The organism is Microbacterium sp. P26 (assembly GCF_023712585.1).
Taxonomy (GTDB): domain Bacteria; phylum Actinomycetota; class Actinomycetes; order Actinomycetales; family Microbacteriaceae; genus Microbacterium; species Microbacterium algihabitans_A.
Map to the genome: position 1 here is coordinate 1 of NZ_JAMAXZ010000004.1, position 331,842 is coordinate 331,842.

A 331,842-nucleotide genomic window follows, 5' to 3' on the forward strand; every position below is an offset into this window, starting at 1 on the left:
CGCAATCCGAACAAACGGACCGACGAGGAATAAATTGGCATTTGACAAGTGCACGCTGTTGAGTTCTCAAGGAACGGACGCACCCACAAGAAACAGTCTTCCGACCTACCCGTGAGGCAGTTCACTAGATTGCCGTTCAGGCACGACCGACAGCACGAAAACTCCGGACGGAGTTGTTTTGCTGAGGATGTGTGCCGATTGGCAGGATCCCAACTGTAGACCAAAGAGTCGAAACTCTCAACATCTGGTGTTGGGGGTGGTTCGCTACTTGAGGGGCTGCGGGGCCTTTCGGCCGCTCCGCTCTCCCCTGTGGGGCGAACAAGTAATAATTTACGCGGGAACGGCGGACCCGTCGAATCCAGGCACCCCCCGGGCGTGTCGCGCCCCAGGGCCGCGGAAGGACGCGGGTTCTCAGGCAAAGCGGTCGGCTCCGCCCCATCCTCCGACCCACGCCTCGACGTGGGGTTCCGGTCCCACCGCGTGCACACCGTCGACGGTCACGGTGAGCGAGTGGTGTCCGTCGCCCATGTCCCATCGCCGCCGACGGCGGAGGGCGCGTCGACTGACCGCGTGGCCCAGCGTCGTCCCATCGGGCGAGACCAGTTCGACGGTGCCGACCGACGCGCCACTCAACACGGCGATCGCGCGAACCAGAGGCTCGGGGTCGAGCACCACCACCGGTACACGCAGCTCAAGCACGACGCGGACGTCGTCCCCCGCCTCGGCGGACACACGAGGGTCCTGGCCCAGCACTTCCGCCTCGCGCGCGGCATCCGTCACCACTCGTGCACGGGGGAAGGCGACGAGCAGGGAATCGACGCAGACGAACGCCGCGGCGGTCCCCACCCCCGCGGGCAGGCGCACCTCGAGGTCGGGCGCCGTCGGCAGCAGCCCTCTCGCGGACGACCCGTCCACAGGAATCAGCGACGCGAGACGCAGGGTCTGCTCGTTGCCCGCGCGACGGCGGTCGCCCGATTCCCGGCCGGCCCAATCCGGGCCGTCGTGCCAGGCGACGGCATCCGGGACGTGTGCGAACACCGCTCCGGCCTGCCACGCGCGATGCGCCCACTCCCAGTCTTCGCCGCCGTACGAAGAGAACGATTCGTCGAAGCCCCCGGACTCGGCGAAGAAGCGCCGCGAACAGGCGAGCACCGCGCTGATGACGTAGCGATAAGAGCGGTCGTCGGCGTCGAGCAGGTTTCCGCTACGCGCATAGGCGTCGCGCAACCACGCGGGCTCGTCGAGCTCTCGCGCGGGAGCCGACTCCGCGATCGGAGCGTCGAGCGGGACCTCTGAGAGGTCGGCGTGGCGGCGGCGTCCGACCGTCACCGCTTCGGGGAGCAGCGTCGGCAGGCGCACCATCTTGCGCACGTAGTCGGGCTCGGGTGTCGTGTCGGCGTCGAGGAAGCACAGCACCTCGCCCGTAGCGGCCTCGACCCCGAGGTTGCGGGCGGCCGCGGCGCGGAACCCGCGGTCGTCCTGCCGGACGAGACGGACACCCGCGGGGACGACGGGCTCGTCGGGGGATCCGTCATCGGCGACGATCACCTCAAGCAGACCGGCCGGATAGTCCTGCAACGCGAGGGCGAAGAGGGTGCGGGCGAGCTCGACGGGCTGGTCGTAGTGGGTGACGATGACGCTCACCCGGACCGGCTCGGGCTCGCGGTGGGCGAGCAGATCCCACCGGTTGCCCGGCACCCACGGCATCCGGTCGTTCCATACGCCGGTCGGCGACTCGCTCACGCGCGCGTCTCCGTCCACCAGTCGAGGTAGGCGCGCGCGGCATCGGCGCGACCGAAGGGCACCCGGTCCAGGCCGTGCCAGGTGGACCCGGGATCGGCGCGCGCGGCCGAAACGGCGGCCGCGAGGGCGTCGGGCTCGACGGGAGACAGGGTTCCGGGCCGCAGGGCGGCCATCTCGTCGACGTAGCGGTTGCGTACGGCGAGGGGGCGACGCCCCCATCCGATCCACGACGCGAGGGATCCGGACGCCGAGACGTGGCGATGCGCGATGACCGGCACCGCGACCCGGCTCACGCGCGCGGCCATGTCGACGTCGTCGAGCCACCCCGTGACCTCCACCCGGACTCCGCGATCCGCGGCGCGCCGCTCGAAGGCGGCGAGGTCGTCGGCGTGTCCGTCGGAGGCACGACCGAGCACGGTGAGGCGCGTCATGCCGGCCTCGACCGCCGCGTCCAGCGCCTCGTCGTGCCCCTTGCCGGGGTAGAAATAGCCCAGGACACCGAGCGAATCGTCGAGGGGCCCGGCCGAGGCGTCGGAGGTGCATTCGACGGGAAGCGGCACGACCGCGACGGGGCCGTTCCACACCCCCTCCTCGCGCAGCAGCTCGCGCTCGTGGGCGCTGTTGACGACGACGCCGCGCGCGGCCTCGACCACCGCGCGGTAGAACGCCCGGCGCCGCGGGCGGTTCCGCTCCCCATCGGACTCCTGCGGCACATCGTGCAGGGTGACGGTGAGCGGGTGGCGGGAGGCGAGGGCCTCGACGGCGCGCGCGGCGTCCTCGGGCGAGGCGCCCCAGAGGCGATCGGTCACGTGCGCGTGCACGGGCGTCCCACTCGGCAGCCCGGCCAGGGCGTCGGGCGTCACGGTCCGCGTCGCCGGCTCCAGCCGCACGACCTCCACCGCAATCTGACGGGCGTAGACGGCGACGCCGTGCGGCCCCGAGGGCGCGAGGAGCACGGGCGGGGCGGCATCCGGAATCGAAGACGTCGCGGTCACGCCGCAGCCGCCCAGGTGCGCAGGAGCGGGGTCATGCGCTCGACGACGGCCGCGAGCAGGGCGGGATGCGCGGCGTAGTACTCCGATTGCGCGTCGCGCACGGCCTCTGCGGGCACGCGCTCCCCCGCGACGATCCAGTCGGGCTCGGGAGCGTCGTCGAGCTCCCACGCATCGACGACCCACGACTCGAGGGGCGCGCGCACCGACGCGAGGATCGGGCGACCGGGGTCGACGACCTGGCCGGGGCGGCCGAGCGCGGCCACGATGCGTGCGCCCAGGGGCAGGAACAGCGCGTTGCCGGGGTGGTTCACCGTGCGGGCGAGGTCGGAGACGACGGGCGAGAAGAGGTCGGATGCCGACACGTCGAGCCCCATCGCCTCGCGGCGGCGCAGTTCGGCGATCGAGGCGGCGGCGATCTCGCGGACGGTGGTCGCCGGAAGTCGCGGCGGCACGGCGATGCCCGCCGCCGCAGCGACCGTGCGCACGTCGTGATACGCCACGATCGGCGGATCTTCGGGGAAATCGGGGAGGCGGAGCACCGCCTGGAAGGGATGCAGGCCCGCGAAGCGGACGGCCGGGACCGTGACGGTGCGGGCCGTAGACGGCAGGGCCGCGCGCAGCTGAGCGGTGCCGAGCGGGAGGCCGCGGTAGTCGTCGCGGATCGGCTGGACGACCAGGAACGCCGCCTCCTCCAACAATGCGTGCAGGCGTTCCGCGTCGGCCGCGTCGAGTTCGTGCACCGCGGGCACGCGGATCGCGGGCAGCGCGTCGGAGGAGATGACAAGGCGCAGCGACTCTGCCTGGCAGTTGCCCACGACGATCCCGAAGCCCGTCGGAGGAGCCACGTCGCCGAAGAAGGCGGCGTAGTGCGCCCGGCGCGCTATCACCGCGTCGCCGTGATCCGCAAGGCTGTGCAGCCCCGGCCTCTCGCCACCCATGATGAGGAACGTATCCGTCGGTGCCATCGTCGTCACAACCGCCCCGTTGCATTGCGATGTGCCTGGTGATGCGGTACGCGCATCCCTACGCACGCAACGCCACGAGGAGGAGAAGATCGTCACCACCACCGTCCCCCCGGTTCGAGTCGCCGCCGTTCCCTCGGCCCACCCCTACGTCACCGCCGTCGCCGACCCCGCGCACGTGCACCTGCTGGCGGATCCGCCGCCGCCCGGTGCTCCGGCCGGTCAGTGGTGGCCGCCCCAGGTGCTGCTGCCGACGTGGCTCGAGCAGCACGCCGCGGAGTTCGACCTCGTGCACGTGCACTTCGGCATCGAGTCGTACCGCCCCGACGAGCTCGCCGACACCGTCGCGACCCTGCGCCGCCTCGGAAAGCCTCTGGTCTACACGGTGCACGACCTCGAGAACCCGCAGTTGAGCACCCAGGAGGAGCATGGTGCCTCCGTCGCCGTGCTCGCGGAAGCCGCCGACGAGCTCATCACCCTGACCGACACCGCCGCGGAGGAGGTCCGGGCGATCGTGCACCGCTCCCCCACGGTCATCGCGCACCCCACGCTGCTGGGCGAGGCCGAGCGGCCGATGGGCACCGCACACGATCTGACGCGGGTGGGCGTGCATCTGCGCGACCTGCGTCCGAACATCGACGGCGTCGGCACCGTCGCCACCCTCGTCCGCGCGATCGCGGACCTCCGCGCCCAAGGTGCGCGCGTCGAGGGCGTCGTGCGGATGAACGAACGCGTTCGCGACGACGAGGCCGCGGCATCCATCGCCCTGCTCGCCGAGAAGTGCGGCGGCGTGCGGGTGGAACGGGGTCCGCGTCAGGACGACGACGAGCTCTCGACGTGGCTCGCCGACCTCGACGCGTGCCTGCTGCCCTACCGCCACGGCACCCAGTCGGGCTGGGCGGAACTCTGCTATGACCTCGCCGTTCCCGTGATCGGTACGCGCGTCGGCCACATCGCGGCACAGCACCCGGGCGACTTCCACACCTTCGGCGTCGGGGATCCGCTCTCGCTCGCCCGCGCGATCGTCGACGCGACCGATCCCGCCTGGTCGACCCCGGGTTCGCGGCGTCGCGCCGCCGAAGTCGAACGACGCCGTGGCGAACGCCTCACGGAGTGGGAGGCGGTGCGCGCGGCGCACCGCGAGGTCTACCGACGGGCTCTCTCTGCGGAGGTGGCCGCGTGATCCGCGGGCAGCGACCGCTGCGCGTGCTCGTGGTCGCGCCCTCGCGCTACGCGCTGCGTCAGCCGCACGCCGGCGGACTCGAAGCGGCCGTGTGGGATCGCGTGCGTTGGCTGCGCTCGCGTGGGCACGACGTGACCCTGTGCGCCGCCGACGGCTCGGACTTCCTGGGCGAGACCGCGGAGTTCCGCCTGCCGACTCCCGAGTGGACACGGCCCGAAGACGCCTCCGACACCGACTACCCCAGCGGCTACGCCGACGCGGTGGACGCCGCCTTCGACGCCGCGCGGGACCGCCTCATCGCCGACCGCCACCTCTACGACGTCGTCGACAATCACAGCCTGCACCCGGCGCCGATCCGCTGGAGCCGCGAGGCCGACATCCCGGTCGTCACGACGCTGCACACCCCTCCGCTCGAGCCGCTACTCGAAGCCGCCCAAGACGTGCGCGACAGCTCGCACCGATTCGTCGCGGTGAGCCAGGCGACAGCACGGGCGTGGTCGGTCGAGGGGGTCGACGCGTTCGTGTTCCCCAACGGCGTCGACACCGACCAGTGGACCCGTGGCGCGGGCGGGACCTCATGGGTCTGGACGGGGCGGGTCGTGCCCGAGAAGGCCCCGCACCTCGCCATCGAGGCCGCCCGCGAAGCCGGAGCGCACATCGTGCTCGCCGGCCGCATCGGCGACGTGGACTACTTCGAGCAGGAGATCGTGCCGCGACTCGGAGTGCACGCGCGGTACGTGGGACCGCTGCGGCAACCGGATCTCTGCCGCCTCGTCGGCTCGTCGGCCGTCGCCCTGGTCACCCCGATGTGGGAGGAGCCGTTCGGTCTGGTGATCGTCGAGGCCCTCGCGACGGGGACCCCCGTCGCCGCGTTCGACATCGGCGGGGTGTCGGAGGTGCTCGCGGGCATCCCCGGGGCCGTCACCGTCACCGCCGGTGACGTCGTGGCGCTCGCTCAGGCCGCCGCCCGCCTCGCGGAGACCGGCGCGCGCGAACCGCTCACCCGCGTGTGGACGCGGCGCGCCACGGTCCGTCAGCATTCGATCGCACAGCGCCACGGCGAGGTCGAACGCGTGCTCGCCCACGTCGCGCAGCCGGTGTCCGCGCGCCGTGTCCCGGCGGTGTCGTGGTGATCGGCTGGTACGTCCACCACCACGGGTTCGGGCACGTCGCCCGCTTCCTCGCCGTCTCGCCGCACCTGCGCGAACCCGTCGTGGCGTTCTCGTCGATGCCGCGCCCGGCGGGCCTGCCCTCTGAGATCGACTGGATCGAGCTGCCCCCGGACGCCGATGCGTTCGAGGACACCGACGGCACGATCATCGACCCGCGTCAGGCCGAGCCGACCGCCCGCGGACACCTGCACTGGGCCCCGCACGGGCACCCCGGGCATCGCGCGCGGCTGGCGGCCATCGCGGCCACCGCCGTCGACCGCGACCTGCGCGTGCTCGTCGTCGACGTGAGCGCCGAGGTCGTGGCCTTCGGACGCCTGCTCGGTCTGCACACCGTCGCGGTGACGCAGCCCGGCGAACGCACGGACCTTCCGCACGCTCTCGCCTACGCCCTGGCCGACCGCATCGTCGCGCCCTGGGCGCACGGCGCCGTCTCGACCACGGGACTCGCCGAGCACGCCGACCGCGTGATGTGGACCGGTGGGATCTCTCGCTACGACGGCCGGCCCGACGACGGCGCCCGCGACGCGCGGTCGGTGCTGCTGCTGGGCCGGGTACTCGACGACGATGTCCGCGAAGAGGCGACGGCCCGCCTGCGGGCCCGCGGGTGGGAGGTCACCGCGATCGGCCACGACGAGGAGTCCCGCGTCGACGACCCCTGGCCCCTGCTGACCCGCAGCACCGTCGTGGTCAGCGCCGCCGGGCAGAACAGCGTCGCCGACCTCGCGGCATCCGGATCTCGAGCCGTCGTCATCTCGCAGGACCGGCCGTTCGACGAGCAGCACCACACCGCCGACGCCCTCGGCCGGTGGGGACTCGCGCGTCGCGCCGATCAGACCGTCTCGGCCAACGACCTCGTGACCCTCGTCGAGAGCGCCGCCGGCGACGACCCCGACTGGGCGCTCTGGCAGGTCGCGGGCGCGGCCCGGCGCATGGCCTCGGCGATCGAGGCGGTGCTGCCGTGAAGACGGCCGTCATCACCGTCGCCTCGGCGGCGCGGCAGGAACACCTCGAACGACAGCGACGCGTGCTGGTGGAGGTGGCGGACGACATCGTGCGGGTGGAGGCGTGGCTCGACGAGACGCCCCCGACGCAGGCTCCGGATGCCGACACCCTCACGCTGCACGTGCCGCCGGGGCCGCACGGGATGCGCGTGGGCGAAGGGCGCAACCGCGCCGCCGCACGGGCTCTGGAAGCGGGCGCGGAACTGCTCGTCTTCCTCGACGTGGACTGCCTGCCGGGTGCCGACCTCCTGCCCGCGTACCGCGCCGCCGCGGCCGCGCACCCCGACGCGATCCTGGCCGGAGCTGTGACCTACCTGGCGAGCGTCCAGCGTCCCGAATCGGCATCCGACCTGCCCTTCCTGGTGCGCCCCCATCGCGCGAGGCCGGCGCTTCCCCCGCGAGAGACGCGCGCCGCCACCGCCGCGGAATACGACCTGTTCTGGTCGCTGTCGTTCGCAGTGACGCCCGCGACCTGGGCCCGGATCGGCGGCTTCCACGCCGGCTACGAGGGGTATGGCGCCGAAGACACCGACCTCGCCTGGACGGCTCGCGACGCCGACGTCGAGATGCGCTGGGTGGGCGGGGCCGATGCGTTCCACCAGTGGCATCCGGTGTCGTCTCCCCCGTGGCAGCATCTCGAAGACATCCTGCGCAACGGTGCGACGTTCCACCGCCGCTGGGGGTCGTGGCCGATGGGCGGGTGGCTCGACGCCTTCGCCGCGGCCGGGGCGATCGAGCGCCGCGGCGACGTGTGGGTGCGCACGGCCTGACGGCTGTCGAGTGTCCACGACACCCGGAGTGCCGGGAGACCCGGTCCGGGTGTCGTGGACAGTCAGCGATGGTTCGGGGCGCCCGCCGCCCCACGCCCCACGCTGGTCGCGGGGGCGCGGGGCGGGAGCGGGGCGCGACGAGCGGGTCGGGGCGTCAGGCGCGACGCAGCCAGACCGTCGTCTCACCCGGCAGCGTGTCACCGTCGAGCGCGCGGCTCGACACCAGCACCTCGCCGGCGGGCAGGGGCGCCGGCTGGTCGCCGAAGTTGGTCACCACGGTCCAGCCGTTCGGGCGCTCGAACGCCACGACCTCGTCGCCGGCCGCGTCGACCCACGTGAGCTGCTCGTCGGTCTGCAGTTCGTGCCGCAGACCGAGGGCGCGGCGGTAGAGCGTGAGGGTGGACGCGGGGTCGCCGTCCTGCAGATCGACGGCGTAGGTGGCGAACCAGTCCGGTTGCGGCAGGTGCGCCCCGCCCTCTCCGAACCCGAAAGCGGTTCCCGACTCCGACCAGGGCAACGGCACGCGGCATCCGTCGCGTCCCTGATCGATTCCGCGGCTGCGGAAGAACGTCGGGTCCTGGCGCTGGTCGTCGGGGATCTCGGCCACCTCGTGCAGGCCGAGCTCCTCGCCCTGGTACAGGTACGCGGAGCCGGGCAGGCCCAGCACGAACAGTGCGGCCGCGCGCGCACGGCGCTCGCCTCGCTCGGCGTCGAGGGTCGGCGACTGCCCACCCGAGAGCAGCCACTCGTTGCCGTGCTTGAGCGTCGGGCGCCCGTCGTCGCCGCGCTCGGCGTCGGGAAGGCCGTACCGCGTGGCGTGACGGACGACGTCGTGGTTCGACAGCACCCACGTGGTCGACGAGCCCGAGGTCGCGGCGAGGGCGAGGTTGTCGGCCACGATCGTGCGGAACTGGCGCGCATCGAAGTCGGCCTCGAGCAGGTCGAAGTTGAAGGACTGGCCGAGGCTCTCGGCGCTCGCGTACAGCGGCACGCGCGAGGGGTGCACCCACGCCTCGGCCACGGCGGTGCGCGGCGGGTCGTACGAGTTGAACACCGCGCGCCATTCGGCGTAGACCTCGTGCACGTCGTCGCGGTCGAGCAGCGGGTGGTTCCCATCGATCGGCATCGCGTCGAGCTCGGCCTGCGAGGGCAGGGGCTCGCTGAGGTCTTTGGTGAGCATGTGCGCCACGTCGATGCGGAACCCGTCGACGCCGCGGTCGCTCCAGAACCGCAGGGTCTTCACGAAGTCGGCGCGCACCTCGGGGTTCGACCAGTTCAGATCGGGCTGCGAGACGTCGAAGTTGTGGAAGTACCACTGGCCGTCGGCGACGCGCTCCCACCCGGATCCGCCGAAGACCGACACCCAGTCGGTGGGCGGCTCGGCCCCGTCGGGTCCGGTGCCCTCGCGGAAGATGTAGCGCTCGCGGGCGGCCGACCCGCGGCCGGCGGCCAGGGCCTCCTGGAACCAGGCGTGGTCGTTCGAGGTGTGGTTCGGCACGATGTCGACGACGACGCGGATGCCGTGGGCGTGCAGCTGCGCGATGAGCTCGTCCATGTCGGCCAGGGTCCCCAGCCGCGGGTCGACGTCGCGGTAGTCGGCGACGTCGTAGCCGCCGTCGGCGAGGGCCGAGGGGTAGAAGGGGCTGAGCCAGATGGCATCCACCCCCAGCTCGGCCAGGTACGGAACGCGCGAGGTGATGCCGGGGATGTCGCCCAGGCCGTCGCCGTTCGTGTCGGCGAAGCTGCGGGGATAGACCTGGTACACGACGGCCTGGCGCCACCAGTCGGGGGCGTCGGAGAGTTCGCGAGCGTGTGCGGACGGTGCTGCGGTGGTCACGGTTGTCCTTTCGAGGGGATGGTCGGTCAGCCCTTGACGGCGCCCTGCGTGACGCCCGCCATCACCCATCGCTGGGTGAAGAGATAGGCGACGATCGCGGGGGCCATGGCCATGAGGTACGAGGCGAAGGCGACGTTGTAGTTGTTGGAGAACTGCGTCTGGAACAGGTTCTGACGCACCGGCAGGGTCTGCAAGGCCGGGTCGCTGATGATGAGCGAGGGCATCATGAAGTCGTTCCACGCGTAGAGGAAGGCGAAGATGCCGACCGTCGCGCTCATCGGCGCCAGCAGCGGGAAGATCAGCTGCCAGAACGTCTGCCACGTGGTCGCGCCGTCGATGCGCGCGCTCTCTTCGAGTTCGAGGGGGATCGAGCGCAGGAACGCGGTGAACAGCAGCACGCTGAAGCTGAGCTGGAACATCGTGGCGAGGATGATCACGCCCAGCGGGTTGTCGAGCCCGACCCGGCCCGTCAGCTGGATCTGCGGCAGCGCGACGACGGGGAACGGGATGAACATGGCCGCGAGCAGGTAGAAGAACGAGTAGCGGAAGAGCTTGCGATCCCAGTTGCGGGCGATCGCGTAGGAGGCGAAGGCCGCGAGGATGATCGTGGCGACGACGGTGCCGGCGGTGACCAGCAGCGAGATCGCCAGGCCCACCGGGAACTTCGTCAGCGTCCATGCCTGGACGAACCCGTCGAAGCTGATCGGCGAGGGGAACGAGAACGCGTTGCCGTCGACGACCTGGGTGCCGCTCTTCAACGCCATCGAGACGGTGACGTACAGCGGCAGCAGTACGGTGAGGGCGCACAGCACGAGGATGGTCGTCGTGGGCCAGTTGACGCGCTCCATGCCGACGCGACGCGAGCGGCGGCGCGAGGGCTCGAAGCCAGCAGGCCCCTGACGCTCGGGGAGGGTGAGCTCCGCCTGCTCGACGGCGAGGGCGGGCTGGTTGAGGGCGGTCATGACAGGGTGTTCCTTCCCCGGGTCAGCGAGAGCTGCAGGAGTGAGATGACGACGGCGACCACGAAGAAGAGCGCGGCGTTGGCCATCTGGTAGGCGTAGTCGCCTCCGTTGAATCCCAAGATGATCGACATCGCGACGCTGCGGGTCGCGGTGCCGGGGCCACCGCCGGTGAGACCGACGATGATGTCGTACGCGTTCAAGAAGCCCTTGAAGCCGAGGATGACGTTGATCACGACGTACCCGGCCACCAGCGGCAGCGTGATGCGCAGCAGCTGCTGGGTCTTGCTCGCCCCGTCGAGGCCGGCGGCCTCGTACACGTCGCCGGGCACCGCCAGCAGACCCGCGATGTAGATCAGGAGCGTGCCGGGGATGGCCTGCCACGCGGTGACGATCACGATCGCTACCCATGCGAGGTCGGGGTTGGCGAGCAGGCTCGTCTCGAGCCACGGGATGCCGAGGGCCGCCCCCGCCTCGGGCACCGAGTTGCTGAAGAGGAAGTTGAAGACGTAGGCGATGATGATGCCGGAGATCACCATCGGGATGACGAAGACCGTGCGCAGCGCCTTCTTGAAGCGGATCTGCGCGGTCAGCCCGACGGCGAGCAGGAACGCCGCCACGTTGACGACGATCACGGTCGCGACCGAGAAGCCGAACGTGAACAGATACGCCTGCAGGATGGCCGGGTCGCTGAAGATCGCGATGTAGTTGGTGAGCCCGGTGAAGTTCCACTCCCCCAGGCCGATCGAGTCGGTGAAGCTGAGGAAAATGCCGATGAGACCCGGAACCGTGATCGCGAGCGTGAACAGCACGAGCGTCGGCAGCAGGAACAGGTAGTAGATCGGCTCGACCCGACGGGAGCTGCGACGCGCTGTCGCCTTGCCTCCCGTGACGATCGTGGTGGTGGTGGTCATCGCGCGGCCTCCTCGCCAGCGGCATCGTTCGTCGAGGCCGGGGGCTGGCGGAACGCCAGGCGCGACCAGTCCTCGTCCATCGTGCGCAGGGTGGCCTCGGGCGAGGCGCCGAAGATCATCGCCTGGGCGTAGTTGAAGGTCGGGATCGTCTTGGGCACCAGGACGGAGGCGCCCTGGTAGATGCGCCCCTCGTCGTAGTACGGGATCATCCCGGCCACGCGCGGGTCGCTCGGTGAGGGGGCGTCCGTGGTGGGGGCGAACCCGAGCTGCGACTCGTTGTACGCCTCGATGATCTCGGGCTGGTAGAGGTACTCGAGGAAGTCACGGGCGGCGTCCTGATGGCGGGAGGCCTCGGGGATGATCGCGGCGAGGTCCATGTTGACGCGCACCTTGAGGTCGGCCGGGTCGTCGGTCATGGGCAGCGGGAACGTGCCGACGGGCAGGTCGGGCGCGGTCTTGGCGATCTCGCCGAGCGCCCACGGTCCCTGCAGGTACATGCCCGCCTCGCCCTGGGCGAAGGCGAGGTTGCCGTCGCCGTAGGCCCGGCTCTCGGCATCCGGATTCGTGTAGTTCTGCGCCAGCTCGAGCATGCGGTTCATGGGCTCGGTGAAGTCCTTCGCGAACGACACCGGCGAGTCAGGCCCGACCTGCGCGCCCTCGCCGGCGAGGCCGTCGAAGAAGTCGATGACGTCGAGCGAGCCGCCCACGGAGTAGTCGTACCAGCCCTGCGCGACGGTCCAGTCGTCTTTGAAGGTGCCGTAGAACGGGGTCACGCCGTTCTGCGTCAGGGTCTCGGCGACCTGGATGAGCTCGTCGTAGGTGGTGGGCACCTGGAGCCCGAGCTGGTCGAAGATCTGCGTGTTGTAGATGACGGATGCCGCCATCACCGAGTACGACAGGGCGCTGGTGCGACCCGCGCACGAGCCGTACTGGTCCATGAGCGGCTGGAGGTCTTCGCGGACGCTCGCGGCGGCCGCGGTGCCGCTGAGATCGCTGAGCGCGCAGCGCTGGACGAAGCGGGCGACCTCGTAGTTGTAGTTGGCGAGCATGATGTCGGGCGGGTTGCCGCGGACGAAGCTCGCCGACACGACGTCGACACCCGAGCTGTCCATCTCGACGCGCACCTCGTCTTGAGAGGCGTTGTACTGCGCGACGACGTCGTTCATGAACGACAGCGCCTCGCGCTTGCTGAAGGTGAAGCGGATGGTCTCGCGCCCGTCGGCCGAGCATCCCGCGAGCAGACTCGCCCCGAGCACCCCCACCGCGGTCGCCGCGAGCCATCGTCGCCCGGCTCTGGTCTTCGTCGACACCTGGTTTCCTCCTCCGCCGCACTGCGAATATGTTGTATCAGCGACTAAATCTAGTCGCCAAATCAATGTCGTGGAGGCAGTATTGCATCGGGACGCAGGCCGGTCAAGAGCACCGGGCGCGACGCGACAGAGGGGCGAATGCCGATGGACGCCGTGACCGCCACGCCCTCGCTGCGTCGGCACAGCCTCGACGCCGTGCTGCGCCACGCGTGGGATGTCGACGCCTTCACCGCGAGCGATGTGATCGCGACCGTCGGGGTGACCCGGTCGACGGCGATCGACGTGCTCGACGAGCTGACGGCCCGACGACTGCTGGCCGAGATGCCGAACGCCCGCGCCGTCGGGGAGTACTCCAAGGGCCGGCCCGCGCGACGCTTCGCCTTCCAGCCCGGCTCCGGCGTTATCGTCGGCGTCGACGCCGGTCGCGGGCACGTGACCGCCACCGTGGCCGACCTGCGCGGCGCGACGCTCGCGACCTCCCGCCTGGCCGTCGACCCCGAACGCGACTCCCCCGAGCGACGCCGACGCGCTGCCGAGACGATCGTCGACGCGACCCTCACGCGCGCGCGACGCGAAAGGAGCGACATCGTCGCGATGTGCGTCGGGGTGCCCGCCCCCGTCGACCGTCACGGACGCTCGCCCGTGCACCACGACCGGTTCTGGGAGCGCATGAACCCCGGCTTCGTCGACACGTTCCAGGCCTGGTCGCCGGTCGTCCACGTGGAGAACGACGCCTCTCTCGCCGCCGTGGCCGAGCGCGCACGGGGAGCCGCCGTCGGCTGCGACGACTTCGTCGCCCTGCTCGCCGGGGAGCGCTTCGGCGCCGGCGTCCACCTCGACGGCCGCCTTCTGCGCGGAAAACACGGCGGCGCCGGTGAGACCGTCGCCTTCGACCGTGTCGAGGGCGTGGGCAGCGCCGAGGGGCTCGCGCCCCGCTGCGTCGACGCGGCGCGGGCGGCGCTCGCCGACGGCAGCCTTCCGGCCGACAGCGCGCTGCGCGGGATCGACCCCGAGTCCCTCGACGCCAAGACCGTGCTCGACCTCGCCGCTGCGGGGGACGCCGGGGCGCTCGCCATCGCCCGTCGGGTGGGCGGGGCGCTGGCCGGCGTGGTCGGCATCTTCGGCAGCCTCTTCGACGTCGACCGCGTGATCGTCTCGGGAGCGATCGCCGCGGGCGCGGGTCCCATCATCGACGCCGCGATCGCCGCCCTTCCGCGAGCTCTCGACCTGCCCGCCCCCGAGATCGTCGCCTCGGCCCTCGGCGCCGACATCGTCTCGATCGGCGCCGTCGCTGCCGCCGTCGAGGCGGCGCGCGAGAACGCCCTCGATCTGCCCGTCTTCGCGCTGCCCGAGGATCGCGTGCGGGCCTGAGTCACGGCATCCGGAACGACAGGACAACCCCCGCGGCGCGGATCGCGCGGACGGATAGCGTCGAGGGGTCCGGTCCGATCCCCGGGCAGGTGGAGACCTCATGCCTTCGTGGCCCGAACACGTCATGTGGTGGCACGTCTACCCGCTCGGCTTCGTCGGCGCACCGATCCGCGACGGCGAGGGGCCGGATGCCGAGATCGTGCACCGTCTGGGCCTGCTCGACCCCTGGCTGGACCACGTCATCGAGCTCGGCCTGAACGGGCTCCTGCTCGGCCCGGTGTTCGCGTCGGAGACCCACGGCTACGACACTGTCGACCACCTGCGCATCGACCCGCGACTCGGCGACGACGGCGATCTCGACCGGTTGCTCGCGGGGGCTCGGGAGCGCGGCATCCGCGTGTTGTTCGACGGGGTTTTCAACCACGTCGGGCGCGCGCACCCCGCGTTCCGGACCGCGACCGAGGACGGTCCGCAGCTGTTCCGCGGGCGGTGGGTCGACGGACGGTTCGAGGCCGAGGTGTTCGAGGGGCACGGCGCGCTCGTCGCCCTCGACCACTCGTCGCCGGCGGTCGCCGACCTCGTGGTCGACGTGATGTGCCACTGGCTCGAGCGCGGGATCGACGGGTGGAGACTGGATGCCGCGTACGCGGTGCCGCCGGAGTTCTGGGCCGCGGTGCTTCCGCGGGTGCGCGAGAGGTTCCCCGAGGCGTGGTTCGTCGGCGAGGTCATCCACGGGGACGGCCCCGCGATCGTGCGCGCCTCGACGATGGACTCGCTGACGCAGTACGAGCTGTGGCAGGGCATCTGGCACGGCATCGCCGACGGAAACCTCTTCGAATTGAGTCACGCGATCGAGCGGCACGACGAACTGCTCGCCACCTTCGCGCCGCAGACGTTCGTCGGCAACCACGACGTCACCCGCATCGCCTCGGCCATCGGATCCGATCTCGTGCCGCACGCCCTCGCCGTGCTCTTCACTGTCGCGGGGACCCCGTCGGTCTACGCCGGCGACGAGTTCGGGTGGACCGGCGTGAAGGAGGAGCGCGAGGGCGGCGACGACGCGGTGCGGCCGGAGTTTCCGGCATCGGCCGCGGAGGTCGGCGAGGTGGACGAGCGGATCCTCGAGACGCACCGCGCGCTCATCGCGCTGCGCCGCCGCAAGCCGTGGCTCTGGCGCGCGCACACCGACGTGGTGGAGGTCGCCAACGCCGCGATCGTGCTGCGCACCGCGGTCGGCGACGACGCGGTCGTGGTGGCGCTGAACATCGGCGACGAGGCGGTGTCGGTGCCCGCCGCCGACGCGCGCACGGTCGTCACCGGCGACGGGAGCCTCGCCGACGGGCGGGTCGAGCTCGGCCCGCGCGGGTGGGCGGTGCTGGAGGGCTGAGTCCCTGCGCTGACAGCAAGGCCCCTGAGTCGACAGCGAGGTCCCTGAGCCGACAGCGAGGCCCCTGAGCCGACAGCGAGGTCCCTGAGCCTGTCGAAGGGACCGGGACCCGCAGACGACCGCGGACGCTTCGACAGGCTCAGCGACCGCGCTTCGACAGGCTCAGCGACCGCGTCAGGCGCCGGCGCGGAAGCGGTGCTCGGGGCGACCGGTGCTGCCGTACCGCAGGCTCACCTGCACGAGCCCGCGTTCGGCGAGCGCCGTGAGGTGGCGCTGCGCCGTCGCACGCGAGACCCCGATGCGCTCGGCCACCTCGGTCGCCGACGCCTCGTCGGCGCCGAGCGCGGCGAGCACGGTCTGCTCGGTCGCCGACCGCGCGAGCGAGGGTCCGTCGCGCTCGCCCCGCATCGCGGCGGCTGCCCGATCGATGTCATCCTGCGAGAGCGGGCGCGGGCTCGACAGCAGATTGCGGTAGCGCGCGAAGCGGTCGAGGCGCTCGGCGAGCACGCGCGTGTCGAACGGCTTGACGAGATAAGCCAGCGCACCGGCCGAGAACGCGCGGCGCACGGTCGCGGCATCCGTCGCCGCCGACAGCACGAACGCGTCGACGTCGAGCGAGCGCACGAGTTCGATGCCGTCGCCGTCGGGCAGGTACACGTCGGCCAGCACGAGGTCGGGCGCGTGCGCGGCCACCGCGGCGCGAGCCTCGCCGACCGTGCGCGCCGGTTCGAGCGCGACGAAGCCCGGCCGCGCCGCCACCGCATCGCGGTGGAGCCCCGCCACGCGGAAGTCGTCGTCGACGACCAGAACCCGGATGCCGTTCACTCGCTGGTTCCCTCTCGCTCGCTCGTCCCGCCCCGCACGCCCGGCAGTCTTGCCGCAACCACCGCGCCGTGATCACCGCACCCGGCGTCGACCACCCACACCTCGCCGCCCCGGCGTCGGGCGAACTCGCGCGAGAGCGGGAGTCCGATACCCAGTCCGTGCACGGCATCGGGATCGTCTCCGCGCTCGCGCGGCGCGAAGATCGCCTCGACGTCGGCGATGCCCGGTCCCGTGTCGGCCACCGTCAGCACGACCGCGTCGGCGTCGTCGAGCACGCTCACCTCGACCCCGCGGGGTTCGGGAGCGAATGCCGCCGCCGTGACGGCATTGTCGATGAGGTTGCCGAGCACGGCGACCACGTCTTCGACGTCGTCGATGGGCGCGCTCGAGAACGTGTCGTCAGCCACGCGCAGGGCGACCCCGCGTTCGCGCGCCGACAGCGCCTTGGCACCGAGGAACGACTGCAGCATGGGGTCGCCGACGAGCTCGATGCCGGGCACGGCCCAGTCCACCGATCCGCGGTCGACGAGATCGGCGAGGAACGCGCGTGCTTCGTCGATGCGTCCGGCGTCGAGAAGGCCCACCGCGGCGTGCAGGCGGTTGGCGTTCTCGTGGCGCTGCACGCGCAGGGCATCGCCCATGGCGCGCACGCTGTCGAGACGGCCGGACAGGGCGATGACGTCGGTGCGGTCGCGCAGCGTCGCCACCCGGCCGAGGGTGCGCGTTCCGCGGCGCACCGGACGCACGTCGAGGAAGACCACGCGATCTCCCAGCGGGAGCCCGCTCGACGCACCCGGTGCCGACAGGGCGGCGACGACGGCGGGCGGGAGCCCGAGCTCGTCGAGGCGGTGGCCGACGGCATCCGTGATCCCGAGAAGCCGCTCGGCGGAGGGCGTGCACACCCGCACGACACCGGCGTCGTCGAGGGCGAGCACTCCCTCGTCGGCGCTCTCGAGCACGGCGGTCTGCGTCTGCACGAGCGAGACGAGTTCTTCGGGCTGGACGCCCAGGGTCAGTCGCTCGAGCCGTCGGCGCATGAGCAGGGCGACCACCGCCCCGATCGCCACGGCGAGCGCCACGGCCACCGCGATCCCGCCGATGAGGGCAGGGAGGTCGTCGAACACGCTCGCGCGCTCGAAGCCGACGCTCACCTCGCCCACGGGCGCTCCCCCGCCGGGCGGATAGACCGGCACCTTGGCGCGGGCCGATTCGCCCAGCGTCCCCGTCTCCCACGTCACGACCTCGCGCCCGGCGAGAGCGTCGGCGAAGCTCGTGCTGACCACCTCGCCCAAGCGATTCGGATCGGGATGGGCGAGGCGGATGCCGTGGTCGTCGGTGATCACGACGAACAGGCCCTGCGTGCGGGCGGTCACATCGGCCGCGTACTGCTGCAGCGCGCCGCCGCGGAGGTCCGCGGCATCCGGAGTCCCGGGATCGGCCGAGTACTGCGCCACGCGCTCGCGCACCTCGGGCGCCTCGGCCACGGAGCGGGCGATGTTGAGGGCGGAGGAATCGGCCTCGGCCTTGAGCTGCTGCACGCCGAGCCAGGCGAAGACGGCGGTGCAGACGACAACGACCACGAGCTGGGTGGCGATCTGCACGAGCAGCATCCGCGTGGCGAACCGCATGCGCACCTCCTCGCTCGTCGTCTTCGGCGCACGGGGCGGCGCGCACGGCTCTGTGCGCGAAATGCGCAGAACACACGGTACGCGCATAACGCCCCGCAATGCGAGCAAGCGCGCGGCCGAGCACCCCGCGTCCGTAGTGTCACCGAATCGACGGCGCGCCCCGTGCCGGCATCCACGACGAAGGAGTCGCGATGACCCCCCTGATCCTTGCGGCCGAAGCCGAAGAGTACGCGGTGGCCTACACGCCCGCCGACGGAGTGCTCGTCGCCCTCGGCTTCCTCATGGTCCTGTCGTTCATGGCGCTGATCATGACGCGGCGCATGACCCCGATGGTCGCCCTGATCATCGTCCCCACCGTGTTCGGCCTCATCGCGGGCGCCGGCTTCGGCCTGGGCGACATGGTGATCGACGCGATCGGCAAGATGGCCCCCACGGCGGCCCTGCTGCTGTTCGCCATCATGTACTTCGGCATCATGATCGACGTCGGACTGTTCGACCCGCTCATTCGCGTCATCACGCGCTTCTTGGGCGACGACCCGGCCAAGATCGTGCTCGGCACGGCGATCCTCGCCGGCGCGGTCTCGCTCGACGGCGACGGCTCGACCACCTTCATCATCACCACCTCGGCGATGCTCCCGCTCTACCTGCGCCTGGGCATGAGCCCCGTCGTGCTCACCTGCGTCGCGGGCCTCATGAACGGCACGCTGAACATCGTGCCGTGGGGTGGCCCGACCGTTCGCGCCGCCACCGCCCTCGGCCTGCAGCCCACCGACGTCTTCGTGCCGATGATCCCCTCGCTGCTCGCGGGCCTGGTCGTCTCTCTCGCCTTCGCCTGGTTCCTCGGCCTGTCGGAGCGCAAGCGCCTCGCTGGCTCGATCGACACCGCCAAGATCGACGGCCCGGGAGGCTTCGGTCGCCTCGGCGCCCCGAAGATCTTCCGCGGAGCCGAGCACAAGCCCGGCGCCCTCGCGTCGCTGCGCACCGGCAACATCGTCACCGTCCGCGGTGGCGGGGCCGCCGTCGCCGCCCCGCAGCTCGTCGAGGCCGCCGACACGGCGATGGCCGACACGATGCTCGACCCCAACCGCGCGACCCTGCGACCCAAGCTCATCTGGTTCAACCTCGCGTTGACCATCGCGGTCATGGTGCTGCTGGTGCTCGACCTGTTCCCCCTGGCCTTCGTGTTCATGGTCGGCGCCGCGATCGCGCTCGTGATCAACTTCCCGAAGCTGCGCTCGCAGGCCGACGAGATCGTCGCCCACGCACCCAGCATCGTCGGGGTCGTGTCGATGGTGCTCGCGGCCGGCGTGCTGGTCGGCGTGCTCAACGGCACGGGCATGGTCACCGCCATGGCCGACTGGATCACCCAGGTCATCCCCGCGTCGATGGGGCCGTTCCTCGCCGTCATCACGGGTGTGCTGTCGATCCCGTTCACGTTCTTCATGTCGAATGACGCGTTCTACTTCGGCATCCTCCCGGTGCTGGCCGAGAGCGCGGCGAACTACGGCATCGCCCCGGTCGAGATGGCCCGCGCCTCGATCACCGGTCAGCCGGTGCACCTGCAGAGCCCGCTGGTCCCCGCGATCCTGCTGCTCGTCTCGCTCGCCGGGGTCAACCTCGGCGACCACCACAAGAAGGTGCTGTGGCGCGCGACCGTGGTCTCGCTGGTGATGCTCGCGGTCGGCGTGCTCGTCGGCGCGGTGCCTCTGCTGGGCTGAGGCCCGAATGCGACGAGACCCCGGATGCCATGGCATCCGGGGTCTTCTCGTGGGAACGACTCAGCGCGCGGGCGGGGCCGAGGCGCGCACGATCAGGCGCGTCGGCAGGGGCGTGCTCTCGGTGACGGTGTCGGGCTCTTCGACGAGCAGCAGCACCTTCTGCATGAGGATCTCGCCCAGAGCGGCGAAGTCCTGCCGCACCGTGGTCAGCGAGGGGTGGACGAACGCGGCCTCGGGCACGTCGTCGAAGCCGACGACGCCGATGTCTTCGGGCACCCGCAGGCCCCGCTCGCGCAGGGCCGACAACACGCCGATCGCCATGTGGTCGTTGGCGACGAAGATCCCCTCGCCGGGGGTGAGGTCGGCCTCCGACGCGATGCGGTAGCCGCTCGCCGCCGACCAGTCGCCGTGCACGGCCGGGGTCGACTGCGCGCGCGCCGCCGCGACCTCGTCGCTCCATCCGCGCAGACGCTCGACGGCATCGGGGTTGCGGGCCGGGCCGGCGATGTGGCGCACCGTGTCGTAGCCCGCCTCGAGCAGGTGGCGCACCGCTCCCCGAGCCCCGCGGTACTGGTCGATCGCGACGAGGCGCGGGTGCGGCCGGGCGCTGCTGGCCGAGGCGACGACGGGGATGTCGATGTCGAGGGCCTGCACCGCCGCGAGCACCTCGGTGTCGACCACGACGAGCACGATGGCATCCACTCGCTGCTTCAACAACCCGTCGATGGCGGTGCGCACCGCGGCCACGTCGTTCTGCGGCGAGCTGATGGCGTCGACGTTGTAGCGCGCCGCGCGGGCGGCGAAGTTGAAGTTCGTCGCGATCGACGACGGGCCGTAGTCGACCGTGCCGGGGGTGACGAGGCCGATCGTGCGCGTGCGCCGCGTGACCAGCGCGCGTGCGGCCGGCGACGGGCTGTACCGCAGCTGCGCGATCGCCTGCTCGACGCGCGCGCGGGTGGCGGGGCGCACGTTGGGCATGTTGTTGAGCACGCGCGACACCGTCTGGTGCGACACCCCCGCCAGGCGTGCGACGTCGAAGATGTTGGCGGTGCGGGAGGTCTTGTCGTCAGCCACCGTCACCCGCTTCCGGGGTGGTGTGACCGGCGACGAGTGCGAGCAGCGCGTCGGAGGTGAGATCGGCGGCCGGCACGATCTGGGCGAGCTCGCCGTCGCGCATCACGGCCACCAGATGGGCCACGCGCAGCACCTCGTCGAGCTCGGCGGAGATGTAGACGATCGACAGTCCGTTGTCGCTGAGTTCACCGACGAGGCGTTGGATCTCGGCCTTGGCGCCGACGTCGATGCCGCGGGTCGGTTCGTCGAGCACGATGAGGCGCGGCGACAGCGCGAGGAGGCGCGCGAGGAGCACCTTCTGCTGGTTGCCGCCCGACAGCGTCGAGACGGGACGATCGATGTCGGCGGGGCGGATGTGCAGCGCCTCGACCCAGCTCATCGCGAGCTCGCGCCGCCGCGCCGTGCTCAGTCGGTGGAACACGCCCCGCTGGGCCTGCAGCGCCAGGGTGATGTTGTCGAGCACGCTGAGGTCGCCGATGACCCCCTCGGTGCGCCGGTTCTCAGACGAGTACGCGACGCGACGCCGGATCGCCTCTCGCGGAGTCGACAGGCGCACCGGGTCGCCGTCGATGCGCAGCTCGCCGGAGTCGGGGTGGTCGACGCCGGTGAGCGCCCGCGCGAGCTCGCTGCGGCCGGAGCCCAGCAGGCCCGCCACCCCGATCACCTCTCCCTCGGCGATGTCGAGGTCGGCGCCGCGCAGGCGGGGTCCGGATGCCATGCCCCGGGCGCTCAGCACGGTGGGGCCCTCGGCCGGGTCGGTGGAGCGCTGCCCGAGCGGGGCGAGCGCCTCGGCGGTGGCGCCGAGCATCTTCTCGACGAGATCGATGCGCAGGAGTTCGCGCGTGCCGTACTCGCCGACCAGGCGTCCTCCGCGCAGCACCGTCACGCGATCGCAGATCTCGTAGACCTGGTCGAGGAAGTGCGAGACGAACACGATCGCGATCCCCTGCGCCTTGAGGTCGCGAATGACGCGGAACAGTTCGGCGACCTCGTCGGCATCGAGGCTGGAGGTCGGTTCGTCGAGCACGAGCACGCGGACGTCGGTCGAGACGGCGCGGGCGATCGCGACGAGCTGCTGCACCGCGAGCGGGTGCGACGACAGCACCGAGGCCGCGTCGATGTCGACGCCGAGCGCCGCGAGCGCCTCGTCGGCCCGCTGCCGCATGGCCCGGTGATCGATGACGCCGAAGCGGCGGGGTTCGCGGCCGAGCGAGATGTTCTCGGCGACGGTCAGGTTGGGCAGCAGGTCGATCTCTTGGTAGACGGTGGAGATGCCACGGGCCTGCGCGTCGGCCGGCGACGACAGCCGCACGACGCGGCCGTCGAGCGCGATCTCGCCGGCGTCGAGGCGCAACGCCCCGGTGATCGCCTTGATGAGGGTCGACTTGCCGGCGCCGTTCTCGCCCATGAGCGAGTGCACCTCGCCGGGCAGCAACCGGAAGTCGACGTCGGCGAGGGCCGATTCGACCCCGAAACGCACCGTCGCTCCGCGCACCTCGAGGAGGGGCGGAGCGACGGCGGACATGGGGTCAATCATGCCCGCGCCGCACCTGCTGCGCCGACACGACCCGGAAGAATCACCGACTCAGCGCCGAGCGCGACACGATGACCCGTTGCACGACGACGAACAGCAGCAGCAGGGCACCCACCGTGATGCGCGTCCACGACTGCTCGGCACCCGAGAACGAGATGATCGTGCGGATCAGGCCGTAGACGAAGACGCCGATCATGGAGCCCACCACGAAGCCGCTGCCGCCGGTGAGCAGCGTGCCGCCGATGACGACCGCCGCGATCGTGTCGAGCTCGGTGCCCACACCGTTCAGCGGATATCCCGCACCGGAGTAGGCCGTGAGCACGATGCCCGCCAGCCCCGCGCACACCCCGCTGATGACGTAGACCGACAGCTTGGCGCGGACGACGGGCAGACCCATCAGGCGTGCCGACTGCTCGTTGCCGCCCACCGCGTACACGGTGCGGCCGAAGCGCGTGTACCGCAGCACGAAGGCGGCGAGCGCGACGACCAGCAGCGCGATGATGCCGGTGGGGGTGATGTACCACCCGGCGAACGAGAAGCGCGTCGACTGCAGCCACAGCAGACCCTCGTTGTCGACCTTGATGGACTCCAGGCTCACCACGAACGCGAGACCTCGCGCGAGGAACATGCCGATGAGCGACGCGATGAACGGCTGCACGTCGAAGAACTGCACGAGCACGCCGATCAGCAGGCCGATCGCCGCACCGATGAGCACCATGGCGGGGAGGGCGACGGCGACGGGAACGCCGTCGGAGAGCATCTTCGCGCAAAGGATGCCGGTGAAGGCCATCACCGCTCCGACCGACAGGTCGATGCCCCCGGTGAGGATCACGAAGGTCATGCCGACGGCCAGCACGAGCAGGTACGCGTTGTCGAGCAGGATCGACGACATGATGCGCGGGAGCTGGAAGTTGGGGAACCAGTACATGGCCCCCGCGATCATCACGACCAGGATGATCACCGCGGCGAACACCGGCACCCACGAGATGTGGCGGCTGAGGAAGCGACGGTAGGTCGAGGTGGGCGACGACGACGCCGTGCGCCGTTCTTCGGTGAGAGTGGCCATCAGGACAGCACCTTTGCGTCAGGACGTCGGGTGAGCGGGCGCGCCGCGGAGCGGCCCGCCGTGTGGAAGTACGCGCGGAACCGACGCGACTGCAGCAGCACCACGATGAGCACGGCCACGGCCATGAACACGGGGCTGACCGCGGGCGGCACACCGAGGAAGGTGATCGTGCTCTTGAGCGTCTGGATGGTGAAGACGCCCACGACGGTGCCCGCGAGGCTGAACTTGCCGCCCGCGAGCGAGGTGCCGCCCAGGACGACGGCGAGGATCGCGTCGAGCTCGATGTAGAGCCCTGCCGCATTGGCATCCGCCGCCATGATGTTCGAGCTGTAGAGGATTCCCGCCATGCCTGCCAAGGCACCGCTGGCGATGTAGGCGCCCCAGATGATGCCGCGCGAGCGGACGCCCGCCAGACGGCTCGCCTCGGGGTTGATGCCGACCGCCTCGGTCAGCATGCCCAGGGCCGTTCGCCGCTCGAGCACGCCGATGACGAGCACCGCGACGATCGAGACGTAGAACGCGAACGGCAGTCCCAGGACGTACCCGCCCGCGATGAACTTGTACGGATCGCTGTTGATGGTCGTGATGAAGCCGCCCGTGATCAGCAGGGCGACACCGCGACCGGCGAGCATGAGCACGAGCGTGGCGATGATGGGTTGGATGCCGAGGACCGAGACGAGGAACCCGTTCCAGACCCCGAGCAGAAGGGCGACGCCCACGGCCGCGGCGATCGCGGTGAAGACGACGCCGAGGTTGCCCGGGTCGGGTGAGGCCTCGATCACGGTGAGCGCGACGGCTCCCGAGACGGCCATGATCGCCCCGACCGAGAGGTCGATGCCGCGCGTGGCGATGACCAGGGTCATACCGAGCGCGACCAGCATCAACGGTGCGCTGTTCCGCAGGATGTCGATGAGCGAGCCGTAGAGCTGACCGTTCTGCACGGTGACGCTCAAGAACGAGGGGCGCGAGATCGTGTTGACGGCGATCAGCGCGAGGAGCGCGGCGATCGGCCAGACGAGGCGGTGCGCGAGGAACTTCTTCATGCGATCTTCTCCCGATCGGACGACACTGTCTCGGGTACGGTGGGCGCGGCCTGCTGCGACTGCCCCTCGGCGATGTAGGTCACCAGGGCGTCGAGATCGACGTCGCGGGTGGCCAGCTCGCCGATCTTACGACGGTCGCGCAGCACCGCCACCCGTTGGGCGATGCGCAGCACCTCCTCGAGCTCCGACGAGATGAAGACGACCGACAGGCCCTTCTCGGCGAGCTCGGCGACCTTGCGCTGGATGTCGGCCTTGGCGCCGACGTCGATGCCGCGCGTGGGCTCGTCGAGGATGAGCAGCTCGGGGGCGGTGGCCAGCCACCGGGCGAGCAGCACTTTCTGCTGGTTGCCCCCCGAGAGGTTGCGGATGAGGGCGTTCGGGTCGGCGGGCCGCACCCCGAGGGCGGTGATGTACTCGTCGACGACCGCCTGCTTCTCGGCGGCGCTGATGCGGCGCATCGCCCCGCGTCGGGCCTGGATGCCGAGCACGATGTTCTCGGCGACGGTGAGGTCGCCGACGATGCCCTCGGCACGACGGTCTTCCGACGAGAACGCGATGCCGCGGTCGAGGGCGTGACGGGGCGAGCCCGTGCGCGATGCGGTGCCGCCGACGTCGACGGATCCCTGGTCGGGACGGTCCGCACCGGCGAGCAGTCGCGCGAGCTCGGTGCGACCCGAACCCAGGAGCCCTGCGAGCCCGACGATCTCGCCCCCGAACACTTCGAGATCGACGGGCTCGAGGGCGTTCTTGCGGCCGAGGCCCGAGGCCCGCAGCACGGGCGTACCCGTGCGGTCGATGGGCCGCTCGGCACTGGCGGAGAGCGATTCCAGCTCCCCCAGCTCGCGGCCGATCATCTTGGCCACGAGTTGCTCGCGGCCGAGCTCGGTGATGGCGTACTCGCCGACGAGCGTGCCGTTGCGCAGCACCGTCAGCCGGTCGGAGATCTCGTAGATCTGGTCCAGGAAGTGCGACACGAACAGGATCGCCACCCCCCGGTCGCGCAGGTCGCGGATCACCGAGAACAACTGTTCCACCTCGCCCCGGTCGAGGCTCGAGGTCGGTTCATCGAGCACGAGCACCTTGGTGTCGACGACCATCGCGCGGCTGATGGCGACCAGCTGCTGCACCGCGATGGAGTGGCTGGCGAGGATCGAACGCGTGTCGATGTGCACGCCCAGCTCGGCGAGGTAGGTGGCGGCCGCGGCGTGCGTGGCCTTCCAATCCACCATGCCCGCTCGGCGGATCTCGGCGCCGAGCATGACGTTCTCACCGACGGTGAGGTTCTGGCAGAGGTTGACCTCTTGGTAGACGGTGGCGACGCCGGCGGCCTGTGCGTCGGCGGTGGTGCGGAAGTGCCGCTCCTCACCGGCGACGCGGATGCTGCCCGCGTCGATGCCGTAGACCCCGGTCAGCGCCTTGATGAGAGTGGACTTGCCGGCTCCGTTCTCGCCCATCAGCGAGTGCACCTCGCCGGCGCGGAGGGTGAAGTCCACGTCGTCGAGCGCCTTCACCCCGGGGAACTGGATCGTGATGCCGCTCATCTCGACCACGGCGGATCGTTCGGGTGTCATGTCGATCGCTTTCTCTGATCGGTGGCGTGCGGGACCGGGGAGGGCCCGGCCCCGCACGCCGGGGAGGATGTTCCGTCGATGCCGTGGCGATCGGACGGGTGCCGCCGTGGGAACGACGGCCGATCCCTGCGGATCAGTAGGGGCGGCTGTCGAGGACCTTGGCGGCCTGCTCCTGGTCGAAGGCCTGGTCTTCGACGATGTAGCTCTTGTCGACGGACTCGCCCGCGACGACCTTCTTCACGATCTCGGCAGCCTTCTCACCCAGCAGCGGGTTGCACTCGACGATGTAGTTGAACTCGCCCTTGGACAGCGCGGTCATGCCGTCTTTGACAGCGTCGATCGTGACGATCTTGATGTCGGTGCCGGGCGTGAGACCCGCCGCCTTGATCGCCTCGAGCGCGCCGAGACCCATGTCGTCGTTGTGCGCGAAGAGCAGGTTGATCTGCGAGCCGTACTTCTGCAGGAAGCCCTCCATCACCGTCTTGCCCTCGGCGCGGGTGAAGTTGCCGGTCTGCGAGTCGAGCACCTTGATGTCGGTGCCCGAGATCGCGGAGTTGAAGCCCTCGGCCCGGTCGGTCGCCGCCGACGATCCGGTGGTGCCCTCGAGCACGACCATGTTGGTGGGCGTCGAGCCGAAGTTGTCGGCCACCCACTTGCCGGCCGTCTCGCCCTCCTTCTTGAAGTCGAGTCCGACCCAGCTGGCGTAGAGGTCTTCGGATGCCGAGACCGTGCGGTCTTCGAGGATCACCGGGATGTTGGCGTCCTTGGCCTCTTTGAGCACGTCGTCCCAGCCGTCGGTGACGATGGGAGCGAGCACGATCGCGTCGACGCCCTGGTTGATGAAGCTGCGGACCGCGGCGATCTGCGCCTCGGGCTTGTTGTCGGCCGCGTTGAAGATGAGGTTGAAGCCGTTGGCCTCGCTGAACGCCTCCTTCATCGACTCGGTGTTCGCGCTGCGCCAGCCGCTCTCGGAGCCGGTCTGCGCGAAGCCGACCGTGATGACGTCGCTGCCGCCTCCGCCGCCGCCCGCCGCTGCTCCCCCGCCGCCTGCGCAGCCGGTCGCGGTGAGTGCGATCGCTCCGACGAGCGCTGCGCCCGCGATGATCTTGTTCGCCTTCATGATGAAACCTCCTCGTTTCGCCGGCGCCTGTGCCGGTGTCATGTGTGCAGCACCTCGGGTGCGCCGTGTTGGAATGTTAGCGCTCACACAACGCGTGCTGTCAAGCAATCTCGCTCCCGCAAGTGTCACGGATTGATAAATGTGAAGCTTCACACTGGGCGCATGGCGGGGCGACGGGGGCCTTCGCCGCCGGGGCGCGACGGCGCGAGTGCGGCCGCCGGCCCGCCGGGGATCCGCGCACGAACGGTCGATGACGGGCACGGGAGCGTTTCGTCGTGTTGCGCCCAGCGATGCCCCGCGCCCGGTGAGCGCCTACCGTGGATGTATGACTTCCCTTCCGCATGCAGCCCCCGAGAGCACTCCCGCCATCGGCACCTCGGTCTCGGCGGACGACTTCAAGCGCGCGTTCCGCGGGCACCCGGGCGGGATCGCGGTCATCACCGCGTACGGAGAGAACGGCCCCGTCGCCTTGACCGCCTCGTCGGTGTCGTCGGTCAGCGCCGATCCGCCGCTGCTGATCTTCTCGGTGTCGGCGCTGTCGTCGGCGACGCCCACGATCATCGCGGCCGACACGATCGTGGTGCACCTGCTCGACGCCGAAGACATCTCGCTCGCCCGCGCGGGCGCGACCAGCGGCCTCGACCGCTTCGCCGACACGTCGACCTGGTCGCGCCTGGCCACCGGCGAGCCCGTCTACCACGGCGTGCGGGCGTGGCTGCGGTGCAAGATCGTCAGCCGAATGGATGCCGGCGGCTCCACGGTCATCGCCGCCCAAGCCCTGCAGGTCGACGTCGAGCGCGACCTCGAGCCCGGTGAGCCCGGCGCCGCGCTGGTCTACCACAACCGCACCTGGCACCGCCTCGGCGAGCACTCGCGCCTCGACTGAGCCACGTCGGCCGGCGTCGGCCCGCCCCTTCTCCGTCGTCGAGACTGCACCTCGCTGACAAGTCCGCGTCAGGCTGCAGCGGACCCGTCAGCGAGATGCAGTCTCAGCGTGAAGGGCCCCGCGGGTTCGCGTCAGAGGCCGCAGGACGCCGCGTAGAAGTCGTACATCTTGCGGCGCAGGTCGTCGGACGCCGTCAGCCGCACGGTCCCCGTCTGACCGTCGGCCGTGGTGACGGCGAACGGGATGAGCGTGCCGACCTTGTCTTCGGCGAGCGCGTGCGCATCGCAGCGATTGGGGACGAAGGGCACGCGCAGCTCGCTCGCAGCGTCGGTCCCCCGCACGACGCGCGAGATCGTCACCGTCGGAGCCCCGCCCGCGCCGTCCCACGGCGCCAACAACGTCGTCCCCTCGACGGAGTCGATCGTGAACGATCCGTCGCCGCGGCCCGCGCTGATCGCCACGACCAGGTCGGCGGGGGACCCCGGCCCGCCGCCCTCGAAGTCGGCCGCCTCGAGAGTCGCCACGCTGTCGACCGCGGCGGTGAAGCACGCTGTCGCGTGAGCCGCCGGGAGGAACGAGAACCGGTCGCCGGGCGTAATGGTCTCCGTGCTCGACGACGCGGCATCCCGCCAATCCACCTCGATGGTGGCGGATGCCGATTGCTCGCCGCACACGGCATCCGGAAGCGCGATGCGCAGGTCGGGCGACCCCTTGCCCGGCTTGAGGTCGACGGGGCGACCGTCCCACGCCGGATCGCCGGGGTAGTCCGCCGAGACGAGCCGCACGCCCGTGATCGTGACGGTGCGGTCACTACCGTTGGTGACGCTGACCGCGATGCGTCCCTTGGCGATGTCGGAGCGGGGTTGGTACAGATCGGCGGTCAGCGCGGGGGCGGGCTCGGCCGGGGCCGTCGAACAGCCGGTGATGCACGCTGCGAGCGCGAGGATCACCGCGAGTCTCCACCGCATCCGCTCTCCTTCAGCCGTGGCAGGAATCTACCGCGCGTGATCGTGTGACGAGCGCGCCTCGGCGCGGCAGTAGGTTATCTCCGCGGTCGCCAGCACCTCATCGCCCGGACCGATCGCCCGGACCCGGGTCGAGCCCGCGTCGCCGCACAGGCGGATGTCGGTGTCGACGAACGCGGGGGCCGTCATCCGCACACGCAGCGCCGCCATCACCCGACCCCGGGCATGCCGACGGGCCGCGTCCGCCATCAGAATGCGCAGGAGGGGGCCGTGCACCAGGAGGTCGGCGAGACCCTCGACATTCCGCGCCCACTCCCTGTCGTAGTGCACGAGGTGGGTGTTGCAGGTGAGGGCGGAGAATCGGAACAGGTGCCGGGCGTCCAGTCGAAGCGTCTCGACCCACTCGGCGGTCGCCGCCGCCGTCGGGTCGGTCCGCGGCGGTCGAGGGGGACCGGCGACGTCTCCGAGGAAGACGTCGTGCCACGTCGTGCGGGCGGCGACGCGGCCTCCGACGCGGAAGACGCGTTCGATGTCGGCGAAGACGAGCCGGCCACTCGCACCGGTCTTCTCGGCGATCGATCCCGCGGCCGCCTCCTGCGTCACCTCGTCGCCGAGGCGCAGTGGCACCTCGAACACCGTGTCCTCTCCGGCGTACATGCGTCGAGGAAGATCGATCTCGGGCAAGATGCCGTCGCGCCCGGGCGTCCCGTCGGGGCGCAGGTCGGCGACGGGCACAGCGAAGGGGAAGAGGATCCCCTCCCACCCGGCGGGAAGGGGATCCTCTGCGGCGAGGACCGGCTCGGTCGCGGCGAAGGTGCCCCGGTACGCATCGACCTGGATCGCGTCGATGACCTGCGTGCGCGTCGTGCTCACGACAGGGCGCCGTCCTTGCGCAGCCGTGCGATCTGCTCGGCGTCGTACCCGGCGAGGCCGGTCAGCACGACATCGGAGTGCTCGGCGAAGCGGTTGGCGCGGCGGCCAGGCGTCGCGGGAGTGGCACTGAGCTTGATGGGCTGCCCGAACATGCGCAGGACGCCGAGCGGACCGTAGTCGGCCTCGACGATCATGTCGCGCTCGGCCGTTCCCGGGTCGTCGACGACCTCGCCGATCGTCTTGATCGCCGTGAGCGGGATGACGTCGCCCGCCATGTCCTCGAGCTCCGCCTTGGTTCGTCCGACGAGCCACCCGGCCACCAGCGGCTTGACCCGGCGCGCGTAGACCTCGGGATCGAAACGCTTGCGCATCGTGTCGATCTCGGGATCGTCGGCGACGTCGGCGTCACCGAACAGCTCGCAGCTCGCCCGCCAGAGCTTGTCGGTGTAGGCGCCGAAGAACACCTGCCCGTCGGCGCAGTCGAACAGCTCGTAGGGTCGCACCCAGGCATGCTCGTTGCCGGCAGGAACGGCCTCGATGCCACGCACCGTGTAGTCGACGACGGCGGTCTCGGTGAGTGCGAGCACACTGTCGACCTGCGCGACGTCGACCATCTGTCCCCTGCCCGTGCGCTCCGCATGACGAAGCGCCGCCAGCGTACCGACGACGGCGAACAGGGTGGCGGACAGATCACCGATGGTCACCCCGACGCGCACGGGCGGCTGGTCGGGATACCCGTTCATCGACCACAGCCCTCCCGCGGCCTGGGCGGTGTTGTCGAAGGCCGGGCGCCGGCTGCGCGACCCCGTCTGCCCGTAGCCGGACACCGCGACGTAGACGAGGCGCGGGTTCACCTCGCGCAGCACGTCGTAGCCCACGCCGAGCTTCGCCATGGTGCCGGGGCGGAAGTTCTCGACGAGGATGTCGGCGCGGCGGACCAGATCGAGCAGCGTCTGCGGGCCACCGGGGGCGGCGAGGTCGAGGCCGATGCCGAGTTTGCCGCGGTTGTACTGCGCGTAGTACCCGCTGAACTCCTCGTCGCCGTCGGTCAGGTACGGCGGGAAGCCGCGGGATACGTCCGGGTCGCGCGGATTCTCGATCTTGATGACCGTGGCGCCCAGGTCTGCCAGCATCTGCGCGGCGTACGGGCCGGCGAGCACCCGCGAGAGGTCGAGGACGACGACTCCGCCGAGGGAACCTGCGCCGGGGTCGAGGGGGGTGGTCATGCGGGGGTCTCCTCCCGGTCGGGGTGTGCGGAGGCGATGAGGGCGGCGGCCACTCGAGAGGCGTGCGGCCGTCCGCGCGCAGCGGCCAGCCAGGCGCTGGTGCGCGCCAGGGCAGCGAGGTCGATTCCGGTGCGGATGCCGAGACCCTCGAGCATCCAGACGAGGTCCTCGGTCGCGAGGTTGCCGGTCGCACCGGGGGCGAAGGGGCACCGCCCGAGGCCGCCGACCGACGAGTCGAACTCGGTCACCCCGTTGCGCAGACCGGCGTAGACGTTGGCGAGGGCCTGACCGTAGGTGTCGTGTAGATGAAGGGCCACCTCGTCGCGGGGGATGCCGGCATCCGCCACCGCGCCGATCACCCGCTCGATGTGACCGGCGGTCGCGACGCCGATCGTGTCGCCCAGCGCGAGCGTGCGGCATCCGGCACCGCGCAGCGCGAGGGCCGCGTCGATGACGGCACCGACGTCGACCGCTCCTTCCCACGGGTCGCCGAACGCCATCGACACATATCCCCGGACGGGAAGACCGGCCGCGCGAGCGGCTCCGGCGACCTCGATCGCGCGGGCGACGGCACCGGCGCGATCGGTGTTCAGGTTTGCGCGGGCGAACGCCTCGGTGGCGCTCACCACGACGGCCACCTCGCGCACCCCGGCGGCGAGGGCGTCGACGAGTCCCCGGCCATTGGGGACGAGTGCCACACGCCGCGCACCCGCGGGTGGCGAGACGGATGCCACCACCTCGCGCGCGTCGGCGAGCTGAGGGATCCACGACGGGGGCACGAAGCTCGTCACCTCGAGAGCCCGCACGCCCGCGGCGTACAACCGTGCGCACAGCTCGATCTTGACGTCGGTCGGGATCACGTCGGTCTCGGCCTGCAACCCGTCGCGGGGTCCGACCTCGTACACGGTCACGTCGCCCGGCAGGCCGGAGACGGGCACCGGCAGCGGGCCCCGGAACGGGATCGCCGCGCTCACGACGAGATCCTCCGCAACTCGGCCAGTACCTCTGCCGCGTGCTCGACCCGGATGCGGCCGTCGGCGACGATGCGCGCGGCGACGCCGGCGATCTCGTCCACTGTGGCGCCCGCGCTGGCGGCGATCGTCCGCGCGTGCAGAGTCATGTGCCCGCGCTGGATGCCCTCCGCAGCGAGCGCGCGGCAGGCGGCGAGGTTCTGCGCCAGCCCCACGGCCGCGATGGTCGCCGCGAGCTCGCGCGCCGACGCGAGACCGAGCAGGTCGACCGCCGCCCGGGCCGTCGGGTGCGCCCGCGTCGCGCCGCCGACGAGTCCGACGGCGAGAGGCACCTCGAGGGTTCCGACCAGGTCTCCGGCCGCGTTGCGCTCGAAGCGCGACAGCGCCCGGTACGACCCCTCGCGAGCGGCGTGGGAGTGGCATCCGGCCTCGACGGCCCGGGTGTCGTTGCCGGTGGCGAGGACGACGGCCGTGATGCCGTTCATGATGCCCTTGTTGTGGGTCGCCGCCCGGTAGGGATCGACCTCGGCGAACGCGCTGGCCGCTTCGATGTCGGCCACGACCTGGGCGCCGCCCAACAGGTCCGCCGGGAAGACGGCACGGGCACGGGTGAGACGACGGTCCGCCTTGTTGGTGAGGATGCGCAGAAGGGTGCGCGACCCGGCGATCTCGGCGACACGCGGGGCGAGAGCTTCGGCCATGGTGTTCACGGCGTTCGCCCCCATCGCGTCGCGCACGTCGACGTGCAGATGCAGGATCACCTGCACGCCGGTGCGCGTGACCAGGGTGCGCACCGTGATGTCGGTCGCACCGCCCCCGAGTGAGACGAGCATCGGGTCCTGCGCGTTGGCGAGGGCGAGGAGTTCCTCTCGGACCTCGAGCAAACGCATCCTCGCCCCCTCGGGGTCGATGACGTCGAGCACCTGGACCTGGGCCATCATCACGTCGCCGGTCGATGAGGTGGAGAAACCGCCCGTCGCGCGCGCGATGCGCGCCGCGTTGGACGCGGCGGCCACGACCGAAGGCTCCTCCGTCGCCATCGGTACGAGGCGGTCGACACCGTCGACGCGGAAGTTCGTCGCGACACCGACGGGGATGCCGATGAGTCCCACGACGTTCTCGACCATGTGGTCGGCTTGCGAAAGAGTGAGTCCCTGCGCCGGATCGAGGGCGGAGAGGCTCTCCGCGTCGAGGCCGGCCGCTTCGGCCACCAGCTTGCGACGCTCGAGGGGTTCGTGGTCGCGCAGACCGGACAGGCGGCTGGTGGTGGTCACGCGGGCTCCTTCGCGGGCGATGAGACACCGCAGCGACCACGGCGTCCCTTCGACGCTAGGTCGGCGACGAGCAGCTCGGTACGGATCGATCGCACAGCGCTCCCCTGCGGGAGTGGGCGGTTCATCCACCGTCACCGCGCTCGAGTCGTTCGCGCAGCTCGTCCAGTCGCACGGCGACCGACAGGCGGAAGAATCGCTCGTCGCCGCGCCACCCCTCCCCGAGGAGGGTGTCGAGCTTCTCGAGCCGCTGCAGGATCGTGTTCGTGTGAAAGGTCAGTGCGCGGGCCGTTCGGGTGGGGCTCGCGCCGTGACGGACGAAGGCGCGCAGCGTCGCGAGCAGGTCGCTCCCGCGGGTGGCGTCGTGTCGACGCACCGCCCCGAGGGCTCCGTCGAGGAACCCACGCACGGCGCGGCTGTCGGCACCGATCGCGGCGGCGTAGGGCAGCAGGGCATCCGCCTCGACCCGGACGTCGCGCAGACCGAGCGCGCGCGACAGAGCGACGGCGGAGCGCACCTCGCCCGCGGTACGCGCGATCTCGCCGTCGGGGGCGACACCGGTCACCGCCAGCACCCCGGCGCCGAGGTCGTCTTGTATCGCCGCGAACTCCGCCGCGTCGAGCGCGGTTTCGTGTGCCGCCATCACGAGGCCGTCCAGCTCGCCCACCAGCGCCGACGAGCCGAATCGACGGGCGATCGCCCGGGTAGCCGCAGCGCGCCGATCCCCCGCCACGGCGAAGGCGGTCACCGCGCCGAGGGCGCGATCGTCGATCCCCACCCGCCGCAGGGCCGCCGTCACATCGGCCCGTCGGTGGGCAGACGCCGTGACGAGGTCGATCAGCAGATCGGATCGCCGGCGGTGGTCGGCCTCCGCCACCGCCTCGTCGGACAGCGCGAGCAGAGCGGCGACCTGCCCCGCGCGTTCGATGGTGCGGTGGTCGACCTCGTCGAGTCCGCGCGTCGACCGTCCCACCACGACGGCGCCCAGGACACGACCGCCGGCCACCAGTCGATTGACGATGCGGTCGGGTTCCTCCCCGGCGGTCGGGGCGAGCACGCCCACGATCAGTTCCGGACGGACGTCGCCCTCGCGGGCCACGATGCTCCCCGCGGCCCCGACGATCGCGACCGGCGCCTGCAGGGCGTTCGCGAGGGCACCGGCGACCGGGTCGAGCCCGCCCCCGGCCAGAACGGCGTCGACGAGCTCTCGGTGCACGCGGTTCGCGCGGTCACGGGCCGCCACGTGCGCGGTGAGTTCTGCGGCGACCTCCCTCGCAACGGCGGCCTGCTGGCGGGCGTCGGCGAGCGCCGCGGCGGTCTGCATGACCACCGAGGCATGGTCGGCGAGCGCGGCCAGCAGGGCGATGTCGTCGGGGGTGAAATGACGCTCGCGTCGCTCGGCGACGAACAGCACCCCCAACACGCGCGCATCCGAGAGCAGCGGGACCCCGAGCAGGGAGACGATCCCCTCGCCGGCGACGGCCGCATCGAGTCCCGAGGTGTGCCGCTCCGGCGCGACGAGGTCGTACCGTCGCACGGCCCGAGGCATGCGCGTCTCGACGATCGCGCTGACCAGCCCCCGCCCGGGCGGGACGATCAGCTCACGCAGCGCGCTGGTCACCGCTCCGCGCGAGGCCCGCACCCGAAGAGTCGCATCGCCGTCGTCGAACGCGGACAGATAGGCCACGTCGGCGACGAGCAGCTCCTGTGCGCGTTCGACGAGACGCGAGAGCACGGCATCCGGATCCCGGACCGCCGTGAGTTCACGCGCGCTCGCGATGAGCGCGGTCAGCTCTCCCGTGCGACGACGCAGGGCTGCGACGTCGGCCGTCGTATCGACGGGCGCGGCGGAGCCGGTGGTCGGAGCACGCACGGCGACCTCACGCGTCCGCGTCGTGCAATCGACTCCAGGCCAGATCGGCGAGGGTCGCCGACTGCAAGCCCAGCTGCGCGTCGTCGAAGATCGCGCGATCGGCGTGCAACGGGGTGCGTTCGCCCACCGGTGCGACGCCGAGGAACACAAGGACGCCGGGCACGCGCTCCAACACGTAGGCGAAGTCTTCGGATGCCGGCGAAGGAGCCGACAGCACCGACACCCTCTCGTCGCCGTGGGCGGCGCGCAACAGGGCGAGAGCGCGCGCGGTCTCCGCCGGGTCGTTCACCGTGACCGGATAGGAGTCGACCCAATCCACGTCGAGAGAGCACCCGTGCGCTGCGGCGATGCCGCGGAGCAGTCCGGGCAGCTCGTCGCGGACGCGGCCTCGGGTCGTCGCAGAGAACGTGCGAACGTTGAGCACGAGCTCGACCGTCTCGCTCAGCACGTTGCCGGCGGCGGAGTCGCTGCGCAGACCCGTGACCGAGATGACGGCCGGATCGGTCGCCGGAAGACGTCGCGCTGCGAAGGTCTGCACCGCGAGGACGAGCTCCGCCGCGGTCGGGACAGGATCCACACCCTGATGCGGCATCGCCGCGTGTCCTCCCGTTCCGCGCACGGTCACCGTCGCCGCGCTCACGCTCGCCATCATCGGACCGGGCCGCGTGACGAACGTCCCCGCATCGGTCATGGTGTCCACATGGAGGGCGAACGCGGCGACGGGCGCCGCCCCCGCGGCATCCATCACCCCCTCTTCGAGCATGAGGCGCGCGCCGGCGAAGCCCTCCTCGCCCGGTTGGAACATGAAGATCACCGAGCCGGGGAGCTCGTCACGACGAGCGGTCAGCAGGCGCGCGGCTCCCAGGAGCCCCGCCATGTGCAGATCGTGTCCGCACGCGTGCATCGTGCCGCGAGTAGAGGCGAAAGGCAGCCCGGTCGCCTCGATGAGGGGGAGGGCGTCCATATCGGCGCGCAGCAGGACGGTCGGTCCGGGTCGACCCCCGTGCAGCACCGCGACGACCGAGGACAGGGCCGTGCCGACCGTGACCTCGAGCCCCAGGCCCTCGAGCTCGCGCAGGAGCACCGCCTGGGTGTCGGGCAGATGCAGTCCGACCTCGGCGATGCCGTGGAGTTCTCGGCGCACCGCGACGAGGGCGGGCAGCATGAGCGCAGCGGCGTCGGCGAAGGCGATCATTCCGTCGACATCCGCACTCCCAGCACCGGCACCGCGTCGAGCAGATCGAGGGTGTACGCCTCGGAGGGGGCGGCGAGCAGCTGCTCGGTCGGGCCCGACTCGACGATGCGACCCTGGCGCATGACCGCGATCTCGTCGCTGATGTAGCGGACGACCGCGAGATTGTGCGAGATGAACAGCATCGACAGCCCGAAGCGCTCCTGCAGTTCACGCAGCAGGTTGAGGATCGCCCCCTGCACCGATACGTCGAGGGCGCTCGTCACCTCGTCGGCAATCAGCACGCTCGGCTCCCCCGCGAGCGCGCGGGCGATGGTGACGCGCTGACGCTGACCGCCCGAGAACGCCGCGGGAAGATCGTCCGCACGATCGGGGTCGAGGTGGACGAGGCCCAACAGCTCGCGCACCCGGGCGACGCGCGCGTCGCGCGAGAACGTCTTGCCGCTGGATCGCAACGCCTCGGCGATCGAGTCTCCGATGCTCATGCGCGGATCGAGCGCCGAGAACGGATCCTGGAAGACCAGCTGCAGGCGCCGTCGGGCCGCGCGCGCGGCGGCTCCGCGGCCGGATGCCACGACCCCGCCGACCCGCACCTCACCCGAGGCCGGGGCGACCAGCCCCACTGCCGCCGCGGCGATCGTGCTCTTGCCCGATCCCGACTCCCCGACGAGCCCGAGCGTGCGCCCGGCGGGAACCACGAGCGAGACGTCGTCGACGACGGTCGCGCGCGCGTAACGGACGGAGAGACGGTCGATCTCGAGGGCGTTCACACCCCCACCTCCTCGGCGAGCGCGGATGCCGCGACCTCGGGTGGGATCACCGGCAGAGGACGAGTGCGGTCGGACGTCATGTCGGGCAGGCACGCGATCAGGGCCCGCGAGTACGGGTGGGTCGCGTCCTCGCGGATGCGCTCGGCGTCGAGTTCTTCCACGACGAGTCCGTCCTTCATCACGAGGACCCGGTCGCAGAACGCCGACACGAGGGCGATGTCGTGCGAGATGAACACGATGGCCGCGCCGGTGTCGCGTTGCGCGCGCCGCAGCACACCCATGACCTGCCGCTGCACGGTCACGTCGAGGGCTGTCGTGGGCTCGTCGGCGATGATGAGCTTGGGGCGGCCGGTGAGGGCCTGACCGATCATCGCGCGCTGGCGCATGCCGCCACTGAACTGGTGGGGATACTGTCCGAGCCGCCGCGCTGCATCGGCGATGCCAACGGCCTCCAGAGCCGCCGCCGCGTGCGCTCGGGCCTCGCCGCGGGACATCTTCAGGTGCACCTCGGGCACCTCGGTGAGCTGCCGCCCGATCGTCAGGGCGGGGTTGAGCGAGGTGAGCGGGTCTTGGAAGACCATGCCGAGCTCCACACCCAGGGTCGACCGGTCCGCCGCGGTGAGCGGACGGGTCATGTCGATGCCGTCGAAACGGTGCCCGCTCGTCTCGATCCGTGCGTCGGGGCCGAGGAGGCCGGCGAGGGCCATGGCGGTGAGCGACTTTCCGGAGCCCGATTCGCCGACGATGCCGACGACCTCTCCGGGCTTGATCCGCACGCTCACTCCGCGCACGCGCTCGACCTCGCCACCGTCGGCCGTGGCGAACGCCACACGCAGGTCGGCGATCTCGGCGATCGGCTCGCCCGGCGCGGCGGCGCGCGACGCGGAGCCCGCGCCCTGGCGTCGGGTCGGCGAGACCGCACCCAGCACACGGCGCGCGACGGCGGACCGACCGCCGCCGCGGGAGCCGGCGAGAGCCTCGCTGACGAGAGTGAAGACGAGTCCCGCGAGCACGACGGCGATACCGGGGCCGATCGCGGCGAGCGGATTGACGTAGATGCGGGTGATGCCGTCCTGCAGCAGGCGGCCCCAGTCGTACTCCGGCGCTTGCACGCCCAGTCCGAGGAACGACAGCCCCGCGAATGACAGCAGGGTGACGCTCGCCGTCGCTGCGGCGTTGACGAAGAGGGGATTGGCGATGTTGGGCAGGATGTGCCGCACCAGGATGCCGATGGGCCCCACGCCCACGACGCGCGCAGCCCGCACGTAGTCTCGGCCCGACACCGAGGACGCGAGGTTGTAGACCAATCGCGCCATGAAGGGGATGCCCGAGATGCCGATCGCGAACATCGCGCTCATCGCGCTCGCACCCCAGATGACGGTGAAGAACAGCACCATGAGCAACCAGGGGAACGCCAGCAGGATGTCGAGCAGCCCCGTCGCGAGCCGCCGGACGTGCCGCGGCAGGACCACCGCGATGAGTCCGTAGGCGATGCCGCCGACCGTCGAGACGACGGTCGCGCCGAGGGTCAGAAGCAGCGAAACGCGGGCAGCCACGAGCACCCGGGCGAAGATGTCGCGACCGAGGTCATCGGTGCCGAACGGGTGCTCGAGGCTCGGCGGGAGAAGTCGCGCGGGGACGTTCGAGGTCTCCGCGGCGGCGAGAAAGATCGTCGGGCCCGCGATGGCCAGGAAGAGGAATAGCACGACGCCGATGGCTGCGGCGATGCCGGACGGAGAGAGCAGACGGGAGCGCCAGGTCACGGGTCAGCCCTCCGTGATCGAGGACCGCGGGTCGACGGTCACGAGGATGAGATCGACGACGAGATTCACGCCGAGGATGATGAGCGCGTAGACGATGACCAGGCCCTGGACGATGGGATAGTCTTTCGCGCTGACGGCCGGGACCATCACACCGCCCATCCCGGGGATGGCGAAGATCGTCTCGATGAGGACGGTGCCCGCGATCATGCCGCTCAGCAGCAGTCCGCTGACGGTGAGGGATGCGGTGATGATGTTCGGCAGCGCGTGTCGCATGTACAGCAGGCGTCCGGGGAGGCGCTTGGCGCGGGCCGTCGTCATGTACGTGGCCCCGAGCACTCCCGACATCTCCACCTGCACGATGCGGGCGAGATACGCGAGCGGGCCGAGGGCCAGGGCGAGGACGGGGAGAACGGCGTCTTGGGGACTGCCCCACCCCGCCGCCGGCAGCCAGCGCAGCTGCACCGCGAACAGCGCGATGAGCCCGACGGCGAGAAGGAAGCCCGGGACGGCGATGAGCATGCCGAGGACGCCCGAGATCAGCGCGTCGGCGACCTTGCGTCCGGGCCGCTGGAGGGCGACGGCCGCGCCGATGCCGATCGGCACCGCGGCGAAGACGGCGACGAGGAAGCTCACCACACCCAGCGTCACGGTGGCGGGGAAGCGCTGGCCAATGGTCTCGGCGACCGGGCGGCCCGTGCGGATGGATTCGCCGAAGTCGCCGCGCAGGAGATTGGCGACGTAGTCGATGAACTGCACCGGGATGGGCTTGTCGAGGCCCAGTTCGGCGCGGGTGGCGGCGACCAGCTCAGGGGAGGCCTGAATGCCGAGCGCCGCTCGCACGGGGTCGCCGGGCACGAGGTGCACGAGGAAGAACGAGGCCACCACGACCACCACCAGCGAGACGAGGAGGCGGCCGAGTCGGCGCAGGAGGAAAGCGGCGCGCGGCGTCAGCTGCGGCCCAGGGGCGCGCCCCTCCGCCCGCACCGCGAGGGCGGCAGTCGGGGCGCCGGCCAGGTCGGCGACGGCGGGCGGAGGGGTCGCGGTCATGTCAGCCCTGCATCCGGATCGAGGTGGGGTTGAGGAAGTTCGGCTGCTCGAACGTCGCGCCGCTCATGTAGTTCGGCAGGATGTTGTCGATGACCGGGAAGGTGTCGAACCGCTCGATGAGCTTCTGTTCGGCCTGCTGCCACAGCCCGCAGGCCGCATCCGGCGAGGCGGTCTTCGCCTGGGTGGCCAGCTCGTTGTACTCGGGGTTGTCGACGAACATGAAATTCAGTCCACCCTGGTCGGGGGTCGCACCACCGAAGAACAGGTCGAGCACGACGGGGCTGCCCGGGGCGATCTGCACCCAGCCGGTGTCCCAGTCGAAGCTCGTGTAGAGCTGGTCCGACCAGGCGGCGGCATCGTTGGCCGAGAGCTCGGTCACCACGCCGAGCTTGTCCCACGTCTCCTTGACGAGTTCGGCGGCCGGGGCGTGCGACGCGGTCGGGGCGTCGTAGATGAATTTCACCGTCAGCGGCTGACCGTTCTTCTGGCGGATGCCGTCGGAGCCGAGGGTCCAACCGGCCTGATCGAGCAAGTCACCGGCGCGGTCGAGGTCGGTGGCCGGAAGCGACCAGCTCGGCGGGTCCTGCACGCACAGCAGGGGCGTCTTCATGACGAGACCGCTGGAGGGCAGGCCCGTCGCGCCGGCAATGACCGGTCCGACTTCGTCGCGGTTGATCGCCGTCGACAGCGCCTCGCGCACGAGGGGGTCGGAGAACGGCCGCCCGTCGCGCTCATTGAAGAGGATCTGGCCGACAGGATTGCGGACACCCGTGTATTCGATACCGGCACCCGCGAGGCGGTCCTGGTCGGGACCGGTGACCACACCGGTGTTCAACTCGCCGGACAGAAGCAGGTTGGTCACGGTGCTCTGGTCGGACACGATGCGGGCCTCGATCTTGTCGGGCAGCCCCTCGGTGTCGCCAGTGACCCCGTACGGGCCCCAGGTGTATCCGTCGCGCTTGGTGAAGACGTACGCATCTCCGGGTCGGGCCTCGCTCAGCTGGAAGAGGCCGGTGCCATCGGTGGTGTCGGACAACGATGCGATGTCCGCGAGTCCCGCATCGCAGACCATCATGATCGAACCGAGGTTGACGGAGAGGAACGGGTCGTTGACGGTGCTGGTGACCGTCACGACGTTGCCCTCGGCTGTGGCGGAAACGGCCTCGGTGATGACCGTGCCGTAGGAGAAGGTCGCGTTGGCGGGATCGGCGTTGTAATTGAGGTTGTCCGCCACGGTCTGGCCGGTGAAGGGCGAGCCGTCCGCGCAGGTGATCCCGTCCTTCAAGGTGAAGGTGGCCGACGTGCCCTCATCGGTCCAGCTGTCGGCGAGCCAGGGCTCGTACTCTCCGTCGGGAGTGACGTAGATCAGCGACTCGTAAGCGATCGTCACCACGTCGAAGGTGTCTGGCGAGACCGTCTTCATCGGGTCGAGATCGCCCGGGTCATCGCTGATCGCCTTGACGAAAGTGCCGCCAGACACGACCGAGCCCCCACCTCCGCCGTTCTCGGAGGGTGCGGCGCACGACGCCAGTGTCAGTGCGAGGAGGACGACCCCGGCGGCGGCCGGGGCGACGGTGCTGCGTTTCATTGCCTTGCTCCTTGATTCGGGTGAAGCGTCAGTGGTGCCAGACGTGGTGCTCGAGGGGTGGTGCGAGTGGGCGTGGTGCGGGCGGATCAGCGCGCAGGGATGGGCGCGGCGAGGTGACTCAAGGGACCGGCGGCTTTCACCGACACCTTGAGGGTGGGACGAGCGGTGTACGACAGCGACGTCTCGAGGACGTCGACGATCTCGACCGCGAGGGGATCAGCCCCCGCTTGGATGGCCTTCGCGATCGCAGCTTCCGAGGCGGCCGCGATCGCGGCGTCACGGTCGTCGGCGTCGGAGATCTGCTCGGCACGGCCTCCCGCGAGGGAGATGGCCGCGCCCACCGCGTTCGCGACGTCGGCCCGGTCGGGCCGTAGGACGTCGCCGGCACCCGGCAGGTCGTCGGGAACGAGCAGAGCGCCCCCGCCGACCACGACGAGCGGCAGGTCGAGGCGACCCAGCGACAGGCGCTCCACCGCCTCTTCGATGCGCTCGTGGGCGTGGGCGAGCGCGGCGGACAGCATGTCGCGTTGGGCGCTCGAGAGCGACGGGAGGGAGCGGCCCGGGATGCCATGGCCTGCAGCCGCCGCGGCGTCGGTGAGCGTCGCGGTGGATCCGCCGAAGAGCAGCCCCTCCTCGGCGATGCGGTAGCCCACGGACCGGGGACCGACCGCACCGGTACGCGGGTCGATGACGGTCCCTCCCCCGATGCCGAGGCTGAGGATGTCGGGCATGCGGAAGTTCGTGCGCACGCCGCCGATGTCGCGCGGCAGGGTGGATTCACGCGGGAAACCGTCGACCAGGACGCCCAGGTCGCTCGTCGTGCCGCCGACGTCGACCACGATCGCGTTCTGCGCGCCCGAGAGGAACGCCGCTCCGCGGATCGAGTTGGCCGGTCCCGAGCCGATGGTGAGGACGGGATAGCGCACGGCGTAGTCGAGCGACATGAGGGTGCCGTCGTTCTGCGCGAAGAAGGTCGAAACGTCCAGCCCCTCCTCGGCGACGACATCGACGAGGGCCCGCGTCACATCGCTCGCCACTCCGCGGAGGGCAGCGTTCAAGACGGTGGCGTTCTCACGCTCGAGCAAGCCGTCGGGGCCGATGTCCTGGCTGAGGAATACCGGTACTTCCTGTCCGACGTGGTCGTGCACGAGTTGTTCGACCTCGCGCTCCTGCTCGGGCGAAGAGGGGCTGAAGATGCCGCACACCGCCACGCTGTCGAACGATCCGCCGAGTCCGTCGAGGAAACGGCGGATGCCGTCACGGTCGAGCGGAGCGATGGGGGTACCGTCGACCATGTGACCTCCGCCGAGCATGGCGGCTCCGGCGAGCACCTGATCGCTGAGGTCGGCCGGCCAGCCGGTGAGCGGCGGCCATTCCGTCGCGGCCGGGGCTCCGAGGCGCACGAGGGCCACCTTGTCCAGACCCCGCCGCGCGACGATGGCGTTCGTGGCGTGGGTCGTGCCCAGCATCACGCGGGACACCCGGTCGCGGCCGTCGCCGAGCTGTGCGAGCACCGCCGAGATGCCGGCGCGGATGCCGCCGATCACGTCGGCGGTCGTGGGCTGCTTCGTCCAGGCGATGACGGACCCGGCGGCATCCACCACCACCGCATCGGTGTTCGTGCCACCGACGTCGACGCCGATGGACAGGTCGCGAACGGCGCTCATCGCGCGTCCTTCCGCTCGAAGGGGACGTAGGGCAGGTCGTAGCCGAAGGCGCGGGGTCCGGCGAGCTCGAGTCCGCGGTCGGTGCGCCACAGCGGGTCGCACGCCCAGGCCAGGACCGACACGCGCTGGCCGTAGCGCAGCATCTCGGTCGAAATGGCATGGCCGGTCTCGAGGTCGACGACGGTGATGAGGTCGGGGACGGTCGCCAGCACCTCCCCGTCTTCGAGCACCACGAGGTTCTCGTTGCGCAGTTCGACGCGCTGCAGGCGCCCGCGATCGTTTCCGATCCCGGCGATGGTGATCGAGCCGCGGACGAATCCGCCTTCGGTGCGCCGTGAGACGTCGGTGATCTTGCCGGTGATGAGAACGTCGGCATCGAGTTCGTCGGCGACGGCGCGCACGGGTTCGGGGGACTCCAGCAGCGCGTGTCCGACGCGGATCGCGGTGCTGATCGTTCCGGGGATGACGGCACCTGCGGCGGTGTCGGCGGTCAACAGGTAGTGCGCGCCGAGGCAGATGCCGCCGGCGGCGACCGTGACCGCGCGGGCGTGACGCTCGAGCCACGACAGGTCGACGGTGCGCAGCGTCACCACGTTGCCGACGACATCGCTGAGAACGGCGAAGTCGCACGGCACGCCCGCGACATTCGTCGAGATCATGGTGGCCTCCGGGAAGGCGCGGCCCATGCCGTCGGCGTCCAGCAGAGCGACGCCCAGTCGTGCCGCCCAGCCCGCGGGCGAGACGCCGTTGCTGCCACCGATCTCGGCGGGCATGATCGCGGTGATCTTCCGACCCGCCACGCGCTCGGCCTCGTGCAGCAGCGTTTCGATCTGCCGCGCGGACGAGAGCATCTCGATGCCGACGGTCGGGGCACCGATACCGCTCATCATGATGACCGCGTCGTCTGGACCGAGGTCGTCGACCGAGAGCAACCGCACCGGCCCGTGTTCGCGGATGGCCCGCTCGGTGGTCAGCTGCGAGGTGTAGACCGCTCCTCCGCCGCCGGTGCCGAAGATCGCGGCTCCCGCGGCGAGGGCGGCGATGTCATCGGCCGTGACGTGCTCGGGGGCGCGCCGCGCGGTCGGTGGGACGAGGGAGGGTGATGCCATGCATCGACCCTAGAGATCACCCCGAGGAGCGACAATGTGTCGACGCGACAGGGAATCGGCGTACATTGTGCTGGTGGCACAGCTCACCACCGCAGACCTTCTCACCCAGGCCGAACGCCTGGGGGTATCCCACATCGCCGGTCCGATCGCGGGAGCGACCATCGAGCGCGTCGATGTCGCCGCCCTCTCGGAGCTGCCGACGCTCCCCGCGGGCACGCTCGCCGTCATCGCCGGCGATGAACCACCCGCGTCGTACCTCGTCGACGTCGCCCTGCGGCAGGCGAGTGCGCGGGGTCTGGCCGGCTTGATCATGCCGGTGGGCTTCGTCCCCGCCGAGACGGCGGCGGTGCTGGCGGCGCGCGGGGGCGTGCCGGTCCTCGTCTCGCTCGCGGCGCGCGCGCCCGACCTGGCGGTGACGGTGGATCGTGTCATCAGTGGAGGCGCGGCGGAGTCCATGACCCGCGCGGCCTTCGCCGTCGAGAAGGCCACCGCCGCGGCATCCGCGGGAGAAGCCGATGCCGTCGCCGCGATCCTCGAGGCGGCCGGCACCGCGCTCGGGGTGCGCGTGAGCGTGCAGGACGACCCGGGCACGTCGTGGACCGATGCCGAAGCGGTCTTCGCCGGGGAGGTCCCCATCGGCCGACTCGTCGCCGAGACCTCGGATCCCGCGGCCACGGTCGCCCTGCCGGTCGTCGCGTCACTCGTTTCGCGGGCGATGCAGCGCGATCTGCAGGATCGCTTCGCGCCGAACCAATCACGTGCCGACCTGATCGTGGAATTGATCCTCGCCGAGGCGGGTCGTGTCGACGGCTTCGTCGCCCCCGCCGCGCGTCTGGGACTCCCTCTCCAGCTGTCGCACGCCGTCGCGTGGATGCGCCCCCAGCATCGGGTCGACCCGGGCCTGCGCGCCCCCCGTTTCGTCGAGGCCGCCCTTGAGCTGTTCACGCTGCAGCTCATCGACGAGCGCCCCGAACTCTGGCACATCGCCTTCGTGCAGGATGACGTCATCCTCGTCAGCAGCGAGGACCACGGTGCGGGCGACCACCAACGACGCCTGCGCGACGTGATCGTGCGCGTGCAGGCGCAGGCGCGCCGGCTCGCAGGCGAGGGCTGGACGTACACGGTCGGGCTCGGCACCCCGCAGACGGGCGCGACCGGACTGCGTCAATCCGCCGCCGAGGCCCGGGTGGCGGCCGACGCCGCGGTCGCGGCGGGGAGGGTGGATGCCGTCGAGCTGACCGACGTGACAGGTCTGCGGCGCCTCCTGCTCGACTTCTACGCCTCCCCCGTCAGCCGCAATCTGCTCGATGACCTGCTGCACCCTCTCGACGCGCTCGGCCCCGAGCGGTCGGCGACCGCCGTGCGCACCCTGTTGTCGTACCTCGGCAACCGCAATTCGCTCGCTCAGGCCGGCCGCGAGCTCAACCTGCACCCGAACGCGGTCGGCTACCGCCTCCGCCGCGTGCGCGATCTGCTCGACGTCGACCTCGACGACCCCGACACCCGCTTCGCGGTCGAACTCGCGTGTCGCGTGCGCCTGATCGGCTCCGCGCGCTGACCCGGTCGGCGAGGGCTGTGCCGACGGCACATATGACCCCCCTGATGCTGTGCCAGGACGACGATGAACGGCGTCGGGTCGGCGGGTAGCGTCGAGGGCATGCTCTCCACCGATTTCCGCGCGCTCGGGCTCGAGGAGATCCGCGCCGCTCTCGGCGAGCCCGAGGGCCCGTCACTGCAGAAGATCACCGACCACCTCGACGAGAACTGTCTGCGTTTCCTCGCCCACTCCCCGTTCGCGACGCTGGCGACCGCCGACCGCGAGGGACGTTGCGACAGCTCACCGCGCGGGGACTACCCCGGCTTCGTCCGGGCCATCGACGACCGCACCGTCGTCATCCCCGACCGCCTCGGCAACAAGATCGCCGACTCGATGCGCAACGTCGTCGACAACGGCCACGCCGCCCTGCTGTGCTTCGTACCCGGCATGAGCGAGACGCTCCGGATCAACGGACGCGCCATCGTCACCGACGATCCGGTGCTGCTGCGCTCGCTCGAGCAGGATCACACCGTGCCCGACCTGGCAATCGTGCTCCGCATCGAGCAGGTCTACCTGCACTGCGGGCGCGCGCTCCTGCGCGGCGGGCTCTGGGACGCCGAGATGCAGGACCTCGCCGCGCAGGTGCCCAGCTCGGGCCAGATCTGGGCGAGCACGTCGGGGTGGGATGCCACGGTGGGCGACGTGATCGACGAGGCGATGTCCGGCGCGTACCGGGCGCTGTACTGAATGCGCTCGCGAGAGGGGTTGATGCCGCTGGTCGTCCGCGAGATCACGCGCGAGACGCCCGACATCCTCAGCATCCGGATGCAGAGCGCCGACGGGGGGCCCCTTCCGGCGTGGCAGCCGGGCGCACACGTCGACCTGCAGCTCATCACGCGCCACGAGCGGCAGTACTCGCTCTGCGGTGATCCGGCCGACACGTCGTCGTACCGCATCGCCGTGCGTCGCGAGGAGCTCTCGCGGGGCGGGTCGCATTACATCCACTCGTTCCTTCGTGAGGGCGGCACCGTCTGGGTGCGGCCTCCGCGCAACCTCTTCGAGCTCGGCGAGGCTCCGGCCTACCTGTTGCTGGCCGCCGGCATCGGCGTGACGCCGATTCTCGCGATGGCCCGGCACTTGGCATCCGTCGGCGCCGACTGGCACATGATCGTCGTCGCCCGCGCGCGCGACGGGGTCGCGTTCGTCGACGAGATCAGCGCCCTCGGCGCGCGTGCGACGGTCCACATCAGCGGTGAACAGGGTCGTCTCGACCTCGCAGCCGTCGTCGGATCCCTCGCGCCTGGCACCGACGTCTACGCGTGCGGTCCCGCGGCCTTCACCGACGCGCTGCTCGCCCTCGCCCCGATGTTGCCCGAGGGATCCGGCATCCATCTGGAACGGTTCGAGCCGCGCAGGCGGGAGTTCGGCCCGAACGAGACGTTCACTGCGACCGCGGCGCGCTCCGGCGTCACCGTCGAGGTGCCGGCGACCCGGTCGCTGCTCGAATCGCTGCAGGGCGCCGGGGTTCCGGTGGACGGGTCGTGCCTGCGAGGCGTCTGCGGCTCGTGCGCAATTCCCGTCGTCGACGGCGCGGTGGAGCACCGTGACTCGCTCACGACCGATGACGAGGCGCGACTGATGTACCCGTGCGTCTCGCGAGCGCGGTCGGGTTCGCCGCTGGTGCTCGACGTCTGAGACCCGGCCCTCCTCTCACTCGCACGATCCGCGCGGTGCGGCGGCGCGGCCGGGCTGCCGCGGCTCACACGGCCCGGTATGTGAACCGCCCGCCGAGCAGCGTCGCCGCCACCGGCATCTCGCGGAGCGCGTCGCGATCGCATGAGTAGGGGTCGCGTTCGACCACGACCAGGTCGGCGGGCTGCCCCACGTCGAGACGGCTTCTGCTGCTCGCCTCCAGGGCGACGTCGAGCGGAAGACGCTGTTCCGGATGCCATGCCTCACGGTCACCGCGACTGCGCGCCGTTCCCGAGGCGATCGCGTGCCATGGGTCGAGGGGCGCGACGGGCGCGTCGGACCCGAGGCGCAAAGCGGCACCCGAGCGGTGCAGCGACCCGAAAGCGAACGCGCGCGCGGTGCGGCCCGCCCAGTGCAGGTCGGCGATGTCGCGGTCGTCCATCGCGTGCTCCGGCTGGATGCTCGCGATCAGACCGGCCCGTCGGAAGCGCGCGAAATCCTCGTCTCGCACCAGCTGCGCGTGCTCGATGATGCCCGGCATCCCGAGCTCTTGGAACACGTCGATGACCTCGGTGTTGGCGCGGTCGCCGATGGCGTGGACGGCGGGGAGGATGCCGCCGTCCTTCGCGCGCTGGAGCAGGCGCCGCAGCTCGTCGACGGGAACGCTCTGCACCCCGCAGCCGTGCTCGGCGTGGGCGTCCGCACCGGGGTAGGGGTCCCAGCACCAGGCCGTACGGGTGTTGAGCGATCCGTCGACGACGATCTTGAGTCGCCCCATGCGCACGAGCCCGTCGGGGTCGAGGCGGTCGCCGGTGCGGAGTCCGAGTGAGATGGCCTCCTCGAGACGGTCGGGCCACACCGCGGCGTCCACGCGCAACGACCGCACGCCCGCGGCGACGCGCTCCGGCCACTCGCGGTGGTTGGGGACGTTCTCGTACTCCACCACGCCGACCACACCGCGTCGCGCGGCCGCCTCAGCCACCTGTGCGTACGCCTCGGCGGGGAGGGGCGCGGATTGCTGGAACCTCTGCAGCGCGGCGATCCACTCGAACTCGGCGACGACACCGCTCGCGTCCGGCCGCAGGCCGAGGCGCTCCGCGCCGCGCGTGTTCATCCATCCGGCGTGCAGGTCGCCGCTGACGAGGACCACCGGGTCGTCGGGGAATGCCTCGTCGAGCGCGAGCAGCGAGGTGGGCGTCGACCAGAGGCCGTCGCGATAGCCGTACCCGACGAGGACACCGTGAGTGCGGGGAGCGTCGGCGGCGAGCGCCCCACGGATCACGGCGATCACGGCATCCGGGCCATTCGTGCCGCCGACGTCGACTCGCCGGCTCGAGATGACCCACTGCGTGAAGTGCACATGCGCATCCCATAGGCCCGGACCGACGAAGCGGCCGTCGAGGTCGACCACTTCGCCTGCGACCGGACCACCGGTCGGCCGGATGGCGGCGATCCTCCCGTTGTTCAGCACGACGTCGATCGGGTCGGCCCCGTCGTAGGCGCGTCCGCCGCGCAGAGTGAGGGCGTTCACAGCGCGGGCACCGGAGCGCCGACCATGCCGAACAGATCCTTCGGATCGTCGGGGGCGGCCACCAGGTCGATCTGTTGGGCGAGATCCGTGCCGGCGACGCTGTCGCGCAAGAAGCGGAGGGCCGAGAAATCCTCGATCGCGAAGCCGACCGAGTCGAACACGGTGACCTGCTCGGCCGACGTGCGCCCCGCCCGCGACCCGGCGAGGACCTGCCAGAACTCCGTCACCGGGAAGTCCGGGGCGACGCGCTGGATCTCGCCCTCGATCCGCGTCTGCGGGGTGTACTCCACGTAGACCGGTCCGCGGGACAGGATCGCGGGGTCGAGCTCGGTCTTGCCGGGGCAGTCTCCACCGATCGCGTTGATGTGCATCCCGGATGCCACGTCCTCATCGTGCAGCACGGTCGCGGACGCCTTGTCGGCGGTGCAGGTCGTGATGATGTCCGCGCCGCGTGCCGCCTCGGCCGCCGACTCGCACACCGTGATGTCGAAGCCCATCGGGATGAGGTTGCGCACCAGCTTGGCGGTAGCCGCGGGGTCGACGTCGAAGACGCGAAGCCGGTCGACCCCGAGGACTCCGCGGAAGGCCAACGCCTGGAACTCCGCCTGACTGCCGGCCCCGATCATGGCCATCGTCCGCGAATCGGGGCGCGCCAGGTGCCGGGCGACCATCGCCGAGGTGGCCGCTGTGCGAAGGGCCGTCAGCAACGTCATCTCCGACAGGAACACCGGGTAGCCGTTGTGCACGTCGGCGAGCACGCCGAACGCCGTGACCGTCTGATAGCCGCGACCCGGGTTGAAGGGGTGGCCGTTGACGTACTTGAAGGCATAGGTGTCGGGATCGCTGACCGGCATGAGCTCGATGACGCCGAACGGCGTGTGGCTGGCCATGCGCTCGACCTTGTCGAACGACGTCCAGCGACGGTAGTCGGCCTCGAGATACGAGACCATCTCGGTCATGAGCCGCTCGGCGCCGTGCGTGCGGACCCACCGCACCATGGCATCCACGCCAACGAATCCGGTCATCGTGCTTCTTCTTCCTCTCGGGTGCGGATGGCGTCCATCCGATCGGCCAGGGCCGAATTCTCGTAGGGGCCGGGGGCCCGCAGCGCCGCGATGACGCGATCGACGACCGCGTCGGGCTTGTCCTGACTGAGCTTCTGCTTCGCCTCGAACCGCGCCACGGGCAGCCGGAACCCGACCGTTCCGTGCACGATGCGCTCCGCGTACGCGGTGTTCTCGAGGCTCCGATGCATCAGGAACGGATTCGGCAACGGCGCCTCGAAGTGCGTCACGAGCCGGTCGAGCACGGCGAGGTTCTCCTCGTCGCTCAGCAGCGTCGGCGTGCCGTACAGATGCGCCACGACGAAGTTCCAGGTGGGCACGGCGGGCGAGGTGTCGTACCAGCTCGGTGAAACGTATCCGCTCGGACCGGACACGACGACCATCACCTCGTGCGCGCCGAGCTCGTGCAGTTGCTCGTCGGGGCGTCCCACGTGACTGACGAGCGCGAAACCGTCGGACTCATCGACGAGGACGGGATAGTGGGATGCCACGAGACCGCGTCCCGGAACGTGGCTGACCAGCGTCGCCCAGGGGTTCTCGCGCACCAGAGCGCGCACGGCGTCGAGGTCGTGGAGGGCGTAGTCGGGGGTGTACCTCATCAGCGCACCGCCGGCCCGAAGACGAGGACGAGCTCGGCCGGGGACGCCGAGTCGTTGCGGACGCCGTGGGTGACACCGGCGCGCGCATAGGCTGCATCTCCCGCCGTGAGGACATGGTCCACACCGTCCGCGGTGAAGACGATCTCTCCCGACGTGACGACGTAGAGCTCATCGCTACTCTCGGCCGAGCAACTGTCTTCGGCTCCAGCAAGGTGCCGATGCTCCCCCTCCGACGCCCCCGGGTCGAGCCGGTACAGCATCACCTGAGTTCCGAGGGCGGTGGCATCCGCGAAATACCATTCGATGCCCACGCGCCCCTCACCCTCGTACAGGGTCCAGTCGTGGTGAACTTCGTCACGTCGTTGGATCAGCATGTCGCTCACATCACCGGGACGACCGTCGCGTCGACCGCGAAGGCCGACACATCGTCGGTGGTCGGGCGACCGGTCGCGAGCTCGGCCAGAGCGAGCCCGAAGGCGGGGGTGAACTTGAAGGCGTGACCGGCGCCGAGGGCGACGACGATGTCGGGGTGCTCGACGAGGGGGCCGAGCACGAACCGCCGATCGGGAGTCAACGCGTACTGGCACGTCACCGTCCGCAGGGCCGGGCCGCTCCCCGGAATCACCGCCCCCAAGAACTCGGTGAGCTCGGCGAGGCGCTCGTCGGAGGGGATGAAGGTGCGCTCGGCAGGAGTCATGAGGTTCTCGGAGACGTCGCGGGCCGCCTTGACGGTCGGCTCGCCATAGGTGGGGAAGCCGTAGAAGCACTGCTCGTCTTCCCAGATCCACACCGGGAAGTGCGAAGGGTCGAACGCCCCGGACTCACCCGGCGCGAAGTACGTCACCTGCTCCTGCATCACCTCGAGCGGAATCCGGATGCCGAGCGGCTCGAGCAGCGTGTTCGTCCACGCGTCCGCGGCGAGCACGACGCGGCGCGCGCGCACCTGGCCGGCGTCGGTGGTGACGTCAACTCCCCCGCCGTCCACCGGCGTCAGCTTCTCGACGCGGGTGCGGTCGCGGAGGTCGGCGCCGAGCACCCGCGCGTGCATCTGCAGGGTCGCGACGGTGCGGGCCGCGTGAGCGATGCCCGAATCGGGCGTGAAGACGGTCGTGACACCCGCGGGGATCGCGAACTGCGGCCACCGACGCGCCACTTCGTCGGGGTCGAGGAGTTCGAAGGGGACGCCGTTCTCCGAGAGGCTCCGCGCGAAGTCGTCCGCGTCGTACGGGCCATCGTCGGGGATGAAGACGACTCCTCCGGTCACCGTCAGCAGCCGCTCTCCGGTCGCGCCCTCGAGTGCCGCCCACTCCCGGTATGCCGCCTGCGCGAACCGCACGTACTCCGCGGCGCCGTAGGAGGTCCGGACGATCCGCGAGGTGTCGTGCGAGGCTCCGCGCACGTGACCGAGCTCGTACTGCTCGAAGGCGGCGACGCGCGCGCCGAGGCGGGCCAGGTGGTACGCAGCGGCGCTGCCGAGCGCGCCGAGGCCCACGACGGCGACGTCGAACTCCTCCATGACGGGTCCCTTCCACCGGCGGGGAACGGGTGCCCCGACGGATACCGGTAATTATTCGAATCACCCGTCGCGGCGCTGTTACGGTCACCATGAGCTGCAATACTCGGCCGTCCGGATTGCAGTTATGGGAGGAGACCCGTGTGACCGCACGCGTAGAGCAAGCCGTGGCCATCCTCCGCGCCGTCGCCGGACGCACCGATCCGACCTCCCCCCTCTCCCTGGCGGCGATCTCCGCCTCCGTCGGAGTGGGACTCAGCACGGCCTCGCGGGTGTGCGCGGGACTCGTCGAGAGCGGCATGTTGGAGCGAGGCGAGGCCTACGGGACCTTCGCGACGGGGCCTCGCGCGATCGCGCTGTCCGGGAGCGCCGCCGCCGCGCTCGGGCCGACCGTTCATTTCGAGCTGCACCGGCTCGCGCAGGAGACCGCCGAAACCGTGATCCTCTCCGCCGCCGACGGCACGGGTGCACGCATCATCGCCGCGGTCGGTTCCGGGTGGACCCTGCACGTCCCCGCAGCCGTCGGCGAAGTGGTGACCGACTCCCGTCGCGCGGTGATCCGCGCTCTCGCGGGCGACGCAGAGGAGGCGGCGATGATCGAGTCGCAGGCGGGCCGTGCCGTCGAGATCGCCGTCCCCCTCGCCGCTCCCGACGGACGTCGTGTGCTCTCGTTGGCCGTCGCCCTTCCCGTCTACCGTGCCGCCCGAGCGCGTCCGCGCATCCGACGCCTCCTCGCCGACGCCCGGCGCGCCTTCGAACGGGCCCTCGCCGAAGAGCATCGAGGTTCGGTTGCCCCACGCCCGCTCGATCGCTCGACGATCACGACATCCGTCCGGACGGAGGAAGCCGCCCTGCGTCTGGTCGAGCACCTCGCTGTCGCCCCCGGCTCGGCAACGTCCGCAGCCGCGGCAGCGGGGCTGCGGCCCGACCGCGCTCGACGTCTGGTGGACGCTCTCGTGCGCTCGCGCCTGCTCGCCCGCGACGCAGAGACCGACGCGTTGCACATCGACCCGGCGATCCACGCCTGGCATCGGGCGGCATTCCTCCCCGCACTCGCTCGGAGGGGTCCCGCGCGCGCGATGGCGACGGCCGAACGCGTCGGCGCGTGCGTCTTCGTGACGACCCTCGCGGGCATGCGCAGCTTCACCGTCGTGGAGCACATCGAACCGCTGGGGGAAGGCCTGCTCATGGCCCCGTGGCTCGGCCGCCCCCACCCCCTCGTCGGTTCCGACGGCGGGCCCACCCTCGCCATGGACTTCGACGCCGCCCAGCTCGCCCACCTGTTCCCCCGGCGGCACGGAGCGTCGGAGTACGACCAATTCGTACGACGCGTCCAGCGGGTTCGCGCCGACGGCACGCTGACCATGCGCTCCGTCGACGAGTTCGGGATCACGTCGATCAGCGCCCCCGTCCGTGATGCCGCCGGGCTCGTCGCCGCAGCCGCCTGCATCGTCGGCGCGACCGAGGACGTCTCGATGCGCCTCCCCGAGCTGCAAGACGCCGCACGCACGCTCGCCGCGACGCTGTCCGCCGACCTGGGCGCGACGTACGGGGCGTCCACCGCCTCCGTCGACGCGGTGGACGGAGCATCCATACCGCCTCCCCGATGACTCGACTATCGTCGCTGCGAACGAGAGAAGGCCTCCGGATGCCGCTGACCCCCGAACCCGCGATCCACTACGTCACCGACGGCGACACGGCCCATCCGACGGTGGTGCTCATCGCCGGCGGCGGGGCGCAACTCATCGCCTGGCACGTGGATCTCGTCGCCCAGCTCGTCGACCGTGGCCTGCACGTCGTGCGGATGGACAATCGCGACGTCGGACTCTCGGCGCGTTTCGGCGGGCTCGACGACATCGACGGCGGGTACGGCCTCGAGGAGATGGGCGACGACGTCGTGCGCGTGCTCGACGATCTCGGGGTCGCCCGGGCGCATCTGGTCGGTCATTCCATGGGCGGAATGATGGCGCAGATGACCGCGCTGCGGCATCCGGATCGCGTGGCGAGCCTGGGGCTGCTGTCGACGATCCCGGGGCGCGATCCGCGCTACATCCTGCACGCCGACCCCGATCTGACGGGTGCCCCGGCGCGGTACACACGGGACGAGGTGGTGGCCGGCGCCTCCGCGTTCGCGGCCGCCACGGCCGGGCAGCGGTACCCCCTCGACGTGGCGTGGAACGCCTGGGCCGCGGGCGAAGCTTTCGATCGCGGCTATGCACCCGAGGGGTTCTCCCGGCAATGGGCGGCGCTGATGCGCGCACCCGAGAGGCTCGAATCGTTGAGAAGCGTCGACGTCCCGGCCCTGGTGTTCCACGGCCGAGACGACGACGTGCTGCACTGGAGCGCCGCGGTCGACATGGCCGAGGCCCTCATCGCCGCCGAGCTCCAGGTGCACCCCGGAATGGGGCATTACATCGTTCCGGAGCTGTGGACCGAACTCGTGGCGGGGATCACCCGGACCGTCGCCGCGGGAGAAGCGTCGCGCTGATGCAGACGGCGCGGCGCCTCGTCCGTCAGTGCCTCGCGTCGACCGCGGTGTCGCGCTTCACCACCCGCGAAATGCCGGTCACGATCCCCACGATGATCAAGCCCAGAATGAGTCCGAACACCGCCGACATGGCCGTCTCGACGATCCACTCGACGACGGGGCCCGCGGCCTCGGTCGCGTGGGTCACGACGTGGACGAGGTCGTAGGGACCCGACCAGAGGGTTTCCGACAGGTTCTGCAGCACCAGGTGCCCGCCGACCCACAGCATGGCGACCGTGCCGATGACGCTGATCACCCGGAAGACGGCGGGCATGGATGCCACGACGCGGGCCCCGAAGCGGCGGACGCCCCGCGAGTCGCTCTTCATGAAGCGCAGACCGATGTCGTCGATCTTCACCAGCAGGGCCACCGCGCCGTAGACGACGACGGTCATGGCCAGACCGATGATGAGCAGCGCCCCCAGCGTCATCCAGATGCCGAAGTCAGGGTCGAGGCTGGAGAGGGCGATGAGCATGATCTCGGTGCTGAGAATGAGGTCGGTGCGCACGGCGCCCAGCACGAGCTTCTTCTCATCGCGCGGCTCGTCAGCGTCGCCCTCGGCATGGTGCACGCCGAACCACTCGAGCACCTTCTCGGCGCCCTCGAAGCAGAGGAACCCGCCGCCGATGATGAGGAGGTAGGGAAGCACCCACGGGGCGAAGGCGGTGAGCAGCAACGCGATCGGGATGATGATCACGTACTTGTTGACGATGCTGCCCAGCGCGATCTTCCAGACCACGGGCAGCTCGCGCGCGGGCGTGAGGCCCTGCACGTACTGCGGAGTGACGGCAGCGTCGTCGATGACGACTCCGGCCGTCTTGGCACTCGCGCGCATCGCTGCGCTGAGGATGTCATCGACGACGGCGAGGAGTCCGACGGACATGCGCTTCTCCCGGGGTGCGAGGGCGCGCGAGGTGCGCACCGCAGGCACGACCCTATCGGGGTGCGGGGCCGTGGCGGACGGGGTGGCGCCGGGGTCGGCGCTCTGTCGTCGCCGCGCGGCCGTGGCTAGGGTGAAGCCACCGCCACCCGCAGAGGAGAGCCATGTCGTTCATCACACGCGGATTCTCGGGGCGACGACGCGAGCGCGACCCCCGACTCCCGCCCGGTCAGACGCTCGTCGGCGACTGGCCGGTGCTGTCGGCCGGGCCGACGCCCCGCATCGCCGACGATGGCTGGGAGTTCGCGATCGGCACCGAGAACGGCGTGCACCGCTGGAGCCGCGCCGAGCTCGAGGCCCTCGGCGTCGAGGACATCACCGTCGACATCCACTGCGTCACGCACTGGACGAAGCTCGACATGCCGTGGCGCGGGGTCTCGCTCGATCGCCTCTTCGCCGGGATCGAGACCTCGCATCGCTTCGCGATGGTGCACTCCTTCGGCGGCTATACGACGAACATCGCCCTCGACGACCTGCTCGGCGGCAAGAGCTGGATCGCCTTCGAGGCCGACGGGGCGCCGCTGACGCCCGAGCACGGCGGCCCCGCTCGCCTGCTCGTGCCGCACCTGTACTTCTGGAAGAGCGCGAAGTGGGTGCAGGGGCTCATCACGATGCCGGCCGACAAGCCCGGGTTCTGGGAGCAGAACGGCTATCACCTGCACGGCGACCCCTGGCGCGAGGAACGGTACGGGTGACCGCGCGCCCCGCCGCCTGGCACGCCGCGACCGTCGTCGCCTCGCGCCCCGAGACCGCGACGGTCCGGCGGATCGAGCTCGAGGTGCCCACGTGGCCGGGCAATGAGGCGGGTTCGCACCTCGACGTGCGCCTCACCGCCCCCGACGGCTACCAGGCGAGCCGGTCGTACTCCGTCGCGTCGGCGGGCTCGGGTACGCGCATCGTCCTCGCCGTCGACGAGGTGCCCGATGGGGAGGTCTCGCCGTTCCTCGTCCACGACCTGCGCGAAGGCGACCGGATCGAGGTGCACGGACCGCTCGGGGCGTTCTTCGTGTGGATGCCGTCCGATGACCCCGCACCGGTGCAACTGATCGCGGGCGGCTCCGGGGTCGTCCCCCTCTTCGCGATGGCCTCGGCGCACGCGGCGAGCGCCGACGCGACCCCCTTCCGGCTGCTGTACTCCGTTCGCACCCCGGACGACGTGTTCTTCGCCGACGAGCTCGCGGCGCTCGTCGACGATCGGTTCGCCCTCGATCTCGTGTACACCCGCCGGGCCCCCGCGAACGCGGAGCGTGCCCCCGCGCGATTGACCGTCGAGGGCCTGCGCGCCGCGGTCATCCCGGCCGATCAGCGGCCGCGCGTCTTCGTCTGCGGACCGACGCCGTTCGTCGAGGCCGTCTCGGGCTGGCTCATCGAGGCGGGCCACTCGGCCGCCCGCATCCGCACCGAACGCTTCGGAGGTTCCTGATGACGCTTCTCGACGGCAATGCCCTGGCCGGTCGCCTCGACGACCTGCTCGGATGGGACGCCACGGCATCCGGGGTGCGATGCACCCACTGCGGGCTCACGGGACTACTCGCGACGGCGACGGTGTACGCCTCGGCAATGGGGACGGTGGCGCGATGCCGCGGGTGCGACGCCGTGCTCCTCACCGTCGTCGACGGCCCCGACGGTCGTTCGTGGCTGGGGCTTTCGGGCGTGAGCGCGGTGGAGATGCACCGCGGCTGACCGCGCACATTGCGGTCGGGCATCACCGTCGGGATCCTCGGGGCAGACCGGTACCCGGCCATGGGGCCCGAACGAGGAACGGGGGCGAGCCATGAGCGACGCGCAGGCCCACGTCACCCGATCATGTAGACCATGCCCCGACCGTCCGCAGTCAGGGCTTCGACGAACTGCTGCGCTTTCTCGAGGTGATCAAGGACGTAGCGAAGCTCGTCATCGCGGCTCGCCCCGTGTGGGCTTTTCCACCGATCGGCCCACGCACGAACACGAAACTCATCGAAGCGAGCGAGGTCTGAGTGAATGGCCGGCATCTCCGTGGGCAGAATGGTTCGGATGAACGGGTCCCACCCGAACCCCGTCATACTGACGTTCCCCTCGAAAATCCGGTGGCATGACGCTGCGGCATCCGTCTTCGAATTGGGCAGGGTCAAGTTCTGGAGCGCGGCCCACGCCTTGTCGAGATACAGCATGTCGCGTTTGGAGGGAACCTGTTCGAAGGTCGTGAAGCTCACCGTGGCGTGCGGCTCCAAGCCCCACGCGTCGGCGAGCGGGTCGCTGGACAAGATGCTGCGGGGGTCTTCGATCGCCTGCCGGGCGTGGTCAGCGTCGAAAGCGTATGCGTAGTAGCGAATTCCCATGGCCCCAGCATTGCCACCACTCGGTCACGTCCGGCAGGCGTTTGGGCGATCGGGGGAGAACTGCGGCGAGATTGCATCTGGGGAGAAGCCTCAGTCTTGGCCTTCAGTCGACACGGCGTGCGCCCGGCGGCACCTCGCACGGCCACATCGACATCACGCGAAAAGCCCCGGCGAACCGGGGCTTTTTCGGCGGAGACGGAGGGATTTGAACCCTCGGTCCCCTTACGGGGACTCCACCTTAGCAGGGTGGTGCACTAGGCCTGACTATGCGACGTCTCCAGGTGATCGACGCCTCTCGGCGCGAGCACACCGGTCAATACTAACCGGATGCCGCCCGGCATTCGAACCATGTCCGATATGCCGGGCGGCGAGGACTCACTCGCGGACGTTGCCGTTCGAGCAGGTCGCCTGCGCGGCGGTCTGACCCGCAATGCCCTCGGGGAGCACGACGGCACTCGAGCTGGGGTCGGGCGTGGGCGTCGTGCCATCCGTGGGAGCGGGAGCCTCGGTCGCCTCGGGAGAGGCGGATGCCGTGGGAGCCGGCGCCGCGTTGGGGTCGGCCACCACTCCGTCACCGTCGCTGAGGTTGCCCGACAGCTGCAGCGGCTGGTTCGCGGCGAGCGCGGCCCAGAGCGTCTTGGCGTCGTCCTCGTTCGGCACCACGCGGTTCGGGTTGGACGGGTCGGCTCCGGTCGGGTACTGGATGAAGACGATCTCGTTGAACGGCACGTCTTTGACCGCCGAGGCGATCTGCACGAGCGTCAGCGGATTGGTCAGCGACGTCGAGGGATCGACGTTGCGCAGCGCGGTCGAGGCGAGCTTGTAAAGGGTCGCCGGGTTCGACAACACCTCCTGGCTCTTCAGCTTGTTGGCCAGTCGCGACATGTACTGCTGCTGGTTCGAGATGCGACCGAGATCGCCACCGTCGCCGACACCGTGACGCGTACGCAGGAACTGCAGGGCGTCGAAGCCCTTCACCGTGCGGATGCCGGCGGGCCAGTCGATGCCGGTGTACGGGTCTTTGATGCCGTTGGCGATGCAGACGTCGACGCCACCGATGGCATCCGTGATGTTGATGACACCTCCGAAGCTGACCTTGGCCGCGAACGGGATCTCGAGCCCGCTGAGCTCGGAGACCGTCTGCACGACGCACGACAGGCCGCCGTCGTCGAACGCGCTGTTGATCTGGGCGAAGCTTCGTGCCGAGTTCTCCTGCCCGTCGGCGTTGGTGCACGCCGGGATCGGCACCATCAGGTCACGCGGGAACGAGATGACCGTCACGCGCCGGGGCGCGTCGGAGATGTGGATGAGGAGGTTGACGTCGTTCAGACTGCCGTCGGAGTCGGGACCCGTGCAGCGATCGCCGAAGTACTGCGCGAACGCCGGCTCGCACTCGTCGGTGCCGACCAGCAGCATGTTGACGCCGCCCTGCAGCTCGCCGATGTCGGGCGGGACGGCCGGCTGATTCTTCAGCTCGACGGCGTCGGCGGTGAAGCTGCGCGTGAGGTCGACGGCGGCGTAGGCGAGCACCGTTCCACCCGATACGAGCACGACGGCAAGGACGATCGCGAGGCCGCGCAACAGCTGCGCGACGGGGCCCGGCGACGTCAGTCGCCCATGGCGCGCGACGGTCCGCTGACCGCGCGAAGGGGTGGTCTTGCTCACTCGGGTCCTTTCACGACGGATGCCGCCGGCCCGGCAGCACGTCACGCTCCGGCACGGCCGGAGGTCGCAGCAATACTAGGGACGGGCGGCTGTGAATGGCGTGAAGACCTGGCGTTTCACCGACCCTTCTCGCCCGGCTGCCAGGCGCGCCTACCCGCGCGGCGCGGAGCGTCGGGCGGCGTGGGCCCAACGACGTTCGACTCCCGCTCCGCCGGTCATAACGAAAGAACGCGGACCCCTGCGGGGCCCGCGTTCTTTCGTTGCGGAGGGTGTGGGATTCGAACCCACGGGACATTGCTGCCCACTGGTTTTCAAGACCAGGTCCATCGGCCGCTCGGACAACCCTCCCGGACCCGACGAGTCTACCGAGCCACAGCGGCCGACGCGGGCGGCGACCCCGGACGCACCGGGGCCGCCACCGCGCGGTGCTCAGCCGAGCGGGCCGTAGGCCGACGGGGTCGTGCGGGCCTGGGTCGCCTGCTCGAATCCGTACGCCAACCCGAGGAGTGGGCCCTCGCCGAAGTCGCGACCGAGGAACTCGAGGTTCACCCCTCCGGTCGCCCCTTCCTGGGCCGTGCCCTGCCCCATCGGGACCGTCACCGCCGGGAGCCCCGTGTTCGGGCTCAGACGCATGTTGGTGCCGATGGTGGAGTACGGGTTGCCGGACGGGTAGATCACGGCATCCAGACCCTGGGCGTCCATGAACGCCATCATCGTCTGCTTGCCCTTGGCCAGCTGCAGGGTGTGCGAGCCCTGCGGCCCGGCCCAGGCCTGGTAGGCGTCTTCCGTGACGGTCGCACGCTGCCCGTAGGGGCTGGTCGCGCGCCCCGGCACGATGTTCGGCGACTGCGAGATCGCCGACAGGCTGCGAGCCGACACATCGGGGTTCAGATAGGCGTCGATGTACTTCTGCAGATCGTGGTTGAACTCCGGCCCACTGCCGCTGCCCTCGCCCACGATGGCCGAGAAGCCGTCGGGTGCGGCGACCGCCACCACCGTCGCCCCCTGTGCCTCGAGGGTCGCCTTCGCCTGGGCGAAGAGCCGTGCGGTGATCGGGTTGGTCCCGAGCATCGACGCAATGTAGCCGAACTTCTTGCCCTTCAGCGAGCCGGCGTCGAGGAACGTCGTGTACGACTCCGGCACCTTGCCCGCCTGGCGCGCGGTGGCGGCGTCGTTCGGATCCTCTCCCACCACGGCGTCGAGCGCGATCGCGGCGTCTTGCACCGAACGGGCGATCGGGCCGCCCGTGTCCTGCGAGAGCGCGAGCGGAACGATGCCGGCGCGACTGGTGAGTCCGACCGTCGGCCGGACGCCGACCAACTGGTTGTACGTCGACGGGACGCGGATGGACCCGCCCGTGTCGGTTCCGAACCCGATGCCGGCGAGGTTGGCCGCGATCGCCGCCCCGGTGCCGCCGCTCGAGCCGCCCGAGGTCTTGGTGGTGTCGTACGGGCTCGACACCGTCAACGCGGTGCCCGCGGGCTGGAACGCCGACCACTGCGAGGTCAGGTTGATCGCGAACTCGTCCATGCTGGCCTTGGCGATGATCACCGCCCCGTCGGCGCGGAGCCCCGTGACCATCGTGGCGTCGCTCGAGGTCTGGTTCGCGTTCCAGCACCCGCAGCCCGCTGTGGTGGGCATGTCGGCGGTGTCGTAGTTGTCCTTGAGCGCGACCGGGATGCCGAGCAGCATGCTCGTCATCCCCTTCTCCGCACGGATCGCGTCGGCCGCTGCCGCCGCCGTCAACGCCACCTGGCTCGTCGTGATGATCGAGTTGAGCGGTCGACCGCCGTCTTGGCGCACGACCTTGTCATAGGCGGCGATGCGGTCGAGGTATTGCTGGGTGAGCGAAACCGACGTGATCACGCCGGCGTTCATTGCCGCCTGCATGGCCACGGCGTCGGCCTCCACGATCTGGAACGGCCCGTCGTCGTAGATGATGCGCTCCGACAGGTCGGCGAGGTCGGATGCCGTCACGGCGCCGTCACCGTCGAAGTCGAAGGTCGCGGCATCCGCCCAATCGGCATCGCCCTTCACCGAACCGATGTGCGGCGCGAGGGCCGAAAGGTCGGCCGTGGTCACCTGCTCATCGCCGGTGCGATCGAGTTCGGTGTAGTACGGGGCGAGGAAGGGGGCAGCGCTCGGGGCGGGTGCCGGGGCGGCCAGGGCGGCAGCGGGCGCGACGAGCCCTCCGGCGACGGCGACACCGAGGGTGGCGCACACGGCGAACGTGCGACGGGTCAGGGCGCTCATTCGCTCACCCCCTGACGACGGCGGAGCACGAAGAGCGCTCCTGCGGCGATCAGCGAAACGCCGAGGGCCCCGGAGATGAGCCATGCGGCGGTGTCGATTCCGGTGGCGGCCAGTCCGCCCGGACCGTTCGCGGCCGGGGCGGCGGAGGGGGTCGTCGACGGAGAGGCCGAGGCGGACGGGCTGGGTGAGGCCGTCGCGGTCGGCGACGGGGTCGGGGAGGGCGTCGGGGCCGCCGCGATGACGAGGGGCGCGGATGCCACCGTGACGGCGGTCGTCACGTCACCGCCCGACGAGACCAGGCGCACGGACGTCACGCCGACGGCCGTGGAACCCGCGGCGACGGCGCGGAAGGGGACGGACGCGAGCGTCACGTCGCCGGTGCTCTCGAGCCCCGGCGAGGTGCCGAGGCGCGTGTGCGACACGGTCACCGTGTCGGCGTCCGTCACCGCGGAGGTGAAGCCGCCGGAGGGGCCGGTCGGCTCGTCGCCGGTGGGGACGAAGAGAGCCGGGTCGAAGGCGATCTCGAGGTCGTAGGAATACAGGTCACTGACCCCCGATCCGGTGATCGTGGCGACGAACGTGTCGCCCGTCGTGACGTCGGCTGAACTCAGCGATAGCGCGAGGGCGGCGGTCGGCGGGGCGGCGTGAGCCGCGGGAGCGGCGGCGACGACAGGCCCCAGGAGGGCGAGTGCCGCGGTGAGCGCGACGCCGAGACGACGGGTCGCTCTCGGCGGGGATGCGGAAATGTGGGCAGACATGTGCCAGTCAGGCTCCTTCGGATCGGTCGAGCGACGATCGGGATCCGCGGGGGCCTTTCGCATCCTGTGATCGTTCGGGTGCTCCGACCCTGACACGGAGGTGTGACGGCGGCGTTGCCCGGCGTTTCGGCGACATGACGATCCAGCACTCCGGCGCGCGTGCCAGGGGAAGCCGCCGCGACATCGAGTCCAGCCCCCGGCCGCGGGCACGGCATCCGGATAGCGTCGCGTCTATGGCACCGATCGCACGCAGCCCCCTGGCCTCGTTCTTCCTCCGGCTCGGCCGGCAGGTGTGGGTGCGCGCCGCCGTGTTCACCGTCGTCGGGATCGTCGTGGTGCTGGCCGCCCGATTCGTCGGGCCCCTGCTGCCGTTCTCGTTCAGCTTCGGGCTCGCCGACGACGCTGTCGGCTCGCTGCTGCAGATCATCGCGACCGCGATGCTCACCGTCAGCACGTTCTCGGTCACCGCGATGGTCACGGCGTTCTCGTCGGCGACCACGACCGCCACCCCGCGGTCGACGCAGCTGCTCATCGCCGACCCGACCTCGCAGAACGCGGTGTCGACGTTCGTCGGGGCCTTCGCCTTCTCGCTGGTCGGCATCGTCGCCCTCGAGACCGGGTACTACCAGAGCCAGGGGCGCACGATCCTGTTCGTGGCGACGCTGGTCATCATCGTGATCGTCATCGTCACCCTGCTGCGATGGATCTCGCACCTGTCGACCTTCGGCCGGATGGCCGACGTGATCGACCGCGTCGAGAAGGCGGCGACCGCATCGCTGGAGGTCTACGCCGAGAGGCCGACGCTCGGTGCCCGCGCCGCGGTCGAGATCCCTGCCCGAGCGAGAGCCGTCCACGCCGAGGACGTCGGCTACGTCACGCACGTCGATGTGGCGGGACTCGGCCGCATCGCCGAGCGCTTCTCCGTCGACATCCACGTGCGGGCGACGCCGGGACGCATCACCGATGCCCGCGTCCCTCTCGCGAAAATCGTCGGCAGGGTCGATGACGAGGTGGTCGCGGGCATCCGGCGAGCATTCCGGATCGAGCACCACCGCACGTACGAACAGGATCCCCGCTTCGGTGTGATCGCCCTCACAGAGATCGGAAGCCGGGCACTCTCGCCGTCGACCAACGACCCGGGGACGGCGATCGAGGTGATCGCCGCGCTGCAGCGCGTGTTCGCACGCGCCCTGAGGACCCAGGCGGACGACGACGTCGCCCACGAGCGCGTCTACGTGCCCGCTCCGCGCCTGGCGGATCTCGTCGACGACGCGTTCCGCCCGCTGGCGCGCGACGGAGCGGGGTTCCTCGAGGTGCAGGTGCGCCTGCAGAAATGTCTCGCCGCGCTCGCGGCATCCGCCCCTCGGAATGCGCGCGTGTTCCGCGATGCCGCGCGCGAGGCGCTCGAGCGGAGCCGGCGCGAACTCCCCCGAGGCGACCGCCGGATGCTGGAGGGGTCGGCGCGCAACGCCTGGCGGGACGTCGCCGCGGGATCGGTCGACGACCGGCGCTCCTGACAGCACGCTATGGCCGGGCTATCGATCCCCTTCGCTGTGACCACGCGCCGTTGAGGGCGCGCTCCGCGAGGAGTAGACCGGGTCTCATCAGTCGTTCACGACCCACGGGCCGTCTGACATGAGGAGGTCACCATGATCGTACCCAGCATGTCTTCGCAGATCGTCCTGGCGGTGTTCGCGCTCGTATACGCGGCATCCGTCCTGGCCGCGGTCGTCGCCGTGCGAGACCCGCACGCGTCGGTGGGGCTCAAGGCCGCATGGGCGACCGCCCTGCTGTTGCTGCCGCCGGTGGGCCTGGTCGCGTGGGAGGCCACACGAGTGGTCGATCACCGCGCGACGAACCGCCCGCTGAGCGCGGTCGACCGCACGGCGTACCTGGCCGACCGCGCCGCGCACGTGGCAAGCGGGTCCGCGCGGGTGTGAGGCGAGGCGCGGGCCGGCGCTGGGCTGGCCCGCGCGACGTCAGAGCGCCCGCAGCACCGCCGCGACGCCGCCCTCGGTGACCGACAGGCCGACCTCGCCGGCCGCGGCGTGCACCTCGGGCGGACCCTGGTGCATCGCGATCGCCCGACCGCCGTTGCGCATCGCCCACTGCATCATCTCGATGTCGTTGCGCCCATCGCCCATCACCAGCACGTTCTCGGGGGCGATGTCGAGCCAGCCGCGGACGAGTTCGAGCGCGGTGGACTTGTCGACGCCCTGCGGGGCGATGTCGAGCCACGCCGTCCAGCCGATCGCGTACGACACCTGTGTCAGGCCGATGCGCTCGACCAGCTCGAGGAAGTCCTTGTCGGTCTGCTCCGGCGCGACCACGACCACGCGGCAGACGGGCTGACCCGAGAGCTCCGCGAAGGTCACCTTGTTGGCGCCGACGAGGTTCCAGTCGTCGAGGTAATCCGTGAACAGGCGCTTCCCGTCGGGCAGCTCCACCAGGAAGTGCGCCCCCGACAGGTGCTCGCCGAGCAGCGTCAGCACCTCGGTCGGGTCGAACGTCTCGACGTGCGCGCGCTCGTACTCCGCGGCATCCGCTTCGCCGACCCGGCGCATCACAATGGCCCCGTTCGAGCAGACGGCGTACTCGGGACGGATGCCGAGGCGCTCCATGACCCCGTGCGTGCTGTCCCAGCTGCGTCCGGTGGCGAGCATGACCTCGTGCCCCGCGTCTTGCGCGTGACGGACGGCGTCGACGACACCGGGGCTGAGGGTCTCGTCTTCGAGGAGCACGGTGCCGTCGATGTCGAGGGCGATGAGCATGCGTCCGACCGGCGCCTCGCGGGCGACGTCGACGACGAGCTCGGCCGCCTCGTCCTGCGGCGACGCGTCGATGTCTCCGGTGCGGGGAAGGGCGGCCTCGTCGCTCACGCGATGGGCTCCATGACCTCGAGCCCGCCGAGGTAAGGCCGCAAGACCTCGGGGACCGTGACCGATCCGTCGGCGCGCTGGTGCGTCTCGAGCAACGCCACGATCCACCGCGTGGTGGCGAGCGTGCCGTTGAGGGTCGCGACCGGCTGGGTCTTGCCGCCGTCGGCCGGGCGGAACCGGGTCTCGAGGCGACGGGCCTGGTAGGTCGTGCAGTTCGAGGTGCTCGTCAGCTCGCGGTAGGCGTCTTGAGTGGGCACCCAGGCCTCGATGTCGAACTTGCGCGCGGCGCTCGAGCCGAGGTCGCCGGCGGCCACGTCGATCACGCGGTAGGCGAGGCCCAGGTCTTGCAGCATGCCCTCCTGCATGGCGACGAGGCGGTCGTGCTCGGCCTCGGCGTCGGCCGGGTCGGTGTAGACGAACATCTCGAGCTTGTTGAACTGGTGCACGCGGATGATGCCGCGGGTGTCCTTACCGTACGAGCCCGCCTCGCTGCGGTAGCACGTGGACCACCCGGCGTAGCGCTTGGCGCCGCGCTCGAAGTCGAGGATCTCGTCCATGTGGTACCCGGCGAGAGGAACCTCGCTCGTGCCGACCAGGTAGAGGTCTTCCTTCGGCAGGTGGTACACCTCGTCGGCGTGCTGACCGAGGAAACCGGTGCCGCGCATGACCTCGGGACGCACCAGCGTCGGCGGGATCATCGGGGTGAAGCCCGCCTGCAGCGCGCGGTCGAGGGCCAGGGTCATCAGCGCCAGTTCGAGACGGGCGCCGATGCCGGTGAGGAAGTAGAAGCGGCTGCCCGAGACCTTCGTGCCGCGCTCCATGTCGATCGCGCCGAGCAACTCGCCGATCTCGAGGTGGTCGCGCGGGGTGAAGTCGTAGGTCGGGACCTCGCCGTGGGTGCGCAGGGTGACGAAGTTCTCTTCGCCGCCCGACGGAACGCCGTCGATGACGATGTTCTCGATCTTCGCGAGGGCGGCCTCGGCGGCGGCCTCGGCCTCGGAGGCGGCGTGCTGAGCGACCTTCACCTGCTCGCTGAGCTGCTTCGCCTCGGCCACGAGCGCGGCCTTCTCGTCTTTCGGCGCCTGCGCGACGCGCTTGCCGTGCGCGTTCTGCGCGGCGCGGAGCTCTTCGAAGGCGGCGATGGCGGCGCGGCGGTCGCGATCGGCGGCGAGGGCGTCGTCCACCGGATCCGGCGACTCCCCGCGGGCGATCTGGGAGCGCTTCACGAGCTCGGGATCTTCACGCAGCAGGGTCAGGTCGATCACGCGTCCATCCTACGGTCGGCGTCGCGTGCCGCTTCGCTCCCCCGTGCGGGAGCCCGCGCCACGACCGGGCGGGCGGCGCTCGCAGGTCGGGGTGCTCGGCATCCGCCCGTCAAGCCCACCCCACCGCGCCGTTCCGGGGCGCGGGGCGGTCCTATGGTTGACCCCATGGCCGCCCCTGACGAGCCGCGTGACGACGCGGAGTCCCCCGAGACCGTTCCTACCGACGCTCCCGACGAGGTGAAGGCGGATGCCGCCGCGGCCCAGGGCTCGGACGAGCACTTCCACGCCGCACGCCTCGGCGACGACGTCGCCGATCACCCGCGCAAGGACGTCCCCCACCCCAAGGACGCTGCGGAGCCCGACGACACGATCCACCAGCCCGAAGACGTCGACCCCGACTCGTCGGCCGAGATGCCCGGTAAGACGCAGCGTGTCGACGCCGAAGGTGAGGAGGCCCCGATCGACGCCGAGACGACTCAGAAGAAGCGGGCCGCCCTCGTCTACAACCCCGTCAAGGTCGACCCCGACACCCTGCGCGCCCGTACGGCCGAGCTGTCGGCCGAGGCCGGCTGGGCCGAACCGCTGTTCTACGAGACGACGGTCGATGACCTGGGCGACGACGCCACCCGCGCCGCCCTCGATGAGAAGGTCGACGCCGTGCTCGTGGCGGGCGGCGACGGCACCGTCCGCGCCGTCGCCGAGGCGCTGACCTCGTCGGGAGTGCCCCTGACGATCATTCCGAGCGGCACGGGCAACCTGCTCGCCCGCAACCTCAACCTGCCCCTCTCCGACAGCGACGCGATGATCCGCTCGACCTTCGAGGGCGACGTCCTGTCGATCGACACCGGGATCGCGCGCATCCGTCGCGCCGGCGGAGAGATCGAGGAGCACGGCTTCTCGGTCATGGCCGGCATCGGCCTGGACGCCGCGATGATCCAGAACACCCGCGACGACCTGAAGAAGCAGGTCGGCTGGGTCGCCTACGTCGACGGAGCGGCGCGGTCGCTCGTGTCGGCGAAGCCCTTCCGCGTCATGTACCAGCTCGACGGCCACCGCCTGCATTCGGCGAAGGTGCAGAGCGTGCTCTTCGCGAACTGCGGCGCCCTGCAGGGCGGTGTGGCGCTGATCCCCGACGCCTCCATCGCCGACGGCAGCCTCGACGTGGCCGTGCTGCAGCCGAGCGGTGTGCTCGGCTGGCTGGGCGTGTGGCGGAGCATCGTGTGGGACAACTCGGTGCTCCGGAAGTTCCGCGCCGGGCGGCGCGTGCTCGAGCGCCGCAAGGACACCTCGGTGCGCTACCTGCGGGGCACGGGCATCGAGCTGGCGACCGCTCCCGCGCAGCCGATCGAGCTCGACGGCGACGAGTTCGGCGAGGCGACGCGCGTGTACACCCGCATCGTCGCCGGCGGGCTCGTGGTCGCGCTGCCGAAGGGCCACGACACCTCCTCGCTCTGACCTTCTCGGGGCGGCGGCGGCCGCGCGCGGGTGTCAAGCCCGAAGCACCGGATGCCGCGGTGGATAGCGTCGACGCATGGCTTCACCCTCGATCGTCTGGTTCCGCGACGACCTGCGCCTGACCGACAACCCGGCGCTGCGCGCAGCCCTCGACCGCGACGAGCCGATCGTCGCCCTGTACCTGCTGGACGAGGAGTCCGAGGGCGTGCGCGAGATCGGCGGGGCGGCCCGCTGGTGGCTGCACGGGTCGTTGACCTCCCTCGGCGAGCGCATGAGCGAGCGCGGAGGGTCACTGGTGCTCCGTCGCGGCAAGGCGGCCGAGGTCGTGCCCGCGCTGGTCGAGGAGGTCGGCGCCGGGGCGGTGTTCTGGAACCGACGCTACGGCGGGGTGGAGCGCGAGATCGACGCCGGCATCAAAGAGAAGCTGCGCGACGACGGCGTGACCGTCGCCTCGTTCGCCGCCAACCTGCTCTACGAACCGTGGACGGTGCGCACCCAGTCCGACAAGCCGTACGGGGTGTACAGCCCCTTCGCGCGAGCCGTGCAGAAGCTCCCCGCCCCGCGCCCGCCGATGCCGGAGGCGCGGAAGATCCCCGGCTTCGACGGCAGGGTCGACGCCGACGACCTCGGCGCGTGGAACCTGCTGCCCACGAAGCCCGACTGGGCCGGGGGCCTGCGCGAGACGTGGGAGCCCGGAGAGCCCGCGGCGAAGGCGCGCCTGAAGGAGTTCCTCGACGACGACCTCGGCGACTACTCGAAGTACCGCGACGAGTTCGCCGGCGGCGCCACCTCGAACCTGTCACCCCGCCTGCGCTGGGGCGAACTCAGCCCCTACCAGGTGTGGCACGACACCCTCGAGCACCGTGGATCGGGCCAGCACGCGCAGAGCGCCAGCGGCTTCCTGTCAGAGGTCGTGTGGCGAGAGTTCGCCTGGCACGTGACCTATCACTCCCCCGACATCGCGACGGTGAACTGGCGTCGCAACTTCGACGCCTTCCCGTGGCCGAAGCTCGATCGGTCGCACCTCAAGACCTGGCAGCAGGGCAAGACGGGAGTGGCCGTGGTCGACGCCGGCATGCGCCAGCTCTGGCACACCGGCGTCATGCACAACCGCGTGCGCATGGTCACGGCGTCGTTCCTCATCAAGAACCTGCTCATCGACTGGCGTCACGGCGAGCAGTGGTTCTGGGACTGCCTCGTCGACGCGGATGCCGCGAGCAACCCCTTCAACTGGCAGTGGGTCGCGGGAAGCGGTGCGGATGCCGCTCCGTACTTCCGCGTGTTCAACCCCGACACGCAGCGCAAGAAGTTCGACCCGCACGACGCCTACGTCAAGGAGTGGGCCCCGGAGTACCTCGGCGAGAACCCGCCGGAGCCGATGGTGGACCTCGGCGAGACGCGTAAGCGGGCGCTCGACGCGTATTCGCACGTGCGCCACGGGGGCTGAGCCGGAACCCGCTTCGACGGATCGCGAAGCTCACGGCATCCGGGGACGCGAAAGGGGCGCCACCTCACGGTGACGCCCCTTTTCGAGACGAGTGTCAGTTGACGCGCTGCTCGGCGGCGTCGTTCTCGTCGTCGTCGTCGCCCGGGATGAAGACGTCGACCACGGTCACGTTGATCTCGGCGACCTTCATACCCACGAGCTCGGTGATGGCCTGGTGCACGGCCGCGCGGACGTCCGAGGCCACACGCTGCAGCTGCTCGGGGTAGTCGACCTGGATCGCGATGTCAGCGGCGACCTCGGTCTGGCCGACCTCGACGCTCACGCCCTGGGCGTGGTCCTTGGCGCCGACGGCCTGACGGATGTTGCCGATCACACGGGCCGCTCCGCCGCCGAGGGCGTGGACGCCGGGGACCTCGGCCGCGGCGATGCCGGCGACCTTGGCGACGACGGCGTCGACGATGACGGTCGAGCCGCCGTCCTTCGTGGCGGGGGTGGGGGTGGCGGTGGTGGTGGTGGTGTTCTCAGCCATGTTCGCTTCCTTCCGTCGTTCCGGGACCGTGTGTCCCGCGATGTCATAGGTAAGACGTACGCCGAGCACCATTCGTCACGGAATCTTCCTGAGAGGATGCTGACCGTCGGTCATCCGCCGAAGAAGTCGCCGAAGGCCTCGTCGGCATCCCCCGTGTCGCGCGGGTCGAACTCCACGGTCTCTACCGACAACGTCACACTCGTGTGCGGAGTGAACAGAACCCACATCTCACGGTTTCCGACCGCGACGAACCGCTCGAACCTCCCGCCCGCGTGCACTGCCTCTTCGATGCGTCGCTCGAGGTCGCCGAGGTCCTGCCCCTGTGCGAGGTGATAGGAGTTCTCGCCTATCGCGATCTGCGTGCGCACCATCGTCTCGGTCCCCATGCGCGGGACGGTAAGCCGCGTCATCGGCGGAGGTCACGGGGGTTGCGCTCTCGCGCCGGAGGAATACGAGAGGGCACGAACCGGTTGGATCCGAGGTGAACGACGCCATGCCTTCCCTCTCCGTTCTCGACCTCGTTCCCGTGCGCCACGGGCAGAACAGCGCGCAGGCGGTGAGCGCCGCCCTCGACCTCGTCGAGCGGGCCGACCGCCTCGGCTACCGGCGCTACTGGTTCGCCGAGCACCACAACATGCCCTCGGTGGCGTCGACCACTCCCCCCGTGCTCATCGCCGCCGCCGCGGCGCGCACCTCGCGCATCCGCGTCGGCTCGGGCGGCGTCATGCTGCCGAACCACTCCCCGCTCATCGTCGCCGAGCAGTTCGCCGCCCTCGAGGCGCTGGCCCCGGGCCGCATCGACCTCGGCATCGGCCGCGCCCCCGGCAGCGACCCGGTCATCACCCAGCTGCTGAACCGATCGGGCACCACCAGCGACGTCTCGCGCTTCCCCGACCACGTGACCGACATCATGGCGCTCACCTCGCCCGACGGCGCGACGGTGCGCTTCACCTCGGGCACCGAGTACCAGGTGAAGGCGACGCCCGCGGCATCCGGAACCCCCCAGGTGTGGCTGCTCGGCTCGAGCGATTACTCGGCGCAACTGGCGGCCAGCTTCGGTCTGCCCTACGTTTTCGCGAACCACTTCTCGGGCGAGGGGCTCACCCACGCGCTCGGCGTGTACCGCGACCAGTTCGTGCCCAACGAGTCGGGTGAAGGCCCGCGCACCTTCGTCACCGCCAACGTCGTCGCCGCGCCGACCGCCGAAGAAGCGGAAGAGCGCGCTCTGCCGCAGCTGCGCATGATGGCGCGCCTGCGCACCAACCGCCCCATGGTGCCGCTCGAGACCATCGAGCAGGCCAAGGCCGAGCCGTTCGACGCGATGGCCGAATCGATCATGGCCTCGACCCGGCAGAAGTGGTTCGTAGGCACCGGCGCCGAGGTGCAGGGCCAGCTCGCAGCCTTCGCCGCGCAGCACGGCGTCGACGAGATCATGGTCTCGCCCGTCGCCGGAGCGTACGAGGGCGAGGGGTCGGAAGGCCGCGTGCAGACCCTCGAGCTCATCGCGGCTCCCGCGACCGTCGCAGCCTGACGCGGCAGCGCCGCGCGAGGTGGCTGAGCCTGTCGAAGCCACCGGGGCACCGCGGGGCCCGGGCCCTTCGACACGCTCAGGGACCTGGGCTGCGCCGGGCCCTTCGACAAGCCCAGGGACCTCGCGACGGGTCAGGCCTCGGGCTCGCCGCTCAGCAGACCGCGCAGCCAGTCGCGCGCCTCGACGAACACGTCGTCGCTGTAACGCTGCGGGTAGCGGACGATCGCGCGGTCGGCGCGGGCGTACGAGCCCAGGAAGATGACCTTCGGGCTGAACCGACGAAGGCCCAGAAGGGCATCGGCCATGCGCTCGTCGTGCACGTGCCCGTCGGCGTCGATGACGAAGCGATAGCGACCGAGGGCGTCGCCGATGGGGCGCGAGGCCAGCAGGCTCAGGTTGATGCCGCGCGTGGCGAACTGCTCGAGCAGTTCGAGCAGGGCACCCGGGTGGTCCTCGGGCAGCTCGACGATGAGCGAGGTCTTGTCGGCACCGGTGGGCGGAGCCGGGGCGACCGTGCGGCTGACCAGCACGAATCGCGTCACCGCGTTGGGGTTGTCGCCGATGTTCTCGGCCAGCACCGAGAGGTCGTGGTGGGCGACGATGCCGGGGGCCGCCACCGCGGCATCCGCCGCACTGGTCCCGTCGAGCACGCCCAGCGCGCTCGCGACGTTGCTCTCGGCGGGCAGGTGCGCGTGCGCGGGGAGGTTCTTGCTGAGCCATCCGAGGCACTGGCCGTAGGCGACCGGGTGGGCGGCGATGAGCGAGACGTCGGCGAGGGTGGCTCCGGGGCGGCCGACGAGCACGAAGTTCACGGGCACGAGGTACTCGCCCACGATGCGCAGGCCCGGCACGGTCGCCAGGGCATCTTGCGCGGTCGAGACGCCGCCGTCGACCGAGTTCTCGATCGCGATCATCGCGGCATCCGACCGGCCCTCGACGACGTCGGCCAGCGCTTCGCCGACGTTGCGCACGGGTCGCCAGATCTGGTCGCGCGCCTCGGGCACCTGCGCCAAGGCCGCCTCGGTGAACGTGCCGGCCGGGCCCAGGTAACTGTAGGTACGGCGGGCGGGCACGGTCTCTGTGTCGGGCAGCACGGCGTCCAGCCTAGACCGGGGGGATGATCCCGGATGCCGCGGTCTCCGACCCTCGCGGACGCAGCGCAGCCACGGATTCTCTCAGAATGCGACACGGCGTATGCGCATGTCGGAGGGAGCGGGCAGACTGGGCGCATGAGCAGTCGCGCAGGGCAGCCCGCAGAGGCGTCCGATCTCATCGACATCGACGAACTGATCGCCGCGTATTACGACCGCAAGCCCGACGCCGCCGTGCCCGAGCAGCGCGTCGCCTTCGGAACGAGCGGTCACCGCGGATCGTCGCTGAGTACGAGCTTCAACGAAGACCACATCCTCGCCACGACCCAGGCGATCGTCGACTACCGCGCCGCGCAGGGGATCACCGGTCCGCTGTTCCTCGGCCGCGACACCCACGGGCTGTCGCTCCCGGCCGAACGCAGCGCCATCGAGGTGCTGGTCGCCAACGGCGTCGACGTGCGCGTCGACTCCCGCGACGCGTGGGTGCCGACCCCGGCGCTCAGCCACGCGATTCTCACCTACAACCGCGCCCTTTCGGCCGACGACCCCGGCCGAGCCGATGGCATCGTCGTCACGCCCTCGCACAACCCGCCGCGCGACGGCGGCTTCAAGTACAACCCCCCGCACGGTGGACCCGCCGACACCGACGCGACGGGCTGGATCGCCGACCGCGCGAACGAGCTCATCGCCGCCGGCCTCGACGGCGTCACGCGCACGCGTCACGCCGACATCGACCTCGACGGCCTGGGCCAGTACGACTTCCGCGATGCGTACGTGCGGGATCTGGCATCCATCATCGACGTCGACGCCATCAAGAACGCCGGCGTGCGCATCGGCGCCGACCCGCTGGGCGGCGCGTCGGTGGAGTACTGGGCGCTCATCGCCGAGGTCTACGGCCTCGACCTCACGGTCGTGAACCCCGAGGTCGACCCGACGTGGAAGTTCATGACGCTCGACTGGGACGAGAAGATCCGCATGGATCCTTCTTCGCCGTCGGCCATGGCGTCGCTCGTGGCCGCGCGCGACGAGTACGACATCCTCACCGGCAACGACGCCGACGCCGACCGCCACGGCATCGTCACCCCCGACGCGGGCCTGATGAACCCGAACCACTACCTCGCGGTCGCGATCGACTACCTGTTCTCGCACCGCCCGAACTGGCCGGCCGACGCCGCCGTGGGCAAGACGCTCGTGTCGTCGATGATCATCGACCGCGTCGCCGACGCCCTCGGCAAGACGCTGCTCGAAGTGCCCGTCGGGTTCAAGTGGTTCGTCCCCGGCCTGCTCGACGGCTCCGTCGCGTTCGGCGGCGAGGAGTCGGCGGGTGCGTCGTTCCTGCGCAAGGACGGCACCGTGTGGACCACCGACAAGGACGGCATCCTGCTGTGCCTGCTGGCCGCCGAGATCCTCGCCGTCACCGGCAAGACCCCGTCGCAGCGCTACGCCGAGCTCGAGCAACAGTTCGGCTCGTCGGCGTACCAGCGCGTCGACGCTCCGGCTTCGCCCGCACAGAAGTCGGCGCTGTCGAAGCTGTCTCCGGATGCCGTGACCGCCACCGGACTCGCCGGAGAGCCCATCACCGCGAAGCTCTCGCACGCGCCCGGCAACGGCGCCGCGATCGGCGGCCTCAAGGTGCAGACCGAGTCGGCGTGGTTCGCCGCGCGCCCCTCGGGCACCGAGGACGTCTACAAGCTGTACGCCGAGTCGCTCCGCGGCGAAGACCACCTGCGCGAGGTGCAGGAAGAGGCACGGGCGGTCGTCTCGGCCGCGCTCGGCCAGGCCTGATCCGCACGGTTCGTCAGCGGCGTCGCCCCTCGGGGCGGCGCCGCTGTCGCGTGGGGCGGGGCGGTGCGACCGCGCTGGGCGCCCGGACGCTTCGACAAACTCAGCCACCTCCGCGGCAACGCGGGACCGGGCGGGAACGCCGCGGCCCCGACGCTCCGGAGAACGTCGGGGCCGTGGCATCCGGGGCCGAAGCCCGGGCTCGGGGAGCCGGGATCAGGCGGGGGCGAAGGTCTTCGCGTCGATCACGAAGCGGTAGCGCACGTCGCTCTTGAGCACGCGCTCGTAGGCCTCGTTGATCTGGTCGGCCGAGATGAGCTCGGTCTCGGGTGCGATGCCGTTCTCGGCGCAGAAGTCGAGCATCTCCTGGGTCTCGCGGATGCCACCGATCGACGAACCCGCGAAGGAACGACGGTTGGTGAACAGCGTGAAGACCTGGATGGGCAGCGGCTCCGGCGGGGCGCCGACGTTGACCATCGTGCCGTTCAGGGCGAGCAGGCCCAGGTACTGCTTGAGGTCGAGCGGGGCGCTGACGGTGTTGATGATGAGGTCGAAGCTCTTCTTGAGCTTGTCGAAGGTCTCTTCGTCCTTCGTCGCGTAGTAGTGGTCGGCGCCCATCTTCAGGCCGTCGTCCTTCTTGCTGAGCGTCTGCGAGAGCACGGTGACCTCGGCGCCCATGGCGTGGGCGATCTTGACGGCCATGTGGCCGAGCCCGCCGAGGCCGACGACGGCGACCTTCTTGCCGGGGCCGGCGTTCCAGTGGTTCAGCGGCGAGTAGGTCGTGATGCCGGCGCACAGCAGCGGCGCGGCCTTCTCGTAGGGGATCGACTCGGGAACGCGCAGCACGAAGTGCTCGTCGACGACGATCTTCTCGCTGTAGCCGCCCTGGGTGATCGTGCCGTCGACGTCTTTCGCGCCGTACGTGCCGATGTTGCCCTTCTCGCAGTACTGCTCCTCGCCGGCGAGGCAGTTCTCGCATTCGCGGCACGAGTTGACCATGCAGCCGACGCCGACGCGGTCGCCGACCTTGTGGCTGGTGACCTCGGAACCGACCTCGGCGACCGTGCCGACGATCTCGTGGCCGACGGTCAGGGGGTAGGGCACGTCGCCCCACTCGCCGCGGATGGTGTGGATGTCGGAGTGGCAGATGCCGGCGTAGGCGATGTCGATCAGGACGTCCTTCGGGCCGACGTCGCGGCGCTCGATGGTCGTGGGCTCGAGGGGTGAGGTCGCGGACGACGCCGCGTAGGCGTTGACGTGCATGGGTCTCCTCAGTGGGGGATCGTTGCGGACGGTCAATCTTCTCCCGCCGACGCCGCCGAGGGACGGGCTTGCACGGATGTGCGCGAGGTGCGACGAATCGTCGCGATCGGCACCTCGCGCGTGGAGAGGAGCCGGCTCAGGCGGTACGCGACAGCAGCGCGGCCAGGCGCGGGAGCTGCGAGGAGTCCTCGAGGGCCGAGCCGACGGCTGCCACCCGTACCCCGGCGTCGAGGTAGTCGGCGACGTTGCCGGCGTCGAGACCGCCCGTCGCGACGAACCGCACGTCGGGGAAGGGCCCGCGGATCACCCGGAACCACGCGGGGGTCAGCCAGGTCGCGGGGAACGCCTTGAGCCAGCGCAGCCCGAGCGAGACGGCGAGCTGCACCTCGCTGGGGGTCGCGACGCCCGGGAGGATCGGGATGCCGTGCGCTCGGGCTGCCGCGACGACGGCGGGGTCGAGCCCGGGCGAGACGAGGTAGCGCGCACCGGCCGCGACGGCGACCGGCACCTGCGCGGGGTCGATGATCGTGCCGGCGCAGACGATGCGCCCGCGCTCTGCTCCCGCGGCGCACACCGCGCGCAGGGCCTCTTCGTCGGCGGGGGTCTGCAGGGGAACCTCGACGTTGTCGATGCCGAGGTCCCACGCGGTCGCAGCCAGCGCGAGGGAGCGCTCGCGGCCCATCCCCCGCAGGATCGCCATGAGCGGGGCGGATGCCAGGGTGTCGTCGAACCAGGCGGCGGTGGCGTCGGGAGGGGTCATGCGAGGGTCCTGTCGGGGTGAATGGCATCGTGCAGCGAGTCGCCGTAGGTGCGGAGGGTGAGCGCGGCGCGCTCGTGGCCGGAGCGGAGGCGATCGGATGCCGTGGCACCGGCCGCCCGCGCGGCGAGGTATCCCCCGGCGAAGGCGTCACCCGCCCCCACGGCGTCGAGAACCTCGACGGGGAGCGAGGGGACGAAGACGCGCTCCTCGCCCGCGAACACCGTCGCGCCGACGTCGCCGTCCTTGACCACCAGTTCGGCGACCTCGGGGAACAGCGCGCGCACGTCGGCGTCGGTGGGGGTGCCCCAGAGCACCTCGGCCTCGTCACGCCCGACGAACACGAGGTCGGCCCGGGCCGCGAGGGCGCGCAGCACGGGCGCGGCCTCGGCCGCCGACCACAGGGCGGCACGGTGGTTCACGTCGAAGCTGACGATGACGCCTTCGTCGCTCGCCCGGCCGATCGCGGCGTCGAGGAAGTCGCGCGCGGTGTCGGACAACGCGGCGGTGATGCCCGAGACGTGCAGCACGTCGACGTCATCGAGGGCCAGGTTCGCGGCATCCGCCCTCGAGAAGCAAGAGGCCGCGGAGCCCCGCCGGTAGTAGCTCACCCCGCGGCCCGGGTCTTTCACGTACAGCCCGGTGGGGCGCGTCGCGTCGCGCTCGACGAGCGAAACGTCGACACCGCGACCCGCGACCTGCCACAGCACGCGGTCGCCGAGCGCGTCGACGCCGAGGCGGCTCCACCAGCGAACGGTCACGCCGAGGGCCGCGGCGTGCGCGGCGACGTTCGACTCCGCTCCACCCGCGTCGACGAGGAAGCCGGTCGCCTCGACCACTCCCGCGCCGTCGGCGGGCGCGAGCATCGCCATCGTCTCGCCGACGGCGAGCAGAACGCCGCTCATCAGCGCAGGTCGGTGATGGGCGCGGCATCCATGTCGTCGAACGACTGGTTCTCGCCCGCCATCGCCCACACGAACGAATACGCCGCGGTGCCGACTCCGGAGTGCAACGACCAGCTCGGCGAGATGATCGCCTGGCGATCGCCGACGATGAGGTGTCGCGTCTCTTCGCGCTCGCCCATGAGGTGCACGACCCGCGCGTCCTCGGGCAGATCGAAGTACAGGTAGCACTCGGTGCGGCGGTCGTGGGTGTGGGCCGGCATGGTGTTCCACATCGATCCCGGGTGCAGCTGCGTCACGCCCATCACGATCTGGCAGCTCTTCACGCCGTTCTCGTGGATGTACTGGTTGAGCGTGCGGCGGTTGCTCGTGAGCTGGTCGCCCAGCTCGCGGACCGTGCCTTCGCCCGGAGAGACGAGGGCGGCGGGGTAGGCCGTGTGCGCGGGGGCCGAGAACAGGTAGAACTGCGCGCCCGCGGCATCCGCTCCATCGGCGAAGACCACATCGCGGATGCCGCGACCCAGGTACAGGCAGGCTCCGGTGACGAGCTCGTAGACCTCGCCGTCGGCGGTGACGGTGCCCGCGCCGCCCACGTTGACGATGCCGAGCTCGCGGTGCTCGAGGAAGTACTCGCTGCGGATCTCGGGGTAGCCGGTGAGCGGCAGGGGGGAGCCCGCGGGCACGGCCCCGCCGAGCACGATGCGGTCGTGGTGGGTGTACGTCAGGCGCACCTCGCCGGCGACGAAGACGTCGTCGATGAGGAAGCGCTCGCGCAGCTGCGCGGTGTTCATGCCGGGGATCTGCTCGGGGTGGGTGGCGTAGCGCTGGGGGATGGAGGCGGTCATGCGAATCTCCTGGGTCGGGGGTGGAAAGGGCGGGCGGCGGCGCGCGTCAGCGGACCAGCCACCCGCCGTCGACGGGGATCACCGCGCCGGTGACGTACGCGGCGGCGTCGGAGGCGAGGAAGACGAAGGCGCCCTGCAGATCGGCCGGGGTGCCCCAGCGGGCGGCGGGGATGCGGGCGAGGATCGACGCCTCGCGGTCGGCATCGGCGCGGATGGGTGCGGTGTTGTCGGTGGCCATGTAGCCCGGGGCGATCGCGTTGACGGTGACTCCGGATGCCGCCCACTCGTTCGCCAGCGCCTTGGTGAGTCCCGCGACCGCGTGCTTGCTCGCCGCATAGCCCGGGACGAGGATGCCACCCTGGAACGACAGCATCGAGGCGACATTCACGATGCGCCCCCAGCCCTGGTCGATCATGCGGCGCCCGGCGGCCTGCGACAGGTGGAACACCGCGTCGACGTTGACCGCCATGACCTCGTCCCAGTCGCTCGTCGCGTGCTCGGCGGCGGGGGCGCGGCGGATCGTGCCGGCGTTGTTGACGAGGATGTCGACGCGACCGAGGGCGTCGGCGGCCTCGTCGATCGCTCCGGCGAGCTCGGCGGGCGTGGCCGTGGCGAAGTCGCGCTGCACCGTGTGCACGCGCCGCCCGAGGCCGCGCGCGAGCTCGGCGGTGTGCGAGGCGTCGCCGCGGTCGATGAGCACGAGGTCGGCTCCGGCCTCGGCGAGAGCGAGGGCCGCCCCTTGGCCGAGCCCGCGGCTCGAACCGGTGATGACGGCGACGCGGCCGTCGAGTCGGAAGGTGTCGAGGATCATGCGGAGTCTCCCGGGGGTGCGACGAAGGTGGTGGTGAGCTCGCCGAGGCCCGAGATGCGCACGGTCACGGCGTCGCCGGGGGCGAGGGGCCGGTGCGCCTCCTGGGCGTCGGGGAGCTTCTGCGGCGTGCCCGTCGAGACGACGTCTCCGGGCTCGAGGGTCATGACCTGGCTCAGGTGGTGCACGACGAAGGCGACCGAGAAGATGGTCGTCGCCGTCGACTGCGAGACGGTCACGACCCCGTCGCGCACGACCTCGACGAGCAGGTTCTGCGGGTCGACCTCGTCGGCGGTCACGAGCCACGGACCGAGGGGCGCGAAGCCGTCGAAGCATTTGCCGAGCGCCCACTGGCTCTGCTTGCGCTGCCACGAGCGGTCGGACACGTCGTTGAGCACGGTGTACCCGGCGACGTACGACATCGCCTCGGCCAGGGGAACGTCGTGTGCGCGGCGCCCGATGACGACCGCGACCTCGCCCTCGTAGTCGACGTCGTCGGCGACGGCGGGGACGACGACGGGGTCGTTCGGCCCACCGAGCGTGTTCGCGGTCTTCACGAACACGTCGGGCGTGGCCGGGTCGTCGGTCGTCGGGTCGACGCCGTCGGGCACGTGGCCGCGGTAGTTGTATCCGAGGCAGGCGAGGATGCGCGGCCGCACCGGCGCGCGCAGGCTCGAGGGGTCGAGAGGCGGCAGGGTCGCGGCATCCGTCGTCTCGATCAGATCCCGGATGCCGTCGACCTCGGCGAACAGCTCGCCCAGCGGCCGGGGGCCGAGGTCGAGCACGTGATCGCCGGTCGTTCCCGCGACCACGGCGACCGACCGCTCGCCGGCGCCGCCGTCAATGCGCGCGAGCCTCACCACACGGGCCGCCAATCGGGACGCGAGGCGCGCGCGAGCGCCTCGAAGTAGAAGTAGTCGCCCCAGAGGGTCCCCTCGTCGACGCCGACGTTCTTGGGCAGGTCGTACACGCTGTGCAGCAGCACGGTGTCGGCGTCGTCGGCCCGGGCCGGGGTGTAGTGGGCGATGAGCGAGGTGAGGATGCGCTCGGCCGCCGCGCGCCAGCGGGACGCGTTCTCGGGGTCGGCCTCGGCCAGCTCGAACAGTCCGCACACCGCGATCGCGCCCGACGAGCTGTCGCGCGGGGCTTCGGCGCCGTCGTTGTACACGAGGTCCCAGAAGGGGACATCGTCGGCGGGCAGGTGCGAGAGGAAGTACTCGGCGCACGTGCGGGAGGCCTCGAGCAGCGCCTCGTCGCCGGTGGCGCGGTGGTTCAGCGCGAAGCCGTAGATGCCCCAGGCCTGTCCGCGTGCCCAGCACGAGTCGTCGAAGGCGCCCTGCTCCGTCGCTCCGCGCAGCGGCTCGCCCGTCTCGGCATCCCAATAGAAGGTGTGGAAGGTGGACCCGTCGGGGCGCAGGATGCGCGTGCGCAGCTCGGCCGTGTGCCGGGACACCACCTCGCTGAAGCGGGAGTCGCCGGTCTGCTCGGCGGCCCACGTCAGCAGCGGCATGTTCATGAGGCTGTCGATGATCGTGCGACCGCGCTGCGCGGGGTCGGCGAGGTCGCCCCAGGCCTGGATGATCCCGGCCGAGGGCAGGTACCGCGTCATGAGGTGTTCGGCCGCCGACAGGGCGCTCGCGCGGGCCTCGGCGTCGTCGACCAGGCGCGCGGGCGCCACGCATGACAGCGTGTAGAGGAAGCCGAGGTCGTGGGTGTCGAGATCGCGCTCTTCGCGGACCCGGCGACCGAAGTCGGCGGCGTGGCCGAGCGCGGCGTCGCGGAACACGTCGTCGCCGGTCAGCTCGTAGGCGATCCACTGCATGCCCGGCCAGAAGCTCGTGGTCCAGCCGCGGTTCGCCCCCTCGGCGAAACCGGGCACGGCGGGGCGGAGCGGGTAGCGGTTGTCACGGGTGGTGTCGTCGGGGTAGCGCTCGCCGAAGGCGTCGATGTTGGCCCGCACCGTGGCCAGCACCTGCGCGATCGCGCGATCGGTGTCCACGCGAGCGGTGGGGAGGGAGGTCGTCATCGGGGGAATCCTTCAGGTCAGACGGCCACGGCGGCATCGGCCGGCAGCACGGGACGGAGGCTGAAGCGGGCGTTGGCCCACACCAGGTAGAGAGCGGGGGCGGCCGTCAGGCCCAGAGCAAGCGCCGGGGAGGTGGTGAACAGCACGGCCTGCCCCGCGAGCACCAGCAGGCTGACGGCGCTGAGGTACCAGCGGCGCACGGCGAGCACCGCGGCCGTCGACAGCAGCACGCGCAGAGGAGTACCGGGCGCCTCGACCAGGGCGGTCAGCGCGACCGGCGCGACGGCCAGCGCGAGCAGCACGACGCTCAGGCACAACGGCACGACGAGCACGCCCCACGACGCCGTGGCGACGGCGCGCACGTCGATCAGCGCCAGCGTCACCACGACGGCGGCGAGCGCGCCGATCGCGAGCGACTTGCCGGCGGTCCGGCGCCAGCCGGCCCAGAAGACGCGCACGACGCGCCCCTCCCCCAGGCCGTGCGCACGGAACGCGGTGAGGGCCCCCGCGAGTGCCGGAGCGCACAGCGGCGCAGTGAGCAGCAGCAGCGGCCAGGAGGCCGCGGGGTCGGTCGTCATGGCGACGATGAGGAACGGCGCGCACGCGACGGCCAGCATCACGTTGACGATCAGCCCGAGGTAGACCGTCGCGAAGACGCTCGCGTACGTGTCGTGGGAGATGCGGCGCACGGCTCAGCCCTTCATTCCGCTGGTCGCGATGCCCTCGACGAAGTACTTCTGTCCGAAGAGGAAGACAATCGCGATCGGGACGACCGACATGGTGAGCCCGGCGAACAGCAGGGCGTAGTTGGCGTCGTACAGGGTGCTCACGAAGCTCTGGAGCCCCAGCTGGATGGTCCACAGGTCGGGGCTGCGCAGGTAGATGAGCGGCCCCAGGTAGTCGTTCCACGTGTTCACGAAGGTCAGCAGCGTGAGGCTCGCGATCGCGGGGATCGACAGGGGCAGCATGATGCGCGCCCAGATGCCGTACTCGCTCAGCCCGTCGAGCCGCGCGGCCTCGGAGAGGTCTTCGGGGATGGTGTCGTAGTACTGCTTCATCAGGAACACCCCGAAGGCGCCGAACGCCTGGATCAGGATGATCGCCCAGAGGGTGTTCGAGACCTTGGCGTTGGAGAGCAGGATGAACTGCGGAATCATGTACGACTGCCACGGCACGGCGATCGTGCCGATGTAGACGAGGAACAGCACGTCGCGGCCGGGGAAGCGCATGCGCGAGAACCCGTATGCGGCGAACGAGCCGGTCAGCACCTGCAGGAAGGTGACGACCACCGCGAGCACGAGCGTGTTGCGGATCCACGTCAGCATGCCGGACTGCGTCCAGATGTCGACGTAGTTGCTCCACACCCACGTCTCGGGGAACCACTTCACGGGGGCGCTGAAGACGTCGTTGGGCGTCTTGAGCGAGCTCATGATCATCCAGAAGAACGGCATGAGCAGCGCCACCGCCGCGAGGATCATCACGGCGTAGCCGACGACGCGGCCGATGCGGCGCGCGGGGCGCTTCGCCCCCGCGACGGGACGACGGCGCGGCGGCTTGGCCCCCGCGGTGACGAGCGTGCGGGTGGCGTCGGGAACGAGGAGGTCGGTCATCAGGCGTCCCGCTTCTTGTTGATGAAGAACTGCACGAGGGTCACCACGATGCAGAGGAGGAAGAGCACGATGGAGGCCGCCGAGGCGTACCCGAACTGGTTCTCCTGGAAACCCTTCTGGTAGATGAACTGCGACAGCACGAGGGTCGACTGGCCGGGCCCGCCCTGGGTCATCACCAGGATCAGATCGAAGATCTTGAACGAGTTGATGGTCAGCATCACGGTGACGAAGAAGGTCGTCGGGCGCAGGCACGGCAGCGTGACGTTGACGAAGCGCTGCCAGACGTTGGCTCCGTCGACGCGGGCGGCCTCGTGCAGCTCGCGCGGCACGGTCTGCAGGCCCGCGAGGAACAGGATCATGTAGTAGCCCATGTCGCGCCACGTGCTGATGATGACGACGGCGGGCATCGCCCACTCCGACGAGGTGAGCCACCCCGGCGGGTTCTGCAGGCCGAAGAACCGCAGGATCTCGTTGATGGGCCCGTACTCGGGGCTGAAGAGCAGGTTCCAGACGACCGCGATCGCGACGATCGAGGTGATGTAGGGGAAGAACGCGGCGGTGCGGAAGAAGGCGACCCCGCGCAGCTTGTTGTTCAGCAGCAGGGCGAGTCCCAGCGCGACGATCATCGTCAGCGGGATGTGCAGAGCGGCGTAGTACAGCGTGTTGAACAGCGCGATGCGGAAGCTGCCGTCGCCGAGGAGTCGCTGGAAGTTCGCGATCCCGACGAACGCGGACGACCCGAAGACGTTCCAGTTCGTCATCGACATGTAGAACAACGTCACGACGGGCACGAGCGTGAGGGCGGCGAACCCCACGAAGTTGGGGAGGATGAAGCTCCACCCGATGAGGGTGCTGCGCAGCGTCAGACGGGAGCGGCTCCGCGGCCGGTCCGGCCCGGTCTTCGGCGCCCGCTTGCGGGTGTCGGCGATGGTCGCCATGGTGTCTCCAGGTCTCGAGGGGATCTCAGGGGTGGCCGGCCCGGGAGCGGACCGGCCACCGGGGGGGGTGGCGTCAGCCGACGCCGACCTCGCTCTTCACGCGGTCCTGAGCCGTCTTGATGGCGTCGTCGATCGACGTCGACCCCGACATCACGGCGGTGTGCAGGTCGAGCAGGATGTTCTGCACGGCCGCGGTCTTGGCCGAGGTGGGGTTCTCGGGCTTGGTGTCGTGCGTCGACCAGGCGAACTTCGACAGATCGTCGCTCGGGGCGCCCTTCACGGCGAAGTACGTGTCGGCGACGGAGTCGCTCGTCAGCGCGGGAGTGATGCCCAGACCCGCGAGCACCTGGGCGCCGTCTTCACCGGCGGCGAAGGCGAGGAACTTCTTCGCGGCGGCGAGCTTGGTGGCATCCGCCGCCTTGTTCACGGCGAAGCCGGTCGGGTCGCCGAAGGTCACCGGGGTCTCAGAGGTCCCCGTCGTCGAGGAGTCGAACTGCGGGATCGGCGCGAAGCCCCACGAGAAGGCGTCGGCCTCACCCTTGGCCTGCTGGGCGATGAGGGTCGCGACGTACCAGGTGCCCATGGGCATCATCGCGGCGGACTGCTTGCCGAACTCGGCCTGGTAGGTCAGCTTGTTGGCGGTGACGGTGTTGTACTCCACCTGCGCGCCCGCCGACTGCAGGTCGAGCACGCGCTCGTAGTACGGCTTCAGGTAGTCGTACTCGCCGTCGAGGATGTTCACGTCGGGGGTCTGCGCGTTGGCGAAGCCCTGGACGGTGGACTGCCAGCTGTGCTGGTAGGTGCCGAGGGCGGCGGAGCCGGCGGCGCCGAGCTTGGTGGTGAGCTCCTTCGCGGCCTTCTCGTAGTCGTCCCACGTCCACGACCCGTCGGGTTCGGCGACGCCGGCCTGGGTGAAGAGGTCCTTGTTGTAGAAGAGCACCCACGAGTCCTGGCGGTAGGGCACCGCCCACGTCGCGCCGTCGACCTGGAACGCGCCGGCGCCGCCGATGCCGTCGGGCAGGCTCACGTCGGAGACGTCGGCGAGCTGGTTGCCGGCCTGGTAGGTGATGAACGACTTGAGGTTCTTCTGCGTGATGATGTCGGGACCGGTGCCTGCGGCGAGGTCGGCCGTCATCAGGGTGTCGTAGTTGGTCGCGTCGTATTCCTTGACCTCGACGGTGATGTCGGGGTTCTCCTCGTGGAACTTGTCGGCGAGGGCCTGGAACTCCGGCGTCGTGCTGAGGCTCCAGCCCGACATCGACAGGGTGACGGGGCCCGACTCGGCGGGCGCCTCGGACGATCCGCCGCTGCAGGCGGTCAGCGACAGGGCGGCGACGATGCCCACCCCGGTCGCGACGATGATCTTGCGCTTCATGCGTGCTGCTCCTTTGCGATTGCGTTCCGGGCGCCGCTTCGGGCCCGAGAGTGCCGGTGCGCCCTACGGGAGGCTCCGGAGTCTGTGAGGGGGGTGCGCGTGCGCAGCCCGTCGGGCCACGTCACCAGCGCGGTCCCCGTGGTCTCGTCGAGGTCGAGGCTCGCGACGGTCTCGACCGGCTCGGCGGCCAGCGAGACGAGAGCCGCGAAGGGGACGCCGATGCGCGCGTCCCACGAGAGCACCGGCACGGCCGCGACGACGCCCAGCGGGCTGGCGTCGCGGCGGACGACCACCTGCGAGGTCGCGTCGTCGACCAGGGCCCGGATGCCGGAGACCCGGCCGTCCGCCTGGGCCTGGGCGCCGCCCGTCGAGGTGGAGTGCGCGGGGTCGGCGGCCGCGATCGGCCACCCGCCCATGCGGAGGCGGAGGCCGGAGGCCTCGAGGCCATCGGCGAGCGCGTCGAGGATCGCGATGCGGATCTCCCACGGGCCGCGCACGAGGGAGTGCACGCTCATGCGGCCCGCCGAACGGATCACTCCCGCGAGCCCCGCGCCGTGGCGGTGGCCGGTGGGCGAGGGGTCGACCCAGTGCACGTCCGACGCGCTCGAGGCGATGCCCACGCCGTCGACGACGCGCGCGCCGAGGGGCTCGAGCGCGGTGCGGTGCGTGGCCCGCCCCGCGGCGTCGACCAGTACGGCGGACTGCTCGAGCGGCTCGGTCCACGCGAGGTCGTCGAGCAGGGGCGAGGTGGCCGTCGAGTAGCCGATGCGGGCGTACAGGGGCGAGTCCGCGGTGCGCGCGCCGGGGAGCGCCTTGTCGGTGCCGTGGTTGACCACGCGCACGATGCCGTCGGAGCGGGTGCCCGAGACGATCCACCCGGCCGCGTCGATCGCGCGCAAGTCGTCGCCCTCTTCGACGGGCAGCGGCTCGTCGGCGGCGTTCCAGACGGGGTGCTCGGCGGGCAGGCAGATACCGAGCAGGCCTTTGACCGCCCAGTACGGCGAGCCGGGGCCGGAGTACGACTGCGCGAGCGCACGCCACGGGCCGTGCCACCCGAGGGTGAGCACGCCCGCGGCATCCGGAGCCCCGTTCGCGGTGAAGTGGTCGATGATGCGCGCGGCGGCTCCGCGCAGACGGCCCGCGCTGGTCGAGGGAACCTCGGCCAGGACACCGACCCAGAAGGGTGCGGCGGCGGCGAAACGGTAGATGAGGCTGCGGCCCTGCAGCAGGGGGGAGCCGTCGGCGCCGACGAGGTGCAGGGCGTCGAGGAGGAAGCGGTCGAGACGCGCGACGTCTGCGGTGGTGCGGCCGGCGGCGAGCTCGGCGGCCCCGGTCATGCGCGGCCACAGCACGGGGTAGACGTGCAGCGCCCAGCCGACGTAGTGGTCGAAGGCGCGCTCTTCGCCGTCGGCGAGCCAGCCGTCGGTGCGGACGAACGAGTCGTGCCGGTCGAGGTCGGCGGCGATGTCGTCGGCCGACCAGGGGCCCCCGACCGAGCGGAGGAAGGTCTCGACGACGATGCGGAACCAGACCCAGTTGGTCTGCGGATAGGTGTCGTCGCCGACGACGGGCGCGAGATAGGCGATGACCCGGGCGCGGGTGGTCGCGTCGAGCCGGTCCCAGATCCAGGGGCGGGTGAGATCGAGCGCGAGGGCGAGCGAGGCGGCTTCGACCTTGGCCTGCGCGTGCTCGTCGATGCGCACCCAGCGGTCGGGGGCCGAGGGATCGACGCCGGAGCGCACGCCGCGTGCGAAGAAGGCGATGAGGTCGTCGACGCCCTGCCCCTCTGCACCGGCGATGCGCAGGCCCGCGAGGAGGAAGACGCGGGCGAAGCCTTCGAGGCCGTCGACGTCGCGACCGTAGCCGCCCTCGTCGCCGGGAAACTGGATGCGGCCGTGGCCGGGCGTCGCGTGCTCCTGCGCGGCGCCGAGCAGCGCGTCGGCGACGGCGAGCCAGTCGTCGCGTCGACCGCCGGCGAGGCGGGGGAGGGCGTTCATCGCCACGGGTTCTCCTTCGAAGACCGTCGTCCACCCCGAGGGTCGTGAGGTGAACGATGGCGAGCGTATCAACCAAAAAAGAACACCACAACACTTTTCTTGAATGGTACTGATCGTTTATGATCGATTTAGCGGCCCACCCCGCTGAAGGAGACCGATGTTGTTCCCGTCCCCCGCGTTCCGCGGGCCCCTCGCCGAGGCGTTCTCCGCACCCGCCGCCGCGGTGCTGCGCCATGCCGACGACGCCCTCCCCCTCCGCCCGGCGACCGACCGTGCCGCCTGGGCCCCCGGCGCCACTGTCGACGCCCGCGGCATCGATGCACTGCGCGCGACGGCGGAGGCCGAGCGCACCGCCGCGTGGCCGCAGCCGCGGGCGAGCGACGCCGCCCGGGTGCACCGCGACGGCGACCGGACCGCCTGGGAGGACGCCGCCTTCGCCCGCCAGCGCCGACTGAGCCGCGCCGCCGCGATGGCCGCCGTGACCCTCGACGAGACCTGGATCGACGAGGTCGTCGACGGGGTCGTGATGCTGTGCGAGCAGAGCTCGTGGTGCTGGCCCGCGCACGACGACACGTTCCGCGTGCACGGAGCCGTGCTCGCCACCGTCACCGACCCGTTCGTCGACCTGGGCGCGGGAGAGATCGTGGCGCAACTCGCCTGGATCGACCACCTGCTCGGCGCGGCCCTCGACGATCGCGCCCCGGGCCTGCGCGCCCGCGTGCGGCACGAGGCCCGCACGCGCATCTTCGAGCCCTTCGTGCGACGGCGCGACTGGCACTGGATCGGGCTCGACGGCGACGTGCACAACTGGAACCCGTGGATCCACGGCAATATCGTCGTCGCCGCGCTCCGCCTGCTCGACCAGCCCGACGAACGGGAGGAACGGGCGGCGATCATCGCCCTCGCCGTCGAAGGACTCGACCGCTACGTCGCCTCCCTCCCCGCCGACGGCGCGATCGACGAGGGCTACGCCTACTGGTGGAACGGCGCCTGCCGCGCCCTCGAGGTGCTCGACGTGCTCGCCCACGCCACCGACGGGGCCTGGGACGCCACCGGCATCGGGGCCCTGCGCGAGACCGTCGCCTTTCCGCACCGCAGCCATCTCGGCGGCGACTGGTACGTCAACCACGCCGACGGGCAGGCGCGCCCGCCCGCGGACCAGCCTTGGCACGCTCTGCACCGCGCGGCGCGCCGGTTCGGCGACGCGGATGCCGCCGCCCTCGCCGCCTCGCATCGTCACCCCGCCGCGCCGGCCGCGACCGAGCGGGAGGGCCTCGGACGCCTGTTGCGCGGACTGACCGACCCGGACTGGCTCGCGGCGGCTCCGACTCGGGCGCCCCTCCCCCGCGACGTGTGGCTCCCCTCGACCCAGGTCTTCCTCGCCCGCGAGAGCGCGGGAACTCCGCGCGGACTGACGCTCGTCGCCAAGGGCGGCCACAACGGCGAGCACCACAACCACAACGACGTCGGCTCGTTCGTCGTCGCGGTCGATGGCGTGCCGGTCATCGTCGACGCCGGGCGCCCCACCTACACCGCGGCCACCTTCGGTCCCGACCGCTACGACATCTGGACGATGCAGAGCGCGTGGCACAACGTGCCCGTCGTGCGCGGCACGGGTCAGCCCGCGGGGGCGGATGCCGCGGCCCGCGACGCCGCAGCCGTGATCGGCGACGGCCGGTCGGTCTTCTCGGTCGACCTGGCCGGGGCGTACCCCGGAGCCGGGCTCGCCGAATGGCGACGCCGCGCCGAGCTCGACCGCGATGCCGCACGCGTCGAAATCACCGACGACTGGCGGTTCGACGACGGCGCCTGGACCAGCGATGACACGGTGCTGCACCTCATCGTCGCCGGCGACGTCGACCTCGACGCCGGCTCAACGCTCGTCCGCCCGATCGCAGACGGCCGCCCGGTTCGCGTGCGGTGGCCCGACGGCATCGACGCGCGCGCCGAGGTGCGCGATCTCGACGACCCCCTGCTCACCGAGGTGTGGGGACCGCGACTCACGCGCCTCGCCCTGCCCCTGGCATCCCGCACCACGCTCCGGCTCACGGTAGAACTGGACACACCGACCGAGGACTCCCCATGACCGACACCACCCCGCACGCGCCCCTGGCCGCCGAGCGCCGCGCCCACATCGTGAGCGCCCTGCGCACCGAGGGAGCCGTGCGCATCTCGCAGCTGACCGAAGACCTCGGTGTGGCCACCGTGACGCTGCGGCGCGACCTCGCCCAGCTCGAGAAGGAGGGCGTGCTGCGCCGCGTGCACGGCGGCGCCGTGCCCGGCGAAACCGCGCCCGCTCGGTCAGCGCGCGACGCCGACGGCGCCGACACCGCTGTCGGCTCGATCGCCGTGCTGGTCCCCTCACTGGCCTACTACTGGCCCGGGGTGGTGCGGGGCATGGAAGATGCGGCCGGCCGACTCGGGTACAAGATGCTGCTGCGCGGCGCCTCGTACGAGCTGCAGGACGAACGCCCCGTGCTCGAGCGCCTGGTCGCCGGCGGCGACGTGCGCGGGTTGATCGTCGCGCCCAACACCGACACCGCCCACGCCCGCGACGTCATGGCCTGGCTCGCCGACTGCCCGGTGCCCAGCGTGCTGGTCGAGCGTGACGCCGTGCTCGAGCCCGGCGGGACGCCGATGGAGTCGGTCACCACCGACCACGCCCTCGGCGCCCTGCTGGCCGCGCGTCACCTCGCCACCCTCGGGCACCGCAAGGTGGGACTCATCCTGTCGCGTCACTCCCCCACCTCGCGCAAGATCGCGCGCGGCTGGCAGACGGCGTGCGAGGAGCTGGAGCTCACGCCGGCCGATCACTTCGAGCAGACCCTGCCCGACCGCACGAGCCCCGACTTCTCCGCCGTCGTCAACGCCACGCTCGACTCGGCGCTCGCCACGGGGGTGACGGCTCTGCTCGTGCACTCCGACCCCGAGGCGATGGCCTTCGTCGACCTGGCCCTGACCCGCGGCATCTCGGTGCCCGACGACCTGTCGATCATCGCGTACGACGATGAGGTGGCGCAGTTGTTCACGCCCGCTCTCACCGCCGTCAGCCCTCCGCGCGCGAGCGTCGGCGAGGCGGCGGTCGAGCTGCTGGCCCGGCGCATCGCGGAGCCCGATCGTCCCGTGCACCGCGTGCAGCTCAGCCCGCGCCTGAACATCCGCGCCTCGACGGCGGCCCCGCGATCATGACGGGCCCCGCGGCCCACGACTTCTCGCCGTGGACGTTCCCCGGCGCCGCGTCACCTGCCGAACAGCGGCGCCAGAGCGCGCACCTCGACGAGCTGCGCACCGCGCACCCGGGGTGGTCGCTGGGCGACGAGGTGTTCGTGTCGGAGCACGCCGGGGTGGATGCCGACGAGCTCACCCTCGGCGACCGCTCGTACATCGCGACGGGGGCGTACCTCACCGGGTCGGTGCGGATCGGTGCCGATTGCTCGATCAACCCGTACACGGTCGTGCGCGGCGACGTGCAGCTCGGCGACGCGGTGCGCGTGGGGGCGCACACCTCGATCATCGGGTTCAACCACTCGTTCGAGCCCGGGGTGGAGGTCTTCCGGCAACCGTTGACCTCGCGCGGCGTGCGCATCGGCTCCGACGTCTGGATCGGCTCGCACGTCGTGGTGCTCGACGGCGTCTCGGTCGGCGACCACGCGGTGCTCGCGGCGGGGGCGGTCGTGACGAAGGACGTTGCCGCGGGCGCGATCGTGGGCGGCAATCCCGCCCGGCTGCTGCGGTGGCGCGTGCAGCCGGCATCCGCTGCGCCCTCTCTGCACGACGACCTGCGCCGGTTCGCCGACACCGCGCGCGCCGACCTTCCCGCGATCCTCGCGACACGCGCCACCGACGACGGCTTCCGCGATCGCACGGGCGCCGCCTCGTCGCTGCGGGCACTGTGCGACGCGGTCGAGCTGAGCGATCTGCTGACGGCTGGGCCTCCGCCGGGCGGCTCGCGCGACGAATGGGTCGAGCGCATCGCGGGGCAGCAGCGACCGCACACGGGATTGATGACGGATGCCGCCTCACTCTGGGACGACCCCGACGCGGCCTACGGCGTGCTCAGCGCGGGGTACGCCCTCGATCTGCTGGGCGCCGGGTTCCGGCATCCGTTCCTCGACGTCGCCGACGACGCGGCCGCCGTCGTCTCGCGTCTCGACGACCTGCCGTGGACCGACGATCCCTGGCGGGCCGGCCATCACGTCGACGCGTTCGGCACCGCCCTGCGGTGGAGCCGCCGGCGCGGCGACCGGGTCGCCCCCGGCACGGCGGAGGCCCTCTTCGGGTGGCTCGCCCTGCGCGCGGATCCCGGCACCGGCATGTGGGGCTCCGCCCGGCCCGACGAGGGACTGCGGCTGCTCGTCAACGGCTTCTACCGCGCCTCGCGCGGGACCCTCGCCCAGTTCGGTGTCGCGCCCGCCCACCCCGAAGCCGTCATCGACACGGTGCTGCGCCACGCGCGCGACGACCGGTGGATGCGCCCCGACCGCCGCGACGCGTGCACGGTGCTCGACATCGCCCACCCCCTCTGGCTCACCCGGCAGACGGGCTACCGCCGCACGGAGGTGCGCGAGCTCGCGGGCGAGCTGCTGCGCCACGCGCTCACCGGCTGGTGCGACGGCGCCGGCGCGGCGTTCCGCCTCGACGCCGACGACCCGGGGCTGCAGGGCACCGAGATGTGGCTCGCCATCGTCTGGTACCTCGCCGACCTGCTCGAGGCCTCCGACGCCCTGGGCTATCGCCCGCGCGGGGTGCACCGGCCCGAGCCCGCGCCGCTCTGAGGACGCCTCGCAACGCCGGAACGCGCGTGAGGCGCCAAGATCTGTCGCCTGCGGGCACCCCGAAGCGACAATTCTTGGCGCCTCACGCGCTCGAACGTCGCGGGCCGGAGCTCGCGCGCACGACCAGCGAGGTCGGAACGAGGGTGCGGGCGTGCTCGCCGCCCGACCCCTCGATGTCGGCGATCAAGGCGCTCATGGCCTCTTCGCCCACGCGCTCGAAACGCTGCCGCACGGTGGTCAGCGGGGGCCAGAAGTTCGCGGCCTCGGGCATGTCGTCGAAACCGACCACGCTGACCTCGCCCGGCACGTTCCGGCCCGCCTCGTGCAGGGCGCGGATCACCCCGAGCGCCATCTGGTCGTTCGCGGCGAACACCGCCGTCACCTCGGGTCGCTGCGCGAGATCGGCGCCGATGCGATGGCCGGACTCCGCGGTCCAGTCGCCGATCAGCACGTCGGGCACGCGGCATCCGCGTGACTCGAGGGCGGCACGCCACGCGACGCGGCGACGCTCGGCGGCGAACGACTCGAGCGGGCCCGACACGTGCCAGACGCTCTCGTGGCCCAGGTCGAGCAGGTGCTCGGTGGCCAGTCGCGCGCCTTGCGCCTGGTCGTTGTCGACGACCGCGTAGGGATAGTCGGCGCTGGAGTCGACGACCACGACCGGCAGCCCCGAGGGGATCGACAGCTCGTTCTCGCCGAGGCGGTGCGTCTCGATGAGGATCACGATGCCGTCGACGGCGTGTTCGCGCAGGCGCAGGAACGCCCCCGACACGTCGGACTGCGACGCGGAGTGCAGCGTGATGAGGGTGATGGAGTATCCGGATGCCGCGGCCACCGACGCGAGGGCGTCGAGGGTGCGCGTGTTGCCGTAGGAGCTGAGCGAGAACATGATCACGCCGATGCTGCGGAAGCGCCCGGAGCGCAGCGCCCGCGCCGCGCTGTTGGGGCGGTAGCCGAGGGTCGCCATCGCATCGAGCACGCGCTGCCGGGTGTCGGGATCGACGTTGGTGCGACCGTTCGCCACGCGCGAGACCGTCTGGCCCGAGACGCCCGCGGCCACGGCCACATCGGCCATCGACACTTCGCGGCGGCGCCCGCGCGGCGGGATCGCGGGCGACGTCGTCGTCGTCTCGCTCATTCGGGCCCCCTCTGGGATGTTGACGTTGACACCCTAGCGTGGACCGGGTTATGTTTACGTCAACATCCGAGCCACCCCCGACCCGGATGCGCACCAATGAAGAGGCACCGGACGATGACGACCACCGCGGCACCCCCGCCCGCCCTGCGCTCCCCGAAGCGCAAGCGGCGCTCCCGTATCGACGACCGCGGCTGGCTGTTCGTGGCACCGTTCGCGCTCGTGTTCGCGCTGGTGTTCCTCGCCCCGCTCGCGTTCTCGATCTACCTGAGCCTGTTCCGCGACCAGCTGATCGGCGGCAACGCCTTCGTCGGCCTCGACAACTACGTCACCGCCCTCGGCGACGAGAAGTTCTGGGACGGCCTGGGGCGCGTCGCGATCTTCCTCGTCGTGCAGGTGCCGGTCATGCTGCTGCTCGCGCTGGCCGCGGCGCTCGCCATCGACAGCGCGCGCCTGCACGCCGCCGGCTTCTACCGCATCGTGATCTTCCTGCCCTACGCCGTGCCCGCCGTCGTCGCGGTGCTGATGTGGGGATACATCTACGGCGACCAGTTCGGCTTGACGCGCAACCTCAATGACCTCCTCGGCGGCAACGTCGTACAGCCGTTCGTGCCCGAGTGGATGCTCGTGTCGATCGGCAACATCGTCACCTGGCAGTTCGTCGGCTACAACATGCTGATCTTCTACTCGTCGCTGAAGACGATTCCGAACGAGTTGTACGAAGCGGCATCCATCGACGGCGCCGGAGCGTGGCGCACCATCTTCTCGATCAAGATCCCCGCGGTCCGTGGCGCGATCGTCATCGCCACGATCTTCTCGATCATCGGCAGCTTCCAGCTCTTCAACGAGCCGAACATCCTCAAGCCCCTGGCCCCGAACACGATCTCGACGTTCTTCACTCCGAACATGTACGCGTACAACCTCTCGTTCGCCGGCCAGCAATACAACTACGCGGCCACGATCGCCATCATCATGGGCATCATCACGGCCGTCATCGCCTACGTCGTGCAGCTGCGCGGCTCACGTCAGGAGGCGCGATGACCACCGCGACCGCACCCCGCACCGACACCGTCAGCGTGACCGCCCCCGCGGCCCGCCGCCCCCGCGGCTTCGCCCGCAGCTCCACACCGCGTAGCAAGAAGTCGGTCGTGCTGAGCATCGTGATGGGCCTGTACCTGCTGTACACGCTCGTGCCGCTGGCCTGGCTGCTCATCAACGCCACCAAGACCCAGCCCGACCTGTTCACCACGTTCGGCCTGGGCCCGGGCAACAGCTTCGCCCTGTTCGACAACATCGCCGCGACCCTCACCTACCGCGACGGCATCTTCGTGCGCTGGCTCGGCAACACGCTGCTCTACGTCGTCGTCGGGGCGGGCGGTGCGACGCTGCTGGCCACCCTCGCCGGCTACGGACTGGCGAAATACAACTTCCGCGGTCGCAAGGCGGTCTTCGCGGTCGTGCTCGGCGCGATCGCCGTGCCCGGAACCGCGCTGGCGGTGCCGACCTTCCTGCTGTTCAGCCAGCTGGGGCTCACCAACACCCCGTGGGCGATCATCATCCCCTCGCTCATCAGCCCGTTCGGTCTGTACCTCATCTGGGTCTACGCCTCGGACGCCATCCCCACCGAGCTGCTCGAGGCCGCGCGCATGGACGGCGCGGGCGAGTTCCGCACCTTCTTCACCATCTCGATCCGGCTGCTGACCCCCGGCATCGTCACGGTGCTGCTGTTCGCCGTCGTCGCGACCTGGAACAACTACTTCCTCCCGCTGATCATGCTGAGCGACCCGGCCTGGTACCCGCTGACCGTCGGCCTCAACCAGTGGAACGCCCAGGCGACCGGCGTCGGCGCCCAGCCGATCTACAACCTCGTCATCACCGGGGCCCTGCTGTCGATCATCCCGATCGTCGCCGCGTTCCTCGTGCTGCAGCGCTTCTGGCAGTCGGGCCTCAGCGCCGGCAGCGTCAAACAGTGACCCCCTGACTCCCTTCCCCGCGGCATCCGTTCCGGGTCGCCGCACCTGCACCCGCACCACATCCACAACAACGAAGTAGAGGAATCCGATGACATTCATGCGCAAGGGATCCGCCGCGCGGCGGGCCGTCTTCGCCGTCGCCGCCACCGCCCTGTCGGTGGGCGCGCTCACCGCGTGCTCGGGAGGCGGCGCCGGGGGCGGTGCCGCCGGCTCGGCCGACGACATCGAGAAGGCCCTCGAGGCCGGCGGCGAGATCACGTACTGGTCGTGGACCCCCTCGGCCGAGGCGCAGGTCAAGGCCTTCCAGGAGAAGTACCCCGAGGTCAAGGTCAACCTCGTCAACGCGGGCACCAACACCGACGAGTACACCAAGCTGCAGAACGCCATCAAGGCCGGCTCGGGCGCCCCCGACGTCGTGCAGATCGAGTACTACGCCTTCCCGCAGTTCGCCCTCTCCGACTCGCTGCTCGACCTGTCGTCGTACGGCTTCGGCGACCTCTCGGGCGACTACAGTTCGGGGCCGTGGAACTCGGTGCAGTTCGACGGCAAGATCTACGGCCTTCCGCAGGACTCGGGCCCCATGGCCCTGTTCTACAACAAGGAGGTCTTCGACCAGTTCGGCATCTCGGTGCCCACCACGTGGGACGAGTACTACGCCGCAGCGCAGAAGCTGCACGCCGCCGACCCGTCGAAGTACATCACCTCCGACACCGGCGACTCCGGCTTCGCCACGAGCATGATCTGGCAGGCCGGCGGCACCCCCTTCACAACCTCCGGCACCGACGTGACCGTCGACCTGCAGGACGAGGGGTCGAAGACCTTCGCCGACAACTGGAACCGTTTCATCGAGGGCGGTTTGCTCGCCGACACCCCCTCATGGAGCGACGAGTGGTTCAAGGGCCTCGGTGATGGCTCGATCGCCTCGCTCATCACGGGCGCCTGGATGCCCGGCTCGCTCGAGGCCTCGGTTCCCGAGGGCTCCGGCAAGTGGGCCGTCGCGCCCATCCCGACCTACGACGGCACGCCTGTCACTGCCGAGAACGGCGGCGGCGGTCAGGCCGTGGTCAAGCAGAGCAAGAACCCCGCTCTCGCGGCCGGCTTCCTGAAGTGGCTGAACAACGACGAGGAGAGCATCAAGATCTTCGCCGAGTCGGGCGGCTTCCCCTCCACCACCGCTCAGCTGAGCGACCCCGCGTTCGTCGACCAGGCCTCGGACTACTTCGGCGGCCAGAAGATCAACGAGGTGCTCACCCAGGCCTCGAGCGAGGTCCGCGAGGGCTGGAGCTACCTGCCCTTCCAGGTGTACGCGAACAGCATCTTCAGCGACACGGTCGGCCAGGCCTACGCCAACAAGAGCGACCTGAACGCGGGTCTGACGACCTGGCAGGACCAGCTCGTGCAGTACGGCAACGACCAGGGCTTCTCGGTCAACAAGTAAGCAATCCCTCGGGGCGGGTCGCAGCGATCGCCTGCGGCCCGCCCCTTCTCACGCCAGGAGAGACTCGAATGACCTCCCCCACCCGCATCTCGGTCGACCGCACGGCCCTCGGAGCCAAGGTCCCCCGCCGCCTGTTCGGCTCGTTCGTCGAGCACATGGGTCGCTGCGTGTACGACGGCATCCACTCCCCCGAGCACGCGACCGCCGACGCGAACGGCTTCCGCGCCGACGTGCTCGAACTCGTGCGCGAGCTCGGCGCCACCGTCGTGCGCTACCCCGGCGGCAACTTCGTCTCGGGCTACCGGTGGGAAGACGGCGTGGGCCCCCGTGGCCAGCGCCCCGTGCGCCTCGAGGCGGCGTGGCACAGCACCGAGACGAATCAGGTCGGTCTGCACGAGTTCGCCGAGTGGGCGGATGCCGCGGGGCTCGAGGTGATGGAGGCCGTCAACCTCGGCACGCGCGGGGTGGCCGAGGCCACCGATCTGCTCGAGTACGCCAACCACCCCTCCGGGACCGCGCTCAGCGACCGCCGCCGTGAGAACGGCCGCGAAGAGCCCTTCGGCATCCGCCTGTGGTGCCTCGGCAACGAGATGGACGGCCCGTGGCAGATCGGCCACAAGACCGCCGACGAGTACGGCCGCCTCGCCGCCGAGACCGCGCGCATGATGCGCTTCCTCGATCCCTCGATCGAGCTGGTCGCCGCGGGCAGCTCCAATCACGAGATGCCGACGTTCGGCGCGTGGGAGCGCAGTGTGCTGCGCCACACGGCGGGCCTGGTCGACCACATCTCCGTGCATGCGTACTACGAGGAAGACCCCTCCGACCCGGCGAGCTTCCTCGCCAGCGGCGCAGCCCTCGACCGTTACATCGGCGAGGTCGCCGACATCATCGACGAGGTCGGTGCGACCACCCCCAGCGGCGGCACGATCGGCATCAGCGTCGACGAGTGGAACGTGTGGAACCAGACCCGCTGGAACGAGGTCGACAAGCCGCGCGTGTTCACCGGTGACTGGCCCATCGCCCCGCGCCTCATCGAAGACGACTACACCGTCACCGACGCGGTCGTCGTCGGTTCGCTGCTCATCACGCTCATCCGCCGGTCCGACCGCGTCTCGATGGCGAACCTCGCGCAGCTGGTCAACGTCATCGCGCCGATCCGCACCGAGCCCGGTGGCGGCGCCGCCTGGCGGCAGAGCACGTTCCACCCCTTCGCCCTGACGGCCCCGGCCGCCACCGGTCGGGTCGTCCACCCCCGCGTCGAAGGAACCACGATCGACACCGCCCGCCACGGCACCGTCGACGCGGTCGACGCCGTGGCCACCGTCGACGGCGACGCCGTGTCGGTGTTCCTCGCGCACCGCGCCCTCGACGCCGCGACCCCCGTCGAGCTCGACCTCGGCGGCGTCGCCGACGTCGAGGCGGTCGTGGTCACGATCCCCGAGGGCGGCGACCGCCACACCACCAACTCCGCCGACGGCGAGCCCGTCTCACCGGCGACCCTCGCGGTCGAGACCGGCTCCGACGGCATCCTGCGCTTCACCCTCCCCGCCCTCGCCTGGGTGCGCCTGACCGCGCGCCTCATCGACTGACCCGAAAGACACCGTGACGACTTTCTCCATCGGCGAGACCGACTTCCTGCTCGACGGGAAGCCCCACCAGGTCATCTCCGGAACGCTTCACTACTTCCGCATCCACCCCGAGCACTGGGCCGACCGCATCCGCACGGCCAAGGCGATGGGGCTGAACACCATCGAGACCTACGTCGCGTGGAACGCGCACGAGCCGGTGCGCGGCGAGTGGGATGCCACCGGGTGGAACGATCTGGGCCGCTTCCTCGACCTCATCGCCGAAGAGGGCCTGCACGCGATCGTGCGCCCCGGCCCCTACATCTGCGCAGAGTGGCACAACGGCGGGCTGCCCGTGTGGCTGACCTCGACGCCGGGCATCGGCATCCGTCGCTCCGAACCCCAGTTCGTCGAAGCGGTCACGGAGTACCTCCGTCGTGTGTACGAGATCGTGGCCCCACGCCAGATCGACCGTGGCGGCAACGTCGTGCTCGTGCAGATCGAGAACGAGTACGGCGCCTACGGCTCCGACAAGGACTACCTGCGCGAGCTCGTGCGGGTGACGAAGGACGCCGGCATCACGGTGCCGCTGACCACCGTCGACCAGCCGATGCCGTGGATGCTCGAGGCCGGAAGCCTGCCCGAACTGCACCTCACCGGCTCGTTCGGCTCGCGCAGCGCGGATCGCCTCGCCACCCTCCGCGAGCACCAGAGCACCGGACCGCTGATGTGCAGCGAGTTCTGGGACGGGTGGTTCGACTGGTGGGGCAGCATCCACCACACGACCGACCCCGCGGCATCCGCCCACGACCTCGACGTGCTGCTCGCCGCCGGCGCCTCGGTGAACATCTACATGGTGCACGGCGGCACGAACTTCGGCACCACGAACGGCGCGAACGACAAGGGCCGCTACGACCCCATCGTCACCTCCTACGACTACGACGCGCCGATCGACGAGTCGGGTCACCCGACGGCGAAGTTCCACGCGTTCCGCGAGGTCATCGCCAAGTACGCGCCCGTGCCCGACCTCGTGCCCGAGCCCCGGCCCGACGCGCCCGTCTTCGAGGTCGCCCTGTCGGGCGAGGGCGAGTGGATGCCGGCATCCACCGGTCCCGTCTCGCCCGCTCCCGCGACCTTCGAGCAGCTCGCGCACCTCGGCCCCCTCGTGCGCTACGACGTCGACCTGCCCGCGTTCTCGGGCCCCGCGGCGGTGGTGTTCGACGAGGTGCGCGACCTCGCGTGGGTGCACGTCGACGGCACTCCCGTCGGTCGCCTGTCGCGCGCGCTGCACGAGCGCGCGCTGACGATCCCCGCCGGTTCGCGGTTGACGGTGCTCGTCGAGGACCAGGGCCGGGTGAACTACGCCGACCGTCTCGGCGAGGCGAAGGGACTGATCGGCGCGGTCACCCTGAACGGCGAACCGCTCACGGGCTGGACCGCGACGCCGATCGACCTCGACACCGTCGAAGGCGCCGGCACCGGCTCGATCGGCCGGGCGTTCCTGCGCGGATCGTTCGACCTCGACGCCCCCGCCGACCTGTTCCTCGACACCACGGGGTGGGGCAAGGGCTTCGCCTTCGTCAACGGCTTCTTCCTCGGCCGCTACTGGAACACCGTGCCGCAGAACACCCTCTACGTGCCCGGCCCCGCGACCCGCGCCGGGGCGAACGAGATCGTCGTGCTCGAGCTCGAGCACGCGGTCGAACCCGTCGCGCGCTTCGTCGCCGCCCCGTCGCTCGGGCAGCGCGAGGAGTAACAGGTCACGAGAACAGGCGCATGCGCCGAGAACAGGCCGGTCCCGCGCGGATCGGCCTGTTCTCGTCGCGCTTCCTGTTCTCGTCGCGCGACCCGCGCGCAGGACACCTGCGCAGGAGCAGGATGGGGGCATGACGATGGCCCCCTGGCTCCGCTCGCTCCCCTCCCTCACCGGGACTCCGCCGACCCCGGATGCCGAGCCCCTCCCCGACCAGCCGTGGGAGCTGTTCGAGCGGTGGATCCGCCAGGCCGTCGACGCCGGCGTCGCCGAGGCGCACGGTGCCACGCTCGCGACGGTCGACGCCGACGGCATCCCGGACGCCCGCACGCTGATCCTCAAAGACCTCGGACCCGACGGGTGGGCCTTCGCCGGGCCACGCGCCTCGGCGAAGGCAGCGCAGCTCGCCGCTCACCCGGCCGCGGCGCTGACCTTCTGGTGGCCGGCGGTGCTGCGCTCCGTCCGCGTGCGCGGGCGCGTGGTGGAGGCCTCGGCCGAGGAGTCGGCGGCGGATCTCGCCGCACGCTCGGCCGCCGCGCGCGACGGCATCGGCCCGGGCGACTGGGTGCTGTGGCGCCTGGTCGCCGATCGCGTCGAGTTCTGGCAGGGCGCTCCCGACCGCAAGCACCGCCGCACGATCTACCGTCGCACCGACGGCGGCTGGCAGCTGACCTCCCCCGAGAGCGAGAACCGATGAGCGACTACGAGATCACCGAGATCGGCGGGCTCGACGCCTGGCGCGACCACTTCGGCGGGTTCGCCCCCGCCCGCTCACGCGACGGGCGCCGCGTGGTCGACCACGAGCTGACGATGCAATTCATCGGCATGACCGCGAACGCCCTCGCCCCGGGCGAGGAGGCCGGGTACTGGCACACGCACTCCCGCGTCGAAGAGCTGTACGTGTTCCTCGAGGGCCGCGGCCAGATGGGCCTCGACGACGACGTGGTCGACGTCGGCCCGGGCAGTGTCGTGCGGGTCGGGCAGGATGTCTGGCGCACCTGGCGCGCGCTGCCCGAGAGCGACGGCGAACTGCGCTGGCTCTGCATCCGCGCGGGCGGCGAGGCCCTCCCCCGCATCCCCGACGACAGCACCCGCGACCCCGAGCGGCCGATGCCCTGGGGCCCTACGGCCTGAAAGATCCGGATGCCGCGGCGCACGGCATCCGGCGGGTACGAACGCTCTGCCCGGCTGGCGAGGCCGGTCACCCAGAATGTCCCCGCCGTCGCATTATGAGTAAGTCGTCTACTCATAATGAAGCATCGACCGATTATGAGTAACGAGGACGCCGCCACGGCACCGCCGCAGGTCGGCCCGTGGCCTGCGGTCGGCAGCGAGGAGCTGTCGTGGACGCCCTCTGTCCCGCCGCGCACGTCGCTCGGGCCGAGGCTCTATAGCGACGAGATCCTCGATGCCATCGATCGGTTCGTCGACCGGGCCGGACGGCGTCAGAGAGTGACATGAGATCGGCCGGATGCCGCGGCCTCGGCGCACGGCATCCGGAAGTGCCCTCTGATCGGGAGCGTCACTCCGTCACGGGCACCGGCTCCGCGGCATCCGGAGTCTTCGCCCCGAGCGAGGGGCTCGTGAAGCGCGCCCGCCCGATCACCACGGCAGCGGCGACCATGAGCGCGGCCCCGAGCACATAGGGCGCGGCGTGGGCGACGTGGGCGTAGAGCAGGCCCGCGACCAGCGGGGCGACCGTTCCGACCGCGGCGTTCAGGGATTGCGCGGCTCCGGCGATCCAGCCCTGCTCGTCGTCGCCGACGGCGTTCGAGAGCAGACCGTCCATCGTGGCCTGAGCCGCACCCTGGCCCGCCGCGAGCGTCAGAGCACCGACGACGAACAGCCACGGCTGGGCGAAGAGCGACGCGACCCCGGCGAGGGCGACGAGCCCGACCGCCTGGGTGACGATGCCGCTGACCACGACGCCCCGCTCGCCGATGCGCGGTAGCAGGAAGCCGAGCAGCACGCCCTGGATCGCGATGTCGATGATGCCGACGCACGCGGTGAGCAGGCCGATCGCGGTGGGGGTCCACGAGATGGCGTCGAGCGCGAGGACGCTGAAGTTGTTGACGAAGAACCCGAACGGCAGTCCCACGAGGATCAGGCCGATCATGATCCCGCGCAGCTCGGGCCGGCGGAAGACGCCGCGGAACACCGCGAAGGGATGCACCGCCCGCAGGTCGAGCGAGGTGATGCGTTTGTTCGGAGCGAGACTCTCGGGCAGCAGGAAGATGCTGAGGATCGCGACCGTCAGGGCGAGGCCCGCGGTGACGAAGACGGGCAGGTCGACGTCGATCGCGGCGAGGGTGCCGCCGAGGGCGGGGCCGACCATCGTGCCGATACCGGCGGTCGCGCCGAGCACGCCGAAGCGACGTGCGCGCTTGTCGGGCGGGGTGATGTCGGCGAGATAGGCGAAGAGGGCGGGAAGGTCGCCGGCGGTCACGCCCTGCACGATGCGGCCGAGCAGCAGCACCCAGAGCGCCCCGCCGATGCCGAAGAGCAGAAAGCCGAGGGCGGCGCCGAATCCGGCGACGATGATCACCGGTCGGCGACCGAAGCGGTCGGAGATGCGCCCGAGGAAGGGGGCGACGAGGAAGGCGCAGAGCGCGTTGACGGTTTCGAGGATGCCGACCCAGACGGCCAGATCGGCCGGGTTCGACACGTAGCGGAGCACGACGAAGGGCAGCACGGGCAAGACGACGGTCATCCCGGCGGTGGTCAGCGTCGTGATGACGACGAGCATGATCCAGGAGCGGCGGCCCTGCTGAGGGGAAGGAGAAGGTGAAGTCACGCCGTAACTGTACTCGTACCAGTTTCATTGTCAATACAGTTTCTGATCAATACCGGTAGACTGCCTCCATGAGCACAGACGTCGGCCGCCGAGAGCGCAAGAAGGCCGCCACCCGCAAGGCCATCTCCGATGCCGCGACGCTGCTCTTCGTCGAGCGGGGCTTCGACGAGGTCAGCATCCGCGAGGTCGCCGACGCCGCCGATGTGTCGCCGACCACCGTCTTCGCGCATTTCCCGCAGAAGGAAGCGCTCGTCTTCGACGAAGACGACGCCCAGCGCGACCTGCTCGTGGGCGCCGTGCGCGACCGCGCCCCGGGCACCTCGGTGTCGGACGCTCTCCGCGAGCTCTACCGGCGCGAACTCATCGGCTTGGCCTTCGACCCCACGGGCGAGCACCGCCGGCAGTTCATGAAGCTGATCACCGAGACGCCCGCCCTGCACGATTACGCCTCGCGCATGTGGCTCCGCCACGAAGACGCGCTCGCCCTGGCGATCGCCGAGACGACGGGGCAGAGCGCACCGGATGCCGAGACCCGGGTCTACGCACGCATGGTGCTGCAGCTGCAGATCCTCGCGTTCGAACACGACGACGCCGCGGAGACGATCGAGGCGGGCTTCCGCATCCTTGAGCGGGGATGGCGCGAGCCGCGCTGACGCCGGCCCGGAGGGCGTTTGGGGCGGATTCCGTGGTTCGGGGCGGACAATTCACGCCCCGAACTGCAGATCTCGCCCCAAGCCTGGAATCGGGGACGTGCGGCGAGAGCGTGCGCCGGCGCCGCTAGACCGAGGCGCGCCAGACGATCGGGGCGTCGAGCAGGATGCCGCCGGCATCGGCCACGCCACCCGACAGCTGCAGCAGCACGGCCTCAGCCGCGGCGGCACCCAGCCCCTCGGCGGGTTGGTCGATCGTGGTGAGTGGAGGGTCGGTGCGCACCGCCCATGCGCTGTCGTCGAAGCCGACCACTCCGACGTCGTCGGGCACGCGGCGGCCGGCGGCCCGCAGAGCCTGCACGGCGCCCGCGGCCACGGCATCCGAGGCGCCGAACACCGCGTCGATGTCGGGGGCGCGCTCGAGAAGGCGCCGCATGCCGGCCTCTCCGTCGGCGAAGGCGTAAAGCGGCACGGGCTCGACCAGTGACTCGTCGAAGTCCTCGCCGAGTGCCTCACGGAAGCCGGCGAGCCGGTCACTGCCGGAGTCGCGGTCGAGGGCGGCGGCGATCATGCCGATGCGGCGACGCCCCGACGCGCGGACGCGTTCGGTGATCGCGCGCGCGGCGCCCAGGTTGTCGATGCCGACCCAGGGGCGGCGGATGCCGGGAGGGTGGCCCACGTAAGCGACGGGGAGTCCGAGGCGCTCGACCACGTCGGTGATGGGGTCGTGGTGACGCGCGGAGACGATGACCGCGCCGTCGACGAAGCCGCCGCTGAGGTAGCGCGCGACCCGCTCGGTGTCGCGGTCGGTGTCGATCACGAGGCACACCATCTGGTAGTCGGCCTTCGACAGGGCGGTGTTGGCGCCCAGCAGGATGCCGCCGATGTTGGGGTCTTCGAGGAAGAGCGAGTGCGGCTCGTGCACGATGAAGCCGACGGCCTGCGTGCGCTGGCGCACGAGCGTGCGGGCGGCGTTGTTCGGCACGTAGCCGACTTCGCGGATGGCCGTCTGGATGGCCTCGCGAGCGTGTTCCGAGACGTAGCCGCCGTTCAGGACGCGGCTGACCGTGCCCCTCGACACCCCGGCGGCACGGGCCACGTCGTGCACGGTGCTGCGCCGGCGCCCGGGCGGAGGAGGCGTCATGTCGTCAGCCTATCGGGGCGTGCGAGTTGACGATCCACCGCGCTCCGTGTCACCATGTGCACGTTCACACATTTGCGCCCTCATCTCAGGTGCGTGCGTGTGTGCACGTTCACAGAACCACGCAAAGGAGCGCCTCCCGGATGCTTGCCGTCGACCATCTGGCCCCGTTCGATCGCGACAGCGATCGCGCGACCGACCCGACCCGCGCGAGCGACCGTCTGGCCGAGCTGACCCGCGAGGGTCTCGTCTTCGGCTGCGACTACAACCCCGAGCAGTGGGATCGCACCGTCTGGGACGACGACATGCGCCTCATGGTGGAAGCGGGCGTCGGGCTCATCGCGATCAACATCTTCGGCTGGTCATGGATCAACCCCGCGCACGGGGAGTGGGACTTCGCCGAGCTCGACGAGGTCATGGACCTCGCCCACTCCCACGGCATCCGGGTCAACCTCGGCACCGCGACCGCCTCCCCCGCCCCGTGGGTGACCACGCGGCATCCGGAGATCCTGCCCGTGACCGCCGACGGCACGCGCCGTTACCCCGGCGGACGTCAGGCCTACTGCCCCAGCTCGCCGATCTTCCGCGGATACGCCGCCGAGCTCAGCCGCCGTGTCGTCGAGCGCTACGCCGACCACCCCGCGCTCGCGATGTGGCACGTGTCGAACGAGCTCGGCTGCCACAACGCGCTCTGCTACTGCGACGCCAGCGCGGTCGCGTTCCGCGAGTGGCTCGAGGCCCGCTACGGCACGGTCGCCGCCCTCAACACCGCGTGGGGCACCTCGTTCTGGAGCCAGCGCTACAGCGCGTGGGACCAGATCCTGCCGCCGATGGCCGCGCTGTCGCTGCGCAACCCCGCGCAGCTGCTCGACTTTCAGCGCTTCTCGTCCGACCAGCAGCTCGAGCTCTACCGTGCCGAGGCGCGCGTGATCCGCGAGCGCAGCTCCGCACCGGTCACGACCAACTTCATGGTCACCGCGCACATCCGCGCCCTCGACTACTTCTCGTGGGCCGCTGAGATGGACGTCATCGCGAACGACCACTACCTCGACCGGCGCCTGCCCGACCCGCTCGCCGAGCTGTCGTTCGCGGCCGACCTCACGCGCGGCCTCGCCGACGGCGCCCCCTGGCTGCTCATGGAGACCTCCACCGGCGCGGTCAACTGGCAGCCGCACAACCTCGCCAAGGGCGAGGGCGAGCTGCTGCGCAACGTCGTCTCGCACGTCTCGCGCGGTGCCGACGGCATCTGCTTCTTCCAGTGGCGCGCCTCGGCCCAGGGCGCCGAGAAGTTCCACTCGGCCCTGCTCCCCCACGCCGGCACCGACACCGCCCAGTGGCGGAGCGTGCTCGAGGTGGGTCGCACCCTGCGCCGCCTGCAGCCGATCGCCGGGACACGGGTGGCCTCGGATGCCGCGGTGCTCTTCGACTGGGAGAGCTGGTGGTCGATCGAGAACGAGGGTCGTCCGAGCGAAGACCTCCGCTACCTCGACCAGGTGCACGCCGCGCACGCGGCCCTGGCAGCCGCCGGCATCTCGACCGACGTGGTCTCGGCCTCCGCCGACCTGTCGGCCTACCGCCTGGTCGTCGTGCCGGCGCTGCACCTCGTTCGCGACGCCGACGCCGACGCGATCGCGCGCTTCGTCGAAGACGGCGGCACCGCCGTGATCACCTTCGCGAGCGGCATCGTCGACCAGGACGACCGGGTGCGCCTCGGCGGCTACCCCGGTGCGTTCCGCGACCTGCTCGGCATCGTGTCGGAGGAGTTCTCGCCCCTCGGCCCCGGCCAGGTCGTCGCCCTCGACGACGGCACCACCGGCACGGTCTGGTCGGAGCGCCTGCGCCCCGTCGACGCCGAGGTCGATGCCCGCTTCGTCGACGGTCCCGCCGCGGGCCTGCCCGCCCGCACCCGCCGCGAGGTGGGCGCCGGGTCCGCCTGGTACCTCGCCACCCTCCCCGCCGCCGCGGCCTACCGCGACCTGCTGTCGCGGGTCGCCCAGGGCGCCGGCATCCGCACCGTCGACGCTCTCCCCGGGGTCGAGATCGTCCGCCGCGCGAGCGACGACCGCTCGTTCGTCTTCGTCATCAACCACACCACCGAGTCGGTCCAGATCGCAGCGCACGGGCGCGATGCGATGACCGACGAGGCCGTCGACGGCACCGTCGTCGTCGCCGGCGGTGCCGTCCGCATCATCGAGGAGGCCTCGTGACCACCACCGTTCCCGCCCCGACGCGCGCCGCGCGCGAGAGCGCACCGCGGCCGCGACGCCCGCGGGTGCCGTTCAAGAGCGCGATCCTCATCCTGCTCGCGCCCTTCTCGGTGCTGTTCGTGCTGTTCTACGTGCTGCCGATCATCTTCGCGATCGTCCAGTCGCTGCTCGTGGTGCGCCGCGAGGGCACCTTCGGCAAGGCCGAGCTCGTCTTCGGCGGCCTGTCGCAGTACGTCCAGGTGTTCCAGAACGAGGCGTTCTGGTCGTCGATGCTGCGCATGCTCGCCTTCGGCGTCGTGCAGGTGCCGGTCATGCTCGGTCTCGCGTTGATCTTCGCCCTGCTGCTGGACTCGCCGCTGCTCAAGGGCAAGCGCTTCTTCCGCCTGGCGTTCTTCGTGCCCTACGCCGTCCCCGGCGTCATCGCCGCGATCATGTGGGGCGCGCTGTTCTCGCCGAACCTCTCGCCCTTCACCGCGCTGACCAAGAACGTCGACTTCCTCGGCGCCGACCTCGTGCTGTGGTCCATCGCGAACGTCGTGACGTGGGTCTACGTCGGCTACAACATGCTGATCATCTACTCGTCGCTGCTGTCGATCCCCAGCGAGATCTACGAGGCCGCCCGCCTCGACGGCGCCGGGCAGTTTCGCATCGCATGGTCGATCAAGATCCCGCTGGTGCGCCCCGCGATCGTGATGACCGCGATCTTCTCGATCATCGGCACGCTGCAGCTGCTCGCCGAGCCCCAGGTGTTCCGCTCCTTCAGCTCGGCCGTCACGAGCACCTTCACCCCCAACATGACCGTCTACGCCACGGCATCCATCCCCAACGCCAATCTCGCCGCCGCGTTCTCGGTGGTGCTGGCCGTGACCACCTTCGTGCTGTCGTTCGGCTTCATGAAGTGGATGCAGAAGAAGGGCAACGCATGAGCGCCGTCACCACCCCCCGCCCCGCTCGCAGCCCCCGTTCGGGCTCCTCGCGTCCGGCCGGCATCCGCTCGGGCGCCGTGCGCGAACCCCTCGTCTCGCGCACCTCGGCGATGCTGGTCATGGCCGTGTTCACGGTCTACTTCCTGCTGCCGCTGTGGTGGCTGCTGGTGGCCTCGAGCAAGAGCACGGGCGACATCCTCACCACGAACCCGCTGTGGTTCGCCGACATGCGCCTGTTCTCGAACATCGGCGACCTGTTCGCCTACCGCGACGGCATCTTCTTGCGCTGGCTCGGCAACTCGCTGCTGTACGCCGGTCTCGGCGGTGCGGTCGCGACGCTGCTGGCCGCGATGGCGGGCTACGCCCTGGCGAAGTACCGCTTCCCGGGTCGCGAGCTGGTGTTCGACGTCGTGCTCGGCGGCGTGCTGGTGCCGGCGACCGCCCTGGCTCTGCCGTTGTTCCTCATCTTCAGCCAGGTGCAGCTGACCAACACCTTCTGGGCCGTGTTCCTGCCCTCGCTGGTCAGCCCGTTCGGGGTCTACCTCGCGCGCATCTTCGCCGCCTCGTCGGTGCCCGACGAACTGCTCGAGGCCAGCCGCCTCGACGGTGCCGGCGAGATCCGCACGTTCTTCACCGTGAGCCTGCGTCTGATGAGCCCCGCGCTGGTCACGATGTTCCTCTTCCAGTTCGTCGCGATCTGGAACAACTTCTTCCTGCCGCTGATCATGCTGCGCAGCGAAGAGCTGTTCCCCGTGGTCTTCGGCCTCTACGGCTGGAACAACCAGCTGAACCAGATCCCCGAGCTCCGCGGACTCGTGCTGATCGGCGCCCTGCTGTCGGTCATCCCCCTCATCGTCATCTTCCTGCTCCTCCAGCGCTTCTGGCGCAACGGTCTCGGGACCGGCGCCCTGAAGTAAACCCTCCGGCGGCTCCGGCCGCCCCTCATCCCGGGCGGAATGGCCCGCCCGGGCACCCAGAGAAAGGCATTCCCATGAAGCACAGAATCCTCGCCGCGACCTCGGGCGTCGCGCTGTCGGCTCTGCTCCTGGCCGGTTGCGCCGGCGGCGGAAGCGGCGACGGCGCCGCGGCCGCAGCCGACTGCGCTCCGGCCGACGGTCAGGTCACGCTCGAGTTCACCTCGTGGATCCCCGGTATCGAGAAGGTCGTCGATATGTGGAACTCGGAGAACCCCGACATCCAGGTCAAGGTGCAGACCGGCCCGAACGGCAACAGCGGCACCTACCAGAACTTCTTCAACCAGATCGCGGCCGGCAACGCCCCCGACCTCGGTCAGATCGAGTACGACGCCCTGCCGAACTTCCTCGTGCAGGACGGCGTCGAGAACATCGCCGGCTGTGCCGACGTCGTCGCCGCGAAAGACCAGTTCGTGCCGTGGGCCTGGAACCAGGTCGCGCTCGGCCAAGACGACGCCGTCTACGGCATCCCGCAGGACATCGGCCCGATGGCGCTGTTCTACCGCAAGGACCTGTTCGCGGCGAACGGCATCGCGGTCCCCACCACGTGGGACGAGTACACCGAGGCCGCGAAGAAGATCCGCGCGCTCGGCGGCTACATCACGAACTTCTCGCAGTCCGACATCAACCAGTTCGCCGGTTTCGTCTGGCAGGCCGGCGGACAGTGGTTCGGCAACGACTCCGAGGGCTGGACCGTCTCGCTGACCGACCCCGCCTCGACCAAGGTCGCCGACTACTGGCAGTCGCTGATCGACCAGGACCTCGTCTCGACCTACCCCGCGTGGACCGACGAGTGGAACAACGCCTACAACTCGAGCCAGGTCTGGACCTGGAACTCGGCCGTCTGGGGTGCCAACTCGATCTCGAGCGGCGCGCCCGACACCGCCGGTGGCTGGGCCGTCTCCGACCTGCCGCAGTGGTCAGCCGGCGACAAGGTCGCGGGCAACTGGGGCGGATCGTCGATCGCCGTGCTCAAGGGCAGCGAGCACCCCTACGAGGCGACGAAGTTCGCCCTGTGGCTGAACACCTCGAAAGAGGCTCTCACCGCGCTGAATGAAGAGGCGAACATCTATCCCGCCACCACCGAGGGCCTCAAGCTCCCCTCGCTGGCCAACGGTGTGGACTTCTACGGCGGTCAGAAGATCTACGACGTCTTCGCCAAGGCGGCGACCGAGGTGAACCCCGACTTCGTGTGGGGCCCGACCATGACCAAGACCTACGCCGACGTCTCGGACGGCTTCAAGGCGGCGGTCAGCGGCAGCGGCACCCTCGCCGACGCCCTGCAGAAGGGTCAGGACTCGACCATCAGCACGCTCGAGTCGCAGTCGATTCCCGTGAAGAAGTAACAGACTCTCCCCACGAGAGGCGCCCGCGGATGCTCCGGCATCCGCGGGCGTTCTTCGTTTCCGGATGCCGATGGGGGTGGGGGCCGGCGGCGTGCGGAACTTGCGGGGTCGGGGGCCCGGGGTTCGGGGGCCCGGGGTTCGGGGGCCCGGGGTTCGGGGGCCCGCAGGGTCGGGGGCCCGGGTTTCGGGGCGAGCGAGGCGCGACCCTCAGCCCGCGACCACCGCCGCGGCCGCGGCGCGGCGCGCGACCTCGGCCAGCGCGTGGCGCAGAGCCGCGGGTCGAGCGTCGGCGATCGGCCGGTCGAACCGCAGGCATTCCGCCGCGAGAGCACCCCACGACCACGACCCCAGCGACACGCGGGTGCGGCCGTCGTCGGTGGCGGCGAGGGTGCCGTCCACCACGTAGGGCTCGAGCTCGGTACGCGACGCGGCGACCACGACCTCGCCCCGGCACGGCCATCCTCCCGTTTCGTCGCCCCCGCGGAAACGCCCCTCGAGATAGCGCACCGGATCACCGCCGGGCAGCTCCCGCCGCGAGAAGACCCGCCCCCGGTGACTCTTCAGCGTCATCCGATCAACGCGGTAGACGCGCCAGTCCGCGCGCTCGGGGGTGAACCCGATGAGATACCACCGTCCGCCGGACCACAGCAGATGGTGCGGCTCGGTCGCACGCGCGGGCCCGTCCGAGCCGGAGTAGTCGAAGCGCACCTCTTCGCTCGCCGCGATGGCCGCCTCGATCGCCCCGAGCACGGCCGGATCGACCCCCACGGCCCCCGCCGGAGCCACCGCCTCGACGGCGAACCGCTGCGCCCGCCGTCCGAGCGCCTCCGGCAGCAGGCGCGAGAGCACGCTCAGCGCTTCGTCGGCGGCGTCGGCGAACGGACCGCCCGTCGACGCAGCGACCCGCAGTGCCACGGCGACCGTCACGGCCTGCTCCGCGTCGAAGGCCACGGGTGGCAACTTCGCCCCCGCGCGCAGACGGTACCCGCCCGCGGGTCCGCGCGTCGCGTCGATCTCGTACCCGAGCTCGCGGAGGCGGTCGACGTCCCGGCGGACCGTACGCTCGCTCACATCGAGACGCCCGGCGAGCGCGGCGGCCGACCAATCGCGACGCGACTGCAGCACGGTCAGCAGCGACAGCAGCCGACGCGACGTCGATGGGGCGGAACTTTCCGGCATGGCATCCATTCTGCGGTCTGTTGCGGACGATCCCTGACCGCAATAGGCGAGAGAGTCATGGCATCCGGAATCTCCCGGCGTCAGACAGGAACCGATATGAGCCTCACCACCACCCTCCACGTCAACTTCGACGGCCAGGCGGCCGACGCCCTCGCCTTCTACGCCGAGGTATTCGGTGGCACCGTCACCGCCGTGCCCTACGGCGACACGGCCGAGGTCCCCGAGCAGCGCGAGCAGATCGTGTGGGGCGAGATGGTCGCACCGAGCGGGGTGCACGTGATGGCGTACGACATCCAGCGCTCGCTCGCCTACGACCGCGGAACCAATCCCTTCTACCTCGCCCTGCGGGGCCACGACGCCGACGAGGTGCGCGCCGCGTGGGAGGGGTTGAGTCGGGATGCCGAGATCCTCGCGTCCTTCGGACCGTCGACCTTCTCGCCTCTGTACGGCAAGCTCGTCGACCGCTTCGGCGTGGTCTGGATCATCGACGTGATCGCCCCCTGGAACGGCTGACCGCGGCGGGAGTCGACCGGCATCTCGGGGCTCGCCGCGTGCATCGGGGCGGGCGCCGAGCGCCCCGGTGCACGGACAGCGTTCCGGACTCCTCCGAGCGCGCGCGGTGGCCGGGGACGACCGCGCGCGACGTCGCGTCGGTCAGCCGAGGGCGGGCACGGCGAGGGTAGATCCCCGCGAACGTCTCGATCACCGCATCCACCGCGCTGCGGCGGGCGAGCGTGCGCTGCGCCTGCTCATCGCGGATCGCCCGGCCGCCACTCACCACGAGATGCAGGAGCAGAGCGCTCGGAGGTTCATCGGGCCAGCGCGACCGCGCGATCTCGAGGGCGTCTTCGACGTCGCGCGTGTGCGTCACCTGCGTGCGCGGTCGGGTCGTCGGCATGCGCCGAGTGTGGCAAAAGGTGTACCACCCGAGCGCGTCAGACCGCCGTGCTGCTGGCGCGCACCACCAGCGCCGCGGGTACCGACTCGGCGATCGGCTCGCCGCCCTCGATCGCGGCGATCAGGGCGGCGACCGCGCGGCGGCCGAGGGCATCGAAGTCCTGGCGCACGGTGGTCAACGGGGGCCGGAACTCCGCGGCATCCGCGATGTCGTCGAAGCCGACCACGGCGACGTCGTCGGGCACCCGCCGGCCCTCGTCGGCGAGAGCACGCAGGGCCCCCAGCGCCATCTGGTCGTTGGCCACGAAGATCGCGGTGGCGCCGACGAGGCCGGAGACGGCCGAGTGACCGGATGCCGAGGTCCAGTCGCCCCGCACGGGCGCGGGCACCGTCGCACCGGCCTCGATCAGCGTCTCGCGCCATCCGCGCTCGCGCTCCGCCGCGGCGAACGACCCCGCGGGCCCGGCGAGATGGTGCACCGTGGAGTGGCCGAGGCTCAGCAGGTGCGCGGTCGCGGCGCGTGCTCCCCCGGCGTGATCGGTCTGCACGATCGAGAAGCGCTCGTCGGACGGAGAGTCGACGACGACGAGGTGCAGGTCGGCGGGCGGCTCGACGTCGCGCGCGAGCTCGGTCGCCTCGTTGAGCACGACCGCTCCATCGACACCCTGCGACCGCAGGCGCGCGAAGGCGTCGCGGATGCCGCGTTCACCGACCGTCACCACGGCGAGGGCGTAGTCGCGCTCCGCCGCGGCCTCGGAGATGGCCTGCAGCATGCGCGAGTTGCCGACCGACGCGAGCGTCGACACGACCAGGCCGATCGTGGAGGTCTGCCCGGTGCGCAGGGCGCGGGCGGCCCGGTGCATGCGGTAGCCGAGGTCGGCCATGGCCTTCTCGACGCGGACACGGGTGGCGGGGTCGACCCGCGGGCTGCCGTTGGCCACGCGCGACACCGTCTGCGCCGAAACCCCGGCCTTCTGGGCCACGTCGGCCATGGATACACGCATCGCACCCCCTCCATGTTGACGATATCACGCGCCAGATGTAGCGTGTTATCGTGAACACGGAGACCCCCACCGCCATCGAGCTGGGCGCCGGCGTCGTCAAACGGCCGACGCATCTCGCCGACGGTCGCGACCTGATCTACTTCGACGACCCCGACACGTCGCTCGGCGCCGAGCGCGCGGTCGACGCCCGCACCCTCGACCCGCGTCCCGCCACCGCCACCATGCGGCAGGACGTGCTGACCGGCGACTGGATCACCGTGGCATCCAATCGTCAGAACCGCGCGTTCCTCCCCCCGGCGCACCTCGACCCGCTCTCGCCGCAGACGCCGACCAACCCGTCGGAGATCCCCTCGCTCTACGACGTCGCGGTGTTCGAGAACAAGTCGCCCTCGTTCGGCCCCGCCCTCGACGCCGCGGTCGGCGACGCCCCGGAAGCCGTCGATCCCCCGCGCGGCGCAGACGACCTCGAGCACCTCGGCCTCGGCCGCACCCGCACCTCCGTCGGCCGCTGCGAGGTCGTCTGCTTCAGCCCCGAGCACGAGGGGTCGTTCGGTTCACTGTCGCGCACGCGCGCCCGCACCGTCATCGAGGCGTGGGCCGACCGCACCGCCGCGCTGTCGCAGCTCCCCGGCATCCGTCAGGTGTTCCCCTTCGAGAACCGCGGCAAGGACATCGGCGTCACCCTGCCCCACCCGCACGGGCAGATCTACGCCTACCCCTACGTCACGCCGCGCACGCAGCGCCTGCTCGACACGATCTCGCGCACCTCCGACGACCTGTTCGCGCGCATCCTCGAGTTCGAACAGGCCGGCGAGCGCGTCGTGCTGCGGGGCGAGCACTGGACGGCATTCGTGCCGTTCGCCGCCCGCTGGCCCATCGAGGTGCACGTGCTGCCGCACCGCCACGTCGCCGATCTGTCCGAGACGACCGACGCCGAGCGCGACGAGCTCGCCCCGTTCTACCTGCGACTGCTGCGCGGCATCGACGCGCTGTACGACACCCCCACGCCCTACATCGCCGCGTGGCACCAGGCTCCGGTCGACCGCGCGCGCGACGCGATCCGCCTCAATCTGCAGATCACCTCGCCGCGCCGCGCCGCGGACAAGCTGAAGTACCTCGCCGGATCCGAGTCCGCCATGGGCGCCTGGATCGGCGATGTGACCCCCGAGTCGCAGGCCGAGCGCCTGCGCGCCGCCCTCGACACCGTTCCGGAGGTGACGGCATGACCGCCGTCGACGACGCCCGCGCCCTTCTTGCCACCCTGACCGACGCCCCCGTCGCAGGAGTGTGGTCGGCCCCCGGACGCGCCAACCTCATCGGCGAGCACACCGACTACAACGAGGGCTTCGTCTTCCCCTTCGCGATCGCCCAGCGCACCGCGGCCGCCGTGGCCCTGCGCGACGACGAGGTCATCCGCGTGAGCTCGACGTTCGCCGACGCGCCCGTCGAGGTCTCGCTCACCGAGCTCGACGCCCGCATCGCCGCCGGAGGCCTCGACTGGGCCGGGTACCCGCTCGGTGTGGCGTGGGCGTTGCGTCGTGAGGTTCCGGATGCCGCGACCCGCGGCGTCGACATCGCTTTGGCCTCGGAGGTTCCGGTCGGAGCCGGCCTCTCGTCGTCGGCGGCGATCGAGGGGGCCGTGGCATCCGCCCTGAACGACGTCTGGGCGACCGGTCTCGACAAGGTCGCCCTTGCTCGCGTCGGCCGGGTCGCCGAGAACGACGCCGTGGGCGCGCCCACCGGGATCATGGACCAGATGGCCTCGATGCTCGGCGTCGCCGACGCCGCGACCTTCCTCGACTGCCGCACGCTCGACACGCGCCCGGTGCCGCTCGGCTTCGCCGACGCCGGCCTGTCGATCCTCGTCGTCGACACCCTCGTCGAGCACGCGCACTCCACCGGCGGATACCGCGAGCGTCGCGAGGCCTGCGAGCGGGGAGCGGCCGCGTTCGGCGTCGCCTCGCTGCGCGATCTCACCGTCGACGACCTGCCGCGCGCTCAGGAGATGCTCGACGACGTCACCTTCCGCCGCGTCCGTCACGTGATCACCGAGAACCAGCGCGTGCTCGACACCGTGGCCGCCCTCGACGCCGACGGTCCCTCCGCGATCGGCGACCTGCTGGTCGCCTCGCACGCCTCGATGCGCGACGACTTCGAGATCTCGGTCCCCGAGCTCGACCTCGCCGTCGAGACGACGCTCACGGCCGGCGCCCTCGGCGCACGCATGACCGGCGGCGGCTTCGGCGGAGCGGCCATCGCCCTCATGCCGGTCGGGCTCATCGCGGACGCGACCGAGGCGGTGCGCGCTGCCTTCTCGGCATCCGGATACCGCGCCCCGAACGTCTTCACCGTGACCCCGTCGGAGGGCGCCCGCCGCGACGCCTGATCGCCCCGCGGGGCTGTGCGCGTGCACAACTCCGGAGATTCGGCCGCACACCGGCCCATCCACCTGCTCCGGGCCCGGAAGAGACGCGAATCTCCGGAGTTGTGTACCGCCGGCGCCCGTATCCGCCGCCGACGCAACCTGACGGCGGCCCCCTGCGAAACCCTGACCGGCTGCGTGGTCTCTGCGTGCACAACTCCGGAGATCCGGCCGAAAACCGGCCCATCCGCCGCCCCCCGGCCCGGAACCGACGCGAATCTCCTGAGTTGTGTACCGCCTGCGGGAGCCCGGGCGTAACCTGCCCGCATGGGCGACGACGAGGTGCTGGCCTGGCTGCGCGACAGCGACCCGAGCCTGCGGTGGAAGGTCGAGCGCGACCTTCTCGATGCGCCCGAGGCGACCTGGCAGGCCACCCGCGCCCGTGTCGCTCACGAGGGCTTCGGGGCGCAGCTGCTCGCCGCGCAGGGCGAAGACGGACTCTGGGCGGGCGGCGCGCACTTCCCCGCCGGTTTTCCGGAGGACGAGCCGCAGCCCTGGACCGCGACGTCGTGGTCGCTCATGAGCCTGAGGGAATGGGGGGTGGATGCCGATGCCCTCCGCCCCGACACCGCCGGGCTCCTGAAGCGCAACGCCCGCTGGGAGTACGACGACCTCCCCTTCTGGGACGGTGAGGTCGACGCGTGCATCAACGCCTTCACCCTCGCCAGCGGAGCGTGGCTGGGCGCGGACGTCAGCGGCATCCGGGACTGGTTCGTGAGGCACCGCCTGCCGGACGGCGGCTGGAACTGCGAGTGGGTGGAGGGCTCGACGAGGTCGTCGTTCCACTCGACGCTCAACGCGGTGATCGGGATCCTCGACGACGAGTGGCGCAGCGGCGGCACCCCCGAACTGCACGGCGCCCGCAAGGCCGGCGAGGAGTACCTGCTCGAGCGTCGCCTGCTCTACCGGCTCTCCACCGGTGAGCGCCACGTGTGGGCGCACCACCTCGGCTACCCGTTCCGCCACCGGTACAGCACGCTGCGCGCCCTCGACCACTTCCGCGCCGCCGCTCTGCATGACGACGAGGCGCCGGATCCGCGGTTGTCCGAGGCCGTCGACCGCGTCCGCGCCTCTCGCGACCCCGACGGATCGTGGCACCAGGCGTACCCGATGGACGGCGCCGTGTGGTTCCCGGTCGACGTGCCCGCGGGTGAGCCTTCGCGATGGTTGACCTTCTTCGCGCTGCGCGTGCTGCGCTGGTGGGACGGCGCGCGCGCTTCGGCGTGAGGGGTCGGAAACTGTCGCTTCGGGGCGTGCGGAAGCGACGCTCTTCGACCCCTCACGCGGCAGGCGGGGCAGGATGAGGGGCATGGATGCCGCTCCGCTCGCGCACACGTCGAAGGGTGAGGTCCGGGGGTTCCGTCGGGGTGGGACGGCCGTGTTCCTCGGCATCCCGTTCGCCCAGGCCCCCGTGGGCGCACTGCGCTTCGCCGCACCCGAGCCCGTCGACGCCTGGGACGGGGTGCGCGAGGCCACGACCTACGGCGCCACGACGCAACGCGGCGACGCCGGCATCACGTTGATCCCCGAGCCGAGCGTGCCGGGCGAGGCCACGCTGAACGTCAACGTCTTCACTCCCGCCGATGCGGTTCCGGATGCCGCGCTGCCGGTGCTCGTGTGGATCCACGGCGGCGGCTTCGTGTCGGGGTCGCCGGCCAGCCGCTGGTACGACGGCGACGCGTTCGCGCGCGACGGCGTCGTGACGGTCGTGATCTCGTACCGCCTGGGCTTCGACGGGTTCGGCGCGATCGAGGGTGCCCCCGCGAACCGCGGACTGCGCGATCAGATCGCGGCGCTCGAGTGGGTGCGCGACGAGATCCGCGCGTTCGGCGGCGACCCCGCCCGGGTGACGATCGCGGGGCAGTCCGCGGGCGGCGGGTCGGTGCTCGCGCTGATGGCCAGCCCCGCGGCATCCGGACTCTTCCGCGCCGCGATGGCGATCTCGCCCGCCGTGGGCGCTGTCGCGGGATCGACCGCGCGCCGCTTCGCCGACCGCGTGGCGCGGCTGGCCGGGGTCTCGGCCGACCGCGACGGGTTCGCCGGGGTGCCCGAGCAGCGCCTTCTCGCCCTGCAGCGCGCGGCGCAGAAACCCGAGCGCGGAGCGCGCTTGTCGGGGCTCACCGCTCTGCTCGACGATGGGCTGCCCCTGGGGCCGGTCATCGACGGCGAACTGCTGCCGGTGGGCCCTCTCGACGCTCTGGCCGAAGGCGCCTCGGCTGAGATCCCGCTGGTGATCGGGTCGACGGACGACGAGTTCACCGGGCTGACCGCGAGGTTCCGGGCGGTGCTGCGCCTGGTGCCGGTGCCGTTCGCGTTGGCGGCGCTGGGGCTCGGGCGCTCGCGCCGCCGCGCCTACCTCGAGCGCACGAGACGCCGAGGCGCCGCCGCCGTGCTCGGCGGGTACGCGAGCGATCGCGTGATCCGCGCGACGGTGCTGCGTGCGGCCCGGGCCCGCGCGGGAGCCGCCACCTGGCTCTACCGGTTCGCGTGGCGGTCGCCGTCGCTCGGGATCGCCGGGCACTGCCTCGACGTGCCGTTCTGGTTCGATCACCTCGACGCCGAGGGCGTGGACCGCATCGCGGGCGAGACTCCCCCGGCCGCTCTGGCCGCCGAGATGCACGCCGCGGCAGTGGCGTTCGCGCGCGACGGCGATCCGGGGTGGCCGGGGTGGGATGCCACGACGAGGCGCGCGCGGGTGTTCGGCGCCGCGGCATCCGCCCCCGCCGTCGAGACGGACGCGTACGCCGACGTCGCACCGCTGGTCTGACCCGCGATCTCCCGCGTGAGGAGTCACTCCCTGTCGCGCAGGCGTCTGCGCGGCGACAGGAAACGACCCCTCACGCGGGAGGGGACGACGATCAGAGCTGCGGGATGACCTCGCGCTCGAACAGCGAGATGCCGGAGGTGTCGTAGGCGGCTTCGGGGAAGTAGTGGATCGCGTAGCCGAGGCCGTGGTCGGCCCGCTCGCGCAGGCGCTCGACGATCTGCTCGGGGGTGCCGAACGCGTCGGAGGAGCGGTAGTCGGCTTCGATGGCATCCGCCCGCTCGTCGCCCACGTGCGGACGCAGGCGCGCGACGACGGCGGCCAGACGATCGGAGGCCTCGGCCTCGGTCGCGGCGACGATCGTGTTGAAGTTCGTCGAGCGGGTGATCTCGGACGCGTCGCGGCCGAGGGTCTCGCAGTGCCCGCGCAGCACCTCGGACTTGTGATCGAACTCCTCGAGCGAGCCGCCGAAGTTGGTGTACGAGGCGTACTTCGCCGCGATCTTGAGCGTGACCTTCTCGCCGCCGCCGGCGATCCACAGCGGAATGCCGCCGGGCTGCAGGGGCTTCGGCTGCACGATCGCGCCGTCGACCTCGTAGTACTTCCCCGACAGGGTGGCCTCGCCCGTGGTCCAGGCCTGGTGCATGATCTCGACGCCCTCGCGGAGGCGCCCGAGGCGCTCGGCGATGGGCGGGAAGCCGTAGCCGTAGGCCTTCCACTCGTGCTCGTACCATCCGCCGCCGATGCCCATCTCGGCGCGGCCTCCCGAGATCGCGTCGACGGTGGCCGCGACCTTCGCGAGGTACGCCGGGTTGCGGTAGCCCATGCAGGTGCACATCTGGCCGAGGCGCACGCGGTCGGTCGCGGCGGCGAAGGCGGCCATGAGCGTCCACGCCTCGTGCGTGGCCTCGGTGCTCGGCACGGGGGTGGTGTGGAAGTGGTCGTAGACCCAGAGCGACGTCCAGGGGCCGTCGTCGGCGCTCTGGGCGAGGGAGTTCATCACCCGCCAGTGCTCGGCGGGGTCGATCCCCACGAGGTCGAAGCGCCAGCCCTGCGGAACGAAGATGCCGAAGTCCATGGCCTCACCCTAGGCCCGGGTACCGACATCGGGGCCGGTCACGGTCCGGGGGGGGTCGAGAGGGGCGGGTCGCGAGGGGAGGCTCCCCGTGCCAGGGCTTCGGAATCGAGGGCCCGGGGTCCCCGGTCCGAGGGTCGACACCACGAGGGCGGCGTTCCACAGGTCGGGCGAGGTGTGCCGTCCGAGCGGGTGAAGCGAGGGGCGCCCCGGCCGTCATGCCCCGCACGCGCGGACATCCTGGATGGATCATGCCGCCCTCCACGCTCACCCTCGCCCCGGTCATGCTGGCCCTCATCTGCGTCGCCGCCCCCGCGCTGGTGGCCAGCGGTGTGGCCAAGCTCATCGCCCTCGACGACGCTCCGCGCACCCTCGCGGCACTGCGCCTGCCGCAGCGTGCCGCACGAGCGAGCGTCGCCGCTGTATCGGTCGTCGAGATCGTGCTGGGCATGGTCTTGGTCGTGGGCGACGGTTTCGTGCGCGTCGTCGCGTCGAGTGCCGTGGTCGCTCTGCTTGCGCTCTTCACGGTCGTCGTCACGCGCGCCGTCGCGCGGGGGTCGGTGGAGGACTGCGGATGCTTCGGGCGGTGGAGCAGGACGCCCGTGTCGGCGGCGCTCGTGCGCCGCAACGGCGTCTTCACACTCGTCGCGCTGGTGATGGCGGGCGCGGCCTCCGCCGCCTCCGCCGGGGGCGTGCCCGCGGTGCCGACGGTGCTCGTGACGGCGCCGATCGCGAGCGCGTTGACCCTCGGCTCGAGCGCAGCGCTCGCGATCGCAGGGTTCGTGGCCGCGCGCGCCGGACGACGGGGCGGCCTTCCCGCCCCCGACATCATGAACCAGCGCCCGCCGCTGCTTCGCGAAGACGGGCTCGTGATCGACGTCGTGACCGAGGCCGTGCGCGGACGCGCGCAGCTGCTGCTGTTCACCCAGCCGCTGTGCGGCAAGTGCGAACGCGCGGCCGCCCTGCTCGATCGCGAGCACGATGCCCTGGCCGGTTTCGTGGACGCGCGCATCGTCTACGCGGTGGGCCCCGGTCTCGATTGGAACGCCCCCGCCCGCCAGGCCGACGGTCCCCGCACGGGGGCCGCACTCGACCTCGGCGGAGCGCTCGCGCAGGCGCTCGACGTCGGCTCGGAGCGCCCCGTCGCCGTGCTCATCGCGACGAGCGGGCGTCCCGTGCTGCCCTACGCCGTGGGCGAGGGAGAGATCGAGGCACTGGTCGACGCGCTGGTCGGCTCGCGCGCGTAGGCCGGCTCGCCCGCGGAGGCAGCTCGCCCGCGTGAGCGGCTCGTGAGCGGCTCGCGCGCCTCACCGGCCGCCGACGCACACGCCGGCCGTCGTCCCCAGGCTCAGTCGCCGAACGCCGCGAGACGCTTGCGCATCACGGCGACCGCGTCGGCGTTGTCGTCGATCAGCACGCTGTCGCGTCCGAGGGGCGCGGCCACCGCACCGAGCGTGCCACTGCCGGCGAACATGTCGAGCACCCTGTCACCCGGGCGCGACGAGGCCTGCACCATGCGGCGCAGCACCCCCTCGGGCTTCTGCGTCGGGTAGCCGGTCTTCTCGCGGCCCGTGGTCGGCACGATCGTGTGCCACCAGACGTCGGTGGGCATCTTGCCGCGCGCGGCCTTCTCGGCCGTCACCAGTCCCGGGGCCATGTAGGGCTCGCGGTCGACGGCGTCGGAGTCGAAGAAGTACGCCGACGGGTTCTTGACGTACACGAGGATCGTCTCGTGCTTGGTGGGCCAGCGGCGCTTGGTCTTGGCGCCGTAGTCGTAGGCCCAGATCAGCTCGTTCAAGAAGTGGTCGCGACCGAAGAGCGCATCGCACATGACCTTGGCGTAGTGCACCTCGCGGTAGTCGAGGTGCAGGTAGAGCGTGCCGTCGTCGGCGAGCAGGCGCCAGGCCTCGACGAGCCGCGGCTCGAGGAAGCCCCAGTAGTCGTCGAACCGGTCGTCGTAGGTGCGCAGGTCGCCGCGTAGGCGCGCGTACTCCCGGCCGTGGAACCCGCGCTGCACCACCGGCGGCGGGGGCGGCTCCTCTTCGGGGAAGTCGAGCATGTTGGGATCGTCGACGGATGCCGCCGTCTCGGGCGCAGCGTCGGGCTCTTCGGCATCCGGAGCCTCTTCGGCCGAGAGCTTGCGCGTCGCCGACTCGACCGCCTTCGAGCGCGTGCGGCCGGTGTTGAACGGCGGATCGAGGTACACGAGGGCGAAGCTGCCGTCGGCCAGGCCCGGGGTCACCGCGAGGTTGTCGGCGTGGTGGATCGCGACGCGGCCGGGGGCGGGCGCGTCGGGCAGGGCGTCGGCGCTCACGGGACGCGCTGCAGCCACTGCTCGGTGGAGAACTTGGAGGCGACGAGGGCCTCGGCCTCGGCGTACTCCTCGTCGGAGATGTGCCCCTCGGTCGCGCCATAGAGCGTGGTGAAGGTCTGGATGAAGCGGTCGATGACCTCGTCGCGCGGCAGACCGGTCTGGCTGCGCAGGGGGTCGACGCGCTTGGCGGCCGACACGGTGCCCTTGTCGCTGAGCTTCTCGCGGCCGATGCGCAGCACCTCGGTGAGCACCTGGCCGTCCATGTCGTAGCTCAGGGTCGCGTGGTGCAGCACTCCGCCGTTGGCGAGGCGCTTCTGCGCGGCGCCGCCGATCTTGCCGTGGGGACCCGCGATGTCGTTGAGCGGCTGGTACACCGCGTCGATGCCGAGCGAGCGCAGGGCCTGCAGCACCCAGTCGTCGAGGAAAGCGTACGAATCGGCGAACGTCATGCCCGCCACCAGCGACGCGGGGACGTACAGCGAGTACGTCACGATCGAGTTGGCGGCCATGAGCATGGCGCCCCCGCCCGAGATGCGGCGCACCACGTCGAAGCCGTGCTTCGCGGCACCCTCGGGGTCGACCTCGTTGCGCAGCGACTGGAACGAGCCGATGACGACGGCGTTCTCGTTCCACTCCCACAGGCGCAGGGTCGGCTTGCGGAGCCCCGCGCCCACGCGCGCGGTGAGCACCTCGTCGAGGGCGAGATTCATGCGGGGCGAGACGGGGCCGTCGTGCACGACCTCCCACTCGAAGTCGCCCCAGCCGGGAGCCGTGACGAGGGCGCGGCGGATCGCGGTGGCGACTGACTCAGGGGTGAATCCGAGCAGCTGCGCCCCCTCGGGCAGCGCCGCGCGGATCGCCGCGGCGAGGATGGGGACGTCGGACTCGACCGGCATGCCGTTGACGGCCGCGTCGATGTCGTCGAGGGCGTCGTCGGGCTCGAGGAAGAAGTCACCCGCCAAGTGGAAACCGTGGATGCGGCCCTCGCGCTCTTCGAGGTCGACGACGACCAGTTTTCCGCCGGGGACCTTGTACTCGCCGTGCATGCCTCCAGCCTACGACCGCACGGGCACACGACGATCGACGGCGGGCGTCGGCTCGACGGGCCCCACGATCGGGCGACGCGCGTGCGGCCACCAGTTCGCGCGACCGAGGAGCGTCATCAGCGCGGGGAGCAGGAGCCCTCGGACGACGGTGACGTCGAGGACCACCGCGATCACCATGCCCACCCCGATCTCCTTCATCGCGACCAGCTCGCCGACGGCGAAGCCGACGAAGACGACGCAGATCGCCGCCGCGGCCAGTGTCACGACGGGGCCGGTGCGGGCGATGCCGTGGCGCACGGCCTCGGCGCTGGCCGCGCGAGGGCCAGCGGAGAGATCTCGCGCGCGCCAGCCCTCGGTGATGCGCGACAACAGGAACACCTCGTAGTCCATCGTGAGCCCGAAGGCGAGGAGCCCGATCAGCAGGGGGGTGGTCACATCGAGCGTGCCGCGAGGCTCGAATCCGAGCAGAGGGGCGCCCCAGCCCCATCCGAAGACGGCGGTGAGCACGCCCAGGGTCGACGCCACCGTGAGGGCGGCGAGCAGGAGCGCCTTCAGCGGGACCACGAGCGAGCGGGTGAGCGCGAAGAGCAGGGCGAAGCTCGCCGCGGCGACGATCGCCAGGGCCCACGGCAGGCGCGCGGCCAGGTGATCGCGCGTGTCGATGAGCGAGGCGGCGGGCCCCGTGACCTCGAGGGGGACGGGCGTCGCGAGACCGCGCACCTCGGTCACGAGCCGCTGCGCCGCGTCTCCCGTGGCGCTGTCGCCGACGGGGGTGAAGGCGACCGCCGTGATCTCGGGCGGCAGCCCCTGCACCACGTCGGCGTCGGCGACGTCGGGAAGGGCCGCGATCCGGTCGAGGACGCCGGTGACGGCGTCATCCTGAATCGATCCGTCGAGCACGACCGTGACGGGCTCGATCCCGATCCCGGTGAAGCCCGTCGTCGTCGCCTCGTACGCGCGTCGTTCCTCGGCCGCCGCGGGAAGGGAGCGGATGTCGGAGTCGTCGAGCGCGAGGGATGCCACGGGAGCGGCGAGCAGCAACATCGCCGCCGCAGTGGAGACGGCGACGACCCCCGGCCGGCGCTGAGCAAGACGGGTCGACCGGGCCAGCAGCCCCTCGCGCGACGCACGGCCTCCCCACGGGCGGGCCCACGTGCGCGCTCCGGCGAACGGCAGCGCGCGATGCAGGAACGACAGCGTGGCCGGCACGAGCGTCAGGCCCGCAAGGGTGGCGACCACGACGACGACCGCTCCACCGAGCGCCATCCCCGAGAGCAGGGGGTCGCCGAGGATCAGGATGCCGAGGAGGGCCACGGTCACGGCGAGACCAGACACGAGGACGGCGCGGCCGGCACCCGCGACGGCACGGGCGACGAGCTCGTCGAGGGGCGCGGTGGGTTCGGCGGTGCGTTCCTCGCGGAGGCGCAGCACCACGAGGAGGCTGTAATCGACGGCAAGGCCCAGGCCCAGGATCGTGACGACGTTCACCGCGAACTCGTTGACGTCGACGACACGGGCGAGCAGACCCAGGATCGCGAGCGTCGGGGCGATCGCGGCGAGAGCGGCGACCACGGGGACGAGGGCGATGCGGAGCGAGCCGAGCGCGAGGGTGAGCAACACGATGAGGACGAGGATCGCGATGCCCTCGCCGACTGCCGCGTCGGTGGTCGCCCGATCGACGAAGGCCTCCTCGGCCAGGAGGGGTCCGCCGACGAGGACCTCGGGCGCGTCGATCGTGTGGAGAAGGTCGGAGACGGCGGATGCCGTGGCGACGGCCTCGTCGCCGGTGAGACCGAGCGCGAGTTCGACGACGACCAGGGACGAGCGGCCGTCGTCACCGATGGCCCCACCCGCGGTGTAGGCGTCGGTCACCTCGGCGACCCCGGGGACGGCGCGGACAGCGGCCATGACGGCGGTCGCACTGTCGCGCAGCGTCGGGGAGAAGAAGTCCTCGCCGCGGACGACGGCGGTGATGATCTCCCCCTCGGGGTCGAGGGCGTCGAGGCGCTCGGTGGCGCGTAAGGACTCGCTGTGGGCCGGGGCGTCGGCGACCGAGACGGTGCGGTCGAAGGCGTCACCGGCGAGGGCCCCGCCGACGACGACGAGCACGGACCAGGCGAGGAGGACGAGAAGGCGGTGCCGGCTCATGCGGCGGCCGAGGGAGGAGAGCATGGGGACCTCTGGGACATGAGGGAGCGCCCCCGGCGACGGACGCGAGTCCGCCGCCGGGGGCGCTGGGGGGATCAGCCGCAGCTCTTGGCTGCGTACGAGGCCGTGGCCCCGCCGGTGCGATCGTCGCCGGTCGCGGTCACCGTCGCCTCGCCCGCAGGGACGGACGCGGAGCGGGTGGTGAAGGTGTGGAACACCGTCGCCCCGGGCTGGACGGCGGGGATGACCCGCTCGCCCCACGCCGTCGTGAGCGTCACGTCGACCGGCACCGTGTCGGTGTTGGTCGCGCGGGCCGTCACCGACGCCTTCTTGGCCAGGCACTTGACCTCGGCCGAGGCGGTCACCGCGAGGGGGGCCGGCTCGTCGATGTCCTTGACGCGGACGTTGCGGTACGACACCGACTCCCCACCACCGTGGTTCTGCAGGCCGATGAAGCCCTGCGAGAGGTCGCGAGCAGGATCGGTGCTGGTGAAGTCGTTCACGAGCGTGCCGTTGAGGAAGATCTTGATGGTCTGCCCCTTCACGACGATCTCGTACGCGTTCCACTGGCCGACGGGCTTGAGCGAGGCCTGCACCGCGTCGGCATCCGCACCCTGGAAGGTGTAGATCGCGCCGGTGGTGCGATCGGCGGCGTCGGACGCATCGATCTGGATCTCGTAGCCCTGGTTGACCGCGACCCACGGGTCGTTCTTCGGGTCGGGGAACCCGACGAAGACGCCGCCGTTGTGGTCGGCGATGAGCTTCCAGTCCAGCTTGAGGCTGTACTCGTTCATCTCCTGCGCCTTGTGCCAGAGCAGGCCCATGCCGCCTTCGCCGCGGATGCTGCAGTCGTTCTGTCGACCGAAGCCACCCGGCCCGGCCATGCGCCACCCGGCGTTCAGGCTCTCGAGCGTGCCGTCGAAGAGCGGGCGGTAGCCGTCTTCGACCTGCGCCGGGGCGCAGATGTCGGCGGTGCCGATCGACAGGACGTCGACGTTGATGTTGCCCTTGTTCCCCGACTCGTACTTCAGCGCGATGGTGTTCGCCCCGGCGACCAGCGGCATGTCGCGCGTGATCGTGGCCCAGGTCTTCCAGTCACCGGTGGAGGCGAAGTCCCACTTCCCCAGGTTCTGGCCGTTGACGTAGAGGTTCACGTCCTTGGATCCGGGTGCGGGGTTCGGGCCGTTGGCGTAGCGCACCGAGACCGGAACGGTGCCCGCGGTCTCGGCGTTCACCGTGAACTCGAAGGCGGATCCCGCCTGCCACATGCCGCCGGCGAAACCGGCCCCGGAGTATCCACTGTGCTCGGTGTCGAACTTGGCGCCACCGATCAGGCGGGCCTCCTCGGCCTCGTACCAGCCCTGGTCGGCCGGCGAGACGTAGCCCGGCAGCGAGTTGAGCGTGTACCACGCCTCGGTGCTCCACAGCTTGTCGCCGCTGGCCGCGGCGAAGGGCTGCGGCGAGCGCAGGTGGACGACGCGCCCCTGCTTGAGACCGTCGAACGAGACCGTGACCGTCTTGCGATCGGCGGATGCCGTCGCGTTCGTCAGCGAGAGGATCTCCTCGTCGACCTTGGGGCCGCCGTAGGTGGAGGTCGGCAGGTAGCGCCACTGCTCGGCGCGGTACGCCGAGGCGAGGTTCGCCAGCGTCTCGTCGGACAGGGGCTGGGTGTACTCGATCTCGAATCCGCCCTCGACGACCTTCATGGACTTCATGTCAAAGGCGTCCTGGGTGGTGTTGGGAACGAGCTTCTGCAGGCCGTAGGTGAGCTTGCCCGCCTCACCCCAGTTGCCACCCTCTCCGGTGCCGCCGATGTACAGCGACTTGTCGGGGCCCTCGATGACGCGGTTGACGCCGACCTCGAAGCCCGCGGAGTGGCGGAAGACCGCGCCCTGGAACTCGCCGTCGACCTTCTCGAGGAAGGCGCGCTGCAGGCCGCCGTAGGTGACGTCGCCGAACATCATCTGCCCGGCGAAGGGACCGTCCTTCAGCATGATGGGCGTGCTCGGGGAGTTGCCGATCTCGTTCTGCGGGATCCACACGACGGGAGGGGTGACGGGGTTCTGATCGAACGGACCCGCGGGGTTCGTGTAGTGGTTGAAGAAGCGATCCTGCTTCACGTTGACGAGCTTGTTCGCCGGCAGCCAGGCACCCTGGTTGTCCATCGCGAAGAGTTCGTTCTCGGGACCGAAGGCCACACCGTTGGGGGTCCGCAGACCGCCGGCGACGTAGCTGATCGCCCCGGTGGCGCGGTCGATCTTGACCGACGTGCCGCGGTTCTTCGCCGGCTGCGGGTTGGTGGTGGCCCCGCCGTTGTCGATCGCGACCGAGAGGTTGACGTAGAAGTTCTCCTCGTCGTGGATCAGGCCGAAGGCGAACTCGTGGAAGTTGTTGCCCGAAGGGTACTCGGCGACCTTGCGCTTCGTCTCGTACGAGCCGTCGCCGTTCGTGTCGCTGAGCTCGGTGAGCTGGTAGCGCTCCGAGACGTAGATTTTGTCGTCGACGACGTCGATGCCCATCGGGTTGAGAAGACCACCGGCCGCCTCGACGACGGTGACGTCCTCGGGTCCGTCGGCTGCCTGGGCACCCTTCAGCACGAAGACCTTGCCGGGGGTCGAGGTGTCCCATCCACCGGAGTTGACCGAGCCCGTGGTCAGCACGGCGAGATCGCCGCTGCCGAGGAAGGCCAGCCCCGAGACCTTCGGCGTGAAGCCCTCGGGGCGCAGGTTCACGAGCGTGTAGTTCGGGTTCACGGCATCCAGGCGCAGACCGTCTCCCGCGGAGTCGCTGCTCCCCTCGCAGTACTTCGTGCCGGGGGCGGTGACGCGCACGACGCCCGCCTCAGTGCTGAGCACGCTGTCGGGGATGACAGTGAAGGCGGAGGAGCCGGGGACCTTCCACTCGACGGTGAGCTGCTGGCCGTTGGTGGCCTCGAACATCTCGACGAACAGGTCGTGGACTCCCACGTCGAGCGTCACCGTGCCCTCGACGGATTCCGCTCCGTGGAGACCGTCGTTGTCGATCAGCTGCGTGCCGTCCAGAGTGAGGCGCGAGCCGTCGTCACTCGTCAGGCGGAAGGCGTACTGGCCCGGCGTGCTGACAGTGAGGTTGGCCAAGGCGTGCGTGATGAAGTTGTCGCCCGCGCCGAACTGCTCGTCGGTGCGCCAGTCGATCGTCGACATGAGCTTGTCGACGTTCGGGGTCTGTCCCGACTTGAGCGTGCAGAGCTCGGTGAGGGGCGGGGTGGAGTAGGTGCGAAGCGTCACACCCGGTTCTTGCTTGGGCAGGTCCGCCGGGGTGTTGATGGCGGGGGCGACGGCGGCACCGGCGGGCAGGATCGCTCCTGTAGCCACGAGTGCTCCGCCCAGGAGACCGGCCACGAGAGTCCTCGCGACACGGGTGCTGCGCCGGCGAGGGCCGGACAAGACAGCGGGTACGGGCATCATTGCTCCTTCGGATCAGCGGCGAGGGCGGCGTCGACCGCTCGGATCGCGCAGGTCGCCCTCGACCGTGGTCACTGTAGGAGTCTTTTAACGAAACGTCCACAAAACTTGACTAATTTGCGTCACGAACTGCGTGACTCGAGGGGCTAACCCTCTCTACGCAGTCTCCTAGTGGCCCGCATTCTACGAGAATTTCCCGGTCAAAAAGCAAAATTCTGAGCGATGTGCGATATCAGTCGTCAGTCATCTTTTGCTTGACGCTCTCCCGAAGTCACACTACTGTCGCAACGAACCCGCAGAACCGACCCGTGACAGCGCCGCCACGAGGCTCCCCCGAGTCCGCCGCGCCCGCCCGAAACGACGGCATCCCTCGTTCGCCGATCGGCGCCTCGCCGGTCGTCCCGACCACCCGCCGGCGCCCGCCGACGACTCCACCGGCCCACGGTGGAAGAACGGAGCACTCATGTCCCTCACCTCCCGTCGCGGCCTGTCGGCCCGCATCGGTGTCGCCACCCTCGGGGTCGGCATCCTCGCCGCCGCGGGCGGCGGCACCGCCTTCGCCGCCGACGAGGACAGCGTCGACGTGCAGGTCGAGATCGCCCCCGCGGCGGAGCCCGGCGTGCTCGCCCTCACCGTCGCGGACGATGCGACCACGCTCACCGAAGGCGAGGCGTCGGGCACCGACCGCACCTTCGCGGGCACCCTGCCGACGGTCACCGTCACCGACACCCGTCTCGCCGAGAACGTCGACCCGGAATCGTTCTGGTACGTCATGGGAGCGATCAGCGACTTCACCGGCAGCGCCGGCCAGCCTGCGATCTCGTCGGCGGACAGCTTTGGCTGGTACCCCGACATCGTCTCGGGCAACCCCGCAGGCGGATCGCAGGTGGTCGCCCCCGGAGACGACGTCGACCCCGGAACAGGCGGCTTCGTCGACGCCGAGCTTCTCGCCAACGTCGACAGCGCCGCGGATGCCGCCGGCGGTTCGTACTCCGCCACCGCCGACCTGCTGCTGAAGACGCCGTCCACCGTGGCACCCGGTGCGTACTCGGCCACGATCACCCTGACCCTGCTCGAGGGGTGAGCGCCGAGATGAGGGTGACGCGCGCGCGGGGAGCATCAGCCGGCATGGCGGGTGTCTTCGTGGCCGCGATCGCCCTCGTGGCAGCATCGCCCGCCCTGGCCGATGACGCCACGGACTCCGCGGTCACCTGGTCGGTCACCCCGGCCTCGGCCACGGGGCCGGACGGCCGCCGCGTGATGCAGGTCGAGCTCGACCCGGGTCAACGCGTCACCGAGCACCTCGCCGTGAAGAACTACAGCGAGCGCGAGGCGACCTTCGCCTTGAGCGCCGCAGACGGCTACTACACCGAGACGGGGCGCTTCACGATGCTCCCGGCCGACCGCACCTCGACCGACGCCGGCACGTGGATCACAGTCGAACCGACGGTAACGCTCGCGCCGAACGAGACGCGGGTGGTGTCGTTCGAGATCGCCGTGCCCCAGAACGCCACCCCCGGTGATCACGCGGCCGGGGTCTCGGCATCCGTTCGATCCACCTCTACAGGAGGGGACGGAACGAGAGTGGGCGTCGACAGTCGCGTCGGCTTCCGCGTGTCGACCCGGGTGACGGGGCAGCTCGCCCCGTCGGTGGGCGTCGGCGAGGTCCGTGCCGAATACACGCCGTCGTGGAACCTGTTCGCGCCGGGGTCGATCACCTACGCCTACACAGCGGAGAACACCGGGAACACCGCCCTCGTCGTGAGCGACGCTGTGGAGGCGAGCGCGACGGAGCGCGGGGTCCTCTTGCCCGGCGAGTCCCGGGACGTTCGTTCCGCGGCACAGCCCGCGTGGCCGCTCTTCGTGTTGATGAAGGACGTGAGGGTGGATGCCGCGGTGCCCGACTCAGCGCTCACTGCGGACCCCGTGACGCGCAGCGTGACGGTATGGGCGGTTCCCTGGGTGCACCTCGCCGCCGCCGTCGGCATCGCCCTCATCGTCGCGGCCGTCGTATCCGGGCGCCGTCGCTCCCGCCGACGCGTCGACCACCTCGTCGAGCGCGCCCGCGAAGAGGGCCGGCGCGAGGCGGTGGAGGCCCCATGAGCGCCGACGACGGCGTGGGCCTCACCGTCGAGATCACTCCCCTGCCGACCGCCACCTGCGCCGTCGACTGCTCGCCGCCGTCCGGCGCCGGCCCCGGTTCCCCCGGGGGCGGGCTGCCGGTCACCGGAGGCGAGATGGCCTCCGTCCTCCTCGCCGTCACGCTGGTGGGAGCGGGACTCACGGCGACGGTGTGGGCGCGGTGGCGTCGACCGGCAGCGGACCGGAGCTGACCGCTCTCCCGTCGATACCGCCGCTCGCCTGATCGAGCGAGCGGCGGTGGCGGCGCTCGATCGCCTGACCCACGTAGGAGGCGGCGACGATCAGCGCGGCGCCGGCGAGTCCAGGAGGACCGACGGCTTCACCCCCGATCGCCACGCCCACGGCGAGGGCCCAGACCGGTTCGGTGCCCATCAGGATGCTCGCGCGGGTCGCCGAGGTGCGCCGCACCGCCCAGAGCTGGACCACGAAGGCGAACACCGAGCACAGCAGGCCGAGGAAGATCACGTCGACCCAGCCGGATGCCGAGAGCCCCGCCACGGCGGGCGGAAGATCGGGCCCGGCCATGGCCGTCGAGGCGAGAGCGCACACGACGAGCTGCACGAACACGACCGCGAGGGTGCTGTCCTCTCGCCCGCGGGTGAGGTGCCCGCTCGCGGTGACGTGCACGGCGCGGACGACCGCCGCGGCGATGACGAGCGCATCACCGGGGTTGGGGGCCCTCAGACCCCCGCCCGAGACGAGCAGGGCGACCCCGGCGACCGCAGCCACGGCCGCGACGAAGTACGAGCGCGGCAGCCACGAGCGCGACGCGAGGCTCTCCAGCACTGGGGTGAAGACGAGCGCGAGACTTATGAGGAGGCCCGCGTTGGTCGCCGAGGTCAGGTGCACGCCCGCGGTCTCGAGCCCGATCACCGCCGCCTGAGAGCAGCCGAGGAGCGCGGCGATCACGAGACCGCGGCCACGCGGCATCCGCTCCCTACGCAGGAGGCACAGGATGCCGAGGGCGCTCGCGGCGACGAGGAAGCGGAGGGCCACGCCGGAGGCGACCCCCGTCTCGGCGACCAGTTCTTTGGCGGCGAGAAAGCTCGCCCCCCACACCGCGGCGACGGTGATGAGGAGGATGTCGACGAGGAGTTCGGGAGCGCGGCGGGTCACTCCTCCACGATTATCTGCGACAACCCGGAAGAGCAAGACGACTCTTCTTCACACTGACGTAAGTTTTTACTTATGGATCCCGCTCACCTGCGCGTGCTGCGCGAGCTCCGCGATCGGGGGAGTGTGGCGGCCGTCGCGGCGGCGCAACATGTCTCGGCCTCCGCGATCTCGCAGCAGCTGGCCGCTCTGCAGGCCCACGTCCCCGTCCCCCTCACCCGTCGCCGCGGGCGGGCTCTCGCGCTCACACCGGCCGGCGAAGCTCTCGCCGCAGCGGGAACGCGGGTCGACGAGGCCCTCGTCGCCGCGCGCGAGGCCGTCGGCGCTTTCCTCGACGCGAGTGACCGACCCGTGCGCGTCTCGGCCTTCCACAGCGCCGCCCTCACGCTCTTCGGGCCCCTCCTGCGCGAACTCGACGGGTCGGTGCCCCTGCGCTTCGCCGACGCCGACGTCGCGCACCGCGACTTCCCCGGGCTGACCGCTGACCACGACCTCGTCATCGCCCACCGCCTCGCCCACGATGAGCCGTGGCCGGCGGACCGCGTGGTGACGGTGCCGCTGCTCGAAGAGCCTCTCGACATCGCCCTCCCCGCTGACCACCCGCTCGCCCGATGCGCCGAGCTGCTCGCGTCCGACCTCGTCGGCGAGAGATGGGTGTCGGTGCACGTCGGCTTCCCCCTCGCCGGGGTCCTCGATCACCTCTCGGCGCACGTCGGGCGCTCGCTAGACGTCGCCCATCGCATCAACGAGTTCTCGGTGGCGGCCGAGATCGTTCGCGCGGGCGCGGCGGTCGCCGTCATGCCCCGTACCACGACGGCCCCTCTCGCGGTCGACGGGCTCGTCCTCCGCCCCCTCGCCGATCTCGCGATGGTGCGCCACGTGGATGCACTGGCCCGCCCCGACGCCCTCGCCTACGCTGCGGTACGGCGCGTGTCGTCGGCGTTGCGGTCGGTGTCGGCTCGGGCGACCGAGGGTTCCACGGACCCCGGCTCGGTCTGACGAGCGGCGACGGGGGCGGGGGCGTCGACGTCGGCCGGAGCGGCGCGCGGCGCGACGGGCGGCTCCGGATCGGCGAGCAGCGCCTCCCTGATGATGCGGCGCGGATCGTACCGGCGCGGGTCGAGTCGCTGCCAGTCGACATCGGCCACCTCGGGGCCGAGCTCGTCGCGCACGCGCTCCTGGGCGGTCTTCGCGAGGCCGCGCGCGCGGAAGAGGGCACGCCGCAGCGATTCCGCCGCGGCGGGAAGTCGCTCCGGACCGATGATGAGCGCCGCGAGGACGCCGATGAGGATCATCTTTTCGATGGTGAGGCCGAAGAACACGGGCTCCTCCTGCGCTCAGGTGCGGCGGGGGCCGACCATCGGCCCGCGGTGGGTCAGCGGGTCGGGGGCGGGTCGGCGATGACCGCCGGGACGCGTGCATCGGGAACGGCGGGCGCTGCAGATTCGGCGAGCGGCGCCGCGTCGTCGTCCTTCATGGCCTTCAGCTCACCCTTGAACAGCCGGGCCGACTTGCCCACGCTCTGAGCCAGCGCCGGCAGCTTCGCGGCCCCGAAGAGGAGCACGACCACCGCCAGGACGATCAGCAGATGCCATCCGGTCAGTCCATGGAGCATGAGGCCTCCTCGGCCGTGTCGGCGCCTTCGCCGACGGTGGGGGATCGGCGCGGGACGCACCGTGCGGCGATGGTAGTCCGCGACGACTTGAACCCACAAGTCCCAAGTAGAGCGCACCTTTGTTGTTCGGTTATTACGCAACTTTTGATTGACCTATGGAAAAACGTCCGTCAGGATGACGACGAGCAACGTCCCCCACAATCGGACACCTCATCCCCCCGAGGCTCGCCCCATGAACCACCCCCAGAGGCGGCGATCGGCGACCCCTCCCACTCGACGAAGAGTAAGGAGCACACACGGCGCGTGGCTGACCGCCACCGCACGAAGAGCCCGGGCCGTCACGATCAGTCGTTGAGACCGACTGTGTGACGACCCGGTGAAAACAACTCGAACGCATTCACAGGAGCTGTTTCACGATGAACTCTACTTCTCGGCATCCGGTCGTCCGGTCCCGGTTGACGGCGGTCCTCGCGGCCACCGCACTGGGCCTGGGCGCCATCGCCGCCGCACCCGTCCCCGCCTTCGCGCACGAGGGGCACGACCACGGCACCACAGACCCCGGGGGCGACCACGGCGACCCCACCGACCCCGGCACCCCCGACCCCGGCGACACCGGCGAAGACGGCGGCGCCCTCGACTGGAGCAACTACGAGCGCGTGCTGCTCACCAAGGACGTAGGTGAGCCCATCGACCTCGCCGTCCTCCCCGACAAGCGCGTCCTGCACACCGCCCGCAACGGCGACGTGCGCCTGACCGATCCCGCGACCGGCGTCACGCGCGTCACCAACACCCTCGACGTCTACGCCAACTCCGAGGACGGCCTGCAGACGGTCGCCCTCGACCCGGACTTCGCCGAGAACAACTGGGTCTACCTCGTGTACTCCCCGCGCGACGCGGACGGTGACGGCGTGGCCGACACCCCGGCGGGGAACTCCCCCAACACCCTCCCCGCGGGAGCCGACGAGTCCTACTGGGACCAGTGGGTCGGCGTGAATCGCCTCGCCCGCTTCCAGTGGAACGGCGACGCCCTCGACCTCGCGAGCGAGCAGGTCGTCCTCGACGTCGAGGTCCAGCGCGGCCAGTGCTGCCACGTCGGTGCCGACATCGGCTTCGACGGCGACGGCAACCTCTACCTGAGCACGGGCGACAACACACCGGCATCCACCCCGGGAGCCAACGGCTTCGCCCCCAACAACGACGCCCCGGGCTACAACCCCGGGTTCGATTCGCGCCGCGGCGCCGGCAACACCAACGATCTGCGCGGCAAGATCCTGCGCATTCACGTCGAGGACGACGGCACGTACACGATCCCCGAGGGCAATCTCTTCGCTCCGGGGACCGCGCTCACTCGCCCCGAGATCTTCGTGATGGGCGTGCGCAACCCGTTCCGCATCGAGGTCGACATCGAGACCAACTCCCTCTCATGGGGCGATTACGGCCCCGACGCGACGAAGGCCGTCGCCGAGGCCTCGGGTCGCGGACCCATGGGACTGGTCGAGTGGAACGCCATTAGCCTCGACGAGCCCCAGAACGCCGGGTGGCCCTACGTCCACGCCGACAACCGGGCCTACAACGACTGGGACTTCGCCACGGCGACGCCGGGTGCGTTCTTCGACCCGCAGAACCTCAAGAACGAGTCGCGGTGGAACACCGGTCTCACCGACCTTCCCCCCGCGCAGCCCGCGACCCTCTGGTACGGCGACAACCCTGGTGACCAGCCGTGGGACGAGCTGGTGAACTTCGGGGCCGGCAACGGCCAGGGCCCCATGGGCGGACCCGTGTACCACTATGACGAGACCAACCCCTCGCCTACGAAGCTCCCGCAGCACTGGGACCGCAAGGCGTTCATGGGCGAGTTCTCGCAGGACTACATCGCCGCGTTCACGCTCGACTGGGACACCTTCGAGGTCAGCGCCATTGAAGACTTCCTGCCGAACGCGGCGCTCAGCACCCTGGGCCAGCCGACGCACGACAACCCCATGGACATGGAGATCGGGCCCGACGGATCGATGTACGTGCTGGACTACGGTGACGGCTTCTTCCGCGCGAACCCCGATGCCGGGCTCTACCGCATCGACTACGTCGCCGGCAACAAGTCGCCCCAGGCGCGCTTCACCGCGACGCCCACCTCGTCGTCGCAGGCTCCGCTGACCGTCGAGTTCGACGCGTCGACCTCGACGGACCCCGACGGAGACGCCCTCACCTACGAGTGGGACTTTGACGGTGACGGCACCTACGATGCGACCGGCGCGACCACGTCGTACACCTACACCGAGCTGAACAACTACAGCGCCCGTCTGCGGGTGTCCGACCCGGGCGGACGCATCGGTCTGACCTCGCGCACGATCTCGGTCGGCAACCAGGCGCCCGAGGTGACCGTGGCCTTCCCCGGCAACGGCGCGTTCTTCGACTGGGGTCAGGCGATCCCGTTCCAGGTCACGACGACGGATGCCGAGGACGGCGACGCGACGGAATGCTCGCGCGTCAGCTGGACCTACGGTCTCGGCCACGACGAGCACGCCCACCCCGAGGTCTCGGGCACGGGCTGCACGGGTGTCTTCCGCACCGACCCGAACTCCCCCGAGCACGGCCCCGGTGCCCTGCTCTACGGCGCGGTCGTGGTGACCTACACCGACGCGGGCGCCAACGGTCTGCCGGCGGCCACGGGTGAGGCGACCGTTCGCCTCAACCCCAAGCAGCAGCAGGCCGAGCACGCGATCCGTCGCGAGGGCGTCACCGCCTATGCCGACGCCGACGCCTCGGGCGGCAACGCCATCCGTGGCCTGGGATCGGGCGACTACCTCGCCTTCGACCCGGTGAACTTCGCCGGCATCGACGGGGCCGTGGTCCGCGCCAGCGGCGCGGGCGAGGTCGAGCTGCGGTGGGGAGCGGCCGACGCCGAGCCCTTCGCGACCGCCACCATCCCCGCAGGCACCGGCTGGCAGGACGTCGAGATCGCGTTCGATGCCCCCGAGGGCACCGGAGCGCTCTACGTCACCTCGGCCGACGAGCTGGCCGTCGACGCGCTGACCATGGTCGGCGACGGCGTCGGAGACGTCACGCCCCCCACCGTCGCGCACACGCTGGCCCCCGCCACCCCGACGGGCGTCGGCGGCGTGTTCAACGAGCCGGTCCGCTTCTCGGTGCAGGCCGCCGACAACGGCACGCTCGCGAGCGTCCAGTACTCGCGCGACAACGGCGCGACCTGGGTGAACCTGGCGGCGAATCAGCAGTACGGGGTGACGTTCGATCAGGACGGCGCCTACGACATCCGCTACCGCGCCACCGACACCGGTGGCAACGTGTCGGAGCTCGGTTCGGTGTCGTTCACGATCGACCTCGACGCTCCGAATGAGCCGACGGTCGACACCCGCACGCTCGTCTCGCTCGGCTCCCCGCGCGTCACCTACGGCGCCCCGGGCGACGTGACGGTGTCGGTGCGCGGAGAGGGCGGCGCCCCCACGGGCGAGGTCGTGCTCACGATCGGCGACACCGAGCTCGGTCGCGCGACCTTGGATGCCGACGGCAGCGCCGTCGTCGCCCTCCCGGCGGACCTCCCGGTCGGCACGCACACACTGCGGGCCACCTACGGAGCCGACGAGACCTTCAGGGGATCGGCCGGCATCGGTCGCCTCACGGTCTCGCAGGCGAGGTCGACGACCTCGGTCGCCGTCTCGCCGACGCCTGTCAAGCCCGCCGTGGCGGCCACCGCCACGGTCCAGGTGGCTTCGTCGACGGGCATCGTCCCGACCGGTGACGCCACGGTGACGATCCGTCGCAACAACGCGGTCGTCGCCACCGTCACCGGCACGCTCGGCGCCGACGGCACCGTCCAGGTGGCCCTGCCCAAGCTCAGCGCGGAGGGCGCCTACCAGGTGCAGGCGTCGTACACCGGTTCGACCGGGATCGCGAAGAGCAGCGGCAGCGCGAACCTGACCGTCAAGAAGTAACACCCCGGTGGGGGTCGTACCGCGGCCCCCACCACCCTCACGGTCGTCCCCGGCCCCGGGGCGGACCCACCTCGAAGGAGAGTCATGAGTCACCACCACGACCACGCGCACCCCATGGTGCCGGATCGGCCCATGAGCCGGCGCACACTGCTCAAGGCCCTGGCGGCGTCGTCCGTCGCCGTCGGCATCGGCGCCGCAGCCATGCCCGCCGCAGCCTCCGCCTCCACCGCCTTCGGCGCTCGCGCCGCAGCGGCCGCTCCCCCGGTCAGCGCCGGAAAGCGTCTCGTCCCCGTCAACCGCATCGGCATCCAGCTCTTCACCGTCCGCGACAAGGTCAGCTCGCTGGGCTTCCGCGCGGTGTTCGAGGAGCTGGCCCGCATCGGCTACTCCGAGATCGAGTTCGCGGGCTACACGCAGGGCAATGTCGGCGCCATCACGCCGCAGGAGATCCGCCAGCTGCTCGACGACAACGGCCTGCGCGCGACCGGTGCGCACGTCAACCTCACCCCGGCGAACATCGACCAGCAGCTCGAGATCGCACACGTGCTCGGCATGCCGCACCTGGGCCAGGGCGGACCCATCGCCGGAGGCTACGGCGGTCCGCTCGCCAAGGACCCGTGGATGCAGGCCATCGGCACGTGGAACCAGATGGGCGAGAAGGGTCGAGCCGCGGGCATCAAGCTCTACCTGCACAACCACGCGCAGGAGTGGGGATTCACGACCGACACCAACGAACGCGTGTACGACCTGTACTGGGAGAACCTCAACCCCGAGACGGTGTTCTTCGAGATGGACGTCTACTGGGCGCACGTCGGAAAGTTCCTCTACCCCGGGTTCGAACCGATCGACTACATCAAGCGCGACCCGCGGCGGTTCCCGATCCTCCACCTCAAGGACGGCAAGCTCAACCCGAGCAGCGCCAACGGCTACGACATCGTCGAGTTCGGCGCCGGGAACATCGACTACACGGCGTTCCTGTCGCAGCTGCGCGACCGCGGTCAGCGCTTCGGCATGTTCGAGCAGGACAACGCCTCCTCGGTGCCGGTGAACCCCGGGAACTCGCTCGCGAACGCCGACCGCAGCTACGACAACATCGCAGCCCTGCGCGGCTGAGCGACGAGGAAGAACTGATGAACAGAATCACGAAACTGACCACCGTCGGACTCCTCGTCATCGGGGGCAGCGTGGTCGCGGTCCCCGCGTACGCGGCCGACCTCACCTGCACCGACGACCTGGGCAGTCAGAGCGTCTCAGGCAACCTCATCGTCCCGGGAGGAGCGGACTGCGTCCTCGGCGGTGCGACCGTCGAGGGCGACATCGTCGTCGAGGCGGGCGGGTGGCTGGATGCCACCTCGGTCACGGTCACCGGAGACGTCGTCGCCACCGACGCGTACGGCGTATCGCTCGACGGCACGAGCGTCGCAGGTGACGTCAGCGCCTACTCGGCAGACACCACCGTGGGCTTCCTCTACGTCAACGACCTGAAGGTCGGCGGCTCGGTGGAAGCCGGCGGCATCGACGTGGAGGTCGTCGACAGTGCGATCTCGGGCTCGCTGCTGACGCAGCAGGCCACCTACGTCGACGTCGTGCGCTCGTCGGTCGGCGCCGACCTGTCGATCGACGGCTCGAACTGGGGCGTGTCGATGACCGGCGCCGTCGTCAAGGGCGACGTCACCGTGAGCGGCAGCTCGCGCGACGTGCTGATCGGCGCGACGGCCGACGGCGGCTCCGACGCGTTCGCCAACTCGATCGGCGGGGGCCTCTCGCTCACCGGGAACTCCGCGAACCTGCGTGTGGCGAACACCACCGTGTACGGCGCTCTCGCCCTCGACGGGAACACCCCGGCGGCGGCGTTCGGCGCGGGCGTGCGCGCCGGTTCGACCACCGGCGACTACACGGGTGAGGCTCCGACCACCCCTCCCGCGGGCGACCAGTCGATCGCGGTCACCGTTCCCGGTCAGGGCTCGGGCGAGCTCACCTGGTCGATCGAGGGCACCTCGCGTCTCGTCGACCTCGGAGTGGCGACCGAGAACCTCGACCACTACGCAGCGGCGGGCGAGATCGTCCCGATCCGCGTCCAGGACACCCGGGCCGGCAACCCCGGCTGGTCCCTGACCGCGCAGGTGTCGAACTTCGCCGCCGACGGCCAGGAGGTGTCGAGCACCTACCTCGGCTGGACGCCCGAGGTCCTTGAGACGCAGGGCGGCGCCGTCGCCGGGGCCCCCGTGCCCTCGGGCTTCGACAGCGGCCAGGGCCTCTCGGTCGCCCGCACCCTTGCGCAGGCGAACGACGGCCACGAGCGGGGCAGCTCGCTCGTGGGCGCCGACCTGGATCTCAAGCTCCCGCTCGAGACCCCCCGCGGCACCTACACCGCGACCGTGACGCTGACCGCCCTCAGCTGACCCCCTCCCCGTCGGGGTCGCGCCCCTCGAGAGCGCGGCCCCGACGGGATCCCTTCCACACGAAAGCCACGCCCATGTCCCAGGCGAAGACCACTTCCCGCCCGCTCCGATTGCTCGTGTCGTTCCTCACCGGCCTCGCGCTGCTGCTGGCTAGCCCGCTCGCCGCCTCCGCGGCCGCCGCCCCCGCCCCCGACACCACGGTCACGTGGAGCGTCAAACCCGCCGACACCGCGCAAGGGCGCGATCGGCCCAACTACGCCTACGACCTGATGCCCGGCGGCACGGTCGGCGACGCCCTGTACGTCGCGAACCGCAGCCCCCAGCCGATCACCCTGCGCGTGTACGCCGCCGACGGCTTCCTCACCGATGACGGAGCCCTCGACATCCTCGCCGGAGGGGCGGAATCCACCGACCTCGGCAGCTGGGTCTCGATCGCATCCCCCGAGCTCACGCTCGACAGCGGCGCGAGTGCGGAGGTCCCCTTCACCGTCACCGTGCCCGCCGACGCCGCCCCGGGCGATTACGCGGCCGGCATCGTGGCATCCATGCTCGTGACCGCCGACAACGGCACCGTCACCGAACGTCGCCTGGGCTCGCGCGTGCACCTCCGCGTACAGGGCGAGCTCGCGCCCGCCCTGGCGGTCGGCGACGTCGTCGTCGATTACCACGGCACCGCGAACCCCGCAGAGACGGGATCCGCGACCGTGGGCTACACCCTGACCAACACCGGCAACACGCGTCTCGACCCGAATGTCGAGGTCGCCCTCGGCGGGCCGTTCGGCTGGGCGCGCGTGACCGCCGCCGACGACGCCCCCGAGCTGCTGCCCGGCAGCTCGCTGGAGCGCACCGTCGAGGTCGCCGGGGTCGTCCCCCTCGTGCTGCTGTCGGCCGACGTCACCGCCACCTCGCAGGTCGTCTCGCGCACGCTGGCCGGCGCCGAGCCGTCGACCCTCGACCCCCTCGTGTCGCAGGGCGCGGCCGCCACGGCCGCCGTGCCGTGGACGGCGCTCGCGATCCTCGCCGCGATCGCCCTGCTCGTGGCCTGGCGCATCATCGCCGCCCGGCGCCGTCGAGCAGCCCACACCCGGGAGATCGCCGCCGCCGTGGCTGCCGCGCGAGCGGATGCGGACGGGACGGATGCCGAGGGGACGGATGCCGCTGTGTCCGGTGCCGCGACGGGTGCGGCCGCCGAGCGCGAGCCGGTGCGCGCCGGCGGCGTGTCCGACACCGAGGGAGCCCCCGAAGCTCCCTCCCCCGCCCCGACCCGCGTCTCGCGCCGGTCGCCCTGAGACCCGCTCGCGGCGTGGAGAGGGACACTCCGCGCCGCGAGCGATCGACGACGCCCGCCGTGCTCGTGCATGGCGGGCGTTCCTCGTGCGCTGCCCCCCTCCCCCGGCCCGGCCCGGCCCGTCCCAGTCCCGGTCTCGCCTCGTCTCGACCCAGCTCCGGCCCGGCCCGCTCCGCCTCGTCCCGGCCCGGCGAGCCCCGGCCCCGCCCGGCCACAACGCAGGAACATCGACCCGGTCGGGGCGTCTTCGTCCGGCCCGGGAGCCCGCCACCCGCAGATGTCCTGCGTCATGTCATCGGAGGGACGGGCGACGCACCGGGCACGGCCCGGGAGGGGGGACGCGCCGGGGTCCCGGCATCCGGAATCGGTGTGTCGGGGAAAGGTCCGCGGTCGTGCACGCTCGACCGGCTCAGCACCCACCCGGCAGACTGGCTACCCCGGCTCTGGCGCACAACTCCTGCACATCGCACGGCCGTGGCCTTCCAGGGGCGCAGAACCCGCCCCTCCGCAGGAGTTGTGCACGCGTCACTGCCCCGGCACGGCGTAGCGGCCCGCCCGAACCGGGAACCGGCGGAAATTCCGACCAGGGCGCACAACTCCTGCACATCGCACGGTGGACACCCCTCGGGGCCGCAGAACCCGCCGATCCGCAGGAGTTGTGCGCGCGTAGCACGCCAGCCGGCGCACGCCGTTGCGGATCAGGCGCGGAGGAACGCGGCGTTCAGCGACTCAGGGGCGAGGGCGTGCTCGACGGCGAGCATGCTCGCGCCGATCACGGCGGCCTTCTCTGCGGCGACCGACTGCACGATGGAGAGGTACTCGGTGGCCAGCGGTGTGGAGCGCGTGTAGACGACCTCGCGGACGCCGGCGATGAGATGCTCGCCCACGCGGGCCATGGACCCGCCGATCGCGATCACCGAGGGGTTCATCAGGCTCACGCACGTCGTGAGCACCTCGCCGATGTCGCGACCCGCCTGGCGCACGGCCTGGATCGCGTCGATGTTGCCGCGCTTGACGAGGTCGACCACGTCGGAGCCGGTGTGCGCATCGATTCCCTGCGCGCGCAGGGCGCGGGCGATCGCGGGACCGGACGCCAAGGCCTCGAGGCACCCGCGATTGCCGCACTGGCAGGGGATGTCCGCACCGCGTGCGACCTGCACGTGACCGATGTCGCCGGCGATGCCCTGGGCCCCGCGCTGCAGATGACCGTCGGAGATGATGCCGGTGCCGATGCCGGTGGCGACCTTCACGAACATGAAGTGGTCGACGGCCGGCCAGGCGATGCTGCGCTCGCCCAGAGCCATGATGTTGACGTCGTTGTCGACGAGCACGGGGACGGGCATGTGTTGGTAGATCCAGCCGGGGATGTCGAAGCGATCCCAGCCGGGCATGATCGGGGGGTTCACCGGCTGGCCGGTGGAGTGCTCGACGGGGCCGGGGACGCCGATGCCCATGGCTGCCACGTCTGAGGTGGAGCGGCCCGACTCGGAGAGCAGCGCCGAGGCGGTCTCGACGAGCCAGGTGAGCACGGGCTCCGGGCCCGTGGCGATGTCGATGTCGCCGGTGCGTTCGCTGAGCACCTTGCCGGTGAGGTCGGCGATCGCGACGGTCGCGTGAGAGGCGCCGAGATCGACGGCGACGACGACCTTGGCCGCGGGGTTGATCGCGAACTGCGACGGAGGCCGTCCGCCGGTGGACACGGCATCGGCGACGGGGGTGATGAGGCCCATGCGCATGAGCTCGTCGACGCGCACGGCGACCGTCGATCGGGCAAGGCCGGTCGACTTGGCCAGCTCCGCTCGCGTACGCGGTACGCCGTCTCGCAGCAGCTGGAACAACTGGCTCACGCCGTTGACCGACTGCACGGAATCTGTCGTCATCCTCTTCACGCCCTCAGTACACCATTAGTAGCAATGCATTCCATCCACATACCGACGGCGACTACGCGAATCACGCAGCCGCCGTCGGCATAAGGGGTCGTCAGCCCCGTCCAGGAGGACGGGAGAAGCGCTGCTGCAGGAGCACCGCGACCACGATGATGACACCTTTCGCCACCGCCTGGACGGAAGACGAGAGATTGTTCTGGATGAACACGTTCGACAACGTCGCGAAGATGAGGACGCCGAACACCGTGCCGGTGATCGTTCCACGCCCGCCGACGAGGAGCGTGCCGCCCACGACGACCGCGGCGATGGCGTCCAACTCGTACAGCTGACCGTGGGTCGAGGTGCCCGCCGTCGTGCGGCCGAGGATCATGACGGCGGCGATGCCGGCGCATAGACCCGTGATCGCGTACAGCCACATCGTGTGCCGACGCACGTCGATGCCCGCCAGGCGCGCGGCTTCGCGGTTGCCACCGACGGCCACGGTGCGGCGCCCGAAGGTGGTGCGGTTCAGCAGCACCCAGCCGAGGGCCGCCACGATGGCGAAGATCCAGATGAGGATGTCGACACCGAGGATGTCGGCGTTCATGAAGGTGATGAAGCCGCGGTCCTCCACCACGAGCGTTCGACGCTCGGCCAGGATCTCGGCGAGGCCGCGCGCACCCACGAGCATGGCGAGCGTTGCCATGAAGGCCACGACGTTGCCGTAGGCGATGACGATGCCGTTGATGAGACCGGCGCCCACGCCCACCGCCAGGGCGATGACGACCATGACGCTCCAGTGCAGGTTGTCGGCGAGATCCTGCACCGCGGCGAGGGTCGCGACCACGGAGGCGAGGCCCATGACCGACCCGACCGACAGGTCGATGCCGCCCGCGATGATCACGAGGGTCATGCCGATGCTGATGACGCCGATGATCGAGGCCTGGCGGAGGATGACAAGCACGTTGTCGACGCTCGTGAACGACCCGGGCGCACTGATGGCACCGACGATCACGATCACCAGCAGCGCGACGACGAGGCCGATGTTGCGACCGGCAGAGCCGGAGAGGAAGCGCCGCCAGGCGGGCGCGGGAGCCGAGGCCGCGACGACGCCGGTCTCGGTGGGGACCGTGCGTGCACGGGTCGGGGTGGTCGGCTCGCTCACGCGGCGGATCCTTTCATGACGAGGTCGAGCACACCGTGCTCGTCGATCTGGTGGGAGGGGAGGGTGCTCAGGATGCGACCGTCGGCGACGACGAGGACGACATCGGCGAGGCCGAGCACCTCTTCGATCTCGCTCGAGACGACGACGACGGCGTTGCCGGCGGCGGCGAGATCGCGGATGAGGGCGTAGATCTCGGCGCGCGCGCCGACGTCGACGCCGCGGGTGGGTTCGTCGAGCAGGAGTACCTCGGTGCCGTGCACGAGCCAGCGGGCGAGCAGGATCTTCTGCTGGTTGCCGCCGGACAAGGTGCGGGCGGGGCGATCGGGGTCGGCGGGGCGCAGTTCGAAGGCGTCGATCTGTTCGCGAGCGACCGTGCGGGCGGCGCGGTCGTCGAGGAACCCGGCCTTGGCGAAGCGCTTCATCGAGGCGAGGGCGATGTTGACGAAGATCGGCTCGTCGAGGACGAGGCCTTGGCTCTTGCGCTCCTCGGGCGACAGGCCGATACCGGCCCCGACGGCGGCACGGACGGATCCGCGTGGCAGCACCTTGTCGCGCACGCTCACGGAGCCGGTGCTGGAGCGTCGCGCTCCGTAGACCGTCTCGAGGATCTCGGATCGACCCGAGCCCACGAGTCCCGCGAGCCCCACCACCTCACCGGCGCGTACCGAGAACGACACGTCGGAGAAGACCCCGTCAAGTCCGAGGCCCCGGACGTCGAGCACCACGGGGGCATCGGACGCCACGGGGACACGCTCGGGGAAGACGTTGGCGACCTCGCGGCCGGTCATGAGCCGGATGAGTTCGGCCTTCGGGGTGTCGGCGGCCGGGAGGCCGACCGCGGTCGTGCGCCCGTCCTTGAGGACGGTGATACGGTCGCCGATCTCGCGGATCTCCTCGAGGCGGTGCGTGATGTAGACGACGGCGATGCCTGCGGCGGTGAGCTCTCGGACGACCGCGAACAGGTTCTTGACCTCCTCGGTGTCCAGCACGGCCGAGGGCTCGTCCATGATGATCAGCTTGATGTCGTGCGACAGCGCGCGTGCCATGCTGACGATCTGCTTGTTGGCGGCGCTGAGCGAGCCGACCTCGGTGTTCGGCGACAGGTTGGCGTGGCCGAGTCGGCGCAGCAGCTCTCGGGTCTGTCGAGCAGCTTCCGCGCGCTGCGTGAAGCCGCCGCGCGCGAGCTCGTGCCCGAGGAAGATGTTCTCGGCGATGGTGAGACCGTCGACGACGTCGAGCTCCTGGTACATCGTCGCGATGCCGAGTTCGATGGCCGCGTCCGGGTCGGCGATCTCGACCTTCTCGCCGAGCCACACGATCTCGCCTTCGTCGGGACGGTGCACTCCCGCGAGCGTCTTGATGAGGGTCGACTTGCCCGCGCCGTTCTGACCCAGCACGCAGTGCACCTCTCCGGCGACGATGTCGAGATCGACACCGCGCAGGGCGCGGACGCCGGCGAAGGACTTGGTCACGCCGCGGACGACGAGTAATGACGGCTGATGGTCAACTTTGATCACGCGGCGAACATAACACGCCGCCTCGCCGTCGCGCGACCCGGATTTCGCCGGACCGGGGGAACCTTCCTCCCGCACGCGCGCGAGCGCTTCCCTCGCAGAAGCACTGTGACCGACGACTTATGCAGCTGAAAAAACAAAAGATGCTCGGTTGACCGACACTTCTGCTAGCGTGAGCGACGTCAGAGTGGACCCCTCCTACCGGAATGACCCGGGGCCGCGATGACCCCAGCTGCATCACATTTCAAGGAGGAAACATGCGCTCACAGTGGAAGTCGCGTTCGCGACTCGTCCTGACCGGTATCGCCGTCATCGCCTCGGTCGGCCTTCTCGCAGGTTGCACCGGTTCGGGCGGCGACAGCCAGAACGTCGTCGATCAGGGCACCACGACCGAAGAGAACGCCGCCGCCGGCGACACCGTCACCATCGGGTTCTCCGGCCCCGCCGCCGACCACGGGTGGCTCGGTGCCATCAACTCGGGCGCGCTCGCCGCCGCCGAGAGCTTCCCCGACGTCGACCTCAAGGTCGCCGAAGGCACGAACGACGTCAACGCGCAGATCGCCGCCGTCGAAACCTTCATCAACGACGGTGTGGACGCCATCGTGCTCCTGCCGAGTGACGGCGCAGCCCTCACCGAGGTGGCGATCAAGGCGATGAACGCGGGTATCCCCGTGATCAACGTCGACCGCGAGTTCTCGAGCCCCTTCGCCGCCCGCTCGACCGTCCTGGGCGACAACTACGGCATGGGCGTCAGCGCCGGCACCTATATCTGCGATCAACTCGAGGGCAACAGCAGCGCCGTCATCGGCGAGATCGCGGGCATCGACTCCCTGCCGCTGACGCAGGACCGCTCGGCGGGCTTCGCCGACGCCCTGTCGGACTGCGGCCTCAAGGTCGGACCCCGCGTCGCCGCCGACTTCACCGTCCAGGGCGGCGAGGCCTCGACCTCGCAGCTGCTCTCGGCGAACCCGAAGATCGACGCCATCTGGAACCACGACGACGACCAGGGCATCGGCGTGCTCGCCGCCATCACGGCGGCCGGTCGCGACGAGTTCATCATGGTCGGCGGCGCAGGCAGCCGGAACGCGATGGAGTCCATCCAGGCCGACGACAGCGTCCTGAAGGCCACGGTCATCTACCCCTCGACGCAGGCAGCCGACGGCATCGCGCTGGCCCGCCTCATCGCGCAGGGCAAGACCGCGGGAGACCTCATCACGCCCAGCGTCCCCAACCGCATCGTGTTGGACGCCCCCGTGGTGACGAAGGACAACGTCGCGTCCTTCATCGACCTCTCGTTCCAGTCCTGACCCGGTCCGGGGCGTCCGCGTTCATCGCGGGCGCCCCGTCCCCCGTCCCCCCACAGAAAGACTTCATCGTGACCCAGCCCCTTCGCATCGCCATGATCGGTGCGGGATTCATGGGCGCCGCGCATTCCCAGGGATGGCGCGTCGCCCCTCGCTTCTTCGATCTCCCCCTCGCCCCCGAGATGAGCGTGCTCGTCGGGCGCGACGCGGCCCGCACGCGGGCCGCCGCAGACACCTGGGGCTGGCAGGAGAGCGCGACGGACTGGCGCGAGGTCATCCACCGCTCCGACATCGACGTCGTCGACATCGTGACCCCCGGCGACTCGCACGCCGAGATCGCGATCGCCGCCCTCTCCGCGGGCAAGCACGTGCTGTGCGAGAAGCCCCTCGCCAACACCGTCGACGAGGCCCGCCTCATGGCCGAGGCCGCCGCGTCGGCCGCCGACAGCGGCATCCGTTCGATGGTCGGCTTCACGTACCGGCGTCTGCCCGCCACGACCTTCGCCCGCGACCTCGTCGCCGCGGGTCGCCTCGGCGACATCCGCCAGGTGCGCGCCGAGTATCTTCAGGATTGGCTGAGCGACGCCGAGGCCCCGCTGACATGGCGACTGCAGAAGGACCGCGCCGGCTCCGGCGCCCTCGGCGACATCGGCGCCCACGCCGTCGACCTCACCGAGTTCATCACCGGGCAGCGCGTGAGCCGCGTCGCCGGTATCCTCGAGACGATCGTCGACGAGCGTCCCGTCCTGGCCTCCTCCTCTGGGCTCTCGGGGTCCGCGGGCATCGGACGCGGAGCCGTCACCGTCGACGACCTCGCCCTCTTCACCGGTCGCCTCGAGGGTGGCGCCCTGGCCTCGTTCGAGGCCTCGCGCTTCCGTCTCGGCCGCAAGAACGCCCTGCGGATCGAGATCGCCGGATCCCTCGGCTCGCTGTCGTTCGATCTCGAGAGCCCGAACGAGCTGCAGTTCTACGACGCCACGCTCCCCGCCGCGGAGCAGGGCTTCCGCCGGATCCTCGTCACCGAGCCCGAGCACCCCTACGTCGCCGCATGGTGGCCCACCGGTCACATGCTCGGCTACGAGCACGGCTTCTCGCACCAGGCGAAGGACTTCGTCGAGGCCGTCGCCGCCGGAGCCGCCCCGACCCCCTCGTTCGCCGACGGCCTGCACGTGCAGGAGGTGCTCGACGCCGTCGCGCGCAGCTCCGAGGCCGAGGGCGTCTGGACCGGCGTCGACGCCGACCTCGCCACCGCTTCTCCCGGGGGCCGCACGTCCGCGGCCTCCTGAATCCGATCCCGGAACCGCACCGACGAAAGGACGCCGCAATGACGCGACCGATCACCCTCTTCACCGGCCAGTGGGCCGACCTGCCCTTCGAGGAGGTGGCCCGTCTCGCCGGCGAGTGGAGCTACGACGGCCTCGAGATCGCCTGCTGGGGGGACCACCTCGACCCGTGGCGGTGGGACGACGAGGCCTACGTGCAGGGCAAGCTCAACGTGCTCGAGCGCAACGGTCTGAAGGTGTGGACCATCTCGAATCACCTCAAGGGCCAGGTCGTCTGCGACGACCCCATCGACCAACGCCACCGTGACATCGTGTCGGACCGCGTGTGGGGCGACGGCGACCCCGAGGGCGTGCGCCAGCGCGCCGCGGAAGAGCTGAAGAACACCGCGCGCCTCGCTGCGAAGCTGGGCGTGAAGACGGTCACGGGCTTCACCGGCTCGAGCATCTGGAAGTACGTCGCGATGTTCCCGCCCGCGACCGAGCAGATGGTGGATGCCGGATACCAGGACTTCGCGAACCGATGGAACCCGATCCTCGACGTGTTCGACGAGGTCGGCGTGCGTTTCGCGCACGAGGTGCACCCCTCCGAGATTGCCTACGACTACTGGACCACCGAGCGGGCTCTCGAGGCCATCGGGCACCGCGAGGCGTTCGGGTTGAACTGGGACCCCTCGCACATGGTGTGGCAGGACATCGATCCGGTCGCGTTCCTGTGGGACTTCCAGGACAAGATCTTCCACGTGCACTGCAAGGACACGAAGAAGCGTCTCGGCAATGGGCGAAACGGGCGCCTGTCGTCGCACCTGCCGTGGGCGGACCCGCGCCGCGGGTGGGACTTCATCTCGACCGGGCACGGCGATGTCCCGTGGGAGGACGCCTTCCGCATGCTCAACGCCATCGGCTACGACGGGCCGCTGTCGGTCGAGTGGGAGGACGCGGGCATGGACCGCATGGTCGGAGCGCCCGAGGCACTCGGATTCGTGCGGAAGCTGTCGTCGTACGAGCCCTCCGGGGCGGCGTTCGACGCGGCGTTCAGTCAGCGCTGATCCGGGGGGGATCGGTCGGAAGCGAAGGAAGGGCCGGATGCCGAGGCATCCGGCCCTTCTCGTGCGCCCGGCGCCATCACGAGAACAGGAGGCGTGACGGGAACAGGTCGATCCGCGCGGTTCCGGCCTGTTCTCGTGGCGTCGTCTGTTCTCGTCGCGGCGCCCCGCGCCGAGCGAGGCGACCGCGCCAGGCGAGGCGACCCGCGCCGGGCGCAGCGGCCGCGAACGACGTCGTGCCCCGCGTCAGACGTCGTGCGCCGTGTCAGACGCCGAGACCGCGCAGCACCAGGTCACGGACGCCCGCGGCGGGCAGCGACGCGGCGTCGGGCAGCAGGTCGGCGTCATTCGTGACGAGAAGGGGCCCGTCGTCTCGCGACGACGACAGTCGGCCGTGCGTCCCGCGTACCCACGAGGGGTCGAGCGGCACCGTGCTCATCGCGTAGCGCAGGCCCAGCTTCTTCTTCACGAGGTTCACGCCGGCCTTGGCCTTGGCAAGGCGGTCGGCGGGGTCGAAGAACAGCTCGGCCGGATCGTATCCGGGCTTCCGGTGGATGTCGACGCCCCGGGCGTACTCCGGGGCGAGCTCGTCGTCGAGCCAGAAGTAATAGGTGAACCACGCACCGGGCTCGGCTACCACTACCAGTTCACCGGAGCGCTCGTGGTCCAGGCCGTACCGCGCCTGCGCGTCACGGTCGAGAACCTCGTCGACACCCTCGAGTCCACGCAGCAGCGCCGTCACGCGGGGGAGGTCAGCGGCATCCGGAACGTAGACATGGGCGACCTGGTGGTCTGCGACGGCGAACGCCCTTGAGGTCCAGGGGTCGAGCTGTTCCCGACCGTCCTGCACGTACACCTCGAGCAGTCCCTCGCGGCGCAGGGCGCGGTTGACGTCGACGGGGCGCGAGGCCTGTTCGATGCCGTACTCCGACACCGCGACGATGCTGTATCCGCGGTCGAGCGCGTCGGTGAGCAGGGGCGCGATCGCATCGTCGAGCTCGCGCGCCGCGCGATCGGCCTCGGGGCCGTTCGGGCCGAACCGCTGCAGGTCGTAGTCGAGGTGCGGCAGGTACGCCATCGCCAGGTCGGGTGCCGGACCCCACCGCTCGGTGATGACGCCGCGCGTCGCTTCGGCGAGCCACGCGCTGCTCCGGATGGTCGCAGTCGGGCCCCAGTACTGGAACAGCGGGAACTCACCCAGCACCCCGACCAGTTGGTCGTGCAGCGCGGCCGGCCGGACGTACGCGTCGGGGCTCTTCCGCCCGTCGGCGTGGTAGATCGGGCGCGGGGTCACGGTGATGTCGGTCGTCGCCCCCATCGCGAACCACCAGCCGAGGTTGGCGGTGGTGAGCTCTGGGCGCGAGCGCCGCGCGGTCTCCCACACCTTCTCGCCGGCGACGAGCTTGTTGTGTTGGCGCCACAGGAGAGGGTCGCCGAGGCCGCGGAAGTGCCAGCCGTTGCCGACGATTCCGTGTTCGCGCGGCATGGTGCCGGTGAGCATGGTCGATTGCACACTGCACGTGACGGCCGGGAGGATCGTGTCGAGCCCCAGGTGCCCGCCGGCGCGGCCGAGCGCGGTGAGTCGGGGCATCGCGGCGAGTGTGCGAGGGGTGAGCCCCACGATGTCCAGCAACAGCACCTTGCTCATACCGGGCTCCCGTCGTCGATTCCGGATGCCGTGATCCCGGCCAGTGCCCGCGGCAGGTGCGCGCGCGCCCAGCGCAGCTCGGCCGCGATCCCGCTCACGAGCGTTTCGGGCTGCAGCTCTTCGGGCAGCACCGACCAGGTGTAGGTCTCGACGTCGAGGTGGGCGTCATCGCCGCCGGGGGCCTCGAGGACCGCTTCGACCGCGGCGAGCAGCACCTCGGTCGTGGCGCGGAGGGGTGCTGCGGGACGCGCGTGCAGAGGGATGTGGACGTGCACGCGCCAGGCGCGGTCGGTCGGCCAGGGCGCGGCAGCGTCGAGCACCTCGGGGAGGTCGTCGGCGGAGCGCCGACCGCCGGCCTCGCGCACCTGGTGGACGTAGCGTTCCTCGGCGAAGGACCGGAGCGCGTCCGCCGTGCGGGGGTCGGCGGGGTCGGGCACCTCGAGAGCGACCGAGGCCTGCACCTTGACGATGCGGACACCGGCGGCGGTGGCCGCGGCGACCGCTCCGGCGGGGTCGGCGAACGACACCGCGAGGTGGCAGGTGTCCACGCACAGCCCGAGACGGCCCTCGGCGATCAGGTGCGGGCGGGCGCCGAGCCAGGCCACCACGTCGCCGATGTCGCCGAGGATGCAACCGGGCTCGGGTTCGATCGCCACGCGAACGGTCCGGCTCGTCTCGCGCTCCAGCGCGGCGAGGCCCTCGACGAGTCCGGTGAGGTGCTCGTCGGCGGCGCGGTCCGCCGCGGCATCCCACCCCGCTCTCCATCCCAGCGGGAGCGTCGAGATGCTGCCCTCTGCTCCGGCGGGGAGAAGCGCCGCGAGGGCGCGCGCGCAGTCGAGCGTGTACTCCAGGCGCTCGCGCGTGGTCCAGTCGGGGCGGTACACCGCGAGCTTGACGACGTCGTCGTGGAACCCGCGGTACGGGAATGCGTTGACCGTGCGCAGCTCCAGTCCGTTGCGCGCGAGGGCATCGGCGAGGAGGCCTCGGGCCCGCGGGTCGCCGGAGAGGAGGGATGCCACGCCCACCGGCATCCACAGTCCGACGCCCAGACGGTCGAGGCCCGCCGCCCGGCGGACGGGACCGGCGTGCTCTTCGAGCTGGCGGACGATGCCGGGGAGGTCTTCGGCGGGGTGGACGTTGGTGCAGTACGACAGCTCCATCCTCACGCCCCCTGGCGCGACGCCATGCCGCGCAGCACGGAGTTGCCGGCGAACAGCTCGGGCCCCTGGCTCGCGGGAGCGAAGCCCTCGATCGGGTCGGTGTTCACACGGCCGCTCTGCGCGTAGAAGTCGCGCGGGTTGCGCCAGAGGATCCGGTCGACGTCGTCGTCGCTGAATCCCGCGTCGAGCATGGCCAACCCCGTCTTCGCCGTCTTGAGCGGATCGGAGCGACCCCAGTCGGCCGCGGAGTTCACGATGACGCGGTCGAGCCCGATGCGCTGCATGATGGCGACGACGCGCTGCTCGTCCATCTTGGTGTCGGGGTAGATCGAGAAGCCCATCCAGGCGCCGCTGTCGGCGACCGCGTCGACGCAGGTCTCGTTGAGGTGGTCGACGAGCACGCGCTGCATCGGAATTCCGGACTCGGCGACCACGTCGAGCGTGCGCTGCGTGCCCACGGTCTTGTCGCGATGCGGGGTGTGCACGAGCACGGGGAGGTCGAACTCGATGCCGAGGGCGAGGTGTTGGCGCAAGATCTCGTCTTCCTCCGGGGTCATCGAGTCGTAGCCGGTTTCGCCGACGGCGACGACCCCGTCCTTGGCGAGGTATGTCGGCAGCTCGGTCATGACCTCGCGGCAGCGCGCGTCGTTCGCCTCTTTCGGGTTGAGCGCAATGGTGCAGTGGTGCCGGATGCCGAACTGCGCCGCGCGGAACCTCTCCCACCCGATCAGCGCGTCGAAGTAGTCGAGGAACGACCCCACGCTCGTGCGCGGCTGGCCGAGCCAGAACGCCGGCTCCACCAGGACGCGCACGCCCGCGTCGTACATGGCCTCATAGTCGTCGGTGGTGCGGGCGGACATATGGATGTGGGGGTCGAAGATGCGCATGTCAGGCCCTTTCGCGAGCACGGAGGAAGGAGAGGTCGTCGGGCACGGGGCGGCCCGCGGCGCGGCGCTCGGCGGCGAAACGCTCCGCCATCGCGGCGAGTTCGTCATCGGCGCGGGCGTCGAGGGCGACGACGACGGAGAGGGGGATGCCGAGGAACACGCACTTCAGCACGCCGTGGCGCCACGCGTGGTCGTCGAGGTGATCGGCGGCGAAGCGCCCGAGGGCGGCGGCGACAAGCCGCGTGTCGTTGGCGCGGAGGGCGTCCGCGACGAGCTCCAGACCGGCTTCGCGCCAGGCCGCGGTGGGCGCGGGGATCGCGTCGAGGCCGCGCAGCACCCCGCGCCGCTCGGCGTCGTCGCCGCGACGGTACAGTGCGATCGCCACGGCGGGGTCGGCCCCGCTGTCGGCCAGGCCCGCGATGAGAGCGGCACGGGCGACGTCGTCGGCGGTCGGGGCGAACGGTGCGCGGGAGAGGGGGTCCCGCCCCACCTCGCGACCCGCCGCGGCGAACAGGCGCGCGGTGCGGGTGGCATCCATGCGCACCTGCTCGACAGCCCGGGCGGTCCAAGGATGGAGGGGCTGCGCGTCCGGGACCGACCGGGGTCCGACCGCACTCCGCGTCGGGGCGATGACCGATCGCTCCCCCGCCGCGACCAGCGCGGCCATGCTCGACGCGGCGAGCTCGGGGGCCGCGTGCGCGTGCCGCGGCAACTCCACCGCGACCACGCCGCTGTAGTCGATCTCGCGCAGTGTCGAGAGGGCGGTATCCAGGTCGAGCTCGCCCTCCCCGAACGGGAGGTGCTCGTGTGCGGTGGGGAGCATGTCGTCGGCCTGGACGTTGCGCAGCAGGGATCCCGCCGCCCGCAGAGCACCCACCACCCCGTCGGGCTCGACCACCACGCAGTGACCGAGGTCGACCGTGAGGCCGACGTTCGCGGGATGGCCGAGACGGGCGCGGAGCGCGAGGGCGTCGGCCACCGTCTCGACCAGCATCCCGGGCTCGGGCTCGAGGGCGAGGGTGACGCCCGCGTCGGCCGCGAACGCGGCGAGCTCGACGAGGCGTTCCTCGAGCAGTACGCGCGCCTGATCGGTCGAGACGTCGTCGGGCACGACTCCGCTCCACAGCGAGACGCACTCGGCGTTCAGGATCGCTGCGATCTCGACCGCCCGCCGGAGGAATGCCATGCGTGATGCGGCGTCGCGATCGACCAGGGTCGGCCGGTGCTTGCGCAGGGGGTCGAGCAGGTAGCGGGCGCCCGTCTCGACGACCACGCGCAGCCCCCGGCGGCGGAGGTCCGCGGCGAGCGCCTCGCTCCGTTCGCGCCAATCCGGGGCGAAGGGGTCGAGGTGGGGGTGACCGAGCGTGAGGGCGACCGCGCTGTACCCGTGATGCTGCAGCACGTCGAGGGCGGCGGGCAGCGGGTGATCGGTGAAACCATTGGTGCCGTAACCCCAGGTCCAGCTCATGTGATGTCTCCCGTCGAACGGCGGTGGCCGAGCATCCGGCCGAGGGTCTCGATGCCCAGCAGGGCCGCGGTCGCCAGCGGCGAGCCCGCCCGTGCAGCGAGGGCGGACTGCAGGGGGACGACGGCGCGGATGCCCGCGCGGGTGGCGTCACGTGCCTGCGCTGCCCCGGGGTGACGGGCGACCACCAGCTGACCGGGGAGCACAGCCGTGAGGTAGCGGGCTCCCCCGAGGACGGCGGCGGAGCGGTTCGACCGCCCGAGCAGAGCGGATGCCGCCACGGCGACGCTCGTGGCCACGGCGATGCGACCGGTGGTCGCCGTCGACCCGTCGACCTCGCCCCGCGAGATCGCGGTGACGGCGACCGTGTGGGCGGCGACCGCGCCCGCGGGGACGAGGGCCGAGTGCCAGCCCGGGCCGGCGGCGCCCATCATCACATCGAGCCCGCGGCAGAGGGCCATGACGACCGGACCGGCCGCCGTCGGCTTGAACGTGGCGTCGTAGGCCCACAGCGCCCCGGCGAGCGCGATCGACACCAGACCCGAGCGACGGCCGGCGGCGAACGCCGCGCCCACCCCGAGGGCGGTGAGACCGACGCCCACCGCGAGCGCGCGGTCGCGGCTGATCCGCCCCGAGGGGATGGGGCGCTCCGGGCGTTCGAGCGCATCGATGTCGGCATCCGCCCAGTCGTTCAGCGCCATCCCGGCGCTGTACAGGCAGGCCGACGCGGCCGCGAGCGCGCCGAGGCGCAGGCAACCGTCGCCGCCAGTCCCGCGCGCGCTCAGCGCCCCGACGAGGGCGTCGCCGAGGACGGTGAGCGAGGCGGGGGCGCGGACGAGGTCGAGGTGGTCCGCGACCCGGGTCACGGTGCGGCGACCCGGGCTGCCGCGACGGCGGCTGCGGTCTCGTGCACCCACGAGACGAACTGGGCGGTCTGCTCGCCGAAGCCGTGGACGTCGCTTCCCCACGGATCCTTGAAGAAGCAGCCGAGGGCGGTGACGACCCCCGCGTGGCCCGCACGGGTCGCGAGCGACAGCGCTCGGACCAGGTCGATCACCAGGGGCGCCGCGAGGGCGGAGTCATAGGCGCTCCACGTGGTCTGCAGCGTGACGCGACTGCCGAGGAAGCCGGTCGCGCTGACGTGGTCCCACGCGGTCTTGACGTCGCCGAGGTCGGGCACGTTGTCGATGTGCAGCGGGGTGACGACGTCGTCGCCGACGAGAGCGTGCAGACCGCGGTTCTTCGACACCAGCTTGGAGCGGACGGCCTCGGGGTCGGCCAGGGTCGCACCGTCGCCGCCGCCGAGGAGGTTGGTGCCGGCCCAGGACTGCACACGGAACCCGCGGGCGGTGAACATGGGCGCCAGCACCGTCCGCAGCAGCGTCTCGCCGGTCTTCCCGTCCTGACCCGCGTAGGCGATGCCCGCGCGTTCGGCGCGCTCGCGGAGGACGGGGAGGTTGAGGGATGCCGAGGGGGTGAAGGCGGCATAGGCGGCGCCGGCTGCAATCGCGGCGAGGGCAGCGCGCGAGCTGGGCGGCAGGACCCGCACGCCCGGGGTCGTGAGGGCCGTCTGCAGGAGGGCGTCGTCTTCGAATCCGGGGTGGTACGGCGGAAGGGGCTCGGTGGAGGAGACGTCGATGACGATGACCTCGCGGAGCTCGTGACGCTCGCGGAAATCGACGATGTCGGCCGCAAGGAGGTCGATCTCGTCCTGCTGGGTCGCCGTCATCGTGGGGACGGAGCGGAGGTTCTGCTCGGACTCGCGCAGGCGTTCGGCCACCGCGTCGACCAGGGCCACGGGGAACATCCCGCCGGCAGCCAGCTGTCGCGCGCGCTCCTCGAGCGGGGTCGACGAGATGTCGTGTCCGCCGACGACGATGTCGGCGATCGCGGGGAACTCGTCGACGCGCACCGCGTCGGTCTCCGTCGTAAGGCCGACGGGCGTCGCGACACCCAGGGCGAGGGCGTGGATGCCGAGGGTGGCGGTGGTCGCGAGCGAGCCGCGAGCGCCGATGAACCAGGCGCCGACGTCAGCGGCGCGGCGGGTGTCCGAAATGTTCACGCGGGGGTCCGTTCTTCGTTGAGGGACGTCGAATACCGGGTACGCACGACGGCGCGACTCCGCGTGGGGCGGAAGCCGTTCGAAAGGGGCGCTCCGAGGGGGATGGAGGGCGACCCGGGGTGGGGGTCTCGTCGTCGAGGTGTCCTGGTCTTTCCGACAGTAGTGCCGCTTTTGCGGTATGGCAACCAAAAGATGACAGCTAGATGGGCAGTATTTGCGTTTTATTCGACATCATGGCGGGGCCTGCTCAGCCGCGCACGGCGAGGGCGCGCAGCACCTCGAGCTGGTGCACCGGGCCGCCGCCCTCGTGGCCGTTGTAGGGGTAGACGCGGATGCCCTTCTCGCCGGCCCAGTGGTTGTAGGCCGCGAACACGGTGGAGGGCGGGCACACGGCATCCATCAATCCCACCGAGAACAGTGCCGGAACCCGGGCGCGCGCGGCGAAGTTCACGCCGTCGAGGTACGACAGGGTGCGGAACACCTGCTCCTCGTCGCCGCGCCGGGTCTGTAGGTAGGTGACGAGCTCGCTGTAGGGCGCGGCGTCGGTGATCGAGACGGCACGGCGGATGCCGCTGAGGAAGGGGAAGTCGATCGCGGCGAACCGCAGTCCTTCGCTCAGCGCCGCCGCGGCGAGCGCGATACCGCCGCCCTGGCTCCCACCCCAGACGCTCACGCGCGCACCGTCGATGGCCGGGTGGGCGCGTACAGCGTCGATCGCGAGCACCGCGTCGCAGAACACCCGTCGGTAGTACGCATGGGCGGGGTCGTCGATGCCGTCGGTCAGGCGCCCCGCCGTGTGGGGAGCCGACCCGACAGGATCGGGGGTGGCTCCGGGCAGCGCGCCGCTGCCCTGCCCGCGGGTGTCCATGACGAGAACGGCGAAGCCTGCCGCCGGTAGCAGCGTGTGCTGATGAGCGAGGCCGCGCCCGGAGTTGTAGCCGATGTACTGCACGACGCACGGCAGCGGCCCGTCGACCCCGCGCGGTCGGACGAGCCACGCGCGGATCGGATGCCCGCCGAAGCCGGCGAACTCCACGTCGTCGACGTCGACGCCGCTCACCCGGCTGTCGACCGGGTCGACGGGGGTGAACCGGGGCTCCCACGCCAGCCCGCGCGCTTCGGCGAGCGTGTCGGCCCAGAAGGCGTCGAAGTCGGCGGGCTCGTCCCGGTCGGGGCGGAAGGTCTCCAGCGCACTCAGCGGAAGGTCGAAGTGGGCCACGGGGTCTCCAGAGCGGTCGAGGGGTGCGCGAGCACCCGGGCGATGTGGGCGCGCGTCGCGGAGAACGCACGCTCGAGGACGAGGGGGAGCTCGGGGTACTCGCGGTGGCCGTAGGCGAGCACCTCGAGGTCGAGCGCGGCATCCGGCGCCTGATCGATCGCATTCGCGACGGCGAACTGCCCGGCGGGCGGCACGTGCCGATCGCGCAGGGCGGCTTCGACGCGCACCGGGACGCGCGCGAAGGTGGCCGCGGTCGAGGCGTCGAAGAAGCGCAGCACCTCGCGGGCGCGGGGGTGGCGGGCGACGTGGGCGCGCACGCGCTCGCCGCTGCCCTCGCACGGCATGCGCAGGCGCAGGTCGTACTGTCCGAAGCTCGGCACGACGAGGGTGGCGCCGACGATCCGGTCGTCCCACGACAGGGCGAGGGCGCCCACTCCCCCGCCGAAGCTCTCGCCGACGAGGTACAGCGGCACCTCGCCCGCGAGGGCCCGCAGCGCGGATCCGGCGTGCCACAGATCGACCGCGCATCGCCCGAGCACGTAGTCCTCGATCGAGTGGATGCCGTGCAGCACGTGCCCGTCGGCGGGAGTGGGGGCACCGAGACCCGCGTTGAGCGCGCCCTGACCCCGCGCCACCGGGAAGAACACCGCGGCATCGTCGGGCACGCGATCGAAGTCGGGCCCCTCGCGCCCGCCGTACCCATGACTGTGGACGATGCCGACCCGCGGCGCGATCCCGCCGACGGCCGTGGCGAACCAGCCGCGCACCCGCAGACCGCCCGACACCGTGTGCTCGACCAGCGCGACCTCGCGATCGTCGCGCTGCTCGGTGGAGATCACCCGGGGCTCGGGATCGACGGTCGTCGCCTCGGCGAACCACCCGGCCCACCGCTCGGCGAAGCCGGGCGGTGGCGGCACCGGCGGCACCGCGCGCAGGGCCGGAAGCTCGAAGCCGTAGTCGCCGTCGCCCGAACGGTCGGCGATGACGCCGTTCACCGCGCACCGGCCGTGGAAGACTGGAGGCCCGACCGAGAGGAACGATCGTGCTCGCCGCCGAACGCCGATCCCGCCTGCTGACCGAGGTGCGCCGGCTGGGCGCCGCCGCGGTTCCGGATCTGGCCGCGACCCTGGGCGTGAGCGAGATGACGATCCGCCGCGACCTCGACGTGCTCGCCTCCGACGGCTACGTCGACAAGGTGCGCGGGGGTGCCCGGGTGGCTCGCGCCGACAACTCGCCGCGCACCCTCGCCGCGCAGTCGCGCCGCAACGGCGACGGCAAGCGCGCGATCGCCCGCCGCGCCGCCACGCTCGTCGAGCCGGGCATGTCGGTCGGCCTCGGCGGAGGGTCGAGCACGTGGGCGCTCGCCCGCGAACTGCGCGGCGTCGACGACCTGACGATCGTGACCAACTCGCTGCCGGTCGCCGACGTCTTCGCCCGACCCGACCGCGCCGACGAGCCGTACACGCAGACGGTGGTGCTCACCGGCGGGGTGCGCACCCCCGCCGACGCCCTCGTGGGCCCGGTGGCCGTGGCGTCGCTCGAGCACCTGCACTGCGACGTCGTGTTCCTCGGCGTGCGCGGCATCGACCTGACCGCGGGGCTGACGACCTCGAACCTGCTCGAGGCCGAGACCAATCGCGCCCTCGTGGCCGCGGGTGCCCGCGCCGTCGTGCTCGCCGATCACACCAAGTGGGGGGCGGTCGGGCTCACCACGATCGTCGACCTCAACGAGGTCGACCTCGTCGTGATGGACGAGGGCCTCGATCCCGAGACCGAAGAGACCCTGCGCGCGCACGTGGCCGAGCTCTGGATCGCCGCCGGCGACGACGACGACTGAGCACCGCCCGCCCCCGTGCGGGCTGCGGGCGGTGGAGCGGACGCTCACCGCGCCGTGCTCGCGCGGGCGACGACCGCGGCGTCGACGACGATGTGCCGTATCGGCACGTCGGCGCCGGGCCGCGCCGACATCTGTCGTTCGAGCTCGGTGAAGGCCGCCTCCACGATTCCCTCGTCGTCGGGGGCGACCGACGAAAGCGCGGGTACCGAGAACCGCGCCGCGTGCACGTTGTCGATGCCGATCACCGCGACGTCGGCGGGAACGGCGAGGCCGCTCTCGTGCAGCGCGGCCAGCACGCCGAACGCGACCGAGTCGTTCGAGCAGACCACGCCGTCGAAGCGCGTCCCCGTCGCGTGCAGACGGCGCAACGCCGCCGCCCCCTCCTCGGAGGTGAAAGCGTCGACCGAGACGATGAGCCCCGGTTCGTCGGCGAGACCGAGCCGCGCGACGGCGTCGCGGTAGCCGGTGAAACGCTGGTCCGCGGCATCCGAGGGTCGCGAGAGTCGGGGGCCGAGGAACGCGACGCGGCGACACCCGGCCTCGGCGAGGTGGGTGGTGGCGAGGTCGGCGGTGCGGCGGTTGTCGATCGACACGTGCGTGAACGGACTCACCGCGATGTGCTCGCCCAGCAGCACCAGGGGCCCGGGGTCGGTGCGGCGGGTGAGGTCGCCGACCGTGAGCGAACGGGGGATGTGGATGAGGCCGTCGGTGGCCGGGAGCCCGACGCCGTTGGCGACGTCGATCTCGCGCTGATGGTCGCCTTCGGTCTGCTGGATGAGGATCGACAGCCCGCGCGCCTCGGCCCCTCGCGCCAGCAACGTCGTCAGCTCGGCGAAGTAGGGCTCTTCGAGGTTGGGCACGGCGAGCGCCACGATGCCGGTGCGCTCGCGCCGCGTGAGCGGCGACGACCGACGCGCGACGGAGGAGGTGTCGGGCATGGCGGTGCTCCTCGTCGAGGACCGGGCGGCGCGCGCCGCGAGGCGTTCTGTTCTGGGGGCTACGGTATCGCGCGCCATGTCACTCCTGAACACGGAAGGCGACGACGCGCGCCTCGGCGGCGCCGTTGGTCGCCTCCACCACGAGACGGGCGGAGCGGATGCCGCCGAGCCCGACGGGCACGGGGTGCGTGCGCCGACGACGACGGTTGTCGTCCACCTGCGCGATCACCTGCCAGTCCGCGGCATCCGCCGTCTTCACCTCGACGCGGTACGCCCGCACGAGCGAGGGCATCACCAGGTGAGGGTCGCGATGGTGGTGCAGCGTGTTGAGCTCGACGTCGGGGTCGTCGTCGAAGACCAGCACGATCTCGCGCGCGGTCACCGCCTCGGTCCAGTCGAGGCGGAGCCAGGCCGCGCCCTGCGTGAGGGGCTCGGACGCCCAGAGGTTCGGCCCGCCGAACGGCCGGTGGTACCCGCCGACGGCGCGCTCGGGGTCGAGAGCCTGCGACCGGCTCGCCGCGCGGAAGACGATCGACCGGCCGCGCAACGGTTTGGTCGGCCACTGCACGAGCAGTTCGTCGAGGCTGACCTGCACGTTCTGATCGTCGGCGTCGGAGGTGTGGACGAGGGTGAGGATGCCGGGAGGCAGCTCGTCGGTCGTGAACAGCGTCACGCCCTCCCGCGCCCGCACCACCACGACGGCGTTCGCGGGGGCGTCGGGCTCCCACTGCACCGGCACGTGCGCCCAGGAGGCGGGCCCGGCGGCGAGAGGGACCGTGACGCGCTGCTCGAGGTGCTCGGGCACGACGTTCTGCGGGAGGCCCGTCGAGAACACCTCGACCTCGAGCTCGGTGTCGGCCTCGGCTGCGACCCGGAGCTCGATGCCGTCGAGACGCGGGTGCACGGGGAGCACGATGCCCACGTCGTGCGCGAGGGGGTAGGGCTCGCCCGCACCCGCCTCACCCGGCCCGAGGTTCGCGCGCACGCCGGACGCCGAGACCGCGGCGCGCAGAGCGAGGTCGGACGGGTCGCTATTCGCGACGCCGATCAGCGGGGCGTCCTGCCGCAGCAGCAGCTGGCGGAGTTCGTCGCGATGCTGCGCGTAGAGACCGCGCGGCATGGTGCCGTGCGAGAGGGCGAGGGATGCCGCGGTGCCGGCCGCCTCGCCCATCGCCGCGCACGTGGCCATGACACGCGCGGCCCCGAACGCGATGTGCGTGGCCGAGATATCGCGCCCCGCCATCAGGAGGTTCTCGACGTCGGCCGAATACAGCGAGCGGAACGGGATCTCGAAGACGCCGTTCGAGAAGCGCTGCACGGCGCCGGCGCCGGTCGCGTACATGCCCTCCTTCGGGTGCAGGTCGATCGACCAGCCGCCGAAGGCCACGCCGTCGTCGAAGCGCGTCTGCTCGATCACGTCGCGCTGGTGCAGCGTGTAGTCGCCGACGAGGCGCCGGTACTCGCGCTTGCCGGGCACGTTGCCGATCCACTCGAGATCGAGGGTGTCGGCGTCGAACTCGCCCGAGTTCTTGATGTGGTCCCAGATGCCGAGGATCACCGAGCGGAGCTCGTCGCGGATGCGCTCGTTGTCGTGCACGATGTCGAGCTCCCCGCCCCACTCGATCCACCAGTAGTGCGCACCGCTGTCGCCGCTGCGGATGATGCGCGACGACGGGATCGGGGTCTCGAGGATCGACTTCGCCGAATCCGGGGCGACGAAACGCACCGGGTGTCCGACGTCTTTCGTGTAGAACAGCAGCGTCGAGCCGAGGAAGGTGCGCTCGGCCTCGACGGGCGCCCAGTCCTCGTCGAACTCCTCGCGCGCCTCCTTGCCGAGCCGCGCCCGCGCCCCGGCGAGGTGGCCGACGAGCCCGTCACCGGTGCAGTCGAGGAAGACCGGGGCGACGAAGGTCGTCTCGGTCTCGGCGCCCATCGTCCACCCGGTCACGCTCTCGATGCGGCGCTCCCCCTCGGGGCCGGATGCCGCGACGTCGCGCACGTCGGTGTTGAGGAACAGCGAGATGTTCGCTTCGGCACGCACGGCATCCAGCACGACGTCGTCCCAGTGGATGGGGTTGCCGTCGGGGTTGCGGTACTGGTTCTCGAGGTAGAACTCGCCGATGATGCCGTTCTCGCGGGCCCAGCGCTGGTTGCCGTGGGCCGTCGCCCCGCACACCCAGACGCGCACCTCCGACGAGGAGTTGCCGCCGAGCACCGGGCGGTTGTTGATGAGGGCGACCCGCCGATCGAGACGGGCCGCGGCGATGGCCGCGGCGACTCCGGCGAGTCCGCCGCCGACGACGACCAGGTCGTAGTCGGCCGTATGGGAACGCATGCTGCGTGTGTCCTTCCGTGGACGCGGGGGCGTCCGGCTTGCGTGCAGGGCGAGCGGGGCGGCGCCCCCAGGCGGGAGCGCCGCCGCGCGTCAGCCGACCAGCTTCTGAGCGGTCTCGCCGGCCTGCTTCATGGCGTCCTTCGGTGAGGCCGAGCCGATCAGCACGGCCTGCACGCGGTCGGCGATGGCCGACTCGATCTGCGAGTACGCGGTGAACTTCCACAGGGGGTTCGCGCTCGCGGTGGCGGTGATGCGCTCGCTGAACTGCGCGCCGAAGGTGTCGGAGGCGACCTCCGACGACGACAGCGCCTCGGTCGTCGCGGGCGGCAGACCGCGCATCGCGTAGTCGGCGAGGATCGCGTCGAGGTCGCTCGTGGCGTACTGGGCGAAGTCGCCCGCGGTTGCGGCGCCGGTGCCGTTGACCACGGCGATCGCGCCGCCCCAGACGAGAGCGCGTGGAGTGTCGCCCTTCTTCAGCACGGGACGCGACACCGGGGCGAGCTTGGCGGCGAGGTCGGCGTCCGGCGACTCCTTGGTCACCGCTCCGCGGCCCACCGGGGCGTCGTCGTACATCGCGGCGCGGCCCTGGGCGAACAGGCTGCGGGCGTCGAAGCGGTCGACGTCGGCGGCGATGAGGCCCTGGTCGTAAAGGCCCTTGTACCAGGTGACGGCCTCGACGCTGGCGTCGTCGCCGATCGTGATGGTGTCGCCGTCGACGAGCGGGCTGCCGAAGGTCTGCATCCAGATGAGGATGTCCTTCAGCTGCGCGGCCTTGGTCGAGGCCGCGTAGGGGATGAGTCCCCCGCCGAGGCCTTTGAGCGAGACGAGGGCCTTCTCGAACTCGTCGACCGTCGTCGGGAAGGCGTCGGCCGACAGGCCGGCCTTGCCGAGGGTCTCGGAGTTGGCGATGAGGCCGATCGCGCCGATGGTCCACGGCAGGGCGTACTGCACGCCGTTGAACGTCGCAGCCTCGAGGGCCGACGAGGTGTATCCCCGACCGGATGCCAACGCCGAGACGTCCTGCAGCTTGCCGGTGGCGGCGAGGCTGCCGAGCCAGGCGACGTCGACGTGCGCGGCGCCGGTGAACTGCCCGCCGGTCACCTGGAGCATGAGCTGGTTGATGTACTCGTTGTAGGGGAACGCGGTGCGCTTGACCGCCACGCCCTTGGCCTTCTCGTACGACGCCAGGGTGCCCTCGAGCGCGGGCTTGGCGGACTCCTCGGTGAGCGACCACGACGCGAATGAGAAGTCGGTCGGGTCGGCGCCGTTCAATCCGGCGGCCCCCGCGGCGGGTCCGCCGGTGGCCGTGGGGGCGCATCCGGCGAGCGCTGCGGCCGCGGCGCCGATGCCGAGGAACTGCAGCGCGCGACGGCGCGTGATGAGCGGGTTGGGAAGGGACGAAGCAGACATGGGTGTCCTCCTTGACGAGCGAGCGGTGAGAGAAAGAGCGGGGGTCAGCCTTTGACGGCACCGGCCGTCATGCCGCTGACCAGGTAGCGCTGCAGCAGCATGAACGCGACGGCCACCGGAAGCGACACCACGAGGGATGCCGCCATGAGTTCGGGCCAGGCGGTGGCCGCCTCGCCGACGTAGGTGTTGACGAGTCCGGGCGGGAGCGTCTGCTTGTCGGGGCCGGCGAGGGTCAGGGCGAAGATGAAGTCGTTCCAGCCGCGGACGAAGGCGAACAGTCCGGCGGCAACGAGCCCGGGGGCGGCCAGCGGCAGCACGATCGAGTGGATGGTGCGCAGCCGCGAGGCACCGTCGACGCGGGCGGCCTCGATGAGCTCGTCGGGGATGGTGTCGAAGAAGCCCTTCAGCATCCAGACGCACAGCGGCAGCGTGAAGGTCGTGAACGACAGCACGAGAGCGGTGTAGGTGTTGAGCAGGCCGTAGGCGCTGAACACGCTGTAGAGCGTGACCAACAGCAGTGCCTGGGGGAACATCTGCGAGGCCAGCACGAAGTACATCAGCTGTCGGCGCCCGCGGTAGCGGAACTTCGAGAACGAGTAGCCCATGTAGGCCGACACGATCACCGAGAGCAGGGCCGTGACGACCGAGACGATGACGCTGTTCTGCAGGTAGGTGAACAGCTGCGGGTTGGACGTCAGCGAGATGTAGGCGTCGAAGGTGATCTCGGTGGGGAACAGCTTCGGCGGGTACGAGAACACCTGGTCGCGAGGCGTGAGCGAGGTGGCCAGCAGCCAGTAGACCGGCAGCAGGGCGAACCCGCCGCACACGATCAGCGCGGCCCACGATGCGACGCGGACGCCGGGGCGGTCGGAGCGCAGGCCTGAGCTCGGGCGCCGGCTGCGGCGTGCGGGAACGTCGACGACGACCGGCGGGGCCTCGGGGCTGGGGGCGACGGTGGGGAGGGCGGTGCTGGTCATCGCTTCTCGCTCCTCTCGGAGAATCGGACGTAGACGACGACGAGCGCCATCAGCAGGACGAGCCACAGCAGGCCGAGCGCTCCGGCGCGGCCGAGGTCGAAGCCGTGGAAGGCGGTCTCGTACACCGAGGTGGCGAAGGTCTCGGTGGAGCCGGCGGGGCCGCCGCCGGTGAGCACGTAGATGATGTCGAAGTGCTGGAAGTTCCAGATGAACTCCAGCAGCAGAACCAGGCCGATGATCCCGCCGATCTGCGGGACGGTGATCGAGAAGAAGCGCCGGACCGTTCCCGCGCCGTCCATCTCCGCGGCCTCGTGCAGCTCGCGCGGCACGGTCTGCAGACCGGCGAGCAGCATGACCATCATCCAGGGGAAGGACTGCCAGGTCTTCGCGACGATCACCGCGAACATCGCGGTACCGGGCTGCGCGAGCCAGGCCTGGGGCGAGACGCCGAGCGGCTCGAGGATCGCGTTCATCACGCCGTAGTTGGCGTTGAAGATCCACATCCACAGGAACGACACCACGACGCCGGGCACGAGCCACGGGATGAGCATGAGGCCGCGGAACACCTTCGATCCGCGGATCTGCGTGTTCAGGGCGAGCGCGAGGGCGAAGCCGATCACGAAGGGGGCGATCGTCGTGCCCAGGGTGAAGACCAGCGTCTGTCCGAGCAGGCGGAGGAAGTCGTCCTGCAGAACGTCGGCGATGTTCTGGAAGCCGACGAACTCGCGCCCGGGCAGCACCAGGCTCTGCTGGAAGAACGCGGTGACCAGCGCCGAGACGAGGGGGTACGCGACGACGACCGCCATGAGCGCCATGCCCGGCACCACCAGCAGCACGGCGAACATCCCGTTGCCGAGGCGCTCGGGTCGGTTGGTCCGACGTGAGCTTTTGTTTGTTTGTGTGAGTTTTGGTGTGTTCAGAGTCGTCACGTCGATGTGCGCTTTCCTCGGCGATGAGGGACCATGCGGCCCGATCGAGGCGGTTTGACCCGCTTTCGGCGCATTCAGCCTCGCGGGTCAGCGCGACGAGGTCAATTCGCGACGGTAACGCTTAGATTACGACGTGTGAACTCGTGATTATTCTTGTTACTTCACATGTTCAAAACGGAGTCGCGATCAACCTGATGACTCAGACGCGCGACGGGATCCGCTCGTCGAGCCACGCCAGCAGGTCGGCGCGCACCGCGGCCTGGTCGCGCTCGGCGAAGATCTCGTGCCGCGCCCCCGGGTACACCAGGGTCGTTACATCGGTCAGGCCCGACCGCCGCCGGTACGCGTCGGCGAGGCGGTGCACACTGCGGGGGCCGCCCACCGTGTCGTCGCGCCCCACCATCAGCAGCATCGGCACGTCGCGCCCGAGGTCGCGTCGCGGACGCCCCAGCAGTTTCAGCGTCTCGAGGGGACCGAACAGGCGCGCCAAGGGCGTCGACGTCGTCAGCGGATCGGCGACGAAGTCGCGCCCCACCTGCTCGTCGCTCGAGAGCCACTGCATCCCGGAGCCGCCGAGGTGCTTCCACGGCGCGTTGAGATCGCCCGCGTTCAGCGCCCCCGGCACGCGCAGGGCCGAACCGCTCAGCACGACCGCGTCATAGGCATCCGGATGCCGATCCAGCAGCATCTGCGCGAGGAACGAGCCCCACGAGTGCCCGAGCAGCACGAGCGGCAGGTCGGGGTGCTGCTCGCGGATGCGCTGCGAGAGGGTCCACACCGCGTCGCGGGCGGCGCCGAGACCGCCGGGTCCGAGACGCCCGAGCTTGGCGCGATCGCCTCCCCACTGCCCCATCCCCGTGCGGCCGTGGCCGCGGTGGTCGTCGGCGTACACGGTGTAGCCCGCTCCGACGAGAGCCTCGATGAGGGCGGTGTAGCGGCCGGCGTGCTCGCCCACCCCGTGCAGCAGCTGCACGACCGCGCGGGGCTCGACCGCCTCGTACACGTCGTAGACGATGCGGATGCCGTAGGCGTCGTCGAACTCTGGCATGGGGGGAGTCTAGGGGCGCGCAGACGCCGGACGGAGGTCGCGGAACGCCGTCCTCTATTCCGTTAGCAAGGCTAATGAGCTAGCCTTGTCCTCACGAACATGAATGATCGCGTCGACGAATCCCCCCTTCCCGACCTGAGTCATGACTTCAGCGCCGCAGCCTCCGAGCTGCGCATGGCGACCTTCCGCCTCGCTCGACGCCTCCGGGCGCAGCGAGCGGTCGACTCCATGAGCGACGGGCAGTTCGCCGTCCTCGCCGCGCTGACCGTGCACGGCGCGCACACGCTCGGCCAGCTGGCCGAGCGCGAACGCGTCACGGCGCCGTCGATGAACCGCACGGTGTCGCTCCTCGAGGAGGCGGGATACATCTCGCGCATCCCCGACGAGGTCGATCGCCGCCGCGTGACGATCGACCTCACCGATTTCGGCCGTCGCATCGTCGACGAGACCGTCCGCCGGCGCGACGCCTTCCTCGAGGAGGCCCTCGCCGAGCTCAGCCCCGAAGAACGCGACGCGCTGGCCCGCGCCACGGTGATCATGAGGAAGGTGGCCGACAGATGAGCACGTCGATGTTCCGGTCGCTGTCGATCTTCAACTACCGCGTCTGGTTCATCGGAGCCCTCGTCTCCAACGTCGGCGCCTGGATGCAGGCCACGGCCCAGAACTGGGTCGTGCTGACCCAGCTGACGAACAACGACGCCGCCGCGATGGGCGTGACGATGGCGCTGCAGTTCGCCCCTCCCCTACTGCTGGTGAGCGTGACCGGATGGGTCGCCGACCGGTTCGACCGGCGCAAGCTCATCATGTGCACCCAGAGCGCGCTGCTGCTGCTCGCGGTGACCCTCGGCGTGCTGCTGCTGACCGGGGTGATGACCCTGCCGCTGATGTTCGGCTTCGCCCTCGCCCTCGGCGTCGTCACCGCCTTCGACAACCCCGCTCGCCAGGCCTTCGTGTCCGACCTGGTGTCGCAGGAGAACGCCTCGAACGCCGTCGCCCTCAACGCCGCCTCCTTCAACATGGCCCGCCTGATCGGCCCGGCCGTCGCGGGCGTCATGATCGTGATCGTCGGCACCGGGTGGGTGTTCCTCGTCAACGCGGTGACCTTCCTCGCCATGCTCGGCGCGTTGCTGGTCATGCGTCCGCACGAGCTCGTCGCCCGCCACCGCCGCGGCGGTCCCGCGCGCCTGGCCGACGGCTTCCGCTACGTCGCGAAGCGCCCCGACCTCGTCGTGATCTTCGTGATGGTGTTCCTGCTCGGCGCCTTCGGCATGAACTTCCCGATCTTCGCCTCGACGATGGCGCTCGAGTTCGGCCGCGGCGCCGACGGGTTCGGTCTGCTCAGCTCCTTCGTCGCGATCGGCTCGCTCGCGGGGGCGCTCCTCGCCGCGCGTCGCGAACGCGCCCGCATGCGCGTGGTGATCGTGGGCGCCGGCGGCTTCGCCGTGGCATCCGCCCTCTCGGTCTTCGCCCCCAGCTACGAGGCGTACGCCGCGACCCTGGTGCTCACCGGCTTCTGCGTCGTGACGACGTTGACCACCGCGAACGGCTACGTGCAGAGCACGACCGACCCGGTGCTGCGCGGCCGCGTGCTCGCGCTGTACATGGCGATCCTGTTGGGCGGAACGCCCGTGGGCGCCCCGATCGTGGGCGCCGTCGCAGCGCACTTCGGGCCCCGCGTCGCGATCGGTCTCGCCGCAGTGGTCGCCGTGATCGCGTGCGCGATCGGTGCCAGCTGGACGCTCGCCTCGGGACGCGTGCACCGCCACGAGACGAAGCGGTTCCTGCTCACCATCGACGAGACCCGGCCGATCCAGACGGTCGCGCCCGAGCCCGAGGACTTCAGCGACGAGATCGCCGGCACCACGCCGATCCCGCTGCCGCCCGGCGAGCGCGGTCCGCGCGCGACCCCGCGCCCGCGCCACAGCGCCTGAGGCCCCCTCGATCCGACGGATGCCGCACCCTCGGCATCCGTCTGCCAGAGGGGTCTTCCGTGGTGCGCGCTAGCCCTTCCCTCGACGCATATCGCTAGATAAGCTAGCTATATGAACGACACCATGGACCGGCGCCGCTGGGCGGGGCTCGTCTTCATCAGCATCGCCGTCTCGCTGATCATCGTGGACTCCACGATCGTCAACGTCGCCGTGCCCTCGATCGTCGAAGAGCTGAAGATCTCGTCGACCGAGGTGCAGTGGGTGCAAGAGGCCTACACCCTCGTCTTCGCCTCGTTCCTTCTCGTCTTCGGCTCGCTCGCCGACCGCTTCGGCAGACGACGGCTCATGCTGATCGGCGTCGGCATCTTCGCCGCCGCCTCGATCGCCGCGGCCCTCGCGCCGACCGGCGGGCTGCTCATCGCCTCGCGCCTCGTGCAGGGAGTGGGCGGAGCGATGATCCTGCCGACCACCCTCTCGATCATCAACGCCACCTTCCGCGGACGCGAGCGCGGCATCGCCTTCGCCGTGTGGGGATCGACCATCGGCGGCATGGCCGCGGTCGGCCCGCTGCTCGGCGGGTGGCTGACCACGGCGTTCTCGTGGCGCTGGGCCTTCGGCATCAACATCCCGCTCGGGGTGATCATCGTCATCGGCGTCGCCCTGACGGTCGCCGAATCGCGCAGCGACCGGGTGGAGGCGATCGACGGCGTCGGCGCCCTGCTGTCGGTGCTGACGATGGCCCCGCTCGTGTTCGGCCTCATCGAGGGCCGCACCTATGGATGGTGGACCGTCGACACCGCGCCCGCGATCGGCGACTGGACGTGGCCGCTCTCCCTCTCCCCCGTGCCGATCGCCTTCGCCGTGGCGCTCGTCGCGCTGATCGCCTTCATCGCGTGGGGCGTGCGGCGCCAGCGCGCGGGGCGATCGACGCTGTTGGCCTTCGGCCTGTTCCGCATCACGTCGTTCCGCAACGGCAACATCGCCGCGGCCGTCGTCTCGCTCGGCGAGTTCGGCATCATCCTCGCCCTGCCCCTGTGGCTGCAGTTCGTCGTCGGTTTCGATGCCCTGCAGACCGGACTGCTGCTGCTCTCGCTCGCGATCGGCTCGTTCGTCGCGAGCGGCATCGCGGGGGCGCTCAGCGGCAAGGTCGCCCCCGTCTGGATCGTGCGCGGCGGCCTGCTCGCCGAGATCATCGGCGTAGCCGGTGTCGCCTTCACCATCTCTCCGGATGCCACGTGGGGACCCCTCATCCCCTTCCTCTTCGTCTACGGCGTCGGCGTCGGCCTCGCCACGGCGCAGCTGACCGGCGTGGTGCTGGCCGACGTGCCCCCGGCAGCGAGCGGGCAGGCCTCGGGCACCCAGTCGACCTCGCGCCAGCTGGGCGCCGCTCTCGGGGTGGCGGTGCTGGGCACCGTGCTGTTCTCGACCACCGCGGGTGTGCTGGCCGCGCGCCTCGATGACCGCGGCGTGCCCACGGCGGAAAGCGATCAGGTCGTCTCGCAGGTGGTCGACAGCGCGGGGGCGGCGATCGCCGGCCTCGGGGCCTCGCCGCAGACGCAGGACCTCGCGATCGACGCGCGCGCCGCCTTCAGCGACGGCACGCGCGCCGCGGCCTTCACCGCGGCGGCGTTCCTCACGCTGGGCCTGGCCTCGACCCTGACGCTCGGCACGGGCGCTCGGCGGCGCGAGCCCGAGAAGGAGTCGGTCTCGTAGGGGTCCATTCGGTCGAATGAAAACCACGGCGGGTGGGGACTTGTCAAGCCTCCACCCGCTTCTCCTCCACGACGAGGGGTTTTCCTACTGTGCAGGTGACCTATCCGCTCTTGATCTCGTGGGGAGATCCATCATGCCGAAGTTCACACGCCGTTCCTCTCGCATCGCCACCGCGATCGCCCTTCCCGCGGCCGTGGTCGCGGCGGGCGTCCTCGTGTCGACGAGTTCGTACGCCGCGTTCTCCGACACCACCTCGAACGAGCAGAACAGCTGGCGCGCCGGCACCGTGCAGCTCGCCGACGACGCCGCGGGACGCACGCTCTTCACCGCGCCCGACGCCAAGCCCGGCGACGGGGGCACGACGTGCATCGCGGTCACCTCGACCGGCACCCTCGCCTCGCAGGTGCGCCTGTACGCCGACGAGGTGACCGGCACCGCCGGCCTCGCCGACCACCTCGCCCTCACCATCGAGCAGGGCACCGGCGGCGGCTACGGCACCTGCACGGGCTTCACCGCGCAGAGCACGGTGTTCGACGGCAGCCTCGCGGGCTTCACCGGAGCGCACTCCTCGTTCGCCACCGGGGCCGCGACCTGGAGCCCGACGGGAGCGGAGGCGGAGTCGCGCACCTTCCGCATCTCGTGGACGCTCGCCGACGACGCGCCGAACAGTGTCCAGGGGGGCACCGCCTCGACCGCGCTCGTCTGGGAAGCCCAGAACAGCTGAGTCGGTGCCCGCGAGTCGCGTGCTGCTCGTCGCGGCGGTGGCGGCGGCCCGAGCGGTGGTGACGCTCGCCCTGGCCCTCGGGTTCTGGGCGGCGGCGCCCGTCGCGCTCGGGTGGCTGCCCACCACCGTGATGACGGCGTCGATGTCGCCGGCGATTGAGGTGGGCGACGTCGTGGTGTCGCGCCCGATGCCGCCGGACGCCCTGCTGCCGGGCCGGGTCGTGCTCGCCGACGACCCCGACTGGCCGGATCGACTGCGCCTGCATCGCATCTCGGGCATCGACCCCGACGGAGCACTCATCACCAAGGGCGACGCCAACCCGTCAGCCGACTCGTCGCCCCTGCACCCCGACGCCGTCCGCGGCGTCGGGGTGCTGAGGGTGCCGTGGGTCGGGTTGCCCGTGGTGTGGCTGAAGACCGCCGGTGTCGTACCGCTCGGCGCCGTGGCGGTCGGATTCGCCCTGTGCGTGGTGCTCGCCCTGCGTCGCGGTGACGACGACGAACCCCGACCGCCGGTCGACCCCGATGCCTCGCACCGCAGCCTTCCGGTGACGCGTCGGAGCCTGCGTGCGCAGCGGCGGACCCCCGCCCGTGTGCGGATCGGCCGAACGCTCGGTCTCGCCTCGTCGCTCGCGGTGGCCGCGACTGTCGGGGCGACCCCCGCGTGGGCGGCGCTGGCAGACGTCACCGCAACGCCCGGGAGCATCGTCGCCGCCACCGTCTCGCCGCCCACGCGACTGGGGTGCGTCAACGACGGCGGCGCCGTCGTCACCTGGGCCTACGACGGCTGGGAGCCGCGCGGCTTCGACGTACTGGTCAACGGTCGCGTCGTCGCGTCGGGCATTCCGCCGTGGGCGCGGGCCGCCCGCGTCCCGAACGACGGCTCGTACTCGCTGTTCCGCACCGACCGGGTCACCGTACGCACGACCGCCGGGCGCGCCTGGTCGGCCGAGTCGTCGGCATCCGTCCCCGTCGGCGGGGTGTTCCTCGGCTTCGGCCGCCCCTTCTGCCGCTGACGCGCCGGGGCTCCGGCTCAGAGCGTGCGCGCGAACGGATCGAAGTCGGCCGGCAGCACGGGCACCGGAGCGCCCAGCGTGCTCTCAACGGTCACGAAGCCCGCGCCGGCGGCCGATTCCTCGGCCGACAGGAGCACGTCGAGCACGTGATGGCCGAGCTCGCCCGAGGCCACGTGCGGGCGCCCTTCGGCGATCGCCCGCACCATGTCGAGCACCCCCAGTCCGCGGCCGACCTCCGCGCCCTGCAGCGGCACCTCGAGGCGCTCCTGCTCGGGCCGGAAGTCGTCGAGGAGCACGCCGAGAGGCTCCACGCGCGAGATCTCGCCGACGAAGTGATTCGGATCGGGCAGGAACATCGACCCCTCGGTTCCGTGCACCTCGAGCACGCCGGCTCGTTCGAGCGCGGAGTCGAAGCTGAACAGGCCTTGCGCCTGCTCACCCCCCTCGAACGAGGCGATCAGCTGCACGGTGGTGGGCACCTCGACGTCGAAGACCGCGCCCGCCGCCGGCCCCGTGCGGATGCTCCGCTGCACGCGCGGCCGCGTGCCGACGGCGGCGACCCGGTCGACCGGGCCGAGGAGGCTGACCAGCGCCGAGACGTAGTACGGCCCCATGTCCAGCAGCGGACCGGCGCCCCGGGCGAAGAGGAACTGCGGTCCCGGATGCCAGAGGTCGGGCCCCTGCGTCTGGAACGACGCCTGCGCGAACAGGGGCCGGCCGATCGCGCCGTCGAGGATCGCGCGCTTGGCCGACTGGAAGCCGGGGCCCAGCAGCGTGTCGGGCGCCGAGCCGATGCGCAGGCCCGCGGCATCCGCCTGCCGAAGAAGTTCGGCGGTGCTCTCACGGTCGAGGCCGAGGGGCTTCTCGGTCCATACGTGCTTGCCGGCGGCGATCGCCTTCGACGACACCTCGACGTGCACGGCGGGGATCGTGAGGTTGACGACCACCTGCACGTCGGGGTGGGCGAGCACGTCGTCGGCCGTGCCCCACGCGGGCACGCCGTACTGCTCGGCCTGGGCCCGCGCGCGCTCGGCGATCAGGTCGCCGACGATGAGGACGTCGACGTCGGGGAACGAGGTGAGGTTCTCGAGGTAGGTGTCGCTGATGACACCCGCGCCGATGATGCCGACGCCGACGGGGGCGCTCACGCGGCGAGGCCGTTCTCGAGCAGGAAGGCGTGGCTGGCGGCGACGTCGTCGAACACGTCGCCGGGGGCGCGGTCGTACTCGATGACGGCCCAGCGCACCGATTCGGCGGCCCGCATGGCCTCGACGAGGGGCACCTGGCCGTGGCCGGGGTGACGCTGGTCGAGGGTGCGGGTGACGCCGAGGTCGGCGCCGGGGGCGAAGGGGTTCTCGGCCGGGACGATGCCGTCCTTCACGTGCACGGCGAGCAGGCGCGAGCCCAGGCGGCTCACGAGAGCGGGCACGTCCTGGCCGCCGGTGAGCGCCCAGAACAGGTCGAGCTCGATGGCGACGCGCTCGTCGGTCAGGGCGACGAAGTGCTCGAACGCGCTGCGGCCGTCGACGTCGGCGAGGAACTCCTGCGCGTGGTTGTGGTAACCGACCTGAAGCCCGTAGGTGGCGGCGAGGTCGGCTGCGGCGTTCATGCGCTCGGCGATGTCGGCCACGCCGTCGGCGGTCAGCCAGCGATCGGCGGCGACGAAGGGGTCGATCACGGTGCGGATGCCGATCTCGGCCGCGGCGTCGAAGACCGCCTCGGGGGCGGGGGTGGGGATCGACCCGTCGGGCGTCCACAGCTCGTCGGACAGCAGGGGGGCGTGGCCGGTGGGCGAGGCCAGACCGCTCGCGTCGAGCGCGGCGCGGATCTCGGCCGGGCGGCGCACGAAGTCGAACGCCTCGACGTTGCGCAGGCCGATGGCGGCGAGGCGGTCGAGCGACCCCTGCGGGTCGGCGCTGAACTGATCGGCCAGCGTGTAGAGCTGAACGGAGGGAGTGGGGAGCGACATCGGACCTTCCTTGCTCGTCGTCGAGATCGCCGCGCGAGCGGCTCGGTGGGAACGCTACCAGAAAACCGACCAGTGGATGCTTTCTCTTTCGCCCCGCGCTTAGACTGACCCGGTGACCCTCGGTGACGACTCCCCCGGCGACGACGCCCTCGACGACTCCGCCGACGACGAGCGCCTCGGCCGCTCCGGGGCGTACTCGAAGGGCGTCGCGCGCCGACAGGAGATCCTCAACCGCGCGATCGACGTCTTCGCCGAGCGCGGCGCCGACGGCGCATCGTTGCGCAGCATCGCGCGGGCGCTCGGCGTCTCGCACGCGGCGCTCCTGCACTACTTCGACTCGCGCGAGCAGTTGCTCGTGGCCGTGTACGACCACGCCAACCGGCAGCGCCCGCCCGCGCCCGATGCCACGGCGCTGTCGTCGTTGACGGATGCCGCGGAGCACAACACCTCCGTGCCGGGGCTGGTCGAGCTCTACACGACCCTCGTCGCGACGTCGTTGAAAGAAGACAGCGCCACCGCGCGCGAGTACTTCACGGCCCGCTTCGCTCGCCTGCGCGAAGACCTCGCCGCGCGTCTGCGCCAAGAGCAGGCGGACGGCCTGGTGCGCGCCGACTGCGACCCCGACCAGGTCGCAGCCCTCCTCATCGCCGCCTCCGACGGCCTGCAGGTGCAGTGGCTGCTCGACCCATCGCTGCCGCTCGCCCGATCGCTGGGTGCGCTCGGCGGGCTGCTGGCTCCGCCGCGCTGACCTGGCTCGAGGTGGCGCGCCGCGCGAACTCCGTGATTCGCGCAACCTCAGCCGCGCGCACCCGCGATCGGCTGAGGATGCGCGGATCCTTGAGGGTGCACGCCGGCCCCCGGGAGCCGCCGTCGCACGCACGCTCCGTTATTCGCGCATCCTCAGCCGCATGCACCCGCGATCGGCTGAGGATGCGCGAATCCCCGAGGATGCGCATGCGCGACGAAGCCCCGGGCGGGCGCGTGACGACGCGCACACCCGGGGCTCCCCGTACGTCAACGTGCGGGAACCGCCGCGCGCCGCGCGACCTCGGCCGCGAAGACGTCGGCGCTCGGCTTCTTCGTGCGCTCGAGAGTGTCACGGTCGACCGCGACCAGGCCGAGCTTCGGGCCGTAGCCGAAGATCCACTCGAAGTTGTCCATCAGCGTCCAATGGCAGTACCCCTGAACCGGCGTGCCGCCGGCGATCTCGGCATCCAGGGCCTCCAACGCCGCCGGGATGAACGCCTCGCGCTGCGCGTCGTCGTCGGTCTGGATGCCGTGCTCGGTCACGATCACGGGTACCCCCGACACCTCGTGGGCGTAGCGCACGGCGCCGGCGAGCGCCCCGGGGGCGATGACGGTTCCCATGCCGTTTCGGGGTCCGTCGACCTCGACCTCGCCGTCGGGACCGTGCACGATCTGCTCGTAGTTCTGCACGCCGACGAAGTCGTCGTCGCGGGCGACCCGGAGCCAGTGGTCGTAGACGGCCGCACGCTTGGCGTCGCGGTGCGCCTCGCCGCCGGGGAGGGCGATCTCGTCGCAGATCGCGATGGACACACCCGTCGGCAGGTCGGCGCGCTCGGCCTTGATCGCGGCGACGGCCGCGCGGTGCGCGCGGGTGAGCGCGGCCTGGAAGTCGTCCTGCCGGTCGGCCGGGATGACGTTCGAGGCGAAGTACTCCGGCGTGCCGGCATCGCGCGCGGCGGCCGCGAGCATCTCGCGTTTGAGCACCTCCACCTGCGGCGGAAGCTTGTGCCCCGCCTGCAACAGCTGCTCGAGGTTGGGTTCGTTGATCGTCACCGCGGTGTGGATGCGGTCGCCGAAGCGGCGCATGACCCGCGCGCACTGCTCGGCGAAGAGCCGATCGGCATCCGGAGCCAACCACGACCCGGCCGCGGCGAACCACTGCGGCGAGGCGAAGTGGGTGAAGGTCACGACCGGCGCGAGGCCGCGCGCCCAGGCACCGTCGATCACGCGCTCGTAGTGGTCGAGCGCCCCGGTGACGACCTGGCCCCGCGCGGGCTCGATGCGCGCCCACTCGACCGAGAAGCGGAAGGCGTTCATGCCCAGCGAGGCGACGAGGTCGAGGTCGTCCTCCCAGCGGGTCAGGTGGGCGTTGGCGATGCCGCTGCGCTCGCGGAAAATCGTCGGCGTCGTGTTCTCGAGCGCCCAGATGTCGCTGTGGACGTTGTCGCCCTCGTTCTGGTGACCGGCGATGGCGACACCCCAGAGGAAATCGTTCGTCATATCAGCGTGCTCCCTTGATGAAGAGGATGACCAGTCCGCCCAGGACGGCGGAGACGGCTCCGGCGATGAACAGCGCGGCGAAGTTCGGGCCGGCGGGACCCGCACCGATCGCCAGGAGCACCGGGGCGACGGCCGCGACGATCGTGACGGGGAGGTTGTCGGCGATCTTGATGATCGCGAGATCCTTGGCCGGGTTGTCGATGTCAGGCACCAGGCGGGTGGCGAGCGCGAGCTCGACGGCGAAGTAGACGCCCTGGCCGAGGGCGACGATGCCGCAGGCCACGAGGTAGAAGCCGAAGTCGGTGGCGGTGGATGCCACGACCAGGCCGATGCCGAGGATGATCGCGGCCGCGATGATGAAGGGCTTCCGGCGGTCGAGGCGGTCGCTGAGCTTGCCGATCGCGGGAGCGACCAGCAGCGAGATGCCGACGTTGACGATGACCGTGAGCAGGATCGCGCCGCCGAGGTCGGCCGGCTGCAGCTGCACGCGCTGCAGCAGGTAGATCGCCTGGTAGCCGTTGAGAGCGGCGACGCCCGAGAACACGAGCATGCGGCTGGCGAACACGGCGGCGAAGCGGGGGTGGCGCACGGGATTCACCCAGAAGACGCCGACGAGGCCCTTGAGGTCGAAGCGCTCGCGCGGCTGGTCGAACCGCGGGTCGCGCAGCACCACGAACAGCAGACCGACCGCGATGACGGCGAAGACCGTGGGCAGGCCGATGAGGGGGACGAGCTCGGCGCCGAAAGGCTGCGAGATGCCGATGCCGACGAGAGCGCCCATCGCGGTGCTCAGGCTCACGAAGGCCGAGGCGGGTCCGCGACGATCGCGCGGAAGCTGGTCGGCGATGAGCGCCGTGGTGACGACACCGGTCGTGACGAAGCCGAGCGTGATGAGCAGATGCGCGACGACGAACAGCGGCACGTTGGGGGCCGCGACCAGGAGTGCGCCTCCGGTGAGGAAGGCCGCCATCGCGAGGAGGAGGAAGGGGCGGCGGCGCCCGAAGCGTGAGCGCGAACGATCGCTGAGCGCACCGAGCACCGGGAGGGCGACGAGGGTCAGGATGCCGGCGATCGCGCTCGAGACGGAGATGATCGTCGTCGCCGCGGCGGCGTCGAGCGCGGTGGCCTTGAGCGTCAGCGTGAGCAGGGCCGCCGACATCTGCGCGGCACCCGCGCCCACGGCGGCGAGCACGAGGAAGAACACGAAACCGCGGCGCGGCGACGCTTCGCGGCGGAATGCCTCGGTGGGGGTGGGCTCGTCGCGGCGGACGGGCTCGGGGGTGCCGGTCGAGGTGGCGGGCGGTTCTGCGGAGAGGGTCATTTCGTGGCTCCTTTGCCGTGGACGGGTGTCCGGTGTCGTCATCGATCACCCGGGTGAGTCGGGATGCGAGGACGGTAACACCGAAAATATGAAGCGTGCAATATTTTCGGCGAAAACTGTTACGGTGACTCCATGTCCGGACCACGGGGCCCCTACCGCAAGAGCGCGGAACGGCAGGCGCAGATCCTCGACGCCGCCTTCCAGGTGTTCTCCCGATCCGGGTACAGCGCCAGCTCGGTGAACGAGATCGCCGCCGCCGTCGGCGTCACGCAGACGGCCGTCCTCCACCATTTCGCGGGCGGCAAGATCGCCCTGCTGCGCGCCGTCCTCGAACAGCGCGATCGCAGCGCCGAGCTCGAGCTCGAAGGCCTCGACGGCCGAGGGTTCCTCAGCGAGCTGCTCGAGATCTCCCGCCAGCAGGTGGGGCAGCGCGGCGTCGTGCAGTTGTACTCGATGCTCGCGGCCGAGGCCGTCGATCCCGCGCACCCCGCCCACGACTACTTCGCGCAGCGCTTCCTGCGGATTGCCGACGCCGTCGAGGCCGCCTTCCGCGCGGTCGGCGACGAGGGCGGTCTGCGCCCGGGCGTCGACCCCCGCCGCGCCGCGCTGTCGGCCATGGCGTCCGTCGAAGGAGCGCAGCTGCTGTGGCTCAGCGGCCTCGACATCGACTTCGTCGAAGAGAGCCGTCGCACCATCAACGGCTTCCTCGTCGATCCGATCTGACCCCCTCTCCCCCCTCTCGCGAAGGAGCGACATGAGCGTTCGCGTGCGCCCGGTGACCATCGAGCACCACCGCCTGCCCCTCGGAATCGGCGAGAGCCGCGCCCGCCTGTCGTGGGTCACCGACACCGACGAGGCGGGCTGGACCCAGCGGGCGTACGAGCTCGAGCTCGTTCTCGGCGACGATCCGGATGCCGTGTCGACGGGCCGGGTCGAGTCGATCGAGTCGGTGCTGGTCGCCTGGCCGTGGGAACCGCTCGAGAGCCGTGCGCGCGCCCGGGTGCGCGTGCGCGTGTGGGGTAGCGACGGAGACCCCTCCGACTGGAGCGAGCCGACCGCGCTGGAGACGGGCCTGCTCGATCCCGACCTCTGGGTCGCCCGCGCGGTCGCGCCGATCGTCGGCGAGCCCGGCGACGACGGCGAACCCGCTCTCCTGCTGCGGGGCGAGGTGCAGCTGGACTCCCCCGTCGTCCGGGCACGGCTGCGGGCCACGGCCCACGGCGTCATGACCCTGAGCGTCAACGGCCGACCGGTGGGTGACGACGTGCTCCACCCGGGATGGACGAGCTACCACCGCCGCCTGCGCTACCGCACCTGGGACGTCACCGACCTGCTCGCCGCCGGCGACAACGTGATCGGCGTGCACCTGGCCGACGGGTGGTGGCGCGGGTTCCTCGGCTTCGCGGGAATGCGCGACGTCTACGGCTCGCGCACCGCCGCCCTCGTGCAGCTCGAGACCGAGCACGCCGACGGGACGTTCCGCGTCATGGGCTCCGACGAGTCGTGGCGGTGGGCCGCCGGGCCGGTCACCCGAGCCGATCTGTACATGGGCGAGAGCTTCGACGCCCGTCGTGAGATCGCCGAATGGGACTCCCCCGGCCCGCGAGCCGAGGACTGGCGCCCCGTCGAGCTCGTCGACCTCGACACGCGCACGCTCGTCGCCCCGACCGGCCCGCCTGTGGTGCGCACCGACGTGATCCGGCCGGTCACGATCTCGACCACGCCGAGCGGTGCGACGATCGTCGATTTCGGCCAGAACCTCGTCGGTCGCCTGCGGGTGCGCGTGCCCGCGGCTCCCGCCGGAACGACGGTGCGCCTGCGGCACGCCGAGGTGCTCGAGGACGGCGAGCTCGGGGTGCGACCGCTGCGAAGGGCCAAGGCCACCGACGAGTTCGTCAGCGCGGGCGCGGCCCGCGAGTGGGAGCCGGCGTTCACGATCCACGGCTTCCGCTACGCCGAGGTGTCGGGCTGGCCGGGAGAGCTCACCCCCGATGACCTGGAGGCCGTCGTCATCCACACCGACCTGCGGCGGGTCGGAGAGTTCGCGGCATCCGACCCCCTCCTCGACCGCCTGCACGAGAACGTCGTGTGGGGCATGCGCGGCAACTTCGTCGACGTGCCCACCGACTGCCCGCAGCGTGATGAGCGCCTGGGCTGGACGGGCGACCTGCAGGTCTTCGCCCCCGCCGCCTCGTTCCTGTACGACACCGCCGGCATGCTCACCGGGTGGCTCACCGACCTCGCGGCCGACCAGCACGCCGACGGCAACGTTCCGGTCTACATCCCGTGGGCCGACATCGACCCGCACCTGCCCCCGCTCGGCGCCGAGGCGGGATGGGGAGACGCGGCGACGGTCGTGCCCCGGGTGCTGCACGAGCGCTACGGCGACGAGGGGATCCTCGACGCCCAGTGGACCTCGATGACCGCGTGGGTCGACGCCTTCGCCCGGCGCGCGGGCGCCGACCTCGACTTCGCGAGCGGCGGGTTCTCGTTCGGAGACTGGCTGGATGCCGCGGCCCCCGACGATGCGCCGTGGGCGGCGCGACTGCCCTGGCAGGCGGTGGCCACCGCGTACCTCGCGCGGTCCGCCCAGATCGCGCGCGATGCGGCCGGGCTGCGCGGCGACGCCGACGCCGAACTCCGCTATGGCACCCTCGCCGATCGCGCGGCCGAGCGGTACCGCACGGAGTACGTCACGCCCTCGGGCCGCGCGGCGTTCCCCTCGCAGACGGCGTACGCCCTCGGCATCCGCTTCGATCTGCTCTCGCCCGACCAGCGCGTGCACGCCGGCGAACTGCTCGCCGCGCAGGTGGCCACCGACGGGTTCCACATCGGCTCTGGCTTCCTCGGGACCCCGCTCGTGTGCGACGCCCTGGTCGACACCGCGCAGGAGGCCACCGCGTGGAAGCTGCTGCTGCAGCGGGAATGCCCGTCGTGGCTGTACGCGGTGACGATGGGGGCCACGACGATCTGGGAGCGCTGGAACTCGATGCTCCCCGACGGGTCGATCAATCCCGGCGACATGACCTCGTTCAACCACTACGCCTTCGGGGCCGTCGCCGACTTCCTGCATCGCCGCGTCGCCGGGTTGGCCCCCGCGAGCCCCGGCTATCGGCGGCTGACGGTCGCGCCGTGCCCCACCCCCGAGCTGACGTGGGTGCGCGCGCACCACGACACCCCCTACGGCCGGGCGGCGGTGTCGTGGACCCTCGACGACGGAGCGTTCGCCCTCGAGGTGACGGTCCCCGCCTCGAGCACCGCCGAGATCCGGCTCCCCGACGGGTCGGCAGCGTTCGACGTGGCCACCGGCACCCACCGCTTCTCGTGCCAGTGGACGCCGGCCGAAGCCGCTGCGACCGCCGCGTCGTTCGCGCACGATCCGGCCTGACGAGCTGGCCGGCGACGCCGCTGCGGCCGGAGCGTGCTCGGCCTTGACGTTAGGCGTTGCCACACGCACCTTCGCCAGGTCGTACTGGAGTACGGGCTTCGCGACGCGCAGAGTGGAGGGGTCCAACGCCGTACCCGGAGGTACCCCATGTCGCTCAGCGCCCTTCCCACCCAGCCCGCCCCGTACTTCCTCGGTGCGGCCGAGGGCGACAAGCTCGTCATGTTCGACCAGCTCTTCACCCTGCTGGCGACCGCGGCACAGACCGATCGCGAATTCGACTCGTTCCTCACCGAAGGGCGCCCCGGCCAGCCCGTGCCCGCGCACTTCCACGCCCTGACGCACGAGACGTTCTTCGTGCTCGAGGGTGCGATCCGGCTCTGGGTCGACGACCAGAACGGACACCGCGAGACCCGCATCCTCGAGGCCGGCGACTTCGGCTACGTGCCCAAGAACACGATCCACTCGTACCGCATCGAGCGCACCGGCAAGGTGTTCGGGGTGACCTCGGGCGGCTTCAGCGACTTCTTCCGCGCCGTCGGACGCCCCACCGACACCGCGGGCATCCCCGAGCCCGCCGAGGTCCACATCCCCGACTTCGCGGTCATGGCGGCTGAGGGGGCACGGCACGACGTCAACTTCGTCGCCGGGTACGAGCTGTTCGACTGAGCCCGTGGCATCCGGAACCCCCCGCCTCGACCGCGACCTCGTCTTTTCGACGATCCCGGGCCACCGCCCGCTGACGCTCGACCTGCACAGCCCCGCGGGGCCCGGGCCGTTCCCCGTGGTGCTGTTCGTGCACGGCGGCGGATGGATGGTCGGCAGCAGGCGCACCTTCTGCTTCTTCCCCGCCGACGAGACCTTCGGACGCCTCGTCGCCGAGGGCTGGGCCGTCGCCTCGGTCGACTACCGCCTCTCGGGCGAGGCGGTGTTCCCCGCGCCTCTCGACGACGTGCGCGCGGCGCTGCAGTGGGTGATCGCAGAGGCGTCAGCGTACGACCTCGACGCGAACGCGATCGCGGTGTGGGGAGAATCGGCCGGCGGGCAGCTCGCCGCCCTGCTCGCGCTCGACCCCGACACCGCGATCCGCGCGGCCATCGACTGGTACGGGCCGAGCGACCTCGCCGATGTGCCGCCCGCCCCGACCCCGGTCGGGCCCCCGAGTCGCGAGGCCCGCCTCCTGGGCGTCGAGCCGACGGACGATCCGGATGCCACCCGCGCGGCCTCTCCGCTGCATCGCGCGCACGCGGGGGCGCCGCCGTTCCTGCTGGCCCACGGTCTCGACGATCACGCCATTCCGCACCGGCACAGCGAGCGCTTCGCCGCCGCGCTGCGCGAGACGGGCGTCGACGTGCAGCTCCAGCTCGTGCCGGGCGCCGGACACATCTGGTCGGGGCTCGACGACAGCGCGACCGTCATGGACCCCGCCGTCGCGTTCCTGCATCGCGTCTTCGGTAGCCTGCGACGATGACCGGCGCTCCCCCGCCCAGCATCCACATCCGCGCGCTGTTGACCTGGTGCGCGATCTTCCCGCTCGTGACCCTCGGGTCGCTCGCCCTCGAGCCGTTCGCCGGGGGCTGGCATCCGGTGCTGCGCACTTTCGTGCTGACCCTCGTCGTGGTGCCGCTGGCCGTCTACGTGGTGGTCCCGCAACTGCTGCGCCTGCACGGCGCGTGGGCACGGCGGCGCGCTCGGGACGACGCGGGCTGACCGGCTTCGCGCTGCCTCCGCCGCACTCGAGCCCGGCCGCCCGCGCACACCCTCCGCGATCTGCACAACCTCAGCCGCACACGCCCCGATCGGGCTGAGGATGCGCGGATCGCTGAGGTTGCGCGAACCCCTGAGGTTGCGCGAATCCCTGAGGTTGCGCGACCGGCACCCCGGCCACACCCGCACACGCTCCGCGATCTGCACAACCTCAGCCGGACACGCCCCCACGGGGCTGAGGATGCGCGGATCACTGAGGTTGCGCGAACCCCTGAGGTTGCGCGAATTCCTGAGGTTGCACGAATCCCTGAGATTGCGCGACCGGCACCCCGGCCACACCCGCACACCCTCCGAGATCTGCACAACCTCAGCCGCACACGCCCCGATCGGGCTGAGGTTGCGCGAATCCCTGAGGATCCGCGCCCCGGCACCCCGGCCGCCCGCGCACACCCTCCGCGATCTGCACAACCTCAGCCGCACACGCCCCGACCGGGCTGAGGATGCGCGGATCACTGAGGTTGCGCGAACCCCTGAGGTTGCGCGAATCCCTGAGGTGGCGCGAATCCCTGAGATTGTGCGGATCCCTGAGGATCCGCGCCCCGGCACCCCGGCCACACCCGCGCACACCCTCCGCGATCTGCACAACCTCAGCCGGACACGCCCCCACGGGGCTGAGGATGCGCGAATCCCTGAGATTGTGCGGATCCCTGAGGATCTGCGCCCCGGCACCCCGGCCACACCCGCACACCCTCCGCGATCTGCACAACCTCAGCCGCACACGCCCCCACCGGGCTGAAGTTGCGCGAATCCCTGAGGATCCGCGCCCGGCACCCCGGCCGCACCCGCACACCCTCCGCGATCTGCACAACCTCAGCCGCACACACCCCCACCGGGCTGAGGATGCGCGAATCCCCGAGGTTGCGCGAATCCCGAAGGTTGCGCGAACCCCTGAGGTTGCGCGAATCCCGAAGGTTGTGCAGCGCGCGTCACACCCGCGCGTCCACCGCCTGGTCGGCCACGGGCACCAGTCGCGTCAGCTGCGTGACGTGGCGGGGCTCGAGCTCGTCGAGCGACGAGACGCCCAGCAGGGTCATGGTGCGCTCGATCTCGCTGCGCAGGATCGCGATCGTGCGGTCGACGCCCTGACGCCCGCCGGCCATGAGGCCGTACAGGTACGCGCGGCCGATGAGGGTGAACTTCGCGCCGAGGGCGATGGATGCCACGATGTCGGCGCCGTTCATGATGCCGGTGTCGACCATGACCGTGGCGTCTTTGCCCACCTCGCGCACGACCTTCGGCAGCAGGTGGAAGGGGATGGGCGCGCGGTCGAGCTGGCGGCCGCCGTGGTTGGACAGCACGATGCCGTCGACGCCGAGGTCGACCAGGCGCGCGGCATCCGTCACGTTCTGCACGCCCTTGACGACGATCTTGCCGGGCCACATGCCGCGGATCACGTCGAGGTCGTCGTAGCTGATCGTGGGGTCCATCGCGGCGTTCAGCAGCTCGCCGACGGTGCCGCCGGTGGTGCTGAGCGAGGCGAACTCGAGCTTGGGGGTGGTGAGGAAGTCGATCCACCACCAGGGGCGTGGGATCGCGTTGACGATCGTGCCGACCGTCAGCTGCGGCGGGATCGAGAAACCGTTGCGCTTGTCGCGCAGGCGGGCGCCGGCGATGGGAGTGTCGACGGTGAACTGCAGGGTGTCGAAGCCGGCCTTCGCCGCGCGCTCGACGAGACCGTACGAGATCGAGCGGTCTTTCATGACGTACAGCTGGAACCAGTTGCGGCCGACCGGGTTGGCCGCCTTCACGCCCTCGATCGAGGTGGTGCCCAGGGTCGAGAGCGTGAACGGGATGCCGGCGGCCGCGGCCGCGGAGGCTCCGGCCGTCTCACCCTCGGTCTGCATGAGACGCGTGAAGCCGGTGGGCGCGATGCCGAAGGGCAGGGCGGAGGGTCCGCCGAGGATCTGGCACGAGGTGTCGACGTCGGCGGCGGGGCGCAGGATGTCGGGGTGGAACTCCACGTCTTCGAAGGCGCGGCGGGCGCGGTCGAGCGACAGCTCGCCCTCGGCGGCGCCGTCGGTGTAGTCGAATGCCGCCTTGGGCGTGCGGCGCTTGGCGATCGTGCGGAGGTCCGCGATCGTGAGCGCGGCGTCGAGGCGACGCTTGCGCGCGTCGAGCTCGGGCTTCTTGAACTGCATGAGCTCGAGGAGCTCGCCGACCTTCGGCAGCTGACGCTGAACCATGGGGGATCTCTCTTTCATGTGGTCTGACCACATCGTACGCCCGCTCCGACGAGGCGGGAAGGGGTTTCAGGAACGCGGCTCGTAGCGCCGCAGAGGAAAGGCCGCGGCCACTCGCGCCCGGAGGTCGGCCAGCGAGGCGTGCGGACCGAAAGCCCCGAGCGCCCGCGCCTGCACGAGCACGTTGCCCAGCGCCGTCGCCTCGACGGGACCCGCCAGCACGGGCACCCCCGACCGGTCGGCCGTCGCCTGGCACAGCAGGGCGTTGAGCGCTCCGCCGCCGACGAGGTGCACGACGTCGAACTCGCGGTCCGCGAGGGCCGCCGCCTCACGCAGGGTCGTGGCGAACGCCTGCGCGATGCTCTCGACGATGATGCGCGCGAACATCGGGCGCTCCGAGCGACCGGGGGCGTCGCGCCCGAGCAGCGCCGCGATGCGCGTCGGCATGTCGCCGGGAGCGGCGAGCGAGGGGTCGTCGGCGTCGAACAGCCGCGCCGGCACCGAGACGGAGCCCGCCGCAGCCAGCAGCCGACCGAGGTCGACGGGGGCGCCGTCGGCCTCCGACCACGCCCGCACCGTCTCGCTCAGCAGCCACAGACCGGTCACGTTGTGGAGGAAGCGGATGCGCCCGTCGACACCGCCCTCGTTGGTGAAGTTGGCCGCGCGTGCGGCATCCGTGACGATCGGCGCCTCGAGCTCCAGGCCCACCAGACCCCACGTGCCGCACGAGATGTAGGCCGCGTTCGGCGACGACATCGGCACCGCGGCCACGGCCGAGGCGGTGTCGTGCGAGCCGACGGCGACCACCGGCAGCCCGCCGAGGTCGGAGGCCAGGCCCACGGTCTCGCCGGGGTCGACGAGCGGGGGCAGCACGGATGCCGGGATGCCCAGCATCGCGGCGAGCTCGGTGTCCCACTCCCCCGTGTGCACGTCGAGCAGGCCCGTCGTCGAGGCGTTGGTGCGCTCGGCGACGCGGCGGCCGGTCAGACGCTCGGCGACGAGGTCGGGGATCAGCAGGCTCGACTCGGCCGCGGCGAGCTGTGCCTCAGCGGCGTACTGGTACACCGTGTTGAAGGGCAGGAACTGCAGGCCGTTGCGGCGGTAGAGCTCCTCGAACGGAACGACCGCGTGCACGGCATCCACCCCGCGCGCGGTGCGCTCGTCGCGGTAGTGGAACGGCTCCGCGACGAGTTCGCCGTCGCGGAGCAGACCGTAGTCGACGGCCCACGAGTCGATGCCGACGCTCTCGATCGCGGGTTCGCGGCGCAGCGCCTCGGCCAGGCCCGCGCGCACGTGACCCCAGAGTGCCTCGATGTCCCAGTGCCAGCCGTCCTCTCGCTCGACGGGTCCGTTCGCGAAGCGCGCGACCTGCTCGAGCTCGAGCACTCCCTCGCCGACGCGGCCGATCATCACGCGACCGCTCGTGGCGCCGAGGTCGACGGCAGCGACGGCGCGGACGGGCCCGGCAGCGCCAACGCCGGCCGCGGGCGACGGCTGCGCCCGCGAGGCACCCGAGCCGGCGTCGCTCATCGCAGGAACGCCGCAGCGACACCCGAGTCGACGGGGATGTGCAGGCCCGTCGTGCGCGAGAGCTCGGGACCGGTGAGCACGTACACCGCGTCGGCGACGTTCTCGGGCACGACCTCGCGCTTGAGGATCGTGCGGTTGGCGTAGAACTGCCCGAGGTCCTTCTCATCGACGCCGTAGGTGGCGGCGCGGTTGGCGCCCCAGCCCGCGGCGAAGATGCCCGAGCCGCGCACGACGCCGTCGGGGTTGATGCCGTTCACGCGCACGCCGTGCTCGCCCAGCTCGACCGCGAGCAGGCGCACCTGGTGGGCCTGGTCGGCCTTCGTCGCCGAGTAGGCGATGTTGTTGGGCCCGGCGAACACCGAGTTCTTCGACGAGATGTAGATGACGTCGCCGCCCATCTTCTGCTCGATGAGGGCCTTCGCGGCTGCCTTCGCCACGAGGAACGAGCCCTTCGCCATGACGTCATGCTGCAGGTCCCAGTCCTTCTCGGTGGTTTCCAGCAGCGGCTTCGACAGCGAGAGCCCCGCGTTGTTGACGACGAGGTCGATGCCGCCGAACGCGAGCAGCGTCGCATCGATCGCGGCCTGCACGCCCTCGGCATCCGCGACGTTCGCGGCGACGCCGATCGCAACGTCGGTTCCGCCCAGCTCGGCCGCGGCGGCCTGCGCCTTCTCGAGGTCGAGGTCGGCGACGACGACGCACGCGCCCTCGGCGGCGAGGCGGGTCGCGATGGCCTTGCCGATTCCGGATGCCGCGCCCGTGACGAACGCGATGCGGCCCTGGTGCGTCTTGGGCTTCGGCATCCGCTGGAGCTTGGCCTCCTCCAGCGCCCAGTACTCGATGCGGAACTTCTCGGCATCCGAGATCGGAGAGTACGTCGACAGCGCCTCGGCTCCGCGCATGACGTTGATGGCGTTGACGTAGAACTCACCCGCCACGCGCGCGGTCTGCTTGTTGGCGCCGTACGAGAACATGCCCACGCCCGGCACGAGCACGATGAGCGGGTCGGCGCCGCGGATGGCGGGGCTGTCAGCGTCGGCATGCGCGTCGTAGTACGCCTGGTAGTCCTCGCGGTAGGCGACGTGCAGCTCCTGCAGGCGGGCGATCGCGTCGTCGATCGAGGCGTCGGCGGGCAGGTCGAGGATCAGCGGCTTGACCTTGGTGCGCAGGAAGTGGTCGGGGCAGCTCGTGCCGAGGGCGGCGAGGGCGGGGGCCTTCTCGGATGCCAGGAAGTCGAGCACCGCCGCGGAGTCGGTGTAGTGGCCCACCATCGGCTTGTCGCTCGAGGCGAGCCCGCGGATGGTCGGGGCCAGCGCCGCCGCCTTCGCGCGACGCTCGGTCTCGGGGAGGGCCTCGAAGCCCGCGCGCACGCCGCCGAAAGGCTCGGCCGCGCCGTGCTCGTCGATGTAGGCCTGCGCGGTGTCGATGATCCACAGGCTGTTGCGCTCGGCCTCTTCGGAGGTGTCACCCCACGCGGTGATGCCGTGACCGCCGAGGATCGTGCCGATCGCCTGCGGGTTCCGCTCCTTGATCGCGGCGATGTCGAGGCCCAGCTGGAAGCCGGGGCGGCGCCACGGCACCCACACGACCTTGTCGCCGAAGATCTCGGTCGTGAGCTTCTCGCCGTCGGCGGCGGTGGCGATCGCGATGCCGGCGTCGGGGTGCAGGTGGTCGACGTGCGCGGCATCCACCAGACCGTGCATCGCGGTGTCGATCGAGGGGGCGGCCCCGCCCTTGCCGTGCAGGCAGTAGTCGAAGGCGGCGACCATCTCGTCTTCGCGCTCGATGCCGGGATACACATCCACCAGCGCGCGCATGCGGTCGAGGCGCAGCACCGCCAGGCCCTTCTCGGTGAGGGTGCCCAGGTCGCCGCCCGAGCCCTTGACCCACAGCAGCTCGACCGGCTGCCCGGTGACGGGATCGATGTCGGTGCCCTTGGCGGAGGTGTTGCCGCCGGCGTAGTTGGTGACCTTCGGGTCGGAGCCGAGGCGGTTGCTGCGCGCGACGAGGTCGGCGGCGGTGGAGCTGGTCATGACGTTCCTCACGGGTGAGAGCGACGGGAGAGGGAACCGGGGCGACGGTGATTCAGGGTCCGCCGCCCCGGTGATCGGGTCGTCGCGCGAATGCGTGCGACGAAAGGGTGAGCGCTCAGGCGCCCCAGCCGGCTTGCGTCCCGCCGACGCGCTCGTCGGCGATGCGGGGCAGGTGTCCGGATGCCGCGAAGGCGGCCATCGGGTCGGCGGGAAGGCCGCGCGACTCGCGCCACTCGGCGAGGGCCGGTCGCACGTCGGTGTAGAAGGCGTCCATCATCACCGCGTTGGCACCGAGCACGTCGTTCGCCTGCTGCGCCGCGGTGAGGGCGTCACGGTCGAGCAGCAGGGCACGGGCGGTCATCTCCTGCACGTTCAGCACCGAGCGGATCTGGCCCGGGATCTTGTCCTCGATGTTGTGGCACTGGTCGAGCATGAACGCCACGTCGGGGTTGTTCAGGCCTCCGCCGCGCACGACCTCGACGAGGATGCGGAACAGCTGGAACGGGTCGGCCGCGCCCACGATGAGGTCGTCGTCGGCGTAGAAGCGCGAGTTGAAGTCGAACGAGCCGAGCTTTCCGAGACGCAGCAGCTGCATGACGATGAACTCGATGTTGGTGCCGGGCGCGTGGTGGCCCGTGTCGAGGCACACCATCGCCTTCTCTCCGAGCGAGGCCACCTGCGCGTACGAGGTGCCCCAGTCGGGGACATCGGTGTGATAGAACGACGGCTCGAAGAACTTGTACTCCAGCACGAGGCGCTGGTCGTCGCCGAGGCGCGCGTAGATCTGCTGCAGCGAGTCCTGCAGGCGGTCCTGGCGGCCGCGCATGTCGTTCTGGCCGGGGTAGTTGGAGCCCTCGGCGAGCCAGATCTTCAGGTCGCGCGAGCCCGTGGCATCCATCACGTCGATGCACTCGAGGTGGTGGTCGATGGCCTTGCGCCGGATGCGCTCGTCGTGGTGGGTGAGGGCGCCGAACTTGTAGTCCTCGTCCTGGAAAGTGTTCGAGTTGACGGTGCCCAGCTTCACGCCCAGGTCTTCGGCGTGCCGGCGCAGGGCCGAGTAGTCGTCGACGAGATCCCAGGGGATGTGCAGGGCGACGGTGGGGGCGAGAGCGGTGAGGCGGTTCACCTCGGCGGCATCCGCGATCTTCTCGAAGGGGTCGCGCGGGGTGCCCGCGGTGGGGAAGACGCGGAACCGGGTGCCGGAGTTGCCGAACGCCCACGAGGGCAGTTCGATGGCCTGCGCCGCGAGGGCGTCGAGGATCTGGGGGCTGAGGGTGGTCATGACAGGGTCCTTCCCGCGTCTGCGAGCTGGTCGGCGAGGTGGAAGACCTCGGTGAGCGGTGTGGCCGCCTGGTCGGGACGACCGGCGAGGCCGACGAAGTAGGGGGCCATCTCCGCCTCCCACGCGGCGGCGATGGGCGAGGCGGCGAGGTAGGCCTGGGCGGCGGCGTCGTCGTCGGTCTCGTAGTAGCCGATCAGGCGCCCCTCCTCGCCGAGGAACAGCGAGTAGTTGCGGCGGCCGGCGGCGGCGATCTCGGCGAGCATCTCGGCGCGCACCGGGGTGTGGCGGGCGACGTAGTCGTCGACGAGCTCGGGCCGCACGCGCAGCTCGAAGCAGACGCGGGTGAGGTGGGCGGTCATCTGGTGGAGCTTCTCTTCCTCGAGAATGAATCGTTTCATTGCAGCATAGAACGACTGTGCCCGCGACGCAACACCAGGTCGTACCGCGCCCCTCCTCGAAGTGCCTCCGGGCGCCTGCGATATCGTCGACCAGAACTCGCGGGAAAGGCACGGTCGTCGATGGCGGTCAAGATCAAAGACGTCGCAGCCCACGCCGGCGTCTCGGTGGGCACCGTGTCGAACGTGCTCAACGGACGCGAGACGGTCTCGCCCGCCGCGGTCGAACGGGTGCGCGCGGCGATCGACGAGCTCGGCTACGTACGCAACGACGCCGCGCGCCAACTGCGCGCCGGGCGCAGCCGCAGCATCGCCCTCATCGTTCTCGACGTCGGCAACCCCTTCTTCGCCGCCGTCGCCCGCGGCGCCGAGGCCCGCGCCGCCGAAGACGGCTACGTCGTGCTGCTCGGCTCCAGCGGAGGCGACGCCGACCACGAGCGCCTCTACCTCGACCAGTTCCGCGAGCAGCGCGTCGTGGGGGTCCTGCTCACCCCGGCCGTTCCCGAGGGCGACGTCGTGCAGCACCTCTCGAGCGCGGGCGTTCCGCTCGTGCTGGTGGACGAGCAGACCGAGTCGGATGCCGCGTGCACGGTCTCGGTCGACGACGTCGAGGGCGGCCACCTGGCCGTCGCCCACCTGCTGGCCCAGGGGCGCCGCCGCATCGCTGTGGTCGCCGGCCCCTTGACCACCCGTCAGGTGGCCGACCGCCTCGAGGGTGCGCGCCGCGCCGTCGCCGAGGTCGACGGGGCGAGCCTCGAGGTCATCGAGACCGATGCGATGACGGTGCTGGCCGGCCGCGCCGCCGGCGAGGCGCTGCGCGAGCGCGACGATCGCCCCGACGCGGTCTTCGCCGCCAACGACCTGCTCGCCGTCGGCCTGCTGCAGGCGCTGACGATGCTCGGCGGCATCCGCGTTCCCGACGACATCGCGCTCGTCGGCTACGACGACATCGACTTCGCCGCGGCCACGGTGGTGCCCCTCACCTCCATCCGCCAGCCCGCCGAAGAGCTGGGCGCCACGGCCGTCGACCTGCTGCTGCGCCAGCTCGACGGTGAGCTCGACCCGGCCGAGCGGCAGGTGCGCTTCCGCCCCGAGCTCGTGGTGCGGGCCTCGAGCGGCTGACCCATCCCAACCGTCGGGCCTGGCTCCTCCTGCGAGGGGCCGGAGGGTTTCGGGGATCCCGCGCAGTCCGCGCATCCTCCGCCGCCCGAATCGCCTCCGCTCGCGTCGCGCGCCCCCTGCGCAGGGCTCCCCCCGCGGTCCGCCCTCCTCAGGGGTGTCGGGACAGACCCTCCCTCCGCGCACGGCCGGAGCGTACCGTCGACCCCGACACGACTCCGCCGGGGCGCATGCGTTCCCGGTTTCGACAGGATGCCGCGGCGGCGGCGCGAGAGGAATGACGCGATGCACACACGGATGTTGGGACAGGGGCTCGAGGTGTCGGCGGTCGGGCTCGGCTGCATGGGGATGTCGCAGTCGTACGGCCCGAACCCGGGCGACCGCCAGGACATGATCGCCGTGCTGCGCTCGGCCCTCGATGCGGGAGTCACCTTCTTCGACACCGCGGAGGTCTACGGCCCGTACGACAACGAGGAACTGGTCGGCGAGGCGCTCGAGCCCCTCCGCGACCAGGTCGTCATCGCGACCAAGTTCGGGTGGGACATCCGTGACGGCGCGATGGCCGGACTCGACAGTCGACCCGAGCAGATCCGCCGCGTCGCCGACGCGTCGCTGAAGCGCCTGCGGACCGACGTGATCGACCTCTTCTACCAGCACCGCGTCGACCCCGACGTGCCGATCGAAGACGTGGCGGGAACCGTGGGCGAGCTCGTCGCCGCGGGCAAGGTGCGCCACTTCGGGCTCTCGGAGGCGTCGGCGGCCACCGTCCGCGCCGCCCACGCGACCTTCCCCGTGACGGCACTGCAGAGCGAGTACTCGCTGTGGACCCGCGATCCCGAGGCGGAGATCTTGCCCACCCTCGCGGAGCTCGGTATCGGGTTCGTGCCCTTCAGCCCCCTCGGCAAAGGCTTCCTCACCGGCACCGTCGACGCCTCGACCAGCTTCGGCGAGGGCGACATCCGCACGCGCGTCCCCCGCTTCGAGGCCGACAATCTCGCCGCGAACCAGGCGCTCGTCGCGCACGTGCGCGAGCTCGCCGAGCGCATGGGCTGCACACCGGGGCAGATCGCACTCGCCTGGCTGCTCGCCCAGGGTCCGCGCATCGTCCCCATCCCCGGCACCCGGCGCACGGAGCGGATCGTCGAGAACGCGGGGTCGACCGAGGTGGCCCTCTCCGCCGACGAGAAGGCCGACCTCGACGGTCTCGCCCGCCGCATCGGTGTGCACGGCGACCGCTACAACGCGCAGCACATGGGGTTCGTGAACCGCTGAGGCACACGCGCGAGGCCCCGACCGTCTCAGTGACGGTCGGGGCCTTTCTGTGGCGATCGATCAGAAGTCGAAGTCGCCGATGTTCTCCTTGGTGAAGACGAACGGGTCGCCGAGCAGCACGGTGGCGTCCGCCCCGACCTCGAAGGTGCCGAGCTTGCCGGCCTCGAACGAGTCGCCTTCCTTGCCGGTGATGGTGCCGTCGATGAGGGCCTTGGTGGCGTAGGCGCTCAGGTAGCCGAGGTCGGCCGGGTTCCACAGCGCGAACGACGTCATCGTGCCGTCCTGCACGTACTCGCGCAGCTGGTTCGGGGTGCCGAGACCGGTGAGCGCCACCTTGCCCTTGAAGCCGGAGGTCGACAGGTAACGCGCCGCCGCCGTGATACCGACCGTGGTCGGCGAGATGATGCCCTTGAGGTTCGGGTACGTCTGGAGCAGTGCCGCGGTGCGGTCGAACGACGTCTGGTCGTCGTCATCGCCGTAGACGGTGTCGACGAGCTCGATGTTCGGGTGGTTCGCGGTGAGGTCGCTCTTCATGAGCTCGATCCAGGCGTTCTGGTTGGTGGCGTTGGCCGCCGCCGAAAGGATCGCGACCTGACCGGAGTCGCCGATCTGCTCCGCGATCAGATCGACCTGCGCCTTGGCGATGCCCTCGGCGCTCGCCTGGTTGACGAAGAGGTCGCGGCACTTGGCGTCGGTGTCGGAGTCGAAGGTGACGACCTTCACCCCGGCGCTGCGCGCCTCGTCGAGCGCGTCGCAGATGGCCGACGGGTCGTTGGCCGAGATGACCAGGCCGCCCACTCCCTGCTGGGCCGCGGTCTGGATGTACTGCACCTGCGAGGTCGGGGTCGCCTCGCTCGGGCCGACCTGCTCGAAGGTGCCGCCGAACTCGGTGATGGCTTCTTCACCGCCCTTGTTCGAGGTCTCGAAGTAGGGGTTGCCCAGGTTCTTGGGCAGGAAGGTGATGGCGAGGTTGCCGCCGTCGCCGCCGCCGTCGCCGGCGTTTCCTCCGGCACTGCCGCCGGAGCAGCCGGTGGCGACGAGCGTGACCGCCAGGGCCAGGGCGGCGGCTGCGGTGCCGACGCGGGTCTTGCGTGTGAATGCGAACATCGTTGTTTCCTTTCGTTGGACAGACGGTGGGATGCAGGTCAGACGGATGCCGTCGGGGCGACGGAGCGCGCGTTCTTCCTCTTGCCTGCTGCGGCGGCGCGACGGCTCTGCAGCCAGGCGAGAAGGCTGGCGGACACCACCGAGAGCACGAGCAGCAGCCCGGTGATGACGTTGATGATGTCGCTCGTGACTCCGGCGAGACGGAGCGCGCTGCCGAGCGTGCCGATCAGTAGAACGCCCGCGATGACGCCGTGCAGGGCGCCGCGGCCACCGAAGATCGACACTCCGCCCAGCAGCACGGCGGCGATCACCTGGAGCTCCATGCCCATCGCGTTCTCACCGCGGGCGTTGCTGTAGAGCAACGTGAAGTACACGCCCGCGAAGCCCGACATCGCTCCGCTCATCACGAAGAGCACGAACTTGGTGCGGCCGACGTCGATGCCCGAGAACTGCGCCGCCTCTTTGTTCAGGCCGATCGCGTACAGCGAGCGCCCGAAGGGTGTGAGGTGCAGCAGCACCGCGAAGACGATCGCCAGCACCGCGAACGGGATCATGATAAGCGGAAGCGGGGTGCCGGGGATGTTGGCCTTCGCCAGATCCGTCCAGGTCTCGGGGAACTCGGTGACGGCCTCGGTGCCGAGCAGACCGACCGCGATGCCGCGGAAGAGCGCGAGCGTACCGATGGTGACGGCGAGCGAGGGCAGGCCGACGACGGTGATGAGGAAGCCGTTCACGGCCCCCGCGACGACGCCGACCACGATCGCCGCGAGACCGGCGAGTTCGAAGGGCCACCCCGCCTGGGTCAGCACGCCGACCGTGACACTCGAGAGGCCCACGATGCTCGCGACCGAGAGGTCGATCTCCTCGGTGATGATGATGAGCGTCATCGGCAGCGCGATCAGCAGGATCGGCGCGATGTCGCGCAGCAGGTAGGTGACCGTCAGGGGGCTGTCGAAGTTGCGGACGGTCGCCAGCGACACGACGATGACGAGCACCAGGATGCCGATGATCGCAGCCTCGCGCGTGAGCACGGCACGGCGCCAGAACGGTCTGGCGTGCGCCCGGTAGGTGCGGGCGCGTTCGTCGACGGTGGTGGAGGTCATCGACCCGTCTCCCTCTCTGCGGTGAGCTTGCGCGACTGGCGGACGGCCAGCACGCGGTCGAGCACGATGGCGCCGAGGATGAGCGCACCGACCACCGCCCGCTGCCAGAAGTCGTCGATGCCGAGGATCGGCAGGGCGCGGTTGATGGTCAGCAGCAGGTAGGCGCCGATGGCCGCGCCCCAGACCGTGCCGACGCCGCCCGAGATGGCGACGCCGCCGATGACGGCCGCACCGATCGCCTGCAGCTCCCAGCCGAAGCCGGCGTTCGAGGCGACGGTGCCGTAACGGGCGGCGTACAGCACGCCGGCCAGGCCCGCGAGGGCGCCGCTCGTGACGAAGGCGCCGATGATGCGGCGGTTGACCTTGAGGCCGTAGAGGTGGGCCGCGGCCGGGTCGGAGCCGATCGCGTAGAGCTCTCGTCCGCTGCGGAGGTTGCGCAGATACCAGGCGGCCGCGATGAGCACGACGACGGCCAGGATCGTCAGCAGCGGGATGCCGAGCACCTGGCCCGTGCCGAGGTCGCGGAAGCTGCCGGGCAGGTCGGAGGCGTTGACGCGGTTGCTGCCGGCCCACGCGACGTTGATACCGCGGTAGATGTACATGGTGCCGAGCGTGATGACGAGGGCGGGCACCTTGGCGTAGGCGACGAGGGCACCGTTGACGAAGCCGAGGATGCCGCCCACCACGATGCCGGCGATGAAGACGACGACGAGGGGAAGACCCGGCACGTCGATGAACAGGCGCCCGGTCAGATAGGCCGTCAGCCCGACGACCGAACCGACCGAGAGGTCGACGTTGCGCGTGATGATGACGATCGCCTGTCCCACGGCGACCAGCAGCAACAGCGATGGCGTGAGCAGCAGATCGCGGAAGCCGTCGGACGAGAACAGGAACGTCGGGTTGTTCAGCGTCGCGACGACGATGATCAGCACCAGGGCGAGCACGATGCCGCTCTCGCGCGCCGTGGCGACGTGCGAGACGAGCTTCGCGGCGGGGCTGGTGCCCGGGCGAACGGGGGTGGCGGTGCTCATCGGGAGCCCTCCGCTTCAGGGGTGGTCGGGGTGGACAGCGGGCGTGCGGCGATCACAACGACGCCCCCGCTTCGGCGGTCGCGGCGTACATGACGGCCTCGGGAGTGGCATCCGCTCGTGCGAACTCTCCGGTGAGCCGGCCCTCACGCATGACGAGCACGCGGTCGGCCATGCCGAGAACCTCGGGCAGCTCGCTCGAGATCATGAGGATCGCGAGACCCTGCTGGGCGAGCTCCGACAGCAGACGGTGCACCTCGGACTTCGTTCCCACGTCGATGCCTCGGGTGGGCTCATCGACGATGAGCACCTTGGGCTCGGTGGCCAGCCACTTGCCGATGACGACCTTCTGCTGGTTGCCGCCGCTGAGGGTGCCGGTCGTGGCGTCGAGCGCCGCCGTCTTGACCTCGAGGCGGCTCGCCCATTCGCGCGCGGCGCGGTTCTCGTCGGCCGAGCGCAACAGGCCCCAGCGCGAGAGCTTGGAGCGGATGGCGAGGGTGATGTTGCGCGAGACGCCCTCGTCGAGCACGAGTCCCTGCTTGCGCCGGTCTTCGGGGACGAGGGCGAGACCGCGCGCGGTCGCCCGGCGCACGTCGCCCTTCGGCAGCGCGGCCCCGTTCAGCCGAACGGTGCCCGTCTCGTAGGGGTCGACACCGAAGATCGCGCGGGCGACCTCGCTGCGTCCCGCCCCGACGAGTCCGGCCAGGCCGACGATCTCGCCCGCGCGGAGCGAGAACGACACGTCGCGGAACACGCCCTTGCGCGTGAGGCCTTCGACCTCGAGCACCACGTCTCCGGGCGTCGAGGGGAGCTTGGGGAACAGTTCGGTGACGTCGCGGCCGACCATCTGCCGCACGAGATCGTCGACGGTGGTGTCGGCCAGCGGCGTGGTGTGCACGTAGGCGCCGTCGCGCATCACGGTGACGGTGTCGCACAGGGCGAAGACTTCGTCGAAGCGGTGCGAGATGAACAGCAGCGCACGGCCCTCGTCGCGCAGGCTCCGTGCCACCGCGAACAGACGCTCCACCTCGACGCCGCTGAGCGCCGCGGTCGGCTCGTCCATGATCAGCACGCGGGCGTCGAGCGAGATGGCCTTGGCGATCTCGATGATCTGCTGGTCGGCGATCGACAGGCCCTCGGTGACCCGATCGGGGTCGAGCGCGACGCCGAGACGCTGGAAGATCTGCGTCGCCTCCTCGCGCATGGCCGCACGGTCGATGCGTCCGAGACGACCGGTGGGCTGACGCCCCATGAAGATGTTCTCGGTCACCGACAGGTCGGGGAAGAGGGTGGGCTCCTGGTAGATGACGGCGATGCCCGCGGCCTTGGACTGCGCCGTGCTGGCGAAGTCGACGCTCTCGCCGTCGAGCAGGAAGTCGCCGTCATCGCGGCGGTACAGGCCCGCGATGATCTTGACGAGCGTGGACTTTCCCGCGCCGTTCTCGCCGATCAGCGCGTGGATCGAGCCGCGGCCGAGCACGAGGCTCCCCGAACGGAGGGCGACCACCGGGCCGAACGACTTCATCACGCGCCGGAGTTCGAGGGCGTGATCGGGCGTGGCGGGTGTCGCGGCCGTCGCGTCAGCCATGCTGCCTCCTCGTTGAGGGTGGAGCCGGTTGCCCGGCGGAATCTGAATCGTTTCAGATCGGATGCCAGTCACTGTAGGGTGAGGCCGACGACGCGGTCAAGTCAGGATCGTGTCGAGACCGGATCGTGACGAGAGGAGCCACTGTGACGGTGAGCATCCGCGACGTCGCGACCCTCGCCGGAGTCTCGGTGGGCACGGTGTCGAACGTGCTGAACAGACCGGATGCCGTGTCCGCGGCATCCGTGGAGCGCGTGAACTCCGCGATCGAAACCCTCGGATACGTGCGCAACGACGCCGCCCGACAGCTTCGCGCCGGCGTCAGCACGACGGTCGGTTTCGTCGCCCTCGACGGGCGCAACCCCTTCTTCGCCGACGTCGTCGCCGGTGCCGAGAACGAGGCCACCAGCCGGGGACTCGCCCTTCTGCACGGCAACAGCGACGAGGACGCCGCGCGCGAGTCGCTGTACATCGACCTGTTCGAGCAGCAGATGGTGCGCGGTCTGCTGATCGCCCCGTTCGGCGACGTCACCGCGAGGTTGAAGCGCCTCCGCGCCCGCGGCATCCCGTCGGTGCTCATCGACAGGTTCTCGGGCGACGGGTCGGTCTCGTCGGTGTCGGTCGACAGCGTCGCCGGGGGGCGCCTCGCCGCCGAGCACCTGCTCGAGCGCGGACGTCGACGCATCGCCTTCGTCGGCGGAGGGTTCGACATCCGCCAGGTCACCGACCGCCTCGCCGGCGCGCGCAGCGCGGTCGACAACAGCGAGCACGCCGGCACGCTCGAAGTGGTCCCCACCCACGCGATGACCGTGGACGAGGGCGTGTCGGCGGGGCGCCGACTGCTCGAGCGAGAGCGTCGCGATCGCCCCGACGCGGTGTTCGCCGCGAACGACCTGCTCGCCCTCGGCCTGCTGCAGAGCCTGGTCGTCGACGGTCGCATGCTCGTGCCGCACGAGATCGCGGTCGTGGGTTTCGACGACATCTCGTTCGCCGCGGCGGCCGCCGTGCCCCTGACATCCGTCCGTCAGCCGAGCGCCCTCATCGGCGGTACTGCCATGAGGATCCTGCTCGACGAAGCCCTCGACCCCGACCGCCCGACGCGTCAGACGGTCTTCTCGCCGCAGCTCGTCGCGCGGGCGTCGACGAGCGGCTGAGCATCGACGAGAGCCCTTGTTTTGAAACGATTCAGGGTGCCGATCTGAGGGAAAGACCGGCGGGCACCGCGTGCGGCACCCACCGGTCGAACGTCAGTGGGCCGGCATCCCCTCGGCGCCGTTGACCTGCTTCGCGGTCCGCACGAACGCCGCGAGCACGATCACCGCGAGTGACAGGCACGCCGCGACGAAGAAGGCGGTGTGGATGCCGGAGGCCGTGGCATCCACCATCGACGCGCCCTCGTTCGCCACCGCTCCCGCGGCCCCGACCGTCATGAGCGTCACGAACACCGCGGTGCCGATCGCCCCCGCGAGTTGCTGGACGGTCGAGACGATCGCGGAGCCGTGCGGGTACAGCGCCGGCGGGAGGGATCCGAGGGCGGAGGTCATGAGCGGCGTGAACATGAACGCCAGGCCCAGACTCAGCACGCAGTGCACCGCGATGACGAACCCGATGGGCGTCGTCGGCGAGAGCGTGGCGAAGCCCCAGAGGGCGACGCTGGCGACGACGGCGCCCGGGAGCACCAGCGGGCGCGCCCCGAAGCGGTCGAACAGGTTGCCGACGAGGGGGGCCATGAGACCCATCAGCAGACCACCCGGCAGGAGCATGAGCCCGGTGGGGAGGGTGCCGAGTCCCAGCACGTTCTGCAGGTAGAGCGGCAGCAGGATGAGCACGCCGAACAAGGTCGTCATCGCCACGACGACGAGGATCACCGCGACGGTGAAGCTCGAGTGCCGGAACACCCCGAGGTTCAGCAGTACGCGCTCGGTCGAGCCCAGGCGCACCTGCCGCACGACGAAGGCGCCCAGGGCGACCGCGCCGACGACGAGCGGGATCCACACCGGCACGAGCGCGTGCCCGCCGGCCGCCTCGCCGATGCTCGAGAGCCCGAAGATGAGACCGCCGAAGGCGAGCGCCGACAGCACGACCGACAGGACGTCGAGGCTCACGCGACGCGTCTCGGTGAGGTTCTGCACCCAGCGGGCACCCAGGGCGATCGCGACGAGGGCGATCGGGATCATCACGATGAACATCGCCCGCCAGGGGAAGACCGACAGGATCAGGCCCGATACGGTCGGACCGACGGCGGGCGCCACCGAGATGACGATGGAGATGAGTCCCATCATGCGTCCGCGGCGGTTCGCCGGGACCACGTTCAGCACCGTGGTGAACAGCAGCGGGATCATGATCGCGGTGCCCGAGGCCTGCACGATGCGCCCGATCAGCAGCACGCCGAAGCCCGGGGCGACGGCGGCGATGAGCGTGCCGACGGTGAACAGCCCCATCGCGGCGAAGAACAGTCCGCGCAGCGGGAAGCGCTGGATCAGGAAGCCGGTGGTGGGGATGACGACGGCCATCGTCAGCAGGAACGCGGTGGTGAGCCACTGCGCGGTGGCGGCGGCGATGTCGAGCTCGCGCATGAGCTCGGGCAGGGCGACGCCCATGATCGTCTCGTTGAGGATCACGACGAAGGCGGCGACCACGAGCAGGGCGATGACCGCCCCGGGGCGCGTGGCAGGCCGTGACGACGGGGCGGCGGTGGGGACTGTTCCGGTGGAGACCATAGGACGACCAATCTGAGCAGGTGGGGCCATGTTGGCAGTCACTGCCAACTAGACATCGACTACTGTATCGGATATGACCGCCCCGGATGCACCCGTCGAGGCACTCCGCGACCGCCGACGCCGCGAGACGTCGATCGAGATCTGCGCCGCCGCCCTCGACCTCTTCGAAGCCAAGGGCGTGCACGGCACCACGGTCGACGAGATCGCCGCGCGCGCCGGGGTCTCACCCCGCACGTTCTTCCGGCTCGCGGGCACCAAGGAAGACGCGGTGTTCATCGACGACGGGCGCTTCGCCGACGCTCTGTCCGGGGTCGCCGACGTGGGCGACGACATCCGCGCACTCCTCTCAGCGCTTCGCGGGGTGTTCGCCCGCGAGTTGGAGCTTCTCGACGCCGACGCGCAGGCGCGCGAGCGCTACCTGCGGGTGCGCCGCCTCATCGCCCACGAGCCCTCGCTTCTCGGCGCCGCCGTGCGCCGCGAGGTCACCTCGGCCGACCGCTTCGTTCCCGAGCTCGCCGAGCGCATCGGCCTCGTCGATTTCGACGTCCGCACGGCGTTGGGGATCGCGGGGCTCGAGATGCGCACCACCCTCGACGAGTGGGCGCGCTTGCACGACCAGGGACAGACGCGATCGCTGGTCGACCTGCACCGCGACGTGGAGCGCAGGCTCACCCGCGCCGCCGGGGCCTGAGCTCAGGTCTCGCGCGTGATCGTGACCTTCACCTTGAGGTTGCTCTTGCCGGGGCCTGCGTACACCCCGCGCAGCGGCGGCACGTCGTTGTAGTCGCGACCGCGGCCGACGAGCACGTGGCGATCGCCGATCTCGATGTTGTTCGTCGGGTCGAAGCCCTGCCAGTCGCCCGCGAACCACTCCACCCACGCGTGCGACTCGCCGGTGACGGCTTCGCCCACCTCGGCGGAGGGCTTCGGGTGCAGATACCCCGACACGTAGCGCGCCGGGATGCCGACCTCGCGCAGCGCACCGATCGCGATGTGCGCGATGTCCTGACACACGCCCTTGCGGGCCTCCCACGCGTCGATGGCCGTGGAGGTCACGCCCGTGACGCCCTGCATGTAGTCGATCGCGTCGCCGATCGCCTCGGCGATCGCGTGGGCGGCGGGACCCGGGCGATCGTGCTGCGCCGCGATCGAACGGGCGAGCTCGGCCACCTCGGGGTGCGGCATGGTGCGTCGCGTCTGCGTCAACTGCTCGACCGTCGAGATCGACCGCCCCGCCTCGGCGGCCAGCTGCTCCCAGGTGATGTCGGCGTGCTCGATCGGTCGCGGGCGCACCTCGATGAGCGAGCGCGCCGTGATCGTCAGCGACGAGTGCGGCGACAGCACGTCGAACGCCGCAACGCGCGTGCCGAAGTAGTCGACGTACTGGTTGACCGAGGTCGAGGGCTCGATGTCGAGCGACGAGCTCAGCACGAACTGACTGTCGGTCGAGTGCGGCAGCATGCGCGCCTCGTTGTACGACGCGACGACGTCGCCCGGGTAGACGAACCCGGTCTGGTGCTCGATGCGCAGGCGTTTCATCCCCGACCCCTCGAAGTGCTCAGTGTGCCGACGGCCATGGCATCCGTCATGAGATCTCCCCGATCCACGACGGCTCGGCCTGCGTGGGGAAGAAGCGCGAACGGATCGCCTCCGACGCCTCGCGCGTGACCGTCTGCACGCGCTGCATGTGCTCGGGGAGCTCGGCGAGGATGTCGCTGATCGGGCGGTACTCCAGATCGTTGCGGATCTGCCCGAGGGCGCGCAGCACCGTGTTGGAGTGACCGACGCGGTCGGCGCGCGGGTCGATAGCGCTCATGCAGTCTTCGGCCCGCTGGATCGAGTAGATGATCGAGCGCGGGAAGAGGCGGTCGAGCAGCAGGAACTCCGCGGCGTTGCGGGCACTCGGCATGCCGCGATAGGTGCGGAGGTACGCCTCGTACGCCCCGCACGAGCGGAGGATCGTCGTCCACGACGGCCCCGACACCTCGGTCAGCGAGCGGGTCGCGAGCAGGCGCGCGGTCATGTCGGTGCGCTCGATGCTGCGACCGAGCGTGAAGAACTGCCAGGCCTCGTCGCGGTTGGTCGAGGAGTCGACGATGCCGATCGCGAGCGCCGCGCGTTCACGGGTCCACTGGAAGAACTCGTGCACCTTGTCGGTCTGCAGGCGTCGCGGCATCCGCGCGTTCGTGGTGTTGAGGATCTCCCACAGCTCCGTCGAGACGATCTCGCGCGCGCGGCGGGCGTTCTCACGCGCGGCGGTGAGCGAGTACGCGATGCTCGAGGGGTTCATGCGGTCGACGGCGAGACGGGCGAGCACGTCGTCGCGACGCACGGCCTCGAGATTCTCGGGCAGGGCCGAGCCCATCACGCTCAGCAGCGATCGACACGCGGTGTCCTCATCGATCCACGGGTCCTCCAGCAGAAGCTGCAGGTGCACGTCGAGGATGCGGGCGGTGCCGTCGCTGCGCTCGATGTAACGGCCGATCCAGAACAGGCTCTCTGCGATACGGCTCAGCATGAGCACCCCTTTCGGTCCCTGAGCCTGTCGAGGGGCCCTGAGCTTGTCGAAGGGTCGGCAATGCGGCTCAGCATCCCGGCACCTCCTCGCCCTGCTCGCGCGCCTGCTGCTGCTGTTCGGCCTGCGGACCGTGCTGCACGCCGGCATCCGCCTGCTGCTGCTGCTCCTGCTGGTCGCGGTCGGGGTGCAGATCGCGCGGTGCCGTGGCCGGCGCCGGCTGACCGTCGTAGATGATCGGGATCGCCTCGGTGACCGCGGCCTGGTCGGCGACGAGACCCGAGACGCCGTTGCCCTGGCCGTACTCGACGTGCGAGGGAGCCGAGCCGCCGACGATCCACGTGTCCTTCGAGCCGCCGCCCTGGCTGGAGTTGACCACGAGCTGGCCCTCCGGAAGAGCCACGCGGGTCAGACCCCCCGGCAGCACCCAGATGTCGTCGCCGTCGTTGACCGCGAAGGGACGCAGGTCGGCGTGACGCGGGCGCATCCCGTCTTCGACGAGCGTCGGGATGGTCGAGAGCATGACCACGGGCTGGGCGATCCAGCCGCGGGGGTCGGCCTTCAGCCGCGTGCGCAGGGCGTCGAGCTCGGCGGGAGACGCGTCGGGACCCACCACAAGCCCCTTGCCGCCCGAGCCGTCGACCGGCTTCACGACCAGCTCGGGCAGGCGGTCGAGCACCTCTTCGAGAGCGCCCGGGTCTTCGAGCCGCCAGGTGTCGACGTTCTTCAGGATCGGCTCCTCGGCGAGGTAGTACCGGATCAGATCGGGCACGTACGTGTAGAGCAGCTTGTCGTCGGCGACGCCGTTGCCCACCGCGTTGGCGATGGTGACGTTGCCCAGGCGCGCGGCGAGCATGAGGCCGGGAGCCCCGAGCATCGAGTCGGCGCGGAACTGCAGCGGGTCGAGGAAGTCGTCGTCGACGCGGCGGTAGATCACGTCGACGCGCTGCGGGCCGCGGGTGGTGCGCATGAACACCTTGCCGCCGACGCTGAGCAGGTCGCGCCCCTCGACGAGCTCGACGCCCATCAGGCGCGCGAGCAGCGTGTGCTCGAAGTAGGCGGAGTTGTAGACACCCGGCGTGAGCACGACGATGTTCGGGTCGTCGATCCCGGGCGGGGCCGAAGCGCGCAGGGCGGCGAGCAACTTGTTGGGGTAGTCGCCGACGGGGCGCACGCGCATCGAGACGAACAACTCGGGCAGCGTCTGCGCCATGACGCGGCGGTTCGAGATGACGTACGAGACGCCCGAGGGCACGCGCACGTTGTCTTCGAGCACACGCATCTCGCCGTGCTCGTCGCGGATGAGGTCGATGCCCGACACCTGGATGCGCACGCCGTTGGCGCTGCGGATGCCGGCGGCCTGACGGTAGAAGTACTGCGACGACGAGATGAGGCCCGCGGGCAGGATGCCGTCGCGCACGCAGTGCTGATTGCCGTAGGCGTCGTCGAGGAACGCCTCGAGCGCGCGCACGCGCTGCTTGACGCCGGCCTCGATGCGCGACCATTCGTCGTACGCGATGACCCGGGGCACAGCGTCGAGGGGGAACGGCCGTTCCTCCCCCGCGAAGTCGAAGGTCACGCCCTGCGCGAGGTACGAGCTCGCGAGCGATTCGGTGCGCCCGCGCAGTTCTTCCTGCGTCATCTGAGCGAGCGCTTGGTACAGCTCCCGGTACGCCTCGCGCGAGGGGGCGGCTTCTCCGGGACTCGCCGGAACGCCGAACATCTCGTCGAACGCCGGGATGCCGGATGCGGTCTTGCGCGGCGCCAGCGTGGAGCCGTAACCATCGAACAGGTCACCCATGCGTCGACCTTACCCAGCGACGTGTTGCGGACACGTTTCCCACCCGCCGCGGCGGCGCCGGGTCCGACGCGTCGCGCATGTCCGAGCCCCGCTGGGGGCCGCGAGGGTGCCGAGACTGCATCTCGCTGACAATCCGGCGTCAGCCTGCAACCACGTTGTCAGCGAGTTGCAGTCTCGGCGGCCCAGCCGCACGGCGCACGGGCCGCACGGCGCACGGGCCGCGCCGAGCGCACGGGCCGCGCGGCTCAGGTGCCGGGGCGCAGCACGACCTTGATGCAGCCGTCTTCCTTCTTCTGGAAGGTCTCGTACAGGCCGGGGGCGTCTTCGAGCGGGGCGTGGTGCGTGACCAGGTCCATGACCCCGAGCGGATCGGCGGGGTCTTCGACGAGCGGGAGCAGATCGTCGATCCAGCGCTTGACGTTGCACTGGCCCATGCGCAGGTTCAGCTGCTTGTCGAACATCGTCTTCATGGGCAGCACGTCGGCCTCACCCGCGTAGACACCGCTGAGCGAGACGGTGCCGCCGCGGCGTACGAGGTCGATCGAGGCGTAGACGGCGGCGAGACGGTCGAGTCCGGCCTTGTCCATGAGCTTCTGCGCGATCGGGTCGGGCAGCAGGCCCACGGCGCTCTGCGCCAGCTTGATCCCGCCGTTTCCGTGCGCCTCCATGCCGACGGCGTCGACCACGGCATCCGCCCCACGACCCTCCGTGAGGTCGAGGAGCTCGTCGACCACCGTGTCGGTGAGGTCGTACGTGAGCACCCCGTGCCGCTCTGCCATGGCGCGACGCTCGGCTTCGGGCTCGATCGCGAGCACGCGGTAGCCGAGGTGCACGCCGATGCGCGCCGCGAACTGCCCGACCGGGCCGAGGCCCATCACGGCGAGCGTTCCCCCCTCGGGCACGTTCGCGTACTGCACGCCCTGCCAGGCGGTGGGCACGATGTCGCTGAGGAAGAGGTAGCGGTCGTCGGGCAGGTCGTCGCCGACGCGGATGTGGTTGTAGTCGGCGAACGGCACACGCAGGTACTCGGCCTGGCCGCCCGGGACCTGGCCGTAAAGCTTGGTGTAGCCGAACAGGGCGGCGCCGCTGCCGTACTCGCGCACCTGCGTCGTCTCGCACTGCGACTGCAGGCCGCGGCGGCACATGAAGCAGTGTCCGCACGAGATGTTGAAGGGGACGACGATGCGGTCGCCGACGGCGAGGGTCGTCACGGCCGAGCCGATCTCGACGACGACGCCCATGGGCTCGTGGCCGAGCACGTCGCCCTTGTCGATGAAGGGCCCGAACAGTTCGTAGAGGTGCAGGTCGGAGCCGCAGATCGCCGTCGAGGTGATCTTCACGATCGCGTCGGTCGGTTCGAGGATCTGCGGGTCGGGGACCTCCTCGACGCTCACGTTGCGCTTGCCCTGCCAGGTCAGTGCCTTCATGGTCGTGCCTTTCGTTCCGGGGGACAGTCAGTCTGCGCTCGCGGCGCCGACGGGCGTGAGGTGGTTGACGAGCCCGGCGTGCAGCCCTAGGCACCCTCCGCGGTGAGCGGGGGCGCGTCGATCCATGCGTGCACGCGACGTAGGAACGCGGCGTATCCGGCGGGCGTGCGTCCGGTGAAGCGCCCCGAGGTCTCGACCTCGTGCTCGTCGCTCGCCCGCACCCGCGCGCCGACCGCCCGCGCGGCGTCGACGAGGGCGACGTCTTCGTGCAGGGCGAGATCGCGGATGCCGCCGACCTCGAGGTACGTGCGGGCCCGGATGCCGAGGTTCGCGCCGTGGACGTTCCCCGCCGGACGACCGCGAGGGTGGGTGGCACGCCAGTACGCCGCGTGGCGATCGCTGAGGTCGGCGAAGTCGGGACGCACGGTGCCCAGCACGACGTCGACACCGGCGTCCATGAGGTCGAGCTGGTGGGTGAGCCACTCGCGGGGCACCGTGGAGTCGGCATCCGTCATCGCGATCCACGTGCGTTCGGGATCCGCATCGAGCGCGGCGAGACCGTGAGCCACGCCGACGCGGCGAGCGGTGCCGACCACCCGCGACGAGATCTCTACCGCCTCGACCGCCCACCGGCGCACCTGCACCGCGGTGGTGTCGGTGCACGCGTCGAGCACGACGACGATTCGCGCGTCGAGATCGGGCTCGCGTTCGCGGGCATGGGCGACCGCGCGGGTGACCGTCGCGAGGCACCGCCCAATCAGCGCCTCCTCGTCGTGCGCGGGGATCGCCACCACCACGGCCCTCACGGCACGAGTCCCGCCTCGACGGCCACCGACCGGGCCCCGGAGCGTCCGTAGACCTCGAGCACGAAGTCGTCTTCCTCGTGTCGCACGAGGCGCACCAGGGTCGGCACCGCGGCGAGCGCGGCGTGCACGCTGTCGCCGGAGCGCGGGTATTCGGCGACCGGATGCCGCCAGTGGCACGCGACCAGATGACCCTGGGGCTCGAGCGCGGCCGCCGCCGCGTGGAGCCCGGCCGCGAGGTCGGCGTCGTTCCAGTAGTAGGCCACCTCCGACAGCACGACGAGGTCGAACGCCCCGTCGGGCCATTCGGCGGGGAGCGAGGCGACGCGCAGCTCGACGTTCGCCCGCCCCTCGAGTCGGCGCGCTGCCCGCTCCAGAGCTGCCGTCGACAGGTCGACGGCCAGCACCCGGTCGCCGCGGTCGGCGAGCTCCCCCGTCAGCGCGCCGGTCGAGCACCCCGCCTCGAACACCGCGCGGTACCGCCGCCGGGGCAGGGCCGCGAGCAGCACCGCCCGCTTGCGCTGCTCGTACCAGCGCGAGTCAAAGCCCCAGGGGTCGTCGTGGCGGGCGTACATGCCGTCGAAGTACTCGGGGCCGACGCTCGCGGCGGCGGGTTCCGGCGCGAAGAAGACCTCCTCGTCGCGGGTGAAGTGGACGTGCATGCGCGCGTGGATCATCGGTTCGTCACCGGGCGCGGCCGACAGGGCCGACAGCTGGCTCTCGTGCGCGCGCAGGGCGCGGGCCTTGGCCTCCCGCGCCGCGTCGTCGAGGGCGAGGCGCTCGGCCCGGGCCCAGGGCACGTCGTCGGGACTCCCCCAGTGCCACAGCCAGATCGGGAAGGCGCGCGAACGCACACCCCGCTGCGCAGAGACCTCTTCGACGACCTCGCCCACGACCCGGTGGTCTCGGTGGCCGTCTCCGCGCCAGGGCGACAGCACCAGCACGCGGTCGTCGCCGGCGCGGTCGAGCTCGTCGTGCAGGGCCGCGGCGATGCCGTCGCGGTGCGCGTCGGTGCCCCCGTCGGGCAGGCCGAGGAACCGCGGCGCGCCCGCGACCCCCACCGCCTCGACCGCCACGGCGACCTCTCGCCGGCGCAGGAGGCCGAGGGTGGCGGGGCTGTGGGTCGGCGAGTCGGGGTGCGAGCCCTCCCCGTCGGTCACGATCACGATCTCGACGCGGATGCCGCGGGCCGTCGCACTCGCGAGCAGACCGGCGGCTCCGAGGCTCTCGTCGTCGGGGTGCGCGGCCACGACGATCACCCGGTCGACGTCGAGGTCGAGAGGCGGTAGGTCGCGCGCGTCGAGCGCGGTCGCCCAGACCGACTCGTCGGTGCCCGGGTCGCGGTGATCGAAGCTCACCATGCGCCGTCTCCCGCCGCGACGTCGGCGCCGATGCGGGCGAGGTCGCGATCCGCATGATGCTGCCGCACGTACACCTGGAGGTCGGCCACGCGTCGGGCGTGCGCCTCGTCGGCGGTGAGGGGCAGCGGACCCAGGGCGTGTGCGGAGCTCGCGATCACCGTCTCGACCGCGTCGGCCACGACGGTGCGCGCGCGGGCTGCGCGCAGGCCCTGCTCCGCCGAGCCGCCCGCCGCGAGGACGCCCGCCGTCTCGACGAGGGCGGCCCGCGCCGCCCACAGCGCGACGTCGGCGCGACCGAGGTGCATCGCGGCCACCTGATCCGCCCTCTCGGACCGCGCGGCGTCGCGCAATGCCTCGCGCAGCGGAACGGCCCCGCCCCACCAGCACGCGGCGACACCGACGCCGCCGTGCGCGAAGCCGGGGCGCCGCAGGTACCACCCGGGGTCGCCGACCGGCACGGCGACGGCGCCGTCGACGTCGATCGGCGCGCTGACGACCTGCGCGAGCCCGCGGGCATGCCAGGGCCCGGGCCGCGCGGTGACCGCGGGGTCGCGCAGGTCGAGGGCGAAGAGTTGTCGGCGGTCGTCGTCGACCCAGGCCGTGACCAGCGCGTGCGAGAGGTGGGCGGCCAGCGAGCACCACGGCTTCGTGCCGTGCAGCGTCCAGGTGCCGCCGTCGTTCCGCGCCTCGAGGCGCATGCCCGCGCCTTCCGCGGCGAAGACCCCCCACGTGGCATCCAGATCCACGGCGATCTCGAGACCGGCGGATGCCGCTTCGTCGAGGATCGACAGCGCGTCGAGGTGCGGCTCGAGCACGCGGGCGGCGGCCACATCGCGCGCCGCGACCGAGGCGAGCAGCTCCCACCGGGCCGCGAGCGTCGTCGGCAGGCGGACTCCGCCCGCCCAGGCGAGCGTCGCCGCGATGTCGCGGCCGAGGGAGGGCGTGGCATCCGCCGCGCGCAGCACCCCTCGGACGCCGTCAATCGCGGCGTCGTCGAGAGAGTCGGAGGAGAAGAGCAGGGGGAACGGGAGGGGGGAACCGTCGGTCACCTCCCGAGCATCGGCGGCACCACGGCGCGTCACCTAGATGCTTGACACGCGCCGCGTTCGTCCGGTGAGTTCGCGGCTCAACCGCGGTGCCGTGACAGGCCGCGGGCGCCGAGACGGCATCTCGCTGACGAACCCGTGTCAGGCTGCAACCCACTTGTCAGCGGGATGCCGTCTCAGCGCCCCACCGCGCCGCCCGCCCCTGCCGGGCCCCTCACGCCGGTACCGACGGCCCGAGCACCGCCAACAGCCGCAGCTTCTCGGCGCTCTCGGTGCCCGGGGCCGCGGTGTAGACGAGCAGCGAGTGCGCCGTCTCGGGGTCGACGAGACTCTGGCAGTGCACCTCGATCGTGCCCACGCTCGGGTGCACGAAACGCTTGGTCTCGACGGGGCGCAGGCCCACCTCGTGCCGGTCCCACAGCTCGCGGAACTCGGCACTGCGCCCGCGCAGGTCGTCGGCGAGCTCGGCCGCGTATGAGCCCGGTCCTCGGCGCCCCACGAGCTCGCGGAGCCCCGCGGCGAACAGCCGGCTCAGAAACGCGTGGTCGCGCGGGTCGTACAGCGCACGCGAGGCCGGATCGGCGAACCACCGGTAGCCGAGGCTGCGGTGCGCACCACGGCGCAGGGAGGCGTCGCCGGTGAGCGCCACGCCCAGGCGCGACTGCCGCAGGGTCTCGCCGAGCTCGGTGATGACCTCGGCCGGGGTGTCGTCGAGGCGGTCGAGCACGCGCAGCAGCCCGGGGCTGATGTGCTCGCCCCCGGTGCCGCGATCGGCGGGCACGTGCCCCGCGAGGCGGAACAGGTGGTCGCGTTCGGCGCGCGAGAGGTGCAGACCCTGGGCGATGGAGGCGAGCATCTGCTCCGACGGCTGCGGTCCGCGCTCGCGCTCGAGCCGGGCGTAGTAGTCGACCGACATGTGGCTGAGCGCGGCCGCCTCCTCGCGGCGCAGCCCTCGGGTGCGCCGACGCGCTCCGCGCGGCAGTCCGACGTCTTCGGGTTGCAGCGCCTCGCGGCGGGTGCGCAGAAAATGCGCCAGTGCGACTCGATCGATCACGGTGTCCCCCTCGACCTCCTGTCTACCCGGCGCTCCCGTGCGGTGCCAGGACGCGCCGATCCCCCTCTGAGCGGATGCCGCGACCCGGGCAGCCTCGGATCGACAGGCCCTGTCTTTGCGGCGTCGATCGCGCGACGCTGGGGGACACACCGACCAAGGAGACCGACATGGCCCGCAGCGACATCGACATCACCCTCCCCGACCTCACCGGCCGTCGTGTCGTGCTCACCGGCGGGAGCGACGGCATGGGCGTGGTGATGGCGGAGCGCCTCGTCGCCGCCGGCGCCGAGCTCGTGCTGCCCGTACGCAACCGCGCCAAGGGCGAGGGCGTCGCCGCGCGGCTGCGCGAGAAGACCCCCTCCGCGCGGGTCGCGGTGCACGACCTCGACCTGTCATCGCTGGCATCCGTCTCCGCCTTCGGCGACGCACTGCGGGCCGAGGGCGCGCCGGTGCACGTGCTGATCAACAACGCCGGCGTGATGACCCCGCCCTCGCGCCAGGTCACGGCCGAGGGGCACGAGCTGCAGTTCGGCACGAACCACCTCGGTCACGTCGCTCTCGTCGGGCACCTCTGGCCGCTGCTGAGGGCCGGGAACGCGCGCATCGTGTCGCAGGTGAGCGTCGCGGCGCGCAGCGGTCGCCTCGCCTTCGACGACCTCGACAGCGAGCGCTCGTACGACGGCGCGCGCGCCTACGGCCGCTCGAAGATCGCGCTCGGGCTGTTCGCCCGTGCGCTCGACGAGCGGTCGAGGCGCGAGGGATGGGGCGTGCGCAGCGTGGTCTCGCACCCGGGTATCGCCCCGACCAACCTGCTCGCGGCCCGCCCCGAGCTCGGACGCGACGAAGACACCACCGGGGTGCGCGTGGTGCGCTGGCTCTCTGCGCGCGGCCTGCTGCTCGGCACGGTCGAGACCGCCGCGCTCCCCGCCCTGGCCGCGGCGACGACCGCCTCACCGCGCAGCGACGTGCTCTACGGTCCGACCGGCTTCGGTCACGTGGGCGGCGCCCCCGGCACCCATGCCCTCTACCCGCCGCTGCGCGATCTCGCCGAGGCCGATCGCGTGTGGGACGCGTCGCTCCCCCTCGCGGGGGTGGTAGATGCCTGGGCCTGACGGTTCCGGTTGGCTGTGAATCTCGCGCGCCCGGCGCCGGGGGCTCCGGCGGTCCATAGGCTCCCGGAGTGACCCCCGCATCTTCCCGCCGCCGCTATCTGCCGGCCATCGTCGCCTCGATCGCGGCCACCGTGCTCGGCGCCGGCCTCGGAGAGCTCGCCGCGGCGATCGTCGCGCCCACTGCGAGCCCGTTCGCCGTCATCGGCGGCGGCATGATCGACCTCGCCCCCGCGTGGGCGAAGAACCTGGCCATCGACCTCTTCGGCACGGGCGACAAGGCCGCCCTGCTGGTGGGCATCGCTGTGCTGCTGCTCGTCGTCGCGGGGATCGCCGGAGTCGTCGAACGACGCAAGGCACCGTGGGGACGGGTGATCCTGGTCGCCGTCGGGGTGGTCGGGGCGATCGTGTCGTTCACGCGGGCGGATGCCGGCACCCTCTCCCCCGTGCCGTCGCTGATCGCGGGGGCGGCCGCCGCTCTGGTGGCCGGGGTGCTGATCGCCCGCCTGCGTCGCGGGCGCGCGTCCGCGGCATCCGCTGACGACGACGGCGTCACCCGCCGGGGTGTTCTCGCCCTCTCGGGTGTGGCCGTGCTGGCCGGGGTGATGGCCACCGCCGGGTCGTTCGCGCTGAGCGGGGGCGCCCGGGCCGTCAGCGCGGTGCGCGCCGCGCTGCGCCTGCCCGCGCCCGCCGCCACGACGACCGTCCCTGCCGCGGCCGACCTCGGAATCGACGGGCTCTCGCCGGTCATCACGCCCTCGGCCGATTTCTACCGCATCGACACCGCCCTGATCGTGCCCCAGGTCGACCCCGCCACCTGGACCCTGCGCGTGCACGGCCTCGTCGAACAGGAGGTCGTGCTGCGGTGGGACGACCTGATCGCCCTCCCGCAGAAGGAGACCGTCGCGACTCTCGTGTGCGTCTCCAACGAGGTGGGCGGATCGCTCATCGGCACCGCGCGCTGGCTCGGCGTTCCGATCCGCGACATTCTCGCTCGAGCCAAGCCGACGGCCGAGGCCGACATGGTGCTCTCGCGATCGGTCGACGGGTTCACGGCATCCAGCCCGCTGGAGGCCCTCACCGACGACCGAGACGCGCTACTCGCGATCGGCATGAACGGCGAACCGCTGCCGATCGAGCACGGCTTCCCGGTGCGCCTGGTGGTGCCCGGTCTGTACGGCTACGTCTCGGCGACCAAATGGGTGAGCGAGCTCGAGGTCACCCGCTTCGACCGCGCCGAAGGCTACTGGACCTCGCGCGGCTGGTCGGAGCGCGGACCCGTGAAGCTGCAATCGCGCATCGACGTGCCGCGTTCGGGCGCGCAGGTCGCGGCGGGCGAGACCGTCATCGCCGGAGTCGCGTGGCAGACCCATGTCGGCGTCTCGGGCGTCGAGGTGCAGGTCGACGACGGACCGTGGCAGAAGGCGACGCTCGCGACCGCGATCTCGGCCGACACGTGGGTGCAGTGGAGCCTGCCGTGGAACGCCGCGAGCGGCTCGCACATCATCCGCTGCCGCGCGGTGTCGGCCACCGGCGAGACGCAGACCTCCGACACGGCCGCCCCCGCACCCGACGGCGCGACCGGCTGGGATCAGCGCACGGTATCGGTGGCCTGAGCCGGCCTCGCGTGAGGGGTCATCTTCGGTCGCCTGCGGCGTCCGGAGGCGACAGGAATCGACCCCTCACGCGGGGAATCGCGCTCAGCCCGCGAGCACGTGCCGGATCTGCTCGACGGCCCAGTCGAGCTCGGTCGCGCGGATCGTCAGCGGCGGGGCGATGCGGATCGTCTGACCGTGCGTGTCTTTCACGAGCACGCCGCGGGTGAGCAGCTTCTCGGCGATCTCACGGCCGGTGCCGTACGACGGGTCGATGTCGACGCCGGCCCACAGGCCCGCGATGCGCACGGCCGTGACGCCGTGACCGACGAGCGTCTGCAGAGACGCCTCGAGGTGAGCGCCCAGCGCCTTCGCGCGGGTCTGGAATTCTCCGGATGCCAGCATCTCGACGACCCGCAGACCCACGGCCGCAGCCAGCGGGTTTCCGCCGAAGGTCGAGCCGTGCTCGCCCGCGTGGATGACGCCGAGCACGTCGTCGTTCGCGACGACGGCCGACACGGGCAGGATGCCGCCGCCCAGCGCCTTGCCGAGCAGGTACACGTCGGGCACGACGCCCTCGCGGTCGCACGCGAAGGTCTCACCGACGCGGCCGAGGCCCGACTGGATCTCGTCGGCGATGAACAGCACGTTGTTCTCGGAGCAGATCGCACGCACGCGCTGCAGGAACCCCTCGGGCGGGATCACGACGCCCGCCTCGCCCTGGATGGGCTCGATCAGCACCGCGGCGGTGTTCTCGTCGATCGCCGCAGCGATGGCATCCGCGTCTCCGTACGGCACGTGCACGAAGCCCGGCGCGTACGGACCGAAGTCGTCGTGCGCGGTCGGGTCGTCGCTGAAGCCGACGATCGTGGTGGTGCGGCCGTGGAAATTGCCGTTCGCGACGATGATGGTCGCGGCATCCGGAGCGATGCCCTTGGTGCGATAGCCCCAGGCGCGCGCGACCTTGATGCCGGTCTCGACGGCCTCGGCACCCGTGTTCATCGGCAGCACGGTGTCTTTGCCGCAGAGCTGCGCGAGCGCCGTGGCGAAGGGACCGAGACGGTCGTTGTGGTACGCGCGGCTGGTGAGCGTGAGGCGTTCGAGCTGCTCGCGGGCGGCGGCCAGGATTGCCGGGTGACCGTGGCCGAAGTTCAGCGCGGAATAGGCCGAGAGCAGGTCGAGGTACCGCTTGCCCTCGACGTCGGTGACCCACACGCCCTCGGCGCGCGAGACGACGACCGGCAGCGGGTGGTAGTTGTGGGCGAGGTGCGCGCCCTCCTCGGCGATGAGACGTGCGCCGAGGTCGTCGACGGTGGTGCTCATCGCGATCCGCCCCGCAGTTCGAGCGTGCAGCACTTGATGCCGCCGCCGCCGAGCAGCAGCTCGGAGAGGTCGACCATGACGGGGGTGTAGCCGCGCTCACGCAGCTGCGCCTCGAAGCCGACGGCGCGCGGCGAGATGATGACGTTCTTGCCGTCGCTGGCCGAGTTGAGGCCGAAGACCGCGCCGTCGGCATCCGACACCCGGATGGCATCGGGGTAGCGCTCGCGCAGGATCGCCTGGCTCTTCTCGTCGAACGCGGTGGGGAGGTACGCGATGTTGGCCTTCTCCACTCCACCGGGGCCTTCGACGGGGTCGAGCACCGAGATCGCGGTGTCGAGGTGGTAGAACCGCGGGTCGGTCAGCGTCAGCGACACGACCTCGCGCGAGAACACCTCGCCGACCTCGCGGTGGCTGTCTCCGGTCGAGCGGAAGCCCGTGCCGGCGAGGATCGTGTCGCCCACGAGCAGGAAGTCGCCCTCGCCCTCGTTGACCTCGACGGGCTCGGCGACCTCAAAGCCGTTCGCCGCGAACCAGTCGATGAACGCGGGCGCCTCGGCGGCGCGCTCGCGGAAGCGGAACTTCGGGCCGTACGCGATGCCGTCGATCACGAAGCCGCCGTTGGCCGTGTAGACCATGTCGGGCAGGCCCTCGAGCGGGTCGATGAGCTCGATCTCGTGGCCGAGCGCGACGTAGGTGTCGTAGAGCGCCTGCCACTGCTTCACCGCGAGGTCGGTGTCGGTGGGCCGCGAGGGCTCCATCCACGGGTTGATGCTGTAGCTCACCGTGAAGTGCGAGGGGCGGCACATGAGGTACCGGCGGTGCTGCTGCACCCGCTCGGTCGCCGTCGCGGAGGCCACGTTCGATGTGGGCGTGGCGGTGGGGGTAGCGGACATCTCTGCTCCTCGGAGGAAAGGTGCGGCGGACGCTGTCCTGGGGCTCGGTGGCCCTTCGAACCCGGCGGCGCTCACCAGCTTCATGAGGCGCCGTGCGGGGAAAGGTCGGTCCGAGCACGCCGGTGTCATTCTCGCACGCGCGCGCGGAGGGGCGCGAGCGACGCGGCGGCTCGGCCCGGCGGCCGTCGCACGGCGTCATGCACCGCATGCGCCGCACCGCCCCGTGGGAGGATGGCGGCGATGTCTGCCACCCTCGAACATTCCGTCGTCCTCGACGAGGCCGCGGGGGTCGTCCGGATCCTCGATCGGCGCGTCTTCCCCTCCCGGCTGGAGTGGGTGGATGCCGCGACGCCCGACGAGGTCGCCGCCGCCATCCGCGACATGGTGACGCAGAGCTCGGGGCCGCTGTACGCCGCGACCGCGGGCATGGCCCTGGCCGCCCTGCAGGCGCGCGAGCTGCCGGTGGGCGAAGCGCGCACGGCCCTCGGCCGCGCCGGTCGGGCCCTCGCGACGGCGCGGCCGACGAACGCCCACCCGCGCGACGCCGTGGCCCGCATCCTCGCCGCGGGGCGCGACACCGACGACACCGCCGCCCTGGTCGCCGCCACCCTCGACACCGCGGCCGCCGTCGACCGCGACTACCGCGAGGCGAGCCTGCGCCTGGGCCGCGCGACGCTGTCGCTGCTGCCCGAGTCGCCGCGCATCCTCACCCACTGCTGGGCCGACGCCTACCTGTTCGGACTCGTCGCCGCCGCCCGCGAGGCGGGACGCGAGATCGAGTGGATCGCCACCGAGACCCGCCCGTACCTCCAGGGCGCCCGCCTGACGGCGCACTCGCTGCGCGAACTGGGCCAGAAGGTCACGCTCATCACCGACGGAATGGCCGCCGCCGCCCTCGCCTCGCCGCGGGGCGTCGGCTCGGGCCCGATCGACGCCGTCGTCACCGCCGCCGACCGCGTCGCCCTCGACGGCTCGGTGGTCAACAAGGTCGGCACCCTCGCCCACGCCGCCGCGGCGGCGGCCTTCGGCGTCCCCTACTTCGCGATGGTCGAGGCACCCGATCCCGGTGCTCCGAGCGGCGCCGACATCGTCATCGAAGACCGCGACCCGCGCGAGGTGCTCGAGGTGCTCGGGCAGCGCACGGCGAGCCCCCTCGTGACCGACGCCTGGTACCCCGCGTTCGACGTCACTCCCCCGCGTCTGGTCACCCGCATCGCCACCAGTCGCGGGACCTTCGAGCCGGCTCGCGTCGGCGAGCACTTCGAAGTCGACCCCGACGCGCCGGTTCCGCCCCCGGCCGTGGTGCGTCGCCGCGCCGTCGACGAGCCCGCGCCCTTCGCCGCGACCGCTCAGCCCGACACCATCGCCTTCCGCCCCATCCCGATCACCCCCACCGAAGAGGCCTCCGAATGACCCGCATCTCCGCCGACGTCGTCGTGCTCGACATCGAGGGCACCACCAGCGCCGCAGGGTTCATCCTCGGCGACCTCTACGACTACGCGCGCCCCCGCCTCGACGAGGTGCTGGGCCGCGACGACGACACCGTGCGCGCGGCGCGGGCCGACGCGATCGCCGAGACGGGGCTGGATGCCGACGCCACCGACGCCGAGATCGCAGAAGCGCTGCGCGGGCTCATGGCATCCGACGTCAAATCCACCCCGCTCAAGACGCTGCAGGGCATCATCTGGGCCGAGGGCTTCGCCGCGGGCGAGATCCACTCGCAGTTCTTCGACGACGTCCCCCCGCGCCTGCGCGCCTGGCACGAAGACGGCGTGCGCCTGGCCGTGTACTCGTCGGGCTCGATCGCCTCGCAGGTGCCGTGGTTCCGTCACGCACCCCAGGGCGATCTCACCGTGCTGGTCGAGGACTTCTTCGACACCGTCAGCGCCGGCCCCAAGAAGGAGGCGGCCTCGTACGAGCGGATCTCCGCTGCCCTGGGCGTCGCCCCCGAGCGCGCGCTCTTCCTCACCGACCACCCCGACGAGGTCACCGCCGCGCGCGCCGCCGGGTGGCAGGTCGTCGCCCTCGACCGCGCCGGCGAGCCGTGGGCAGGATCCGCCTTCGGCACCGAGACGGTCGCCTCGTTCGACGAGATCGAGCTCGCGCGATGACGCTCCCCGACCCCGACCGGGTGCGCGCCGCCGGAGCCGCCCTCGCGGCCGAGGCTTCGCGCTTCTCGGGCTACGGCTGGATGCGCGGCACCTCGGGCAACCTCTCGGTCGTCGTCGACCGCGACCCCCTCGTGCTCGCCGTCACCGCCTCGGGCCTCGACAAGTCGGAGCTCACCGAGCGAGACGTCGTGCTCATCGACGCGGCGGGCAAGGCGCTCGACCCGGGCGATGTCCGGCCACCGTCGGCCGAGGCGGGCCTGCACGCCCACATCGCCGCGCGCACGGGCGCGGGCGCGGTGTTCCACGTACACGCGTTCGATGCCGTGGTCGCCGGTCACCGTTGGCCCGAGGGCGTCGAGATCCACGACATGGAGATGCTCAAGGGCATCGGACACCTCGCGCACGGCCAGACCGTCACGGTTCCGGTGATCGCGAACGATCAGGACATGCGTGTCGAGGCCGCTCGCTTCGACGAGGTCTACGTACCCGCGACGACCGAGGTGCCCGAGGTGCCCGCGCTCATCGTCGCGAGCCACGGCATGTACGCCTGGGGCGTCGACGTCGCCGCGGCCCGCCGCCACCTCGAGATCGCGGAGTGGCTGCTGCGCTTCGCCGTCGCCACGCGCTGAGCGCCGGTCCGCGACCCCGCCTCAGCCCAGCAGCTCCACCGTCAGCGCGGTGAGCGTGCGCGGGTCACTGTCGTCCAACCGCGCGGTGCCGAGTCGGCGCGCGGCGAGCAGCACGAGCCGGGCGGCCTCCGCCTGCTCGGGCGCGGGCAGCGTGAGGATGTCGGCGACCTTCGAAAACCCCACGATGCGGCGCACGGCCTTCGCGGCGCCGTACACCGCGGCATCCGACCGCACCTGCGCGAGCGTGTGGTCGAGCACCTCGTCGCCGTATACGCGCGGGTCGACCCGGTCGGGCCAGCGCCGGCGGAACTCCGCCTCGAACGCGTCGACCAGCTGCACGGGCAGGCGCAGCAGGGTCTCGGCGTCGGCGGTGCGGCCGAGCACGTGGGCGCGGGCGGCGGCGATCACGAGGTTCGCCCACACGGCACCCAGGTCGAAGCCGGTCGGGCCGTAGGTGCCGAACTCGGAGTCGAACGCCCGCACCGACTCGCCCTCGGCCCGCACGAACACCGACCCGGTGTGAAGGTCGCCGTGCATGAGGCTCTGCGTGCTCTCCTGGAAGCGCTGCTTGGCCAGGCCCATCTCGCGCACGAACGCGCGATCGGCGCGCAGCTCGCGCACGTCGTCGGCGTTCGCGTCGAGCCAGCCGTTGTGCTCGTGGTCGACGTAGGGCTCGGTGAAGACGAGGTCTTCGGTGATCTCGCTGAGCTCGGGGTTGGTCGCCTCGGCGATGCGACGACGTCGCTCGGGCCCCGGCGTGCCGAAGACGCTGGTGGCGAAGCCGACGGCGCCCACGTACTCGCCGAGGTGCGCCGCGGCATAGGGGTGCAGGCGACCGGCATTGAGCTCTCCGCGCCACACGGAGTGGTCGCTGAGGTCTTCGATCGAGAGGGCGAGGTTCTCGGCGTCGAAGCCGTAGAACCCGGGCACGTGCGCGGGGTCGATGCGCTCGTGCGCGCCGAGCACGACGGCTTCGCGGGCCGCGCGCTCGCGGGTGAGCGGCCAGGTCGGGTCGACGCGCACGTGCGGTAGCGACTGCTTGACGACCACGCCGTTGCCGGCGGCATCCTTCACGATGAAGACGAGGTTCAGGTTGCCGTCGCCGACCTCGTCGACCGAGACGATGGATGCCGGATCGACCGGCCCCGCGAGGTGCGGGCGGGCGGCGAGGTAGGCGGCGACGGTGCCGCTGGTCAGCTGATCGGTGACGAGGGTCATGATGCGGTGGTGCTCCCGGCGACGATGGTGGTCTTGCGACGGCGGAACGTGAAGCTGAACAGCAGGGCGACCAGCAGCACGACTCCCTTGCCGAAGTCTTGGATGTAGTACGGCAGCCCCATCATCGAGAACCCCGTGACCATCACGGCGATCAGCACCGCGCCGAGGGCCGTGCCCCACGCGTTGGGGCGACCGATACCGAGCACCGACACCCCCACGAGCGAGACGGCCACGGCGTCGAGCAGCAGGCTGTTGCCGGCCGAGACGTCGCCCTGACCGATGCGGGCGGCCAGCACGAGACCGGCGATCGAGGCCAGGATGCCGCAGCCGATGTAGGCCGCGGCGCGATAGGCACGGACCCGGATGCCGGCGAGCCGGGCGGCCTCGGGGTTCGAGCCCACCGCGGCGAGCGCGCGGCCCCACCGCGTGCGGTCGAGCACGAACCACAGCACGATCGTGAGGCCGAGGAACAGCAGCACGGGCACCGAGACCGGGCCGATCGCGCCGCGGTCGAACCACAGGAAGTCGGGCGTGAACCTGCCCGGAGCGGTGGTGCCGTCGTCGAGGGTCATCTGCGACGAGATCGATTTGCCGTCGACGATGATGAGCTTGAGCCCCACGACGGTGAACATCGTGGCGAGGGTCGCGAGCAGGTCGGGGATGCGCGCGAACACGATCAGCGCGGCGTTGACCGCGCCGATAAGCGCTCCCGAGACGAGCACGACGCCCACGGCGATCCCGCCGACCTGACCGGCGATGACGAGGGTCCACGCGGCGATCGACACGGCGAACCCGGCGTTGGCGCCGACCGAGAGGTCGAGGCCGCCCACGGTCATCGCCAGGGTCACCCCGAGACCCGCGATGCCGATCGGGGCGATGTACTTCAGCATCCCGAACACGTTCTCGGGGGTCGCGAACGCCGGCTCGGTGAGGGCGAAGAACACGATGAGAAGCACCGTGACGGCGACGAAGCCCCACTTGGCGACGGCGTCGATCGCGCGGGAGCCGAGGCCCGCGCGCACGGGGGCGGCGGTGGACACGCTGGTCATGCGATTTCCTTCCGGTGGCCGGGGTCGTCGAGCAGGGCGGCGACGATGCGCGCGCGGTCGAGGGTTCCGGCGGGGGTGTCGAGCACGATGCGTCCCGAGACGAGCACGACGATGCGGTCGGCGACGTCGAGCACTTCATCGACGTCGCTCGAGAGCACGACGACGGCGGCGCCCTCGGCGGCCCGCGCGCGGGCGGCGTCGCCGATGCGGCGGCGCGCGCCGATGTCGACGCCGCGGAACGGCTCGTCGAGCACGGCGACCCGCGGACCGGTGCGCAACCACCGGCCGACGACGACCTTCTGCTGGTTGCCGCCCGACAGGTCGTCGACGCGCGCGTCGACCGAGGGCGCGACCACCCCGTAGGCATCGATCACCTCGTCGGCGGCGGCGTGCTCGCGGCGCGTGGCCATGACGCCCGCGCGCGACAGGGCGCGCAGCACGGGCAGGCCGACCGTGTGCGCGATCGACCAGCCGGGCTGGATGCCCTGGCGCTGCCGGTCCTCGGGCACGAGCACCACGCCGGCGGCGATCGCGGCCGCGGGCGAGGTCGGTCGGTAGGCCTCTCCGTCGAGCACGAGGCGCGCGCCGCTCGCGGGACGCACCCCCGCGATGACCTCGGCGAGTTCGGTCTTGCCCGCTCCGAGCAGGCCCAGGATGCCGGTGACCTGGCCTCCCGCGACCGAGAGGCTGAGCGGGTCGCTGCCGGGGAGCAGAGCGACTCCCTCGACCGCGAGCACCTCGCCGGTCGCGGGGAGCGGCTCGGTGATGTGCTGCTGCAGTTCGGTGGGGACGCCGAGCATGGCCTCCAGCGCCGCGTGCCAGTCGAAGGGCCGCGCGGCGTCGAGTTCGAGCCGGCCGTCGCGCAGCACCACGATGCGGTCGGCGAGACGCTCGATCTCACCGAAGCGATGACTGACGAACAGGATCGACAGGCCCTCGTCGCGCAGCGTCCGCAGCACTGCGAACAGGCGGTCGGCCTCGGCGGCGGTGAGCGCCGAGGTGGGCTCGTCGAGGATGAGCAGTCGCGGAGTCGAGCGCAGGGCGCGGGCGAGCACGAGCAGCTGGGCGTCGGAGGTGCCCAAGCGGGCGGCATCCGCCCTCAAGACCTCATCCGACCACGACAGCCCCAGGCGTTCGAGGGCCGCCCGGGCGATCCGCTCCGCCTCGGCCCGACGCACGAGACGGTGCCCGCCGGTGGCGAGGTCGGTGAGCGCGAGGTTGTCGGCGACGCTCAGTCCCGGAACGATGCCGTCGGCGATGCGCTGGTGCACCGTCTCGATGCCGGCGCGGCGAGCGCGCGCGGGAGACGAGAGCCGCAGCACCTCTCCCCCGACGGCGATGTCGCCCGTGTACCCCGCGTTCGCTCCCGAGACGGCGCCGATGAGGGTGGATTTGCCCGCCCCGTTCGTGCCGAGCAGCGCCGTGATGCTGCCGGGCTGGAGGGCGAGCGAGACGCCGCGCAGCACCTGATTGGTGCCGAAGCGCACGCCGACGCCGCTCAGGCGCACGACCGAGGTGTCGTGCGTCCGAGCGGCGTCGTGGAGGGCTTCGGTCATCCCGAGACCGCGGGCAGCCAGTCGGCCACCACGGTGTCGCCCAGCAGCAGCGACGGCTCGGCCTCGCGCAGCTGCGCGACGTTGGTGATGTCCTTCTCGAGCAGGAAGTCGCGGGTGATCGTGACGGCGGGGAACTGCACGCTCGTCTCGTCGAGCTGACCGGCGAGCTTCAGCGCGAGGGCGCGCACGACGGCCGCACCCACGGCGGAGGGGTCGGTCGCGCTCGTGGCGACCCAGGGGCTGCCGTCGGCGGTCATGACCTCGATGTCGGCGTTCGAGATGTCGATGCCGTAGACCTTCACCTTGTCCTGCAGGTTGTTCTGCTGCACCGCCTGCACGACGCCCTTGGTGATCTCGTCGTAGGGGGCGAAGATCGCCTGCACGCCGGGATTCGACTTCAGCGCCGCATCGATGAGCGGGATGTTGTCGGTCGCGGTCGACTCGGTGACCTTGCCGGTGAAGAAGAGCTGGTCGAGACCGTGCTCCGAGACGACCTCGTCCCACACCTTCTTGCGGCGCTCCAGCGGGGCGAAGCCGTCGGTGCTCGCCAGGCCCACCTTCGCGCCGTCGCCCACGTCGGCGATCATCTGGTCGAGCACGCCCTGCGCCATCGACGCGTCGGACTGCGAGGTCACGATGACGCCACCGGTGTCCTTCAGGGCGAGGTCGTAGATGATGACCGGGATGCCGGCATCCACCGCTTCGTGCACTCCCGGTTCGATCGTGTCCGTCTGACCATGGTCGACGATGATCGCGTCGGGCTTCGAGGCGATCGCCTGCTCGAGGTCGGAGGCCTGCTTGGCGTTGTCGTTGCGCGCGTCGAAGACGGTCAGGTCGATGTTGGCGGCGGTCGCCTGCGCCTTGGCGCCGGCGGTCCACGCGGTGAAGTAGTCGCCGGCGCCCGACTGCTGCACGAGCGCGACCTTCAGCGGCGCCCCGTCGAAGGGCGCGGGCAGGTCGGCGAGCTTCTGCACGGGGGCAGCGGATGCCGCCGGGGCCGAGGTGTTCTGCTGCGCGCAGCCGGTCAGGGCGAGAGCGGCGATGCCGGCGGTCGCGACGAGCGTCGCCCAGCGGTGGGATCGAATGGACACGGGGTCCCCTTCGTCGAGGGAGCGGGGGTGGGGGCGCGTCGCGGGCGGGTCCGGGCGGCCGTCGAGCAGTCAAGCAGCAGGCGCGATCGGCCGGTTAGTCGAGGTTGCACTTTGTTACACCGACGGGGCGGATCGCGCCTCGGGAGTGGGCATTCGGTGCGGATCGGCGACACAATCGAGTCATTCCGCTCATATCGCGTCGAGAGGAGGAGCCGTGACGCTCCTGACCGTCTGGAAAGAGACCGACCCGAGCACACCCGTGCTCGAGACCACCGATGAGGCCGAGATCCGCGAGGCGCTCGCCGGTCTCGGTGCGCGCTTCTCGCGCTGGGAGGTCAAAGACGTCGCCCCGGGCGCCTCGCAGGACGAGGTGCTCGCGCTGTACCAGGGCGAGATCGACGAGGTGAAGCAGCGCGAGGGCTACACCCTCGTCGACGTCGTCGCCCTCGACCCCGCGCAGGCGGACTACGACGAGGTCAAGACGCCGTTCCGCGAGAAGTTCCTGTCGGAGCACAAGCACGACGACGACGAGGACCGTTACTTCGCGAAGGGCGCGGGCGTGTTCTACCTGCACGCGAACGAAAAGGTGCACGCGGTGTACTGCGAGGCGGGCGACCTCATCTCGGTGCCGGCCAACACCACGCACTGGTTCGACATGGGCACCTCGCCCCACTACGTCAGCGTGCGCTTCTTCCACGACGACGACGGTTGGGTCGGCCACTTCACCGGCAGCCCCATCGCGGAGTCGTTCGCGAGCTTCGACCAGCTCTCCGCGCGCCGCGCGCAGCTGGTCTGACGCGAGGCCGCTCCTCGCCACGACGCCCGTCGCCCGCAGATCCCGTCGGGATGTGTGCGGGCGACGGGCGTCGCTGCGTGCGGGGCGTCAGCCGACGCGGCGCAGCGCCAATGCCGCCCACGCGATGGGCGGGAGCGTGACGTGCAGGATGCCGTCGGCGAGGCGCGTCTCGAGCGTCGACGGTCCCACCCGCTCGGGGTCGTCGAGCGTGTTGCGGGCGTAGGGGTCGTCGTCGTGCAGCACGTGGGCCTCCGTGACCTCGACCTCGCCCAGGCCGCTGACGTCGATCGCGAGCTCGACCGCGTCGCCGCGACCACGATGCACGAGGAAGATCGCGCTCGCGCCCGTCTCGGCGTCATGCGTCGCCACGGCATCCACCGCCGACACCGTGCCGTGCTTCGCCGTGTCGATCGTGGGCGCCTCGACCCGCAGACGAACCGCGTCGCCCTGCGCGAGGCGCGATGTGATCGCGAAGGGGAAGAACGTCGTCTGCCGCCACGCGGGCCCGCCCGGTTCGGTCATGATCGGCGCGATCACGTTGACCAGCTGGGCGAGAGAGGCGGATGCCACGCGGTCGGCGTGCGTGAGCAGCGAGATCAGGAGGCTGCCGAACACGACGGCGTCCACCGCCGAGTACACGTCTTCGAGCAGACGCGGGGCGACCGGCCAGTTGTCGATCCCGGAGAGCTGATCGACGTCGTGAAAACGGGTCTGGTACCAGATGTTCCACTCGTCGAACGAGATGTCGATCTTCTTGTCGCTCCCGCGAACGGCTCCGACGTGGTCGGCCGTCGCGACCACCGCCTCGATGAAGCGGTCCATGTCGACGGCCGAGGCGAGGAACGAGTCGATGTCGCCGTCGTGCTCCTGGTAGTAGGCGTGGCACGAGATCATGTCGACGTCGTCGTAGGTGTGGGTGAGCACCTCGCGCTCCCACTCGCCGAACGTGGGCATCGCGGCCCCCGACGACCCGCACACGACGAGTTCGATCGAGGGGTCCATCTGCCGCATGCCCTTGGCGGTCTGCGCCGCGAGCTTGCCGTAGTCGTCGGCGGAGCGGTGGCCGAGCTGCCACGGTCCGTCCATCTCATTGCCGAGGCACCAGACACGCACGTCGAACGGCTCGGCGCGGCCGTTGTCGATGCGCTGCTGCGACAGCGCAGTGCCGGCGGGAACGTTGCTGTACTCGAGCAGGTCGAGCGCCTCGAGAACGCCGCGGGTGCCGAGGTTGACGGCCAGCATGAGCTCGCTGCCCGCCTTGTCGAGCCAGTCGGCGAACTCGTGCAGGCCCACCTCGTTCGTCTCCGTCGAGTGCCACGCGAGGTCGAGACGGCGGGGGCGCTGCTCGCGCGGACCGACGCTGTCCTCCCAGCGGAAACCCGAGACGAAGTTGCCACCGGGGTAACGGATCATCGAGACGCCGAGCTCGCGGACGAGCTCGAGCACGTCGCGGCGGAACCCCTGCTCGTCGGCTTCGGCATGACCGGGTTCGTAGATGCCGTCGTAGACGTGGCGGCCGAGGTGCTCGACGAACCCACCGAACAAGCGGCGGCGCACGGCCCCGATCGGGAAGCGGGGGTCGACGGTGAGTCGGGCGGTGGTCATCGTGCTCCTCGGGATGCGTGTGCGGCGAATCGGTCGGCGACGGGGTTGCGGCGGCGCGCGAGCCCGTCGGGGGTCTCCACGAGGTCGTGCAGACCCATGGTGAGAAGGTGTGCGGATCGCGGCAGGTCGCTGTGCCGGTAGGTCCACTCGTACATGTCGAACAGGGGCCACCACGTGTACCCGACGACGTCGACGCCGTCGGAGCGAAGGCCCTCCACGGCCGCGACCGAGGCATCGAGCCAGTCCAGCCGCGTCTCGACGTCGTCGGTCACGCAGGTTTCGGCGAGCATCACCGGAGCCCCGTAGCGCGCGGCGTACGTGCGCAGCATCTCGGTGAGGCCGCCCACACCGTCGTCGCGCGTCGGGCGCGGATCGGCGAAGCCGCCCGAGTGGTGCACGCCGGTCTCGAACAGCTCTGTGGAGTGCCGTGGGTAGTAGTTCACCCCCATGACGTCGGGCTGCACGGCGTTCTCGGCGAACCAGGCGAGGGTCTCGTCGGCCATGCCGTTGTCGCGGAGGACGGGCAGCAGCGGGTGGTCCTGGCCGACGCGACCGGTGACCAGGTCTTCGACGAGGAAGGCCTGGTGCGCGTAGCGGTGAGCGGTGTCGCGGTGCTCGGGCGCATCGATGTCTCCCGCGTACCGCATCGATGCATCGACGTGCACGAAAGTCGCAGCCTCGCCGAGCACCCCCGCGACAGCCTTCTGAGTGAGCACGAAGCCGCGTGCGATCGCCGTCGAGACCTCGACCAGGCCCCGTGTGCCGGCGCGGTACGGCGGCCAGTAGGCGTACTCGCCGCTGAACAGGGCGTGCAGCATCGGCTCGTTGACCGGGGTGTAGTCGGTGGCGAGATCGCGGTAACGCTCAGCCGCGCGCTGGGCGTACTCGGCGACGAACCGTGGGTAGTCGGGGTGGGTGAACTCTCCCTCGACCCAGGTGGGAGTCCCGTAGTGCAGCAGGTCGACGATGGGGCGGAGTCCCCGTTCGGCGAAACCGTCGAGCACCCGATCGGTCCACGACCAGTCCCACCGGCCGGGCTCGGGAGAGACCACGTGCCAGGGGATCCCCCAGCGGAGGAACTCGGCGTCCACCGAGACCGCCAGATCGAGGTCGTCGCTCCACCGGTCGTAGTGCTCGGTGAGGGCGTACTCGTCGATCGCGCGCTCCCCGGGCCGTTCCTGCGGCACGAAGGTGTTCTCGATCCCCGCTCCGAAGTGCAGGCGTCCATCGCGGTACCAGGGCGTGCTCGGCATCCGTCGCTCTCTCATTTCAGTCCCGACGTTCCGACGCTCTCGACGAAACGCCTCTGGATCAGCAGGAACAGGATGGCCAGGGGCAGCAACGCGATGAGCGAGCCGGCCATCATGACCCCCTGGGGGATGATGCCGCCCGGGCCCGTCAGCAGTGTCAGCCCTGAGGTGACCGTCCCCATCTCGGCGTCGGTGGTGAACACCAGCGGCCAGAGCAGGTCGTTCCAGTTGTTGACGAAGGTGAAGATGCCCAGGGTCAGCAACGCGGGGACGGCGTTGGGCAACACGATGCTGCCGAAGATCCGCAGTTCGCCCGCGCCGTCGATTCGTGCGGCGTTGTCGAGATCGCGCGGCAGCGACAGGAAGAACTGACGCAGGAAGAAGATGCCGAAGGCGTCGGCTGCGCGCGGCGCGATGAGTCCCGCATAGGAGTTCACCCATCCGAGGTCGGACACGAGCTGGTAGATGGGGATGAGCGTCGCCTGGAACGGGATCATGAGGCTCGCGATGATCGCGATGAGCAGGATCTTGTTGCCGCGGAAGTCGAGCCGCGCCAGCGCATAGGCGGCGAGCGAATCGAACACCAGCGCGAAGGCGGTGACCCCGCCGGCGAAGACGAAGCTGTTCGCGATGAGCCGCGCGAACGGCAGCTCGGTGAAGATGCGCGTGAAGTTGTCGAGCGTCCAGGCGCCCGGCAGCAACGTCGGCGGGTAGGCGTTCACCTCCGCCACGGGCTTGAAGGCCGTGAACACGATGATCAGGATCGGCAGCATCAAGGCCAGCGTCGACGCGGCCACCACCACCAGCAGCAGCGCGGAGACCAGGCGGCGGCGACGTTGCTGCGGCGAGACCCGCCGGGAGGGGGCTTCGGATGCCGTGACTGCGGGCGAGGGGGCGAGGGCGGTCATGCGGCATCCTTCTCTCGACGCGAGAAGAAGAGGAACTGGGTGAGGCTCAGCACCAGAGTGGTGAGCAAGAGCACGTAGGACAGTGCGGAGGCGAAACCGAGCTCGAGCTTGCGGAAGCCCGACTGGTAGATCTCCATGACGATCGTCTGCGTGCTGCCGTAGGGGCCACCGCCGGTCATCACGTAGATCTGGTCGAAGGCTTGGAGAGCCGCGATGAGCGCGACGATGACGACGAAGCCCATCGTGTTCCCGAGCATCGGGAAGGTGATGCTGCGGAAGCGCTGCCCCGCGCTCGCTCCATCGACGCGGGCGGCCTCGTAGAGGCTCGTCGGGATGTCCTGCAGACCGGCGAGGAAGATGACCATGTAGAAGCCGAAGCTCTTCCACACCGCCACCAGCACGACGGCCGGCATGGCGAGGGTCGGGTCTTGCAGCACATTGCCGAGTTGGATGCCGAGACCTCGGAGCCAGTAGTTCAGCAGTCCGATCTGGGGGTCGAGCAGGTACGACCAGGCGAAGGCGGCCACCGCGAGAGAAACGATGAACGGGGTGAAGAGCGCGGTGCGGAAGACGCCCCGCAGCGGCAGCAGAGGGTTGTTCAGCAGAAGCGCGAAGCCCAGCGCGAGGGCGATCGCGATCGGGGTGAACAGCAGCGCGTACAGCGCGGTGTTGCCCATCGCCCGCAGGATGTCCTCGTCGGTGAACACGCGAACGTAGTTCTCGAGACCGACGAACTTCTCGCGGCCGAAGCCGCTGGCATCCGTGAACGACAGTCGCAGCGCCGAGATCATCGGCCACGCGACGAAGACCGTGAGGATGACGATCGCGGGGGTCAGGAAGGCGACGACGGTGAGACGCCGGCGGGGGCTGTGCCGGAGGGGTCCGCGACCGCCGATCGGGGCCGGCGGCCGGTAGGCCCCGCGCCGACGGGGCGGCGCGCTCGGGGCGTGAGTGGTCATGGTCGTCCTGTTCGAGAAGCGGAGGTGAGGACACGGGAGGGGCGACGCGGGCACCCCTCCCGTGCGTTGGTCACTCGATGGCCTGCTGGATCTTCGTCTGCGCCGTCGAGAGCAGCTCGTCGACGTTCCCGCCCGCGACGGCCTTCTGGGTGAGCTCGTCGATGTCGGAGATGACGTCGGTGCTGTTGACCACGCCCGGCAGCAGCGCCCGACCCGTGGGCGCGATCTCGCTGAGGGCGGCCACGACGGGGTTGGACGAGACGTCGCTGAGCGGGATGTCGGTGCGCAGCGGGGGCCACCCCGACGCCAGCGACCACTTCGTCGCCACGTCCTTCTGGAAGAAGTAGGAGAAGAACGCCTCGGCTCCCGCACGTTGGGCGTCGTCAGCCGACTCGGTGACCCCCATCGCAACACCGATCGCCGAGGCGGCCTGCTCGGCGGGACCGGCCGGGATCGCAGCGATGCCGTAGTCGATGTTGTTGTCCTTGGCGATCGAGGCCATCCAGGGGCCGCCCACGTGCATGGCGGCCTTGCCCGAGCTGAACAACTGGTCGGCGGCGATTCCGTCGAGCCCGGTGGGAGAGATCTTGTCCTTCGTGATCGCGTCCGTCCAGTACTGAATGGTCTTGGCGTTTTCGGGCGAATCGATGACCGCCTTGTCGTCGTTGACGATCTGACCCCCACCGCTGAGCAGAAGGCTCGGCCACAGGCCGTTCGCCACGGTCGCGTGGTCGGGGATCGCGACGCCGTACTGCTCGGGTGTGCCGTCGCCGTTCTCGTCGACCGTGAGCTTCTTGGCGTCGGCGACCCAGGCGTCCCACGTCGGGGGGGCCTCCGTGATCCCGGCGGCCGAGAAGAGGGCTTTGTTGTAGAACATGGCCAGCGGAACGAAACCGGTGGGAACGCCATACGGGGTCCCGCCGACCTTCACCATGTCGACCGCCTGCGGAACGAGGTCGGCAGTGTTGCTGTCGGACGAGGCGTAGAAATCGCTCAGATCGGCGAAGGCGCCGCGGTCGGCGTAGACCGGCATGCGCTCGGCGGGCATGGCGACGATCTGCGGGCCTTCTTTAGAGCTCAGCGCCGGCAACAGGGTGTCGTCGATGACCGCCCAGGTCTTGGTCTCGGTGGTGATCTTGTACTTCTGCTGCGAGGCGTTGAAGTCGGCGACGATCTGGTCGAGGACCTTGCCGTCGGCTTCGGTATAGCCGTGCCAGAACGTGATCTCGGCGGGGCCGTCGGAGGCGGGGGCGGACGAGCCTGAGCAACCTGCCAGCAGGAGTGCGACGGCCCCCGCCGTCGCAAGGGCGGGGAGTGCGCGCTTCATCATCTTCGATGCCTTTCATGTGACTGCGTCGTCGTTTCGGCTCGGGTGCCGAGGCTGGTGCGAGCTGATTTACAACGATGGAGGTAAACGTTGTAAATGGATGATCACCCGACCGTCGGGCGATGTCAAGCGCGAGTTCTCAGCGCGACGTCGATTCCCTCTCGACCAGCCGGAACTCGGTAAGGATCTCCCGCGGCGCATCACCCTCGTCGCCGACGATGCGGTCCACGAGCAGATCGACCGCGACCCGCGCGATCTCGGAACGGCCGGGGTCGATCGTCGTCAGAGCCGGCAGCGAGTACCGCGTCTCGTCCAGATCGTCGAAGCCGATCAGCGCGACGTCGTCGGGGATCGTCACTCCGCGCTCGAGCATCACGCGCATCGCCCCCAAGGCGATCGAGTCGTTGAAGGCCACGACCCCGTCGAAGGCGAGCCCGGCATCGAGCACGGCGCGCATCGCCTCGGCGCCGTCGATGCGATGCCACCGGTCCACGGGCACGACGAGCGCGGGGTCGACGGTCAACCCTGCGGCCTCGATCGCCGCCTCATACCCGCGCAGACGCAGGCCGGCCGAGCCGACGACCTCGCCCGGGTGCGAGCCCAGGGCCACGATGCGGCTCCGGCCGCCCCGCAGCAGGTGCGCGGTCGCCGCCTGCGCCGCCTCGGTGTTGCGCATCGTCACGTGGTCGTGGGCGGAGTGGAAGATGCGCTCCCCCAGCAACACCATGGGCATGCCGACCTCGTCGAGCAGCTCCGCGTCGTCTTCGCCGAGCGACAGCACCGAGTACAGCACGCCATCGAGTCCCCGACGGCGCGCGCCCCGCAGTGCGGCGAGCTCGCTCTCGCGATCGGCGTCGAATTGCTCGATGAGCACCGAAAAACCGCGCGCTCGCGCCGCCCGCATCACGTCGTCGGCCAGCTCGGCGAAGTAGGGGTTGCGCAGGTCGGGGACGATGAGCCCGATCATGTCAGCACGACCCGAGCGCAGGCTACGCGCCGCCTGATTGGGGCGATATTGCAGCTCATGGATGGCCGCTTCCACCCGCTCGCGTGTGGTCACGCGCACGTGCGGATAGTTGTTGATCACGTTCGACACCGTCTTGATCGACACACCGGCCGCGCGGGCCACGTCGTGCAGCGTCGCAGTCATGGCATCCCCCTTGTTCTGGTCGAGACTCTACAACGTTGCACAAGCGAGCCTCGACGGCGAAGCTCGCCGCCATTTACGGTCGTCCCGTCTCTACAACGTTGTAGTAGCGCGGTCGAGACTCCATCCGCACCGAGCGGGTCGCTGCGCCGACGCGGGCGCGCACCGGCAGCCGCCTCCACCCAGAGGAGCACGAAACATGCCACATCCTTCTTCCCCCGCGCGACGACGATCGCGTCCTCTCGCCGCGGTGCTGACCGCCGCGGTCCTCGCCGTCGGCGGGATCGCCGCCGCAGGCCCGGCCTCGGCGGTGACGACCGGCAACGGCTCGGTCGTTTACTCACCCCCGGCAGGTTCGTCCTTCAATCCGGAGGGCGGCACCCCCGCCGGCACGACCTACGCGAAAATCGTCGTCCTGAAGAACAACGGGGCGAACAACGGCACGCAACTCGTCACCTTCGACAAGCTCGTCCTTCAGAACGGGCGACAGGTCTATCCGATCTATCGAAGCACCGACGAAGGATCGTCGTGGACGAAGATCGCCGATGTCGACCCGATCAGCACCTTTCCCGGATACACGCGCACCGCGCAACCGTTCCTCTACGAGCTCCCCCAGGCATCCGGCCCGCTCCCCGCGGGAACGCTCCTTCTGACCGGCATGATCATGCCAGAGGACCGCTCGAGCAGCCGACTGGTCGTCTACAAGAGCGCGGATCGAGGCGTCACCTGGTCGTTCCTGAGCATGATCGACTCCGGCGGCCCCGCCGTGTACGACCCCAGCCCTTCCTCGACGACGACCACCGTTTGGGAGCCCTCCTTCGCGATCGACGGCGGCGGCGGTCTCGTCGCGTACTACTCCGACGAGCGACAGAAGGCGTCTGGTGTCCTCCAGGCTGTGTCCTATCGTCGTTCCACTGACGGCGGCCAGACGTGGGGTGCGTTGTCCAACGTGTCGGCACCGCCGAACCACAGCGACCGCCCCGGAATGATCACCGTCACCAAGCTCCCTGACGGGCGTTACCTCGCCACTTTCGAGGTCGTGAACCGCCCAAGCCAGTCGCAGAACACTGCGCCGGTCTACTTCAAGACCTCCCAAGATGGGCTCAACTGGGGCGACACGACCAGCATCGGCACGCCGATCCGGCTCGCCGACGGCCGCGGCATCGGCTCGTCGCCATATGTGAAGTGGGTGCCGGGCGGCGGCCCGAAGGGCATGGTCATCGTGGCCTCCAAGTGGTCGCTGACCTCGTCGGGCGCCATCGACGGCGGTCAGAACCTTTACGTCAATTACAACCTCGGCGCTGGAGCCTGGGAGCGCCTCCCCATGCCCGTCACGTACGACGCGAGCGACACGCAGGGGGGCAATTTCAGCGGCTTCGCCCAGGGCCTCGACGTCGGCGCCGACGGACGCACGCTCTATCAGGCGACCAACGTCGAGAACACCGCAACCGGGCTCAATGACATCCGCGTCGGATCGATCCCGGTCGATGCCCAGCAGTACGAGGCCGAGAAGGCGACGATCACGGACGCGACGATCGTGACGCACGTGCAGGCGTCGAATGGTCGCAAGGTCGGCAACATCAACAACGCGGGGAGTTCGGTGCAGTTCACCGTCCGCGTCCCCGCTGCGGGGTCGTACACGCTGAACGTCCGGTACGACAACGGCAGTGGCAGTACCTCCACCCATGGCGTCAGCGTCAACGGCGGGACCAGTTCGGCGATCTCGTACCCCGCGACCGTCGACTGGGGTCGCTACGCGTGGGCGCAGAAGACCGTGACCCTCAATGCCGGAGTCAACACCGTCCGGTTCGCCAAGGCCACGGGCTTCGCAGAGATCGACACGCTGCACGTGTGGCGCTCGAGCGCGCTCGACCCGCAGTTCCAGGTCGTGAACCGCAACAGCGGGAAGCTCCTCGAGGTCGCGTCAGCTTCCCTCGCCGACGGCGCGGCCGTGGGCCAGTGGGGTCCGACCGAGAACGCCACGCAACGATGGGCACTGCGTCCCACCGGAGTCGCCACGCAGCTCGTGAATGTGAACAGCGGCAAACTGCTCGAGATCCCGGGAGCGGCGACCGGCGACGGCGTCGACGCCGCGCAATGGGGCCCCACCGGCAACGCGACGCAGAACTGGAACGCCTCGACCAGCAACGGCTGGTGGACCTTCGCGAATGCGAACAGCGGAAAGATGCTCGAGATCGATGGCTGTTCCACGGCCGATGGCGCCATCGCCCAGCAATGGACGGCCAACGGTCTCACGTGCCAGCAGTGGCGTCTCGTGCGTGAGGGCATTCAGTAACGGCCCGGGCCCGCTCGGTCTGCGCCGTCGCGCGCCGGGCGGGCCCGAACCCGGCAGATCGAGCGCCCAGGACACCCGGGAAGACTCGCGCGAAGCCCGCGAGAACGAGCGCACCGCAGCACGACGGGATGCGGGGTGAGGATGTCGTCGCCCGCTCGAACCGTCGGGTTCAGGAGGCGCCGCCTCAGATGACCTCGGCGCTCCACGGGTCGGGGCGGCCGAAGCGGAACGCCCCGATCGAGACCGCCTGCTCGCGCAGGAAGGGCAGCAGCTCCAGGCGGCCCGCCGTGGTCACCTCGTCGGTGTACAGGGTCAATGAGACGTCGGGACCCACCGCCTCGGCGACGGCGGAGCGCACGGCCGCCATCGTCGACGCCGGGCCGACCAGCCGCACGCGCGACGGGCGCGGCGCGGCCTGGAAGCTCTCGAGGGGCTCGCCCTCCGCGGCATCCGGAACCACACCCGACAGACGTTGCAGCCACTCCTCGTCGCTCTCGACCGACACGGGCACGCCGCTGTCGCCGAGCAGGTGCCGCACCGCCGCAGGGAGCCCGACCGGGGTGCTCAGGCTGTAGGTCGAGCCCGATCGCACCGCGGCCACGAGCACGCGCAGCACGGCCTGCCACGCGGCGTCGGCCGTGGCGCGGATCGCGACGTCGGTCGGGCGGTAGCGGCGGAGGTTCCGCTCGACGCCGAGGCGCGAGACGTCGCGCACGCGTCCGTACTCGCGGTCCCAGGCGACGGCGTCGCTCAGCGCTCCGCGGCGCAGCCAGTCGAACGCCTCGTACGACAGCGAGGGCTGCGCGGCTTCGATCAGGCCCGTGATGCGGCTGTCGAGCCCGCGCAGGTGCAGGGTCGACGACGCCGCCCCACCCGACGAGGGCCGCCACGAACCGAGGGTCATGAGCCGGTTGGGCCCGCCCGACATCGCGCCACCGCCGACGGTCGACGCCCCCCAGCCGCCGATCGGCTCGCGCTGCACGACGGCACCGGTCGACGGTCGGTTCACGCGCAGCACGGCCGCCTCGACGGTGTCGAGCCACAGTTCGAGGTCGGCGGTGTCGCGGGTATGCAGTCCGGCGACGAAGCCCGAGCCGATCGCGTTCTGCAGCTCGATCGCGCGGGTGACGGTGGGCGCGTGCAGCACGCCGAGCACCGGGGCGGCCACGGCGGCGCGGGTGAGGTGCGATCCGGCGGTCACGCCCGTGCGCACGCCGGGCGACCAGAAGCGTCCGGCGGTCTCGGGGCCGAGGTCGAGTTCGCGCGGCTCGACGAGCCAGTGCTCGCCGTCGCCGAGCACCGTGAGCGCGCGGCGCACCTCGCCACTCGGCTCCTCGACGAGCGGACCGACGTCCGACAGCGGGTCGTCGGCGGGCCCCACCCGCAGCGACAGCACGGCGTCGCGCAGCTGGTCGGCGAAGCGCGTCGAGCGTGCGACGGCTCCGACGAGGATCACCAGCGAGGTCGCGGTCGCCGCCTGCCCCGCACGGGTGAAGGCGCCCGCGACGATGTCGGCGACGGCCTGGTCGATGTCGGCCGAGGGCGCGACGATCGTGGCGTTGCGGCCGGCGGTCAGCGCCTGCATCGGCAGGTCGGGCCGCCACGTCGCGAAGCGCTCGGCGGTCGTGCGGGCTCCCGCGAGCAGCACCCGGTCGATGCCCGGGTGCACGACGAGCGCCCGGCCCGAGGCGTCTTCGTTCAGGTCGACGAAGGCGAGCAGGTCGCGGGGAACCCCGGCGGCCCACAGGGCTTCGGCCACGACCGCGCCGGCGCGGCGGGCGCGGGGCGACGGCGTCAGCAGCACTCCGGAGCCTGCGACGAGGGCGGCGAGGGTCTCGGCGGCGCAGAGGCCGACCGAGGAGTTCCAGCGCGGAGCCACGACGGTGACGCGGTCGGGCACGAAGACGGCGCCGGGCACCCGGTCGAGTTCTTTCGCCGTCGCCGCGGCGTAGGCGGCGGCGTCGACCGCCTGGCTCACCTCGGCGTCGGCCTCGCCCACGAGGGCACCGCTCTCTGCGGCGAGCACCTCGATCAGTTCTGCTCGGCGCTGTGCCAGCGTGCGCGCGGCCCCGCCGATGACGACGGCGCGCTCCGCGGCGGCGAGCGCACCCCACTGTTCGGCGGCCTCGGCGACCCGGGCGATCACGGCGTCGAGTCCGGCTTCGTCGTCGATGCGGCCGGCGGCGGCGGTGGCGTCTCCGGCGGTGGAGCCGGCGACGCGATCGAGCACCGCGAGCGCCCAGTCGCGATCGGCGGCGACGCCCGGATCGGTGTCGGCGACGTTGCGGAACCCGGGGGCTCCCCCGGCGAGCTCCGCGCTCTCGCGCGCCGAGAACACCGCGGTGTCGACGAAGGCCTGCCCGCCGAAGAGCATCTGCTGCACGTCGGGGCCCAGGGCGGAGGTGTCCCCGGATGCCGCGGCCTCACGGGCGATGCCGAGCACCGCCTGCGTCAGCCCGGCCTCTTCCGCGTCGTCGGCAGCGCGTTCGCGCAGGATCGCCTGCTCCTCCGCGAGGTCGCGCTGCGGCGCTCGGGCGGGCGGGGCCGGATCGGCGGCCGCGGCGAGCGCGCGAAGGGCGCGCGCAGCGACACCCCGCGTCTCGGGCGGGTCGATCTCGTCGACGCCGTCCGCGGCGAGGGAGGCCGCGGGCACCGCCGAGGGAAGGGCGGGCGCGGCGGTGACGGCCTCGACGTGCGCGCGGGCCAGGCGAGCGGCGACGTCGTCGAGGTCGTCGGGGTGGGCCGCGGCGACGGCGACCACGTGCGGGGCGTCGGGAGCCCACGATGCCGCTGCGGGCAGTACCAGAAGGGCGTCCGCTCCGGCCTCGTCGACGAGGGCGAGCGCCAGCGCGGCGCGCTCGGGGTCGACGGTGGCGATCTCGAGCGAGAGCCCCTCGCGGCCTCGGTCGGTCAGGGCTTCCCGCAGGGCGCGCACCAGCTGGGCGTCGACGGCGTCGCGGGCGGTGACGGCCGGGGCGAGCCACCCGTGGCGGGCGGCGTCCACGGCATCCGTCGTCTCGATCACCGCGTCGCTCAGCCGCACGGTGAGCGGCGCTCCCCCGGCGCTGACGCGCACGCGCGCCCAGGCGGCGAGTTCGCCGACGGCCGCGAGGCTCTCGGGCACGGCGATCGGCAGGCGGATGCCCGCGCGCAGGCCGCTCAGGCGCGGCTCCTCGAGCACGCGGGTCAGCACGGCGACGGCGAGGTCGAGGTCGCTCCGCCCCTCGACCACGAGCGTGACGTGCGTGTCGGCGGCGGCGGCATCGAGGAACAAGGGCAGCAGCCGTTCGGCCGCGTGCTCGACGTCGGCGTCGAACGCCCACGGCGACGGGTTCGCCACGGCGTCGGCGACCGACAGCGACACCCGGCTCACGTCGTCGCGCTGCACGAGCGAACGGATGCCGTCGAGCCGGCGCCGCGCGGACTGTTCACCGAGCACGGCGGGCCCGACCAGGCGCACCTCGACCGAGGTTCCGTCGGCGGCGAGACCCGCCAGGCCGGCACCCAGACGCTCGGGGCGCGCGTCGAGGGCGAGGCCGGCGAGCAGGTCGCGCAGCGCACGGCGCGCGAGGGGAACGGCCGGGGCGGGGAGCACGGGGGCCACGGCTCCGCCGAGGTGCACGGCTCCGCGCACGAACCACGGCAGCTCGGCGGGGATGTCGGCGGCGAGCCGGTGCAGAGCGGAGGCGGCGGCCGTCGTGCTCTCGGGACGCAGCACGCCGTCGACCGCAGAGGCGACGAAACGCGCCGTCGCGGGGTCGGTGGCCCCGGCGCGGGGCACGAGGGCGGCTGCGCGTGTCGCGGCCCGCGAGGCGAGGTCGGACGAGAGCGCGGGACCGGTGGCGGGCGGGTCGACGGGGCTCATGATCGACAGCCTAAGCACGCCGCGCGCGCTGGCCCGGCGGCCCGCCGAGCGGCGGCGGAACGACCGTGCAGACGGCATCCGCGTGACGCTCCGCGACCCCGGGCCGCCCGCGATCGGCACGGCTTCGCTACTGTCGTCCCGTCCCCGCACCGACGAAGGATCCGCCATGGCTCACACCCTCACCGACATGCCCCTCGAGCTCCTGCGCGCCTACCGCCCCGAGCTCACCGCGCCCGACGACCTCGACGCGTTCTGGGACGAGACCCTCGCCGAGGCCCGCGCCGCCGCCCGACCGAGCACGCTGGTCGACGTCGACGGCCCGCTGCGCGCGCTGCGGGTGCAGGACCTGACGTTCACGGGCTATGCGGGCAACGAGATCCGCGGCTGGGTCGTGCGCCCGCACGGCGACGAGGTTCTCCCCGCGGTCGTGGAGTTCATCGGCTACGGCGGGGGCCGCGGCCTGCCCGGCGAGAAGACCGCCTGGGCCGCCGCCGGCTACGTGCACGTGATCATGGACACCCGCGGGCAGGGCTCGACGTGGAGCGTGGGCGAGACCCCCGACCCGCACGGATCGGCCGCCGCCTTCCCGGGCGTCATGACCCGCGGCATCCGCGACCCGCACGACTACTACTACCGCCGGCTATACACCGACGCGGTGCGCCTGGTCGACGAGGTGCGCACGTTCGCCGGGGTCGATCCCACGCGCATCGCCGTCACCGGCGGCAGCCAGGGCGGCGGGCTCGCGATCGCCGCCGCAGCGCTGGCCGGCGACGCGGTGGCGGCCGTCATGCCCGACGTGCCGTTCCTGTCGGACTTCCCGAGCGCCATCCAGCGCACGCCGTCGGCACCGTTCACCGAGATCACGCGCTACCTGTCCGTGCACCGCGACGCCGCGGCCGACGTGCTGCGCACGCTGTCGTACGTCGACGGCGCGATCCTCGCCCGGCGCATCACCGCGCCCGCGCTGTTCTCGGTCGCCCTCATGGACGACATCGTGCTGCCGTCGGGCGTCTTCGCGGCCTTCCACGCCCTGGCATCCGACGACGCCGCCCTCGAGGAGTACGCCTACAACGGGCACGAGGGTGGCGGCTACCGCCACTGGATGAAGCAGGTGGCCTGGCTCGACGCCCGCTTCGGGCGCTGAGCCGCGGGCTCACTCCCAGACGCTGGGCGCCGGGCGCTTCGTCGACGGCAGGGCGGAGCCCGCGGCCCAGTCGTGCACCCACGACTCGATGTCAGGAAGACCCTCGGGCCGACCCACGGCGGCGAAGAGCTCGTCGTGCGGCACGGTGCCACCGGTTCGGCGCAGGATCCGCGCCCGGATGATCGCGCGGGCGTAGATCTCGCCGCGCACGAGGGCGCGGTGCTCGAGGTACACCGCGCGGTCGTCGTGGCCGATCATGCGCGTCTCGAGGTCGAAGCGCTGACCGAGCTCGAGCGAGCGACGGAAGGTGATCGTCTCAGCGGCGACCACGGCGTACCAGCCCTGCTTCGTCATCGCCTCGACGAGTCCCGATCGCGTCAGCAGGTCCCACCGCCCGAGGTCGAACAGCGACAGGTAGCGCCCGTTGTTCATGTGGCGCAGCAGATCGATGTCGGTGGGCAGCACGCGGATGCGCATGCGCGTCACCGTGCTGGGGTCGATGGGGCCTTCGCGACGGAGGCGACGGCGAGCACGAGCGAGCACCAGCAGGGTGCGCCAGAGGACGTTCACGAGGGGCGAGCGTAGCGATCCGACCACGGATCGACGATTGCCTTGTGCTCAGTCCACAAGTGCCCGGTCCACGCCCCGTACAGATCTCTGCGGTTCCCGCGGCGGGTAGACCCAGGTCACGAGCACGACCGACACGATCATGAGCAGGAACCACGACGAGAGCTTCGATACGTCGACCGGATGCCACTCCCCGACCTGCGACGGGTACAGCCAGGCTCCGGCGTAAGTCGCGATGTTCTCGGCCAGCCAGATGAACACCGCCACCCCCGCGAAGGCCAGGAGGATCGGCATCCGGAACCGCCCGCGGAAGAAGCGGAAATGCATCATCGTGCGACCCCACAACACGACGACGGCGAGGATCAGCACCCAGCGCAGATCGACGATCCAGTGGTGGGTGAAGAAGTTGGCGTAGATCGCCACGGCGACGACCGCCGTGATCCACCTGCGCGGGTAACGCGTGAAGCGGAGGTCGAACAGGCGGTACACGCGCACCATATAGCTGCCGACCGCCGCATACATGAACCCGCTGTACAGCCGCACCCCGCCGAGGCGCAGCACGCCGTCGGCCGCGTACATCCACGACCCGACGTCGGTCTTGAAGAGTTCCATCAGCGTCCCGACGACGTGGAACGTGACGATCACGCGCAGCTCGCGCAGGGTCTCGAGACGTCCGAGCACCATGACGACCTGGATCAGGACGGCCGCGATCGTGAGGGCGTCGTTGCGCGCCAGCGGCGCGTCATCCGGGTACCAGAGCTTCGCCGCGAGCACCACGGCCAGGAACGCGGCGCCGAACACGCACGCCCACGCCTGCTTGAGCACGAAGACGGCGAACTCGACCAGACGCGCTCGGGCACCCAGGGCCGGAGCGGTCGCGAGCAGACGGTTCGCGAGGGCGTCGAGACGCGCCTCGACGGAGGTCAACCGGGGGCGTTCCGACACGGCGGTCATGCTGGCACGCACGTCTGACAAAGTGCCGCTTGTACCGCACGAGACGGGCTCCGGCGGTCGATTTCACCCTGGACGGATGCCGCGCGTAGAGTCGCGCCATGACTGCGGAAATCCGAGCCGACATCGTCGTCCGTCCGGTGCGCGACGTGGATGCCGAGGCCCTGGGCCGCGTGCACGCCACCTGCTGGCACGAGACCTACGACCACCTCATCAGCACCGCCGCCCTCGAGGCCGTGTCGCCTCGTCGCATGGCCGAGCTCTGGACCCACTGGGCCGCTCAGGGCGAGGACTACCGCATGTACGCCGCCCTCGTGAACGGCGAGATCGTCGGGTTCGTGGGCTCCGGCCCCGCGCGCGATGACGACGCCCCGCGCGAGCGCGAGCTGTACTTCATCTACCTGCTCGACGCCTACCACGGCACCGGGATCGGCCAGCGCCTGTTCGACGCCGCCGTCGAAGAGGGCGAGGGCCTGTACCTCTGGGTCGCCGACGACAACCCGCGCGCGCACCGGTTCTACCAGCGCAACGGATTCACGCTCGACGGCGCCTCGCACACCGAGCCGTTCCTCGGTGAGGAGCTCACCGAGGTGCGCTTCGTTCGCTGACGTGCTGCAGATCTGGGCCCTCGACGGCATCCCCGAGATCACCCCGGGCGATGACCTTGTCCAGGTGATCCTCGATGCCGTCGGCGACCCCCTGCGCGACGGCGACATCGTCGTGGTCACCAGCAAGGTCGTGTCGAAGGCCGAGGGGCGCATCATCCGCGCCGACGACCGGGAAGACGCCATCACGCGCGAGACCGTGCGCCTCGTGGCCTCGCGCACCTCCCCCACCGGGCACGTGACGCGCATCGTCGAGAACCCGCTCGGCATCGTGTCGGCCGCGGCCGGCGTCGATGCGAGCAACACCCCCGAGGGCACGGTGCTGCTGCTGCCGGTCGACCCCGACGCCTCGGCCCGCGCCCTCGCGACCGGACTGCGCGCGGCGACCGGGGCGCACGTGGGCGTGATCGTCACCGACACGCTCGGACGTGCGTGGCGCGAGGGCCAGACCGATCACGCGATCGGCGCCGGCGGCGTCCACGTGTTCGAAGACCTCCGCGGGACGACGGATGCCGAGGGCCGCCCCCTCGTGGTGACTTTGCCGTGCGTCGCCGACGAGATCGCCGCCGCCACCGACCTGGTCAAGGGCAAGGCCGCTCGCCGCCCCGTCGCGATCGTGCGCGGGCGCGCCGACCTCGTGGGCGACCTCGACCTGCCCGGTGCGCGCTCGATCGTGCGCGATCCGGTGCGCGACATGTTCCGCCAGGGCGCCGACGAGGCGTACGCCGAGGGATTCGCCGCCGGACGAGACGCCGCGGGCTGAGCGCGTCGGGCTGAGCGCGCCGGCTGGCCTCGCGGGCTGACCTCGCGCGTCGGGCTGACGCCGCGCGTCAGGCTGCGGGGCGCCTGGCCACCGAGGGCCGGACGGACGGGGTCATGTCCCGATATGCGCAGACCGTGTCCCAGTATCGGCTGGCTGGAACCCTTCGAGGCAGCCGAAAGTGGGACATACTCCCGTGTCGGGCCGCCTGGGCCGGGGAGCTCAGCGGATGCCACGAACGCCTCCCCACCGCGGGCCGGACGGACGGGGCCATGTCCCGATATGCGCAGACCGTGTCCCAGTATTGGCTGGCTGGAGCCCCTCGAAGCAGCCGAAGTGGGACATGCTCCCGTGTCGGGCCGCCTGGGCCGGGGAGCTCAGCGGATGCCACGAACGCCTCCCCACCGCGGGCCGAGCGGACGGGGCCATGTCCCGATATGCGCAGACCGTGTCCCAGTATTGGCTGGCTGGAACCCCTCGAAGCAGCCGAAAGTGGGACATGCTCCCGTGTCGGGCCGCCTGGGCCGGGGAGCTCAGCGGATGCCGCGAGCCGCGAGGCCCTCGCCGAGGTCATCGGCGTGACGCAGGGCCGACACCAGCAGCGGCAACGCTCCACGCCGCAGCGACGGACGCAGCCCCCGCGCCCGCTGGGCATCTCGCACCTCGGCGGCGAGCCGCGCGAGCACGGGGATCGTGGTGATCGTCAGCGTCAGCAGCAGCGCGGCGCGGCCCGGGTCGACGCCGAACCGCGCGAGAGGAGCGAGTCCCCGCTCGAGGGCGTCGAGCAGCGACGAGACCGGCATGCTCACCGGCACGAGACCCGCGATCAGCAGCGCTGCCCCGACACGACTGGTGTTCGCCACCGCGGGTTCGGGGCCGAGGAAGATCAGCTGACCGGCGGCCGTGACGACGATGACCCAACGCAGGCCCCACACCGCCTCGGCCAGGACGCGCAAGCCCCGACCGACCCCCATGCCGCTCCCGGCATACAGCACGACCGGCAGCGACAGCACCATCACCGTGACCCACGTCGACGGCAGCGCCGCCACCGCCACGGCGACCAGCGCGAGGATTGCGAGCTTCGGACCCGCCGGCATCCGGTGCAGCCACCCCGTCGCGGGGACGTACAGGCTCAGCACGCCAGCGCTCCCTCGTAGGCGTCGACGACCTCGGACGAGATTCCGGATGCCGCGACCCGACCGTCCGCGATCAGCACCGCGCTCTCGCAGCGTCGGGCCAGGGCGAGGTCGTGCGTGACGAGCACGAGCGCGTGCCCGGTGACGGCGAGCAGGTGATCGGCGACGCGGCGCGCGTTGCGCCCGTCGAGGAACGCGGTCGGCTCGTCGGCGATCACCAGCGCGGGCTCGCGCACGAAGGCGCCGCAGAGGGCGAGCATCTGCTTCTGGCACCCGACAGATCATGAGCGGGGCGGTCGCCCAGCCCGTCGAGTCCGAAGCGCGCGAGGGCCGCCTCGACGCGAGCGTCACGTTCGACCCGCGGGAGACGTGCCGCGCGCAGCGACAGCGCGACGTCTTCGGAGACGGTGGGCATCATGATCTGGGCGTCGGGGTTGCTGAGCACCAGCGCGACCTTCGAGCGGAGCGCGGCGGGATCGTGATCGGGGTCGCATCCGAGCACGCGCAGGTCTCCGCCCGTGCGCCGTACGAGCCCCGCGAGCACGCGGGCGAGCGTCGACTTGCCCGAGCCGTTGTCGCCGATCAGGGCGATCGTGCGCGCCGACAGGTCGAGCGACACCTCGCGTAGCACCTCGCGCCCGCCGAGGCGGACGCCCAGCCCCTCGCAGCGGATCGTGCTCACGCCGCGACGCCGGCCCGACCGCGATCGGGCGTCGCGACCCGCCACGTCCGGCGGAATCCGCGCGGGTAGGCGCGCACGAGGGTCGTCACGACAGCGGTCGCGACGGCGGCCTTGAGCAGATCTCCCGGCACGAAGACGAGGCTCGACAGCGCCGTCTCGCCGAGTGGCAGGCGCGTCACGAGACTCTGCACCGGGATGCCGATCGCGTAGATCACCAGCACTCCCCCGGCGATCATGGCCAGGGCGGTGCGCCAGACGACCGGGCGACGACCGCCCGCGTGCACGATGAGACCGACGACCGCGGCACCCAGGATCCACCCCAGCGCGTAGCCGGCGGTCGGCCCGACGAAGACGCCGAACCCGCCGCGGCCTCCGGCGAGCAGCGGCAGCCCCACGGCGACGAGGGCCAGCAGCACGGTCACCGACAGCGCACCGAGCCACGGCCCGAGCACGGCCCCGGTGAGCATCACGCCCAGGGTCTGCGCCGTGATCGGCACGCCGCCGAACACCGGGAAGCTGCCGGGCAGGCCCAGTACGGCGATGACAGCGGCGAAGACGGCGACGCGGGCGAGGTCGGTGGCGTCGAGGGTACGAGTCATGGGGAGCCTTCCTGAACAGTGTTCACGTGAACGGCGTTCACTATACTCACGCCATGGCTCCCCGTGGACACTCCGCCGACGACGTCGCCCTCACCGCATTGCGGATCCTCGACGAGCATGGACTCCCCGACCTCACGATGCGTCGACTCGCCGCCGCTCTCGAGGTGCAGCCGAGTGCGCTGTACTGGCACTTCCCGAACAAGCAGACGCTGCTCGCCGGTCTCTCCGATCGGATCGTCGGGCGCATGGCATCCGGACCCTCCGTCGACCTCGTGGCCGAAGCCCGCGCCCTGCGCGAGGCCCTCCTGGCCTACCGCGACGGAGCCGAAGTGGTCTCGAGCACCCTGGCGATGGGTCTCGGCTCGACGTTGGCGCACGACCGACTCGCGGCGGCCGTGTTCGCCGGCGGGTTCGACGACGAGACCGCCCGCCGCGTCGCCACCACCGTGCTGCACTACGTGCTCGGCTTCGTGTGGCACGAGCAGCAGCGCCTGCAGTACGACAGCGCAGGGGCTCGCGAGGGTGCCGCGGGCGGGCTCGCCGACGACGACTTCGCCTCGGGGCTCGAGCTCATCGCCGCGGGGTTGCGAGCGCGCGGACGCGTCTGACGCGCCTCCGCTGCGTCGGCGGGGTGCCGGCGCGGTGTCGCCCGCGCCGTGGTGGTCACGGCAAGGGCCGCGAGCGCGGCGACGAGATCACCCGCGTTCGGCGAAATGACTCGAGATGTGACGTGATCCCGCGCAACGCGGGTCATCTCGGCGGGGCCCGCCGCGCGCGCTCAACGCTGCTTGACCTCGCCGAACAACCGCGCGAGGGGCACCAGCACCGCCGGCCGCGCCGCCACCCACGCCGCGGCCATCACCACGAGCGAGGCGGCGAAGATCAGCAGACCGGTCGGGTCGCTCGTATACGCGGCGGGGTCTTCCGAGCCCCGGGCGGCGTACATGTGGTTCAGGTTTCGCAGCGCCCCGGTGGCCAGCACGAGGGCGACGTGCACGACGATGAACGCGACGAAGAAGAGCATCGTCGGGAAGTGCACCGTGCGCGCCCACTCGACCGGATACAGCCTGTTGAGCTTCTCGGCGTTCTTCGGCCACACCCCCGACAGTCGCACGCCGCTGATGATCGCGAGGGGCGCGGCGACGAACGTGATCGCGAAGTACGACAGCTGCTGCAGGCTGTTGTAGTTCACCCACCCGTTCTCGGTCGGCCAGTCGAGCGAGGCGTACTGCAGGGCGGCCGACAGCGCGTTGGGGAAGACCTCCCACGAGGTCGGCACGATCCGCATCCACTGCCCGGTGACGAACAGCAGCACGACGAAGATCACGCCGTTGGCGATCCAGAGGATGTCGAGCGCCTGATGGAACCACAGCGCCAGGCTGATGCGCCGCTTCTTGTTGTTGCGCGGCGACCAGAACGCGGCCGGGCGCTTCTCGCGGCGCACCTGCCAGCCGGTGCGGATGATCAACAGCAGGAAGAAGCTGTTGAGGAAGTGCGACCAGTTCAGCCAGGCCGGGAGCCCGACCGGCGCCGAATTCGGCAGGTGGTACTCGCCGGGGAACGCCGCGAGGAACTCGCGCCCGGGCCCGATCGCGAGCACGAAGCGCGCGACGAGCACGGCGATGCCGACGAGTGCCAGCGCGAAGACGCCGAGCACGGCGGTCGAGCCGAGCAGCTGCACGGGTGAGAAGTCGGCGAGGCGGGCACCTGCTCCCCCCCGTGTCGGGGCCGCCGTGGGGCGCTTCTGCGTGCGGGCCGGCGTCGTCGCGCGGTTCCGAGCCGCGGCCCCCGGCCAGACCGTGCGCGGGACGGTGAGCGGCGGGCGCGGGGATGGTGTCGCCGGTCGGGCATCCGCGGCCGGGGCGGGGGTCGCGGACGCCGCCGTCGCGCGAGTGTTCTCGTCGGAAGTCGCCGCGGGCACGGCGTCCACGCCCGCATCGGACCCGCCCACCGCCGCGGGTGCCGGGGTCTCGGCATCCGCACCGGAATCGGATCCGCTCACGGAGATCGGACGCGCGGGTTCGAGCTCTCCGCTCCCGCCGCGATCCTCTGCTTCTGAGGCGGTGCCGGGGCGCGGGGCAGAGGGCGGAACGACGGATGCCGGCGGCCAGGGCTCCCCGCCGGGCTCGCGCGGGAGTCCCCGACGCACGCCGGCCGCCTCCTCGCCCGCGAGGGTCGCGGCATCCGATCCGGGACCGGAAGCGCTCACCGTCGGGGCCTCGGCGCCGGATCCGCTCGCCGTCACGGGCGCCGTGTTCCCGGCATCCGCACCCGAACCGGATCCGCTCGCCGAGACCGGGCGCGCGGGCTCGGTCGATCCGACCCCGGGGAGATTCTCCGATTCTGCGTCGGCACCAGGACGTGCCGCGATGGGCGGAACGGCGGATGCCGGCGGCCACGGCTCCCCGCCGGGCTCGCGCGGCAGTCCGCGACGCACACTGCCCGCCCCGGCTGGCGCAGGGGTGGCATGCACCTCGGCCGCGGGCGAGCCGGAGGTGGGCGACGTCTCCGCCTCGGGCGAGGCAGAAGGGGCCGGCGCGGAAGCGGGTGCCACAGATCCGGATGCGTGCAACGGATGCGGATCCGCGGGCGTCTCGGATCCCGATACGTGGCGCGGGTCCGCATCCACGGCGTCCGCGCCGTCGGCGTCACCCGCGCCGGGCGCGATCGAGGCCGCGGGCGGCCAGGGCTCCCCGCCGGGGGTGCGCGGCAGCCCGCGTCGCGGGGTGCGGGGTGTGGACGCCATCTACTCTCGGGAGGACTTTTTATGCGCCTTCAGCGCGCTGAGCAGCTGCGGGACGACGGTGAACAGATCTCCGACGATACCGAAGTCGGCGATCTCGAAGATGGGGGCTTCCGGGTTCTTGTCGATCGCGACGATCGTGCGCGCGGTCTGCATGCCCGCGCGGTGCTGGATGGCCCCCGAGATGCCGAGCGCCACGTAGAGCCGCGGCGACACCGTGACGCCGGTCTGTCCGACCTGAGCGGCAGCCGGCACGTATCCGGCGTCGACCGCGGCCCGCGAGGCCCCGACGGCCGCACCGAGGGCGTCGGCGAGTTGCTCGACCAGGGCGAAGTCTTCGCGCGAGCCCACTCCGCGACCGCCGGCGACGACCGCCGCGGCCCCGCGCAGTTCGGGACGCGACGAGGCGACAGCGGTCTCGGCGAAGCCCTCGACGCGGGCGTGGGGGGTTCCGGATGCCGCGGCCTCGAGGCTCTCGACGACGAGCGGTCGCGCGTCGAGACGCTCTTCGACGGATCCGGGGCGGAGCGTCGCCGCGAGGGGCCCGAAGGTGGGTGCCCCGTCGACGGTGAAGGCTCCGCCGAAGGCCGCGTGATGGGCGACGACACCGAGCTCGTCGCGGCCCACGCCCACGACGTCGGTCGCGAGGGGCATGCGCAGGCGCGCGGCCAGGCGCGCGAGCGCGTCGCGCGACTCCACGGCATGCGAGGCGAGCACGATGTCGGGGCTCTCTTTCGCCACCGCCGCGGCGAGCGCATCGACGACCGGACCGGTCAGGGCATCGGCGTCGGTGACGGCCGTGAGCACGCGCGTGGCGCCGAGCGCGGCCGCCTCGGACGACGCCTTCTCGAGGGAGTCGGCGGTCGAGGCGACCAGAGCGACGGGATCTCCGACGGTCGCGGCGGCGGCGAGCAGGCCGGGAGCGGAGGCGGCCAGCGCCCCGCCGGGCAGCACCTCGAGCAGCACGAGAGCGGAGGACATCACGCCACCCCCTCGGCCACGAGGAAGGCCGCGAGCTTCTCGCCCGCATCGCCCTCGTCGACGATCTTCGTGCCGGACGCGCGCGGCGGCCTCTCGGCGACGGACAGCATGATGTACCGCGCGACCGCGGGATCCTCGACCTCGACGCCGAGTTCGGCGGCATCCACGGTCTCGTACGGCTTCTTCTTGGCCGCCATGATCCCCTTGAACGTCGTGAACCGCCCCTCGGGCATCGCCTCGGTGATCGACACGACGGCCGGCAGCGCCGCCGAGACCCGCATGGTGCCCGCGTCGCTGATGCGGTCGCCGGAGACGGCGTCGTCGGACACCTCGAGACTCGACAGGGCCGTGAGCTGCGGTACTGCCAGCAGCTCGGCGACCATCGCCGGCAGCACACCTCCTCCGCCGTCGGTCGACAGGTTGCCCGCGATCACCAGGTCGAACCCGGTGCGGCGGATCGCCGCGGCCAGCACCTCGGCGGTGAGCACGAGGTCGGCGCCGCGCAGGCTGTCGTCGACCACGTGCACGGCCGAGGTCGCCCCCATCGCGAGGGCCTTGCGCACGGTCGCCGTGGCCGAAGCGGGCGCCATCGTCACGACGACGACCTCGGTGCCCACGTGCGCATCGGCGTACGCGAGGGCGGCCTCGACGGCCCGCTCGCCGATCTCGTCGAGCACGGCCGCGGATCCCGCGCGGTCGGTGAGCCCGGTCTCGAGGTCGAGCCGACGCTCGCCCCAGGTGTCGGGCACTTCTTTGATCAGGACCACGATCTTCATCGACGGGGCTCCTTCGGAGAGAGGGCGGATGCCGCTGCATCGCGGCCACGTGTGGGTGCGGGGAGCGAACGCCAGGTCCCTGAGCCCGTCGAAGGGACCGGCACCACGCGCGGGGGTTCAGGGAGACCCACCCGCGCAGTCCAGGTCCTTGAGCCTGTCGAAGGGACCGGGATCAGGCGCGAGACTCCGGACAGGCCCCACCGCGAAAGCAAGGTCCCTGAGCCCGTCGAAGGGACCGGGAGCCGCGTACCCGACCCGCCCGAGCGGTACCGTGAATCGCGAGGAGGACCGATGACGCGACGACTGCCTGTCGACCCCATCGCCGAGGCGAAGCGCCAGTGGCTCGTACACGGGTGGGACGACGCCGCCGACGGCATGACCGTGGTGACCTCGGTGATCCGCGCGCACCAGCTGTTGATGGCGGCGATCGACCGCGCGCTCAAGCCCTTCGACCTGTCGTTCTCGCGCTTCGAGATGCTGCGGCTGCTCGCCTTCACTCGCGAGGGGCGGATGCCGATGGCCAGCGCCATCGCGCGCCTGCAGGTGCACCCGACGAGCGTGACCAACACGGTCGAGCGCCTCGCGCGCGACGGGTACGTGACGCGCGAGCCGCATCCGACCGACGGCCGCGCGGCGTTACTCGCACTGACCGACGCCGGCCGACGCCGAGTCGGCGAGGCCACCGACGCGCTCAACGCCGTGTTCGCCGACCTCGGCCTCGACGACGACGACGCGACGGCGCTCGTGCGGATCATCGCGCGCTTCCGCAAGGGTGCGGGCGACTTCGCCGACCCCGCCCCGGTGCCCGACCCGCTCTGAGCGCTCATCGGTGCGTGAACGACGGCGCGCGCTTCTCGCGGAACGCCGCCATCCCCTCTTTCTGGTCGGCCGTGTCGAACAGGGCCGCGAAGGCCTGTCGCTCGAAGCGCACGCCCTCGGCGAGGGTCGACTCCAGCGCGACGTCGAGAGCCGCCTTCGCCGCGTACAGCGCGGGCAGCGGCTTCTCGGCGATCGTCTGCGCGACCTTCTCGGCCTCGTCGAGCAGCTCGGCCGCCGGGACGATGCGCGAGACGAGTCCCGCGCGCTCGGCCTCGGCGGCGTCGATCATGCGGCCGGTCAACACGAGCTCGGCCGCCTTGTAGTACCCCAGCGCCCGCACGAGACGCTGCGTGCCGCCCATTCCCGGGATGACCCCCAGCTGCACCTCGGGCTGACCGAACTTCGCGCGATCCGAGGCCAGGATCACGTCGCACATGAGGGCGAGCTCGCATCCGCCGCCGAGGGCGTAGCCCGACACCGCTGCGATCACGGGGGTGCGCACGGCCGCGAACCGCGTCCACGCGCCGAAGTGGTCGGTGAGCATCATGTCGAGACCCGACTTCTGCTCCATCTCTTTGATGTCGGCGCCCGCGGCGAAGGCCTTCTCGCTGCCCGTCACCACGATCGCCCCAACGCCCTCGTCGACGTCGAAGGCTTCGGCCGCCGCGACGACATCCCGCATCGACTGCGTGTTCAGCGCGTTCAGCGCCTCGGGACGGTCGAGGAAGATCCACCCCACGCGGCCCCGCTGCTCGACGCGGATCGTCTCGTATCCGGCATCCGGTTCGGTCATGGTGACTCCCGTCGTCTCGAGTGATGGTCGCAGCGGTCTCGACCGCCCTCGAATGCTCGCACGCCCCACCGACATCGATCGAGGGTCTTGCCGCACGGCGTCGGCGGCAGCGCTTTTCGCGGCGGCGTCGGCCCGGTTCGGGGCGGGTTCCGTCGTTCGGGGCGGGGAATTCACGCCCCGCGCGACGGAATCCGCCCCGAACGAGAGAAAGGGCACCTCACGCCGCGAGGACGCTGCGGCCGACGATGAGGCGCATGATCTCGTTGGTCCCCTCGAGGATCTGGTGCACGCGCAGATCGCGGACGACTTTCTCGATGCCGTAGTCCTGCAGATAGCCGTAACCACCGTGCAGCTGCAGCGATTCGTTGGCGACGCGGAAGCCCACGTCGGTCGCGAACCTTTTCGCCATGGCGCACCGGGTCGCGGCATCCGGAGTCTTCGCGTCGAGCGCGGTCGCCGCATCGCGCACGAGCAGTCGCGCGGCTTCGAGCTCGGTCGCCATGTCGGCCACCGCGAACACGACCGACTGCTTCTCAGCGAGGGCCTCTCCGAAGGTGAAGCGCTCGTGCACGTACGAGATCGCGCGGTCGAGCGCCCAGCGCGCCCCGCCGATCGAGCACGTGGCGATGTTGAGGCGGCCGCCGTTGAGGGCGTTCATCGCGATCGAGAACCCGCGGCCCTCGCCGCCGAGCAGGTTCTCGGCGGGTACGCGCACCTCGTCGAGGATCACGGCGCGAGTGGGCTGGGCGTTCCAGCCCATCTTCTTCTCGTTCGGTCCGAACGACAGCCCCTCGGAGTCGGCGGGCACGATGAAGGCGCTGATGCCGCGCGCTCCCGGCTCCCCCGTGCGGGCCATGACGACGTAGACCGACGCCTCCCCGGCGCCCGAGATGAACTGCTTGACCCCCGTCAGCACGTAGGTGTCGCCGTGGCGGATCGCCGAGGTGGTGATCGCGGCGGCATCCGACCCCGCGCCGGGCTCGGTGAGGCAGTAGGCGCCGAGGTCTTCCATGGCCACCAGCGACGGCAACCACCGCTCGCGCTGGCCGGAGGTGCCGTAGGTGTCGATCATCCAGGCCACCATGTTGTGGATCGTGATGTAGGCCGTCACCGTGGGGTCGCCGTAGGCGAGCTCCTCGAAGATCGCCACCGCGTCGGCGCGCGACAGCCCGGCGCCGCCCACGTCGTCATTGACGTAGACGCCGCCGAGACCCAGCTCCCCCGCGCGGCGCAGCACGTCGCGGGGGAAATGCTTCTCGGCATCCCAGTCGAGGGTGTGGGGGGCGATCTCGGTCGCGGCGAAGTCGCGCACGGCGTCGAGGATGGCGTCGCGCTCGTCGGAACTCAGGGTGCCGGTCGACGGGGCGTCGAGCGCGGGAGCAGGGGTGGTGTCCATGCGGCTCTCCTTCGGAAGGCGACGGCGTCGTCGCTTCCGCCAGAATATCTGGACGTCCTACTAAATGATAGAGGTCCCGATTATGACGCGGAGACACCGAAGAGGGCGCCGACCGCGTAGGTCGCGGCGAGCGCGAGCGCCCCGCCGATCACCGTGCGCAGCACCGCACGCCCGCGCCGCGCTCCGCCGAGCACCGCCGCGACGTAGCCCGTGATCGCGAGCGCGAGGAGCACCGCCACAAAGGTGAGCGGCACGCGGATCTCGACCGGCGCGAGCAGGATCGTCGCGAGCGGCAGCAGGGCACCGATCGTGAAGGCGACCGCCGAGGCGAAGGCCGCGGACCACGGGCTCACGACGTCTTCGGCGTCGATGTTGAGCTCGACCGAGAGGTGGGCCTTGAGGGCGTCGGATGCCGTGAGCTCGTTCGCCACGCGCGTCGCGGTGTCGCGCGACAGGCCCTGGGCCTCGTACATGCCCACGAGCTCGGCGAGCTCGGCCTCGGGATCGTCGGCGAGCTCGCGTTTCTCCTTCTGGATGAGGGCGTGCTCGCTGTCGCGCTGGCTCGAGACCGAGACGTACTCGCCGAGTGCCATCGAGACGGCACCACCGACGAGGGCGGCGAGCCCCGCGATCAGCACCGGACCGGTGTCGCTCGTGGCCCCCGCGACACCGACCACGACCGCGGCCGTCGAGACGATGCCGTCGTTGGCGCCGAGTACCCCGGCGCGCAGCCAATTCAGTCTCTGAGAGAGCCCTTGGCGGTGCGGCTCGTCGGCATGAGCCCCGTTCGCTGTCGTCATGCGGTCAGGGTAGACCCGGCCCCCGACATCACGGCGCGGTTGCGAGGCCGCCGTTCGCCCCTCGTTCACCGGAGGGTCACCGAGCCCCGCGAAGATCGCCCCGTCCGCGCCTTCCGTCGCGGATCGGTGCGCTCCCGCCCCACCGCGCATCGCCTTCTCCCCGTACCCGAGGACACAGCATGCCTTCGACCTTCCTCCGCCGTGCGGTCGCGTTCAGCGCGACCACCGCGGCCGTGTGCGCACTCGCGCTATCGAGTGCCACCGCGGCATCCGCCGCCATCGTTCCCGACCCGGTGCGCAATGCTCCCGCCGACAGCGCGGTGAGCCTGCGTCCGCTCGGCAGCTACGAGACCGGAGTGTTCGACCAATCGGCCGCCGAGATCGTGCACGCCTACAAGAACCGCCTGTTCGTCGTGAACGCGCAGGCCGGCGCCGTCGACGTGCTCGACAACAGCACCCCCGCGGCCCCGACGAAGCTGTACTCGATCACCGGCACCGGCGTGGCCAACTCCCTCGCCGTGCGCGCCGACGGCCTCGGCGTCATCGCGCTCGAAGACGCCGACAAGACCGCGCCCGGTCGCCTGGTGTTCTTCGACGCGGATGCCGCGGAGCCGACGATCCTCGGAGAGGTCACCGTGGGCGCTCTGCCCGACATGGTGACGATCTCCGACGACGGCACCTACGCCGTGGTGGCGAACGAGGCTGAGCCCGCCGACGACTTCTCGGTCGACCCCGAGGGTTCGGTCGGCGTCGTCACGCTCCCCACCGCCAAGGCCGCGCCCGCCCAGAGCGCTGTGCGCACCGCCGGATTCGCCGCGTTCGAGCAGGGCGGATCGAAGACCCTCGACCCCGCCGTCCGCGTCTTCGGCCCCGATGTCGCCGCCCCCGACCAGGGCAGCACCCCGCTCGCCGAGAACCGCGTCAGCCGCAACCTCGAGCCCGAATACGTCGCCATCGCCGGCGGCACGGCCTACGTGGCGTTGCAGGAAGCCAATGCCATCGCGGTCGTCGATCTCGCGTCGGCCGAGGTCACCGGCATCCGCCCCCTGGGGTTCAAGGACTACGGCGTGCAGACGCTCGACGCGAGCGACCGCGACCCCGAGGACGCCCCCACCTACACCGAGAAGAGCTACCCCGGGCTGTTCGGCATGTACATGCCCGACGGCATCCAGGCCTACGAGGCGAACGGCGAGACCTACCTCGTCACCGCCAACGAGGGCGACGGCCGCGAGTGGGGCGACTTCACCGACACCGCTCGCGTGAAAGACCTCGGCGACGACGGCCTCGCCCCCGTCTGCGCCGACAGCCCGCTCGCGGGTTCGCTAGACGACGCCGACCTGGGCCGCCTCAACGTCGCCACCGACATGGGCCTGAACGCCGACGGCACCTGCTACTCCGAGCTGTACACGTTCGGCGGCCGCGGGTTCTCGGTGTGGACCACCGACGGCGAGCAGGTCTTCGACTCAGGCTCCGACTTCGAGCGCATCACGCACGACGCCAACCCGGAGTTCTTCAACTCGAACCACTCCGAGTCGAACCTCGAGGGCCGCAGCGACGACAAGGGCCCCGAGCCCGAGAACCTCGCCATCGGCCAGGTCGACGGACGCACCTACGCCTTCATCGGCCTCGAGCGCGTCGGCGGCGTGATGACCTACGACATCACCGATCCCTCCGACGCGACGTACGCGGGCTACGTCAACAACCGCGACTTCTCGGTGTCGGTCGAAGACCAGCTGACGGGCGACGAGACCGCCGACCGCGAGCTGCTGGCGAAAGCCGGCGACCTCGGTCCCGAGGGCGTCGAGTTCATCTCGGCCGAGAACTCCCCCACGGGCCGGCCGCTCGTGGCCGTCGGCAACGAGGTCTCGGGCACCACGACGGTCTTCTCCGTCGAGAATCCGAACGTGAAGAACATCGACATCCTCACGATCAACGACTTCCACGGCCGCCTCGAGGCGGGATCGCAGGGCGAGGCCGGCGCTGCCGTCATCGCCGGCGCCGTGAAGGCGAAGGAAGCCGCGAACCCGAACACGCTGTTCGTCTCGGCCGGCGACAACATCGGCGCGTCGACCTTCACCTCGCTCATTCAGGACGACTCCCCCACGATCGACACGCTGAAGGCCTCGGGCCTCGACGTCTCGGCCGTCGGCAACCACGAGTTCGACCGCGGCTTCGCCGACCTGACCGACCGCGTGCTCCCCGAGTACGGCGGCGGCGAGTTCGGCCTCGGCGCCAACGTCTACAAGAAGGGCACGAAGGAGCCCGTCCTCGACGAGTACGCGATCAAAGACGTCGACGGCGTGCGCGTGGCCTTCATTGGCACCGTGACCCCCGACACCGCGACCATGGTCGACCCGGCCGGCATCGCCGACCTCGAGTTCGGCGACCAGCTCGAGGCCGCGAACCGCGTGGCCGACGAGATCACGGCCGGCGACCTCGCCGACGTCATCGTGCTGCTCACCCACTCGGGCGCCGCTACCTCGAACGACTGCGCCGCCATCTCCGCCGACCAGGCCGGATTCGGCAAGCTGGCCGTGAACGCCTCGCCCGAGATCGACGCGATCGTCTCGGCGCACACGCACCAGACCTACGCCTGCGACCTGCCCGTGGCCGGCACCGACCGCACCCGCCCGGTGATCCAGGCCTCGGAGTACGGCAAGGCCATGGGCCAGCTGTCGCTGAGCTGGAACACGCGCACCGACTCCCTGGCATCCGTCTCGGGCACCACGTTCCCCCTCGCGGGCGCGTTCGCTCCGGATGCCGCGATCGAGGCCCAGGTGGCCGAGTACGTCGCACAGGCCGACGTGATCGGGGCGAAGCCGGTCGGCGAGATCAGCGGCGACATCCTGCGCGGCGGCACCCCGTCGGGCTCCGACCGCGGCGTCGAGTCGTCGATGGGCAACTGGGTCGCCGACGTCTACCTGTGGGCGACCTCGCAGAACCCCGCCTACGCCGGCACGAAGGCGCAGATCGCGCTGATGAACCCGGGCGGCCTCCGCGCCGACCTGCTGAAGGGCGATGACGGGGTGGTCACCGACAAGGAGGCCGCTCTCGTGCAGCCCTTCGCCAACACCCTGGTGACGGTGACCCTCACGGGTGAGCAGATCCGCGAGATCCTGAACGAGCAGTGGAAGGCCGAGGGCGACCGCCCGAAGCTGCACCTCGGCGTCTCGGACGGCTTCACCTACGAGTACGTGCAGGACGCCGCGAACCCGCGCGTCGGCTCGGTAGTCTCGATGGCCTACCAGGGCCAGCCGATAACCGACACCGACACGTTCACGGTCGTGACGAACTCGTTCCTCGCCAACGGCGGAGACGGCTTCCCGACCTTCGCCGCCGGCACCGACCGCACCGACACGGGTCAGATCGACCTCGACGCGACCCTGGCGTACTTCGAGGCGACCCCCGTGGTCGACCCGGCCCCGCTCGGCCGCGCGACGCTGTCGACGGGTGAGACGCCGACGCCCGGTGAGCCGGGTCAGCCCGGCGAGCAGCCCGGCGACCCCGGCATGCAGCCCGGCCAGCCCGGCCAGCCCGGTGCCCAGCCCGGTCAGCCGGCGGGCACTCCCGGCGGCGGACTCGCCACCACCGGCGTCGAGGCCCCTTGGGGCATCGCCCTCGCGGGTGGGTTCCTCGTGGTCGCGGGCGGTCTCGCCTTCGCGCTGCGCAAGCGTCGCACCGTCTGACGCCTGACAGCGGAACGGCCCTCACCCTCGCGGGGTGGGGGCCGTTCCCGTTCGCGTGAGGGGTCAGAAAGTGTCGCCTGGGAGCGCGCCAGGCGACACTTCTCGACCCCTCACGCGAGCGCCGCCCCTCAGGCGCGGAGCACCTGCACCTGCACCCCGGATGCCGCCGACTCGACGCGCCAGACCTGTCCACTGCCGCGCACGGCCGGCGCCGCCTGCGCCGAGACCACCAGGGCCGTGTTCTCATCGATCGCCACGCCGTCGGTGACGAGGCCCGCATCGACCGCGGAAACGAGACGCGAGAGGGTGCCCCACTGTGCGGCGTGCACGTCGACCGCGAAGTCGAGGAGTCCGAGGCCCGGCCGCACCGCGACCTCGCCGAGCTCTTCGCCGGCATCCTCCGACACGACCTCGACCCCGCCGACGCGGTATCCGCCGACGAGAGCCGGACCGGCGGCGATGGCCGCGCCCGCCGAGAACCCGGCGTACGGCAGGCCGCCCGCGACCCGTTCGCGGATCAGATCCCGGATGCCGCCGAACGCGTCGCAATACGCCGGAGTCAGGCCTCCGCCGACGAACACGCCGTCGGCCTCGACCGCGGCATCCGTGAAGCTCTCGCCCTCGACGATCGCGTGCACGCGGATCTCGTCGGATCCCGCGCCCGCCGCGTCGAGCACCTCGCGGAACCGGTCGACCGAGGAGTCGTCGTCGGCCTCGAGCACGAGCAGCAACGCGATCGCGGGGGCACGGCCGGCGCCGCGCTCCCGAGCCTCGCTCACGAAGGCCTGCAGCAACGACCCGCAGACGGCGACATCGCGGCCGCCGCCGAGAAGGAACACACTCATGCGCCCAGTATCCCGGGGCGGCCGCCCTTCGCGTGAGTTGCCGAATGCGGCGCCTCGCGCGTGAGGGGTCACTCTCTGTCGCCTCGAGCGCGGCCAGGCGACAGTTTGTGACCCCTCACGCGCGAGAGCGGACGGGCCGAACCCGCACCGCGCGTGAAGGGTCACTCCCTGTCGCCTGGAGCGCGGCTGGGCGACAGTTTCCGACCCTCACGCGCGAGAGCGGACGGACCGAACCCGCACCGCGCGTGAGGGGTCACTCTCTGTCGCCTCGAGCGCGGCCAGGCGACAGTTTCTGACCCCTCACGCGCGAGAGCGGACGGGCCGAACCCGCACCGCGCGTGAGGGGTCACTCTCTGTCGCCTCGAGCGCGGCCAGGCGACAGTTTGTGACCCCTCACGCGCGAACGCGCGAGCGCGCGGGCACGCGACCCGCGTCAGTACCGCCGCAACAGCGCCGCGAGGGCCTGGCCGCCGCCGATGCACATCGTCACGACCGCGTATTCGAGGTCGCGGCGCTGCAGGTCGAGGGCCGCGCGCACGGTGAGGATCGCGCCGGTCGCGCCGACGGGGTGGCCGAGGGCGATCGCGCCGCCGTAGGGATTCACCTTCTCGGGGTCGAGACCGCCGTCGCGGATCACCGCGACCGCCTGAGCAGCGAACGCCTCGTTCAGCTCGATCACGTCGACGTCGGCGGGGGTGAGCCCCGTCTGCTCCCACAGGCGCTGCAGCGCGATGACCGGGGCGTAGCCCATGATCTCGGGGTCGACACCCGCGGTGGTCACGGCCTCGAGGGTCGCAAGGCCGGTCAGCCCGCGCTCGCGCGCGTCGTCCTCACGCATCAGCACGGTCGCTGCAGCACCGTCGTTGATGCCCGAGGAGTTGCCGGCGGTGACCGACCCGTCCTTCTCGAACGCGGGCCTCAAACCAGCCAGGGCCTCCCTGGTCGTCCCCGGCCTCGGGTGCTCGTCGACCGAAACCTCGACGGGCTTCCGGCCGCCGGTGGTCACGGGCACGATCTCTTCCGCGAAGGCCGCGCGCGCGGCATCCGTCGCCGCCCGGCGCTGGCTCTCGACGGCGAAGGCGTCCTGCTCCTCGCGCGAGACGGAGTACCGGGATGCCACGACCTCGGCCGTCGTTCCCATGTGCCGGCCACTGAAGGGGTCGGTGAGGATCGCGAGCGTCCCGTCGAGCAGGGTCCGGTCGCCGAGGCGTGAGTTGCCGCGCGCGCCGTACTCGAGGAAGGGCGTGCGCGACATGCTCTCGTCGCCCCCGGCCACGGCCACGTCGATGCCGCCCCAACGCAGCTCTTGAGCCGCCGACCAGATGGCTTGCAGGCCCGAGCCGCAGAGGCGGTTCACGGTGAAGGCGGGCACGCGCGTGGGCAGTCCTGCGGCGAGCGCGACGCGGCGCGCGTTGTAGGCGTCGGGGCCGTTCTGGGCGATGCAACCCATGACGACCTCGTCGACGTCGTCTTTCGCGACTCCGGCGCGACGCAGGGCCTCCGAAACCGCGACCGCACCAAGTTCGTACGCGTCGACGCCCGACAGGGCACCGCCGAACGACCCGATGGGCGTGCGCGCTCCCGAGACGAGAACGATCTTTGGCGCCGACATCAGCCCGCGGCTTCTTCGGGGCGTTCCTGGGCCTCGAGGTCGTCGGCATCCGGAACGTAACCCTCGATGTGCCGCTCGTCGGCGCCGACGTACTCCGACAGCGGGCGGATCAGCGCGTTCGAGGCCTGCTGCTCGCGGACGTGCGCGGTCCAGCCCGTCACGCGCGCCGCGACGAAGAGCGGCGTGAAAGTCAGGGTGTCGAAGCCCATCAGGTCGTACGCGGGGCCCGAGGGGTAATCGAGGTTGGGGTAGATGCCCTTGCGCTCGACGAACTGCGACTCGAGGGCGTCGTACAGGGCGGCGACGTCGGGGCGGTCGTAGTGCGCGACCAGGGTGTCGAGGGCGGCCTTCATCGTGGGCACGCGCGAGTCGCCGCGCTTGTAGACGCGGTGGCCGAAGCCCATGATCTTGCGCTTCTCGGCGAGGGCGGTGTCGAGCCACGACCCGACGTTCTCGGCCGAGCCGATCTCGGTGAACACGTGCAGCACGGCCTCGTTCGCGCCGCCGTGCAGGGGGCCTTTGAGGGCGCCGATCGCGCCGACGACGGCGGAGTACAGGTCGCTGAGGGTCGACGCGATCACGCGCGCGGTGAAGGTCGAGGCGTTGAAGGAGTGCTCGGCGTACAGGATCATCGAGCGGTTGAACGCGTCGACGACGACCTCGTCCGGAACACCAGCGGATGCCGAGGACCCTGAGCCCACGCCCGAGGACCCCGAGCCTGTCGAAGGGTCGGGTACCGACGCGCCCCCGGTGGCTTCGACAGGCTCAGCCACCTGCGACCGTCCGCAGATCGCCTCACCGAACGTCATCCAGAGGAAGTTCGCCGCGTAGTCCAGGTCGTCGCGCGGTTCGATGAGCTCTTCACCGCGGCGGCGGCGCTGGCCGTATGCGACCACGGCGGGCAGCTGCGCCCACAGGTGGATGCTGCGCTCGAGGTTCTCTTCGGGGGTGCCCACGGCATCCATCACGTTCGAGATCCCGGCCGTCTCGCGCGCACCGATGACGCTGACGGCGGTGCGCACCTCGTCCATCGGGTGGGCGCTGATCGGCAGCAGGTCGATCGCGGCGCGGACGTCGTCGCTCAACGCCCGGTGCTCACGCTCGGTGCGGCGGAGGTCGGCGAGCTGCGCGGCATCCGGAAGCTCTCCGTTCCACAGCAGATACGCCACCGCCTCGAACGACTGCGTCGCCGCGAGCTCCTGCACGGGGTAGCCGCGGTACAGCAGGCTGTTGGTCTCGGGGTTCACCTTGCTGACGGCGGTCTCGTCGACCGTGACCCCGGCGAGGCCCTTCTTGATGTCGGTCATCGTCTCTCCCTTGAGTCGTGTGCGGTGTTCGTGTGGGGCTCTAGCGGACCATGTCCCGATTTCGGCTGTCTGAGCCCCGTCCAGACGACCACTTCTGGGACATGGTCCGCGCATTTCGGGACATGGTCACCTCGCCGGCCCGCACCGCCTCAGCGCTCGACGGTGAAGTCGAACACGTCGGCGTCGAAGCGGGTGTACCCCTCGTAGTCGATCAGGTCGTAGAGGTCGGCGCGGTGCTGCATCTGCCCGAGCTGGTCGCGAAGGTGCCCCTCGGATGCCAGGGCGTCGAGGCCCCGTCCGGCTTCGCCCATCGCGAGGCGCAGCAGCGAGACGGGCCAGATGACCAGGTTCACGCCGGCGTCGCGCAGCTGCTGCGTCGAGAACAGCTCGCTCTTACCGAACTCCGTCATGTTCGCGAGGATCGGCACCTCGAGCGCCGAGCGCATCGCCTCGAACTCGCCGAGGTCGCGCATCGCCTCGGGGAAGATCGCGTCGGCGCCGGCGTCGACCAGGGCCTTCGCGCGGTCGATCGCGGCATCGAGGCCCTCGACGGCGCGCACGTCGGTGCGGGCCATGATGAGGAAGTCGGGGTCGCGCCGGGCGTCGACGGCCGCGCGGATGCGCTTGATCGCCGTGTCGGCATCCACCACGCTCTTGCCGTCGAGATGACCGCAGCGCTTCGGGTTGACCTGGTCTTCGATGTGGGTGCCCGCAAGCCCTGCGTCTTCGAGCGTCTGGATCGTGCGTGCGACGTTCATCGGCTCGCCGAACCCGGTGTCGGCGTCGATGATCGCCGGCAGCTCCGTCATGCGCGCGATCTGCTGTCCGCGACCGGCGACCTCGGTGAGCGTCGTGAGTCCGATGTCGGGCAGGCCCAGGTCGGCCGAGATGACGGCGCCCGAGATGTAGACGCCCTCGAAGCCCTTGCGCTCGATGAGCCGAGCCGACAGCGGGTTGAAGGCTCCCGGCATCCGCACCAGTTCTCCGGATGCCAGTTTCTCGCGCAGCGCGCGACGCTTCTGCTGCGCGGTGGTCTGGGCGTAGAGCATCAGCGACCTCGCTTCATCGAGTGGATCTCGCGCACCGGCGGCTCGGGCTTCTCGGGGGCGCATCCGCCGCCGCGCATCAGAACAGCCCCTTCGGCGCGGGCGCCAGAGCCAGCACGCCGGGCTTGGCGACGATCGAGAGCTGCATGACCTCGGCCGGGGTCAGTTCGGGCAGGCGCTGCACGAGCTCGAGGAAGCGCTCGATCTCGTCGGGCTGCAGCACGGGCTCGGCGAGCAGGCGGAACTTGCGCACGTAGTCCTCACGAGCGAACGGCCGCGCGCCGAGCGGGTGAGCGTCGGCGACGGCGATCTCGTCTTCGACGGTCGAGCCGTCGGTCAGCGTGATGACGACGCGGCCGCCGAAGGCCTTCTCGTTCGGGTCTTCGGAGTGGTAGCGGCGCGTCCACTCGGCGTCTTCGGCCGTGGTGACCTTGTGCCACAGCTCGACGGTGTCGGCACGGCCCGCGCGCTCGGGGGTGTACGAGTCGACGTGGTGCCACGCGCCGTCCTGCAGGGCCACGGCGAAGATGTACGGGATCGAGTGGTCGAGCGTCTCGCGCGACGCGGTCGGGTCGTACTTCTGCGGGTCGTTCGCCCCCGAACCGATCACGTAGTGCGTGTGGTGGCTGGTGTGCAGCACGACGGATTCCACGTTGGCGGGGTCGCGCAGCTCCGGGCGCTCCGTGCCGAGGCGGCGGGCGAGATCGATCCAGGCCTGCGCCTGGTACTCGGCGGAGTGCTCCTTCGTGTACGAGTCGAGGATGCCGCGCTTGCTCTCGCCCTCGCCGGGCAGGGGCACGTCGTACGAGGCGTCGGGGCCGTCGAGCATCCAGGCGATCACGCCGTCTTCGCCTTCGTAGATCGGCGAGGGGCTCGTCTCGCCACGCATCGCCCGGTCGACGGCCTCGATCGCCATCTTCCCGGCGAAGGCGGGGGCGTGCGCCTTCCATGTCGAGATCTCGCCCTTGCGCGACTGTCGCGTGGCGGTGGTGACGTGGAGGGCCTGGCCGATGGCCTGGTAGATCGTCTCCTGGTCGAGATCGAGCAGGGTGCCGATGCCGGCCGCGGCCGCGGGACCGAGGTGGGCGACGTGGTCGATCTTGTGCTTGTGCAGCGAGATGGCGCGCACGAGGTCGATCTGGATCTCGTAGGCGGTGGCGAGCGCCCGCACGAGGGCGGCGCCGTCGCGACCGGTGTGCTGGGCGACGGCCAGCACGGGCGGGATGTTGTCGCCGGGGTGCGAGTAGTCCGCGGCGAGGAAGGTGTCGTGGTAGTCGAGCTCGCGCACGGCCACGCCGTTGGCCCAGGCCGCCCACTCGGGGCTCGAGTGCCGTTCGAGGGCGCATCCGAAGACCGTCGAGCCCGCTCCGCCGATCGACACGGCGTGGTCGAGCGCCTGCTGGCGCGCGGCGCTCACGGGCTGACGCGTGAGAGAGGCCGCGGCGACCGCGGCGTTGTCGATGAGACGGTTGACGATCATCTCGGTCACGTCGTCGTCGATGGCGACGGGGTCGACGGCGACGCGGGCTAGGGCCCAGGCGAGCTGACCCTCGCGGGCGAGGTTCTCGTCGCTGCGGTGCACGCGCACGTGGTGGGTGATCGTCATGAGTGCTCCTCCGTGAGGGCTTCGAGGATGGTCGACACGGCGTTGTGCAGGTGCACGTGCGTGGCGTGGGCGGCCAGGTCGGGCTCGCCGGCGGCGATCGCTCGCGCGATCAGTTCATGCTCGCCCGCCGAGGCGGTGAGACGTTGGGGGTTGTCGCGGGCCATGCGGCGCACGCGCACGAGGTGGGTGCGGACGCTGCGCAGCGCGCCCGAGAGGTAGGCGTTGTCGACGGCGTTGTCGATGGCCGCGTCGAAGCGCGCGATGAGGGAGTAGTACGAGTCGGCGTCGACGGTGTCGACGTCGGCGAACTCGCGCGCGAGCGCGGCGAAGACGCGACGTTCGGCGCGCGCCGCGGCCAGGCGGGCCGCCTCGGTCTCGAGGGCGCGGCGCAACTCGAAGAGCGCGCGGATGTCGTCGACGTCGATGCCGGCGACCACCGTCACGCGCGGCGAAGTCTGCACGACGAGACCGTCGGATGCCAAGCGGCGCAGGGCCTCGCGCAGCGGCGTGCGGCTGACGCCCAGGCGGGTCGCCTGCTCCACCTCGCCGAGCACCATTCCGGGGCTGAGGGTGCCCGATTGGATCTCGTCGAGGAGGGTCGCGTACGCGCGCTCGCCTGCTCTCATCGTGACCTCCGTCGTGTATACATTACGCGCCGTTCCATCGGCCCGCCACCCACAGAAGGGGTGATTGCGTATACAGAAGCACCCCTTGAAGGGGGACTTCACCCGGCGTATCGTCCGCGTCATGAGTACCGCGATCCGCACCGCGGGCCTGCGAAAGCGCTACGGCCGCACGGTGGCTCTGGACGACCTCGACCTCGAGGTCGCCTCCGGCGAGATCCACGGCTTCCTCGGCCCCAACGGGGCGGGCAAGTCGACGACGATCCGCATCCTCCTCGGCCTCTCGCGCGCCGACGACGGCACCGCCGAGGTGCTCGGGGCCGACCCCTGGCATGACGCCGCGACCCTGCACGCGCGCCTGGCCTCCGTGCCCGGCGACGTGACGCTGTGGCCGAACCTCTCGGGCGGCGAGACGATCGACCTCCTCGCACGGCTGCGGGGATTCGGCCGGTCGTCCGCCTACCGCCGCGAACGCGACCGCCTGCTGCACGCCTTCGCCCTCGACCCCCGCACGAAGGGCCGCGCCTACTCGAAGGGCAACCGCCAGAAGGTCGCGCTCGTCGCCGCCTTCGCGTGCCCGGCCGATCTGCTGCTGCTCGACGAGCCCACGAGCGGACTCGACCCGCTGATGGAGGTCGTCTTCCAGCGCGAACTCCGCCGCGTGCACGAGCACGGCACCACCGTGCTGCTGTCGAGCCACATCCTGTCCGAGGTCGAGCAGCTGTGCGATCGCGTGAGCCTCGTGCGGGCGGGGCGCGTCGCCGAGACCGGAACGCTCGACGATCTGCGCCAGCTCACCCGCACACAGGTGTCGTTCGTCGACACCGGGGCGGTCCTGCCGCCGCTGCCCGGCGCGCACGACGTCGAGCGCGCGCACGGACGCGTGCGCTTCACCGTCGACAGCGACGACGTGGCATCCGTGCTCCCCGCCCTCGGCGCTGCCCGTGTCACGGGCCTGCGGGTCGAGCCGCCGTCGCTCGAAGAGCTCTTCCTGCGCCGCTACGGCGAGCGGGTCGAGGGAGGCGAGGGCGAATGAACGGGCTCGGTCCGCTGCTGCGGGCCCGCTTTCGGCGCGATGTCGTGCAGCTGACGCTCTGGACCCTCGGCACGCTGGCTCTCGCGGCCGCCGCCGTGGCGGGGGTGCGGGGGCAGTTCCCCACGGTCGAGGATCGCCGGGGCCTGCTCGCCGCCGCGATCGCGAACCCCGTCATCCTGCTCTTCCGAGGCCTCCCCTCGGGCAGCGACGAAGCGGCGTTCGCGACCTTCCTCATCGCGCCGTTCCTCATGCTGCTGGCCGCGCTCATGAGCACGTTCCTCGCCGTCCGCCACACCCGCGGCGACGAGGAGGCGGGACGCGCCGAGCTCGTCGCGGCCACCCCGGCCGGGCGCTCCGCCGCCTTCGTCGCGACGGTGATGCACGGCATCCTGGCCGACGTCGTTCTCGGGGCGCTCGTCGCCCTCGCCTTCGTCGGCTTCGGGTACGCCGCTCTCGGCAGCATCATGCTGGGCGCCTCGGTCACCGCGACCGGCCTCGTCTTCCTCGCCGTGGCGCTGGTCGCGGCGCAGGTGGCCCGCACCTCGCGCGCCGCGAACTCGATCGGGGTGTGGGCGGTGCTGATCGGGCTGCTCGTGTGCGGTCTCGGCAACGCCCTGGGCACGCCGAGCACCGACCTGCAGCGGATGCAGAGCGCTCCGCTCGCGTGGATCTCGCCCTACGGCTGGGCCGAGAACGTGCGGGCGTTCGACGCCGACGACGCCCGGCCGCTACTGCTCTCGCTCGCACTCACGGTGGTCTGCGCTCTCGTCGCGTTCGCGCTGCACCGCTCGCGCGACCTGGGGGCTTCTCTCCTGCCCGCGCCGCGCGGCGCCGCGGCGGCGGGACGCCTTCTCTCCGGCCCCCTCGGTCTGGCGTGGCGCGAGGGCCGCGGTGCCGTCATCGGCTGGACGGTGGGCGGCCTCGTCGTCGGGCTCCTCGCCACGCGTCTGTCGTCGGTCATCGCGCAGATCGGCGACACGATCCCCTCGGTCCAGGCCGTGCTGCAGGCCCTCGCCGCGCAGGGCTCGCTCGCCCAGGGCGCGGTGGAGGTGTTCTTCACCCTCGCCGGGATCCTCGCCGCCTGTGCGGGCGTGCAGATGATCGCGCGCCTGCGTCAAGACGAGGCGGCCGGCCTCGCCGAACCCCTCCTGGCCGCCGCCGTGAGTCGCTCGCGCTGGCTCGGTGCGGGGCTCGCCCTCAGCGCCGCGGCGATCATCGGCGTGCTCGGTGCGGCCGTCCTGGGCGCGGCCGCGGGCCTGGCCACGACCGCCGGTGCCGACACCTCGCTGCTGCGCGACGCCGCCGTGAGCGCTGCCGGCCAAGCACTCGCGGCAGCGGCGATCGCCGTGATCGCGGCCCTCGCGTTCGTCTTCGTGCCGCGTCTCGCGGTGCTCATCGGGTGGGCGGTCGTCGGCATCGCCGCGATCGTCGGGCTCTTCGGCCCACTCCTCGGGTTGCCGGATGCCGTGGTGCGGGCCTCCCCCCTGGCATCCGTCCCCGTGGTCAGCGGCGACACGGTCGATCCGCGCGGCGCCGTCGCCTGGGCGCTCGTCGTGATCGTCGCGGGCGGAGCGGCGGTGCTCGGCATCCGTCGCCGCGAGGTCGTCGCCGACCGGTGACGCGCCCGACCCTGGTGCGCGTGGGCCCCGCGCTGCCACACTGTGCGCATGCTCGTCACGACAATGAACGATGTCCCCGGCCGTCAGATCGTCGAAGTCTACGGAGAGGTCACCGGCCTCACCGTTCGCGCCCGCAACATCGGCGTGCAGTTCGGCGCCGGCCTCAAGTCGATCTTCGGCGGTGAGTTGCAGGGGCTGACCCAGCAGCTGCAGGAGAGCCGCGACGAGGCCAAGCAGCGTCTCGTCGAAGCGGCTCAGGCCGTCGGCGCCGACGCGGTGATCGCCATGCGCTTCGACACGAGCGAGGTGGCGCAGAACTTCCAGGAGGTCGTCGCCTACGGGACCGCGGTCAAACTGGGCTGAGCCCCTCCCGCGGCAGCGCCGCGATCAGACGCGGCCCCACGACTCCAGGGTGGTGGGGACGGATGCCAGGGTCGCCAGGGCTCCGTCACGGTCGGCGCGGGCGAGGGTGAGGCCCGCGACGACGAGAGAGGCGCAGACCGCGGCCAGGGCGTCCACGGCATCCGGGGTCAGATCGGGGCGACGATCGGCCACGGCGGCGCGGATGGCTCCGCGCATCTCGGCCGCGTAGGACGAGATCGTGGTGCGCACCTCGGCGTCGTCGGTGGCGAGCGACGACGACCCGGCGTTCAGCAGCAGGCAGCCGAGACGGGCGCGGGGGGTGTCGTGCTCGATGCCCTCGCGCATCTCGGCGATGTACGCCTCGAGCGCGCCGGGGTCTCCCCCGCCCAGGGGGCGCAGGCGCATGCGCACGACATCGTCGAGGTAGGCCGCGAGCACCGCGTCGAAGAGTCCGCGCTTGCTGCCGAAGGCGTTGTAGATGCTCGACCGGGTGAGCCCGGTCGCCTGCTCGAGCTCCGCGATACCGGTCTCGGCGTAGCCGCGGCGCCAGAACACGTCGCGCGCGGCGTCGACGACGGCGGAGCGCTCGAAGCTCGGCATCCGTCCCATGTTCTCTCCCCCATCAAGGTGGCTGAGCCTGTCGAAGCCACCGGACCCTTCGACGGGCTCAGGGTCCTCACGGTTTCGTTCTCGCTCTTCCGGGTCTATATTAGACCAGTCGTTACAGAATAACCACAGGAGGCATTCCATGCGCGCAGTCATCCACCACGAGTTCGGCGAGCCCGCCGACGTCCTCGGCGTCGAAGAGGTCGAGACCCCGACCCCCGGCCCCGGCGAGGTGCGCCTGCGCGTGCTGCTGTCGCCCATCCACAACCACGACCTGTGGACCATCCGCGGCACCTACGGCTTCAAGCCCGAGCTGCCCGCCCGCGCCGGCACCGAAGCCGTCGGCGTCATCGAAGAGCTCGGCGAGGGCGTCGAGAACCTGGCCGTCGGCCAGCGCGTCGCCACCGGCGGCACCTTCGGCGTGTGGGCCGAGCAGGTCGTCGCGAACGCCGCGGGCCTCATCCCCGTCGCCGAGGGCCTGTCCGACGAGGTCGCGTCGCAGCTCGTCTCGATGCCCTTCAGCGCCATCAGCCTGCTGCACTCGCTCGACCTGAAGGCCGGCGACTGGATCGTGCAGAACACCGCCAACGGCGCCGTCGGCCGCATGGTCGCGCAGATCGCCACGGCGCGCGGCGTCAACGTCATCGGTCTCGTGCGCCGCGAGAGCGCTGTCGCCGAGCTCGCCGAGCAGGGCATCGACAACGTCGTGTCGACCGACGCCGACGACTGGCGCGACACGGCCCTCGCCCTCGCCGACGGTGCGCGCATCGTCGCGGGCGTCGACTCGGTCGGCGGACCCGCCGCCGGTCAGGTGCTGTCGCTCCTGAGCGAGAACGGCACGCTCGTGATCTTCGGGTCGATGGGCGCCGGCACGCTCGAGCTGGGCGCCGGCGACATCATCTTCCGCCAGGCCACCGTGAAGGGCTTCTGGGGCAGCGTCGTCAGCAAGACGATGGATGCCGAGACCCGCGGCGCCCTGTTCGGCGAGCTGTCGCGCTACCTCGCCGACGGCACGCTGACCCTGCCGGTCGCGGCGACCTTCAGCCTCGAAGACGCCCGCGAGGCCGCCCGTGCGAGCGACTCGCCCCGCGTCGGCAAGGTGCTGCTGCGCCCGTGACGTCTCGGGCTCGCGGCGCCGCCTCCTCGCGGCACCGCGGGCCGGTATCCGCTTCGCTCCGCGTGCACAATTCCTGAGATCCGCACGCGAACGGCCCCGGCGCCCCCGCCATTCCGCGGGTGGGCGCCGGGGCCGTCGACGTTTCTCCGGAGTTCTGCACGCGACCTGCCGTAGCCCCCGCCGCAGGCCCGGACCAGGGCGCGCGGGCGACTGCGCTTTACGACCCGGGCAGCTCCGCCAGCGCGGCTTCGAGCGCGTCGATCGCGGGGCGTTGACCCTTCACGAGTGCTTCGCGCGCGGCATCCGGAGCCATCCACTCGGCGCGGTCGACCTCGGGGAACGAGGCCGTGCGTCCCGACCGAGGCGGCCAGGCCATCTCGAACTCCCCGAAGGTGAAATCGTCTCCGGATGCCGTGAACCCGGCGCCGTCGCCCACGAAGACGACCACCTTCTTGCCGCTCGAGGACGCGAAGGTGCCGAGCTCGGCCCACTCGACCTCGGGCGGCTCGACGCCGAGCTCCTCGCGGAACTCGCGGCGCGCGGCATCCAGAGCCCGCTCGGATTCGGGGTCGAACTCGCCCTTCGGGATCGACCAGGCGCCGGCGTCCTTCTTGGCCCAGAACGGGCCGCCCATGTGCGCGATGAACACCTGCGGCGTCGGCGTCAGCCGATACAGCAGCAGCCCCGCGCTCCACACGACCATCAGGCGACGGTGGCCGGCACCCGGTTCGCCTCGTCGGCGATGATGTCGGCGCGCTTGCGGAACGTGCGGGCCGAGACACGGTCGAGGGCAATCTGTCCGCGCATCTTCTCGGCCTTCTCGTACAGAGAGGGTCCGCCGAATCCGGTGAGCACCTTCACGAGCACCGGTAGCAGCTCGATCATGAAGAACAGTGCGGCGATCAGGTAGTGCGCCCAGCGGAGCACCGGCTCGCGGTCCGACAGGCGCTCGAGAGCGGTGATCTGGCTCAGCAGACCGACGGCGCCGGCGTTTCCGTCGGCGATCGACGACGCGCGCTGGTTGTATGCGGCGAGCGCGGATTCGTACTGCGCGCGAGCCGCGGGCAGCTGGTCTTCGGCCTGCTGCTTGTTGGCATCGGCCGACGAAGCCGCGGCCTCGGCACCGGCGGAGTTCGCCGTGGCGAGGGTCGCCTGCGCCTGCGAGAGCTGCGTCGACAGCGCGTCGTACGCCGACTGCGCCTGCTGCAGTTGGGCCTGGGCGGCGTCGGAGCTCGCACCGTTGCCCGCGACGCCCGTGCAGCCGGGAACGGTGCCGGCGCCCTGGCCGGTCAGCTCGCACTGGTACACCGCGCGGGCCTGATCGATCACGGTCTGCTGGGCGGCGAGCTGCTGGGTGAGCTGGTCGACGCTCTGCTGCGCGGCGGCCGATTCTGCCGAGGTCGACGAGGTCCCGGTGACGATGCCGGTCGCGGCCTGGTTCTCGAGGGCCGACACCTGCGCGCTGGCGGCGTCGAGCGCCTGCTTCTCGGGGCCGCTGGTCACGGCGTCCTGGTCGCCCAGTGCCTGGGTGATGTTGGTCGCGTTGACCTCGCGCGCGATGTCGTTCTGGAACACCTGCAACACGAGCGGCTCCGCCACCACGATGCCGATGAGCGCGGCCATGATCACGCGGGGCATGGCGAGGCCCAACAGCCGGAAGATGTTCTTCGTCGAGCGCATCGTCGAGGTGAGGAAGCGGTCGAGGTTGAAGATGATGAGGCCCCAGATGAGGGCTAGGGGGATCGCGAGCAGGATGCTGACGCGCACCCCGGTCAGCAGCGCGAACATCATCGACAGGGCCGACACCAGCGCGGTTCCGGCGAGCACGAGGAACATCTGCACGAAACGCGGCACCTCTTCGGGCACCTCGTCGAGCACGTCGTTGTCGGCACCGCCGAGCACGGCCATGCGACGGATGAGCGACAGGCGCGGCCGCCGCGGGTCGTGCCGACGCAGGCGCGGCTGGCGCGGCTCGGAAGACACGGGGGCGGATGCCACGGGCTCGGGCTCGGGCTCCGGGTCGGGGATCACCGCGGTCTCGTCGTCGGCGCGGGCACGCTCGGCGCGGTCGATCACCACGGTGTCGTGGTCGTCGGCAGGGGCGACGTCGCGGGGGGTCTCGGCCGGCTCGGCGTCGCGTGCGTCGTACACGAACGGGTCGACGGGCTCGTCGTCTGCGGGCGGCGCGCCCCACGGCTCGGACGTGTGATCCTGGGCCTCGACGGGGCGGTGGGCCGCGTTCTGCGCGGCGAGGATGTCGTCGAGATACTGCTCGCGTTCCTCGTCCGTCGTGAACTCGATGCGGCCATCGGAGCCGAAGCGGCCCGGCCGGTGAGCGGAAAAGGACATTCGCACAGGGTACGACGCCCACCCTGCTCTCTCCTGAGCGCGGCCTGAGGCGCAGCCGAGCGCCCTTTTTCACCCTGCACCCCGGCGGAGCGGGGCCGCAGGCCCGCCCCACCGGTCACGCGCCGCTCAGGCCACGCGCTGCTTCGGCGACACCTCGTAGGTGTTCTCGGGGTCGGAGAACACCGCGTCGCCGAGGGCCGCGTCGATCGCGGCGAGGGTGTCGGCGTCGAGGGTCACACCCGAGGCCTTCACGGTGTCGGCGAGCTGCTCGGGCCGCGACGCCCCGACGAGGGCTGCGGCGATGTTGGGGTTCTGCAGTACCCACGCGATCGCGAGCTGCGGCATCGTGAGCCCGGCCTCGTCGGCGATCGGCTTGAGGCGCTGCACGGCCTCGAGAGTGTCATCGGCGAGGAACCGCTTGATGAACGTGGCCCCGCTCTTCTCGTCGGTCGCGCGCGAACCCTCGGGCACGGGCTGACCGGGCAGGTACTTGCCGCTCAGCACACCCTGGGCCATCGGCGACCAGACGATCTGCGAGATGCCGAGCTCTTCACTCGTGGGCACGACCTTGCCCTCGATCACGCGCCACAGCATGGAGTACTGCGGCTGGTTCGAGATGAGCTGGATGCCGAGCTGCTTCGCGAGCGCGTGTCCGTCGCGCAGCTGTTCGGCCGTCCACTCCGAGACGCCGATGTAGAGCGCCTTGCCCTGGCGCACGATGTCGGCGAACGCCTGGAACGTCTCTTCGAGCGGGGTCTCGTAGTCGAAACGGTGCGCCTGGTAGAGGTCGACGTAGTCGGTTCCGAGACGCTTGAGCGACCCGTTGATGGAGTCCATGATGTGCTTGCGGCTGAGGCCGGTGTCGTTCGGCCCCTTCGGACCGGTCGGGAAGTAGACCTTCGTGAAGATCTCGAGCGACTCGCGCCGCTGCCCCTCAAGAGCCTTGCCGAGGACGGTCTCCGCGGCCGTGTTGGCGTAGGTGTCGGCCGTGTCGAACGTCGTGATGCCCGCGTCGAGAGCGGCGTGCACCGTGGCGATCGCCGCGTCGTCACCGACCTGCGAGCCGTGGGTCACCCAGTTGCCGAGGGTGATCTCCGAGATCTTGAATCCACTGTTGCCGAGATAGCGATAAGCGACCATTCCTCCACGCTAGACCCGGCCACCGACACCGGGGCCGCGGCATCCGGATGTCAGCGTGAGGGGTCGAATGGTGTCGCCGCGAAGCGTCGGAAGCGACCGATTCCGACCTCTCACGAGGGCGACCGCAGAATGCCGAGCTCCATCGCCCGCGTGACGGCGCGCGTGCGATCCGCGACATCGAGTTTCGCGAAGGCCTTGAGCAGATGGGTCTTGACCGTCGCCTCGCCGAGGTGGAGACGAACGCCGATGTCGCGGTTGCTCAGCCCCTCCGCGACGTACGACAGCACCTCGACCTCCCGTGGTGTCAGCGTCGGCGCGTCGGGCGCCCGCCCCGCCTGCGCCACCAGAACCCGTGCGACGCTCGGCGCGAGAGCGACCTCGCCGGCGGCGACCGCGCGGATACCCGCGAGCAGCTCCGCTTCGGGAGCGGCCTTCAAGAGGTACCCGCTCGCACCGGCGGCGATCGCGCGCATGATGACGTCGTCGCTCTCGTAGGTCGTCAACACGATGACACGCGTCGCGGGCGTGCTCTCGCGCAGCATCGCGGTCGCCTCGTCGCCGTCGCGGCGCGGCATCCGCATGTCCATCAGCACCACATCGGGACGTTCCTTCTCGACGAGGGCCACGACCTCCACCCCGTCGGATGCCGCTCCGACGACGTCGATGCCGTCGGCGGCATCCAACATACCGACGAGCCCGGCGCGCACGATCGGGTGGTCGTCCGCGACGACGACGCGGATCACGAGCGCCCCGCCGTCGCCGGAATTCCGGCTCGCACTGTCGCTGCCCCGGGGGTGCCGTCGACCTCGAGCGACCCGCCGAGAGCGCCCAGGCGCGCACGCAGCCCCTCGATGCCGAAGCCGTGTCCGCGTGCGGCGGTGTCGAAACCGACGCCGTCGTCGCGCACCGTGAGCTCCACGACGCCGTGCCGCTCGGAGAGAGTGACCTCGACGCGACGGGCACCCGAGTGCCGTCTCGCGTTCGACAGGCCCTCCTGCGCACACCGGAGGAGCGCCACCTCCGCCTCACGATCGAGCGGCGGCACGGCCGAGGTCACGAGCTCGACGTCGAGACCCGTCTCGCGGACGGCCCGCGCGACCACCGTGCGCAACGCTTCGGTCAGTCCGCCGACGCCGACCGAGGCGGGTGCTCCCCCGGCGACCAGTTCCCGGGTCTCGGCGAGCGCTGCCCGGGCGGCCTCCTCGACGAGCTCGAGGGTCGACGGCGACAGAGCTCCCTCGACCAACTCGCGCCGGGCGCGCTGCGCGAGCATGACCGTCCCGGCAAGGCTCTGGGCGATCGTGTCGTGCATCTCGGCGGCCAGGCGCTCGCGCTCGGCCATCGCGCCGGCGTCGTGATGGAGAGAGGCGAGTTCGCTCTGCGCTGCCGTCAACTCGGCGACGAGAACGTCGCGTTCGGAGCCGTACCGCGAGATGCCGCTGATCCAGAGCCCCAGCACGAGGGCGGAAGCGAACGACGCGCCCTGCACGAAGGCCATGACCGCCCACGACGCTCCGCCTGTCCACGGCAGCAGCGCGGCGAAGATCGACGCGGCGGAGACGAAGGACGCCCCCACCGCGATGCGGGTCGACGCGGCCAGGGTCCACAGCAGCGGGTAGACCCAGAACTGCAGCATCGCGAGCCATGGCACGAGCAAGGTCGATAGGGCGACCGCGATCACCGTGACCACCATGGTGACCACGTCGAGCGCACCCATCGTCCCCGCCTCGCGCCGCAGCAGACGGGGCAGCACGAGCAGGATGAAACCGGTGTAGATCCCGAGCAGTATCAGCGCCGCGCCGGCCGAGGCCCACGGAAGGCCGGCGACGACCGCCGAGGTGACGGCGATACCCGCCCCCAGGATTCCCGCCGCGAGGAATGCGACGATCCACCCTCGCGTCGTGGGGAGTCCGGCATCCGACCCCTCCGAGGCGGCGATCGGGGCGACAGTGAGCTGCGACATCATGCGTCCTTTCGAATCCACCGGAACGTCAGCCGCACCAGGGCCAGACCGAGCACCAGCCACAGCCCCGTCACGAGAAGGATCAGCGGGTGGTCCCACGAGCCCGACGGCTCGCCCGCCGCGAAGCCCTCGGGCAGGAACACCGAGCGGAAGCCCTGCGCGAGCCACTTCAGCGGGAAGACGCTCGCGACGTTCTGCAGCCACTCGGGGAGGGCGGCGAAGTTGATGTAGACGCCCGAGATGAACTGCAGCAGCAGCACGATCGGAATGACGACGCCCGTGGCGCTGCGGCCGGTGCGGGGCAGCGCCGAGAGGCCGATGCCGAGGATCGCGCACGTGGTGACGCCCAGGAGGAACACCCACACGAAGGTCAGCCAGCGCTCCGGGTCGGTCGGCAGCGGCACGCCGAAGAACACCGCGGCGACCACGATCAGCAGCGCCGACTGCAGCAGGCCGGTCACCAGCACCTGCCCGAGCTTGCCGATGAAGTACGACACGGGGCTGAGCGGGGTTCCACCGAGGCGTTTGAGGGTGCCGTCGCTGCGCTCCATCGCGATGTCGATCGACATGTTCTGCAGGCCCGACAGCAGCACGCCCGCGGCGAGCATCGCGGGGAGGTAGAACTGCGCGGCATCCACCTCGTCTCCGGGCGGGCCGAAGGTCTGCGCGTCGAAGGCGACGGCGAAGATCAGCAGGATCATCACGGGGAACAGGAAGGTGAAGAACAACGAGTCGCCCTGGCGGAAGTACGAGCGCACCTCGAAGGCGATGCGCGCGGCACCCAGGCGCAGCACGCGGCTCATGCGAGGCCTCCCGCCGCGGTCGTGCGGCGCGCTTCGTCGCCGAGGAACGAGAGGTAGACGTCTTCGAGGCTCGGGCGCACGACCTCGAGCCGCTCGGGTTCGCCGAGGCGGGCGTAGAGCTGGGCGACCAGCGCCCCGGGATCCTGCGTACGCTGCTCGCGGGTCTCACCGCCCTCGCGCCACCGCACGCGGGGCACACGCGCGTCGGGTCCCCCGAGTTCGTCGATACGACCGACGGATGCCATCTGCCCGCCCACGATGATCGCTGCGCGTTCCGCGAGCTCGGCTGCCTCGTCGAGGTAGTGGGTGGTCAGCAGGATCGTGGTGCCCTCGCGCTGCAGGTCGCGGATGAGATCCCAGAACTGGCGCCTGACCTCGGGGTCGAAGCCGGTCGTGGGCTCGTCGAGGAACAGCAGCTCGGGCCGGCCGACGATGCCGAGGGCGACATCGACGCGACGCCGCTGCCCTCCCGAGAGCTTACGCACCGAGACTTTGGCCTTCTCGGTCAGCCCGACCGACGCGATGACCTCGTCGACGTCGCGCGGCCGCGGGTAGAACGAGGCGAAGTGCGCCAGCAGCTCGCGCACGTTCGCGGTAGGCGCCTCACCGGTGTTCTGCAGCACGATGCCGAGCCGCGCCTTCCAGTCGAGGCCACCGCGGTGCGGGTCGACGCCGAGCACGCGCACGTCTCCGCTCGTGCGGTCGCGGTAGCCCTCGAGGATCTCGATGACCGTGCTCTTGCCCGCGCCGTTCGGCCCGAGCAGCGCGAACGTCTCACCCCGGCGGATGTCGAACGACACCCCGCGCAGCGCTTCGAGACCGCCCTTGTAGGTCTTGCGGAGGTTCTCGACCTCGACGACGTTCTCGCTCATGCCCTTAGTCTGACGGGGCAGGACCGCCACGGGAACGACGAGCCGGTGGAGTCGGCATCCACCGATCGGTGGACGCGGGAAAGCGACTCAGCGTTGCTGCTCCCCCAGCCGCGTCAGCACCTGACGGGCGGCATCCGACATCTCCGACTCGACCCCGAGGGCGCCGAGGTACTCGACCACCGACTCCATCTCGTGCGACCGGCGGACCGCGTGCTTGCGGCTGCCGGTCTCGTACCGGTCCATCTTCGCCTCGGCGTCGCCCGACAACTGCGCTGCGATCTGCGCCCGGACCCACGGCTCGCACCCGGCGGCACGCCCGGCCTCGAGCGCCTCGATGACGACGGCGGCGAGGCTCTTCATGAGCACACTTCGCAGGAGCTTTCGCGACGTGGCGTCGCCCGCGGGTCCGTCGATGACCTCGACGTCGGCGCCGAAACGGCGGAGCACCTCGGCGACGTCTTCGCGCGCGGTGCCACTGACGATCGTTTCGGTGCCCGCGCCCTTCGTCGGCACCGGCCCGAGGATCGCGACGTCGGCGAAGCGGGCGCCCGTGCGCTCGACGAGCTCGGCGACATCGACCATCACGCCGGGCGAGGCCGTGGTGAAGTCGGCGTAGACACCGCCCGCGCGCAGGTGCTGCGCGGCGTCAGCGGCGATGCGCTCGCTGAGGGAGGCACCCGTCAGCACGATGACGAGGTCGGATGCCGCGACGAGGGCGGCCAGGGAGTCGGAGCGCTGCACGCCTTCGGGGGTGGCGGTGGGGGCTGGGTCGAAGCCGTGCACCTCGTAGCCCGCCTCGACCGCTCCGCGGGCGTAGAGCGAGCCCGCCTCGCCCAGTCCGATGATTCCGATCACGCGCATGTCGTTCCTCTCGAGAAGCGCGAGAGGATTCCCGCGCTAGCGGCCGACGGCGGCTGCCGCTCGTCGGAGTTCTGGTGCCCAGTCGGGCAGGTGGGTGGGGTCGGTCGCTTCGACCGGACCCGATGCGGAGAGCGAGGCGATGACCTCTCCGGTCGAAGAGAACACCGGCACGCTGACGGAGGCGACGGCGGTGTCGCGCTCCGCGACCGAGACATGGAATCCGTTGCGGCGGATCGCCGCCAGATCGGCGTCGAGTCCTTCCGTCGACACGGTGAGCCCACCCGCGGTCTGCGTTTCGCCGAGGGCTTCGAGGATCCGCGCGATCTCGTCGGCCGTGAGGTGCGCGAGGATCGGCTTGCCCGCACCGAGGTGGAGAGCCAGCCGTCGTCCGAGCGGGAGTTGGTACCGCAGGGGGTGCTCGCCGTCGACGCGCACGGCGAGGATGCGTTCGTCGCCGCTGCGCACGTACAGCGACGTCGTGAGACGGGTGGTGTCGGCGAGCTGCTGCAGGTGCGGCCGCGCGCGGTTGCTGAGCGGGTCGGTCGAGATGTAGCCGTGGGCCATGCCGAGCGTGGCGACACCGAGACGGTAGTCTCCGCCGACGCTGGAGACGAGATCGCGTCGCTGCAGAACCCCGAGCAGGCGGAGAACCGTGGCGGTGGACAGCCCCGTCCCGCGCCCCAGATCGACGAGCCGCAGGGGCCGGTCCGCGCGCTCGAGCAGCTCGAGCAGGTCGAGGGCGCGCTCGACGCTGCGTACCGTGGGCTGACCTGACGTGTCCTCACGAGCCGAACTCATCCACCTAGTGTGTCGGATCGGTCAGGATGCCAGGATCCGCTGCCGCATCTCGGTCTCGTCCGCGTTCTTGCGACGGGCGCGCTCGAGTACGGCCTCGGCCTGGGCGGCGGGCACCACGGCCACACCGTCGGAATCACCGACGATCACATCGCCCTCGCTCACGACGACGCCGCCGAGGGCGATCGGCGTCCCGATGCGGAAGGGGCCGTTCTTGTACGGACCCGCGGGGCTCTTGGCGCGGGCGAAGACGGGGAAGCCCATCTCCTCCAGGTCGTCGACGTCGCGCACGGCGCCGTCGACGACGAAGCCGGCGCAGCCGACCTTGCGCAGGCGCTCCGCGATGAGTTCGCCGATGAGCGCACGATCCGTGACCCCGTGGCCGTTGACCACGAGGATGGCCCCCGCGGGAACCTGGGCGATCGCCTGGTGGATGCCGGCGTTGTCGCCGCCCGCCACCTCGACGGTGAAGGCGGGACCGGCGAGGGTGGCACCCCGCCAGACGGCTTGGATGCCGGCATCCACGACGCCGAGGCGCTCCATCGAGTCGCCGATGTTGGCGACAGGGAGAGCGGCGAGGCCGTCGATGACGTCGCCGGAGACGGGGGGAATGTTCATGAGTATCCGTTCTCTCGGGGCCGACGGTCAGTCGGCGGGCTTCCAGCCGTGGACGTAGGACAGCAGCAGGGTCCAGATGCCGAGGGCGCCACCGATGCCGAACGCCCAGGGGTTGAGCGCATCGGCGACACCGACGACGAACGAGCCGTTCGCCGTGACGAGGCCGACGACCTGGAGCAGCACCAGCACGGTTCCGACCAGGAGCATGGCGGCCAGCAGCACGACGAACACGGGGATCATGAGGGCGATCGCCCTGCGGCGGACGGGGCCGTGCGGGCTTTCGGCGGGGGTCTTCTCTTCAGACATGGTCTTCTCCGTTGAGGACGCGGGCTAGAACGACACCGGCAGCCAGCCGGGTCCGATGAGGGCGGCGATCGCGAGGATCGGGAGGACGTACCAGACGATCAGCGGCACGAAGGTCTTCACCGGGTTCACCTGTGCGATGCCTGTCGCGATGTAGATGGCCGACGCACCGGGAGGGGAAGCGCCCTCGGTGGACGCTGCGACCAGCACGACGCAGGCGGCGAGGATGGGATCGACTCCCGAGACCATGAGGACGCTGAAGCCGATGCCACCGATCGTGGCGATCGTGGCGGTCGAGCTGAGCGGACCCGCCACCAGCACGACCAGCACCGCGACGATGATCGACATGACCACCGGCGACGCGTTCAAGCCGTTGAGCACCGACGAGAGCTGCTCGGCGAGACCAAGCTCGGTGAGCACCGCTCCTCCGGCGAAGGCGAAGACCAGCGTCGCCCCGATGTCGCGGTAGCGCGGCGCCGTCTTGGCGAAGAAGTCGTACCAGGCACGACCGCCGCGGGGCAGTCCCTTCCGGCCGAGGATGAGGGCGAAGATCATCAGGAGCACGGGGATCCAGACGATGACGCTCACGGCATCCGTCGTCTCTTCGCCGAGAGCCGCGGTGAGGGCGTCACCGGTGGGTCCGAGCGTGACGGCCACAGGGATCACGATGCCGAGGAAGACGAGCAGCGAGGTCCAGCCCTGTCGGAAGGAGCGACCGAAGGGGAGGATGTCGGCGGCGGCGACCCGGTCGATCTTGTGGCGGCGTACGAAGACGAAGATCACGATGAGGCGCCACAGCACGCACCATCCGGCGGCGGCGAACATCGCCAGCAGCAGCTTGTCGATGGTGACGTAGGGGGCGACCGTGGCGGTGCCGATGAGGATGAAGAACGAGGCACTGGGCGGGATGACCGTGCCGTTGCCGGCGTTTCCGGCGATGACGGTGGCCGCGACGTGCGGGGGCCAGTTCGACCGCTTCATCCACGGGATAGCGACAGAGCCCATGGTGGCCGCGTTGGCCGAGCCGGAGTGAGCGACCGAGCCGAACAGGGCCGAGCCGACCGTGGCGACGTAACCCGCGCCTCCGCGCAGGCGTCCCAGCATCGAGTTCAAGATGTCGACCTGCCGGTCGATGACGCCCGTGGAGGCCAGCAGGAAGCCGATGAAGGTGAAGGCCAGGGCCGCGAACACGATCTCCTGCGTGAAGGCCGCTTCGAAGCCCACGGCGGCGAGCCGGAGGAAGTCCGCCCCGCCGAATGCGCAGACGGTCACGAAGCCGATGACCATCGCTTCGCCGATGCCGCGTTTGACGAAGACGCTCCACACGACGATCACGCCGATGTAGGCGATCAGCGCCCAGACTGCCAAGCCCATAGTGCTCTCCATTGAGGTGTTGGGTTCATCTAGTGAACTAAACGTTCACGTGTTGAACATAACCCGCTGGCGTCTCATCCGTCAACCGCGGGGAAACGACGAACGCCCCCGGACCGCGAGGTCCAGGGGCGTTCGGGGGCGCGACTCAGCCGACCGGGGTGACCGCTGCGGCCGCCTCGTCTTCTTCGGTCGCCACGAGCTGGCCGCACGCCCCGTCGATCTCCTTGCCGCGGGTGTCGCGGAGGGTCGTCGGGATGCCGGCGTCGTTGAGCCGTCGCACGAACTCGTTCTGCACGGGCACCTCGGATGCCGTCCAGATCGAGCCCGGCGTCGGATTCAGCGGGATCGGGTTCACGTGCACCCAGCCGCGACCGCGGGCGTTGAGCTTCTCGGCGAGCAGGTCGGCACGCCAGGCGTGATCGTTCATGTCTTTGATCAGGGCGTATTCGATCGAGACACGGCGTCCGGTCTTGTCGAAGTAGGCGCGCGCGGCATCGAGGGCCTCGTCGACCTTCCAGCGGGAGTTCACCGGGATGAGCTCGTCGCGCAGGTGGTCGTCAGGGGCGTGCAGCGAGAGGGCGAAGGTGACCGGGATGTCCTCGTCGGCGAGCTTCTTGATCGCGGGGACGAGCCCGACGGTCGAGACGGTGATGCCGCGGGCGCTCATGCCGAGACCGTGCTCTTTGTCGACCATGACGCGCACGGCCTGCATCACGCGCGCGTAGTTGGCGAGCGGCTCGCCCATGCCCATGAACACGATGTTCGATACGCGGTCGAGCGAGTGGTCGGAGCTCTTCTTGCCGCCCAGGCCGCCGGCGGCGATGAGGGCGTTGGCGCGCACGATCTGCTCGATGATCTCGCCCGCCGACATGTTGCGGGTCAGGCCCGCCTGCCCGGTGGCGCAGAACGGGCAGTTCATGCCGCAGCCGGCCTGGCTCGAGACGCACAGCGTGATGCGGCCGGGATAGCGCATGAGCACCGACTCGACGAGGGCGCCGTCGTGCAGCTTCCACAGGAACTTGATCGTGTCGCCGCGGTCGGTCTCGAGCCGTCGCACCTCGGTGAGCAGAGGCGGCAGCATTCCCGCGACGAGTTCTTCGCGACCGGATGCCGGGAGGTCGGTCATGTCGGCGGCATCCGACGTGTAGTGCGTGAAGTAGTGCTTCTCGAGCTGCTTCGCGCGGAAGCCCGGGAGGCCGAGCTCTTTGAGCTTCGCGACGCGCTCTTCGTGCGTGAGGTCGGCGAGGTGCACGGGCGGCTTGCCGCGCTTGGGGCTGGCGAACTGCAGCAGCGGACGACCGGTCTCGTCTTTGGCCTGCTGCCAGCCTTCGGTCTTGGGACGCACCTGGCGGATGCCGGTGTCGGCCGGGGCACCCGCGGGGCGCACCTGCCGAGGCGTCGCGGTGCGCACGGGGGGCTGTTCGGTCATGGTTTCCAGGGTACCGGGCGCATCTGCGCCGCGGCTGGGCGCGGCGCCGGCTCGCGTGAGGGGTCGGGATCTGTCGCCTCCGGGGTGTCCCAGGCGACGGATGTCGACCCCTCACGCGACTCAGCTCGACTGGGCGCGAGCGATGTGCAGGGCGAGGTAGCCCACCTCTTCGTCGGAGATGGCCACCTCGTGCTCCTTGAGGACGAACGCGCGGATGCGTTCGGCCGTCGCGACGGCGCGCGGGTGCTTGGCCGTCATGGTCGCGAAGAGCAGGTCTTCGTCTTGCGCAGCGAGGCGGTCGCTGAACAGCCGTTCCGCGAAGAACTGCAGGTGCGTGAGGAACCGACGGGTGTGGAGGTCGTCGGCATCCAGCGCCACTCCCCCGGCGTGCGTGACGATCGTGGTGATGTCGGACACGAGCCCGACCACCCGCATCGAGTCGACGGCCGGGCGCCCCACCTCGGAGTTGACGAGGTGGAAGGCGATGTTGGCGGCCTCCTCGTCGGGGAGCGAGACCCCCGTGCGGTCGCGGAGCAGTCCGAGGGCACGAAGGCCTACCTCGTATTCGCGCGGGTAGACGGTTCGCACCTCCCACGCCAGGCGGTTGGCGACCTGCAGGCCCCGCCGCTGGCGCTCCACCGCGAAGTGCAGGTGATCGGTGAGCGTGAGGTAGATGTGCGCGTCGAGTTCGATGCCCGCCTTCTCGGCATCCATCACGATCGCCCTCGTGAGCTCGACGAAGCCGCCGGGGATCTGGGCGAGCAGCTCGACCAGGTTCCGCTGATCGGCGTCGTCGAGCGCGACGAACACCCGGTCCGTCGAACCGGGGGCGACGGTGTCGCCCGGACGCGCGGCGAAACCGATGCCCTTGCCCAACAGCACGCGCTCCACGCCGCGCTCGTCCTCGACGAGCACGACGCTGGAGTTCAGCACCTTCTTGATGATCTGCATGGGTGTCTCCGTCGACCCCGGCGGACGCGCAGCGAGTGCGGTCGTCACGCCAGATCGGCCCCGTTCGAGGCGATGACCTTCTGGTACCAGAAGAACGAGTCCTTGCGACGTCGTTCGCCGGTGCCGTTTCCGAGGTCGTCCTGGTCGACGTGGATGAAACCGTACCTCTTCGAGATCTGCGACGACGAGGCGCTGATGATGTCGATCGGCGCCCAGCTGGTGTAGCCGCGCAGCTCCACGCCCTCATCGACCGCGCGGATCATCTCCGCGAAGTGCGACCGGAAGTAGTCGATGCGGTACGGGTCGTGGATGCGGCCGTCGTCCGTGAGCTCGTCGCGCATGCCCAGACCGTTCTCGACGATGAACAGCGGCTTGCCGTACCGGTCGTAGAGGTCGATCAGAGAGATGCGCAGGCCCACCGGGTCGATCTGCCACCCCCACTCGCTCGACGGCAGGAACGGGTTCTTGACGCCCAGAACCGTGTTGCCGGGGGTCCGCTCGGCATCCGGGCGCACCGACTCGGTGAGGGTCATGTAGTACGAGAACGAGATGTAGTCGACCGGGTGCTCGCGCAGCAGGTCGACGTCGCCCTCGGCGAAGGGGATCGTGATGCCCTCGGCCTCGAGGGCCTTCAGCGCCAGACGCGGGTACGCCCCTCCGGCCTGCACGTCGGTGCACAGGTAGAGGAGGCGCTCCTTGGCCTGGGTCGCCGCGACGTCGTCCGGGTGGCAGGTGTTCGGATAGGTGGTGAGCATCGTGAGCATGCACCCCATCTCCGACTCGGGCCACATCTCGTGCAGCAGCTTCGTCACCGACGCGGATGCCACGAACTGGTGGTGCAGCGCCGTGTAGCAGGCCTGCTCCAGCGAACCCTCGACGGTCTCGTCGATGATGCCGCCCGAGGTGAACGGGTGACGGATGATGCCGTCGATCTCGTTGAACGACAGCCAGAGGTCGACGAGGTGGCCGAAGCGCTCGAAGCACGTGCGCGAGAACCGCTCGAAGAGGGCGATCGTGCTGCGGTCGACCCACGCGTTGTTCTTCAGCGCGAGCGCGAGCGGCGGGTCGTAGTGCGACAGGGTCACCAGCGGACGGATGCCGAGGCGGCGCATCTCGGTGAAGAGGTCGAGGTAGAACGCGACGCCCTCCTCGTTCGGCTCGAGTTCCTCGCCGGTCGGGTACAACCGCGACCAGGCGATCGATACCCGCAGCACGGAGAAGCCCATCTCGGCGAACAACGCCAGGTCATCGCGGTAGCGGTGGTAGAAGTCGATGCCGCGACGCTTCGGATAGAAGGCGATGTCGTCGTCGGCCATCGCGGCGGCGATGGACTCCAACGTGTGCTGGTGGTGCACCGCGTACTCACGCGGGTCGACATTCGGGCGGTACTTCGCGACGTCCGAGACCGCGGGACCGCGGCCCCCTTCGTTCCAGGCACCCTCGGCCTGGTTGGCGGCGAGCGCGCCGCCCCAGAGGAATCCGTCAGGCAGTCCCATTCGCGGTCTCCTTCGCGTCGGTCGACAGCAGAGCGGCGCCCGCGGCGACGCGTCCGGTGACGAGGGAGGCGACGTCGTACGCGTCGCCGTTGAGCACGACGACGGGCGTCGTGATGTCGAGTCCTGCGGCTTCGATGGCCGCCAGGTCGGCGGTCAGCAGGTGCTGTCCGGCTTCGACGCGGTCGCCCTGGGCGACGTGCGCCGTGAAGGGCGCGCCCTTGAGGCGGACGGTGTCGAGGCCCACGTGCACGAGCACTTCGAGTCCGTCATCACCCAGGATGCCGAGCGCATGGCGCGAGGGCAGCAGGCTCGACACGATGCCGCTGATGGGGGCGCGCACCTCGCCGTCGGTGGGGCGGATCGCGACGCCGGGCCCGAGGATGCCTCCCGAGAACACGGGGTCGTCGACCTGGTCGAGCGCGATGACCTCGCCGGTCATGGGAGAGACGATCTCCCCCTCGACGGACTCCGCAGCGGGGGCTGTCGTCCCCGCCTGCTGCTCGAGCAGGCGCACGGTGGCCGAGTCGGAGTCCTTCCAGATGACCAGCGAGACGATGAACGAGGTGACCATGGCGACGAGCGCGCCGATGACCGCGTGCAGCAGGTTCCAGGGGTTGGCCATGTCGATGAACATCGAGATGGAAGCCGCACCCGGGCTGACGAGCGCGAACGCCGAGATCGCCGCGATGCCGAGGTACGAACCACCCACGAACGCCCCGATGACGACCGAGATGACCGCGCGACGGTTCTGCAGCGTCACGCCGTACAGGGCCGGCTCGGTGATGCCGAAGAAAGCCGAGATGCCCGACGAGATCGCGGTGCCGCGGAGGGTCTTGTTCTTGGTGCGCACGGCGATCGCCAGGCTCGAGCCCGCCTCGGCGAGGTTGTGGGCGAGAGAGGCGACGAGGTAGAAGCTCTCCTTGCCCGCGGAGGCCATGGTGGCCACGGTCGGCGGGATGAACGCCTTGTGCATGCCGACCGAGACGATGAACGGAAGGGCGGCGGCCATCAGCGCCACGGCGATCCATCCGAGGGTTCCGTATAGCCACAGCATCGCGCCCGTCAGCAGGGTGCCGAGGAAGAAGCCGAGCGGGCCGAGCACGAAGATCGTGGCGGGCGCCACGACGACGAAGCAGATCAGCGGCACGAGGAACGTGCTGATCACGCTGGGGCTGATGCGGCGAGCGCCGCGTTCGACGACCGCGAGCAGCAGCACCGCGAGGATCGGGGGGAAGACCTGCGCGCTGTAGGCGATCGCGGGCACCGTCAGGCCGAACAGCGCGACGCCGCCCTCCTGGGTGAGAAGGCCGGCGAAGGTCGGGAACACCAGCAGGCCGACGATACCGAGCGCGAGCGGGATGTTCGTGTCGAGCTTCTTCGCGGCGGTGTAGGTAACCAGCAGCGGCAGGAAGAAGAAGACCGCGTCGGGGATCGCGGTGAGCACCTGATAGGTCTGATCGGTCGTCTGCAGCCACCCGAGCGCGACGGCGAGGATGAGGAACGACTTGAAGATTCCCGCACCGGCGACGGCGGGGATGATCGGGGTGAAGACGCCGACGACGAAGTCCATGAACACCGACCCGGCGCGCTTGAGCGTCAGCTTCGGCTTCGCGGCGTCGACTCGCGCTCCGGCGCGGGTGCCGCCACCGGTGCGCAGCTTCTCGATCTCGCGGAAATAGTTCGCCACTCCCGATCCGACGATCACCTGGGTCTGCGTCCCCAGCACCACGCCGATGACGCCGGGCGTGGCCTTGAGGGCGGCCTCATCGGCCTGGGTGTCGTCGGCGAGCGTGAAGCGGAGGCGGGTCGAGCAGTGGTGGAGCGAGGCCACGTTGGCCGCTCCGCCGACGTGCTCGAGGATCGCGCGGGCGCTGTCCTGAGTGGTCATCGAAGTCCTTCCTTGGATCGAAGGACACGCGTCGCGACGTCGGCTCCGAAGTCACCCGGGCAACAAAAAAGGACCCGAAGGCGGTGCTCTCGCACTGCGTTCGGATCCTGCCTGCATGACCAGTCACATGTCCGTCGGCGACTCTACACGACGATCGGCGGATGCCGAATCGCTCGACCGCCGGCGCGCGACGGGCACCAGCGACCCGGATGCCGTCCCGTCGCGACGTGAGGTCGCGTTCTAGGATTCATCCCATGCCCGGTGCCGGTGACGTCTCCCTCCCGCCCGGCGGCGTGCAGAAGCTGCTGAACAACAACGTCGTCGTGGCGATCGATGGCGACGGCCGCGAGCGCGTGCTGATGGGCCGGGGTATCGGCTTCCAGCTCAAGCACGAGGGCCGCGTCGACCCCGCGAAGGTCGAGAAGACGTTCGTCCTCGAGCAGGGCAGCGACACCGCCCACGCGCAGAAGCTCCTCACCGACGCGCCCTACGCGCTCGTCGAGGCGGTGCTCCACGCCGTCGACCAGGCCGAGCGCGACCTGGGCCGCGATCTCGGCCGACGCCTCCCGCTGGCCGTGATCGACCACATCACCTACGTGATCGAGCGCCTCGATCAGGGCATCCGCATCCCCGGCACCTCGATGCCCGAGCTGCGCATCCTGCACCCCGACGAGTCGCGCGCCGCGGAGCGCATGGCGAGCGCGATCGCAGCATCCCTCGACCGTGAGCTTCCGCCGGAAGAGGGCGTGTTCCTCACGATGCACCTGCTCAACGCGACACGCGACGAGCCCAACGGCACCGCTGCCCTGCTGTTCCGCCGTGTGCAGCACGTCGTGCGCACCGTCGAGACCGGCCTCGGCGTCGCCCTCGACACCGAGAGCCCCGATTACGCGCGGTTCATCCTGCACGTGCGCTTCCTGCTGCAGCGGCTCGTGAACCGCGCGATGCTCTCGAGCGGCGACTCGTCGTTCTTCGAGTTCGCCAAGCACCGTTACCCCCGGGCGTTCGGTATCGCCGAGGCCGTGAAGGGCTACGTCCACGCGGCCACCGGATCGACCCTGACCGACGAAGAAGTGCTCTACCTCACCGTCCACGTCGAGCGTCTGGCGACGAGCCTGGGCCGCGCCGACGACAGTGGCGGCCCCGACGCCCCGGTGCTATAGTCACCGACGCAGGGGTCACACCCTGCCGACGATTTCCGGATTGTTACCGCGCGAGCGGGCAAGACCTGAATCCACATCGCTGACGAGCGATGAACGGATTCGGGTCTTTTTTATTGCCCGAAACACCCGGCAGCGTCGCCACAGAACATCTCGAACAGGCCGCATCGATGCGGCGAAAGGCAGGCGGTTCCGATGACGGATCACGCGAAGACGGCGGCGGGTGTCCTCGCCGGTGTCGGTGGAGAGAGCAACGTCCAATCCCTCGTGCACTGCGCGACGAGGCTCCGGTTCGTGCTGAAGGACGAGGGCAAGGCGGATGCCGCGGCGATCCGCGCGACGCCCGGTGTCATCACCACGGCCCAGGCGGGCGGTCAGTACCAGGTCGTGATCGGCAACGACGTGCCCGACGTGTACGCCGCGATCCAGTCGCAGACCTCGCTCGGCGGCACCGGCTCCGAGGCCACTGAGAGCGGACCGAAGGGCAACCTCTTCAACCGCTTCATCAAGATGATCTCGGCGATCTTCACGCCCATCCTCTGGGCCCTCGCGGGCACGGGTCTGCTGAAGGCGTTCGTCGCCGCGGCCGTCACCTTCGGGTGGCTGGATGCCACGAGCACGACCTACACGATCCTCAACGCACTGTCCGATGCGCTGATCAACTTCCTGCCGCTGGCGCTGGCCATCACCGCGGCGCGCTACTTCAAGGCCTCGGAGTTCACCTCCTTCGCGATCGCCGGCGCCCTGGTCTACCCGACCATCACGGCGCTGAACGGTCAGCCCGACATCACCTTCTTCGGCATCCCGGTCACGATGGTGAGCTACGTCTCGAGCGTCATCCCGGTCATCATCATCGTGTGGCTGCAGAGCTACGCCGAGCGCTTCCTGCTCAAGGTCCTGCCCGGTGCCGTGCGCCGCTTCCTGACCCCGATGATCGTCGTGCTCATCGCCGTGCCGCTGGTGTTCCTCGCGATCGGACCGCTCTCGAGCCTGATCGGCGGCGGCCTCGCGACCGGCATCGGCTGGGTCTTCCAGACGCTCCCGTGGCTGGGCGGCGCGATCATGGGCGGTCTGTGGCAGGTCTTCGTGATCTTCGGTCTGCACTGGGGCCTCGTGCCGCTGTTCCAGCTCGAGTACCAGACCACCGGTCAGATCCTGCTCATCGGCCCGGTGTTCGCCGCGGTCCTGGCCCAGGCGGCCGCCGTGGCCGGTGTGCTCGTGCGCACCCGTAACAAGAACCTGCGCTCGCTCGCCGCCCCGGCCACGCTCTCGGGCTTCCTCGCCGGAATCACCGAGCCCGCGATCTACGGCATCAACCTCCCCCTCAAGCGTCCCTTCGCCTTCGGCATCGTCGGCGGTGCCCTCGGCGGCGCGCTCATCGCGATGGGCGGGGTCTTCTCGAAGGCGTTCGTCGTGCCCTCGGGCCTGGCTCTTCCGGCCCTGCTCGGCAACGGCAACATGGTCATGCTCGCGATCGGTCTCGGCGTCGCGATCCTGGTGCCGTTCCTGCTGGTCGTGCTGCTCGGCTTTAAGGACCCGGTCGACGCCACCGCTCCCGCGACGCCCGCCGTCGCCACCGACACCGTGGTGCGAAACCCCGTCGACGGCACCGTCGTCGCGCTCAGTGAGGTTCCGGATGCCGCCTTCGCCGACGGCTCGCTCGGCAAGGGCGTTGCGATCCGGCCGACCTCGGGCGCGGTCTACGCCCCGTTCGACGGCACCGTCGTCGCCGCCTTCCCGACCGGTCACGCGGTGGGCCTGCGCGGGATTGACGGCGTGGAGCTGCTCATCCACGTCGGCCTCGACACCGTCAAGCTCGGTGGCGCGCACTTCACGCTGAAGGTGCAGTCCGGCACCGAGGTCAAGGCGGGCGACCTGCTCGTCGAGTTCGACGGCGACGCGATCGAGAAGGCCGGCTACGACCTGATCACCCCGGTCATCGTCACGAACGGCGATCTCTACCCCGACATCGCCGACACGGCATCCGGCCCCCTCTCGCACGGCGAGGCCCTGTTCCGCGCCGTGTCGGTCGACTCCCTCACTTCCGCTCGCTGACCCCCCTGGAGGCACAGAACATGACCAACACCCCCTTCCCCGACGGGTTCCTCTGGGGCGGCGCCACCGCCGCCAACCAGATCGAGGGCGCGTACGACGCCGACGGCAAGGGTCTGTCGGTGCAGGACGTGATGCCCCGCGGCATCTCGGGCCCGCGCTCCGAGACCCCCACGCCCGACAACCTCAAGCTCGTCGGCATCGACCACTACCACCGCTACGCAGAGGACATCGCACTGTTCGCCGAGATGGGCTTCGGCGTCTACCGCTTCTCGATCGCGTGGAGCCGCATCTTCCCGAAGGGCGACGAGACCGAGCCCAACGAGGCGGGCCTGGGGTTCTACGAGCGCATCCTCGACGAGCTCGAGAAGCACGGCATCGAGCCGCTCGTGACGATCTCGCACTACGAGACGCCGCTGCACCTGGCCGAGCAGTACGGCGGCTGGACGAACCGCGAGCTCATCGGGTTCTACGAGCGGTACGCCCGCACCCTCTTCGAGCGCTTCGGCAGCCGCGTGAAGTACTGGCTGACCTTCAACGAGATCAACTCGCTCCTGCACGCCCCGTTCATGAGCGGCGGCATCCCGATCCCCGAGGGCGGCGTCCCCGAGCAGCAGCTGTACCAGGCGATGCACCACGAGCTCGTGGCATCCGCCCGCGCCACCCGCATCGCCCGCGAGGTCGCCCCCGAGGCGAAGGTCGGCTGCATGGTGCTGTCGATGCCGATCTACCCGCTGACGCCGTCGCCCGACGACGCCGTCGCGGTGATGGAGGCCGACCACGGCAACCTCGTCTACGGCGACGTGCACACGCGCGGCGCCTACCCGGGGTACTTCCTGCGGACTCTGCGCGAGAAGGGCATCGAGCTCGACATCACCGACCAGGATCGCGACGACCTGACCAACACGGTCGACTTCGTCTCGTTCAGCTACTACATGTCGATCGCCGAGACGGCCGACCCCGCGAAGAAGGTCGCGGGCGAGGGCAACATCATGGGTGGCGTCTCGAACCCGACGCTCGAGGCGAGCGAGTGGGGCTGGCAGATCGACCCCGTGGGCCTGCGCCTGGTGCTGAACCAATTCTGGGACCGCTGGCAGAAGCCCCTGTTCATCGTCGAGAACGGCCTCGGCGCGCGGGACCAGCTCGTCGAGGTCGACGGCGGGAAGACGGTCGTCGACGACTACCGCATCGCCTACCTCAACGACCACCTCGTGCAGGTGGGCGAAGCGATCGAAGACGGCGTCGAGGTGCTCGGCTACACCTCGTGGGGCTGCATCGACATCGTCAGCGCCAGCACCGCCCAGTTGAGCAAGCGATACGGTTTCATCTACGTCGACCGCAACGACGACGGAACCGGCTCGCTCGATCGCTACCGGAAGAAGTCGTTCGGCTGGTACGCCGACGTCATCCGATCCAACGGCGCGTCCCTCGCGCGCTGATCCCCCCTGACCGGATCGGCCCCGGGTCCTCGTGGCCCGGGGCCGATCCTTTTGGAGTGCACATGACCCGCATCGCCTTCCTCGACGTCGACGGCACGATCCTCGAGCACGGCTCGCTCATCGCCCCGTCGACGGTGACCGCCGTGCAGAAGGCGCGCGCCAACGGCCACCTGGTCTGGCTCTGCACCGGACGCTCCGCGGGAGACATCCACCCCGACGTGCTGGCCATCGGCTTCGACGGCGCGATCACGAACGGCGGCGCGTATGCGACGCGCGGCGAGGAGCCCGACGACGACGCGCTCATCGTGGAGCACCCGATGCCCCGGGCCGACGTCGAGGCGGTCGAGCGGTATTTCGAGGCCCACGGCATCCACTACTTCCTGCAGACGCACGGGGGCGTGTACGCGAGCGCCGGCATGGGCCCCGTGATGACCGCGTACCGCCGCGAACGTCACGCGCAGCGTGCCGCCGAGCTCGAAGCGCAGGGTCTGCCTGCCGAAGAACCGCTCTGGCGCGAACCGCGACCGGTGTCGCAGGTCGACCGCGACGCCGTCGCCAAGGCCGTGTTCGTCAGCCCCTCGATCGACACCGTGACCCACGCGGCGGAGGAACTCGGCGACGGGTTCCACGTCATCCCGGGCTCGATTCCTCTCCCCGGCGGATCGAACGGCGAGATCGGTCAGGCCGGCGTCACCAAGGGGTCCGCGATCACCGAGGTGCTCGCCCTGCTCGGCATCGATGCGGCGGATGCCATCGGCATCGGCGACAGCTGGAACGACGTCGAGATGTTCGAGGTCGTCGGCACGCCCGTCGCGATGGGCAACGCCGTGCCCGAGCTGCAGCGGCTCGCCGGCCGCGTCACCACCGCGGTGCTCGACGACGGCGTGCACAACGCCTTCGCGGAGCTCGGCCTGATCTGACGCCGCCCACCGGTCCCTGAGCCCGTCGAAGGCCCCTGAGCCTGTCGAAGGGACCGGGACCCGCGTCACGCCCCGGAGGCTTCGACGGGCTCAGCCTCCTCCGCCGGCATCCGCGCGCAGGACGCGTTCATGCGTGGGAGGACACCGCCGCCGTCCACTCCGCGAACTGCTCATCGGTGGCGAGCACGCGGTGCGTGTCCGACAGCGTGTGCTCGCCGCCCTCCGCGTAGTCGATACCCAACGCGACCGGGTCGTAGGGGGCGGATGCCGTGCGGCGGCGCATCGCGCGCGGATCCGCCGACAGCACCGCGCGCAGGAGCGACTGCGTGTAGGGGTGCACCGCCGAGCCGAAGATCTCCGCGGTGGTGCCCGTCTCGACCAGGTACCCACGGTGCATGACGCCGATGCGGTCGGAGATGTACTTCACCATCGCCAGGTCGTGCGCGATGAAGAGGTAGGCGGTGCCGAGCTCCTTCTGCAGCGCACGCATGAGGTTCACGACCTGCGCCTGGATCGACACGTCGAGCGCCGAGACGCACTCGTCGGCGATCACGAGGTCGGGCTGCATCACCAACGCGCGGGCGATGCCGATGCGCTGGCGTTGTCCGCCGGAGAACTGGTGCGGGTAGCGGTCGGCGTACTCCCGGGCGAGGCCGACCTTCTCGAGGATCGCGTAGACCTTCTCGTCGCGCTCCGCCGTGGTGGCGTAGCGGTGCTGGGTCATGAGGCCCTGCGCGACGATGTCGAAGACCTTTTTGCGCGGATTCAAGCTCGACATCGGGTTCTGGAAGATCATCTGGATGCTCGATCGCAGGTGCGAACGCGACGAGGGACTCAGCCGCCCGCTGATGCGGTCGCCCGCAAGCGTGACCTCGCCGCTCGTGGGGTCGAGCAACCGGATGATCGAGCGGCCGATGGTCGACTTGCCGCTGCCCGACTCCCCCACGAGGCCGAACGTCTCGCCGCGGTGGATGTCGAACGAGACCCCGCCGATCGCCGTGACCGAGTGATGCCGGCCGAGGCGGAAGATCTGCGTGAGTCCGCGGACGGACAGGAGGGTCTGCTCGGCGGTGGTCATCGGTTCGATCCTTCGTGCAGGGCCAGCATCGTGTCGATCTTGTGGCGAAGGGGTGCGGGCATGTCGACCGTGGGGGCGTCGGGGTGCGCGAGCCACGACGCGACCTGGTGGCCCTCGCCGACGTCGAACAGCGGCGGCTCGCGCACGAGGTCGATCTCGAGGGCGAACGGATTGCGGGGGGCGAACGGATCCCCCTCCGGCAGGTTCGCCAGACTCGCGGGGCTCCCGGGGATTGCGAACAGCTCCGAGGCGTCGGTCGCGAGGTCGGGCATCGCCGAGAGGAGTCCCCAGGTGTACGGATGCCGCGGATCGTAGAACACCTGCTCGGCGCTTCCCTGCTCGATGATGCGACCGGCGTACATGACGTTCACGTAGTCGGCGACGGTGGCCACGACGCCCAGGTCGTGCGTGATGAAGATCACCGACAGCCCGCGCTCGGCCTGCAGGCGCGTGAGCAGCTCGAGGATGCGCAGCTGGATGGTCACGTCGAGGGCGGTCGTCGGCTCGTCGCAGATGAGGATGTCGGGGTTGCACGACAGCGCGATCGCGATGTTCACGCGCTGGCACATGCCGCCCGACAGCTGGTGGGGGTACTGCTTGAACCGCCGCTCGGGCTGATCGATCCCCACTTCCGCGAGCAGCTCGATGGCCCGGGCGCGCGCCGCACGTCGATCGAGCCCGAAATGCTCCTGCATGCCCTCCATCACCTGCTTGCCGACCGTCATGGTGGGGTCGAGGCAGGTGAGGGCATCCTGGAAGACCATGGCGACGCGGCGCCCGCAGATCTCGCGGCGGATCTGCTTCTCGCTCATCTGCGCAATGTCGCGGGTGAGCGGGGTGCCGTCGTCGCCGTACCGGGTGATCTCGATGGAGCCCGCGGTGATGCGCTGGTTCGACGCCATGAGACCGAGAATGGCGCGGGCGGTCACCGACTTGCCGCTGCCGGACTCGCCGACGATGGCGACCACCTCGCCCTCGTACAGGTCGAAGCTCGCGCCGCGGATGGCTTTGATGGTGGTGTCGCCCTCGAACTCGATGGCGAGGTCGCGCACCGACAGCACGCGGCGGCGGGTACGGCCGTCTGCGGGGGTTTCGTTCGCGGTCACGGTCATCCTCTCCGGCTGATCAGACGGGGATCGGTCGCTTCTTTGAGCCCGTCGGCGACGAGCGTGAAGGCGACCATGAGCAGGCCCAGGACCACCACGGGGATGATCACGAGCGAGGGGTACGACAGGAACGACTTGTAGCCGATGCTGACGAGCGAGCCCAGCGACGCCATGGGGGCCTGCACACCCAGACCGACGAACGACAGGTACGACTCGGTGAAGATGGCCGCGGGGATCGAGAACATGCTCATCGTGACGATGGGCCCGAGGATGTTCGGCAGGATCTCGACGAACACGATGTGGCCGTTGCGCGCCCCGAGTGTGCGCGAGGCGAGCACGTATTCCTCGCCCTTCTGCCGAAGCGCCTGGGCGCGCGCCACCCGGCTCATCGCGAGCCAGTTGCTCAACAGCAGCCCGAACACGATCGCGCCGATGCCAGGGCCGACCGCGACGACGAACAGCGTGACGATCACGAGCTGCGGGATGCCGGAGAGCACCTCCACCACGCGCTGCATGCCGCCGTCGATCCGGCCGCCGAAGTAACCGGAGACGAGGCCGTAGGTCATGCCGATCACGACGTCGATCGCGAAGGCGATCACCGCGACGAGGAGAGAGACACGGGTCCCGCTCCACACGCGTTCGAAGAGGTCTCGCCCGAGATCGTCTGTGCCGAACAGGAAGGAGGTCCCCGCGGGCACGTTCGCCTTCGCGTACTGGTCGACGCCGTCGCGGGTGCCGTTCAGGATGCCGAGGGCCTCCAGGCCCGGCACCTTCGGCGGTAGGAAACGGTAGGCGACGTTGGCCGTGTCGCCCGCCGTGGGGAAGAAGGGCACCACGACGGCCAGCAGCACGATGACCGCCAGCACCGCGAGCCCCACCATCGCCGGCCAGTTGCGGCGGAACCGGCGCACGATGTCGTGCAGCCCTCCCCGGCCGCTGCGACCGGCCGCGATGACGGAGGTGGTGGGGCGGTTCGCCTCGGAGACCAGTCGCAGCCCCTCGGGGGCGATGCCCGGATCGAGGGCGGTGGTGGGCGCGACGCGGTCGGGTTGCACGTTCGGATCGGTCATCGCGTCTGTCCTGCCAATCGGATGCGGGGGTCGATGAGGCCGTAGAGCACGTCGACGGCGAGCATGACGATGATGTAGATCACGCTGTACACGAGGCTGATCGCGATGACGATGTTGTAGTCGACGTTCTGGATGGCCGTCAGCAGGAGCTGGCCGAGACCAGGGGCGCCGAAGATCTGCTCGATCACGACCGAGCCGGTGATCAGCCCGATCAGCAGCGGAGAGAGCACGGTGATGATCGACACCATCGTGTTGCGCAGGGCGTGCCGGCCGATGACCTTCGCGGGGCTCAGGCCCTTGGCCTTGGCGAGCAGGATGTAGTCACTGTCGAGGCAGTCGAGCATCTCGCTGCGCGCGTAACGTGCCGTGACGGCCATCACGTACGCGGCCAGAGAGATGGTCGGCAGGATGCTCGAGACGAACGGGTCATCCTCGGAGTAGCGGATCGGGAGCAGCTTCCACTCGAAGCCCACGAAGTACACGAGCAGCAGAGCGATGACGAACGAGGGGACGCTGAAGGCGATCACCGACACGAAGGTCGACAGGTTGTCGAACCAGCCGCGCTTCTTGATGGCCGAGACGATGCCGATGAGCAGGCCCAGCACGACGCCGAGCACGAGCGCCTGCAGACCGATGCGGATCGTGACGGGCAGCCGCGAACCGAGCATCTGCGAGACGGGGAAGTCGGGGATCAGGTTGTACGAGACCCCGAAGTCGCCGCGGACCAGATTGAGCAGGTAGGTGCCGAGACGCAGCATGACGGGCTCGTCGAGTCCGTACTTCTGCGTGAGGAGCTCTCGCTGGACCTCGTCGAGCTTCTCGTTGTTGAAGGGCGACCCGGGGAGCAGCTGCAGCAGCGCGAACATGACGATCGCGATGGCGAGGATGGTGAAGACCGACGTCAGCAGCCGGGTCAGGACGAACTTGGTCACGGCGCCCCGTCCCAGCCCGACGTCTCGCCGAGCATGCTCGCAGCGTCCGCACTTTCCGCGTCGCGGGGGATGCCCTCCCACGACCGGGCGTGGAACTGCGTCAGGCCCACACGCACGAGCGCGCGGCGGGCGAGCGAATCGATGATCTCGTCCACCGACTGCGGTCGGGTGTAGAAGGCGGGCACCGGGGGCGCGATGATCCCGCCTGCTCGGGCCACGGCATCCATCGCCGCGATGTGTCCGCGGTGCAGCGGCGACTCGCGCACCATGAGGAGAGTCGGAACGCCCTCCTTGAGGCACACGTCGGCCGCACGGGTGACGAGGTTGTCGGCGAGGCCGTAGGCGATGCCGCTGAGGGTCTTGATCGTGCACGGTGCCACGATCATCGCGGTGGCGGGGGTCGATCCCGAGGCGATCGAGGCGCCGATGTGCGAGGGGCGGTGCGCCACGTCGGCGAGAGCTTCGACCTCCTTCTGGCTGAGGCCGCACTCCTGCTGCAGCGTCATCGCGCCGGCCTTGGAGATGACGACGTCGCTGCGCAGACCCGGGTCCAGGCGGAGCAACTCGAGGATGCGAACGCCGATGCCCACGCCGGAAGCGCCGGTGATCGCCACGATCACCCGCCCGGGGGGCTCCTGTCGGGTGCGGTTCATGAGAGTCCTTCCTGATCCAGGGTGATCACCGATCGCGCCAGGGCGTGCACGCCCACGACGATGTCGTCGAGCTCGGTGAACTCTTCGGGGCAGTGGCTGCGCCCGTCGCGAGAGGGGATGAAGATCATTCCGATGGGACCGAGCTTGGCCATCTGCACGCCGTCGTGACCGGCGCCGCTGTAGAGGTGGGCGGCGGGGTGGCCGAGGGCGGAGACCGACCGCTCGATCGCCGACGAGAGGCGGGGATCGACCGCGGTGGGGCGCTCCCAGGGCAGCCAGGTCACCTCGTGGGTCAGGCCGCGCTTCTCGGCTTCCTTCGCCGCGATCTCGGCGATCTGGTCGCGGGCGAGGCTGAACCAGCCGAGGTCGGGACTGCGGAACTCCGCCGTGAGCAGGGCCGCCTCAGTCACGACGCTCGTCGCGTCGGGGGTGAAGGTGACCGATCCGACCGTGCCGACGGCCTGATCGGCACTGCCGGCGATCCGCTCCACGGCCAGCACCACGCCGGCGGCGGCGCAGCCGGCGTCGTGGCGGAGCGACATCGGCATCGTGCCGGCGTGGTCGCGCCGACCGGTGAACAGCGTGCGGAAGCGGGAGATCCCCGCGATCGAGGTGACGACGCCGAGCGGCAGACCAGCGCGTTCCAGCACGGGGCCCTGCTCGATGTGCAGCTCGAGGAAGCCGAGCACCTCGTCGTCGCCCCACCGAGTGCCGCTCAGGGGGTCGTCGTAGCCGGCCGCGGCGAGCGCGGCGCCGAGGGTGCGGCCGGTCTCATCGGTGGCGGAGAGGTGGGCGCTGGTCAGCGAGCCGGCCAGAGCGCGGCTGCCGAGGCACGACAGTTCGAAGCGGTTGGCCTCTTCGTTGTAGAAGTCGACGACGCGCAGGTCGTGGGAGAGCCGGATGCCGCTTTCCTGCAGCATCCGCGCGACCTCGATGGCACCGAGCACGCCCACGATGCCGTCGTAGCGCCCTCCGCCGTCGACGGTGTCGGTGTGACTGCCGATGACGATCGCGCGACGGTCCGAACCGGTGCCGGAGAGCGTGCCGATGACGTTGCCGATGCCGTCGATGCGGACATCGAGGCCGGCGGCGCGCATCAGCGCCGCGACATGGTGGCGGGAGTCGGTCTCGACCTCGCTCAGGGCCACTCTGCTCCACCCCGGTCGGGAGGTGTCGACGAGGCGGGAGATCTCCTCCAGGTCGGCGCTCAGGCGTGCGGCGTCGGGCAGACCGATGTCGGTCTTCATGCGCGGATCCTCTCTCCGTCGGCCACGAGCGCGCTGTGAACGACGATCGCCGGGCGCAGACGATCGGCCCACCCCTCCTCGACCAGGAGGTCGCGCATCGCGCGGACCACGTGCGCGGGCGGCACGGCCAGATCGGGGCCCACCGCGCGGTCGCCGGCGGTGACCGTGGCATCCATCCCCACCTTGGTCACCATGCCGTCGCGCTGCATCGGCACGTTGCGATCGGTGGCCACCCCGTCGACGAGCACGAGGTCACGGTCCCAGCGCATGCGACTGGTTCGCGCCCAGTGCACGTGCTCCTCGTCCCACACGTCGACGTCGGCGTCCACGACCGTCACCTGCTTGACCATGCTGACGGCCGCGAAGGCACCGAAGATGACCCGCTTCGCCCCGCCGGGACGGGCGTTCGCGATCGAGACCACGACATCGACCCGGCCTCCCCCGGAATGGGTCACCGCGACGTCGACGATGTCGCAGCCGATGTTGCGAAGGGCGTGGCGGATGCCGGCGGCGATGGGCAGAGCGGCGATGTAGCTGTGCTCCGATGACAGGCCGGGGAGGATGACGTGGACGCTGGGGTCGCTGCGGCGCGTGACGGCGGTGACCTCGAACGTGAAGCCGTCACCGTAGTCCTCGTACATGCCGTGGTACTCGTTGACGAGTCCCTCGTGCACGGGGCGGTCGGCGTGGATCAGCCCCTCGATGACGATCTCCGCCTCCGCCGGCACGAGCACCTCGCTCGTGAGAGCTCGCGACACGCGCACCGGCTCGCCCAGGAGCGCGGCGGCGTGCTCGAGTTCGTCATCGCCGAGGCCCAGATAGCAGCAGGCGGCGAGCTGGATGGCGGGGTGCGCACCCAAGACGACCGCCACGGGCAGCCCCTGTCCAGCCGTGGCGGCCGAACGCGCCATCGCCGTGAGGTGGTGGTTGGGGGCGATGCCGACGAACCCGGTGGTCTCGTCGAGCGGTTTGATGCGGGCGTAGGAGGCGTTGCGATGACCGGTGACCGGGTCGTATGCCACGATCATGCCCGCCGTGATGTACCCGCCCGAGTCCTTCTCGAAGAACGTCGGGGTCACGACCTCCGCCCAGACGGACGCCGCAGGAAGTGCGACGGCCTGCACGGGTGCGTCGGCGACGATCTCGACGGCCTGACGGTCGGCCACCGCGGCGGCGAGGCGGGGCAGGAGGTCGGACACGTCGGCGCCGATCGCGTGCGCGAGACGATCGCGCGAGTTGAGCACATTGCCCACGACCGGGTAGGGGGATCCGTCGACGGTGTTCATCCGCACGGCGGGGCCGCGGTCGAGAAGGGCGAGGACGCTCGCGAGCTCGAACCGCGCGCCCACCGTGCCGGTGACCTCGATCAGTTCGCCCGCGCGTGCGAGGTCGCCGAGGTAGGTGCGCATCGACTGGTCGGCCATCAGCGCCCCCGTCCGATGAAGACGCCGTCGCCGGGTCGGGCGATGAGGCCCGCGGCATCCGTGTAGACCTCTTCGCCCCGCACGATCGTCGCACGGATGAGGCCGGGGAAGCTCATCCCGGAGTAGGGGCTCCAGGTGGCGGTCGAGTACATCCGCATCTCGTCGATCTCGGTCGTGCCGGCCGGGTCGATGACGACGAAGTCCGCGTCGAGGCCGACAGCGATCGAGCCCTTGCGGTGGTCGATGCCGAACGCTCGTGCCGGATTGGTGGCGAGGACCGCGGCCGTGCGCAGCAGGGAGAGTCGTCCCTCGAAGTAGCCGGCGCCCACGACGATGGGAACGAGGGTCTGCACCCCGGGGGCACCGGAGGCGTTGTCGAAGATCTCGGCGAAGCCCTTCTTCGACAGGGGCCACGGCGCGTGATCGCTCGTCACCATGTCGATGCGACCGTCGGCCAGGGCCGCCCACATGTCGGCCGCGTGTTCGGCCGAGCGCAGCGGGGGGTTGATCTTGCCGAACGGTCCGAGCCGGTCCATGTCGTCCTCGGTGAGCACGAGGTAGTGGGGGCAGGTCTCGAGCGTCGCGTCGAGGCCGTGCGCGGCCTTCTCGGTGACGAGCGTGACGGTGTCGGGAAGGCTCGCGTGGAAGATGTGGAAACGCACGTCGGCCGCGGCGGCGACCTCGAGGCCGAGAGCGACCGAGGTCGTCTCCGAGACGGGCGGGCGGGTGCGGTTGTGATCGATCGGGGCCGTGCGGCCGGCCGCTTTCGCGGCGGCGACGAGCGCCGAGATGATCTCGCCGTCTTCCGCGTGCACACCCACGCGCACGCCGCGGGCGGCCATCACGGTGAAGGCCTCGAGGAGTTCGTCGGACGGGATTCGGGGGAACCGCACCGGGTCTGTCTCGAAGAGCGAAACCTTGAAGCCGCTGACGCCTTCGTCGATCATGCCTTCGATGTCGCGTACGCCGTCACGGGGTCGGACGGTGCCGTGGAGCGCGACGTCGACGCGCGCCTCGGCCTGGATGCGTTCGCGCTTGCCGGCAACCGCGGCGGCGGTGTTGATGGGGTTGCCCGCGTCGTAGGGCATGTCGATGATGGTCGTCACCCCGCCCGCCGCCGCGGCGGCGGTGGCACCGTCGAAGGTCTCGGTCGGCTCCGAGAACGCGTGCACGTGGGCGTCGACCGCCCCGGGCAGCACCAGCAGGCCGGGGCCGCCCAGCACGCGCGTCGCTCCCGCCACGGCCGCCGCAGCAGCGTCGCCCTCGAGCACAGCCGAGATGCGGCCGTCCTCGATGACGACGGCGCCGTCGTCGATCACACGATCGGGAGTGGCGATGCGGCCGCGGACGACACCCGACTCGCCGGTGCCGCGGGTCACCGAACGCCTCCGATGACCTCTTCGACGCGCTCGAGAACCGAACCGAGGACGACCATCGCCTGAGCGTTGACCATCTGCTCCGACTGGTAGATGTCCTCGCGCGTCATCGGCACGATCTCACGCACGGCGTCGTAGGCCGCCTGGCTGCCGACACCGAGACGACGACCGTCGAGGTGCGGGGCGCCGAGGTCGATGCCCTGGGTGGCGAGGATGAACTCGATGCCGAGGATGATCTGCGTGTTCTTGATGATGCTGCGCGCTTTGCGGGAGGAGAACGTGCACATCGACACGTGGTCCTCCTGGTTGGCCTTGGTCGGGATCGAGTCGACGACCGAGGGGAAGCAGAGCACCTTGTTCTCCGACGCGATGGCCGCAGCGGCGCAGTGCACGATCGAGAACCCGGTGTTCAGACCGAGCTGACCGCCCACGAGGTTCAGGGGCAGACCGTAGCTCAGGTTGGGATCGGTCAGACGGAAGGAGCGGCGCTCCGAGATCGCTCCGATCTCGGCGACGGCGATCGCGATGAGGTCGGCCGCGACGCCGATCGGCTCGCCGTGGAAGTTGCCGCCCGAGAGGACGTCGTAGCCGCCCTTGCCGTCGCTGAGCACGAGCGGGTTGTCGGTGGCCGCGTTGGCCTCGCGCACGAGAAGGGTTTCGGCGAACAGCAGCGACTCGCGTGTGGTGCCGTGCACCTGCGGGGCGCAGCGCAGCGAGTAGGCGTCCTGGACACGGCGCTTGTAGCCGCCGGGGCGCTGCTCGTCGGGGAGCTGGATCTCGCGGGCCTCCTCGACGGTGCGCTCGCTGCCCTGGGTGAGGGCGCGGACGTTGGCGGCGACCGACACCTGCCCGGGCGCGTTGCGCGCGGTGTGGATGCGCTCGTCGAAGGCGTCGAGTTCGCCGCGCACGGCCTCGAGCGAGAGGGCGAGGGCGACGTCCGCCTGACGGGTGAGGCTCCACGCGTCGGTGAGGGCGAGGCACGCGGTGGCCAGCGAGATGGTCGAGCCGTTGATGAGCGCCAGGACGTCCTTCTGCTTCAGCTCGAAGTCCAGCGACAGACCGGCGGCGGTCAAGGCCTCGACCGCCGGCATCCGCACGCCTCGGTGGTAGGCCTCGGCCTTCTCGTGTCCGACCATGACGCTCACGAGGTGCGCCAGGGGGGCCAGGTCGCCCGAAGCTCCCACCGAACCCTGTCCGGGGATCACCGGGAGGACGTCGGCGTTGAGCATCTCGATGAGGCGGTCGATGCACTCGATGCGCACTCCCGACATGCCCTTGGCGATCGCGTTGGCGCGCAGCAGAAGCAGGGCGCGGGTCTCGTCGAGCGGGAGCGGCTCGCCCACGCCGGCGGAGTGGGAGTTGATGACGAGTCGCTGGAAGCGCGCCTGGTCCTCGGCCGGCACGCGGACGTCCATGAGGCGTCCGAGGCCGGTGTTGATGCCGTAGATCGCGGGTGCGTCTTCGGCGAGGAAGTTCGCCTCGACGTAGGCGCGGGCTTCGTTCGTGACCCGACGGGCCTCATCGGTGAGCACCACCGTCGGGAACGAGCCGTCTGGCAGTCCACGCGCCACGAGGGCGATGGTGGCGATGTCGAGGGAGAACCCGTCGATATCGACGGTCGTGGTCGCGGCCAGGGTGGGCGCCGCCAATTCAGTCATCGTGCCTCTTTCGTCGATCCGGATCGGGTCTCGGAGCGTTCGGTATCAATGCGTCAATCCTGCATAAACAAACTCACATCGGCAATTGATCCGAACAAGATTCAGAATCGACCACCTTGTGCGGACATCACGGTCCCGTCGACGCCGACGCGCCGGTGGCCGCCGAATATCGTTCGGCCCTTTTCGGCGGCATCCGGTACGACATTCCGAACATCATTCGGCTGAAACGCCGAACCGCCCCGTCGCGCGTGGGGGACGCGGCGGGGCGGTGGGCCTGAGAGAGCTCAGGCGGTATGGATGGCGCGGGGGTCGTTGAACGTCTGCGCGCGACCCGTGAACTCCGTCTCGAGGTCGAGCAGCTCCTGCGCGGCGAAGAACGCCATGCCGCTGTGTCCCGGATACTCGTCGGGCATCATCTCGTTCGAGTAGGTGTTGCCCATCTCGGCCAGGTTCGCACGGCCCGCTTCGAGCATTCCCGCCATCGCGGCCTTCATCGTGAAGTGCATCGTGATGAGGTCGTACCCCAGCTCGGACAACTGCGCGAACGACATCTGCTCGAGTCCGCGCTTGGCGTTGATGTCGGCGAACATCTTCGGCCCGGGCACGCGACGCGCCACTTCCGCGGCATCCGCGAGGGTCGTGACGTTGACCACCACCGTCGCGTGCGCACCCAGCTCGACGCAGTCGATCATGCGCTGGATCCCCTCCTCGAGGTTCGCGCTGCCGTAGTTGCTCCGCGCGATGACCATGCAGTCGGTCCCCTCGACGGCCTTGACCGCCGCGCGGACCTTCGCGTAGTACTCCTCGCGCGGGATCATGTGGTCGATTGAGACGTCGCGGGCGTAGCCGGGCTCGAACTCGTCCTCCATGAGGACCGCCATCGCCCCGGCCTTGGCCATCCGCCGGCAGGTCTCGTAGACCTGCAGCGGGCTGGAGCCGAAACCGTCTTCGATGTCGACCGCGAGAGGAAGAGGAGACATGTCCACGATCCGCTCGACGGCCCACAGCAGCTCTTCGAGCGAGAGCAGTCCGAGGTCGGGGATGCCCTTCATCGACATCGACACCTCCGACCCGCTGAGGAGCATCGCCTCGAAGCCCGCCAGCTCGACCGCTCGGGCCGAGGAGCAGTCGAACACGCACGGCGCGAGAACGCTGCCCGCCTCCATCACTTCTCGGAGGGTCTTCTTCGCCGTCATCTCGTCTCTTCCTCTCGACAGTCGGTCATCGCGTCAGTTGTCCTTCGTCACGATGCGGTAGTTCCACGTCAGGCTGACGTTTCGCACGTCCATGTTGTGCACCTTCGGGTTGATGAGCATCGCGATGCCGTTCTGCACCGTGGGGAACACCGCGACGTCACCGAGCAGGATGTCCTCCGCGTCGTGCAGGCTGTCCCAACGCTCCTGCGGCTGGCTGAGCATCTCCGGAGTGCGCGCCGCGGCGATGATCGCGTCGTACTGCGGGTTGGAGTACTTGCCGAAGTCGCGCTGCGAGCTCGACGACAGCAGCTCGAGGAACGCCATCGGGTCCTTGTAGTCGGGGCCCCAGCGGAACAGGTACAGGTCGAAGTCGCCGGCCAGCGCCTGCTCGTTCGCCGTCGCCTTGGGCTGGCTCGTGAGCTCGATCTTCAGGCCGGGGAGATTGGCCTCCCACTGCGATGCGATGTACTCGGCCTGCGCGATGGACGATTCGTCGTCCCAGTACGACAGACGCAGCGTCACCGAATCGGTGCCGAGGGCGGCGAGCCCCTTCTCCCACGACTTCTTGGCGGCGTCGATGTCGTAGGCGAGGTAGGTGTCGCCCGTGTCGCGGAACTGCTTGCCGTCGGGACCGACCGCGAGGTTCTTGCCGACGAAGTAGTCCGCCGGTTCGGCACCGTTCTTGAGAACGTCGTTCGCCAGCGCGGATTTGTCGTACGAGGTCGCGAGCGCCGTGCGGATGTCCTTGTTGGCCAGCGCCGGGTTCTGCATGTTCGGGTACATGTACCACATGTGCACTTCGAGCGCGGTGGTGAGCTCGGGCGAATCCGCGTAGCGGTCGATGAGGCTTCCCGAGATCTCGGTGAAGTCGAGGTCACCGCTCTCCTGGAGCAGCGCGGCCGTCTGCGAATCCTTGACGACCTGCCATTTGATCTCGTCGATGTTCGTGTTGGCGGCATTCCAGTAGTCCGGGTTCTTCTTCGCGGAGAAGTTGTTCGCGAAGTCCCAGGAGTCCCAGGTGAAGGGGCCGTTGTAGATCGTGGTCTCGGGCGTCTGGCCGTACTTGTCGCCGACCTGCTCGAGGTACTTCTCGTTGACCGGCAGGAAGGCGGGCCGTACGAGCAGAGCCTGGAAGTAGGGCACGTCGGCGGCGAGCTCGACCTGGAGGGTCTTGTCGTCGATCGCCTTCACGCCGAGCTGGGTGTAGTCCATGCCCTGGTTGACGATCTCGTTGGCGTTCTTGATGCCTGCGGCGACCGCCTCGTTGCTGTTGGGCGCGGCCGTGGCGGGGTTCACGAGACGCTTCCACGAGAACTCGAAGTCGGCGGCGGTGACCGGGTCGCCGTTGCTCCACTTCGCGTCGCGCAGGTGGAAGGTGTACGTCAGACCGTCGTCGGACTTGTCGAAGCTCTCGGCCATCAGGGGTTCGAGCTCGTGGTTCTCATCGAGGGAGTACAGACCGTCGAACACGGCGGTGAGTACTTCGTTCGACATGCCGTCGTTGACCTTGTGGGGGTCGACAGCCTGAAGGGGGAGGAGCTTGCCCACGGTGAGCACGTGGGCGGAGCCGCCTCCGGATGCCGTGGGGTCGGTGCCGCCGTCGCTGCAGCCGGCGAGGAGGCCGAGCGCGGCGGTCAGAGCGACCGCGGCGGTGACGACCTTGGAGAACCTTTTCATTGCTGGTGGTGCCCTCTCTGGAATGAACGCTGGGGGTGCGTTCTGGGAATGGGGGGCGACGCACTCTCGAGGGGACCAGCGCATCGCATTCGGGTATTGAGGCAAAAGTCTGCACGCTCACGCGTTTGAGAACAATATATCTGTATCATGTTCTGCAATCGCCGCTCTCCGGCGTCTGCGAATTCGATAACACAGCGAAAGGCCGCCCCTTGCCGAACATAATTAGGCCCGTCCGGCTCGACGAGATCGACCGCGCGATCGTCGCGGTGCTCATCCAGGACGGCCGGATCCCGAACAAGGAGCTGGCCGACCGAGTGGGACTCGCCCCCTCGTCGTGCCTGGCCCGCGTGCGGAGCCTGATCGAGAACGGCGTCATCTCGGGCTTCCACGCCGAGGTCGACCCTCGGCGCATCGGTCAGGGCCTGCGAGCGATCCTGCGCGTGCAGCTCAAGGAGCACTCGCGCGCCGAGAACGCGCGATTCGCCGAGGCGATGGCGAAGCTGCCGCAGGTGGTGAACCTCTGGCTGGTCGCCGGCGAAGACGACTACCTCATCGAAGTCGTCGCCGAGACGACCGACGACCTGAGCGACTTCGTGCTCGACTGCGTCACGAGCGATCCCGTCGTGGCCGATACGTACACGACTCTCGTCTTCTCGCGCCGCCGTGGGATGGGACCGATGCCGCTCGAACCGACGGCGGCGACGAGATGAGCATGCCGACCACCGAGCGGATGAGCGAGCTCCTCGCCGGCGAGGTACTCATCGACACGCACAACGACCTGCTGTGCGGGCTGCGCCGGTATCGCGGATACGCCGTCGACGGCTTCGACCGCGACAGTCCCGACTTCCACACCGATATCCCTCGGCTCCGGCGCGGCGGGGTGACGGCGCAGGTGTGGTCGGTGTTCGTGTCAGGCCTCCAGCCCGAGGCCGAAGCGACCGTCGGCACCCTCGAGCAGATCGACGCCGCGTACCGGTTCGCGGCGGCCTACCCCGACGACGTCGAGATCGTCACGACAGCGGCCGAGGCCGAGCGCTGCATCGCCTCGGGTCGCATCGCCTCGTTCCTCGGGATCGAGGGAGGCCACTCGATCGCGATGTCGCTCGGCGTGCTGCGAATGTTCGCCCGGCTGGGGGTGCGGACGATGACCTTGACGCACAATTCCTCTCTCGAGTGGGCGGATGCCGCGACCGACGCCCCGCGCGCGAAGGGCCTCACCGCCGACGGACGCGCGATCGTGCAGGAGATGAACCGCCTCGGCGTCGTCGTCGACCTCTCGCACACCTCGGAGCAGACTCAGCTCGCGGCGCTCGCCGCCTCGTCTGCGCCGGCCCTGTTCTCGCACTCCGGGGTGGCCTCGGTCGCTGCGCATCCGCGCAACGTCTCGGACGACGTCCTGCGCCGGCTCGCCGGTTCCGGCGGAGTGCTGCAGGTCGCGTTCGTGGCTCAGTTCGTCTCGCGCGCGTTCGCCGACTGGTCAGCCGACGCAGAGGCCGCTCGACGCGAGATCGGCCTGACCTCGTCGATGCCGTGGCCCCGCGCTCCTCGTCCGGCCGAGTCGGCGACCGATGCCCGCGCCGCCAACGCCGCCGACTTTCCTCGAGCGGGGGGCTCCGAACGGCAGGCGTTCGCCCGATGGGTGGAGCGCAACCCCGCCCCCGCCGTCACCGTCGCCGACGTCGCAGACCACGTCGAGGCCGCCCGCGACCTGATGGGCGTGGCGCACGTGGGGCTCGGCAGCGACTTCGATGGGGTCAGCGATCTTCCCACCGGGCTCGACGACGTCTCCGGCTACCCCCGCCTCTTCGCCGAGCTCGCGGAGCGCGGCTGGAGCGACGCCGATCTGCTCGCCCTCGCCGGCCGCAACACGATGCGCGTTCTGCGTGACGCCGAGGACGTCGCCACGCGGTCCTGATCCTGTGCCCCACCCAGGTCCCCGAGCCCGTCGAAGGGACCGGAACCCGCGCTCAGTCGAGGAAGATGTCCGGGTACATCGCCTCGTCGGGGGTTCCGGGCACCGCCGCATACCCCGAGAAGTCGGTCACTCCGGCGGCCTGCAGCACGTCTTCGACGATCAGCGTCTGCCCGGTCCGCTCGCGCGCGGGCGCGATGAGCACCTCGTACGCGGCATCCGCATAGATCTCGGGCGTGCGCGAGACGGCCATGAGCCGGTCGCCGCCGATGACGTTCTGCACGGCGGCGGTCGCGATGGTCGTGCGCGGCCAGAGCGTGTTGGCGGCGATGCCGGCCTCGGCGAACTCGGCCGCGAGGCCGAGCGTGGCCATCGTCATGCCGAACTTCGCGAGGCTGTAGCCGGTGTGTGCGCCGAGCCACTTCGGCGTCACGTTCAGCGGCGGCGAGAGCGACAGGATGTGGGGATTCGCGGCATCCTTCAGCTGGGGTACCGCGGCCCGCGAGAGCAGGAACGTTCCGCGCACGTTGACGTCTTGCATGAGGTCGTACTTCTTCGTCGCGAGCTCGAGCGAGCCCGACAGGTCGATGACGCTGGCGTTGTTGACGACGATGTCGATGCCGCCGAACTCGCCGACCGTGCGCATCACGGCTTCGGTGATCGATGCCTCGTCACGCACGTCGCCGACGATCGGCAGCGCCCGACCGCCGGCCGCGCGGATCTCCTCCGCGGCGGTGTGCACGGTGCCCGGCAGCTTCGGGTGCGGGGTGTCGGTCTTGGCGAGCATCGCGATGTTCGCGCCGTCGCGGGCCGCGCGCAGCGCGATCGCGAGGCCGATGCCGCGGCTTCCGCCCGACATGAGGATGGTCTTTCCCGCAAGCGTCACGAGCGTTGTCCTTTCGCGGAGGCGGCGGCGAACGCGGCGACCCGCGCTTTCGCCTCGGGGGTCTCGAAGGCGGCGCCGATGGTGGCGGCTTCGTCGTCGAGGTTCTCGGCGAACGCACGACCCGCACCCACGCGCACGAGACGGGTCGCCTGCCCGAACGCGGCGCTCGCACCGTCGAGCCAGAAGCGGGCGATCTCATCGACGCGGGAGGCGAGATCTCCGGATGCCACGACCTCGGCCACCAGCCCCCAGTCCAGGGCCTCCGCGGCGGTGAGCATGCGGTCCTGCAGGAGGAGCTGCAGCGCACGGCGCTGGCCGATCGCGGCGGGCAGCAGCGTCGAGACGCCCAGGTCGGGGGTGAGTCCGATGTTGGCGTACCGGCTGACGAAGCGGGCGTTCTCGCTCGCGACGACGTAGTCGGCGGTGAGCATGAGCCCGAGTCCTCCGCCCGCGACCGCTCCCTGCACGGCGGCGACCATCGGCAGCGGCGCTTCGGCGAAGGTGCGGATGCCGTCGTGGATCGCGTGCGCCGTCTCGGTGACGTCACTGCCCGCGGCCCCGGTCGTCGACATCGCGACGACGTCGCCGCCCGCGCAGAACGCGGGCCCGTTGGCATCCAGGATCACCGCTCCCACCGACGCATCGGTCGTGACCTCGTGCGCGACGTCGCGCCAGCGGCGCGCCATGGGGAAGTCCATCGCGTTGAGAGACGCGGGCCGGTCGAAGGTGACGCGCGCCAGTCCGTCTTCGATGTGCAGCAGGATGCCGTCGGTCATTTCGGTGCCATTCTGATCGCGCCGTCGAGGCGGATGGTCTCGCCGTTGAGGTAGCCGTTGTCGACGATCGCGAGCACGAGGCGCGCGTATTCGTCGGGGGCGCCGAGGCGCGAGGGGTAGGGGACCTGCTGGCCGAGCGAGTCCTGCGCCGCCTGCGGGAGTCCCTTGAGCATCGGCGTCTCCATGATGCCGGGGGCGATGGTGACGACGCGGATGCCGTGGCGGGCGAGCTCGCGCGCCACGGGGAGAGTCATCGCGTGCACGCCGCCCTTGCTCGCGGAGTACGCGGGCTGACCGATCTGCCCGTCGAAGGCCGCGACGCTCGCGGTGTTCACGATGACCCCGCGGTCACCGCCCTCGGTGGGGTCGGTCTTCGCCATGACGGCGGAGGTCTGAGCGATGACGTTGTAGGTGCCGATGAGGTTGACGCGCACGACGCGTTCGAAGTCGGCGAGCGACGAGGGGGTCCCGTCGCGGTCGAGCACCTTGGCGGGCGGCGCGATGCCGGCGCAGTTCACGACCACCCGCAACGGTCCCGCGTCGGTGGCGAGGGCCGCGGCCGCGGCCATCTGCTCGGCATCCGTCACGTCGGCGGCGGCGAACGATCCGCCGAGCTCCTCGGCGATCGAGGCACCCGATGACGAGGGCAGGTCGACGATCGTGACGCGGGCTCCCGCGGCGGTCAGTCGTCGCGCCGTGGCCAGACCCAGCCCCGAGGCGCCGCCGGTGACGAGGGCGGAGGCTCCTTCGATGTCCATGCGTTCTCCTTCGAAAGCTGAAACCGAGTTCCACCCTAGCCGGAACTCAGGACCGCGAAACGCCCCGACCCCATCGCCCTGGCCGCGTGCGTCCGGGGCGCGTGCGGATGGCCGCGGTGGCAGCCCCGTCGGCGAGGAGGATGGTCTGCTCGGGCGCCCAGCCGTAGGCATCGCGCAGGCGCGCGCCGAGGGCCTCGACCGGGTCGGCGACGGTCAGCTCGGCCCCCCGCGGCACGTCGGCGGCGTGCGGGTCGAGATCATGGGCCGCCGCGCGCAGGTCGACCACGAGGTCGCGCATGCGGTCGGGTCCGTATGCGGCGGATGCCAGGTCCCAGTCACCCACGACGACCGCCACCCCCGCGGGGCACACCTCGGGCCGCACCTCGGCGCGCGGGCCGGCCCACAGCCGGACGACCGAGACGCCCATCGCCACCACGGCGGCGGCCCCGAGGATGGTCGCGGGGCCGAACGAGAAGGCGGTGAGGTACAGCGGGGACTCCCATCCGGCGGCGAGCGCCACCACGACGCGCGCGAGGCAGTAGAGCGCGTAGATCGCGTTGGCGAAGGCGATGATGCGCAGCGGGCCGAAGGGCTCGACGCGCGAGTGGCTCGCCGCCCACGCGCAGGCGGCGCACGCAGCGGCGAGGGCCACCGCCTTGACAGCAAGCGAGGCGGGCAGCGGGACCGCGGCGGTGACGACGGCGACGATCAGTGCGAGCACGAGGGCGAACGTCGACGCTCGGCGCACCCGGCGTTCGTCGAGCGCGGTGACGGCCACGAGCATGAGGGCCGGGGCGAGCACCATCGCGACGTCTCCGAGCACGAGGGGCAGCAGACCTCCGCCCGCGCCGTAGATGAAGTACATCGCGCTCGAGCCCACGGCGGTGACCCCGGCCACCGCCGCATACCGCAGGAACAACGTCACCCGACCGGGGGTTCCCAGACGCGGGAAGGCCACGAAGCCGACGGCGGCCGCGACCGCGACGCTCACCGCGAGTAGAGCGAACGACAGACCCATGACACCCCCGTCATCATTCTGCCCCCGTCGCGCGCGAACCCCGTCGCGCGGGGCCGGTTCGCGCAGGCGGGTATGCGGTCTGCGGGCGCGTGCGCAGCGATCCGGCCACGACGTGCCTGTCCTAGGCTCGTCGGGTGAGCGAGCCCGGGTTCCGTATCGAGAAGGTCGCCGTCGATGATCCCCGCGCGGTCGCCTTGCGTGGCGTCCTCGATGCCGATCTCGACGAGCGGTACCGCGACGCCGACGCCGATGACACCCCCGAGGTCGCCGCCAAGCGCGAAGTCGCGCTCGCGGTGCATGCCGAAGACGTGGTGGCGACGCTGCTCGCGATCGACGCGGACGACACCCCTCTCGGGCACGCGATCCTGCGCCGCCTCGGCGAGGAGTGGGAACTCAAGCGCCTCATCGTCACCGCCGGCGCCCGCCGCCGAGGGGTGGGCACGGCCCTGACCGAAACGGTCGTCGACCTCGCCCGTCGCGCGGGCGCGCGCCGCGTCATCCTGCAGAGCGGGCGGATGCAGCCGGAGTCGCTGCGCGTGTACGCCGCCGCGGGCTTCACCCCGATCCCGGTCTACGAGCCCTACATCGAGACGATGCCGCGCTCGTTGTGCTTCGAGTACGTGTTCTGACTCGTCAGCGTCTCTGCAGACACTCTGCCTTTCGAAGGGGGCGCGACTCCGGATGCCAATCGCCTGGCCCGCCACCGGAAATCACGGAACGCGGCCTGAAGCGCTCTCTGCGGATCGCGCCGCCACTGCTACAGCCGATCGCAGACCGCGCCCGCCGCGGTCAGCGCCGCGCGCAAATGAACATCGACTTCAGGCAGGAGGCGCGGATGGCGACCCCACGAGAAGACACCGGCAGTCGCGTCGAGCCACGCAGGCTCACTGGCAGGTCGCCCCTCTCGCGCGAATGACCCCCACGCGTTCATGAGTCGTTCCGACAGCGTCGCGGCCCCCGGCGACGCATCAAGCATCGTCCCGAAGACGAGGGGAAGTTCGCCGGAGTGACCGGGATCGACATCGTCGAGACCGTCGGGATCGAAAACGTACGCGTAGGTGGGGGCGTTGCCGCGAGCGTCCACGAGTCGCTGGACGGGCGAGCGGTACATGAGCTCTGAGAGCACCGCCTCTCGAAGCTCCCGGGGAGTCGGAACCCGACCGTGATCCCGGCCGTACGCACTCGCGAGGTCGGTCGCGGCGGCCGCCGGGGCGACTGTGCGCAACAGCTCGTCGAGCGCTTTCGCATCGTCTACGGCGCCCGTCATCCACGGAAGCGCCTCCCGTCGATTCGCACCGATGAGCAGCGGGATGGAGGTGGCGACACCCGTGGCGAAGGCGTCCAGCGGCGATTGCGACAGCAACCTTCCGTCGATGACGGGCCGGAAGGGGAGGGAGTCGATGGGAGCGGATGCCGACCGCTCGGCTATTACGCGAGTTTGCGCCACGATCAGTTCGGCCACGCCGAGCTCGAGCAGGCCATCTGCCGAGGAGACACCCGCAGAACGGGTGAGCTGATCGCGCACCTCTCTCGCCTGCCCCGGAGTCGTCACCCGCTCACCCGTGCAGCTGTGTGCGATCGCTCGATGAAACAGTGACCGCTCGGGTGCAGTGGAAAGGAGGGCGAGCACATCGACACCACCCGCGGACTGGCCCATGACCGTCACCGCTGTTCGATCGCCCCCGTAGACGCCGATGTTGTCGCTCACCCACTGCAGAGCCGCGAGTTGGTCGTGCAGCGCCGCATTCGCGGCATCCGGAGACTCCTCGTCGAAGAGCAGATGCCCCAACGCGCCCAGGCGGTATTGCACAGCCACCACGACGAGGCCTTGCGTCGAGGCGAGACGGGCACCGTCGGTGACGGGGTCGGCAGCACCTCCGCCGACGTGCGCTCCCCCGTGTATCCAGACGAGCACAGGGGCCGCGACAGCACCCTCCGGAGACCAGACGGTGAGATGCAGGCAGTCCTCCGAACCCTCGATACCCGACTGCGGGGCGGGTGCCGACAAACGCTCCGGTCTGAGCGGTTCCATGACGGGGGGCCCGAATCGCTCCGCGCGGGCGTAGCGGATCCCGCGATCCACAGTCACCCTCGCTGTACCCGCGTCAGCCGCCGTCACCTCGTCGCCCCCGCTCTCTGCAGCATTTCGCGATAGTAACCGTCGACCCGCGCGAGGGCTTCGGGCCGCCCCTGCTGCGCGATCCGCCCGGCATCGAGCACGACGATGCGATCAGCGGCGCGGATCGTCGACAGCCGGTGTGCGACGATGAGGGTCGTCCTGCCCGCTCGAAGTGTGGCGAGCGCGTCATGCACAGCCGCTTCGGACTCGCCGTCGAGGGCCGCCGTCGCCTCATCCAGCAGCAGCACGCGCGGGTCGCGAACGAGCGCACGCGCGATGGCGAGGCGCTGTCGCTGACCGCCGGAAAGGCTCCCGCCGCGTTCTCCCACGACGGTGTCCCAGCCCTGAGGGAGATCGCGCACGAACGCTGCCGCGTTCGCCCCCTCGAGAGCCGCCCACACGATCTCGTCACCCACCTCGGGGAGCCCGTAGACCACGTTCTCCCGCACCGACGCGGCGAAGAGCACCGGCTCCTGCGGCACGACGGACACGAAGCGTCGGTATGAGCGACGGTCGATCGCGCTGAGGTCGAGGCCATCGATGCGCACCGTCCCGCGGTCGGGGACGATGAGTCCGAGCGAAAGGTGGAGAAGGGTCGATTTGCCCGAGCCGGACGGGCCGATGAAGGCGACGGTCTCCCCTGCCCGCACGGTCAGGTCGATGTCGCGCAACACGGGCTCCCGGGCGTAGGCGAACGTCACGGACTCGAAGCGGATCTCTCCCGACACGCGCTCCAGCGTCGGCTTGCCCTCATTTCGTTCCAGCTCGTCCGCATCGAGAAGCTCCCGCATCGACGACACGGACTCTCGACCGCGAGTGATGAGCGGCGCGAGCTGGAACACCGCGACCATCGTCGCCGTCAGAAGACCGAAATAGCTACTGAGCAGGATGACGTCGCCGGCCGACACGTCCACGACCCCGGTAAGAGCCGCAAGCACCGCACCGAAGAGGCACGCGAGGCTCAGGGTCTGGAAGCTTGCCCACGACATCGCTCCGAAGCGTCCGTTGATGCGGTCGAGGTCGAAGCCCGCCGCGCGCACGTGCTCGGCGCTGGCGGAGATTCGCTCGACGGCAATCGCCTCCAGCCCGTGCGCCCGGGTGACCGACAACAGTGAGCCCATCTCGCTGATGCGCGTCGACAGGTGTTCCACCTCTCGTCGGAACCGCTCGTTGGCCGCTGTCGTCCGAATTCGCAGCCACCGGATGAGGCCGACTGCCAGCGGTACGGCCACAGCGAAGAACACGAGGAACAGGGGCGCCCGGACGGCCATTGTGGCGCTCGCACCGACGAGGACGGATGCCGCCGTGAGGATCGGCCCGAAGCTCTGTTGCAGTGTGAGTTCGACGTTCTCCACGTCACGCACCAGTTTTGTCTGCGCAAGCGCACTCGCCGAGCGTGAGTGATAGCTCAGCGAGAGCGTCTGCAGGCGAAGAGTCAGGCTGCGTCGCAGATCGAGCCCCAGACCGCGCACGGTGGAGAAGTAGGCGCGCACGTAGACCGCGTTCGCTGCCACGTTGAGCACGACGACCCCTGCGCCGAGCAACGCCCATGGCAGGAGGCTCCGAGGCTCGGCACCGCCGATCAGGAGGTCGATCACTTCTGCCGTGACGATCGGCAACACCCACAGCGGGCTGTCCTTGACCACGAACGCCAGCGCGGCCAGCGCGACCCTCCCGCGATGCGGATGAAGGAACGGCCGGAGCGTTCGAAGGATCGTCAAGACGACACAGGTTCGGGGAGCGTCGACCCCGTGCGGAGGGCCAGCGCCGCCGCACCGAGGAGGGGCCCCTCGTCGCTCAGGCCCGACGCCGCGATCCTCACGCGCCGCGCGTAGGGAAAGAGCGCGTCGTCGTGAGCGGCTCGACGGACGATGTCGACATAGTCCGCACGTACCCGGGAGAAGCCCCCGCCGATGGCGACGGCCTCGAGGTCGAGCAACGTCGCGACACTCGCGACCGCCTGGCCCACCAGCCGAGCCGATCGTCGGGTCGCCTCCTCCGCGACGGCGTCGCCGCGCAGAACGTCGCGCGCGAGGTCTTCACCCGTGGTTCCGCTCCACCCGCGAGCCCGGGCCCAGCGCACCGTCGCGGGCCCGGATGCCACGGCCTCGAGCGTGCTGTCCTCGACGGTCGCTGTCGGCTCTCCGACGTGCACGTGGATCTGCCCGATGTGGCCGGCGTTGCCCGAAGCCCCCGCCAATGGTCGACCGTCGGCGATGATCCCGCCACCGACGCCGGTGGACACGACCATGCTCAGCGACACGGCGCTCCCCCGGGTCGCCCCGAGCCAATTCTCGGCGACCGCGATGCACGTCCCGTCGAGACGCAGCACCGCGGGCACCCCCGCGGCATCCGCCACGATCTCACGTACGGGCAAACCGCGGAGCCGAGGAAGGTTATGCGGGCTGATGGATCCCGCAGCCAGATCGACCGGACCCGCAGAACCGATGCCCGCCGCTCCCACCGGTCCCGGTGACGCCGCGAGACTAAGTAAGACGCTGTCGCGAAGTGCACTCACGATCTCTGCGCGGTCGCGTGTGCGACCCGTTGCGCGGCGCGAGCGCGTGCCCGCCACGATCGACCCTGCTGAGTCGATGACGGCGGTCTCGAGTTTGGTGCCTCCGATGTCGACGGCGAGGACGAATATGTGATGCATGGGTGTTCCCTCAGCGGAAGCGGGGAGGGCTGCGCCCTCCCCGCTTCGGATCAGTTCCAGTCGGCGACGAGCTGATTCGACGAGCGCAGGACGTCCGAGGCGCAGAACCGCTCGGGTTCGGCGTCGCTCTCGCTCGTCACGTGGAAGGTGACGGACTCCCCCGGGAGCAGGGTCACGAGCATGTCATCGACGACCGCCTCCGGATCGACCTTGTCGACCAAGAGGGCGACGTCACGAACGAGGTTGGCGGCCTGCACCGTCACCTCGAACCCCGACGAGGTGCGGCGGGCGCTCGTGGTGACCTCTGCGCGGGCGAGAGCCGAATCCCGGTGCTCGGAGAAGAACCACAGTCCGCGGGAACCCTCGGACTCGACGACGATCAGCTCACTCACGGTGTCACCCGGCGTGGAGATCTCCGGGGGCAGCGAGAGGGTCAGCTCGCTACGCGCCGCGATGTCGGCCATCAGTTCGACCTCGGCCAGAACTTCCCCCGTGAACGAGAGACGACGCGCGATCAGCGGCGCCGACCACGTTGTTGCTGCATCGTTCACGGCGATGGCGGCGAGTCCTCCTTCGCGCGGTTGGATCGTCAGCAGGCGGTCGGTGTACACGTGCCGCAGCGCGTAGAGGAGCGGCTTCGCACGGCCGTAGCCGTCGACGGCCGCCCACGAGGTGACCGGCCAGCAATCGTTGAGCTGCCACACCACCGCCCCCATGCAGCGGGGCGATTCCGAGCGCATGTGTTCGATCGCGACGGTGACGGCGAGCGCCTGGTTCAACGACATCGCCCAGTGCCAGTCCTCGGTGTCGTCGGGCAGCGGCAGGTGGGCGACCAGCCCGTCGGTCAACTTGTCGTTGCCGTCGATGGCTTTCTGGTGGTGGAACATGCCGGGAGACTCGGGGGTGAGAGGCGAGTCCGAGATGGCGTGCGTGATGCTCGACCACGTCGCCGGTCCCTGCCACCCGAACTCGGCCACGAAGCGCGCATGGATGTCGCGATAGGCGGGGTAGTCGACGCGGTTCCACAGTTCCCAGAGGTGGACGGAGCCGTGGTCGACGTCGTTCGCGAAGATCTCGGGGTCTCCCGACCACGGGCTCGCGGGGGTGTAAGAGCGCGCGGGGTCGAGCTCGGCGACGAGACGAGGAAGCAGATCAAGGTAGTAGCCGAGGCCCCAGGTGCGGCCCTGGAGACGCTTCGCCCAGCCCCACTCCTCATATCCCCAGACGTTCTCGTTATTGCCGTTCCACAGCGCCAGGCTGGGGTGCGGCATGAGGCGCGTGATGTTGTCGCGCGCCTCGGCTTCGACCTCCGACCACAGCGGCTCCTCCTCGGCGTAGCTCGCACAGGCGAAGAGGAAGTCCTGCCACACGAGGATGCCGCGCTCGTCGCACAGGTCGTAGAAGTCGTCGGACTCGTAGTAGCCGCCACCCCAGATGCGCAGGAGGTTCATGTTCGCGAACTCCGCCTGATCGAGGCGATGCGCGAGGCGCTCACGCGTGACGCGAGTGACGAAGGCGTCGTCGGGGATCCAGTTGGCCCCTCGGATCCACACCGGCACCCGATTCACCACGAACCGGAAGGAGGTGCCCTCGTCATCTCGCTCGAGCTGCACCTCGACGGTGCGGAACCCGATGCGATGGGTGCGCTCCGCGAGCAACGCTCCGTCGCGCGAAAGGGCGATGGTCAGGTCGTACAGCGGCTGCTCGCCGAACCCGCGGGGCCACCACAGCGCCACGTCGGCGACTTTCACCTCGACGACACCCGATGTCTCGCCCGCGGCGAGATCGAGATGGGCCGTCTCTCCGTTCGGGAGGGCGATGGCGACCCGGTAGTCGGCGTCGTCCGCGCGCTCGATCTCGACGTGCACGGCGACCACCCCGGTGGAACCTTCGACGGTCACGACGGGTCGCGTCGCGACGAACCGTGCACCCGACCAGGCCTCGAGACGTGCCTGCTTCCAGATGCCCGACGACGCGGCATCCAGGCCCCAGTCCCACCCGAAATTGCAGGCGGCCTTGCGGACCGCGTTGAACGGGTGGAAGTAGGTGTGCGGCCGATAGCCGATCTCGAGGCTGGCGCGGTCGGCCTCCGCGACGGGAGAGGCGAAACTCACCACCAGTTCGTTCTCGCCCTCGCGCAGCGCCTCGTCGATCGCGAACCGATACGTACGGTGCTGGTTGCGTGTGCGTCCGAGGCTTGTGCCGTTCACGATGATCTCGGCGAAGGTGTCGAGTCCCTCGAAGACGAGCTCGTGGCGGTCGTGCCCGTCCTCCTCCCATGAGAATCGCGTCGAGTACTCCCACGCGCTCTGGCCGACCCAGGTGACCTGGTTCTCGTTACGGTCGAGGAAGGGATCGGGGATGAGGCCCGCATCGAGCAGCGCGACATGCACGAGCCCGGGCACGTTCGCGGGGATCGTCCGGCCTGCGATGTCGGTGGGAACCGGCCCGTCGAGAGCCCGCAGACTCCACACCTCGGGCAGGGCGAGGGTGCGGGCGGCGGCGGGTCGTGCGGTGGTGACGTCGGTCATTTGGTGGCTCCAGAGGTGAGTCCGTTGTAGATGAATCGCTGCAGGAAGAGGAAGGCGACGAGGGTGGGGACGATGACGAGGATGGTGCCGGCGGCGATGACCTCCCACTGGGAGCCGAAAGGCCCCATGAAGCGGAACAGCGAGGTCGAAATCACCCCGAGATCCCTCGACGGCATATAGAGGAAGGGGATGTAGAACTCGTTGTAGACGGCGATGCCCTTGATGATCACCACCGTCGCGATGGCGGGCCGCAGCAGGGGCAGGATGATGCGCCAATACACGGTGAAGCGGTTCGCGCCGTCGATCATTGCCGCTTCGTCCAGGGCCACGGGGATGTTCTGCATGAACTGCAGGAAGATGTAGATCGCGATGATGTCGGTTCCGGTGAACAGCACGATGGCGGCCCATCGGGTGTTGAACAGATCGAGTGCGCTGATCACCTGGAAGGTCGCCACCTGCGTCGTGATCGACGGCACCAGCGTGGCTAGGAGGAAGATGCCCGTTACGAGTGCCCGCCCGCGGAAGCGGAACCGATCGACCGCGTAAGCCGTCATCGTTCCGATCAAGATCGTTCCGGTGATGGAGACCACGAGGATGATGCCGGTGTTGATGAAACCGCTCAGCATCCCGCCCTGCGTGAAGGCGATGACGAAGTTGTCGAAGTTCAGCCAGTTCGACGGGGGGTCCAGCGGACCGGTCGAACGGTATTCCGCCGGTGTCTTGAAGGCCAACGCGAAGATCGTGACGATGGGCAGCAGCGCGAACAGGCATGCCACGACCAGCGCGGCGTACTTCACGACCGTCGCGATCCATCCGAGCTCGGCCCGTCGGCGCTGCTTCACGGTGGGGGCGGGAGGCACACGTGTGGCCGGGGTGGTGGGGGTGAGGGTACCGGTCATTGCACGCTCGCTTTCTCGTCGGGGAAGAACCGCCGTTGCACCGCGGTGATCGTCAGCACGATCGCGAGCAGCACCACGGCCATCGCCGAGGCCAGGCCGACCTGCGCATAGCGGAAGGCGGTGTCGACCGTCTGGATCACGAAGGTCTCGGAGCCGTTGGCACCGCCGGTCATGATGTACGGCATCTCGAAAGCGGAGAGCGCGCCCGAGACGGCCAGGATCAGGGAGAGGCCCAGGATGCGACGGATGCTGGGGAGGATGATGAACCGGAACTTCTGCCACGAGTTGGCGCCGTCGAGATCGGCGGCCTCATACTGCTCTGCGGGAACCGACTGGATCGCCCCGAGGAAGAGCACGAAGTTCAAGCCCATGTAGCGCCACACCGACGTGGCCGCCAGCGAGACGTTCACGATCGACGGGTCACCGAGCCACTGCGGCGGGTCGACGACCCCGAACACGGCGAGGACACTGTCGAGGGTGCCGCCGGGTCGGAAGAAGAAGAGGAACATCAGCCCGATCGCCACCCCGTTGATGAGATACGGGAAGAAGATGATGCCCTTGAAGAGGTTCTTGAAGCGGGTGCGGAAGCTCAGCAGCACGGCGAAGAAGAGCGCGAGACCCAATTGCGCGATCGCGCCGACGAGGTAGAACAGGCTCACGGCGAAGACCTGGAAGTACTCGGGCCGCGTGAAGATCTGCACGTAGTTGTCGAGCCCGATGAAGTTCTGCTGCGGGTCGAGGCCGTCCCAGTCCGTGACGCTGTACCAGAACGAGTTGGCGACCGGGACGTAGGTGAACAGCACCAGGAAGCCCAGGGGAACGAGCAGGAACAGCCAGGGGGTGATCCGCCATCCTCGGGCCGCGGAGCGGCGCGGGCCCGCTCGACGGAGACCTCGGCGGGCCGGGTGGGTTTCGAGCGGGGCACCTTCGGCGATGGCCATCGCAGCCTTCTTTCCTTCGGGGTGATGCGGGGCGGGCTCGGGGCGCCCACCCCGCATCGGATGTCACTTGGTGTCGGAGACCGCCTGGCCCCAGCGGCTGTTGAGATCGGCGAAGAACGAGTTCTTGTCGCCGTCGCGAGCGCCCCGAGCGGTGTCGATGAGCTCCTGGCGGTACTTCTCGCCGAAGAGGGTGATCTCCGCCTTGTTCGCGATGTCGGTGATCAGGCTCTCCTCACCCTGCGGACGGGCATCGAGCTCGAGGTACTTCACGCCCAGGTCGGTGAAGTCCGAAAGCGTGGCCGGCGCGTCATCGGCCTTCAGCGGACTGATGGCCCCCTGGCTCTCGGCGAAGCCCGACTTCGTTTCGAACCAGTCCACCCACGCCTTGGCAGCGGGCTTGTTCTGCGAGAACTTGCTGACGGCGAGCAGCTTGTCGGTGGCCGTGACCGAAGTGAACGACCCGTCGGTCTGCCACGGCATCGGCCAGAAGCCGATCGTGTCGCGCGACTTGCCCGCGGCCTCTGCGGCATCCTGCATCTGGGTCACCGCCCACGAGCCGAGGACCATCGAGCCGATCTCCCCGTTCGCAAGGAGGGTCTTCGACTCCTCCCAGTTCGTGGTGGTCGGGTCCGCCTCGCTGAGACCGGCGGCGACGGTGTCGTAGAGCAGTCCGTCGATGTCGTAGATGTCCTTACCCGTGCTCCAGGGCGCGTCGTCGGTGGTCATGTCGTTGAGGGCCGCGGGTCCCGTAACGGCACCGATGTTGCCGGCGAGCGACGACAGCGGCCACCCGTCCTTGTAGTTCGTGTAGTAGGGAGTGACTCCGGTGTCCTTGATCTTCTGCAGGTCGGCGAGGTACTCCTGCTCCGTCGTCGGGGGCGTCGTGATGCCGGCCGCGGTCCAGACGTCGCGGTTGAAGACGTAGCCCATCGCGGAGCCGAAGGTCGACAGGCCGTAGACGGTGCCGTCGTACGCGCCGTCGTTGGTGAACCGGTAGGTCTGCGAGAGATCCTGCTCGTCACCGAGTGGCTCGAAGAAGTCGGGGTACTGGTCGCGCGTGACGTTCGAGGTCGGAATGAGCAGCACATCGCCGTAGTCGCGGGAATTCAGGCGGATGCGCACGTCACCCTCGTAGTCGGTGAGCGCTTCGAACTTCACCTTCACGTCGGGATACGTCTTCTGGAACTCCGTGACGTAGTCGGCGAAGACGGTGTCGACGATGTCCGTGCGGTTGGTCAGGACGGTGATCTCGCCGGACGGATTCTCGTCCGTGCTCGCCGCCCCTCCTCCGCCGGAGCAGCCGGTGAGAGCGAGAGCGGCGACAGTGGCCAGTCCCGCAGCGGTGATGACATGCCTTTTCATGGGTTCTCCTTCGAGGGGGTGCGCCGGCGGCATCGCCGCCGCACCGGTGTGTGTGTGTCAGGTCAGTAACGAGTGCGGCTGCGGCGCAGGACGACGCTTCCGATGCCGGCGAGCAGAAGCAGGACTCCAAGAGCGGCGAGCCCGACGGGAGCGGCCGCGCCGGTGAGGGCGAGCGGGCCCGACGCGTCGGGGTTGGTCGCGGGCGGGGTGGCGCCGGGGTCGGGCGTCTCGCCCGGGACGGGGCTCTCGCCCGGGACGGGGCTCTCGCCCGGGGCGGGGGTCTCCCCCGGGGCGGGGGTCTCGCCCGGGGCGGGTGTGGGCTCGGGCGTGGGCTCGGGGTCATCGGCCGGGGCCAGGGCGGCGATGTCGTCGACGATCACCGAACCGGTCGCGGTGCCCGCGAGGTAGAGCGAGACTTCGGTGATCGACGACAGGTCTAGTCGCGATTCACCGGCCCAGGCGGGCGGGGCGAAGTCGCCGAAAGCGAGCTCGACCCGCTGCGCTCCCTCGGACTCGACGGGCACCTGCGCCTCCCAATAGCCACCCGACGCGACGAACTGGACGGTCACGGTGGTTCCGACGGGAGCGTCGAGTGTCAGCCCGATCCCCTCGTAACCGAACCAGCTCGGGACATCGCCGAGTGCGTGCACGACGCCGGCATATCCGGGGCTCCCGAGGTCGAACGCGAACGATCCTGCCGTGTTCGCATCGCCGTCCGACCGCAGGGTCGGCGTGATCTCGCCCCCGCCGGTGTTCCGCACGTACGCGGCGGCAAGCGCGGCGTCGTCGGCGTACGACTCGAAGTCGTCGATGATGAGGTCGTCATGTGGTCGCGCCGCGGTGGTGAAGCTCCACGTGGGAGAGGCCGTGGAGCCGAGACCGTTGACGGCGTCGACGCGCCAGTAGTAGGTCGTTCCCGGCTGCAGGTCGACGGCGGGACGGAACGACGGCGATGTCAGTCCGGTCTCCGACGCCACGACCTGGGTCAGCTCGGCATCGGTGGCGAGGGTGAAGCGGTAGTACGCGGCGTCCTGCGCGGGAGTCCATCGGAAGGCGGGCGTGGCGCGGACGTCGATTCCACCGTCGGCGGGGGTCTCTGCGGCGACGGCGCCCGGTACTCCCAATTCGGGGGCGTTCGGCGAGAACAGCGAGATCTCCGAAAGCTGAGGCGTCCACACTTCACCGGTCGCCCCGTCCCACGACACCCGTAGGTGGTCGACGTCCTGAAGGTCGCGCAGACGGTAGACGTAGCGCTTCCAGTTACCGTCACCCTCGTCGATGGAGGGCGACAGCGTGCGCCAGGTCTCGCCGTCCCCCGAACCCGACAGTGTCAGGGGAACGACAGGCTGGTCGGGCCAGTAGTACGCGACGAGGTCCGCGCCGGAGATGTCGTCGTACGTCCAGGTGAGGGACTCCTCGCCGTCGGCGGCGTCCCGCTTCACGCGTGAGGCGTCGCCGCCGAAGAGGTCGGGGTTGCCGGTGTCGAACGACAGGCTGCCGCTGTGGGCGGACGTGCGGCTGAAGTCATCCAGAGGGTCGAAGAGCGCGATGCGAGGTGTCGCGCTCGACACGACGGCACGCTGGAGCACTCCGTCGCGCGCCCAGGACACCCGGACGTACTCCCCCTCGAAACCGGATGCCGAGACCTCGATCGACCCGTCAACGCTCTGTGCGGTCGTGGGCACGGTGGTCCAGGTCGATCCGTCGGCGCTCACCTCGACCGCGGCTCGAGCGGAGGAAGCAAAACGGAAGGTCGCTTCGCTGACGCCCGCAGCCTGCCAACTGACGGAAGCCGTCGCGTCGATGGCCCGCGCGCCCTCGGGGGCGAGGAGTACGGCGCCGTCGTGCGACGACGACACCCGCCAGTCCGACAGGGGATCGACGGTCACGGTGCCGCCGGACGAGCGGACGGCATCCGAGGCGGTCTCGCTGCCACCGGCCGTGCGGGCGATGACGCGGTACTCCGCACCCGCCGGAGAGTCGAGGTCCGTCACGGGCGAATCCTGGGGCCCCACCGGGTCGACGGTGAGATCGCTCCATGCTCCTCCACCCACGCTGCGCTGAACACGATAGTCCTGCGCACCGGCCGATCCGCGCCAGGCGATGCGATTGATCGCGTTGGTCTGTGCGATCGAGACGATGAGGGGTGCGTCCACCGCACCCGTCGCGATCGGCGTCCCCAGATCGCGTCCGAAGTCCTCGACCGCGGCGACCGATTCCCGCATCCGCTCCGTCTCACCCGGGTAGTGCAGGGTGAAGCCGTCGTCGTGCGCGACGAGCCCACCTCGGTCGCTGTTGCCGAACAGTGACCAGAAGAACATCCCCGACACGTTCTCGTCGGCGGCTGCGGCGTCGAGCAACTCGCTCGATGCGGCGGTGGAGGCGTACTCCCCCGCGATGTAGACCTTGCCCGCAGCGGCGACGGAAGCGGCATCCGCCGTCACCTTCTCGGCCGTCGGCGGGTAGTAGTGCACGTCGACGATGTCGAGGTCGGGCGCAGCGAGAGTGTCGGGATCGATGTCGAACCGGCGGCCGGCGGCGATGAGCTGCTGGGGCGCTCGCTCGGCGATGAAGGCGACCTGATCGTCGATCCAGTCGCGGGTCATCCCCTCCAGCTCGTTGCCGAGCTCCCATGCGAGCACGGTCGGGTCGTCGACGTACTTCACTCCGGTGAGCGCGTTGGTGCGCGCCAGGATCACGTCGACGTACTGCTGATATGCCGCGACGGCCTCGGGCGAGGTGTAGAACTCGTCGGAGGTGAGCCCCAGCGGGGTCGTGAAGTCGCGATGACCACCGTGGTAGTACGCCCATTCGTCGGTGAGCGGAAGGATGAGCCGGATGCCGAGGCTCCCGGCGTACGCGAGGGCGAAGTCGATCGTCCGGAAGGCTTCTTCGTTGTACTCACCGAGACGGGGCATGATCGCCAACGGATTCGCGTCGTCCTGACCGGTGGAGGTCATCATGTGCGAACGCACGACGTTGACGCCCATGCGGCTCGCGGTGTCGAGCGCATCCTTGATGCGGAAGTACGTGGGGTAGTCCACGCCGCCGACGTTCTCGTCAAGTCCGAGCCAATAGATGTTCGTCCCGCTGGCGCGGAAAGTCTCACCGTCGAGCGTGAGTCGAGTGCCGTCGCGCTCGACGAACGCGGTGTTCTGCGACGTCAGGTCGAGGGCGGATGCCGCGGGGGCGGCGACCGCGGCCGGCGCGACCGACAACGATGCGGCGACGACCGCTGCGGTCAGGGTTGCGGCCACGACGGCGCGCAGAGGGGTGCGGGGATGAGACAACGACCAGGCTCCTTCGACCGGCGGATGCGGGCACGCCATGCGGCGATGAACCCAGCATCCGCGAGGACGCGGAACAGGTCAAGAGGTTAGATAAATAATTTATGTAACGGGTTCGTCACGGCTCGAGCTGCGGCGGACGCGCAGGGTGGCGTCAGGCGCGTGGCGCACATCGACGGCCTCTCCGGACACGACGTCGAGCATCGCCCGACCGATGAGGCGCCCGACAGCGCGCGTGTCGCGCGCGATGGCACTGAGCGGCGGCAAGGACAGCTGCGCCTGCGTGGAGTCGTCCCACGCAATGATCGCGAGATCGTCCGGCACACCCCGTCCGACGCCGGATGCCGCGTCGAGGCCGCCGAGAGCCATGAGGTCACTGTCGTAGACCGCCGCGCTCAGCTGGGGGTACTCCGCGAGGGCCGCCGCGGTCGCCGCCTCCCCGGATGCGCGCGAGTAATCCCCGGTCGCCAGCCGCGCAACGACGCCCCCGTCAGCGCACGCCTGGGCGAACGCGGTCCGCCGCGAGAGCGAATGGCGCATGTGCGTAGGACCCCCCACGTGGAGGATCTCGTGATGCCCTTGTCCGATGAGGTATCGCGCCGCGATGCCCATTGCCGCATCGTCGTCAGTCCAGACCGTCATGAGCTCCTGCGCGACCGGGGGGCCGACCACCACCGCCGGCAAGCTCAGATCCATTGTGAGAGCGGGTCGCTTGTCGCCCTCTTGGATGTCGACCAGGAGCACCCCGGTGACCGCGCCCGACGCCGCCCACGATCGGTACAGCCGCTCTTCATCGTCGCGCGAAGGCAGAACCCGCAACAGCACGGGATATCCCTCCGCGAGGGTGACCTCTTCGATACCGACGATCAGGTCGTGGAAGTACGGCTCCGCGCCGAGGATCTCGGTGTCGCGGACCAGCGCGAGGCCGATGGGGGGTCGCAAGTGCGTCACGGGTACGATCCTCTCGGGGTTCATCCGGGCTCCCGTAATCTACCCAGCGCCGAAGGAGGCGACCCGATGGCACGGCCGCAGGCGACCCCGGAGTCCCCGGGCAGTCGCGCACTCGTGGTCGACCTCATCCGCTCCGCCGGACCCATCAGCCGTACAGAACTGACCACCGCGACGGGGCTGACGCAGCCGGCCATCTCCCTCATCGTGCGCAAGCTGCTCGACGACGAGGTCATCGTCGAGGCCGGCACGGTCCCCTCCACGGGCGGCAAGCCCCGCCGGCTTCTCGACATCAACCGTCGCGCTCGGCACGGCATCGGCATCCAGCTGGGATTCGAATCGGCGACACTCGTTGCCACCGACACCAACGGCGGGGTCGTCGCGCGCGAGCGCCTTCCGGGCGCAGGCAGCGACGCGCCCGACGACGTGATCGCACGACTTGCGGACTCATTGGAGTCGTTCCTCACCGCCGCCGACATCCCCGCCGCCAGCGTGCAGGGGGTCGCCGTCGTGCTCCCCGGCCCCATGCGCACCGATCCCGGCACCGTGATCGAAGCGCCAACTCTCCCGCACTGGCGTGACGTGCCCCTGCGCTCGGCGTTCGAGACCGCGTTGCGCATGCCCGTCCTCGTCGACAACGACGCCAGCGCCGCAGCGCTTGGCGAGTTCTGGAGCCGGGGGATCTCGCGCTACCGCTCATTCGCGTGCGTGTACATCGGGTCGGGCATCGGTGCCGGCGTCGTCGTGGACGGGGCCCTCTTCCGAGGGGCGAGCTCCAACGCCGCGGAGATCGGGCACATCACGGTAGACCCCACGGGCCCCGAGTGCTTCTGCGGCAACGTCGGATGCCTCGAGGTCGTCGCCGCCCCGCGCGCGATCGTGGCGCGCGCCCTGGACGACGCGGCGATCACTGCGACCCTCGGGCTGGACGAGCGAGCCACTGTGGCGCAGAACTGGGAGGTGCTCTCCCGTGCCGCCGTCGACGGTGACTCCGCGGCGACGGCCCTCGTCATCGAGAGTGCGCGCGCCGTGGCGGGGGCGACTCTCACCCTCACGAACCTCTTCGATCTCGACGACATCGTGTTGTCTGGTCCGGGCGTCGCCACGGCCGGCTCCCTCTTCGTCCGCGAGGTGCGAGCGAGCCTCGGCCGAGCCTTCGCCCGCAAGGCTCATTCCTTCTCCGTCGAGTTGTCGATCAACCCGACCGACTCCGCAGCCATCGGCGCCGCCGCCCTGACCCTGCAGGGCCAGCTCGCGCCAGGTCACGGCCCGGCGTTGCGCTTCGCCGGGCCGTGATGGTTGTCAGGGGAGCCCGAGCTCGCCCTGATTCAGCACTCGTGGGTGGAAATATGTCGCCTGGATCTCGGCATTGGTGTTGTTCTGCCGCAGCTGCTCCGACCAGACCATGAAGTACGACCAGCGCGTCTGCGAGGTCAGCAGGCTCGACGTGGGAACCTTGCCCATCTCGGCAATCGCGATCGGCTTTCCCGCCGCGATGTTCTGCAGCTGCGAGTAGTCGCCGGAGCTCGGATAGCTCTTGTACCAGACGTCGAGAGAGGCCACGTCGACATAGGACGACCCGGGGTAATAGCTGGACCAATTGGCGTTCGGGTTGTCCTGCACGTTCCACACCCAGATGAGGTTGGTCAGCCCTTGGGAGTCGAAGTAGTCCTTCATCTGCTGGTAGATCTTCGCGCTGCCGTTCACGCCGGGTCGTCCGCCCCACCAGTTCCAGGTCTCGTTCATCTCGTGGAACGGCCGGAAAAGCACGGGAACCCCCGCGTCACGCAACTGTCTCAGGTAGGGAACGACCTCGGCCATCCGCTGGCGCCACGTGGTGTTGAGCGCCGTCCCGCCCGTGATGATCTGTTGGAACTGCGCGTCCGAGATGTTGCTCTTCACACCTCCTTCGAACGCGCAAGTGCTCGGCCCGGTCGGCGGGCACGCGTGCCAGGCGAGAGTGACGAGCGAGCCGTTGCGCCATTCCGTCTTCGCCTGGTCGACCACGCGCTGACGGTTCGCGGCATCGGTGGCGGTGAAGAACAGATCTCCACCCCAGAGCCCGGGATACTGCCCGGTGATGTCCTTGACCTGCTGCGTGTACTGAGCGGGCTGCGAGGCCGGTTCTTTGTTGTGCTGGCCCGAGACGATGCTCGTGCCGGTGACCGAGTTCAGATACTGGATGACGCTCGCACGGGTGGACGGCTGGAACGCCTCCGCCGCGGTCGGCAGCTGGACGACGGCGGCCGCGCACACGGTCGCCACCGCCAGTCCGACGACGCCGAGTAGACGAGTTCTCTTCATGGGCGGTGCCCCTCCTCTTCATCGAGGGCTCCAGGATGCCCCGCGGCGATGGGGCACGTCCACACTTTTATAAATATTTTATGTAACGGACTCCCAGAGCCTCAGGTCCCCACCCCACGGAACGCCCCCGTAGCCACCGCGGCCCCGAGCGCCACCGCCCCGAGTACGATCGCTCCCGCGAGCGCCGCACCGTCACGCCGCGACAGCGTCGAAGGCCGCGCCCAGGTGCGTTCGACGTCGGCGCCGAACCCGCGCGCCTCCATCGCCGTGGCGAGTTTCGTGCCGCGCCGCACGGCGAAAACGAGCAGCACGAAGGCCATCGAGAAGAACCGGCGGAGTGCTCCGCGGTCGCCGAGCCCGCGGGCCCGGCGGGCGAGGGTCATCGTGCGCCAGTCGTCGACGAACAGCCCCACGGTGCGCGCCCCGGCGAGCACGCCGAGCACGAACCGGCTCGGCAGCTTCGCCACCTGGGCGAGTGCGTCGGCGAGCGCGGTGGGGTCGGTGCGGGCGAACAGCAGGATCATCGGCAGCGCGAGCGCGAGCACGCGCAGCAGCACGGCGACCGCGAGCACGATCGAGTCGTCGCTGATCGTGGCGAACAAGAACGTGCCGTAGACGGTGCCGCCGGGTCGGGCGTACAGCAGCATGCTCACCGCCGCGACGGGGGCGAACACCACCACGGGCAGCATCCGCTTGAGAACGGTCGCGAGCGCCAGTCCCGTGAGCGGCACGCACAGCAGCTCGAGCGCCAGGGCCGTCGCGGCGCTCACCGCGTCGATCGACACGAGGAGGGGCACGGCGAGCACCACCACGATCGCGACCTTCGTCACAGGGTTCACGCCGTCGAGCCAGGCCGCGCGCGCGGGGGCCTCGAGCGCGACGCTCATGCGGCCTCCCCCAGCCGAACGTGGTGCTGCCCGAGGTGGCGCACCACGTCGGCGTCGTGCGTGACGGCGACCACCGCGCGTCCGCGTGCGATCTCGCGCTGCAGCAGGGCGACGAGTTCGGTCCAGCCGCGACGGTCCTGACCGAACGTGGGCTCGTCGAGCACGATCACCTCGGGCGAGGCCGCGAGCACGGTGGCCACAGACAGGCGTCGCTTCTGGCCTCCCGAGAGGGTGAACGGGTTGGCGAGGGCGAGAGGGGCAAGGTCGAGCCGCTCGAGCAGTTCGTCGACGATCGTCTCGACCTGGGCCGCCGGCATCCGGAGCGCTCTCGGCCCCACGGCGAGCTCGTCGCGCAGCGTCGACGCGAGGAACTGGTGCTCGGGTTCCTGGAACACCGTGCCGATGCGCGTGAGCAGTTCGGTGGAGCGCCAGCGGGAGGGGCGCCGGATGCCGCGGGCCGCGAGCCCCGCCGCGGCGGTCACCTCCCCGCGGAGTTCGGGCAGGAGCCCCGCGAGGGTGAGCGCGAGGGTGGACTTGCCGGCTCCGTTCGGGCCCGTCACCACGGTGCCCGCGCCGGAGGGGACGACCAGGTCGAGGTCGGCCGCGACGACGGCGCCCTTCTCGCGCCCGATCGTCAGCGTCTCGGTCGTGAGCACGGCATCCGGGATCTCGAGAGGCGAGGGAACCGGAAGCTCCACCGGGCGACCCGGCACCCACACGCCGGCGGCCGCGAGGGCGTCGCCGTGCTCCGCGAACACGCGATCAGGCGGGCCGTCGGCGAGCAGCCCCCCGCCGGGCGCCAGCACCACCACGCGCGTCATGAGATCGGCCCACACGGCGGTGCGGTGCTCGATCAGCACGAGCGTGGTGCCCTCGCGCGCGATGACGCACTCGACGGCCGCGCGCACGTCGGCGACGCCGTCGGGGTCGAGGTTGGCGGTCGGCTCGTCGAGCAGCAGCAGTCCCGGGTGCATCGCAAGCACGCCCGCGAGCGCGAGGCGCTGCTTCTGCCCGCCCGACAGGGCTTTCGTCGGTCGGTCGAGGGGCACGGTCAGACCGACCGAGGCGAGGGCGTGCGAGACCCGGTGGGGGATGTCGGATGCCGGTACCCCGAGGTTCTCGCAGCCGAAGGCCACGTCGTCGCCCACCTTCGACAGCACGATCCCCGCCTCGGGGTCCTGCAGCACCAGGCCGATGCGTCCGCGTTGATCCTCGGGGGCTCCGCCGTCGACGAGGATGCGCCCGGTCTGCTCCCCCTCGTCGCTGCCGCCGAGCAGGCCCGCGAGACCGGCGAGCAGGGTCGACTTGCCCGCGCCCGAGGCGCCGAGCAGCATCACCCGCTCGCCGGGCTCGATGACGAGGTCGATCTCGCGCGTGGCGGCAAGCTTGCGGCCGGCGTAGCGCCAGCCCCAGCCTTCGACGTCGACGCGCGCGGGATGCGGCATCAGACGTCGCGGCGGCGTTCCCGCCCGGCGGCGAAGCGGCTCAGCGCACCGGTGGCCGCCAGTGCGCGCACGAGCAGCCAGCCGACCAGACCGGCCAGCAGCGCACCCGAGACCACGAGTGTGCCGAGGTAGATGAGGTTGAACTCGACGGTCTTGGCGATGTTCGGCGACGACCCGACGAACAGCTCGTTCAGCCACGCGCCGACGCCCGCGCCGACTCCCGCGAGCATGGCGACCGGCAGGGTGAACCGCAGGTAGAGGAAGGCGAGGAAGATCAGCTCGGCGCCGAGGCCCTGAGCCAGGCCCGACACGATCGTGAGCGGACCCCACACGTTGCCGATGAGGGCCGAGACGACGGCGGCCACGAGCTCGACCAGCAGGGCCGCACCGGGCTTGCGAATGATCAAGCCGCCGACGACGCCGCCGATCAGCCAGATGCCGACCGCGACGCCGCCGAGACCGGGCGTGACGCCGTCCATGGCGACGAACCAGAGGCCGCCGACGGTGTTCCAGGCCCAGAACACCAGGCCGATCGCGACGCCGAGCACGGCGGCGACGACGATGTCGACGACGCGCCAACGGAAGCGGTCCGTGGCGACGACCGACGAGCGGTTGGCGGGGGCAGACGTGGACGTGTGCATTTCTCTCCTCCCTGCGCCGGCATGATCCGGATCAGGTTCGACGGTCGAAGCGTGGATTCGCTTCCTCTCAGCCCGGCTCACCGGACTCCCGTGGGTTGTGGTGACGAGTATAGAGGCACGCCCGGGGTAGCGTGGGCGGGTGAGCGAGCAGATCCCGGAGTCGCGACGTGCGCTGCGCAACCCGGACGAGCGGCTCGCCCCTCCGGCGGAGTCGGAGCAGACTCCGGATGCCGCTTCCCCGGCCGACGCGTCGGGTGCGGAGACGGCCGGGGCACGCGCAGCCGGCGCACCGGGCGCCGCTGCGCCCGCCGCGGGTACTGCCGAGGGCGAGGCCCCCCAGACCGGCGCTGCCGCCGTCACGCCGACTGCCGAAGGCGCCGAAGCGGAGGCATCCCGAATCGCAGCGGCCGAGCCGTCGCCGGTGGAATCGACGACCCCGCCGCCGACGACCGACGCCTCGCCCGCGTCGACCGCCGCCCCGGCATCCGGAACCTCCACCGTCATCGGTGCGCTCGCGTGGGTCGACCCCGATCACGCCGCGGCTCCCCGCCCCGCCCCCGCCTTCGTCGTGTCGGGTTCCACCCTGCGCGCGGGCGATCTGCTGGCCGGTGGGCGCCGACGTCGCCTGCGTCCGGCCACCGTCGTTCCGCCCATCCTGCTGCTCATGCTCGTGGCGGCATACGTCGCCGCGACCCTGCTTTGGCCGTTGAACGCCGTGGCTCCGACTGTGCGCACCGTCGCCGCGCAGCCGACCGCCGCGCCGACGGCGAGCCCCGCGTGGCCCGCGCAGGGAGAGGCGGCGATCGCACTCGACGGCATGCCCGAGACGCTCTCGACGCCCGCGAACGCGCCCGAGTCGATTGCGAGCATCACGAAGGTCGTCACCGCGCTCCTCGTGCTCGACAAGCTTCCGCTGGCGCCGGGTGAGCAGGGCGGCACGTACGCCTTCACGCAGGCCGACAGCGCCGACTACTGGCAGTACCGGGCCCGGGGTGAGTCGTCGCTCGACGTGCCCGTCGACGGCACGCTCACCCAGTTGCAGATGCTGCAGGGCATGCTGATCGCCTCCGCGAACAACTACGCGCAGCGGCTGTCGAACGATCTCTTCGGATCGGATGCCGCTTTCGCCGCCGCCGCGGGAGAGTATCTCGCCCAGCGCGGCATCGACGGCATCACGATCGTCAACCCGACCGGCATCGAGGCGGGCAACACCGCGACCCCCGCCGCCCTCATCGCTCTCGCCGAGCGCGCTCTCGCCAACCCCGTGATCGCCGACATCGTGCGCACGCCCGAACTGACGCTGCCGGGGGCGGGCACCTTCCGCAACGGCAACTCCCTACTCGAGGATCCCGGCGTGATCGGCGTGAAGACCGGCACCCTCGACGCCTGGAACCTGCTGACGGCGAAGGACATCACGGTCGGCGGCACCACCGTGCGCGCCTACGCCGCCGTGCTCGGCCAGCCCGGCCCCGACAGCCGCAACCAGGCCAGCCGCGATCTGTTCGCGCGCATCGAGCAGGAGCTGCAGCCGAGCCCCTCGCTCACGGCCGGCACGGTCGTCGGCAAGGTCGAGTCGCTGTGGGCCTCCGACGTCGACGTGGTCACCGCGACCGACGCGACGGTCGTGCTCTGGAACGGCGCGGTCGCGAAGACCTCGACCTCGTTCGACCTCGGCAACGCCCGTGAACCCGGCGAGACCGTGGGTTCGCTTACGGCCACCGGGCCCGTCGACGCCGACACCGTCGACGTCGAACTCGCCGGCGAGCTCGACCCGCCGAGCCCGTGGTGGCGACTCACGCACCCCCTCGACCTGTTCGGGCTGAACGGATGAAGCTCTCGCTCGACGCGTCGTCGCCGGTCCCGCCGTTCGAACAGGTGCGGGCCCGGATCATCGCCCAGATCGACGACGGCACGCTCGTCGCGGGAACCCGTCTGCCTCCGGTACGGACCCTCGCGGGCGAGCTCGACCTCGCCGCCAACACGGTCGCCCGCGCCTACAAAGAACTCGAAGAGGCGGGCTACGTCGAGACCCGCGGCCGCGCCGGAACGTTCGTGAAGGGCGCGGATGCCGCCGCCGCCCGAGGGGCCGCTGCCGCGCGGACCTACGCCGAGACGACGCGACGCCTCGGTCTGTCGAGTGCCGAGGCGGTCGACCTCGTGCGCGCCGCTCTGCGCGACGGCTGACGAGCGATCTCGCGCTTCGTCGGCGGTTTTCGGACGCGTCCGGATGCCGTGGCGGACTTCACCCGCAAGATCACCCACCGCCGTCTGACCTGGGGTTTCCCCGGCGCGCACGGTCCCGACGCGCCTTCCTCCTCCTCGATCGGCCCGAACATAGGCCGGATGCGCCGCAATACCCGGGTTCAATGTCGGAGGTCGTCGCTAGCATGCCCACATGTCATCCGAGACCTCGTCGATACCCGCGGAGAACGGCCCGCGCGGCCTGTCCGCGGTGCTCGCCGAGGTCCGCTCCACCGGCGCTGTGCTCGCCGCCGCGGAGGTCGCCCGCACCCGCGCTCTCGCTGAGGCCGGGCACCTCGCCCTCGACGTCCTCGCCGACCAGCGCGCGTCCGCCCGCGCCGCGCAACTGGCCCTGCGCGAGGTCGCATCCGAGCTCGCTGCGGCCGAGAACCTCTCCGACCGGTCGGTGCAGCGGCAGATATGTCAGGCGATGACCCTCGTCGACGACTACCCCACCACCCTCGCCGCGTGGGAGGCGGGGGCTCTCACCCGCGCCCACGCCCACGTCATCGCCGACATCGGCGCAGCCCTTCCACCGGAGAAGAAGGCCGAGTTCGACCTTCTCGCCGTCGCCACCGCCGAGGGCCGCAGCCCCGCCCGCCTGCGCTCCCGGCTGGGTGTCCTGGCCGAGAAACTGCACCCCACCACCCTCACCGAACGTCACCAGCGCGGCCGCGACACCCGCTGCGTCCGCCTGGTCACGGGGGCCGACGGCATGTCCGACCTCATCGCGACCCTGCCCACCGTCCTCGCCGTCGGCATCTACGACCGCCTCACCCACCAAGCCCGCGCGCTCCTCGACATTCGCGCCGGCGGCGCGTTCGGGCACGACGGGGCGGACAGCGCCCTCGCGGGTGTCGATACGCCCGGCGACGATGCAGGCGGCACCGCGGCACCCGGCCCGCACCCGGTTTTCGGGTCCGACCACTCCGCCGCCGCGGCGGCCCTCAGCCCCGCGACCGTGCTCGCCACCGACCAGCGCACCACCGCGCAACTGCGCGCCGACATCCTCGCCGACCTGCTGCTGGCCGCCGCACCGGAAGCCGACCCCACCCGCACCGACGACGGCCCCGGCACCCTCGGCACCATCCGCGCCCGCGTCCAGATCGTCGTCCCCGCCCTCACCATCCTCGACCCCACCCGAGAAAACCACGACCCCGCCGAACTCATCGGC

281 protein-coding genes, 2 tRNA genes, 1 pseudogene and 1 riboswitch are annotated in these 331,842 nt (G+C 70.8%); of the genes and pseudogenes, 100 read left to right on the plus strand and 184 right to left on the minus strand.

Going from position 1 to position 331,842, the window contains the following annotated elements:
* Positions 1 to 411: 411 nt before the first annotated feature.
* The 3 genes from M3667_RS09290 to M3667_RS09300 are packed head-to-tail and all read right to left on the minus strand — an operon-like array spanning position 412 to position 3,703.
* Positions 412 to 1,743: a glycosyltransferase gene (locus tag M3667_RS09290; protein WP_251507532.1), complete on the minus strand. Its 1,332-nt coding sequence runs from the start codon at positions 1,741 to 1,743 to the stop codon at positions 412 to 414.
* On the minus strand, positions 1,740 to 2,738 hold the full coding sequence (locus M3667_RS09295; RefSeq protein WP_251507533.1) for a glycosyltransferase: 999 nt from the start codon (positions 2,736 to 2,738) through the stop codon (positions 1,740 to 1,742). Before M3667_RS09295 ends, M3667_RS09290 begins: the two co-directional genes overlap by 4 nt.
* Positions 2,735 to 3,703, minus strand: coding sequence for a WcbI family polysaccharide biosynthesis putative acetyltransferase (locus M3667_RS09300; protein WP_251507932.1), 969 nt, complete (start codon positions 3,701 to 3,703; stop codon positions 2,735 to 2,737). Before M3667_RS09300 ends, M3667_RS09295 begins: the two co-directional genes overlap by 4 nt.
* A 31-nt stretch (positions 3,704 to 3,734) precedes the next feature.
* On the opposite strand from M3667_RS09300, the gene M3667_RS09305 reads away from it, so the two are divergent.
* Genes M3667_RS09305 through M3667_RS09320 form a run of 4 tightly spaced genes read left to right on the plus strand, consistent with a single transcriptional unit; the run spans position 3,735 to position 7,826 of the window.
* Positions 3,735 to 4,883, plus strand: a complete 1,149-nt coding sequence (locus M3667_RS09305; protein ID WP_251507534.1) for a glycosyltransferase — start codon at positions 3,735 to 3,737, stop codon at positions 4,881 to 4,883.
* Positions 4,880 to 6,016: a glycosyltransferase gene (locus tag M3667_RS09310; protein ID WP_251507535.1), complete on the plus strand. Its 1,137-nt coding sequence runs from the start codon at positions 4,880 to 4,882 to the stop codon at positions 6,014 to 6,016. The genes M3667_RS09305 and M3667_RS09310 overlap by 4 nt, the downstream gene beginning before the upstream one ends.
* On the plus strand, positions 6,010 to 7,017 hold the full coding sequence (locus M3667_RS09315; protein WP_251507536.1) for a hypothetical protein: 1,008 nt from the start codon (positions 6,010 to 6,012) through the stop codon (positions 7,015 to 7,017). The genes M3667_RS09310 and M3667_RS09315 overlap by 7 nt, the downstream gene beginning before the upstream one ends.
* Entirely contained in the window at positions 7,014 to 7,826 is an 813-nt protein-coding gene (locus tag M3667_RS09320) for a galactosyltransferase-related protein (RefSeq protein ID WP_251507537.1), read from the plus strand. The genes M3667_RS09315 and M3667_RS09320 overlap by 4 nt, the downstream gene beginning before the upstream one ends.
* Before the next feature lie 154 nt (positions 7,827 to 7,980).
* Here the strand turns inward: M3667_RS09320 and M3667_RS09325 are convergent, their stop codons facing one another.
* The 4 genes from M3667_RS09325 to M3667_RS09340 form a co-directional block, all read right to left on the minus strand.
* Entirely contained in the window at positions 7,981 to 9,663 is a 1,683-nt protein-coding gene (locus M3667_RS09325; protein WP_251507538.1) for a glycoside hydrolase family 13 protein, read from the minus strand.
* Between the two features lie 26 nt (positions 9,664 to 9,689).
* The gene (locus M3667_RS09330; protein ID WP_144784729.1) at positions 9,690 to 10,511 is read right to left on the minus strand and encodes a carbohydrate ABC transporter permease; all 822 of its coding nucleotides are present in this window, start codon (positions 10,509 to 10,511) and stop codon (positions 9,690 to 9,692) included.
* A 110-nt stretch (positions 10,512 to 10,621) separates the two neighbouring features.
* Positions 10,622 to 11,536, minus strand: a complete 915-nt coding sequence (locus M3667_RS09335; protein ID WP_251507540.1) for a carbohydrate ABC transporter permease — start codon at positions 11,534 to 11,536, stop codon at positions 10,622 to 10,624.
* The gene (locus M3667_RS09340) at positions 11,533 to 12,846 is read right to left on the minus strand and encodes an extracellular solute-binding protein (RefSeq protein ID WP_251507545.1); all 1,314 of its coding nucleotides are present in this window, start codon (positions 12,844 to 12,846) and stop codon (positions 11,533 to 11,535) included. Before M3667_RS09340 ends, M3667_RS09335 begins: the two co-directional genes overlap by 4 nt.
* Before the next feature lie 144 nt (positions 12,847 to 12,990).
* Between M3667_RS09340 and M3667_RS09345 the strand changes: the two genes are divergently transcribed.
* Together M3667_RS09345 and M3667_RS09350 are read left to right on the plus strand one after the other, a co-directional pair.
* Positions 12,991 to 14,217 carry an ROK family protein gene (locus M3667_RS09345; RefSeq protein WP_251507547.1) on the plus strand — a complete coding sequence of 409 codons (1,227 nt, stop codon included), beginning with the start codon at positions 12,991 to 12,993 and terminating at the stop codon, positions 14,215 to 14,217.
* A 100-nt stretch (positions 14,218 to 14,317) separates the two neighbouring features.
* Positions 14,318 to 15,604, plus strand: a complete 1,287-nt coding sequence (locus tag M3667_RS09350) for an alpha-amylase family glycosyl hydrolase (RefSeq protein WP_251507548.1) — start codon at positions 14,318 to 14,320, stop codon at positions 15,602 to 15,604.
* Between the two features lie 174 nt (positions 15,605 to 15,778).
* Here the strand turns inward: M3667_RS09350 and M3667_RS09355 are convergent, their stop codons facing one another.
* Together M3667_RS09355 and M3667_RS09360 are read right to left on the minus strand one after the other, a co-directional pair.
* On the minus strand, positions 15,779 to 16,429 hold the full coding sequence (locus M3667_RS09355) for a response regulator (RefSeq protein ID WP_144784459.1): 651 nt from the start codon (positions 16,427 to 16,429) through the stop codon (positions 15,779 to 15,781).
* Positions 16,426 to 18,057, minus strand: a complete 1,632-nt coding sequence (locus M3667_RS09360) for a sensor histidine kinase (RefSeq protein WP_251507550.1) — start codon at positions 18,055 to 18,057, stop codon at positions 16,426 to 16,428. The genes M3667_RS09355 and M3667_RS09360 overlap by 4 nt, the downstream gene beginning before the upstream one ends.
* A 191-nt stretch (positions 18,058 to 18,248) precedes the next feature.
* Between M3667_RS09360 and M3667_RS09365 the strand changes: the two genes are divergently transcribed.
* Positions 18,249 to 19,775, plus strand: coding sequence for a CitMHS family transporter (locus tag M3667_RS09365; RefSeq protein ID WP_144834673.1), 1,527 nt, complete (start codon positions 18,249 to 18,251; stop codon positions 19,773 to 19,775).
* 60 nt (positions 19,776 to 19,835) lie between these two features.
* Here M3667_RS09365 and M3667_RS09370 read toward each other — a convergent pair whose 3' ends face one another.
* The 6 genes from M3667_RS09370 to M3667_RS09395 form a co-directional block, all read right to left on the minus strand.
* Positions 19,836 to 20,849, minus strand: coding sequence for a LacI family DNA-binding transcriptional regulator (locus tag M3667_RS09370; RefSeq protein ID WP_251507552.1), 1,014 nt, complete (start codon positions 20,847 to 20,849; stop codon positions 19,836 to 19,838).
* Positions 20,842 to 22,374: a sugar ABC transporter ATP-binding protein gene (locus M3667_RS09375; protein WP_154097744.1), complete on the minus strand. Its 1,533-nt coding sequence runs from the start codon at positions 22,372 to 22,374 to the stop codon at positions 20,842 to 20,844. The genes M3667_RS09370 and M3667_RS09375 overlap by 8 nt, the downstream gene beginning before the upstream one ends.
* Positions 22,375 to 22,426: 52 nt before the next feature.
* Positions 22,427 to 23,449 carry a sugar ABC transporter permease YjfF gene (locus M3667_RS09380; protein WP_251507554.1) on the minus strand — a complete coding sequence of 341 codons (1,023 nt, stop codon included), beginning with the start codon at positions 23,447 to 23,449 and terminating at the stop codon, positions 22,427 to 22,429.
* Positions 23,449 to 24,492 carry an ABC transporter permease gene (locus M3667_RS09385; RefSeq protein ID WP_144834665.1) on the minus strand — a complete coding sequence of 348 codons (1,044 nt, stop codon included), beginning with the start codon at positions 24,490 to 24,492 and terminating at the stop codon, positions 23,449 to 23,451. Before M3667_RS09385 ends, M3667_RS09380 begins: the two co-directional genes overlap by 1 nt.
* Positions 24,489 to 26,063 (minus strand): sugar ABC transporter ATP-binding protein, encoded by a 1,575-nt coding sequence (locus M3667_RS09390; protein WP_251507557.1) that lies wholly within the window; start codon positions 26,061 to 26,063, stop codon positions 24,489 to 24,491. The genes M3667_RS09385 and M3667_RS09390 overlap by 4 nt, the downstream gene beginning before the upstream one ends.
* A 133-nt stretch (positions 26,064 to 26,196) precedes the next feature.
* Entirely contained in the window at positions 26,197 to 27,183 is a 987-nt protein-coding gene (locus tag M3667_RS09395; RefSeq protein ID WP_144834661.1) for an ABC transporter substrate-binding protein, read from the minus strand.
* 325 nt (positions 27,184 to 27,508) lie between these two features.
* Here M3667_RS09395 and M3667_RS09400 point away from each other — a divergent pair, with 325 nt between their 5' ends.
* Positions 27,509 to 28,069: a flavin reductase family protein gene (locus M3667_RS09400; RefSeq protein ID WP_144834659.1), complete on the plus strand. Its 561-nt coding sequence runs from the start codon at positions 27,509 to 27,511 to the stop codon at positions 28,067 to 28,069.
* A 131-nt stretch (positions 28,070 to 28,200) separates the two neighbouring features.
* Here M3667_RS09400 and M3667_RS09405 read toward each other — a convergent pair whose 3' ends face one another.
* The 13 genes from M3667_RS09405 to M3667_RS09465 all read right to left on the minus strand — a co-directional run bounded on the left by M3667_RS09405 (position 28,201) and on the right by M3667_RS09465 (position 44,384).
* Positions 28,201 to 29,037 (minus strand): hypothetical protein, encoded by an 837-nt coding sequence (locus M3667_RS09405; protein ID WP_251507559.1) that lies wholly within the window; start codon positions 29,035 to 29,037, stop codon positions 28,201 to 28,203.
* A 27-nt stretch (positions 29,038 to 29,064) separates the two neighbouring features.
* Positions 29,065 to 29,907: a MaoC family dehydratase N-terminal domain-containing protein gene (locus M3667_RS09410; protein WP_251507561.1), complete on the minus strand. Its 843-nt coding sequence runs from the start codon at positions 29,905 to 29,907 to the stop codon at positions 29,065 to 29,067.
* Positions 29,904 to 31,133, minus strand: coding sequence for a CaiB/BaiF CoA-transferase family protein (locus tag M3667_RS09415; RefSeq protein WP_251507563.1), 1,230 nt, complete (start codon positions 31,131 to 31,133; stop codon positions 29,904 to 29,906). Before M3667_RS09415 ends, M3667_RS09410 begins: the two co-directional genes overlap by 4 nt.
* Positions 31,130 to 32,107, minus strand: coding sequence for a hydroxymethylglutaryl-CoA lyase (locus tag M3667_RS09420; RefSeq protein WP_251507565.1), 978 nt, complete (start codon positions 32,105 to 32,107; stop codon positions 31,130 to 31,132). Before M3667_RS09420 ends, M3667_RS09415 begins: the two co-directional genes overlap by 4 nt.
* Positions 32,104 to 33,378: a hydroxymethylglutaryl-CoA reductase, degradative gene (locus M3667_RS09425; protein WP_251507568.1), complete on the minus strand. Its 1,275-nt coding sequence runs from the start codon at positions 33,376 to 33,378 to the stop codon at positions 32,104 to 32,106. The genes M3667_RS09420 and M3667_RS09425 overlap by 4 nt, the downstream gene beginning before the upstream one ends.
* 121 nt (positions 33,379 to 33,499) lie before the next feature.
* Positions 33,500 to 35,248 carry a GAF domain-containing protein gene (locus M3667_RS09430; protein WP_251507570.1) on the minus strand — a complete coding sequence of 583 codons (1,749 nt, stop codon included), beginning with the start codon at positions 35,246 to 35,248 and terminating at the stop codon, positions 33,500 to 33,502.
* A 7-nt stretch (positions 35,249 to 35,255) separates the two neighbouring features.
* On the minus strand, positions 35,256 to 36,443 hold the full coding sequence (locus M3667_RS09435) for a M20 family metallopeptidase (RefSeq protein WP_251507572.1): 1,188 nt from the start codon (positions 36,441 to 36,443) through the stop codon (positions 35,256 to 35,258).
* Entirely contained in the window at positions 36,440 to 37,210 is a 771-nt protein-coding gene (locus tag M3667_RS09440; protein WP_251507574.1) for an ABC transporter ATP-binding protein, read from the minus strand. The genes M3667_RS09435 and M3667_RS09440 overlap by 4 nt, the downstream gene beginning before the upstream one ends.
* Positions 37,207 to 38,973, minus strand: coding sequence for a dipeptide/oligopeptide/nickel ABC transporter permease/ATP-binding protein (locus tag M3667_RS09445; RefSeq protein ID WP_251507576.1), 1,767 nt, complete (start codon positions 38,971 to 38,973; stop codon positions 37,207 to 37,209). Before M3667_RS09445 ends, M3667_RS09440 begins: the two co-directional genes overlap by 4 nt.
* A 3-nt stretch (positions 38,974 to 38,976) precedes the next feature.
* The gene (locus M3667_RS09450; protein WP_251507577.1) at positions 38,977 to 40,020 is read right to left on the minus strand and encodes an ABC transporter permease; all 1,044 of its coding nucleotides are present in this window, start codon (positions 40,018 to 40,020) and stop codon (positions 38,977 to 38,979) included.
* Between the two features lies 1 nt (position 40,021).
* Positions 40,022 to 41,608, minus strand: a complete 1,587-nt coding sequence (locus M3667_RS09455; RefSeq protein ID WP_251507578.1) for an ABC transporter substrate-binding protein — start codon at positions 41,606 to 41,608, stop codon at positions 40,022 to 40,024.
* A gap of 86 nt (positions 41,609 to 41,694) precedes the next feature.
* Positions 41,695 to 43,275, minus strand: a complete 1,581-nt coding sequence (locus tag M3667_RS09460) for a hydantoinase/oxoprolinase family protein (RefSeq protein ID WP_251507579.1) — start codon at positions 43,273 to 43,275, stop codon at positions 41,695 to 41,697.
* Positions 43,272 to 44,384, minus strand: coding sequence for a DUF917 domain-containing protein (locus M3667_RS09465; RefSeq protein WP_251507580.1), 1,113 nt, complete (start codon positions 44,382 to 44,384; stop codon positions 43,272 to 43,274). The genes M3667_RS09460 and M3667_RS09465 overlap by 4 nt, the downstream gene beginning before the upstream one ends.
* A 73-nt stretch (positions 44,385 to 44,457) precedes the next feature.
* On the opposite strand from M3667_RS09465, the gene M3667_RS17010 reads away from it, so the two are divergent.
* From M3667_RS17010 to M3667_RS09480, 3 genes are all read left to right on the plus strand, one after another.
* Positions 44,458 to 45,942 (plus strand): helix-turn-helix domain-containing protein, encoded by a 1,485-nt coding sequence (locus M3667_RS17010; protein WP_251507581.1) that lies wholly within the window; start codon positions 44,458 to 44,460, stop codon positions 45,940 to 45,942.
* A 99-nt stretch (positions 45,943 to 46,041) separates the two neighbouring features.
* Positions 46,042 to 46,668, plus strand: coding sequence for an MSMEG_1061 family FMN-dependent PPOX-type flavoprotein (locus tag M3667_RS09475; protein ID WP_251507582.1), 627 nt, complete (start codon positions 46,042 to 46,044; stop codon positions 46,666 to 46,668).
* A gap of 21 nt (positions 46,669 to 46,689) precedes the next feature.
* The gene (locus M3667_RS09480) at positions 46,690 to 47,616 is read left to right on the plus strand and encodes a PDR/VanB family oxidoreductase (protein ID WP_251507583.1); all 927 of its coding nucleotides are present in this window, start codon (positions 46,690 to 46,692) and stop codon (positions 47,614 to 47,616) included.
* Positions 47,617 to 47,680: 64 nt separating this feature from the next.
* On the opposite strand, the gene M3667_RS09485 is transcribed toward M3667_RS09480, so the two are convergent.
* Genes M3667_RS09485 through solA form a run of 5 tightly spaced genes read right to left on the minus strand, consistent with a single transcriptional unit; the run spans position 47,681 to position 52,323 of the window.
* Positions 47,681 to 49,144, minus strand: a complete 1,464-nt coding sequence (locus M3667_RS09485) for an amidohydrolase family protein (protein WP_251507584.1) — start codon at positions 49,142 to 49,144, stop codon at positions 47,681 to 47,683.
* Complete coding sequence (locus M3667_RS09490; protein WP_251507586.1) at positions 49,141 to 50,169, minus strand: ornithine cyclodeaminase; 1,029 nt, start codon at positions 50,167 to 50,169, stop codon at positions 49,141 to 49,143. The genes M3667_RS09485 and M3667_RS09490 overlap by 4 nt, the downstream gene beginning before the upstream one ends.
* Complete coding sequence (locus tag M3667_RS09495; RefSeq protein WP_251507587.1) at positions 50,166 to 50,807, minus strand: FMN-binding negative transcriptional regulator; 642 nt, start codon at positions 50,805 to 50,807, stop codon at positions 50,166 to 50,168. The genes M3667_RS09490 and M3667_RS09495 overlap by 4 nt, the downstream gene beginning before the upstream one ends.
* On the minus strand, positions 50,807 to 51,181 hold the full coding sequence (locus tag M3667_RS09500) for a cupin domain-containing protein (protein WP_251507588.1): 375 nt from the start codon (positions 51,179 to 51,181) through the stop codon (positions 50,807 to 50,809). The genes M3667_RS09495 and M3667_RS09500 overlap by 1 nt, the downstream gene beginning before the upstream one ends.
* Before the next feature lie 5 nt (positions 51,182 to 51,186).
* On the minus strand, positions 51,187 to 52,323 hold the full coding sequence (gene solA / locus M3667_RS09505; protein WP_251507589.1) for an N-methyl-L-tryptophan oxidase: 1,137 nt from the start codon (positions 52,321 to 52,323) through the stop codon (positions 51,187 to 51,189).
* Between the two features lie 140 nt (positions 52,324 to 52,463).
* On the opposite strand from solA, the gene M3667_RS09510 reads away from it, so the two are divergent.
* Both M3667_RS09510 and M3667_RS09515 read left to right on the plus strand, forming a co-directional pair.
* Entirely contained in the window at positions 52,464 to 53,930 is a 1,467-nt protein-coding gene (locus tag M3667_RS09510; protein WP_251507590.1) for a helix-turn-helix domain-containing protein, read from the plus strand.
* Between the two features lie 38 nt (positions 53,931 to 53,968).
* On the plus strand, positions 53,969 to 54,808 hold the full coding sequence (locus tag M3667_RS09515) for an alpha/beta fold hydrolase (protein WP_251507591.1): 840 nt from the start codon (positions 53,969 to 53,971) through the stop codon (positions 54,806 to 54,808).
* Between the two features lie 25 nt (positions 54,809 to 54,833).
* On the opposite strand, the gene M3667_RS09520 is transcribed toward M3667_RS09515, so the two are convergent.
* Entirely contained in the window at positions 54,834 to 55,730 is an 897-nt protein-coding gene (locus tag M3667_RS09520) for a DUF808 domain-containing protein (protein ID WP_251507592.1), read from the minus strand.
* A 161-nt stretch (positions 55,731 to 55,891) separates the two neighbouring features.
* Between M3667_RS09520 and M3667_RS09525 the strand changes: the two genes are divergently transcribed.
* Genes M3667_RS09525 through M3667_RS09535 form a run of 3 tightly spaced genes read left to right on the plus strand, consistent with a single transcriptional unit; the run spans position 55,892 to position 57,470 of the window.
* Entirely contained in the window at positions 55,892 to 56,482 is a 591-nt protein-coding gene (locus tag M3667_RS09525; protein ID WP_251507593.1) for a molybdopterin-dependent oxidoreductase, read from the plus strand.
* Positions 56,479 to 57,210: an FAD-binding oxidoreductase gene (locus M3667_RS09530; RefSeq protein ID WP_251507594.1), complete on the plus strand. Its 732-nt coding sequence runs from the start codon at positions 56,479 to 56,481 to the stop codon at positions 57,208 to 57,210. The genes M3667_RS09525 and M3667_RS09530 overlap by 4 nt, the downstream gene beginning before the upstream one ends.
* A complete protein-coding gene (locus M3667_RS09535; protein WP_251507595.1) occupies positions 57,210 to 57,470 on the plus strand; it encodes a DUF6510 family protein in 261 nt (86 codons plus the stop codon). The genes M3667_RS09530 and M3667_RS09535 overlap by 1 nt, the downstream gene beginning before the upstream one ends.
* Before the next feature lie 113 nt (positions 57,471 to 57,583).
* Here the strand turns inward: M3667_RS09535 and M3667_RS09540 are convergent, their stop codons facing one another.
* From M3667_RS09540 to M3667_RS09565, 6 genes are all read right to left on the minus strand, one after another.
* Positions 57,584 to 58,105: a DUF1877 family protein gene (locus M3667_RS09540; RefSeq protein WP_251507596.1), complete on the minus strand. Its 522-nt coding sequence runs from the start codon at positions 58,103 to 58,105 to the stop codon at positions 57,584 to 57,586.
* Between the two features lie 190 nt (positions 58,106 to 58,295).
* Positions 58,296 to 58,384: transfer RNA gene (locus tag M3667_RS09545), tRNA-Ser, on the minus strand.
* Between the two features lie 96 nt (positions 58,385 to 58,480).
* Positions 58,481 to 59,770 (minus strand): LCP family protein, encoded by a 1,290-nt coding sequence (locus M3667_RS09550; protein ID WP_251507597.1) that lies wholly within the window; start codon positions 59,768 to 59,770, stop codon positions 58,481 to 58,483.
* Positions 59,771 to 60,033: 263 nt separating this feature from the next.
* A tRNA-Ser gene (locus tag M3667_RS09555) sits at positions 60,034 to 60,118 on the minus strand.
* Between the two features lie 81 nt (positions 60,119 to 60,199).
* Complete coding sequence (locus tag M3667_RS09560) at positions 60,200 to 62,023, minus strand: amidase family protein (RefSeq protein ID WP_251507598.1); 1,824 nt, start codon at positions 62,021 to 62,023, stop codon at positions 60,200 to 60,202.
* Positions 62,020 to 62,781 carry a cohesin domain-containing protein gene (locus M3667_RS09565; protein WP_251507599.1) on the minus strand — a complete coding sequence of 254 codons (762 nt, stop codon included), beginning with the start codon at positions 62,779 to 62,781 and terminating at the stop codon, positions 62,020 to 62,022. The genes M3667_RS09560 and M3667_RS09565 overlap by 4 nt, the downstream gene beginning before the upstream one ends.
* A 233-nt stretch (positions 62,782 to 63,014) precedes the next feature.
* Here M3667_RS09565 and M3667_RS09570 point away from each other — a divergent pair, with 233 nt between their 5' ends.
* Positions 63,015 to 64,298, plus strand: a complete 1,284-nt coding sequence (locus M3667_RS09570; RefSeq protein WP_251507600.1) for a DUF2254 domain-containing protein — start codon at positions 63,015 to 63,017, stop codon at positions 64,296 to 64,298.
* A 132-nt stretch (positions 64,299 to 64,430) separates the two neighbouring features.
* Positions 64,431 to 64,721, plus strand: coding sequence for a PLDc N-terminal domain-containing protein (locus tag M3667_RS09575; RefSeq protein ID WP_251507601.1), 291 nt, complete (start codon positions 64,431 to 64,433; stop codon positions 64,719 to 64,721).
* Between the two features lie 39 nt (positions 64,722 to 64,760).
* Here the strand turns inward: M3667_RS09575 and M3667_RS09580 are convergent, their stop codons facing one another.
* Positions 64,761 to 65,660, minus strand: a complete 900-nt coding sequence (locus M3667_RS09580) for an HAD family hydrolase (protein WP_251507603.1) — start codon at positions 65,658 to 65,660, stop codon at positions 64,761 to 64,763.
* Entirely contained in the window at positions 65,657 to 66,925 is a 1,269-nt protein-coding gene (serS, locus tag M3667_RS09585; RefSeq protein ID WP_251507605.1) for a serine--tRNA ligase, read from the minus strand. The genes M3667_RS09580 and serS overlap by 4 nt, the downstream gene beginning before the upstream one ends.
* Before the next feature lie 165 nt (positions 66,926 to 67,090).
* Between serS and M3667_RS09590 the strand changes: the two genes are divergently transcribed.
* Both M3667_RS09590 and M3667_RS09595 read left to right on the plus strand, forming a co-directional pair.
* On the plus strand, positions 67,091 to 68,380 hold the full coding sequence (locus M3667_RS09590) for a diacylglycerol kinase family protein (RefSeq protein ID WP_251507607.1): 1,290 nt from the start codon (positions 67,091 to 67,093) through the stop codon (positions 68,378 to 68,380).
* Positions 68,381 to 68,456: 76 nt separating this feature from the next.
* Positions 68,457 to 69,827: a deoxyribodipyrimidine photo-lyase gene (locus M3667_RS09595; protein ID WP_251507610.1), complete on the plus strand. Its 1,371-nt coding sequence runs from the start codon at positions 68,457 to 68,459 to the stop codon at positions 69,825 to 69,827.
* Positions 69,828 to 69,921: 94 nt separating this feature from the next.
* Here M3667_RS09595 and M3667_RS09600 read toward each other — a convergent pair whose 3' ends face one another.
* The gene (locus M3667_RS09600; protein WP_251507612.1) at positions 69,922 to 70,356 is read right to left on the minus strand and encodes an Asp23/Gls24 family envelope stress response protein; all 435 of its coding nucleotides are present in this window, start codon (positions 70,354 to 70,356) and stop codon (positions 69,922 to 69,924) included.
* A gap of 110 nt (positions 70,357 to 70,466) precedes the next feature.
* Positions 70,467 to 70,742: a hypothetical protein gene (locus M3667_RS09605; RefSeq protein ID WP_251507614.1), complete on the minus strand. Its 276-nt coding sequence runs from the start codon at positions 70,740 to 70,742 to the stop codon at positions 70,467 to 70,469.
* A gap of 107 nt (positions 70,743 to 70,849) precedes the next feature.
* Here M3667_RS09605 and M3667_RS09610 point away from each other — a divergent pair, with 107 nt between their 5' ends.
* Positions 70,850 to 71,887, plus strand: coding sequence for an LLM class flavin-dependent oxidoreductase (locus M3667_RS09610; RefSeq protein WP_187358498.1), 1,038 nt, complete (start codon positions 70,850 to 70,852; stop codon positions 71,885 to 71,887).
* Between the two features lie 131 nt (positions 71,888 to 72,018).
* Here the strand turns inward: M3667_RS09610 and pheA are convergent, their stop codons facing one another.
* Positions 72,019 to 72,981: a prephenate dehydratase gene (gene pheA, locus M3667_RS09615; RefSeq protein WP_251507616.1), complete on the minus strand. Its 963-nt coding sequence runs from the start codon at positions 72,979 to 72,981 to the stop codon at positions 72,019 to 72,021.
* Positions 72,982 to 73,116: 135 nt separating this feature from the next.
* Between pheA and pgm the strand changes: the two genes are divergently transcribed.
* Complete coding sequence (gene pgm / locus M3667_RS09620; RefSeq protein WP_251507618.1) at positions 73,117 to 74,763, plus strand: phosphoglucomutase (alpha-D-glucose-1,6-bisphosphate-dependent); 1,647 nt, start codon at positions 73,117 to 73,119, stop codon at positions 74,761 to 74,763.
* A 213-nt stretch (positions 74,764 to 74,976) separates the two neighbouring features.
* On the opposite strand, the gene M3667_RS09625 is transcribed toward pgm, so the two are convergent.
* From M3667_RS09625 to M3667_RS09680, 12 genes are all read right to left on the minus strand, one after another.
* The gene (locus M3667_RS09625) at positions 74,977 to 76,023 is read right to left on the minus strand and encodes an NAD(P)-dependent alcohol dehydrogenase (protein ID WP_251507620.1); all 1,047 of its coding nucleotides are present in this window, start codon (positions 76,021 to 76,023) and stop codon (positions 74,977 to 74,979) included.
* A 136-nt stretch (positions 76,024 to 76,159) separates the two neighbouring features.
* The gene (locus M3667_RS09630) at positions 76,160 to 76,783 is read right to left on the minus strand and encodes a bifunctional 4-hydroxy-2-oxoglutarate aldolase/2-dehydro-3-deoxy-phosphogluconate aldolase (RefSeq protein WP_251507622.1); all 624 of its coding nucleotides are present in this window, start codon (positions 76,781 to 76,783) and stop codon (positions 76,160 to 76,162) included.
* Positions 76,780 to 77,685, minus strand: a complete 906-nt coding sequence (locus tag M3667_RS09635) for a sugar kinase (protein WP_251507624.1) — start codon at positions 77,683 to 77,685, stop codon at positions 76,780 to 76,782. Before M3667_RS09635 ends, M3667_RS09630 begins: the two co-directional genes overlap by 4 nt.
* Positions 77,685 to 78,527 (minus strand): 5-dehydro-4-deoxy-D-glucuronate isomerase, encoded by an 843-nt coding sequence (gene kduI, locus M3667_RS09640; protein ID WP_251507626.1) that lies wholly within the window; start codon positions 78,525 to 78,527, stop codon positions 77,685 to 77,687. Before kduI ends, M3667_RS09635 begins: the two co-directional genes overlap by 1 nt.
* Before the next feature lie 46 nt (positions 78,528 to 78,573).
* Complete coding sequence (kduD, locus tag M3667_RS09645) at positions 78,574 to 79,338, minus strand: 2-dehydro-3-deoxy-D-gluconate 5-dehydrogenase KduD (protein WP_285837646.1); 765 nt, start codon at positions 79,336 to 79,338, stop codon at positions 78,574 to 78,576.
* The gene (locus M3667_RS09650) at positions 79,335 to 80,198 is read right to left on the minus strand and encodes a fumarylacetoacetate hydrolase family protein (protein ID WP_251507628.1); all 864 of its coding nucleotides are present in this window, start codon (positions 80,196 to 80,198) and stop codon (positions 79,335 to 79,337) included. Before M3667_RS09650 ends, kduD begins: the two co-directional genes overlap by 4 nt.
* A complete protein-coding gene (locus M3667_RS09655) occupies positions 80,192 to 81,361 on the minus strand; it encodes a glycoside hydrolase family 88 protein (RefSeq protein ID WP_251507630.1) in 1,170 nt (389 codons plus the stop codon). The genes M3667_RS09650 and M3667_RS09655 overlap by 7 nt, the downstream gene beginning before the upstream one ends.
* Positions 81,362 to 81,378: 17 nt before the next feature.
* On the minus strand, positions 81,379 to 82,050 hold the full coding sequence (locus M3667_RS09660) for a ferredoxin-NADPH reductase (protein ID WP_251507632.1): 672 nt from the start codon (positions 82,048 to 82,050) through the stop codon (positions 81,379 to 81,381).
* Positions 82,051 to 82,053: 3 nt separating this feature from the next.
* On the minus strand, positions 82,054 to 82,971 hold the full coding sequence (locus M3667_RS09665; RefSeq protein WP_251507634.1) for a carbohydrate ABC transporter permease: 918 nt from the start codon (positions 82,969 to 82,971) through the stop codon (positions 82,054 to 82,056).
* On the minus strand, positions 82,971 to 83,909 hold the full coding sequence (locus M3667_RS09670; RefSeq protein ID WP_144834610.1) for a carbohydrate ABC transporter permease: 939 nt from the start codon (positions 83,907 to 83,909) through the stop codon (positions 82,971 to 82,973). The genes M3667_RS09665 and M3667_RS09670 overlap by 1 nt, the downstream gene beginning before the upstream one ends.
* Positions 83,910 to 83,982: 73 nt before the next feature.
* Positions 83,983 to 85,284, minus strand: coding sequence for an ABC transporter substrate-binding protein (locus tag M3667_RS09675; protein WP_251507636.1), 1,302 nt, complete (start codon positions 85,282 to 85,284; stop codon positions 83,983 to 83,985).
* Positions 85,281 to 87,281: a DUF2264 domain-containing protein gene (locus tag M3667_RS09680; protein ID WP_251507934.1), complete on the minus strand. Its 2,001-nt coding sequence runs from the start codon at positions 87,279 to 87,281 to the stop codon at positions 85,281 to 85,283. The genes M3667_RS09675 and M3667_RS09680 overlap by 4 nt, the downstream gene beginning before the upstream one ends.
* A gap of 157 nt (positions 87,282 to 87,438) precedes the next feature.
* Here M3667_RS09680 and M3667_RS09685 point away from each other — a divergent pair, with 157 nt between their 5' ends.
* The 3 genes from M3667_RS09685 to M3667_RS09695 are packed head-to-tail and all read left to right on the plus strand — an operon-like array spanning position 87,439 to position 92,056.
* On the plus strand, positions 87,439 to 89,367 hold the full coding sequence (locus tag M3667_RS09685) for a heparinase II/III family protein (protein WP_251507638.1): 1,929 nt from the start codon (positions 87,439 to 87,441) through the stop codon (positions 89,365 to 89,367).
* On the plus strand, positions 89,364 to 90,470 hold the full coding sequence (locus M3667_RS09690) for a substrate-binding domain-containing protein (protein ID WP_251507640.1): 1,107 nt from the start codon (positions 89,364 to 89,366) through the stop codon (positions 90,468 to 90,470). The genes M3667_RS09685 and M3667_RS09690 overlap by 4 nt, the downstream gene beginning before the upstream one ends.
* The gene (locus tag M3667_RS09695; protein WP_251507642.1) at positions 90,467 to 92,056 is read left to right on the plus strand and encodes a DapH/DapD/GlmU-related protein; all 1,590 of its coding nucleotides are present in this window, start codon (positions 90,467 to 90,469) and stop codon (positions 92,054 to 92,056) included. The genes M3667_RS09690 and M3667_RS09695 overlap by 4 nt, the downstream gene beginning before the upstream one ends.
* 82 nt (positions 92,057 to 92,138) lie before the next feature.
* On the opposite strand, the gene M3667_RS09700 is transcribed toward M3667_RS09695, so the two are convergent.
* On the minus strand, positions 92,139 to 93,194 hold the full coding sequence (locus M3667_RS09700) for a LacI family DNA-binding transcriptional regulator (RefSeq protein ID WP_251507644.1): 1,056 nt from the start codon (positions 93,192 to 93,194) through the stop codon (positions 92,139 to 92,141).
* Positions 93,195 to 93,308: 114 nt separating this feature from the next.
* Here M3667_RS09700 and M3667_RS09705 point away from each other — a divergent pair, with 114 nt between their 5' ends.
* The 8 genes from M3667_RS09705 to M3667_RS09740 all read left to right on the plus strand — a co-directional run bounded on the left by M3667_RS09705 (position 93,309) and on the right by M3667_RS09740 (position 101,381).
* Positions 93,309 to 94,232 (plus strand): carbohydrate ABC transporter permease, encoded by a 924-nt coding sequence (locus tag M3667_RS09705; RefSeq protein ID WP_251507647.1) that lies wholly within the window; start codon positions 93,309 to 93,311, stop codon positions 94,230 to 94,232.
* A 122-nt stretch (positions 94,233 to 94,354) separates the two neighbouring features.
* Positions 94,355 to 95,164 (plus strand): carbohydrate ABC transporter permease, encoded by an 810-nt coding sequence (locus tag M3667_RS09710; protein WP_154097726.1) that lies wholly within the window; start codon positions 94,355 to 94,357, stop codon positions 95,162 to 95,164.
* Between the two features lie 88 nt (positions 95,165 to 95,252).
* Positions 95,253 to 96,602: a sugar ABC transporter substrate-binding protein gene (locus M3667_RS09715; RefSeq protein WP_251507650.1), complete on the plus strand. Its 1,350-nt coding sequence runs from the start codon at positions 95,253 to 95,255 to the stop codon at positions 96,600 to 96,602.
* Between the two features lie 68 nt (positions 96,603 to 96,670).
* The gene (locus M3667_RS09720; RefSeq protein ID WP_251507652.1) at positions 96,671 to 98,191 is read left to right on the plus strand and encodes an alpha-N-arabinofuranosidase; all 1,521 of its coding nucleotides are present in this window, start codon (positions 96,671 to 96,673) and stop codon (positions 98,189 to 98,191) included.
* Positions 98,192 to 98,204: 13 nt separating this feature from the next.
* A complete protein-coding gene (locus tag M3667_RS09725; RefSeq protein WP_251507654.1) occupies positions 98,205 to 99,923 on the plus strand; it encodes a beta-galactosidase in 1,719 nt (572 codons plus the stop codon).
* A 130-nt stretch (positions 99,924 to 100,053) separates the two neighbouring features.
* Positions 100,054 to 100,617 carry a pyridoxamine 5'-phosphate oxidase family protein gene (locus M3667_RS09730; RefSeq protein WP_251507656.1) on the plus strand — a complete coding sequence of 188 codons (564 nt, stop codon included), beginning with the start codon at positions 100,054 to 100,056 and terminating at the stop codon, positions 100,615 to 100,617.
* Positions 100,614 to 101,054 carry a cupin domain-containing protein gene (locus M3667_RS09735; RefSeq protein WP_251507658.1) on the plus strand — a complete coding sequence of 147 codons (441 nt, stop codon included), beginning with the start codon at positions 100,614 to 100,616 and terminating at the stop codon, positions 101,052 to 101,054. The genes M3667_RS09730 and M3667_RS09735 overlap by 4 nt, the downstream gene beginning before the upstream one ends.
* Positions 101,055 to 101,189: 135 nt before the next feature.
* Positions 101,190 to 101,381: a hypothetical protein gene (locus M3667_RS09740; protein ID WP_251507660.1), complete on the plus strand. Its 192-nt coding sequence runs from the start codon at positions 101,190 to 101,192 to the stop codon at positions 101,379 to 101,381.
* A 61-nt stretch (positions 101,382 to 101,442) separates the two neighbouring features.
* On the opposite strand, the gene M3667_RS09745 is transcribed toward M3667_RS09740, so the two are convergent.
* Entirely contained in the window at positions 101,443 to 102,714 is a 1,272-nt protein-coding gene (locus M3667_RS09745; RefSeq protein WP_251507662.1) for an MFS transporter, read from the minus strand.
* 68 nt (positions 102,715 to 102,782) lie between these two features.
* On the opposite strand from M3667_RS09745, the gene M3667_RS09750 reads away from it, so the two are divergent.
* Entirely contained in the window at positions 102,783 to 103,367 is a 585-nt protein-coding gene (locus M3667_RS09750) for a TetR/AcrR family transcriptional regulator (RefSeq protein ID WP_251507664.1), read from the plus strand.
* Positions 103,368 to 103,491: 124 nt separating this feature from the next.
* Here the strand turns inward: M3667_RS09750 and M3667_RS09755 are convergent, their stop codons facing one another.
* Positions 103,492 to 104,508 carry a LacI family DNA-binding transcriptional regulator gene (locus M3667_RS09755; RefSeq protein ID WP_251507666.1) on the minus strand — a complete coding sequence of 339 codons (1,017 nt, stop codon included), beginning with the start codon at positions 104,506 to 104,508 and terminating at the stop codon, positions 103,492 to 103,494.
* A gap of 140 nt (positions 104,509 to 104,648) precedes the next feature.
* On the opposite strand from M3667_RS09755, the gene M3667_RS09760 reads away from it, so the two are divergent.
* The 4 genes from M3667_RS09760 to M3667_RS09775 all read left to right on the plus strand — a co-directional run bounded on the left by M3667_RS09760 (position 104,649) and on the right by M3667_RS09775 (position 109,958).
* Positions 104,649 to 106,712: a beta-galactosidase gene (locus M3667_RS09760; RefSeq protein WP_251507667.1), complete on the plus strand. Its 2,064-nt coding sequence runs from the start codon at positions 104,649 to 104,651 to the stop codon at positions 106,710 to 106,712.
* Complete coding sequence (locus tag M3667_RS09765) at positions 106,709 to 107,638, plus strand: carbohydrate ABC transporter permease (protein ID WP_251507668.1); 930 nt, start codon at positions 106,709 to 106,711, stop codon at positions 107,636 to 107,638. The genes M3667_RS09760 and M3667_RS09765 overlap by 4 nt, the downstream gene beginning before the upstream one ends.
* Positions 107,635 to 108,555, plus strand: a complete 921-nt coding sequence (locus tag M3667_RS09770; protein WP_222123939.1) for a carbohydrate ABC transporter permease — start codon at positions 107,635 to 107,637, stop codon at positions 108,553 to 108,555. The genes M3667_RS09765 and M3667_RS09770 overlap by 4 nt, the downstream gene beginning before the upstream one ends.
* Before the next feature lie 74 nt (positions 108,556 to 108,629).
* On the plus strand, positions 108,630 to 109,958 hold the full coding sequence (locus M3667_RS09775; protein ID WP_251507669.1) for an ABC transporter substrate-binding protein: 1,329 nt from the start codon (positions 108,630 to 108,632) through the stop codon (positions 109,956 to 109,958).
* A gap of 207 nt (positions 109,959 to 110,165) precedes the next feature.
* Here the strand turns inward: M3667_RS09775 and M3667_RS09780 are convergent, their stop codons facing one another.
* The gene (locus M3667_RS09780) at positions 110,166 to 111,137 is read right to left on the minus strand and encodes a YafY family protein (RefSeq protein WP_251507670.1); all 972 of its coding nucleotides are present in this window, start codon (positions 111,135 to 111,137) and stop codon (positions 110,166 to 110,168) included.
* A 96-nt stretch (positions 111,138 to 111,233) separates the two neighbouring features.
* Between M3667_RS09780 and M3667_RS09785 the strand changes: the two genes are divergently transcribed.
* Positions 111,234 to 111,650 carry a VOC family protein gene (locus M3667_RS09785; RefSeq protein ID WP_251507671.1) on the plus strand — a complete coding sequence of 139 codons (417 nt, stop codon included), beginning with the start codon at positions 111,234 to 111,236 and terminating at the stop codon, positions 111,648 to 111,650.
* A gap of 422 nt (positions 111,651 to 112,072) precedes the next feature.
* Here the strand turns inward: M3667_RS09785 and M3667_RS09790 are convergent, their stop codons facing one another.
* Positions 112,073 to 113,026: a LacI family DNA-binding transcriptional regulator gene (locus M3667_RS09790; RefSeq protein WP_251507672.1), complete on the minus strand. Its 954-nt coding sequence runs from the start codon at positions 113,024 to 113,026 to the stop codon at positions 112,073 to 112,075.
* A 62-nt stretch (positions 113,027 to 113,088) separates the two neighbouring features.
* On the opposite strand from M3667_RS09790, the gene galT reads away from it, so the two are divergent.
* From galT to M3667_RS09810, 4 genes are all read left to right on the plus strand, one after another.
* Positions 113,089 to 114,264, plus strand: coding sequence for a galactose-1-phosphate uridylyltransferase (gene galT, locus M3667_RS09795; protein ID WP_251507673.1), 1,176 nt, complete (start codon positions 113,089 to 113,091; stop codon positions 114,262 to 114,264).
* Complete coding sequence (galK, locus tag M3667_RS09800; RefSeq protein ID WP_251507674.1) at positions 114,261 to 115,424, plus strand: galactokinase; 1,164 nt, start codon at positions 114,261 to 114,263, stop codon at positions 115,422 to 115,424. Before galT ends, galK begins: the two co-directional genes overlap by 4 nt.
* A gap of 303 nt (positions 115,425 to 115,727) precedes the next feature.
* Complete coding sequence (locus M3667_RS09805; RefSeq protein ID WP_251507675.1) at positions 115,728 to 116,687, plus strand: squalene cyclase; 960 nt, start codon at positions 115,728 to 115,730, stop codon at positions 116,685 to 116,687.
* A gap of 82 nt (positions 116,688 to 116,769) precedes the next feature.
* Positions 116,770 to 118,227, plus strand: a complete 1,458-nt coding sequence (locus tag M3667_RS09810; RefSeq protein WP_251507676.1) for a carboxylesterase/lipase family protein — start codon at positions 116,770 to 116,772, stop codon at positions 118,225 to 118,227.
* 91 nt (positions 118,228 to 118,318) lie between these two features.
* Here M3667_RS09810 and M3667_RS09815 read toward each other — a convergent pair whose 3' ends face one another.
* The gene (locus M3667_RS09815; RefSeq protein ID WP_251507677.1) at positions 118,319 to 119,302 is read right to left on the minus strand and encodes an LLM class F420-dependent oxidoreductase; all 984 of its coding nucleotides are present in this window, start codon (positions 119,300 to 119,302) and stop codon (positions 118,319 to 118,321) included.
* A gap of 248 nt (positions 119,303 to 119,550) precedes the next feature.
* Here M3667_RS09815 and M3667_RS09820 point away from each other — a divergent pair, with 248 nt between their 5' ends.
* A complete protein-coding gene (locus M3667_RS09820) occupies positions 119,551 to 120,546 on the plus strand; it encodes a MauE/DoxX family redox-associated membrane protein (RefSeq protein WP_251507678.1) in 996 nt (331 codons plus the stop codon).
* Positions 120,547 to 120,647: 101 nt separating this feature from the next.
* Here M3667_RS09820 and M3667_RS09825 read toward each other — a convergent pair whose 3' ends face one another.
* From M3667_RS09825 to M3667_RS09840, 4 genes are all read right to left on the minus strand, one after another.
* On the minus strand, positions 120,648 to 121,613 hold the full coding sequence (locus M3667_RS09825; protein ID WP_251507679.1) for a site-specific DNA-methyltransferase: 966 nt from the start codon (positions 121,611 to 121,613) through the stop codon (positions 120,648 to 120,650).
* The gene (locus M3667_RS09830) at positions 121,610 to 122,659 is read right to left on the minus strand and encodes a biotin/lipoate A/B protein ligase family protein (protein WP_251507680.1); all 1,050 of its coding nucleotides are present in this window, start codon (positions 122,657 to 122,659) and stop codon (positions 121,610 to 121,612) included. Before M3667_RS09830 ends, M3667_RS09825 begins: the two co-directional genes overlap by 4 nt.
* A gap of 9 nt (positions 122,660 to 122,668) precedes the next feature.
* Entirely contained in the window at positions 122,669 to 124,831 is a 2,163-nt protein-coding gene (locus M3667_RS09835; protein WP_251507681.1) for an MMPL family transporter, read from the minus strand.
* A 71-nt stretch (positions 124,832 to 124,902) separates the two neighbouring features.
* Positions 124,903 to 128,187 carry a family 16 glycoside hydrolase gene (locus M3667_RS09840; protein WP_251507682.1) on the minus strand — a complete coding sequence of 1,095 codons (3,285 nt, stop codon included), beginning with the start codon at positions 128,185 to 128,187 and terminating at the stop codon, positions 124,903 to 124,905.
* 526 nt (positions 128,188 to 128,713) lie between these two features.
* Here M3667_RS09840 and M3667_RS09845 point away from each other — a divergent pair.
* From M3667_RS09845 to M3667_RS09855, 3 genes are read left to right on the plus strand one after another with little or no spacing between them, the layout of a single operon-like run.
* The gene (locus M3667_RS09845; RefSeq protein ID WP_251507683.1) at positions 128,714 to 129,334 is read left to right on the plus strand and encodes a hypothetical protein; all 621 of its coding nucleotides are present in this window, start codon (positions 128,714 to 128,716) and stop codon (positions 129,332 to 129,334) included.
* A gap of 44 nt (positions 129,335 to 129,378) precedes the next feature.
* The gene (locus tag M3667_RS09850) at positions 129,379 to 130,353 is read left to right on the plus strand and encodes a DUF916 domain-containing protein (protein ID WP_251507684.1); all 975 of its coding nucleotides are present in this window, start codon (positions 129,379 to 129,381) and stop codon (positions 130,351 to 130,353) included.
* Positions 130,350 to 130,583, plus strand: coding sequence for a hypothetical protein (locus tag M3667_RS09855; protein WP_251507685.1), 234 nt, complete (start codon positions 130,350 to 130,352; stop codon positions 130,581 to 130,583). Before M3667_RS09850 ends, M3667_RS09855 begins: the two co-directional genes overlap by 4 nt.
* Here M3667_RS09855 and M3667_RS09860 read toward each other — a convergent pair.
* A complete protein-coding gene (locus M3667_RS09860; RefSeq protein WP_251507686.1) occupies positions 130,531 to 131,508 on the minus strand; it encodes a DMT family transporter in 978 nt (325 codons plus the stop codon). The two genes, M3667_RS09855 and M3667_RS09860, sit on opposite strands and share 53 nt — an antisense overlap.
* A 72-nt stretch (positions 131,509 to 131,580) precedes the next feature.
* On the opposite strand from M3667_RS09860, the gene M3667_RS09865 reads away from it, so the two are divergent.
* Positions 131,581 to 132,504, plus strand: a complete 924-nt coding sequence (locus M3667_RS09865; protein ID WP_251507687.1) for a LysR family transcriptional regulator — start codon at positions 131,581 to 131,583, stop codon at positions 132,502 to 132,504.
* Here M3667_RS09865 and M3667_RS09870 read toward each other — a convergent pair.
* Positions 132,417 to 132,827 (minus strand): Sec-independent protein translocase TatB, encoded by a 411-nt coding sequence (locus M3667_RS09870; RefSeq protein ID WP_251507688.1) that lies wholly within the window; start codon positions 132,825 to 132,827, stop codon positions 132,417 to 132,419. The genes M3667_RS09865 and M3667_RS09870 overlap by 88 nt on opposite strands.
* Before the next feature lie 53 nt (positions 132,828 to 132,880).
* A complete protein-coding gene (gene tatA / locus M3667_RS09875) occupies positions 132,881 to 133,120 on the minus strand; it encodes a twin-arginine translocase TatA/TatE family subunit (protein WP_251507689.1) in 240 nt (79 codons plus the stop codon).
* 416 nt (positions 133,121 to 133,536) lie between these two features.
* Here tatA and M3667_RS09880 point away from each other — a divergent pair, with 416 nt between their 5' ends.
* The 4 genes from M3667_RS09880 (at position 133,537) to M3667_RS09895 (ending at position 140,761) form a co-directional block, all read left to right on the plus strand.
* A complete protein-coding gene (locus M3667_RS09880; protein ID WP_251507690.1) occupies positions 133,537 to 137,070 on the plus strand; it encodes a PQQ-dependent sugar dehydrogenase in 3,534 nt (1,177 codons plus the stop codon).
* Between the two features lie 132 nt (positions 137,071 to 137,202).
* Positions 137,203 to 138,183 (plus strand): sugar phosphate isomerase/epimerase, encoded by a 981-nt coding sequence (locus tag M3667_RS09885; protein WP_251507691.1) that lies wholly within the window; start codon positions 137,203 to 137,205, stop codon positions 138,181 to 138,183.
* 17 nt (positions 138,184 to 138,200) lie between these two features.
* Complete coding sequence (locus M3667_RS09890) at positions 138,201 to 139,472, plus strand: hypothetical protein (protein ID WP_251507692.1); 1,272 nt, start codon at positions 138,201 to 138,203, stop codon at positions 139,470 to 139,472.
* A 74-nt stretch (positions 139,473 to 139,546) separates the two neighbouring features.
* Positions 139,547 to 140,761: a DUF916 domain-containing protein gene (locus M3667_RS09895; protein ID WP_251507693.1), complete on the plus strand. Its 1,215-nt coding sequence runs from the start codon at positions 139,547 to 139,549 to the stop codon at positions 140,759 to 140,761.
* A gap of 697 nt (positions 140,762 to 141,458) precedes the next feature.
* Here the strand turns inward: M3667_RS09895 and M3667_RS09900 are convergent.
* The 3 genes from M3667_RS09900 to M3667_RS09910 all read right to left on the minus strand — a co-directional run bounded on the left by M3667_RS09900 (position 141,459) and on the right by M3667_RS09910 (position 145,262).
* Positions 141,459 to 142,640 (minus strand): ROK family transcriptional regulator, encoded by a 1,182-nt coding sequence (locus M3667_RS09900; RefSeq protein WP_251507694.1) that lies wholly within the window; start codon positions 142,638 to 142,640, stop codon positions 141,459 to 141,461.
* 100 nt (positions 142,641 to 142,740) lie between these two features.
* Positions 142,741 to 143,790, minus strand: coding sequence for an ABC transporter permease (locus tag M3667_RS09905; RefSeq protein WP_251507695.1), 1,050 nt, complete (start codon positions 143,788 to 143,790; stop codon positions 142,741 to 142,743).
* Positions 143,787 to 145,262 (minus strand): sugar ABC transporter ATP-binding protein, encoded by a 1,476-nt coding sequence (locus tag M3667_RS09910; RefSeq protein ID WP_251507935.1) that lies wholly within the window; start codon positions 145,260 to 145,262, stop codon positions 143,787 to 143,789. The genes M3667_RS09905 and M3667_RS09910 overlap by 4 nt, the downstream gene beginning before the upstream one ends.
* Positions 145,263 to 145,561: 299 nt before the next feature.
* On the opposite strand from M3667_RS09910, the gene M3667_RS09915 reads away from it, so the two are divergent.
* The 3 genes from M3667_RS09915 (at position 145,562) to M3667_RS09925 (ending at position 148,937) form a co-directional block, all read left to right on the plus strand.
* Entirely contained in the window at positions 145,562 to 146,611 is a 1,050-nt protein-coding gene (locus M3667_RS09915; RefSeq protein ID WP_251507696.1) for a substrate-binding domain-containing protein, read from the plus strand.
* 92 nt (positions 146,612 to 146,703) lie between these two features.
* Positions 146,704 to 147,894, plus strand: a complete 1,191-nt coding sequence (locus M3667_RS09920) for a Gfo/Idh/MocA family protein (RefSeq protein ID WP_251507936.1) — start codon at positions 146,704 to 146,706, stop codon at positions 147,892 to 147,894.
* Positions 147,895 to 147,932: 38 nt separating this feature from the next.
* Entirely contained in the window at positions 147,933 to 148,937 is a 1,005-nt protein-coding gene (locus M3667_RS09925) for a sugar phosphate isomerase/epimerase (protein WP_251507697.1), read from the plus strand.
* Positions 148,938 to 149,199: 262 nt separating this feature from the next.
* Here the strand turns inward: M3667_RS09925 and M3667_RS09930 are convergent, their stop codons facing one another.
* The 8 genes from M3667_RS09930 to M3667_RS09965 form a co-directional block, all read right to left on the minus strand.
* A complete protein-coding gene (locus tag M3667_RS09930) occupies positions 149,200 to 150,582 on the minus strand; it encodes a nucleotide pyrophosphatase/phosphodiesterase family protein (RefSeq protein ID WP_251507698.1) in 1,383 nt (460 codons plus the stop codon).
* Entirely contained in the window at positions 150,579 to 151,742 is a 1,164-nt protein-coding gene (gene eboE, locus M3667_RS09935; RefSeq protein ID WP_251507699.1) for a metabolite traffic protein EboE, read from the minus strand. The genes M3667_RS09930 and eboE overlap by 4 nt, the downstream gene beginning before the upstream one ends.
* Positions 151,743 to 151,744: 2 nt before the next feature.
* On the minus strand, positions 151,745 to 152,629 hold the full coding sequence (locus M3667_RS09940) for a TatD family hydrolase (RefSeq protein ID WP_251507700.1): 885 nt from the start codon (positions 152,627 to 152,629) through the stop codon (positions 151,745 to 151,747).
* 1 nt (position 152,630) lies between these two features.
* Positions 152,631 to 154,097 (minus strand): EboA domain-containing protein, encoded by a 1,467-nt coding sequence (locus M3667_RS09945; protein WP_251507701.1) that lies wholly within the window; start codon positions 154,095 to 154,097, stop codon positions 152,631 to 152,633.
* Positions 154,094 to 154,960, minus strand: coding sequence for an SCO3242 family prenyltransferase (locus M3667_RS09950; protein ID WP_251507702.1), 867 nt, complete (start codon positions 154,958 to 154,960; stop codon positions 154,094 to 154,096). Before M3667_RS09950 ends, M3667_RS09945 begins: the two co-directional genes overlap by 4 nt.
* A complete protein-coding gene (locus M3667_RS09955) occupies positions 154,957 to 156,156 on the minus strand; it encodes an inositol-3-phosphate synthase (RefSeq protein ID WP_251507703.1) in 1,200 nt (399 codons plus the stop codon). Before M3667_RS09955 ends, M3667_RS09950 begins: the two co-directional genes overlap by 4 nt.
* Positions 156,157 to 156,403: 247 nt before the next feature.
* Entirely contained in the window at positions 156,404 to 157,375 is a 972-nt protein-coding gene (locus M3667_RS09960; RefSeq protein ID WP_251507705.1) for an acetylxylan esterase, read from the minus strand.
* The gene (locus M3667_RS09965) at positions 157,351 to 158,370 is read right to left on the minus strand and encodes an acetylxylan esterase (protein WP_251507706.1); all 1,020 of its coding nucleotides are present in this window, start codon (positions 158,368 to 158,370) and stop codon (positions 157,351 to 157,353) included. Before M3667_RS09965 ends, M3667_RS09960 begins: the two co-directional genes overlap by 25 nt.
* Positions 158,371 to 158,417: 47 nt before the next feature.
* On the opposite strand from M3667_RS09965, the gene M3667_RS09970 reads away from it, so the two are divergent.
* Complete coding sequence (locus M3667_RS09970; RefSeq protein ID WP_251507707.1) at positions 158,418 to 159,212, plus strand: DeoR/GlpR family DNA-binding transcription regulator; 795 nt, start codon at positions 158,418 to 158,420, stop codon at positions 159,210 to 159,212.
* Between the two features lie 44 nt (positions 159,213 to 159,256).
* Here the strand turns inward: M3667_RS09970 and M3667_RS09975 are convergent, their stop codons facing one another.
* The 6 genes from M3667_RS09975 to M3667_RS10000 all read right to left on the minus strand — a co-directional run bounded on the left by M3667_RS09975 (position 159,257) and on the right by M3667_RS10000 (position 166,849).
* On the minus strand, positions 159,257 to 160,150 hold the full coding sequence (locus M3667_RS09975) for a LacI family DNA-binding transcriptional regulator (RefSeq protein ID WP_251507708.1): 894 nt from the start codon (positions 160,148 to 160,150) through the stop codon (positions 159,257 to 159,259).
* A gap of 79 nt (positions 160,151 to 160,229) precedes the next feature.
* Complete coding sequence (locus M3667_RS09980) at positions 160,230 to 162,485, minus strand: FAD-dependent oxidoreductase (RefSeq protein ID WP_251507709.1); 2,256 nt, start codon at positions 162,483 to 162,485, stop codon at positions 160,230 to 160,232.
* A 90-nt stretch (positions 162,486 to 162,575) separates the two neighbouring features.
* Positions 162,576 to 163,895, minus strand: coding sequence for an extracellular solute-binding protein (locus tag M3667_RS09985; RefSeq protein ID WP_251507710.1), 1,320 nt, complete (start codon positions 163,893 to 163,895; stop codon positions 162,576 to 162,578).
* Positions 163,896 to 163,939: 44 nt separating this feature from the next.
* The gene (locus M3667_RS09990) at positions 163,940 to 164,872 is read right to left on the minus strand and encodes a carbohydrate ABC transporter permease (protein WP_251507711.1); all 933 of its coding nucleotides are present in this window, start codon (positions 164,870 to 164,872) and stop codon (positions 163,940 to 163,942) included.
* Positions 164,869 to 165,717 carry a carbohydrate ABC transporter permease gene (locus M3667_RS09995; protein WP_251507712.1) on the minus strand — a complete coding sequence of 283 codons (849 nt, stop codon included), beginning with the start codon at positions 165,715 to 165,717 and terminating at the stop codon, positions 164,869 to 164,871. Before M3667_RS09995 ends, M3667_RS09990 begins: the two co-directional genes overlap by 4 nt.
* A 283-nt stretch (positions 165,718 to 166,000) precedes the next feature.
* Positions 166,001 to 166,849, minus strand: coding sequence for an alpha/beta fold hydrolase (locus M3667_RS10000; protein ID WP_251507713.1), 849 nt, complete (start codon positions 166,847 to 166,849; stop codon positions 166,001 to 166,003).
* A gap of 99 nt (positions 166,850 to 166,948) precedes the next feature.
* Between M3667_RS10000 and M3667_RS10005 the strand changes: the two genes are divergently transcribed.
* From M3667_RS10005 to M3667_RS10025, 5 genes are all read left to right on the plus strand, one after another.
* Positions 166,949 to 167,410 (plus strand): MarR family winged helix-turn-helix transcriptional regulator, encoded by a 462-nt coding sequence (locus tag M3667_RS10005; RefSeq protein ID WP_251507714.1) that lies wholly within the window; start codon positions 166,949 to 166,951, stop codon positions 167,408 to 167,410.
* Positions 167,407 to 168,780, plus strand: coding sequence for an MFS transporter (locus M3667_RS10010; protein ID WP_251507715.1), 1,374 nt, complete (start codon positions 167,407 to 167,409; stop codon positions 168,778 to 168,780). The genes M3667_RS10005 and M3667_RS10010 overlap by 4 nt, the downstream gene beginning before the upstream one ends.
* Before the next feature lie 111 nt (positions 168,781 to 168,891).
* The gene (locus tag M3667_RS10015) at positions 168,892 to 170,493 is read left to right on the plus strand and encodes a DHA2 family efflux MFS transporter permease subunit (RefSeq protein ID WP_251507716.1); all 1,602 of its coding nucleotides are present in this window, start codon (positions 168,892 to 168,894) and stop codon (positions 170,491 to 170,493) included.
* Positions 170,494 to 170,626: 133 nt separating this feature from the next.
* Positions 170,627 to 171,217 carry a TasA family protein gene (locus M3667_RS10020; protein ID WP_251507717.1) on the plus strand — a complete coding sequence of 197 codons (591 nt, stop codon included), beginning with the start codon at positions 170,627 to 170,629 and terminating at the stop codon, positions 171,215 to 171,217.
* Positions 171,218 to 171,221: 4 nt separating this feature from the next.
* Positions 171,222 to 172,232, plus strand: coding sequence for a hypothetical protein (locus M3667_RS10025; protein WP_251507718.1), 1,011 nt, complete (start codon positions 171,222 to 171,224; stop codon positions 172,230 to 172,232).
* Between the two features lie 17 nt (positions 172,233 to 172,249).
* On the opposite strand, the gene M3667_RS10030 is transcribed toward M3667_RS10025, so the two are convergent.
* Both M3667_RS10030 and M3667_RS10035 read right to left on the minus strand, forming a co-directional pair.
* Entirely contained in the window at positions 172,250 to 173,380 is a 1,131-nt protein-coding gene (locus tag M3667_RS10030; RefSeq protein WP_251507719.1) for a Gfo/Idh/MocA family protein, read from the minus strand.
* Complete coding sequence (locus M3667_RS10035) at positions 173,377 to 174,201, minus strand: sugar phosphate isomerase/epimerase (RefSeq protein WP_251507720.1); 825 nt, start codon at positions 174,199 to 174,201, stop codon at positions 173,377 to 173,379. The genes M3667_RS10030 and M3667_RS10035 overlap by 4 nt, the downstream gene beginning before the upstream one ends.
* 112 nt (positions 174,202 to 174,313) lie before the next feature.
* On the opposite strand from M3667_RS10035, the gene M3667_RS10040 reads away from it, so the two are divergent.
* On the plus strand, positions 174,314 to 174,949 hold the full coding sequence (locus M3667_RS10040; RefSeq protein ID WP_251507721.1) for a TetR/AcrR family transcriptional regulator: 636 nt from the start codon (positions 174,314 to 174,316) through the stop codon (positions 174,947 to 174,949).
* Between the two features lie 266 nt (positions 174,950 to 175,215).
* Here M3667_RS10040 and M3667_RS10045 read toward each other — a convergent pair whose 3' ends face one another.
* Entirely contained in the window at positions 175,216 to 176,448 is a 1,233-nt protein-coding gene (locus tag M3667_RS10045; protein ID WP_251507722.1) for a family 1 glycosylhydrolase, read from the minus strand.
* 1 nt (position 176,449) lies between these two features.
* Positions 176,450 to 177,769 (minus strand): MFS transporter, encoded by a 1,320-nt coding sequence (locus M3667_RS10050; protein WP_251507723.1) that lies wholly within the window; start codon positions 177,767 to 177,769, stop codon positions 176,450 to 176,452.
* A gap of 132 nt (positions 177,770 to 177,901) precedes the next feature.
* Here M3667_RS10050 and M3667_RS10055 point away from each other — a divergent pair, with 132 nt between their 5' ends.
* The 5 genes from M3667_RS10055 (at position 177,902) to M3667_RS10075 (ending at position 182,864) form a co-directional block, all read left to right on the plus strand.
* Positions 177,902 to 178,492 (plus strand): TetR/AcrR family transcriptional regulator, encoded by a 591-nt coding sequence (locus tag M3667_RS10055; protein WP_251507724.1) that lies wholly within the window; start codon positions 177,902 to 177,904, stop codon positions 178,490 to 178,492.
* Between the two features lie 31 nt (positions 178,493 to 178,523).
* Positions 178,524 to 181,157 carry a glycoside hydrolase family 78 protein gene (locus M3667_RS10060; protein WP_251507725.1) on the plus strand — a complete coding sequence of 878 codons (2,634 nt, stop codon included), beginning with the start codon at positions 178,524 to 178,526 and terminating at the stop codon, positions 181,155 to 181,157.
* 147 nt (positions 181,158 to 181,304) lie between these two features.
* On the plus strand, positions 181,305 to 181,823 hold the full coding sequence (locus tag M3667_RS10065; RefSeq protein ID WP_251507726.1) for a quercetin 2,3-dioxygenase: 519 nt from the start codon (positions 181,305 to 181,307) through the stop codon (positions 181,821 to 181,823).
* Positions 181,824 to 181,827: 4 nt separating this feature from the next.
* A complete protein-coding gene (locus M3667_RS10070) occupies positions 181,828 to 182,625 on the plus strand; it encodes an alpha/beta hydrolase (RefSeq protein WP_251507727.1) in 798 nt (265 codons plus the stop codon).
* Positions 182,622 to 182,864 carry a hypothetical protein gene (locus tag M3667_RS10075; RefSeq protein WP_251507728.1) on the plus strand — a complete coding sequence of 81 codons (243 nt, stop codon included), beginning with the start codon at positions 182,622 to 182,624 and terminating at the stop codon, positions 182,862 to 182,864. Before M3667_RS10070 ends, M3667_RS10075 begins: the two co-directional genes overlap by 4 nt.
* 983 nt (positions 182,865 to 183,847) lie before the next feature.
* Here the strand turns inward: M3667_RS10075 and M3667_RS10080 are convergent.
* From M3667_RS10080 to M3667_RS10100, 5 genes are all read right to left on the minus strand, one after another.
* Complete coding sequence (locus M3667_RS10080; protein WP_144834527.1) at positions 183,848 to 185,104, minus strand: alpha-hydroxy acid oxidase; 1,257 nt, start codon at positions 185,102 to 185,104, stop codon at positions 183,848 to 183,850.
* Between the two features lie 66 nt (positions 185,105 to 185,170).
* A complete protein-coding gene (locus M3667_RS10085) occupies positions 185,171 to 186,631 on the minus strand; it encodes a rhamnulokinase family protein (protein WP_285837649.1) in 1,461 nt (486 codons plus the stop codon).
* Positions 186,628 to 188,664 carry a bifunctional aldolase/short-chain dehydrogenase gene (locus M3667_RS10090; protein ID WP_251507729.1) on the minus strand — a complete coding sequence of 679 codons (2,037 nt, stop codon included), beginning with the start codon at positions 188,662 to 188,664 and terminating at the stop codon, positions 186,628 to 186,630. The genes M3667_RS10085 and M3667_RS10090 overlap by 4 nt, the downstream gene beginning before the upstream one ends.
* Positions 188,665 to 188,779: 115 nt before the next feature.
* Positions 188,780 to 189,946: an L-rhamnose isomerase gene (rhaI, locus tag M3667_RS10095; protein ID WP_251507730.1), complete on the minus strand. Its 1,167-nt coding sequence runs from the start codon at positions 189,944 to 189,946 to the stop codon at positions 188,780 to 188,782.
* Entirely contained in the window at positions 189,943 to 190,344 is a 402-nt protein-coding gene (locus M3667_RS10100; protein ID WP_251507731.1) for an L-rhamnose mutarotase, read from the minus strand. Before M3667_RS10100 ends, rhaI begins: the two co-directional genes overlap by 4 nt.
* A gap of 120 nt (positions 190,345 to 190,464) precedes the next feature.
* Between M3667_RS10100 and M3667_RS10105 the strand changes: the two genes are divergently transcribed.
* Positions 190,465 to 191,463, plus strand: coding sequence for a LacI family DNA-binding transcriptional regulator (locus M3667_RS10105; RefSeq protein WP_251507732.1), 999 nt, complete (start codon positions 190,465 to 190,467; stop codon positions 191,461 to 191,463).
* 282 nt (positions 191,464 to 191,745) lie between these two features.
* Positions 191,746 to 192,732 (plus strand): aldo/keto reductase, encoded by a 987-nt coding sequence (locus M3667_RS10110; RefSeq protein WP_251507733.1) that lies wholly within the window; start codon positions 191,746 to 191,748, stop codon positions 192,730 to 192,732.
* A 60-nt stretch (positions 192,733 to 192,792) separates the two neighbouring features.
* On the opposite strand, the gene rhaS is transcribed toward M3667_RS10110, so the two are convergent.
* The 4 genes from rhaS to M3667_RS10130 are packed head-to-tail and all read right to left on the minus strand — an operon-like array spanning position 192,793 to position 197,558.
* Complete coding sequence (gene rhaS / locus M3667_RS10115) at positions 192,793 to 193,839, minus strand: rhamnose ABC transporter substrate-binding protein (protein ID WP_251507734.1); 1,047 nt, start codon at positions 193,837 to 193,839, stop codon at positions 192,793 to 192,795.
* 38 nt (positions 193,840 to 193,877) lie between these two features.
* Entirely contained in the window at positions 193,878 to 194,942 is a 1,065-nt protein-coding gene (locus M3667_RS10120) for an ABC transporter permease (protein ID WP_251507735.1), read from the minus strand.
* Positions 194,939 to 195,973, minus strand: a complete 1,035-nt coding sequence (locus tag M3667_RS10125; protein ID WP_251507736.1) for an ABC transporter permease — start codon at positions 195,971 to 195,973, stop codon at positions 194,939 to 194,941. The genes M3667_RS10120 and M3667_RS10125 overlap by 4 nt, the downstream gene beginning before the upstream one ends.
* 52 nt (positions 195,974 to 196,025) lie before the next feature.
* Positions 196,026 to 197,558, minus strand: coding sequence for a sugar ABC transporter ATP-binding protein (locus M3667_RS10130; RefSeq protein WP_251507737.1), 1,533 nt, complete (start codon positions 197,556 to 197,558; stop codon positions 196,026 to 196,028).
* 143 nt (positions 197,559 to 197,701) lie between these two features.
* Between M3667_RS10130 and M3667_RS10135 the strand changes: the two genes are divergently transcribed.
* Positions 197,702 to 198,709 carry a LacI family DNA-binding transcriptional regulator gene (locus M3667_RS10135; protein WP_251507738.1) on the plus strand — a complete coding sequence of 336 codons (1,008 nt, stop codon included), beginning with the start codon at positions 197,702 to 197,704 and terminating at the stop codon, positions 198,707 to 198,709.
* A gap of 93 nt (positions 198,710 to 198,802) precedes the next feature.
* On the opposite strand, the gene M3667_RS10140 is transcribed toward M3667_RS10135, so the two are convergent.
* Entirely contained in the window at positions 198,803 to 200,275 is a 1,473-nt protein-coding gene (locus M3667_RS10140) for an MDR family MFS transporter (RefSeq protein WP_251507739.1), read from the minus strand.
* A gap of 73 nt (positions 200,276 to 200,348) precedes the next feature.
* Between M3667_RS10140 and M3667_RS10145 the strand changes: the two genes are divergently transcribed.
* The gene (locus M3667_RS10145) at positions 200,349 to 200,966 is read left to right on the plus strand and encodes a TetR/AcrR family transcriptional regulator (RefSeq protein WP_251507741.1); all 618 of its coding nucleotides are present in this window, start codon (positions 200,349 to 200,351) and stop codon (positions 200,964 to 200,966) included.
* A gap of 2 nt (positions 200,967 to 200,968) precedes the next feature.
* Here the strand turns inward: M3667_RS10145 and M3667_RS10150 are convergent, their stop codons facing one another.
* The 8 genes from M3667_RS10150 to M3667_RS10185 all read right to left on the minus strand — a co-directional run bounded on the left by M3667_RS10150 (position 200,969) and on the right by M3667_RS10185 (position 210,282).
* Positions 200,969 to 201,814, minus strand: coding sequence for a transglutaminase family protein (locus M3667_RS10150; protein WP_251507743.1), 846 nt, complete (start codon positions 201,812 to 201,814; stop codon positions 200,969 to 200,971).
* Positions 201,815 to 201,860: 46 nt separating this feature from the next.
* On the minus strand, positions 201,861 to 202,793 hold the full coding sequence (locus M3667_RS10155) for an alpha-E domain-containing protein (RefSeq protein WP_251507745.1): 933 nt from the start codon (positions 202,791 to 202,793) through the stop codon (positions 201,861 to 201,863).
* Positions 202,794 to 202,860: 67 nt separating this feature from the next.
* The gene (locus tag M3667_RS10160) at positions 202,861 to 204,591 is read right to left on the minus strand and encodes a circularly permuted type 2 ATP-grasp protein (RefSeq protein ID WP_251507747.1); all 1,731 of its coding nucleotides are present in this window, start codon (positions 204,589 to 204,591) and stop codon (positions 202,861 to 202,863) included.
* 245 nt (positions 204,592 to 204,836) lie between these two features.
* Positions 204,837 to 206,018 carry a zinc-dependent alcohol dehydrogenase gene (locus M3667_RS10165; RefSeq protein ID WP_251507749.1) on the minus strand — a complete coding sequence of 394 codons (1,182 nt, stop codon included), beginning with the start codon at positions 206,016 to 206,018 and terminating at the stop codon, positions 204,837 to 204,839.
* Positions 206,019 to 206,104: 86 nt separating this feature from the next.
* Positions 206,105 to 206,824, minus strand: coding sequence for a glycosyltransferase (locus tag M3667_RS10170; protein ID WP_251507751.1), 720 nt, complete (start codon positions 206,822 to 206,824; stop codon positions 206,105 to 206,107).
* Positions 206,821 to 208,182, minus strand: a complete 1,362-nt coding sequence (locus M3667_RS10175) for a PIG-L family deacetylase (protein ID WP_251507753.1) — start codon at positions 208,180 to 208,182, stop codon at positions 206,821 to 206,823. The genes M3667_RS10170 and M3667_RS10175 overlap by 4 nt, the downstream gene beginning before the upstream one ends.
* On the minus strand, positions 208,176 to 209,231 hold the full coding sequence (locus tag M3667_RS10180; RefSeq protein WP_251507755.1) for an acyl-CoA dehydrogenase: 1,056 nt from the start codon (positions 209,229 to 209,231) through the stop codon (positions 208,176 to 208,178). Before M3667_RS10180 ends, M3667_RS10175 begins: the two co-directional genes overlap by 7 nt.
* 211 nt (positions 209,232 to 209,442) lie before the next feature.
* The gene (locus M3667_RS10185; protein ID WP_251507757.1) at positions 209,443 to 210,282 is read right to left on the minus strand and encodes a helix-turn-helix transcriptional regulator; all 840 of its coding nucleotides are present in this window, start codon (positions 210,280 to 210,282) and stop codon (positions 209,443 to 209,445) included.
* Positions 210,283 to 210,449: 167 nt separating this feature from the next.
* Here M3667_RS10185 and M3667_RS10190 point away from each other — a divergent pair, with 167 nt between their 5' ends.
* Positions 210,450 to 211,394: an SDR family oxidoreductase gene (locus M3667_RS10190; RefSeq protein ID WP_251507759.1), complete on the plus strand. Its 945-nt coding sequence runs from the start codon at positions 210,450 to 210,452 to the stop codon at positions 211,392 to 211,394.
* A 68-nt stretch (positions 211,395 to 211,462) separates the two neighbouring features.
* Positions 211,463 to 213,007 carry a molybdopterin-dependent oxidoreductase gene (locus M3667_RS10195; RefSeq protein ID WP_251507762.1) on the plus strand — a complete coding sequence of 515 codons (1,545 nt, stop codon included), beginning with the start codon at positions 211,463 to 211,465 and terminating at the stop codon, positions 213,005 to 213,007.
* Between the two features lie 84 nt (positions 213,008 to 213,091).
* Here M3667_RS10195 and rocD read toward each other — a convergent pair whose 3' ends face one another.
* A complete protein-coding gene (gene rocD, locus M3667_RS10200) occupies positions 213,092 to 214,309 on the minus strand; it encodes an ornithine--oxo-acid transaminase (RefSeq protein WP_251507764.1) in 1,218 nt (405 codons plus the stop codon).
* Positions 214,306 to 215,202 (minus strand): dimethylargininase, encoded by an 897-nt coding sequence (ddaH, locus tag M3667_RS10205; protein ID WP_144834493.1) that lies wholly within the window; start codon positions 215,200 to 215,202, stop codon positions 214,306 to 214,308. Before ddaH ends, rocD begins: the two co-directional genes overlap by 4 nt.
* Before the next feature lie 240 nt (positions 215,203 to 215,442).
* On the opposite strand from ddaH, the gene M3667_RS10210 reads away from it, so the two are divergent.
* Genes M3667_RS10210 through mtnB form a run of 3 tightly spaced genes read left to right on the plus strand, consistent with a single transcriptional unit; the run spans position 215,443 to position 217,942 of the window.
* Complete coding sequence (locus tag M3667_RS10210) at positions 215,443 to 216,615, plus strand: hypothetical protein (protein ID WP_251507766.1); 1,173 nt, start codon at positions 215,443 to 215,445, stop codon at positions 216,613 to 216,615.
* Complete coding sequence (mtnC, locus tag M3667_RS10215; protein WP_251507768.1) at positions 216,612 to 217,313, plus strand: acireductone synthase; 702 nt, start codon at positions 216,612 to 216,614, stop codon at positions 217,311 to 217,313. The genes M3667_RS10210 and mtnC overlap by 4 nt, the downstream gene beginning before the upstream one ends.
* Positions 217,310 to 217,942, plus strand: a complete 633-nt coding sequence (mtnB, locus tag M3667_RS10220) for a methylthioribulose 1-phosphate dehydratase (protein WP_251507770.1) — start codon at positions 217,310 to 217,312, stop codon at positions 217,940 to 217,942. The genes mtnC and mtnB overlap by 4 nt, the downstream gene beginning before the upstream one ends.
* Positions 217,943 to 217,963: 21 nt before the next feature.
* On the opposite strand, the gene mtnK is transcribed toward mtnB, so the two are convergent.
* The 4 genes from mtnK to M3667_RS10240 are packed head-to-tail and all read right to left on the minus strand — an operon-like array spanning position 217,964 to position 222,856.
* Entirely contained in the window at positions 217,964 to 219,160 is a 1,197-nt protein-coding gene (gene mtnK, locus M3667_RS10225) for an S-methyl-5-thioribose kinase (protein WP_251507772.1), read from the minus strand.
* Positions 219,157 to 220,209 carry an ABC transporter permease gene (locus tag M3667_RS10230; protein WP_230705298.1) on the minus strand — a complete coding sequence of 351 codons (1,053 nt, stop codon included), beginning with the start codon at positions 220,207 to 220,209 and terminating at the stop codon, positions 219,157 to 219,159. The genes mtnK and M3667_RS10230 overlap by 4 nt, the downstream gene beginning before the upstream one ends.
* Complete coding sequence (locus M3667_RS10235) at positions 220,206 to 221,765, minus strand: sugar ABC transporter ATP-binding protein (RefSeq protein ID WP_251507774.1); 1,560 nt, start codon at positions 221,763 to 221,765, stop codon at positions 220,206 to 220,208. Before M3667_RS10235 ends, M3667_RS10230 begins: the two co-directional genes overlap by 4 nt.
* On the minus strand, positions 221,762 to 222,856 hold the full coding sequence (locus M3667_RS10240; protein WP_251507776.1) for a substrate-binding domain-containing protein: 1,095 nt from the start codon (positions 222,854 to 222,856) through the stop codon (positions 221,762 to 221,764). The genes M3667_RS10235 and M3667_RS10240 overlap by 4 nt, the downstream gene beginning before the upstream one ends.
* Before the next feature lie 214 nt (positions 222,857 to 223,070).
* Between M3667_RS10240 and M3667_RS10245 the strand changes: the two genes are divergently transcribed.
* Complete coding sequence (locus tag M3667_RS10245) at positions 223,071 to 223,652, plus strand: acireductone dioxygenase (RefSeq protein WP_144834480.1); 582 nt, start codon at positions 223,071 to 223,073, stop codon at positions 223,650 to 223,652.
* Positions 223,653 to 223,739: 87 nt separating this feature from the next.
* Here M3667_RS10245 and M3667_RS10250 read toward each other — a convergent pair whose 3' ends face one another.
* From M3667_RS10250 to M3667_RS10275, 6 genes are all read right to left on the minus strand, one after another.
* Positions 223,740 to 225,257, minus strand: a complete 1,518-nt coding sequence (locus M3667_RS10250; protein WP_251507779.1) for an alpha-N-arabinofuranosidase — start codon at positions 225,255 to 225,257, stop codon at positions 223,740 to 223,742.
* The gene (locus tag M3667_RS10255) at positions 225,254 to 226,510 is read right to left on the minus strand and encodes a family 1 glycosylhydrolase (protein WP_251507781.1); all 1,257 of its coding nucleotides are present in this window, start codon (positions 226,508 to 226,510) and stop codon (positions 225,254 to 225,256) included. The genes M3667_RS10250 and M3667_RS10255 overlap by 4 nt, the downstream gene beginning before the upstream one ends.
* Before the next feature lie 11 nt (positions 226,511 to 226,521).
* Complete coding sequence (locus M3667_RS10260; protein WP_251507783.1) at positions 226,522 to 227,415, minus strand: carbohydrate ABC transporter permease; 894 nt, start codon at positions 227,413 to 227,415, stop codon at positions 226,522 to 226,524.
* The gene (locus tag M3667_RS10265; RefSeq protein ID WP_251507785.1) at positions 227,412 to 228,374 is read right to left on the minus strand and encodes a carbohydrate ABC transporter permease; all 963 of its coding nucleotides are present in this window, start codon (positions 228,372 to 228,374) and stop codon (positions 227,412 to 227,414) included. Before M3667_RS10265 ends, M3667_RS10260 begins: the two co-directional genes overlap by 4 nt.
* Positions 228,375 to 228,444: 70 nt before the next feature.
* A complete protein-coding gene (locus M3667_RS10270) occupies positions 228,445 to 229,704 on the minus strand; it encodes an ABC transporter substrate-binding protein (protein WP_251507787.1) in 1,260 nt (419 codons plus the stop codon).
* A gap of 136 nt (positions 229,705 to 229,840) precedes the next feature.
* Positions 229,841 to 230,851, minus strand: a complete 1,011-nt coding sequence (locus M3667_RS10275; RefSeq protein WP_251507788.1) for a LacI family DNA-binding transcriptional regulator — start codon at positions 230,849 to 230,851, stop codon at positions 229,841 to 229,843.
* 196 nt (positions 230,852 to 231,047) lie between these two features.
* Here M3667_RS10275 and M3667_RS10280 point away from each other — a divergent pair, with 196 nt between their 5' ends.
* Positions 231,048 to 233,144, plus strand: a complete 2,097-nt coding sequence (locus M3667_RS10280; RefSeq protein WP_251507790.1) for an RICIN domain-containing protein — start codon at positions 231,048 to 231,050, stop codon at positions 233,142 to 233,144.
* A 184-nt stretch (positions 233,145 to 233,328) separates the two neighbouring features.
* On the opposite strand, the gene M3667_RS10285 is transcribed toward M3667_RS10280, so the two are convergent.
* Positions 233,329 to 237,009: a proline dehydrogenase family protein gene (locus tag M3667_RS10285; RefSeq protein ID WP_251507792.1), complete on the minus strand. Its 3,681-nt coding sequence runs from the start codon at positions 237,007 to 237,009 to the stop codon at positions 233,329 to 233,331.
* Positions 237,010 to 237,175: 166 nt separating this feature from the next.
* On the opposite strand from M3667_RS10285, the gene M3667_RS10290 reads away from it, so the two are divergent.
* Positions 237,176 to 238,153: an acetylxylan esterase gene (locus M3667_RS10290; RefSeq protein ID WP_144834467.1), complete on the plus strand. Its 978-nt coding sequence runs from the start codon at positions 237,176 to 237,178 to the stop codon at positions 238,151 to 238,153.
* A gap of 9 nt (positions 238,154 to 238,162) precedes the next feature.
* Here M3667_RS10290 and M3667_RS10295 read toward each other — a convergent pair whose 3' ends face one another.
* Both M3667_RS10295 and M3667_RS10300 read right to left on the minus strand, forming a co-directional pair.
* Positions 238,163 to 238,723, minus strand: coding sequence for an acyl-CoA thioesterase (locus M3667_RS10295; RefSeq protein ID WP_154097675.1), 561 nt, complete (start codon positions 238,721 to 238,723; stop codon positions 238,163 to 238,165).
* A gap of 48 nt (positions 238,724 to 238,771) precedes the next feature.
* Entirely contained in the window at positions 238,772 to 239,674 is a 903-nt protein-coding gene (locus M3667_RS10300) for a DUF817 domain-containing protein (protein WP_251507794.1), read from the minus strand.
* Positions 239,675 to 239,772: 98 nt separating this feature from the next.
* Between M3667_RS10300 and M3667_RS10305 the strand changes: the two genes are divergently transcribed.
* On the plus strand, positions 239,773 to 240,279 hold the full coding sequence (locus tag M3667_RS10305; RefSeq protein WP_251507796.1) for a GNAT family N-acetyltransferase: 507 nt from the start codon (positions 239,773 to 239,775) through the stop codon (positions 240,277 to 240,279).
* 1 nt (position 240,280) lies between these two features.
* A complete protein-coding gene (gene cofE / locus M3667_RS10310; RefSeq protein WP_251507798.1) occupies positions 240,281 to 241,039 on the plus strand; it encodes a coenzyme F420-0:L-glutamate ligase in 759 nt (252 codons plus the stop codon).
* A 530-nt stretch (positions 241,040 to 241,569) separates the two neighbouring features.
* Here cofE and M3667_RS10315 read toward each other — a convergent pair.
* The 3 genes and pseudogenes from M3667_RS10315 to M3667_RS10325 all read right to left on the minus strand — a co-directional run bounded on the left by M3667_RS10315 (position 241,570) and on the right by M3667_RS10325 (position 243,453).
* Positions 241,570 to 242,175 carry an energy-coupling factor transporter transmembrane protein EcfT gene (locus tag M3667_RS10315; protein ID WP_251507800.1) on the minus strand — a complete coding sequence of 202 codons (606 nt, stop codon included), beginning with the start codon at positions 242,173 to 242,175 and terminating at the stop codon, positions 241,570 to 241,572.
* Positions 242,169 to 242,854 (minus strand): annotated as a pseudogene (locus tag M3667_RS10320) (energy-coupling factor ABC transporter ATP-binding protein). Before M3667_RS10320 ends, M3667_RS10315 begins: the two are co-directional and overlap by 7 nt.
* Entirely contained in the window at positions 242,851 to 243,453 is a 603-nt protein-coding gene (locus M3667_RS10325) for a biotin transporter BioY (RefSeq protein ID WP_251507803.1), read from the minus strand. Before M3667_RS10325 ends, M3667_RS10320 begins: the two are co-directional and overlap by 4 nt.
* Positions 243,454 to 243,506: 53 nt before the next feature.
* On the opposite strand from M3667_RS10325, the gene M3667_RS10330 reads away from it, so the two are divergent.
* The gene (locus M3667_RS10330) at positions 243,507 to 244,061 is read left to right on the plus strand and encodes a TetR/AcrR family transcriptional regulator C-terminal domain-containing protein (RefSeq protein ID WP_251507804.1); all 555 of its coding nucleotides are present in this window, start codon (positions 243,507 to 243,509) and stop codon (positions 244,059 to 244,061) included.
* A gap of 170 nt (positions 244,062 to 244,231) precedes the next feature.
* Here M3667_RS10330 and M3667_RS17015 read toward each other — a convergent pair whose 3' ends face one another.
* The 3 genes from M3667_RS17015 to M3667_RS10345 all read right to left on the minus strand — a co-directional run bounded on the left by M3667_RS17015 (position 244,232) and on the right by M3667_RS10345 (position 247,953).
* A complete protein-coding gene (locus M3667_RS17015) occupies positions 244,232 to 245,455 on the minus strand; it encodes a cytochrome b/b6 domain-containing protein (RefSeq protein ID WP_251507806.1) in 1,224 nt (407 codons plus the stop codon).
* Between the two features lie 744 nt (positions 245,456 to 246,199).
* Complete coding sequence (locus tag M3667_RS10340) at positions 246,200 to 247,177, minus strand: electron transfer flavoprotein subunit alpha/FixB family protein (protein WP_251507808.1); 978 nt, start codon at positions 247,175 to 247,177, stop codon at positions 246,200 to 246,202.
* Entirely contained in the window at positions 247,177 to 247,953 is a 777-nt protein-coding gene (locus M3667_RS10345) for an electron transfer flavoprotein subunit beta/FixA family protein (RefSeq protein WP_251507810.1), read from the minus strand. Before M3667_RS10345 ends, M3667_RS10340 begins: the two co-directional genes overlap by 1 nt.
* A 291-nt stretch (positions 247,954 to 248,244) precedes the next feature.
* Between M3667_RS10345 and M3667_RS10350 the strand changes: the two genes are divergently transcribed.
* Positions 248,245 to 248,772 carry a MarR family winged helix-turn-helix transcriptional regulator gene (locus M3667_RS10350; protein WP_251507812.1) on the plus strand — a complete coding sequence of 176 codons (528 nt, stop codon included), beginning with the start codon at positions 248,245 to 248,247 and terminating at the stop codon, positions 248,770 to 248,772.
* 4 nt (positions 248,773 to 248,776) lie between these two features.
* On the opposite strand, the gene M3667_RS10355 is transcribed toward M3667_RS10350, so the two are convergent.
* The 3 genes from M3667_RS10355 to M3667_RS10365 all read right to left on the minus strand — a co-directional run bounded on the left by M3667_RS10355 (position 248,777) and on the right by M3667_RS10365 (position 251,761).
* Complete coding sequence (locus tag M3667_RS10355) at positions 248,777 to 249,565, minus strand: enoyl-CoA hydratase-related protein (protein WP_251507814.1); 789 nt, start codon at positions 249,563 to 249,565, stop codon at positions 248,777 to 248,779.
* 217 nt (positions 249,566 to 249,782) lie between these two features.
* A complete protein-coding gene (locus M3667_RS10360) occupies positions 249,783 to 250,961 on the minus strand; it encodes an acyl-CoA dehydrogenase family protein (RefSeq protein ID WP_251507816.1) in 1,179 nt (392 codons plus the stop codon).
* 80 nt (positions 250,962 to 251,041) lie between these two features.
* Entirely contained in the window at positions 251,042 to 251,761 is a 720-nt protein-coding gene (locus M3667_RS10365) for a VIT family protein (RefSeq protein ID WP_251507818.1), read from the minus strand.
* A gap of 179 nt (positions 251,762 to 251,940) precedes the next feature.
* On the opposite strand from M3667_RS10365, the gene M3667_RS10370 reads away from it, so the two are divergent.
* On the plus strand, positions 251,941 to 255,447 hold the full coding sequence (locus M3667_RS10370) for a choice-of-anchor I family protein (RefSeq protein ID WP_251507820.1): 3,507 nt from the start codon (positions 251,941 to 251,943) through the stop codon (positions 255,445 to 255,447).
* A 128-nt stretch (positions 255,448 to 255,575) separates the two neighbouring features.
* Here M3667_RS10370 and M3667_RS10375 read toward each other — a convergent pair whose 3' ends face one another.
* The 6 genes from M3667_RS10375 to M3667_RS10400 form a co-directional block, all read right to left on the minus strand.
* Positions 255,576 to 256,292, minus strand: coding sequence for a Type 1 glutamine amidotransferase-like domain-containing protein (locus M3667_RS10375; RefSeq protein WP_251507822.1), 717 nt, complete (start codon positions 256,290 to 256,292; stop codon positions 255,576 to 255,578).
* Positions 256,293 to 256,725: 433 nt separating this feature from the next.
* Positions 256,726 to 257,904: a thiolase family protein gene (locus M3667_RS10380; protein ID WP_251507824.1), complete on the minus strand. Its 1,179-nt coding sequence runs from the start codon at positions 257,902 to 257,904 to the stop codon at positions 256,726 to 256,728.
* A complete protein-coding gene (locus M3667_RS10385; RefSeq protein ID WP_251507826.1) occupies positions 257,904 to 259,211 on the minus strand; it encodes a citrate/2-methylcitrate synthase in 1,308 nt (435 codons plus the stop codon). Before M3667_RS10385 ends, M3667_RS10380 begins: the two co-directional genes overlap by 1 nt.
* 149 nt (positions 259,212 to 259,360) lie before the next feature.
* A complete protein-coding gene (gene prpB, locus M3667_RS10390; RefSeq protein ID WP_150955289.1) occupies positions 259,361 to 260,260 on the minus strand; it encodes a methylisocitrate lyase in 900 nt (299 codons plus the stop codon).
* A 76-nt stretch (positions 260,261 to 260,336) separates the two neighbouring features.
* Positions 260,337 to 261,863 carry an MmgE/PrpD family protein gene (locus tag M3667_RS10395; RefSeq protein ID WP_251507828.1) on the minus strand — a complete coding sequence of 509 codons (1,527 nt, stop codon included), beginning with the start codon at positions 261,861 to 261,863 and terminating at the stop codon, positions 260,337 to 260,339.
* Complete coding sequence (locus M3667_RS10400; RefSeq protein ID WP_251507830.1) at positions 261,860 to 262,489, minus strand: GntR family transcriptional regulator; 630 nt, start codon at positions 262,487 to 262,489, stop codon at positions 261,860 to 261,862. The genes M3667_RS10395 and M3667_RS10400 overlap by 4 nt, the downstream gene beginning before the upstream one ends.
* A gap of 121 nt (positions 262,490 to 262,610) precedes the next feature.
* Between M3667_RS10400 and M3667_RS10405 the strand changes: the two genes are divergently transcribed.
* The 3 genes from M3667_RS10405 to M3667_RS10415 are packed head-to-tail and all read left to right on the plus strand — an operon-like array spanning position 262,611 to position 265,504.
* Positions 262,611 to 263,522 carry an ABC transporter ATP-binding protein gene (locus M3667_RS10405; RefSeq protein ID WP_251507832.1) on the plus strand — a complete coding sequence of 304 codons (912 nt, stop codon included), beginning with the start codon at positions 262,611 to 262,613 and terminating at the stop codon, positions 263,520 to 263,522.
* Positions 263,519 to 265,141 carry a polyketide antibiotic transporter gene (locus M3667_RS10410; protein ID WP_251507833.1) on the plus strand — a complete coding sequence of 541 codons (1,623 nt, stop codon included), beginning with the start codon at positions 263,519 to 263,521 and terminating at the stop codon, positions 265,139 to 265,141. The genes M3667_RS10405 and M3667_RS10410 overlap by 4 nt, the downstream gene beginning before the upstream one ends.
* Before the next feature lie 48 nt (positions 265,142 to 265,189).
* Positions 265,190 to 265,504, plus strand: a complete 315-nt coding sequence (locus tag M3667_RS10415; protein WP_056224521.1) for a YbjQ family protein — start codon at positions 265,190 to 265,192, stop codon at positions 265,502 to 265,504.
* A gap of 24 nt (positions 265,505 to 265,528) precedes the next feature.
* Here the strand turns inward: M3667_RS10415 and M3667_RS10420 are convergent, their stop codons facing one another.
* A complete protein-coding gene (locus M3667_RS10420; RefSeq protein WP_251507836.1) occupies positions 265,529 to 266,104 on the minus strand; it encodes a TetR/AcrR family transcriptional regulator in 576 nt (191 codons plus the stop codon).
* 148 nt (positions 266,105 to 266,252) lie between these two features.
* On the opposite strand from M3667_RS10420, the gene M3667_RS10425 reads away from it, so the two are divergent.
* Entirely contained in the window at positions 266,253 to 267,227 is a 975-nt protein-coding gene (locus M3667_RS10425; RefSeq protein WP_251507838.1) for a zinc-binding dehydrogenase, read from the plus strand.
* 217 nt (positions 267,228 to 267,444) lie between these two features.
* Here the strand turns inward: M3667_RS10425 and M3667_RS10430 are convergent, their stop codons facing one another.
* The 16 genes from M3667_RS10430 to M3667_RS10505 form a co-directional block, all read right to left on the minus strand.
* On the minus strand, positions 267,445 to 267,930 hold the full coding sequence (locus tag M3667_RS10430; RefSeq protein ID WP_251507840.1) for an NUDIX domain-containing protein: 486 nt from the start codon (positions 267,928 to 267,930) through the stop codon (positions 267,445 to 267,447).
* Positions 267,930 to 269,576, minus strand: coding sequence for a DUF4407 domain-containing protein (locus M3667_RS10435; RefSeq protein WP_251507842.1), 1,647 nt, complete (start codon positions 269,574 to 269,576; stop codon positions 267,930 to 267,932). Before M3667_RS10435 ends, M3667_RS10430 begins: the two co-directional genes overlap by 1 nt.
* A gap of 126 nt (positions 269,577 to 269,702) precedes the next feature.
* The gene (locus tag M3667_RS10440) at positions 269,703 to 270,716 is read right to left on the minus strand and encodes an aldo/keto reductase family protein (protein ID WP_251507844.1); all 1,014 of its coding nucleotides are present in this window, start codon (positions 270,714 to 270,716) and stop codon (positions 269,703 to 269,705) included.
* Between the two features lie 110 nt (positions 270,717 to 270,826).
* The gene (locus M3667_RS10445; protein ID WP_251507846.1) at positions 270,827 to 271,459 is read right to left on the minus strand and encodes a response regulator transcription factor; all 633 of its coding nucleotides are present in this window, start codon (positions 271,457 to 271,459) and stop codon (positions 270,827 to 270,829) included.
* Complete coding sequence (locus tag M3667_RS17020) at positions 271,456 to 272,679, minus strand: histidine kinase (protein WP_251507848.1); 1,224 nt, start codon at positions 272,677 to 272,679, stop codon at positions 271,456 to 271,458. Before M3667_RS17020 ends, M3667_RS10445 begins: the two co-directional genes overlap by 4 nt.
* On the minus strand, positions 272,679 to 273,482 hold the full coding sequence (locus M3667_RS10455; protein ID WP_251507850.1) for an ABC transporter permease: 804 nt from the start codon (positions 273,480 to 273,482) through the stop codon (positions 272,679 to 272,681). The genes M3667_RS17020 and M3667_RS10455 overlap by 1 nt, the downstream gene beginning before the upstream one ends.
* A complete protein-coding gene (locus M3667_RS10460) occupies positions 273,479 to 274,354 on the minus strand; it encodes an ABC transporter ATP-binding protein (RefSeq protein ID WP_251507852.1) in 876 nt (291 codons plus the stop codon). Before M3667_RS10460 ends, M3667_RS10455 begins: the two co-directional genes overlap by 4 nt.
* An 87-nt stretch (positions 274,355 to 274,441) precedes the next feature.
* Positions 274,442 to 275,215 (minus strand): DUF1932 domain-containing protein, encoded by a 774-nt coding sequence (locus M3667_RS10465; RefSeq protein WP_251507854.1) that lies wholly within the window; start codon positions 275,213 to 275,215, stop codon positions 274,442 to 274,444.
* A 36-nt stretch (positions 275,216 to 275,251) separates the two neighbouring features.
* Positions 275,252 to 276,013, minus strand: coding sequence for an IclR family transcriptional regulator (locus M3667_RS10470; RefSeq protein ID WP_251507856.1), 762 nt, complete (start codon positions 276,011 to 276,013; stop codon positions 275,252 to 275,254).
* A gap of 21 nt (positions 276,014 to 276,034) precedes the next feature.
* Positions 276,035 to 276,628, minus strand: a complete 594-nt coding sequence (locus tag M3667_RS10475) for an RraA family protein (protein WP_251507858.1) — start codon at positions 276,626 to 276,628, stop codon at positions 276,035 to 276,037.
* 27 nt (positions 276,629 to 276,655) lie between these two features.
* Positions 276,656 to 276,934: a hypothetical protein gene (locus M3667_RS10480; RefSeq protein ID WP_251507860.1), complete on the minus strand. Its 279-nt coding sequence runs from the start codon at positions 276,932 to 276,934 to the stop codon at positions 276,656 to 276,658.
* 24 nt (positions 276,935 to 276,958) lie between these two features.
* Positions 276,959 to 278,305 (minus strand): TRAP transporter large permease subunit, encoded by a 1,347-nt coding sequence (locus M3667_RS10485; RefSeq protein WP_251507861.1) that lies wholly within the window; start codon positions 278,303 to 278,305, stop codon positions 276,959 to 276,961.
* 145 nt (positions 278,306 to 278,450) lie between these two features.
* A complete protein-coding gene (gene rlmN / locus M3667_RS10490; protein ID WP_251507864.1) occupies positions 278,451 to 279,734 on the minus strand; it encodes a 23S rRNA (adenine(2503)-C(2))-methyltransferase RlmN in 1,284 nt (427 codons plus the stop codon).
* A 120-nt stretch (positions 279,735 to 279,854) separates the two neighbouring features.
* Positions 279,855 to 280,685 (minus strand): PRD domain-containing protein, encoded by an 831-nt coding sequence (locus M3667_RS10495; protein ID WP_251507866.1) that lies wholly within the window; start codon positions 280,683 to 280,685, stop codon positions 279,855 to 279,857.
* A gap of 44 nt (positions 280,686 to 280,729) precedes the next feature.
* A complete protein-coding gene (locus M3667_RS10500; protein WP_251507868.1) occupies positions 280,730 to 282,181 on the minus strand; it encodes a glycoside hydrolase family 1 protein in 1,452 nt (483 codons plus the stop codon).
* Positions 282,168 to 284,069 carry a beta-glucoside-specific PTS transporter subunit IIABC gene (locus M3667_RS10505; RefSeq protein WP_251507870.1) on the minus strand — a complete coding sequence of 634 codons (1,902 nt, stop codon included), beginning with the start codon at positions 284,067 to 284,069 and terminating at the stop codon, positions 282,168 to 282,170. Before M3667_RS10505 ends, M3667_RS10500 begins: the two co-directional genes overlap by 14 nt.
* Before the next feature lie 115 nt (positions 284,070 to 284,184).
* Between M3667_RS10505 and M3667_RS16820 the strand changes: the two genes are divergently transcribed.
* From M3667_RS16820 to M3667_RS10525, 5 genes are all read left to right on the plus strand, one after another.
* The gene (locus tag M3667_RS16820) at positions 284,185 to 284,313 is read left to right on the plus strand and encodes a hypothetical protein (RefSeq protein ID WP_285837651.1); all 129 of its coding nucleotides are present in this window, start codon (positions 284,185 to 284,187) and stop codon (positions 284,311 to 284,313) included.
* 10 nt (positions 284,314 to 284,323) lie between these two features.
* Positions 284,324 to 285,232, plus strand: a complete 909-nt coding sequence (locus tag M3667_RS10510; RefSeq protein ID WP_251507872.1) for a PRD domain-containing protein — start codon at positions 284,324 to 284,326, stop codon at positions 285,230 to 285,232.
* Positions 285,233 to 285,424: 192 nt separating this feature from the next.
* The gene (locus tag M3667_RS10515) at positions 285,425 to 287,284 is read left to right on the plus strand and encodes a beta-glucoside-specific PTS transporter subunit IIABC (RefSeq protein ID WP_251507874.1); all 1,860 of its coding nucleotides are present in this window, start codon (positions 285,425 to 285,427) and stop codon (positions 287,282 to 287,284) included.
* A gap of 20 nt (positions 287,285 to 287,304) precedes the next feature.
* Complete coding sequence (locus M3667_RS10520) at positions 287,305 to 288,720, plus strand: glycoside hydrolase family 1 protein (RefSeq protein ID WP_251507876.1); 1,416 nt, start codon at positions 287,305 to 287,307, stop codon at positions 288,718 to 288,720.
* Between the two features lie 62 nt (positions 288,721 to 288,782).
* Entirely contained in the window at positions 288,783 to 289,640 is an 858-nt protein-coding gene (locus M3667_RS10525; protein ID WP_251507878.1) for a Cof-type HAD-IIB family hydrolase, read from the plus strand.
* 127 nt (positions 289,641 to 289,767) lie between these two features.
* Here the strand turns inward: M3667_RS10525 and M3667_RS10530 are convergent, their stop codons facing one another.
* From M3667_RS10530 to M3667_RS10580, 11 genes are all read right to left on the minus strand, one after another.
* Positions 289,768 to 290,718, minus strand: a complete 951-nt coding sequence (locus tag M3667_RS10530) for an ABC transporter ATP-binding protein (protein WP_251507880.1) — start codon at positions 290,716 to 290,718, stop codon at positions 289,768 to 289,770.
* Entirely contained in the window at positions 290,715 to 291,824 is a 1,110-nt protein-coding gene (locus tag M3667_RS10535; RefSeq protein WP_251507882.1) for an ABC transporter ATP-binding protein, read from the minus strand. The genes M3667_RS10530 and M3667_RS10535 overlap by 4 nt, the downstream gene beginning before the upstream one ends.
* A 2-nt stretch (positions 291,825 to 291,826) precedes the next feature.
* Entirely contained in the window at positions 291,827 to 292,894 is a 1,068-nt protein-coding gene (locus tag M3667_RS10540) for an ABC transporter permease (RefSeq protein WP_251507884.1), read from the minus strand.
* Positions 292,891 to 293,826, minus strand: a complete 936-nt coding sequence (locus M3667_RS10545) for an ABC transporter permease (RefSeq protein ID WP_251507886.1) — start codon at positions 293,824 to 293,826, stop codon at positions 292,891 to 292,893. Before M3667_RS10545 ends, M3667_RS10540 begins: the two co-directional genes overlap by 4 nt.
* Entirely contained in the window at positions 293,823 to 294,479 is a 657-nt protein-coding gene (locus M3667_RS10550; RefSeq protein WP_251507887.1) for a UbiX family flavin prenyltransferase, read from the minus strand. Before M3667_RS10550 ends, M3667_RS10545 begins: the two co-directional genes overlap by 4 nt.
* Positions 294,476 to 295,726 (minus strand): M20 family metallo-hydrolase, encoded by a 1,251-nt coding sequence (locus M3667_RS10555; protein WP_251507889.1) that lies wholly within the window; start codon positions 295,724 to 295,726, stop codon positions 294,476 to 294,478. The genes M3667_RS10550 and M3667_RS10555 overlap by 4 nt, the downstream gene beginning before the upstream one ends.
* Positions 295,723 to 297,150 (minus strand): UbiD family decarboxylase, encoded by a 1,428-nt coding sequence (locus tag M3667_RS10560; RefSeq protein WP_251507891.1) that lies wholly within the window; start codon positions 297,148 to 297,150, stop codon positions 295,723 to 295,725. The genes M3667_RS10555 and M3667_RS10560 overlap by 4 nt, the downstream gene beginning before the upstream one ends.
* The gene (locus M3667_RS10565; protein WP_251507893.1) at positions 297,150 to 298,529 is read right to left on the minus strand and encodes a dihydroorotase family protein; all 1,380 of its coding nucleotides are present in this window, start codon (positions 298,527 to 298,529) and stop codon (positions 297,150 to 297,152) included. The genes M3667_RS10560 and M3667_RS10565 overlap by 1 nt, the downstream gene beginning before the upstream one ends.
* The gene (gene hutH, locus M3667_RS10570) at positions 298,526 to 300,184 is read right to left on the minus strand and encodes a histidine ammonia-lyase (RefSeq protein WP_251507895.1); all 1,659 of its coding nucleotides are present in this window, start codon (positions 300,182 to 300,184) and stop codon (positions 298,526 to 298,528) included. The genes M3667_RS10565 and hutH overlap by 4 nt, the downstream gene beginning before the upstream one ends.
* Before the next feature lie 284 nt (positions 300,185 to 300,468).
* On the minus strand, positions 300,469 to 301,380 hold the full coding sequence (locus tag M3667_RS10575) for an oxaloacetate decarboxylase (protein ID WP_144834365.1): 912 nt from the start codon (positions 301,378 to 301,380) through the stop codon (positions 300,469 to 300,471).
* Positions 301,381 to 301,413: 33 nt separating this feature from the next.
* On the minus strand, positions 301,414 to 303,057 hold the full coding sequence (locus M3667_RS10580; protein ID WP_251507898.1) for a peptide ABC transporter substrate-binding protein: 1,644 nt from the start codon (positions 303,055 to 303,057) through the stop codon (positions 301,414 to 301,416).
* 209 nt (positions 303,058 to 303,266) lie between these two features.
* Between M3667_RS10580 and M3667_RS10585 the strand changes: the two genes are divergently transcribed.
* A complete protein-coding gene (locus tag M3667_RS10585; RefSeq protein WP_136587236.1) occupies positions 303,267 to 303,767 on the plus strand; it encodes an Lrp/AsnC family transcriptional regulator in 501 nt (166 codons plus the stop codon).
* 2 nt (positions 303,768 to 303,769) lie between these two features.
* Positions 303,770 to 304,972 carry a dipeptidase gene (locus tag M3667_RS10590; protein WP_251507900.1) on the plus strand — a complete coding sequence of 401 codons (1,203 nt, stop codon included), beginning with the start codon at positions 303,770 to 303,772 and terminating at the stop codon, positions 304,970 to 304,972.
* A 52-nt stretch (positions 304,973 to 305,024) separates the two neighbouring features.
* Here M3667_RS10590 and M3667_RS10595 read toward each other — a convergent pair whose 3' ends face one another.
* The 4 genes from M3667_RS10595 to M3667_RS10610 are packed head-to-tail and all read right to left on the minus strand — an operon-like array spanning position 305,025 to position 308,407.
* Complete coding sequence (locus tag M3667_RS10595; protein ID WP_251507902.1) at positions 305,025 to 305,855, minus strand: NAD(P)-dependent oxidoreductase; 831 nt, start codon at positions 305,853 to 305,855, stop codon at positions 305,025 to 305,027.
* Complete coding sequence (locus tag M3667_RS10600) at positions 305,852 to 306,631, minus strand: enoyl-CoA hydratase/isomerase family protein (RefSeq protein ID WP_251507904.1); 780 nt, start codon at positions 306,629 to 306,631, stop codon at positions 305,852 to 305,854. Before M3667_RS10600 ends, M3667_RS10595 begins: the two co-directional genes overlap by 4 nt.
* A complete protein-coding gene (locus M3667_RS10605; RefSeq protein WP_251507906.1) occupies positions 306,628 to 307,389 on the minus strand; it encodes an SDR family NAD(P)-dependent oxidoreductase in 762 nt (253 codons plus the stop codon). The genes M3667_RS10600 and M3667_RS10605 overlap by 4 nt, the downstream gene beginning before the upstream one ends.
* 46 nt (positions 307,390 to 307,435) lie before the next feature.
* Complete coding sequence (locus tag M3667_RS10610; RefSeq protein WP_251507909.1) at positions 307,436 to 308,407, minus strand: hypothetical protein; 972 nt, start codon at positions 308,405 to 308,407, stop codon at positions 307,436 to 307,438.
* A 134-nt stretch (positions 308,408 to 308,541) separates the two neighbouring features.
* Here M3667_RS10610 and M3667_RS10615 point away from each other — a divergent pair, with 134 nt between their 5' ends.
* Positions 308,542 to 309,036 (plus strand): GNAT family N-acetyltransferase, encoded by a 495-nt coding sequence (locus M3667_RS10615; RefSeq protein ID WP_251507911.1) that lies wholly within the window; start codon positions 308,542 to 308,544, stop codon positions 309,034 to 309,036.
* 128 nt (positions 309,037 to 309,164) lie between these two features.
* Here the strand turns inward: M3667_RS10615 and M3667_RS10620 are convergent, their stop codons facing one another.
* From M3667_RS10620 to M3667_RS10665, 9 genes are all read right to left on the minus strand, one after another.
* Complete coding sequence (locus M3667_RS10620) at positions 309,165 to 310,490, minus strand: carboxylesterase family protein (protein ID WP_251507913.1); 1,326 nt, start codon at positions 310,488 to 310,490, stop codon at positions 309,165 to 309,167.
* Between the two features lie 32 nt (positions 310,491 to 310,522).
* On the minus strand, positions 310,523 to 312,247 hold the full coding sequence (locus tag M3667_RS10625; protein WP_251507915.1) for an ABC transporter ATP-binding protein: 1,725 nt from the start codon (positions 312,245 to 312,247) through the stop codon (positions 310,523 to 310,525).
* Positions 312,244 to 313,182: an ROK family protein gene (locus M3667_RS10630; RefSeq protein WP_251507917.1), complete on the minus strand. Its 939-nt coding sequence runs from the start codon at positions 313,180 to 313,182 to the stop codon at positions 312,244 to 312,246. Before M3667_RS10630 ends, M3667_RS10625 begins: the two co-directional genes overlap by 4 nt.
* 50 nt (positions 313,183 to 313,232) lie before the next feature.
* Entirely contained in the window at positions 313,233 to 315,713 is a 2,481-nt protein-coding gene (locus M3667_RS10635) for a glycoside hydrolase family 2 protein (protein WP_251507919.1), read from the minus strand.
* Positions 315,710 to 316,612 (minus strand): carbohydrate ABC transporter permease, encoded by a 903-nt coding sequence (locus tag M3667_RS10640; RefSeq protein WP_251507920.1) that lies wholly within the window; start codon positions 316,610 to 316,612, stop codon positions 315,710 to 315,712. Before M3667_RS10640 ends, M3667_RS10635 begins: the two co-directional genes overlap by 4 nt.
* On the minus strand, positions 316,609 to 317,553 hold the full coding sequence (locus tag M3667_RS10645) for a carbohydrate ABC transporter permease (protein WP_251507921.1): 945 nt from the start codon (positions 317,551 to 317,553) through the stop codon (positions 316,609 to 316,611). Before M3667_RS10645 ends, M3667_RS10640 begins: the two co-directional genes overlap by 4 nt.
* 63 nt (positions 317,554 to 317,616) lie before the next feature.
* Complete coding sequence (locus M3667_RS10650) at positions 317,617 to 318,915, minus strand: ABC transporter substrate-binding protein (protein ID WP_251507922.1); 1,299 nt, start codon at positions 318,913 to 318,915, stop codon at positions 317,617 to 317,619.
* A 62-nt stretch (positions 318,916 to 318,977) separates the two neighbouring features.
* Entirely contained in the window at positions 318,978 to 322,205 is a 3,228-nt protein-coding gene (locus M3667_RS10660; RefSeq protein ID WP_285837652.1) for a cellulase family glycosylhydrolase, read from the minus strand.
* 99 nt (positions 322,206 to 322,304) lie between these two features.
* Positions 322,305 to 323,153 carry a LacI family DNA-binding transcriptional regulator gene (locus M3667_RS10665; RefSeq protein ID WP_251507923.1) on the minus strand — a complete coding sequence of 283 codons (849 nt, stop codon included), beginning with the start codon at positions 323,151 to 323,153 and terminating at the stop codon, positions 322,305 to 322,307.
* 66 nt (positions 323,154 to 323,219) lie between these two features.
* Between M3667_RS10665 and M3667_RS10670 the strand changes: the two genes are divergently transcribed.
* On the plus strand, positions 323,220 to 324,446 hold the full coding sequence (locus M3667_RS10670; protein WP_251507924.1) for an ROK family transcriptional regulator: 1,227 nt from the start codon (positions 323,220 to 323,222) through the stop codon (positions 324,444 to 324,446).
* A 6-nt stretch (positions 324,447 to 324,452) separates the two neighbouring features.
* On the opposite strand, the gene M3667_RS10675 is transcribed toward M3667_RS10670, so the two are convergent.
* From M3667_RS10675 to M3667_RS10690, 4 genes are all read right to left on the minus strand, one after another.
* Positions 324,453 to 325,454, minus strand: coding sequence for a glycosyl hydrolase (locus M3667_RS10675; protein ID WP_251507925.1), 1,002 nt, complete (start codon positions 325,452 to 325,454; stop codon positions 324,453 to 324,455).
* A gap of 101 nt (positions 325,455 to 325,555) precedes the next feature.
* Positions 325,556 to 326,341 carry an energy-coupling factor transporter transmembrane protein EcfT gene (locus M3667_RS10680; protein ID WP_251507926.1) on the minus strand — a complete coding sequence of 262 codons (786 nt, stop codon included), beginning with the start codon at positions 326,339 to 326,341 and terminating at the stop codon, positions 325,556 to 325,558.
* Positions 326,338 to 327,786 carry an ABC transporter ATP-binding protein gene (locus M3667_RS10685; protein WP_251507927.1) on the minus strand — a complete coding sequence of 483 codons (1,449 nt, stop codon included), beginning with the start codon at positions 327,784 to 327,786 and terminating at the stop codon, positions 326,338 to 326,340. Before M3667_RS10685 ends, M3667_RS10680 begins: the two co-directional genes overlap by 4 nt.
* The gene (locus M3667_RS10690; protein ID WP_251507928.1) at positions 327,786 to 328,427 is read right to left on the minus strand and encodes an ECF transporter S component; all 642 of its coding nucleotides are present in this window, start codon (positions 328,425 to 328,427) and stop codon (positions 327,786 to 327,788) included. Before M3667_RS10690 ends, M3667_RS10685 begins: the two co-directional genes overlap by 1 nt.
* Positions 328,419 to 328,529: riboswitch (TPP riboswitch) on the minus strand. It overlaps the preceding gene by 9 nt.
* A 37-nt stretch (positions 328,530 to 328,566) precedes the next feature.
* Here M3667_RS10690 and M3667_RS10695 point away from each other — a divergent pair.
* From M3667_RS10695 to M3667_RS10705, 3 genes are all read left to right on the plus strand, one after another.
* Positions 328,567 to 330,258, plus strand: a complete 1,692-nt coding sequence (locus M3667_RS10695; protein WP_251507929.1) for a D-alanyl-D-alanine carboxypeptidase — start codon at positions 328,567 to 328,569, stop codon at positions 330,256 to 330,258.
* On the plus strand, positions 330,255 to 330,611 hold the full coding sequence (locus tag M3667_RS10700; protein ID WP_251507930.1) for a GntR family transcriptional regulator: 357 nt from the start codon (positions 330,255 to 330,257) through the stop codon (positions 330,609 to 330,611). The genes M3667_RS10695 and M3667_RS10700 overlap by 4 nt, the downstream gene beginning before the upstream one ends.
* A gap of 211 nt (positions 330,612 to 330,822) precedes the next feature.
* The coding region (locus M3667_RS10705; protein ID WP_251507931.1) for a DUF222 domain-containing protein at positions 330,823 to 331,842 on the plus strand (1,020 nt) is incomplete at its 3' end.

Coding starts and splice junctions, on each gene's coding strand:
- M3667_RS09300 (WP_251507932.1), bottom strand. CDS start 3,703: ATGGCACCGACGGATACGTTCCTCATCATGGGTGGCGAGAGGCCGGGG.
- M3667_RS09330 (WP_144784729.1), bottom strand. CDS start 10,511: ATGGAGCGCGTCAACTGGCCCACGACGACCATCCTCGTGCTGTGCGCC.
- M3667_RS09335 (WP_251507540.1), bottom strand. CDS start 11,536: ATGACCACCACCACCACGATCGTCACGGGAGGCAAGGCGACAGCGCGT.
- M3667_RS09345 (WP_251507547.1), top strand. CDS start 12,991: ATGGACGCCGTGACCGCCACGCCCTCGCTGCGTCGGCACAGCCTCGAC.
- M3667_RS09350 (WP_251507548.1), top strand. CDS start 14,318: ATGCCTTCGTGGCCCGAACACGTCATGTGGTGGCACGTCTACCCGCTC.
- M3667_RS09360 (WP_251507550.1), bottom strand. CDS start 18,057: ATGCGGTTCGCCACGCGGATGCTGCTCGTGCAGATCGCCACCCAGCTC.
- M3667_RS09365 (WP_144834673.1), top strand. CDS start 18,249: ATGACCCCCCTGATCCTTGCGGCCGAAGCCGAAGAGTACGCGGTGGCC.
- M3667_RS09375 (WP_154097744.1), bottom strand. CDS start 22,374: ATGTCCGCCGTCGCTCCGCCCCTCCTCGAGGTGCGCGGAGCGACGGTG.
- M3667_RS09380 (WP_251507554.1), bottom strand. CDS start 23,449: ATGGCCACTCTCACCGAAGAACGGCGCACGGCGTCGTCGTCGCCCACC.
- M3667_RS09385 (WP_144834665.1), bottom strand. CDS start 24,492: ATGAAGAAGTTCCTCGCGCACCGCCTCGTCTGGCCGATCGCCGCGCTC.
- M3667_RS09390 (WP_251507557.1), bottom strand. CDS start 26,063: ATGACACCCGAACGATCCGCCGTGGTCGAGATGAGCGGCATCACGATC.
- M3667_RS09395 (WP_144834661.1), bottom strand. CDS start 27,183: ATGAAGGCGAACAAGATCATCGCGGGCGCAGCGCTCGTCGGAGCGATC.
- M3667_RS09400 (WP_144834659.1), top strand. CDS start 27,509: ATGACTTCCCTTCCGCATGCAGCCCCCGAGAGCACTCCCGCCATCGGC.
- M3667_RS09405 (WP_251507559.1), bottom strand. CDS start 29,037: ATGCGGTGGAGACTCGCGGTGATCCTCGCGCTCGCAGCGTGCATCACC.
- M3667_RS09415 (WP_251507563.1), bottom strand. CDS start 31,133: ATGACCACCCCCCTCGACCCCGGCGCAGGTTCCCTCGGCGGAGTCGTC.
- M3667_RS09435 (WP_251507572.1), bottom strand. CDS start 36,443: ATGATCGCCTTCGCCGACGCCGCTGCGCTCATGCTGCCCGCCCTCGTC.
- M3667_RS09450 (WP_251507577.1), bottom strand. CDS start 40,020: ATGACCGCGACCCCTCCGCCCGCCGTCGCCGACCTGGCCGGCGCCCCG.
- M3667_RS09455 (WP_251507578.1), bottom strand. CDS start 41,608: ATGAAACGCAGCACCGTCGCCCCGGCCGCCGCCGGGGTCGTCCTCCTC.
- M3667_RS09460 (WP_251507579.1), bottom strand. CDS start 43,275: ATGAGCGCCGTTCGCGACCTGTCCATCGGCGTCGACGTCGGTGGCACG.
- M3667_RS09465 (WP_251507580.1), bottom strand. CDS start 44,384: ATGGCATCACCCTCCCTCGTCCCACCGACCGCGCGGCGCGCCCCCGAG.
- M3667_RS09475 (WP_251507582.1), top strand. CDS start 46,042: ATGCTCTCCACCGATTTCCGCGCGCTCGGGCTCGAGGAGATCCGCGCC.
- M3667_RS09480 (WP_251507583.1), top strand. CDS start 46,690: ATGCCGCTGGTCGTCCGCGAGATCACGCGCGAGACGCCCGACATCCTC.
- M3667_RS09490 (WP_251507586.1), bottom strand. CDS start 50,169: ATGACCGGATTCGTTGGCGTGGATGCCATGGTGCGGTGGGTCCGCACG.
- M3667_RS09495 (WP_251507587.1), bottom strand. CDS start 50,807: ATGAGGTACACCCCCGACTACGCCCTCCACGACCTCGACGCCGTGCGC.
- M3667_RS09500 (WP_251507588.1), bottom strand. CDS start 51,181: ATGCTGATCCAACGACGTGACGAAGTTCACCACGACTGGACCCTGTAC.
- solA (WP_251507589.1), bottom strand. CDS start 52,323: ATGGAGGAGTTCGACGTCGCCGTCGTGGGCCTCGGCGCGCTCGGCAGC.
- M3667_RS09515 (WP_251507591.1), top strand. CDS start 53,969: ATGCCGCTGACCCCCGAACCCGCGATCCACTACGTCACCGACGGCGAC.
- M3667_RS09520 (WP_251507592.1), bottom strand. CDS start 55,730: ATGTCCGTCGGACTCCTCGCCGTCGTCGATGACATCCTCAGCGCAGCG.
- M3667_RS09525 (WP_251507593.1), top strand. CDS start 55,892: ATGTCGTTCATCACACGCGGATTCTCGGGGCGACGACGCGAGCGCGAC.
- M3667_RS09535 (WP_251507595.1), top strand. CDS start 57,210: ATGACGCTTCTCGACGGCAATGCCCTGGCCGGTCGCCTCGACGACCTG.
- M3667_RS09540 (WP_251507596.1), bottom strand. CDS start 58,105: ATGGGAATTCGCTACTACGCATACGCTTTCGACGCTGACCACGCCCGG.
- M3667_RS09560 (WP_251507598.1), bottom strand. CDS start 62,023: ATGAGCGCCCTGACCCGTCGCACGTTCGCCGTGTGCGCCACCCTCGGT.
- M3667_RS09565 (WP_251507599.1), bottom strand. CDS start 62,781: ATGTCTGCCCACATTTCCGCATCCCCGCCGAGAGCGACCCGTCGTCTC.
- M3667_RS09570 (WP_251507600.1), top strand. CDS start 63,015: ATGGCACCGATCGCACGCAGCCCCCTGGCCTCGTTCTTCCTCCGGCTC.
- M3667_RS09575 (WP_251507601.1), top strand. CDS start 64,431: ATGATCGTACCCAGCATGTCTTCGCAGATCGTCCTGGCGGTGTTCGCG.
- M3667_RS09590 (WP_251507607.1), top strand. CDS start 67,091: ATGGCCGCCCCTGACGAGCCGCGTGACGACGCGGAGTCCCCCGAGACC.
- M3667_RS09595 (WP_251507610.1), top strand. CDS start 68,457: ATGGCTTCACCCTCGATCGTCTGGTTCCGCGACGACCTGCGCCTGACC.
- M3667_RS09600 (WP_251507612.1), bottom strand. CDS start 70,356: ATGGCTGAGAACACCACCACCACCACCGCCACCCCCACCCCCGCCACG.
- M3667_RS09605 (WP_251507614.1), bottom strand. CDS start 70,742: ATGGGGACCGAGACGATGGTGCGCACGCAGATCGCGATAGGCGAGAAC.
- M3667_RS09610 (WP_187358498.1), top strand. CDS start 70,850: ATGCCTTCCCTCTCCGTTCTCGACCTCGTTCCCGTGCGCCACGGGCAG.
- pgm (WP_251507618.1), top strand. CDS start 73,117: ATGAGCAGTCGCGCAGGGCAGCCCGCAGAGGCGTCCGATCTCATCGAC.
- M3667_RS09625 (WP_251507620.1), bottom strand. CDS start 76,023: ATGCACGTCAACGCCTACGCGGCGTCGTCCGCGACCTCACCCCTCGAG.
- M3667_RS09630 (WP_251507622.1), bottom strand. CDS start 76,783: ATGACCCCTCCCGACGCCACCGCCGCCTGGTTCGACGACACCCTGGCA.
- M3667_RS09635 (WP_251507624.1), bottom strand. CDS start 77,685: ATGAGCGGCGTTCTGCTCGCCGTCGGCGAGACGATGGCGATGCTCGCG.
- kduI (WP_251507626.1), bottom strand. CDS start 78,527: ATGACCGCCTCCATCCCCCAGCGCTACGCCACCCACCCCGAGCAGATC.
- kduD (WP_285837646.1), bottom strand. CDS start 79,338: ATGATCCTCGACACCTTCCGACTCGACGGCCGCGTCGCCGTCATCACC.
- M3667_RS09655 (WP_251507630.1), bottom strand. CDS start 81,361: ATGACGACCTCCCTCCCCACCGCTCGCGTGGACACCGATCGCGCGATC.
- M3667_RS09665 (WP_251507634.1), bottom strand. CDS start 82,971: ATGACCGACCTCCTCGTTCCCGACGCCACCCGCACGCTCGTCACCGCG.
- M3667_RS09670 (WP_144834610.1), bottom strand. CDS start 83,909: ATGGCGACCATCGCCGACACCCGCAAGCGGGCGCCGAAGACCGGGCCG.
- M3667_RS09675 (WP_251507636.1), bottom strand. CDS start 85,284: ATGAAGCGCAAGATCATCGTCGCGACCGGGGTGGGCATCGTCGCCGCC.
- M3667_RS09680 (WP_251507934.1), bottom strand. CDS start 87,281: ATGAACGCCCTCCCCCGCCTCGCCGGCGGTCGACGCGACGACTGGCTC.
- M3667_RS09685 (WP_251507638.1), top strand. CDS start 87,439: ATGTTGTTCCCGTCCCCCGCGTTCCGCGGGCCCCTCGCCGAGGCGTTC.
- M3667_RS09690 (WP_251507640.1), top strand. CDS start 89,364: ATGACCGACACCACCCCGCACGCGCCCCTGGCCGCCGAGCGCCGCGCC.
- M3667_RS09695 (WP_251507642.1), top strand. CDS start 90,467: ATGACGGGCCCCGCGGCCCACGACTTCTCGCCGTGGACGTTCCCCGGC.
- M3667_RS09700 (WP_251507644.1), bottom strand. CDS start 93,194: ATGAGCGAGACGACGACGACGTCGCCCGCGATCCCGCCGCGCGGGCGC.
- M3667_RS09705 (WP_251507647.1), top strand. CDS start 93,309: ATGACGACCACCGCGGCACCCCCGCCCGCCCTGCGCTCCCCGAAGCGC.
- M3667_RS09710 (WP_154097726.1), top strand. CDS start 94,355: ATGGGCCTGTACCTGCTGTACACGCTCGTGCCGCTGGCCTGGCTGCTC.
- M3667_RS09715 (WP_251507650.1), top strand. CDS start 95,253: ATGACATTCATGCGCAAGGGATCCGCCGCGCGGCGGGCCGTCTTCGCC.
- M3667_RS09720 (WP_251507652.1), top strand. CDS start 96,671: ATGACCTCCCCCACCCGCATCTCGGTCGACCGCACGGCCCTCGGAGCC.
- M3667_RS09730 (WP_251507656.1), top strand. CDS start 100,054: ATGACGATGGCCCCCTGGCTCCGCTCGCTCCCCTCCCTCACCGGGACT.
- M3667_RS09735 (WP_251507658.1), top strand. CDS start 100,614: ATGAGCGACTACGAGATCACCGAGATCGGCGGGCTCGACGCCTGGCGC.
- M3667_RS09740 (WP_251507660.1), top strand. CDS start 101,190: ATGAGTAACGAGGACGCCGCCACGGCACCGCCGCAGGTCGGCCCGTGG.
- M3667_RS09750 (WP_251507664.1), top strand. CDS start 102,783: ATGAGCACAGACGTCGGCCGCCGAGAGCGCAAGAAGGCCGCCACCCGC.
- M3667_RS09755 (WP_251507666.1), bottom strand. CDS start 104,508: ATGACGCCTCCTCCGCCCGGGCGCCGGCGCAGCACCGTGCACGACGTG.
- M3667_RS09760 (WP_251507667.1), top strand. CDS start 104,649: ATGCTTGCCGTCGACCATCTGGCCCCGTTCGATCGCGACAGCGATCGC.
- M3667_RS09770 (WP_222123939.1), top strand. CDS start 107,635: ATGAGCGCCGTCACCACCCCCCGCCCCGCTCGCAGCCCCCGTTCGGGC.
- M3667_RS09775 (WP_251507669.1), top strand. CDS start 108,630: ATGAAGCACAGAATCCTCGCCGCGACCTCGGGCGTCGCGCTGTCGGCT.
- M3667_RS09780 (WP_251507670.1), bottom strand. CDS start 111,137: ATGCCGGAAAGTTCCGCCCCATCGACGTCGCGTCGGCTGCTGTCGCTG.
- M3667_RS09785 (WP_251507671.1), top strand. CDS start 111,234: ATGAGCCTCACCACCACCCTCCACGTCAACTTCGACGGCCAGGCGGCC.
- M3667_RS09790 (WP_251507672.1), bottom strand. CDS start 113,026: ATGGCCGACGTGGCCCAGAAGGCCGGGGTTTCGGCGCAGACGGTGTCG.
- galK (WP_251507674.1), top strand. CDS start 114,261: ATGACCGCCGTCGACGACGCCCGCGCCCTTCTTGCCACCCTGACCGAC.
- M3667_RS09805 (WP_251507675.1), top strand. CDS start 115,728: ATGGGCGACGACGAGGTGCTGGCCTGGCTGCGCGACAGCGACCCGAGC.
- M3667_RS09810 (WP_251507676.1), top strand. CDS start 116,770: ATGGATGCCGCTCCGCTCGCGCACACGTCGAAGGGTGAGGTCCGGGGG.
- M3667_RS09815 (WP_251507677.1), bottom strand. CDS start 119,302: ATGGACTTCGGCATCTTCGTTCCGCAGGGCTGGCGCTTCGACCTCGTG.
- M3667_RS09820 (WP_251507678.1), top strand. CDS start 119,551: ATGCCGCCCTCCACGCTCACCCTCGCCCCGGTCATGCTGGCCCTCATC.
- M3667_RS09830 (WP_251507680.1), bottom strand. CDS start 122,659: ATGCACGGCGAGTACAAGGTCCCCGGCGGAAAACTGGTCGTCGTCGAC.
- M3667_RS09835 (WP_251507681.1), bottom strand. CDS start 124,831: ATGCTCTCCTCCCTCGGCCGCCGCATGAGCCGGCACCGCCTTCTCGTC.
- M3667_RS09845 (WP_251507683.1), top strand. CDS start 128,714: ATGTCCCTCACCTCCCGTCGCGGCCTGTCGGCCCGCATCGGTGTCGCC.
- M3667_RS09850 (WP_251507684.1), top strand. CDS start 129,379: ATGGCGGGTGTCTTCGTGGCCGCGATCGCCCTCGTGGCAGCATCGCCC.
- M3667_RS09855 (WP_251507685.1), top strand. CDS start 130,350: ATGAGCGCCGACGACGGCGTGGGCCTCACCGTCGAGATCACTCCCCTG.
- M3667_RS09865 (WP_251507687.1), top strand. CDS start 131,581: ATGGATCCCGCTCACCTGCGCGTGCTGCGCGAGCTCCGCGATCGGGGG.
- tatA (WP_251507689.1), bottom strand. CDS start 133,120: ATGCTCCATGGACTGACCGGATGGCATCTGCTGATCGTCCTGGCGGTG.
- M3667_RS09880 (WP_251507690.1), top strand. CDS start 133,537: ATGAACTCTACTTCTCGGCATCCGGTCGTCCGGTCCCGGTTGACGGCG.
- M3667_RS09885 (WP_251507691.1), top strand. CDS start 137,203: ATGAGCCGGCGCACACTGCTCAAGGCCCTGGCGGCGTCGTCCGTCGCC.
- M3667_RS09890 (WP_251507692.1), top strand. CDS start 138,201: ATGAACAGAATCACGAAACTGACCACCGTCGGACTCCTCGTCATCGGG.
- M3667_RS09895 (WP_251507693.1), top strand. CDS start 139,547: ATGTCCCAGGCGAAGACCACTTCCCGCCCGCTCCGATTGCTCGTGTCG.
- M3667_RS09900 (WP_251507694.1), bottom strand. CDS start 142,640: ATGACGACAGATTCCGTGCAGTCGGTCAACGGCGTGAGCCAGTTGTTC.
- M3667_RS09915 (WP_251507696.1), top strand. CDS start 145,562: ATGCGCTCACAGTGGAAGTCGCGTTCGCGACTCGTCCTGACCGGTATC.
- M3667_RS09920 (WP_251507936.1), top strand. CDS start 146,704: ATGATCGGTGCGGGATTCATGGGCGCCGCGCATTCCCAGGGATGGCGC.
- M3667_RS09925 (WP_251507697.1), top strand. CDS start 147,933: ATGACGCGACCGATCACCCTCTTCACCGGCCAGTGGGCCGACCTGCCC.
- M3667_RS09930 (WP_251507698.1), bottom strand. CDS start 150,582: ATGAGCAAGGTGCTGTTGCTGGACATCGTGGGGCTCACCCCTCGCACA.
- eboE (WP_251507699.1), bottom strand. CDS start 151,742: ATGGAGCTGTCGTACTGCACCAACGTCCACCCCGCCGAAGACCTCCCC.
- M3667_RS09940 (WP_251507700.1), bottom strand. CDS start 152,629: ATGCGCATCTTCGACCCCCACATCCATATGTCCGCCCGCACCACCGAC.
- M3667_RS09945 (WP_251507701.1), bottom strand. CDS start 154,097: ATGAGCTGGACCTGGGGTTACGGCACCAATGGTTTCACCGATCACCCG.
- M3667_RS09975 (WP_251507708.1), bottom strand. CDS start 160,150: ATGCCCGACACCTCCTCCGTCGCGCGTCGGTCGTCGCCGCTCACGCGG.
- M3667_RS09980 (WP_251507709.1), bottom strand. CDS start 162,485: ATGCGTTCCCATACGGCCGACTACGACCTGGTCGTCGTCGGCGGCGGA.
- M3667_RS09985 (WP_251507710.1), bottom strand. CDS start 163,895: ATGTCTGCTTCGTCCCTTCCCAACCCGCTCATCACGCGCCGTCGCGCG.
- M3667_RS09990 (WP_251507711.1), bottom strand. CDS start 164,872: ATGACCAGCACCGCCCTCCCCACCGTCGCCCCCAGCCCCGAGGCCCCG.
- M3667_RS09995 (WP_251507712.1), bottom strand. CDS start 165,717: ATGTTCGCCGTGCTGCTGGTGGTGCCGGGCATGGCGCTCATGGCGGTC.
- M3667_RS10000 (WP_251507713.1), bottom strand. CDS start 166,849: ATGCCAGAGTTCGACGACGCCTACGGCATCCGCATCGTCTACGACGTG.
- M3667_RS10005 (WP_251507714.1), top strand. CDS start 166,949: ATGAATGATCGCGTCGACGAATCCCCCCTTCCCGACCTGAGTCATGAC.
- M3667_RS10010 (WP_251507715.1), top strand. CDS start 167,407: ATGAGCACGTCGATGTTCCGGTCGCTGTCGATCTTCAACTACCGCGTC.
- M3667_RS10015 (WP_251507716.1), top strand. CDS start 168,892: ATGAACGACACCATGGACCGGCGCCGCTGGGCGGGGCTCGTCTTCATC.
- M3667_RS10020 (WP_251507717.1), top strand. CDS start 170,627: ATGCCGAAGTTCACACGCCGTTCCTCTCGCATCGCCACCGCGATCGCC.
- M3667_RS10035 (WP_251507720.1), bottom strand. CDS start 174,201: ATGTCGCTCCCCACTCCCTCCGTTCAGCTCTACACGCTGGCCGATCAG.
- M3667_RS10045 (WP_251507722.1), bottom strand. CDS start 176,448: ATGACGAACGATTTCCTCTGGGGTGTCGCCATCGCCGGTCACCAGAAC.
- M3667_RS10050 (WP_251507723.1), bottom strand. CDS start 177,769: ATGACCCTCTCCGCAGAACCGCCCGCCACCTCGACCGGCACCCCCGAG.
- M3667_RS10055 (WP_251507724.1), top strand. CDS start 177,902: ATGTCCGGACCACGGGGCCCCTACCGCAAGAGCGCGGAACGGCAGGCG.
- M3667_RS10060 (WP_251507725.1), top strand. CDS start 178,524: ATGAGCGTTCGCGTGCGCCCGGTGACCATCGAGCACCACCGCCTGCCC.
- M3667_RS10065 (WP_251507726.1), top strand. CDS start 181,305: ATGTCGCTCAGCGCCCTTCCCACCCAGCCCGCCCCGTACTTCCTCGGT.
- M3667_RS10075 (WP_251507728.1), top strand. CDS start 182,622: ATGACCGGCGCTCCCCCGCCCAGCATCCACATCCGCGCGCTGTTGACC.
- M3667_RS10080 (WP_144834527.1), bottom strand. CDS start 185,104: ATGGTTCAGCGTCAGCTGCCGAAGGTCGGCGAGCTCCTCGAGCTCATG.
- M3667_RS10085 (WP_285837649.1), bottom strand. CDS start 186,631: ATGAGCGACGCCGGCTCGGGTGCCTCGCGGGCGCAGCCGTCGCCCGCG.
- M3667_RS10090 (WP_251507729.1), bottom strand. CDS start 188,664: ATGACCAGCTCCACCGCCGCCGACCTCGTCGCGCGCAGCAACCGCCTC.
- rhaI (WP_251507730.1), bottom strand. CDS start 189,946: ATGACCACCCTCAGCCCCCAGATCCTCGACGCCCTCGCGGCGCAGGCC.
- M3667_RS10100 (WP_251507731.1), bottom strand. CDS start 190,344: ATGAAACGATTCATTCTCGAGGAAGAGAAGCTCCACCAGATGACCGCC.
- M3667_RS10105 (WP_251507732.1), top strand. CDS start 190,465: ATGGCGGTCAAGATCAAAGACGTCGCAGCCCACGCCGGCGTCTCGGTG.
- M3667_RS10110 (WP_251507733.1), top strand. CDS start 191,746: ATGCACACACGGATGTTGGGACAGGGGCTCGAGGTGTCGGCGGTCGGG.
- rhaS (WP_251507734.1), bottom strand. CDS start 193,839: ATGTTCGCATTCACACGCAAGACCCGCGTCGGCACCGCAGCCGCCGCC.
- M3667_RS10120 (WP_251507735.1), bottom strand. CDS start 194,942: ATGACCTCCACCACCGTCGACGAACGCGCCCGCACCTACCGGGCGCAC.
- M3667_RS10125 (WP_251507736.1), bottom strand. CDS start 195,973: ATGAGCACCGCCACCCCCGTTCGCCCGGGCACCAGCCCCGCCGCGAAG.
- M3667_RS10130 (WP_251507737.1), bottom strand. CDS start 197,558: ATGGCTGACGCGACGGCCGCGACACCCGCCACGCCCGATCACGCCCTC.
- M3667_RS10140 (WP_251507739.1), bottom strand. CDS start 200,275: ATGGTCTCCACCGGAACAGTCCCCACCGCCGCCCCGTCGTCACGGCCT.
- M3667_RS10145 (WP_251507741.1), top strand. CDS start 200,349: ATGACCGCCCCGGATGCACCCGTCGAGGCACTCCGCGACCGCCGACGC.
- M3667_RS10150 (WP_251507743.1), bottom strand. CDS start 201,814: ATGAAACGCCTGCGCATCGAGCACCAGACCGGGTTCGTCTACCCGGGC.
- M3667_RS10155 (WP_251507745.1), bottom strand. CDS start 202,793: ATGCTGAGCCGTATCGCAGAGAGCCTGTTCTGGATCGGCCGTTACATC.
- M3667_RS10160 (WP_251507747.1), bottom strand. CDS start 204,591: ATGGGTGACCTGTTCGATGGTTACGGCTCCACGCTGGCGCCGCGCAAG.
- M3667_RS10165 (WP_251507749.1), bottom strand. CDS start 206,018: ATGAAGGCACTGACCTGGCAGGGCAAGCGCAACGTGAGCGTCGAGGAG.
- M3667_RS10175 (WP_251507753.1), bottom strand. CDS start 208,182: ATGGTGAGCTTCGATCACCGCGACCCGGGCACCGACGAGTCGGTCTGG.
- M3667_RS10190 (WP_251507759.1), top strand. CDS start 210,450: ATGGCCCGCAGCGACATCGACATCACCCTCCCCGACCTCACCGGCCGT.
- rocD (WP_251507764.1), bottom strand. CDS start 214,309: ATGAGCACCACCGTCGACGACCTCGGCGCACGTCTCATCGCCGAGGAG.
- ddaH (WP_144834493.1), bottom strand. CDS start 215,202: ATGTCCGCTACCCCCACCGCCACGCCCACATCGAACGTGGCCTCCGCG.
- M3667_RS10210 (WP_251507766.1), top strand. CDS start 215,443: ATGTCTGCCACCCTCGAACATTCCGTCGTCCTCGACGAGGCCGCGGGG.
- mtnC (WP_251507768.1), top strand. CDS start 216,612: ATGACCCGCATCTCCGCCGACGTCGTCGTGCTCGACATCGAGGGCACC.
- mtnB (WP_251507770.1), top strand. CDS start 217,310: ATGACGCTCCCCGACCCCGACCGGGTGCGCGCCGCCGGAGCCGCCCTC.
- mtnK (WP_251507772.1), bottom strand. CDS start 219,160: ATGACCCTCGTCACCGATCAGCTGACCAGCGGCACCGTCGCCGCCTAC.
- M3667_RS10230 (WP_230705298.1), bottom strand. CDS start 220,209: ATGACCAGCGTGTCCACCGCCGCCCCCGTGCGCGCGGGCCTCGGCTCC.
- M3667_RS10235 (WP_251507774.1), bottom strand. CDS start 221,765: ATGACCGAAGCCCTCCACGACGCCGCTCGGACGCACGACACCTCGGTC.
- M3667_RS10250 (WP_251507779.1), bottom strand. CDS start 225,257: ATGACCACCGCCCGACTCACCGTCGACCCCCGCTTCCCGATCGGGGCC.
- M3667_RS10255 (WP_251507781.1), bottom strand. CDS start 226,510: ATGCCGAGCACGCCCTGGTACCGCGATGGACGCCTGCACTTCGGAGCG.
- M3667_RS10260 (WP_251507783.1), bottom strand. CDS start 227,415: ATGACCGCCCTCGCCCCCTCGCCCGCAGTCACGGCATCCGAAGCCCCC.
- M3667_RS10265 (WP_251507785.1), bottom strand. CDS start 228,374: ATGACCACTCACGCCCCGAGCGCGCCGCCCCGTCGGCGCGGGGCCTAC.
- M3667_RS10270 (WP_251507787.1), bottom strand. CDS start 229,704: ATGATGAAGCGCGCACTCCCCGCCCTTGCGACGGCGGGGGCCGTCGCA.
- M3667_RS10275 (WP_251507788.1), bottom strand. CDS start 230,851: ATGACTGCGACGCTGCACGACGTGGCCCGCGCGGCCGGTGTGTCGATC.
- M3667_RS10280 (WP_251507790.1), top strand. CDS start 231,048: ATGCCACATCCTTCTTCCCCCGCGCGACGACGATCGCGTCCTCTCGCC.
- M3667_RS10285 (WP_251507792.1), bottom strand. CDS start 237,009: ATGAGCCCCGTCGACCCGCCCGCCACCGGTCCCGCGCTCTCGTCCGAC.
- M3667_RS10290 (WP_144834467.1), top strand. CDS start 237,176: ATGGCTCACACCCTCACCGACATGCCCCTCGAGCTCCTGCGCGCCTAC.
- M3667_RS10300 (WP_251507794.1), bottom strand. CDS start 239,674: ATGACCGCCGTGTCGGAACGCCCCCGGTTGACCTCCGTCGAGGCGCGT.
- M3667_RS10305 (WP_251507796.1), top strand. CDS start 239,773: ATGACTGCGGAAATCCGAGCCGACATCGTCGTCCGTCCGGTGCGCGAC.
- M3667_RS10325 (WP_251507803.1), bottom strand. CDS start 243,453: ATGACTCGTACCCTCGACGCCACCGACCTCGCCCGCGTCGCCGTCTTC.
- M3667_RS10330 (WP_251507804.1), top strand. CDS start 243,507: ATGGCTCCCCGTGGACACTCCGCCGACGACGTCGCCCTCACCGCATTG.
- M3667_RS10340 (WP_251507808.1), bottom strand. CDS start 247,177: ATGTCCTCCGCTCTCGTGCTGCTCGAGGTGCTGCCCGGCGGGGCGCTG.
- M3667_RS10345 (WP_251507810.1), bottom strand. CDS start 247,953: ATGAAGATCGTGGTCCTGATCAAAGAAGTGCCCGACACCTGGGGCGAG.
- M3667_RS10350 (WP_251507812.1), top strand. CDS start 248,245: ATGACGCGACGACTGCCTGTCGACCCCATCGCCGAGGCGAAGCGCCAG.
- M3667_RS10355 (WP_251507814.1), bottom strand. CDS start 249,565: ATGACCGAACCGGATGCCGGATACGAGACGATCCGCGTCGAGCAGCGG.
- M3667_RS10360 (WP_251507816.1), bottom strand. CDS start 250,961: ATGGACACCACCCCTGCTCCCGCGCTCGACGCCCCGTCGACCGGCACC.
- M3667_RS10365 (WP_251507818.1), bottom strand. CDS start 251,761: ATGACGACAGCGAACGGGGCTCATGCCGACGAGCCGCACCGCCAAGGG.
- M3667_RS10370 (WP_251507820.1), top strand. CDS start 251,941: ATGCCTTCGACCTTCCTCCGCCGTGCGGTCGCGTTCAGCGCGACCACC.
- M3667_RS10375 (WP_251507822.1), bottom strand. CDS start 256,292: ATGAGTGTGTTCCTTCTCGGCGGCGGCCGCGATGTCGCCGTCTGCGGG.
- M3667_RS10380 (WP_251507824.1), bottom strand. CDS start 257,904: ATGTCGGCGCCAAAGATCGTTCTCGTCTCGGGAGCGCGCACGCCCATC.
- M3667_RS10385 (WP_251507826.1), bottom strand. CDS start 259,211: ATGACCGACATCAAGAAGGGCCTCGCCGGGGTCACGGTCGACGAGACC.
- prpB (WP_150955289.1), bottom strand. CDS start 260,260: ATGCTCTACGCCCAGACCACCGCGCAGCAGAAGCGTCGCGCGCTGCGC.
- M3667_RS10395 (WP_251507828.1), bottom strand. CDS start 261,863: ATGACGATCACCCACCACGTGCGCGTGCACCGCAGCGACGAGAACCTC.
- M3667_RS10400 (WP_251507830.1), bottom strand. CDS start 262,489: ATGAGAGCAGGCGAGCGCGCGTACGCGACCCTCCTCGACGAGATCCAA.
- M3667_RS10405 (WP_251507832.1), top strand. CDS start 262,611: ATGAGTACCGCGATCCGCACCGCGGGCCTGCGAAAGCGCTACGGCCGC.
- M3667_RS10410 (WP_251507833.1), top strand. CDS start 263,519: ATGAACGGGCTCGGTCCGCTGCTGCGGGCCCGCTTTCGGCGCGATGTC.
- M3667_RS10415 (WP_056224521.1), top strand. CDS start 265,190: ATGCTCGTCACGACAATGAACGATGTCCCCGGCCGTCAGATCGTCGAA.
- M3667_RS10420 (WP_251507836.1), bottom strand. CDS start 266,104: ATGCCGAGCTTCGAGCGCTCCGCCGTCGTCGACGCCGCGCGCGACGTG.
- M3667_RS10425 (WP_251507838.1), top strand. CDS start 266,253: ATGCGCGCAGTCATCCACCACGAGTTCGGCGAGCCCGCCGACGTCCTC.
- M3667_RS10430 (WP_251507840.1), bottom strand. CDS start 267,930: ATGGTCGTGTGGAGCGCGGGGCTGCTGCTGTATCGGCTGACGCCGACG.
- M3667_RS10435 (WP_251507842.1), bottom strand. CDS start 269,576: ATGTCCTTTTCCGCTCACCGGCCGGGCCGCTTCGGCTCCGATGGCCGC.
- M3667_RS10440 (WP_251507844.1), bottom strand. CDS start 270,716: ATGGTCGCTTATCGCTATCTCGGCAACAGTGGATTCAAGATCTCGGAG.
- M3667_RS17020 (WP_251507848.1), bottom strand. CDS start 272,679: ATGTCGCAGCTCACTGTCGCCCCGATCGCCGCCTCGGAGGGGTCGGAT.
- M3667_RS10455 (WP_251507850.1), bottom strand. CDS start 273,482: ATGAGCCGCGTGCTGCGCCTGGGTGCCGCGCGCATCGCCTTCGAGGTG.
- M3667_RS10460 (WP_251507852.1), bottom strand. CDS start 274,354: ATGAGCGAGAACGTCGTCGAGGTCGAGAACCTCCGCAAGACCTACAAG.
- M3667_RS10465 (WP_251507854.1), bottom strand. CDS start 275,215: ATGCGCGTGATCGGAATCATCGGACTGGGCGAGGCGGGCTCGCTCTAC.
- M3667_RS10470 (WP_251507856.1), bottom strand. CDS start 276,013: ATGAGTTCGGCTCGTGAGGACACGTCAGGTCAGCCCACGGTACGCAGC.
- M3667_RS10475 (WP_251507858.1), bottom strand. CDS start 276,628: ATGAACATTCCCCCCGTCTCCGGCGACGTCATCGACGGCCTCGCCGCT.
- M3667_RS10480 (WP_251507860.1), bottom strand. CDS start 276,934: ATGTCTGAAGAGAAGACCCCCGCCGAAAGCCCGCACGGCCCCGTCCGC.
- M3667_RS10485 (WP_251507861.1), bottom strand. CDS start 278,305: ATGGGCTTGGCAGTCTGGGCGCTGATCGCCTACATCGGCGTGATCGTC.
- rlmN (WP_251507864.1), bottom strand. CDS start 279,734: ATGACCGAACAGCCCCCCGTGCGCACCGCGACGCCTCGGCAGGTGCGC.
- M3667_RS10495 (WP_251507866.1), bottom strand. CDS start 280,685: ATGCAGATCATCAAGAAGGTGCTGAACTCCAGCGTCGTGCTCGTCGAG.
- M3667_RS10500 (WP_251507868.1), bottom strand. CDS start 282,181: ATGGGACTGCCTGACGGATTCCTCTGGGGCGGCGCGCTCGCCGCCAAC.
- M3667_RS10505 (WP_251507870.1), bottom strand. CDS start 284,069: ATGACCACTCAGGACAGCGCCCGCGCGATCCTCGAGCACGTCGGCGGA.
- M3667_RS16820 (WP_285837651.1), top strand. CDS start 284,185: ATGACCAGTCACATGTCCGTCGGCGACTCTACACGACGATCGGCGGAT.
- M3667_RS10510 (WP_251507872.1), top strand. CDS start 284,324: ATGCCCGGTGCCGGTGACGTCTCCCTCCCGCCCGGCGGCGTGCAGAAG.
- M3667_RS10515 (WP_251507874.1), top strand. CDS start 285,425: ATGACGGATCACGCGAAGACGGCGGCGGGTGTCCTCGCCGGTGTCGGT.
- M3667_RS10520 (WP_251507876.1), top strand. CDS start 287,305: ATGACCAACACCCCCTTCCCCGACGGGTTCCTCTGGGGCGGCGCCACC.
- M3667_RS10525 (WP_251507878.1), top strand. CDS start 288,783: ATGACCCGCATCGCCTTCCTCGACGTCGACGGCACGATCCTCGAGCAC.
- M3667_RS10530 (WP_251507880.1), bottom strand. CDS start 290,718: ATGACCACCGCCGAGCAGACCCTCCTGTCCGTCCGCGGACTCACGCAG.
- M3667_RS10540 (WP_251507884.1), bottom strand. CDS start 292,894: ATGACCGATCCGAACGTGCAACCCGACCGCGTCGCGCCCACCACCGCC.
- M3667_RS10550 (WP_251507887.1), bottom strand. CDS start 294,479: ATGAACCGCACCCGACAGGAGCCCCCCGGGCGGGTGATCGTGGCGATC.
- M3667_RS10555 (WP_251507889.1), bottom strand. CDS start 295,726: ATGAAGACCGACATCGGTCTGCCCGACGCCGCACGCCTGAGCGCCGAC.
- M3667_RS10560 (WP_251507891.1), bottom strand. CDS start 297,150: ATGGCCGACCAGTCGATGCGCACCTACCTCGGCGACCTCGCACGCGCG.
- hutH (WP_251507895.1), bottom strand. CDS start 300,184: ATGACTGAATTGGCGGCGCCCACCCTGGCCGCGACCACGACCGTCGAT.
- M3667_RS10575 (WP_144834365.1), bottom strand. CDS start 301,380: ATGACGGCGAAGAAGACCCTCCGAGAAGTGATGGAGGCGGGCAGCGTT.
- M3667_RS10580 (WP_251507898.1), bottom strand. CDS start 303,057: ATGAAAAGGTTCTCCAAGGTCGTCACCGCCGCGGTCGCTCTGACCGCC.
- M3667_RS10590 (WP_251507900.1), top strand. CDS start 303,770: ATGCCGACCACCGAGCGGATGAGCGAGCTCCTCGCCGGCGAGGTACTC.
- M3667_RS10600 (WP_251507904.1), bottom strand. CDS start 306,631: ATGACCGACGGCATCCTGCTGCACATCGAAGACGGACTGGCGCGCGTC.
- M3667_RS10605 (WP_251507906.1), bottom strand. CDS start 307,389: ATGGACATCGAAGGAGCCTCCGCCCTCGTCACCGGCGGCGCCTCGGGG.
- M3667_RS10610 (WP_251507909.1), bottom strand. CDS start 308,407: ATGGGTCTGTCGTTCGCTCTACTCGCGGTGAGCGTCGCGGTCGCGGCC.
- M3667_RS10630 (WP_251507917.1), bottom strand. CDS start 313,182: ATGCATCACATATTCGTCCTCGCCGTCGACATCGGAGGCACCAAACTC.
- M3667_RS10635 (WP_251507919.1), bottom strand. CDS start 315,713: ATGACCGACGTCACCACCGCACGACCCGCCGCCGCCCGCACCCTCGCC.
- M3667_RS10640 (WP_251507920.1), bottom strand. CDS start 316,612: ATGACCGGTACCCTCACCCCCACCACCCCGGCCACACGTGTGCCTCCC.
- M3667_RS10645 (WP_251507921.1), bottom strand. CDS start 317,553: ATGGCCATCGCCGAAGGTGCCCCGCTCGAAACCCACCCGGCCCGCCGA.
- M3667_RS10650 (WP_251507922.1), bottom strand. CDS start 318,915: ATGAAAAGGCATGTCATCACCGCTGCGGGACTGGCCACTGTCGCCGCT.
- M3667_RS10670 (WP_251507924.1), top strand. CDS start 323,220: ATGGCACGGCCGCAGGCGACCCCGGAGTCCCCGGGCAGTCGCGCACTC.
- M3667_RS10675 (WP_251507925.1), bottom strand. CDS start 325,454: ATGAAGAGAACTCGTCTACTCGGCGTCGTCGGACTGGCGGTGGCGACC.
- M3667_RS10680 (WP_251507926.1), bottom strand. CDS start 326,341: ATGAGCGTCGCGCTCGAGGCCCCCGCGCGCGCGGCCTGGCTCGACGGC.
- M3667_RS10685 (WP_251507927.1), bottom strand. CDS start 327,786: ATGCCGCATCCCGCGCGCGTCGACGTCGAAGGCTGGGGCTGGCGCTAC.
- M3667_RS10690 (WP_251507928.1), bottom strand. CDS start 328,427: ATGCACACGTCCACGTCTGCCCCCGCCAACCGCTCGTCGGTCGTCGCC.
- M3667_RS10700 (WP_251507930.1), top strand. CDS start 330,255: ATGAAGCTCTCGCTCGACGCGTCGTCGCCGGTCCCGCCGTTCGAACAG.